Annotated in this window: 431 protein-coding genes and 1 pseudogene (1 of these 432 only partly in view); 248 read left to right on the top strand and 184 right to left on the bottom strand. The window is 71.9% G+C overall.

Features of this window, described 5'->3' with window-relative positions:
* Nucleotides 1-843 carry the 5' portion of a TAXI family TRAP transporter solute-binding subunit gene (locus tag QSK39_RS42330; protein WP_285483429.1) on the bottom strand. 84 nt of this gene lie to the left of the window's left edge, so 843 of the gene's 927 nt are visible here — the first part of the coding sequence; its start codon is at nt 841-843; its stop codon lies off the left edge, out of view.
* Nucleotides 844-926: 83 nt separating this feature from the next.
* Between QSK39_RS42330 and QSK39_RS42325 the strand changes: the two genes are divergently transcribed.
* The 6 genes from QSK39_RS42325 to QSK39_RS42295 all read left to right on the top strand — a co-directional run bounded on the left by QSK39_RS42325 (nt 927) and on the right by QSK39_RS42295 (nt 8,775).
* Nucleotides 927-2,132, top strand: a complete 1,206-nt coding sequence (locus tag QSK39_RS42325; RefSeq protein ID WP_285483428.1) for an NAD(P)/FAD-dependent oxidoreductase — start codon at nt 927-929, stop codon at nt 2,130-2,132.
* A gap of 340 nt (nt 2,133-2,472) precedes the next feature.
* Entirely contained in the window at nt 2,473-3,834 is a 1,362-nt protein-coding gene (locus tag QSK39_RS53345; RefSeq protein WP_502873355.1) for a beta-1,3-glucanase family protein, read from the top strand.
* Between the two features lie 65 nt (nt 3,835-3,899).
* Nucleotides 3,900-4,340 (top strand): hypothetical protein, encoded by a 441-nt coding sequence (locus QSK39_RS42310; protein ID WP_285483427.1) that lies wholly within the window; start codon nt 3,900-3,902, stop codon nt 4,338-4,340.
* Between the two features lie 47 nt (nt 4,341-4,387).
* Nucleotides 4,388-6,610, top strand: coding sequence for an ATP-binding protein (locus tag QSK39_RS42305; RefSeq protein WP_285483426.1), 2,223 nt, complete (start codon nt 4,388-4,390; stop codon nt 6,608-6,610).
* A 213-nt stretch (nt 6,611-6,823) separates the two neighbouring features.
* A complete protein-coding gene (gene miaB / locus QSK39_RS42300; RefSeq protein ID WP_285483425.1) occupies nt 6,824-8,305 on the top strand; it encodes a tRNA (N6-isopentenyl adenosine(37)-C2)-methylthiotransferase MiaB in 1,482 nt (493 codons plus the stop codon).
* On the top strand, nt 8,302-8,775 hold the full coding sequence (locus tag QSK39_RS42295) for an Rv2732c family membrane protein (protein WP_285483424.1): 474 nt from the start codon (nt 8,302-8,304) through the stop codon (nt 8,773-8,775). The genes miaB and QSK39_RS42295 overlap by 4 nt, the downstream gene beginning before the upstream one ends.
* Here QSK39_RS42295 and QSK39_RS42290 read toward each other — a convergent pair.
* Nucleotides 8,772-9,203 carry a hypothetical protein gene (locus QSK39_RS42290; protein ID WP_285483423.1) on the bottom strand — a complete coding sequence of 144 codons (432 nt, stop codon included), beginning with the start codon at nt 9,201-9,203 and terminating at the stop codon, nt 8,772-8,774. The two genes, QSK39_RS42295 and QSK39_RS42290, sit on opposite strands and share 4 nt — an antisense overlap.
* A 595-nt stretch (nt 9,204-9,798) precedes the next feature.
* Complete coding sequence (locus tag QSK39_RS42285) at nt 9,799-11,112, bottom strand: DUF349 domain-containing protein (protein ID WP_285483422.1); 1,314 nt, start codon at nt 11,110-11,112, stop codon at nt 9,799-9,801.
* A 218-nt stretch (nt 11,113-11,330) separates the two neighbouring features.
* Here QSK39_RS42285 and miaA point away from each other — a divergent pair, with 218 nt between their 5' ends.
* Nucleotides 11,331-12,257: a tRNA (adenosine(37)-N6)-dimethylallyltransferase MiaA gene (gene miaA / locus QSK39_RS42280; protein WP_285483421.1), complete on the top strand. Its 927-nt coding sequence runs from the start codon at nt 11,331-11,333 to the stop codon at nt 12,255-12,257.
* Nucleotides 12,258-12,267: 10 nt separating this feature from the next.
* Nucleotides 12,268-13,095 (top strand): diaminopimelate epimerase, encoded by an 828-nt coding sequence (dapF, locus tag QSK39_RS42275; protein WP_285483420.1) that lies wholly within the window; start codon nt 12,268-12,270, stop codon nt 13,093-13,095.
* Nucleotides 13,096-13,111: 16 nt separating this feature from the next.
* Here dapF and valS read toward each other — a convergent pair whose 3' ends face one another.
* Both valS and QSK39_RS42265 read right to left on the bottom strand, forming a co-directional pair.
* Nucleotides 13,112-15,631 carry a valine--tRNA ligase gene (gene valS, locus QSK39_RS42270; protein ID WP_285483419.1) on the bottom strand — a complete coding sequence of 840 codons (2,520 nt, stop codon included), beginning with the start codon at nt 15,629-15,631 and terminating at the stop codon, nt 13,112-13,114.
* 9 nt (nt 15,632-15,640) lie between these two features.
* Complete coding sequence (locus QSK39_RS42265) at nt 15,641-16,897, bottom strand: MFS transporter (protein ID WP_285483418.1); 1,257 nt, start codon at nt 16,895-16,897, stop codon at nt 15,641-15,643.
* A gap of 62 nt (nt 16,898-16,959) precedes the next feature.
* Between QSK39_RS42265 and QSK39_RS42260 the strand changes: the two genes are divergently transcribed.
* Genes QSK39_RS42260 through QSK39_RS42250 form a run of 3 tightly spaced genes read left to right on the top strand, consistent with a single transcriptional unit; the run spans nt 16,960 to nt 20,014 of the window.
* Nucleotides 16,960-17,463 carry an ArsR/SmtB family transcription factor gene (locus tag QSK39_RS42260; protein ID WP_285483417.1) on the top strand — a complete coding sequence of 168 codons (504 nt, stop codon included), beginning with the start codon at nt 16,960-16,962 and terminating at the stop codon, nt 17,461-17,463.
* Between the two features lie 42 nt (nt 17,464-17,505).
* Entirely contained in the window at nt 17,506-18,954 is a 1,449-nt protein-coding gene (hflX, locus tag QSK39_RS42255; RefSeq protein WP_285483416.1) for a GTPase HflX, read from the top strand.
* 52 nt (nt 18,955-19,006) lie between these two features.
* Nucleotides 19,007-20,014 carry an esterase-like activity of phytase family protein gene (locus QSK39_RS42250; RefSeq protein ID WP_285483415.1) on the top strand — a complete coding sequence of 336 codons (1,008 nt, stop codon included), beginning with the start codon at nt 19,007-19,009 and terminating at the stop codon, nt 20,012-20,014.
* A gap of 297 nt (nt 20,015-20,311) precedes the next feature.
* On the opposite strand, the gene lexA is transcribed toward QSK39_RS42250, so the two are convergent.
* Nucleotides 20,312-20,971, bottom strand: coding sequence for a transcriptional repressor LexA (lexA, locus tag QSK39_RS42245; protein ID WP_285483414.1), 660 nt, complete (start codon nt 20,969-20,971; stop codon nt 20,312-20,314).
* A 353-nt stretch (nt 20,972-21,324) separates the two neighbouring features.
* Here lexA and QSK39_RS42240 point away from each other — a divergent pair, with 353 nt between their 5' ends.
* The 3 genes from QSK39_RS42240 (at nt 21,325) to QSK39_RS42230 (ending at nt 25,599) form a co-directional block, all read left to right on the top strand.
* Nucleotides 21,325-21,795 carry a LysM peptidoglycan-binding domain-containing protein gene (locus QSK39_RS42240; RefSeq protein ID WP_285483413.1) on the top strand — a complete coding sequence of 157 codons (471 nt, stop codon included), beginning with the start codon at nt 21,325-21,327 and terminating at the stop codon, nt 21,793-21,795.
* A gap of 464 nt (nt 21,796-22,259) precedes the next feature.
* On the top strand, nt 22,260-22,754 hold the full coding sequence (nrdR, locus tag QSK39_RS42235) for a transcriptional regulator NrdR (protein WP_284741110.1): 495 nt from the start codon (nt 22,260-22,262) through the stop codon (nt 22,752-22,754).
* A 31-nt stretch (nt 22,755-22,785) separates the two neighbouring features.
* Entirely contained in the window at nt 22,786-25,599 is a 2,814-nt protein-coding gene (locus QSK39_RS42230) for a vitamin B12-dependent ribonucleotide reductase (RefSeq protein WP_285483412.1), read from the top strand.
* 34 nt (nt 25,600-25,633) lie between these two features.
* On the opposite strand, the gene QSK39_RS42225 is transcribed toward QSK39_RS42230, so the two are convergent.
* Both QSK39_RS42225 and QSK39_RS42220 read right to left on the bottom strand, forming a co-directional pair.
* A complete protein-coding gene (locus QSK39_RS42225) occupies nt 25,634-26,425 on the bottom strand; it encodes an isocitrate lyase/PEP mutase family protein (protein WP_285483411.1) in 792 nt (263 codons plus the stop codon).
* Between the two features lie 38 nt (nt 26,426-26,463).
* A complete protein-coding gene (locus QSK39_RS42220) occupies nt 26,464-27,978 on the bottom strand; it encodes an FAD-dependent oxidoreductase (RefSeq protein WP_285483410.1) in 1,515 nt (504 codons plus the stop codon).
* Nucleotides 27,979-28,070: 92 nt separating this feature from the next.
* On the opposite strand from QSK39_RS42220, the gene QSK39_RS42215 reads away from it, so the two are divergent.
* Nucleotides 28,071-28,766 carry a TetR/AcrR family transcriptional regulator C-terminal domain-containing protein gene (locus QSK39_RS42215; RefSeq protein WP_285483409.1) on the top strand — a complete coding sequence of 232 codons (696 nt, stop codon included), beginning with the start codon at nt 28,071-28,073 and terminating at the stop codon, nt 28,764-28,766.
* Here QSK39_RS42215 and QSK39_RS42210 read toward each other — a convergent pair.
* The 3 genes from QSK39_RS42210 to QSK39_RS42200 are packed head-to-tail and all read right to left on the bottom strand — an operon-like array spanning nt 28,763 to nt 30,640.
* Entirely contained in the window at nt 28,763-30,169 is a 1,407-nt protein-coding gene (locus QSK39_RS42210; RefSeq protein WP_285483408.1) for an MFS transporter, read from the bottom strand. The genes QSK39_RS42215 and QSK39_RS42210 overlap by 4 nt on opposite strands.
* Before the next feature lies 1 nt (nt 30,170).
* Nucleotides 30,171-30,488 (bottom strand): VOC family protein, encoded by a 318-nt coding sequence (locus QSK39_RS42205; RefSeq protein WP_285483407.1) that lies wholly within the window; start codon nt 30,486-30,488, stop codon nt 30,171-30,173.
* Nucleotides 30,488-30,640: a ribbon-helix-helix domain-containing protein gene (locus QSK39_RS42200; protein WP_285483406.1), complete on the bottom strand. Its 153-nt coding sequence runs from the start codon at nt 30,638-30,640 to the stop codon at nt 30,488-30,490. Before QSK39_RS42200 ends, QSK39_RS42205 begins: the two co-directional genes overlap by 1 nt.
* Before the next feature lie 101 nt (nt 30,641-30,741).
* On the opposite strand from QSK39_RS42200, the gene QSK39_RS42195 reads away from it, so the two are divergent.
* A complete protein-coding gene (locus QSK39_RS42195; protein WP_285483405.1) occupies nt 30,742-31,476 on the top strand; it encodes a ferritin-like domain-containing protein in 735 nt (244 codons plus the stop codon).
* On the opposite strand, the gene QSK39_RS42190 is transcribed toward QSK39_RS42195, so the two are convergent.
* Entirely contained in the window at nt 31,473-32,012 is a 540-nt protein-coding gene (locus tag QSK39_RS42190) for a TetR/AcrR family transcriptional regulator (protein ID WP_285483404.1), read from the bottom strand. The genes QSK39_RS42195 and QSK39_RS42190 overlap by 4 nt on opposite strands.
* A gap of 77 nt (nt 32,013-32,089) precedes the next feature.
* Here QSK39_RS42190 and QSK39_RS42185 point away from each other — a divergent pair, with 77 nt between their 5' ends.
* Nucleotides 32,090-32,701 carry an FMN-dependent NADH-azoreductase gene (locus tag QSK39_RS42185; protein ID WP_285483403.1) on the top strand — a complete coding sequence of 204 codons (612 nt, stop codon included), beginning with the start codon at nt 32,090-32,092 and terminating at the stop codon, nt 32,699-32,701.
* Nucleotides 32,701-33,021, top strand: coding sequence for a DMT family transporter (locus QSK39_RS42180; protein WP_285483402.1), 321 nt, complete (start codon nt 32,701-32,703; stop codon nt 33,019-33,021). Before QSK39_RS42185 ends, QSK39_RS42180 begins: the two co-directional genes overlap by 1 nt.
* Before the next feature lie 83 nt (nt 33,022-33,104).
* Here the strand turns inward: QSK39_RS42180 and QSK39_RS42175 are convergent, their stop codons facing one another.
* Nucleotides 33,105-35,120 (bottom strand): prolyl oligopeptidase family serine peptidase, encoded by a 2,016-nt coding sequence (locus tag QSK39_RS42175; RefSeq protein ID WP_285483401.1) that lies wholly within the window; start codon nt 35,118-35,120, stop codon nt 33,105-33,107.
* Between the two features lie 172 nt (nt 35,121-35,292).
* On the opposite strand from QSK39_RS42175, the gene QSK39_RS42170 reads away from it, so the two are divergent.
* Nucleotides 35,293-36,249 (top strand): neutral zinc metallopeptidase, encoded by a 957-nt coding sequence (locus QSK39_RS42170; RefSeq protein WP_285483636.1) that lies wholly within the window; start codon nt 35,293-35,295, stop codon nt 36,247-36,249.
* Here QSK39_RS42170 and QSK39_RS42165 read toward each other — a convergent pair.
* Nucleotides 36,242-36,814, bottom strand: coding sequence for a TIGR03086 family metal-binding protein (locus tag QSK39_RS42165; RefSeq protein WP_285483400.1), 573 nt, complete (start codon nt 36,812-36,814; stop codon nt 36,242-36,244). The genes QSK39_RS42170 and QSK39_RS42165 overlap by 8 nt on opposite strands.
* A 78-nt stretch (nt 36,815-36,892) precedes the next feature.
* Between QSK39_RS42165 and pdxR the strand changes: the two genes are divergently transcribed.
* The 3 genes from pdxR (at nt 36,893) to QSK39_RS42150 (ending at nt 39,261) form a co-directional block, all read left to right on the top strand.
* Nucleotides 36,893-38,308, top strand: coding sequence for a MocR-like pyridoxine biosynthesis transcription factor PdxR (pdxR, locus tag QSK39_RS42160; RefSeq protein WP_285483399.1), 1,416 nt, complete (start codon nt 36,893-36,895; stop codon nt 38,306-38,308).
* Complete coding sequence (locus QSK39_RS42155) at nt 38,305-38,727, top strand: hypothetical protein (RefSeq protein WP_285483398.1); 423 nt, start codon at nt 38,305-38,307, stop codon at nt 38,725-38,727. The genes pdxR and QSK39_RS42155 overlap by 4 nt, the downstream gene beginning before the upstream one ends.
* 102 nt (nt 38,728-38,829) lie before the next feature.
* Nucleotides 38,830-39,261 (top strand): CBS domain-containing protein, encoded by a 432-nt coding sequence (locus QSK39_RS42150; protein ID WP_285483397.1) that lies wholly within the window; start codon nt 38,830-38,832, stop codon nt 39,259-39,261.
* 46 nt (nt 39,262-39,307) lie between these two features.
* On the opposite strand, the gene QSK39_RS42145 is transcribed toward QSK39_RS42150, so the two are convergent.
* The gene (locus tag QSK39_RS42145) at nt 39,308-40,864 is read right to left on the bottom strand and encodes a DUF4139 domain-containing protein (protein WP_285483396.1); all 1,557 of its coding nucleotides are present in this window, start codon (nt 40,862-40,864) and stop codon (nt 39,308-39,310) included.
* 83 nt (nt 40,865-40,947) lie between these two features.
* Here QSK39_RS42145 and QSK39_RS42140 point away from each other — a divergent pair, with 83 nt between their 5' ends.
* A complete protein-coding gene (locus tag QSK39_RS42140; protein ID WP_285483395.1) occupies nt 40,948-42,756 on the top strand; it encodes a Xaa-Pro dipeptidyl-peptidase in 1,809 nt (602 codons plus the stop codon).
* Nucleotides 42,756-43,394: a YdcF family protein gene (locus QSK39_RS42135; protein ID WP_285483394.1), complete on the top strand. Its 639-nt coding sequence runs from the start codon at nt 42,756-42,758 to the stop codon at nt 43,392-43,394. The genes QSK39_RS42140 and QSK39_RS42135 overlap by 1 nt, the downstream gene beginning before the upstream one ends.
* On the opposite strand, the gene QSK39_RS42130 is transcribed toward QSK39_RS42135, so the two are convergent.
* Complete coding sequence (locus QSK39_RS42130) at nt 43,391-44,032, bottom strand: response regulator (RefSeq protein WP_285483393.1); 642 nt, start codon at nt 44,030-44,032, stop codon at nt 43,391-43,393. The genes QSK39_RS42135 and QSK39_RS42130 overlap by 4 nt on opposite strands.
* Complete coding sequence (locus QSK39_RS42125) at nt 44,029-45,141, bottom strand: sensor histidine kinase (protein ID WP_285483392.1); 1,113 nt, start codon at nt 45,139-45,141, stop codon at nt 44,029-44,031. The genes QSK39_RS42130 and QSK39_RS42125 overlap by 4 nt, the downstream gene beginning before the upstream one ends.
* A gap of 96 nt (nt 45,142-45,237) precedes the next feature.
* Here QSK39_RS42125 and QSK39_RS42120 point away from each other — a divergent pair, with 96 nt between their 5' ends.
* Together QSK39_RS42120 and QSK39_RS42115 are read left to right on the top strand one after the other, a co-directional pair.
* Nucleotides 45,238-46,092 carry a M23 family metallopeptidase gene (locus tag QSK39_RS42120; RefSeq protein WP_285483391.1) on the top strand — a complete coding sequence of 285 codons (855 nt, stop codon included), beginning with the start codon at nt 45,238-45,240 and terminating at the stop codon, nt 46,090-46,092.
* A 158-nt stretch (nt 46,093-46,250) separates the two neighbouring features.
* Nucleotides 46,251-47,375 (top strand): DUF4192 domain-containing protein, encoded by a 1,125-nt coding sequence (locus tag QSK39_RS42115; protein WP_285483390.1) that lies wholly within the window; start codon nt 46,251-46,253, stop codon nt 47,373-47,375.
* Between the two features lie 745 nt (nt 47,376-48,120).
* Here QSK39_RS42115 and galE read toward each other — a convergent pair.
* The 3 genes from galE to QSK39_RS42100 form a co-directional block, all read right to left on the bottom strand.
* A complete protein-coding gene (gene galE, locus QSK39_RS42110) occupies nt 48,121-49,101 on the bottom strand; it encodes a UDP-glucose 4-epimerase GalE (protein WP_285483389.1) in 981 nt (326 codons plus the stop codon).
* A gap of 102 nt (nt 49,102-49,203) precedes the next feature.
* On the bottom strand, nt 49,204-50,388 hold the full coding sequence (gene galK, locus QSK39_RS42105) for a galactokinase (protein ID WP_285483388.1): 1,185 nt from the start codon (nt 50,386-50,388) through the stop codon (nt 49,204-49,206).
* Nucleotides 50,385-51,101: an iron-dependent transcriptional repressor DtxR gene (locus QSK39_RS42100; protein WP_284741136.1), complete on the bottom strand. Its 717-nt coding sequence runs from the start codon at nt 51,099-51,101 to the stop codon at nt 50,385-50,387. Before QSK39_RS42100 ends, galK begins: the two co-directional genes overlap by 4 nt.
* Before the next feature lie 113 nt (nt 51,102-51,214).
* On the opposite strand from QSK39_RS42100, the gene QSK39_RS42095 reads away from it, so the two are divergent.
* The 4 genes from QSK39_RS42095 (at nt 51,215) to QSK39_RS42080 (ending at nt 57,250) form a co-directional block, all read left to right on the top strand.
* Nucleotides 51,215-52,060: a sulfurtransferase gene (locus tag QSK39_RS42095; RefSeq protein ID WP_285483387.1), complete on the top strand. Its 846-nt coding sequence runs from the start codon at nt 51,215-51,217 to the stop codon at nt 52,058-52,060.
* A 205-nt stretch (nt 52,061-52,265) separates the two neighbouring features.
* The gene (locus QSK39_RS42090) at nt 52,266-53,435 is read left to right on the top strand and encodes an acetoin utilization protein AcuC (protein WP_285483386.1); all 1,170 of its coding nucleotides are present in this window, start codon (nt 52,266-52,268) and stop codon (nt 53,433-53,435) included.
* Between the two features lie 2 nt (nt 53,436-53,437).
* Nucleotides 53,438-56,119 (top strand): bifunctional acetate--CoA ligase family protein/GNAT family N-acetyltransferase, encoded by a 2,682-nt coding sequence (locus QSK39_RS42085; RefSeq protein ID WP_285483385.1) that lies wholly within the window; start codon nt 53,438-53,440, stop codon nt 56,117-56,119.
* 6 nt (nt 56,120-56,125) lie between these two features.
* Nucleotides 56,126-57,250 carry a serine hydrolase domain-containing protein gene (locus QSK39_RS42080; RefSeq protein WP_502873365.1) on the top strand — a complete coding sequence of 375 codons (1,125 nt, stop codon included), beginning with the start codon at nt 56,126-56,128 and terminating at the stop codon, nt 57,248-57,250.
* Nucleotides 57,251-57,259: 9 nt separating this feature from the next.
* Here QSK39_RS42080 and QSK39_RS42075 read toward each other — a convergent pair whose 3' ends face one another.
* Entirely contained in the window at nt 57,260-58,279 is a 1,020-nt protein-coding gene (locus QSK39_RS42075) for an acyl-CoA dehydrogenase family protein (RefSeq protein ID WP_285483383.1), read from the bottom strand.
* Between the two features lie 9 nt (nt 58,280-58,288).
* The gene (locus QSK39_RS42070; RefSeq protein ID WP_285483382.1) at nt 58,289-59,449 is read right to left on the bottom strand and encodes an acyl-CoA dehydrogenase family protein; all 1,161 of its coding nucleotides are present in this window, start codon (nt 59,447-59,449) and stop codon (nt 58,289-58,291) included.
* A gap of 70 nt (nt 59,450-59,519) precedes the next feature.
* Between QSK39_RS42070 and QSK39_RS42065 the strand changes: the two genes are divergently transcribed.
* The 13 genes from QSK39_RS42065 (at nt 59,520) to QSK39_RS42005 (ending at nt 71,046) form a co-directional block, all read left to right on the top strand.
* Nucleotides 59,520-59,711 carry a ferredoxin gene (locus tag QSK39_RS42065; RefSeq protein WP_285483381.1) on the top strand — a complete coding sequence of 64 codons (192 nt, stop codon included), beginning with the start codon at nt 59,520-59,522 and terminating at the stop codon, nt 59,709-59,711.
* Nucleotides 59,712-59,793: 82 nt separating this feature from the next.
* The gene (locus QSK39_RS42060; protein WP_285483380.1) at nt 59,794-60,660 is read left to right on the top strand and encodes a 3-oxoacyl-ACP reductase; all 867 of its coding nucleotides are present in this window, start codon (nt 59,794-59,796) and stop codon (nt 60,658-60,660) included.
* Nucleotides 60,657-61,421, top strand: a complete 765-nt coding sequence (locus tag QSK39_RS42055; RefSeq protein WP_285483379.1) for a glucose 1-dehydrogenase — start codon at nt 60,657-60,659, stop codon at nt 61,419-61,421. Before QSK39_RS42060 ends, QSK39_RS42055 begins: the two co-directional genes overlap by 4 nt.
* A gap of 85 nt (nt 61,422-61,506) precedes the next feature.
* A complete protein-coding gene (locus QSK39_RS42050; RefSeq protein ID WP_155542112.1) occupies nt 61,507-62,295 on the top strand; it encodes an MlaE family ABC transporter permease in 789 nt (262 codons plus the stop codon).
* The gene (locus tag QSK39_RS42045; protein ID WP_285483378.1) at nt 62,295-63,143 is read left to right on the top strand and encodes an MlaE family ABC transporter permease; all 849 of its coding nucleotides are present in this window, start codon (nt 62,295-62,297) and stop codon (nt 63,141-63,143) included. Before QSK39_RS42050 ends, QSK39_RS42045 begins: the two co-directional genes overlap by 1 nt.
* Nucleotides 63,140-64,462, top strand: a complete 1,323-nt coding sequence (locus tag QSK39_RS42040; RefSeq protein ID WP_285483377.1) for an MCE family protein — start codon at nt 63,140-63,142, stop codon at nt 64,460-64,462. Before QSK39_RS42045 ends, QSK39_RS42040 begins: the two co-directional genes overlap by 4 nt.
* Nucleotides 64,459-65,496, top strand: a complete 1,038-nt coding sequence (locus QSK39_RS42035) for an MCE family protein (protein ID WP_285483376.1) — start codon at nt 64,459-64,461, stop codon at nt 65,494-65,496. The genes QSK39_RS42040 and QSK39_RS42035 overlap by 4 nt, the downstream gene beginning before the upstream one ends.
* Nucleotides 65,493-66,524 (top strand): MlaD family protein, encoded by a 1,032-nt coding sequence (locus tag QSK39_RS42030; protein WP_285483375.1) that lies wholly within the window; start codon nt 65,493-65,495, stop codon nt 66,522-66,524. The genes QSK39_RS42035 and QSK39_RS42030 overlap by 4 nt, the downstream gene beginning before the upstream one ends.
* Nucleotides 66,521-67,714, top strand: a complete 1,194-nt coding sequence (locus QSK39_RS42025; protein ID WP_285483374.1) for an MCE family protein — start codon at nt 66,521-66,523, stop codon at nt 67,712-67,714. Before QSK39_RS42030 ends, QSK39_RS42025 begins: the two co-directional genes overlap by 4 nt.
* Complete coding sequence (locus tag QSK39_RS42020; RefSeq protein ID WP_285483373.1) at nt 67,711-68,856, top strand: MCE family protein; 1,146 nt, start codon at nt 67,711-67,713, stop codon at nt 68,854-68,856. Before QSK39_RS42025 ends, QSK39_RS42020 begins: the two co-directional genes overlap by 4 nt.
* Nucleotides 68,853-70,088, top strand: coding sequence for an MCE family protein (locus tag QSK39_RS42015; RefSeq protein ID WP_285483372.1), 1,236 nt, complete (start codon nt 68,853-68,855; stop codon nt 70,086-70,088). Before QSK39_RS42020 ends, QSK39_RS42015 begins: the two co-directional genes overlap by 4 nt.
* Nucleotides 70,085-70,567 (top strand): Rv1363c family protein, encoded by a 483-nt coding sequence (locus QSK39_RS42010; protein ID WP_285483371.1) that lies wholly within the window; start codon nt 70,085-70,087, stop codon nt 70,565-70,567. The genes QSK39_RS42015 and QSK39_RS42010 overlap by 4 nt, the downstream gene beginning before the upstream one ends.
* The gene (locus QSK39_RS42005; protein WP_285483370.1) at nt 70,564-71,046 is read left to right on the top strand and encodes a hypothetical protein; all 483 of its coding nucleotides are present in this window, start codon (nt 70,564-70,566) and stop codon (nt 71,044-71,046) included. Before QSK39_RS42010 ends, QSK39_RS42005 begins: the two co-directional genes overlap by 4 nt.
* Here the strand turns inward: QSK39_RS42005 and QSK39_RS42000 are convergent.
* Nucleotides 71,043-71,522 (bottom strand): hypothetical protein, encoded by a 480-nt coding sequence (locus QSK39_RS42000; protein ID WP_285483369.1) that lies wholly within the window; start codon nt 71,520-71,522, stop codon nt 71,043-71,045. The genes QSK39_RS42005 and QSK39_RS42000 overlap by 4 nt on opposite strands.
* A 63-nt stretch (nt 71,523-71,585) precedes the next feature.
* On the opposite strand from QSK39_RS42000, the gene QSK39_RS41995 reads away from it, so the two are divergent.
* From QSK39_RS41995 to QSK39_RS41985, 3 genes are all read left to right on the top strand, one after another.
* A complete protein-coding gene (locus QSK39_RS41995; protein WP_285483368.1) occupies nt 71,586-72,827 on the top strand; it encodes an aspartate aminotransferase type Ic in 1,242 nt (413 codons plus the stop codon).
* 133 nt (nt 72,828-72,960) lie between these two features.
* A complete protein-coding gene (locus QSK39_RS41990) occupies nt 72,961-73,929 on the top strand; it encodes a ferritin-like domain-containing protein (protein WP_285483367.1) in 969 nt (322 codons plus the stop codon).
* A gap of 67 nt (nt 73,930-73,996) precedes the next feature.
* Nucleotides 73,997-75,103 carry an FAD-dependent monooxygenase gene (locus QSK39_RS41985; RefSeq protein WP_285483366.1) on the top strand — a complete coding sequence of 369 codons (1,107 nt, stop codon included), beginning with the start codon at nt 73,997-73,999 and terminating at the stop codon, nt 75,101-75,103.
* On the opposite strand, the gene QSK39_RS41980 is transcribed toward QSK39_RS41985, so the two are convergent.
* A complete protein-coding gene (locus tag QSK39_RS41980) occupies nt 75,100-76,143 on the bottom strand; it encodes a LacI family DNA-binding transcriptional regulator (RefSeq protein WP_285483365.1) in 1,044 nt (347 codons plus the stop codon). The genes QSK39_RS41985 and QSK39_RS41980 overlap by 4 nt on opposite strands.
* A 161-nt stretch (nt 76,144-76,304) precedes the next feature.
* On the opposite strand from QSK39_RS41980, the gene QSK39_RS41975 reads away from it, so the two are divergent.
* The 5 genes from QSK39_RS41975 to kilB are packed head-to-tail and all read left to right on the top strand — an operon-like array spanning nt 76,305 to nt 81,305.
* The gene (locus QSK39_RS41975; protein WP_285483364.1) at nt 76,305-77,591 is read left to right on the top strand and encodes an ABC transporter substrate-binding protein; all 1,287 of its coding nucleotides are present in this window, start codon (nt 76,305-76,307) and stop codon (nt 77,589-77,591) included.
* On the top strand, nt 77,591-78,526 hold the full coding sequence (locus QSK39_RS41970; protein ID WP_285483363.1) for a carbohydrate ABC transporter permease: 936 nt from the start codon (nt 77,591-77,593) through the stop codon (nt 78,524-78,526). Before QSK39_RS41975 ends, QSK39_RS41970 begins: the two co-directional genes overlap by 1 nt.
* Nucleotides 78,527-78,535: 9 nt before the next feature.
* Nucleotides 78,536-79,420 carry a carbohydrate ABC transporter permease gene (locus tag QSK39_RS41965; RefSeq protein WP_285483362.1) on the top strand — a complete coding sequence of 295 codons (885 nt, stop codon included), beginning with the start codon at nt 78,536-78,538 and terminating at the stop codon, nt 79,418-79,420.
* A gap of 15 nt (nt 79,421-79,435) precedes the next feature.
* Nucleotides 79,436-80,800, top strand: coding sequence for a GH1 family beta-glucosidase (locus QSK39_RS41960; RefSeq protein WP_285483361.1), 1,365 nt, complete (start codon nt 79,436-79,438; stop codon nt 80,798-80,800).
* 13 nt (nt 80,801-80,813) lie between these two features.
* On the top strand, nt 80,814-81,305 hold the full coding sequence (gene kilB / locus QSK39_RS41955; protein ID WP_285483360.1) for a plasmid transfer protein KilB: 492 nt from the start codon (nt 80,814-80,816) through the stop codon (nt 81,303-81,305).
* A gap of 52 nt (nt 81,306-81,357) precedes the next feature.
* On the opposite strand, the gene QSK39_RS41950 is transcribed toward kilB, so the two are convergent.
* The gene (locus tag QSK39_RS41950) at nt 81,358-83,154 is read right to left on the bottom strand and encodes an AMP-dependent synthetase/ligase (protein WP_285483359.1); all 1,797 of its coding nucleotides are present in this window, start codon (nt 83,152-83,154) and stop codon (nt 81,358-81,360) included.
* 127 nt (nt 83,155-83,281) lie between these two features.
* Between QSK39_RS41950 and QSK39_RS41945 the strand changes: the two genes are divergently transcribed.
* From QSK39_RS41945 to QSK39_RS41920, 6 genes are read left to right on the top strand one after another with little or no spacing between them, the layout of a single operon-like run.
* The gene (locus QSK39_RS41945) at nt 83,282-83,692 is read left to right on the top strand and encodes a polyketide cyclase / dehydrase and lipid transport (RefSeq protein WP_285483358.1); all 411 of its coding nucleotides are present in this window, start codon (nt 83,282-83,284) and stop codon (nt 83,690-83,692) included.
* A 13-nt stretch (nt 83,693-83,705) separates the two neighbouring features.
* Nucleotides 83,706-84,500, top strand: coding sequence for a metallophosphoesterase family protein (locus tag QSK39_RS41940; RefSeq protein ID WP_285483357.1), 795 nt, complete (start codon nt 83,706-83,708; stop codon nt 84,498-84,500).
* A 27-nt stretch (nt 84,501-84,527) separates the two neighbouring features.
* Nucleotides 84,528-84,962, top strand: coding sequence for an SRPBCC family protein (locus QSK39_RS41935; RefSeq protein WP_285483356.1), 435 nt, complete (start codon nt 84,528-84,530; stop codon nt 84,960-84,962).
* Nucleotides 84,963-84,966: 4 nt separating this feature from the next.
* A complete protein-coding gene (locus QSK39_RS41930; RefSeq protein ID WP_285483355.1) occupies nt 84,967-86,097 on the top strand; it encodes an ArsA family ATPase in 1,131 nt (376 codons plus the stop codon).
* A complete protein-coding gene (locus QSK39_RS41925; protein WP_285483354.1) occupies nt 86,094-86,498 on the top strand; it encodes a hypothetical protein in 405 nt (134 codons plus the stop codon). The genes QSK39_RS41930 and QSK39_RS41925 overlap by 4 nt, the downstream gene beginning before the upstream one ends.
* A gap of 15 nt (nt 86,499-86,513) precedes the next feature.
* Nucleotides 86,514-87,452, top strand: a complete 939-nt coding sequence (locus tag QSK39_RS41920; RefSeq protein ID WP_285483635.1) for an ROK family protein — start codon at nt 86,514-86,516, stop codon at nt 87,450-87,452.
* A 1-nt stretch (nt 87,453) separates the two neighbouring features.
* Here QSK39_RS41920 and QSK39_RS41915 read toward each other — a convergent pair whose 3' ends face one another.
* On the bottom strand, nt 87,454-87,930 hold the full coding sequence (locus tag QSK39_RS41915) for an SMI1/KNR4 family protein (RefSeq protein ID WP_285483353.1): 477 nt from the start codon (nt 87,928-87,930) through the stop codon (nt 87,454-87,456).
* 26 nt (nt 87,931-87,956) lie between these two features.
* On the opposite strand from QSK39_RS41915, the gene QSK39_RS41910 reads away from it, so the two are divergent.
* The gene (locus tag QSK39_RS41910; protein WP_285483352.1) at nt 87,957-88,799 is read left to right on the top strand and encodes an NUDIX hydrolase; all 843 of its coding nucleotides are present in this window, start codon (nt 87,957-87,959) and stop codon (nt 88,797-88,799) included.
* On the opposite strand, the gene QSK39_RS41905 is transcribed toward QSK39_RS41910, so the two are convergent.
* Genes QSK39_RS41905 through QSK39_RS41895 form a run of 3 tightly spaced genes read right to left on the bottom strand, consistent with a single transcriptional unit; the run spans nt 88,796 to nt 91,243 of the window.
* Nucleotides 88,796-89,935 (bottom strand): glutamate--cysteine ligase, encoded by a 1,140-nt coding sequence (locus QSK39_RS41905; RefSeq protein WP_285483351.1) that lies wholly within the window; start codon nt 89,933-89,935, stop codon nt 88,796-88,798. The genes QSK39_RS41910 and QSK39_RS41905 overlap by 4 nt on opposite strands.
* A 10-nt stretch (nt 89,936-89,945) precedes the next feature.
* The gene (locus tag QSK39_RS41900) at nt 89,946-90,479 is read right to left on the bottom strand and encodes a hypothetical protein (RefSeq protein WP_285483350.1); all 534 of its coding nucleotides are present in this window, start codon (nt 90,477-90,479) and stop codon (nt 89,946-89,948) included.
* Nucleotides 90,476-91,243 (bottom strand): alpha/beta hydrolase, encoded by a 768-nt coding sequence (locus QSK39_RS41895; RefSeq protein ID WP_285483349.1) that lies wholly within the window; start codon nt 91,241-91,243, stop codon nt 90,476-90,478. The genes QSK39_RS41900 and QSK39_RS41895 overlap by 4 nt, the downstream gene beginning before the upstream one ends.
* Nucleotides 91,244-91,452: 209 nt before the next feature.
* Here QSK39_RS41895 and QSK39_RS41890 point away from each other — a divergent pair, with 209 nt between their 5' ends.
* Nucleotides 91,453-92,214: a lysophospholipid acyltransferase family protein gene (locus QSK39_RS41890; protein WP_285483348.1), complete on the top strand. Its 762-nt coding sequence runs from the start codon at nt 91,453-91,455 to the stop codon at nt 92,212-92,214.
* A 17-nt stretch (nt 92,215-92,231) separates the two neighbouring features.
* Nucleotides 92,232-92,720, top strand: a complete 489-nt coding sequence (locus tag QSK39_RS41885) for a polyadenylate-specific 3'-exoribonuclease AS (RefSeq protein WP_285483347.1) — start codon at nt 92,232-92,234, stop codon at nt 92,718-92,720.
* A 38-nt stretch (nt 92,721-92,758) separates the two neighbouring features.
* On the opposite strand, the gene QSK39_RS41880 is transcribed toward QSK39_RS41885, so the two are convergent.
* A complete protein-coding gene (locus QSK39_RS41880) occupies nt 92,759-92,908 on the bottom strand; it encodes an Lrp/AsnC family transcriptional regulator (RefSeq protein WP_285483634.1) in 150 nt (49 codons plus the stop codon).
* Between QSK39_RS41880 and QSK39_RS41875 the strand changes: the two genes are divergently transcribed.
* The gene (locus tag QSK39_RS41875) at nt 92,883-93,062 is read left to right on the top strand and encodes a DUF2000 family protein (RefSeq protein ID WP_285483346.1); all 180 of its coding nucleotides are present in this window, start codon (nt 92,883-92,885) and stop codon (nt 93,060-93,062) included. The genes QSK39_RS41880 and QSK39_RS41875 overlap by 26 nt on opposite strands.
* Nucleotides 93,063-93,132: 70 nt before the next feature.
* Here the strand turns inward: QSK39_RS41875 and QSK39_RS41870 are convergent, their stop codons facing one another.
* On the bottom strand, nt 93,133-94,215 hold the full coding sequence (locus tag QSK39_RS41870) for a 3-deoxy-7-phosphoheptulonate synthase (RefSeq protein ID WP_285483345.1): 1,083 nt from the start codon (nt 94,213-94,215) through the stop codon (nt 93,133-93,135).
* A gap of 287 nt (nt 94,216-94,502) precedes the next feature.
* On the opposite strand from QSK39_RS41870, the gene QSK39_RS41865 reads away from it, so the two are divergent.
* Nucleotides 94,503-95,528: a 6-phosphofructokinase gene (locus QSK39_RS41865; protein WP_285483344.1), complete on the top strand. Its 1,026-nt coding sequence runs from the start codon at nt 94,503-94,505 to the stop codon at nt 95,526-95,528.
* Nucleotides 95,529-95,759: 231 nt separating this feature from the next.
* On the opposite strand, the gene QSK39_RS41860 is transcribed toward QSK39_RS41865, so the two are convergent.
* Together QSK39_RS41860 and QSK39_RS41855 are read right to left on the bottom strand one after the other, a co-directional pair.
* Nucleotides 95,760-97,196, bottom strand: coding sequence for an aromatic amino acid ammonia-lyase (locus QSK39_RS41860; protein ID WP_285483343.1), 1,437 nt, complete (start codon nt 97,194-97,196; stop codon nt 95,760-95,762).
* A 34-nt stretch (nt 97,197-97,230) separates the two neighbouring features.
* Entirely contained in the window at nt 97,231-97,704 is a 474-nt protein-coding gene (locus QSK39_RS41855; protein WP_285483342.1) for a group II truncated hemoglobin, read from the bottom strand.
* Between the two features lie 67 nt (nt 97,705-97,771).
* On the opposite strand from QSK39_RS41855, the gene QSK39_RS41850 reads away from it, so the two are divergent.
* Nucleotides 97,772-98,104, top strand: coding sequence for a winged helix-turn-helix transcriptional regulator (locus QSK39_RS41850; RefSeq protein WP_285483341.1), 333 nt, complete (start codon nt 97,772-97,774; stop codon nt 98,102-98,104).
* Nucleotides 98,105-98,108: 4 nt separating this feature from the next.
* On the opposite strand, the gene QSK39_RS41845 is transcribed toward QSK39_RS41850, so the two are convergent.
* A complete protein-coding gene (locus tag QSK39_RS41845) occupies nt 98,109-98,417 on the bottom strand; it encodes an ArsR/SmtB family transcription factor (RefSeq protein ID WP_434056724.1) in 309 nt (102 codons plus the stop codon).
* Between the two features lie 168 nt (nt 98,418-98,585).
* Here QSK39_RS41845 and QSK39_RS41840 point away from each other — a divergent pair, with 168 nt between their 5' ends.
* The 8 genes from QSK39_RS41840 (at nt 98,586) to QSK39_RS41805 (ending at nt 107,976) form a co-directional block, all read left to right on the top strand.
* Nucleotides 98,586-99,806, top strand: a complete 1,221-nt coding sequence (locus tag QSK39_RS41840) for a glycoside hydrolase family 18 protein (protein WP_285483340.1) — start codon at nt 98,586-98,588, stop codon at nt 99,804-99,806.
* 106 nt (nt 99,807-99,912) lie between these two features.
* The gene (locus QSK39_RS41835; RefSeq protein WP_285483339.1) at nt 99,913-100,578 is read left to right on the top strand and encodes a DUF2461 domain-containing protein; all 666 of its coding nucleotides are present in this window, start codon (nt 99,913-99,915) and stop codon (nt 100,576-100,578) included.
* A gap of 91 nt (nt 100,579-100,669) precedes the next feature.
* Nucleotides 100,670-102,094 carry a pyruvate kinase gene (gene pyk / locus QSK39_RS41830; protein WP_285483338.1) on the top strand — a complete coding sequence of 475 codons (1,425 nt, stop codon included), beginning with the start codon at nt 100,670-100,672 and terminating at the stop codon, nt 102,092-102,094.
* A 36-nt stretch (nt 102,095-102,130) separates the two neighbouring features.
* The gene (locus QSK39_RS41825) at nt 102,131-103,027 is read left to right on the top strand and encodes an acyl-CoA thioesterase (RefSeq protein WP_285483337.1); all 897 of its coding nucleotides are present in this window, start codon (nt 102,131-102,133) and stop codon (nt 103,025-103,027) included.
* A 377-nt stretch (nt 103,028-103,404) separates the two neighbouring features.
* Nucleotides 103,405-104,307: a helix-turn-helix domain-containing protein gene (locus QSK39_RS41820; RefSeq protein WP_285483336.1), complete on the top strand. Its 903-nt coding sequence runs from the start codon at nt 103,405-103,407 to the stop codon at nt 104,305-104,307.
* Nucleotides 104,308-104,319: 12 nt separating this feature from the next.
* Nucleotides 104,320-104,523, top strand: coding sequence for a DUF397 domain-containing protein (locus QSK39_RS41815; protein ID WP_284741192.1), 204 nt, complete (start codon nt 104,320-104,322; stop codon nt 104,521-104,523).
* 159 nt (nt 104,524-104,682) lie between these two features.
* Entirely contained in the window at nt 104,683-104,892 is a 210-nt protein-coding gene (locus tag QSK39_RS41810; RefSeq protein WP_285483335.1) for a hypothetical protein, read from the top strand.
* Between the two features lie 60 nt (nt 104,893-104,952).
* Complete coding sequence (locus QSK39_RS41805) at nt 104,953-107,976, top strand: helix-turn-helix transcriptional regulator (protein ID WP_285483334.1); 3,024 nt, start codon at nt 104,953-104,955, stop codon at nt 107,974-107,976.
* Nucleotides 107,977-108,117: 141 nt separating this feature from the next.
* Here QSK39_RS41805 and QSK39_RS41800 read toward each other — a convergent pair whose 3' ends face one another.
* The 3 genes from QSK39_RS41800 to QSK39_RS41790 all read right to left on the bottom strand — a co-directional run bounded on the left by QSK39_RS41800 (nt 108,118) and on the right by QSK39_RS41790 (nt 111,560).
* Nucleotides 108,118-109,728, bottom strand: coding sequence for a succinic semialdehyde dehydrogenase (locus QSK39_RS41800; protein ID WP_285483333.1), 1,611 nt, complete (start codon nt 109,726-109,728; stop codon nt 108,118-108,120).
* Between the two features lie 109 nt (nt 109,729-109,837).
* A complete protein-coding gene (locus tag QSK39_RS41795) occupies nt 109,838-110,860 on the bottom strand; it encodes a polyadenylate binding domain-containing protein (RefSeq protein WP_285483332.1) in 1,023 nt (340 codons plus the stop codon).
* Nucleotides 110,861-110,942: 82 nt separating this feature from the next.
* Nucleotides 110,943-111,560 carry a TetR/AcrR family transcriptional regulator gene (locus tag QSK39_RS41790; RefSeq protein WP_285483331.1) on the bottom strand — a complete coding sequence of 206 codons (618 nt, stop codon included), beginning with the start codon at nt 111,558-111,560 and terminating at the stop codon, nt 110,943-110,945.
* 92 nt (nt 111,561-111,652) lie between these two features.
* Here QSK39_RS41790 and QSK39_RS41785 point away from each other — a divergent pair, with 92 nt between their 5' ends.
* Complete coding sequence (locus tag QSK39_RS41785; RefSeq protein WP_284741198.1) at nt 111,653-112,804, top strand: acyl-CoA dehydrogenase family protein; 1,152 nt, start codon at nt 111,653-111,655, stop codon at nt 112,802-112,804.
* An 11-nt stretch (nt 112,805-112,815) separates the two neighbouring features.
* Complete coding sequence (locus QSK39_RS41780; RefSeq protein ID WP_285483330.1) at nt 112,816-113,952, top strand: CaiB/BaiF CoA transferase family protein; 1,137 nt, start codon at nt 112,816-112,818, stop codon at nt 113,950-113,952.
* Here QSK39_RS41780 and QSK39_RS41775 read toward each other — a convergent pair.
* Nucleotides 113,949-114,479, bottom strand: a complete 531-nt coding sequence (locus QSK39_RS41775; protein ID WP_285483329.1) for a GNAT family N-acetyltransferase — start codon at nt 114,477-114,479, stop codon at nt 113,949-113,951. The genes QSK39_RS41780 and QSK39_RS41775 overlap by 4 nt on opposite strands.
* A 317-nt stretch (nt 114,480-114,796) precedes the next feature.
* On the bottom strand, nt 114,797-115,570 hold the full coding sequence (locus QSK39_RS41770; RefSeq protein ID WP_285483328.1) for a crotonase/enoyl-CoA hydratase family protein: 774 nt from the start codon (nt 115,568-115,570) through the stop codon (nt 114,797-114,799).
* A gap of 135 nt (nt 115,571-115,705) precedes the next feature.
* Between QSK39_RS41770 and QSK39_RS41765 the strand changes: the two genes are divergently transcribed.
* From QSK39_RS41765 to QSK39_RS41745, 5 genes are all read left to right on the top strand, one after another.
* Nucleotides 115,706-115,861, top strand: a complete 156-nt coding sequence (locus QSK39_RS41765; protein WP_285483651.1) for a hypothetical protein — start codon at nt 115,706-115,708, stop codon at nt 115,859-115,861.
* A gap of 360 nt (nt 115,862-116,221) precedes the next feature.
* Entirely contained in the window at nt 116,222-116,704 is a 483-nt protein-coding gene (locus QSK39_RS41760; protein ID WP_285483327.1) for a helix-turn-helix transcriptional regulator, read from the top strand.
* Between the two features lie 123 nt (nt 116,705-116,827).
* Nucleotides 116,828-117,742, top strand: a complete 915-nt coding sequence (locus tag QSK39_RS41755) for a lytic transglycosylase domain-containing protein (protein WP_285483326.1) — start codon at nt 116,828-116,830, stop codon at nt 117,740-117,742.
* Between the two features lie 101 nt (nt 117,743-117,843).
* Nucleotides 117,844-118,239, top strand: a complete 396-nt coding sequence (locus QSK39_RS41750) for a hypothetical protein (protein ID WP_502873353.1) — start codon at nt 117,844-117,846, stop codon at nt 118,237-118,239.
* 10 nt (nt 118,240-118,249) lie between these two features.
* Nucleotides 118,250-118,594, top strand: a complete 345-nt coding sequence (locus QSK39_RS41745; RefSeq protein WP_284741204.1) for a DUF3817 domain-containing protein — start codon at nt 118,250-118,252, stop codon at nt 118,592-118,594.
* Here the strand turns inward: QSK39_RS41745 and QSK39_RS41740 are convergent.
* Complete coding sequence (locus tag QSK39_RS41740) at nt 118,572-119,996, bottom strand: MFS transporter (protein WP_285483325.1); 1,425 nt, start codon at nt 119,994-119,996, stop codon at nt 118,572-118,574. The genes QSK39_RS41745 and QSK39_RS41740 overlap by 23 nt on opposite strands.
* Before the next feature lie 135 nt (nt 119,997-120,131).
* Between QSK39_RS41740 and QSK39_RS41735 the strand changes: the two genes are divergently transcribed.
* Nucleotides 120,132-120,692 carry a TetR/AcrR family transcriptional regulator gene (locus tag QSK39_RS41735; protein ID WP_285483324.1) on the top strand — a complete coding sequence of 187 codons (561 nt, stop codon included), beginning with the start codon at nt 120,132-120,134 and terminating at the stop codon, nt 120,690-120,692.
* Between the two features lie 19 nt (nt 120,693-120,711).
* Here the strand turns inward: QSK39_RS41735 and QSK39_RS41730 are convergent, their stop codons facing one another.
* Together QSK39_RS41730 and QSK39_RS41725 are read right to left on the bottom strand one after the other, a co-directional pair.
* The gene (locus QSK39_RS41730; protein ID WP_285483323.1) at nt 120,712-122,304 is read right to left on the bottom strand and encodes a monocarboxylic acid transporter; all 1,593 of its coding nucleotides are present in this window, start codon (nt 122,302-122,304) and stop codon (nt 120,712-120,714) included.
* The gene (locus QSK39_RS41725; RefSeq protein ID WP_284741208.1) at nt 122,301-122,738 is read right to left on the bottom strand and encodes a DUF485 domain-containing protein; all 438 of its coding nucleotides are present in this window, start codon (nt 122,736-122,738) and stop codon (nt 122,301-122,303) included. Before QSK39_RS41725 ends, QSK39_RS41730 begins: the two co-directional genes overlap by 4 nt.
* Nucleotides 122,739-123,755: 1,017 nt before the next feature.
* Here QSK39_RS41725 and QSK39_RS41720 point away from each other — a divergent pair.
* Genes QSK39_RS41720 through QSK39_RS41705 form a run of 4 tightly spaced genes read left to right on the top strand, consistent with a single transcriptional unit; the run spans nt 123,756 to nt 129,597 of the window.
* Complete coding sequence (locus QSK39_RS41720; RefSeq protein ID WP_285483632.1) at nt 123,756-127,832, top strand: sensor histidine kinase; 4,077 nt, start codon at nt 123,756-123,758, stop codon at nt 127,830-127,832.
* Nucleotides 127,829-128,281, top strand: coding sequence for a roadblock/LC7 domain-containing protein (locus tag QSK39_RS41715; RefSeq protein WP_284741209.1), 453 nt, complete (start codon nt 127,829-127,831; stop codon nt 128,279-128,281). The genes QSK39_RS41720 and QSK39_RS41715 overlap by 4 nt, the downstream gene beginning before the upstream one ends.
* Before the next feature lie 7 nt (nt 128,282-128,288).
* Nucleotides 128,289-129,005, top strand: a complete 717-nt coding sequence (locus QSK39_RS41710) for a DUF742 domain-containing protein (protein WP_284741210.1) — start codon at nt 128,289-128,291, stop codon at nt 129,003-129,005.
* 28 nt (nt 129,006-129,033) lie between these two features.
* Nucleotides 129,034-129,597, top strand: coding sequence for a GTP-binding protein (locus QSK39_RS41705; RefSeq protein WP_284741211.1), 564 nt, complete (start codon nt 129,034-129,036; stop codon nt 129,595-129,597).
* A gap of 139 nt (nt 129,598-129,736) precedes the next feature.
* Here QSK39_RS41705 and QSK39_RS41700 read toward each other — a convergent pair whose 3' ends face one another.
* From QSK39_RS41700 to QSK39_RS41690, 3 genes are read right to left on the bottom strand one after another with little or no spacing between them, the layout of a single operon-like run.
* Nucleotides 129,737-130,387, bottom strand: a complete 651-nt coding sequence (locus tag QSK39_RS41700; RefSeq protein WP_285483322.1) for a DUF899 domain-containing protein — start codon at nt 130,385-130,387, stop codon at nt 129,737-129,739.
* The gene (locus tag QSK39_RS41695; RefSeq protein WP_285483321.1) at nt 130,384-130,815 is read right to left on the bottom strand and encodes an SRPBCC family protein; all 432 of its coding nucleotides are present in this window, start codon (nt 130,813-130,815) and stop codon (nt 130,384-130,386) included. Before QSK39_RS41695 ends, QSK39_RS41700 begins: the two co-directional genes overlap by 4 nt.
* A complete protein-coding gene (locus QSK39_RS41690; RefSeq protein WP_285483320.1) occupies nt 130,808-131,137 on the bottom strand; it encodes an ArsR/SmtB family transcription factor in 330 nt (109 codons plus the stop codon). The genes QSK39_RS41695 and QSK39_RS41690 overlap by 8 nt, the downstream gene beginning before the upstream one ends.
* A 138-nt stretch (nt 131,138-131,275) precedes the next feature.
* On the opposite strand from QSK39_RS41690, the gene icmF reads away from it, so the two are divergent.
* On the top strand, nt 131,276-134,509 hold the full coding sequence (gene icmF / locus QSK39_RS41685; RefSeq protein WP_285483319.1) for a fused isobutyryl-CoA mutase/GTPase IcmF: 3,234 nt from the start codon (nt 131,276-131,278) through the stop codon (nt 134,507-134,509).
* On the opposite strand, the gene QSK39_RS41680 is transcribed toward icmF, so the two are convergent.
* A complete protein-coding gene (locus tag QSK39_RS41680; protein WP_285483318.1) occupies nt 134,506-135,189 on the bottom strand; it encodes a class I SAM-dependent methyltransferase in 684 nt (227 codons plus the stop codon). The genes icmF and QSK39_RS41680 overlap by 4 nt on opposite strands.
* Before the next feature lie 76 nt (nt 135,190-135,265).
* Between QSK39_RS41680 and QSK39_RS41675 the strand changes: the two genes are divergently transcribed.
* Nucleotides 135,266-136,096: an LLM class F420-dependent oxidoreductase gene (locus QSK39_RS41675; RefSeq protein ID WP_285483317.1), complete on the top strand. Its 831-nt coding sequence runs from the start codon at nt 135,266-135,268 to the stop codon at nt 136,094-136,096.
* Here QSK39_RS41675 and QSK39_RS41670 read toward each other — a convergent pair.
* Both QSK39_RS41670 and kstR read right to left on the bottom strand, forming a co-directional pair.
* Nucleotides 136,050-136,742 carry a maleylpyruvate isomerase family mycothiol-dependent enzyme gene (locus QSK39_RS41670; protein ID WP_285483316.1) on the bottom strand — a complete coding sequence of 231 codons (693 nt, stop codon included), beginning with the start codon at nt 136,740-136,742 and terminating at the stop codon, nt 136,050-136,052. The genes QSK39_RS41675 and QSK39_RS41670 overlap by 47 nt on opposite strands.
* Nucleotides 136,739-137,377 carry a cholesterol catabolism transcriptional regulator KstR gene (gene kstR / locus QSK39_RS41665; protein WP_284741219.1) on the bottom strand — a complete coding sequence of 213 codons (639 nt, stop codon included), beginning with the start codon at nt 137,375-137,377 and terminating at the stop codon, nt 136,739-136,741. Before kstR ends, QSK39_RS41670 begins: the two co-directional genes overlap by 4 nt.
* A 141-nt stretch (nt 137,378-137,518) precedes the next feature.
* On the opposite strand from kstR, the gene QSK39_RS41660 reads away from it, so the two are divergent.
* The 3 genes from QSK39_RS41660 to QSK39_RS41650 all read left to right on the top strand — a co-directional run bounded on the left by QSK39_RS41660 (nt 137,519) and on the right by QSK39_RS41650 (nt 143,926).
* Nucleotides 137,519-139,570, top strand: coding sequence for an acyl-CoA dehydrogenase family protein (locus tag QSK39_RS41660; protein ID WP_285483315.1), 2,052 nt, complete (start codon nt 137,519-137,521; stop codon nt 139,568-139,570).
* A gap of 94 nt (nt 139,571-139,664) precedes the next feature.
* Complete coding sequence (locus QSK39_RS41655; protein ID WP_285483314.1) at nt 139,665-142,766, top strand: SNF2-related protein; 3,102 nt, start codon at nt 139,665-139,667, stop codon at nt 142,764-142,766.
* Complete coding sequence (locus QSK39_RS41650) at nt 142,766-143,926, top strand: SWIM zinc finger family protein (RefSeq protein WP_285483313.1); 1,161 nt, start codon at nt 142,766-142,768, stop codon at nt 143,924-143,926. The genes QSK39_RS41655 and QSK39_RS41650 overlap by 1 nt, the downstream gene beginning before the upstream one ends.
* A gap of 326 nt (nt 143,927-144,252) precedes the next feature.
* On the opposite strand, the gene QSK39_RS41645 is transcribed toward QSK39_RS41650, so the two are convergent.
* Entirely contained in the window at nt 144,253-145,488 is a 1,236-nt protein-coding gene (locus QSK39_RS41645; RefSeq protein ID WP_285483312.1) for an alpha/beta hydrolase, read from the bottom strand.
* A gap of 65 nt (nt 145,489-145,553) precedes the next feature.
* Between QSK39_RS41645 and QSK39_RS41640 the strand changes: the two genes are divergently transcribed.
* Nucleotides 145,554-146,939, top strand: coding sequence for a WS/DGAT/MGAT family O-acyltransferase (locus QSK39_RS41640; protein ID WP_285483311.1), 1,386 nt, complete (start codon nt 145,554-145,556; stop codon nt 146,937-146,939).
* On the opposite strand, the gene QSK39_RS41635 is transcribed toward QSK39_RS41640, so the two are convergent.
* Nucleotides 146,923-147,420: a nitroreductase family deazaflavin-dependent oxidoreductase gene (locus QSK39_RS41635; RefSeq protein WP_285483310.1), complete on the bottom strand. Its 498-nt coding sequence runs from the start codon at nt 147,418-147,420 to the stop codon at nt 146,923-146,925. The genes QSK39_RS41640 and QSK39_RS41635 overlap by 17 nt on opposite strands.
* 14 nt (nt 147,421-147,434) lie before the next feature.
* Nucleotides 147,435-148,283, bottom strand: a complete 849-nt coding sequence (locus QSK39_RS41630; RefSeq protein WP_285483309.1) for an alpha/beta fold hydrolase — start codon at nt 148,281-148,283, stop codon at nt 147,435-147,437.
* A gap of 109 nt (nt 148,284-148,392) precedes the next feature.
* Between QSK39_RS41630 and QSK39_RS41625 the strand changes: the two genes are divergently transcribed.
* The 6 genes from QSK39_RS41625 to QSK39_RS41600 all read left to right on the top strand — a co-directional run bounded on the left by QSK39_RS41625 (nt 148,393) and on the right by QSK39_RS41600 (nt 153,696).
* Nucleotides 148,393-149,463, top strand: coding sequence for an acyl-CoA dehydrogenase family protein (locus tag QSK39_RS41625; RefSeq protein WP_285483308.1), 1,071 nt, complete (start codon nt 148,393-148,395; stop codon nt 149,461-149,463).
* Nucleotides 149,448-150,602: an acyl-CoA dehydrogenase family protein gene (locus QSK39_RS41620; protein ID WP_285483307.1), complete on the top strand. Its 1,155-nt coding sequence runs from the start codon at nt 149,448-149,450 to the stop codon at nt 150,600-150,602. The genes QSK39_RS41625 and QSK39_RS41620 overlap by 16 nt, the downstream gene beginning before the upstream one ends.
* A complete protein-coding gene (locus tag QSK39_RS41615) occupies nt 150,599-151,507 on the top strand; it encodes a bifunctional MaoC family dehydratase N-terminal/OB-fold nucleic acid binding domain-containing protein (protein WP_285483306.1) in 909 nt (302 codons plus the stop codon). Before QSK39_RS41620 ends, QSK39_RS41615 begins: the two co-directional genes overlap by 4 nt.
* Entirely contained in the window at nt 151,504-151,890 is a 387-nt protein-coding gene (locus tag QSK39_RS41610; RefSeq protein WP_285483305.1) for a MaoC family dehydratase, read from the top strand. Before QSK39_RS41615 ends, QSK39_RS41610 begins: the two co-directional genes overlap by 4 nt.
* Nucleotides 151,887-153,056, top strand: a complete 1,170-nt coding sequence (locus tag QSK39_RS41605; protein ID WP_285483304.1) for a lipid-transfer protein — start codon at nt 151,887-151,889, stop codon at nt 153,054-153,056. The genes QSK39_RS41610 and QSK39_RS41605 overlap by 4 nt, the downstream gene beginning before the upstream one ends.
* 88 nt (nt 153,057-153,144) lie before the next feature.
* Entirely contained in the window at nt 153,145-153,696 is a 552-nt protein-coding gene (locus tag QSK39_RS41600) for a DUF5134 domain-containing protein (protein WP_285483303.1), read from the top strand.
* A gap of 26 nt (nt 153,697-153,722) precedes the next feature.
* Here QSK39_RS41600 and QSK39_RS41595 read toward each other — a convergent pair whose 3' ends face one another.
* From QSK39_RS41595 to kstD, 6 genes are read right to left on the bottom strand one after another with little or no spacing between them, the layout of a single operon-like run.
* Nucleotides 153,723-154,178 (bottom strand): riboflavin kinase, encoded by a 456-nt coding sequence (locus QSK39_RS41595; RefSeq protein ID WP_285483302.1) that lies wholly within the window; start codon nt 154,176-154,178, stop codon nt 153,723-153,725.
* Between the two features lie 34 nt (nt 154,179-154,212).
* Nucleotides 154,213-155,061 carry an enoyl-CoA hydratase ChsH3 gene (gene chsH3, locus QSK39_RS41590; RefSeq protein WP_285483301.1) on the bottom strand — a complete coding sequence of 283 codons (849 nt, stop codon included), beginning with the start codon at nt 155,059-155,061 and terminating at the stop codon, nt 154,213-154,215.
* Nucleotides 155,062-155,071: 10 nt separating this feature from the next.
* Entirely contained in the window at nt 155,072-156,103 is a 1,032-nt protein-coding gene (locus QSK39_RS41585; protein ID WP_285483300.1) for a ferredoxin--NADP reductase, read from the bottom strand.
* A complete protein-coding gene (locus tag QSK39_RS41580) occupies nt 156,096-156,353 on the bottom strand; it encodes a hypothetical protein (RefSeq protein ID WP_285483299.1) in 258 nt (85 codons plus the stop codon). The genes QSK39_RS41585 and QSK39_RS41580 overlap by 8 nt, the downstream gene beginning before the upstream one ends.
* Nucleotides 156,350-157,486, bottom strand: coding sequence for a 3-ketosteroid-9-alpha-monooxygenase, oxygenase component (locus tag QSK39_RS41575; protein WP_285483298.1), 1,137 nt, complete (start codon nt 157,484-157,486; stop codon nt 156,350-156,352). The genes QSK39_RS41580 and QSK39_RS41575 overlap by 4 nt, the downstream gene beginning before the upstream one ends.
* Nucleotides 157,483-159,147, bottom strand: coding sequence for a 3-oxosteroid 1-dehydrogenase (kstD, locus tag QSK39_RS41570; RefSeq protein WP_285483297.1), 1,665 nt, complete (start codon nt 159,145-159,147; stop codon nt 157,483-157,485). Before kstD ends, QSK39_RS41575 begins: the two co-directional genes overlap by 4 nt.
* 100 nt (nt 159,148-159,247) lie before the next feature.
* On the opposite strand from kstD, the gene QSK39_RS41565 reads away from it, so the two are divergent.
* From QSK39_RS41565 to QSK39_RS41535, 7 genes are all read left to right on the top strand, one after another.
* Complete coding sequence (locus QSK39_RS41565) at nt 159,248-160,849, top strand: FAD-binding protein (protein ID WP_285483296.1); 1,602 nt, start codon at nt 159,248-159,250, stop codon at nt 160,847-160,849.
* A 33-nt stretch (nt 160,850-160,882) separates the two neighbouring features.
* Nucleotides 160,883-162,046, top strand: a complete 1,164-nt coding sequence (gene hsaA, locus QSK39_RS41560; RefSeq protein ID WP_285483295.1) for a 3-hydroxy-9,10-secoandrosta-1,3,5(10)-triene-9,17-dione monooxygenase oxygenase subunit — start codon at nt 160,883-160,885, stop codon at nt 162,044-162,046.
* Entirely contained in the window at nt 162,046-162,891 is an 846-nt protein-coding gene (gene hsaD / locus QSK39_RS41555) for a 4,5:9,10-diseco-3-hydroxy-5,9,17-trioxoandrosta-1(10),2-diene-4-oate hydrolase (protein ID WP_285483294.1), read from the top strand. Before hsaA ends, hsaD begins: the two co-directional genes overlap by 1 nt.
* Nucleotides 162,891-163,802 (top strand): iron-dependent extradiol dioxygenase HsaC, encoded by a 912-nt coding sequence (gene hsaC, locus QSK39_RS41550; protein ID WP_285483293.1) that lies wholly within the window; start codon nt 162,891-162,893, stop codon nt 163,800-163,802. Before hsaD ends, hsaC begins: the two co-directional genes overlap by 1 nt.
* Nucleotides 163,799-164,338, top strand: a complete 540-nt coding sequence (gene hsaB, locus QSK39_RS41545) for a 3-hydroxy-9,10-secoandrosta-1,3,5(10)-triene-9,17-dione monooxygenase reductase subunit (RefSeq protein WP_285483292.1) — start codon at nt 163,799-163,801, stop codon at nt 164,336-164,338. The genes hsaC and hsaB overlap by 4 nt, the downstream gene beginning before the upstream one ends.
* A 61-nt stretch (nt 164,339-164,399) precedes the next feature.
* Nucleotides 164,400-165,455, top strand: a complete 1,056-nt coding sequence (locus QSK39_RS41540; protein WP_285483291.1) for an alpha/beta fold hydrolase — start codon at nt 164,400-164,402, stop codon at nt 165,453-165,455.
* Nucleotides 165,456-165,576: 121 nt separating this feature from the next.
* Nucleotides 165,577-166,176: an Rv1733c family protein gene (locus tag QSK39_RS41535; RefSeq protein WP_285483290.1), complete on the top strand. Its 600-nt coding sequence runs from the start codon at nt 165,577-165,579 to the stop codon at nt 166,174-166,176.
* Here QSK39_RS41535 and QSK39_RS41530 read toward each other — a convergent pair whose 3' ends face one another.
* From QSK39_RS41530 to QSK39_RS41490, 9 genes are all read right to left on the bottom strand, one after another.
* Entirely contained in the window at nt 166,177-166,431 is a 255-nt protein-coding gene (locus QSK39_RS41530) for a Smr/MutS family protein (RefSeq protein ID WP_086675002.1), read from the bottom strand.
* 151 nt (nt 166,432-166,582) lie between these two features.
* Nucleotides 166,583-167,644, bottom strand: coding sequence for an MBL fold metallo-hydrolase (locus QSK39_RS41525; RefSeq protein WP_285483289.1), 1,062 nt, complete (start codon nt 167,642-167,644; stop codon nt 166,583-166,585).
* A 9-nt stretch (nt 167,645-167,653) separates the two neighbouring features.
* Entirely contained in the window at nt 167,654-168,676 is a 1,023-nt protein-coding gene (locus QSK39_RS41520; RefSeq protein ID WP_285483288.1) for a fatty acid desaturase family protein, read from the bottom strand.
* 279 nt (nt 168,677-168,955) lie between these two features.
* Entirely contained in the window at nt 168,956-171,331 is a 2,376-nt protein-coding gene (locus tag QSK39_RS41515) for an ATP-binding cassette domain-containing protein (RefSeq protein ID WP_285483287.1), read from the bottom strand.
* Entirely contained in the window at nt 171,328-171,576 is a 249-nt protein-coding gene (locus tag QSK39_RS41510) for an AraC family transcriptional regulator (protein ID WP_285483286.1), read from the bottom strand. Before QSK39_RS41510 ends, QSK39_RS41515 begins: the two co-directional genes overlap by 4 nt.
* The gene (locus tag QSK39_RS41505; RefSeq protein WP_285483285.1) at nt 171,567-172,754 is read right to left on the bottom strand and encodes an MFS transporter; all 1,188 of its coding nucleotides are present in this window, start codon (nt 172,752-172,754) and stop codon (nt 171,567-171,569) included. Before QSK39_RS41505 ends, QSK39_RS41510 begins: the two co-directional genes overlap by 10 nt.
* Before the next feature lie 50 nt (nt 172,755-172,804).
* Nucleotides 172,805-173,215, bottom strand: a complete 411-nt coding sequence (locus QSK39_RS41500; protein ID WP_284741251.1) for a VOC family protein — start codon at nt 173,213-173,215, stop codon at nt 172,805-172,807.
* 10 nt (nt 173,216-173,225) lie between these two features.
* On the bottom strand, nt 173,226-173,666 hold the full coding sequence (locus QSK39_RS41495; protein ID WP_285483284.1) for a helix-turn-helix transcriptional regulator: 441 nt from the start codon (nt 173,664-173,666) through the stop codon (nt 173,226-173,228).
* A gap of 176 nt (nt 173,667-173,842) precedes the next feature.
* Entirely contained in the window at nt 173,843-174,721 is an 879-nt protein-coding gene (locus QSK39_RS41490) for a LysR family transcriptional regulator (protein ID WP_285483283.1), read from the bottom strand.
* Nucleotides 174,722-174,832: 111 nt separating this feature from the next.
* Here QSK39_RS41490 and QSK39_RS41485 point away from each other — a divergent pair, with 111 nt between their 5' ends.
* Nucleotides 174,833-176,245, top strand: coding sequence for an MFS transporter (locus tag QSK39_RS41485; protein ID WP_285483282.1), 1,413 nt, complete (start codon nt 174,833-174,835; stop codon nt 176,243-176,245).
* 382 nt (nt 176,246-176,627) lie between these two features.
* Here the strand turns inward: QSK39_RS41485 and QSK39_RS41480 are convergent, their stop codons facing one another.
* From QSK39_RS41480 to QSK39_RS41460, 5 genes are read right to left on the bottom strand one after another with little or no spacing between them, the layout of a single operon-like run.
* On the bottom strand, nt 176,628-178,067 hold the full coding sequence (locus QSK39_RS41480) for an NAD(P)/FAD-dependent oxidoreductase (RefSeq protein ID WP_285483281.1): 1,440 nt from the start codon (nt 178,065-178,067) through the stop codon (nt 176,628-176,630).
* The gene (locus QSK39_RS41475) at nt 178,060-178,290 is read right to left on the bottom strand and encodes a ferredoxin (RefSeq protein WP_093953060.1); all 231 of its coding nucleotides are present in this window, start codon (nt 178,288-178,290) and stop codon (nt 178,060-178,062) included. The genes QSK39_RS41480 and QSK39_RS41475 overlap by 8 nt, the downstream gene beginning before the upstream one ends.
* A gap of 1 nt (nt 178,291) precedes the next feature.
* Nucleotides 178,292-178,909: a ferric reductase-like transmembrane domain-containing protein gene (locus tag QSK39_RS41470; protein ID WP_284741255.1), complete on the bottom strand. Its 618-nt coding sequence runs from the start codon at nt 178,907-178,909 to the stop codon at nt 178,292-178,294.
* Nucleotides 178,902-179,699: a DUF4142 domain-containing protein gene (locus tag QSK39_RS41465; protein ID WP_285483280.1), complete on the bottom strand. Its 798-nt coding sequence runs from the start codon at nt 179,697-179,699 to the stop codon at nt 178,902-178,904. The genes QSK39_RS41470 and QSK39_RS41465 overlap by 8 nt, the downstream gene beginning before the upstream one ends.
* Nucleotides 179,683-180,246 (bottom strand): COG4315 family predicted lipoprotein, encoded by a 564-nt coding sequence (locus tag QSK39_RS41460; protein WP_285483279.1) that lies wholly within the window; start codon nt 180,244-180,246, stop codon nt 179,683-179,685. The genes QSK39_RS41465 and QSK39_RS41460 overlap by 17 nt, the downstream gene beginning before the upstream one ends.
* A 261-nt stretch (nt 180,247-180,507) precedes the next feature.
* On the opposite strand from QSK39_RS41460, the gene QSK39_RS41455 reads away from it, so the two are divergent.
* The 4 genes from QSK39_RS41455 (at nt 180,508) to QSK39_RS41440 (ending at nt 184,738) form a co-directional block, all read left to right on the top strand.
* Nucleotides 180,508-181,068, top strand: coding sequence for a sigma-70 family RNA polymerase sigma factor (locus tag QSK39_RS41455; RefSeq protein WP_285483278.1), 561 nt, complete (start codon nt 180,508-180,510; stop codon nt 181,066-181,068).
* Between the two features lie 7 nt (nt 181,069-181,075).
* Nucleotides 181,076-181,873: a zf-HC2 domain-containing protein gene (locus tag QSK39_RS41450; protein ID WP_285483277.1), complete on the top strand. Its 798-nt coding sequence runs from the start codon at nt 181,076-181,078 to the stop codon at nt 181,871-181,873.
* Nucleotides 181,874-182,241: 368 nt separating this feature from the next.
* A complete protein-coding gene (locus QSK39_RS41445; RefSeq protein ID WP_285483276.1) occupies nt 182,242-183,756 on the top strand; it encodes a DUF1996 domain-containing protein in 1,515 nt (504 codons plus the stop codon).
* Between the two features lie 43 nt (nt 183,757-183,799).
* Nucleotides 183,800-184,738: an SCO0930 family lipoprotein gene (locus tag QSK39_RS41440; protein WP_285483275.1), complete on the top strand. Its 939-nt coding sequence runs from the start codon at nt 183,800-183,802 to the stop codon at nt 184,736-184,738.
* 698 nt (nt 184,739-185,436) lie between these two features.
* On the opposite strand, the gene QSK39_RS41435 is transcribed toward QSK39_RS41440, so the two are convergent.
* On the bottom strand, nt 185,437-186,501 hold the full coding sequence (locus tag QSK39_RS41435; protein ID WP_285483274.1) for an Lrp/AsnC family transcriptional regulator: 1,065 nt from the start codon (nt 186,499-186,501) through the stop codon (nt 185,437-185,439).
* 68 nt (nt 186,502-186,569) lie between these two features.
* Here QSK39_RS41435 and QSK39_RS41430 point away from each other — a divergent pair, with 68 nt between their 5' ends.
* Genes QSK39_RS41430 through QSK39_RS41415 form a run of 4 tightly spaced genes read left to right on the top strand, consistent with a single transcriptional unit; the run spans nt 186,570 to nt 190,583 of the window.
* Nucleotides 186,570-187,763 (top strand): M20 metallopeptidase family protein, encoded by a 1,194-nt coding sequence (locus QSK39_RS41430; protein ID WP_285483273.1) that lies wholly within the window; start codon nt 186,570-186,572, stop codon nt 187,761-187,763.
* Nucleotides 187,764-187,768: 5 nt separating this feature from the next.
* On the top strand, nt 187,769-187,966 hold the full coding sequence (locus QSK39_RS41425) for a hypothetical protein (RefSeq protein WP_285483272.1): 198 nt from the start codon (nt 187,769-187,771) through the stop codon (nt 187,964-187,966).
* Nucleotides 187,963-189,384 carry a sodium:solute symporter family protein gene (locus QSK39_RS41420; protein WP_285483271.1) on the top strand — a complete coding sequence of 474 codons (1,422 nt, stop codon included), beginning with the start codon at nt 187,963-187,965 and terminating at the stop codon, nt 189,382-189,384. Before QSK39_RS41425 ends, QSK39_RS41420 begins: the two co-directional genes overlap by 4 nt.
* The gene (locus tag QSK39_RS41415) at nt 189,381-190,583 is read left to right on the top strand and encodes a metal-dependent hydrolase family protein (RefSeq protein WP_285483270.1); all 1,203 of its coding nucleotides are present in this window, start codon (nt 189,381-189,383) and stop codon (nt 190,581-190,583) included. Before QSK39_RS41420 ends, QSK39_RS41415 begins: the two co-directional genes overlap by 4 nt.
* Here the strand turns inward: QSK39_RS41415 and QSK39_RS41410 are convergent.
* The 3 genes from QSK39_RS41410 to QSK39_RS41400 all read right to left on the bottom strand — a co-directional run bounded on the left by QSK39_RS41410 (nt 190,580) and on the right by QSK39_RS41400 (nt 194,181).
* Nucleotides 190,580-192,082, bottom strand: coding sequence for a hypothetical protein (locus QSK39_RS41410; RefSeq protein ID WP_285483269.1), 1,503 nt, complete (start codon nt 192,080-192,082; stop codon nt 190,580-190,582). The two genes, QSK39_RS41415 and QSK39_RS41410, sit on opposite strands and share 4 nt — an antisense overlap.
* Before the next feature lie 95 nt (nt 192,083-192,177).
* Complete coding sequence (locus tag QSK39_RS41405; protein WP_285483268.1) at nt 192,178-192,975, bottom strand: alpha/beta fold hydrolase; 798 nt, start codon at nt 192,973-192,975, stop codon at nt 192,178-192,180.
* 48 nt (nt 192,976-193,023) lie between these two features.
* The gene (locus tag QSK39_RS41400) at nt 193,024-194,181 is read right to left on the bottom strand and encodes a steroid 3-ketoacyl-CoA thiolase (RefSeq protein WP_285483267.1); all 1,158 of its coding nucleotides are present in this window, start codon (nt 194,179-194,181) and stop codon (nt 193,024-193,026) included.
* A gap of 231 nt (nt 194,182-194,412) precedes the next feature.
* Here QSK39_RS41400 and QSK39_RS41395 point away from each other — a divergent pair, with 231 nt between their 5' ends.
* Nucleotides 194,413-195,639, top strand: coding sequence for a cytochrome P450 (locus QSK39_RS41395; protein ID WP_285483266.1), 1,227 nt, complete (start codon nt 194,413-194,415; stop codon nt 195,637-195,639).
* On the opposite strand, the gene QSK39_RS41390 is transcribed toward QSK39_RS41395, so the two are convergent.
* A complete protein-coding gene (locus QSK39_RS41390) occupies nt 195,611-196,192 on the bottom strand; it encodes a dienelactone hydrolase family protein (RefSeq protein WP_285483265.1) in 582 nt (193 codons plus the stop codon). The two genes, QSK39_RS41395 and QSK39_RS41390, sit on opposite strands and share 29 nt — an antisense overlap.
* Nucleotides 196,193-196,214: 22 nt before the next feature.
* Between QSK39_RS41390 and QSK39_RS41385 the strand changes: the two genes are divergently transcribed.
* The gene (locus tag QSK39_RS41385; protein WP_285483264.1) at nt 196,215-197,006 is read left to right on the top strand and encodes a transglutaminase-like domain-containing protein; all 792 of its coding nucleotides are present in this window, start codon (nt 196,215-196,217) and stop codon (nt 197,004-197,006) included.
* A 67-nt stretch (nt 197,007-197,073) separates the two neighbouring features.
* Nucleotides 197,074-198,093 carry a YhjD/YihY/BrkB family envelope integrity protein gene (locus tag QSK39_RS41380; RefSeq protein WP_285483263.1) on the top strand — a complete coding sequence of 340 codons (1,020 nt, stop codon included), beginning with the start codon at nt 197,074-197,076 and terminating at the stop codon, nt 198,091-198,093.
* Here the strand turns inward: QSK39_RS41380 and QSK39_RS41375 are convergent.
* The 6 genes and pseudogenes from QSK39_RS41375 to QSK39_RS53135 all read right to left on the bottom strand — a co-directional run bounded on the left by QSK39_RS41375 (nt 198,068) and on the right by QSK39_RS53135 (nt 202,408).
* Nucleotides 198,068-198,679 (bottom strand): TetR/AcrR family transcriptional regulator, encoded by a 612-nt coding sequence (locus tag QSK39_RS41375; protein ID WP_285483262.1) that lies wholly within the window; start codon nt 198,677-198,679, stop codon nt 198,068-198,070. The two genes, QSK39_RS41380 and QSK39_RS41375, sit on opposite strands and share 26 nt — an antisense overlap.
* Nucleotides 198,680-198,694: 15 nt before the next feature.
* Nucleotides 198,695-199,858, bottom strand: a complete 1,164-nt coding sequence (locus tag QSK39_RS41370; protein WP_285483261.1) for a thiolase family protein — start codon at nt 199,856-199,858, stop codon at nt 198,695-198,697.
* A complete protein-coding gene (locus tag QSK39_RS41365) occupies nt 199,855-200,868 on the bottom strand; it encodes a thiolase family protein (protein ID WP_285483260.1) in 1,014 nt (337 codons plus the stop codon). Before QSK39_RS41365 ends, QSK39_RS41370 begins: the two co-directional genes overlap by 4 nt.
* 7 nt (nt 200,869-200,875) lie before the next feature.
* A complete protein-coding gene (locus QSK39_RS41360) occupies nt 200,876-201,859 on the bottom strand; it encodes a Zn-ribbon domain-containing OB-fold protein (RefSeq protein ID WP_285483259.1) in 984 nt (327 codons plus the stop codon).
* Between the two features lie 70 nt (nt 201,860-201,929).
* Nucleotides 201,930-202,319, bottom strand: a pseudogene (locus QSK39_RS41355) (TetR/AcrR family transcriptional regulator C-terminal domain-containing protein); the annotation flags it as partial.
* Nucleotides 202,283-202,408, bottom strand: coding sequence for a hypothetical protein (locus QSK39_RS53135; protein WP_353051112.1), 126 nt, complete (start codon nt 202,406-202,408; stop codon nt 202,283-202,285). The gene QSK39_RS53135 and the pseudogene QSK39_RS41355, both read right to left, overlap by 37 nt.
* Between QSK39_RS53135 and QSK39_RS41350 the strand changes: the two genes are divergently transcribed.
* The gene (locus tag QSK39_RS41350) at nt 202,374-203,726 is read left to right on the top strand and encodes an FAD-dependent monooxygenase (protein ID WP_353051111.1); all 1,353 of its coding nucleotides are present in this window, start codon (nt 202,374-202,376) and stop codon (nt 203,724-203,726) included. The genes QSK39_RS53135 and QSK39_RS41350 overlap by 35 nt on opposite strands.
* On the opposite strand, the gene QSK39_RS41345 is transcribed toward QSK39_RS41350, so the two are convergent.
* Nucleotides 203,713-204,501 (bottom strand): crotonase/enoyl-CoA hydratase family protein, encoded by a 789-nt coding sequence (locus QSK39_RS41345; protein WP_285483257.1) that lies wholly within the window; start codon nt 204,499-204,501, stop codon nt 203,713-203,715. The genes QSK39_RS41350 and QSK39_RS41345 overlap by 14 nt on opposite strands.
* A gap of 61 nt (nt 204,502-204,562) precedes the next feature.
* Between QSK39_RS41345 and QSK39_RS41340 the strand changes: the two genes are divergently transcribed.
* Both QSK39_RS41340 and QSK39_RS41335 read left to right on the top strand, forming a co-directional pair.
* A complete protein-coding gene (locus QSK39_RS41340; protein ID WP_285483256.1) occupies nt 204,563-206,179 on the top strand; it encodes an acyl-CoA synthetase in 1,617 nt (538 codons plus the stop codon).
* A 13-nt stretch (nt 206,180-206,192) separates the two neighbouring features.
* A complete protein-coding gene (locus tag QSK39_RS41335) occupies nt 206,193-207,293 on the top strand; it encodes an NAD(P)H-dependent flavin oxidoreductase (protein ID WP_285483255.1) in 1,101 nt (366 codons plus the stop codon).
* A gap of 40 nt (nt 207,294-207,333) precedes the next feature.
* Here the strand turns inward: QSK39_RS41335 and QSK39_RS41330 are convergent, their stop codons facing one another.
* Nucleotides 207,334-208,134: a S1 family peptidase gene (locus QSK39_RS41330; RefSeq protein WP_285483254.1), complete on the bottom strand. Its 801-nt coding sequence runs from the start codon at nt 208,132-208,134 to the stop codon at nt 207,334-207,336.
* 292 nt (nt 208,135-208,426) lie between these two features.
* Here QSK39_RS41330 and QSK39_RS41325 point away from each other — a divergent pair, with 292 nt between their 5' ends.
* The 13 genes from QSK39_RS41325 to QSK39_RS41265 all read left to right on the top strand — a co-directional run bounded on the left by QSK39_RS41325 (nt 208,427) and on the right by QSK39_RS41265 (nt 219,196).
* Nucleotides 208,427-209,200 (top strand): GntR family transcriptional regulator, encoded by a 774-nt coding sequence (locus QSK39_RS41325; RefSeq protein WP_086681579.1) that lies wholly within the window; start codon nt 208,427-208,429, stop codon nt 209,198-209,200.
* Between the two features lie 59 nt (nt 209,201-209,259).
* Nucleotides 209,260-209,640 carry a DoxX family protein gene (locus QSK39_RS41320; protein ID WP_284745199.1) on the top strand — a complete coding sequence of 127 codons (381 nt, stop codon included), beginning with the start codon at nt 209,260-209,262 and terminating at the stop codon, nt 209,638-209,640.
* Nucleotides 209,641-209,745: 105 nt separating this feature from the next.
* On the top strand, nt 209,746-210,864 hold the full coding sequence (locus QSK39_RS41315; RefSeq protein ID WP_285483253.1) for a TIGR03364 family FAD-dependent oxidoreductase: 1,119 nt from the start codon (nt 209,746-209,748) through the stop codon (nt 210,862-210,864).
* Nucleotides 210,861-211,529, top strand: coding sequence for a phosphonatase-like hydrolase (locus tag QSK39_RS41310; RefSeq protein ID WP_285483252.1), 669 nt, complete (start codon nt 210,861-210,863; stop codon nt 211,527-211,529). The genes QSK39_RS41315 and QSK39_RS41310 overlap by 4 nt, the downstream gene beginning before the upstream one ends.
* Nucleotides 211,526-212,533, top strand: coding sequence for a 2-aminoethylphosphonate ABC transporter substrate-binding protein (locus QSK39_RS41305; RefSeq protein ID WP_285483251.1), 1,008 nt, complete (start codon nt 211,526-211,528; stop codon nt 212,531-212,533). Before QSK39_RS41310 ends, QSK39_RS41305 begins: the two co-directional genes overlap by 4 nt.
* Nucleotides 212,530-213,579, top strand: coding sequence for an ABC transporter ATP-binding protein (locus QSK39_RS41300; protein WP_285483250.1), 1,050 nt, complete (start codon nt 212,530-212,532; stop codon nt 213,577-213,579). Before QSK39_RS41305 ends, QSK39_RS41300 begins: the two co-directional genes overlap by 4 nt.
* Nucleotides 213,576-214,412, top strand: a complete 837-nt coding sequence (locus QSK39_RS41295) for a 2-aminoethylphosphonate ABC transporter permease subunit (protein ID WP_285483249.1) — start codon at nt 213,576-213,578, stop codon at nt 214,410-214,412. Before QSK39_RS41300 ends, QSK39_RS41295 begins: the two co-directional genes overlap by 4 nt.
* Nucleotides 214,390-215,187: an ABC transporter permease gene (locus tag QSK39_RS41290; RefSeq protein WP_285483248.1), complete on the top strand. Its 798-nt coding sequence runs from the start codon at nt 214,390-214,392 to the stop codon at nt 215,185-215,187. Before QSK39_RS41295 ends, QSK39_RS41290 begins: the two co-directional genes overlap by 23 nt.
* Nucleotides 215,188-215,239: 52 nt before the next feature.
* Nucleotides 215,240-215,737, top strand: coding sequence for a hypothetical protein (locus tag QSK39_RS41285; RefSeq protein WP_285483247.1), 498 nt, complete (start codon nt 215,240-215,242; stop codon nt 215,735-215,737).
* A gap of 159 nt (nt 215,738-215,896) precedes the next feature.
* A complete protein-coding gene (locus QSK39_RS41280; RefSeq protein ID WP_285483246.1) occupies nt 215,897-216,412 on the top strand; it encodes a hypothetical protein in 516 nt (171 codons plus the stop codon).
* 14 nt (nt 216,413-216,426) lie between these two features.
* Nucleotides 216,427-216,864, top strand: a complete 438-nt coding sequence (locus QSK39_RS41275; RefSeq protein ID WP_285483245.1) for an SRPBCC family protein — start codon at nt 216,427-216,429, stop codon at nt 216,862-216,864.
* A gap of 66 nt (nt 216,865-216,930) precedes the next feature.
* Nucleotides 216,931-218,334: an MFS transporter gene (locus tag QSK39_RS41270; protein ID WP_285483244.1), complete on the top strand. Its 1,404-nt coding sequence runs from the start codon at nt 216,931-216,933 to the stop codon at nt 218,332-218,334.
* A 166-nt stretch (nt 218,335-218,500) separates the two neighbouring features.
* Nucleotides 218,501-219,196, top strand: coding sequence for an SCO2207 family protein (locus QSK39_RS41265; protein ID WP_285483243.1), 696 nt, complete (start codon nt 218,501-218,503; stop codon nt 219,194-219,196).
* Nucleotides 219,197-219,253: 57 nt separating this feature from the next.
* Here the strand turns inward: QSK39_RS41265 and QSK39_RS41260 are convergent, their stop codons facing one another.
* The 4 genes from QSK39_RS41260 to QSK39_RS41245 all read right to left on the bottom strand — a co-directional run bounded on the left by QSK39_RS41260 (nt 219,254) and on the right by QSK39_RS41245 (nt 224,892).
* On the bottom strand, nt 219,254-220,915 hold the full coding sequence (locus tag QSK39_RS41260) for a fumarate hydratase (RefSeq protein WP_285483242.1): 1,662 nt from the start codon (nt 220,913-220,915) through the stop codon (nt 219,254-219,256).
* 731 nt (nt 220,916-221,646) lie between these two features.
* Nucleotides 221,647-222,678 carry a sigma-70 family RNA polymerase sigma factor gene (locus QSK39_RS41255; RefSeq protein WP_285483241.1) on the bottom strand — a complete coding sequence of 344 codons (1,032 nt, stop codon included), beginning with the start codon at nt 222,676-222,678 and terminating at the stop codon, nt 221,647-221,649.
* A gap of 289 nt (nt 222,679-222,967) precedes the next feature.
* On the bottom strand, nt 222,968-223,393 hold the full coding sequence (dtd, locus tag QSK39_RS41250) for a D-aminoacyl-tRNA deacylase (protein ID WP_285483240.1): 426 nt from the start codon (nt 223,391-223,393) through the stop codon (nt 222,968-222,970).
* Nucleotides 223,390-224,892 carry a DUF7782 domain-containing protein gene (locus tag QSK39_RS41245; protein WP_285483239.1) on the bottom strand — a complete coding sequence of 501 codons (1,503 nt, stop codon included), beginning with the start codon at nt 224,890-224,892 and terminating at the stop codon, nt 223,390-223,392. Before QSK39_RS41245 ends, dtd begins: the two co-directional genes overlap by 4 nt.
* 28 nt (nt 224,893-224,920) lie before the next feature.
* On the opposite strand from QSK39_RS41245, the gene QSK39_RS41240 reads away from it, so the two are divergent.
* Both QSK39_RS41240 and QSK39_RS41235 read left to right on the top strand, forming a co-directional pair.
* Nucleotides 224,921-226,186, top strand: a complete 1,266-nt coding sequence (locus tag QSK39_RS41240) for an amidohydrolase (RefSeq protein WP_285483630.1) — start codon at nt 224,921-224,923, stop codon at nt 226,184-226,186.
* Between the two features lie 17 nt (nt 226,187-226,203).
* Nucleotides 226,204-226,539, top strand: coding sequence for a DUF3099 domain-containing protein (locus QSK39_RS41235; RefSeq protein WP_502873352.1), 336 nt, complete (start codon nt 226,204-226,206; stop codon nt 226,537-226,539).
* Nucleotides 226,540-226,542: 3 nt separating this feature from the next.
* On the opposite strand, the gene QSK39_RS41230 is transcribed toward QSK39_RS41235, so the two are convergent.
* The 5 genes from QSK39_RS41230 to QSK39_RS41210 all read right to left on the bottom strand — a co-directional run bounded on the left by QSK39_RS41230 (nt 226,543) and on the right by QSK39_RS41210 (nt 230,291).
* Nucleotides 226,543-227,415: a carbohydrate kinase family protein gene (locus QSK39_RS41230; protein WP_285483237.1), complete on the bottom strand. Its 873-nt coding sequence runs from the start codon at nt 227,413-227,415 to the stop codon at nt 226,543-226,545.
* Nucleotides 227,416-227,488: 73 nt separating this feature from the next.
* A complete protein-coding gene (locus QSK39_RS41225) occupies nt 227,489-228,394 on the bottom strand; it encodes a pseudouridine-5'-phosphate glycosidase (RefSeq protein ID WP_285483236.1) in 906 nt (301 codons plus the stop codon).
* 9 nt (nt 228,395-228,403) lie between these two features.
* Entirely contained in the window at nt 228,404-229,015 is a 612-nt protein-coding gene (locus QSK39_RS41220; protein WP_285483235.1) for an HD domain-containing protein, read from the bottom strand.
* Nucleotides 229,012-229,503: a PPOX class F420-dependent oxidoreductase gene (locus tag QSK39_RS41215; protein ID WP_285483234.1), complete on the bottom strand. Its 492-nt coding sequence runs from the start codon at nt 229,501-229,503 to the stop codon at nt 229,012-229,014. The genes QSK39_RS41220 and QSK39_RS41215 overlap by 4 nt, the downstream gene beginning before the upstream one ends.
* Nucleotides 229,503-230,291 carry a sporulation protein gene (locus QSK39_RS41210; protein WP_285483233.1) on the bottom strand — a complete coding sequence of 263 codons (789 nt, stop codon included), beginning with the start codon at nt 230,289-230,291 and terminating at the stop codon, nt 229,503-229,505. Before QSK39_RS41210 ends, QSK39_RS41215 begins: the two co-directional genes overlap by 1 nt.
* A gap of 67 nt (nt 230,292-230,358) precedes the next feature.
* Here QSK39_RS41210 and QSK39_RS41205 point away from each other — a divergent pair, with 67 nt between their 5' ends.
* Nucleotides 230,359-230,601, top strand: coding sequence for a DUF3039 domain-containing protein (locus QSK39_RS41205; protein ID WP_167379801.1), 243 nt, complete (start codon nt 230,359-230,361; stop codon nt 230,599-230,601).
* A 167-nt stretch (nt 230,602-230,768) separates the two neighbouring features.
* Nucleotides 230,769-231,605: a hypothetical protein gene (locus tag QSK39_RS41200; RefSeq protein ID WP_285483232.1), complete on the top strand. Its 837-nt coding sequence runs from the start codon at nt 230,769-230,771 to the stop codon at nt 231,603-231,605.
* Between the two features lie 296 nt (nt 231,606-231,901).
* Here QSK39_RS41200 and QSK39_RS41195 read toward each other — a convergent pair whose 3' ends face one another.
* Nucleotides 231,902-235,045 carry an efflux RND transporter permease subunit gene (locus tag QSK39_RS41195; RefSeq protein WP_285483231.1) on the bottom strand — a complete coding sequence of 1,048 codons (3,144 nt, stop codon included), beginning with the start codon at nt 235,043-235,045 and terminating at the stop codon, nt 231,902-231,904.
* Nucleotides 235,046-235,134: 89 nt separating this feature from the next.
* Nucleotides 235,135-236,298, bottom strand: a complete 1,164-nt coding sequence (locus tag QSK39_RS41190; protein WP_285483230.1) for a YihY/virulence factor BrkB family protein — start codon at nt 236,296-236,298, stop codon at nt 235,135-235,137.
* Nucleotides 236,299-236,510: 212 nt separating this feature from the next.
* Here QSK39_RS41190 and QSK39_RS41185 point away from each other — a divergent pair, with 212 nt between their 5' ends.
* From QSK39_RS41185 to QSK39_RS41165, 5 genes are all read left to right on the top strand, one after another.
* Nucleotides 236,511-238,244: a DEAD/DEAH box helicase gene (locus QSK39_RS41185; protein WP_285483229.1), complete on the top strand. Its 1,734-nt coding sequence runs from the start codon at nt 236,511-236,513 to the stop codon at nt 238,242-238,244.
* A 1,102-nt stretch (nt 238,245-239,346) separates the two neighbouring features.
* Nucleotides 239,347-240,486, top strand: coding sequence for a sugar ABC transporter substrate-binding protein (locus QSK39_RS41180; protein ID WP_285483228.1), 1,140 nt, complete (start codon nt 239,347-239,349; stop codon nt 240,484-240,486).
* A gap of 142 nt (nt 240,487-240,628) precedes the next feature.
* Entirely contained in the window at nt 240,629-241,402 is a 774-nt protein-coding gene (locus tag QSK39_RS41175) for an ATP-binding cassette domain-containing protein (RefSeq protein WP_247063508.1), read from the top strand.
* A 20-nt stretch (nt 241,403-241,422) separates the two neighbouring features.
* Entirely contained in the window at nt 241,423-242,889 is a 1,467-nt protein-coding gene (locus tag QSK39_RS41170; RefSeq protein WP_285483227.1) for a sugar ABC transporter permease, read from the top strand.
* Nucleotides 242,890-242,900: 11 nt separating this feature from the next.
* Nucleotides 242,901-244,082 (top strand): ROK family transcriptional regulator, encoded by a 1,182-nt coding sequence (locus QSK39_RS41165; protein WP_285483226.1) that lies wholly within the window; start codon nt 242,901-242,903, stop codon nt 244,080-244,082.
* A 138-nt stretch (nt 244,083-244,220) separates the two neighbouring features.
* Here the strand turns inward: QSK39_RS41165 and QSK39_RS41160 are convergent, their stop codons facing one another.
* Nucleotides 244,221-244,397, bottom strand: a complete 177-nt coding sequence (locus QSK39_RS41160; protein WP_284745229.1) for a DUF7455 domain-containing protein — start codon at nt 244,395-244,397, stop codon at nt 244,221-244,223.
* 342 nt (nt 244,398-244,739) lie between these two features.
* On the opposite strand from QSK39_RS41160, the gene QSK39_RS41155 reads away from it, so the two are divergent.
* The 4 genes from QSK39_RS41155 (at nt 244,740) to QSK39_RS41140 (ending at nt 248,364) form a co-directional block, all read left to right on the top strand.
* Nucleotides 244,740-245,546, top strand: coding sequence for an EamA family transporter (locus QSK39_RS41155; protein WP_285483629.1), 807 nt, complete (start codon nt 244,740-244,742; stop codon nt 245,544-245,546).
* A 146-nt stretch (nt 245,547-245,692) separates the two neighbouring features.
* The gene (locus QSK39_RS41150) at nt 245,693-246,049 is read left to right on the top strand and encodes a hypothetical protein (protein ID WP_285483225.1); all 357 of its coding nucleotides are present in this window, start codon (nt 245,693-245,695) and stop codon (nt 246,047-246,049) included.
* A gap of 124 nt (nt 246,050-246,173) precedes the next feature.
* Nucleotides 246,174-247,532 carry a type I glutamate--ammonia ligase gene (locus QSK39_RS41145; protein WP_285483224.1) on the top strand — a complete coding sequence of 453 codons (1,359 nt, stop codon included), beginning with the start codon at nt 246,174-246,176 and terminating at the stop codon, nt 247,530-247,532.
* A 49-nt stretch (nt 247,533-247,581) separates the two neighbouring features.
* Entirely contained in the window at nt 247,582-248,364 is a 783-nt protein-coding gene (locus tag QSK39_RS41140) for a DUF6885 family protein (protein WP_285483223.1), read from the top strand.
* On the opposite strand, the gene QSK39_RS41135 is transcribed toward QSK39_RS41140, so the two are convergent.
* Nucleotides 248,342-249,784 carry an amino acid permease gene (locus QSK39_RS41135; protein ID WP_285483628.1) on the bottom strand — a complete coding sequence of 481 codons (1,443 nt, stop codon included), beginning with the start codon at nt 249,782-249,784 and terminating at the stop codon, nt 248,342-248,344. The genes QSK39_RS41140 and QSK39_RS41135 overlap by 23 nt on opposite strands.
* Before the next feature lie 126 nt (nt 249,785-249,910).
* On the opposite strand from QSK39_RS41135, the gene malQ reads away from it, so the two are divergent.
* The 11 genes from malQ (at nt 249,911) to QSK39_RS41080 (ending at nt 269,827) form a co-directional block, all read left to right on the top strand.
* Nucleotides 249,911-251,863, top strand: coding sequence for a 4-alpha-glucanotransferase (gene malQ / locus QSK39_RS41130; RefSeq protein ID WP_285483222.1), 1,953 nt, complete (start codon nt 249,911-249,913; stop codon nt 251,861-251,863).
* 79 nt (nt 251,864-251,942) lie between these two features.
* Nucleotides 251,943-254,063, top strand: a complete 2,121-nt coding sequence (gene glgX / locus QSK39_RS41125) for a glycogen debranching protein GlgX (RefSeq protein WP_285483221.1) — start codon at nt 251,943-251,945, stop codon at nt 254,061-254,063.
* Nucleotides 254,060-256,336 carry a malto-oligosyltrehalose synthase gene (gene treY / locus QSK39_RS41120; protein WP_285483220.1) on the top strand — a complete coding sequence of 759 codons (2,277 nt, stop codon included), beginning with the start codon at nt 254,060-254,062 and terminating at the stop codon, nt 256,334-256,336. Before glgX (QSK39_RS41125) ends, treY begins: the two co-directional genes overlap by 4 nt.
* On the top strand, nt 256,333-258,045 hold the full coding sequence (gene treZ / locus QSK39_RS41115; protein WP_285483219.1) for a malto-oligosyltrehalose trehalohydrolase: 1,713 nt from the start codon (nt 256,333-256,335) through the stop codon (nt 258,043-258,045). Before treY ends, treZ begins: the two co-directional genes overlap by 4 nt.
* 50 nt (nt 258,046-258,095) lie before the next feature.
* The gene (gene glgX / locus QSK39_RS41110) at nt 258,096-260,240 is read left to right on the top strand and encodes a glycogen debranching protein GlgX (protein ID WP_285483218.1); all 2,145 of its coding nucleotides are present in this window, start codon (nt 258,096-258,098) and stop codon (nt 260,238-260,240) included.
* A gap of 349 nt (nt 260,241-260,589) precedes the next feature.
* Nucleotides 260,590-262,572, top strand: a complete 1,983-nt coding sequence (locus QSK39_RS41105) for a maltotransferase domain-containing protein (protein ID WP_285483217.1) — start codon at nt 260,590-260,592, stop codon at nt 262,570-262,572.
* Between the two features lie 40 nt (nt 262,573-262,612).
* Nucleotides 262,613-264,421 carry a maltose alpha-D-glucosyltransferase gene (treS, locus tag QSK39_RS41100; RefSeq protein WP_284745239.1) on the top strand — a complete coding sequence of 603 codons (1,809 nt, stop codon included), beginning with the start codon at nt 262,613-262,615 and terminating at the stop codon, nt 264,419-264,421.
* Between the two features lie 5 nt (nt 264,422-264,426).
* Complete coding sequence (locus tag QSK39_RS41095; RefSeq protein WP_285483216.1) at nt 264,427-265,800, top strand: maltokinase N-terminal cap-like domain-containing protein; 1,374 nt, start codon at nt 264,427-264,429, stop codon at nt 265,798-265,800.
* Between the two features lie 4 nt (nt 265,801-265,804).
* Nucleotides 265,805-268,012, top strand: a complete 2,208-nt coding sequence (gene glgB, locus QSK39_RS41090) for a 1,4-alpha-glucan branching protein GlgB (protein ID WP_285483215.1) — start codon at nt 265,805-265,807, stop codon at nt 268,010-268,012.
* 188 nt (nt 268,013-268,200) lie between these two features.
* Nucleotides 268,201-268,593, top strand: coding sequence for a hypothetical protein (locus QSK39_RS41085; RefSeq protein WP_284745242.1), 393 nt, complete (start codon nt 268,201-268,203; stop codon nt 268,591-268,593).
* A 40-nt stretch (nt 268,594-268,633) separates the two neighbouring features.
* Complete coding sequence (locus QSK39_RS41080) at nt 268,634-269,827, top strand: hypothetical protein (protein ID WP_285483214.1); 1,194 nt, start codon at nt 268,634-268,636, stop codon at nt 269,825-269,827.
* 57 nt (nt 269,828-269,884) lie between these two features.
* Here QSK39_RS41080 and QSK39_RS41075 read toward each other — a convergent pair whose 3' ends face one another.
* Nucleotides 269,885-271,291: an RNA polymerase sigma factor gene (locus QSK39_RS41075; protein ID WP_285483213.1), complete on the bottom strand. Its 1,407-nt coding sequence runs from the start codon at nt 271,289-271,291 to the stop codon at nt 269,885-269,887.
* Between the two features lie 198 nt (nt 271,292-271,489).
* A complete protein-coding gene (ppgK, locus tag QSK39_RS41070; RefSeq protein ID WP_434056786.1) occupies nt 271,490-272,257 on the bottom strand; it encodes a polyphosphate--glucose phosphotransferase in 768 nt (255 codons plus the stop codon).
* 64 nt (nt 272,258-272,321) lie between these two features.
* On the opposite strand from ppgK, the gene QSK39_RS41065 reads away from it, so the two are divergent.
* Nucleotides 272,322-273,140, top strand: coding sequence for an inositol monophosphatase family protein (locus tag QSK39_RS41065; protein WP_285483212.1), 819 nt, complete (start codon nt 272,322-272,324; stop codon nt 273,138-273,140).
* A 137-nt stretch (nt 273,141-273,277) separates the two neighbouring features.
* Here QSK39_RS41065 and cei read toward each other — a convergent pair whose 3' ends face one another.
* Entirely contained in the window at nt 273,278-273,961 is a 684-nt protein-coding gene (gene cei / locus QSK39_RS41060) for an envelope integrity protein Cei (protein ID WP_285483211.1), read from the bottom strand.
* A 514-nt stretch (nt 273,962-274,475) separates the two neighbouring features.
* Here cei and QSK39_RS41055 point away from each other — a divergent pair.
* Nucleotides 274,476-274,784: a DUF4193 domain-containing protein gene (locus QSK39_RS41055; RefSeq protein WP_086676737.1), complete on the top strand. Its 309-nt coding sequence runs from the start codon at nt 274,476-274,478 to the stop codon at nt 274,782-274,784.
* Between the two features lie 139 nt (nt 274,785-274,923).
* Here the strand turns inward: QSK39_RS41055 and QSK39_RS41050 are convergent, their stop codons facing one another.
* Entirely contained in the window at nt 274,924-275,406 is a 483-nt protein-coding gene (locus QSK39_RS41050; RefSeq protein ID WP_285483210.1) for a DUF3093 domain-containing protein, read from the bottom strand.
* A gap of 24 nt (nt 275,407-275,430) precedes the next feature.
* Between QSK39_RS41050 and dut the strand changes: the two genes are divergently transcribed.
* The gene (dut, locus tag QSK39_RS41045) at nt 275,431-275,934 is read left to right on the top strand and encodes a dUTP diphosphatase (RefSeq protein ID WP_285483209.1); all 504 of its coding nucleotides are present in this window, start codon (nt 275,431-275,433) and stop codon (nt 275,932-275,934) included.
* Complete coding sequence (locus QSK39_RS41040; protein ID WP_285483208.1) at nt 275,934-276,596, top strand: DUF3710 domain-containing protein; 663 nt, start codon at nt 275,934-275,936, stop codon at nt 276,594-276,596. The genes dut and QSK39_RS41040 overlap by 1 nt, the downstream gene beginning before the upstream one ends.
* 51 nt (nt 276,597-276,647) lie before the next feature.
* Here the strand turns inward: QSK39_RS41040 and QSK39_RS41035 are convergent, their stop codons facing one another.
* Complete coding sequence (locus tag QSK39_RS41035) at nt 276,648-277,331, bottom strand: alpha/beta fold hydrolase (RefSeq protein ID WP_285483627.1); 684 nt, start codon at nt 277,329-277,331, stop codon at nt 276,648-276,650.
* Nucleotides 277,332-277,466: 135 nt separating this feature from the next.
* Between QSK39_RS41035 and QSK39_RS41030 the strand changes: the two genes are divergently transcribed.
* Complete coding sequence (locus tag QSK39_RS41030) at nt 277,467-277,847, top strand: OB-fold nucleic acid binding domain-containing protein (RefSeq protein WP_072480405.1); 381 nt, start codon at nt 277,467-277,469, stop codon at nt 277,845-277,847.
* 9 nt (nt 277,848-277,856) lie between these two features.
* The gene (locus QSK39_RS41025; protein WP_285483207.1) at nt 277,857-278,582 is read left to right on the top strand and encodes a DUF3159 domain-containing protein; all 726 of its coding nucleotides are present in this window, start codon (nt 277,857-277,859) and stop codon (nt 278,580-278,582) included.
* A 277-nt stretch (nt 278,583-278,859) separates the two neighbouring features.
* On the opposite strand, the gene QSK39_RS41020 is transcribed toward QSK39_RS41025, so the two are convergent.
* Together QSK39_RS41020 and QSK39_RS41015 are read right to left on the bottom strand one after the other, a co-directional pair.
* Nucleotides 278,860-279,516, bottom strand: a complete 657-nt coding sequence (locus QSK39_RS41020; protein WP_086676743.1) for a potassium channel family protein — start codon at nt 279,514-279,516, stop codon at nt 278,860-278,862.
* The gene (locus QSK39_RS41015) at nt 279,513-280,178 is read right to left on the bottom strand and encodes a potassium channel family protein (protein WP_332845782.1); all 666 of its coding nucleotides are present in this window, start codon (nt 280,176-280,178) and stop codon (nt 279,513-279,515) included. The genes QSK39_RS41020 and QSK39_RS41015 overlap by 4 nt, the downstream gene beginning before the upstream one ends.
* Nucleotides 280,179-280,271: 93 nt before the next feature.
* Between QSK39_RS41015 and QSK39_RS41010 the strand changes: the two genes are divergently transcribed.
* From QSK39_RS41010 to QSK39_RS41000, 3 genes are read left to right on the top strand one after another with little or no spacing between them, the layout of a single operon-like run.
* On the top strand, nt 280,272-282,305 hold the full coding sequence (locus QSK39_RS41010) for an APC family permease (RefSeq protein ID WP_285483206.1): 2,034 nt from the start codon (nt 280,272-280,274) through the stop codon (nt 282,303-282,305).
* Entirely contained in the window at nt 282,302-283,489 is a 1,188-nt protein-coding gene (locus QSK39_RS41005) for a class I SAM-dependent RNA methyltransferase (protein WP_285483205.1), read from the top strand. Before QSK39_RS41010 ends, QSK39_RS41005 begins: the two co-directional genes overlap by 4 nt.
* A 33-nt stretch (nt 283,490-283,522) precedes the next feature.
* A complete protein-coding gene (locus QSK39_RS41000) occupies nt 283,523-284,086 on the top strand; it encodes a TIGR03086 family metal-binding protein (protein ID WP_285483204.1) in 564 nt (187 codons plus the stop codon).
* A gap of 209 nt (nt 284,087-284,295) precedes the next feature.
* On the opposite strand, the gene QSK39_RS40995 is transcribed toward QSK39_RS41000, so the two are convergent.
* Both QSK39_RS40995 and QSK39_RS40990 read right to left on the bottom strand, forming a co-directional pair.
* Nucleotides 284,296-284,727 (bottom strand): hypothetical protein, encoded by a 432-nt coding sequence (locus QSK39_RS40995; protein ID WP_285483203.1) that lies wholly within the window; start codon nt 284,725-284,727, stop codon nt 284,296-284,298.
* Between the two features lie 109 nt (nt 284,728-284,836).
* On the bottom strand, nt 284,837-286,306 hold the full coding sequence (locus QSK39_RS40990) for an aldehyde dehydrogenase family protein (RefSeq protein ID WP_285483202.1): 1,470 nt from the start codon (nt 286,304-286,306) through the stop codon (nt 284,837-284,839).
* A gap of 184 nt (nt 286,307-286,490) precedes the next feature.
* Between QSK39_RS40990 and dxs the strand changes: the two genes are divergently transcribed.
* The gene (gene dxs, locus QSK39_RS40985; RefSeq protein ID WP_285483201.1) at nt 286,491-288,401 is read left to right on the top strand and encodes a 1-deoxy-D-xylulose-5-phosphate synthase; all 1,911 of its coding nucleotides are present in this window, start codon (nt 286,491-286,493) and stop codon (nt 288,399-288,401) included.
* A 37-nt stretch (nt 288,402-288,438) separates the two neighbouring features.
* Here the strand turns inward: dxs and QSK39_RS40980 are convergent, their stop codons facing one another.
* From QSK39_RS40980 to QSK39_RS40960, 5 genes are read right to left on the bottom strand one after another with little or no spacing between them, the layout of a single operon-like run.
* A complete protein-coding gene (locus QSK39_RS40980) occupies nt 288,439-289,890 on the bottom strand; it encodes a purine-cytosine permease family protein (protein ID WP_285483200.1) in 1,452 nt (483 codons plus the stop codon).
* Nucleotides 289,887-291,245, bottom strand: a complete 1,359-nt coding sequence (locus QSK39_RS40975) for an aminobutyraldehyde dehydrogenase (RefSeq protein ID WP_285483199.1) — start codon at nt 291,243-291,245, stop codon at nt 289,887-289,889. Before QSK39_RS40975 ends, QSK39_RS40980 begins: the two co-directional genes overlap by 4 nt.
* Nucleotides 291,242-292,894 carry a thiamine pyrophosphate-binding protein gene (locus tag QSK39_RS40970; protein ID WP_285483198.1) on the bottom strand — a complete coding sequence of 551 codons (1,653 nt, stop codon included), beginning with the start codon at nt 292,892-292,894 and terminating at the stop codon, nt 291,242-291,244. Before QSK39_RS40970 ends, QSK39_RS40975 begins: the two co-directional genes overlap by 4 nt.
* Nucleotides 292,891-293,835 carry an agmatinase gene (speB, locus tag QSK39_RS40965; RefSeq protein ID WP_285483626.1) on the bottom strand — a complete coding sequence of 315 codons (945 nt, stop codon included), beginning with the start codon at nt 293,833-293,835 and terminating at the stop codon, nt 292,891-292,893. The genes QSK39_RS40970 and speB overlap by 4 nt, the downstream gene beginning before the upstream one ends.
* Nucleotides 293,836-293,873: 38 nt before the next feature.
* Complete coding sequence (locus tag QSK39_RS40960; protein ID WP_285483197.1) at nt 293,874-295,322, bottom strand: sodium:solute symporter family protein; 1,449 nt, start codon at nt 295,320-295,322, stop codon at nt 293,874-293,876.
* 102 nt (nt 295,323-295,424) lie between these two features.
* Here QSK39_RS40960 and QSK39_RS40955 point away from each other — a divergent pair, with 102 nt between their 5' ends.
* The 3 genes from QSK39_RS40955 (at nt 295,425) to QSK39_RS40945 (ending at nt 298,856) form a co-directional block, all read left to right on the top strand.
* Entirely contained in the window at nt 295,425-296,966 is a 1,542-nt protein-coding gene (locus QSK39_RS40955; RefSeq protein ID WP_285483196.1) for a PucR family transcriptional regulator, read from the top strand.
* Nucleotides 296,967-297,057: 91 nt separating this feature from the next.
* The gene (locus QSK39_RS40950) at nt 297,058-297,735 is read left to right on the top strand and encodes a response regulator transcription factor (protein WP_163046732.1); all 678 of its coding nucleotides are present in this window, start codon (nt 297,058-297,060) and stop codon (nt 297,733-297,735) included.
* Nucleotides 297,732-298,856, top strand: a complete 1,125-nt coding sequence (locus QSK39_RS40945) for a sensor histidine kinase (RefSeq protein WP_285483195.1) — start codon at nt 297,732-297,734, stop codon at nt 298,854-298,856. Before QSK39_RS40950 ends, QSK39_RS40945 begins: the two co-directional genes overlap by 4 nt.
* Nucleotides 298,857-299,000: 144 nt before the next feature.
* Here the strand turns inward: QSK39_RS40945 and QSK39_RS40940 are convergent, their stop codons facing one another.
* Together QSK39_RS40940 and QSK39_RS40935 are read right to left on the bottom strand one after the other, a co-directional pair.
* Nucleotides 299,001-300,071, bottom strand: a complete 1,071-nt coding sequence (locus QSK39_RS40940; protein ID WP_285483194.1) for an alpha/beta hydrolase — start codon at nt 300,069-300,071, stop codon at nt 299,001-299,003.
* A complete protein-coding gene (locus QSK39_RS40935) occupies nt 300,065-301,594 on the bottom strand; it encodes a PHP domain-containing protein (protein WP_285483193.1) in 1,530 nt (509 codons plus the stop codon). Before QSK39_RS40935 ends, QSK39_RS40940 begins: the two co-directional genes overlap by 7 nt.
* Nucleotides 301,595-301,663: 69 nt before the next feature.
* Between QSK39_RS40935 and QSK39_RS40930 the strand changes: the two genes are divergently transcribed.
* Nucleotides 301,664-302,092 (top strand): hypothetical protein, encoded by a 429-nt coding sequence (locus QSK39_RS40930; RefSeq protein WP_285483192.1) that lies wholly within the window; start codon nt 301,664-301,666, stop codon nt 302,090-302,092.
* On the opposite strand, the gene QSK39_RS40925 is transcribed toward QSK39_RS40930, so the two are convergent.
* The 9 genes from QSK39_RS40925 to QSK39_RS40885 all read right to left on the bottom strand — a co-directional run bounded on the left by QSK39_RS40925 (nt 302,089) and on the right by QSK39_RS40885 (nt 315,523).
* A complete protein-coding gene (locus QSK39_RS40925) occupies nt 302,089-304,200 on the bottom strand; it encodes a 3-hydroxyacyl-CoA dehydrogenase NAD-binding domain-containing protein (protein ID WP_285483191.1) in 2,112 nt (703 codons plus the stop codon). The genes QSK39_RS40930 and QSK39_RS40925 overlap by 4 nt on opposite strands.
* On the bottom strand, nt 304,200-305,390 hold the full coding sequence (locus QSK39_RS40920; protein WP_285483625.1) for a thiolase family protein: 1,191 nt from the start codon (nt 305,388-305,390) through the stop codon (nt 304,200-304,202). The genes QSK39_RS40925 and QSK39_RS40920 overlap by 1 nt, the downstream gene beginning before the upstream one ends.
* A 127-nt stretch (nt 305,391-305,517) precedes the next feature.
* On the bottom strand, nt 305,518-306,138 hold the full coding sequence (locus QSK39_RS40915) for a DUF998 domain-containing protein (protein WP_285483190.1): 621 nt from the start codon (nt 306,136-306,138) through the stop codon (nt 305,518-305,520).
* Nucleotides 306,139-306,180: 42 nt separating this feature from the next.
* Entirely contained in the window at nt 306,181-307,320 is a 1,140-nt protein-coding gene (locus QSK39_RS40910) for a hypothetical protein (protein ID WP_285483189.1), read from the bottom strand.
* 146 nt (nt 307,321-307,466) lie between these two features.
* Nucleotides 307,467-309,056, bottom strand: a complete 1,590-nt coding sequence (locus tag QSK39_RS40905; RefSeq protein ID WP_285483188.1) for an allophanate hydrolase — start codon at nt 309,054-309,056, stop codon at nt 307,467-307,469.
* Nucleotides 309,053-312,580 (bottom strand): urea carboxylase, encoded by a 3,528-nt coding sequence (gene uca / locus QSK39_RS40900; protein WP_285483187.1) that lies wholly within the window; start codon nt 312,578-312,580, stop codon nt 309,053-309,055. The genes QSK39_RS40905 and uca overlap by 4 nt, the downstream gene beginning before the upstream one ends.
* Nucleotides 312,577-313,212 (bottom strand): urea amidolyase associated protein UAAP2, encoded by a 636-nt coding sequence (locus QSK39_RS40895; protein ID WP_285483186.1) that lies wholly within the window; start codon nt 313,210-313,212, stop codon nt 312,577-312,579. Before QSK39_RS40895 ends, uca begins: the two co-directional genes overlap by 4 nt.
* On the bottom strand, nt 313,209-314,042 hold the full coding sequence (locus tag QSK39_RS40890) for an urea amidolyase associated protein UAAP1 (RefSeq protein ID WP_285483185.1): 834 nt from the start codon (nt 314,040-314,042) through the stop codon (nt 313,209-313,211). The genes QSK39_RS40895 and QSK39_RS40890 overlap by 4 nt, the downstream gene beginning before the upstream one ends.
* The gene (locus tag QSK39_RS40885; RefSeq protein WP_285483184.1) at nt 314,039-315,523 is read right to left on the bottom strand and encodes an amino acid permease; all 1,485 of its coding nucleotides are present in this window, start codon (nt 315,521-315,523) and stop codon (nt 314,039-314,041) included. Before QSK39_RS40885 ends, QSK39_RS40890 begins: the two co-directional genes overlap by 4 nt.
* 174 nt (nt 315,524-315,697) lie before the next feature.
* On the opposite strand from QSK39_RS40885, the gene QSK39_RS40880 reads away from it, so the two are divergent.
* Nucleotides 315,698-316,363, top strand: coding sequence for a TetR/AcrR family transcriptional regulator (locus QSK39_RS40880; protein ID WP_285483183.1), 666 nt, complete (start codon nt 315,698-315,700; stop codon nt 316,361-316,363).
* On the opposite strand, the gene QSK39_RS40875 is transcribed toward QSK39_RS40880, so the two are convergent.
* From QSK39_RS40875 to QSK39_RS40860, 4 genes are all read right to left on the bottom strand, one after another.
* On the bottom strand, nt 316,353-317,483 hold the full coding sequence (locus QSK39_RS40875; RefSeq protein ID WP_285483182.1) for a toll/interleukin-1 receptor domain-containing protein: 1,131 nt from the start codon (nt 317,481-317,483) through the stop codon (nt 316,353-316,355). The genes QSK39_RS40880 and QSK39_RS40875 overlap by 11 nt on opposite strands.
* Before the next feature lie 130 nt (nt 317,484-317,613).
* A complete protein-coding gene (locus tag QSK39_RS40870) occupies nt 317,614-318,834 on the bottom strand; it encodes an HRDC domain-containing protein (RefSeq protein WP_502873364.1) in 1,221 nt (406 codons plus the stop codon).
* Between the two features lie 100 nt (nt 318,835-318,934).
* Nucleotides 318,935-319,651 carry a response regulator gene (locus QSK39_RS40865; RefSeq protein WP_033261886.1) on the bottom strand — a complete coding sequence of 239 codons (717 nt, stop codon included), beginning with the start codon at nt 319,649-319,651 and terminating at the stop codon, nt 318,935-318,937.
* Nucleotides 319,652-320,406: 755 nt separating this feature from the next.
* Nucleotides 320,407-320,970 carry a DUF3000 domain-containing protein gene (locus tag QSK39_RS40860; RefSeq protein WP_285483180.1) on the bottom strand — a complete coding sequence of 188 codons (564 nt, stop codon included), beginning with the start codon at nt 320,968-320,970 and terminating at the stop codon, nt 320,407-320,409.
* Between the two features lie 88 nt (nt 320,971-321,058).
* Here QSK39_RS40860 and hemE point away from each other — a divergent pair, with 88 nt between their 5' ends.
* Genes hemE through QSK39_RS40840 form a run of 4 tightly spaced genes read left to right on the top strand, consistent with a single transcriptional unit; the run spans nt 321,059 to nt 325,612 of the window.
* Nucleotides 321,059-322,129 (top strand): uroporphyrinogen decarboxylase, encoded by a 1,071-nt coding sequence (gene hemE / locus QSK39_RS40855; protein WP_285483179.1) that lies wholly within the window; start codon nt 321,059-321,061, stop codon nt 322,127-322,129.
* Nucleotides 322,126-323,526: a protoporphyrinogen oxidase gene (gene hemG / locus QSK39_RS40850; RefSeq protein WP_285483178.1), complete on the top strand. Its 1,401-nt coding sequence runs from the start codon at nt 322,126-322,128 to the stop codon at nt 323,524-323,526. Before hemE ends, hemG begins: the two co-directional genes overlap by 4 nt.
* Nucleotides 323,527-323,582: 56 nt before the next feature.
* The gene (gene hemQ, locus QSK39_RS40845; RefSeq protein WP_284745282.1) at nt 323,583-324,275 is read left to right on the top strand and encodes a hydrogen peroxide-dependent heme synthase; all 693 of its coding nucleotides are present in this window, start codon (nt 323,583-323,585) and stop codon (nt 324,273-324,275) included.
* Entirely contained in the window at nt 324,275-325,612 is a 1,338-nt protein-coding gene (locus tag QSK39_RS40840) for a CoA transferase (protein WP_285483177.1), read from the top strand. The genes hemQ and QSK39_RS40840 overlap by 1 nt, the downstream gene beginning before the upstream one ends.
* Here the strand turns inward: QSK39_RS40840 and QSK39_RS40835 are convergent.
* The 8 genes from QSK39_RS40835 to QSK39_RS40800 all read right to left on the bottom strand — a co-directional run bounded on the left by QSK39_RS40835 (nt 325,609) and on the right by QSK39_RS40800 (nt 331,972).
* The gene (locus tag QSK39_RS40835; RefSeq protein WP_285483176.1) at nt 325,609-325,947 is read right to left on the bottom strand and encodes an SCO6045 C-terminal-like domain-containing protein; all 339 of its coding nucleotides are present in this window, start codon (nt 325,945-325,947) and stop codon (nt 325,609-325,611) included. The two genes, QSK39_RS40840 and QSK39_RS40835, sit on opposite strands and share 4 nt — an antisense overlap.
* Nucleotides 325,944-326,744, bottom strand: coding sequence for an MbnB/TglH/ChrH family RiPP precursor modification enzyme (locus QSK39_RS40830; protein ID WP_285483175.1), 801 nt, complete (start codon nt 326,742-326,744; stop codon nt 325,944-325,946). The genes QSK39_RS40835 and QSK39_RS40830 overlap by 4 nt, the downstream gene beginning before the upstream one ends.
* Nucleotides 326,737-327,657, bottom strand: a complete 921-nt coding sequence (locus QSK39_RS40825; RefSeq protein WP_285483174.1) for a TIGR04222 domain-containing membrane protein — start codon at nt 327,655-327,657, stop codon at nt 326,737-326,739. Before QSK39_RS40825 ends, QSK39_RS40830 begins: the two co-directional genes overlap by 8 nt.
* Before the next feature lie 66 nt (nt 327,658-327,723).
* A complete protein-coding gene (locus QSK39_RS40820) occupies nt 327,724-328,644 on the bottom strand; it encodes a TIGR04222 domain-containing membrane protein (RefSeq protein ID WP_285483173.1) in 921 nt (306 codons plus the stop codon).
* A gap of 74 nt (nt 328,645-328,718) precedes the next feature.
* Nucleotides 328,719-329,141 (bottom strand): peptide-methionine (R)-S-oxide reductase MsrB, encoded by a 423-nt coding sequence (gene msrB, locus QSK39_RS40815; protein ID WP_285483172.1) that lies wholly within the window; start codon nt 329,139-329,141, stop codon nt 328,719-328,721.
* Between the two features lie 19 nt (nt 329,142-329,160).
* On the bottom strand, nt 329,161-329,466 hold the full coding sequence (locus tag QSK39_RS40810) for an aminotransferase class IV (RefSeq protein WP_285483171.1): 306 nt from the start codon (nt 329,464-329,466) through the stop codon (nt 329,161-329,163).
* Between the two features lie 63 nt (nt 329,467-329,529).
* Nucleotides 329,530-331,131 carry a serine/threonine-protein kinase gene (locus tag QSK39_RS40805; RefSeq protein ID WP_502873351.1) on the bottom strand — a complete coding sequence of 534 codons (1,602 nt, stop codon included), beginning with the start codon at nt 331,129-331,131 and terminating at the stop codon, nt 329,530-329,532.
* 166 nt (nt 331,132-331,297) lie between these two features.
* Nucleotides 331,298-331,972, bottom strand: a complete 675-nt coding sequence (locus tag QSK39_RS40800) for a TVP38/TMEM64 family protein (RefSeq protein ID WP_285483170.1) — start codon at nt 331,970-331,972, stop codon at nt 331,298-331,300.
* A 103-nt stretch (nt 331,973-332,075) separates the two neighbouring features.
* On the opposite strand from QSK39_RS40800, the gene QSK39_RS40795 reads away from it, so the two are divergent.
* Nucleotides 332,076-333,095, top strand: coding sequence for a DNA polymerase domain-containing protein (locus QSK39_RS40795; RefSeq protein ID WP_285483169.1), 1,020 nt, complete (start codon nt 332,076-332,078; stop codon nt 333,093-333,095).
* Between the two features lie 2 nt (nt 333,096-333,097).
* Here the strand turns inward: QSK39_RS40795 and QSK39_RS40790 are convergent, their stop codons facing one another.
* Nucleotides 333,098-333,544 carry a hypothetical protein gene (locus tag QSK39_RS40790; RefSeq protein ID WP_285483168.1) on the bottom strand — a complete coding sequence of 149 codons (447 nt, stop codon included), beginning with the start codon at nt 333,542-333,544 and terminating at the stop codon, nt 333,098-333,100.
* Nucleotides 333,545-333,815: 271 nt separating this feature from the next.
* Between QSK39_RS40790 and QSK39_RS40785 the strand changes: the two genes are divergently transcribed.
* From QSK39_RS40785 to QSK39_RS40775, 3 genes are all read left to right on the top strand, one after another.
* On the top strand, nt 333,816-334,208 hold the full coding sequence (locus QSK39_RS40785; protein WP_155542325.1) for a DUF6221 family protein: 393 nt from the start codon (nt 333,816-333,818) through the stop codon (nt 334,206-334,208).
* Between the two features lie 48 nt (nt 334,209-334,256).
* Complete coding sequence (locus QSK39_RS40780; RefSeq protein WP_285483167.1) at nt 334,257-335,240, top strand: LLM class flavin-dependent oxidoreductase; 984 nt, start codon at nt 334,257-334,259, stop codon at nt 335,238-335,240.
* Nucleotides 335,241-335,442: 202 nt separating this feature from the next.
* Nucleotides 335,443-335,661 (top strand): S1 RNA-binding domain-containing protein, encoded by a 219-nt coding sequence (locus QSK39_RS40775; protein ID WP_285483166.1) that lies wholly within the window; start codon nt 335,443-335,445, stop codon nt 335,659-335,661.
* A gap of 30 nt (nt 335,662-335,691) precedes the next feature.
* Here the strand turns inward: QSK39_RS40775 and QSK39_RS40770 are convergent, their stop codons facing one another.
* Both QSK39_RS40770 and QSK39_RS40765 read right to left on the bottom strand, forming a co-directional pair.
* On the bottom strand, nt 335,692-336,348 hold the full coding sequence (locus QSK39_RS40770) for a maleylpyruvate isomerase N-terminal domain-containing protein (protein ID WP_285483165.1): 657 nt from the start codon (nt 336,346-336,348) through the stop codon (nt 335,692-335,694).
* Nucleotides 336,349-336,368: 20 nt separating this feature from the next.
* Complete coding sequence (locus tag QSK39_RS40765) at nt 336,369-337,922, bottom strand: PucR family transcriptional regulator (RefSeq protein ID WP_285483164.1); 1,554 nt, start codon at nt 337,920-337,922, stop codon at nt 336,369-336,371.
* A 123-nt stretch (nt 337,923-338,045) separates the two neighbouring features.
* Between QSK39_RS40765 and pruA the strand changes: the two genes are divergently transcribed.
* Both pruA and QSK39_RS40755 read left to right on the top strand, forming a co-directional pair.
* On the top strand, nt 338,046-339,674 hold the full coding sequence (pruA, locus tag QSK39_RS40760; protein WP_285483163.1) for an L-glutamate gamma-semialdehyde dehydrogenase: 1,629 nt from the start codon (nt 338,046-338,048) through the stop codon (nt 339,672-339,674).
* Nucleotides 339,675-339,686: 12 nt separating this feature from the next.
* Nucleotides 339,687-340,616 carry a proline dehydrogenase family protein gene (locus tag QSK39_RS40755; RefSeq protein WP_285483162.1) on the top strand — a complete coding sequence of 310 codons (930 nt, stop codon included), beginning with the start codon at nt 339,687-339,689 and terminating at the stop codon, nt 340,614-340,616.
* Nucleotides 340,617-340,673: 57 nt separating this feature from the next.
* Here the strand turns inward: QSK39_RS40755 and QSK39_RS40750 are convergent, their stop codons facing one another.
* Nucleotides 340,674-341,045 carry a thioredoxin family protein gene (locus tag QSK39_RS40750; protein ID WP_093951826.1) on the bottom strand — a complete coding sequence of 124 codons (372 nt, stop codon included), beginning with the start codon at nt 341,043-341,045 and terminating at the stop codon, nt 340,674-340,676.
* A gap of 83 nt (nt 341,046-341,128) precedes the next feature.
* Here QSK39_RS40750 and QSK39_RS40745 point away from each other — a divergent pair, with 83 nt between their 5' ends.
* Entirely contained in the window at nt 341,129-341,371 is a 243-nt protein-coding gene (locus QSK39_RS40745; RefSeq protein WP_013224533.1) for a DUF2630 family protein, read from the top strand.
* Nucleotides 341,372-341,512: 141 nt separating this feature from the next.
* Here the strand turns inward: QSK39_RS40745 and QSK39_RS40740 are convergent, their stop codons facing one another.
* From QSK39_RS40740 to QSK39_RS40690, 11 genes are all read right to left on the bottom strand, one after another.
* Nucleotides 341,513-343,063, bottom strand: a complete 1,551-nt coding sequence (locus tag QSK39_RS40740; protein WP_285483161.1) for an alpha/beta hydrolase — start codon at nt 343,061-343,063, stop codon at nt 341,513-341,515.
* A 69-nt stretch (nt 343,064-343,132) separates the two neighbouring features.
* Complete coding sequence (locus QSK39_RS40735; protein WP_285483160.1) at nt 343,133-344,212, bottom strand: ATP-dependent DNA ligase; 1,080 nt, start codon at nt 344,210-344,212, stop codon at nt 343,133-343,135.
* A gap of 26 nt (nt 344,213-344,238) precedes the next feature.
* The gene (locus QSK39_RS40730) at nt 344,239-344,838 is read right to left on the bottom strand and encodes an Asp23/Gls24 family envelope stress response protein (RefSeq protein WP_285483159.1); all 600 of its coding nucleotides are present in this window, start codon (nt 344,836-344,838) and stop codon (nt 344,239-344,241) included.
* Nucleotides 344,835-345,371 carry a DUF6286 domain-containing protein gene (locus QSK39_RS40725; protein ID WP_285483158.1) on the bottom strand — a complete coding sequence of 179 codons (537 nt, stop codon included), beginning with the start codon at nt 345,369-345,371 and terminating at the stop codon, nt 344,835-344,837. The genes QSK39_RS40730 and QSK39_RS40725 overlap by 4 nt, the downstream gene beginning before the upstream one ends.
* Nucleotides 345,372-345,373: 2 nt before the next feature.
* The gene (locus QSK39_RS40720; RefSeq protein ID WP_285483157.1) at nt 345,374-345,724 is read right to left on the bottom strand and encodes an Asp23/Gls24 family envelope stress response protein; all 351 of its coding nucleotides are present in this window, start codon (nt 345,722-345,724) and stop codon (nt 345,374-345,376) included.
* Complete coding sequence (locus QSK39_RS40715) at nt 345,721-345,897, bottom strand: hypothetical protein (RefSeq protein WP_285483156.1); 177 nt, start codon at nt 345,895-345,897, stop codon at nt 345,721-345,723. The genes QSK39_RS40720 and QSK39_RS40715 overlap by 4 nt, the downstream gene beginning before the upstream one ends.
* A gap of 43 nt (nt 345,898-345,940) precedes the next feature.
* Entirely contained in the window at nt 345,941-346,222 is a 282-nt protein-coding gene (locus tag QSK39_RS40710; RefSeq protein ID WP_285483155.1) for a hypothetical protein, read from the bottom strand.
* The gene (locus QSK39_RS40705) at nt 346,219-346,656 is read right to left on the bottom strand and encodes an Asp23/Gls24 family envelope stress response protein (RefSeq protein WP_285483154.1); all 438 of its coding nucleotides are present in this window, start codon (nt 346,654-346,656) and stop codon (nt 346,219-346,221) included. Before QSK39_RS40705 ends, QSK39_RS40710 begins: the two co-directional genes overlap by 4 nt.
* Before the next feature lie 90 nt (nt 346,657-346,746).
* Nucleotides 346,747-347,160 carry an Asp23/Gls24 family envelope stress response protein gene (locus QSK39_RS40700; protein ID WP_285483153.1) on the bottom strand — a complete coding sequence of 138 codons (414 nt, stop codon included), beginning with the start codon at nt 347,158-347,160 and terminating at the stop codon, nt 346,747-346,749.
* Nucleotides 347,160-347,720 carry an RNA polymerase sigma factor gene (locus tag QSK39_RS40695; protein WP_285483152.1) on the bottom strand — a complete coding sequence of 187 codons (561 nt, stop codon included), beginning with the start codon at nt 347,718-347,720 and terminating at the stop codon, nt 347,160-347,162. Before QSK39_RS40695 ends, QSK39_RS40700 begins: the two co-directional genes overlap by 1 nt.
* The gene (locus tag QSK39_RS40690; RefSeq protein WP_285483151.1) at nt 347,717-348,454 is read right to left on the bottom strand and encodes a pyrimidine reductase family protein; all 738 of its coding nucleotides are present in this window, start codon (nt 348,452-348,454) and stop codon (nt 347,717-347,719) included. Before QSK39_RS40690 ends, QSK39_RS40695 begins: the two co-directional genes overlap by 4 nt.
* 89 nt (nt 348,455-348,543) lie before the next feature.
* On the opposite strand from QSK39_RS40690, the gene zapE reads away from it, so the two are divergent.
* Nucleotides 348,544-349,563, top strand: coding sequence for a cell division protein ZapE (zapE, locus tag QSK39_RS40685; RefSeq protein WP_285483150.1), 1,020 nt, complete (start codon nt 348,544-348,546; stop codon nt 349,561-349,563).
* Here zapE and QSK39_RS40680 read toward each other — a convergent pair.
* Complete coding sequence (locus tag QSK39_RS40680; protein WP_502873363.1) at nt 349,517-350,068, bottom strand: phosphatase PAP2 family protein; 552 nt, start codon at nt 350,066-350,068, stop codon at nt 349,517-349,519. The two genes, zapE and QSK39_RS40680, sit on opposite strands and share 47 nt — an antisense overlap.
* 80 nt (nt 350,069-350,148) lie before the next feature.
* Here QSK39_RS40680 and QSK39_RS40675 point away from each other — a divergent pair, with 80 nt between their 5' ends.
* A complete protein-coding gene (locus QSK39_RS40675; RefSeq protein WP_285483149.1) occupies nt 350,149-351,021 on the top strand; it encodes an FAD-dependent oxidoreductase in 873 nt (290 codons plus the stop codon).
* Here QSK39_RS40675 and QSK39_RS40670 read toward each other — a convergent pair.
* Both QSK39_RS40670 and rocD read right to left on the bottom strand, forming a co-directional pair.
* Nucleotides 351,018-352,376 (bottom strand): DUF2252 domain-containing protein, encoded by a 1,359-nt coding sequence (locus QSK39_RS40670; protein WP_285483148.1) that lies wholly within the window; start codon nt 352,374-352,376, stop codon nt 351,018-351,020. The genes QSK39_RS40675 and QSK39_RS40670 overlap by 4 nt on opposite strands.
* Before the next feature lie 412 nt (nt 352,377-352,788).
* Nucleotides 352,789-354,021 (bottom strand): ornithine--oxo-acid transaminase, encoded by a 1,233-nt coding sequence (gene rocD, locus QSK39_RS40665; protein WP_285483147.1) that lies wholly within the window; start codon nt 354,019-354,021, stop codon nt 352,789-352,791.
* Between the two features lie 144 nt (nt 354,022-354,165).
* On the opposite strand from rocD, the gene QSK39_RS40660 reads away from it, so the two are divergent.
* From QSK39_RS40660 to QSK39_RS40640, 5 genes are read left to right on the top strand one after another with little or no spacing between them, the layout of a single operon-like run.
* The gene (locus tag QSK39_RS40660; protein WP_285483146.1) at nt 354,166-354,486 is read left to right on the top strand and encodes an ArsR/SmtB family transcription factor; all 321 of its coding nucleotides are present in this window, start codon (nt 354,166-354,168) and stop codon (nt 354,484-354,486) included.
* Entirely contained in the window at nt 354,483-354,950 is a 468-nt protein-coding gene (locus QSK39_RS40655; protein WP_285483145.1) for an SRPBCC family protein, read from the top strand. Before QSK39_RS40660 ends, QSK39_RS40655 begins: the two co-directional genes overlap by 4 nt.
* A gap of 17 nt (nt 354,951-354,967) precedes the next feature.
* Nucleotides 354,968-355,819, top strand: a complete 852-nt coding sequence (locus QSK39_RS40650; RefSeq protein WP_285483144.1) for a polyphosphate kinase 2 family protein — start codon at nt 354,968-354,970, stop codon at nt 355,817-355,819.
* 20 nt (nt 355,820-355,839) lie between these two features.
* Nucleotides 355,840-357,939, top strand: coding sequence for a S9 family peptidase (locus QSK39_RS40645; protein WP_285483143.1), 2,100 nt, complete (start codon nt 355,840-355,842; stop codon nt 357,937-357,939).
* On the top strand, nt 357,936-358,886 hold the full coding sequence (locus tag QSK39_RS40640) for an LLM class F420-dependent oxidoreductase (protein WP_284745320.1): 951 nt from the start codon (nt 357,936-357,938) through the stop codon (nt 358,884-358,886). The genes QSK39_RS40645 and QSK39_RS40640 overlap by 4 nt, the downstream gene beginning before the upstream one ends.
* Nucleotide 358,887: 1 nt before the next feature.
* Here the strand turns inward: QSK39_RS40640 and QSK39_RS40635 are convergent, their stop codons facing one another.
* On the bottom strand, nt 358,888-359,439 hold the full coding sequence (locus QSK39_RS40635; protein ID WP_285483142.1) for a TetR/AcrR family transcriptional regulator: 552 nt from the start codon (nt 359,437-359,439) through the stop codon (nt 358,888-358,890).
* Nucleotides 359,440-359,495: 56 nt separating this feature from the next.
* Between QSK39_RS40635 and QSK39_RS40630 the strand changes: the two genes are divergently transcribed.
* Nucleotides 359,496-360,437, top strand: coding sequence for an SDR family NAD(P)-dependent oxidoreductase (locus tag QSK39_RS40630; protein ID WP_285483141.1), 942 nt, complete (start codon nt 359,496-359,498; stop codon nt 360,435-360,437).
* On the opposite strand, the gene crcB is transcribed toward QSK39_RS40630, so the two are convergent.
* From crcB to QSK39_RS40615, 3 genes are read right to left on the bottom strand one after another with little or no spacing between them, the layout of a single operon-like run.
* Complete coding sequence (crcB, locus tag QSK39_RS40625) at nt 360,430-360,804, bottom strand: fluoride efflux transporter CrcB (protein ID WP_285483140.1); 375 nt, start codon at nt 360,802-360,804, stop codon at nt 360,430-360,432. The two genes, QSK39_RS40630 and crcB, sit on opposite strands and share 8 nt — an antisense overlap.
* Complete coding sequence (locus QSK39_RS40620; RefSeq protein ID WP_285483139.1) at nt 360,801-361,133, bottom strand: DUF190 domain-containing protein; 333 nt, start codon at nt 361,131-361,133, stop codon at nt 360,801-360,803. Before QSK39_RS40620 ends, crcB begins: the two co-directional genes overlap by 4 nt.
* Nucleotides 361,133-361,546, bottom strand: coding sequence for a fluoride efflux transporter FluC (locus QSK39_RS40615; RefSeq protein ID WP_502873362.1), 414 nt, complete (start codon nt 361,544-361,546; stop codon nt 361,133-361,135). The genes QSK39_RS40620 and QSK39_RS40615 overlap by 1 nt, the downstream gene beginning before the upstream one ends.
* Before the next feature lie 121 nt (nt 361,547-361,667).
* Here QSK39_RS40615 and QSK39_RS40610 point away from each other — a divergent pair, with 121 nt between their 5' ends.
* Nucleotides 361,668-362,165 carry a hypothetical protein gene (locus tag QSK39_RS40610; RefSeq protein WP_285483137.1) on the top strand — a complete coding sequence of 166 codons (498 nt, stop codon included), beginning with the start codon at nt 361,668-361,670 and terminating at the stop codon, nt 362,163-362,165.
* A 97-nt stretch (nt 362,166-362,262) separates the two neighbouring features.
* Here the strand turns inward: QSK39_RS40610 and QSK39_RS40605 are convergent, their stop codons facing one another.
* Both QSK39_RS40605 and QSK39_RS40600 read right to left on the bottom strand, forming a co-directional pair.
* Complete coding sequence (locus QSK39_RS40605) at nt 362,263-363,651, bottom strand: FAD-binding oxidoreductase (RefSeq protein WP_285483136.1); 1,389 nt, start codon at nt 363,649-363,651, stop codon at nt 362,263-362,265.
* 81 nt (nt 363,652-363,732) lie between these two features.
* Nucleotides 363,733-366,786, bottom strand: a complete 3,054-nt coding sequence (locus tag QSK39_RS40600; protein ID WP_285483135.1) for an ATP-binding protein — start codon at nt 366,784-366,786, stop codon at nt 363,733-363,735.
* Nucleotides 366,787-366,876: 90 nt separating this feature from the next.
* Between QSK39_RS40600 and sthA the strand changes: the two genes are divergently transcribed.
* From sthA to QSK39_RS40555, 9 genes are all read left to right on the top strand, one after another.
* Entirely contained in the window at nt 366,877-368,289 is a 1,413-nt protein-coding gene (sthA, locus tag QSK39_RS40595) for a Si-specific NAD(P)(+) transhydrogenase (RefSeq protein WP_285483134.1), read from the top strand.
* 4 nt (nt 368,290-368,293) lie between these two features.
* Complete coding sequence (locus QSK39_RS40590; protein WP_285483133.1) at nt 368,294-369,265, top strand: AraC-like ligand-binding domain-containing protein; 972 nt, start codon at nt 368,294-368,296, stop codon at nt 369,263-369,265.
* An 82-nt stretch (nt 369,266-369,347) separates the two neighbouring features.
* On the top strand, nt 369,348-370,232 hold the full coding sequence (locus QSK39_RS40585) for a hypothetical protein (protein WP_285483132.1): 885 nt from the start codon (nt 369,348-369,350) through the stop codon (nt 370,230-370,232).
* Nucleotides 370,233-370,297: 65 nt separating this feature from the next.
* Entirely contained in the window at nt 370,298-372,196 is a 1,899-nt protein-coding gene (locus QSK39_RS40580) for an intein-containing Rv2578c family radical SAM protein (protein ID WP_285483131.1), read from the top strand.
* A gap of 425 nt (nt 372,197-372,621) precedes the next feature.
* Nucleotides 372,622-373,224: an organomercurial lyase gene (merB, locus tag QSK39_RS40575; protein ID WP_285483130.1), complete on the top strand. Its 603-nt coding sequence runs from the start codon at nt 372,622-372,624 to the stop codon at nt 373,222-373,224.
* A 95-nt stretch (nt 373,225-373,319) separates the two neighbouring features.
* On the top strand, nt 373,320-375,095 hold the full coding sequence (gene aspS / locus QSK39_RS40570; protein WP_285483129.1) for an aspartate--tRNA ligase: 1,776 nt from the start codon (nt 373,320-373,322) through the stop codon (nt 375,093-375,095).
* Nucleotides 375,095-376,042 carry a DUF389 domain-containing protein gene (locus tag QSK39_RS40565; protein ID WP_285483128.1) on the top strand — a complete coding sequence of 316 codons (948 nt, stop codon included), beginning with the start codon at nt 375,095-375,097 and terminating at the stop codon, nt 376,040-376,042. Before aspS ends, QSK39_RS40565 begins: the two co-directional genes overlap by 1 nt.
* Nucleotides 376,043-376,121: 79 nt before the next feature.
* A complete protein-coding gene (locus QSK39_RS40560) occupies nt 376,122-377,303 on the top strand; it encodes a phosphotransferase (RefSeq protein ID WP_285483127.1) in 1,182 nt (393 codons plus the stop codon).
* Between the two features lie 260 nt (nt 377,304-377,563).
* Nucleotides 377,564-378,445, top strand: coding sequence for an SGNH/GDSL hydrolase family protein (locus QSK39_RS40555; RefSeq protein ID WP_285483126.1), 882 nt, complete (start codon nt 377,564-377,566; stop codon nt 378,443-378,445).
* On the opposite strand, the gene QSK39_RS40550 is transcribed toward QSK39_RS40555, so the two are convergent.
* The 3 genes from QSK39_RS40550 to QSK39_RS40540 form a co-directional block, all read right to left on the bottom strand.
* Nucleotides 378,417-379,145 carry a metallophosphoesterase family protein gene (locus QSK39_RS40550; protein WP_285483125.1) on the bottom strand — a complete coding sequence of 243 codons (729 nt, stop codon included), beginning with the start codon at nt 379,143-379,145 and terminating at the stop codon, nt 378,417-378,419. The genes QSK39_RS40555 and QSK39_RS40550 overlap by 29 nt on opposite strands.
* A 61-nt stretch (nt 379,146-379,206) precedes the next feature.
* Nucleotides 379,207-380,430: a cytochrome P450 gene (locus tag QSK39_RS40545; protein WP_285483124.1), complete on the bottom strand. Its 1,224-nt coding sequence runs from the start codon at nt 380,428-380,430 to the stop codon at nt 379,207-379,209.
* Between the two features lie 34 nt (nt 380,431-380,464).
* A complete protein-coding gene (locus QSK39_RS40540) occupies nt 380,465-381,160 on the bottom strand; it encodes a TetR/AcrR family transcriptional regulator (RefSeq protein WP_285483123.1) in 696 nt (231 codons plus the stop codon).
* Nucleotides 381,161-381,299: 139 nt separating this feature from the next.
* Here QSK39_RS40540 and QSK39_RS40535 point away from each other — a divergent pair, with 139 nt between their 5' ends.
* The 3 genes from QSK39_RS40535 (at nt 381,300) to QSK39_RS40525 (ending at nt 384,068) form a co-directional block, all read left to right on the top strand.
* Nucleotides 381,300-382,676 (top strand): replication-associated recombination protein A, encoded by a 1,377-nt coding sequence (locus QSK39_RS40535; RefSeq protein WP_285483122.1) that lies wholly within the window; start codon nt 381,300-381,302, stop codon nt 382,674-382,676.
* Nucleotides 382,677-382,807: 131 nt separating this feature from the next.
* Nucleotides 382,808-383,185 (top strand): VOC family protein, encoded by a 378-nt coding sequence (locus QSK39_RS40530; RefSeq protein WP_285483121.1) that lies wholly within the window; start codon nt 382,808-382,810, stop codon nt 383,183-383,185.
* Between the two features lie 37 nt (nt 383,186-383,222).
* Nucleotides 383,223-384,068: an NAD(P)-dependent oxidoreductase gene (locus tag QSK39_RS40525; protein ID WP_285483120.1), complete on the top strand. Its 846-nt coding sequence runs from the start codon at nt 383,223-383,225 to the stop codon at nt 384,066-384,068.
* Nucleotides 384,069-384,124: 56 nt separating this feature from the next.
* On the opposite strand, the gene QSK39_RS40520 is transcribed toward QSK39_RS40525, so the two are convergent.
* Entirely contained in the window at nt 384,125-385,012 is an 888-nt protein-coding gene (locus tag QSK39_RS40520) for a hypothetical protein (protein ID WP_285483119.1), read from the bottom strand.
* A gap of 129 nt (nt 385,013-385,141) precedes the next feature.
* On the opposite strand from QSK39_RS40520, the gene QSK39_RS40515 reads away from it, so the two are divergent.
* The 7 genes from QSK39_RS40515 to QSK39_RS40485 all read left to right on the top strand — a co-directional run bounded on the left by QSK39_RS40515 (nt 385,142) and on the right by QSK39_RS40485 (nt 393,513).
* Nucleotides 385,142-385,528: a DUF948 domain-containing protein gene (locus QSK39_RS40515; protein ID WP_284745343.1), complete on the top strand. Its 387-nt coding sequence runs from the start codon at nt 385,142-385,144 to the stop codon at nt 385,526-385,528.
* Nucleotides 385,525-385,827, top strand: a complete 303-nt coding sequence (locus QSK39_RS40510) for a hypothetical protein (protein ID WP_191316307.1) — start codon at nt 385,525-385,527, stop codon at nt 385,825-385,827. Before QSK39_RS40515 ends, QSK39_RS40510 begins: the two co-directional genes overlap by 4 nt.
* Nucleotides 385,828-385,898: 71 nt before the next feature.
* Nucleotides 385,899-388,559 carry an alanine--tRNA ligase gene (alaS, locus tag QSK39_RS40505; protein ID WP_285483118.1) on the top strand — a complete coding sequence of 887 codons (2,661 nt, stop codon included), beginning with the start codon at nt 385,899-385,901 and terminating at the stop codon, nt 388,557-388,559.
* Between the two features lie 31 nt (nt 388,560-388,590).
* Nucleotides 388,591-389,052 carry a Holliday junction resolvase RuvX gene (gene ruvX, locus QSK39_RS40500; protein ID WP_285483117.1) on the top strand — a complete coding sequence of 154 codons (462 nt, stop codon included), beginning with the start codon at nt 388,591-388,593 and terminating at the stop codon, nt 389,050-389,052.
* Entirely contained in the window at nt 389,049-391,352 is a 2,304-nt protein-coding gene (gene mltG, locus QSK39_RS40495) for an endolytic transglycosylase MltG (protein ID WP_285483116.1), read from the top strand. Before ruvX ends, mltG begins: the two co-directional genes overlap by 4 nt.
* Nucleotides 391,342-392,196: a shikimate dehydrogenase gene (locus QSK39_RS40490; protein WP_285483115.1), complete on the top strand. Its 855-nt coding sequence runs from the start codon at nt 391,342-391,344 to the stop codon at nt 392,194-392,196. The genes mltG and QSK39_RS40490 overlap by 11 nt, the downstream gene beginning before the upstream one ends.
* Before the next feature lie 60 nt (nt 392,197-392,256).
* Nucleotides 392,257-393,513, top strand: a complete 1,257-nt coding sequence (locus QSK39_RS40485) for a GrpB family protein (protein WP_285483114.1) — start codon at nt 392,257-392,259, stop codon at nt 393,511-393,513.
* Here the strand turns inward: QSK39_RS40485 and QSK39_RS40480 are convergent.
* Together QSK39_RS40480 and QSK39_RS40475 are read right to left on the bottom strand one after the other, a co-directional pair.
* The gene (locus tag QSK39_RS40480) at nt 393,500-394,159 is read right to left on the bottom strand and encodes a TetR/AcrR family transcriptional regulator (RefSeq protein WP_285483113.1); all 660 of its coding nucleotides are present in this window, start codon (nt 394,157-394,159) and stop codon (nt 393,500-393,502) included. The genes QSK39_RS40485 and QSK39_RS40480 overlap by 14 nt on opposite strands.
* A 25-nt stretch (nt 394,160-394,184) precedes the next feature.
* Nucleotides 394,185-394,604: a hypothetical protein gene (locus QSK39_RS40475; RefSeq protein WP_284745349.1), complete on the bottom strand. Its 420-nt coding sequence runs from the start codon at nt 394,602-394,604 to the stop codon at nt 394,185-394,187.
* A 96-nt stretch (nt 394,605-394,700) separates the two neighbouring features.
* Between QSK39_RS40475 and QSK39_RS40470 the strand changes: the two genes are divergently transcribed.
* Nucleotides 394,701-395,894, top strand: a complete 1,194-nt coding sequence (locus tag QSK39_RS40470; RefSeq protein WP_285483112.1) for an endonuclease/exonuclease/phosphatase family protein — start codon at nt 394,701-394,703, stop codon at nt 395,892-395,894.
* 4 nt (nt 395,895-395,898) lie between these two features.
* Nucleotides 395,899-396,831 carry a D-2-hydroxyacid dehydrogenase family protein gene (locus QSK39_RS40465; RefSeq protein WP_285483111.1) on the top strand — a complete coding sequence of 311 codons (933 nt, stop codon included), beginning with the start codon at nt 395,899-395,901 and terminating at the stop codon, nt 396,829-396,831.
* Between the two features lie 189 nt (nt 396,832-397,020).
* Here QSK39_RS40465 and QSK39_RS40460 read toward each other — a convergent pair whose 3' ends face one another.
* The 5 genes from QSK39_RS40460 to QSK39_RS40440 all read right to left on the bottom strand — a co-directional run bounded on the left by QSK39_RS40460 (nt 397,021) and on the right by QSK39_RS40440 (nt 401,727).
* Nucleotides 397,021-398,505 carry an alpha/beta hydrolase gene (locus QSK39_RS40460; protein ID WP_285483110.1) on the bottom strand — a complete coding sequence of 495 codons (1,485 nt, stop codon included), beginning with the start codon at nt 398,503-398,505 and terminating at the stop codon, nt 397,021-397,023.
* On the bottom strand, nt 398,502-399,317 hold the full coding sequence (locus QSK39_RS40455) for a serine hydrolase domain-containing protein (RefSeq protein ID WP_285483109.1): 816 nt from the start codon (nt 399,315-399,317) through the stop codon (nt 398,502-398,504). The genes QSK39_RS40460 and QSK39_RS40455 overlap by 4 nt, the downstream gene beginning before the upstream one ends.
* 81 nt (nt 399,318-399,398) lie before the next feature.
* Nucleotides 399,399-399,665, bottom strand: a complete 267-nt coding sequence (locus tag QSK39_RS40450) for an HPr family phosphocarrier protein (RefSeq protein ID WP_013224593.1) — start codon at nt 399,663-399,665, stop codon at nt 399,399-399,401.
* A gap of 38 nt (nt 399,666-399,703) precedes the next feature.
* Entirely contained in the window at nt 399,704-400,942 is a 1,239-nt protein-coding gene (locus QSK39_RS40445; RefSeq protein ID WP_285483108.1) for a PTS transporter subunit EIIC, read from the bottom strand.
* Nucleotides 400,939-401,727, bottom strand: coding sequence for a GntR family transcriptional regulator (locus tag QSK39_RS40440; RefSeq protein WP_284745355.1), 789 nt, complete (start codon nt 401,725-401,727; stop codon nt 400,939-400,941). The genes QSK39_RS40445 and QSK39_RS40440 overlap by 4 nt, the downstream gene beginning before the upstream one ends.
* A 242-nt stretch (nt 401,728-401,969) precedes the next feature.
* Here QSK39_RS40440 and QSK39_RS40435 point away from each other — a divergent pair, with 242 nt between their 5' ends.
* Nucleotides 401,970-402,209 carry a PTS sugar transporter subunit IIB gene (locus QSK39_RS40435; RefSeq protein ID WP_167379806.1) on the top strand — a complete coding sequence of 80 codons (240 nt, stop codon included), beginning with the start codon at nt 401,970-401,972 and terminating at the stop codon, nt 402,207-402,209.
* Nucleotides 402,206-402,661 carry a PTS sugar transporter subunit IIA gene (locus tag QSK39_RS40430; protein WP_284745356.1) on the top strand — a complete coding sequence of 152 codons (456 nt, stop codon included), beginning with the start codon at nt 402,206-402,208 and terminating at the stop codon, nt 402,659-402,661. Before QSK39_RS40435 ends, QSK39_RS40430 begins: the two co-directional genes overlap by 4 nt.
* 69 nt (nt 402,662-402,730) lie before the next feature.
* On the opposite strand, the gene QSK39_RS40425 is transcribed toward QSK39_RS40430, so the two are convergent.
* Nucleotides 402,731-403,168 carry a QcrA and Rieske domain-containing protein gene (locus QSK39_RS40425; protein ID WP_284745357.1) on the bottom strand — a complete coding sequence of 146 codons (438 nt, stop codon included), beginning with the start codon at nt 403,166-403,168 and terminating at the stop codon, nt 402,731-402,733.
* Between the two features lie 105 nt (nt 403,169-403,273).
* On the opposite strand from QSK39_RS40425, the gene QSK39_RS40420 reads away from it, so the two are divergent.
* The 10 genes from QSK39_RS40420 to QSK39_RS40375 all read left to right on the top strand — a co-directional run bounded on the left by QSK39_RS40420 (nt 403,274) and on the right by QSK39_RS40375 (nt 412,112).
* Nucleotides 403,274-403,642 carry a hypothetical protein gene (locus QSK39_RS40420; RefSeq protein WP_257919254.1) on the top strand — a complete coding sequence of 123 codons (369 nt, stop codon included), beginning with the start codon at nt 403,274-403,276 and terminating at the stop codon, nt 403,640-403,642.
* 4 nt (nt 403,643-403,646) lie between these two features.
* Nucleotides 403,647-404,159, top strand: a complete 513-nt coding sequence (locus tag QSK39_RS40415; protein WP_284745359.1) for a sigma-70 family RNA polymerase sigma factor — start codon at nt 403,647-403,649, stop codon at nt 404,157-404,159.
* On the top strand, nt 404,156-404,797 hold the full coding sequence (locus tag QSK39_RS40410) for an anti-sigma factor family protein (RefSeq protein ID WP_285483107.1): 642 nt from the start codon (nt 404,156-404,158) through the stop codon (nt 404,795-404,797). Before QSK39_RS40415 ends, QSK39_RS40410 begins: the two co-directional genes overlap by 4 nt.
* Before the next feature lie 452 nt (nt 404,798-405,249).
* Nucleotides 405,250-405,870, top strand: coding sequence for a prepilin peptidase (locus tag QSK39_RS40405; protein ID WP_285483106.1), 621 nt, complete (start codon nt 405,250-405,252; stop codon nt 405,868-405,870).
* 48 nt (nt 405,871-405,918) lie between these two features.
* Nucleotides 405,919-407,106: a chorismate synthase gene (aroC, locus tag QSK39_RS40400; RefSeq protein ID WP_285483105.1), complete on the top strand. Its 1,188-nt coding sequence runs from the start codon at nt 405,919-405,921 to the stop codon at nt 407,104-407,106.
* The gene (locus tag QSK39_RS40395) at nt 407,103-407,624 is read left to right on the top strand and encodes a shikimate kinase (protein WP_285483104.1); all 522 of its coding nucleotides are present in this window, start codon (nt 407,103-407,105) and stop codon (nt 407,622-407,624) included. The genes aroC and QSK39_RS40395 overlap by 4 nt, the downstream gene beginning before the upstream one ends.
* An 8-nt stretch (nt 407,625-407,632) precedes the next feature.
* Entirely contained in the window at nt 407,633-408,742 is a 1,110-nt protein-coding gene (aroB, locus tag QSK39_RS40390) for a 3-dehydroquinate synthase (protein ID WP_285483103.1), read from the top strand.
* Complete coding sequence (gene aroQ, locus QSK39_RS40385; RefSeq protein ID WP_086671145.1) at nt 408,739-409,170, top strand: type II 3-dehydroquinate dehydratase; 432 nt, start codon at nt 408,739-408,741, stop codon at nt 409,168-409,170. Before aroB ends, aroQ begins: the two co-directional genes overlap by 4 nt.
* Nucleotides 409,167-410,081, top strand: coding sequence for a GNAT family N-acetyltransferase (locus QSK39_RS40380; RefSeq protein ID WP_285483102.1), 915 nt, complete (start codon nt 409,167-409,169; stop codon nt 410,079-410,081). The genes aroQ and QSK39_RS40380 overlap by 4 nt, the downstream gene beginning before the upstream one ends.
* Before the next feature lie 549 nt (nt 410,082-410,630).
* Nucleotides 410,631-412,112 carry a glycoside hydrolase family protein gene (locus QSK39_RS40375; RefSeq protein WP_285483622.1) on the top strand — a complete coding sequence of 494 codons (1,482 nt, stop codon included), beginning with the start codon at nt 410,631-410,633 and terminating at the stop codon, nt 412,110-412,112.
* A 9-nt stretch (nt 412,113-412,121) separates the two neighbouring features.
* On the opposite strand, the gene QSK39_RS40370 is transcribed toward QSK39_RS40375, so the two are convergent.
* Nucleotides 412,122-412,664 (bottom strand): B-4DMT family transporter, encoded by a 543-nt coding sequence (locus tag QSK39_RS40370; protein ID WP_285483101.1) that lies wholly within the window; start codon nt 412,662-412,664, stop codon nt 412,122-412,124.
* Between the two features lie 62 nt (nt 412,665-412,726).
* On the opposite strand from QSK39_RS40370, the gene QSK39_RS40365 reads away from it, so the two are divergent.
* From QSK39_RS40365 to nusB, 3 genes are read left to right on the top strand one after another with little or no spacing between them, the layout of a single operon-like run.
* Nucleotides 412,727-413,815 carry a M24 family metallopeptidase gene (locus QSK39_RS40365; protein WP_285483100.1) on the top strand — a complete coding sequence of 363 codons (1,089 nt, stop codon included), beginning with the start codon at nt 412,727-412,729 and terminating at the stop codon, nt 413,813-413,815.
* A gap of 40 nt (nt 413,816-413,855) precedes the next feature.
* The gene (gene efp / locus QSK39_RS40360) at nt 413,856-414,419 is read left to right on the top strand and encodes an elongation factor P (protein WP_285483099.1); all 564 of its coding nucleotides are present in this window, start codon (nt 413,856-413,858) and stop codon (nt 414,417-414,419) included.
* Nucleotides 414,419-414,874, top strand: a complete 456-nt coding sequence (gene nusB / locus QSK39_RS40355) for a transcription antitermination factor NusB (protein WP_285483098.1) — start codon at nt 414,419-414,421, stop codon at nt 414,872-414,874. Before efp ends, nusB begins: the two co-directional genes overlap by 1 nt.
* A gap of 85 nt (nt 414,875-414,959) precedes the next feature.
* Here the strand turns inward: nusB and bldD are convergent, their stop codons facing one another.
* Nucleotides 414,960-415,448, bottom strand: coding sequence for a transcriptional regulator BldD (gene bldD, locus QSK39_RS40350; RefSeq protein WP_020422358.1), 489 nt, complete (start codon nt 415,446-415,448; stop codon nt 414,960-414,962).
* A gap of 248 nt (nt 415,449-415,696) precedes the next feature.
* Between bldD and pyrR the strand changes: the two genes are divergently transcribed.
* From pyrR to QSK39_RS40285, 13 genes are all read left to right on the top strand, one after another.
* Entirely contained in the window at nt 415,697-416,311 is a 615-nt protein-coding gene (gene pyrR / locus QSK39_RS40345; protein WP_285483097.1) for a bifunctional pyr operon transcriptional regulator/uracil phosphoribosyltransferase PyrR, read from the top strand.
* Nucleotides 416,308-417,240 (top strand): aspartate carbamoyltransferase catalytic subunit, encoded by a 933-nt coding sequence (locus QSK39_RS40340; RefSeq protein ID WP_285483096.1) that lies wholly within the window; start codon nt 416,308-416,310, stop codon nt 417,238-417,240. The genes pyrR and QSK39_RS40340 overlap by 4 nt, the downstream gene beginning before the upstream one ends.
* Nucleotides 417,237-418,523, top strand: a complete 1,287-nt coding sequence (locus QSK39_RS40335) for a dihydroorotase (protein WP_285483095.1) — start codon at nt 417,237-417,239, stop codon at nt 418,521-418,523. The genes QSK39_RS40340 and QSK39_RS40335 overlap by 4 nt, the downstream gene beginning before the upstream one ends.
* A complete protein-coding gene (locus QSK39_RS40330) occupies nt 418,523-419,017 on the top strand; it encodes a PH-like domain-containing protein (protein ID WP_285483094.1) in 495 nt (164 codons plus the stop codon). Before QSK39_RS40335 ends, QSK39_RS40330 begins: the two co-directional genes overlap by 1 nt.
* Nucleotides 419,014-420,135: a glutamine-hydrolyzing carbamoyl-phosphate synthase small subunit gene (gene carA / locus QSK39_RS40325; RefSeq protein WP_285483093.1), complete on the top strand. Its 1,122-nt coding sequence runs from the start codon at nt 419,014-419,016 to the stop codon at nt 420,133-420,135. The genes QSK39_RS40330 and carA overlap by 4 nt, the downstream gene beginning before the upstream one ends.
* Nucleotides 420,135-423,449, top strand: a complete 3,315-nt coding sequence (carB, locus tag QSK39_RS40320) for a carbamoyl-phosphate synthase large subunit (protein WP_285483092.1) — start codon at nt 420,135-420,137, stop codon at nt 423,447-423,449. Before carA ends, carB begins: the two co-directional genes overlap by 1 nt.
* A complete protein-coding gene (pyrF, locus tag QSK39_RS40315) occupies nt 423,446-424,294 on the top strand; it encodes an orotidine-5'-phosphate decarboxylase (protein ID WP_285483091.1) in 849 nt (282 codons plus the stop codon). The genes carB and pyrF overlap by 4 nt, the downstream gene beginning before the upstream one ends.
* A 107-nt stretch (nt 424,295-424,401) precedes the next feature.
* Nucleotides 424,402-424,719, top strand: a complete 318-nt coding sequence (gene mihF, locus QSK39_RS40310; RefSeq protein WP_003096398.1) for an integration host factor, actinobacterial type — start codon at nt 424,402-424,404, stop codon at nt 424,717-424,719.
* Nucleotides 424,716-425,384: a guanylate kinase gene (gene gmk / locus QSK39_RS40305; protein ID WP_285483090.1), complete on the top strand. Its 669-nt coding sequence runs from the start codon at nt 424,716-424,718 to the stop codon at nt 425,382-425,384. Before mihF ends, gmk begins: the two co-directional genes overlap by 4 nt.
* On the top strand, nt 425,381-425,650 hold the full coding sequence (gene rpoZ, locus QSK39_RS40300; protein WP_005152353.1) for a DNA-directed RNA polymerase subunit omega: 270 nt from the start codon (nt 425,381-425,383) through the stop codon (nt 425,648-425,650). The genes gmk and rpoZ overlap by 4 nt, the downstream gene beginning before the upstream one ends.
* Complete coding sequence (gene coaBC, locus QSK39_RS40295) at nt 425,643-426,863, top strand: bifunctional phosphopantothenoylcysteine decarboxylase/phosphopantothenate--cysteine ligase CoaBC (protein ID WP_285483089.1); 1,221 nt, start codon at nt 425,643-425,645, stop codon at nt 426,861-426,863. The genes rpoZ and coaBC overlap by 8 nt, the downstream gene beginning before the upstream one ends.
* Before the next feature lie 93 nt (nt 426,864-426,956).
* Nucleotides 426,957-428,159: a methionine adenosyltransferase gene (gene metK, locus QSK39_RS40290; protein ID WP_285483621.1), complete on the top strand. Its 1,203-nt coding sequence runs from the start codon at nt 426,957-426,959 to the stop codon at nt 428,157-428,159.
* 137 nt (nt 428,160-428,296) lie between these two features.
* Complete coding sequence (locus QSK39_RS40285; protein WP_285483088.1) at nt 428,297-430,393, top strand: primosomal protein N'; 2,097 nt, start codon at nt 428,297-428,299, stop codon at nt 430,391-430,393.
* 38 nt (nt 430,394-430,431) lie between these two features.
* Here the strand turns inward: QSK39_RS40285 and QSK39_RS40280 are convergent, their stop codons facing one another.
* Both QSK39_RS40280 and QSK39_RS40275 read right to left on the bottom strand, forming a co-directional pair.
* A complete protein-coding gene (locus tag QSK39_RS40280; RefSeq protein WP_285483087.1) occupies nt 430,432-431,757 on the bottom strand; it encodes a pyroglutamyl-peptidase I in 1,326 nt (441 codons plus the stop codon).
* Nucleotides 431,758-431,852: 95 nt separating this feature from the next.
* On the bottom strand, nt 431,853-433,313 hold the full coding sequence (locus QSK39_RS40275; protein WP_285483086.1) for a helix-turn-helix domain-containing protein: 1,461 nt from the start codon (nt 433,311-433,313) through the stop codon (nt 431,853-431,855).
* Here QSK39_RS40275 and QSK39_RS40270 point away from each other — a divergent pair.
* Nucleotides 433,306-433,740 (top strand): hypothetical protein, encoded by a 435-nt coding sequence (locus QSK39_RS40270; RefSeq protein ID WP_285483085.1) that lies wholly within the window; start codon nt 433,306-433,308, stop codon nt 433,738-433,740. The genes QSK39_RS40275 and QSK39_RS40270 overlap by 8 nt on opposite strands.
* A 43-nt stretch (nt 433,741-433,783) precedes the next feature.
* Here the strand turns inward: QSK39_RS40270 and QSK39_RS40265 are convergent, their stop codons facing one another.
* Entirely contained in the window at nt 433,784-434,599 is an 816-nt protein-coding gene (locus QSK39_RS40265; protein WP_285483084.1) for a lysozyme, read from the bottom strand.
* 203 nt (nt 434,600-434,802) lie between these two features.
* On the opposite strand from QSK39_RS40265, the gene ggt reads away from it, so the two are divergent.
* Complete coding sequence (ggt, locus tag QSK39_RS40260) at nt 434,803-436,599, top strand: gamma-glutamyltransferase (protein ID WP_285483083.1); 1,797 nt, start codon at nt 434,803-434,805, stop codon at nt 436,597-436,599.
* A gap of 47 nt (nt 436,600-436,646) precedes the next feature.
* Here the strand turns inward: ggt and QSK39_RS40255 are convergent, their stop codons facing one another.
* Nucleotides 436,647-437,591, bottom strand: coding sequence for a GNAT family N-acetyltransferase (locus QSK39_RS40255; RefSeq protein WP_285483082.1), 945 nt, complete (start codon nt 437,589-437,591; stop codon nt 436,647-436,649).
* A 144-nt stretch (nt 437,592-437,735) separates the two neighbouring features.
* Here QSK39_RS40255 and fmt point away from each other — a divergent pair, with 144 nt between their 5' ends.
* From fmt to QSK39_RS40240, 3 genes are read left to right on the top strand one after another with little or no spacing between them, the layout of a single operon-like run.
* Nucleotides 437,736-438,662 carry a methionyl-tRNA formyltransferase gene (gene fmt, locus QSK39_RS40250; RefSeq protein ID WP_285483081.1) on the top strand — a complete coding sequence of 309 codons (927 nt, stop codon included), beginning with the start codon at nt 437,736-437,738 and terminating at the stop codon, nt 438,660-438,662.
* Nucleotides 438,659-440,083, top strand: a complete 1,425-nt coding sequence (locus tag QSK39_RS40245) for an RsmB/NOP family class I SAM-dependent RNA methyltransferase (RefSeq protein WP_285483080.1) — start codon at nt 438,659-438,661, stop codon at nt 440,081-440,083. The genes fmt and QSK39_RS40245 overlap by 4 nt, the downstream gene beginning before the upstream one ends.
* The gene (locus QSK39_RS40240) at nt 440,080-440,577 is read left to right on the top strand and encodes a flavoprotein (RefSeq protein ID WP_285483079.1); all 498 of its coding nucleotides are present in this window, start codon (nt 440,080-440,082) and stop codon (nt 440,575-440,577) included. The genes QSK39_RS40245 and QSK39_RS40240 overlap by 4 nt, the downstream gene beginning before the upstream one ends.
* 131 nt (nt 440,578-440,708) lie before the next feature.
* Here QSK39_RS40240 and QSK39_RS40235 read toward each other — a convergent pair whose 3' ends face one another.
* The 5 genes from QSK39_RS40235 to QSK39_RS40215 all read right to left on the bottom strand — a co-directional run bounded on the left by QSK39_RS40235 (nt 440,709) and on the right by QSK39_RS40215 (nt 446,507).
* Entirely contained in the window at nt 440,709-441,836 is a 1,128-nt protein-coding gene (locus tag QSK39_RS40235) for a serine hydrolase domain-containing protein (protein WP_285483078.1), read from the bottom strand.
* Between the two features lie 36 nt (nt 441,837-441,872).
* The gene (locus QSK39_RS40230) at nt 441,873-442,982 is read right to left on the bottom strand and encodes a serine hydrolase domain-containing protein (protein WP_285483077.1); all 1,110 of its coding nucleotides are present in this window, start codon (nt 442,980-442,982) and stop codon (nt 441,873-441,875) included.
* 103 nt (nt 442,983-443,085) lie between these two features.
* Complete coding sequence (phoA, locus tag QSK39_RS40225; RefSeq protein WP_285483076.1) at nt 443,086-444,486, bottom strand: alkaline phosphatase; 1,401 nt, start codon at nt 444,484-444,486, stop codon at nt 443,086-443,088.
* A 165-nt stretch (nt 444,487-444,651) separates the two neighbouring features.
* The gene (locus QSK39_RS40220; RefSeq protein WP_285483075.1) at nt 444,652-445,311 is read right to left on the bottom strand and encodes a response regulator transcription factor; all 660 of its coding nucleotides are present in this window, start codon (nt 445,309-445,311) and stop codon (nt 444,652-444,654) included.
* Nucleotides 445,308-446,507: a sensor histidine kinase gene (locus tag QSK39_RS40215; RefSeq protein WP_285483074.1), complete on the bottom strand. Its 1,200-nt coding sequence runs from the start codon at nt 446,505-446,507 to the stop codon at nt 445,308-445,310. The genes QSK39_RS40220 and QSK39_RS40215 overlap by 4 nt, the downstream gene beginning before the upstream one ends.
* Nucleotides 446,508-446,644: 137 nt before the next feature.
* Here QSK39_RS40215 and rpe point away from each other — a divergent pair, with 137 nt between their 5' ends.
* The 5 genes from rpe to QSK39_RS40190 all read left to right on the top strand — a co-directional run bounded on the left by rpe (nt 446,645) and on the right by QSK39_RS40190 (nt 450,291).
* A complete protein-coding gene (gene rpe / locus QSK39_RS40210; RefSeq protein WP_285483620.1) occupies nt 446,645-447,316 on the top strand; it encodes a ribulose-phosphate 3-epimerase in 672 nt (223 codons plus the stop codon).
* Between the two features lie 77 nt (nt 447,317-447,393).
* On the top strand, nt 447,394-448,023 hold the full coding sequence (locus tag QSK39_RS40205; RefSeq protein ID WP_285483073.1) for a riboflavin synthase: 630 nt from the start codon (nt 447,394-447,396) through the stop codon (nt 448,021-448,023).
* The gene (locus QSK39_RS40200; protein ID WP_285483072.1) at nt 448,020-449,348 is read left to right on the top strand and encodes a bifunctional 3,4-dihydroxy-2-butanone-4-phosphate synthase/GTP cyclohydrolase II; all 1,329 of its coding nucleotides are present in this window, start codon (nt 448,020-448,022) and stop codon (nt 449,346-449,348) included. The genes QSK39_RS40205 and QSK39_RS40200 overlap by 4 nt, the downstream gene beginning before the upstream one ends.
* Nucleotides 449,345-449,851 carry a 6,7-dimethyl-8-ribityllumazine synthase gene (gene ribH, locus QSK39_RS40195; RefSeq protein WP_285483071.1) on the top strand — a complete coding sequence of 169 codons (507 nt, stop codon included), beginning with the start codon at nt 449,345-449,347 and terminating at the stop codon, nt 449,849-449,851. Before QSK39_RS40200 ends, ribH begins: the two co-directional genes overlap by 4 nt.
* Nucleotides 449,848-450,291 (top strand): PH domain-containing protein, encoded by a 444-nt coding sequence (locus QSK39_RS40190; RefSeq protein WP_285483070.1) that lies wholly within the window; start codon nt 449,848-449,850, stop codon nt 450,289-450,291. The genes ribH and QSK39_RS40190 overlap by 4 nt, the downstream gene beginning before the upstream one ends.
* Here QSK39_RS40190 and QSK39_RS40185 read toward each other — a convergent pair.
* From QSK39_RS40185 to QSK39_RS40175, 3 genes are all read right to left on the bottom strand, one after another.
* Entirely contained in the window at nt 450,288-450,920 is a 633-nt protein-coding gene (locus QSK39_RS40185) for a SecDF P1 head subdomain-containing protein (protein ID WP_285483069.1), read from the bottom strand. The two genes, QSK39_RS40190 and QSK39_RS40185, sit on opposite strands and share 4 nt — an antisense overlap.
* A gap of 54 nt (nt 450,921-450,974) precedes the next feature.
* Nucleotides 450,975-451,751: an exodeoxyribonuclease III gene (locus tag QSK39_RS40180; protein ID WP_285483068.1), complete on the bottom strand. Its 777-nt coding sequence runs from the start codon at nt 451,749-451,751 to the stop codon at nt 450,975-450,977.
* A 69-nt stretch (nt 451,752-451,820) separates the two neighbouring features.
* A complete protein-coding gene (locus QSK39_RS40175; RefSeq protein WP_285483067.1) occupies nt 451,821-452,543 on the bottom strand; it encodes a S1 family peptidase in 723 nt (240 codons plus the stop codon).
* Between the last annotated feature and the right edge of the window lie 164 nt (nt 452,544-452,707).

Here is a 452,707-nt window from a genome sequence, read left to right as displayed (position 1 = left end):
CGACAGCGCTGCCGGATTGGCCATCGCAAGCTGCTGGCGGGCGTCGAACAGCCCCCGGACCAGCGCCTCGGCGACGTCGTCGCTCATCGACTTCGGGACGACGAGGAAGTTCGGCACCAGCAGCGTCGTCACCGGGCCCTGCTGGTTGTAGGTGGTCGCGGGGATGGACGCGGTGCCGTAGACCTGGTTGACCTCCTGCATCTTCGGCATCACGTCGGCGATGTCGAGCAGGCGCAGGGACTGCTTGTCGTTGTACTTGACCAGGCTCGGCGTCGGCAGGCCGCCGGACCAGAAGAACGCGTCGATGTCGCCGTTCAGCAGCGCGTTGATCGAGTCGTCGAGCCCACGGGCGCTGGTGGTCACCGACCCGGTGAGCCCGGTCGCCTCCAGCAGCCGGGTGGCGATGTACTCGACGCCCGAGGACGGCGAGCCGATCGCGATCTTGTGGCCCCGCAGCTGCTCGACCGTCCGGATGTCGGAGTCGGTGCGCACGACGATGTGCAGGTAGTCGTCGTGGATCCGGGCGAGGGTGGCCAGCCGCGGGTCCTGCTTGTACCGGTCGGCGGCGACGTCCGCGGCGACGAACGCGACGTCGGCCTTCCCGGCGAGCACCTTGTCGAGGTTGTCGGGGGAGCCTTGGGTCTGCAGCACGGTGGGGCGCTCGATGTCCAGGCCGCCGGCCCACGCCGTGGCGAGGGTCTGGGCGAGCTTGTCGTAGACCCCGCCCGGGTTGCCCGCGGCGATCCGCAGCTTGAGGTCGCCGAAGCCGGCGCTGCAGGAGGCCAGCACCAGCAGCAGGGCGGCCGCCATCGCGAGCGCTCGCCCCCGCCGCGTCCTGGCCACCGCCCGATCGTGCCAGATCCGGCGGCCCGGTGGTTGGCGGCAGGCGAACCGGGCATTCTCTCCGCAGACGGAGGGAGAGCGGCATGGACGTGGTCGTCGTGGGTGGCGGGCTGGCGGGGCTGAGCGCGGCGCGGCGGCTGTGCGGAGCCGGGGTGTCGGTCACCGTGCTGGAGGCGGGCGACGACGTGGGCGGCCGGGTGCGCACCGACGTCGTCGACGGGTTCCGCCTCGACCGCGGGTTCCAGGTGCTGCTGCCCGCTTATCCGGCGCTGCGGCGGTGGGCTGACGTCGGCGCGTTGCGGCCGCGCCCGTTCACGCGCGGCACGATCGCGCTGACCGGCTCCGGCCGCCGCTGGCTCGCCGGCCCGTGGCACGGCCTGCCGGCGGTGCGCGGCGCCGCGGGGTTCGTCGCGGGCCGCCCCGCCGACGGCGCGCGGATGGCCGTGCTCGCCGCCCGGGACGTGCTGAAGGCCGACCGCGCCGACAGCGGGCGCAGCACCGCCGAGGAGCTGCGCCGCTGGGGGCTGTCGCGGGCCACGGTCGAGGAGGTGCTCCGGCCGTTCCTCGCCGGCGTGTTCCTCGACCGGGACCTGGCGACGTCGGGCCGGCTGTTCCACCTGATCTGGCGCAGCCTCCTGCGTGGCGGCGGCGTGCTGCCGGCCGAGGGGATGCAGGCCCTGCCGCACCAGCTCGCGGCCGGGCTGCCGGTCCGCACGGGCGTCGGGGTCGACGCGGTCACCGAGCACGGCGTGCGCACGCGCGACGGCGAGGACATCCCCGCGCGGGCGGTCGTGGTGGCGACCGACGGGGACACGGCCGCACGGCTGCTGCCCGGGGTCGAGGCGCCGGGCTGGCACGCGGTGACGACCTTCTACTACCGCGCGGGGGAGTCACCCCTGCGGTCGCCGACGCTGCTGGTCGACGGCCTCGACGAGCTGCTGCTGACCACGGCGGTGCTCAGCGAGGTGGCGCCGGGGTACGCCCCGCCCGGGTCGGCGCTGATCACCGCTTCGGTGCCCGGCCGCGCGGAGCCCGGCCTGGAGCCGCGGGTGCGGCAGCGGCTGGCCCGGATCTACGACACCGGCACGCGGGACTGGGAGCTGCTGCGGACGTACGCGATCCCGAAGGCGCTGCCGGTGTTCGGGGCCGGCGCCCCGCTGCGGCGCCCGGTGCGGGTCGGTCCCGGGCGGTACGTGTGCGGAGACCACCGCGACACGCCTTCGGTGCAGGGTGCCCTCGTGTCGGGTCAGCGGGCGGCCGAGGCGGTGCTGGCCGACCTCAGGTCCTGAGTCCACAGTGGACTCAGGGGGCACCGCGCCGACACGCCGGGGAGGCATCTCGCGGCGGGCGTGCATCGGTCGTGCGCAGACCATGGCTGACTCCTGTGAGCCGGCCCCTGGGCGGGTGGCGGCGCCACGCAGAGGATTCGAGGTGGAACCGGTTCCGAGGATCGCTCCGCGACCCGGAACTGTCAAGGGTTGACAGGCCGGGGGCGGTGGTATGAACCTTTTCACCGATCGTCCCCCGCCGGCCCTCGAGGGCATCCGCCCGGCGCTCAGGGGGCGAGCCGGACGACGCCGTCCCCTGACCGGCGGCGGGTCCGTCCCTTTCCCGGCCAGGGAGGAACCCATGCCCTCGAACGCCCTGCCGTGGCGCCACCGCCGCGGACCCGGAACCCGCTTGGCGACGCTCGCCGCGGCGCTGGCGGTCGCCGTGCTCGGCTTCGCCGCACCATCGGCGAACGCGGCGGACAGCCTGATCTCGCAAGGAAAGCCCGCCACGGCGTCCTCGGTGGAGAACGCCGGGACCCCCGCTTCCGCCGCGGTGGACGGCAACACCGGCACCCGCTGGTCGTCGCAGTTCAGCGATCCACAGTGGATCCAGGTCGACCTCGGCGGCGCGGCGACCGTCAGCCGGGTCGTGCTGAACTGGGAGGCGGCCTACGCCACGGCCTACCAGATCCAGTTGTCCGACAACGGTTCCACTTGGTCCACTGTGTACCAGACGACGACCGGGACCGGCGGCACGCAGACGCTGGCCGTGACCGGAGCCGGGCGGTACGTTCGCCTCGCCACCACCGCGCGAGCCACCCCGTACGGCGTCTCGCTCTGGGAGTTCCAGGTGTTCGGCACCGGCGGCGGGACCACGCAGCCCGGCGCCGGCGTCCCGCCCGACTCGTTCTGGGGCGACACCGCGAGCATCCCGGCCGCGCGCAACGTGCTGACGGTGAAGGTGCTCAACCGGACCAACGGCAAGTACCCCGACAGCCAGGTGTACTGGAACTTCGGCGGCCAGACGCACTCGATCGCCGAGCAGCCCTACATCGACATGCCGGCCAACTCCGCCGGGCGGATGTACTTCTACCTCGGCACCCCGAACGGCCAGTACGCCGACTTCATCGAGTTCACCGTCGGCCCGGACGTGTTCAACGGCAACACCACCCGGGTGGACGCGTTCGCGCTGAAGCTGGCCATGCGGCTGCACGCGCACGACGGCTACGACGTCCAGGTGGGTGACGACTACGGGACCTTCCAAGAGGACCGGGCGGCCACCTTCGCCAAGTTCCAGGCCGAGGTGCCGACGGAGTTCAAGGGCCTGGCGACGGTGAACGCGCCGTACCGGATCCCGGCGCCGGGCAGCGCCCCGGACTTCCGCACGGGCGGCCGGTACGCGAACTACTTCACCGCCTACGCGCAGTCGGTGGGTGTCAACGAGCCGACGTCGAACATCACCGGGTGCGCCGGCTCGCTGGCCGGGAACCCGAACATGTGCGCGGCGCTGAACCGCCACACGGCGCAGCTGCCGGCGTCGCAGCAGCAGGACCCGGCGAACTACTACAAGGCCGCTCCGGCGAACTACTACGCGAAGTACTGGCACGACCACGGCATCAACCACCTGGCGTACGGCTTCCCGTACGACGACGTGGCCGGCCAGTCCTCGTTCGTCTCCCACGGAGACCCGCAGTGGCTGCTGGTGGCCGTCGGCTGGTGACCGGTTCTCGGTGTGGCGGCTTTCGGGCCGTCACACCGGGGCCACCGGCGCGATATGGTGCCGCGATGGGGTTGGAAGTCGCGGTGGGGTTCTTGATCGCCTGGGCCGTCGGAAAGGCCCGCCGGGCCGGGAAACAGCTCGACGGCGTCGCGGACGAGGTCGTCGACGCCTCGGCGGTGCGGCTGCGGGACGTGCTGCTGCGCAAGCTGGGCAAGGATTCCGCCGTCGAGCAGCTGCAGCTGGAGGCCGCCCGGCCCGAGGGCGTCGGCGACCGGACGGCGCAGCGGGTGAAGCTGGCGCTGGAGGACGCGGTCGAGCAGGACCGCGGGTTCGCAGCCGAGCTGGAGTCCGCGCTGGCGGAGGCGGAGAAGAGCGGCTCGGCGGCCGGGGGACCGGTCGTCAGCGGCACCGCGACCGCCAGTGGTGGCGGGATCGCGATCGGCGCGGTGGGGCGCGACGCGAACTTCGGGCCGCCGCCGGACCCTCGCCGGCCGGATCGGGCCTAGAGCACCCCGCGCCCGGAGCTGCGCCCGCTCAGCACGTCTCTTCGCAGGTGAACGCCGCGCCCGGAGGTGTCGCCGCCGGCGTCGTCGGCCGCGACCTGATCGTGCACCAGGCTGCCGTGGCCGGTGCCGCCGCGGTCGTGACGGCCCTCGGCAGCGGAGACGTGCGTGAGCTGTTCGTCGGCCGTGACGGCCAGGTCGAGCAGCTGCTTCGGCTGCTCGACGCCGCCGGGCGCGGCCCGGGTGCGGTCGTGGTGTCGGCGATCGCCGGGATGGGCGGGGTCGGCAAGACCGCCCTGGCCCGGCACGTCGCGGCGATCGCGGCCGGGCGAGGCTGGTTCCCGGGCGGCGTGCTGTTCGTCGACCTGCGCGGGTACGACCCCGACGAAGACCAGGTCCGGCCGCGGCAGGTGTTCGGATCCCTCCTGCGGGTGCTCGGCGTTCCGGCCGGCGACCTCCCGGCCACGGCCGACGAGCGGGCGACGGCGTTCCACCAGCTCCTCGACGAGCTCGCCGGCCGAGCGCGGCGGGTCCTCCTGGTGCTCGACAACGTCTCGGCCGGTCAGCAGGTGCAGGACCTGCTGCCGCGGCAGCGCGCCCACCGGGCGCTCGTGACCACCCGGGACACCCTCGGCCTGCCCGGTGCGGACGATCTCGTCCTCGACGTGCTGACCGCCGCCGACGGCGCGCAACTCTTGGGCGAGGTGCTCACGCGGCGCCTGCCGGGAGACCGGCGCGCGTCCGCGGATCCGGACGCGGTGTCGCGGCTGGTCGCCGTGTGCGGAGCTCTTCCGCTGGCGGTCCGCATCACGGCCTCGATCCTGGCCGACGAACCGAGCCTGGGCATCGCCGAGCTGGTCGCCGAACTGACCGCGGCCGACGGCCCCGGACCCCACCGGGTACGCCACGGCGAGACCACGGTCGCCGCCGCGTTCGAGCGTTCGTGGAGCCGGCTCCGGGGCCGGGACCCGGACGCCGCGGCTTTGCTGCCGCTGCTGACGGTCAACGCCGGTCCCGACCTCGCCACGGACACCGTGGCCGCGCTGGCCGATGTGGCCGCCGCGGTCGTCGCGCCGCGACTGCGCACGTTGCGCGCGGCGTCGCTGCTGCAGCAGACACCCGCGGGCCGGTGGCAGCTCCACGATCTGGTTCGCCGCTACGCGTCGGAGCACCTCGAACCCGGCAACGCCGAAGAGGCCACGGTCCGCCTGCTCGAGCACTACGCCTGGACGGTCATGGTGGCGGACGGGCACCTCCGCGCGCTGCCGGGCCAGCCCGTCGTCAACCGGTTCACCGGCCGCCGGGACGCGCTGGACTGGTTCGACGCCGAGCACGCGAACCTCGTGGCCGCCGTTGCGCACGCTCACGAGGCGGGCCGTCCGCGACCGACCTTCGTGATCGGCACCTACTCGAGCGAGTACCTCGCGCTGCGGCGGCACATCACCGACTGGGTCACGGTGGCGACCTGCGCCGTGGACGCGGCCGCGCGTCTCGGTGACCCGGAAAGCTCGGCCGCCGCGTGGAGCAACCTCGGTATCGCCTTGCAGGACGCCCGGCGGTTCACTGAAGCGGTCGACGCCCACCGTCAGTCGTTGCGTCACGTCCGGAAGGTCGGCGACCGCCGGCTCGAAGGCGAAACCTGGAACAACCTGGGTAATGCGCTGGAGCGGGTGCGGCGCTTCGACGAGGCGGTCGACGCCCATCGGCAGGCGGTGCTCCTGCGGCGAGAGGTCGGCGACCGGCGCGGCGAAGGCGCGTCGTCGGTCAACCTCGGGAACGCACTGGCGGGACTGCGACGGTTCGACGAGGCAGCCGCCGCGTACCGGCATGCCCTGAGCCTCCTGCAAGCGGTCGGGGACGGGCACGGTCTCGCCGCCGGGTTGGTCAACTTCGCGAACCTGCAGCAGTCTCTCGAACGGTACGACGAAGCTCTCGACGGCTACCGGCGCGCCGCGGTCCTGCATCGCGAAGCCGACGACCGGCACGGCGAAGGCCAGGCCTGGAACAACATCGGCGCCGCTCTGCAGGCACTGCAAAGGTTCGACGAAGCGATCGACGCCCACCAGCGTGCGGTGGACCTCTTCCGCGAAGCCGGCGACGGTCACAGCGAAGGCGGAGCGTGGCGGAACCTCGGAGTCGCCCTGGAACGGGCGGGCCGGCGCGGGGAGGCCCGGCAGGCCTGGGAAACCGCCGTGGACCTGTACAGCTTGGCGGGTGAAGCCGGGTCCGTCGCGCTGATCTGGGGATGGCTGACGGACTCCGGTGACGACTGACCGGTCTATTGCAGGGTGGCGATCCCGGCCAGGAAGATGTCGACGCCGGCGAGGAACTGGAAGAGGCAATGTTCGAGCGAGCGGCCGCGCGCTTCTTTCGAGGCCAGTCGGCGAGCGGAGGTCCGAAGTTTCCGGCGAACCGTCCGCAGCCAGGAAGAACCAGCAGGCAGGGGGCGGCTTTACCTGCTGAGGCGGGGGCTACCCTGGAAGCCGATGACCGAGACACAGGCACCCAGGGCGTACCAGATCCGCACCTTCGGCTGCCAGATGAACGTGCACGACTCGGAGCGGCTCGCCGGGCAGCTCGAGGAAGCCGGGTACGCCCCTGTCGAAGACGGGGCCAAGCCCGACCTCATCGTGTTCAACACCTGCGCCGTCCGGGAGAACGCGGACAACAAGCTCTACGGCACCCTCGGCCACCTGCGCCCCGACAAGGTCGCCAACCCCGGGATGCAGATCGCCGTCGGCGGGTGTCTCGCGCAGAAGGATCGCGGGGAGATCGTCAAGCGGGCGCCCTGGGTCGACGTCGTCTTCGGGACGCACAACATCGGGTCGCTGCCCACGCTGCTGGAGCGCGCCCGGCACAACGCCGAGGCCGAGGTCGAGATCCTCGAATCGCTCGAGACCTTCCCCTCCACGCTGCCCGCTCGGCGCGAATCGTCCTACGCGAGCTGGGTGTCCGTTTCGGTCGGGTGCAACAACACCTGCACCTTCTGCATCGTGCCCGCCCTGCGCGGCAAGGAACGCGACCGGCGGCCCGGTGAGATCCTCGCCGAGGTCGAGGCGCTCGTCGCCGAAGGCGTGCTCGAAGTCACCCTGCTCGGCCAGAACGTGAACTCCTACGGCGTCGAATTCGGCGACAGGCTGGCGTTCGGGAAGCTGCTGCGCGCGACCGGGGCCATCGACGGCCTCGAGCGCGTGCGCTTCACCTCGCCGCACCCGGCCGCCTTCACGTCCGACGTCATCGAGGCGATGGCCGAGACGCCGAACGTCTGCCACCAGCTGCACATGCCGCTGCAGTCCGGCTCCGACCGGGTGCTGCGGGAGATGAAGCGGTCCTACCGCTCGGCTCGGTTCCTGAAGATCCTCGACGAGGTCCGCGCGGCGATGCCGGACGCGGCCATCACCACCGACATCATCGTCGGCTTCCCCGGCGAGACCGAGGAGGACTTCCAGGCGACCCTGGACGTCGTGGCGCAGGCCCGCTTCTCCAGCGCCTTCACCTTCCAGTACTCGATCCGCCCCGGCACGTCGGCCGCGACGATGCCGGACCAGCTGCCCAAGGCCGTCGTGCAGGAGCGCTACGAGCGCCTGGTCGAGCTGCAGAACGCGATCTCCTGGGAAGAGAACAAGAAGATCGTCGGCCGCCGGGTCGAGCTGCTCGTCGCCGCGGGCGAAGGCCGCAAGGACGCCGAGACGCACCGGATGAGCGGCCGCGCCCGCGACGGCCGCCTGGTGCACTTCACCCCGGGCGACGCGCAGGTCCGCCCTGGTGACGTCGTCGAGACGGTCGTCACCTACGGCGCCCCGCACCACCTGGTCGCCGACGGTGACCTGCTGTCCCACCGGCGGACGCGGGCCGGCGACAACGCGGAGGCGGGGCTCCGGCCGAGGACGAGCGGCGTCACGCTGGGCTTGCCAGGCTTCGGTGCCCCGGCCGCGCAGCCGGAGCCGGTGAGCGGGTGTGCGCTGTGACGGAGTCAAAGGGCAACGGTGAGCTGGCCGAGCTGGCCGCCGAGATCGACGAGGTGGGCGACCGCGCGTCGCGCACCGTCGAGCTGGGTCGGCGCGGGTTCACCATCGCCGTGTTCACGTTCGTGCTGCTGATCTGCCTGGCCCTGCCGTGGGTCGGCGACCACGCGGGCTGGCAGGTGCTGGCCGGCGAGGGCGGCGGCATCCCGCAGCTGTTCGCGGCGACGTCGACCGCCGTCGGCATCCTCGCGTCGGCGCTGGCGCTGGTGACGCGCCGGTGGTGGCTGGCCTGGGTGTGCGCCGCCGGCGGCTGGTTCGCTTCGGTGGACGGGCTGCTGGCCATCTGGTCGCAGCAGTCGTCGCACGCCGGCGGAGCCGCGGGCGGCGGACCCGGGTACGGCCTGATCATCGCCTGGATCGCGATGATCTGCCTCGCGGTGTCGTGGATGCGGACCGCGTTCTCGCGGGACTAGATCACCACGATGCCGATCAGGCTCGACACGACGCCGACGTAGAGCTCGGTTTCCGGGTGGAAGACCCGGAGCGTGACGTTCGCGCGGATCGTGAAGCTGACGCTGAACTTGAACACGCCGTTGGGCTTGCAGGTCCCGGTGGTCAGATTCACCCAGACGCCGGCCTTGAGCTGCTGGACGATGACGGGTTCCCCGCCGGAGAGGCTTTCCTGCCCGCCGAGGTCGGCGAACGAGCCCTTGATCTTCGTCTCTTCGCCGACCTTGACGCGGGTCTTGTCGGCTTTGGCTTCGAGCTTGGCCTTGTGCTTCTTGTGCCCCTGGACGGCGGCGGGGGCCGGGCCACCGGCCGCGAGCGCGACGGTCGGGGCGGCGAGCGCGACGGTGCAGGCGATGACCAGTGCGGACACGAGGTTCGATGTCTTGCTCATGATCGAAGTGGAGCACTGGTGACGCCGGAAAGCGCCGGATGCCACCTGGCCGTGCAGCGCGTCACACCGCTTCGGGTGACGCGTTAACCGTCCGATTACCGCCGAACCCGGGCTCGCAGTTTTGGTTCGGTGTTGGGCAGCGGGCGTCGTCCCCGGTCGGGCATTGATGGCTCGCACGAGGCCCTCGCCCTTCCTGGGGGCGGCCGCGCTTCCAGCGTATCGGCGCCCACCGACGCGACCGGCCGGAAACGCAGCCGGCCTCACACCTCAGCGGTCGGCGATGTGGCACATCGCCGACCGGACAGGGAGGCCACTTGGTGACTGGCGGCGTGGGCGCCGGGCAGCGCCCGATCGGCGCGGGCTGGTCGACCACGACTAGCAACGGGGGCGACTTTTTAGCCGTGTCCCGCCTGGTTCGTTCATACCGACGCGGTCACCGGTCGGGCATCGATGGCTCGCACGAGGCCCTCGCCCTTCCTGGGGGCGGCCGCGCTTCCAGCGTATCGGCGCCCACCGACGTGACCGGCCGGAAACGCAGCCGAGCAGCCGGCTTGTCCACATCACGATGGCCTTGTGGACAAGCCGGCCCCGAACCTCAGCGGTCGGCGACCGCGGCCTCCGCGGCCTGCAGCCACTCGCGCCACTGAGCAGCCTGCTCGTCGGCCTTCTTCGCCCGGCGCTCGTCGCCCGCGGCACGGGCCTTCGCCGCCTGGGACTCGAACTGCTCGACGCGCTCGCGGAACTGGGCGGCCCGGGCCTGGGCCTCCGGGTCCGTGCGGCGCCAGCGGCTGTCCTCGGCCGACTTCACCGCGTCCTGGACCGCCTTCAGCCTGCCGTCCAGCTCGCGGATCCGCTCGCGCGGGACCTTGCCGATCTCGTCCCACTGCTCCTGGATCTTGCGCAGCGCGTTCTTCGCGGCTTCCAGGTTCGCGGCCGCGTCGATCTTCTCGGCCTCGACCAGCAGCTCTTCCTTGCGGGTCGCGTTCTGCGTGAACTCCGCGTCACGCTCGGAGAACACCGCGGACCGGCGGGCGAAGAACTTGTCCTGCGCCGCGCGGAACCGCTGCCACAGCGCCTCGTCGCTGTCCTTGGGGGCGCGGCCGGCGGCCTTCCACTCGGTCATCAGGTCCTTGTAGCGACCCGCGGTCTCGCCCCAGTCCTCGGACTCGCTGATGGCCTCGGCCTCGGCGATGAGCTCTTCCTTGCGCGTCTTGGCCGAGGCGCGCTGCTTGTCCAGCTCGGCGAAGTGGGAGCCCCGCCGCCGGTTGAAGCCCTCGCGGGCCTTGGAGAACCGCTTCCACAGCTCGTCGTCGGTCTTGCGGTCGACGCCCTTGACCGTCTTCCACTCGTCGAGGATCGCGCGCAGCCGGTCGCCCGCCGCCTTCCACTGGGTGGAGTCGGCGGCGATCTTCTCGGCCTCCTCGGCCAGCTCCTGCTTCCGGGCGACGGCGGCTGCCCTGGCGACCTCGCGCTCCTGCTTCGCGCTGGCCAGTGCCTTCTCGGCGTGCCCGATGACGTACTCCAGCCGCGCGGCGAGCGCGGCCAGGTCGCCGACCAGGGCGGCCTCGGCCAGCCCGTCGCGGATCTGGGTGGCGCTCGACAGCGCGTGCTTCGGGTCGCCGGCCCCGGAGGCCAGCCGGGTCTCCAGCAGCTCGACTTCGGTGCGCACGTCGTCGAAGCGGCGGGCGTAGTGCACCAGTCCCTCGTCGGGGCTGCCCGCCTGCCAGACGCCGACCGCGCGTTCACCCTCGGCGGTGAGGACGTAGACGGTGCCCTCGTCGTCGATGCGGCCCCAGGTGGACGGGGTGGGCTCGGCGAGCGGCACGGGCGGGGCGGCGTGCCCGGCGTGCAGCGCGTGCGGCACCGGGTGCGGGGCCGGGGTACCGGTGGAAGTGTTCTCCTGGGCCATCGCAGGCTCCTTATCGCCTGTACGCCCGCTGGTGCGGGCGCCCCGCCGCGGAAGCGGGGCCGGGTAGTGCGGTCGTCACGGGCCGTGCTCGGATGCTACGGCCCCACGCGGCATTCAAGCAGCTCAGCGCGCACCGTGGTACTGGATGGGCCACTCGAAGCTCGTGATCCTACTTCCGGTGGACGCTCCGTGGCGGCCCGCCGGTATCGTCAGCCGCCGTGACCAGCCCCGCCGCGCCGCCCGGAACCCGTCCTGTGGCGGTGGTCGGGCCGACGGCCACCGGCAAGACCGCGCTGGCCGTGGAGCTGGCGCTGGAGCTGGGCGGCGAGGTCGTCAACGCCGACGCGCTGCAGCTCTACCGGGGCATGGACATCGGCACCGCCAAGGCCACCGCTGCCGAGCGCCGCGGCGTCCCGCACCACCTCCTCGACGTCCTGGACGTCACCGAGACGGCGTCCGTCGCGGCCTACCAGCGCGCCGCGCGCGCCGAGATGGAGCGCCTGCTGGCCGCCGGCAAGGTGCCGGTGCTGGCCGGCGGGTCCGGTCTCTACGTCCAGGCCGTGCTCGACGACCTGCGGTTCCCGGGCACCGACCCGGCCGTGCGCGCCCGGCTGGACGCGGAGGCCGTCTCGCTCGGCACGCCCGCGTTGTACACCCGGCTGGGTGAACGCGATCCGGCCGCCGCGGCCGCGATCCTGCCGACCAACACACGTCGGATCGTGCGTGCGCTCGAGGTCATCGAGCTCACCGGCGAACCGTTCTCGGCGAACCTGCCCAAGCCCGGCCCGGCTCGCTACGACACGGTTGTCATCGGCGTCGACCGCGAGCCCGAGGAGCTCGACGAGCGCGTGAACGAGCGCGTCCGGCGGATGTTCGAGGCCGGGCTGGTCGACGAAGTCCGCGCGCTGACCGAGCGCGGCCTGCGGGACGGGAAGACGGCGTCGCGGGCGCTCGGCTACCAGCAGGTGCTCGCCGAGCTGGACGGCGAAGGCGACTTCGAGGCGGCCGCCGCGGCGACGGCGCAGGCCACACGGCGCTTCGTCCGGAAGCAACGGTCCTGGTTCCGGCGTGACAAGCGGATCCACTGGTACGACGGCGCGGAGCCCGGGCTGGCCGCACGCGTCCTGGATACCCTGGGCCGGTAATCTTGCCCCCATGGGCGGAATCGAGTTCCTCAAGGGGCACGGCACGCAGAACGACTTCGTGCTGCTCCCCGACGCGGCGGGCCGCCTCGATCTGACCGAGGCCAGGGTCGCCGCGCTGTGCGACCGCCACCGCGGTCTCGGGGCCGACGGCGTGCTGCGCGTCGTCCGCGCCGCCGCGCTGGACGTCGAGTCCGCGGGCGAGTGGTTCATGGACTACCGCAACGCCGACGGGTCGATCGCCGAGATGTGCGGCAACGGCGTGCGCGTCTTCGCTCGCTACCTCGTCGAATCGGGCCTGGAGACCGAGGGCGAGTTCGTCATCGGCACCCGCGCCGGCGACCGCCCGGTGGTGGTGCACCCGGATCGCTCGGTGACCGTCGGGATGGGTCCGGCGACGATCACCGGCACGTCGGTGACGGTGGTGGCCGGCCGGCCGTTTTCCGGTGTGGCGGTGAACGTCGGCAATCCGCACCTGGTGTCGCTGATCGACGACGACGTGGCGGACCTCGACCTGCGCGACCAGCCCGACTTCGACCACGACGTCTTCCCGCACGGGGTCAACCTCGAGTTCGTCAACCGCCTCGGCGAGGGCGCGCTGCGGATGCGCGTGCACGAGCGCGGGGTGGGGGAGACCCGGGCGTGCGGAACGGGCACGGTGGCCGCGGTGGCCGCGGCCTTCCACCTGGCGGGCACGGACACCGGAGCATCCACAGTGGACATCCCGGGCGGCCGGGTCGAGGTGACGGTCTCCCGCGGCGCGTCGACCCTGTCGGGCCCGGCGGAGATCGTGGCACGCGGCGAGATCGACGAAGCCTGGTGGGCCGCCGCCGGTTCCTGACGGCGACCCACCTGCGTCAGCCGCCGACCTTTGCTTCGAGTGCGAACTCGCCTTCGCCCGTCTTGACGTCCGCGATCACCCCCGCGACGCGGATGTCCGGCTCGATCGCCGTGAACCGCGTCAGCACCTCGGCCGGGCCCGTCACCGTCAGCGTCTCCACCGCCGTGCGCATCGACACCTTCGCGTCCGTCTTCGCCCGGCGCACCGCCGCGATCACCTCGCCCGCCAGCGTCAGCAGCTCCGCGTCGCCGTCGGACGCCGATGCCGTGGGCCAGGACGCCCGGTGCACCGAACCCTCCTGCCACCACGACCAGACCTCCTCGGTCGCGAACGGCAGGAACGGCGCGAGCAGCCGCAGCACCGCCGACAACGCCGTCACCAGTGCCGCCTGGGCCGACGAAGCTCCCGCCGGGCCGCTGTCGCCGTACGCGCGGCCCTTCACCAGCTCGACGTAGTCGTCGCAGAACGTCCAGAAGAACGTCTCCGTCACCTGCAGCGCCCGCGCGTAGTCCAAGGCCTCCAACGCCGCCGTCGCCTGCTCGATGACGACCGCCAGCGACGCCAGCAGCGCCCGGTCGAGCGGCTCGGTGGCCACGGCAGCCGGAGAAGGCACGCCCAGGCCCAGCACGAACCGGCTCGCGTTGAGCAGCTTCGTCGCCAGGCGGCGGCCGACCTTCATCTGGCCTTCGTCCACCGCCGTGTCGACGCCGGGGCGCGCGCTCGCCGCCCAATAGCGGACCGCGTCGGAACCGAAGCGCTCCAGCATGTCCACCGGCGTCGTCACGTTGCCCTTGGACTTCGACATCTTCTTGCGGTCCGGGTCGAGCACCCAGCCCGCGATCGACGCCGCCCGCCACGGCAGCACGCCGTGTTCCAGCTCCGCGCGCACCGCCGTCGAGAACAGCCAGGTGCGGATGATCTCGTGCGCCTGCGGCCGCAGGTCCATCGGGAACACCCGCTCGAACAGGTCGTCGTCGAGGCTCCACCGGCCGACGATCTGCGGGGTGAGCGACGACGTCGCCCACGTGTCCATCACGTCCGCTTCGGCGACGAACCCGCCCGGGACGCCGCGCTGGTCCTCGGTGAAGCCCGGCGGGACGTCGCTGCTCGGGTCGACCGGCAAGTCGTCCGGCAGCAGCCGCGCGTCGTAGTCGGGCTCGCCAGTCGCGTCGAGCCGGTACCACAACGGGATCGGCACGCCGAAGAACCGCTGGCGGCTGACCAGCCAGTCGCCGGCCAGGTTCTCGACCCACGACGAGTAGCGCACCTTCATGTGCTTCGGCACCCAGTTCAGTTCGTCGCCCCGGGCCAGCATGCGGGCCCGGAACGCCTCGTCGTTGCCGCCGTTGCGCAGGTACCACTGCCGGCTCGCGACGATCTCCAAGGGCTTGTCGCCCTTCTCGTAGAACTTCACCGAGTGCGTGATCGGCCGCGGTTCCCCGTGCAGGGCCCCGGTTTCGCGCAGCAGGCGCACCATGATCTCGCGTCCCGTGTGGACGGTCTTGCCCACCAGCGGCGCGTACGCCTCCGCCGGGACGCCGTGCGGCGCGTCGGGCAGGAACCGGCCGTCGCGGCCCAGCACCACCCGCGTCGCCAGGCGCAGCTCACGCCACCACGTGACGTCGGTGGTGTCGCCGAACGTGCACACCATCGCGATGCCGCGGCCCTTCTCCGGGTCCGCCAGGTGGTGCGCCACCACGGGCACCTCGACGCCGAACACCGGCGTCCGCACGGACTTCCCGAAGAGCGGCTTGAAGCGTTCGTCGTCCGGGTGCGCGACCAGCGCGACGCACGCGGGCAGCAGTTCCGGCCGGGTCGTCGCGATGACGACGTCGGAGCCGTCTCCGGCCGTGAACGCGAGGTCGTGGAACGCGCCCGGGCGTTCGCGGTCCTCCAGCTCGGCCTGGGCCACCGCCGTGCGGAAGCTGACGTCCCAGAGCGTCGGCGCTTCGGCCTGGTACGCCTCGCCGCGCTCGAGGTTGCGCAGGAACGCGCGCTGCGAGATCAGCCGCGAGTCGTGCCCGATCGTCTGGTAGGTCATCGTCCAGTCGACCGACAGCCCGAGCTGCCGCCACAGCTGTTCGAACACCTTCTCGTCGGTCTCGGTCAGGGTTTCGCACAGCTCGACGAAGTTCCGGCGCGAGATCGCCACGACGTCCTTGCCCGGCTTCTCCGGCGGCCGGAAGTCCGGGTCGTAGGGCAGCGACGGCTCGCAGCGGACGCCGAAGTGGTTCTGCACCCGGCGTTCGGTCGGCAGGCCGTTGTCGTCCCAGCCCATCGGGTAGAACACCTCGAGCCCGCGCATCCGCTTGAACCGCGCGACGATGTCGGTCTGGGTGAAGGAGAAGACGTGCCCGATGTGCAGCGACCCGCTGACCGTCGGCGGCGGGGTGTCGATCGAGTAGACCTCGTCCCGGGTCTTGGTGCGGTCGAACCGGTAGGCCTCGGTGGACTCCCATACGGGTACCCACTTGGCCTCCAGACCGTCGACACCGACCTTGTCCGGGACTCGCGGGCGCTCGTATGGGGTACTCATGAATCAACTCTAGGCGGCCGGAGAACCGCTTTTCGCCTCGGTCGGCAGATCGCGCATGTGCCGCAGCGGCGAGCAGACCACCCACAGCACCGCGGCCACCTCGCCGGCCACGGCCACCCACAACGCCCCGCGCAGCCCGAGGCCCTCGCCGAGCGCGCCGCCCAGCAGCCCGCCGAGCGGGATCACGCCCCAGACGACGAACCGCACGCTGGCGTTCATCCGGCCGAGCAGCCGGTCCGGGCAGATCGCCTGGCGGTAGGAGACCGCGGCGACGTTGTAGATCGTGATCCCGAACCAGCCGATCGCCCCGCCGATCCCGGCGAGCCCGAGCCGCCAGCCCGACGCGGCGAGCGGGAGCACCAGGTGGCCGGGCAACGTGCACAGCGGCACCAGCCAGATCGACCGCGCCTGGCCGATCCGCCGGGTGATCGCGCCCGAGCAGAGCGCGCCGACGATCCCGCCGGCGCCGCTGACCGCCAGCAGCACGCCGACCGCGGCCGGCGCCAGCCCGACGGTCCGCGTCAGGAACAGCACGTACACGGCGGTGAAGGCGCCGCCGAAGAAGTTCGCCATCCCCGTCGTGCCCACGGTCGCCCGCAGCGGCCCGTCGGAGAAGACGAACCGCAGCCCTTCGGCGATCTGCGGGAGCAGCCGGGTCCGGGGGCCGCGGTCCGGCTCGGGCTCTCTCGCGCGGATGCGCAGCAGGAACAGCGCCGACGTCAGGTAGCCGAAGCCGGTGATCAGCACGGTGCTCGCGGCGGTGACCAGCTGGACCAGCACACCGGCGGCGCTCGGCCCGGCGATCTGCGCGACCGACTGGACGGCCTGCAGCTTGGCGTTGCCCTCCAGCAGGTGCTCCCGGCCGACGAGCGAGGGCAGGTACGACTGGTAGGCGATGTCGAAGAACAGCGTCGCGATGCCCACGAGCAGCACGACGACCAGCAGCTGCGCGAGCGTCAGCACCCCCGCCCACCAGGCGATCGGCACGCTCAGCAGCAGCGCGAAGCGGGTGAAGTCGGCGGTGAGCATGACCCGGCGGCGGCTCAGCCGGTCGACCCAGACTCCGGCGGGCAGCCCGAGCAGCAGGAACGCGAGCGTTTCGGCCGCGGTGAGCAGGCCCATCTCGAACGGCGTCGCGGCCAGCGTCACGGCCGCGAGCAGCGGGACGGCGGTGTTGCCGACGAACGAGCCGAACTGGCTGGCCGTGTCGCCGGCCCACAGCCGCCTGAAGTCGGCGTGGAAGAAGAGTGATGACCCCCTGGACATGGGATCGAGTCTGGCGCGAGTGATTGGAAAGTGTCAATCACTGTTCGCTCTAGGCTGTGCGCGTGTCCGCTGAGAAACGACGTGCCGCGACCGAAGCCGAGGCTGCCGCAATGGCCTCCGGAATACGGCTGCGCATCATCCGGTTGACCTTCTCGGAGGCGCTCACGAACAAGGAGCTCGCCGGGCGGCTCGGGCGGGACCCCGCGACGACCCTGCACCACGTGCGCAAGCTCGTCGAAACCGGGTTTCTGGTCGCACAGCCGCCGCGCCGCGGAGCCCGGGGCGCGAAGGAAATTCCGTATCTTTCGACGGGACTGTCGTGGACACTCGACTCATGCGGTGATCAGGGTGTGAAGCAGGCGGTGCTCGAGGCCTATCTGGCCGAGATCGCCGAAACCGGGTTCGAGGACGTGCAGCAGACGCGCCTCGTCGTCCAGGTGGCCCCTGAGGAGCGCGAGGAGCTGGAAAACCGGCTCGAATCGCTGCTCGAGGAGTTCCGCGCGCGCCCCCGTCGTCCCGGCGCGAAGCGCACCGCGATCTACCTCGCCACCTATCCCAGCACGTAAAAGTTCGGTTCCCGCGGCGAATCGTGGGACCATGGAGGCACGATGACAGAACTGACACACACCGAAGACCACGACGACGACCTGTACGACGGAGACCCGTCGACAGGCGAGATGGAGCTCGAGGACCGGGCGTCGCTGCGCCGGGTCAGGGGACTGTCCACGGAGCTCGAGGACGTCACCGAGGTCGAGTACCGCCAACTGCGGCTGGAACGCGTCGTGCTGGTCGGCGTGTGGACCGAGGGCACGGCCCTGCAGTCCGAGGCGTCGCTGGCCGAGCTGGCGCGCCTGGCCGAGACGGCGGGCTCCGAAGTCCTCGAAGGTCTCATCCAGCGGCGTCCCAAGCCGGACCCGGCCACCTACATCGGGTCGGGCAAGGTGAGGGAGCTGCGCGACATCGTCGTGTCCACCGGCGCCGACACCGTGATCTGCGACGGCGAGCTCTCGCCGGGCCAGCTGCGGCAGCTCGAGGAGAAGGTCAAGGTCAAGGTCATCGACCGGACCGCCCTGATCCTCGACATCTTCGCCCAGCACGCCCGGTCCAAGGAGGGCAAGGCCCAGGTCGAGCTGGCCCAGCTGCAGTACCTGATCCCGCGCCTGCGCGGGTGGGGTGCGTCGCTGTCCCGGCAGGCCGGTGGCCGCGCGGGTGGCGCGAACGGCGGCGTGGGCCTGCGTGGTCCCGGTGAGACCAAGCTCGAGACCGACCGGCGGCGGATCAACAAGCGCGTGGCGAAGCTGCGTCGCGAGATCGCCGCCATGGACACCATCCGCGAGACCAAGCGCGGGCGGCGACTGGCCAACGAGGTGCCCAGCGTGGCGATCGTCGGCTACACCAACGCCGGCAAGTCGAGCCTGCTCAACGCGCTGACCGGGGCCGGGGTACTGGTGGAGGACGCGCTGTTCGCCACCCTCGACCCGACCACGCGGCGCACGCAGACCGCGGACGGGCGCACCTACACGCTGACCGACACCGTCGGGTTCGTGCGGCACCTGCCGCACCAGCTGGTGGACGCGTTCCGCTCGACGCTGGAAGAGGCCGCGGACGCGGACCTGCTGGTGCACGTGGTCGACGGGTCCGACCCGGCGCCGGAGGAGCAGGTCAGCGCCGTGCGCGAGGTGCTCGGCGAGATCACGCGCAAGCGCAAGGAGCCGCTCCCGCCGGAGCTGCTGGTGATCAACAAGATCGACGCGTCCGACGAGGTCAGCCTCGCCCGGCTGCGGCACGCGCTGGCCGGCTCGGTGCCGGTCTCGGCGCGGACCGGGGCGGGCATCGCGGAGCTCGTCGAGGTGCTCGCCGACCGCCTGCCGCGGCCGGAGGTCACGGTGGAGGTCCTCGTGCCCTACACGCGCGGCGAGCTGGTCGCGCGGGCGCACGCGGACGGCGAGGTGCTCGAAGAGGAGCACGTCGAGGACGGCACGCGCCTGCTGGTGCGGGTCCGCCCGGACTTCGCCGCGGCTTTGCGCGAGTACGAGACCAACTCGACCAGGGCCTGAGACGTCTCCGTAGTGTGCGGGCAGCGAGTTCGCACACTACGGAGGTGGCTGGGTGCGCTGGGTGGTCGCTCTTGCGGCGGGGTTCTTCGCGCTTTTGAGCGGGCCGGTCCCGGCTTCCGCGGCTCCGGCCGCTCCGGAGCCGTTGTGCACGATGAAGGACTCGCGGATCGGCGAGCTGTCCGGCCTGGTCTCCGACGGTTCGAAGCTCTACGCGATCAACGACGGCGGGTCGAAGGTCCAGGTGTTCGTCCTGGGCCGGGACTGCAAGGTCCAGAAGGTCTTCACGGACAAGACGGACCCGTTCGACGTCGAGGACCTGGCCCGGACTCCCGACGGAACGCTCTGGCTGTCCGACACCGGCGACAACAAGAAGGGCCGGCTGACGGTCGCGCTGCTGGAAATGAGCCCGGCGGGCAAGGTGACGGTGCACCGGCTCACGTACCCGGACGGGCAGCACGACACCGAAGCGCTGATCATGGACAAGGCGGGGACGCCGTACCTGATCACCAAGGACATCCTCGGCGAAGCTCGCGTGTACCGGCCGTCGGGTCCGCTGGCCAGTCCCGGGCCGACCAACCTGGAGAAGGTCGGCACGGTGAAGATCTCGGAGACCGACACGCCGGGCGGCCCGGTGGGGTCGTTCGGCTCGGTCCTGGTGACGGGCGGCGCGTCTTCGGCGGACGGAACCGTGGTGGCACTGCGGACTTACAACGACGCGTATGTCTACGCGGCCCCGGACGGCGATGTGCTGGCGGCGCTGCAGCGGACGCCGACCCGGATCCCGTTGCCGGGGGAGAAGCAGGGCGAGGCGATCGCGTTCGACCCCGACGGGACGTTGCTGTCGGGCAGTGAAAGAGTCGGCGAGCCGATCCGCGCGATCCGCGGTGCGGCGGCGTCGGCTCCTCCCGTGTCGGCTTCGGACGGCAAGCCCGCTTCGAGCGCGAGCGGCGGATCATCGGACGGCGGGGGAGTACCGGTCCTGCCGGCGGCGGGGATCGCGGTCGCGGTGGTGGGGCTCGGGTGGTTCGGGTTCAGCAGACTGCGCCGCCGTCGCGGCTGAGCGAGTTCGGGTTCCGGCGGGCTGACTTCCGTGCGCGCGGCCGTTTTCATTCCGCGCGTTCACCGCTGTCTGGCGAGAAAGCCGTCCTTCGCGCGGTGCGGGGCGCGGCCGCTCGGGCCGCGCAGTCCTGCGCACCGCGCGAAGGAAACCTCAGCCGGCGCGGCGGCGGACAGGGCCGGGCTTCCCGTCCACCCACCGCACCGCGACCGGGTTGGCTCCCGGATCTCGGCTCCCCACGGCCAAGATCATCCGATCCGGTGAAGCTTCCGAGCCGTGCGAAAGCCCGGAAGGCATTCCTCAGAGGCGCCTGAGCACCGCCACGACCTTGCCGAGCACCGTCGCGTCGTCGCCGGGGATCGGGTCGTACGCCTCGTTGTGCGGCATCAGCCAGATGTGGCCGCCCTTGCGCTTGAACGTCTTGACCGTCGCCTCGCCGTCGATCATCGCCGCGACGATCTCGCCGTTGTCCGCGTCCGGCTGCTGCCGGACCACGACCCAGTCGCCGTCGGTGATGGCCGCGTCGATCATCGAGTCACCGGTGACCTTGAGCAGGAACAGCTCGCCCTCGCCGACGATCTCCCGCGGCAGCGGGAAGACGTCCTCGATGGCCTGCTCGGCCAGCACCGGGCCACCCGCGGCGATCCGGCCGACCAGCGGCACGTACGCCGCCTTCGGCATGACCGGCTGCTGGTCCATCTCGATGCCCATGGGGTTGTCGTCGGTCGCCGAGAGCACGCCGACCGCGCGGGGACGGTTCGCGTCCCGGCGCAGGTAACCCTTGCGCTGCAACGCCCGCAGCTGGTGCGAGACCGACGACGTCGACGTCAGCCCCACCGCCTCGCCGATCTCCCGGACGCTCGGCGGGTAGCCGAACCGGCTCACCCACGAGCGGATCACGTCGAGCACCTGCTGCTGGCGGACGGTGAGGGTCTCGTCGACGTCGTACACCTCCGGCATGGAGTGCACGCTGCCGCCGGGGGACCCACTGGTCCTGCCCGCCTTGTTCTCCTTCGCCACTGCGTCGCCTCCCAGACGTTCGCTGCACGTATCGCGCGCCGGCCGCCGCCCGCCGGGTGCGGGCAGCCTCGCCGGCGGCATCTGCCCGGCAGATGCCCTGGTCACCGACGTTAGCCCCCGGGCACGCCGATTTCAAACATCTGTTCGATCGACACGCCGTGTCCGCTCGATTTTGTCGGTGGTAGGTGGTAGACCTTCGCACGGGCGTTCGATAGAACGCTTGTTCGACCTTGATCCACGGGCCGGCACCGGTCCCGGAAACAGGCGGACACCAGGGTTTCGAGGAGGTTCGGATGTCCATTCTGGCCGAACGCGGGCACGCCCGCCCGGCGACCCCGGTCCCGGCGCCACCCCGGCCCGTCCGCGTCCTGCGCGGGCGCCGCGGCGAGGTCCAGCGCCCGCCGACACGCGCGCGGGTCGTCGCGGGCCGCCGGCCGGCCGGTGCCCCGTGCGCGGCGCCCCGCCGGGTGCCGGTGCGGTGGCCGTGGCTGGCCGGGCTCGCCGTCGCGAGCTGCCTCGTGGTCACCGGGCTGGGACTCTTCGGCGGCGGCGTCGCCGCGAACGCCCCGGTGCCGGCGCGGACCGCGACGGTGTCGGTCGGCCAGGGCGACACCCTTTCTTCGCTGGCCGAGCGGTTCGCGCCGGGCAGCGACGCGAGCGCGGTCGTCGCCCGGATCAAGGAGCTCAACCGCCTGGACGAAGCCGTCCTGGTGCCCGGGCTGCCGCTGACGGTCCCGGTCGCCGACGCCGTTCCCGCGCCGTGACGCCCCGCTGCCGATGACCGCCCACCGAAAATCACCCGCTCCGGTGAAGCTGCCGAGTGCGGGGGAAGCGGTGTTCCGCCGGGTGGGCCCGAGGTGTCCGGAGCGCCGGTTCCGCTGCTCCACCTGGGTGACGTCGCCCCCACTGTCGCGTCGCGGCGGTCCGCCCGCGGGCAGGGCACGCCCCAGTCCTCCCACGCCGGCCGGCCGAACCTCACCCGAGCGAGTTTTGCCCCGGCCCCGTCGCTTGCGCACGCCCCCTTCGAGTTCTACGCTCGCCCGCTATATGTAGTAGTTACACCGCTGTAGTTGGTCCACAGGTTGGGGTAGACTGGGCAGCAGTTGTCCACAGCTGGTCGGCTTTTACCCACCGGATGTCCACAAAACGATCACCAGGTGCAGGGGTGCATGGTGGCCGCGAGGACGTCGACCGGGGCGGCCGGCGATGAGGGGAAGGTGATCGGCGGATGAGGTGCCCGTTCTGCCGGCATGCGGACTCCCGGGTCGTCGACTCCCGAGAGGTGGATGAAGGCCAGGCGATCCGCAGGCGGCGCTCGTGTGCGTCCTGCGGACGGCGGTTCACGACGTCGGAGACGATGGTGCTCGCCGTCGTCAAGCGGTCCGGGGTCACCGAACAGTTCAGCCGGGACAAGGTGGTGAGCGGCGTCCGCCGCGCCTGCCAGGGCAGGCCGGTCGACGACGACGCGCTGCAGCAGCTCGCGCAGCGCGTGGAGGAGTCGATCCGCTCCGCCGGCTTGGCGGAGATCCCGAGTCACGAGGTCGGCCTGGCCATCCTGGGCCCGCTGCGTGAGCTCGACGGGGTCGCCTACCTCCGGTTCGCCAGCGTCTACCGCTCCTTCTCCTCGGTCGAGGACTTCGAGAAGGAGATAGCCGATCTTCGTGAGGCCATGGCGGGTACTGCTGCCCCGGAGGAGAGCGATCAGCGCGAAGACGGCGATTGACCGTCCCGCTGCGGGAGTGAGGGTTCGACCGATGACCGAAACCGTGGGAACCGGGGCCGGCACGGCCGCCGGCAAGAAGAGCAAGGCGACCGGCGGGCTGAGCGTGAAGCGCGTCTTCACCACCGAGGGGAAGCACCCCTACGAGCAGGTGACCTGGGAACAGCGCGACGTCGTGATGACGAACTGGCGCGACGGCTCGGTCAACTTCGAGCAGCGCGGCGTGGAGTTCCCGTCGTCCTGGTCGGTCAACGCCACCAACATCGTCACCAGCAAGTACTTCCGCGGCGCCGTCGGCAGCCCGCAGCGCGAGCGCAGCCTCAAGCAGCTCATCGACCGCGTCGTGAAGACCTACGTCAAGGCTGCGCGCGACCACGGCTACTTCGCCACGCCGCAGGACCTCGAGATCTTCGAGCACGAGCTCACCTGGATGCTGCTGCACCAGGTCTTCAGCTTCAACTCCCCGGTCTGGTTCAACGTCGGCACGTCGTCGAAGCAGCAGGTCAGCGCCTGCTTCATCCTCGCCGTCGACGACACCATGGAGTCGATCCTCAACTGGTACCGCGAGGAGGGCCTCATCTTCAAGGGCGGCTCCGGCGCGGGCCTGAACCTTTCCCGCATCCGCTCCTCGAAGGAGCTGCTGACCTCCGGCGGCACCGCGTCCGGCCCGGTCTCGTTCATGCGCGGCGCCGACGCGTCCGCGGGCACCATCAAGTCCGGCGGCGCCACCCGGCGCGCGGCCAAGATGGTCGTGCTCGACATCGACCACCCGGACATCGAAGAATTCGTCCAGACGAAGGCGCGCGAAGAGGAGAAGATCAAGGTCCTGCGCGACGCCGGGTTCGACATGGACCTCTCCGGCGCGGACATCTCCTCGGTGCAGTACCAGAACGCGAACAACTCGGTCCGCGTGACCGACGAGTTCATGCAGGCGGTCGAGAACGGCGCCGAGTTCGGCCTGCGCGCCCGGCTCACCGGCGAGGTCATCGACCGGACCGACGCGAAGAAGCTGTTCCGCAGCGTCGCCCAGGCGGCGTGGGAGTGCGCCGACCCCGGCATCCAGTACGACGGCACGATCAACGACTGGCACACCTGCCCGGAGTCCGGCCGGATCACCGCGTCGAACCCGTGCAGCGAGTACATGCACCTCGACAACTCGAGCTGCAACCTCGCCTCGCTGAACCTGCTCAAGTTCGTCACGCCCGAGGGCACGTTCGACGCGCCGCTGTTCGCGCGCGCCGTCGAATTCGTCATCACGGCGATGGACGTCTCGATCTGCTTCGCGGACTTCCCGACCGAGCCGATCGCCGACACGACGCGGAAGTTCCGCCAGCTCGGCATCGGCTACGCGAACCTGGGCGCGCTGCTGATGGCGCTGGGCCACGCGTACGACTCCGACGGCGGCCGCGCGCTCGCGGCGGCGATCACGTCGCTGATGACCGGCGTCTCGTACCGGCGCTCGGCCGAGATGGCCCAGGCCGTCGGCGCGTACGAGGGTTACGCGCGCAACGCCGAGTCGCACCAGCGCGTGATGCGCAAGCACGCGGCGGCGAACGAGCTCGTCCGCACCTACCACTCGAACGACGCCGCGGTCCGCGCGCTGGCGACGGAGGAGTGGAAGAAGGGCATCGACATCGGCGCGAAGCACGGCTGGCGCAACGCGCAGGCGTCGGTGCTCGCGCCCACCGGCACCATCGGCTTCATGATGGACTGCGACACCACCGGGATCGAGCCGGACTTCTCGCTGGTGAAGTTCAAGAAGCTCGTCGGCGGCGGCTCGATGCAGATCGTCAACCAGACGGTGCCGCGCGCGCTCGAGGCGCTGGGCTACCAGGCCGAGCAGGTCGAGGCGATCGTCGAGTTCGTGGCGCAGAACGGCCACGTCGTCGACGCGCCGGGGCTGCGTCCCGAGCACTACGAGGTGTTCGACTGCGCGGTCGGCGAGCGCTCGATCGCGCCGATGGGGCACGTCCGGATGATGGCCGCGGTGCAGCCGTTCCTCTCCGGCGCCATCTCGAAGACGGTCAACATGCCGGAGTCGGCGACGGTCGAAGAGGTCGAGGAGATCTACTTCCAGGGCTGGAAGCTCGGTCTCAAGGCGCTGGCCATCTACCGCGACAACTGCAAGGTCGGCCAGCCGCTGTCGACGGCCAAGAAGGAGAAGGCGGCCGCGGAGCCGGAGAAGGTCGTCGAGTACCGGCCGGTGCGCAAGCGCCTGCCGAAGAAGCGCCCGAGCCAGACGGTGTCCTTCACCGTGGGCGGCGCGGAGGGCTACCTGACGGCGGGGTCGTACCCGGACGACGGCCTCGGCGAGATCTTCGTCAAGCTGGGCAAGCAGGGTTCGACGCTGGCCGGCGTGATGGACGCGTTCTCGATGTCGATCTCGGTGGGCCTCCAGCACGGCATCCCGCTCGAGTTCTACGTCTCGAAGTTCTCCAACCTGCGCTTCGAGCCGGCGGGCATGACCGACGACCCGGACATCCGCATCGCGACGAGCGTGATGGACTACCTGTTCCGCCGCCTGGCGCTGGACTACCTGCCGTACGAGAAGCGTTCGCAGCTGGGCATCCTGTCGGCGGACGAGCGGTCGGCGGAGGTGGAGGCCACCTACGGCGGCGGAGGCGTCGACCTCGAGGCGCTGAGCTCCACGGTGGACTCGTCGCCGGAGCCGCACGCGGAGGAGCCGGAGCACCCGCACCGCGAGGCCCAGACGACGACGGAGCTGATGGAGCTGCGCCTCGGCAAGGCGGCGGACGCCCCGCTGTGCATGACGTGCGGAACGAAGATGCGCCCGGCAGGCTCGTGCTACGCCTGCGAAGGCTGCGGCGCGACGTCCGGTTGTAGCTGACGGCCGAGGCTGACCCGGGTGGGTGCCACCCGGGTCAGCCGAACGCCCGCTGCAGCTCCGAAATCGGCGGCAGGTCGCCGACGAAGCCGAAGCGGCCCGCGCGCATCTCGCGGGCTCCGTCCATGAAGGACTTCAACGCCAGCCGGGACAGGGCCGCGCCGATGCTGATGCGGCGGACGCCGATCTCGGCCAGCTGCTCGAGCGTGATCGACGGGTCGGCGAACCCCATCACCACGTTGACCGGCTTGTCCACCGAGGACACCACCGCGCGCATCTCGTCCAGCGTCTTCAACCCCGGCGCGTACAGCACGTCCGCGCCCGCCTCGCCGAAGGCCTGCAGGCGCTTGATCGTGTCGGCGAAGTCGTTCGCGCCCCACAGCTGGTTCTCGGTGCGGGCCGTCAGCACCACCGACCGGGCGCGGGCCGTCTCCACCGCCGCGCGGACGCGGTCGACCGCCAGGCCGAAGTCGTAGATCGGTGCGTCCGGGTCGCTCGACTGGTCCTCGATGGACACCCCGGCCGCGCCGGCGTCGGCCGCCGCGTCGATCGTCTTCGCGGCTTCTGCCGGGTCGTCGGCGAAGCCGTTCTCGAGATCGGCGTTCACCGGCAAGGGTGTCGCCTCGGCGATCTCCCGGACGTTGGCCAGGACCTCCGCCCGGGTCGCGCGGGTCCGGCCCACCACGTTGGCCACGCCGAGGCTCGTCGTGGCCAGGGCGTCGAAGCCGAGACTCGCGAGCAGGCGGGCCGTCCCGGCGTCCCACGGGTTCGGCAGCAGGAAGGGCTCGGGCCGCTCGTGCAGCGCCCGGAACTCGTCGGCGGTCGTCATGCGTCCACCTTCCTCCCGGGACGGCCGGCGGACAACGGTCAGCGAGCCAAGACGCGCACCGCCGCCCCGGCGGCCTCGTCCGGCCGCCCTCGCCACGCGATGAAGTGGTCCGGGCGCACCAGCACCGCGCCGCCGTCCGCGATTCCCGTGTCGCGCAGCCATTCCTCGTCCTCGACGACGTGCACGTCGTAGTCACCCGCCGGTGCCGCACCGGGCCCGGTGAGCAGGGCCAGCCGACGCCCGACGAGATCCAAAGTGGACACCTCGGGTGACACCCACGCGTGGGGGAGCCGTGACCCGGGTGTCCCGTCGAGCACGACGTCCTCGGTGGACGGCAGCCCGGCCCGGGCGCCGAGCACCGCCGCCGAGTCGTAGCGGTAGCCGAGGTGGACGACCGGGGCGTTGACGACGCCGGCGGCCGCGCGGGCCGCCGCGGCGGACGGGCCCTGCTCCCAGTGCAGGCGGGGGTCCTCGAGCCGCCGCAACGCCTGGTCGAGCGCCAGCGCCGCCACCGGACGGCGTTCGGCTTCGTAGGTGTCCAGCAGCGCCGGGCCCGCGACGCCGTCGAGCACCGCGGCCAGCTTCCAGGCCAGGTTGTGCGCGTCGGCCACGCCGGTGTTCGCCCCGAACGCCCCGAGCGGCGGCACCGCGTGCGCCGTGTCGCCGGCGAGGAACACGCGCCCGGCGCGGAACCGGTCGGCCAGCAGCCCGCGCACCCGCCACGGCAGCACGCTCAGCACCTCGACGGCCAGGTCGGGGACACCGACGGCGGCCCGGATCAGCGCGGCACAGCGCGACGGCGGGAACGCGTCCACCGGCTCGTCGCCGAGCTCGGTGTGGAAGATCCAGTCCTTCTCGGCGTCGACGGTCACCAGCATCCCGGGCGACTCGGGCGTCGTGATCGTGCAGTTCGCGAAGTGGTGGCCCTTCGTGTACGGCGTCAGGTCGGCGCGGAAGAGGATGTTGAGCAGGGGCTTCCCGAGCGCACCCGGCCCGGTCGTGCCGATGCCGAGCGCCGCCCGCACCGCACTGCGGCCGCCGTCGGCCGCGACCAGGTACTCGGCGCGTTCCGTGCGCCGCCCGTCCGGGCCGTCGAGGACCGCCGTGACGCCGGTGTCGTCCTGGTCGAACGACACGAGCGTGGTCGAGTACGCGACGGTCGCGCCGCGTTCGCGCGCCGCGGCGAGGAGCACCGAGTCGAGCCGGTCCTGCGGGCAGGTGCCGCGCAGCACGCTCGGGCTGTGCCGGGAAGCGGCGAGGTTCGGGGTGTTCGGCACGGCGGGCGGTGTGTCGGGCAGGTCGGCCGTGGCCAGCGTGGGGGCGTAGATCTTGCCGAGGGTGGCGGTGCGCCGGATGGCGACCGCTTCGACGGCGTCGGCGACCCCCGCCTGACGGAGGAACTCCAGGGTGCGGAAGCTCAGGCCGGTGGCGCGCGGGTGCGTGGACGGGCCGTCGGCGCGTTCGACGACGAGCGCGCGCACGCCGTGGTGGGCGAGGAAGAGCGCGGTGGACAGGCCGACGGTGCCGCCGCCGGCGATCAGCACGCGAGTCATGGTTACCCCCAAGTTATGGCTACGGTGTTCTCGCTACGGATACACCGTAGCCAATCAGGTACGCTGTTCGCAACGAACCCGGGAGGACGACGATGGCGGAGGAGCCCGCGCTGGTCTGGGCGAAGGAGCGGCGCAGTCCGCGGCGCCAGGCCCCGAGCGTCGAGCAGATCGTGCGGACGGCGATCACCATCGCCGACACCGAAGGCCTGCCCGCGCTGTCGATGCGCCGGGTCGCGGCCGACCTCGGCTCGGGCACGGCGTCGCTCTACCGCTACGTCGCGAGCCGCGACGACCTGCTGGACCTGATGATCGACGAGGTCAAGAGCGCCGAAGCCACCGAGCTCACCGGGGACTGGCGCGCGGACCTGGAGGGCGTCGCCCGGCAGGTCCGCGCGACGCTGCTGCGGCACCCCTGGCTGAGCGGCGAGATCCCCGGCCGCCCGGCGCTGGGGGCGAACTCGCTGCGCCGCCACGAAGCCGCCCTCACGGCGGCGGCCCCGCTGACCGGCGACATCACGTTCGTCGCGGGGGCGGTGGACGTGGTGCTGGCGTACGTCTTCGGCACGGTGACGCAGGAGCTGGCCGAGCTGCAGGCCCAGCGCCGGTCGGGGCTGACGAAGGAGCAGTGGCAGGCGAGCGTCGGCCCGTACATCCGCGAAGTCATCGAGAGCGGCGAGTACCCGCAGTTCTCGCGCCGGGTGATCGAGGGCGAGGACCGGAGCGCGGAAGAGGTCTTCGAATTCGGCCTCGGCTGCGTGCTGGACGGCATCGCCGCCCGCGCCCGTTAGACCGCGGGCGCGGTGCGGCGGCCGCGGATCGCGGACAGGACCGCGGCGGCGAGCATGATCACCGTCAAGGTGTAGAAAGCCGTGCTCAGCCCTTCGGTGAACACTGTCGCGAGGGGACCGTCCAGGCCGGCCGAGCCGACGAAGATCGCGAACGCCGTGCCGCGCGGGATCGCCTGGGCCGCCACCAGGATCGCCGTCGTGAACGAGAAGACCATGCCGATGCTCGCGAACGTCCGCAGCACGCCCGAGGCGATGCCCAGCCGCTCGGGCGGGCAGGCCTTCATCACCGCCGAACTGTTGGCGGGGTAGAAGAAGCTGCCGCCGATCATGATCACGACGTTGCCGAGCGCGGGCAGCCACAGGCTGCTCGTCGTGGTCATCCGGGCGAAGAGCACGAGCGCGACGACCGAAAGACCCAGTCCGGCGGTTGCGGGGAGCACCGGGCCGAGGCGGTCGGCGAGGCGTCCCGCATACGGCCCGGCCGCCGCGCCCAGCACGTACCCCGGCAGGAGCAGCAGCGAAGCGTCGATCGGGCTCAGGCCGCGCGGGCCCTGCAGGTACATGATCACCAGGAACAGCACCGCGAAGCTGCCGAGTCCTTGGAGCAGCGACGCCAGCAGTGACGGCGCGACCGCGGGGATCCGGAACAGCGACAGGTCCACCGTCGGGTCCGGGTGCCGCAGCTCGATCACCACGAAGACGCCGAGCAGCACGAGACCGCCGACCAGGTAGAGGAAGTGTGTCCAGCGCAGCGGTTCCGCGGCCAGCGACGTCATCGCCCACGAAACGCCGAACAGGCCCAGGCCGAGCGTGACCATGCCGGCGACGTCCAGCCGGCGGCGCTTCCGCTCGCCGCGGTCGCGCAGGACGCGCCCGGCCAGCACCAGCGCGGCCACGCCGATCGGCAGGTTGATCCAGAAGATCCAGCGCCACGACACCGACGTCACGATGACGCCGCCGAGCAGCACGCCGACCACCGAGCCGACGGAGTAGCCGAGGGCGTTGAACCCGTAGGCGCGGCCGCGTTCGGCCGGCGGGTACAGCTCGGAGATGATCGCGCCGCTGTTGGCCGCGATGAGTGCCGCGCCGAGGCCCTGCAGGAGCCGGAACGCGATGATCGTCGCCGCGTCCCAGGCCAGGGCGCACAGCACGGAGCCGGCGACGAACACCGCGAACCCGGCGCGGTACATCCGCACCCGGCCGAAGAGGTCGCCGAGCCGCCCGAGCTGCGTCGCGAGCACCGTGACGACCAGCAGGTAGCCGACGACCACCCAGGTGACGGCCGACAAGGAGATGCCGAGGTCGGCCTGGATTGCGGGCAGGGCGAGCACGACGATGGTGCCGTCGACGGCCGCGACGAGCACCCCGATCATCACGACGAGCATCCCCAGCGAGCGCTGCACGTCAGCTCCCGGCCTGGAGGATCCACTCCCGCCCGTCGGGATCGCGGACGGTCATCTCGCGGGTCCCGAAGTGGGTGTCCTCGAAGGGGGAGACGACCTCGACGTCGGGCGTCGCGTCGCTCGCGGTCTTCAGGACGAGCTTCATCCCGGTCGGCTCGCTCTCGGGCACCTCGGCGATGAACAGGTACGGCCCGTCGCCGTTGCGCAGGAGCCCCGAGTTGTGGTCGGTGGCGAAGTCGAGCTCGAACCCGAGGGTCTGGAAGAACTTGGCGGACTTACCCCAGTTGTGCGTCTCGAGGTACACGGCTTCGATGGTCATCACTTGTCTCCTTCGGTGGCGAGGTACTGGCGAAGCGCCTCGGTGACGAGCGCCGACAGCGACTGCCCGGTGTCGACGGCGTGGTGCTTGACCTCCCGGATCAGGTCCACGGGGAGGTACACGTTGAACTGCTTGACGTCCTTGTCCGCCATGACAGGATGCTAGCATCCTAACTTGGTAGCGCGTCAACCTTCACCGGATCTCCACCGCGGACGCTCGGGAAATCCACGACCGCGGGGGAGGATCGGGCGCGATGAACTGGTTGCGGGAATTCGAAGAGGAAGCCGAACGCCGACGCCGTCGCGAGGATCCGCCCTGGGTGCGCGGGGCCCGGCTGCACCCTGACGTCGCACGGAGCATCCAGCGGTTCCAGGTCGGCGAAGCCGGGGACGGCGCGAACCTCATCGCGAAGGCCGGTGACGGTGAGTACCTCGCCGCCGTGAAGCTCTTCGTCGCCGAAGAGCAGAACCACGCCCGGATGCTCGCCGAACTCCTCGCGGCCGCCGGAGTGCCCACCATCGCGACGCACTGGTCCGACACCGTGTTCGTCCGGCTGCGGCGGGCGCTCGGGCTGCGGCTGGAGCTGATGGTGCTGCTGATCGCCGAGGTCGTCGCGCTGCGGTACTACCGCGCCCTGCGCGACGGCGCGGGCGACCCGCTCGTCACGCAGGTCGCCGCCCGGATCCTCGCCGACGAGGAGCGGCACGTGCCCTTCCACTGCCACCGGCTGCGGCTCGGGTTCGCGGGTCTCTCCAGGCCGGTGCGCGCCGCGGTGTTCGGGGCCTGGCGAGTGCTGCTGCTCGGCGTCGCGGTCACGGTCGCCGCCGACCACGGTCCGGCGCTGCACCGCCTCGGCGTCGGACGGCTCGTCTTCGTCGCCGACGTCCTCACCGCCTTCGAAGCCGCCCTCGGGCGGATCCGCGGTGAAGAGCCGAAACCGAAGCCGCGGTACATGCCGAAGCGCGCCCGGCCACGCGGGCTCGTCTAAAGGAGGCCGGCCAGCTCCTTCAGCGACGCCGTGATGCGCTCCGGTGTCACGCCCTGCGCGCGCTGGTGCAGGTACAGCTCGGGGGCGAGCGGTGCCAGCAGGACGTCGGCCAGGACGTCGGGGTCGGCGGTGCCGGCCGCCAGGACCCGGACGTGCACGCGCCAGAAGCCGTACGCGCCCGTCGTGAAGCGGGAATGGCCCACTTCCGTGCCCAGCACCAGGTGCGCGTGCCGCTCCAGCAGCTCCACCATCGCCGCGTAGAACGCCGCCAGCCGCTCGGCCGGCGGCGCGCCCGGGCCCAGCGGTGGGTCGCCGCGCAGCAGGGACTCCTGCAGCCGGCGTTCGTGCTCGTCCAGGAGCGCGACGGCGATCGCCGCGCGGTCGGGGTAGCGGCGGTAGAGCGTGCCGCGACCGACGCCGGCCGCTCGGGCGATGTCCTCCATCGTCACGTCGGCCGCGCCGTGGGCGGTGAACAGCTCGTCGGCTGCCGCGAGGATCTTCGCGCGGTTGCGGGCCGCGTCGGCGCGTTCGGCCATGGCGGCAGCCTAGGGAATAAGCGGACGAGGCGTCCAGTTGAAGTCAAGTGGACACCGCGTCCACTTGAGGAGGAACCGTGAGCCACCTGCTGCACCTCGACTCCAGCGCCCGCCGCACGTCGTTCTCGCGCGAGCTGTCCGCGCGCTACGCCGACGCGTGGACCGGCACTCGCACCTACCGTGACCTCGCCGCCGACCCGGTCCCGGTGATCGGCGAAGCGTGGACCGAGATCTGCGACGCGCTCCTGACCGCGGGCATCACCGATCCCGCGCGCTACGCCGACGTCGTCCAGACGCCGGAGCAGCGGAAAGCCTGGGCGATCGTCGAACCGCTGCTGGCCGAGCTGCTCGAAGCCGACGTCGTCCTGATCGGCGCGCCGATGTACAACTTCTCGATCCCGGCCGCGCTCAAGACGTGGATCGACCAGGTGACGTTCCCGCGGATGTCCTTGCGGGGCAAGGCGTTCGTCGTCGCCGGCGCCCGGGGCGGGACGTACGCGCCGGGGACGCCGCGAGCGCCGTTCGACTACCACGAGCGCTACCTGCGCGACTTCTTCGCCGGGCACTACGACGTCGACGATGTCCGGTTCGTGCACGCCGAGCTGACCAACGCCCTGGTCGACCCGCACCTCGCCGCGCGTGACGGAGAGCGGGCGGCATCGCGTGAAGCAGCACTGGCGGCGATCTGATGGGCTGGGTGACGCTCGTGGCCGCCGGGCTCGTCGAGATCGCCTGGTCGCAGAGCATCAAGCCGACGGAGAACTTCACGAAGCCGTGGCCGACGCTGCTGTGCTTCGTGCTCGGCGCCGCGGCCGTCTACCTGCTGTCGCGCGCGATGGACACCGTCCCGGTGGGCACCGCCTACGCGGTGTTCACCGGGATCGGCGCCGTCGGCGCGATCGTGCTCGGCGTCGTCGTGACCAAGGACCCGCTCAGCGTCGGGCGGGTGGCCGCGCTGGCCCTGATCGTCGGCGGCGTCGTGCTCGCGCGCGTTACCAATCCGACCTAAAGTAGGCCGGCCCCTGAGTGGCAGGCAACCGTTGCCACGAAAGCCATCCGGCCGTGACTGTGGTCGGATTGGTAACCAACGGCTCAGTACTTCGTGAGCTGCTCCCATAGGAACTCGAACACCAGCGCCCACTTGAACGCCAGCTGCTCGTTGTCGGCCGCGGCGCCGTGGCCGCCTTCGATGTTCTCGTGGTAGCGGACGTCGTGCCCCTGCTCACGCATGCGCGCCACCATCTTGCGGGCGTGAGCGGGGTGCACGCGGTCGTCGCGCGTGGACGTCACGAACAGCGACGGCGGGTACGAGCGTCCACTGTGGACGTTCTGGTACGGCGAGTACTTCGAGATGTACTCCCATTCCGCGGCTTCGTCAGGGTCGCCGTACTCGGCCATCCACGACGCGCCGGCCAGCAGGAGGTGGTAGCGGCGCATGTCCAGCAGCGGCACCTGGCTGACGATCGCGCCGAACCGCTCCGGGTAGCGCGTCAGCATGACGCCCATCAGCAGGCCGCCGTTGCTGCCGCCCTGGATCCCGAGCCGCTCCGGCGTCGTGATGCCGCGCTCGACCAGGTCCGCGGCCACGGCGGCGAAGTCCTCGTACACGCGGTGCCGCCGCGCTTTGATCGCCTGCGTGTGCCAGCTCGGCCCGTACTCGCCGCCGCCGCGGATGTTCGCGACGACGTACGTGCCGCCGCGCGTGAGCCAGCCGCGGCCGATCATCCCGCTGTAGGACGGCGTCAGGGAGACCTCGAAGCCGCCGTAGCCGGTCAGCAGCGTCGGCCCGCCTTCGGCACCGGACGGCCGGACGACGAAGTACGGGATCTTCGTGCCGTCCTCCGACGTCGCGAAGTACTGCGCGACGTTCATGCCCGAAGCGTCGAAGAAGGCCGGAGCCTGCTTCAGCACCTCGACCTCTTCGCCGACGTGGCCGTAGCTCAGTGTCGACGGTTGGAGAAACCCGCTGGAGTTGATCAGGTACTCGTCGCTGACGTCGGGATCGGTGTCGAAGATGTCCGCGCTGCCGAACTCCGGCCCGCCGGACAGCGGTTCCTCCGCCCAGCCGTCCGGGCCCGGCGTGAGCGTGCGCAGCTCGGTGCGGACGTCGCGCAGCAGGCCGAGCAGCAGGTGGTGGCGCGTCCAGGCCCAGTAGTCGAGCGAAGTGTGCTCGTCGGGCGTGAAGAGCGTGGTGAACGCGCGGCCGCCGGCCATGAAGTCGTCGAACCGGATGCCGATCAGCGACCCCGCCGGGTGGTCCACGCCGCCGACGGTCCACCCCGTGCGCGGGCGCACCAGCAGCCATTCGCGGTGCACGGACGCGCTCGCGTCGTCCGGGACGTCGATCTTGACCAGTGCTTCGGGCGTGCGCAGGTACAGCTCGGAGCGGTAGAAGTCGATCGAGCGGCTGACGAAGTCGCGCTCGAAACCCTCGGTCGGGTCGTGGGACGCACCGATCGAGACGTCGTCGGGCTTGCCCTCGTACACCGTGGTCGCGGCCTCGATCGGCGTGCCGCGGCGCCACTCCTTGCTCAGCCGCGGGTAGCCGGAGCTGGTCAGCGTGCCCGGGCCGAAGTCGGTGCCGACGTAGACGCGGTCTTCGTCGATCCAGCCGATCCGGGTCTTCGCCTCCGGCAGCGTGAAGCCGTCTTCGACGAACTCGTGCGCGTCGAGGTCGAACTCGCGCACGACCGTGGCGTCGGCGCCGCCGCGGGACAGCTCGACCAGGCCGCGCCGGTAGTCCGGCCGCAGCACGGTGGCGCCCTGCCAGACCCAGTTCTCGCCCTCGGCCTCGGCCAGCGCGTCGACGTCGAGCAGCAGCTCCCACTCGGGCTCGGCCCGCCGGTAGGACTCCAGCGTCGTCCGCCGCCACAGGCCGCGCGGGTGGCTCGCGTCCTGCCAGAAGTTGTAGAGGAGCTCGCCGCGGCGGCGCACGTACGGGATCCGGTCGTCGGCGTCGAGCACCTCGCGCAGCTCGTCACGCAGCTCCGCGAACCGGGCGCCGGTGGTCAGCTCCGCCAGCGTCTCGTCGTTGCGGGTGCGCACCCAGCCGAGCGCGTCATCGCCGGTCACGTCTTCCAGCCACAGGTACGGGTCCTCGACACTCATCCCGACAGTTTCGTACGTCGACGGTCCTGGTGGCCACCGGGCGGCGTTTTCGTTTCGTGATCCTTCCCTCTTCGGGCGTCCGTATGCTGGTGCCATTGAGCAGGGGGAGAACGTGACCGACACCGACGGACCGGCTCCGCCGGGGCGCTCCGGACCGCCATCACCGCCGCCGATGGTGGCCCGGACCCCCGAACCCGCCTGGGTGCCCGAGCCGAACCCGTGGGCGCCGAACTGGGCCGCCGCGCCACCCGTGCCGATCGCCCCGCCGCGCAGCCGGCTCTGGGGCGCCGTCGCCGGGGTCATGATCGTCGTGCTGGCGATCTCGTTGATCGCGGCCACCATCCCGCGCCGGGTCGACGGCCACGCGGTCGTCGCGCAGGGCGTCGACACCGGCCGCGCGTACGGCGGCGGCACGGACGGGAAGCCCGCGCAGCCCGTGCCGGAGCTGGCCCGCAACCCGCTGCTCTCCGACGCCATCACGCCCGGGCCCGCCACCTGCTCGCTGCCCGACCTCGGCCGGGCCGCCACGCAGCTCAAGGCCTACTACAACGCGCTCGTCGGCTGCCTGGAGCAGTCCTGGCGCCCGGCACTGCAGAAGGCGAACGAGCCGACGCTGACCGCGACCGTCTCGGTGACCCTGCCCGAGCACAGCGCGTGCGGCGAAGCGCCGACGGAGAACGAAGCCGTCGCCTACTACTGCGGCGGCGACACCACGATCTACGCCCCGACCGACTGGATGCTGTCCGACGCCGGGCTCAACAAGGCCCGGCACATCGCGACGCTCGCCCACGAGTACGGCCACCACGTCCAGCGCGAGAGCGGCATCCTGTCCGCGGCGGCCGACAAGATGACCTCGCCGGACGAAAACAGCACGGCGGACAAGGAGGTCGTCCGCCGGATCGAGCTGCAGGCGAACTGCTTCGGCGCGTTGTTCCTGGCCGCGGTCGCCGGCTCGGGCTCGATCAGCCGGTCGCTGGCGAACGCCGCCGTCGCCGACTACGGCCGCGCCAACGACAGCGACACCCACGGCTCGCGCGAGCACCAGCTGTCCTGGGCCAAGGCCGGCTACGACGTCAAGACCACGAAGGCTTGCGACACGTGGAGTGCCGCGCCCGCCGACGTCAGCTGACGGTCCACGCCGGGTCACGGCCGAGGAGGGCGAGGAACCGGTCGAGTTCGCTCGCGTCCGCTTCGGTCGTGACGCGGTGTGCGAACGAGCCGTTCTTCTCGCGGCCTTCGTCGGGGATGTGCTCGGCCAGCTGCAGCGCGGCGCTCACGGCTTCGGCGTCCGGCTCGTAGGCCAGGCCGAGCGTGCGGGCCAGGTCCCAGCCGTGCGCGACGGTGTCGACGAGGTGCATGTGCGCGGCGATCGTCCCGGGGAACGTGCCGAAGTGGTTGATGGTGAGCTGCCGCTCCAGCACGGCGTCGTCGGCCATGGCGTCGAGGAAGTCGTCGACCGATGCCCGGTACGCGGCGTGCGCGTCGTCGCCGAGGTCGCCGGCGTCCCAGTCCGGCGCCGAGCCTTCGCGGGCCGCGGTCGCGAAGGCGTGGTTCTCGCTGACCTGGTGACGCAGGAGGTCGGCCAGGGTCCAGCCGGCACACGGGGTCGGGCGGGCGAGGTCGGCGGGCGTGGCCGTGGCGACGATCTTGTCGAGGACGAGCAGGCTGCGGCGGTCGAGTTCGCGGAGATCCATGCTTCGCACGCTAGGCGGGCCAGCGGACCACGAACAGTGCCAAATCCGCGCCACTTCAGGTGTGCCAATCTGGGACTCGTGGACGTGCACATCGACCTGACCGGGACGCGCGGGCACCGCGACGCGATCTACCGGCAGCTGCGCGCGGCGATCCTGGACGGCCGGATCCGGCCCGGCGAGGCGCTGCCGCCCACGCGGGAGCTGGCGCAGCGGCTGGCGGTCTCGCGGACGACGGTCAGCGCGGCCTACGACCGGCTCACCGCCGAGGGGTTCCTCGCCGGGCGCGTCGGCGCGGGCACGTTCGTCACGGCTTCGGCCTTGACGCGCCGCCCCGCGCCGTCCGCGGTTTCGGGCGTGCGGCCGCTGCCGGAGTGGGACGCGCTGCCGTCGCCGCCCGCGCCGTTCGCCCCGGCGCCGGAGTTCGACTTCCGGCCCGGCGTCCCGGACCTGACGCGGTTCCCGTTCGACACCTGGCGGCGGCTCGTCACGCAGCGGCTGCGCGCGGGCCAGGCCGACCTGATGACCTACGGCGACCCGCAGGGGCTCGCGTCGTTGCGCGCCGAGATCGCGCGGCACATCGGGGTCTCTCGGGACGTGCGGGCGAGCGCGGACCAGGTCGTCGTCACCGCCGGGGCCCAGCAGACGACGGACCTGGTCGGGCGCGTGCTGCTGCGCGCGGGGGACATCGCCGCCGTCGAGGACCCGGGCTACCCGCCGCCGCGGCTGGTGCTGGCCGCGCGCGGCGTGCGGGTCGCGCCGGTGCCGGTGGACGCGTCCGGGATCGTCGTGAGTGCCATTCCACCGGGGACGCGGCTGGTGTACGTGACGCCGTCGCACCAGTACCCGCTGGGGCTGTCGATGTCGCTGGAGCGGCGGCTCGAGCTGCTGGACTGGGCCGAGCGGACCGACGCCGTCGTCGTCGAGGACGACTACGACACCGAGTTCCGCTACACCGGACGTCCGCTGGAACCGTTGCACAGCTTGGATTCCCGCGGCCGGGTCGTCTACGTCGGCTCGTTCTCGAAGGTGCTTTCGCCCGCGCTGCGACTGGGGTTCCTCATCGCGCCGCCGTCGCTGGTGCCGGCGTTGGTGAAGGCCCGGTACCTGACCGACTGGCACGCGCCGAACGTCGAGCAGGCGGCGCTGGCGGCGTTCATGGCCGAAGGCGGCTTCGCGCGGCACGTCCGGCGGATGCGGAAGGTCTACCGCGCGCGGCACGAGCTGCTGTCGGGGTTGCTCGCGGCTTCGTTCGCGGATTTCCTGACGCCGTTGCCGTCTTCCGCGGGCCTGCACCTGAGTGCCACTTCCTCGTCCGATCTTTCGTCCCTGGTTCGCCGCGCCCGGCAGGACGGTGTCCGGTTGTATTCGCTGGGGGACTTCGCCGTGGGGGAGCGGCGGCACGGGCTGGTGTTCGGTTACGGTGCGGTCGCGGCCGAGCGGATCGGCCCGGGGCTGGCCCGGCTGCGGGCGCTGGCGGACGAGGGAGCGGCATGACCGACGAGGTGCTGGTGGCGATCGACGCGGGTCTGCGGCAGCACATCGGCGGCGACCGCGCGGGCGCGTACGCGACGTTCACGGCGTTGTGGGCGTCGATCGGCCCGGACGGCGACTCGCTGCACCGCGTCGCGCTGGCACACCACATGGCCGACGTCTGCGACGACCCGGCGGAGGAGCTGGAGTGGGACCTGCGCGCCCTGGCGGCGGCGGGCGCGATGACCGACTCGGCGACGGCGCGTGGTTTCTACCCGTCGTTGCACCTCAACCTGGGTGAGGACTACCGCAAACTGGGTGACCTGACGGCGGCTCGCGAGCATCTCCAGCTGGCGCGGGGCCGTCTCGACGCCCTGTGCGACGACGACTACGCGGCGGGCATCCGCCTGGCCCTGGACGGCCTGGCCGAACGGCTCGGCTGAATCGGTACGAATACCACGAACAAGCCCCGTTTGCCGGACTTTCGCGCACGTCCCGCCGCCCTTACCCTGTGGTGATCCAGCTCACCGACGGGAAGGATCGCCATGCGGATTGCGGATCTGCTGCGCAAGAAGGGGTCGGCGGTCGCAACGGTCACCCCGGAGACCACGGTGACCGCGCTGCTGGCCGGCTTGGCCGAGAACAACGTGGGCGCGATGGTGGTGGTGTCCCCGGAAGGATCGATAGCGGGCATCGTGTCCGAGCGCGACGTGGTCCGCCGCTTGAACGACCACGGCCCCGGCCTGCTGGACGGGCCGGTGTCGGAGATCATGACAAAGCTGGTGGCAAGCTGCGGCCCGGAGGACTCCCTGGACCAGCTGTCGGTCCTGATGACGGAGCGCCGCATCCGGCACGTCCCGGTGCTGGTGGACGGCCGGCTGGCCGGGATCATTTCCATCGGGGACGTGGTGAAGAACCGGATGGAACAGCTGGAGCAGAGCCAGGAACAGCTGGAGGCCTACATCTCGCAGGGCTGAACGACGGCGGCGGCGGTCCCGCCGGGGCCGCCGCCGCGCAGCGCAGTCATTCCCGCCAGCCGGACAGTTCCACACCCTTCGCGACATCCACCCGGTAAGACAACGTCACCGTTTCGGTCTCACCCGCCGCCAGCGTCAACTTCCACGTGTACTCACCCAGCGCCGACGTCTCCACCGGCTCCGGCGACGTCTTCACGTCCTTCACCGTGACCGCGTCATCCCGCGAAACCGGCGCCTGGTCCAACACGGTCACCACGGCTTCCCGAGGCCCGTGGTTGGCAACGGAAATCCGATACTCCGCCTCACGCCGCTTCTGCCCCGACAAAGTCGCCTTCGAAGCCGTCCGCCGCACCAGCTCCCGCTCGATCCGGATCCGGTCGTCCACCCCCAACGCCAACTCGAGCTCCTCACCAGGCGCCCACGGCTCGAGCACTGTCGTCCCCACGAACTCGGCGTCGTGGAACACCGAAGCCCGCCCCGGCCGCAACGCAAAAGAAGACGTGTTCACGACCGTCGCCCGAAGATAAGCCTCCTCGGCCAACACCGGCGCCGTCACGTAACCCAAAACGGCCGTGAGCGAAAGCTGAGCCAACGTCGTCCGGTGCCCCTGAGCGCCGGAAGGTACCGCCACCGGACGCGAAGGCCGGTAGGTCACCGCCGTCGTCCCCTGCTCGACCGAAGCAAGTTTCGGCGCCATCGGCGCAGGCGCGGAAGCAGCGAACCGCATCCGCGCACCCTCCGGAATGCCGCCACCGGAACCGCCGTAAGCCGCCGCCGGAGCTGCCGGGACCGGGTGGACGCGGTCCAGGTACCACGGCGACAACTCCGGGACCACCACCGAAACCGCCGGCCGCGCCGTCGACAACGCCAGCTCGCACTCCGGCCAGTCCTCGCCCGTGTGCTGGCTGACCAGCCCGTACGACGTCACGCCGACCTCGGTCCCGCGCACCCGGACGTCGTAGCCCGGCTCCCAGCTCGCGCCCTGGACCACATAGGACAGTTCCAGCTCCGCCGACCCCGACGGATCCGCGATCTCCAGCTCCACGACCACCGTCGTACTGTCCTGATAGGACTGTCCGCGGTGGGACTCGATCCGCCGGTCGAGCGCGGCGAGGTCCTCGCGCAGCCGGGTGATCCGCTCGGTCAACACCCGCCGGGCCTTCAACGCCGACGCCAGCCGTGAGCTCAGCGCGTCGGTCACCTCCGCGACGCGCGACGGCTCGGCGGTCCCGGCCGCCAGCGCCTTCGCGAAGCTGCCGCCGCTGCGCTTCGCGAGCGAAGTCAGCAGATCCACCTTCATCGTTTCGGCCGCTTCGTCGTCGACGACGCCGTCGAGCGTCGCCTGGTCGGTCCGCCGTTGTTCGACGAGCGTGTGCAGGACGGCATCGGCCGGCGAAGCGTGCTGCTCGGTGCGCACGTCGACGCCGGTGATCAGGGCGGGACCGGTGCCGGTGACGCGCACGGACGCCGGATCGAGGGCCGGGGAGAGCCCGGCGAAGGTCAGGCGGGGCCCGCCGTCGAGCGGGGCCTTGCCCCGGCGGGTGATCCGGGCCTGCTGCGGGTAGACGGTCACGGCGGCGATCGGCGCTTCCACGGTCGGCATGCCCCCGACGTTAGTCTCTTGACACTCCCGAGGCCGGAGCGGAAGTCTCGACACTCGTCCGCTTCGCCCGGCTTGGGGGTTTGATGAAAGCCGCACGAACCGCAGTCCTGCTCCTCGCACTGGCCACCCTGCCGCTCACGGCGGTCACCGCCGAAGCCGCCGACCCGCCCGGCCCGGTCTTCACCGGCGGCCAGGCACAACCGGTCTTCAACCCGGCCGACGTCATCCGCGAAGACGTCTGGGTCACGGCGCCCGTCGACAGCGACCACGACGGCGCCGACGACCTCGTGCACGCCCAGGTCGTCCGCCCGCGCGCGACGACCCAGGGGCTCAAGGTCCCCGTCGTCTACCAGGCCAGCCCGTACTACGCCGGCGGCAACGACATCGCGAACCACGACGTCGACGTCGAGCTCTACGCCCCCGGATACGCCCGCGGCCCGGAAGGCCCGCGCGTCGCCGCGCACGGTGTCGGCCCGGCCGCGCCGATCACCTGGCGCTACCAGGACTACTTCACCGCGCGCGGGTTCGCCGTCGTGTACGGCGAGTCGCTCGGCTCCGGCCTCTCCACCGGCTGCCCGACCACCGGTGACGTCAACGAGACGATCGGCGCGCGCTCGGTCGTCGACTGGCTCAACGGCCGGACATCAGCCCGTGACGCCGCCGGCGCCGCGGCAAAGGCCGACTGGAGCACCGGCAAGACCGGCATGATGGGCGTCTCCTACAACGGGACGCTGCCCAACGCCGTCGCGAGCACCGGCGTCGAAGGCCTCGAGACGATCGTGCCGATCGCCGCCATCTCCAGCTGGTACCAGTACTACCGCAACGACGGCGCCGTCGTCGCGGCCGGCGGTTTCCAGGGCGAGGACGCCGACGTGCTCGCCGAGTACGTCTACACCCGCGAGGACCGGCAGGTCTGCCGCCCGGTGATCGACGGGCTGGCCCGCGACCAGGACCGCGTGACCGGCGACTACACACCGTTCTGGGACGTCCGCAACTACCGCAACGACGTCGCGAAGGTGCACGCGTCGGTGCTCGCGGTGCACGGCCTCAACGACTGGAACGTCAAGACCGACCAGGTCGCGGAGTGGTACGAAGCGCTCAAGGCGCACGGTGTCGAGCACAAGATCTGGCTGCACCAGTCCGGCCACGCGGACCCGTACTCGCTGCGGCGCGACGTCTGGCTGACGACCTTGAACAAGTGGATGTCGCACTACCTCTACGGGATCGACAACGGCATCCAGAACGAGCCGAAGGCGACGATCCAGCGTGAAGACCTCTCGTGGGTCGACGAGGCCGACTGGCCGGCGCCCACGACGGCCGACGTGCGCGTCTACCCGTGGCCTGGCGGCAAGGCGAAGGGCACCATCGACACCCGCAACCCGGTGCCGGGCACGGCGGCCGTTGAGACCCTCGCCGACGATTCGTCGAAGACGATCGAGCAGCTCGCCGGCCTGGCCTCGTCCGGCAACCGGCTGCTGTACGCGACTCCGGCGGCGAAGCAGTCCGTACGGCTCTCGGGCACCGTGCGCGCCGATCTGGCGCTGGCGTTCGACCGGCCCGCGGCGAACGTCTCCGCGATCCTGCTCGACCGCGCTCCCGACGGCACGTCCCACGTCATCAGCCGCGGCTGGACCGACCCGCAGAACCGCACGTCACCGGCCGTCACCGAGCCGATCACGCCCGGCCAGACCTACCGAATCGGCGTCGAGCTGATGCCGAAGGACTACGTGCTCGCGGCGGGGCACCGGCTGGAGTTCCTGCTGGCGTCCAGCGACCACGACTACACGCTGCGGCCGAAGCCGGGCGCGGGACTGGCGCTCGACCTGACCAAGACGTCGGTGACGCTCCCGGTCACGGGCGGCAAGCCGGCCCTGCGAGCCGCGTTCGGCTGATGCTGCCGGAGCGTCTCCACGCCGACGTCCGCACGTTGTGGGACTACCACGACCTGCGGCACGAGCCACGGCGTTCCGACGCCGGGATCGGGCTGGGCAGCCGCGATCCCGGCGTCGCCGTCCACACGGCGGAGCTGTTCCACGCCGGGCAGTTCCCGCTGGTCGTGTTCACCGGAGCCAACGCGCCGACGACGGTGGAGCGCTTCCCGCGCGGCGAAGCGGTCCACTACCGCGAGATCGCGCTGGAGCTCGGCGTGCCCGACGAGGTGATCCTGGTCGAACCCGAGGCGCGCAACACGGGGGAGAACGTCGAGTTCACCAGGCGGCTGCTCGCCGGGCGGGAGATCCGGTCGGTGACGCTGGTGACGCGGCCGTACCAGCAGCGAAGGGCCTACGCCACGGCGAAGCGGCTCTGGCCCGGCGTCGACATCGTGTGCGCGTCGAAGGCGGTGACGTTCGAGGAGCACCTGACCGGCGAAGAAGACGCCGACCGGGTGATCAGCATGCTGGTCGGCGAGACGCAGCGGATCACCGCCTACGCGGCGCGGGGCTTCGCAATCCCGCAGCACGTACCGGACGGCGTCGAGCGAGCGTTCGGCCGGCTCGCAGCGGCCGGGTTCACGCAACGCATGCTCTAGTCCGCGATGCCCGTCCGGTAGGCGAAGGCGACCGCCTGCGCGCGGTCCCGCAGCCGGGCTTTGGTGAACAGGTGGTTCACGTGGGTCTTCACGGTCGCCTCGCTCACCACGAGCGTGCGCGCGATCTCCGTGTTCGACAGGCCCGCCGCGATCAGCCGCAGCACCTCGATCTCGCGCGCGGTCAGGCCTTCGATCTCCTTGACGCGCTGGGGTGTGCTGCGGGTGGCGGCCTCGACGAGCCGCCGCTGCAGCTCGCCGTCCACTGTGGACTGGCCGGCGGCCGCCGAGCGCAGCGCCCGGGCGATCGCCTCGGCGTCGGCGTCCTTCGTGAGGAACCCGCGGGCGCCGGCGCGCAACGCGGCCAGCAGCGACTCGTCGTCGGCGTACGTGGTCAGCACGACGACCTCGGTGCCCGGGTGCTCGGCGCGGATCCGCTCGGTGGTCTCGACGCCGTCGCAGCGCGGCATCCGCAGGTCCACGAGCACGACATCGGGGTGGTGCTCGGCGACGAGGTCGAGAGCGGCCAGGCCGTCGGCGGCGGCGCCGACCACCTCGACGCCGGGCAGCAGCCCGAGCAGCGTGACCAGGCCTTCCCGGACCACCGCCTGGTCGTCGGCCAGCACGACGCGCAAGCTCACGCCGGCACCGTCAGGTGAATCCGCCATCCGTCCTCCCCCGGCCCGCTCTCGAAGCGCCCGTCGAGCAGCGCGACCCGTTCGCTCATCCCGCGCAAACCGTAGCCTGCCGCCGGCGCGTCCAGTGGGCGCCTGCCCTGCCGGTCGGCGATGGTCAGCGCGACGCTCCCGGAGCCGTAGTCCAAGGTGACGTCGACCTCGGCCTGCGCGGCGTGCTTGCGCGTGTTGGCCAGGGCTTCCTGCACCGCGCGGACCAGCGCGGTGCCGACCGCCGGGGCGAGTTCACGCGGCTCGCCCTCGATCGTCAGGTCCGCCCGGGCCCCGCTGTCCAGCCGGTAGGCGGCGAGGAGGTCCGCGATCGTGCGTTCGACCGGGACGGCGTCCTCGCGCAGCGCGGCGACGGCCTTGCGGGCTTCGGCGAGGCCGTCCGACGCCAGTTTCTGCGCCCGTTCGATCTGCGCGACGGCGTCCGGGCTCGCCCCGTCGCGCACCAGCATGAGCCGCGCGCCCTGCAGGTTGAGGGACAGCCCGGCCAGCGAGTGCGCCAAGACGTCGTGCAGCTCGCGGGCGATGCGGGTCCGTTCGGCCAGTGCCGCCGCGCGGGCGTGCTCCTCGGTCGCCGTCTGCGCGCGGGCCAGCGCCAGCTCGGTCTGCTCGAGCCGGGCCAGCCGGGCTCGCCGGTTCAGCCCGAGCAGCACGATCACGGCGACGATCGTGTACGTCGGCAGGGCGCCGTCCCAGGCGTGGTGGTAGCTCGCCCAGAACGTGATCGCGGCCAGGTCGATGCCGATCGCGAGCAGGATCGGCAGCTTCGGCTGCCAGAGCACGACGAAGAAGGTGGTGCTGAACATCGTCACCGACGCCCAGCTGTTCGGCACGATCGCCCACAGGGTGCCCGCGGTCGCGATCACGGTGATGCTGACGACAGGCAGGAAGCGGCTGCCGCCGGCCTTGAAGATCCACAGCAGCGGGAGGGACAGGGCCAGGGTGATCCCGATCAGGATCCACGAGAGCGTGTTCGCCCGGGGCATCGCGGCGAACATCGGCACCGCGACGAGCCCCCAGCGCACCCAGTCCTGGGCCTGGGGGAGCCCGGGTCGTGTGGCGATCATCTTCAGAGTCCTCCGCTGGGTGCTTGTACGGAAAATGTACCGACGAGGGCTTCGCTGTGCGGTGTCGAGATGTCCGCTTCGTCAGGAGGTTTCCCCATGTCCAGGTTGCGACGGCTCGCCGTGTTCGCCGCCGCCGCGGCGCTGCCCGCGCTCGGCCTCACCCTCGCCGGCTCGGCGACCGCGTCGGCCGCGCCGAACTTCCAGGTGCCGTTCAAGTGCGGGGTCACCGTGACCGCGGCGACGTTCAGCGGGCACAGCCCGGAGTACTCGGTCGACTTCCAGAAGTCGGGCATCACGGGCATGCCGGTGCTGGCCGCGGCGTCCGGCACGGTGACGCGGGTCGCCGACGAAGGCAGCACGAGCTACGGCAAGTGGATCGAGGTGGACCACGGTAGCGGCTGGCGCACCCGGTACGCGCACCTGTCGGCCCAGGAGGTCTCGGTCGGGCAGTCGGTAGCCGGCGGCAAGGAGCTCGGCAAGGCGGGCGCGACCGGCGGTGTCACCGGCCCGCACCTGCACTTCGAAGAGCGGCTGAACGGCGTGGTGCAGAAGGCGAAGCTGAACGGCGTCGCAGTGCCGTACTACGGGCACACGGACTTCACGAGCAAGAACAACTGCGGCGGCAACCCCTACTCCGCCGAAGAGGTCTGCGGCTCCGGCTTCTCCGTCGTCGACCAGCAGGCGCTGGCGGGTTCGTCCGGCACGACGTACCTGCTGTACAACGCCTCCACCAAGGCGAACTGCGTGACGACGCTGAAGGCGACGTCGCTGGGCACGGCGAGCCCGGTCTCGGCGTTCCTCGAGGTCCAGGGTGCGGCGCGGGTGACCGACTCCGGCAGCTTCACCTACTACGCCGGACCGGTGAAGAAGACCGCCGACGCGACCTGCGTGAAGTGGGGCGGCTCGGTCGGCAGCAACACCTACGAAAGCGGCTTCGAGCACTGCGGCTGAGCCGGGCCGGTCGGTGGGGCCGGGCAGCATAGCCCGCCCCACCGACAAGAACCCGCCGTCCGGCCGGCTCCCGGCCGGATCCGTCCATATCGGCCCCGCCCATCCACAGATTTGCCGCCACCGCCCCATCCGGCCCCGGCTTGCCCCACCGTGGAGGCATGACCACTGCCACCCCGACCGGCCGTCGGCCGGTCGACCTCCGAAGCCCCGCGCAGCTGCTGGCCGCGCTCCCTTACCTGATCGGGTTCCGGCCCGCGAACTCCGTCCTCCTGCTCGGCCACCGGGCCCCCGTGGGCGACCGGCTCGGCCTGGTCCTGCGCGGCGATCTCCCGCGCCGCGAAGACCGGGCCCACCAGGCCCGGGCGCTCGCCCCGAGGTTCGCCTTGGCCCCGCACACGGGCGTGACGCTGGTGGTGGTCGGCGGCCGGCGAAGACCCGGCAGCCCGCCGCCGCACGCGGGCTTCGTCAAGCTGCTGGGTGACGAGCTGGGCGAGCTCGGCCTCCCGGTGCTGCACGCGATGTGGGTGCAGGACATCGACGAAGGGGCACCGTGGGGGTGTTACGCGGACCCGGACTGCGGCGGGGAGCTGCCGGACCCCCGCGCGACGGTGGCGGCGGCGGTCGCGACGGGCGGCGGCTCGGTGGCGTTCGACAGCCGTGACGAGCTGGAATCGCTGCTCGCCCCACGATCACCGGAGGCACTCGCCCGCCGGGCCGAGTCACTGGCCCGGCTGTCGTCTCTGCCCTGGCCGGACGCGACGTGCGTCGCCGAGGCGGCATCGGCGATCCGAGCGGCGTTCGAGCGCCGGTTGCGCGGCTCAGAGCCGCCGACGGACGAGGAAGCGGTCGCGCTCGCGAGCGCGCTGACCCTCCCGGAGATCCGGGACGCGTGCCTGGGAATGGCGGTCCCACCCCACACCCCGGCCGCACGTGAGGCGGAGCGCTTGTGGCTGACGTTGGTCCAGGAGCTCCCAGCCCCGGAACGCGCGGAGGCGGCAACGCTGTTGGGATACACGGCATTCATGCGCGGCGACGGCACGTTCGCGGGCATGGCCCTGGAGAACGCACTGGCGGCAAAGCCGGACCACGTACTGGCCGGGTTGCTGAAGACGGTGCTGGACCACGGCATGCCACCGGGGCAGCTGCTGGGCTTGGCCCTGACAGCGGACCCGACGGGCTTGTCAGGCTTCGGCCTGGCCCCGGAGGATTTCGGAGAGCCCGACGCGTGGCTCCCGGTGAGCGTCGCGTGTGGACGCTCAGAGTTCGCGGTGGAGCCGGGCTGATCGGGGCGCGTGCGCCTGGCGGCTTTCGCGCTTCGCGTGCCAGGCAATGGACTGCCGCTGCCTGGCACGGCCGGCAATCTCAGCCCTGCCGAGCCTGGGTGATGGTGCCCGCCCGACACATCGCAGGCGAGTGCCTCCTGCGTTCCGGAGCACCGCTACGCGGCGGCAGCCCGAGCTCCGCCGAGCCTGCGGGACGGCGCCCACCTGCTCGGCACATCGCGGCGGGCGCCTCCCGCGCTCCGGAGCACCACTTGGCGGCGGCAACCCGAGTTCCGCCGATCCTGCGCGATGGCGCCCACCTGCTCGGTACATCCAGCGGGAGCGTCCCGCGCTCCGGAGCACCACTTCGCGGCGGCGGCCCGAGCATCGCGCATGGTCCCGGTCAGCTCGGTCCGCTTTCCGCCCGGCTCTCCCTGCGCCCGCTCGCAGGATCAGCCGGGATTCGCCGGCGGGCTGCTTGTCGCGGCGGCACCCAGAACGTCGGGCCTGGGTGAGGTTTCCCAGCGCCACAAACGATCCCGGCCGGCTTGGGTGGCGTGGCTCCGGCCTGACTCGTCCTGCGTTTGCTTGCGAGCGAGCGCGGGATCGGCTGGCCTGTGCCTCAGCCCTGTCGAGCCTGGGTGAGTTCCCAGGCGTCGCGCGCGGTCCGACCTGGGTGAGTCGCGGCTTCCGGCCCCGCTTTCCTGCGCTCGCTCGCGGGCGAGCGAGCGCAGGAACGGCCGAGCAGTCCGAACGCCCGGCAGCCTCAGCCCCGCCGAGCCTGGGTGAACTCCCAAGCGTCCCGCACGATCCCGGTCAGCTCGGTCCGCTCCGGCTTCCAGCCCAGCTCTTCCCGGGCCCGGTCACTGGCCGCCACGAGCACCGATGGGTCGCCCGCCCGCCGTGGCGCCACCTCGGCCGGGATCGCGTGGCCGGTGACCTCGCGGCATGCCTCGATCACCTCGAGAACGGAGAACCCCGTGCCACTGCCCAGGTTGTAGATGCGGTGCGTACCCGCCGTCGCGTGCTTCAGCGCCAGCAGGTGCGCGTCGGCGAGGTCCACGACGTGGATGTAGTCGCGGATCGCCGTGTGGTCCGGCGTCGGGTAGTCGTCGCCGAAGATCTTGATCTGTTCGCGGTCGCCCGTGGCGACCTGGAGGACGAGGGGAATCAGATGGGTTTCCGTGGTGTGGCGCTCCCCGAACGCGCCGTACGCACCCGCGACGTTGAAGTACCGCAGGCTCACCGCCGCCAGCCCGTGCGCGACGGCGAAGCTGGTGATCGCGTGGTCGATGGCGAGCTTCGTCGCGCCGTAGGTGTTGGTCGGCCGGGCTGGCGCGGACTCCGGGATCGGCGACTGCTCCGGCTCGCCGTAGGTCGCCGCCGTCGAGGAGAACACCAGGCGCGGCGTGCCGTGCTCGCGCATGGCCTCGAGCAGCCGCAGCGACGTGACGACGTTGCCTTCCCAGTACTTCGCCGGCTCCGTCATCGACTCGCCGACCAGCGACTTCGCCGCGAAGTGCAGCACGCCGTCGAAGCCCTCGCGCAGCAGGCTGCCCGCCACCTCCGCCGCGTCACCCTCGATGAACCGCGCGTCTGGGTGGACGGCGTCGGCGTGGCCGGTGGACAGGTCGTCGACGACGGTGACCTGGTGCCCGGCCTCGATCAGCCGGGCGGCGCAGACACTGCCGACGTACCCGGCTCCGCCCGTCACGACCAGTTTCAGGGCGTTGCTCTGCTCCGACACGTCCAGGCCTTCCTGCCGAGGGTGGTGACTGTGCGCCACAGTCTTCCCTCCGGGCGACGCGCGGGTCCGCGCGGGGGTTGCCCCGGACGGACCCGCGCGGCCTCAGCGCTCGTCGCGCCCGGCGCCGCGGGAGGGCACCGCGGTGAACATCCGCGGCCGTCGGTAGCCGGCCTTCTCGTACGCGGCTTCGACGGCCGCCTTGACCGCGTCCAGGTCGGCGTCGCGGACCAGCGCGATCGCCGACCCGCCGAAGCCGCCGCCGGTCATCCGCGAGCCGAGGGCGCCTGCCGCCCGCGCCGAGTCGACCGCGAGGTCCAGCTCGGCCGTGGAGATCCGGTAGTCGTCGCGCATGCTGACGTGCGAGGCGTCCAGGTACGGGCCGATGTCGGCCAGCCGGCCGGCGCGCAGCAGCTCGACCACTTCGAGGACCCGCTGGTTCTCGGTGACGACGTGCCGCACCAGCGGCACCAGGTCGTCGGGCAGCCGATCCAGGGCCGCGGAGAGCCCCTCGACGGTGATGTCGCGCAGCGCCTTGACGCCGAGCAGCTCGGCGGCCCGCTCGGTGCCGCGGCGGCGCTCGCCGTACCCGCCCTCCGCGTGCGAGTGCTTCGTGCGGGTGTCCATGATCAGCACCTGCAGCCCGGCTTCGGCCAGGCCGAACGGCACCTGCTCCTGCTCGCCCGACCGGACGTCGAGGAACAGCACGTGCGATTCGGTGCAGCAGAGGGACGCCGTCTGGTCGAGCAGGCCGGTGGGCGCGCCGACGAAGTCGTTCTCCGATCGCTGGACCCACCGGGCGACCTCGGGCCGCGTCGGAACGCGGTCGCCGGAGGAGCCCAGCTCCAGCCCGGCCAGGCCCAGCAACGCCAGCGACACCGCGCACTCGAGCGCGTGGGAGGAGGACAGCCCCGCTCCCGACGGCACGTCCCCGGCGATGACCAGGTCGGCGCCGGCCGAAAAGCCCTGGTCGCGCAGCACCCAGGCGACCCCCGCCGGGTACGCGGCCCACCCGTCGACGGTGCCCGGCGCCAGGTCGGCGATCTTGAGGTCGCCGGAGCGCTGGAGCTGGCCGTCGTCGCCCAGGGTGGCCACGGACAGGACGCCGTCCTCGCGGGGTGACGCCGCCGCGGCCAGCCGGTGCGGCAGGGCGAACGGCAGCACGAAACCGTCGTTGTAGTCGGTGTGCTCGCCGATCAGGTTGACGCGCCCCGGCGCGGACCACACACCGGCGGGCTCGCCGCCGTGCACCGTGCGGAACGCCGCCGCGGCCTCCGAAGCCGGGCTCACCTGGCCAGCGCCAGGACGGCGTGCAGCGCGGAGCTGGCGACCTGGGCGGTGGTGTCCCCGCCGGTGACCTCGACGGTGCCGCCGTTGGCCCGGCCGATGGTGACCGTGCCGCCCGGCACGATGCCGACGGACTTGAGCTCGGTCATCAGCGACTCGTCCAGCTGGACGTGCTCGGCGATGCGCCGGATCTCGACGCGGCCGCCGCCGGTGCGGGCGAACTCGTCGAGCCGGACGAGGTCGGCCTCGGCCGGCGGGGCCGGGTCGCCGTCGCCCAGCTTGTCCAGACCGGGGATCGGGTTGCCGTAGGGCGAGGTGGTCGGGTGGTCGAGCAGCTTCACCAGCTTGCGCTCGACGGCCTCGCTCATCACGTGCTCCCACCGGCACGCCTCGTTGTGGACGTGCTCCCACTCGAGCCCGATGACGTCGACGAGGAGGCGCTCGGCCAGGCGGTGCTTGCGCATGACGGCGATGGCCAGTTCGCGGCCGTGGTCGGTCAGCTGGAGGTGCCGGTCGTCGGCCACGACGACCAGCCCGTCGCGCTCCATCCGGGCGACGGTCTGACTCACCGTCGGGCCGCTCTGCTGCAGGCGCTCGGCGATGCGGGCGCGCAGCGGGACGACACCTTCTTCTTCGAGTTCGTAGATCGTACGCAAGTACATCTCGGTGGTGTCGATGAGATCGTTCACGCTGTCCCCTTCGTCCGCGTTGCTCATCGTAGTCGTTGACCCCGACAGCGGCGGGGGGCCTTGCGCATAACAACTCGCCGGTGACGGATATGTCCGCACCCCGGCGCGGCCGGGCGGGCGGCCGCAGGAAGATGGGAGGCATGCGTCCGCTGATCAGCACCACCGACCTCGCCGCCGCGCTGGCCGGCCCGGCGGGGGACCGGCCCGTCGTCCTCGACGTCCGCTGGCGGCTCGCCGGCCCACCCGGCGCCGACTCCTACCGCGAGGGACACGTGCCCGGCGCGGTGTTCACCGACCTCGACCGCGTGCTCGCGGGCGAGCCGGGAGAGGGCGGCCGGCACCCGCTGCCCGACCCGGCGGACCTGCAGCGCGACCTGCGCGCGGCGGGAGTCCGGGCGAGCGCGCCGGTGGTGGCCTACGACGACGCCGACGGTTCGGTGGCGGCGCGGGCGTGGTGGCTGCTGCGCTGGGCCGGCCACGACGAGGTGGCGGTGCTCGACGGCGGTTACGCTGCGTGGACCAGCGGCGGCCACCCGGTGAGCACGGAACCGGCGCGGCCGGAGCCCGGGGACATCACGGTCCGTCCGGGCGGCATGCCGGTGCTCGACGCGGACGAAGCGGCGGCGCTGGCCCGCGACGGCCTCCTGCTCGACGCCCGCGCCACGCCGCGCTACACGGGCGAGACCGAGCCGGTCGACCCCCGGGCCGGCCACATCCCGGGCGCGGTGAACGCCCCGTTCTCGGCCCACACGGCCGACGACGGCCACTGGCGCGCGCCCGAGGAGCTGGCGGCCCGGTTCGCGGACCTGGGCCTGCGCCCGGGCGAGCCGGTCGCGGCGTACTGCGGCTCGGGGGTCACGGCGAGCTCGGTGGTGCTGGCCCTGGAACTGGCGGGCCACCCGGGCGCGGGCCTGTATGCGGGCTCGTGGTCCCACTGGTCCCGAGACCCGGAGCGCCCAGCGGCGACGGGCACCCTCCCCGGCTGAGCGGAGCCTTCACGAGATCGGCGCGGCCAGGCGCTGCCCGCGGACCTGGCGTGGTCGCTCGGCGCGGCCGGGCCGAACGACCACTACCTGCAGCGCGGCGTGATTCCCCACGGCCCGATGCCTGGCAGAGCGCTGCCTGCGACTCAGTGCCGGGGCCGGTTCTCTCAGGCCACGGATTCCTCCGATCGGCACTACAGTCGACCGCATGGCGCCGGCTGTTGTTTGGGACTCCGCTCTGCTCGGCTATGACCTGGGCGGGGACCACCCGTTCAACCCCGTCCGGCTGGAGCTCACCGTCCGGCTGGCCACCGAGCTCGGTGTGCTCGACGACGTCCCCCTCCTCGTTCCCACCAGCGCCGGGGACGAAGAACTGCTCCGCGTGCACGCCCCCGAATACATCGCCGCCGTGCGGGAGGCGCCGCTTGTCGGGTGGGATGTCGGGCATGGGCTCGGGACCTCCGACAACCCCGTCTTCTCCGACATGCACGATGCCTCCGCGCTCGTCGTCGGGTCGACGCTGCTCGCCGCCCGGAAGATCGCCGAAGGCGAGGCCACCCGGGCCGTCAACATCGCCGGGGGACTGCACCACGCCATGCGCGACCAGGCTTCCGGCTTCTGCGTCTACAACGACTGCGCCGTGGCCATCAGCTGGCTGCTCGACCACGGCTTCGAGCGCATCGCCTACATCGACACCGACGTCCACCACGGCGACGGTGTCCAGGCCGCCTTCTACGACGACCCGCGCGTCCTCACCATCTCGATGCACCAGCACCCCTTCACGCTCTGGCCGGGCACCGGCTACTCCGCCGAGACCGGCCGCGGGAAGGCCGACGGCACCTCCGTCAACGTCCCCCTGCCGCCGCGGACCCGGGATCCCGGGTGGCTGCGCGCCTTCAACGCCGTCGTCCCCTCCCTGCTCGCCGACTTCGAGCCGCAGCTGCTGTTCACCCAGTGCGGCGTCGACTCGCACGAGGAAGACCCGCTGGCCGACCTCTCGCTGTCCGTCGACGGGCACCGCACCATCTACGCCACCCTCCGCGACCTCGCCGAGACGTACGCCGGCGGCAAGTGGATCGCCGTCGGCGGGGGCGGGTACCAGCTGATCCGGGTCGTCCCGCGGTCGTGGACGCACCTGATCGCCACCGTTCTCGACCGGGACGTCGCCCCGGCCACGCCGCTGCCGCCCGGCTGGGTCTCGACCGTCACGAAGGCCGCGCCGCACGCCGAGCTGCCGCTCGCGATGACCGACGACCGCGAGACCCAGTTCAAGCCGTGGGGCGACGGCGAGGACGACCCGGTCGACGTCGCCGTCCGGGACACCCGCCGGGCCGTCTTCCCGCTGCACGGTCTCGACCCGGACGACCCCAGGGACTGACGATGGCCGGCCGGGACCCCTTCGACTACCCCCGTGACTGGGAGGCCGACGTCGTGCTGTCCGACGGCGGCACCGTCCACCTGCGCCCGGTCGTCCCCACCGATGCCGACGGCCTCGTCGCCTTCCACGGCAAGCTGTCCGAGCGCACCCGCTACTTCCGCTACTTCGGTGCCTACCCGCGGATCCCCGAGAAGGACCTGAAGCGCTTCTCGACCGTCGACCACCACGACCGCGTCGCGTTCGCCGCCTTCCTGGGCGACGACATCGTCGCGGTCGGCCGGTACGAACGGCTCGACCACGGGCCGTCGGCCGAAGTCGCCTTCGTCGTCAGCGACGCCCACCAGGGCCGCGGTCTCGGCTCGATCCTCCTGGAACACCTCGCCGCGGCCGCCTCCGAATGCGGGCTGCGCCGGTTCGTCGCCGAGGTGCTCGCCGAGAACGCCGCCATGGTGCGGGTCTTCCGCGACGCCGGGTACCAGGTCAGCCGCGAGATCGAGGAAGGCGTGCTGCACCTGGAGTTCGACATCGACCCGACCGAGGAGTCCCTCGCCGTCGCGCGCTCCCGGGAACAGGCCGCCGAGGCGCGCAGCGTGCACAACCTGCTGCACCCGACGTCGGTCGCGGTGATCGGGGCGTCCGCGGAGCCGGGCAAGGTCGGGCACGTCGCCTTCGCGAACCTCCTGGCCGCCGCGTTCACCGGCACCGTCTACCCGGTCAACCCGGAGCACCACTCGGTCCGCGGCGTCCGCGCGTACGCGTCGGTGCTCGACATCCCGGACCAGGTCGACCTGGCCGTCGTCGCGGTGCCCGCCGAGGCCGTCGAGTCCGTTTTGGACGCTTGCCTCGCGAAGGGCGTCAAGACGCTGCTGATCCTCTCCAGCGGCTTCGCCGAGGCCGGGCCGCACGGCCTGCACGCCGAGCTGCGGCTGGTCGGGGAGGCGCGGGCGCACGGCATGCGCGTCGTCGGCCCGAACGCGCTCGGCGTGCTGAACACCGCGCCCGCCATCCGGCTCAACGCCACCCTCGCGCCGCGCCTGCCCGTGCGCGGGCGCACCGGGTTCTTCTGCCAGTCCGGCGCCTTGGGCACCGCGATCCTCGCCGACGCCGAGTCGCGCGGCCTCGGGCTCTCGACGTTCGTCTCGGCGGGCAACCGCGCCGACGTCTCGGGCAACGACCTGCTCCAGTACTGGGAAACCGACCCGGACACCGACCTGGTCCTGCTGTACCTCGAGTCCTTCGGCAACCCGCGCAAGTTCGCGCGGCTGGCCAGGAGGCTCGCGCGGACGAAGCCGATCGTCGCGGTGAAGTCGGGGCGGCACGCGGTCCGCCCGCAGCTCGCGGCGACGTCGACGGAGATCGACGAAGCCAGCGTCCAAGCCCTGTTCGAGCAGGCCGGCGTCGTGCGCGTCGAGTCGCTGGCGCAGCTGTTCGACACCGCGCTCGTGTTCGCCCACCAGCCGCTGCCCGCCGGGCCGCGGGTCGCGATCGTCGGCAACTCCAGCGCGATCGGGCTGCTGGCCGCCGACACCGCGCGGATGCAGGGGCTGCGGCTGGCGTTCGACCCGGTGGACGTCGGCCCGCAGGCCGGGCCGGACGACTTCGCCAAGGCGGTCGGCGAAGCGCTCACGTCGCCGGAGACCGACGCGCTGGTCGTCGTGTTCGCGCCGCCGGTGGCCATCCCCGGCACGGCTTACGCGCGCGCCTTGCGCGAAACCGTCGTCGAACTGGGGCAGCGCAAGCCGATCGTCTCGACGTTCCTGGCCGCCGAAGGCGTCCCGGACGAACTCGCCGTCCTGACCGGGGACGGGACGCCGACGCGCGGCTCGATCCCGTCCTACCCGAGCCCCGAACGCGCGGTGACCGCCCTCGCCCGGGTCATCCGGTACGCCGCGTGGCGGCAGCGCCCGCAGGGCACGCTCGTGACGCCGTCCGGGATCCACACCGAACAGGCGCAGGGCATCGTGCGCGAGTTCCTCGACGCCGAGAACGGCAAGACGACGCTGCTCTCCGACACCGACGTCGTGCGGTTGCTGGGCTGCTACGGCATCGACGTCGTCCCGTTCCGTGTCGCGTCCACAGTGGACGATGCCGTCGCGGCGGCGGCCGAGCTCGGCTACCCGGTGACGCTCAAGGCCGTCGACGAGCGGCTGCGCGGCCGCCCCGACCTGGCCGGGGTGCGGCTCGACCTGGCCTCCGAGGAGGCCGTGCGCACCGCCTACGAAACGCTGCGCGAGATCTCCGGCGACGACGACGTGTACGTCCAGCGGATGGCCCCGAAGGGCCTGTCGTGCGTGATCGGGCTGCAGGACGACCCGTCGTTCGGCACGCTCGTGTCGTTCGGGCTGTCCGGGCTGGTCAGCACGCTGCTGGGCGACCGCGCCTACCGGGCGGTGCCGCTCACCGACGTCGACGCGGCCACGCTGCTGCGCGAGCCGCGGACGGCGCCGCTGCTCACCGGCTACCGCGGCGACGAGCCCGCCGATCTCGCCGCCCTGCAGGACATGGTGCTGCGCGTCGCCGCGCTGGCCGAGGACAATCCGGAGGTGCGGTCGCTGGTGCTCGACCCGATCCTGGCGTCGCCGGACGGCGCCTTCGTCGCCAACGCCCGCCTCGTGCTGGGGCCGCCGCCGTCGCGGCCCGACACCGGCCCGCGGCGCCTGCGCGCCATCAACCCCCTGGACTGAACCGTGCTGACCGAACTGCTGAAGCGGCACGCCGCGGACGTGCCCGGCGCGGTGGCCCTCGTCGCGCACGGCGACCAGGTCGAGGCGGCGGCCGTGGGCTCGGCCGACACCGGTGGCACCGTGCCGATGGCGCGGGACTCGCTGTTCCGCGTCGCGTCGCTGACCAAGCCGATCACCGCCGCGGCGGTCATGCTGCTCGTCGACGACGGCGAGCTCGCGCTGGACGACCCGATCGCGCGGTGGCTGCCGGAGCTGGCGTCGCCGGTGGTCGTGCGGACGCCGGCCGGGCCGGTCGACGACGTCGTGCCCGCCGTCCGCCCGATCACGGTGGCCGACCTGCTGACGTTCCGGTGCGGTTACGGCCTCGCCGCGGACATGACGCTGCCCGCGGTCGACCTGCTGCTGCAGGTGCTGGGCCACCCGGCGGCGGCGCCGCGGGCGCTGGCGCCGGACGAGTGGACGGCCGCGCTGGCGCAGGTGCCGCTGCTGCACCAGCCGGGGGAGGCGTGGCTCTACGACACGGGTTCGGACATCCAGGGCGTGCTGGTCGCGCGGGTGTCGGGCCGGCCGCTGCCGGAGTTCCTGGCAGAGCGGCTGTTCGAGCCGCTGGGCATGGCCGACACCGGGTTCTTCGTGCCGACGGCGGCGCTGGGCCGGTTCACCAGCGCGTACCGGCGGGGAGAGGCGGGGCTGCGGCTGATCGACTCGCCGGAGGGCCGGTGGAGCGCGGCGCCGCCGTTCCCGTCCGGCTCGGCGGGCCTGGTTTCGACAGCCGACGACCTGCTCGCGTTCGGCCGGTTCCTGCTGGCCGAGGGGAGGGCAGGCGACCACCGGCTGCTGACGCCGGAGTCGGTGCGCCGGATGACCACCGACCACCTGACCCCGGCCCAGCGCGAGGCCGGGCGGGTGTTCCTGCACGGCCAGGGCTGGGGGTACGGCGGCGCGGTCGACGTCGAGGCGAAGCAGCCGTGGCAGGTCCCGGGCCGCTACGGCTGGGTCGGCGGCGCGGGCACGGCCTGGCACCTGCTCCCGGCGACGGGCACGGTGACGGTGCTGCTCACGCAGGTCGAGCTGACGAGCCCGGAGCCGACCCGGCTGATGCGCGAGTTCTGGACCTACGCCGCCGAGTGACGGCTGGCGTTACGGGCGTGCCAGTTCGTCGCCCAGGGCGAGGAGCTGCGAGGTCGACGCGCCCAGCAGGAACTCCAGGCGCTTCGCCGCCGTGAAGTAGCGGTGGACCTCGTGGTCCACGTCGATGCCGACGCCGCCGTGGATGTGGACCGTCGTGTGGGCGACCCGGTGGCCCGCCTCCGACGCCCAGAACTTGGCCGTCGCCACCGCTTCCGCCGACGGGAGGTCCGACGCCAGCCGCCACGCCGCCTGCAGCGACGTCAGCCGGACCGCCTCCACGTCCACGTACGCGTCCGCCAGCCGCTGGCGGACCGCCTGGAACCCGCCGAGCACGTGGTCGAACTGCTTGCGCTCGGCCGCGTACGCCGCCGTCAGCTCCAGGGCCCGCTCGACCACGCCGAGCTGCTGCGCGCACACCCCGGCCGTCCCGCGCAGGCGCAGCCACTCGCCGATGTCGCCCAGCGACACCCCCGGCACCTCGGACAGCTCCAGCAGGCCGGCGTCCGCGTGGTCGGTGGTCTGCTGCGGCCGCACCGTCACGCCGGGCGCCGCGGCGTCGACCAGGTAGACCTCGCCGGAAGCCGCCACGAGGAAGCCGTTCGCGAACGCGCCGAAGTGCACCGCGGACTGCGCGCCCGACAGCACCCCGCCCGACGCCGTGAAACCGGTCAGTGCGACGGCTAGAACGCGTTCTCCTCGCAGCACCGGCAGCACCCAGCGGTCCACCAGCTCCGGCGTGCCGAACTCGGCCAGCGCGGCCGCCGCCATCGTGATCGACGGCAGGTAGGGGACCGCCGCCGCCGCGCGGCCGATCTCGGTCAGCACCGCGCACTGCTCCAGCAGGCCGAACCCGCCGCCGCCCAGCGACGACGGCAGCGCCGCGTCGAGCACGCCCGCCTGGCCCAGTGCTGTCCACAGTGGAGCGTCGAAGCCGCCGGTGCCGTGCGGGTCGTGGGTGACCTTGTCGGCGAGGATCCGCCGGGTCAGCGCCGCCAGGTCGGCCGACGCCTCCGAAGGGGTGAAGTCCATGAGACGCTCCTAGCGCGTGACGGGCAGGCCGAGGGCGGTCGCGGCGATCATGTCCCGCTGGATCTCGTTGGTGCCGCCGCCGAAGGTGAGGATCAGCGCCGAGCGGTGCAGCCGCTCGATGCGCCCGGCCAGCAGTGCGCCCGGCGAGCCGTCGCGGACGACGGCGGCCGCGCCGAGCACCTCCATCAGCAGCCGGTAGGCCTCGATCGCGAACTCCGTGCCGTACACCTTCGTCGCCGACGCGTCCGCCGGGCCGAGCTCGCTCGCCGCGGCCCCCCAGGCGATCCGCCAGTTCCGCAGCTTCAGGTACTCCGCGCCGGCGTGCACCCGCGCGAGGTGCAGCCGCACCCATTCCTGCTCGATGGCGCCGGTCTCCTTCGCCCACGCCAAGACGTCGGCGAGGGCCTTGCGGACCGGCGCCGACGACGTCAGCGCGACGCGTTCGTGGTTGAGCTGGTTGGTGATCAGCGGCCAGCCCGCGTTCTCCTCGGCGACGCGCGCCGACACGGGCACGCGCACGGCGTCGTAGTACGTCGCGCTCGTCCCGGCGCCGGCGACCGTGCGGACCTTCGTCCAGGAGAACCCCTCCGAGGACGTCGGCACGATCAGCATCGACAGGCCGCGGTGCTTCTTCGCGTCGGGGTCGGTCCGGACGGCGAGCCACACGTAGTCGGCGTACTCGATCAGGCTGGTCCACATCTTCTGCCCGGTGACGACGTACTCGTCGCCGTCGCGCACCGCGCGCGTCCGCAGCGACGCCAGGTCGGTGCCGGCCTCCGGCTCGGAGTAGCCGATCGAGAAGTGCAGCTCGCCCGCGGCGATCTTCGGCAGGTAGAACGCCTTCTGCTCGTCGGTGCCGTAGCGCATGATGGTCGGCCCGACGGTGTTCACCGTCAGGAACGGAACCGGCACCCCGGCGATCGCCGCCTCGTCGGTGAAGATGAGCTGGTCGAGCATCGGCCGGCCCTGCCCGCCGTACTCCTTCGGCCAGCCGAGCGCGAGCCAGCCGTCCTTGCCCAGCTGCCGGACGATCTCCTTGTACGCCACGCCGTCGCCGTACTCGTCGCCCGCGCGGAGGCTTTCCCGCCGCTCGGGCGTCATCAGCTCGGCGAAGTACTCACGAAGCTCCGCGGCCAGCGCGCGCTGCTCCGGTGTGTAGTCGATCCGCACCCGTCACCTCGATCCGGCGTTATAGTAGAACCTGTTCTAGTTGTAACACGACTCACGCGGCGGAGGAAGCATGGAGATCGGCGTCGATCGTTCGCTCTGCGAGGCGAACGCGGTGTGCGTGGGGTTCGCGCCGGACGTCTTCGACCTGGATGACGACGAAGAACTCGTCATCCAGCCGGGACCGGTGCCGGACGATCAGATAGAACATGTTGCAGACGCCGTGAAGGGTTGCCCTAAGAACGCCCTGTTCATCACCAGTTAGCGGTGTTCACTCAAGGGCTTGCCCTCGACAAGAACAGATTCTAATGTAGGCCCGATCACCGGACTCGACGAGGAGGCCTCGCGTGACCCTGACCGGCAGGACAGCCATCGTCACCGGCGCCGCCGCGGGCCTGGGGCGGGCCGAAGCGCTCGCCCTGGCCGGGCAGGGCGCCACCGTCGTCGTCAACGACATCGGTGAGCCGAAGGACGTCGTCGAAGAAATCGAAGCGGCCGGTGGCAAGGCCGTCGCGGTCGCCGGCGACGTCGGGGAGCGGGCCACGGCGGACGCCCTCCTGGCCGCCGCGCTCGACCTCGGCGGGCTCGACATCGTCGTGAACAACGCGGGCGTGCTGCGCGACAAGATGCTCTTCTCGATGTCCGACGACGACTGGGACACCGTGCTGCGCGTCCACCTGCGCGGCCACTTCCTGTTGTCCCGCAACGCCACCAAGTACTGGCGCGACAAGTCCAAAGAAGACGGACAGCCGGTGTACGGGCGGCTGGTCAACACCGCGTCCGAAGCCTTCCTCATCGGCTCGCCCGGCCAGCCCAACTACGCCGCGGCGAAGGCCGGCATCACCGCGCTCACCATGTCGGCCGCCCGCGGCCTGGCCAAGTACGGCGTCCGCGCCAACGCGATCTGCCCTCGCGCGCGGACGGCGATGACCGAGGGCGTGTTCGGGGCTCCTCCCGAAAACACCTCAGCGGGGGCCGACCCTCTTTCGGTCGAGCACGTCGCCCCCTTCGTCGCCTACCTCGCCTCGCCCGCGGCCGAGCACGTCAACGGCCAGGTGTTCATCGTCCACGGCGGCACGGTCGCCCTGGTCGAGGCCCCGCGGATCGAGCAGCGCTGGTCCCTCGACGAGCTCGAGACGTCGGTCAGCGCGTTCTTCGCCGAGCGCGACCCCGGCCGGATGTTCGCCGCCACCGAGATCCTGGGAGAGTCATGAGGCTGGACGGGAAGATCGCCCTGATCACCGGCGCCGCGCGCGGCCAGGGCGCGGCGGCCGCACGCGCGTTCGTCGCCGAGGGCGCGAAGGTCCTGATCGCCGACATCCTCGACGGCGAGGGCAAGCAGCTCGCCGCCGAACTCGGGGAGCAGGCGGTCTACCAGCACCTCGACGTCGGCGACGAGGACGGCTGGGTCGCCGCCCTCGAGCGCGTGACCACCGAGTTCGGCGCGCCGAACGTGCTGGTCAACAACGCGGGGATCCTCCATTTCTCCGAACTGGGCAAGACGAAGCTGGCCGATTACGAGCGCGTTATCCGGGTGAACCAGATCGGGGCGTTTCTCGGGATGCGCTCGGTCGTTGAACCGATGACCGCCGCCGGCGGTGGCTCCATCGTCAACGTGTCCTCTGTGGAGGGTCTGGCCGGGATGCCGTACCTCGTCGCCTACACCGCGAGCAAGTTCGCCATCCGCGGGATGACCAAGGTCGCCGCGATGGAACTCGGGAAGAAGCACATCCGGGTCAACTCCGTCCACCCCGGCGCGATCGACACGCAGATGGTCGAGACCGCCGCCGGCGGGCAGAAAGTCGACATGTCGTACGTCGGGAAGAAGGTCGCGCTCGGTCGCGTCGGACAGCCCGAAGACGTCGCGAAACTGGTGCTGTTCCTCGCCAGCGACGAAAGCGCGTACTGCACGGGAGCGGAGTTCGTGGCGGACGGCGGTGCCACGGCCTCGCACGCCCTCAACCTGAGTTTCTGACGAGATCAGTTAACACCGCTAACGAAAATCGGGCACCGGGTATGGAGAACACTCGGAGGTCAGCGACGACCTACTGGGAGGTGTGGTGAGCGAGAGCACGGGCACGCTCCCGGGAACCGCGGCCCTGACCCAGGTCGGGCGCCTCGCGACGCTTTCCTGGGAAGTCCTGCGCGCGATCTTCAAGCGCCCCTTCCAGACCCGCGAGTGGATCCAGCAGTGCTGGTTCTTCGCCAGCGTCACGATCCTGCCGACCGCGCTCGTCGCCATCCCGTTCGGCGCGGTCATCGCGTTGCAGCTCGGTTCGCTGACCGCGCAGATCGGCGCGCAGTCGTTCACCGGCGCGGCCAGCGCGCTGGCCATCGTGCAGCAGGCCAGCCCGCTGATCACGGCGTTGCTCGTCGCGGGCGCCGGCGGCAGCGCGGTCTGCGCGGACATCGGCGCGCGCAAGATCCGGGAAGAGATCGACGCCATGGAGGTTCTCGGCGTCAACCCGATCCAGCGCCTCATCGTGCCGCGCGTGCTCGCCGCGATGGTCGTTTCGGTGCTGCTCAACGGCTTGGTCAGCGTCGTCGGCGTGCTCGGCGGCTACTTCTTCAACGTCGTCCTCCAAGGCGGCACGCCCGGCGCGTACCTGGCCAGCTTCAACGCATTGGCGCAGGTGCCGGACCTGTGGGTCAGCGAGATCAAGGCGCTGCTGTACGGCTTCGTCGCCGGGGTTGTCGCGGCGTTCCGCGGGCTGAATCCGCCGCCCGGGCCGAAGGGCGTCGGCGACGCGGTCAACCAGGCCGTCGTCATCACGTTCCTGCTGCTGTTCCTGATCAACGTCGTGCTGACCGCGATCTACCTGCGGATCGTCCCGCCGAAGGCCATGTGATGACGGCGGAGCCCGTGGACCACGACCGGACGCTCGAGTACATCGCGCGCCCGGGCCAGAGCCTGGAAGGCCTGGGCAAGCAGCTCGCCTTCGCCGCGAAGGCGCTCGCCTGGTCGCCGCGCACGATCCGCCGCTACAGCCGGGAAACGCTGCGGCTGCTGACCGAGGTCTGCTTCGGCACCGGCGGCCTCGCCGTCATCGGCGGCACGCTCGGCGTGATGATCGGGATGACGCTCTTCACCGGTCTCATCGTCGGTCTCCAGGGCTACTCCGCGCTGAACCAGCTCGGCACGGCCGCCCTCACCGGGTTCATCTCCGCCTACTTCAACACCCGTGAGGTCGCGCCGCTTTCGGCCGGGCTCGCGCTGAGCGCGACCGTCGGCTGCGGCTTCACCGCGCAGCTCGGCGCGATGCGGATCTCCGAGGAGATCGACGCGCTGGAAGTCATGGGCGTGCCGAGCATGCCCTACCTGGTGACGACGCGGGTGCTCGCCGGCGTCGCCGCGGTGATCCCGCTGTACGCGGTCGGCCTGCTCTCGAGCTACCTCGCGTCCCGGCAGATCACCATCTGGCTCTACGGCCAGTCCGCCGGCACCTACGACCACTACTTCACGCTCTTCTTGCCTCCCGGAGACGTCCTCTGGTCGTTCGGGAAGGTGATCGTGTTCAGCGTGCTCGTGATCCTTTCCCATTGCTACTACGGCTTCAACGCCAGCGGCGGCCCGGCCGGGGTCGGCGTGGCGGTCGGCCGCGCGGTGCGGACGTCGATCGTGCTGATCTCGGTGCTGGACTTCTTCTTGTCCCTCGCGATCTGGGGCGCGAACACCACGGTGAGGATTTCGGGATGAGGCGCGAGCTCTGGCAGCGGCTCCGGTACCAGGTGCTGGGGCTGGCCTTCCTGCTCGTGGCCGCGCTGTTCATCGCCACCACGCTCGCCGTCTACAACAAGGCCTTCACGCCGGTGACGCTCGTGAAGGTCGAAACCGACCACGTCGGCAGCCAGCTGCGCACCGGCGGCGACGTCAAGGTCCGCGGCATGCTCGTCGGCGAAGTCCGGTCGGTGCTGGCGAAGGGTGACCACGCCGAGCTGGAGCTGGCGCTCGACCCGGACAAGACGCACGTGATCCCGAAAAACGTCTCGGCGCGGCTGCTGCCGAAGACGCTCTTCGGCGAACGGTACGTCTCCCTCCAGCTTCCCGAGACGTCGCAGGGCCCGATCAAGGCCGGTGACGTCATCCCGCAGGACCGCAGCAGCACCGCGATCGAGCTGCAGAAGGTGCTCGACGACGTGATGCCGCTGCTGCAGGCCGTCCAGCCGGAGAAGCTGTCCAGCACGCTGACGGCGGTGTCCACCGCGCTCGAGGGCCGCGGCAAGCAGCTCGGCCAGACCCTCGTGCAGCTGAGCGACTACCTCGGCAAGCTCAACCCGTCGCTGCCGGACGTCAAGGCCGACATCACCGGCCTGGCGAACGTCGCGAACACCTACGACAAGGCGGCGCCGGACCTGCTGCAGGCGCTGTCCGACCTGACGACGACGAGCCGCACGATCGTCGACCAGCGCGCGCAGCTGACCGACCTCTACGCCACCGTCACCGCGGCTTCGGTGGACCTGACGAGCTTCCTCCAGGTCAACAAGGACAACCTGATCCGGCTCACCACGGCGGTCCAGCCGACGCTGGACGTCCTCGCCAAGTACGCGCCCGAGTACCCGTGCCTGCTCGACCAGCTCGCCGGCGAGGTCGCGCCGGCCGAGCTCGCGTTCGGCAAGGGCACCGCGCACCCCGAGGTCAGCCGGGTCACCATCGAGTTCGCCGCCAGCCGCGGCAAGTACCTGCCCGGCGTCGACGAGCCGAAGTACGAGGACAAGCGCGGGCCGCGCTGCTACCCGCAGGTCCCGAAGCCGGGCGTCTGGCCGCAGTACCCGCCCGACGGCGCGATCAAGGACGGCTCCAGCAAGCCCGCCCCGCCGAAGAACCCGCCCGAGACGCTGCCCGCGGGCGGCGGGGCCGTCGGCGGCGACGGCTCGATCGTCGGCTCGTCCTACGAGCGCGACCTGATCGACCTGCTCGCCTCGCCCGCGCTCGGGACGTCGCCCGCTGACGTGCCCGGCTGGGCCGGTCTGCTCGTGGGGCCGCTCTACCGCGGGGCGGAGGTGGAGCTGAAGTGAGGAGCTTCCTGCCGTCCTTGATCAAGCTAGGCGTGTTCGCCGTCGTCACCGTGCTGCTCACCGGCGTCCTCGCGGCCACCATCGCGAACACGAACTTCGGCGAGACGTCCGGCTACCTGGCGAAGTTCACCGACGCGTCCGGCCTCAAGGAAGGCGACGACGTCCGCATCGCCGGGGTCAAGGTCGGCCAGGTCGACACCATCGAGGTCGTCGAAGGCGAGCAGAACCTCGCCCAGGTGCGGTTCGACGTCGAGCACACCTACCGGCTGCCGGAGACGGTGACCGCGACGATCAAGTACCGCAACCTCGTCGGCCAGCGCTACCTCGCGCTCGGCACCGACGTCCCGGGCGACCGGGCGCTCGCGGAGGGCGGCACGATCCCGCCCGAGCGCACCAAGCCCGCGCTGAACCTCACCGTGCTGTTCAACGGCTTCAAGCCGCTGTTCAAGGCGTTGAGCCCGAAGGACGTCAACCAGCTCTCGGCCGAGATCATCAGCGTCTTCCAGGGCGAGGGCGGCACGATCACCAGCCTGCTGCAGCACACCGCGTCGCTCACCACCGCGATCGCGAGCAAGGACCAGGTGATCGGGCAGGTCATCGCGAACCTCAACACCGTGCTCGGCACGGTCAACGCCCACGGCCCGCAGCTCGGCGACCTCATCGAGCAGACCCAGAAGCTGGTCAGCGGGCTGGCCGAGCAGCGCAAGCCGATCGGCGACGCGGTCAGCGCGCTCGGCGACCTCGCGGTGTCCACGACCGGCCTGCTCGCCGACGCGCGCCCGGCGCTGAAGGACGACGTCGCGCAGCTCGGTGTGCTGTCGCAGAACCTCGGCGACTCCGGCGTACTGCTCAACCACCTGCTCGAAGTGCTGCCGGGCAACCTGCAGAAGTTCACCCGGACCCTGAGCTACGGCAGCTGGTTCAACTACTACCTGTGCGGGATCACCGGCACCATCGGCATTTCCTCGCTCGACATCACCCTGCCGATCATCCCCATTCCCGGCACGCAACGCGCGGAGAGGTGTGGTCCGTGAAACGGCTGAAGGATCGCAACCAGGCCGCCGTCGGCGCGGTCGCCCTCGTGCTGATCGTGCTCGTCACGGCCACCACGTACTTCTCCGACCAGCTCCCGTTCTTCGGCAACGGCACGACGTACTCGGCGTACTTCGGCGAGTCCGCGGGGCTGGCGCCGGACAACGAGGTCGAGGTCGCCGGCGTCAAGGTCGGCACGGTGTCGTCGGTGAAGCTCGCGGGCAAGCAGGTGCTGGTGCGCTTCCGCGTCAAGGACGTCCGCGTCGGCGACGCGACCACCGCGTCCATCGAGATCAAGACGCTGCTGGGGGAGAAGTACCTCGCGCTCGACCCCAAGGGCGGCGGCGCGCAGGAACCGGACGCGACGATCCCGCAGGCCCGCACGCGGACGCCGTTCCAGCTGCAGGACGCCTTCGAGCAGCTGTCGACGACGGTCGGCGACATCGACACGAAACAGCTCGCGGACAGCTTCAACGCGTTGTCCGACAGCCTCAAGGACAGCCCGCAGTACCTGAAGGACACGCTGACCGGGCTGTCGTCCTTGGCGAAGACCGTGTCCTCCCGCGACAACGACCTCCACACGCTGCTGGCGAACACGAGCCAGGTGTCGAAGACGCTGTCCGACCGCAACGCCCAGCTGCAACGCGTGATCAGTGACGGCAACCTGCTGCTCACCGAGCTGCAGAACCGCAAGACCGCGATCCACGCGCTGCTCACCGGCACCCAGCAGCTCTCCCAGCAGCTGTCCGGGCTCGTCGCGGACAACCGCGCGCAGCTCAAGCCGACGCTGGACAAGCTGAGCAAGGTGACCGACATCCTGCAGCGCAACCAGGGCAACCTCGACCAGAGCCTCAAGCTGATGGCGCCGTTCGCCCGCGTCGGCGCGAACGCGACCGGCAACGGCCGCTGGTTCGAGGGCTACCTGTGCGGGCTGCTGCCGCCGACGATCACCGCCGGTGGCCTGCACATCAACCCCGAAGGCTGCACCCCGCCGATCGCGGCGCCGAACCAGGGGGTGGGCGGCCGATGACCATCCGGACCTACCGCGGGCGCAGCCTGGTGACGTGGCTGGCCTTCGCCTGCGTTCTCGCGCTGGTCGTCACCGCCGGGCTGTGGCTGGTGTTCCGCGCCTCCACCGGCACGACGCTGTCGGCGTACTTCGGCAAGACCGTCGGGCTCTACGCGGGCTCGTCGGTGCGGGTGCTCGGCGTGCCGGTCGGGCAGGTCACCGACGTCACGCCGCAGGGCGACGCGGTGCGTGTCGACATGCAGGTCGACGACGTGCAGCTGCCGGCCGACGTCGGCGCGGTCGTCGTCGCGCCGAGCCTGGTCAGCGACCGGTACGTCCAGCTGACCCCGGCCTACGACAGCGGCCCGACCCTGGCCACCGGCACGGTGCTGGCGAAGGACCGCACGGCGACGCCGGTGGAGCTGGACGACCTGTACTCCAGCCTGGACAAGCTGTCGACGGCCCTCGGCCCGAACGGCGCCAACAAGGACGGCGCGCTGTCCGGTGTCCTGGACACCGCCGCCGACGCGTTGAAGGGCAACGGCGCTTCGCTGAACTCGACGGTCGGGCAGCTGGCCGACCTCGCGAAGACCCTCGACGGGTCGAAGGACGACCTGTTCTCGACCGTGCAGAACCTGAACTCCTTCACCGGCGCGCTGGCGCAGAGCGACCAGCAGCTCAACGAGTTCTACGGCCGCGTCGCCGACGTCAGCCAGTTCCTCGCCGCGGACTCGTCCGACGTCGGGGCCGCGTTGCAGTCACTCGGCGGGGCGCTCGGCGACGTCCAGCAGTTCGTCAACGACAACAAGGGCGCCCTGGAGTCCAATGTGGACAAGCTGGCGTCGCTGTCGAAGGTCCTGGTCGACCAGCGCGCCTCGCTCGCGGAGGTCCTCGACATCGCGCCGACCGGCGCGACCAACTTCATCAACTCCTACGACGCCGCGTCGGGCACGATCGCCGTTCGCGACAACCTGAACGAGCTCACCAACCCGCCGATCCTCACCGTGTGCCGGCTGATCAGCGCGGGCACGCCCAAGGAAATCCCGGACACGCTGGGGAACATCTGCAAGCAGCTCGCGCCCGTGCTCGACGGCGTGCTGAAGCTGCCGACGATCCCGCAGGTGCTCAACTCCCTGCAGAACGGCACCCTCCCGCCGTTGCCGCTCCCGCTCGTCGACGTGATGGAGCAGCTTTCGGGGGGTGCGAAGTGAAGCGGCTCGCGGGAGTGCTCGCCGGGGTGCTGGTGCTGGCGGCCTGCAGCGACGGCGGGTTCAACGGCCTCTACGGCACGCCGCTGCCGGGCGGCGCCGACGTCGGCGACCACCCGTACCACGTCACCGCGCTGTTCACCGACGTCCTGGACCTGGTGCCGCAGTCCAGCGTCAAGGTCAACGACGTCGCGGTCGGGCGGGTCGACAAGATCACCCTGACGCCGGACACGCGGTCCGCGCTGGTCTCGATGACCGTCAACGGCGACATCGCGCTGCCCGCGAACGCGCACGCCGAGCTGAAGCAGTCTTCGCTGCTGGGCGAGAAGTTCGTCGAGCTGAGCGTGCCCACCGCCGAGCCCGCCGCCGGTCACCTGGGTGACGGCGCGCAGATCCCGCTCGGGCGCACCAACCGCAACCCCGAGGTCGAGGAGGTGCTCGGCGCGCTTTCGCTGCTGCTCAACGGCGGCGGCGTCGAGCAGATCCAGAAGATCAGCCACGAGCTGAACGACGCGCTGTCGGGCAACGAGCCGGAGATCCGCGCGCTGCTGTCGCGAGTGGACGAACTGGCGACCCAGCTCGACGGGCACCGGACCGAGATCCTGCGCGCGATCGACGGGCTCGGGAAGCTGTCGAAGACGTTGACCGGCCAGACGCAGAACCTGTCGAACGCGCTCGACAACCTCGCGCCGGGCCTGAAGATCGTCACCGACCAGCGTGACCAGCTCGTCGGCATGCTGAACGCGTTGAACACGCTCTCCGGCGTCGCGACCGACACCGTGACGAAGAGCCGCGACCAGCTCGTCGCGAACCTCAAGGCGCTGCAGCCGACGCTGACCAAGCTCGGCGAGGCCGGGTCCGATCTGCCGAACGCGCTGCAGATCCTGCTCACGTACCCGTTCCCGGACTACGCGGGCAACGTGATCAAGGGCGACTACGCGAACGTCGAGGCGAACGTGAACCTCGACCTGGACACGCTGATCCAGAACTTCACGAACTCGTCGCAGCCGCCGATCGCGCTGCCGTCCGGGACAGGGTCGGCGGTCGCCCCGCCGCTCCCGTTGCCGGACCTGGGACTGACCGGGCAGACCGGCGGCACCGGGCTGCTGCCCGGCCTCCTCGGCCTGATCGGGGGCGGCAAGTGACCACGCGCAAGATCCGGATCCAGCTGGTGGCGTTCGTCGTCATCGCGGTGGTGTCGGTCGTCTACGCCGGCGGCCGGTACGCCGGGCTGGACCGGCTCTTCGGCAACCGCGGCTACGTCGTCACCGCGCAGCTGACCGACTCCGGCGGCATCTTCGTCAACTCCGAGGTCGCCTACCGCGGGGTCACGGTCGGGCGGGTGACCGGGATGACGCTGACCGAGCACGGCGTCGACGTCGCGCTGGACATCGACTCGGGCGCCCCGGACATCCCGGCCGACGCGCACGCGCAGGTGGCGAACCGGTCGGCGGTGGGGGAGCAGTTCGTCGACCTGCTGCCGCAGCACAACGGTGGTCCGTTCCTGGAAGACGGGTCGGTGATCACGGCCGACAAGACGTCGCTGCCGCCGTCGCCGGACACCGTGCTGACCCACCTCGACGACCTGGTCGCGAGCGTGCACCCGGAGTCGCTGCGGACGGTCGTCGACGAGACGTACAACGCGTTCGCCGGCGCGGGCCCGGAACTGCAGCAGCTCTTGGACAGCACCAGGTCGCTGACGTCCGTCGCCACGCAGTACCTCCCGGAAACGCAAGGCCTGCTGGCGAATTCGCGGGTCGTGCTGGACACGCAGGAACGCCAGGCCGCGAACATCACCGACTTCGCTTCGGGGTTGAAGACGATCGCGGGGCAGCTCAAGACGTCCGATCCGGACCTGCGGCGGGTGATCGCGCAGGCGCCGCAGCTGAGCCGGCAGATCAGCGACGTGCTCGCGGCGTCCGGGACCGATCTGGGCGTGCTGTTCGCGAACCTGCTGACCACCGCGCAGATCACGACGTCGCGCAAGGACGCGATCGAGGAGCTGCTGGTGGCGTACCCGATCATCTCGGCGTTCTCGCCGTCGACGTCCCCGGACGGCACCGGGCACCTGGGTGTGGTGCTGAACTTCTTCGACCCGGCTTCGTGCACGAAGGGCTACGAAGGGACGAAGCAGCGTCCGGCGAACGACGAGTCCGAGGCGCCGGTGAACATGAACGCGTACTGCGCCGAGCCGCCGGGCAGCCCGACGGGGGTGCGCGGATCGCAGAACGCGCCGTACGCGGGCAAGCCGCCGGCGATCCCGGCCGCGCCGTCGCAGACCGCGTCGGCGTCGGCGCAGGCCCAGCTGCCGGGGATGCTGAGCCTGCTGACCGGGCCGTCTTCGGGTGGGCTCGGCCGGTTGCTGGGCGCGCCGTGAAGGTGCTGGTGGTCGCGGCGGCGCTGTCCGTGCTGGCGGCGCTGGGCGCGGGTTATGCGTGGTGGCAGGCCGCTTCGGACGACTCGGCGGCCCGCGGCCGGGAGCGCGACGCGGTGCTGGCGGCCGCGGGCCCGGAACTGGTCACGCTGAACACGATCGACTACCGCTCGGCGGGCGCGGCCGTGGACCGCTGGATCGGGGCGACGACGGGCCAGTACGGCAAGGACCTCGCGGGCGACCGCCAGGTCCAGATCGACCGGGCCACGACGGCTTGCACGGTGTCGTCCGCCTCGCTGGTCCAGGCAGCGGTGACGGAGATCGACGTCTCTCGCGGGACGGCGCGTCTGCTGGCGGTGCTGGACGTCCGGGTCTCGACCGGCGGCGCGGCGGTGACTCCGCGGCTGAACCGGCTGACGGTGGACGTTTCACGCGCTCAGGAGGGCTGGAAGATCGCGGGAGTCCAGGCGGCGGGCTCATGACACGGGTGCTGGTTTTGGTCGTGGCGGTGGCCCTGGGCTGTGCGGTGTGGTTCGGCATCGAGACGGCTTCACTGTCCCCGGGCGACAACCAGGCGTTGGTGGACACTGCGGCGACTGCTGCGGTTTCTTCCGAAGTCAGCGACGCGGTGAAGTCGGTGTTTTCGTACGACTACGCGAACTTACCCCGCACCGAGCGGGCGGCAGCGGAGGTGTTGACGGGCGCGGCGGTCGCCCAGTACCGCGACCAGTTCACCTCGGCACGAACCCGGGCAACGGCGGAGAAGCTGGTCCGGACGACGACGGTGCGGGCGGTGGGGGTGCGGACGTTGGTGGGTGACGACGCGTCGTTGCTGTTGTTCTTGGACCAGCAGACGGTGACCCAGGGCGGGGGAGCGCCGTCGTCCTCGGTGGCCCAGCTGGCGGTGACGGCGAAGCGCATCGACGGGCGTTGGAAGCTGGCGACGCTGACGGCTCTCTAGCCGTCCCAGACCGCTGCGCCCTGCCTCAGCACCTCGACACCCGACTCCGACGCGACCGGCCACATCTCCACCACGTACCGGTAGTGCTCCCCGTACTCGTGATCATTCCAATCGACCGGCGGCGGCCCGGCCGGCACGTACGACACCCGCGCCCGGTACCGCCCCGGCAGCACCGAAAAGAACTTTTCCTGCGACGGATAGTCCGCAGGTCCGGAAATCACGACTTTCCCGCTCGGAACCGGAAGATCCGCTTCCACGACATGCTCGGCGTCGGCAGCCAAGGGAGGAGGCGATGGAAGCAGCGTGATCGACGACTCCACCAGGTCCGAGCGCGCCGTCGCGATCGCGAAGCCGCCCGGCTCCGCGCCGATCCGGTGGGACTCCACCGCCAGCGCCGTCCAGCCGCTGCCGTCCAGCCGGGAACCGGAGTCGCGCAACGAGAACTGACGCTGGTCGGCGTGGACTACCAAGTGCATTCCAACCACCCTAGCCAGGCCCCGCCCCGAAATGGTATCGACGCCGGGTTTAGCGTTGACGCCATGACCACTGCTTCCGTCGACGTCGACACGGCCCGCCGCGACTACGCGGCCCTGGTCGACCGCGGCCTCTCCCTCGACATCACCCGCGGCAAGCCCTCCCCGGAGCAGCTCGACCTCGCGAACGGCCTGCTGACCCTCCCCGGCGACGGCACCTTCAAGGCCGAGGACGGCACCGACGTCCGCAACTACGGCGGCCTCAAGGGCCTGCCGGAGCTGCGCCGCATCTTCGCCGGCGCCCTGCAGGTCCCGGCCGGGCAGCTGCTCGCCGCGGGCAACTCCAGCCTCGAGCTGATGCACGACGCCGTCGTCCAGGCGCTGCTGTCGAAGCTCCCCGGCGCCGAGCGGCGCTGGGCCGACGAGCCGGCCCTGAAGTTCCTCGCTCCCGTCCCGGGCTACGACCGCCACTTCGCGCTCACCGAGCGCTTCGGCATCGAGCTGGTCCCGGTGCCGATGACCGAAGACGGCCCCGACATGGACGTCGTCGAGCGGCTGGTCGCCGAGGACAGCGCCGTCAAGGGCATCTGGTGCGTGCCGAAGTACAGCAACCCGACCGGTGTCACGTTCAGTGACGACGTCGTCCGGCGGCTCGCCACCATGACCACCGCGGCGCCCGACTTCCGGATCTTCTGGGACAACGCCTACGCCGTGCACCACCTGACCGACGACGAGCCGGCACTGGCCGACGTCCTCGCGCTGGCCACCGAGGCCGGGAACGCCGACCGCGTCTTCGTCTTCGGCTCGACCTCGAAGATCACCTACGCCGGTGCCGGCGTCGGCTTCTTCGGCGCGTCCGAGGCCAACCTCGCCTGGTGGGTCGGCAACATCGGCAAGCGCACCATCGGCCCGGACAAGGTCAACCAGCTGCGCCACGCCCACTTCCTCAAGGACGAGGACGGCGTCCGCGCGCACATGCGCAAGCACGCCGAGATCATCGGCCCGAAGTTCGAAGCCGTCGACCGCATCCTCACCGAGGAGCTGAGCGACCTGGCGTCCTGGACCAAGCCGACCGGCGGGTACTTCGTGTCGCTGACCGTCCCCCAGGGCACCGCGAAGGAGGTCGTGCGGCTGGCGAAGGAGGCCGGCGTCGCGCTGACCCCCGCCGGGGCGACCCACCCGCACGGCGACGACCCGGCCGACGCGGTCATCCGCATCGCGCCGACGTTCCCGGTGCTCGCCGACGTCGAGGAGGCCGTCCGCGCGCTCGCCGTGTGCGTCCGGCTCGCCGCGGCCGAGCAGGCCTGACCTGCGCAACGCTCTGACCTGCGAAAACAGAATAAGCAAGAACTTTTTCCCGATTTGACCGAGCCGGGGGCCGTCCGGGTACGTATGACCGGTGGGTGAGGTGGACGAACTCGTCACGAGAGGACGTCCCCCGGTGTTCGGAAAACGCTACACACAGCAGCTCGTCGAGCGCAGCGCGGAGAACGCGACCGACCGCCGCCGCTTCCTCAAGGCTGCGGGAGCGGCGGGGCTCGGCGTCGCGGGTGCCGGCGCGCTCGGTACCGCGCTCTCGCTGGGCCTCGGCTCGGCGGGTGCGACTTCGCAGTACCCGGAACAGAACGCGCAGGACGCCGCCGCCAGCGACGCCGCGGTGCTGAACTTCGCGCTCAACCTGGAGTACCTCGAGGCGAACCTCTACTCGTTCGCCGTCTACGGCTACGGGCTGAACGAGAAGTACGTCAACGGAGTCGGCAACCTCGGCAAGGTCTCCGGCGGGCACGCCGTGAAGTTCAAGAGCGAGCACACCAAGCAGATCGTCCAGGAGATCGCCGGCGACGAGGTCGCCCACGTCACCTTCCTGCGCAAGGCGCTCGACAAAGCCGCCGTCGCGCAGCCGGAGATCGACTTCCAGAACAGCTTCACCGCCGCCATGCAGGCCGCGGGCGTGATCAAGGAAGGCCAGACCTTCGACCCGTTCGCGAGCGAGAACAACTTCCTGCTCGCCGCGTTCCTGTTCGAAGACGTCGGCGTGTCCGCCTACAAGGGCGCGGCGCCGCTGGTGAACAACAAGACGTTCCTCGACGCGGCGGCGGGCATCCTCGCGGTCGAGGCCTACCACGCGGGCATCGTGCGCGGGCAGCTGTTCGAACGCGGCCTCGGCGACATCACGAACAAGATCTCCGATGCCCGCGACAGCCTCGACGGCAAGGCCGACGACGACGAAGGCGTGCTCAAGGACGGCAAGGCGAACCTCGTCCCGGCGGACGCCAACGGCATCGCGTTCGGGCGGTCGGCCGACCGGGTGCTCAACATCGCCTACCTCAACCCGGACAAGGTCTCCTCGGGCGGTTTCTACCCCCGCGGCCTCAACGGCGACATCGCCACCAGTGGCGCCAAGGAGTGAGCGCCGCGTGCCGCCGTCACGGTAACGTCGGGGACGGCGGCACGCGGAGTCCACGAGGGGGAGCACGGTGCGAGTTCTGGTCGCGGGTGGCGGCATTTCCGGCACGGTCACGGCGATGGCGCTGAAGCGGGCCGGACACGATCCGGTGGTCTTCGAGGCCTACCCGGCCGGCGGGGACGACATCGGCGCGTTCCTCACGATCATGCACAACGGCATGGACGCCCTGCGCGCGATCGGCGCCGACCGGCCGGTGATCGACAGTTCGTTCGCCGCGCACGGCGTCGAGCTGGTCCTCCCGACCGGGGAAATCGCCGGACGCCGTGAGTTCGGCACCGAAGGCCTCGACGGGCCGCGCACGATGACCCGAGCGGCGCTCTACCGCGTCCTGCAGGACGAAGCCGCGCGCCGGGGCGTCCCGATCGAACGCGGCAAGCGCTTGGTCGACGCGAAGCCGGACGGTAGCGGTGTCGCCGTCGAATTCGCCGATGGCACCGCCGAAACGGGTGACGTGGTGGTGGGCGCGGACGGGTTGCACTCGGTGGTCCGGGAGCTGATCGACCCGGACGCCGACGCACCGCGCTACACCGGCCAGACGATCGTCTGGGGGTACACGCGTGCGCCGGGGCTGCCGTCGGCGGCCGGGATCTACCGCATGGTCCGCGGGAGCAAAGCGGCCTTCGGGTTCACGACCGCCCCGGACGGAGCGACGTTCTGGTTCGCCCGCATCCCCGACGCCGAGCGCTCCCGCGAGGCGATCGCGGCCGTGACCCCCGAGGGGTGGCGCGAGTTCGCGCACGCGGCGTTCGCCGGGGAACCGTTGCCCTGCACGGACATCATCGCCGCCACCGGCGACGAGGTGTTCGGCGGCCACTCCTACGACGTCCCGCGGACGCGGATCTGGTCGACGCCGGAAATGGTGCTCGTCGGCGACGCCGCGCACGCCGCGGCCCCGGCCGACGCGCAGGGTGCGTCGATGGCGATCGAAGACAGCGTCGTTCTCGCGCAGTGCCTGCGCGACCTGCCGGACCCGGCATCGGCGTTCGCGGCGTACGAAGGACTTCGGCGCGAGCGCGTCGAGAAGCTGGTCGCGTCTAGTTCGGGCCAGGACGTCGGCGAAAAGCCGGGCTGGGTCTACGAGCACCACATCGACTGGGACGCGAAGATCACCGCTTAGCGCTGGGTGCCGCACGAGTCGCGGACCACCAGTTTCGTCGGCAGGCGCACGGGATCAGGCGCCGTCCCGGTTTCGATCATCGCCAGCAGCGCGCCCGCCGCCGCGGTGCCGAAGCCCGGCTTGTCCTGGGCCACCGTCGTCAGCGCCGGGTCGACCAGGGAGGCCACCTCGATGTCGTCGAACCCCACCACGGCCAGGTCGGCCGGCACCCGCAACCCGGCCGCGCGGGCCGCCAGCAGGGCGCCGACCGCCATCTCGTCGCTGGCCGCGAACACCGCCGTCGGCGGGTCCTTGCGGGCCAGCAGCCGCCGCATGCCGACGAACCCGCTCTCGCGGTAGAAGTCCCCGGCGACCACGAAATCCTCGCGCGGTGGCAGCCCGGCCTCGGCCAGCCCGCGCCGGTAGCCCTCGGTGCGGGCCGCGGCGGGCGCGTTGCCGCGGGGGCCGGTGATCGTCGCGATCCGGTCGTGGCCGAGCGCGGCCAGGTGCCGCACGGCTTCCGCCGCGCCCGCCGCGTTGTCCGAGGTCACGTAGGTCGCCCGCGGACCCGACAACGCCACGTCCAGCGCGACGCACGGCAGCCCGGACTGGGCGAACGCGGTGAACGCCTCGGCGTCGGTGCCGCTGTCGATCAGCACCAGCCCGGCCAGGTGGTGGCGCCGAGTCATGCTCACGTACGCGATCGGGTCGGCCAGCGACACGCCGGGGTTGCGGTCGCGGGCGTCGTCGCTCGTCGCGAGCATCAGCAGGTGGTAGCCGTGCGAGCTGAGCGCGGACTTGAGGCCCAGCAACAGGTCCTGCAGGAACGGGTGGCGCCAGCCGGGCCGCCGGTGGTCGGTGTCCCAGACCAGCCCGACCATCGCCGACCGCTGCCGCGACAGGGCCCGCGCCGACTCGTTCGGCGAGAAGTCGAGCTCTCTCGCGACGCGTTCGACGTTCTCGCGCGTCGTCGCGCTGACCGTGGCGGGGCGGTTGAAAACGCGCGACACGGTCGCGACCGAAACCCCGCAGAGCTGGGCGATCTCGCGCGCGGTGACCATGGGGAACCTCCTGAGCTGTAACCGGTTACATTCCTAGCACATGATCTCTGGCTGGGAAAACCCGCAAGTGCGTTACCTTTTCGTAACTTGACGAAACACCACTGGGAGCGCTCTCATAGGTCCCGCGTTTTCCGACCGGCCCGCAGAACAACGGAGATCTCATGCGCCCGAAAACGACAACCCGCCGTTTCCGCCTGATCGCGGGCGCGGTGTGCGCCGGCCTCGCGGCGGTCACCGCGCTGAGCGCCTGCGGGAGCAGCGACGCCGGCGGTGGCGGCAAGGTCAAGCTCAGCCTCGGCCTCTTCGGCAACTTCGGCTACACCGACCTGATCAAGGAGTACCAGGCGGCGCACCCGGACATCGAGATCACCGAGCGGACCGCGGCCTACTCCGACCACCACAAGAACCTCGCCGCGCACCTGGCCACCGGCGGCGGCGCCGCGGACATCGAGGCGATCGACACCGGGTACGTCGCCCAGTTCAAGGCGACCCCGGACAAGTTCGTCGACCTCAACACCGTCGGCGGCGACAAGCTCAAGGACCGCTGGCTGGGCTGGAAGTGGTCGGCGTCGCTGGCCAAGGGCGGCCAGCAGATCGGCTACGGCACCGACGTCGGCGGCCTGGCCATCTGCTACCGCCGTGACCTGCTCCAGAACGCCGGCCTGCCCGCCGACCGCGACGCCGTCTCCGCGCTCTGGCCCACCTGGCAGGCGTTCTTCGACGCGGGCAAGCGCTTCCAGGCCAAGGCGCCCAACGGCGTCAAGTGGATGGACGGCGGCCCGACCGTGCTCAACGCCATCTTCGGCCAGGCGCCGGTCGGCTACTACGACCAGAGCGACCAGCTCGTCGTCGCGAGCAACCCGGCGCTGCGCACCGGCTGGGACCAGGTCGTCGACGCCGTCAAGGCGAACCTTTCCGCAGGCCTGCTCTACAGCACGCCCACCTGGAACACCGGCTTCACCCAGGGCCAGTTCGCCACCGTCACCTGCCCCGCCTGGATGATGACCAAGATCAAGGACCAGGCGCCGGACACCTCGGGCAAGTGGGACGTCGCGAGCGTGCCCGGCGGGGGCGGCAACTGGGGCGGCTCGTACCTGACCGTGCCCAAGCAGGGCAAGCACACCAAGGAAGCCGCCGAGCTCGCCGCCTGGCTGACCGCGCCCGAGCAGCAGGCGAAGGTCTTCACCAGCGAAGGCCTGCTGCCCTCGACGCCGTCGCTCTACACCGACCCGAAGATCACCGCCTACACCAACCCGTTCTTCAACAACGCGCCGGTCGGCAAGCTCTTCACCGACGCCGCCAAGAAGCTGAACCCGCAGTACCAGGGCCCGAAGGCGGGCGACGTCCAGACGGAGTTCGGCAACGCGATGCAGCGCGTCGAGCAGGGCAAGCAGGACGGCGCGGCGGCGTGGCAGCAGCTGGTCGGTGACGTGGCGAAGATCAAGTAATGGCGGTGCCGGCAAAAACGCTGTCCTTCGCCGATCGGCGGCACAAGTGGGACGTCAAGCTGTCGCCGTTCGGCTTCATCAGCCCGTACTTCCTGATCTTCGGCGTCTTCGGGCTGTTCCCGCTGCTCTACACGGCTTTCGTGTCGCTGCAGAAGCGCAACCTGCTCGACGCCGAGGGCGCGACGTTCATCGGGTTCGGCAACTACGAGCAGCTGCTGTTCCACGACCCGTACTTCTGGAACGCGATGGGGAACACGGTCAGCCTGTGGCTGCTGACCACGATCCCGCAGATCCTGTTCGCGCTCGGCATCGCGCACCTGCTCAACCGCAGGCTGCGCGGCCGGACGCTGTTCCGGATGGGGATGATCCTGCCGAACATCACCTCGGTGGCGGCGGTGACGATCATCTTCGCGCAGCTCTTCGGCCGGGACTTCGGGCTGGTGAACTGGGCGCTGAGCTGGTTCGGCGGCGGGCACGTCGACTGGCAGGCCGGCACGGCCAGCTCGCACACCGCCATCGCGGCGATGGTGGTGTGGCGCTGGACCGGCTACCACGCGCTGATCTTCCTGGCGTCGATGCAGGCGATCCCCTCGACCATGTACGAGGCGGCCACCCTCGACGGCGCGAAGGGGTGGCAGCAGTTCTGGCGGATCACCGTGCCGTTGCTGCGGCCGCAGATCATCTTCTCGACGGTGATCGCGACGACCGGGAACATGCGGCTGCTCGCCGAGCCGCTGCTGTTCAACCCCGGCACGGCCGCCGCCACCGGTGGCTCGGACCGGCAGTTCCAGACCGCCGCGCTCTACCTCTACGAGCAGGGTTTCACCAAGTACGACTTCGGCTACAGCTCGGCGATCGCGCTGGTCCTGGCCGTCGTCACGATGCTCGTCGCGGGCCTGTCGTACCTGGTGACCCGGCGCATCCAAACGGACTGAGGAGCGGACATGACCACCGTGCTGACCCCGGCCGCACCCGCGCCGCCGGCGGCCCCCGGGCGGGCCCGGCGCCTCGTGCGCCGGGTCGCGAGCCCGTGGACCTACGCCGCGCTGATCGCGATCCTGGCCGGCTCGGCGTTCCCCGTGTACTGGTCGTTCGTCGTGTCGTCGCAGACGACGGAAGCGGTCGGCAGCGTGCCGCCGGTGCTCGTGCCCGGCGGGCACCTGTTCGAGAACATCGCCCGCGTCTTCGACGAGTCGGACTTCGCGCTGGCGCTGGGGAACTCGATGATCGTCGCGGGCACGATCACGGTGTCCGTGGTGCTGTTCTCGACGCTGGCCGGGTTCGCCTTCGCCAAGCTGAAGTTCCGCGGCCGGACCGTGCTGCTGCTCGTCGTGGTCGCCACCCAGGCGATCCCGACCGAGCTGGGCGTCGTGCCGCTCTACATGATGATGGCCGACTTCGGCTGGGCCGGGCAGCTGCAGGCCGTGATCGTGCCGGGCCTGGTCACCGCGTTCGGCGTGTTCTTCATGCGCCAGTACTTCGAGCGGGCGCTGCCGCTGGAGCTCCTGGAGGCCGGGCGGATGGACGGCTGCAACTCGCTGCGGCTGTTCTGGCACGTCGCGCTGCCGGCCGCCCGCCCGGCCGCGGCGGTGCTCGGGCTGTTCACGTTCATGCAGGCGTGGAACGACTTCTTCTGGCCACTGGTCGTGCTGGTGCCGGAGAACCCCACCGTCCAAACCGCACTGTCCACCCTGGCCAGTGGCTACACCACCGACTACACCCTCGTGCTCACCGCCGCCACCATCGGCACCGTCCCCGTCCTGCTCGTGTTCCTGCTGTTCGGCCGCCAGATCGTCGGCGGCATCATGCAGGGCGCGCTCAAGGGCTGACCCCGGGAGTTGACCGTGACCACCAGTTTCCCGCCCGGCTTCCGCTGGGGCGTCGCCACCTCGGCGTTCCAGATCGAAGGAGCGACCACCGCGGACGGCCGTGGACCGTCCATTTGGGACACCTTCGCGGCGGTCCCCGGCGCGGTGGCCGGGGGTGACACCGGCGAGCCGGCGGCGGACCACTACCACCGCTGGCCCCGCGACGTCGCCCTGCTCGCCGCGCTCGGCGTCGACTCCTACCGGTTCTCGGTGTCCTGGCCGCGGATCCAGCCGTCCGGCCGCGGCGCCGTCTCCGCGAAGGGCATCGGCTTCTACCGGCAGCTGATCGAAGCGGTGCGGGAGCAGGGGATCGAACCGTTCCTGACGCTGTACCACTGGGACCTGCCGCAGGCCCTGGAGGACGACGGCGGCTGGCGGTCCCGCGACACGGCGGCGCGCTTCGCCGAGTACGCGGCGCTGGTGCACGAGGAGCTCGGCGACGTCGTCGACCACTGGACGACGCTGAACGAGCCGTACCCGTGCGCGGTCGCGGGCTACGGCGAAGGACGCCACGCGCCGGGTGCGCGGGAAGGGCACGGGGCCCTCGCCGCGGCCCACCACCTGCTGCTCGGGCACGGGCTGGCCGTGCGGGCGATGCGTGCGCAGGCCCCGCCGCAGCACCAGTTCGGGATCGTGCTCAACCAGTCGCCGGCGGTGCCGGTGACGGACTCGGCCGCGGACGCCGCGGCGGCGGCCCGCCAGGACACGCTGCTGCGGCGCCAGTTCACCGACCCGCTGTTCGGCGGCCGGTACGCGCCGGGCCTGGCGGCGATGTTCGACGGCGTCTCGGACTTCTCGTTCCGCCACGACGGCGACCTGGAGACGATCGGCGCGCCGCTGGACTACCTGGGCGTGAACTACTACTACCGGATCCACGTCGCGGACGCGCCCCACCGCGAGCCGGACCCGGCGCTGCGCACGGTGGCCGACATCGGCGTGGACACCTCGCGGCTGCCGGCCGTCCCGCGCACGGGCATGGGCTGGCCGGTGGAGCCGGAGGGGCTCACGGAGGCCCTGGTGAGCCTGCACAACCGCTACCCGGCGCTGCCACCGCTGTACCTCACGGAGAACGGCTGCGTGTACGCGGACCGAAGCGATTTCGCCGACTACGAGCGCATCTCGTTCCTGAGCGAGCACATCGAGGCAGCACGCACCGCCGCGGCGGCGGGGGTGGACCTGCGGGGGTACTTCTGCTGGTCACTGCTGGACAACTTCGAGTGGGCCCACGGGTACAAGCACCGGTTCGGCCTGGTGCACGTGGACTACGCGACGCAGGAGCGCACTCCACGGGCGAGCTTCCGCTGGTACCGCGACCACATCGCCACCCAGCGGTCCGGCTGACAGACTCCTCCCCATGGACGGCGTGCTGACCGGTGTGATCGCGATATCCGGAACCTTGGCGGGCTCGAGCCTCACCTATCTGTTCGGGCTGCTGGCCACCCGGCGAACGGAGCGCGTGGCTCGTGAGGAGCGGCTTCGCCAGGAACGGATCAGCGCGTACGTGGCCTTCGCGGGAGCGATGACCGAACTCCGGCAGTCCGTGATCGCGAAGTGGTTCCTCAAGCAACGAGACGACGAGGAGAAGAAGCGGGCGGCGTACACGGAGTCGGACAAGCGCGGTGCCGCGGCCGATCACGCGCGGCTCAGGATGCAGATGCTCACCGACGACGCCGAGCTCCTCCGTCTCGCCGACGTCACTTTCGAGCCGATCAAAGAGCTCCACGATTCCCCGGACGTCGCCACCCTGCGCAAGCACGAAGAACACAGTCAAGCGGTCCTGTCGGCGTTCATCCAAGCCGCGGGGCAGCAGGTCCGGGCACTCCCGGGCCGGCCCGTAACGCCGTGAGGGGCACCTCCAGGGCTTCGACGTCCCTGGAGGTGCCCCTCACGGCATTCGGCTACTTCTTGTACAGGCCTTCGATGTCGTTCGCGTAGTTCTTCGACACCACGTTGCGCTTCAGCTTCAAGCTCGGCGTGATCTCGCCGCCGGCCTCGGTGAAGTCGTTGGCCAGCACCGTGAACTTCTTGATCGCCTCGGCCTTCGACACCTGCCGGTTCGCCTCGTCGACCGCCGCCTGGATCTCGGCCAGCAGGTCGGCGTCCGTGGCGAGCTCGGCCACCGAAGCGCCGGCCGGCTTGCCGTGCTGGGACTTCCAGGCCGGGAAGTACTCCTCGTCCACCGTCACCAGCGCCGCGATGAACGGGCGCTGGTCGCCGACCACCATCGCCTGGCTCACCAGCGGGGCCGCCTTGATCGTGTCCTCGAGGCCGGACGGGGCGACGTTCTTGCCGCCCGCCGTGACGATGATCTCCTTCTTGCGGCCGGTGATCTTGAGGAACCCGTCCGCGTCCAGCTCGCCCAGGTCGCCGGTGTGGAACCAGCCGTCGGTCAGGGACTCGGCCGTCGCCTGGGGGTTGTTGTAGTACGCCCCGAACACGACGTCGCCCTTGAGCATGACCTCGCCGTCGTCGGCGATGCGGACCGACGTGCCGTTGACCGGCTTGCCGACCGTGCCGACGCGGAACGCCGTCTGCGTGTTGACGTTGGCCGCCGCGGACGTCTCGGTCAGGCCGTAGCCCTCGAACACCGGGACGCCGATGCCGCGGAAGAAGTGCGCCAGCCGCGCGCCGAGCGGGGCACCGCCGGACACCGCCGCCACGCACCGGCCGCCGAGGGCCGCGCGCAGCTTGCCGTAGACCAGCTTGTCGAACACCAGGTGCTTGAGCTTCAGGGCAACCCCGGCGCCGCCCTTGTCCTGCGCCTGGCTGTACTCGACCGCGACCGCCTCGGCGGCGTCGAAGATCTTGCCCTTGCCGTCGCCGTGGGCCTTCTGCTTCGCCGAGTTGTAGACCTTCTCGAACACGCGCGGCACCGCGACCACGAACGTCGGCCGGAACGTGCCCAGGTCGGCGACCAGGTTCTTGACGTCCGGGGTGTGCCCGAGGGTGACGCGGGCGGTCAGCGCGGTGACGGCGATCGCGCGGGCCAGCACGTGCGCCAGCGGCAGGAAGCACAGCAGCGAGTTGCCCTGCTCCATGAGCTGCGGGAACGCCTCGATGTCGGCGCGGATCTCGGCCAGCAGGTTGCGGTGGGTCAGCTCGACGCCCTTGGGGCGGCCGGTGGTGCCCGAGGTGTAGACGATCGTGGCGAGCTCGCCCGCGCTCACCTCGCGGCGGCGTTCGTGCAGCTCGTCGTCCGACAGCGGGGCGCCGATGGCGGCCAGCTCTTCGACGGCGGGGGAGTCGCCCTCGATCTGCCAGGTGTGGTCCAGCTCGGTGAGCCGGTCCCGGATCTCGCCGACCGCCGCGGCGTGGGCGTTCGTCTCGACGAACACGCCCTTCGCGGCCGAGTCGGAGAGGATCCAGTACACCTGTTCGGGGGAGGAGGTGTCGTAGATCGGCACCGTCACCGCGCCCGCCGCCCAGATCGCGAAGTCGATCAGCGTCCACTCGTAGCGGGTCTTGGACATGATGGCGACGCGGTCGCCGCGGCCGATCCCGGCCTGGGCCAGGCCCTTGGCCACCGCCAGCACCTGGCCGGCGAACTCCTTGGCCGTGACGTCCAGCCAGGTCCCGTCGACCTGGCGGCGGAAGCTCACCACGTCGGAGAACCGCTCGGCGTTCGCCCAGACGACATCGGACATGTTCTCGTCGTCGGCCACCGGCTTGCCGGCGGGAGCGCTGTATTCGCGCACGTGGACCTCCGTGTTCAACGCGTGCGGCGGGCGACACCGCTGTTACCCGCCAGTCAACTTAGCGTGGTGAGCACCTTAAGACCATGCTGATCGCCGTCGCACGGCGAGGGCGTGACATTCTTCGCACGTGAACGCGCCACCCTCACTCGACATCGTCGACGAGACGTTCCTCGCCGTTCCGCCGGCCACCGTGGCCGCGGTCTTCGCCGCACCGGCGTCCTGGCGGCGCTACTGGCCCGACCTGGTCCTCGAGGTCTACACCGACCGGGGGGACAAGGGCCTGCGCTGGACCGTGCGGGGCGCGCTCGTCGGTACGATGGAGGTCTGGCTCGAGCCGGTGCTCGACGGCACCCTGCTGCACTACTTCCTGCGGGCGACCCCCGCCGACGCGGCCGGGACGCCCCGGGAACTGGCACCACGCGGCCTGCGCCGGGAGTTCGACCGGCGGGCCCGCGCGGCGAAGGAGATCGCGCTCGGGCTCAAGGAGATCCTGGAGGACGGGCGCGAGCCCGGCGTTCCTCCGCGCGGCGAGGGCTGAAGGGGGACCAGGGGTGCGGGTACACGTCGTCTCGGACGTGCACGGCAACGCGGACGCGCTGAAGCGGGCGGGGGACGGGGCCGACGCGCTGGTCGTGCTCGGCGACCTGCTGGACTTCGTCGACTACCGGGAGCACGACAAGGGCATCATGGGCGCCCTGTTCGGCGCCGAGAAGGTGGGCGAGTTCGCCCGCCTCCGCCGTGAAGGCACCCGTGACGAAACCGTTGCCTACTCGCGGACGCTCTGGGCGAGCCTCGACGACCCCGTCGGCGCCGTCGACGAGGCCATCCGCACCCAGTACGCGGCGCTCTTCGCGGCGATGACCGCGCCCACCTACGCCACCCCCGGCAACGTCGACACCCCGGCGCTGTGGCCGGAGTTCGCCGGCGAGGGCATCCGGGTCCTGGACGGCGAGGTGGCTGAGATCGGCGGCCTGCGGTTCGGGTTCGTCGGCGGCGCGCTGCTGCCCGACGGCGTCGTCCCGCGCCGCCGCAAGGGCGCCGCCTGGCGCCCCTACCTGCGGGATCGCGAGGACTACGACCGCAGTGTGGCGGCGCTCACCGAGGTCGACGTCCTCTGCACGCACGGCCCGCCCGCGCTGCCGGAGCTGACCTACGACGTCGTGGCGCGCCGCAGCGAGATCGGCTCGACGGCGCTGCTCGAGCTGATCCGCACCCAGCGGCCGCGCTGGTCGGTGTTCGGGCACGTCCACCAGCCCCTGGCGCCCCGTGCCCGGGTCGGCCTGACCGAGTGCCGTAACGTCGGTCACTTCAAGGAGACCGGGCAGCCGTACGTGCTGCGCTGGTGACCGACCGCGGCGGCTACGCTTCGTCCCATGGCCGAGCAGTCCACACAGTCCATCGAGGTCGACGCCGAGCCCAGCCGGGTGATGGCCGTGATCGCCGACTTCCCCGCGTACCCGGAATGGGCCAAGGCCGTCCGGCAGACCGAGGTCCTCGACACCGACGCTGACGGGCGCGCGAAGCAGGTCAAGCTCACCCTCGACGCGGGCCCGATCAAGGACGTCTACACCCTCGAGTACGACTGGGACGGCGACGGCCTCGGCGTCAGCTGGCACCTGGTCAAGGGCCAGATGCAGAAGGCGCAGAACGGCCGCTACGCGCTGGAGGACCTCGGGGGCCGGACGCGCGTGACCTACACCCTGTCGGTCGAGCTGGCGCTGCCGATGATCGGCCTGCTGCGCCGCAAGGCCGAGAAGATGGTCATGGACACCGCGCTGAAGGAGCTCAAGAAGCGGGCCGAGGGGTAGCCGCGTGCGGATCCTGCTGTTCACCGGCAAGGGGGGTGTCGGGAAGACCACGCTGGCCGCGGCCACCGGCGCCGCCCTGGCCGCCCGCGGCAGGAAGACCCTCGTCGTGTCCACCGACCCGGCGCACTCGCTCGGCGACGCCTTCGGCCACACCCTCGGCGCCGAGCCGTCCGAAGTGGACGCCCTCCTGTCCGCCGTGCAGATCGACTCGCGCACCCTGGTCGACACCTCCTGGCACCGGCTGCGGGCCGAGCTGCAGACCGCCCTGTCCGGCGCGGGACTCGACACCCTGGACGCCGAAGAGCTGACCGTGCTGCCCGGCGTCGACGAGCTGCTCGCCCTCACCGAGGTCCGCCGGCTGGCCGAAGACGGGCCGTGGGAGACCATCGTCGTCGACTGCGGGCCCACGGCCGAGACGCTGCGGCTGCTCGCCCTGCCCGAAGCCTTCTCCGGCTACCTGACCCGCTTGTGGGTGCCGAAGCAGGTCACCGAGTCCGTGCGCCGGCTCGGCACGCACCTCGACGGCCTGCGCGCGCTGCTGACCGAGCCGTCGGTGACCACGGTCCGGCTGGTGCTGACGCCGGAGCGGGTGGTCGTCGCCGAAGCGCGGCGCACGCTCAGTTCCCTGGCCCTGCGCGGGATCGCCGTCGACGGCCTGGTCACCAACCGGCTGATGCCCGCGCCCGGGTTCTGGCGCGGCGGCGCCGGGTCGTGGCTGCGCACCCGCCGGACGCAGCAGGACACCGTGCTGGCCGAACTCTCCGCCGCCGGGTTCACAGCGGTCTCGCGCGTCGAGCACCGGGCCGTCGAGCCGGTCGGGCTGCCCGCGCTGCTGGAGATCGCCGCCGAGCTCTACCGCGACGGCGACCCCCTCGACGGCAACGGCACCCCGGTCACCCCGCTGCTGCGGGTCCGCCCGGCGCCGGACGGGTACACGCTGCGCATCGCGATCCCGCTCACCCGGGACGCCGAGGTCGACCTCGCCCGCGTCGACGACGACCTGGCGATCACCGTGGACGGCTTCCGCAGGCTCATCGCCCTGCCGGAGTCGCTGCGGCCGTGCCGGATCACCGGCGCGGAATCCGACGCCGACGGCCTGGTCGTGAGCCTGGCCGGGAACCGGGGACGCGGGTGAGCGAAGAGGACGAGGCGGCCGGGCCGAAGCTCGCGGAGGAGATCCGCCTGCTCGTGGAGATGGTCGTGGAGAAGGCGGCGCCGTGGCTCGAAGGGGTCGTCGTCGCCGGGCACGGGGACCCTGACCAGGCGAAACCGGACGCCTCGGCGTGCGGCTGGTGCCCGCTGTGTGCGATCGTCGCCGTTGTGCGAGGTGAGCGCCCGGAATTCGCGGCCCGCTTGCTGGAACAGCTGGCGCAGCTCGTGGCGTTGCTCCGGGCGGTGCTCGCGGACCGCTGGGAGCCGGACGAGGGCGTGCACATGCCCGGGTTCCGGCCCGCGCCGCGGCCACCGGCGGACGCTTCGGTGTCGGTGCGGGTGCAGCACATCGCCGTCCGCCGGCGCGACGAGTGGGAGAGCTGAGTGCGGACGATAGGGGTGGACGTCGGCGGGACGAGCGTCCGGGCCGGCGTGGTGGACGAGCGCGGTTCCCTGCTCGACACGGCACGTGTCGCGACGCCGAGCGAGGAGGGCGCCCTCGAGGACGCCATCGCGGGTGTCGTCGAGGGCCTGCGCAACCGGCACGAGGTGGCGGGCGTCGGGCTGGCCGTGGCCGGGTTCGTGGCGCGCGACCGCCGGTCGGTGATGTTCGCGCCGCACCTCGCGTGGCGCGGCGCGCCGGTCGCGGACCGGATCGAGAAGCGCGTCGGCCTGCCGGTGCTGCTGGAGCACGACGTCAACGCGGCGATGGTGGGCGAGCACCGCTTCGGCGCGGCCCGCGGCGCCCACGTGGCGGCGCTGGTGGCGCTGGGCACGGGCATCGGCGCGGGCCTGCTGCTGGACGGCAAGCTGTTCCGCGGCGCGTACGGCGTCGCGCCCGAGCTGGGCCACCTGACGGTGGTCCGCGGCGGGCGGGCGTGCCCGTGCGGCAAGTACGGCTGCTGGGAGCGCTACTGCAGCGGAACGGCGCTGGCGGCGACGGCGGTGGAGCTGCTGGCGCGGCACCCGGGGCGCTCGACGGTGCTGGCCCAGCAGGTGGCGGGCGACCCGGGCTCGGTGACGGGCAGGCGGGTGGCCGGCGCGGCCCGCGACGGCGACCCGATCGCCCAGCTGGCGATGGCGGAGCTGGCCAAGTGGCTCGGCGAGGGCCTGGCCCTGGTGGCGGACGTGTTCGACCCGGAGATCATCGTGATCGGCGGGGGAGTGTCGGAGTCGGCACCGCTGTTCCTGGACGAGGCCCGCGAGCACTACGCGGGCGCGATCACGGGAGCCCGGCACCGCCCGCTGGCCCGCATCCGCACGGCCCACCTGGGCGACGACACGGCGATCGTCGGCGCGGCGGCACTGGCGTTGGAAGCGGCGAAGACCCCGGTCTGACTCACTCCTCGGGGAAGCTCCCCGACGGCACCAACCCTTCGAGGAACTCCCGGAACGTCGGCGCCAAGGCCAGTTCCGACTCCAGCTCGACGTCGAACCACGTGACCGACGGCTCCGCCGAGCGGCGGTAGTCCAGCGCGACCCACGTGTGGCCGTCGCCGGACAGCACCACGACCCGCTTCGGCAGGTCCCACTCGTCGCTCAAGTACGGCGAGTCCAGGATCGACAGCCGGCCGCCGACGCCGAGCAGCTGGTCGAACGGGACGTGCGTGTCGCTGTACGACGTCGGTTTGCTCGTCGGGAAGGCGTCGAACGAGGCGGCCACCGTGCCGCCGTTGCGCAGGCCCAGCAGCTCGCCCAGCTCGATCGGCAGCCGGACGCCCAGCTCGCGTCCGGCGTGGGCGAACTCGCGGGCGGACAGCGGCTCGCCGGGGCCGCGGTCCCAGAACGTGGGCTTGAGCTGATCGAACCGGGTCACGCCGGCAATTGTGACAGGCTGGCTGGGTGAGTCACGCGTCCGCGAGCGTCTTCGTCAAATGTTCCTGCGGGCACCTGCACTGGGGCCGCTACGGCGCCGCCGGCCTGCTGCTCGTCGACCCCGCGCGCGGCGTCCTCCTGCAGCGCCGGGCCTGGTGGGTGCACCACGGCCGCACCTGGGCGTTGCCCGGCGGAGCCATCGAAGCCGGGGAGACCGCCGTGACCGCGGCCGCGCGCGAAGCGTTCGAAGAGGCCTCCGTCCCCGCCGAGTCCTTCCGCGCGGTGTCGGCGTCCGTGGTGGACCATGGGGACTGGAGCTACACGACCGTCCTCGCGCTGGCCGCCGGCGCGGAAGCGAAGGTCGCCAACACCGAAAGTGCGGAGGTGCGCTGGGTGGACCCCGACGACGTGCCCACCTATCGGCTGCACCGCGACTTCGCCGCCGCCTGGCCGGACCTGCGCGACCGCGTCGGGCAGGAGCTGGTGCTCGTCGTCGACGCCGCCAACGTCGTCGGCTCGCGGCCGGACGGCTGGTGGCGCGACCGCCACGGCGCCGCCGAGCGCCTGCGCGACCAGCTCGCGAAACTCGCCGAAGCCGGCGTGCCGGACCCCGGCGACCCGGCCGTGACCTGGTGGCCGCGGATCGTCCTGGTCGTCGAAGGCAAGGCCAAGCACGTCACCGGCGTCCCGGGCGTGGAGGTCGTCGCGGCCGACACCGACGGCGACTCGAAGATCGTCGAGGTCGTCGCGCAGCAGCAGGCGCGGGTCCTGGTGGCGACCGCCGACCGCGAACTGCGCGGCCGGGTGACCGCGCTCGGCGCGTCGATCCTCGGCCCGGGCACGCTCCGCTCCCAGCTCGACGAGCTCTAGCCGCGCGGGATGCCGTCGCGCATCTCGGCGACCAGCGACGCCATCACGGCCTTGAGGCTGCCCTTGTGCGCCTGGGCGACCGCGCGCTGGCGCCGGTAGCTCGGCCCGTAGCGCAGGATCGTCTCGACGTCGCGCAGCTCGGCAACGCAGTCCAGGCGCCGCGCCACCGGCTCGAGCCGGTCCAGCAGGTCGGCGATGTCGTCGGTGACCAGCCGCTCGCGCCCGGCCGCGTCCAGGATGACGATCGCGTCCGTGCCGTAGCGGGCCGCCCGCCACTTGTTCTCCTGGACGTGCCACGGCGGCAGGGTGGGGAGGATCTCGCCGTCGTCGAGGCGCTCGCTGAAGTCGTCGACCAGGCACTGCGTCAGCGCCGAGATCGCGCCGACCTCTTCCAGCGTCGGCAGCCCGTCGCAGACGCGCATCTCGATCGTGCCCAGGTGCGGTGCCGGCCGGATGTCCCAGCGGATCTCCGAGAAGTGGTCGATCACGCCGGTGGTGAACATGTCCTCGGTGTAGCTCTCCAGCTCGGCCCACTTCCGGAACTGGAACGGCAGCCCGGCCGTCGGCAGCTGCTGGAACATCAGCGCCCGGTTCGACGCGTACCCGGTGTCCTCGGCGCCCCAGTACGGCGACGACGCCGAGAGCGCCTGCAGGTGCGGCGCGTAGTTCAGCAGCGCGTCGAGGATCGGCAGGACCTTGTCGCGGTGGTCGACCCCGACGTGGACGTGCACGCCGTAGATCAGCATCTGCCGGCCCCACCACTGCGTGCGGTCGATCAGCTTGGCGTAGCGCTCCTTGTCGGTGACCTTCTGCTGGTACCAGTTCGAGAAGGGGTGCGTGCCGGCCGAGAACATCTCGACGCCGAGCGGGTCGGCGACGCCGTGCAGGACGTCGAGGGACTCCGCGAGGTCCGCCTTGACCCCGGCGATCGTGTCGCAGACGCCGGTGATGACCTCGATGGTGTTGAGCAGCAGCTCCTGCTTGATCTTCGGGTGCTCGGCCTGCCCGTCGGGCCGGACGGCCTCGAGGATCCGCTCGGCGACCGACGACAGCTCGCCGCTGCGCCGGTCGACCAGGCCGAGCTCCCATTCCGCGCCGACGGTCGACCGCCGCGAAGGGCTGAACTCGATGTTCATCGGCGTGGCGTCAGACCTGGGCGCCGTTGCTGGGGTCGGCGCCGGGCGGCGGGCCCTGCCGGACGCGCAGCAGCAGCAACGCGATCGACGTCGCGAGCGCGAGGATGCCCAGCGGCGTCGCCACCGTCGGCCCGACCCCGATCGCACCGGGCAGGATCAGCAGGAACAGCCCGGCCAGGAACAGCAGCAGGATGAGGAACGCGCCCATCTTCGGCCGCGGCAGCGGCGGCGGCTCGGGTGGGACGTAGTGCTCGTCGTCGCCGGCCGGGTCGTCGGAGAACATCGTCGTGTCCCACGACGTGCCCCCGGAGCGCCAGCCGGGTTCCGGCGGGGTGTCCGCGGCCGGCGGTTCGGCGGGCCGGTCCGGCGTCCGGCGCGACTCGCTCTCGACGCCGAAGCCGTCCGCGGCGCCGGCCTTGTCGGTCTTGTCGGCGGTGTCCGCGGTGTCCTCTTCGGGGAGCCCGAATCCGTCGGCCCGCAGGTCGGCGACGATCTCGGCGAACGTCGCGTCGACGTCCTCCGGCCCGTCCTTCCCCCGGCTCATGCGGTCTCCTCAGGCTGTGCGGCGTGCGCCTTCGCGAACTCGACGCTACGCGTGAAGATGACCTCGGCGTCGTTGTCCTGCGTCGCGACGTGGTAGCTGTTCTCCAGCACGACCTCGGTGACGTCGGTGCTCGAGACCCCCGCCAGCACCAGCCGCGAGTTCTCCGGCTCGACGACGTGGTCGACCGACGAGTGCAGCAGCAGCACCGGCTGCGTGACCTTGGGCAGGTCCGCGCGCACGAGCGCCCACAGCTTCGCCAGGCTCGCCGCGGCCTTCACCGGCGTGCGCGGGTAGGCCAGCTCGGTCTCGCCCGGCTTCTTGATGTCGTTCGCGATCGCCGGCACCGACGGCACGATCTTGCCCAGCACCGGCAGCAGCTTGGTGTCCCACTTCAGCCGCGTCACCGACGGGTTGACCAGGACGATCCCGGCGATCCGGTCGCCGAACTCCTCGGCCAGGCGCAGGGTGAGCGTGCCGCCCATCGAGAGACCGCCGACGAACACGGTCTGGCAGGTCGACAGCAGCGCGAGCAGCGCCTCGCGGACGGCGCCGTACCAGTCTTCCCACGTCGTGCGGTTGAGGTCCGGCCAGCGGGTGCCGTGCCCCGGCAGCAGCGGGCAGCGCACCGTGAACCCGGCCCCGGCCAGGTGGTCACCCCAGGCCCGCATGCTCGCCGGGGTACCGGTGAACCCGTGGCAGAGCAGGAACCCGGTCTCGGCCGAACCGGTGTGGCCGAACGGTTCCGCGCCGGCGAGCACGCCCATGCGATCGCCTTCCGTGTGAGCGGTGGATTCGTCCATGCTCTCACGGCTCGCGGACCTTGTGGGGCTCCGCCCGGACCCGGAATTCCCTGTGAGATCGATCGCTGCCGGGTGGTAACCGGGTGGTCTCCGTTGTGCGGCGGCCACCGGGCTTCGTAGGCTGGCCGTCGCGGGTGACAGGGGTTGAGCTGCGATGGAGGACTGAGGCACCGGTGCTGTACTGGCTCATGAAGTGGGTATTCATCGGACCGCTGCTCAAGACGCTGTGGCCGACCAAGGTCGTCGGCGCGGAGAACATCCCCGAGAGCGGCGGGGCGATCCTGGCCGGCAACCACCTGGCGGTCGCGGACTCGTTCTTCATGCCGCTGCGCGTCAAGCGCAAGGTGACCTTCCCGGCCAAGTCCGAGTACTTCACCGAGCCCGGCTTCAAGGGCCTGCTCAAGAAGTGGTTCTTCACCGGTGTCGGCCAGTTCCCGATCGACCGCTCCGGCGGCAACGCCGCCCAGGCCGCGCTCGACACGGCGACCCGCCTGGTCAAGGCCGGCCACCTGCTCGGCATCTACCCCGAGGGCACCCGCTCCCCGGACGGCCGGCTGTACAAGGGCAAGACCGGCGTCGCCCGGATCGCCCTGGAGTCCGGCGGCGTCGTCGTCCCGGTGGCGATGATCGGCACGGACAAGGTCAACCCGATCGGCTCCAAGATGTGGTGGCCGCGCCGCCTCGAGGTCCGCTTCGGCAAGCCGCTGGACTTTTCGCGGTACGAAGGACTTGCCGGTGACCGGTTCATCGAGCGGTCGATCACCGACGAGATCATGTACGCGCTGATGGAGCTGTCCGGCCAGGAGTACGTCGACATCTACGCGGCGAAGGCGAAGGAACTGCTCGCCGCCGAAGCCGCCGGGGTGAAGCCCAAGGTGCCTTCTCAGCCCTCGGCGCACGACGCGGCCCGGGTGCCGGATTCGAAGGTCGGCTGACCCACTAGGGTTCACCGGTGCGTTTCTTCTACGACACCGAATTCATCGAAGACGGCGTGACCATCGACCTGGTGTCCATCGGTGTCGTCGACGAGCGGGGCCGCGAGTTCTACGCGGTGTCGACCGAGTTCGACCCCTCGAAGGCCGGCCAGTGGGTCCGGGACAACGTCCTGGACAAGCTGCCGTCCCCGGCCGACCGGGCGTGGCGCAGCCGCGAGAAGATCCGCGCCGACCTGCTGGAGTTCTTCGGCAAGCCGCCGGGCGGGATCGAGCTGTGGGCGTGGTTCGCCGCGTACGACCACGTCGCGCTCGCCCAGCTGTGGGGCCCGATGCCGGCGTTGCCGAGGCAGCTGCCCCGCTTCACGCGCGACCTGCGCCAGCGCTGGGAGGACGCGGGCAAGCCGAAGCTCCCGTCGGCCCCCACCGACCAGCACGACGCCCTCGCGGACGCGAAGCACAACCTGGCCCGGTGGGACGTCATCGAGAACTACTTCCCGCGCCGCTGATCACTCGCCGTCGGGAACCACCGGCGTCAGTGGGCTGACTACGGTGCGGCGGAAGTGGGTGAAGATCGTCGACGATCTCCTTGCGCTGGGTCAGCCGGTCGAGGACGAACCCGCTCGAGGCACGTCGACTGCGCGATGTGCAGCTTGCGGGCGAGTTCCTTGGTGGTCTGCTTAGCGTCCTCCTGCAGCAGGGCGCTCGCCCAGAGCTGCCGGACCTACGCGGAGTACACGGCCAAGCCGGCGGCGATGGCCATCGCGGACCTCGAGAGCGTCGGCGTCGCCCTGCACGGCCCGCCCAAGCGCGTCGACTGGCTGGTCGGGTCGTTGCCGCTGATGCGCTGACCTCGCCACCGAAAACTGTCGGGGTCCCCCGGTAACGTGAAAACCGGGGGACCCCCAGGCCGGGGACCTCTCAGCGGCGCGCCCGCACCGCCGAAGCCAGCTCGTCCAGCAGCGGGGCCGTGTCGTCCCACGCCAGGCACGCGTCGGTGATCGATTGCCCGTACGTCAGCTTCTCCGGGTGCCCCAGGTCGAGGTCCTGGCGACCGCCCGCCAGGAAGCTCTCCATCATCAGCCCCGAGATCCCGCGCTCACCGGACGAAATCCGCGAAGCCAGCTCGCGGACCACCTCGCCCTGCCGGACGTGGTCCTTGCCGCTGTTGCCGTGGCTCGCGTCGATGATCACGCGCTCCGGCAGGCCCGACTTCGCCAGCCGGGCCAGGGTGTCGGTCACCGTGGCCGCGTCGTAGTTCGGGCCGCCGTTGTGGCCGCGCAGGATCACGTGGCAGTCCGGGTTGCCCGACGTCGTCAGCAGCGCCGCCAGGCCGTCGGTGTTGATGCCCGGGAACACGTGGCTCGCCGCGGCCGCGCGGGTCGCGTCGACCGCCACCTGGACGTCGCCCTCGGTCGAGTTCTTGATGCCCACCGGCATCGACAGCGCGCTGCACAGCTGGCGGTGCACCTGGCTCGCCGCGGTCCGCGCGCCGATCGACCCCCACGTCACGATGTCGGCGATGAACTGCGGCGTGATCGGGTCGAGGAACTCGCACCCGACCGGCAGGCCGAGCCCGGAGACGTCGAGCAGCAGCTTCCGCGCCATCCGCAGGCCCTTGTTGACGGCGAACGTGCCGTCGAGGTCCGGGTCGTTGATCAGGCCCTTCCAACCCAGCGTGGTGCGCGGCTTCTCGAAGTACACGCGCATCACGATGTGCAGTTCGCCGCGCAGTTCCTCGGCCTTCGCGGCCAGCCGGCGGCCGTAGTCGAGGGCGGCTTCCGGGTCGTGCACCGAGCACGGGCCGACGACCACGAGCAGCCGGTCGTCCCGGCCTTCGAGGATGTCGACCGTTTCGGCGCGGCCCTGCCGCACCACCTTGGCGACGGCGGCGTCGACGGGATGGTCTTCGCGCAGCATCGCGGGCGAAATGAGCGGACTGATCGACGTGGTGCGCGCGGCGTCGAGGTCACCGATGGTGGCCGGTCCGGCGGAGAGCGTCATCGCGGGGGTGTTCCTTCCTGGTGGACACCGACCCGCGCGGGGGACCCTCGCCGAGCCGGTTTCGAAATCCGGCTCGGGGGTGGAGGTCAGCGCAGGTTCACGCCGCCGTGCCCACCCGGGGCCGGCTTCGTAAACCAGTAATAGCGCTGCATGCAGTCAAGTTAGCACACACCGGAGCCGGACCGATTCGGCAGGTGGTACGGGCTGCACCGATCAAGACGTGAGCCGCTACTCTGGCGGGCGACGAAATGTGACTGTCATCTCCAGAGAACAGACGGAGGCTTCTCATGCGTGTCGGTGTGCTGACCGGCGGCGGCGACTGCCCGGGACTCAACGCGGTGATCCGCGCCGTGGTGCGCAAGGGCATCGAGGTGCACGGCTGGGACTTCGTGGGCTTCCGCAACGGCTGGAACGGCCCGCTGACCGGGGACAGCCGCCCGCTCGGCCTCAACGACGTCGAGGACATCCTCACCCGCGGCGGCACCATCCTGCGGTCCTCGCGCACCAACCCGTACAAGGTCGAGGGCGGCGTCGAGAAGATCAAGCAGGTCCTGGCCGACCAGGGCGTCGACGCGCTGGTCGCGATCGGCGGCGAGGACACCCTCGGCGTCGCGAAGCGCCTGACCGACGACGGCGTCGGCGTCGTGGGCGTGCCCAAGACGATCGACAACGACCTGGGCGCCACCGACTACACCTTCGGCTTCGACACCGCGGTCTCCATCGCGACCGAAGCGATCGACCGGCTGCACACCACCGCCGAGTCGCACCACCGGGCGCTGGTCGTCGAGGTCATGGGCCGCCACGCCGGCTGGATCGCGCTGCACTCCGGCCTGGCCGGCGGCGCGAGCGTCATCCTGGTGCCGGAGCGGCACTTCAACGTCGACCAGGTCGTCTCCTGGGTCGAGCGCCGCTTCGAGAAGGAGTTCGCGCCGATCATCGTCGTCGCCGAGGGCGCGCTGCCCGAGGGCGGCGAGGAGAAGCTGCTCACCGGCGAGAAGGACGCCTTCGGGCACGTCCGCCTCGGCGGCATCGGCACCTGGCTGGCCGACGAGATCGCCCACCGCACCGGCAAGGAGTCCCGCGCGGTTGTCCTGGGCCACGTCCAGCGCGGCGGCACCCCGACGGCCTACGACCGCGTCCTGGCGACGCGCTTCGGCCTGCACGCGGTGGACGCGGTGGCCGACGGCGACTTCGGCGTGATGGTGGCGCTGAAGGGCACGGACATCGTCCGCGTGAAGCTGGCCGAGGCGACGGCCGAGCTGAAGACGGTCCCGGTCGAGCGCTACCAGGAAGCCGAAGTCTTCTTCGGCTGAGTTTCCGCCGAAGGGCCGCTCCGGGGTTCCCGGGGCGGCCCTTCGCGCGTTCAGGGCCGCTGCCGCACCGCGCCGACGAACAGGAAACTCGTCCTGGTTGCCGATCCCGTGCTCGGTGGTGCCGGTCCAGGCGATGCCCAGGACGGCCCGGCCCGGCACCGTCGCCACGGCTTCGGAGAGCGCGGCCCGCACTTCCGGGCGCAGGTACGGTGCGGGCGGTTCGAGTTCACGCTAGATGCGGGCGAGGGTGTCCAGGACGCCGACCGCGGCGGCGATGTCTTCGGTGAGCGGGCGGTCGTCGGTGCTCGCGTCGAGCGCTTCGGACGCCGCGTCGAACGCGTCGCGCACCGGGAGATCCACCAGGTCCGCGTCGCGCATCCGCAGCGCCCGGACCGCCGCCACCAGTTCGCAGCCGAGCACCTGCTGGTAGGCCGAACACGCCGCCGTCGCCGCGCGGGCCGCCTGCGTCGAGAAGCTCGCGTGGTCTTCGAGGCCGCGGGAGACGACCGCCGTGCCGAGCGTTGCCGGCAGGGCCGCCTGCCGCAGCTCGGTGAGCGCGTCGTGCGCGACGTACTCGAGGATCATCACGCCGGAGCTGCCCGCGGGGCCCGCCGCGAGGAACGGCCGCAGCCCGGTGAACTCCGGCTCGACCAGGTCGCCGAGCCGCGCCACCGACAACTCTGCCACCTGGTGCACGGTCGCCCGCGCCTGGTCCAGTGCCGTCGACACGTACGCCGTGTGGAAGTGCGCGTGGTGGTACGCGTCGCCGTGGACCGTCGAGATCATCGGGTTTTCGGTGCTGGCGTTGATTTCCACGGCGAGGACGTCGCGCAGGTAGTGGATCGCGTCCAGCGCCGGGCCCTGCACCTGCGGGAACGCCCGCAGCCCGAACGGGTCCTGGATCCGCCGCCCCGGCTTCGGCGTCTGGTGCATGCCGAGCAGGCGCCGCATCTCCGCCGCGCACGCGACCTGCCCCGCGTGCGGCCGCGCTTCGTGCACCGGGGTCGCGTACGCCTCGGGGTTGCCGTCGAGCGCGACGTACGTCAGCGCCGCGACGGCGTGGCTCGCCCGGGTCAGCGCGTCGAGCCGCATCGCGGCGAGGGTCGCTTCGGCGAGCGTCGCGGCGTTGCTGCTCATGAACGCCAGCGCGTCGCCCGCGTGCACCGGCACCGGCGGCACGTGCCCCTCGACCCACGCGCGTTCCCCGGTGAGCGCGAGCGCCGTCTCGGCCAGCGGCGCGAGGTCGCCGGTGCCGATCGCGCCGAGCCGGTGCACCAGCGGCAACGCGCCGGCGCGGACCGCTTCGGCCAGCGCGCCGATCAGCTCGGGACTGATCCCCGACCGGCCGGCCAGCAGCTGGTTCAGGCGGATCAGCATCATGGCGCGGACCTGGCCGGGCGGCATCGGGTCGCCGCTGCCGCCCGCGTGACTGCGCAGCAGGCGCAGGCCGTGCTCCTGCGAGCTTTCGACCGTGTCGTCCTTGTTGGCGCCGACGCCGGTCGTCCGGCCGTAGACCCGCCGCCGGGTGCTCAGCTCCTCGGCGAGTTTCCACGCGTTCTCGGCGCCACGCAGCGCGGCGATCGAGACGTCGATGCCCAGCGGGCCCTCGGTGCGCGCCGCCGTCACGACGTCCGCGCACCGGAGGGTCCGGCCGTCCACCCTGATCACGGGCAGCCTCCTTTCGGCTGCCCTCACTATGCGGCTAGGGCGCGGGCGGCTGCCAGGGCGGCATCGGCCAGTCCCAGTGCGGCACCGGTTCGTGCAGGTTCGGCTCGGCGCCGGGGGCCGAGAAGATCACGGCGAGCCGGCTGCCCCACTCGAGGTAGCCGGCGAAGGCGGCGCGGAACTCGGGATCGGCGGGCAGGCCGGCCTCGTCGGCGGCGTCGAGCAGCAGGTTCACCCACCGGCGGCGCTGCTCCTCGGTGATGCCGCGGCCGAGGTGGCGGCCGACCATGTGGGCGTGGCCGCCGTGGTTCCCGGAGTAGTCGGCCGGGCCGCCGAAGACCTCGCCGAGCCAGACCGCGACGTGCTTCGGGTGCTCCGGGTCCATGCCGCGGAACACCGGTTCGAGCAGCGGGTCTTCCAGGACGTGGCCGTAGAAGATCGTCAGCAGCTTCACGAGGGCGTCGTGGCCGCCGGCCCACTCGTAGGGGGTCGGGGTTTCTGGCAGTCTCACCCGGTCAGGCAACCAGTGGTGCGCCGGCCGGGCAACCACGTACTTTCCGGTGCGTAGGGGGAATGGGATGAAGCGGTACCACTGCGCGGTGGAGCTGGCGGTCGACCTCATCGGCGGCAAGTGGAAGCCGGTGATCCTGGCGCACCTGAAGGAGGGCGCCCACCGCTACGGCGAACTGCGGCGGCGGATGCCGGGGGTGAGCGAGAAGATGCTGACCCAGCAGCTGCGCGAGCTGGCCGCGGACGGCATCGTCCGCCGCCTGGAGTTCGACGGCCGGGTGCCGCACGTGGAGTACCACCTGACGGAGGTGGGGGAGGAGCTCCGCCCGGCGTTGACGGCCCTGTACGAGTGGGGCGAGCGCCGCGCGGCGGCCGCGGGCATCGAGTTCGAGCGGTCCTGACGGCTCAGCGCGGGTCGGTCTCGTCCAGGCGGCGCTCCAGCGCGTCGAGCCGGCCCGACCAGAACGCGCGGTACGGCGCCAGCCAAGCGTCCACTTCGGCCAGGGGCTCCGGCCGCAGCGCGTAGCACCTTCGCTGGGCCGCCACCCGGACCGTCACGAGCCCGGCCTCCCGCAGCACCCGCAGGTGCTTCGACACCGCGGGCTGGCTGAGGGAAAGCTCGTCGACCAGCTCGCCGACCGACCGCTCGCCGTCGCGCAGCAGGTCCAGGATCGTGCGGCGGCGGGGCTCGGCCAGCACCTCGAACGTCTGCATCACCCCTGGAATGTGCTCCGGGCGGCATATTCCTGTCAAGGCACGCACGACCGGCCCAGTGGGCTTCTTGGACTAGACCATTGACCTAATGGTCTAGTCCACTTACGGTGGTGTGGTCCCCACCACTCCGGCACCGGCGCCGTGAGTAATTCTCCGGAGGGAGAAGACATGTCCCGTTTCCGCAGGAAGAGCTTCTCGGCACTGCTGACCGTGGCCGCCGCCGCGGGCCTGGTGGCGGGCGCCGCCGCGGCCCCGGCCGCCACCGCCGCGCCCGCGTCCGCCGAAGCCTCCGTCGGCAAGGTCGTCGGCTACTTCACCGACTGGGGTGTCTACGACCGCAACTACCACGTCAAGAACATCGAGACGTCGGGCTCGGCGAGCAAGCTGACCCACATCAACTACGCGTTCGGCAACGTGACGAACGGCGGCTGCGCGATCGGCGACGCCTACGCCGACTACCAGAAGACCTACGACGCCGCGGGCAGCGTCGACGGGGTCGCCGACACCTGGGACCAGCCGCTGGCCGGCAGCTTCAACCAGCTCAAGAAGCTCAAGGCCGCGCACCCCGGCCTCAAGGTGATCTGGTCGTTCGGCGGCTGGACCTGGTCGGGCGGGTTCACGCAGGCCGCGCAGAACCCCGCCGCCTTCGCCGACTCCTGCTACAACCTGGTCAACGACCCGCGGTGGGCCGGCGTCTTCGACGGCATCGACATCGACTGGGAGTACCCCAACTCCTGCGGTCTGTCCTGCGACACCAGCGGCGCCGACGCGTACAAGAACCTGATGTCCGCGCTGCGCGCCAAGTTCGGCTCGCAGCTGGTCACGTCGGCGATCACGGCCGACGGCACCGACGGCGGCAAGATCGACGCGGCCGACTACGCGGGCGCCGCCCAGTACGTCGACTGGTACAACGTGATGACCTACGACTACTTCGGCGCCTGGGCCGCGCAGGGCCCGACGGCCCCGCACTCACCGCTGACCACCTTCGACGGCATCCCGACGCCGGGCTTCTACTCCGACGCGGCGATCCAGAAGCTCAAGGGCAAGGGTGTTCCGGCGGGCAAGCTGCTGCTGGGCATCGGCTTCTACGGCCGCGGCTGGACCGGCGTCACGCAGGACGCCCCGGGTGGCACCGCGACCGGCCCGGCGGCCGGCATCGAGCCGGGCATCCAGGACTACAAGGTGCTGAAGACGTCCTGCCCGTCGACCGGCACGGTCGCGGGCACGGCCTACGCCAAGTGCGGCAGCGACTGGTGGAGCTACGACACCCCGTCGACGATCGGCGGCAAGATCGGCTACGCCGAGGACCAGGGCCTCGGCGGCGCGATGGTGTGGGACCTCTCGGGCGACACCACCGACGGCGAGCTGATCACGGCCGTCGCGAAGTAGCAGGACTCCCGGTGCGGCCGGTCGTGCGCGGAACGCCGGCCGCACCGGGTTCGACCCGGGGGCACCGGCGCGGAAACCGTCGGTGCCCCCGTTTATCGTCCAGTGCGTGAAGTTCAGCGGATTCGGCGAGTACGCCGTCGACTTCTACGACGGCCTCGTGGAAGACAACTCGAAGCCCTACTGGGACGACCACGTCGAGACCTACAAGACCGACGTCCGCGCCCCGATGGAGGCGCTGCTCGCGGAGCTGGCGCCGGAGTTCTCCGACGGCTTCGGCGAGCCCAAGGTGTTCCGCCCCTACCGCGACGTCCGGTTCGCCAAGGACAAGACGCCGTACAAGACCCACTGCGGCGCGGTGGTCGAGCAGGGCCGCGGCGGCGGCGCGTACTACGTCGAGGTCGGGCCGGAGGGCCTGCGCGCCGGCGGCGGCTGCTTCCACCTGGCCGCCGACCAGATCGCCCGCTTCCGCAAGGCCGTCGACACCGAGCTGCACGGCGAAGCGCTCGAGAAGATCCTCAAGAAGCTCGAGAAGGCCGGCTGGGAGATCCGGGGCGACCGGCTGAAGTCGAAGCCGCGGGGCTTCGACGCCGACCACCCCCGCCTCGACCTGCTGCGTTACCGCTCGGTGTACGCGGTCCGCGTCTGGGAACCGGACGACGTCCTGCACGAACGAGGGGCGCTCGATCGGGTGAAGAAGGCCTGGCTGCAGCTGCGCGAGTTCAACGAGTGGGCGCGCGACCGCGTCGGGCCCAGTGAACTGCCCCGGCGCTGACCAGCCGGACCGGACAGTTTCTGAACAGTTTTCTTGAACTTTTCGGGATCGGTACAGACGAACGCCCGGCAAGGGACTACGCTGTGCGAACGTGAGCCGACGCGCGAAGATCGTTTGCACCATGGGCCCCGCTACCGCTACGCCGGAGAAGATGCGGGCCCTCGTCGACGCTGGCATGGACGTGGCCAGGATGAACTTCAGCCACGGCAGCCACGGCGACCACAAGGAGGTGTACGACCTCATCCGGAACGCCGCCGCCGAGAGTGGCCGGGCGGTCGGCGTCCTCGCCGACCTGCAGGGTCCGAAGATCCGGCTCGGCACGTTCGCCGGTGGCCCGGTCGAGTGGCACAACGGCGACATCGTCCGGATCACCGTCGAGGACGTCGCCGGCACCCACGACCGGGTCTCGACCACCTACAAGGGCCTCGCCCGGGACGCCAAGCCCGGTGACCGCCTGCTGGTCGACGACGGCAAGGTCGGCCTGGTGGTCAAGGGCGTCGAGGGCCAGGACGTGGTCTGCGAGGTGACCGAGGGCGGTCCCGTCAGCAACAACAAGGGCGTCTCGCTGCCCGGCATGGACGTTTCGGTGCCGGCGCTGTCCGAGAAGGACATCGAGGACCTCGAGTTCGCCCTCGAGCTGGGAGTGGACTTCGTCGCCCTGTCCTTCGTCCGCTCGCCGGCCGACATCGACCTGGTCCACCAGGTGATGGACCGCGTCGGCAAGGGACGCCTGCCGGTCGTCGCCAAGATCGAGAAGCCCGAAGCCGTCTACAACCTCGAAGCCATCGTGCTGGCCTTCGACGCCGTGATGGTCGCCCGCGGCGACCTGGGCGTCGAGCTGCCGCTGGAGCAGGTCCCGCTGGTGCAGAAGCGCGCCATCCAGATCTGCCGCGAGAACGCGAAGCCGGTCATCGTCGCGACGCAGATGCTCGAATCGATGATCAACAACTCCCGGCCGACCCGCGCCGAGGCCTCCGACGTCGCGAACGCGGTGCTCGACGGCACCGACGCGGTGATGCTGTCCGGCGAGACCAGCGTCGGGCGGTACCCGATCGAGACCGTGCAGACCATGGCCCGGATCGTCGAGGCGGTCGAGACCGACTCGCCGATCGTGCCGCCGCTGACGCACGTCCCGCGCACCAAGCGCGGCGTGATCTCCTACGCCGCCCGCGACATCGGCGAGCGGCTCAACGCGAAGGCGCTGGTCGCCTTCACGCAGTCCGGCGACACCGTGCGCCGCCTGGCCCGGCTGCACACGCGGCTGCCGCTGCTGGCGTTCACGCCGGAGGACTGCGTGCGCAGCCAGCTGTCGATGACCTGGGGCACCAACACCCACATCGTGCCGCGGGTGGAGTCGACCGACCAGATGATCCAGCAGGTCGACCACGCGATGCTGGAGATGGGCAAGTACCAGAAGGGCGACCTGGTCGTCATCGTGGCCGGTTCGCCCCCGGGCACCGTGGGCTCGACGAACCTGATCCACGTGCACCGCCTCGGTGAAGACGACCACGCATAAGGGACGTCCCACCCCCGCAGCACATAGGGTCTGGCCATGACTGAAATGGCCAGGACGGCCGCCACCGAGCTGGAGATCCCGGGTGGCGGCCAGCCGGTGCTGGACCGCCTGATCGCGCTGCTGGACCTCGAGAAGATCGAGGAGAACATCTTCCGCGGCGTCTCGCCCGCCCACTCGCCGGTGCGGGTGTTCGGCGGGCAGGTCGCCGGCCAGGCGCTGGTCGCGGCCGGGCGCACGGTCCCCGACGAACGCCGGGTCCACTCGCTGCACGCGTACTTCATCCGCGGCGGCGACCCGAGCGTCCCGATCATCTACGAGGTCGACCGGATCCGCGACGGCCGCTCGTTCACCACCCGCCGGGTCATCGCGATCCAGCACGGCAAGGCGATCTTCTCGCTCTCGGCGTCGTTCCAGAAGGACGAACCGGGCATCGAGCACGCCGAAGAGATGCCCGAGGGCGTGCCGGCCCCCGAGACGCTGCCGACGCTGATGGAACGTGCCGAGGGCTACGCGATCGGCGCCCACAGCCGGCCGCGGCCGATCGACGTGCGCTACGTCAACGAGCCGCCGTGGGTCACCCGCGAGACGGGGGAGCGGCCCGCGCGCAACCAGGTGTGGATGCGCGCCGACGGGAAGCTGCCCGACCAGCAGCTGCTGCACGTCTGCGTGCTGACCTACGCCTCGGACATGACCCTGCTCGACTCGGTGCTGGCGCGCCACGGCGTCTACTGGGACACCGACAAGGTGCTCGGCGCGAGCCTGGACCACGCGCTCTGGTTCCACCGGCCCTTCCGCGCCGACGAGTGGTTCCTCTACGACAGCGCGTCACCGACCGCCTCCGGCGCGCGCGGTCTCGCCACCGGCCGGTTCTTCGGCGCGGACGGCACGCTCATCGCGACGGTCGTCCAAGAAGGACTCCTGCGCGTTCTGTGACCTCGACAGAAATCACCCTTACGGGCGAGGAATAGCGGAATAATCGTTCTGCCAATAAGGCGCCGGAACGGTGGAAGAGGGCCGGGGCCGATCGGGGGACGGCCCCGGACCTCTTCTCCCGATGATCACGCGGCGCGCCGCGGGGTCATCGTCTACGCTGATCACAGGCCCTGGGTGGGGCTGGGGGAACACGCCCGCCGCGCCCTTGCCACGTCCTGTCTCAGTGCAGGATGCGAGCATACAGAAGCATTCTGCAAATTGCAGATACGACGCGGGTTCGGCTCCGGTAATCGGTGCCGTGCGATTACCCGCCTGTTCATGTTGGATACTGGCAGCGAGCGGACGGCTACGGCGCCGTCGACATCCGGAGGTGCGCGATGGCAAGGGGACAGAGCCCCACGGTTCGCCGCCGGCGGCTCGCGGGAGAGCTGCGCAGGCTGCGCGAAGCCGCGGACCTCACCATCGACGAGGTGGGCGAGAAGCTCGAGTGCTCCGCGTCGAAGGTCAGCCGCATCGAGACCGGCCACGTCGGGGTCACCCCGCGTGACGCGCGGGACATGCTGGCCCTCTACGGCATCACCGGCGACGAGCAGGAGGCGCTCGTCCAGCTGGCCAGGGAGGCCCGCAAACGCGGCTGGTGGCACGCCTACAACGAGGTCTTCACCGGCACGTTCGTCGGGCTCGAAGCCGACGCCAGTTCGCTGCGCGCGTTCCAGGCGCTGCTGGTGCCCGGCCTGCTGCAGACCGAGCGCTACGCCCGCGCCGTGATCCGGGCGCTGCGGCCGGACGCCGAAGACGACGAGACCCGCCGCCGCGTCGCCGCCCGGATGGCGCGCCAGGAGCTGCTGTCCGACACCCCGCCGCCGGAGTACTGGGCGGTGATGGACGAAGCCGTGCTGCGCCGCGTCGTCGACGGCCCCGAGGTGATGGCCGAGCAGCTCTACCGCATGGTCACGCTCTCCGAGAAGCCGAACGTGACCATCCAGGTCGTGCCGTTCGGCGCCGGCGCGCACCCGGGCATGGAGGGCCCCTTCCTGATCATGGGCTTCCCCGAGCAGGCCGACCCGGACGTCGTCTACGTCGACGACAGCACGTCCAGCGGTCTCTACCTGGAGGAACCCACAGACGTCCGGCGCTACGGGCTGATGTTCGACCATCTGCGCGCAGCCGCACTGAAGCCGGACGACTCGGTGGAGCTGATCGCCGAGGCGGCCGGGCGGTTCGCCGAACAGGCGGCCGCACCGGCTCCGGTGCACCAACTGGAACCGAGGACACAGTAAGGAGTGGGGACCATGGAAGCTGAACTCTCCGGAGCGCGGTGGCGCAAGAGCAGCCACAGCGGCGGCGGGAACGACTGCGTCGAGGTCGCGTTCGTCGCCGGGGGCGCCGCGCTGCGCGACTCGAAGGACCCCGAAGGTGGTGCGTTCCGCCTGCCCGCATCGGGCTGGCGGGGGCTGCTGGCCGCGGTGCGGCCCGGCGGCCCGGCCCACGACTGAGGCGCTTTCGAAGACCCCTTACCCCCGCCGAGCTGGGCTCGGCCGGGAGTAAGGGGTCTTTTCGCGGTCAGGGCTGCGTGATCACCCGATGCCTGAGGTGCCCCCTCAGGACGAACCTGAGTGCTACCAACCGGAGAACTCGGGGACAAGGGGAACACGATGCACAGCGATCTGATGCTCGACGCGGTCCGGGCCGAAGCGGCTTACCGGGCCGAGGAACTGCGGAAGGCCGGGCGTAGCGCCTGGGCCGCCCGCGCGCGCCGCGCCGTCCGCCACCTGCGGGCCGTGCGGACCGACGTCGACGTGCCGGCGCAGGAGCGCCGGGAAGCCACGCGGGAGACCGCGGGCGTCGGCGAGACCGCCCGGTAGGGCGTGGTGAAGGTGTCCAAGGCGATAAGCGGTCGGAAACTGTCGGTGGGGTAGGCAAGAATGCACCTTGTGCCCCGACTCGGCTCCGGAATCCCGCTCGTCGCCCGTACCCACGAGATGCGGCGGCTCCGCGCCGCCTTCGCCCGTGCAGAACGGGGCGAAGCCGGCGCGGTGCTGCTCTCGGGGGACGCCGGGGTCGGCAAGACCCGGCTGCTGACCGCGCTCGGCGAGCACGTCGAGGCGTGCGGTGGGCTCCTGCTCACCGGCCGCTGCATCGACGTCCGCGAAGGCGGTCTTCCTTATCTTCCGTTCGCCGAAGCGCTCGCCCCGCTGGGCAGCTCGGCGGACCAGGCGGTGGCCGCCGCGGTGCGGCTCCGGCCCGCGCTCGGGCGGCTGCTGCCGCAGGGCCAGGGCGTCGAGGAGCCCCGCGCGGCCGAACACCCGCCGATGACCTCGAACGACCGGGAGACGATGGTGCGTCCCCGGCCCGAGCAGGATCTCGGTCAGCTGCAGTTGTTCGACGCGGTACTGGGGGTGCTGACCGAGGTCTCGGAGTCGCGCCCGGTGGTGATCCTCCTGGAGGATCTCCACTGGGCCGACGCCTCGACCCGCAACCTGCTGTCCTTCCTGCTCAGCAGGCTGCGGGCGCAGCGGCTGCTGGTCGTGGGCAGCTACCGCGAGGAGGACGTCCACCGGCGCCACCCGCTGCGGGGCCTGCTGTCGGAGCTGGTCCGGCTCGCCACCGTCGAGCGCGTCGACCTGCACCCCTTCGGGGCCGCCGACGCCCGGAAGTTCGTCGAGGCGCTGGCCGACGAGCCGATGCCGGCGGACGTCGTGTCCGACATCGTCGCCCGGTCCGAGGGCAACCCGTTCTTCGCCGAGGAGCTGCTCGCCACCCAGACCGAGTGCAACGACCTGCCCGCCGGGCTGGCCGAGGTGCTGCTGTCGCGGCTCGAGCGCCTGTCGCCGGACACCCGCCGGGTGGCCCGGGTGATCTCGGTGGCGAACGAGCCGGTGATGCACGCCGCGCTCGCCGAGGTCTCCGGGCTGGGGGAGCTGGAGCTCGACGAGGCACTGCGCGAAGCCGTCCAGCACCACGTCCTGGTGGTGCTTTCGGACGGCTCCTACACGTTCCGGCACGCGTTGCTGCAGGAAGCGGTGTACGGCGACCTGCTGCCGGGGGAGCGGTCGCGCACGCACGCGGCGTACGCGGCCCGGATCCAGGCGCGGCCGCAGGGCCGCGGCCACGACGCGAAGCTGGCCTACCACTCGATGCAGAGCAGCGACCTCGTCACCGCGCTGCCGGCGCTGCTGCGCGCGATGGACGAAGCCGAGAAGCTCGGTGCGCCCGGGTCGGCCCTGCAGCACGTCGAGCAGGCACTGTCCATCTGGGACGCCGTCGCGGCGGCCGACCGGCCCGAGGGGTTCGACGAGCTGCGGCTGCTGCACGAAGCGTCCTACTTCGCGGGCACGTCCGGCGAGCCGGAGCGCGCCGCGGCCTTCGCCCGGTCGGCCACCCAAGCCCTGAAACCGGACACGGCGGCCGACCGCGCGGCGAAGACGTGGCGGCGGCTGGCGGAAGCGCTGCTCGCGCTGGAAGGCACCCTCGACGAGGCGACCGTGGCCATCGACCGGGCCTGGGAGCTGGTGAAGGACGCCGAACCGAGCGGGACGCGTGCCTGGGTGCTGGCCAGCCGGGCCGGGTTCCTGCGGATCCTCGACCAGCCCGAAGCGGCGCTGGAGAGCGCGCGTGCCGCGGTCGCCGACGCACAGGCGGTCGGGGCGGCGGGCGCGGAGGCCGCGGCGCTGGTCACCCTGGGCACGCTCGCCGACTCGGCGGGCGAGCCGGCCGAGGCGCGCGAGTGGCTGCGCAAGGCCCAGCGGACGGCGCGCGGCGCCGGCGCGCCGAACACCGAGATCCGCGCGACCTACTTCCTCGCGCTGAGCTACGACGACTACGCCGAGTTCGCCGAGGCGCTGGAGCACACCGCGACCGGCGTCGCCCGGGCCGAAGAGGCCGGGCTGAGCTGGAGCTCGTTCGGGATCGAACTGCGCGCGCGGCAGCTGACCCTGCGCTACCTGATGGGCGACTGGCCGGACGAGAGCGCCGGCCGTGCGGGGCGCGGCGTGTCCAGCGCGGTCGCCGCGCGGATCCAGGCCATCTGGTCGCTCTTCGTCGTCTCGCGCGGGCGGTTCGACGAAGCCGCGAAGCTCATCGCCGGGCTGCGGCAGCACTGGGCGGCGGACATGGCGATCCCGCTGGCCGCGGGGGACGCCGGCATCGAGCTGGCTTACTGGCGCGGCGAGCACGCCGAAGCGGTGCGCCGCGCCGAAGACCTGGTCGGCTGGCTGGAGCGGATCGAACCCGGCCTGCTGGCCGGGATCCGCGTCGCCGCGCTGGGTGTGTCCGCCGCCGCCGCGCTGGCCGCCGAAGCCCGGGTGCACGGCGACCAGGCCGCGGCCGGCGCCGCGGTGGCGGCGGGCGAGCGGCTGCTGGCGCACGGCCGGATGTGCTCGGTCGTCGGGCAGCCGCGCTCGGGGACGCTCGGGCCGGAGGGCCGGGCGTGGCTGGCCCGGCTGGAGGCGGCGGCGTCCTGCCTGACCGGCCGGGGTGATGCGGAGAAGTGGGCGGCCGCGGCGGCGGCGTTCGGCTACGGCGCCGTGTACGAGCAGGCGGTCTGCCGCTGGCACGAGGCCGAAGCCCTGCTGGCGGCGGACGGCGACGCACACGCCGCCCTCGAAGCGGCCCACGCGGTGGCACTGCGCCTGGGCGCGGTCCCCCTGCGCGACGCCGTCCGCGACCTGGCGCACCGCGCCCGGGTCGAGCTGGACGGAGTGGAGCCGGCGGCCCCGGTCCGCACGATCACCGACCCCCTGACCGACCGCGAACGCGACGTCCTCGAGCGCGTCGCGCTGGGCCGCACGAACCGCCAGGTCGGCGAAGAGCTCTACATCAGCGAAAAGACGGTCAGCGTCCACCTGTCCCGGGTGATGGCAAAACTCGGCGCAAGCCGCCGCGCGGAAGCAGTCGCGATCGCCTACGACCGCGGCCTCCTCACCGCTCCCACCGCCGAACACGCGTGATCAGAGAGACGACTCTCGTGATTGAAGAGTCGACACGCGTGATTGAAGGGTCGACACGGCGGAACCGGCGGGCGCTGCCGTGTCGACCCTCAAATCACGGGTGATGACCCTTCAATCACGCGTGCTGACCTTCTGATCACATCAGCGGGGGAGGCGGCGGAGGGCCTTGAGGCCCAGCGTCATGCCCTTCGACCAGAGGGAACCCGGCACCCGCCGAGGCGGGCGGAGGGCCAGGCCGCGCTGCAGCGCGATCGACTGGGACTCCGTGTACTTCAGCAGGCCTTCGGCGCCGTTGCGGCGGCCGACGCCGGAGTCCTTCATGCCGCCCATCGGGACGCCGACGCTGCCGAACGTCGCCGCGTAGCCCTCGTTGACGTTGACCGTCCCGGCCTTGAGCCGCGCCGCGACCTCCCAGCCCGCGCGGCCGTTGCGCGACCAGACGCTGGCGTTGAGCCCGAACGCCGTGTCGTTGGCCCGGTCGATGGCCTCCGTGACGTCGGTGTAGCCGTAGATCGAGACGACCGGCCCGAACGTCTCCTCCGCGAACGGCACCATGTCCGGCGTGACGTTCGTGAGCACCGTCGGCTCGTAGAACAGCGGCCCGAGGTCGGGACGCGGGCGGCCGCCGGTGAGCACAGAAGCGCCCTTCGCGCGGGCGTCCTCGACGTGCGCGGACACCGTCTCGAGCTGGTCTTCCGACGTCAGGGACCCCATCTGGGCGTGGTAGTCGAGCGCGCCGCCGAGCTTCACCGCGGCGGTCCGCGCGACGAACGCCCGCGTGAACTCCTCGCGGATCGACTCGTGGACGTAGATCCGCTCGACCGACACGCACAGCTGACCCGCCGAGGAGAAGCACGCGGTCACCGCGCCCGTCGCGGCCTTCGCGACGTCGGCGTCGGGCAGCACGATCATCGGGTTCTTGCCGCCGAGCTCCAGCGAGTACGACGTCAGCCGCTTCGCCACCTGCCCGGCCAGCTCCTTGCCGGTCGGCGTGGACCCGGTGAAGCACAGGTAGTCCGACTCCTCGACCAGCGCGGTGCCGATCTTCGAACCGCGGCCGAGCACGATCTGCCAGGTCCCGGCCGGCAGCCCGGCCTCCTCGGCGAGCTCCTGCAGCCACAGCGCCGAAAGCGCGGTCTGGTTGTCCGGCTTCTGCACCACGGCGTTGCCGGCCGCGAGCGCGGGGAGGACGTCCATCGCGGTGAGGGCCAGGGGGTAGTTCCACGGCGAGATGACCCCGACGACGCCCTTCGGGTGCCGGATCTCGCCGGCGCGGGTCAGGCCGGGGATGACGCCGGCGACGCGGCGCGGGGCGAGGATCTTCGCGGCGTGCTTGCCGTAGTAGGCCGCGACCAGCGCGGTCGCGCTGACCTCGTCGAACGCGTCGAGCCGCGCCTTGCCCGCCTCGACCTGGACCAGGTCGAGCACCTCGTCCTGGCGGGCGAGCACGAGGTCGTGCAGCCGGGTCAGGACGCGGGCCCGCTCGGCGGGGGAGCGTTCCGCCCAGGCTCGCTGGGCCGTCCGCGCGCCGGCGAACACCGCGCGGACGTCGGCGTCGGTGGCCTGGGGCAGCGTCGCGATCGGCTGCCCGGTGAAGGGGGCGTGCATCCGGATCGGCGCCGAGTCCGCGCCACCGGCCACGCGGGCGACGAGCTGGGCCGCCCGCGCCGAGCCGGGCGCCCCGGCGACGCCGCCGACGGTCGGCGGCAAAGGGGTGTCTTCGACTGCGTTCGCGGGGGTCGTGCTGGTCATGACGTCTCCGTTCCGCGGCGTCCGGAGTCCGCGCGACGCCGCGCAGGGGTTACCGACGAGTACACCATACCGTCGGTACGTCAGTTGTCCAGTTCGACGTGAATAAGTTTCACGTATTGGGTGGGTTCAGCGGCGGGAGCTGGTAGTTCGGTTCGGTCGGCGACGGCGGTTCCTGACCGGGGTGCTGCTGGGCCTGCGTCGCGCCGCCGTAGGGGTCGTCGAGCCGCGGGGACAGCCCGCCCGACGGCACCTCGCCGGACTGCGCCGGGAACGGCTGCGAGGCGGGCCCGTTCTGTGCCGGGAACGGCTGGGAAACCGGCCCGCTCTGCGCCGGGAAGGGCTGCGAAACCGGCCCGCCCTGCGCGGGGAACGGCTGGGACGACGGCGCACCCGGGTACTGCTGCTGCGGCCCGCCGGGGTAGGGCTGGGCGCCCGGGTAGCCCCCGTACTGCTGCGGCGGCACCGGGTACGGCCTCGACTGCTGCTGGTACGGCCCGCCGTAACCCGGTGGCGAGCCCACCGGCCCGGTGGTCGCGGGCGCCCGCCGTCCGGCGAGCGTCGCGAGGACCAGCGTCACCACGCCCAGCGCGCCGCCGCCGAGCAGGATCCAGAACCCGATGCCGGTCGAATAGGCCGACGTGAGCGACCCGTCGTCGGACTCGTAGCTCAAGGTCGCCGAGACGTCCATGCCGAGCATCCATACGGCCGCGGCCACGCCCGCGCCGCCGGCCACCAGTGCCGTCCGGGCACCCGAGCGCACCCCGGTGCCCGCCGAACGCCGGGCGCCCGCGAACGCCAGGCCGGCCCCGGCCAGCAGCACCAGCGCACCGGCGGAGAGCGGGATCCCGTAGCGCGCGACGTGGGTGTTCTCGTAGAACTTCTTGGCGTCCTCGCTGGGTTCGACGCCGAACGAGCGCGTCCAGGCGCTGATCGTCTGGCTGCTCTCGGCCTTGCCGCCGACGATCTGCTCGAACTTCGTCTGCGGGAGGAACGACCCGGCCAGCACGAGCACGGCGGCGACGGCGCCGACGATGCCGGCGATCAGCCGGAACCGTCCGGCGACGTCGGCGGGCGGCCGTGGCGGCTGTCCCGGGGGAGGGCCGTACGGGTTCTGGTACGGGCTGGCGGTCATCGGAGCTCCCCTCTTCCGGGGGGATTGGACCACGAATCCGCCTGCACGATAAGGGGTATTCCAGCCCTGGTGATCCAGCTCGTCAGCTTGGCGTAGTCGTGGCGTCCTGGTAGAGCAGCACGGCGATCCGCTTCCACTCCTCGAGCAGCTGCCGCCGCCGGTTCGGGTCGCCGCCGAGCTCGGCGTCCAGCGCCAGCCCGCGAGTCAGGTTCACGGTGAGCCAGAACAGCATTTCCGCGCGTTCGGGCGGCAGCTCGCCGGCGACCTGGGTGACGTGCTCGAGCGTCGCGCGGCCGAGCGCGCGGTCGACCGGGCGGATGGCCGCGCGCAGCTCGGGGTCGGTCCGGGCGGCGACCCACAGTTCGGTGACGGCGGTCGAGAGCGTGCCGGAATAGCCGGTCCAGAGCAGGTCGATCGCCGCGGCGACGCCGGTGCCGCCGCCGGGCAGCTCGTCCAGCGACGCCGCGAGCTGGTGACGCAGCTTCGTCGTCAGGTGCTCGACGGCGGCGGCCATCAGCTCGGCCTTCGCGGTGAAGTGGTGCTGCACCGCGCCCTTCGAGACGCCGGCGCGGGCGCAGATCTCCTGCACCGACGTGCGCGCGTAGCCGACGTCCACCAGGCAGTCGATGGTGGCGTCGAGCAGCGCCGTGCGGGTCTGTTCGCGCCGCTGCGCCTGGGTCCGGTGCGCCGTCGAGGTCACTTCGGCCTCCTGCTTTACCTACAGGCCGGTACGGATGTACATTCCAAAGAGAACTTACATGCTGACCGTCATGTTTTCCAGCAGGAGGTCCCGTGCCGCTGAAACTCCCGAAGAGCTCCTGGAGCACGACCGAGCTCGACGACCTCCGCGAGCTGTCGCGGTCGTTCCTGCAGAAGGAGGCCGTCCCGCACCAGGAACGCTGGGCGGCGGAGAAGAAGGTCGACCGCGAGCTGTGGACCAAGGCCGGCGACGTCGGCCTGCTCTGCCTCTCCATCCCCGAGGAGTACGGCGGGGGCGGCGGCACCTTCGCCCACGAGGCCGTGCTCTACGAAGAGCAGGCCCGCTCCGGGGACAGCGCGTGGGGCGTGACCGTCCACAACGGAATCGTCGCGCACTACCTGAGCGCGTACGCCTCCGAAGAGAAGAAGCGCGAATGGCTGCCGAAGATGGCCAGCGGCGAGCTGGTCGGCGCCATCGCGATGACCGAGCCCGGCACCGGCTCCGACCTGCAGGGCATCAAGACCCGCGCGGTGCGCGACGGCGACCACTACGTCATCAACGGCGCCAAGACCTTCATCACCAACGGCTTGCACGCCGGCCTGGTGGTCGTCGCGTGCAAGACCGACCCGGACGCGGGCGCGCAGGGCGTCTCGCTGATCGTGGTCGAGACCGACACGCCGGGCTTCCGCCGCGGCCGCGTGCTCGACAAGGTCGGGCTCAAGGGCCAGGACACCGCCGAGCTGTTCTTCGACGACGTCCGCGTACCCGCCGCCAACCTGCTCGGCGACGCCGAGGGGCAGGGCTTCATCCAGCTGATGCTGCAGCTGCCGCAGGAACGGCTGATCATCGCCGTCACCGCGGTGGCCGGGCTGGAGGCCGCGGTCGACCTCACTTTGGAGTACACGAAGGAGCGCACGGCGTTCGGCCGGCCGATCTTTTCCTTCCAGAACACCAAGTTCAAGCTCGCCGAGGCGGCGACCGAGGCCGCCGTCGCGCGGGCGTTCCTCGACCAGTGCATCGAACGCCACCTCAAGGGCGAGCTCGACGTGCAAGGCGCGGCGATGGCGAAGCTCTGGACGACCGAGCGGGTCAACAAGGTGATCGACGACTGCGTGCAGCTCTTCGGCGGCTACGGCTACATGACCGAGTACCCGATCGCACGGGCCTGGGCCGACGTCCGGATCTCGCGGATCTTTGGTGGCACCAGCGAAATCATGAAGGAAATCATCTCCCGCTCGCTCTGAAAGGACCCGACATGAAGGCAGGTCCGCTCAGCGGCCTGAAGGTGGTGGAGCTCGCGGGCCTGGCGCCCGGGCCCTTCGCCACGATGATCCTCGCCGACCTCGGCGCCGAGGTCGTCCGCGTCGACCGCGCGACGCCGGGGGAGGACGTGCTCGGCATCCCGACGGACCCGCTCGCCCGCGGCCGCCGGTCGGTCGGCATCAACACCAAGACGCCCGAAGGCGTCGAGCTGGTGCTGAAGCTGTGCGACACCGCCGACGTCCTCATCGAGCCCTTCCGCCCCGGGGTCGCCGAGCGGATCGGGCTCGGCCCGGACGTCGTGCACGCCCGCAACCCGCGGCTGGTCTACGGCCGGATGACCGGCTGGGGCCAGGACGGCCCGCTCGCCACCGCGGCCGGCCACGACATCAACTACATCGGCATCGCCGGCGCGCTCGAGCCGATCGGGCGCGCGGGGGAGCGGCCGGTGCCGCCGCTCAACCTGGTCGGCGACTTCGGCGGCGGCGGGCTGCTGCTGGCGATGGGCATCCTCGCGGCGCTCTACGAACGGAACGCGTCCGGGAAGGGCCAGGTCGTCGACGCGTCGATGGTCGACGGCGCCGCGCTGCTCACCACGAGCCTGCACGGCATGGCCGCGGCCGGGCTCTGGGGCGGCGGCCGCGGGGACAACATGCTCGACGGCGGCGCGCCCTTCTACGACACCTACGAAACGGCCGACGGCAAGTACGTCGCCGTCGGCGCGATCGAGATGCGGTTCTGGGGCGACCTGGTCAAGGTCCTCGAGCTGGACCCGGAGTCGCTGCCGCTGCACGTGGACAAGTCGCAGTGGCCTCGCCTTCGCGAGATCCTCGCGGCGGCGATCGGCAAGTACACGCGCGACGACCTCGTCGCGCGTGCCGAAGGCACCGACGCGTGCCTGACGCCGGTGCTCGCGCCGGGCGAAGCCGCGTCGCACCCGCACAACGCGGCGCGCGGCACGTTCGTCGAGATCGGCGGCATGGTGCAGCCCGCACCGGCGCCGCGGTTCGGCCGCACCCCGCCGGAGATGCCGGAAGCCCCGCACACCAAGGGATCCGACACCGAAGCCGTGCTCGCCGAACTCGGCGTCACCGACCTCGGCGCCCTGCGTTCGGCGGGCGCGATCGTCTAGTTCTTCGCGAGGTCGGAGCGCACGACCGAGTAGACGACGCTGTCGCGCCACTCGCCGTCACGGAAGCAGAAGCCGCGAAGGACTCCTTCGCGCGTGAAGCCGGCTTTCTCGAGCGAGCGCTGTTCGGCGCGGTTGCCGACCTCGGTCGTCGCTTCGACCCGGTTGAGCTGGGTGTGGGCGAAGAGGTACTCGGCGAGCAGGCGCTGGGCTTCGGTGCCGTAGCCGTGGCCGCGTGCTTCCGGCGCCAGGACGAGGCCCACGTTCCAGCAGTAGGACGTCGGCCCGGTGCGGCTGCGGTGCCAGGAGACGAGCCCGAGGATGCGGCCGCCCAGCGTCGGCACGAGCATGCCGGTTTCGGCGGTGAGCATGCCGGTTTCCTGCCAGCGGCGGCGCAGGTAGCCGGGATCGTGCCAGCCGAACCACTGGTGCTCCCCGGCGGCGACGGGATCGTTGGTCAGCCGTTCCAGGAGGTCGAGATCGCCTTCGGCCACGGGCCGGAGCACGACTCCGGGAACATCGTCGTCCATCGGGCGACCCTATCGGCCGCCCGACCGGAACCGCCCCGGTTCTCCGGGATCCACCCGGTCGAGGCACGGCTCGTGACAGAGCGGGCATCACCCGTGATCAGGCAGGCATCACACGTGATCGAAGGGGCATCACTCGTGACTGGAGGGTCGACACGGCCGGGCCGCGCGGCTGCGCCGTGTCGACCTCTCGATCACGCGAGTCGACCCTCCAAGCACGCGAGTCGACCCTCTGATCACGCGAGTCGACCCTTCAAACACACGTGATGCCTCTCTGATCACACGTGATGCCCCTCCAGGCACGCGTGATGCCTCGCTGATCACGCGAAACTGCCGTGCCGGCCTTCGCCGCCGGCGAACCGGGCCGCGCCGTCGACCGCCTCCGCCGCCAGCACGCCGGTGCCCATCGCCGCGCGGAACTCCGTCGCGAGCGCGTCCTCTTCGGACTTCCCCCACTGCTCGAGCGCCGAGAGCCGGTCGCCCCGCAGGCACGCCTGCGGGAACGCCGCGAGCTGCCGCGCCAGCTCCTGCGCCGCGGAAACCGCCTCGCCGGCCGGCACGAGCCGGTTCGCCAGGCCGATCTCCAGCGCCTCGGCCGCTTCGACCGGCCGTCCGGTCAGGATCAGGTCCATCGCCCGCGACTGGCCGATCAGCCGCGGCAGCCGGACCGTGCCGCCGTCGATCAGCGGCACTCCCCAGCGGCGGCAGAAGACCCCGAACACCGCCGTGGCGTCCGCGACCCGCAGGTCGCACCACAGCGCCAGCTCCAGCCCGCCCGCGACGGCGGGCCCGTGCACCGCCGCGATCACCGGCTTGCCGAGCCGCAGCCGGGTCGGGCCCATCGGGCCGTCCCCGTCCGGGTGGGTGCGGTTCACCCGGTCGGTGCCGATCGCCTTGAGGTCCGCGCCCGCGCAGAACGCGCCACCCGATCCGGTGAGGACCGCGACGGCGGCGCCGGGGTCCGCGTCGAACTCGCGGAATGCCCCGGCGAGCTCGGCCGCCGTCGGTCCGTCGACGGCGTTGCGGGCGGCCGGGCGGTCGATGGTGATCGTCGTCACTTCGCCGTCCCGCTCGACCAGCACGTTCCGGGTCATCGCCGCTCCTCGGGTCCGGTCGGGGTGATCGGAGGTTGATCGGGGTGTCTTCGGGGCACGCGTTCCCTACAGTATTGGCGTGGCCACTCCCAGGACGGGGACGGCGAGCCGGGGAGGAAGCACATGTCGAGCGGCATGAAGAAAGTTCTCATCGTCGGTGTGGTCGCGCTCGTGCTCTTCTTCCTGATCACCCAGCCCACCCAGTCCGCCGACTTCGTGCACCGCGTCCTCGGCTGGCTCAAGGACGGCGCCGAAGCGATCGTGACGTTCTTCCGCTCGCTCTTCTCCTGACCACCGGAAACGCTCTGACCGGCACCGCAACGGGCGGTGCCGGCTGTCACCCTGTGTGTTAGCGGACGGTAAATCACTGAGTGTCACGAATCTCGGATTTCGGACCGAACGCTCGACCATCCGGGTGGATTGCGGTCGAAAACGCGCAGGTCGGCGAATTCATGCCTGCCGGGGTCTGGCGAAGGAGACCACCCCGGCCCTACGGTGCTCACATTGCGTGATCGGGTGGTTCGCCATCCCCCCGGAGAACCCCGGTACGCAGGCAGTTTCCACTCAGCAAGGTGCAGGTTGGTGCGTGCGGCACCACCGCGTGGGACAGGTGTCAGGGCCTGTCCGTCGGGGACCTACAAGGAGGCAGGGATGACCGGAGATCCCGGAGTGGACGCGCTGATCCGGCAATGGGCCGCGGAGCGCGAGCAGACCCCCGAAGAGCAGGAGGTCGACCGCATCGCATCCGCGTGGCTGGCCGACGCCCCTGCGCAGGCTCCGGGCATCCCAGGGCAGCGGGCCCGGTCCGGGCAGCAGCGGTTCGTCCCGGTCGAGTCGGCCGACCCCGGCTACCTCGACGCGATGCGGCGCCGGCTGCCGGAAGTGCCGGAAGAGCTCCTCACCGCCGCCGCGGGCTGGTGGCAGATGGTCGGCGGCGTCGCCGAGGCCGAGGAGTGGTGGGACGCCGGACTCAGCCCGCTCGACCAGCGGGCCCTCGACTACCGGGCGGCCGGGCTCGCGCCGTCCGACCTGAGCCGCCGGCTCGGGCCGATGACCGTCCTGCAGCACCTCCGCCGCGGCAGTGCCCCGGCCTGGTGCGTCGCGCGCCTCGCGCGGCAGCAGAAGTCCGCCTGACGAGACGCTTTCCACACGGCCGGGTGAACCGGCGTGGTGAGACGATCGGGACGACCCGCGTAACGCTAACCTGCGCGGGCTCGTTGACACTTCGTCGACACCACGCTGGAGGACCGGAGTTTCGTGCGCACCAGGACCGGAAAGAACGAGGACGACCCCCTCGACGCGAGCGTCGAGGAAGCCGCCCCCGCCGCACCGGCACCGGCGCCGCGCTCCGCGAGCGTCGCGGTGCTCACCCGGCTGATCGTGGTCCTCGCCGTGCTGGCCGTGGCCGGCGGCGGGATCTGGCTCGTCACCCGCGCGTCGACGCCGGAGGCGAGCCCGCTCACCACCGAAATCCCCGCCCTGCAGGTCAAGGCGGCCGACGTCCGCCCGGGGTCGGTCGCACCGGCCGGCGGTGCCGTCGCGGGCGGGGCCGAGCAGCAGACTTCTCCCCAGCAGGCCCGCAGCACGGGCCCGGCAACGCTGTCCCAGTGGGCGAGCCAGGTCGCCGGGGCTACCGGCGTCCCGGCGCGGGCACTGCAGGCCTACGGCAACGCCGAGCTGGCGATGCGTGCCGACCAGCCGAAGTGCAAGATCTCGTGGGCGACGTTGGCCGGCATCGGCCGCATCGAGTCCAACCACGGCCAGTACGCGGGCGCGGTGCTGGGCGCGGACGGCCGCCCGTCCAAGCCGATCATCGGCGTCCCGCTCGACGGTTCGGCGGGCGTCCAGGCGATCGGCGACACCGACGGCGGCCGCTACGACGGCGACGCGGGGGTCGACCGGGCGGTCGGGCCGATGCAGTTCATCCCGAGCACGTGGCGCAAGTGGGCATCCGACGGCAACGGCGACGGCCTCGGCGACCCCCAGCAGATCGACGACGCGGCGTTGGCGGCGGCGCGTTATCTGTGCGCGGGTGGGCGGGACATGGCCAGCCCGAGCGGGTGGTGGGCCGGGATCCTGTCGTACAACAACTCGACGGAGTACGCGCAGAAGGTGTTCGGCTTGGCGGACGGGTACGCCAAGGGCGCCCAGTCGGTGCGCAAGCAAGGCTGAGCCCACCGGCGGGTAAAGGGCCACCGACCTGGGCTGAGAGCCCCGCCACCCGGATCACAGTCGGCCGCCGGTCCTCAGCTGCTCAGTGCTAGCGTCGATCCGTGCCAGCTTCCCCTCCGCCGGCCGCTTCCCCCTGGGGGCGCCGGATCGCGATCGTCGCGACGTGCCTGGTGAGCCTGCTCGTCTGCTGCGGGCTCGCCTGGTGGCAGTGGGACCGCTTCACCTCGGCGAACGGCACCTTCCAGAACCTCGGCTACGTCCTGCAGTGGCCGCTCTTCGGGCTCTTCCCGGCCTTCATGTTCTGGCGCATCCGCCAGCTGAAGCACAAGGCCGAAGCCCGGGGCGAAGAGCCCGAGCAGCGCGAACAGCCCGAGGTGCCCGCCCCTCGCCCCCGCCCCGACGCCGTGCAAGCGGTTCAGGACGAGGACGAGGAGCTGGCCGCGTACAACCGTTACCTGCGCGAGCTGAACGCCCGCGACCAGCAGGCCGCAGAGTGAGGACCTCCTGATGACCACCAGCACCGAAGGTGCCGCCCAGACCGCGGTGCCGCTCACCGGCCCCCTGGTCCGGTTCCGCACCGCCGCCTACGTCACCGGCGTCGGCCTGCTCGGCCTCTGCTTCGTGATGGTGCTGCGGTACGGCTTCGACAACCCCACGCCGTCGGCGGTCTACTCGCCGATCCACGGCGTGCTGTACATGATCTACCTGGTGCTGACCATCGACCTGGCGATCAAGGCCCGCTGGTCGATCAAGGGCACCGTGCTCGTGCTGCTGGCCGGGTGCGTCCCGTTCGTCTCGTTCCTCGTCGAGCGCCGGGTGACGCACAAGGTCAAGGCCGGGCAGAAGCTGTAACCCGCCGGAACGTCAGCGCCACCAGGAACGTGCACGCCGCGAACCCGGCGGCGGTGGCGAACGCGGCGGTCATGCCGTCGACCGTGAGCTGGGCTCCGGTCGTGCCCGCCGAGCGGGTCACCGCACCGAACACCGTGACCAGCACGGCCAGCCCCAGCGTGCTGCCGACCTGCTGCATCGTCTGCAGCACGCCGCCCGCCGCGCCCGCGTCCTCGTTCGGCACGGTCGCCATCACGATCACGTTGAGCGGCGCGAACGCCAGCCCGCCACCGAGGCCCATGAGCAGCAGCGGCCCGAACAACGCCGGGAAGTACGTGCTCTCCGTCGTGAGCTGAGCGAGCCAGACGACGCCCGAGACCATGAGCAGCGACCCGGTGATGGCCAGCGGCTTCGGGCCGTAGCGGGGGAGCAGCCGCGGCACGAGCCGGCTCATCGTGAAGATCAGCACCGCCATCGGCAGGAACGCGAACCCGGTGGCCAGCGCGGCGAAGTGCCGGATGTCCTGCATGAACTGGGTGAGGAAGAAGAACATCGACATCATGGCCATCGGGCCGAGGAAGAAGCTGACGTAGGCCGCGCTGCGGTTGCGGTCGGCGAACAGCCGGAGCGGGACCAGCGGCATCGCGGTGCGGGCCTCGATCGCGACGAACGCGGCCAGCAGCGCCAGCCCGCCGGCGAGCGAGCCGACCGTCACGGGGTTGCCCCAGCCGTCGGACGCCGCGTGGGTGAAGGCGAACACGAGCGAGCCGACGCCCAGGGTGCCGGTGATCGCGCCGGGCAGGTCGAGGTGCGCGGGGCGCCGCTCGGGTTCCGGCACGAACCGCGGCGCGAGCAGCACGATCGCCAGGCCGAACGGGACGTTGATGAACAGCGCCGCGCGCCACGAGATCCACTCGGTGAGCAGGCCGCCGACGATCAGGCCGATCGCGAACCCGCCGCTGGACATGGCGGAGAACAGCGCCAGCGCCCGGACGCGGGCCTTGGCCTCGGAGAACGTGGTCGTGACCAGGGCCAGGGTGCTCGGCCCGGCCATGGCGGCACCGACGCCCTGCAGGACGCGGGCGGCGATGAGCAGCGTGGCCGAGCCGGCGAGGCCGCCGGCCAGCGACGCGAGGGTGAACAGGGCGGTACCCGCGACGAACATCCGGCGCCGGCCGAACAGGTCGCCGGCGCGGCCGCCGAGCAGCAGGAGGCCGCCGAAGACCAGGCTGTAGGCCGTCATCACCCAGGACAGGCCGGTGGCCGAAAACCCCAGGTCGGCCTGGATGCGCGGGAGCGCGACGTTCATCACGGTCGCGTCGAGGATGAGCATGAGCTGGCAGGTCAGGATGATCGCGAGGACCAGTCCGCTGCGGCGGGCCGGGGCAGGCTCGACCGCACGATGGATCGTTTGCTGGGACAAGAGATACTCCCCCGAGGAGTAAGAGAAGAAGCGGAGATGTTCTCCACTTGGGTGCGATCCGATAATATGGAGACTGTCTCCGGATGCGCAAGTGGATTCGGAGAATCTCTCCGGTTACGTGGTGAGGAGGCCGGGATGCCGGACACGGGGCGTCCGATGCGCGCGGACGCGCGGCGCAACTACGAACGCATCGTCGCGACGGCGAACGAGCTCTTCACCGCGCACGGCGCCGACGTGCCGCTGGACGACATCGCGAAGAAGGCCGGGGTGGGCGCGGGCACGCTCTACCGGCACTTCCCGACCCGCGAGAAGCTGTTCGAAGCGGTCTACCGCGACGAAATCGCCGTGCTCGCCGACCGCGCGTTCGAGCTGCACGACGAGCTGCCGCCGTGGGAAGCCCTCGAAGGGTGGCTGCGCGCGCAGGTCACCTGGGTCGTCGAGCGGCACAAGCTCGCGACGATCCTCAAGGAGTCCATCGACTCCGGCTCGGAGACCTTCCAGTACTGCCAGAAACGGCTGCGCGAGGCGACGGGAGTGCTCGTCGAAGCGGCGCAGGAGGCCGGGCTGGTCCGGCCGGACGTGGTCGGCGCGGACGTCCTGCGCCTGGGCCACGGCGCCGGCATGGCCGTGCGCAACTGCAGCCCGGAAGACGGGAAACGCGTGCTGGACGTGATCCTGGACGGCCTGCGTGCGTGACGCAGGCCGCCCGGGGTGATCAGCTGCCGATCCCAGTGAGGGACCGGACCTCCATCTCGGCCTGCTTGTCGGCGTCCGCCTTGGGCTTGCCGAAGAGGGTGCCGACGAACCCGCAGAGGAACGAGAACGGGATCGACACCAGGCCCGGGTTCTTCAGCGGGAACCAGGCGAAGTCGATGCTCTTGAAGATCGCGTCCGGGGCGCCCGAGACGACCGGCGAGAAGAGCACCAGCACGAGGCTCGCGGCCAGGCCGCCGTAGATGCCCCACAGCGTGCCGGTCGTGTTGAACCGCTTCCAGAACAGCGAGTACAGCAGCGTCGACAGGTTCGCCGACGCCGCCACCGCGAACGCCAGCGCGACGAGGAACGCGATGTTCTGCCCGTTCGCCAGCACGCCGCCGACGATGGCCAGCGCCCCGACCGCGATCGCGGTCAGCCGCGCCACCCGGACCTCGTCCGCCGGCTCCGCCTTGCCCCGCTTGAAGATGTTCGCGTAGACGTCGTGGGCGAAGGACGCCGACGCGGTGATGGTCAGCCCGGCCACGACCGCGAGGATCGTCGCGAACGCCACCGCGGCGATGATGCCCAGCAGCAGCGTCCCGCCGACGTGCAGGGCCAGCAGCGGCGCCGCCGAGTTCTCCCCGCCGGGGGCGGCCTTGATCTCGTCCGCGCCGACGAGCGCGGCCGCGCCGAAGCCGATGACCAGCGTGCACAGGTAGAACAGGAACATGCACGCCGTCGCCCAGACCACGCTTCGCCGCGCCTCGCGGGAGTTCGGCACCGTGTAGAAGCGCATCAGCACGTGCGGCAACGCCGCCGCGCCGAGCACCAGGGCCAGGGCCAGCGAGACGAAGTCGAGCTTGGTGGTGCTGTTCTTGCCGTACGAGCCGCCCGGCTCGAGGAGCTTGTCGCCGAGCGGGCTGTTCTCGGCGGCCGCGGAGAGCAGGTTCGAGAACGAGAACCCGAACTTGCCGAACAGGAACACCGTGAGCAGCGCGCCGCACAGCAGCAGGATGGTCGCCTTGATGATCTGCACCCACGTGGTGCCCTTCATCCCGCCGACCAGCACGTACAGCACCATGACCAGGCCGACGACGCCGATCACCAGCGCCTGGCCGAGCTTGGAGTGGACGTTCAGCAGCAGCGCCACCAGGCCGCCGGCGCCGGCCATCTGCGCCAGCATGTAGAAGAATGAGATCACCAGCGTCGACGTCGCCGCCGCCGCGCGGACCGGGCGCTGCTTCATCCGGAAGCTCAGCACGTCGCCCATCGTGAAGCGGCCGGTGTTGCGCAGCAGCTCGGCGATCAGCAGCAGGTCGACCAGCCAGGCGACGAGGAAGCCGATCGAGTAGAGGAAGCCGTCGTAGCCGTGCATCGCGATGGCGCCGGCGATGCCGAGGAACGACGCCGCCGACAGGAAGTCGCCGGAGAGCGCGATGCCGTTCTGGCGGCCGGTGAACGCGCTGCCCGCGGCGTAGTAGTCGGACGTCGAGGAGTTCCGGCTGCTGGCCCGGTAGACGACGTAGAGCGTGATCGCCACGAACAGGGCGAACACGACGGTGTTGACCAGCGGGTTGCTGGCGGGCGTGCCTTCGGCGGCGAGCGCGGTCATCGGCGGGTCCCTTCGGTCAGGCCCGCGCGGGCCCGCAGCTCGGCCACGCGCGGGTCGACGTGGCGGCGCGCGTAGCGCAGGTAGAGCCAGGTGACCAGCGCGGTGCTGGCGAACTGGCCGATGCCGAGCAGGATGCCGACGTTGACCTGGCCGAACACCTTGGTGCTCATGAAGTCGTGCGCGTAGGCGGCCAGCAGCACGTAGGTCATGTACCAGGCGAAGAAGGCGAGGCTCATCGGGAAGACGAAGGCCCGGAACCGCCGCCGCAGCGAGACGAACTCGCGGCTGGCCTGGATCGCGGGGTAGTCGGGACCCGAGCGGGGAACGGGCCGTCGGTGCTGTGCGCCGGACGGGCGGTCCCCGGTGAACAGGGCCGGCATCTGGCCGGTCTCTTCGAGGGGGTTGCCCGCCGCGGGACGCGCGACGTCGTACATGGGTGCCTCCGGCAGAGTGCCTCCGTGGCGGCGGGGCTCCGGGCGCCTGCGAGCAGGAGTGCCGGGCCGCCCTTGCGGACTGCGAGGCGCACATCGTAACTAGGCCGTCCGGCGGACAGTGACAGCGGCCGGTCGGCCCTGTGCGGCCGGAAGGTGTGGTATTCGATTTCCTGTCGAAAGCGTCGAATCAGCTGCCGCTACAAGATCACGGGCAGATCACCCGTAATGATGAAAAGAATTGTGACGCGACGTTGTCGCATCCGGACCAGGCTGCGGCGAACGGGGTAATCCCGACGGAGGGCAGTTGCCGCTGGTCACCCGGTGTAGTGAAAGTGGCTGCCGTAGCGCCGGAGAGTGTCGCCCGGATGCGGGCGTGGCGGCGAAGATCCACTGGTCAGCAGGCGGTCGCCAACGGAATCACCAGGTCGGGGCCCGGTAGGGTGCAACGCCACAACATCGGGCACATCTTGAGACTTGACCCACTCGATGGGGGTACTGAGTGTAGATCGTCCGAGCTAGTATGCTGCCCCGCATGGGCTAATCGGGTGACGTCCGGATGCCTGGGTGAGACGCATCCGGTAACCGGAATTCCCTCTTCGGGGGGCCGCGGGGTCGAATGTCGGGGGTGGTTCTCGGGCCGGAAAGCACTTTTCGCAGGTCAGCACCCGAGTGGGGAACAAAATTGACCGTCCGGGCGCCGGGGGTACGATTCTTTGGCCCAGCTGACCGCAGCGATCGATTGGCACCGATAAAGTTGATCTCGACGACCGTGCAGATCGCAACTTGCGCCGTGCACGTGCACAGTCCCTTGCACGGGACGGCGGGATGGTGCCTGCCCGGCGACGGGCGCGCGGTCGGCCGGGCGGCCGGGGGCGAGCGAGGGCACCGGGGACGCGGCAGGGCGCGGGCGGCACGACCGTCCGGCGGCACGCCGCGAGCCGGGACGCCGCGCCGCCGACGCGGATCCATGACGCCGGACAGGGAGTCACTCACGTGACCGTTGCAGGAGAAGGTCAGGTGCCCGTGGGGGAGCTGCTCGGCCGAGCACCCCGGCGGTCCAAGGGAAAGGACGCGTGGCGCGCCCTCGTGCGCTGGCGCGACTGGAGCCTGCCCGTCAAGCTTTCGGCCGTCACCGTCGTGCCCATCGTGCTCGCGCTGGTCCTCGGCATCACGACGATCGCCGGCCAGGTCGGCCGCTCGGACGAGTACCAGCGGCTCGACCGGCTCGTCACGCTCGGCGGCCAGACCCGCGCGCTCACCGGCGCGCTGCAGCAGGAGCGCACGGTCACCGCGGCGATGCTGACCGAAGGCACCGTCGGCGGCACGCCGGAGCTGGCCGCGGCCCGCAAGGCCGCCGACGCCGCCGTCGGGCCGTTCACCGCCGCGCAGGCCCGCGCGTCCGCGGTCGAGCCCGGCGTGGCCGGGGCCGCCGGCGCGGCCACCGCGCAGGTCAACAACCTCGGCTTCCTCCGCCGCCAGGTCGACGGCGGCCAGCTCGACCCCGCCCAGGCCGTCACCGCCTACTCCGGGATCACCGGTTCGCTGATCGGCCTCGACACCGCGGCCACCGCGGGCGCCGGCGACGGCACCCTCGGCGGCACGCCCGCCGGGCTGCACGAGCTGCTCGTCGCGGGCGAGCAGGTGTCGGTCAGCCAGGCGCTGGTCTCCTACGGCATCGCCCGCTCCGCGCTGTCGCCGAGCGAGCTGGCCACGCTGCGCGCCGCCGAGCTGCGGCTGGCCGACCGGCTCGTCGACTTCCGCTCCGCGGCGGGCGACACGTTGCAGCGCGACTTCGCGGCGATCGCCGAAGGCACGCAGGCGCAGAGCCGGGCCCGGATGGTCGAGTCCGTGCTGAACGCGCAGCCCAACGCGGTCGACGACGCCTTCCGCGCCCTGTCGGCGACCGACTGGGCCACCGCGGCCGCGGCGATGCGGACGCAGATCAGCCAGGTCGCCGACCGGCTCGGCGCGTCGGCTTCGGCCACCTCGAGCCAGCTGGTCGACGACGCCAGCAGCGGGGCCGGCCTGCTCGCGGTGCTGCTGTTCGCCGCGATGGTGCTCGCCGTCGCGGTCGTCTTCCTGATCACCCGGCAGCTGCTGCGTTCGCTGAAGGCACTGCGGCGCAGCGCCCTCGACGTCGCCGAGACCGCGTTGCCCGAGGCGGTCCGCAACATCCAGGAGGGCCGGGTGCAGGGCACGGCCGTCGTGCCGGTGCCGGTGCAGACCGAGGACGAGGTCGGCGAGGTGGCGCGGGCCTTCGACAAGGTGCACCACCAGGCGCTGCGGCTGGCGACCGAGCAGGCCGCGATGCGCACCGGCTTCGGCAGCGTCTTCGTCAACCTGTCGCGGCGCAGCCAGAGCCTGGTCCAGCGGCAGCTGCAGCTGATCGAGCAGCTGGAGCGGGACGAGGAGGACGCCGACCAGCTCGCCACGCTGTTCCAGCTCGACCACCTCGCCACCCGGATGCGGCGCAACAACGAGAACCTGATGGTGCTCTCGGGCGCCGAGCCCGGCCGCCGGTCCGGCAAGCCGGTCGGCACCACCGACATGCTCCGCGCGGCGGTGTCGGAGATCGAGCAGTACCAGCGGGTCCAGGTCCAGCCGCCGCCCCCGGCCCGGATCGTCGGCTACGCCGCGAGCGACCTGATGCGCCTGGTCGCCGAGCTGCTGGACAACGCGACGGCGTTCTCCGCGCCGGAGACCAGCGTGACCGTGGCGTCGCGGCTGGGCGAGGACGGTTCGCTCAACATCGACATCCTCGACAAGGGCATCGGCATGAACGAGGCCGAGGTCGCCGAGGCGAACACCCGGCTGACCGAGGCCGGGTCGGTCGACCTGGCCACCTCGCGCCGGATGGGCCTGTTCGTCGTCGGCCGGCTGGCCAGCAGGCACCGGATCGGGGTGTCGCTGCACGGCGGCAAGGACATCGTCGGCGTCCGCGCCACGGTCGTCGTCCCGGCGGAGCTGGTGACGGCGGTGACCGACGGCCCGCTGACCGGCCCGATCGGCGGGCCGCGGCAGCCCCTGGCGAGTCCGCCGGCGGGCAACCAGCTGCCGCGGCGCCAGGTCAACGGCAACTCCCGGCCGCGGCCGATGGTGCCGGAGCAGCCGGCGATGGGGGAGGAGCGCTGGCCGTCGGCGAGCGACCTCGCCGGGCTGACGAACGGCCACCGGCCCAACGGTGTCCGCCCGCCGTCGGACCTGGAGATCTCCGGGACGGACCTGTTCGCGCCGCTGCCGAAGGACGACCAGGCCCCGCCGCCGCGTCCGACGCTGCCCGCGGTGCTGCCGGTGCCGGACCCGCCGCGGTCCGGTGACCTGCCGGCGGGCAAGGACCTGTTCTCCGCCAACGAAACCACGCTGAGCGACTGGTGGCAGCAGGCGACCGCGAAGCCGGCCCCGGCGCCCCCCACACCGGCCCCGGACCGCTCCGAGACGACGCCGATCTTCGACGAGATGCTGTCGGCGTGGTTCCGCGAGGACAAGCCGGCCACGGCCACCGCCCCTGTCGCGGAGAAGCCGGAGCCGGTCGCCGAGGAAGAGACGGCTCCGGAGAAGCCGGCGGCGCCGGGGGAGGCGCGCAGCTGGGACTTCGCGAGCGACGAGGACTTCCGCACGGTCCAGGCGGTCACGAAGGCGGAGCCGACGGCATTCACCGACGCGGGCCTGCCCCGCCGCCGCCGCGGCGAGCAGCTCATGCCGGGCAGCGCGACCTCGACACCGGCGATCCCCGCGGCCCCGGCCCCGGCCCCCTTGCCGGTCCGTGACCCGGCGGACGTACGCGGGCGGTTGAGCAGCTTCCAGCAGGGCGTGACCCGTGGCCGCCAGCAGACCCGCCGGGCCGCGAGCGGTCAGGACGGGCAGGCCCCGGCTGCCTCGCCGGACGTGCAGCAGACCCCGGCGACCTCGCCTGACGCGCAGAACCCGGCGGATGCTTCGCCGGAGGCCGCTCAGCAGCCGGGATCGGCGTTCCAGCCGGGTGCCCAGCGCCGACCGTCGCCCGGTCCCCAGGCGAACGGCCTGCCGAATCGCGGCCAGCGAGGTCCCGCGCCCGCGCAGCACTCCGGCGCGGTCCCGCCGAACGGCCTGCCGCAGCCGGGCCGTCAGGCCCCACAGCGACCGGCCGCTTTCCAGCCGGACGGGACGGTGCAATCGGGCCCGGCGCCTGTAGCGCAACCCGGGCAACCGGCTGCCTTCCAGCCGGATGGCTCGGCGCAGGCGCCTGCAGTGCAGCCTGGGCTACCAGTCGCCTTCCAGTCGGACGGGTCGGCGCAGCCGGGCCAGGCGCCTGCTCGGCCTGGTGCCTTCCAGCCCGGGCAACCGGACGGGTCGGCTCAATCGGGCCAGGCACCCGCAGCGCAGCCCGGGCTACCAGTCGCCTTCCAGCCGGACGGTTCGGCGCAACCGGGCCAGCCACCTGCAGCGCAGCCTGGGCAACCGGTCTCCTTCCAGCCGGATGGTTCGGCGCAACCGGGCCAGCCACCCGCAGCGCAGCCCGGGCAACCGGCCGCCTTCCAGCCGGATGGATCGGCCCAACCAGGCCAGCCACCCACAGCGCAGCCTGGGCAACCGGCCGCCTTCCAGCCGAACGGGTCGGCGCTGCCGAGCCAGGCGCCTGCTGCTCAGCCCGGACAGCAGAGCGACCCCCAGCCGGAGTCCGGCGAGCCCGCCGCTCGCCAGGAACCCGGGCCGCTGCCGAACCGGCAGCCGCGCCCGGGCACCGGTGGTCGTCCCGCTGAGCCGCCCTCCGTGCTGCCCTCCCGGCGTGGTGCCGCGGTGGAAGCACCGGCTCCGCGCCAAGAAGAGGTCACCGCCGAATGGAACTTCGGGACCGATGAGGGCTGGCGGGCCGTGCAAGCGGTGTCCCAGTCGGCGCCCGCCACCTTCACTTCGGCAGGATTGCCCCGGCGCCGTCGGGGGGAGCAGCTGCTCCCGGGCAGCGCCGGACCGCCCAGCGGGGCCACGGCCCCCCGACCACAACGGGACGCACACGACGTGCGCGGCCGCCTGCGAAGCTTCCAGCAGGGCATCGAGCGCGGACGCCACCGCACCGCGCGGGCCGAGACCAACCACGAGACACTGGAGGGTGAATGACCTCGCCGAGTAGCGCACAGCCGTCGCAGAATCAGTTCGGCTGGCTGATCAACGACTTCGCGGAGCGGGTGCCCGGCGTGGCCCACGCCGTGGTCGTCTCGGCGGACGGGCTGCTGCTGAGCGCGTCGAACCGGCTGCCGCTCGACCGGGCCGACCAGCTCGCGGCGGTCGCCTCGGGCCTGGTCAGCCTCACCCAGGGCGCCGCCCGGTGCTTCGAGGCCGGGGCGGTCAACGAGACCGTCGTCGAGATGGAGCTGGGGATCATGGTGCTGATGTCGATCAGCGACGGATCCTGCCTGGCCGTGCTCGCCGCCCCGAACTGCGACATCGGGCAGGTCGCCTACGAGATGACGATGCTCGTCGACCGGGTCGGCCAGATCCTGACCCCGGAGCTGCGCGCCCAGCTCCAGGGATCGGGCGGGTCGCTGATCGGCGAACCGGTGGGATGATGGCGCGATGAGCACGGGGTCCGGATTCGGCGGCGAACCACCCGAGGGGCAGCGGCCCCCCGGGAGAGGGGACGACGGCACGTTCGCCGACGTCCTCAACGGGTTCACCCTGGATTCCGGCCGTGCCCGCCGGAAGCGCAAGAAGAGCAAGGAGTCCCCGCCACCCCCGGCCGCCGGTGCGCACGCGGCCGCGGAACCGCCGGCGCCCGCGCCGTCGGCCGACCAAGGAGATCGAATGACCTCTTTAGTCTCGCCCCCCGGCAGTACCGACGGGGACAGCCCCAGACCAGGCGGTTTGTTCGACCCGGGCCCGCCCAGCGGCGAGTTCGTCATGCCCGCGGTGTTCGAACAGCCGCTCGCGCCCGAGGATCAGACGGCGATCGTCCGGCCCTACGCTTTGACCGGCGGCCGCACTCGGGCAAACTACGCCCTGGAGCTGGAGACACTGGTCTCCGCGAAGGACTACGCTGCCACGGGTGGCTTCCCCGAGGTGGCCGCGGAGCAGATCGAGTGCATCTCGATCATGGAAGAGTGCCGGACCCCCCGTTCGGTCGCCGAGCTGGTGTCGGCCTTGCGGGTGCCTTTGGGCGTGGCCCGGGTGCTGATCAGCGACGCGGCGGACGCGGGGCTGGTCACGGTGCACAAGACGATAACGGGCAATGACGGCGCCGAGGCACATCTGGTGTTGATGGAAAGGGTTTTGAGTGGACTCCGTCGGCTTTAAGGCACCGCGGGACACCGCGCCCCCGACCATGACATCCGCCAAGATCGTGGTGGCTGGCGGTTTCGGTGCGGGGAAGACGACCTTCGTCGGGTCGGTGTCGGAGATCGTGCCGCTCACCACCGAGGCGATGATGACCGACGCGAGCGTCGGGGTCGACAACCTCGACCACACGCCGGGCAAGTCCACGACCACGGTCGCGATGGACTTCGGCCGGGTGTCGCTGGACGCGGACCTCATCCTGTACCTGTTCGGCACGCCCGGGCAGCAGCGGTTCTGGTTCATGTGGGACGACCTGGTCCGCGGCGCGATCGGCGCGGTCGTGCTGGCGGACACCCGCCGGCTGGCCGACTCGTTCGCCCCGATCGACTTCTTCGAAGACCGGGGCCTGCCGTACATCGTCGGCGTCAACACGTTCGACGGCGTGCTGGAGCACGACATCAACGACGTGCGCGAGGCCCTGTCGATCGACCCGAACATCCCGATCGTCCGCTGCGACGCCCGGGACCGCGAGTCGACGAAGCAGACGCTGATCACGCTGGTCGAGTACGCCATGCGCCAGTGGATCGCCCTGCGGGCGGCCAAGAACCGCTGACGGCCCCCGGGAGCGGGTGGTGCCGCCCAGGCACCAGCCGCGCCTCAGAGCGCCCGGAGCCAGGCTCGCCGGGCACGCACCGAGCCGATCGATCGCGCGCGGGGAAGCGCGGGATCGCCGGCCGGTACGCCAGGGAGCCTCAGTACTCGTCGTGGCGGCGCCACCACGAGCTCGGCGCGTCGTCGCCGTGGCTGTCCTCTTCCCACGCCTCCTGACGCCCGAGCGGCGTGACGTCGAGGTAGCGGTGGGACGCCAGGAACATCTCGCCGCCGCGGCCGCTGGTGAAGTACGTCCGGAAGACGTCGTCGCCGTCGCGCAGGAACACGCTCACGCCGAACCCCATGCCGACGCCGCAGTCCTCGGTGAACCCGGTGCCGTGCGCGGACACCCACGGCACGTCCCAGCCCATCCGGGCCTTGTACCGCTCGATCTCCGCCAGGGTCGCCGGCGCGACGACCTTGAGCGTGACGTCGCGGGCGTGCAGGTGGGCCAGGTGCGGCATGTTGTCGACGAGCAGGGAACAGCCGGGGCAGCCCGCCTCGTCGCCCGGGTGCAGCATGAAGTGGTAGACGATCAGCTGGCGGCGGCCCTCGAACAGGTCGAGCAGGCTGACCGGCCCGTCCGCGCTTTCGAACGGGTACTTCGCGTCGAACCGGACCATCGGCAGCCGGCGGCGCTCGGCGGCGAGGCGGTCGGCCGCCTTCATGTGCTCCTTCTCCTTCGCCAGCAGCGCGTCGCGCGCGGCCTGCCATTCCTCCGGCGAGACGATCTGGGGCGTGGTGGCGGTCATCGGTCGTCCTTTCCTCGGATGTAGCCGGTCAGGTCGTCGAAACCGGAGGTCCAGCCGTCGTGGTGGCCGTCGCGCTCGGCGGCGGACGGGAAGCCGGTCTGGCTGAAGGTCATCTCGGTCTTGCCGTCGAGGCCGGCGAAGCCGATCGTCACGAGCGTCTCCAGCCCCTGGGCTTCCCACGCGAAGGTGAACACCAGCCGCTCGGGGGCGCTGACCTCGCGGTAGACGCCGTGCATCCAGTGGTCCTCGCCTTCCGGAGAGCGGATGCAGGCTCGCCAGCGGCCGCCGGGCCGCGGGTCGACGGTGACGGCGGAGCAGGTGAAGCCGTGCGGACCGAACCAGCTCGCCAGGTGGTCCGGCTGCGTCCAGGCGGCGAACACGAGCTCGCGCGGGGCGTCGAAGACGCGCGTGATCTCCAGGTCAGGCATCGCCGGTCAGGCTCCTCAGGTGCTCCTCGAGGCGGTCGAACCCGCCGTCCCAGAACTGCCGGTACGTCGCGACCCAGTCGGCGACGTCTTCCAAGGGTTTCGCCTCCAGCCGGCAGGGGCGCCACTGCCGCGTGCGGCCACGCGTGATCAGCCCGGCCTGTTCCAGCACCTTCAGGTGCCGTGAGATCGCGGGCAGGCTCATCGTGAACGGCTCGGCGAGCTCGTTCACCGTCGCTTCGCCCGCCGACAGCCGGGCGAGGATGGCACGCCGGGTCGGGTCGGCGAGCGCCGAGAACGTCCGGCTCAACTGGTCAGTCGTCATTTCAGCACCTTGTTAATTAACGAATATGTTAACCATAGCGCCGAGCTGGTCGCTGTCAAGTTCTCCTGGGGTGCCCCTGAGATCCGCGTCACCGGTCTTCGGGTTTCCAATAGTAGGAAGTCAAAGTATTTTGGAGGGATGAGCCGTGAGCTGTACCGCCCCGTGCACCCCGTCCGGTTCGTGACGGCGTCGAGCCTCTTCGACGGTCACGACGCGTCGATCAACATCATGCGGCGGATCCTGCAGTCGCAGGGCGCGGAGGTCGTGCACCTCGGCCACAACCGGTCGGTCGACGAGGTCGCCACCGCGGCCATCGCCGAGGACGTCCAGGGTGTCGCCATCTCGGCTTACCAGGGCGGGCACGTCGAGTACTTCTCCTACCTGGTCGAGCTGCTGCGCGAGCGCGGCGCCGGCCACATCAAGGTCTTCGGCGGCGGGGGCGGGGTGATCGTGCGCGAAGAGATCGACCTGCTGCACTCGCGCGGCGTCGCCCGCATCTTCTCGCCCGAGGACGGCTACGAGATGGGCCTGCCGGGCATGATCAACTCGATGATCGAGGCCTGCGACGTCGACCTCGCGGCCGAGGCCCCGGCGCTGGACAAGGTGCTCTCCGGCGACGTCGCCTCGCTCTCGCGCGTCATCACCCAGCTGCAGGCGGAGAAGCTGCCTGACGAGCTGCTGAGCGGCCTCACCGACGCCGCGGGCAAGCGGGAGGTGCCGGTGCTCGGCATCACCGGCACCGGCGGCTCGGGCAAGTCGTCGCTCACCGACGAGCTGATCCGGCGCTTCCGCCTCGACCAGGAGGACAAGCTGCGGATCGCGGTCCTCGCCGTCGACCCGTCGCGGCGCAAGGGCGGCGGCGCGCTGCTCGGCGACCGCATCCGGATGAACTGCCTGGACGGCTCGCCGGTGTACTTCCGCTCGCTCGCGACGCGCACGACGTCCGGCGAGATCCCGGCCGGCCTGAGTGAGGCGATCCTGGCGTGCAAGGCCGCCGGGTACGACCTGGTGATCGTCGAGACGCCGGGCATCGGCCAGGGCGACGCGGGCATCGTCGACTTCGTGGACGACTCGCTGTACGTGATGACGCCGGAGTTCGGCGCCGCGTCGCAGCTGGAAAAGATCGACATGCTCGACTTCGCCGACGTCGTCGCGATCAACAAGTTCGAGCGCCGCGGCGCCGAGGACGCCCGCCGGGACGTCGCGCGGCAGTTGGTGCGCAACCGCGAGGCCTTCGAGTCCGGCCCCGAGGACATGCCGGTGTACGGCACGAGCGCGGCGAAGTTCAACGACGACGGCGTCACCGCGCTGTACCAGCACCTGCGCGGCCTGCTCGCCGAGCGCGGGCTGACCGTCTCGGCCGGCACGCTGCCCCAGGTCGAAGGCAAGGTTTCGACGGACGCGTCGACGATCATCCCGGGCAACCGGGCCCGCTACCTCGCGGAGATCTCCGACACCGTGCGCGGGTACCACGCGAAGACCGAGCAGCAGGTCGTCGCGGTCCGCAAGCGCGAGGCCCTGGCACTGGCCAAGGGTGAACTGTCCAAGGTGGACGCGTCGACCGACGCGCTGGACGGGCTGCTCGCCACCGCGGAGTCCGATGTGGACGGCGAGTCGACAAAGCTCCTCGAGCGCTTCCAGGCGCTGTCGGAGGAGTACCGCCAGGACGAGCTGGTCGTCAAGATCCGCGACAAGGAGCTGCGCACGCAGTTGTGGCGCGACACGCTGTCCGGCAACCGGATCCCGCGCGTCGCCCTGCCGCGCTACGCCGAGTCCGGCGAGCTGCTGTCGTTCCTGCGCCGCGAGAACCTGCCCGGTTACTTCCCGTACACCGCGGGCGTCTTCCCGTTCAAGCGCGACGGCGAGGACCCGGCCCGGATGTTCGCCGGCGAGGGTGACGCGTTCCGCACCAACCGCCGTTTCAAGATGCTGTCGGCCGACTCGGAGGCGAAGCGCCTTTCGACCGCCTTCGACTCGGTGACGCTTTACGGTCACGACCCGCACACCCGCCCCGACATCTACGGCAAGGTCGGCACGTCGGGCGTGTCCATCGCCTCGCTCGAGGACATGAAGGTCCTCTACGACGGCTTCGACCTGACCGCGCCGAACACGTCGGTGTCGATGACGATCAACGGCCCGGCGCCGACGATCCTGGCCTTCTTCCTCAACACCGCGATCGACCAGAAGGTCACGGAGTTCACGGCGGAGCACGGCCGTGAGCCGTCCGAAGCCGAGGCCGCCGAGCTGCGCGAGTGGGCGCTGAAGAACGTGCGCGGGACCGTCCAGGCCGACATCCTCAAGGAGGACCAGGGCCAGAACACCTGCATCTTCTCCACCGAGTTCAGCCTCCGGATGATGGCCGACATCCAGGAGTGGTTCATCGAGCACGGCGTCCGCAACTTCTACTCGGTGTCCATCTCCGGCTACCACATCGCCGAGGCCGGGGCGAACCCGATCTCGCAGCTGGCCTTCACGCTGTCGAACGGCTTCACCTACGTCGAGTCGTACCTCGCGCGTGGCATGGACATCGACGACTTCGCGCCGAACCTGTCGTTCTTCTTCTCCAACGGCATGGACGCGGAGTACTCGGTGCTCGGCCGGGTGGCGCGGCGGATCTGGGCGGTCGCGATGCGCGAGCGCTACGGCGCGAACGAGCGGTCGCAGAAGCTCAAGTACCACGTGCAGACGTCCGGGCGGTCGCTGCACGCGCAGGAGATGAGCTTCAACGACATCCGCACCACGCTGCAGGCGCTCTGCGCGCTCTACGACAATGCGAACTCCTTGCACACCAACGCGTTCGACGAGGCGGTCACCACGCCGTCGGAGGCGTCGGTGCGCCGCGCGATGGCCATCCAGATGATCATCAACAAGGAGTGGGGCCTGTCGAAGAACGAGAACCCGCTGCAGGGTTCGTTCGTCATCGACGAGCTGACCGACCTCGTCGAGGAGGCCGTGCTGACCGAGTTCGACCGGATCTCCGAGCGCGGCGGCGTGCTCGGCGCGATGGAGACGGGCTACCAGCGCGGCAAGATCCAGGACGAGTCGATCCTGTACGAGCGCAAGAAGCACGACGGCTCGCTGCCGATCATCGGCGTCAACACGTTCCGCAACCCGCGCGCGGGCGAGGACGACGTCGAGGTCGAGCTCGCCCGCGCGACGGAGGACGAGAAGAAGTCCCAGCTGGACCGGCTCGCGGACTTCCAGCACCGCCACCACGAAGAGGCCCAGCAGGCGCTGAAGACGCTGCGCGAAGCGGCCACCCGCGGCGGCAACCTGTTCGGAGTGCTGATGGATGCCGCGCGGGTGTGCTCGCTGGGCCAGATCACGGAGGCGTTCTTCGAGGTCGGCGGGCAGTACCGCCGCAACGTCTAGCGGCGGACGGCCTTGAGCTGCCAGACGGGGACGAGCACGCGGCCGTCCTCGTCGGTGTCCATCGCGGACAGGCCCGCCGCATCCGTGTCCAGCACGACCCGGACGCTCTGCCGCAGCTCGTCCGGGGTCATCGACGTCGTGTAGACGGTCGGTTCGAGCTGCTCGATCGTCCAGTCCTTGCCGACCGTCTCGCGCAGGTTGGCTTCGCTGATCAGGTACGGCGCCGGGAAGGTGTCCGGGACCGCCGGGGAGAACGCGAACAGGTGCAGCCGCGCACCCGGCCGCGTCGCGCGCGTCAGGGCGGCGAGGTACTGGCGCCGTTCGTCCTCGGACAGGCAGTGGTAGAGCGCGCTGTCGAGGACCGTGTCGAAGCGGCCTTCGTAGCCTTCGAGCTTGGTCGCGTCGGCGACGGCGAAGGTGACGTCCGGGGTGCGGGCGCGGGCCAGCTCGATCGCCGAGGGCGCGCCGTCCAGGCCGGTGACGTGCAGGCCGCGCGAGGCCAGGAACGCCGAGTTGTCGCCGAGACCGCAGCCGATGTCGAGCACCTCGCCGGTGAACTCGCCGCCGTCGGCCAGCGCGACGACCGCCGGCTGCGGCGCGCCGATGTCCCACGGCATCTTCCGGCCCATCGGGGTGGCGCCCTGGTAGAGCTCTTCGAAGTCGATGTCCTGTACGTCCATGACTACCCCCTTATTCAACGGATGATGAGATGACTCCATCCTGCACCGCCTGTCAACCTGGTGGTAGTCGTTGAGTATGAAATTCGGGATCTCGACGTTCGTGACCGACGAAGGCATCCGGCCGGACGTGCTGGGTGCGGCGCTCGAGGAGCGCGGCTTCGACTCGCTGTTCCTGGCCGAGCACTCGCACATCCCCGTCAACCGGGAAAGCCCGTACCCGGGCGGGGGCGACCTGCCGGAGAAGTACAAGCGCACGCTCGACCCGTTCGTGGCGCTCACCGCGGCGGCGACCGCGACGTCGGAGCTGCTGCTCGGCACCGGCATCGCGCTGCTGATCCAGCGCGACCTGATCCACACCGCGAAGGAGGTCGCCTCCCTCGACCTGGTCTCCGACGGGCGCGCGCTGTTCGGCGTCGGCGTCGGGTGGAACCGCGAGGAGATGCGCAACCACGGCACCGACCCGAAGACCCGCGGCGCGCTGATCGACGAGCAGCTGGCCGCGCTCAAGGAGATCTGGACGAAGGACGAGGCCGAGTTCCACGGCAAGCACGTCGACTTCGACCCGATCTACGTCTGGCCGAAGCCGGTGCGCAAGCCGCACCCGCCGATCTACATCGGCGGCGAGAGCGAGGCGGCGCTGAACCGCCTCGTTCGCTACGGGGACGGCTGGCTGCTGCGTGGCCACACGCACTTCGACGAGGCCAGGCGCGTCCGCGGCTGGCTCGCCGACCAGGGACGCCCGGACATCGAGTTCGCCGTCTTCGGCGGTGACCCGAAGGCCAAGGTGATCGACGGCTTCCGCGAGGCGGGCGTCGAGCGCTACACGTTCCTGCTGGAGACGCTGCCGGAGGCCGAGACGCTCAAGGCGCTGGACGAGCTGGCCGAGGTGGTCGCCGCGCACCGCTGACGGGCCACGGTCCCAGCTCCGGGAGGTCGCCGGCCAGGCCGGTGCCGGCGGCCCGCCCGGACAGCCACGCGGCGAGGTCGCGCACGGACCCGGTGACTTCGGCGGCGCCGGCGCCCCAGCGGCGGTCCCCGGCGCGGGCCGTCACGCCGTCCGGCAGGCGACCGGCGAGGAAGTCCACGGCGTGGCCGCAGAAGTCGTCGGGCCAGTCGGCGAGGCCGATGCCGACGTCGAGGTCGACGGCGTGGATCCAGACCTCGCGCCAGCGCGCGAAGACCGTGCTGGAGAGCTTGCCGTCGCGGTAGTCGACGTGCTGGTCCCAGTCCGTGACGCGCGCCCACGCGTCTTCCAGGCGGACGGAGTGGCGCAGCAGGTCCCGCCGGTGTTCCTCGGCGGGGCGGCCCGCGGTCGCCTCGATGATGCCGTCCCGGTCGTGCGTCCGGGGGTCGTAGAGCGGCACGAGCACGCCGCGCAGGGCGTTCTCGACCAGGTCGGCGAGCGCGCGCCCGGCGTCGGTGACGTGGGCCAGCACGTGCCCGCGCGTCCAGTCGGGCAACGGCGACGGCTCGCGCACCTGCTCGTCGGTCAGCGGTTCGAGCGCACGGTGCAGCCGGCTGTGCGCCTCGGCGACCGCGGCCGCCGGGATCACTTGTCCAGCAGCAGGTGCACCGACAGCTCGAGGCGGTTGGCGACGTCGGCCGCCGACGCGCGGCGGGTCACCCAGGCCACCAGGTTCGCCATCCAGACGTCCGCGACCACGTGGAAGATGTCGCGGTCGGCCTCGGCCGGGTCGTCGATCCCCATCGCCTGGGCGAACATGTTCTCCATCAGCCGCCCGACCTGCTCGACCTCGGCGGCGGCGGAGGTGTCGGCGAACATGAACGCGCGGACCATCGCCTCGGTCAGGTGCGGGTCGCGCTGCATCAGGCGGGTGTTGCGGCCGAGCACGAACATCAGCCGCTCGGCGGGCGTGTCGCCGGGGATGGCCTGGCGTTCCAGCTTCTCCTGGGCGCGTTCGAACTCGCGGGCGAGACCGGAGACGAGCAGGTGGATCTTGGACGGGAAGTACCGGTACAGCGTGCCAAGGGCGACGTCGGCCTTCTCGGCGACGGCCCGCATCTGCACGGCGTCGTAGCCGCCTTTGGAGGCCAGCGCGAGGGTGGCGTCGATGATCCGGCGGCGGCGGTCGCGCTGGGCGGCCGAGCCGAGTTCGTCGGCGCCGATCGCGCTCAGGCCGTTCCCGCGTGCCTTCGCCGGCGCCTTGGCCTTGCCGGGCATCGGCATTCCCCCGTCCTTCGGAACTTGTTCCAGTTCACGACGTAGAGTACCTGTCCTGGCGAAACGTTCAACAATTGACCCACTGGCCGAAAAACTGTAACACGTTCTACACTCGCGAGTAGTGTTCCGTACCCGCGAGGAGGGCCCATGCCGGTCGCGCTCACCGAGGAACAGGCCGCGCTGGCCGAGGCGATCCACGCCTGGTCCGCCGCGCACCCCCCACGAGAGGCGGTGCGAGCGGCGGAAACCGGTCCGGCCGCCGGGGTTCCCGCGGGCTTCGCCGACCTGGGCTTGTTCGGCGTCGCGTTGCCCGCGGCCGTCGGCGGCGCCGACGGCGGTGTCGCCGATCTGGCCGCCGGGCTGGCCGCGGCGGCCGAAGAACTCGTTCCCGGTCCGGTGCTCGGCACGGCTTTGGCGGGCCTGCTGCTCGCGGAGATCCCATCGGCGAAGGAGCTGCTCGCGGCCGTCGCGGAAGGGGAGGCCACGGTCGCGGTGCTGCTGGACCCGCTCGTCGACGGCGTCTCCGGGCCGGTGCCGGGAGCCACGCCCGAGTCCTGGCTGGTGGTGCCGGTCGACGGCGGCCACGTGCTGCTCGCGCCGGGGACACCCGGGCTGACCGTGGAGCCGCTGGAGCCGTTCGACTTCTCGCGCCCGCTCGCGCGCGTCCGGTTCTCCGGCGCCGGGGCCGAGGTCCTGACCCTGCCGCCGGTCGAGCCGTCGGCGGCGACGCTGGCCGCGGCCGAGGCGGCGGGGGTGGCGCGTCGCTGCCTGACCATCGCCGTCGACTACGCCAAGGTCCGGGAGCAGTTCGGCAAGCCCATCGGCGGATTCCAGGCGATCAAGCACCTGTGCGCGGAGATGCTGTGCCGCGCCGAAGCGGCCGAAGCGCTGGCGTGGGACGCGGCTTCCGGGCAGCACCCGCTGTCGGTGGCGAGCGCGGCCGTCGTCGCCCTCGACGCCGCCGTCGCCAACGCGAAGGACTGCATCCAGGTGCTCGGCGGCATCGGGTTCACCTGGGAGCACGACGCGCACCTCTACCTGCGGCGGGCCGTGGCGTTGCGGCAGTGGCTCGGCGGTTCGGGGCCGTGGCGACGTGAAGCGGCTTCGCTGGCTCTCGCCGGGACCGAGCGGACGCTGGGCGTCGACGTCGGAGAGGATCCCGCGCTGGGCGAGGAGGTGGCGCGGATCGCCGCGTTGCCGGCTTCTTCGCAGCGGGTCGCGCTGGCCGACGCCGGGTTGCTGACCCCGCACTGGCCCGCGCCCTACGGTCGCGGCGCCGACGCGGCTTCGCAGCTGCGGATCGACGGCGCTCTGGCGGCGGCCGGCGTGCGCCGTCCGGACCTGGTGATCGGGGCGTGGGCGGTGCCGACGATCCTCGAGCACGGCAGCGACGAGCAGCGCGCGCGGTTCGCCCGGCCCACCTTGCGGGGTGAGCTGACGTGGTGCCAGCTGTTCAGCGAACCGGGCGCGGGGTCCGACCTGGCGGCGCTGCGGACGGCCGCGCGGCGCGTCGACGGCGGCTGGCGGCTGACCGGGCAGAAGGTGTGGACGTCGCTGGCGCGAGAAGCCGACTGGGGGATCTGCCTGGCGCGCACGGATCCGGACGTGCCCAAGCACAAGGGGATCACGTACTTCCTGGTGGACATGCGTGCCGAGGGCATCACGACGCGGCCGCTGCGGGAGATCACCGGCGAGGCGGTGTTCAACGAGGTGTTCCTGGACGACGTGTTCGTCCCGGACGCCGACGTCGTCGGCACGCCCGGCGGTGGCTGGCGGCTGGCGCGCACGACGCTGGCCAACGAGCGGGTGGCGCTGGGGAGCGGGTCCGCGGTGGGGGAGAGCGTGCAGTCGTTGGTGTCCACAGTGGACGCTTCGTCACTCGATGAGGTGGCTTTGGACCGGCTCGGCTCGCTGGTGGCCTTCGGCGTGGCGGGGTCCGTGCTGGACCTGCGGGCGGCGCTCCGGCGGCTGGAAGGTCAGGACCCGGGTGCGGAGTCGAGTGTGCGGAAGCTGCTCGGGGTGCAGCACCGGCAGGACGTCGCGGAGTTCGCGTTGGAGCTGGCCGGTGCGGGGGCGCTGGTCGCGGGGAGTCCGGCGCAGCACGAGTTCCTGCTGACGCGCTGCCTGTCCATCGCGGGCGGCACCACGCAGGTGCTGCGGTCCCTGACCGCGGAACGGCTGCTCGGTCTGCCACGCTAGTTTTCCTGGCTCGGTTGCTCGACGAGACGGTGCGAAAGGACCGTTCGCGCCGCCCGGGCCGAAACTGTCGGTGGCGTGTTCTAGCGTTGCCGTCGTGGAGTTCAGCGCAGACACCCAGGCCACCTACCTTCCCGCGGATCCCCCGCGGGACGGCGTGCTGGCCTTGTGGGGCGACGACGTGGCCGGCGGGACCACGATCGAGCTCGTGCTGCCCAGGGGCGCGAAGTTCGCGCGCACGAAGGTCGAGGCGGAGCTCGTCCCGCTGGAGCGCGCGCTGCCCCGCCTGCTCGCGGTGGGGGAGGAGGCGAGCCCGGCGGTCGCGGCGTGGTCGGCTGCCGTCAACGCCGGGGTGAACCTCGTCGCGCGGGGGCGGTTGCGGCCGGCGGTGTCCCCGGCCGGGGCGGCGGCCTGGCGGATCGGGCCGTTGGACGCGGCCGACGAAGAGCTGCTGCGCGGCCTGGCCGGTGCGTTGCCACCGGAGGCGTACGCGCTGCCGTTGACCGGGCTGAAACGCATCCGCCTGCACTCACCGGACTCGCTGGTCCGCGCGCTCTGGGACGCGACGGCCGACCTGCTCGCGCGCAGCCCGGCGGCGCCGGTCGGGGCGGGCGACCCGGCGTTCGCGGCGCGCGAACCGGCGCTGCTCGGCCCGGACGGCGCGGCCTGGCTGGCCGAGCTGGAGGCCCGCGAACCCCGCGGCGTCCAGGTGCTGCTGCGCGTCGAGGGACTGGACGACGACACGTTCGCCGGGGTGCTGGCGGTGCGCAGCATGGCGGAGGCGAGCCTGGTGGTCGAGGCGTCGACGCTGTGGGACGCGCCGGACGCGGTCCTGAGCCGCCTGGGCGACCAGGTGGAGACGCAGCTGCTGCTCGGCCTGCGCCGTGGCGCCCGGGCGTGGGCGCCGCTCGGCCGGGTGCTGGAGCAGCCGGCGCCGGCCTCGCTGGCGCTGTCCGACGACGAGATCGTCGACCTGCTGACCGACGGCAGCCGCGACCTCGGCGGCGCCGGCATCGAGGTGCTGTGGTCGAAGGGGCTGTTCGCGGGCGAGGTGAAGGCGAAGGCGAGCGCGACCCAGGCGCCGGCGAGCGTCACGGAGGCGGAGTTCGCGCTGAAGAGCCTCCTGGAGTTCCGCTGGCAGCTGAGCCTGGGAGGGGAGCAGCTGACCGAGGCGGAGGTCGCGGCGCTGGCGGAGGCGAAGCGCCCACTGGTCCGGCTGCGCGGGCAATGGGTGCGGGTGGATCCGCAGCTACTGGCGCGCGTCCGCGGCCGAACCCGCAGGCTCGACGCGGGCGAGGCCCTGGCGGCGGCGCTGACGGGCGAGCTGGAACTGGACGGCGAGCGAGTCGAGTTCGCGGCACCCCCGGCGCTCGGAGACCTGGCTTCCCGCATCCGCGACCGATCCGGTGAGGCGGTGGCCCCGCCGCCGGGGTTGCAGGCAACGCTGCGGCCGTACCAGCAGGCGGGGTTGGCCTGGCTGGCAACGATGACGGGGTTGGGATTGGGCGCATGCCTTGCCGACGACATGGGACTGGGCAAGACAATCCAGCTGATCGCCCTCCACCTGCACCGCCGAGCCCTGGCCGGCGCGCGCGGGTCCGGGAGCGAGCCGATCGCGGACCAGATGGCCGCGCTCCCGGTAGGGGCGGCGCTCGAGGCCGCTGCCCGGTCTGGCCCGGCTGAGGCTGCGGAGGTTGCCGAGCCCGGTCCGGTCGACCGACTTAGTCCGGCCGAGGGTGCTGCCGAGTTCCGTGACGGTGACCGGTCTGGTCCGGCGGAGCTTGCGGAGCCCCGGCCCGGTGGCCTGCCTGGTCCGGCGGAGCCCCAGCCCGATGGCCAGTCTCGTCCGGCCGAAGCTGCGGAGCTTGCCGAACCCGGTCCGGCCGAGTCTCGTGCCGGTGGCCAGCCCGGTCCGGCGGAGCTTGCGGAGCCCCAGCTCGCCGCAACCGGCGGCCCCACCCTGGTGCTCTGCCCCACCTCCCTCCTCGGCAACTGGGAACGCGAGTTCGCCCGCTTCGCCCCGGACATCCCCGTCCGCCGGTTCCACGGCGGCAGCCGTCACCTCGACGACCTCGCTCCCGACGAGGTCGTCCTGGCCACCTACGGCGTCCTCCGCCGCGACCGCGAAACACTGTCCGAAGTGGACTGGGGCCTCGTCGCCGCCGACGAGGCGCAGCACGTCAAGAACCCCCTCTCCGCCACCGCCAAGGAGCTCCGCAAGATCCGCGCCCGGGCCAAGGTCGCCCTCACCGGTACCCCGGTCGAAAACCGGCTCACCGAACTCTGGTCCATTGTGGACTGGACCACGCCCGGGCTGCTCGGCCCGCTCGACCGCTTCCGCCGCACCGTGGCGCGCCCGATCGAGCGCGACCGCGACAAGGCCGTCACCGAACGGCTGGCCGCCACCGTCCGGCCGTTCCTGCTGCGGCGGCGCAAGTCCGACCCCGACATCGCCCCGGAACTGCCGCCCAAGACCGAAACCGACCGGTTCGTCCCGCTCACCGCCGAGCAAACCACGCTCTACGAGGCCGTCGTGCGGGAAAACCTGGACGAAATCCGCGAGAAGCAGGGCATCGAACGGCGCGGGCAGGTCCTGCGGCTGCTCACCGAGCTCAAGCAGATCTGCAACCACCCGGCCCAGTTCCTCAAAGAACCCCACGGCGCGCTCACCGGCCGGTCCGGCAAGCTCGCCGCGTTCGAAGAGCTCATCGACGTCATCCTCGACGAAGGCGAGAGCGTCCTCGTCTTCAGCCAGTACGTCCAGCTCTGCCGGCTGCTCGAGCGCCGCCTCAAGGACCGCGGCCTGCCCACCGAACTGCTCTCCGGCGAAAGCTCGCCCGCGAAACGGCAGGACATGGTCGACCGCTTCCAGGCCGGCGAAATCCCCGTGTTCCTGCTGTCGCTCAAGGCGGGCGGCGTCGGGCTCAACCTGACCCGCGCCACCCACGTGATCCACTACGACCGCTGGTGGAACCCGGCCGTCGAGGACCAGGCCACCGACCGCGCGTACCGCATCGGCCAGGACCGGCCGGTCCAGGTCCACCGGCTGATCGCCGAGGGCACCCTCGAAGAGCGGATCGCGCAGGTGCTCGAAAAGAAGCGGGGGCTGGCCGAGTCGATCGTCGGCGCGGGCGAGGACTGGATCACCGAACTGTCCGACGACGAGCTCGCGGACCTGGTCCGGCTCGGGAGCGGGTGATGCCGCCGAGGCGCACCTTCGGCCGGACGTGGTGGGGCCGCGCCTGGGTCGACGCGCTCGAGCAGCGCGCGAAGCTCGACCCGAACCGGTTGCCGCGCGGGCGGACGTACGCGCGCAAGGGCACGGTCAGCGAGCTGCACGTCGGCGCCGGGGAGGTGCAAGCGCGGGTGCGGGGCAGCCGGCCGCAGCCCTACAAGGTCACCATCACCATGCGCACCTTCACCGACGGCGAGTGGGACACGCTGCTCGGCGTGGTCGGCACGCGGCTCGGGCACGCGGCCGCGCTGCTCGACGGCGAACTGCCGGGCGCACTCACCGAGCAGGCGCGCGAGGCGGGCGTCGACCTGCTGCCCGGCCCGGGCGACCTGCGGCCGCGGTGCTCGTGCCCGGACTCGGCGAACCCGTGCAAGCACGTCGCGGCGGTGTACTACCTGGTCGCCGACGAGGTGGACCGCGACCCGTTCACGCTGTTCCTGCTGCGCGGACGCCCGCGGACGGACGTCCTGGCCGAGCTGCGCTCCCGCCGGGCCCCGGCACGCGGCGAGAAACCGAAGCTGCCGAAGCGCGTGGACGAAGGACTGACGCCGCGCGCGGCCTACGCCCGTCAGCTGGGCGCGATCCCGGCCCTGCCGCCGCCACCGCGGATGGCCGGACCACCGGCGACCCTGGACCTCGACCCGCCCCCGAGCACCGGCTGGACGGCGGACGCACTGTCCGGCTTGGCAGCGGACGCCGCCTCGCTCGCGCGCGACCTGCTGACGGCCGGCGCGACGGCGGCGGAGCTGACGTTCGAAGAAGACCTCGCACGCCGGGCCGCGAGCCGGTCCGGCTCGGAGTTCATGGCGTTGGCCACCGCGGCCGGGGTGCCCCTGCGGGACTTGGTCCACTGGGCCGAGGCCTGGCGCGAAGCCGGCCGCGACGGCTTGGCGATCGTCCGCGAGACGTGGCAGCCGGGGCCAGGCCCCCTGGCGGAGGCGCTGGCAGTCGTGGCCGACGCGGGGTTGCCGGGAACACCCAAGGCGTGGCGCAACCGCCTGACCCAGGGAGACTTGCAGCTGCGCTACGGCCGCGACGCCCGCTGGTACCGGTTCATCCGCGTGGGCCCGGAGTGGCGCATGGACGGCCCACCCTCGGCAAGCCCGGTGGACCTGGCCTACTGACCTCGGCGACCCGGCGACCCGGCGGCCCGGCGGCCCGGCGGCCCGGCGGCCCGGCAGCCCCGGTGGGGCTTGGCGGCTGCGGCTGGTCCGGCGGCGTGGTTTTGACCCCGGCCCGGCGGTGCGGCGGCCCGGCGGCCCCGGCAGTTCGGCGGCCTGGCGGCCCGGTGGCCCGCAGCCTGGCGGTTCGGCGCCCGGCGGCGCGGCGGTCGCCCGGTACCCCGGCAGCTCGGGGCCTTGGGCTGCCCGCCGCGGCAGGTCCGTCCCGCTGGCCCCCGACCGCGGCCGGCCGCGGCGGCCGGCCCGCCCGTCTGCCGAGCGGCCGCCGGCTAGTGGTTCTCAGCCTTCCAAGCGTTGTACGTGTAGTCCAAGAACCGCGCCACGCCCCGCACCACATGCGCACTCCGTACCGACGTGAACACGTCGAACGCGTGCTGGGCCCCAGCCAGCTCCGCATAAGCCACCGGCTGCTGAGACTTTTCCCGCAACCGCCGCACGAACTCCCGGGCCTCACCCACCGGCACCAGCGAATCATCCCGCCCGTGGATCACGAAAAACGGTGGTGCCTCCGAGGAAATCCGGTCCAGGGGAGATGCCGCGATGTAGTCGTCGAGATGCTGTACCGGATCACGATCAGCCGCGAACACCCGCCGCGCGATCAAACTCTCCAGCCGATACTGACTCTCCCGCGATCCCGACGTCGCCGCGAAGTCGTACACCCCGTAGTGCGGTACGCATGCCTGGATGCTCGTGTCGACGTCCTCGAACTCCGGCTGCAGCGCCGGGTCGTTCTGGGACAACGCCAGCAGCGCCGACAGGTGGCCGCCTGCCGAACCGCCCGTCACCGCCACGAAGTCCGGGTCGCCGCCGTACGAGGCGATCGAAGAACGGATCCACGCCAGTGCCTGCTTCGCCGCCACGATGTGCGCCGGCCAGCGGTGTGCCGGGGACAGCGGGTAGTTGATCGCCACGCACACCCAGCCGCGGCGGGCGAGGTAGCGCATCAGGGGCCTGCCCTGCTCCTCCTTGTTGCCGATCACCCACGCGCCCCCGTGGACCTGCAGCAGCACCGGCGCCCCGGTGACCGGCGACGACGGGCGGTACACGTCCAGCAGGAACCGCTTGCCGCCCGGGGCGTACGCGATGTTGCGGTCGACCCGCACGTCCGGCGCGCCCATCCGGAACGGCAGCGCCAGCTCGCCCCACGGCAGCCCCAGGTCCGAACGGCCCAGCCCCTCCGCGTAGTCCTCGCCCAACGCGGCCGTCAGCGCCCCCTCGATCTCCTCGCGGGCTCCGTGACCCGTCCGGATCAGCGCGGCCAGCCCGGCGGCGGACGCGGCGGCCATCGCGAGCCCGGCCTGCGTCGAGCGGTCGCGGACGCCGTGCCGGGCTACGTGCACCGCAGCGTCCGCCGCCGTCAACGCCAGGAACTGGGGTGCGAGCTCTCCGGTCAGCCAGCCGGCGAAGAACGCCGGGATGGTCGTGGACCGGGCTCGCAACGGGCGGAGCGCGTTCGCGGTGAGGCCGAGCTGGACCGCGCGACGGATCAGGAAATTCGGCTGCACCAGCGCGATGATACCGGCGAGTAGTGTAGCGCGCCGCTCACGGGAAGTGGCTTACGCTGATCGGCATGCAGAGACTGAGCGGCCTCGACGCGAGCTTCCTGTACCTCGAGACGCCGGCCCAGGTCCTGCACGTCTGCGGGCTGATGACCCTCGACGGCTCGACCGTCCCCGGCGGCTACAGCTTCGCGAAGCTCGAAGAGAAGCTCGAAGAACGCGTCCGGATGATTCCGGCTTTCCGCCGCAAACTGCACAATCCACTCTGGAACATCGGGCATCCCGTGTGGGTCGAGGACGAGGACTTCGACCTCGACCGCCACGTGCACCGGATCGGCGTGCCGGCCCCCGGCGACCGCGCCGAGCTGGCCGAACTCTGCGCGCACATCGCCGGGCAGCAGCTCGACCGCTCGTACCCGCTCTGGCAGCTGTACGTCATCGAAGGCCTCGCCGACGGCCAGATCGCCGTGCTGCTGAAGATGCACCACGCGAGCGTCGACGGCGTGAGCGGCGCCAGCCTGATCACCTACCTGGCCGGGCTCGAGCCGGACGCGCCGGCGCCGGAGATCGAGGAACCCCGCAACCCGGCGATGCCCTCGCCGCTGAACCTGCTCCGCACCGGCGTCGAAAGCTTCGCGAAACGCCCCGCCGAGATCGTGCGGCTGCTGCCGGACCTGCTGGGCCTGGTGCCGCGGTGGCTCGGGAAAGCGTTGCAGGGCAAGGGGATGCCGATCCCGTTCACCGCGCCGCGGACGTCGCTGAACGGCACGATCACCGGCCACCGCAGCGTCGCGTTCGCCCAGCTCGACCTCGGCGAGGTCAAGGACGTGAAGAACACCTTCGGGGTCACGGTCAACGACGTCGTGCTCGCGCTCGTCGCGGGGGCGCTGCGGGACTTCCTCGAAGCGCGCGGCGAGCTGCCGGAAGACCCCCTGGTGGCGACCGTCCCGGTCTCGGTGCACGACCGGACCGAGCGCGACCACGGCAGCAACAAGGTTTCCGCGTTCTTCGCCTCCCTGCCGACGCACCTGGCCGACCCGGCCGCGCGGGTGTTCTTCCTCGCCGAGGCCAACCGGCTCTCGAAGGACCACCACTACGACATCGACGCCGACATGCTGCAGGACTGGGCGCAGTTCTCGGCCGCGACGGCGTTCGGGCTCGCCGTGCGCGCGTACTCCGCGCTGCGGCTGGCCGAGAAGCACCCGGTGGTGCACAACCTGGTCGTCTCCAACGTGCCCGGGCCGCCGATGCCGCTGTACCTGCTCGGCGCGCGGATCACCGGCCTCTACCCGCTCGGCCCGGTCTTCCACGGCGCCGGCCTGAACGTCACCGTGCTGTCCAACGCCGGCAAGCTGCACGTCGGCCTGCTCGGCGCGCGCGAGCTGGTCAAGGACCTGTGGCCGCTCGCCGACGCGCTCCCGGAGGCCCTCGCGGAGCTGCTCAAGGCCGCGGGCTGAGCACCACGACCGGGATCTCCCGCTCGGTCCACGCCTGGTACTTCGCGAAGTCGGCGTACAGCTCCACCAGCTTCGGCCAGAGATCGGCGCGCTCGTCCGGCGAGGCGTCCCGCGCGGTGACGGGCACATCGCGCCGGCCCTTGAGGTGGACGCGGGTCTCGGGGTGCGCCAGCAGGTTGCGGTACCACTGCGGGTGCTTCGGCAGCCCGCCCTGGGAGCCGACGATGACGACGTCCTCGCCGGAGCGCAGGTAGAGCAGCGGCGTCGTGAACAGCCGGCCGGACTTGCGCCCGCGGTGCTCCAGCAGCAGCGTCGGCACCGGCTTGCGGAAGCCGGCCCCGATCCGCCACGTGCCGCCGACGCGGCCGCCGGTCAGCTTGAAGACCGCCACCTGGGCTTTCGCCCCGTACTTCATGACCTTCGCCGTCACCGGCGAGTCCAGGCCGCCGGGCTTTTCGTCGGGCAGGCTGAAGCGTCCCATCGTGAGTTCCTTCCTCAAAGGGAGTGGACCGCGGCGAGCAGGGCGGGCACCCAGCGGTCGGCGGCGAGCACGCAGGCGGCATGCCCGGCCGCGACTTCGTAGGTCGCCGCGCCGGGGATGCGGCGGGCCAGCGACCGCTGGTGGTCGGGGGCGATGAACCGGTCGCGGGTGGTCACGACGACCGCCGCGGGCAGCCGCAGCGTGGACAGCCAGCGCGTCGAGTCGAATCGGCCGATCTCGTCGACGGCGACCGCGACCTCCCACGGCGTGGTCGACCGGAACTCCCGCAGGCCCCACCGATAGTCCTGTACGCGCTCCCGCGGAATGGCGGGCACGGCCGGCGGCTGCACGCGCTCGCGCAGCCGCTGCAGCGTGCGGCCGAACACGTCGAGCGCGACGCTCTGGCGCAGCCCGCGGCGGAAGTTGCTCGCGGTCGAACAGAGCACCAATCCGGTAACACGTTCTGGTTCGGCGCGGGCGACGAGCTGGGCGACCATCCCGCCCATCGAGTACCCGGCGAGCGCGAACCGCCCGATGCCCAGCGCGTCCGCCACGGCGGTGACGTCTCCGGCGCAGTCGGCGAGCCGGAACTCCGGCGAGCGGATGCCCCGGCCGTGCCACCGCTGGTCGAACACGACGACGCGGTGGTCGCGGGCCAGCCGGTCGAGCGCCGGATACCAGGTCAGCAAGCCCGTGCAGGCCACCGAGTGCAGCAGGACGAGCGCGGGCGCGTCCCGCGGGCCGACGTCGGTGACCACGGTCCGGCCGCGCCCGGGCAGGTCGAGGGGGACCGGGTCGGGCACGCCCGCGGTCGGCGGCACGGTGATCCGCCGGCGCCGGCGCGCGCCGCCCGGTTCGGTCACCGCCACTGATGGTCCTCCGCTGAAGCTCGTCCCAGAGGGGTTGCCGTACCGGCGCTTTCCGGTTAAGACTAGAACAGGTTTCAGTATTGCGCCGATCCGGAGGACAGGCGTGGATTTCACCCTTGACGATACGCAGACGGAGATCGCCGCCCTCGCCGCGAAGGTGCTCGGCGCGGTCGACGACCCGTGGCGCGCACTCGCGTCGTCGGGCCTGCTCGCCCTCGCGCTGCCGCCCGAACTCGAAGGTGACGGCCTGGGCATCGCGGAGATCGCGCAGGTCCTCACCGAGGTCGGCCGCGCCGCCGAGCCGGTGCCCGCCTACGCCGCACTGGCGCTGGGGGTCCTGCCGATCGAGACGCTGGGCACGCCCCAGCAGCGCGCGGAGCTCCTGCCGCCGGTCGCGGCGGGGGAGGCGCTGCTCACCGCGGCCCTGCACGAGCCGTCTGCCCCGCTCGCCGCCGAGCCCGCGACGACCGCGCGGGCCGCCGGCGGCCGCTGGGTCCTCACCGGCGTGAAGACCGCCGTGCCGTACGCGAGCGAAGCCACCAGGATCCTCACGCCGGTGTCCACTCCGCACGGCACCGCCGTCTACCTGGTCGACCCGCACGCCGACGGCGTCACGCTCGTCCGGACGCCGACCTCGGCCGGCGCGCCGGAGTACACCGTGCGCCTCGACGACGTCGCCGTCGAGGAGACGGACCTCCTGTTCGACCGCGGCGCCGTCGAGGCACTGCACCGTCTCGCGGTCGCGGGCGCGCTGGCGGTCGGCGACGGCCTCTTGGCCGGCGCTCTCGCCCTCACCGTGAAGCACGTCGGCGAACGCACCCAGTTCGGCCGGCCCCTCGCGGCGTTCCAGGCGGTGGCCGGCCAGATCGCCGACGTCTACGTCGCCGCCCGGACCGTGCACCTGGCCGTGACGTCGGCGGTGTGGCGGCTCGCGGCCGGCCTGGACGCGGACGCCGAACTGGACATCGCGGCGTACTGGTTCGCCGAAGAGGCACCCAAGGCGCTCGCGACCTGCCACCACCTGCACGGCGGGGTCGGCGTCGACGAAACCTATCCGCTGCACCGGTATTCATCGGCGGTGAAGGACCTCGGCCGGGCGCTCGGCGGCGCCGCGCACCGGCTCGGCAGGCTCGGCGAACGAGTGGCGGGGGTGCGCGGATGCACGTCGAACTGACCGCGGCGCAGAAAGCGCTGCGCACCGAACTGCGCGAGTACTTCGCCGGGCTGATCAGCCCCGAGGAACGCCAGGCCATGCTGCGCGAGCGGCACGGGCCGGTGTTCCGCGAGATCGTCGCGCGGATGGGCCGCGACGGCCGGCTCGGCGTCGGCTGGCCGGTCGAGTACGGCGGGCAGGGCTTCGGCGAGATCGAACAGCACCTGTTCGTCGACGAGGCCGTGCGTGCCGACGTCCAGCTGCCGTCGGTGACGCTCCAGACGGTCGGGCCGACGCTGCAGCAGTACGGCACGGACGAGCAGAAGTCCTTCTTCCTGCCCAAGATCCTGGCCGGCGAGATCCACTTCGCGATCGGCTACACCGAGCCGGAGGCCGGCACCGACCTCGCGGCGCTGCGCACGACGGCGGTGCGCGACGGCGACGAGTACGTCGTCAACGGCCAGAAGATCTTCACCACCGGCGGCCACGACGCCGACTACATCTGGCTCGCCGTGCGGACCGCGCCGGACGCGCCGCGGCACAAGGGCATCTCGATCCTCATCATGGACACGAGCGACCCCGGCTACTCCTGGACGCCGATCATCACGTGCGATGGCGCCCACCACGTCAACGCGACGTACTATTCGGACGTCCGCGTGCCGGTGAACCGCTTGGTGGGCAAGGAGAACGAGGGCTGGCGGCTGATCACGACGCAGCTCAACCACGAGCGCGTCATGCTCGGCCCGGCCGGGCGGATCGGCGGCCTGTACGACCGCGTCCGCGCCTGGGCCGCCGCCCGCGGCCTGCTCGACCTCGCCGACGTCCGGGCCGTGCTGGCCGAGGCCATGGCGGTGACGCGGGTGAACGAGCTGCTGAACTGGCAGGTCGCGGTGTCCTCGGCGAGCGCGCCGGTGACCGTCGCCGACGCGTCGGCGACCAAGGTGTTCAGCTCCGAGGTCATCCAGCGCATCGGCCGGAACCTCGAAGAGCTGGTCGGGCGCCACGGCGACCTGGCCGACCCGGACACCGCCGAGCTGGCGGAATGGCTGGACGTCGCCGCGAAGCGCAACATCGTGCTGACGTTCGGCGGCGGGGTCAGTGAAATCCAACGGGAGCTGATCGCCTCGATCGGCCTGGGCCTGCCGAGGGTGCCGCGATGACCATCGAAGAGACCGCCGCCGAGATCGCCGCCCGCGGCGAGTGCGCGCCGCGCCTCGCGCGCGACCCGGTGAACCAGGCCATGGTGAACAACTGGGTCGAGGCGATCGGGGACGGCAACCCCGTCTACACCGACCCGGAGTTCGCCGCGCACAGCGTCCACAAGGGACTCGTCGCGCCGCCCGCGATGGCCCAGGTGTGGACGATGGGCGGCTTGAACGCGCTGCGCGGCTCCGACGACCCGCTCGGCCTGATGATGGAGCTGCTGGACGAAGCCGGGTTCACGTCCGTCGTCGCGACGAACTCGGAGCAGACCTACCACCGCTACCTGCGGCCCGGCGAACAGGTCGAGGTGCGGACGGCGCTGGAAAGCGTCGTCGGCCCGAAGAAGACCGCGCTGGGGGAGGGCTGGTTCGTCACGACGCGCGCGCGGTGGTACGTCGAGGACGAAGCCGTCGCGGAGATGATGTTCCGCGTCCTCAAGTTCCGGCCGCCCGCCCCGAAACCGCCGCCCGCGCCGGTGCTGCGGCCGGTGATCAGCCGTGACACCGAGTTCTTCTGGGACGGCTTGAAGGAAGGCGAGCTGCGGATCCAGCGCTGGGGCGAGACGCTGCGGCACCCGCCCGGGCCGATGCCGCCCGACGGCTCGCTGGACACGAAGCCGGATTACGTCGTCGCCAGCGGCCGCGGGACGGTGTTCTCGTACGTCGTGCACCACCACCCGCCGGTGCCCGGCAAGGATCTCCCGTTCGTGGTGGCCCTGGTGGAGCTGGAAGAAGGGGTCCGCGTGATGGCCGAGCTGCTCGACGCCCTGCCCGAAGAGGTCCACATCGGACTTCCGGTGGTGGCGGCGTTCGTCCGCGTGGACGACGACCTGACGCTGCCGGCCTGGAAGGTGGCGCGATGACCGTCGCCGAAGGGACCGAGCTGCCGCCGTTGACGATCGAGGCGACGCCGACGTTCGTCGTCAGCACGGCCCTGGCCACCCGCGACTTCCAGGACGTGCACCACGACCGCGACTCGGCGGTGGCGCGCGGGTCGAAGGACATCTTCCTCAACATCCTCACCGACACCGGCCTGGTGCAGCGGTTCGTGTCGGCGTGGGCCGGGCCGGAGGCGCTGATCCGGTCGATCAAGATCCGGCTCGGCGTGCCGTGCTACGCCTACGACACGCTGACGTTCACCGGCCGGGTGGTCTCGCGTGAAGGCAACGACGTCGTCGTGTCGGTGTCCGGAGTGGACTCGCTCGGCGAGCACGTCGCCGGGACCGTGGAGGTGACGCTGCCGTGACGCTCTCGGGCAAGGCCGCCATCGCCGGGATCGGCGCGACGGAGTTCTCGAAGGACTCCGGGCGCAGCGAACTGCGGCTGGCGGCCGAATGCATCTCCCACGCCCTGGCGGACGCGGGACTTTCGGCGTCCGATGTGGATGGTCTGGTGTCGTTCACCATGGACGGCAACGCGGAGATCGCGGTGGCGCGGGAACTGGGGATTCCCGAACTGAAGTTCTTCAGCCGCATCCACTACGGCGGCGGCGCCGCGGCGGCGACCGTGCAGCAGGCGGCGATGGCGGTGGCGACCGGCGTCGCGGACGTCGTCGTCGCCTACCGGGCGTTCAACGAACGCTCGGGCATGCGGTTCGGCCAGGTGTCCTCGGCCGCGGCCGGGCAGGTCAACTCGTCCGGCGTCGACAACGCGTTCCACTACCCGATGGGCATCGCGACGCCGGCGGCGACGGTGGCCATGGTCGCGCAGCGCTACCTCCACGACTACGGCGCGACGAGCGAAGACTTCGGCCGGGTCGCGGTGGTCGACCGCAAGCACGCGGCGACCAACCCGAACGCGTGGTTCCACGAGCGGCCGATCACCCTGGCGGAGCACCAGTCGTCGCGCTGGGTGGCCGAGCCCCTGCACCTGCTCGACTGCTGCCAGGAGAGCGACGGCGGGGTGGCGCTGGTCGTCACCAGTGTCGAACGGGCTCGCGATCTGGGGCAGGCACCGGCGGTGATCGCGGCGGCGGCGCAGGGGAGCGGGCCGGACCAGTACGTGATGACCAGCTACTACCGCGACGACCTGGCCGCGCTGCCGGAGATGGGCGTCGTGGGGCGGCAGCTGTGGGACCAGTCCGGGCTCGGACCGTCCGATGTGGACGTCGCCGTGCTGTACGACCACTTCACGCCGTACGTGCTGATGCAGCTGGAAGAGCTGGGTTTCTGCGGCCGCGGCGAAGCGAAGGACTTCATCGCCGACGGCGCGCTGGAGCTCGACGGCGCGTTGCCGTTGAACCCGCACGGCGGCCAGCTCGGCGAGGCGTACATCCACGGCATGAACGGCATCGCGGAGGGCGTCCGGCAGATCCGCGGCACGGCGGTCAACCAGGTCGCCGGCGCGTCGCGGGTGCTGGTGACGGCGGGGACGGGCGTGCCGACGAGCGGCCTCGTCCTGACGGGTGACTGAGGCGTCACCTCATTGACGGCTGGTGCCCGGCCGTCGTGGGTGTCACGGTGGAGACACCACCCACGACGGAGAGTGAGGCCGACTCGCGATGGTCGTCGACTGGGCGCTCACCGCGGTGTTCGCGGTGCTGGCGCTGCCGTGCGTGCTGCGCCTGGTCCGTCTCGACTACGTCCGGCTGGGCCACGGCGTCCGGCACGGCGACCTGGCGGAGCTGCTGCTGGTGGTCGCGATGGTGGCGATGCTGTCCCCGGTCGGCGGCCCGATCCCGGCGGCGGGCTGGCAGGCGGTCCTGGTGCTGACGGCGGGCTGGTTCGCGGTGGCGTGGTGGAGGGGCCGGCCGGGGTGCGCGCACCACGCGCTCTCGGCGGCGGCGATGCTCTACATGGTGACGGCGATGCCCCACGCGGGCATGGCGCACGGCCCGTGGCTGACGATGGCGACGATGGACGCCCGGCTGGCGTTGCCGCTGGTCGCGGTGGCGGCGGCGGGCTATTTCGTGGTGGACGCGGCGCGGACGGGGGTGCTGGTGGTGCGCGGGTCGGCGGTGGCCGCGGCCGGCCCAGGGCAGGCTTCGCGCGCGGTGTGCCGGGCCGTGATGGGGGCGGGGATGGGGTACCTGCTGCTGGCCTCGGCTTTGTGAGGCTCACGACCGGCTGCGCAGACCACTCAGCCCTCGATGCGGCGGACCTCGCCCAATGGGGGCTCGCCGGGGTCCGGCAGCGCGGCGGCCGGGTGGGCGGCCGTCCACTGGGCTGCCGCCGCGATGTCGTTCTTCAACGCCGTGATCAGGTCCTCCGCCGACGCGTACGCCTGCTGGTCGCGCAGGTGCGAGCCCAGCCACACCACCAGCGTCTCGCCGTACAGGTCGCCCGTGAAGTCCAGCAGGTGGGCTTCCAGCAGCCGGTAGCCGTCCGCTCCGTAGTACGTCGGGCGGCGGCCGACCGAGATCGCCGCCGGGATGCGGGAGCCGTCCTCACGGCCCACCCAGCCCGCCCACACCCCGTCGCCCACGGAGCCGGACTGGTCGCCCAGCGCGATGTTCGCCGTGGGAAAGCCCAGCTCACGGCCTCGCTGGTCGCCCGGCTCGACCGTGCCCCGCACCACGAAATATTCCGAAGTCACCCCTCCACGGTAGCGGGCGACGGCCGGGACGTTCTCACGAAGTGGGCACCAGCACCGTGTCCGCCAGCACCGGCGCGTCGTCCCGCTCGACGGCCGTCGTCGTGACCAGCAGGCGGCCGTCGTCTCGCCACACCCGGATCCGCAGCATCTCGCCCGGGAACACCACACCGGCGAACTTCGTTGCGAACGACGCCACTCGCGCCGGGTCGCCGTCCAGGAACTCGTTCACCAGGACGCGCGCCACGATCCCGTACGTGCACAGCCCGTGCAGGATCGGCCGGTCGAAACCCGCCGCGAGCGCGAACGCCGGGTCCGCGTGCAGCGGGTTCCGGTCCCCGCACAGCCGGTACAGCAGCGCCTGCTGCGGCAGCGTCGGCGTCTCGAAGACGAAGTCCGGCTCACGAGAAGGCCACTCGACGCGGTCCGACGGACCCCGCGAGCCGCCGAAACCCCCTTCGCCCCTGGCGAAGATGCTCGACCGGGCCGTCCACAGTGGATCGCCGGACGACGAGGTCACCGCGACCTCCTGGACCACGACCGCCGCCTTGCCCTTGTCGAAGACGTCCGCGATCCGCGACCGGGCCACCGCCTTCCCCGACGTCGGGATCGGCCGGTGCAGGGTGATCTCCTGCTTGCCGTGCAGCACCTTCGCCAGGTCGATCTCGACCCCGGGGAACGACACCGCCGGCGGGTCGAACACGCGCAGGTTCGCCGCGACCGTCGCGAACGTCGGCAGCACCACCAGGTCCTGCTCGTAGGTGTACCGCAGCTCGTCCGGGCCCGCGCCGAGTGCCAGGTGGTAGAGCAGCACGTCCGACGACGTCCAGGCGAAGTTCACCTCGCCGATCTCGGCGCCGATGGCGACCGCGGGATCGATGGGCACGCGGGGACTCCTATTCGTAGCTGATCGAGACGTCGTCGGTGACCGGCAGCGACTGGCAGGCCAGCACGATGCCGTCCGCCATGTCCTCGGCGTCGAGGACCTCGTTGTGCAGCATCTTCACCTCACCCGACACGACCCGGCACGCGCACGCACTGCATTGTCCCTCGCGGCACGAGTACGGCGCGTCCATCCCCGCGTCCAGCAGGTGGTCCAGGAGCTTCCGCTGCCGCGGCCAGGCCATCGAGCGCGTGTCGCCGTCGAGCGTCACCGTCAGCGACGCCGGCGCCTCGTCCGAAACCGGCTCCTCCTCGGCGGGGGCGTCTTCGAACGGGTTCCCGGTCAGCGACGTGAACTTCTCGACGTGCACCCGGTCCCGCGGCACCCCGAGCTGCCCGAGCGCCTCGCGCGCGGCCGCCATGAAGGGCGCCGGACCACACAGAAAAGCCTCGTGAGACGTGTACGCCGTGGCCAGCCCCCGCAGCTGCGAGACGTCCGGGAGGCCCTGCACGCTCTCCAGCCAGTGGATGACGACGAGCCGGTCTCCGTAGCGTTTCGCCAGCGACGCCAGTTCGCCCGCGAAGATCACCGAGTTCTCATCGCGGTTCGCGTAGACGAGCACGACGCGCCCGGAACCCTGCTCCAGTGCCGTCTTCAGGATCGCCATCACCGGCGTGATGCCGCTGCCGCCGGCGAACAGCAGGAAGTCCTCGTCCACCGACGTCGGGCAGAACACACCCGCGGGCGCGAGCACGTCCACCGTCATTCCCGGGCGAAGCGAAGAGCAGACCCAGCTCGACCCGTACCCGCCGTCGGTCCGCTTGACCGTCACCTGCACGCGGTTCTCGTGCGGCGCGCTCGACAGCGAGTAGCACCGGGCCACCGAGCCGGTCCGGTCGCTGGGGATCCGCAGGGTCAGGAACTGCCCGGCCGAATAGCGGAACGCGTCAGCGTGTTCGGAGGGGATTTCGAAGACCACCGACCGCGCGTCCGGCGTTTCGACGACGACGTCGGCGACCGTCAGCGTGTAGACCCGCTCACCCATCGGCCACCGCCAGCGTGCCGTCGCGCACCGCGTCGCCGATGCTGTCCGCCAGCTTCGGGCACGTGTCGAGGAGCGCCGACGGACCGTCCGCGTCGGCGAACACCGGGCAGCTGTCGGCGGGGCGCGAAGTCCACTGGATGCTCGTGTGCTGGATGCTGTTCTTCTTCACCAGCACGCACGTCCCGCAGCTGCGGCACTCGTGCGGCCGCAGCCCGCCCGACAGGAACTCGGCGGTCTCGGCGGTCGTCACACTTCCGCCTCGGTCTTCTGGCGGGCCAGGTTCTCCGCCACCTCGGCCGCCCACGCCTCGTTGGCCTTCGAAGTGTCCACTTCGAACTCGAACCGCCGGGTCATGTCCTCGGTGACGTCGGCGGCGTCGACGTAGAACTGCTGGTACCAGCGGCGAAGCTGGTAGACCGGACCGTCCTCTTCGCACAGCAGCGGGTTGTCGATCTGGGTCTTGTGCTTCCAGATCTCGACGTCCTGCAGGAATCCCGCGCCGATGCCCTTGGCCAGCTTGGCCGCGATCTTGTCGGCGTGCTCGTCGGTCAGCCCGTGCTGCTTCTTGACCTTCATCCCGTACTGCAGCACGAACGACGTCGGCGTCACGGGGTAGTGGCAGTTGATGAGCACGCTCTCGATCTCGTAGCCCTGGAACGAGTTCACCAGCTTGTTGATCATGTAGGACGGCCCGAAGTACGACGCCTCCGACCGCAGCAGGTTGTCCTCGCCGCCGTAGTTCGACGCCATGCCCATGTCCGGGCGGCCCTTCGTGTTGAGGTACTGCGTGGCGATGTGACCCTCGAACACGTTCTTGAAGTACGTCGGGTAGGCGTAGTGGATGTAGAAGAAGTGCGCCATGTCGACGACGTTGTCGATGATCTCACGGCAGTTGGAGCCGTCGATGAAGATCGAGTCCCACGTCCAGTTGCTCCACTCGGAGCTGTCGGCGGCCTCGATGTGCGGGATGGCCAGCTCTTCCGGCGGCGGGTTGCCTTCCGGGTCGTGCCAGACCATGAGCTGGCCGTTCTGCTCGGACGCCGTCCACGACCGCGTCCGCGCGCGCAGCGGAACCCGCTTGGCGTAGGGGATCGAGACGCACTTGCCCTTGCCGTTCCAGCGCCAGTCGTGGAACGGGCACGCGACCTCGTCGCCCTTGACGCTGCCCTGGGTGAGGTCGCCGCCCATGTGCCGGCAGTAGCCGTCGAGGACGTTCAGGTCGCCCTTCGAGTCGGCGAACACCACCAGCTTCGTGCCGAACGCCGTGACTGCGTGCGGCTTCCCGTCGCGGAAGTCCTTCGCCAGGCCGAGGCAGTGCCAGCCGCGCGCGAAGCGGGTCGGCGGCTCACCGGCGTAGATGGTGCGTACGGATTCCTGCGTCATCGCTCGCCTCCCGTGGTCCCTTGATCTTCGTGCGCCAGCCGCGTCGCCGCAAGGTAGCCGAACACCATGGCGGGACCGATGGTCGCGCCCGGCCCGGCGTACGTGCGGCCCATCACGGCCGCGCTGACGTTGCCCGCGGCGTAGAGGCCCGGCACGACGGAGCCGTCTTCGCGCAGGACCTGCGCGTGCTCGTCGGTGCGCAGGCCGCCCTTGGTCCCCAGGTCGCCCGGGACGATCTTCACCGCGTAGTACGGCGCCTTGTCCAGGGGACCGAGGCTGGGGTTGGGCTTGTTGCGCGGGTCGCCGTAGTAGTGGTCGTACTTGCTGACCCCGCGCTGGAAGTCCTCGTCGACGCCGTTGCGCGCGAAGCCGTTGAAGCGTTCGACGGTCGCGGCGAGACCTTCCGGCGGGACGTCCATTTTCGCGGCCAGGCCTTCCAGCGAGCCCGACTTCACCGCGATCCCGGCCTTGAACCAGCGCCCGGGCAGCGGCTGCCGCGGTCCGACGCCGGTGAACATGTACCGGTCCTTGTAGCGCTGGTCGAACACCAGCCAGGTCGGGATGTGCGCGCCCGGCCCGTCCCCGGGGCCGTACATCGCGTGCACGGCCTCGACGTAGGGCGCCGACTCGTTGACGAACCGCTCGCCGCGGGCGTCGACCATGATGCAGCGCGGCCGCGACCGCTCGGCGAGCGCGAACCACGGCCCGCCGGTGAGCGGCAGGGACGGGCCCCACCAGGCGTCGTCCATCAGGTCGAGCGCGGCACCCAGCTTGAGGCCGGCGGTGATGCCGTCGCCGGTGTTGGCGGCCGCGCCGACGGTCCAGTCGATGCCGATCGGGGCGCGCTGGTACTTCTCGCGCATCTCGAGGTTCTGCTCGAACCCGCCGCTGGCGAGGATCACGCCCCGCCGGGCCTCGATGACTCCCTGCGCGGTGACGACGCCGGTGACGCGGTCGTCCTCGATGTGCAGGTCGACCAGTGGGGTGTTCAGCCGGACTTCGACGCCCGCCCTGGTCAGGCCCACCCGCAGGCCGGCCGCAAGCGCTTGCCCCATGCTCAGCAGCCGCTGCCCGCGGACCTTGCCGACGAGCCACTGGACGCCGAGCGACAGCATCCGGACGGCACCGCGCGGGTGCCGGGCCAGCAGGCTCAGCCAGCGGTAGTCGGCCTGGGTGATGGGCACGCCGAGCGGGGGAGCGCTGTACGGCGGCTCGAGGTGGGCCAGCTCGTCGCCGAGCAGCTTGCCGTCGAAGGCCATCGGCTCGACCGAGCGTCCGCCGGAGCGCCCGCCGGGCGCTTCGGGGTGGTAGTCGCTGTAGTTCCGGACCCAGCGGAACTTGAGCGGGGTGTGGTCGCACACGAACTTCAGCACCTCGGGGCCGTGCGCGAGAAACGTGTCGCGCCGGACGGCCGGGACGACGTCGCCGACGATCGAGGCCAGGTACTCGCGGGCCCGCTCGGGTGGTTCGTCGATCCCGGCGGCACGCAGCGCGTGGTTGCCCGGCAGCCAGACCCCGCCGCCGGAGCGGGCGGTCGAGCCGCCGAAACAGGGGGCCTTTTCCAGGAGGACCACGCTCAGGCCGTTGTGGGCCGCGGCCAGCGCGGCGGTCATCCCGGCAGCGCCGCTGCCGACCACGACGACGTCGAACTGCTCCGTCATGCCACCTCACCTATAACGTGTTCCACAAGACGAGTATCCAGTTGAGGGTCGCTTTCGGCCACCATAGACGAGAACGTGTTCCAGTTCTAGGGTGGTGACCATGGACGAACTCGTCGCGGACGTGGTGATCGTGGGCTTCGGGGCGGCCGGCGCCTGCGCCGCCCTGGAAGCGGCCGACGCCGGTGCGGACGTCATTCTCGTCGAGCGGTTCGCCGGCGGGGGCGCCAGTGCGGTCAGCGGAGGCGTGGTCTACGCGGGCGGCGGCACCGCCCAGCAACTCGACGCGGGCGTCGACGACTCGGTCGACGCGATGTACGCCTACCTGCGGCTCGAAGCCGGGGACGTGGTCTCGGAGCAGACGCTCAAGCGTTTCTGCGAAGGCAGCCGCGAGATGATCACCTGGCTGGAGGGCAACGGCGTGCCGTTCGAAGGCAGCCTGTGTCCCTACAAGACGTCGTACCCGAGCGACGCGCACTACCTGTACTACTCCGGTAGCGAAGCCGCGGGCGGTTTCCGGGACGCGGCGAAGCCCGCCCCGCGCGGCCACCGCGTCAAGGGGCCCGGGACCTCGGGGAAGATGCTGATGACGCGCCTCAAAGAGGCCGTCGCGAAGCGCGGGGTGCGGGTGCTGACCCAGACGAACGCCCGCGGCCTGATCCGGGACGACGACGGCCGCGTCACCGGGCTCGTCGCCGACACGCTGCAGGACGCATCGCCAGGTGTGCGCGCTCGCCATCGCCGGCTCGCGCAGTACGCGGCCAAGCCGGGCATCTACGTGCCGTCCTTGCGGAAGTCGCTGCACCGCCGCGTCGAACGGATCGAACGCGCGCACGGCCGTGAGCTGCGGATCACCGCCCGGCGCGGCGTCGTGCTGGCCGCGGGCGGGTTCATCGCCAACCGTGAGCTGGTGCGCGAGCACGCGCCGGCCTACCGCGGCGGGCTCCCGCTCGGCACGTCCGCCGACGACGGCTCGGGCCTCCGGCTCGGCGTCGACGCCGGGGCCGCGACGGGCGAACTGGGCCGGATCTCGGCGTGGCGGTTCATCACGCCGCCCAGTGCGTTCCTCGGCGGGATCATCGTCGACGCCGCCGGGCGCCGGGTCATCGACGAGTCCCGGTACGGCGCCGCGGTCGGCGAAAAGCTCATCGAAGACCACGAGAGCAAGGGCTGGCTGCTCGTCGACGCACCGATCGTCGCCGATGCCCGGCGGGACACCAAGGCGCAAAGCCAGTGGTTCCAGGGACTTCAGCTGCGCTACCTGCTGCGCCGCGGCCGCGTCACCGGCGCGACAGTCGAGGAAGCGGCGCGCAAGGCCGGTGTCGACCCCCAGGGGCTGCGCACGAGCGTCGAGGCCTACCACGGCGCCGAGGACCCGATGGGCAAGCCCGCCGAGTTCGCGCGGCGGCTGGAGCACCCGCCGTTCTCGCTCATCGACATCTCGGTGCGGCCCAACCTCGGCTACCCCACGCCGATGCTGACCCTCGGTGGCCTGGTCGTGGACGAGGACACCGGCGCCGTGCGGAGCGAAGCGGGAGAGCCGATCGCGGGCCTGTACGCCGCCGGGCGCACCGCGGTGGGAATCTGTTCCAGATCGTACGTGAGCGGTCTGTCCCTGGCCGACTGCGTGTTTTCCGGCCGGAGAGCAGGGATCAACAGCGCGCTGGCGCAGGGCGTTCTCGACAAAAACGAGAACGTGTTCTAGTCTTGCCGGAGTGAACGCGAGAGAGGACTGCGCATGAGTGAGCCGGTGATCGCCGGGGTCCGGGACCTCCTGCCGGTCCTGCGGGAACGGGCCCAGGACACCGAGGACGCGCGAAACGTCCCCGAGGAGTCCGTCAAGGCCCTGCAGGAGACCGGGTTCTTCAAGCTGCTGCAACCGAAGCCGTACGGCGGTTTCGAAGCCGACCCGGTGAGCTTCTACACCGCGGTCAAGCTGATCGCGAGCGCGTGCGGGTCCACCGGCTGGGTCGCCTCCATCCTCGGCGTCCACCCGTGGCACGTGGCGCTGTTCGACGCGCAGGCCCAGCAAGAGGTGTGGGGTGAAGACGAGGACGTGCGGATCTCCTCGTCGTACGCCCCGATGGGCAAGGCGGAGGTCGTCGAAGGCGGCTACCGGCTCTCGGGCCGGTGGAGCTTCTCCTCCGGCTCCGGTCACTGCACGTGGGTGCTGCTCGGGGGACCCGCGTTCAAGGACGGCAAGCCGGTCGACTTCTGCACCTACCTGCTGCCCATCGCGGACTACACCATCGTGGACGTCTGGGACACCGTGGGCCTGCGCGGGACCGGGTCGAACGACATCGTCGTCGAGGACGTGTTCATCCCGCAGCACCGCGCGCTGAGCTTCATCGCGACGTCGAAGTGCAAGGTGCCGGGCCAGGCCGTCAACCCCGGCCCGCTGTACCGGCTGCCCTACGGTTCGGTGCACCCCAGCACCATCACCGCGCCGATCATCGGCATGGCGCAGGGTGCCTACGACGCGCACGTCGAGCACCAGCGCAAGCGCGTGCGGGCCGCGTACGCCGGCGAGCAGTCCAAAGAGGACCCGTTCGCCAAGGTGCGGATCGCCGAGGCGGCCAGCGAAATCGACGCCGCGTGGCTGCAGCTCACGCGCAACATCGACGAGCTGTACGAGCTGGCCAAGCGCGAGGAGCGGCTGCCTTCGGACCTGCGCCTGCGGGTCCGGCGTGACCAGGTGCGCGGCACGGAACGCGCGATCTCCGCGATCGACCGGCTCTTCGAGAACTCCGGCGGCCGCGCGATCCAGCGCGGCACGCCGATCCAGCGCTTCTGGCGCGACGCGCACGCCGGCCGGGTCCACGCGGCCAACGACGCCGAGCGCGCGTACGTCATGTTCGGCACCGGCGCCTTCGGGCTCCCCGTCGAGAACGCGATGTACTGATGGCCGCTCCGGAAGGCAAGTACGTCCAGGCCGGCTCGCTGAAACTGCACTACCACGAGGCCGGCGCCGAGCACGCCGAGACCGTGATCCTGCTGCACGGCGGCGGGCCCGGCGCGTCGGCGTGGAGCAACTTCGGGCGCAACCTGCCGGAGTTCGCCAAGCACTACCGGACGATCGCCGTCGACCAGCCCGGCTTCGGGCGGTCGGACAAGCCGACCGAGCACCCGCAGTACTTCCGCCACAGCGCCGACGCCGTCGTCGGCCTGATGGACGCGCTGGGCGTCGAGCGCGCCCACTTCGTCGGCAACTCCCTGGGTGGTGGGGCCGCGGTCCGGCTCGCGCTGAACCACGGCAAACGCGCCGGGCGGCTGGTGCTGATGGGACCGGGCGGGCTGAGTGTCAACCTCTTCGCGCCCGACCCCACCGAAGGCGTCAAGAACCTTGGTAAGTTCGCGGCGAAGCCGAGCCGCGAACGCATGGAGGCCTTCCTGCGCATCATGGTCCACGACCAGTCGCTGATCACCGACGAGCTGATCGACGACCGCTTCGCCGCGGCGAACACACCCGAGTCGCTCGCCGCGATGCGCGCGATGGGGATGTCGTTCGCCCAGCCCGACACCTACGAAGAAGGCATGCTCTGGCGCGAGGCCCACCGCCTCCGCCAGCGCGTGCTGCTGATTTGGGGCCGCGAAGATCGCGTCAACCCCCTGGACGGCGCGCTCGTGCCTTTGAAGACGATTCCGCGCGCGCAGCTGCACGTGTTCGGCGGCTGCGGGCACTGGGCCCAGCTGGAGAAGTTCGACGAATTCAACCGGCTGGCCCTCGACTTCCTCGGGAGTTCCTGATGGGCATCCGGTCACTGGGCTACCTCCGCATCGAAGCCACCGACATGGCCGCGTGGCGCGAATACGGGCTCAAGGTGCTCGGCATGGTCGAAGGCAAGGGCGTCGACCCGGAGTCGCTGTACCTGCGGATGGACGACTTCCCGGCACGCCTGGTCATCTCGCCCGGCACCGCCGACCGGCTGGCGACCACCGGCTGGGAGGTCGCGAACGCCGGCGAGCTGGCCGAACTGCGGTCGCGGCTGGACAGCGCGTCGGTGCCCTACAAGGAGGGCACGCCCGAAGAGCTGGCCGACCGGCGCGTGGTCGAGCTGATCAGCTTCGACGACCCGTCCGGCAACACCCAGGAGGTGTTCCACGGCGTCGCGTTGCAGCACCGGCGCGTCGTGAGCCCGTACGGCCACACGTTCGTCACCGGGGAGCAGGGCCTCGGCCACGTCGTGTTGTCCACAAAGGACGACGAGGCGTCGCTGCGGTTCTATCGCGACGTCCTGGGTTTCCGGCTGCGCGACTCCATGCGCCTGCCACCGCAGATGGTCGGCAGGCCCGCCGACGGCGAACCCGCGTGGCTGCGCTTCTTCGGCTGCAACCCGCGCCACCACAGCCTCGCGTTCCTGCCGATGCCCACGCCGAGCGGGATCGTGCACCTGATGGTCGAGGTGGAGAACACCGACGACGTCGGCCTGTGCCTCGACCGCGCGATCCGGCGCAAGGTGCCGATGTCGGCCACGCTCGGCCGGCACGTCAACGACCTGATGCTGTCGTTCTACATGAAGACCCCCGGCGGCTTCGACGTCGAGTTCGGCTGCGAAGGCCGCCAGGTCGACGACGAAAACTGGATCGCCCGCGAGAGCACGGCGGTTTCCCTGTGGGGGCACGACTTCTCGGTCGGCGCGCGGCCGCCCGGCGCATGACCGCCGTGGTGGTCGACCAGGCCGGGTTCCGCAGCGTGCTCGGGCACTTCTGCACGGGCGTCACGGTGGTCACCGGCCGGGACGGCGACACCCTCGCCGGGTTCGCGTGCCAGTCGTTCGCCGCGCTGTCGCTCGACCCGCCGCTGGTGCTGTTCTGCCCGGCCCGCACCTCGCGGACCTGGCCGGTGCTCGCCGCGGCGGGCCGGTTCGCGGTCAACGTCCTGGCCGAGGACCAGCAGGAGGTCAGCGCGGTGTTCGGCGCCCGCGGCGAGGACAAGTTCGCCCGGGTGGGCTGGACGCCGGCGCCGTCCGGGGCCCCGCTGCTCGACGGCGCGCTGACGTGGATCGACTGTGCGCTGGAGGCGGTGCACGAGGCGGGTGACCACTACGTCGTGATCGGCCGGGTGACGGCGCTGGGTGCGCCGTCGGACGCGCGGCCGCTGCTGTTCCACCGGGGGCGGTACGCCGTGACCGAGCCGGCCCAGGACGCGTTGGCGGCGCTGATGCCCTGGCCGCGTCCCGACGACTGGCTCTGACGCGTAACGGCCGCCGGGCCGCGGGCGACTTCCCGGGGAGTCGTCGCCGAGGAGGACCGCCGTGCAGCTGGCCGGGTTCGCGGCCGCCGAGGTCGAGTTCGACCGGGCGGGCGAGCTCGTCGGCGACCGGGGCGCGGCCGTGCGGGCGCTCGCGGCCGATCCGGCGGTCACCGACCTCGTTTTCCTGTGCCACGGCTGGAACGACGGCCCTTTGGTCGCACGCCTGCTCTATTCGGCGCTGGCGGGATCGATGCGCGCGGTTTCCGGGGGCCTGCCGGGACGGCGGATCGCGTTCGCGTGCGTGCTGTGGCCGTCGCGCAAGCTCGCCGAGGACGGCTTGACCGAGCGGCTGGACCTGCTGCGGGACCTGGTGCCCGGGCAACGGCTGATCATCGATGCCGCCGCCGACCTCGTTCCGGCGCTGACCGCCCGCGCGACCGCGCGCACGGCGTTCGCCGCCGCGCTGCTTTCGGCCGCCTCCCGCGGCGCGGACGACGGCGAAGACGCGTCGACGCAGCTGTTCACCCTCCCCGGCGGCACGGTCATGGACCGCCTCGGCGCCGCGCACCTGCTCGACTTCCTCGCCTGTTACGAGATGAAGGCTCGCGCGAGCGAAGTCGGTGTCCGCGGGCTCGCGCCGCTGCTGGCGAGCGTGGCCGGGCCGAAGATCCACCTCGTCGGCCACAGCTTCGGCGGCCGGCTCGTCACGGCGGCCGCGAACGTGGGCCCGGCCGGGTCGGTGGCCACGCTGACCCTGTTGCAGGCGGTGCTTTCGCGCGACGCCCTCGCCGGCGTGTTCCGCCGGGTCCTGGACGAGCGCGTCGTGACCGGGCCGATCCTCGTCACGCACTCCGCGCACGACCTCGAGGTGGGTGTCGCGTTCGCGATCGCGGCCCGGCTCGTCGACTCCGCGTCCGGCTTCGGGGCGATCGGCCACGACGGCGCGCAGCGGATTCCCGAAGCCGTCACGGCCGAGCTGTTACCGGTGAGCGGGACGTACCGCTTCCGGCCGGGCGTGCCGCACAACTTGCCGGCCGACCGGTTCGTGCACGGCCACACCGACGTCTGCGGCCCGCAGATCGCTCACGCGCTGTGGTCGGCGATCGCGGCCAGTTAGCGCGTCCGGGTGGTTGTGCACGGGTTCACAGGTGGGCCGCATCCCATTCACGAGAAAAAGTCGAGCCCTTGCGCGCACACTGTTATCGAGATGACGTCTTTCTGGGAGGAGTGAGTCGCGCATGCGTGGGCCCAGCGGACGGATCGCCCGGTTCCGGCGCCGGTTGCACCCCGGCCGCAACCCGCTGACCAGGTTCGGCGACCGCGTCGAGGCCGCGCTGCTGGTGCTGGTCTTCGCCGGCGCGCTGCTGGCGCTGCCGTTCGCGGCGGCGTTCGGGTCGGACACGTACGCGTCGCAGACCGCCCGCGCCGAGCAGGAGCGCGTGACCCGCCACCCGGCGACGGCGGTGTCCCTGGTCGCGGCGCCGAGCCAGACGTACAGCACCGACGGAGCGGGAGCCCCGGCCGACCAGACCACGGTCCAGGCGGCGTGGTTCGACGCGCGAGGGGCCCGCCACACGGGCGACGTCCTGGCGGACGCGGGCAGCCCGGCGGGCACGCACGTATCGGTGTGGCTGGACCAGCGCGGCGACCTGACGAACGAGCCGCTGTCGCCGTCGACCTCCGCGGCGGACGGGGTGTTCGCGGCGATCCTGCTGTGGGTCGCGATCACGGGATCCCTGGCGGGGCTGTACGGAATCACCCGGTTCGCGGTGAGCCGCCTCCACGCGTCGGCGTGGGACCGCGCGTGGGCCGAAGCCCGCCACGACACCCGGTTCTGATCACTTCCAGCGGAAGTGCACGAAGACCCGGCCGAAGTTGTCCTTGTCCTTTTCGACCCGGTGGTAGAGCGCCTTGACGTCCTTGCGCTCGAGGAACCGCAGGACGTGCTTCTTCAGCTGACCCGACCCCTTGCCGGGGATGATCTCGACGAGCGGCGCCTTCTTGGCGACGGCCTCGTCGATGATCGCCTTGAGCGCCCGGTCGATTTCGCCGCCGCGGTTGTAGATGTCATGGAGGTCCAGCTTCAGCTTCACCCGCGCTCCCGACTTCGCCGTGCTCGAGGGGCCGACTCACGTGCTTGACGGGTCGACTCGCGTGATCTGCGGGCCGACACGGCGGATCTGAGCCGTGTCGTCGCCCTGATCACGCGTGTCGACTCCTCGATCACGCGTGTCGGCTCGTCCGTCACAGCGCCTGCCACCAGCCGTCGACCGGGGGAGGGGCGGTGATGTCGATGCGCGCGCCCGGGCGGGGGATCGCCAATGCCAGGTCCGCCGCCTTCGCTTCGCGCCACACCCGGTCCGCCGGCTCGCCCCACGGGTGCATCGCCAGCTGGAACGTCGCCCAGTGGACCGGGATCAGCAGCTTCGCCCGGACGTCGATGCCCGCCGCGACGCCTTCCTCCGGGGTCATGTGGATGTCCGGCCACTGCGGGGCGTACGCGCCGATCTGGATCAACGCCACGTCGAACGGGCCGTGTGCCTCGCCGATTGCCGCGAACCCGTCGAAATATCCCGTGTCGCCGCTGTAGAACACCCGGTGCGACGGCCCCAGCAGGGCCCACGACGTCCACAGCGTGTCGTCGTTCGTGATGCCGCGGCCCGAGAAGTGCTGGGCCGGGGTCGCCACGAACCGGACGCCCGCCACCGTGGCCTCTTCGTGCCAGTCCAGCTCGATGATCCGCGCCGCCGGGACGCGCCAGCGCTCCAGGTGCGCGCCCACGCCGAGCGGGACCAGGAAAGGCGCCGACGTCGACGCCACCAGGTCGCGGATCGTCGCCAGGTCCAGGTGGTCGTAGTGGTCGTGCGAGATCACCACCGCGTCGACCCGGCCGACCCCGGACAGCGTCACCGGCGGCTCGTGCAGGCGCCGCGGGCCCGCGAACGCCGCCGGTGACACCCGGTCGCTCCACACCGGGTCCAGCAGCACGCGGGCGCCGTCCAGCTCGACCAGCGCCGACGCGTGGCCGTACCACGTCACGTGCAAGCCCTCGGCCGACTCCACCGGCTCCGAGGCCACCAGCGGGACCGCGCCGGCCGGCTTGCGCAGCTCGCGGTGCTCGCCGAAGAACATCTCGCGGAAGATCGTCCGCATCGACGCCGCCGTCATCGGGTGCCGGGGCGCCGCGTTGCGGAACACCTTGCCGTCGAACTGCGGCGAGGTGCGGACCCGCTCGGCCCGCGAGCCGGTGGCCTTCGCGCCGAACGCCGCCGGCAGGTCCCGAAGGGCCGCGATCGTCTTCCTCATACCCCGAGTCTACGAACGGTTCCTGAGAGGCGCCCCAGCTTCATGCAGGTGGGTGAGGGCCTGCCGGTACGACTCGATCAGGCTCGTCTCGAGGTACGGGATGTCCAGCTCGGCGCAGTAGCCCTGGACGATCGGCTGCGCCAGTCGCAGGTGCCGCGACGGCATGCTCGGGAACAGGTGGTGCTCGATCTGGTAGTTGAGGCCGCCGAGGGCCACGTCGGTCACGACGCCGCCGCGGACGTTGCGGGAGGTCAGCACCTGCTTGCGGAGGAAGTCGAGCTCGGGCTGCCCGGTCAGCGTCGGCATGCCCTTGTGGTTGGGCGCGAAGATCGATCCCATGTAGATGCCCCAGAGTGCTTGGTGGACCGCCAGGAACAGCAGCGCCATGCCGGGGGAGAGCACGGTGAACAGCGCGACGAGGTAGACGACGACGTGCGTGGCCAGCAGCGCGGCTTCCACGCCCCGGCGGCGCAGGCCCGGCTTGCACACCGCGCGGATCCCGGACACGTGCAGGTTGAGACCTTCGAGCGTCAGCAGCGGGAAGAACAGGAAGGCCTGGTACCGCCCGATGAACCGCGCGACCCCGCTCGCGGACCGGGCCTGGTCCTTCGACCACACCAGGATGTCCGGGTCGACGTCGGGGTCGAGCTCCTCGTGGTTCGGGTTGGCGTGGTGGCGGGTGTGCTTGTCCATCCACCAGCCGTAGCTCATCCCGATGCCGAGGTTGCCGACCAGCAGCCCGGCGATCTCGGTCGGCCGGCGGCGCCGGAAGACCTGCTTGTGCGCGAGGTCGTGCGACAGCAACGCGATCTGCGCGAACATGACGGCCTGGAACGCGGCGACGGCCAGCTGCCACCACGAGTTCCCGAGCAGGGCGAAGGCGACCCAGCCGGCGGCGAACAGCCCGCCCACGATGGCGAACCGGGCGGTGTAGTAGCCGGGGCGGCGCACCATCAGGCCGGCGGCGGAGATGCGTTGGCTCAGCCGGGCGAAGTCGCTGCCGGTGCTGACGGGGTTCTCGGTGGTGGTCACCGGTCCCAGTCTTCCGGGTAGGGGTCGCCCCGGGAACCCGGAGCGCCCCCGGCACATTCCGGGGGCCTGCCCCACCGCCGAATCTGGTATAGACGATCAGCCGACGTACTCCGGCTCGACGAAAATGACGTGCGGCCCGGACTGCCTCCGCGGCCGCCGGAACACCCGCTGGGCTGGTGCCCGATGACGAGTCTTGGGCGGTCGAGGAGTAGGCGTTCGAGCCACCCCAGTGTGGCCTTCGGTGCGTCAGCCGCGCCGAAGGCCACACTGCGGCGCCGGTCAGCCGACGTACTCCGCGAGGTGCTCGCCGGTCAGTGTCTTCCGGGATTTGACCAGGTCGGCGGGGGTGCCTTCGAACACCACGCGGCCGCCGTCGTGCCCGGCGCCCGGGCCGAGGTCGATGATCCAGTCCGCGTGGGCCATCACCGCCTGGTGGTGCTCGATGACGATCACCGACTTGCCCGACTCGACCAGCCGGTCCAGCAGGCCCAGCAGCTGCTCGACGTCGGCCAGGTGCAGGCCCGCCGTCGGCTCGTCGAGGACGTAGACGCCGCCCTTCTCCGCCATGTGCGTCGCCAGCTTGATCCGCTGCCGCTCGCCGCCGGACAGGGTCGTGAGCGGCTGGCCGAGCGTCAGGTAGCCGAGGCCGACGTCGGACAGGTGCGTCAGGATCTTGTGCGCCGCCGGCAGCTGGGCCTCGCCGTCGGCGAAGAACCCGAGCGCCTCGGCCACCGACATCCCGAGGACCTCGCTGATGTCACGGCCGCCGAAGGTGTACTCGAGCACCTCGGCGTTGAACCGCTTGCCCTCGCAGACCTCGCACGGCGTCGCGGTGCCGGCCATGATCCCCAGGTCGGTGTAGATGACGCCCGCGCCGTTGCAGTTCGGGCACGCTCCCTCGGAGTTCGCGCTGAACAGCGCCGGCTTGACGCCGTTGGCCTTGGCGAACGCCTTGCGGATCGGCTCCAGCAACCCGGTGTAGGTCGCCGGGTTGCTCCGGCGGGAGCCGCGGATCCCGGTCTGGTCGACCGTCACCACCCCTTCGCCGCCGGACACCGAGCCGTGGATCAGCGAGCTCTTGCCCGAACCCGCCACCCCGGTCACGACGGTCAGCACGCCGAGCGGGACGTCGACGTCGACGTCCTGGAGGTTGTGCGTCGAAGCGCCCCGCACCTCCAGGAAGCCCGACGGCGACCGCACCGACGACTTCAGCGACGCGCGGTCGTCCAGGTGCCGCCCGGTCAGCGTCTTGCTCTTGCGCAGACCGTCCACAGTGCCCTCGAACACGACCTCGCCGCCCTCGGAGCCGGCGTGCGGCCCGAGGTCGACGACGTGGTCGGCGATCGCGATCGCCTCCGGCTTGTGCTCGACGACCAGCACCGTGTTGCCCTTGTCCCGCAGCTGCAGCAACAGGTCGTTCATGCGCTGGATGTCGTGCGGGTGCAACCCGATCGTCGGCTCGTCGAAGACGTAGGTGACGTCGGTGAGCGACGACCCGAGGTGGCGGATCATCTTGGTGCGCTGGGCTTCCCCGCCCGAGAGCGTGCCCGACGGCCGGTCGAGCGAGAGGTAGCCGAGCCCGATTTCGACGAAGGAGTCGAGCGTGTGCTTCAGCGCGTCCAGCAGCGGCGCGACCGTCGGCTCGGCCAGCTTCCCCACCCAGCCGGCCAGGTCGCTGATCTGCATCGCGCACGCGTCGGCGATGCTGATGCCGCCGATCTTGGACGATCGCGCCTCCGGCGAAAGCCGCGTGCCGTCGCAGTCCGGGCAGGTCGTGAAGGTGGCCGCCCGCTCCACGAACGCGCGGATGTGCGGCTGCAGCGAGTCGACGTCCTTGGACAGCATCGACTTCCGGATCGCCGGGACCAGCCCCGAGTAGGTCAGGTTGATGCCTTCGACCTTGATCTTCGTCGGTTCCTTGTACACCAGGTCGTTGAACTGCTTCTTGGTGTACTTCTTGATCGGCTTGTCCGGGTCGAAGAAGCCGGAGCCGCGGAAGATGCGGCCGTACCAGCCCTCCATGCTGTAGCCCGGGATCGTGATCGCGCCTTCGTTGAGCGACTTGTTCTCGTCGAAGAGGGCGGTCAGGTCGATGTCGTTGACCTTGCCGCGGCCCTCGCAGCGCGGGCACATGCCGCCGGTGATGCTGAAGCTGCGGCGTTCCTTGATCTGCCGCCCGGCCTTCTCGATGGTGACCGCGCCGGCGCCGCTGATCGAGGCGACGTTGAACGAAAACGCCTGGGGCGAGCCGATGTGCGGCTGCCCGAGCCGGCTGAAGAGGATCCGCAGCATCGCGTTGGCGTCGGTGGCGGTGCCGACCGTGGAGTGCGCGTTGGCGCCCATCCGCTCCTGGTCGACGATGATCGCGGTGGTGATCCCGTCGAGGACGTCGACGTCGGGCCGGGCCAGCGTCGGCATGAACCCCTGCACGAAGGTGCTGTAGGTCTCGTTGATCAGCCGCTGCGACTCTGCGGCGATCGTGCTGAACACCAGCGAGCTCTTGCCGGAGCCGGAGACGCCGGTGAACACCGTCAGGCGCCGCTTCGGCAGCTCGACGTGTACGTCCTTGAGGTTGTTCACGCGTGCGCCGTGGACGCGGATCAGTTCGTGGCTGTCGGCGACGTGCGGCGCGGACTTCCTCGTGGGCTTGGTCATCGGGTCTCCAGCACTCGGTCGAAGGTCAGTGTGCGGGCGGCCTGGGCGGCCCGCCGGTAGGCGTGCGGGGTGGTGCCGTAGGCGTCTTGGAAGCGGCGGAGGAAGTCTGCGGCCGTCATCCCGGCGTCGCGGGCGAGCGCCTCGAGGTCGAGGGTCTCTTCGCGGCCGATGCGGTCGCGGATCCGGCGCAGCAGCACCAGCTCACGCAGGTGTTCGCGCGCCGCGATCTGGAGGCTCAGGCACATCGGACTTCCCCTTTCGGTGTGCGGTCGAGCACGGCACGGGCCGCGATCGGGAGGAGCAGGAGGGTCAGCACCCCGGACAGCACGAGCCCGCCGGTGGTGCCGGTCAGCTCGATCAGCGGCCCGCCGAGGGCCAGGCCCAGCGGGGCGGCCACCGTGGCGCCGGTCGTCCAGAGCGTCACGACCTGTTGTTGTTCGCCGGGTTCGAGCCCCGACTGCAGGAAGCTGTACGCGACCGGCGTGAACGGCGCGTACACCAGGCCGCCGAGGCCGAAGACGACCAGCGCGGCCGGGAGGTCGCCGACCACCGCGAGCCCGATCGGGCACAGCGCCCACAGTCCGATGATCGCGACCAGCAGCGGCCGCTGCGGGAGGTTCCGCAGCCGGCTGACGAGCGCGGCGCCGACGAACGCCCCGGCCCCGAGCGCACCCCAGAGCAGGCCCAGGCCGGACGCGCCCGCGTGCAGCGTCCCGCCCACGTACAGCGGGAGCGCCACTTCGATGGGCATGTAGAGGAAGTTGAAGAAGAACTCGACGACGAGCAGCCGGGCGGCCACCGGGCGGCGGCGCAGGATCCGCCAGCCCGAGGTCTTCGGCTCGCGCAGCGCGTCCCGGCCCCCGGCCGAGCGCGGCACGAACAGCAGCGTTGCCACGAGCAGGATCAGCGCCCCGCCCGCGTCGAAGAAGAGCGCGTAGCCGGCACCCGCGGTCGCGACGATCAGCCCGCCCAGCACCGGCCCGGCGATGTAGAGCGCGAACGTCGTGTTCAGCCCGAGCAGGCCGTTGACCGAGAACCGCCCGGTCTCGCCCGCGGCCGACGTCGCCAGGAGCCGGCGGCTGCTCGACCCGGCGAGCCGGAACGTCGCGCCGAAGAGCAGGCCGGCGATCAGCACCGGCAGCGTGAGCGTGCCGGTGACGGCCAGAACGCCGAGGGCGGCGAAGGTCAGCGAGCGCAGCACGCAGTCGGCGACGAGCAGGGCCCGCGGCGGCACCCGCACCCGGCCCAGCCCGATGGCCAGCGCGAGGACGGTGGACAGCACGAACGGCGCGGCCTCCACCAGCCCGATCGCGATCGCCTTCGGCACGCCGCCGTGCAGGGACAGCGTCTGCACGGGCATCGCGACGATGATCATGCCCGTGCCGACGTTGGCCAGGAGGTCACCCAGCAGGAGGCCGGCCACGCGCCGGTCGCGCAGGACGTCGCGGTAACCGGCGGGGGCCGCGACCTCGGTCAGCGCAGCTCCTGGATGCGCAGGAGGTTGCCGGCGGGGTCGCGGAAGGAGCAGTCGCGGACGCCGTAGGGCTGGTCGACCGGCTCCTGGACGACCTCGGCGTTGCCCGCTTCGAGCTTCGCGAAGAGGGCGTCGAGGTCCTTGGTGGCCAGGTTGACCGAGGCGTAGGTGCCCTTGGCCATCATCTCGGCGATCATGCGGCGCTCGTCGTCGGTCAGGCCCGGCGTCGCGGACGCCGGCGACAGCACGATCGCGGTGTCGGGCTGGTTGGGCGGGCCGACGGTGATCCAGTTCAGGTCGCCGTACTTGACGTTCTGGCGGACCTCGAAGCCGAGCAGGTCGCGGTAGAAGGCGAGGGATGCCTCCGCGTCGGTGTGGGGGAGGAAGCTCGCGTGAATGGTGACGTCCATGGCGGTCACATTATGTGTGCGCCTGCGGTCGCGCTTCTCGATTCCTGATCGGTCTGGTGACCTGCTTGGCCACGCACGGCGGCATCCCGACGGTGGCCTCGGCCTGCTCCTCGCGGTAGACGCTCGGCGGCACGCCCACCAGCTCGGCGAACCGCGTGCTGAAGGTGCCCAGCGAGGAGAAGCCGACGGTGAAGCAGACCTCGGTCACGCTCAGCTCGCCCTTGCGCAGCAGGGCCATCGCCCGCTCGATCCGCCGCGTCATGAGGTACGAGTAGGGTGACTCTCCGTAGGCCTTCCGGAACTGCCGGCTGAGGTGCCCGGCGGACATGTTGACGCCCCGCGCGAGCGCCTCGACGTCGAGTGGCTGGGCGTATTCCCGGTCGATCCGGTCCCGGACCCGGCGCAGCAGCGCGAGGTCGCGCAGGTACTGGTCGGCGGCGGTGCTGGTCACGCTTGAATCGTGCCATACCGGACGGCCTCCGGCGGCGGCCTTCGTGTCGTCCCTCCAGACACGCGTGTCGTCCGTCCAAGCACGCGTGTCGGCCGTTCCCGCACGGGCGCTCCGTGATCGGAGGGGCATCTCGCGTGATTGAAGGGTCATCTCGCGTGATTGGAGGGTCGACACGGTCAGTGGAGGGCGGTGGTGATCGTGTCGCGGAGCCAGCGCTGGGCCGGGTCCGCGTCCAGGCGGGCGTGCCAGGACAGGCGGACCTCCACCTCCGGCAGCTCGGCCGGGACCGGGAACCACCGCAGGCCCAGCGCCGGGCCGTGCTGTTCGGCCAGGCGCTGGGGGAGCAGTCCCACGTAGTCGCTGGACGACACCACCAGCGCGGCCACCGCGGACGTCGGCACCACCGCCGCCACCCGACGCTGCAGGCCGGCCGCGGCGAGGACCTCGTCCAGTGGCCCGCGCGCCCGGCCGCGCCGGGACGCCGACACGTGCGGGTAGCGGCACAGCTGCGCCAGCGTCGGACGGCGGTGCTTGCCCAGCGGGCTGTCCACGCGCACCGCCGCGACCAGGCGTTCGCGGTAGAGCACCGCACTGTGGATGTCCGGCGCCGCGTGCTCGCCCACGCCGATGTCCAGGTCGATCGAGCCGTCGCGAAGCGCTTCGGCGCTCTCGGTGCCCTCCGCGACGAAGCGCAGCGTGACGCCGGGGGCGGCCGCGGCCGTCGCTTCGGCGGCCGCCGTGGCCAGGGTCGCCGCCACGCCGTCGTTGATGCGGATCGTGAACGTGCGCTCGAGGTCGGCGATCGCCACCTCGGTGCTGATCAGCGCCGACGCCTCCTCCAGCAGCGACCGCACCCGCGGGGCGGTGCGCAGCGCGAACGGCGTCGGCGCCATCCCGCGGCCCGCGCGGACCAGGATCGGGTCGTTCATCGCCCGCCGCAGCCGGCCGAGCGCGCGGCTCGTCGCCGGGATGGACAGGTTCAGGCGCTCGGCCGCGGCCGTGACGCTCCCTTCCCGCAACAGCGCGTCGAACACACGCAGCAGGTTCAAGTCCATCATTGCATCCTACGCAAGAAGACCTTGCCGAAGTTGCGTGGCACGACACCCGCCGACGTCCTTAGCGTCGGTCCCATGAACTCCCCGCGACTCCGAGGTCTCCTCCCGCTCATGTGTACCTGTGTGGTGCTCGTCGTCGGCATGGTCGCGGCGGTCAACCTCGCCGTCCCGATGCTCGCGGCGAGCGCCCTGCACCCGTCCGCGTCCGCGCTGGTCTGGATCGTCGACACCTACGTCATCGTGTTCGCCTGCCTGGTGATCCCGGGCGGCGCGGCGGGCGACCGGTTCGGCCGCAAGGGCGTCCTGCTGGCGGGCCTCGGGCTGTTCGCCGCCGGTGCGCTGCTGACGGCGGTGGCCCCGGACGTCGTCCTCCTGCTCGCCGGCCGGGCGCTCACCGGCGTCGGCGCCGCCGCGGTGCTGCCCAACTCGCTCGCCGTCCTGCTGCACGCCGTGCCGCCGGAGAAAAAAGCCGCGACCATCGCCACCTGGGCGTCGATGACCGGCATCGGCGGCGTCCTCGGCAACGTCGGTGGCGGGCTGGTCCTCACCACCGGCTCGTGGCGCTGGCTGTTCGCCGCCGTCGTGCCGCTCGCCCTCGTGACCGCCGCCCTGGTCGCACGCTCGGCCCCGGTGTCGTCGCGCCACGACCGCCGGCTCGACCCGCTGGGCACGGTGCTGCTCGTCGGCGCGTCGGTCGCCCTGCTCGTCGGGATCGTCCAGGGCCCGGAAGCGGGCTGGGGGAGCGCGGTGGTCGTGACCGGGTTCGCCGGCGCCGCCGTGCTGTTCGCCGCGTGGACGTTCGTCGAACTCCGGGCCGAGCACCCGCTGCTGGACCCGCGGCTGTTCCGGATCGCGGGGCTGCGCAGCGCCTGCCTCGGGATGACGACGATCTTCTTCGGCATGTTCGCGCTGTTCTACGTCAACGCGTCGTTCCTGCAGTACGCCAAGGGGTTCGGCGTGCTGGGCACCGGGCTGGGGATCATCCCGCTGACCGTCCCGATCATCCTCGGCGGCCGCCACGCCGGCCCGCTGGCCCGCCGGATCGGCCTCGACACGACCGTGGCACTGGCCTTCGCGTTCGTCGGCGGTGGCCTCCTCGGACTGTCCACGAGCGACGCCGAGACGCCGTACGCGGGCTACGCGGCCTGGCTGGTGGTGACCGGGATCGGCGTGACACTGGCGCTGCCGACGCTGTCGGGTGTCATCGCCGGTTCGCTGCCGCCGGACCGGGCGGGTGTCGGCACCGGGTTGCAGGCCACCACCCGGGAGTTCGGCAGCGCGCTCGGCGTCGCCGTCATCGGCACGGTCATGACCGCGAAGTTCGCCGCCGCGCTGCCCCCGGACGTCCGCGGCGCGCACACGGTGGCCGAAGCGCTGGCCAGGACCGGAAACACGCACGACGTCGTCACGGCGTTCGTCGCGGGCGTGGACGCCGGGCTGCGGGTGGCCGGGATCGCGGTGCTCGTCCTCGGCGTGCTCGTCCTGGCCGAGTCGCGGGTGGCGCAGGGGGCCCGGACGAGGTGAAGGCCGTCTCGAGGGCTCCCGTTTCCCTCGAGGCGGCCTTCACGGTGCAACCCCGACCCGACTTCGACCGTGACGGCCTTTCCGGCGGCATACCCTTCCGCCGGAAAGGCCGTCACGGACGTGCACGCCGCGACGGCAGTGACTCCGCCGTGACGCTCGACCCCGGGCCCCCGCCCGGTGCGCCGGAAGAAGGCCACCCCGGGGGCGTCGGGTTCCCTCGGGGTGGCCCTCTCCTGGCCCGCCGGGCGCTCGTTCCGTGACAGAGGCGAGGCGGGCAGGGGGACGTTGGGGGCCGGTCACCACACCGCCCAGCCGCGGAGGGGATGTGGTGACCGGCCAAGGGACGATGGCCGCCGCGCGCAGCCACGTCCCGGCTTTCCTTCTACCTCCCCATCGGAATGGCCATCGTCGGCGGCGCCGCGCCACCGGGCTGGGCGGCGAACGCCGTGGTCGGCGGGGCCGCCAGCGCGGGGAACGCCGTCGTGGGGATGTCGTTGGCGAACTCGCTCTCGAACTCGCGCTCGAAGGCCTGGTGGTCGAAGCCGCTGTCGAGCTCCGGCGGCACCTCGGCCGCCAGCGCCGCGATCGACGGTTCGACGGTCGGGACCTCCGCCACCTCGGGGGCGGGAGCGGGCTCCGGCTCCGGCACGTAGTCCGGCGCGGGCAGCCGGCGGTCGAGCTCGGCCATCCAGTCGAGCATCGCCCGCGGCTTGTCCCACGCGGAGATGCCGACGAGCCTGCCGTCGCGGATGAAGCCGGTGATGCCGTCGGCCAAGGTCACGGTGTCCTCGGCGAGGCCGGGCATCCCGCACATCTGCAGCCGCGTGTCGTACAGCGTCGACCAGGCCCGGGGGAGCGGGGTGAACGGCTTCGCGCTGGACTGGCCCATCAGCAGGTTGTCCGCCGCGTGCCGGGCCGACTCGACGGCGTTGATCCAGTGCTCCACCCGCCGCGGGGTCTCGTCGAAGCGCAGGTTCGGCCAGCGCGCGATGTCCCCGGCGATGACGACGTCGGAGGCGCCCTCGGCGAACAGCTTCGAGTCGCAGAGCACGCCGTCGCTGATGTCGAGGCCGGAGCCGCGCATCCAGTCGACCGACGGGACGCTGCCGATGGCGAGCACGACGACGCTGGCGACCAGCAGCTGGTTGTTCGTCAGGTGCAGCCCGACGGTGTCCTTCGTGCTGATCCAGTGCCGCACTTCGCTCTTCATCGCGAGCTTCGCGCGGTGCTCGTGGTGCGCCTCGACGATGCCGCTCGAGACGCGGTCGCCGAAGCGGTGCAGCGGCGCCTTCGCGTGGCCGACCAGGGTGACGTCCCGGCCGATATGCCGCATGCTCGCGGCGAACTCGTTGCCGATCAGGCCGGCGCCGATCACGACGGCCGGCTTCTTGCTGGCGTTGAGGCAGCGCCGCACCGCCATCGAGTCCTCGACCGTGCGCAGGATCCGCACGCGCGGGTCGTGCCGCGGCGACCCGGGCAGGTGCCGCGGGTAGACGCCGGTCGCGGCGATCAGGCCGTCGTACCAGAGGGACTCACCGCCGGGCAGGTGCACGACCCGCTCGGTGGTGTCCAGGTGCGTGACCCGCGCGCCGAGGCGCCAGTGCACGTCGAGGTCGGGCAGGTAGTGCGAAAGGCCCACGTCGCTGGGCCGTTCGGTCCCCATCACCAAGGCCTTGGAGACCATCGGCCGGTGGTAGGGGCGCCGGGCCTCGTCGCCGATCAGGACGATCTCGCCGTCGAAGTTCTGTTCCCGCAGGCGTTCGGCGGCACGGAGCCCGGCGACGCCCGCACCGACGATGATGATCCGGTCGCCGTCAGCCATCGAGGTCCCCTCTCATGACGACCGCCTGCATCGGGCAGCAGCGGGCCGCCATCTTCGCCTGTTCCATGGTGGTCTCGTCCAGCAGCCGCGTGTGGAAGCGCAGGCGGCCGTCCTGGCCGAGGTCGAACACGTCCGGCGCCTCCATGGCGCAGATGCCGTAGAGCTCGCACCGGTCGTTGTCGACGCTGATCCGGGGCCCGCTACCGGGCAAACGGAGAGGCATGTCAGGCCACCTGCTCTTCCACGAGTCCGATGCGTTCGAGGGTCCGCGCGGGCATGAACCGCAGCAGCGACACCGTGGCGGCCGGGATGAGCAGCGTGATGCCGCCCAGCCAGACGACCGCGAGGTGGCCGTTGGCGATCGAGCCGAACCACGCGTGCAGCGCGGTCAGCGCGACCGCCGGGTACGCGCAGCGGTGCAGCCACAGCCAGCGGCGGTAGGACGTGAACCGCTGCAGGCCCGCGGTGAGCGCGATGGCGAGCATGACCTCGAAGCCGACGATGCCGATGCTGTGCCGGGTCTCCTGGCCCGACAGGAAGGGGAGGAACAGGTACTGCAGGCTGTAGGGCTGGACCGTCAGGTAGAAGAAGCCCAGCGCGTGGATGCCACCGAAGATCAGCGTGCCGGTGGCCAGCACCATGTGGGAGCTGCGCAGCGCCTTGCGGCCGGTGACCGAGCGCACCCAGCCGGTGGCGGTGAGCACGCCCCAGGTGAGCGTCAGCATCATCGCCGCGTAGGACGCCCGGGCGGCGAACGCCGCGAGGCCGCGGGCCGCCGGGTCGGTCTTCGGCTGGAACTGCTGCGTGAGGAAGATCGTCGCGTCGTGCCAGGTCTCAACCATGGCTACCCCCGGTTCTGACGGTGGCCGGCCGGCGCGTGGCCTTGGCGCGGCCGCGGTTGCCCTTGATCTGGCGCAGCACGTAGAAGAGGCCGCCACCGACCAGGAGGAACAGCGCCGCCACCACGGCGATCTGGGACGTGTCGAGGCCGAGTGGCTGCCCGACGGGCGCGGCCGTGGTGGAGACGGCGGGCGCGGGGAGTGCGGTGTAGTCGACCATGCCGGTGCTCTCGAGCATCGTCATGTGCCGCATGACGGCCTGGTTGCCGACGGTCGCGAACGCCCGCACGTCGTCGTTGCGGGTACCGGCGCGCAGCTGCGCGAGGATGGCGAACACCTGGCCGTGCGCCGCGCGCAGGCGGTTGGCGAAGACGCTGTCGAACGACGGCCCGGGGGGCGCGTTCATCTCTTCGAGGAGCCAGCCGCGCTGCTCGTCCGAGGGCTGGTCGGGCACCGGCGAGTTGAGCTTCTGCGACAGCGCGCGGGTCGCGACGTCGAGGCGGCCGTGGTCCATCATGATCGCGAACCCGACGGCCTGGACCTTCGGGCTGCCCTTCTGCATGGCCATCATGCCCGAGGGCATTTCCCACAGGCCGGCCTGGCGGACCTTGGTCAGCAGCACCGCGTCTTCGGGCGAGACCGCGTTCGTCTGGGCGATCGACGCCGGGGACACCGACGCGAGCAGCGTCAGCACCGCGACCAGCACGAACAGGATCCGGACCAGCGGGCGGGAACGTTCGAGCGGGGTCGGAGGGATGAGCTCCGGCCCGGCGAACTCAGAGGCCGAAAGCATTTTCCCTCCACTGGTCCTGGGTCAGCGTGATCTTCTTGCCGTCCGGTGCGATCGGGTACCAGGCCTGGTCGGCGCCCTGGCCGGACGTGTCGGCCGGTTCGCTGTCGCCGGTGTAGTGGTACAGCGGCCAGCCGGCGAGGGTGGCCTGCTGCGTGCCGTCGTCACGGGTGATCTGCCCGATCAGCGACTGGTCGACGTCGATCGGCGCGGGGCCGCCCGTCTTGACCGGGATCCACTTCGCCGCGCACGCGTCGTTGCAGTTCGACCGGGACGGGTTGGTCGAGTCGCGGTCGTAGCGGTAGATCGTGTAACCGGTTCCGTCGACGAGCATGAGGCCGAGGTCGAAGGTCTTCGCGCCCCTGAGCTGGCTCTTCATCGGGTCGTTGGGGTTCGCGGTGATGGGTTGCGGCATCGCGAGGGTCATCGGGGCCTGCATACCGGGCATCTGCTGCATCCCGGCGTAACCACCGGACGAGGTGGTGGCCGCGCCGGCGGTGCAGGCGGTGAGCAGGGCGAGTGCGGTGAGGCACACGGCGGCGGGGACCACCGTTCGGGGAATGCGTATCACTGCTCCTCCGTGGGCATGACTACGCGCAGTAGCCTGGGGTGAGGCGAAAATGCGCGCGAAAGATCCACAGTGGACAATCAGTCCGGTGTGGATGCGGAGCGTTGCGGGGGACAACGCGTTGTCGGGGGTCTTCGGTAGGGGATACGGACACGGTCGGGAAACGGTTCAAAAAAGTTTTGCCCCCCGCGTTGCGGCATTTGGTACTAGACGTACGCCGTCCGGCCCACCAGGATGTCCCGCGTGGGACGGCACACTCGAGCGCTGAGATCCGTCGAAGATCAGGAAGTCGCTGTTGAGCCCAGCGACGCCCATGACGATCTGGCGAAGGCGCTTTACCAGGAGTTCGGCGGGTCCCTCATGGCGTTCGCGCTGCGGCTGACCGGCCACGACCGGCAGTGGGCCGAAGACGTCGTGCAGGAGACCCTGATCAAGGCGTGGCGGAACGCGGACAAGCTCGACCGCCAGCCGGAGATGCTGCGCGCGTGGCTGTTCACCGTCGCCCGGCGCACCGTCATCGACGGCTGGCGCAGCCGCAGCGTCCGTCCCCAGGAGCTCGAAGAGATCGAATCCGACGCGATCGCGGTGTCCGACGAGTCGGACCGCACGCTCGCCGCCATGATCGTTTACGAGGCGCTGCAGGGGCTTTCGCCCGAGCAGCGGGAGGCGATCCAGCAGACCTACCTGCGCGATCGCACCGTGAACGAGGTGGCGGCGACCCTCGGCGTGCCCCCGGGCACCATCAAGTCCCGCATCCACCACGCCGTTCGCGCGCTGCGCCGGGCCTTGCGTGAGCGGGGGTGAACTGAGGGTGGCCGGGTCCGCGCACACCGACGTCGCCGCGTACGTGCTCGGCGTCCTCAGCGAGGCCGAGAGCACCCAGTTCGAAGCCCACCTCATGAACTGCCCGCACTGCCAGCTCGACCTGATCGAGCTCTACCAGCTGCCGGACGTCCTCGACCTCGTGAAGCGCAGCTGGCCGGAGCCGCCGATGCCGGCGCCGAGCCCGCGCACCCTCGCCCCCGGGCCCCGCGTGCTGCGCGGCCTGATGGAAGAGGCCTCGGTGAAGCGCCGCCGCCGCAAGCGGCTCGGGATCATCGCCGGCGCCGCGGCCGCCGCGCTCGTCGTGGCCGGCCCGCTGGTGACCCTCGCGGTCCGGCCGGCCGACGCCGTCCCGCCCGCGTCGCTCTCGGCGCCGAGCACCAAGCAGGCACCGCCGGCGACGAGCGTCCTGGCGACGAGTGTCCCGCCACCGTCCGCCGGCGCGCCGGCCCAGCCCGGCGGCGGGCAGACCTTCGGCCGGGGCAGTGGCAGCGGCGGTTCCGCGGTGAGCGCGGTGGTGACCGTGTCCCCGGTGGAGTGGGGCAGCCGTGTCGACCTCGAGCTGCGCGGCATCGTCGGACCGTTGAAGTGCCAGCTGTTCGCCATCTCGACGACGGGCGACGCCCGGGTCGTGTCCGGCTGGTCGGTGCCGCCCAAGGGGTTCGGCATCCCCGGCTCACCGGAGCCGTTGCGGCTGCAGGGTTCCATCTCGCTGGCGATGGACCAGATCGCCCGCTTCGAGGTCCGCGGCGACGACGGCACGGTGCTCGTCGTCGTGCAGCGCTGACCCTTTTCTTCCCCGTACCCCGGCGTTCGCCGGGTGATTTCGGGTGCCGTCAGCGTGAACCACGGACGCCGACGAGCCGTGGTTCAAGACATGACCATCTCTTCGTTTTTCCGCTCGAACGGCTATGACCTGGGTAAATGGCGTCCGGTTGCGTTCGGCTTGATAACGAACAGATAACGGGCTGGTCGCTTTTGAACCTCAGCGCGCTCACGTCCGTATCCCCCAATGCATCCCCCGATGCATCCCGACAGCCGGAACCAGAGCTCCCCGCGGGTTCCGTGCGATCTCGACCTCAACCAACGGTAGTTCTTGCCCGGGCCGCCGCGCTATTCGGCGTGCCCGGAATAACGAACGAGGTGAACTAGTCTATGGCCCGGAATTCTCGGTCCCCCGTGACGGGCAAGCATCGCGTCGCCCGCCGTACCAAGATCGCCATGGGCGCGATCGGCCTGGCGATCGCCGTCGGCGGACTCGCCGTCGCGGTCACCGCGGGCCGCACGGGCGAAGCGAGCGCGGACCCCGCCGACCCGTCGTTCTTCATCGACATCAACAAGGTTCCCGCGGGCAACAACGTCAACGCGGCCTTGCAGAAGAAGGGTGCGCAAGGATCCTTCACCGTCGACTGTGGAACGAACGCGGACGGCGCGCACCACAACCCGGACAACTTCATCGCGCAGCCCGGGATCAAGAACGGCGCGCAGCACCTGCACGACTACGTCGGCAACGTGACCACCGACGCCGACTCGAGCCTCAAGAGCCTGCTCGCCGGCGACACCACCTGCAAGAACGGTGACCAGTCGGCCTACTTCTGGCCCGTGATCCGCATCGACCGCGAAGACAACGCGGCCAACCAGAGCGAGAACCAGAAGGCCCAGCAGGACCAGCAGGGCAAGACCGGCGACGTCCAGCAGGACCAGAGCGCCAAGGACGCCCAGGCCGCGGACGCCGCCGGCCAGGGGCAGGACCAGGCGGCGCAGGACCAGAACGCCCAGGACCAGGGTGCGCAGGACCAGAACGCGCAGGACCAGCAGGACCCGAACGCCCAGGACCAGAACGGGCAGGACCAGAACGGGCAGCAGAAGCGCCGGAACACCGGTGGCGGCGCGACCCGCAACGGTGACCAGAGCGCCCAGCAGCAGGGCGACCAGGGCCAGCAGGACCAGCAGCAGGCCCAGGACCGCCGTCGTGGCGGGCAGAACGGTGGTCAGAACAACGGCGGCAAGAACAACGGCGGCCAGAACGGTGGCCAGAACAACGGCGGCCAGAACGGCAACCAGAGCAGCTCGGCCGCCGCACCGCCGGCCGAAGAGCTCGGCGGGCCCGAAGGCGCGAACGAAGAGGTCGGCGACAACGACGGCGAGATCCTCGAGCCGGAGTCCGCGACGCTGAAGTTCATCGGTGGTGGCGCGAAGAACGTCGTCGCGATGCCGCTCGGGCTGAAGATCCTCTACGGTGACGCCAAGCAGAGCACCAACGGCCCGGCCAACGCCCGGCCCAGCTGGACCTGCACCGGGTTCGAGGACCGGCTGACCGACCTCTACCCGATCTGCCCCGCGGGCAGCAAGGTCGAGCGCATCCACGCCTTCCCGAACTGCTGGGACGGCAAGAACACCGACAGCGCGAACCACCGCACGCACATCGTGTTCGCGAACCAGCAGGGCAAGTGCCCGCAGGGCTTCAAGAACGTGCCCCAGCTGCAGGTGACACTGGTCTACGACGTCCCGCAGGACGTCCAGCAGAAGGGCCAGTACAAAGTGGACGCATTCGCCCAGGAGAAGCACAACCCGCGGTCCGACCACGACGACTTCGCGAACGTGATGAACCGGAAGATCATGGGTCGCCTGGTCAACTGCATCAACTCCGGCAAGGCCTGCGCGGAATAACCCTTCCGCACCAGTCACTCCACGCCAGGAGGGAGAACTTCCGATGAACCGTGCTCGTCCGGGTGCCGCTGCGTTGTCCGCCGTCGCCGGTGTCGCGCTGGTCGCGGCCTGCGGGACCAACCCGTACGCCACGACCGGCCGGCAGGTGTCGCTCGGCGCGCAGCAGCTCTCGGCGAGCACGGTTCAGGCGAGTCCCGGGGCCGGCCAGGCCCAGCTGGTGACGTCCACTGTGGAGGGTCTCGGCGCGGTGCTCACCGACGCCGAGGGCCACACGCTCTACCGCTACGCCAAGGACACCGCCAAGCCGCCGAAGGCCGCTTGCGTGGACGCCTGTGCGGAAACGTGGCCGCCACTGGTCTCCGACTCCCCGGCACTGGCCGCCGGGGTCGACGCGCAGCTCGTCGGCCTGGTCACCCGGCCCGACGGCCGCAAGCAGGTGACCGTCGGCGGCTGGCCGGTCTACCGCTACGCCAAGGACACCGGCTCCGGGATCGCGCTGGGCCAGAACGTCAGCGCGGACTGGGCGGCGATCACGCCGGAGGGGCAGAAGGCAGCGGCCGCCCCGAGCGCGTCCGCCGAGCCGACCACCCTCGGCACCACCGACATCGGCGGCCTCGGCCCGGTCCTGACCGACCAGGCCGGCCGCACGCTCTACCTGTTCACCCGGGACGGCAGGGGTTCCGGCAAGTCCACTTGCGACGGTGTGTGCGCGCGGACGTGGCCACCGCTGCTCGTCACCGGGCGGAGCACCGTCGCCGAAGACATCGACACCGGCCTCGTCGGGCAGATCACCCGCGCCGACGGGAGCAAGCAGGTGACGGTGGGCGGCTGGCCCGTCTACACCTACGCGAAGGACGGCGCGCCCGGCGAGGCGACCGGTCACGGCGTGGGCGACACCTGGTACGCGATGGAACCCAACGGCTGCCGGGTCGACCCCGAGCGCCGGCCCGCTGTCGCGACCGTCTCCACCGGCGGGTACTGACCCGCCCCACGAACCCCGGCCCGGCGGACGCTTCCCTCCACCTCACCCCCCCCAGTCCGCCGGGCCGGTAGCACCACCCGAAGTACCGCGGGACCCCCGTCCCGCGCCCCGAGCCCCGGCCCGGGTGGACGCTTCCCTCCACCTCACCCCCCCCAAGTCCCCCGGGCCGGGATTCCTCACCCCACACCGATCCGGCGCAAGCCGGGTCAGCGAAGGAGGAAACAGGCGGGCGCCTTCCCGCCCCGCGAGTTCCGGCCGGTGGACGTTCTTCCCTCCACCTCACCCCCCGAGTCCACCGCGCCGGAACTCCTCCACCGTGTCGACCCCCCAATCACGCGAGATGCCCCTCCAATCACGCGAGATGCCTTCCCAGTCACGCGAGTTCCGGCTCCAGCCACGCGAGATCCCGGCCAGAGCCAGACGAACCGACCGTCCAGGTGCGCGAGCCGACTCTCCAGGTACGCGAGCCGACCGTCCAGGCACACGAGTTCCGCCCCCGATCACGCGACATCCGGCTCCGATCACGCGAGCAGCGGCTCAGGTCACGCGAGATCCGCCCGGACTTCCCGGCCCATCGGCCGCCCCCGGATCATCCGGCCGGACTTCCCGGCTCCGAAGCCCCAGCCCGAGGACCCAGCTCCAGGACCTCGCCCCCGAAGACCCCGGTCCGGTGGATGCTTCCCTCCACCTCACCCCCCTCATCCCCCGGACCGGCCCTCGCTGCGGTCCCCGTGCTCCGGCACGGGGACCGCGGCCCAGAAGTCCAGCGGCACGCGACCGATTCCGCGCCCGGCCGCGTCGAGCAGGCGGCCCATCAGCTTGATGCTCCGCAGCGTCACCGCCCGGCCGGTGATCTCCAGCCACGGCAGCTTCGCGGCCAGCACCGCTTCCAGCGCCACCGTGTCGTGCTGCGAAGGCAGCCACACCACCAGCATCAGGTTCGCCGCCCCGGTCAGGCCCGCGCACATGCGCACCTCCGGCAGCATCGCCAGCGACCGCGCGGTCGTCTCCAGCTTGTCCGGCGGCACCCGCAGCCAGAGCGTCACCGTCACCGGCGCGGGCGACATCGACCGCGCGATCTCGCACCGGACGCGGATCGCGCCCCGGCCGAGCAGAGCGTCGAGCCGGCGTCGGACGGTCGTCGCGCCGACGCCGAGTTCGCTCGCCAGTGCCGCCGCCGACGCTCGGGCGTCCACCCCGAGGGCGAGGATCAACGCGCGGTCCGCGTCGTCGAACCGCAGGGGCGCGCGGTTCTTCGCCGGCTTCGGCGAGAGGGCTTCGCGCTGCCCCGGCGAAATCGCCCGGACCCGCCACCGGCTGCCCTCGGTGAACATCCGCGGTGACAGGACCGTCCGCACGCGCCGCACCCCCGGCACCGTCGCCACCCGGTCCAGCACGTGCGCGCCCAGCTCCCGCAGAGTCGGTGCGACGACGTGGGCGAGCAGGTCGCACGGCCCGGCCACGTACTCGACGGTCACCACGTGGACGTCCGAAGCCAGCGCGGCGGCGACCCGCACCGCGGCCCCGGGCGCACAGTCGATCTCGACGAAGGCCAGCGCCAGCTGCGCGGTCAGCTCCCCGCCGATGTACGCCGTGAGCCACGCGTCGCCGCGCTCGACCAGCGCGTCCCAGTGCCGGGCGGCGGTCACCGCGCCCAGGCCCAGCGCACGACCGAGCGTCGACCACGACGCCCGCGGTGCCGCCTGCAGCGCGTCGACCAGTTTGAGGTCCTGCTCGGTCAACATGGCGGATTCTTCGCTCATCGGCTCTCGCAGCGGTGGTTTCGGTGTTTTTCCCGGCCCATTGTGCTCGACACTTGCATGATCTCCGGATGACCCTGCGCTCGGACGCCGCCGCCCTGCTCGACGACCTGGTCGCCCTCCGCCGCGACCTGCACCGCATCCCCGAGATCGGCCTGCACCTGCCGCGCACCCAGGAGCGGGTCCTCGCGGCCCTCGACGGCCTGCCCCTCGAAGTGAGCCTCGGCAAGAACCTCTCGTCGATCACCGGAGTCCTCCGCGGCGGCAAGCCCGGCGGCACGGTTCTCCTGCGCGGCGACATGGACGCCCTCCCGGTCACCGAAGCCAGCGGCGAGGAGTTCAGCTCGACCCTCGACGGCGCCATGCACGCCTGCGGCCACGACCTGCACACCGCGGGCCTGGTCGGCGCGGCCCGCCTGCTCGCCGCCCGGCGCGAGGAGCTCCCCGGTGACGTCGTCTTCATGTTCCAGCCCGGCGAAGAGGGCTGGGACGGCGCCGGCCGCATGATCGAGGAAGGCGTCCTGACGGCGTCGGGCAAGCACGTCGACGCCGCCTACGGCCTGCACGTTTCGGCCGCCAGCTACGCGAAGGGCCAGTTCGTCGCCCGGCCCGGCACGCTGATGGCGGCCTCCGGCGCCCTCGAAGTCCGCGTGCGCGGCGCCGGCGGCCACGGCTCGTCGCCGCACGACGCCCGCGACCCGATCCCGGCGGCCTGCGAGATGGTGACCGCCCTGCAGACGATGGTGACGCGCACCTTCGACGTCTTCGACCCGGTCGTGGTCACCGTCGGCTCGTTCCACGCGGGCACCCGGCGCAACATCATCCCGGACGACGCGGTGTTCGAAGCGACGCTGCGGTCGTTCTCGCCCGAGGTCGCGGCGCGGGTGGGGGAGCGCGCGGTGCAGGTCTGCCAGGGCATCGCGCAGGCGCACGGCCTGGACATCGATGTCGCCTACGAGCCGGAGTACCCGGCGACGGTCAACGACGCCGCCGCGTACGACTTCGTCGCCGCCACGATCCGTGACGTCTTCGGGGAGGAACGGTTCACCGAGATGGCCGACCCGATCACCGGCTCGGAGGACTTCTCCCGCGTGCTCGAGCGCGTTCCCGGCGCGTACCTGTTCCTCGGCGCCTGCCCGACGGACCCGGACACCGCCGCGGACAACCATTCGCCGCGGGCCCGTTTCGACGACAGCGTGCTCGGCGACGGCGCCGCGCTGCTGGCCGAGCTCGCCGTCCGCCGCCTCGGGCTCCTGGCCGGGTGAGGCCCGTGCGCAGCTACCACTGGCCCCCGCTGCTCCCGGTCGTCGCGCTGGTCCTGATGCCGTTCCTGCCGTTCGTCAACACCACCGGGCTGTGGCTCGGGCTGCCGCGGATGATCGTCTGGGGCGCGTTCTGGTGCCTCATGTTCACTCCGGCGCTGCTGCTGTCCGAACGCCTGATGCGCGGACGGGAGGAGGAGCCGTGATCCTCACCTTCACCCTCGCCGGCATCGTCCTGATCGGCGTCCTCGGCTTCGTCGGCCGCCGCAAGCCCGTCGCCGACCTCGCCGAATGGACGGTCGGCGGCCGCCGCTTCGGCGCGCTGACGATGTGGTTCCTGCAGGCGGGCGAGGTGTTCACCACCTTCACCTTCCTCGGCATGGCCGGCCTCGCGTTCTCCGGCGGCGTCGCGGCGATGTACGCGCTGCCGTACGTGCCGATCGCCTACGTCGTGCTGTTCTTCCTCGCGAAACGCCTCTGGACGCTGGGCAAGGAGCGCGGCTACCTCACCCAGGGCGACTTCCTCGAGGACCGGTTCTCCAGCCGGACGCTCGGCACGCTGTCCGCGGTGCTCGGCGTCGTCTTCGTGCTGCCCTACCTGCAGCTGCAGATCACCGGGCTCGGCCTGATCGTCCGGCTGGTCACCGGCGACAACGCGTCCGGCACGCTCAGCATGGTGACCGGCAGCGTGCTGATCGTCGCGTTCGTGCTGTGGGCCGGGCTGCGCGGCGTCGCGGCGACGTCCTACTTCAAGGACGGCATCATGCTGGTCGCGCTGGTGGTGCTCATCATCGCCGTGCCGACGCACTTCGCGGGCGGGATCCCGGCCGTGTTCCACAAGATCGAGCAGCTGCACCCGGAGAAGCTGATCGTCCACAGTGGAGCGAACGACCACGTCTGGTTCGTGACGAGCATGCTGGTCAGCGCGATCGGCGTCGGGCTGATGACGCTGCCGCACTCGTGGCCGGCCCTGATGTCCGCGCGCGACCCGAAGGTGCTGCGGCGCAACTACACCTGGATGCCGGTGTACGAGCTGTGCTTGCTGCTGCCGATGGTGATCGGGTTCGCGGCGATCGTCGTGGTGCCGAAGGGGAGTGACCCGAACGGCGTATTGCTGACGCTGTCGAAGGATGCTTTGCCCGGCTGGGTGACGGGGATCGTCGTGGTCGCCGCGACGGCCACCGCGATGGTCCCGGCGGCCGGGATCCTGATCGGCATCTCGTCGCTGGTGGCGCGCAACATAGTCCGCGTCCGCAGTGGCCGCAAGCAGTTCTGGATCAACCACGGCACGGTTGTGCTCGCGAGTACCCTTGCCCTCGTGCTCGGCATCTTCCGGCCGGACCTGCTGGCCAACCTCCTCCTGCTCACCTATTCGGGGTCGGTCCAGCTGGCCCCGGCCAACCTGCTGGGCTTCCTGCGGCGGGTCCCCGTCGGCAAGGGCCCGGTGTTCGCCGGGCTGATCGCCGGCGAGCTCGTGGTCAGCTGGCTGACCTTTGTGGACACCCACCTGGTCGGCACGGTCAACGTGGGCCTGGTCGGGCTGGCGGTCAACATCGTCGTCCTCGGCCTGGCTGTCGTGGTGGAACGGTTCGTGGTTTCGGCTTCTGCCAAGGAGGCGGCGTGACGCGCACGGTGTTCACGGGTGGTTCGGTGTTCGACGGCACCGGCGCGGAGCCGGCGGCGGCGGACGTCGTCGTCGAGCACGGCCGGATCGTCGACGTCGGCACGGACCTCGACGGCGACGAGGGCGTCGACTGCTCCGGCGCGGTGCTGCTGCCCGGGCTCTTCGACTGCCACGTGCACGTCACGGTGTCGGAGATCGGGCTCCTTTCGCGGGTGCAAAAGCCGTTCTCCTACCAGTTCTACGAAGCGGCGCGGAACCTCTGGGCGACGCTCGGGCTGGGCATCACGACGGTGCGCGACGCGTCGGGCGCGGACCTCGGCATCAAGCAGGCGGTCGACGACGGGCTGATCCCGGGGCCGCGGCTGCAGATCTCGATCGGGCTGATCAGCCAGACCGGCGGGCACGGCGACAGCTGGAACCCGTCGGGCATCTGCGTGCCGCTGCTGGTGCCGCACCCCGGCCGCCCGGACGCGACGGCCGACGGCCCCGACGAGATGCGCCGCGTCGCCCGGACGCTGCTGCGCGCGGGCGCGGACGTGCTGAAGGTGTGCACGACCGGCGGCGTGCTCTCCCCGCGCGACGACCCGCGGCACTCGCAGTTCACGCCGGAGGAGCTGGAGATCCTGGTCGCGGAGGCGTCCGCGCAGGGCCGCCCGGTGATGGCGCACGCCCAGGGCTCGGCGGGCATCAAGAACGCCGTCCGCGCGGGCGTCCGGTCCATCGAGCACGGCATCTACCTCGACGACGAGGCGATCGAGCTGATGCTCGGCCACGGGACGTGGCTGGTCCCGACGCTGATCGCGCCGGTCAACGTGGTCCGCGCGGCGGACGCGGGAGTCGACCTGCCGTCGGCGGTGGTGGCGAAGGCGCGTGAGGTGGTGGAGGTGCACCGGGACTCGGTCCGCCGCGCGTATGCGGCGGGGGTGCGGATCGCGATGGGGACCGACAGCGGGGTCGGGCCGCACGGCACGAACCTCGAGGAGCTGGCCCTGATGGCGGCGTGCGGGATGACCCAGGCGGACGTCCTGGAGGCGACGACGTCCTCGGCGGCGCGGCTGATGGGCCTCGACGGCGAGCTGGGGCGGATCGAGCCGGGGCTGCGGGCGGATCTCGTGGTGGTGGCGGGGGACCCGTACGACTTCCCGGCGCTGGCGTCGAACATCCGCGAGGTCTGGAAGGACGGCGTCCGGGTCGTCTAGCCGGTCAGCCGGGCGAGGTCGACGACGGCCTTGTCGAACTGGAAGACGTCGGCGGGGACGCCTTTGGTGCCTTCCTTCAGCAGCGCCACGTAACAGCCGTAGTCGATGGCGAAGCCGTCGTACAGGCGCCCGGGGTGGCGGGGGTCGACCACGCCCCGGCGGAGGACGTGGAGCAGGCGCGCGTCGCACAACGCGTCGATCGTGTCCGGGCGGTCGGCCGCGGGCAGGAGGAAGGTGCGGGATCGGCGCCGGCCGACCACCTCGTCCACCAGGCGGGCCAGCAGCCGCTCGGCGTCCGGGTACCTGCTGACCGCGATCTTCTTGTCCCGCAGGTACCAGTCCCGGGCGGCCCGTCGCACGTGGGCCCGGCCGATCCGGTCGGCGTGCGCGTGCTGCGCGGCGAGCGCGGCGATGTTGATCGCGTCCCGGGGGACGCCCTCGGCGGCCCGGACGAGTTCGGCGAACGCGCCCTCCTGGAAGGCATTCTTCGCGAACTCGGCGGGATCGGGGACCGCCGTGTGCACCATCGTCGCCAGGATCGGCCGGACGTGGTTGTGGAACAGCTGGAGGAAGAACGCCTGCGCACGCTCCCGCGACCGGTCGAAGACGAGGGCGTCGTCGAGGCTCACCGTGGAGGCGGCGTCCGAGCCCACTTCGATCCCGAGGTAGTCGCCGGCGACGGGGACGAGGAACCGGGCGCGGTGCTCGATGGCGGCGATCTTCACCGTGCTGCCGCGGATCGGCAGGACGCTGCGCCGCAACAGGTCCGCGAGGAACGGCTGCAGGTCGAGCGGGATGCTGCTCCATTCGTCGAGCAGGAGCCAGAGCCGCCCCGGCCGGATCCCGTCCACGACGGCCTGGATCGCCCGGCTCAGCGGGCCGAACAGGACGCGGTGCTGTTCGACACCGGTGCGCCGGCGCCGGTCGGACGCGGTCGTGGACGTGCCGTGGCCCAGGGAGCCGCGGACGCCGCCGCGGCGGCCGAGTGACGCTTCGAACCCGCTCTGGTGCTCGTCGGCCTCCTGGCGGGTCTGTTCCTGCTCCGTCTCGCCGACGACCTCGACTTCGGTCGCGGCGGCGACCAGCGCGTCGAGGCCGCGCAGGAAGCCGTCCTGGTCGGGCACCTGCCCCTCGACGGCCAGGGTGAGGAGCTGGTCGTGGATCGCCTCGAGGGCGTCCACCAGCAGTTGCGTACCGCGCTGGGCGGGGCTCAGTGCTTCGTTGGCGTACAGGCCGCCGGTCGACCCGATGGTGCGCAGGTCGAGGTAGAGCGCGACGTCCCCGGTCTGCTCGACGAGGTCGTGGAGGTGCAGCAGCCCGTGGGTCTTGCCGGTGCCGCGGCGGCCGAAGAGGATCTGGTGGTCCGCCGAGTTGATCATGGCGGAGAAGGACCCGGCGGCGACGTAGGTGTCGGCCAGTGTCGAGCGGTCGGCGCTTTCGGCCCGGCGCGGGATCCGCATCAGCGCCTGGTTGAGGTGCAGCTGAATGGCCTGCGCCATGCGACTCCCCGCTCCCGGGTGGCTCACGCGGTCCGTGCGCGGTACAGCGTAAGAGAAGTACCCGGACGCGGACACCGCCGACGGGTGCCTCCTGCTCAGGCTTCCGGGTTCAGCAGATCCTTCAACGCCACCGCGAACTTCGCCGGGTTCCGCTGGGGTGCCAGGTGGGCGCCCGGCATCTCCGTGAACGGCAATCCCAGCTCCAGCGCCAGGATCTTCGCCGGCTGGTAGTGGTAGCGCCCGCGGCTGCCTTCGCCTGCCACCGGGATGATCTCCGTGCTCGCCTTGCGCAGGGCGCGCAGGTCCGGGAGGTAGTCGAAGAACTCCGTCAGCTCGCGGTCGAACAGCCGGATCCAGTCGGCCTCGTGCGGGAGGCGCAGGTTCGGCAGATCGGGCAGCGCCGCGCCCGCGATCGCGTCGGCGAAGCGCGTCACGGCGGTGAGCAGCTCGCCCGAACGGGCCAGCCGGACCTGCTCCGCGGCCGCTTCTAGCCAGCCGGCCGCGTCCGGCATCAGGTGCACCGCCGGGGGTTCGTGCGCGACCAGCGTCGCCACCCGGTCGCCGTGGCGGGCCACCAGGTCGAGGCCGATCAGCGCGCCCGCGCTCGTCCCGAACACCAGCGCCGGGGCGTCGGTCGCGTGGTCCAGCACCGCCCGCGCGTCGTCGGCCTGGCGCGCCACCGGGACCGGGCCCGTGGTGGTGTCCGTGCTGCCGAAGTGGCCGCGCCGGTCGTAGGTGATGACGGTGTAGTCCGCGTACAGCTGCTTCGCCAGCGCGCGGTAGGAATCACCCGACCCGGTGCCGCCCGCGATCAGCAGCAGTGCCGGGCCCTCGCCGCCGCGGCGGACGAGGAGCTCGCCGTCCTCCACCGGGCAACGGCTCTCCGAGATCATGCCCTGAAGTCAAGCACAGCCACGGAAAGAGCCGATCCCCGGCGCGTGCTAAAGGCGCTCGATGATCGTCGCCGTGGAGAGGGCGCCGCCGGCGCACATCGTCACCAGCGCCGTTGCCGCGTCGCGGCGTTCCAGCTCGTGCAACGCCGTTGTCAGCAGCCGGGCTCCGGTGCTCCCCACCGGGTGACCCAGCGCGATCGCGCCGCCGTTGACGTTGACCCGGGCCGGGTCCGGTGCCATGACCTGCTGCCACGACAACGCCACCGAAGCAAAGGCCTCGTTGACCTCGAACAGATCCGGGTCGCCGATCGTCATGCCCGCCTTCGCGAGCACTCGCTCGGTCGCGCGGATCGGGCCGTCCAGGTGGTAGTACGGCTCCGCGCCGACCAGTGCCTGCGCCACGATCCGGGCCCGCGGCCGCAGCCCCAGCTCCGCGGCCCGCGCGGAGTCCATCAGGAGCAAGGCCGCCGCGCCGTCGGAAATCTGCGACGACGTCCCGGCCGTGTGGATGCCGTCGTCCACCACCGGCTTCAGCCGCGCCAGACCTTCGACCGTCGTCTCGCGGAGGCCCTGGTCGCGGCCGACCAGGCGGGTTTCGCCCGTCAGGCCACCGTCGGCGTCGAGGACCGGGGCCTTCACGGGCACCACTTCGCGGTCGAAGTGCCCGGCTTCCCATGCGGCCGCCGCCTTCTGCTGGGACGCCGCGCCGAACGCGTCCACGTCGTCGCGCGTCAAGCCGCGCCGGACGGCGATGCGTTCCGCCGCGCCGTACTGGTTGGGCAGGTCGATCGACCACGACGCCGGCCGCGGCGAACCGGAGCCCCGGTTCGTGCCCAGCGGAACCCGGCTCATCGCCTCGACCCCGCACGCGACGCCCACCTCGATGGCGTCCGCCGCGATCAGGCCCGCGACCAGGTGGGTCGCCTGCTGCGCCGAGCCGCACTGGGCGTCGATCGTCGTCGCGCCGGCCGTCTCCGGGAGGCCCGCGTGCAGCCACGCCGTGCGCGTCACGTTGTTGGACTGCTCGCCGGCTTGCGTGACGCAGCCGCCGATCAGCTGCTCGACCAGGGCCGGGTCGATCCCGGCGCGGTCGAGCAGGGCCTGCTGCGCGGCACCCAGCAGCTCGGCCGCGTGCAGGCCGGCCAGCAAGCCGCCCCGCTTGCCGATCGGGGTCCGCACGGCTTCGACGATGACCGGCACGCCCATGTCGTCCCTTTCGTCCGGCAACGCTGTCCAGTGAGCCAAAACTAGAACGAGTTATTGTTTTATGCAAGCGACCCCAGGGGTAGCGTGATCTTGATCTTTGTCCGGTGAGCGCTCGCTCACCTGGCCTCATCGGTCAAGTTAACGGGTTTCACTGAACGGTCTTCCGGAAGTTAACACCGTATGCTCTAATCCCAGTTAGAACGTGTTTCAAGGCGAACCGTGGGAGGCAACGTGGCCGCTCCGCTCATCCCCGCAGGGTTCGACTTCACGGACCCGGACCTCTACGCCGAACGGCTGCCCTTGGCGGAGTTCGCCGAGCTCCGGCGGACGGCCCCCGTGTGGTGGAACCCCCAGAAGACCAACACCGCAGGCTTCGGCGACGACGGCTACTGGGTCGTCTCGCGCCACGAAGACGTGAAGGAGGTCTCGCGCGACAGCACGCTCTACTCGTCCAGCGAGAAGACCGCGATCATCCGCTTCGACGAGAGCATGACCGAGGACCGCCTCAACGCGAACCGCCTGGTCCTGCTCAACATGGACGCCCCGCAGCACACGAAGCTGCGGAGGATCGTGTCGAAGGGCTTCACGCCGCGCTCCATCTCGAAGCTCGAGGACACGCTGCGCGAACGCGCCGAAAAGATCGTCCACGAGGCGCGCAAGAAGGGGACCGGCGACTTCGTCACCGACGTCGCGTGCGAGCTGCCGCTGCAGGCGATCGCCGAGCTGATCGGCATCCCGCAGGAGGACCGGCTCAAGATCTTCGACTGGTCGAACCAGATGGTCGCCTACGACGACCCGGAGTACGAGGTCGAGCCGCTCGAGGCGTCCGCGCAGCTCATCGGCTACGCGTGGAACATGGCCGAGGACCGGCGCAAGTGCCCGATGGACGACATCGTCACGAAGCTGATCCAGGCCGACGTCGACGGGGAAGCGCTCGGCTCCGACGAGTTCGGGTTCTTCGTCATCCTGCTCGCCGTGGCCGGCAACGAGACGACGCGCAACGCCATCACGCACGGCATGAAGGCATTCCTCGACCACCCGGACCAGTGGGAGCTCTACAAGGAGCAGCGGCCGAAGACGGCGCCGGACGAGATCGTCCGCTGGGCCACCCCGGTGGTCGCGTTCCAGCGCACGGCCACCCGCGACACCGAGCTCGGCGGCGCGCACATCCGCAAGGGTGACCGCGTCGGCATGTTCTACAGCTCGGCCAACTTCGACCACGAGGTCTTCGCCGACCCGGAGAAGTTCGACGTCCTCCGCGAAGACAACCCGCACGTCGGCTTCGGCGGCACGGGTTCGCACTACTGCATCGGCGCCAACCTGGCCCGGCTGGAGATCGACCTGATCTTCAACGCGATCGCGGACGTGATGCCGGGAATCGCCGAAGCCGAGCCCCCAGTGCGGTTGCGGTCCAGCTGGCTCAACGGGATCAAGCACTACCCGGTTCGCTACGCCTGAGGAACTCGAGGACCCGCCGCCGGGTGAGGTCGGCGGCGGGTTCGTCGTGGTCGGGGCCGTCCGCGTCGGTGTAGAAGTGGCCGATGCCGGGGTAGCGGAACACCTCGGCGTCGGCGCCCGACCGGGTTGCGGCCTCGCTCCACGCCGTGACCTGGGCCGGGGGTGCGATCGGGTCGGGGTCGGCGACGTGCAGCTGGGCCGGCAGGCCCGCGCGGACCGGCGCCGGCAGTGCTCCCACGGCGTGCAGCAGCAGGACGCCGGCGGTGTGCGGGCGGCCGGGCAGCACCTCCTGGACGACTCCCGCCCCCATCGACACGCCCGCGAGGACGGTCTCCGCGGGCAGGTCCCGCACGGCTTCCCGGGCCCGCCCGACGATGGCCGTCCAGCCGACGGCGTCCTTCAGTGCGAACCCTTCCTCGATCGTGGAAGCCGTCCGCCCGGCGTAGAGGTCCGGGGTGGCGACGCGGTGCCCGGCCTCCCGCAGCCGGCCGGCCAGGCCGAGTTCGACGGGCCGCAGCCCCAGCACGGAGTGGAAGAGCACGATGTCGGTCACCGGACCATGACATCATGAGGCGATGGCCCCGCGAGCGACCGTCGACGTCGAGTTCTCCGTCCGCGTCACCGAGCCCGGGGCCGCCGCGATCTCGGTCGCCGCGGCGCACGCCGACACCGAGGAGCTCGCCGTCTCCTGGCACGGCGAAAGCGAGCTCGTCGAGTTCGAGCACGGCACCCGCGCCGAGGTCTTCGAGTTCCCCGCCGGGGAGCACCGGGTCACCTACCACGCCGAACGCGTGCTGGCCGAGCCCGAGCCCGAACCCGTCACGCGCGCCGACGCCGCCGTCTTCACCCGGCCGAGCCGGTACTGCCCGTCCGACCGGATCGCCGGGCTCGTGCCGCCGGAGCTGTTCTCCCTCGAGAGCACCGAGAAGAAGGTCGACACGATCGTCCGCACCGTCCACGAGAGACTGTCCTATGTGGTCGGTTCGGGACGGCCGACCGACGACGCGATCGACACGCTCCTCGCCGGCGAAGGCGTCTGCCGCGACTTCGCGCACGTCTGCATCACCTTCTGCCGGTTCCTCGACATCCCCGCGCGCTACGTCGGCGTCTACGCGCCGGGGCTGTCCCCGATGGATTTCCACGCCGTCTTCGAAGCCGGGATCGACGGCCACTGGTACGTCTTCGACGCCACCCGCCTCGCGCCGCGCCGGACGATGCTCCGGATCTCCACCGGCCGCGACGCCGCGGACACGTCGTTCCTGGCCACCCTCGGCTGCGAGCTCGACTTCCTCGGCAGCACGGTGTTCGCGACGACGGACGCCCCGCTCCCGGTGGACGACGGCGCGGAGCTCGTCGTGCTCGGGTGACGCCGATCGGATGGTCCGACCGCGTGTTGCCTGCGCAAAGAGGCCGTCCGCTGGGTAGACAGTGTCCGTGAAGAGTTCCCCCAAGGCCCCGAGCCCCTGGGCCCGGGCCCGTGCCCGGTACCGGTGGCTGGACCACATCGCCCGCGCGACCAACCGCTACATCGAGTGCGGCGGCTACCACTACGTCGCCTCGATCACCTACTTCAGCCTGCTGTCACTGGTGCCGCTGCTGATGGTCGCGTCGTCGGTCGCCGGGTTCGTGCTGGCCAGCCAGCCGCACCTGCTCGACACGATGGTGCACGCGATCGTGTCCACGCTGCCCGGCGGGCTCGGCGACAAGGCCACCGAGCTGCTCACCGGGTTCGTCGAGCAGCGCACCAGCGTCGGGCTGTTCGGCCTGGCCATCGGCCTCTACTCGGGCTGGAACTGGATGAACGCGCTGCGGGACTCGCTGACGGCGCTCTGGGGGCAGAACCGGTCCGACCAGCCGCTGCTGCGGCTCATCGCCGTCGACCTGCTCGCGCTGCTGGGCCTGACCGCGGCGCTGCTCGTGTCGTTCACCCTGACCATCTCCGGCACCGCGCTCGGCGGCTACCTGCTCCGGCTGGCCGGGCTGGACGACACGAGCTGGGGGCACCAGCTCGTCTCGGCGTCCTCGGTGCCGCTGTCGCTCGCCGCCGACTGGCTGGTGTTCCTGTGGGTGCTCACGCGGCTGCCGCGGCAGAAGGTGGGCGTGCGCAGCGCGGTGCGCGGGGCGATCGCCCTGGCCCTCGGGTTCGAGCTGCTCAAGCTGGCCGGTGGGTTCTACCTCCGGTTGATCGGCGACTCGCCGACCGGCATCGCGTTCGGGTCGGTCATCGGCCTGATCTTCTTCATCTCGCTGGTCGCGCGGATGCTCGTCTACGTCACGGCGTGGACGGCGACCGGCTCCGACGCGCCGCCGAAGCCGATCCAGCCGCCGGCGCCGGTCGTGCTCGAGCCGGTGATCGTGGTGGACCCGCCGGTCGCGGTGCCGGCCACGGTCGGCGTCGCGGCCGGGGTCGTCGGGACGCTGCTGGCGCTCAGGTGGCGACGTTCGCGAGACTGAACAGCCGGTCCAGCTGGTGGTCGATCAGCGCGATCGCCGCTTCCGGCGTGCGCTGGCCGAGGATGATGCTGGTCTGCAGGCCGTCGACGCTCGACAGGAGCAGTTCGGCCTCCGGCATCAGGTCGAGGTCCGGCGCCACCTCGCCGCGGTCGCGGCCCCACGCGAGCAGGTCCGCGGTCAGCCGTTCCAGCTCCGGCGGCGCGGCGCTGAACGCCGACGCCAGCCCCGGGTCCGAAAGGGACCGCACGAAGTAGGCGAGGTGCACGAGGTAGCGCGTGCGGCGCTCGTCGCCGACCGGCAGCATCCCGACGAGCATGGCGCGCAGCACCTCACGCGGGGTCGCGTCCTCCTCCGGGCCGATGCCCGCGCGGATGCTCTCCCCGGCGTCGGCGTTGAGGATCTCGAGCGCGCCGAGCAGCAGGTCGTCGCGCGTGCCGAAGTAGTACTGGACGAGCCGCAGCGAGACGCCGGCCTCGGCCGCGACCTTGCGCAACGACACGTCTTCTAGCCCACGCGCGCTCGCGATCCGCCAGACGGCCTCGGCGATCTGGCGGCGGCGTTGCTCGTGGTCCGCGAGTCTCGGCATGGTGGGTCGAGCGTATCAACGCGGCTTGTCGGCGCCGACGACCCACATCGAGAAGTACTGCGACCCGCCGCCGTAGGCGTGCCCGAGCGCGATGCGGGCGCCGTCGACCTGGTAGTCCCCGGCCCGGCCCATGACCTGCTTCGCGGCTTCGGAGAAGCGAAGCATGCCGGACGCGCCGATCGGGTTGGACGAGAGCACCCCGCCCGACGGGTTCACCGGCAGCTGCCCGCCGATCGCCGTCTCGCCGGCCTCGGTCACCTTCCAGCCTTCGCCTTCGGGCGCGAAGCCCAGGTTCTCCAGCCACATCGGCTCGAACCAGGAGAACGGCACGTAGATCTCGGCGACGTCCACTTCGGACATCGGGTCCTTGATGCCGGCCTCGGCCCACAGCGCGGCCGCGGCATCGCGGCCGGCTTGGGGGTTGACCTGGTCCCGGCCGGCGAAGGTGGTCGGCTCGGTGCGCATCGCCGTCGCGTGGATCCAGGCGGCACCGCCCTCGACGGCGTCCCCGGCGGCTTCGTCGCCGAGCACCATCGCGCACGCGCCGTCGGACGACGGGCACGTCTCGTCGTAGCGGATCGGGTCCCACAGCATCTGCGACTTCTGCACCGACTCGACGGTGATGTCGGCCTGCTGCAGGTGCGCGTACGGGTTCAGGGCGCCGTTGCGCCGGTCCTTCGCCGCGACGATGGCCCCGACGTGCTCGGGCGCGCCGGAGCGGCGGATGTAGGAGCGCACGTGCGGGGCGAAGTAGCCGCCCGCGCCGGCGCCGACCGGCATCTGGAACGGCGGCAGGATCGACAGGCCCCACATCGCGTTCGACTCGGACTGCTTCTCGTAGGCCACGGTCAGCACCCGGCGGTGCACGCCGGACTGGATGAGCGAGGCCGCGACCAGCGCCGTCGAGCCGCCGACCGAACCGGCGGTGTGCACGCGCAGCAAGGGCTTCCCGTTCGCGCCCAGGGAGTCGGCGAGGAAGAGCTCGGGCATCATGACGCCCTCGAACAGGTCCGGCGCCTTGCCGAGCACGACGGCGTCGATGTCGGCCCACTCCACCCGGGCGTCGGCCATCGCGCGGTCGATCGCTTCGCGCAGCAGGCCCGGCATCGAGACGTCCAGGCGCTTGGCGCGGTGGTGCGTCTGGCCGGTGCCGAGCACGGCGGTGAGCTGCTTGGTCATCGGGCCTCCAGCACGGTCACCAGGTTCTGTTGCAGGACCGGGCCGCTCGTCGCGTGCGCCACGGCCTTGCGGGATTCGCCGCTGTGGATCCGGGCCGCCGCCTCGCCGATGCGGGCGAGGCCGGCGGAGAACATCGGGTTGGCGGCCAGCGCCCCGCCGGACGGGTTGATCCGGACGTCGTCGTCGAGCTTCAGGGCCGTCCGCAGGATGAGCTCCTGGTGCGTGAACGGCGCGTGCAGCTCGGCGAGGTCGACGCCGTCGAGGTCCAGGGCCCGGGCCGCGATCTCGGTCGACGGGCTCCGGGTGAGATCGCGGGCGCCGAGCACGGGGGAGTCGACGCGGTGCTCGATGCCCTGGATCACCGCCGGGTGGTCGACGACGTCGCGGGCGCGTTCCACAGTGGACAGGATGACCACGGCCGCGCCGTCGGTGATCGGCGCGATGTCGTGCCGGCGCAACGGATCGGCGAAGTACGGGGTGTCGAGCAGTGCGCTGACGTCCTGGTCGGTGCCGCGCGCGGCGACCTCGGCGAGGTCCTTTTCGGACCAGAGCCCGGCTTCGAGCCCCAGCCGCGCCTGGATCCCGGCGATCGAGACCGAGTCCGGCCACAGCGGCGTGACGACGTACGGGTCGAGCTGCAGGGCCAGCACCCGGCGCAGCTGCCCGGCGCTGGACTTGCCGAAGCCGTAGACGAGCGCGGTCTCGACCTCACCCATCTTGATCTTCAGCCAGGCCTCGTACAGCGCCCAGGCGGCGTCCATTTCGACGTGGGACTCGTGGATCGGCGGGAACGCGCCGATCGCGTCGACGGCGGCGATGAACGAGAAGGCGCGCCCGGCGAGGTAGTCCGACGAGCCGGAGCACCAGAAGCCGATGTCCTGTTTGGATAGACCGGTCTTCTCGAAGACCTCGGCGAAGATCGGGACGAGCATCTCCACGCCGTTGGTGGTGCCCGGGGTCTCGCGGACGTTGGGGGCCTTCGCGAAGCCCGCGATCGCGACGTCTGGCATCAGGACCTCACAGGTGGTGGGCGAAGGTTTCGTAGGCCGCGTCCGGCTCGCCGGTCGGCTCGAAGTGGCTGATGTTCTCCAGCGACGTCCACCACTCGTCGCGGGGTTTCCAGGCCGCGCGCACGCGCATGCCCATCTTGACGTCCTGGGCGTCGCAGCCGAGGACGAGGTGGAGGAAGGCGATGTCGGCGCCGTCGAGCAGGATGTACGCGGCGACGTACGGCGGCTTGAGGCGCTGGCCGAGGAACGGGACGTTGACGATGCAGAACGTCGTCACGATGCCGGTGTCGGGCAGTTCTACCTCGTCGGTCGTGGGGACGCCGTCGGTCGGGCAGGCACCGCGCGGCGGGATGTAGACCTTCTCGCAGGCGGGGCAGCGCTGGCCGATCAGCTTGCCCTCGGCGAGCCCGCGCAGGTAGCGGCTTTCCTCGGGGGAGGCGGAGTGCTGGTACTTCAGGTGCACCGGCGTGATGACCACGCTGACCGGAGCGCCTTCCGCGCGCTCGGCGACCGGGGGAGCGGGCTCGGTCGGCGTGGTGTCCTCGGCGTCGGCCGGCAGGAAGTAGGCGATGTCGCGGATGTGCCCGACGGTGTCCTCGGCCCACTTCACCCGAACCCGCTGTCCACTGTGGATCTTCCCGGGCTCGCCGGCGTCGACCGCGTGCAGCAGGGCGGTGTCGGCGCCGTCGAGCTTGACCAGGGCCCAGGCGAAGGGGCGGTTGAGCGGCTGCCCGTCGAGCGGCTCGGCGCACCAGGACCAGGAGACGACGGTGCCCTCGTCGGCCACTGGGACGAACTCGCTGAGCTGATCGGCGGTCACGGGGTCGTACTCGACGGGCGGAACGTGCACGCGGCCGTCACTGCCCCGGATGCCTTCGATGCGGCGTTCGCGCAGCGCGTTCACGAACCGGCCCAGGACGGGCCCGGTGGAGCGCGTGTAGTCGAAGCCGACGTTGAGGGGTGCCGCCAGTGGTGTCTCGGTCACAGTCATGAGTGAAACACGTTCTCGTTCTGGCGGCAAGATCCAGGCTCCGACGCATGGAACGCGTTCTAGATTCGGGTCAGGTGCCGGCGGCTCGCTGCCGGATGAGCGCCTCGACGCCGTCCAGGATCCGGTCCAGGCCGAACGTGTAGTCGAACTGCCGGTCCTCCTCGGCGGTGTCCTCGGGGTAGTCGAACGCGCCGGCGTCGATCGCCGTGCGCAGCGCGGGGAACCGCCGCGCGTCGGCGAGGCCGCCGAGCAGGGTGCGGTAGGCGGCGATCGACTCGCCCGACGCGGCCGGCCCGAGGTCGGTGGTCAGCCGGGCGGTGGCCAGGAGGTAGTTGGCGACCAGCAGGACCACACCGGTCTTGTCGCGTTCGGTGAGCCCGGTCCCGCGCAGGGCGCGGTCGGTCCAGGCCGGCTGGTTGGGGGTCACCGGCGGCCCGGTGATGGGCAGGTGCACGACCCACGTGTGCGCGCAAGCACGTCGTTCCTGCTCTTGACGTGCCGGTAGAGCGACATCGTGGTGAACCCCGGCCGCTCGGCGATCCGGGCCATCGAGACCGCGCCGACGCCCTCGGTGTCGGCCAGGTCCACGGCCGCGGTCACGATGGCGGGCACGCTCAGGCCCGGCTTGGGTGCCTGCTCCTCGCCGCGTCCCCAGAGCAGTTCCGGCCCGGCCGGCAGCTTGTCGTTCGTCGTCCTCGCCTTCGTGGCTTGCGATCGCCCTGCACAAGGCGGGAATCCGGCCGTCGCCTTCGAGGCGTACGACCGGACCGCGGACAACGCGGGCGTCTACCTGACGCTCGCGGTGAACGCCCTGGACGCCCTGCGCGCGATCGACGTCGACGTCCGCGGGCTCGGCTTCGACACGCCGCGGATCACGATCAGCAGCGGGTCCGGCCGGAAGCTCGGCGAGCTGCCCTACGGCGCGGCCCTGGCGGACGGCGCGGTGAGCCGCACGGTCAAGCGGGCCGACCTCTACCGCGCCCTCCGCGAGCAGGCCGTCCGGTGCGGTGTGCCCTTCGAGTACGGCAAGCGGCTCGTGGCCGCGGAAAGCGCCGATGGCGGCGTGCGGGCCCGGTTCGCCGACGGCACGAGCGCCGAAGGCGGCCTGCTGATCGGTGCGGACGGCCTGCGGTCGCGCACCCGCGAGATCATCGACCCCGGCGTGCCGGGCGCGCGGTACACCGGGCTGCTCAACACCGGTGGGTACGCGCGCGGCGTCCCGGCCGGCGAGCCGGGCAGGATGCACGCGATCTTCGGCCGGCGCTGCTTCTTCGCCCACACCGCGCACCCGGACGGCGAAGTCTGGTGGGTGGCGAACCCGGCGAGCGCCACCGAGCCTTCACCGGCGGAGCCGGCGGCGATCGGCCCGCAGGAGTGGCGGTCCCGGCTGATCGACCTGTTCCGCCGCGACCACGGGCCCGCCGTGGACATCATCGCGGCGACTGGGGAGATCTTCTCGGGGTGGAACACCTACGACGTCCCGAGGGTGCCGCGGTGGCACCGCGAGCGGATGATCGTCATCGGGGACGCCGCGCACGCCACCGCCCCGTCGATCGGGCAGGGCGCGGCGATGGCCATCGAGGACGCCGTCGTGCCGGCCCGGTGCCCGCGCGACAGCCCGAGCGTCGAAACCGCCTTCACCGCCTACGAACGGCTGCGGCGCGAGCGGGTGGAACGCGTTGTCGCGCAAGGCAACCGGACCGGCGGCTGGAAGGCGCTCGGCCCTGGCCCGGGTGCCGCGCGACGTCGTCATGAGCCTGGCCGTGAAACGCATGGCCCGCACCGGGGGCGACCCGAGCCGGTGGATCTACGAGCACCACCTCGACTGGGACGAGCCGGTCCGGGTCTGAACGTCAGCGGCCCTTGAACTCCGGCTTCCGCTTCTCCGAGAACGCCTTCGGCCCTTCCTTCGCGTCCTCCGAAGCGAAGACCTCGATCCCGTACTGCGAGTCGAGCTTGAAGGCCTCCTCCTCGTGGAGGCCCTCGGTGTCCCGGATCGTCCGGAGGATCGCCCGCACCGCGACCGGCCCGTTGGCGTTCACCAGCGAAGCCAGCTCCAGCGCCTTCGCGAGCGCCTGGCCTTCCGGCACCACGTGCCCGATCAAGCCGATGGCCAGCGCTTCGTCGGCGGTCAGGTGGCGGCCCGTCAGCAGGATGTCCGCCGCCACCGTGTACGGGATCTGGCGCGGCAGCCGCACCGCCGATCCGCCCATCGGGAACAACCCCCACCGCGCCTCGGACACGCCGAAGCGCGCGGAAGCGCCCGCGACCCGGATGTCGGTCCCCTGGAGGATCTCCGTCCCGCCCGCGATCGCCGGTCCCTCGACCGCCGCGATCAGCGGCTTGGTCAGGCGGCGCCCCTTGAGGAGGCCCGGGATGTGCGCCGGGTCGAACTTGCCCGCGTCGAACGCCTTCGACGGCGAGTTCCGGGACATCGACTTCAGGTCCGCGCCCGCGCAGAACGCGCCGCCCGCGCCGGTCAGGATGCAGCTGCGGATGCCGTCGTCGGAGTCGACCCGGTCCCAGGCCTCGACCATGATCGACATCATCTCGCCGGTGATCGCGTTGCGCGCCTCGGGCCGGTTCATCGTCACGACGAGGGTCTGGCCCTCCTGTGAGACCAGCGCGTGCGGTTCACCCACGGAAACCTCCTGAAGGAGCAGTGCCATTGCCCAGAACGATAACATGTTCTACTTTGAGGGCGTGGCACTCAACATCGCGGATCTTCTGGAGCACGCCGTCGACGCCGTGCCGGAGCGCGTCGCGGTCGTGTGCGGCGACCGGCAGGTCACCTTCGCCGGACTGGAGGCGCGGGCCAACCGGCTCGCCCACCACCTCGCCGCACACGGCGTGGGACGCGGATCCCACATCGGGGTCTACTCCCGCAACTCGATCGAGGCCTTGGAGGCGATGATCGCGGCGTACAAGCTGCGCGCGATCGCCGTCAACGTCAACTACCGCTACGTGCACGGCGAGCTCGTGTACCTCTTCAACGACGCCGACCTCGTCGCGCTCGTGCACGAGAGAAGCTACGCCGACAAGGTCGTGGCGGCGCTGCCGGAATCGCCGAAACTGAAACACGTTGTCGTGATCGACGACGGCAGTGACGGCGACTTCTCGAGCTACGGCGGTGTCGACTACGAAGCCGCTCTGGAGGCCCAGAGCCCGGAGCGCGACTTCGGCGAGCGCAGCAACGACGACCTCTACATCCTCTACACCGGCGGCACGACGGGCTACCCGAAGGGCGTGCTCTGGCGCCACGAGGACATCTGGCGCGCGCTCGGCGGCGGGATCAACTTCGTCACCGGCGAGTACATCCCGGACGAGTGGACGCTCGCCGAGCAGGGCAAGGCCGGCAGCCTGACGCGGCTGCCCGCCGCTCCGCTGATCCACGGCGCCGCGCAGTGGGCCGCGTTCGGCGCCCTGTTCACCGGCAGCCCGGTGGTGTTCGTGCCCCGCTTCGACGCCCACGAGATCTGGAAGGCCGTGCAGGAGCACAAGGTCCAGGTCCTCACGATCGTCGGCGACGCGATGGCGCGGCCGCTGATCGAGGCGTTCCGCGAGGGCGACTACGACGGTTCGTCGCTCGTCGCGGTGTCGAGCCACGCCGCGCTGTTCTCGCAGTCGGTGAAGCAGGAGTTCGTCGAGCTCGTGCCGAACGCCGTGATCACCGACGCGATCGGCTCGTCGGAAAGCGGCTTCACCGGGATCGGCATGGTGGCCAAGGGCTCCGACCACAGCGCGGGCCCGCGGGTCAGCTTCGGCAAGGACGCCATCCTCCTGGACGACGACGGCAGCCTCGTCGAGCCGAAGGCCGGCGCGGTCGGGCTGATCGGCCGCCGCGGGCACGTCCCGCTCGGCTACTACGGCGATCCCGAGAAGAGCAAGACGATCTTCGTCGACCTCGACGGCGTCCGGTACGTCGTCCCGGGCGACTACGCCCGCTACGAAGAGGACGGCACGGTCACCCTGCTCGGCCGCGGCTCCCAGTGCGTCAACACCGGTGGCGAGAAGGTCTACCCGGAGGAGGTCGAGGGCGCGCTCAAGTCGCACCCGGACGTCTTCGACGCGCTCGTCATCGGCATCCCGGACGAGCGGACCGGCCAGCGCGTCGCCGCCGTCGTCCAGCTGCGCGAAGGCGCCGAAGCCGATCTCGCCGGGATCGAGCGGCACGTCCGCGGTGAGATCGCCGGTTACAAGGTGCCGCGCACCGTCTGGCTGGCCGACGAGATCGGCCGCTCGCCCAGCGGCAAGCCGGACTACCCGTGGGCCCAGCGCTACGCGGCCGACCACGAACCGGCCGCGGCCCAGCCCGTCTAGGAGGACACCACCAGTGCGGACATCCCTGTGCGACCGGCTCGGCATCGACCTGCCGATCATCGGGTTCACGCCCTCGGAGCACGTCGCCGCGGCGCTCAGCCGCGCCGGCGGGCTCGGCGTGCTCGGCTGCGTCCGGTTCAACGACGCCGCCGAGCTCGACCGGGTGCTCACCTGGATGGACGAGAACACCGGCGGCAAGCCCTACGGCGTCGACATCGTGATGCCGGCGAAGATCCCCGCCGAGGGCACCCAGGTCGACCTGTCGAAGCACATCCCGGAGGGCCACCGCGCGTTCGTCGACAAGGTGCTGCGCGACCTTTCGGTCCCGCCGCTGCCGGACGACACCGACGAACGCGCGGGCGTGCTCGGCTGGCTCCACTCGGTGGCCCGGTCGCACGTGGAGGTCGCGCTCAACCACCCGATCAAGCTGATCGCCAACGCCCTCGGCTCGCCGCCGGCGGACGTCATCGGCCAGTGCCACGACCGGGGCGTCCCGGTCGCGGCGCTCGCCGGGAAGGCCGAGCACGCGGTCCGGCACGTCGCGAACGGCGTCGACTTCGTGGTCGCGCAGGGCTACGAGGCCGGCGGGCACACCGGCGAGATCGCGTCCATGGTGCTGGTGCCGGAGATCGTCGACGCCGTCGACGTCCCGGTGCTCGCCGCGGGCGGGATCGGGTCCGGGCGGCAGGTGGCCGCGGCGCTCGCGCTCGGCGCGTCCGGCGTCTGGATGGGGTCGATGTGGCTCGCCACCGAGGAGTACCTGCAGACCATGGGCGAGTCCGTGGCGATGCAGCAGGCGCTGGTCGGCGCGACGTCGTCGGACACGGTCCGGACGCGGATCTACACCGGCAAGCCCGCGCGGCTGCTCAAGACCCGCTGGACCGAGGCGTGGGCCGCGGCGGACGCGCCCGAGCCGCTGCCGATGCCGCTGCAGAACCTGCTGGTTTCCCACGCCCACAACCGGATCCACGCGGCGAACGACCCGAGCGTGGTGTCGATGCCGGTCGGGCAGATCGTCGGGCGGATGAACGCGGTCCGCCCGGTCGCCGAGGTCGTCGCGGATCTGGTGGCCGGCTACGAAGACGCACTGTCGCGTTTGGACAAGACGCGCTGAAGGGGGCCCGCCGCGGCGGGCCCCCTCTTCGCGGGAGCGGTTACAGGGAAGCGGCGGCCGCGGCGATCTTCGACGCGAACGTGCTCACCTCGGTGTAGACGCCGGGGGCGTGCGGCCGGGCGCAGCCGTCACCCCAGGAGACGATGCCGACCTGGATCCAGGCGCTGTTGTTGTCCCGGCGGAACATCGGGCCGCCGGAGTCGCCCTGGCAGGTGTCGACCCCGCCCGCGCTCAGGTTGCCGGCGCAGATCTCGGCGCTCGGGATCAGGTCGGGGTAGCTGCCGCCCTGGGCCTGGCAGGTGCTGTCGGAGACGAACGGGACGGTCGCCTTCAGCAGGTAGCGCTGCTGGGCGCCGCCCTCGGTCGCCGCGCCCCAGCCGGCCACGGTGAACGTGCCGGTGTTGTAGGTCGTCGTCGTCGCGATCGGCAGCGTCGAGAGGCCGGTGACCGGGCTCGCGAGCTTGATCAGCGCCCAGTCGCCGCCGGTCGAGGTGCCGTAGGTGGGGGACTGGTAGACGTAGGTGGACTTGATCTTCTTGGCGCTCGTGCTCTGCAGGTCGACGACGCCGACGGTCGCCGTGATCGACGTGTTCGAGCCCGTCCGGCTGACGCAGTGCGCGGCGGTCAGCACGATCTGGTTGGTGTAGAGCGCACCGCCGCAGCCCATCGACAGCCGGACCATGAACGGGAACTCGCCCTGGGCGGCCCGGGTCCCGCCGACGACGTCGGTGGACGGCGGCTGGGCCGCGATCGCCGGGGTGGCGAACGACGCGGCCGCGGCGACCGCGGCCACCGCGGTGGTGACGTTTCTGAGCAGGGTGAACCAGCGCTTGGGAGCCAAGGGGATCAGTCCTTCCAGTGTCCACAGTGGAAGCCGAGCTCGAGAGTGGCCCCATGACTACACCAGGTGCTCACATACCGGGACAACCAACTTTCTTCGGATGTTTCGGGCGGTTGGGTGATTTCTCACCGGCGGATCCGGCGGACGCTGTGGCCTGGAGTTCACCGGGCCTTTCCCGGCCGTAAAGACGCGCCGGCGAGAGCCGGGGGCAACCGGGTGATCGTCGGTGTGACAGCCGTGTTACGCGCCACAGCGAACCACCGCGCACCGGGAAGCGAATAGGGTCGATTCCGTGCCCGCCCCCTCACGTCATTCCCGCCTGTCCGCCGACGGTCCCGTGCTCGACGGGATCCCCGAGCACGGCCGCGTCCCGCGCTACTACGCGGTCAAGGTCGAGCTGCTGGCGGTGATCGCGGAACTCGGCGAAGGATCGGTGCTGCCCACCGAACGGGAACTGTGCGAGCGGTTCGAGGTGTCGAGGGCGACCGTGCGGCAGGCGGTCGGCGAGCTGGTGCTCGAGGGCAGGCTCAGCCGGCGGCAGGGGAGCGGCACGTTCGTCGCCGGCCCGAAGCTCGTCCAGCCGCTGGCCCTGGTGAGCTACACCGAAGGGCTGCGGCGGCAGGGCATCCGGCCGGGTCGCACCGTGATCACGCTGGAGCGGCGCCTGGCCGGCAGCGCGCTGGCCGCCGACCTGCAGGTCACCTCGGACGCCGAAGTGATCCACATCGAGCGGGTGCTGCTGGCCGACGAGGAGCGCGTCGGCCTGGAGTCGACATATCTCCTGGCCGAGCGGTTCCCGACGCTCCTGGAGGTGTTCAACCCCGAGCAGTCGCTGTACGCGTGCCTGAGCGAGCAGCTCGGCGTGGTGTTCGACGGCGCCGAGGAGCGCGTCGAGACGGTGCTGGCGACCCCGCGCGAAGCCCTGCTCATCGGCACCAACCCGGCCCTGCCGATGCTGCTCATGCACCGCATCTCGTGGGGTCCGGACGGCGCGCCGTTCGAGCGGGTGCGGTCGCTGTACCGCGGTGACCGGCTCAGCTTCATGACCCGCCTCGGCCGCGCCTGAGGCGTCACGTTCTCCGGAGCGTCCTCGTTCCTCCCGCACGAACCGAAAGGGAGGACGTCATGAACACCGCTTTGTGGGTCGGCCAGGTGCTGCTGGCCGCGATCTTCGCCCTGTCGGGCGCGCTGAAGTCGACGATGTCGCGGCAGCGGATGCTCGAAACCGGCCAGACGGGGGCGGCGGCGTACCCGCTGCCGGTGGTGCGGTTCACCGCGATCTGTGAGCTCTTCGCCGTGGTGGGGCTGATCCTGCCGGTGCTGCTGGGCATCGCCCCGGTGCTGACGGGCTGGGCGGCGGTGGGCCTGGCCGTGGTGATGGTGGGCGCGATGGCGATGCACGGCCGGCTGGCGGTCGTGCAGCACAAGCCGGCGGAGTGGCGGAACGTCGGGATCAACGGGGTGATCTTCGCGGTGTGCCTGTTCGTCGCCGTCGGCCGGCTGTGAAGATAACGAGCCGGTAACTCATCCGGTCCAATATTGGGCGGCCCTTCACCCCGCGTTCGCCGAGGGGCCAGCGGCTGTTGACGCGCTCCGGAGAGCGTGGGCGGCGTGCGAATCCTCATCGTGGGCGGTGGCGTGCTCGGCACGCTGCACGCCTGGCAGGCCGTCGAGCGCGGCCACGACGTCGTCCAGCTCGAACGCGAACCCGAGGCGCGCGGGGCGTCCGTGCGCAACTTCGGGCTCGTCTGGGTCGGTGGCCGCGCCTCCGGGAGCGAACTGGCCACCGCCCGGCGGGCGCGGACGCTCTGGGAAGGGGTCGGCGAGCGCGTCCCGGGCCTGGGCTTCCGCGCCAACGGCTCGCTGACCGTCGTCCGGACCGAGGCCGAACTCGCCGTCGCGCGCGAAGTCAGCGAAGGCGCCGAAGCGTCCGAACGCGGTTACCAGCTCCTCGACGCCACCGAGACCCGTGCGCTGAACCCCGCGCTGAAGGGCGATTTCCTCGGCGCCCTCCAGTGCGAGCGTGACGCCGCCGTCGAGCCGCGCACCGCCCAGCCCGCCCTGCGTGCCGAACTGGCCGGGACCGGCCGCTACACCTGGCGGCCCGGCCGCGAGGTCCGGCACCTCACCGGCACCGGCGTCGTCGACGACCGCGGCGAGCGGCACGACGGCGACGTCGTCGTCTTCTGCACCGGCGCCCGGACCGGCGGCCTCGTCCGCGAACTCGCCGGCGACCCGCCGGTGCGGCGCGTCCGGCTGCAGATGGCCCAGACCGAGCCCCTGGGCGAAGAGCTCACCACGAGCGTCGCCGACGGCGACAGCTTCCGCTACTACCCCGCCTACCGCGGCGCCTCCCTCGACTCGCTGAACACCGCGCAGCCGCAACGGGAAGTCGCCCGGGCGCACCGCATGCAGCTGCTGCTGGTCCAGCGGCTCGACGGCTCGCTCACCATCGGCGACACCCACGAGTACGACGAGCCCTTCGCCTTCGACGTCACCGAAGACCCTTACGAGCACCTCGCCGACGTCGCCGCGGGGTTGCTCGGCCGCCCGCTGCCGCGCATCCGCCGCCGCTGGGCCGGCGTCTACGCGCAGACCGCCGACACCGGCCGGATCGTGCACCGCGCCCGCGTCGCGGACAACGCGTGGCTCGTCACCGGGCCGGGCGGGCGCGGCATGACCTGCGCACCCGCCATCGCCGAAGACACCGCCGGGGAGCTGGGCCTGTGACCACCGAACTCGTCGTCCTCGACATGGCCGGCACGACCGTCGCCGACGACGGCCTGGTCGTGCGGGCCTTCACCGCCGCCATCGAAACCGCCGGCGTGCCCGAGGACCGGTACCCGGAGATGCTCCGGTACGTCACCGACACCATGGGCCAGTCGAAGATCACCGTCTTCCGCGCCCTCCTCGGCGGCGAAACCCGGGCGCGGCAAGCCAATTCCGCGTTCGAAGCCGCCTACGGGAAGCTCGTCGAGGCGGGGGAGTGCACGCCGATCCCCGGCGCCGAGGACGTCGTCCGCGGCCTGCGCGAGAACGGCGTCAAGGTCGCCTTCACCACCGGCTTCGCACCCGCCACCCAGCAGGCCATCCTCGACGCGCTCGGCTGGCGCGACCTCGCCGACCTCGCGCTCGCGCCCGGCGACGGCGTCCGCGGCCGGCCGTTCCCCGACCTCGTGCTCACCGCCGCGCTGCGGCTCGAAGTCACCGACGTGCGGCGGATCGCCGTCGTCGGCGACACTCCTTCGGACGTCCTGTGCGGGCTTCGCGCCGGCGCGTCCGTCGTCGCGGGCGTCCTCACCGGTGCCGGGCGCCGCGAAGACCTCCTCGAAGCCACCCACCTCCTCGGCTCCGTCTCCGAACTCCCCGCCGTGCTCGAAGGAGAACCCCGTTGAAGAAGACCCTGGCCACCGCGTTCGCCGTGGCGCTGCTCGCCCTGCTGTCCGCCTGCGGTGGCACCGGTGCCGCGTCGGCCGGCGGCAAGACCGTCACCGTGTACACAGTGGACGGACTGGAAGACTGGTACACCGCCCGGTTCGCCGAGTTCGAGCGGCAGACGGGCATCACCGTCCAGGCCGTGACGGCCGGCTCCGGCGAGGTCGCCTCCCGCGTCGAGAAGGAGAAGGCCAACACCCAGGCCGACGTCCTCGTGACGCTGCCGCCGTTCATCCAGCGCGTCGCCGGCCTGCTGCAGCCCTACACCCCGGCGGGCGGTGACCAGGTGCCCGACAAGGACGCGCAGGGCCGCTACTTCGCGATGATGAACAACTACCTCAGCTTCATCCGCAACCCGGGCGCCACCCCGAAGACCTGGGACGACCTGCTCGACCCGAAGCTCAAGGGCAAGGTCCAGTACTCGACGCCCGGCGAGGCCGGCGACGGCACCGCGGTCCTCCTGCAGCTGCAGCACGTGCTCGGCGAGCAGGGCGCGCTCGGCTACCTCGGCAAGCTGGAGGCCAACAACGCCGGGCCGTCGTCGTCGACCGGCAAGCTGCAGCCCAAGGTGGCCAAGGGCGAGCTGCTGGTGGCCAACGGCGACGTCCAGATGAACCTCGCCGAGATCGCCAAGAGCGGTGGGTTCGACGTCTTCTTCCCGGCCGACGCGCACGGCGAGCGCTCGACGTTCGCGTTGCCCTACTACGCCGGGCTCGTGACGAACGCGCCGCACGCCGGCGACGCGAAGAAGCTGCTCGACTTCCTGTTCTCGCCCGAGGTCCAGGGCAAGGCCGCCGACGCGTTCGGCATCCCGGGCCGCGCCGACGTCCCGGCCACCGGGCCGAACGCGGCGAAGATCAAGGCGGCGCTCGACGGCGTCGAGATCTGGCGGCCGGACTGGACCGCCGTGCTCGGCAAGCTCGACGCCGACCTGGCCGCGTACAAGAAGGCCGTCGGCCGATGACCCCGGCCGTCGAGTTCCGCGGTGTCTCCGTCCACTTCGGACGGACGAGGGCGCTGGACTCCCTGGACCTCTCGGTGGCCCGGGGCGAAACCCTCGCCCTGCTCGGGCCGTCCGGCTCCGGCAAGTCGACGGCGCTCAAGGCCCTCGCCGGGTTCGTCCGGCCGGACGCGGGGCGGGTGTTCCTCGACGGCGAGGACGTCACGGACCTGCCGCCGCACCGGCGTGGCCTCGGTGTCGTCGTGCAGAGCTACGCGCTGTTCCCGCACATGCGCGTCGACGCCAACGTCGCCTTCGGGCTCAAGGCCCGCCGGGTGCCGCGGGCCGAGGTGGCTGCCCGCGTCGCCGAAGTCCTCGACCTGGTCGGCATGGGTGCCTACGCCCGGCGGTTCCCCCGCGAGCTGTCCGGCGGGCAGCAGCAGCGGGTCGCCCTCGCCCGGGCGCTCGCCATCCGGCCCGGCGTGCTGCTGCTCGACGAGCCACTGTCCGCTTTGGACGCCGCGCTGCGCGAGGACATGATCGCCGAGCTGCTGCGGCTGCGCGCCGAACTGCCGGACACGACGCTCGTCTACGTCACCCACGACCAGGGCGAGGCACTGGCGCTGGCCGACCGCATCGCCGTCATGCGCGACGCGCGGCTGGTCGAGGCGGGCTCGTGCGAGCAGCTCTACCGGCGTCCCGCGACGGAGTTCACCGCGAGCTTCCTCGGCGCGGCCAACCTCATCCCGGTCGACCTCGTCAGCCACGGGACGCCGGCGACGGTCCGGCTCGGCGAGCGCGTGCTGACCGCCGAGCCGACCGGCGCCCTCGGCCCGGGCCCGGTCGCCCTCGGCGTCCGCCCGCACCGCGTCGGTGTCGGCGCACCCGGCGCGGACACCCTCCCGGCGCTGGTCCGGGCCGTGCGGTGGCGCGGTACCGGCTACCGCCTCGACCTCGAGCTGGCCGGCGGCGCGACGATCCGGGCCGAGGTGTCCGAGACCTTCGCCGTCGGGGCGGCGGTGGGCGTGTCGATCCCGGACGGCTGCCCGCTGGTCGAGGTCGGCACATGACCGGCGTCGCGCTCGAAGCCGTGGTGACGCGACCGCGGTCCACCCGCGGACTGTGGCTGCTGCCGCCGCTGGTGGTCGTGGCCGTGTTCTTCGGGTATCCGCTGGTCCTGGTGGCCGGGCAGTCCCTGACCACGGACACCGGGTTCGGCCTGGGCGTCTGGGCCGAGGTGCTCGGCTCGGCCGAGTTCCAGGACGCGGCGTGGCAGACCGTGCTGCTCGCGCTGGGCGCGACGACCGGGTGCGTGCTGCTCGGCACGTTCCTGGCGCTGGTGATCGCGTTCGTCCCGTTCCCGGGCGCGCGGACGCTGTCACGGCTGGTCGACACGGTGCTCGCGTTCCCGTCGTTCCTCATCGCACTGGCCTTCACGTTCCTCTACGGCAGCGCGGGCGTCTTCGGCGCGGGCGGGTTCCTGTACTCGCCGTGGGGCGTGCTGCTGGCCGAGGTCACCTTCTACACGCCGTTCGTGATGCGCCCGGCGCTCGCGGCGTTCGGCCAGGTCCCGGGGGTGCACCTGGACGTCGCGGCGTCGCTGGGCGCGCGTCCCGGGCGGGTGCTGGCGCGGGTCGTGCTGCCCGCGGCGCTGCCGTCGCTGGCCTCGGGCGCGTGCCTGACGCTGCTGCTCGCGCTGAACGAGTTCGGCATCGTGCTGTTCCTCGGCGCGAAGGGTGTCACGACGTTGCCGATGCTGGTGTACGGCAAGGGGATCGTCACGTTCGACTTCCCGGCGGCGAGCGTCGTCGCGCTGGTCGACGTCGCGATTTCGCTGCTGTTGTACGGGAGTTACCGGGTGCTGGCGAGGAGGGGTCGCGGTGCTGCTGTGGACGCGGCGTAGCAAGGTGCTGCTGTGGCTGGTGTTCGGCGTGGTGTTCGCCGTCGTCGTCGCGGCGCCGCTGGTGATGATCGTGCTCGCGTCGGTCGCCGGGCACTGGACCGGCGTGCTGCCCGGCGGGCCGACGTTCGGCCACTACGCCGACGCGCTGTCGGGGGAGACGTTCGCGAGCCTGTCGGTCAGCGTCCAGACCGGCGTGGTCGCGGGTGCGGCGGCGGTGCTGCTCGGCACCTGGGCGGCGCTGGCGGCCGAGACCGCGCCGCGGCGGGTGCGCCACGCCGCCGACACGCTGTTCCACCTGCCGATCGCGGTGCCGTCGGTGGTGCTGGGACTGGCCCTGCTGGTGGCGTTCAGCAGGCCACCGCTGGCGTTCAACGGGACGCGCTGGATCGTGCTGCTCGGGCACCTGCTGATCCTGCTGCCGTTCGCCTACAGCACGGTGACGGCGGCGCTCGCCCGCGTCGACCCGCAGCTCGCGCAGGCGGCGGCTTCGCTCGGGGCGTCCCCCGCGCGGGTGATGTTGCGGGTCCGCGTCCCGGTGCTGCTCCCGGCGATGACGGCGTCGGCGAGCCTCGCGCTGGCGATGTCGATGGGCGAGCTCGGCGCGACGATGATGCTGTACCCGCCGGACTGGCGCACGCTGCCGGCGAGCATCTTCGCGCTGACCGACCGCGGCCAGGTGTTCCTCGCGTCGGCGGCGACGGTCGTGCTGCTCGGGGTCACCCTCGCGGGTGTGCTGCTGCTGGGCCTGGTGCGCGGCCGGGCAGCTCATCGCTAGCGCGATGCAACCTGGCGGGGGTCCGCTCCGTCTGGCAGGTATGCGCACGACGGTGAAACTGCTGGGAACGGGCTTGGTGCTGCTCGCGGCGACGGCCTGCGGGGCCGCGACGAGCGGCGCGGGGGCGCCGGCCGCGAGCAGCACGGGGCCGGAGACGCCGACCACGTCGGCTTCGCCGCCGGTGTCCGGATCGCCCACGGTCGCGCCGCCGCCGTCGCAGACGGTCGGCCGCCCGACGCAGGGCATCGCCCTGGGCGACGACGCCATCGCCGAGACGCAGATCGACGCCCGCACGCTGCCCGAGGGCTACCCGCGCACCCTGGTCCGGAGCGTGGACGGCAAGACGCTGACCCTGCAGGCCGAGGAGGGCGGCTGCCGCCGCGTCTCCGCCCACGTCGGTGAGCAGACGGCGCAGCAGGTGGCCGTGCTGATCGCCGTCACCGCGGCGAAGAAGGGCCAGATGTGCCCGGACTACATCAGGGAGATCACGATCCCCCTGGCGCTGGCGGAGCCGCTCGGGACGCGCACGGTCGTCCTCCGCCAGGGCTGACCCGCCTCGAGGACGCTGGGAGGGCCGTTCCGGGATGCCCGGAGCCGCCCTCCCAGACCACGTCCGGGCACCTTCCCGGGAAAGTGCCGCTCGGGAAGCTCTCCCAGTCGAATCGATCTTCCGTGCAACCCCTCGCGGCCCCCGTTCCGTCTTCGGGACATGAGGTACTCAGCAAAGGTGGTCGGGACAGGCGCGATGCTGCTGATGGCGACAGCCTGCGCCGGCCAGAACGTGCCCATCAGCCAGCCCGCCGCCGGGGGAACCTCCGCGGCACCGACCGGCAGCGTTTCGACGTCGCCGTCGCCGAGTGAGTCGGTGCTGCCGGGGACGCCGTCGGCCAACCCGCCGGGCAAACCCCGGCTGACCGTGCCCGAGGGCAGTACCCCGGTGCCGCCGAACAAGGTCGACGCCGCGGCTTTGCCCGCCAACTACCCGCACGAGGTCTGGACGGCCAACGGCGGCACCATCCTCAACATCCGCGCCCAGGAAGGTGGCTGCGGTCACGCCCTCGGCGAGGCGACCGAGCAGGCCGGCGACCGCGTCGTCGTCAACCTGAGCGAGACCAAGGCCCAGACCGGCCAGATGTGCACCATGGACATCCGGTACCCGGTCATCTCGGTCGCCCTGGCGGCGCCGCTGGACCAGCGCACCGTCGTGTTGAAGACGACCAAATGATCTAGGGTCGGGTGATGGGAAGCCGCCAGGTCTCACGCACCGCGATCGTCGCCACGACCCCGGAGAAGATCTTCGGGCTCCTCGCCGATCCGGCCCAGCACCCGCTCATCGACGGATCCGGCACGGTCCGGGCCGCCCAGTCGGGCGGTCCGGACCGCCTCACGCTCGGCGCCAAGTTCGGCATGGACATGAAGATGGGCGCGTCGTACAAGATCCTCAACACCGTGGTCGAGTTCGAAGAGGGCAGGCTGATCGCCTGGCGCCACTTCAACGGGCACCGCTGGCGCTGGCGCCTCGAGCCCCTCGGCGACGGCCGCACCGAGGTCACCGAGACGTTCGACTGGTCGACGGCGAAGTTCCCGCTGGCCATCAGCCTCAGCCCGTTCCCGCGCAAGAACGCCGACGGTATCGAGAAGACCCTGGCGCGGCTCGGGGAGCTGTTCCCGGCCTGACGAGGGCTCCACCCCAATTAGTTGTACAGTGCTTAATATTGTCCGTGCAACTAATGTGGGAGTGCAGTGCCGCAGCCGGTGCGACGGCGGGTGGTCCTGGCCACCTGCTGCCTGAGCCTGTTCATCGTCGGGCTCGACAACACGATCGTGAACCTCGCGCTGCCGTCGATCCGCCGTGAGTTCGGCGCGTCGGTCTCGAGTCTGCAGTGGACGATCGACGCGTACACGATCGTGCTGGCCGGCCTGCTGATGCTGTCCGGCTCGACCGCGGACCGGATCGGCAGGCGCCGGACGTTCCAGACCGGGCTCGCGGTGTTCAGTCTCGGCTCGCTGCTGTGCGGGCTGGCGCCGAACATCGGGCTGCTGGTCGCTTTCCGGGCGCTGCAGGCGATTGGCGGGTCGATGCTCAACCCGGTCGCGCTGTCCATCGTCGCCAACGTCTTCACCGACCCCCGCGACCGCGCCCGCGCGATCGGCGTCTGGGCCGGGGTGAACGGGCTGAGCCTGGCGGTGGGGCCGGTGCTCGGCGGCGTGCTCGTCGCCTGGGCGGGCTGGCGCTCGATCTTCTGGATCAACGTCCCGGTCGGCGTGGCCGCGATCGTGCTGACGGCGCTGTTCGTCCCGGAGTCCCGCGCTCCGCGGCCGCGCCGCCTCGATCCGGTGGGGCAGCTGCTGGTGATCGTCCTGCTGGTCTCGCTGACGTACGGGATCATCGAGGGCCGCGGTTCGGGCACGCCGGTGATGGTGGGCTGCTTCCTGGTCGCCGCGGCGGCGCTGGCGGTGCTGCTGCCGTACGAGCGCCGGCGCCGGGATCCGTTGCTGGAGCTCAGGTTCTTCCGCAGTGTGCCGTTCTCCGGTGCGACGCTCACCGCGGTCGCCGGCTTCGCGGCCCTGTCGGGGTTCCTGTTCCTCAGCACCCTCTACCTCCAGGAGACCCGCGGCTTTTCGGTGCTGCACGCGGGGTTGCTGACCCTGCCGATGGCGGTGCTGACCGCGGTGGGCGCGCCGCTGTCGGGCCGGATGACCGGGGCGCGCGGGCCGCGGCTGCCCCTGCTGGTGGCCGGCGCCGGGATCGCCGCGGCCGGCGTCGTGCTGGCCGGGATCGGCCCGGACACGCCGATTTCGCTGGTGGTGACCGGTTTCGTGTGCTTCGGCATCGGTTACGGCCTGCTCAACGCGCCGATCACGAACGCGGCGGTGTCCGGGATGCCGCGCGAGCAGGCCGGCCTGGCGGCGGCGGTGGCGTCGACGAGCCGCCAGGTCGGGACGTCGCTGGGGGTGGCGGTGGTCGGCGCGGTCGTGGCGGGGAGCGCCGGGACGCCGGCGGGCACGGGCCGGGTGGTGTGGCTGATCGTCGCGGGCTGCGGAGCGGTGGTGTTCGCACTGGGCCTGGTGACGACGGGCCGCTGGGCCACGGCGACCGCGGCGCGGGTGAGTGGTCCGGACCATGATGACGCCCCGGTGAGCTGACCTCGGCGGAACTGCCCTGCTGAGTGCCACCTGCGTGGCCAGTGGTCCGGACCAGTAGGACCACTCCGCCGTCGAAGCCGTCGAAAAACTTGTCCGGATTCCGGTGAACCGCCGCTGTTACCGAGCCGTATCCATGAGTGAGGTGGTGATCAGAAAGGAGGGGCCCATGCCCCGGTTGAGCAGTGGTCGGCACCGCAAGCAGGCAACGGTCGGTCTGGCCGCGTTGCTGGGGGTCGCCGGCGTCACCGCGACCGCCATCGCGCTGAGCAGTCCCGCGGGCAACGCGGCCGAAGCGCCGAAGGAGAACTGCGGAGGGCTCGACACCGCCCTGCAGAACAACCTGAACTTCATCGCGGGCCAGCAGGCGAACCCGGACGCGCAGTCGGCCGCGCGGATCGCCAACCGGCAGGCGGTCGTCGACCTGATCCAGCAGCGGCGGCAGGTCGCCGGCTGCACGGCGAACGTCGCCGCGAACAACGGCCAGGCCGCGCAGGCGCCGGCCCAGCAGGCTCCGGCCCAGCAGGCGCCGGCCGCGCAGGCCCCGGCGCAGCAGGCGCCCGCGCAGCAGAACCAGAACCAGGCCGGGGCGAACACCGGCAACCAGGGCGCGACGGGCGACGTCGTGTGCGCCGGCTCCACCGTGACGCTCTCGGGCGAGGGCGGCGCGCCGGCCGCGTCGAGCAACCAGTTCCCGGCGGGGACGAAGCTGAAGGTGACCAACCTGGACAACTCGAAGTCCACGACGGTCGAGGTGACCTCGGTGTCGGGCAGCTGCACGCTGCTCAACAACGCGGCCTTCGAACAGGTTCGGGAACCCGGAAAGTTCCTCATCCGGCGCGCACGCATCGAGCGCGTCGGCTGAGGGAGCAGGGAAGAAAGGGGGCACCGGCGGCGGGCCGGTGTCCCCTTCCCTTGCGTCCTAACGGAAGCTGATCTGCAGCACCGGGTCGCCGGTGCTGGCGAAGAAGTCGTTGCCCTTGTCGTCGATGACGATGAACGCCGGGAAGTCCTCGACCTCGATCTTCCAGACGGCTTCCATGCCGAGCTCGGCGTACTCGAGGACGTCGACCTTCTTGATGCAGTCCTGCGCGAGCCGCGCGGCCGGGCCGCCGATCGAGCCGAGGTAGAAGCCGCCGTGCGCCTGGCAGGCGTTCGTGACCTGCTTCGAGCGGTTTCCCTTGGCCAGCATGACGAGTGAGCCGCCGGCGGCCTGGAACTGCTCGACGTAGGAGTCCATCCGCCCGGCCGTGGTCGGCCCGAACGAGCCGGACGCGTAGCCCTCCGGCGTCTTGGCCGGGCCCGCGTAGTAGACCGGGTGGTTCTTCAGGTACTCCGGCATTTCTTCACCGGCGTCGAGGCGCTCGGCGATCTTCGCGTGCGCGATGTCGCGGGCGACGACGAGCGGCCCGGTGAGCGAAAGCCGCGTCTTGACCGGCAGCTGCGAGAGCTGGGCGCGGATCTCGGCCATCGGCCGGTTGAGGTCGACGCTCACGACGTCGTCGGAGAGGTCCTCCTCGGTGACGTCGGGGAGGAAGCGGGCCGGGTCGCGCTCGAGCTGCTCGATGAAGACGCCGTCCGCGGTGATCTTCGCCTTGGCCTGGCGGTCGGCGGAGCAGCTGACGGCGACGCCGACCGGGCAGCTCGCGCCGTGGCGGGGGAGCCGGATGACGCGGACGTCGTGGCAGAAGTACTTGCCGCCGAACTGCGCGCCGATGCCGAACTGCCGGGTCATCTCGAGGACCTGCTGCTCGAGGTCCCGGTCGCGGAAGGCGTGGCCCAGCTCGGAACCCTCGGCCGGCAGGTTGTCGAGGTACCGCGCCGAAGCGAGTTTTGCGACCTTCAAGTTGAACTCGGCGGACATGCCGCCGACGACGATCGCGAGGTGGTACGGCGGGCACGCGGCGGTGCCGAGGCTGCGCAGCTTCTCGTCGAGGAAGCGCGCGAGCCGCTTCGGGTTCAGGACGGCTTTCGTTTCCTGGTACAGGAACGTCTTGTTGGCGCTGCCGCCGCCCTTGGCCATGAAGAGGAACTCGTAGGCCGGGTCGTCCTGGCCGTCCTTGTGGTAGAGCTCGATCTGCGCGGGCAGGTTGGTCCCGGTGTTGCGCTCGTCCCAGAAGTTCACCGGCGCCATCTGCGAGTAGCGCAGGTTCAGCTGCTGGTAGGCGTCGAAGATGCCCTGCGAGAGCGCGCGCTCGTCGTCCCCGCCGGTGAGGACGCCCTCGCCGCGCTTGCCGATGACGATGGCGGTCCCGGTGTCCTGGCACATGGGGAGGACGCCACCGGCGGAGATGGCGGCGTTGCGCAGCAGGTCCATCGCGACGAAACGGTCGTTGCCGCTGGCTTCGGGGTCGTCCACGATCGCGCGCAGCTGCTGCAGGTGTGACGTGCGCAACAGGTGCTGGATGTCGGTGATGGCGGTCCGCGCGAGGGTGGTCAGCGCGGCGGGATCGACCTTGAGGAACTTCCGCCCGGCGGCTTCGACGGTCTCGACGCCCTCGTCGGTGACCAGCCGGTACTCGGTGGTGGTGTCCTTGCCGAGGGGGAGGACTTCGGTGTGCTGAAACGTGGTGGTGGACGGCACTGCCAGGCTCCTTTGCCAGCTCCGGGATCGGTCCACCCTACGCACGCTGTTCGGGTGCGGGGCAGATGCACCCGATCACTGTGGGCCACCCCACGCACCTGGGGGGTCGGCTCACGTACTCGGAGGGTCGGCTCACGTACCTGGGGGGTCGGCTCACGAACCGACTGTCTGGGTACGTGAGCCGACTGTCTGGGTACGTGAGCCGACCCTTCGGGCGCGGGCTCCGTGTCCCCCACCAACCCCGAAGCCCGATTGTGACTACGGCCGGCAGTACCGCGTCAAGGCGGGAAAGATGCCTTGACCCGGCACCGCCGGCCGTGTTCTGGCTTCGGATCGGGGTTGCCGGGGGGGGTCTGGCTGGCTGGTGTGCGTGTGCGGGAGGGGTGCGGGTTGTGCTGTCGGCTTGCTTGCCTTCGCGGGAGCTGGTCGGGAGGCCGGGTCCACCCCGACGGACCCGACCTCCCGGGGAGAGCGCCCGGATGCGTGCACATCCGGTCGCTTGGTCTGCGCCGGTGCCGGTGGAAGCCGCTAGACGAATGTGGCGTGACGCACGTCATAAGTCAACGCGGCCGAACGGGTGTCGGCGACAGGTTGCTACCCCGGTCCCGTGACCGTGAAACCCCTTCTTCGTGGAGAATTTTCCAAGGCTGCCCCGCGAACCACGGAAGTGCTGGTCGTGGGCATGCGAAAGGGGCGGGTGCACCTGCACCCGCCCCTTCGGCAGAGAACTGTCAGCTGGCGTACGCGCGGAGCCGGTCCGCGCGCTCGCCCTGGCGGAGCTTCGACATGACCTCGCGCTCGATCTGGCGGACGCGCTCGCGGGAGAGCCCGAAGTGCTTGCCGATCTGGTCGAGCGTGCGGGGCTGGCCGTCGTCGAGGCCGTAGCGGAGGCGGATGACCTGCTGCTCGCGGTCGTCCAGCGTCGACAGGACCCGGCGCAGGTCGTCCTGCAGCAGGCTCGAGATCACGGCGCTCTCGGCGTCCGTTGCCTCGGAGTCCTCGATGAAGTCGCCCAGCGGGGCGTCCTCCTCGGTGCCGACCGGCATGTCCAGGCTTACCGGGTCACGCGAGTGGTCGAGCAGGTCCGAGATCTTGTGCGCCGGGATGCCCGACTCGGCCGCCAGCTCCTCGTGCGTCGCGTCGCGCCCGAGCTGCTGGTGCAGGTCGCGCTTGATGCGGGCCAGCTTGTTGACCTGTTCCACCAGGTGGACCGGGAGCCGGATGGTGCGCCCCTGGTCGGCCATCCCCCTGGTGATGGCCTGGCGGATCCACCAGGTCGCGTAGGTCGAGAACTTGAACCCCTTGGAGTAGTCGAACTTCTCCACCGCGCGGATCAGGCCCAGGTTCCCCTCCTGGATCAGGTCGAGCAGCGGCATCCCCCGGCCGGTGTAGCGCTTGGCCAGCGAGACCACCAAGCGGAGGTTGGCCTCCAGCAGGTGGTTCTTGGCCACGTGCCCGTCACGGACCAGGGCGGACAGCTCCTTGCGGCGCTTCGGGGTGAGGTTCTCCCCGGTGTCCAGCATGTGCTGGGCGAAGACGCCGGCTTCGATGCGCTTGGCGAGCTCGACCTCGTCGGCCGCGGACAGCAGCGCCGTCTTGCCGATGCCGTTGAGGTAGACACGCACGAGGTCGGCGGCGGGGCTCTGGGCGTCGAGGTCGGCATCGGTGAGCGCCCCCACGCCCAGCGGCTGCTCCTCGGACACCTGAGCCGGGATGCGCTCGCGAATCCCGCGCGACTCGCGTTCGAGAGTCTGGACTGACATTCTGCCTCCCCGGTCACGGGCTGAACGTGTTGCTGCGGTCGTCCCACCGGGTGCGTACCCGCGGACCGGGGCCTGTGGAACCCGGTACGCCGGTCCGGCCGGCTTGGCTGGACATCTGGCACAACGCTCCGGGTTTCCAAAACGTTCCCGGCTCGCCTGAAAAGGAGACGGCTGCCGGCGCGCTCCGGTTGCTCCACCATTGCTGAGCTTTTGCTGAGAACGGTCCGTGACCGGAGAACCTGAGAATCCGATGTGAATCGGGTCAGGGCTTGAACCCTTCCGAGGTGGTCTAGACCTCTACGAGAACCGTGAACGGACCGTCGTTGACGCTCGAGACCGCCATCATCGCCCCGAAACGGCCCGTCGCGACGGTCGCGCCGCGGCCGCGCAGCTCGGCCACGACGGCGTCCACCAACGGCTCGGCGACCTCCGGCCGGGCGGCCTGCGTCCACGACGGCCGGCGCCCTTTCTTCGTCTCGCCGTAGAGCGTGAACTGGCTCACCACGAGCAGCGGCGCATTCGCCGTGGCGCATGATTCCTCGTCGCGCAACACGCGCAGCTCGTGCAATTTGCGCGCCATCGCGGCGGCCTTCGCCGCGTCGTCGCCGACGTGGATTCCCAGCAGCACAAGCAAACCCGGCTCGGCGATCGCCCCGACGACCTCGCCGCCGACCGTCACGTCCGCCCGTGTGACCCGGGCCGCGACCGCCCTCACCGGCCCGCCGGGACGAGCATCCCGTGCCGGACGAGCTCCCGGACGACGGGCAGCGCGGCGGCCGCCAGCTCCGCCGCGTCCATGCCCTGCGCGGCCGCCAGCAGCTCGATCAGGTCCTCCAGCGGCAACGCGCCGCGGCAGCCCGCGAGCAGCCGCGCGGCCAGGTCGTCGACCTCGTGCTGCCAGCCCGGCCCGTCGGTGCGGTGCAGCCGCCGGACGGTCGTCGCCCAGCCTTCGTCGCCGGGTTCCTCGACGCTTTCCAGCAAAACCGTGTCCGGGACCACAAAACGGACATCGAGTAACGAATCTCCCGATTCTCGCAGCCATTCCACGCGGTCGAGCCAGCCGGAAGCTTCCGGGCCCAGCGGGTCGTCGTAGGCCTGCCGCAGGTCCTCGCACACCACGGTCGGTGTCCGCCCGGCCGCGCGGCGCAGCGTCACGAAGCCGAAGCCGATGCCCCGGACGTCGTTCGCGGCGAACCAGTCGAGCCACGCCGCCGCCTTCGCGCGGCCTTCGGGCGAGCGCGGGTCGAGGCCCGCGTCCCGCAGCCAGGTGCCGACGTAGAGCGCCGGGTCGGCGACGTCGCGCTGGACGAACCAGGCGTCGGTCTCGGCGGGCAGCCAGCGGCTCACCCGGTCGGCCCAGTCTTCGCGGCCGGTGTGCAGCCACGAGGCGAGCAGCTGGCCGACGCCGCCTTCGTTGAGGAAGCCCGGCAGCTGGCGGATGACCAGGGCGCTCGCGTCGTCGCCGGCCAGCCCGGAGTCGCGGTAGGTGTAGTCCACCCGGGCCGGGCCGACCACGAACGGCGGGTTGCAGACGACCTGGTCGAACTTCCGCCGCGCGACCGGCGCGAACCACTCGCCGCGCACGAGCTCGACGTCCAGCTCGTTCAGCCGGAACGTCGCCGCGGCCAGGGCCAGGGCCCGCGCGGAGACGTCGGTGGCGGTGACGCGCTGGGCGTGCCGGGTCGCGTGCAGCGCCTGGACGCCGTTGCCGGTGCCCAGGTCGAGCAGGGTGCCGACGGGACGCCGGCTGGTCGCGCGGATCAGCGACAGCGACGCGTGGCCGACGCCGAGCACGTGGTCCTCGGGCACGGTGGTGCCGAGCACGTCGGCGTCGAGGTCGGAGACGACCCACCAGGAGCCTTCTTCGTCACCGTGGGGGCGGATGTCGAGTGCGGCGCGGTAGCCGTCCTGGACCGCGCTCAGCACGCCCGAGGCGACGGCGTCTTCCGGCGTCAGCGGGGCGAAAGCGGCCTTGACCGCGGTCTCCGGCTCGACGCCGCCCAGCAGGAACAGCCGGATCAGCGTGCCCAGGTCGCCCGCGTCCCGGCTCGCGCGCTCGGCCGGCACCGGCTCGCCGCGGCCCAGCGCCGCGTGCGCGGCCCCGCCGAGGGCGGCCACCACGCCGTCGGCGTCGTAGGAGGTGCGCCGGAAGGCCTCGCGCAGCCGCGCGCAGACGTCGTCGGACAGGTCGGGCAGTACGCTTCGCGTGCTCACGGTGGGTAATGCTGCCACGATGGCCCCTGTGACCCTCGAAGACGTCCTCACCCCGCTCGACGCGGCGCTGCCCGAGCTCGAAGCGCTGTACATCGACCTCCACCGCCATCCCGAGCTGTCCTTCGCCGAGACCCGCACGGCGGCCGAGCTGGCCCGGCGGCTGGAGCACGACGGCTACGAGGTGCACACCGGCATCGCCGGTACCGGCGTGCTGGGCGTCCTGCGCAACGGCGAGGGCCCGACGGTGCTGCTGCGCGCCGACATCGATGCGCTGCCGGTCGAGGAGAAGACCGGGCTGTCGTACGCGAGCACCGCGCGCGGCACCGACGAGCACGGCAAGGACGTCCCGGTCATGCACGCGTGCGGCCACGACATGCACGCCACCTGGCTCTCCGGCGCCGCGGCGCTGCTCGCGAAGGGCCGCGACACCTGGTCCGGCACGCTGCAGGTGGTCTTCCAGCCGGGGGAGGAGGGCGCGGGCGGCGCGGTCCGGATGGTCCGCGACGGCCTCTTCGACCGCGCCGGCGCGCCGGACGTCGTGTTCGGCCAGCACCTGGTGCCCGGCCCGGCCGGCTGGGTGCTCACCCGGCCCGGCGTGATCATGGCCGCGACCGACACGCTGCGCATCACCCTGCACGGCCGCGGCGGCCACGGGTCGCGCCCGGAGACGACCGTCGACCCGGCCGTGCTGGCCGCGTCCGTGGTGCTCAAGCTGCAGACGATCGTCTCGCGCGAGATCGCCGCCACCGACTCGGCGGTGGTCACCGTCGGTTCGCTGCACGTCGGCACCGCGAGCAACGTCATCGCCGACGACGCCGTGCTCGAGGTGAACGTCCGGTCGTTCGACCAGGCCGTCCGCGAGCGCGTGCTGGCCGCGGTGGAACGGATCGTCAACGGCGAGGCCGCGACGGCCGGCGCGCCGAAGGCGCCCGAGATCGTCCGGTCCGGCTCCTACCCGATCACCGAGAACGACGAAGCCGCCAACGACGCGCTCACCGAGGTCTTCCGCGGCCACTTCGGCGCCGACGTCGTGCTGCCGGCGCCGCTGGTCACCGGCAGCGAGGACTTCAGCGAGTTCGGCCGCGCCGCCGGCGTCCCGTCGGTGTTCTGGCTGGTCGGCGGCTTCGACCCGCAGACGGTCATCACGGCGATGACCGAGGGCCGGTTCGAGCGCGACATCCCGTCCAACCACTCGCCGCGCTTCGCCCCGGTGCTGCACCCGACGCTGCGCACCGGTATCGAGACGCTCGTCGCCGCGGCGCTCAGCCGGTTGTCCCACCCAGCTGACGCATGAGCGCCGCAGGTGGGACGATGGGCCGTGGAGGTGGTGCAGTGACCATGCCCGCCAACGACTCGGACCCGGTGCTGATCACCGGGGCGGCCCCGTCGTACGAAGAGCAGTTCAAGGCGCGCAAGCGCAAGTACGTGATCATGATGGCGTGCCGCGTCCCGTGCCTGATCCTCGCCGGGCTGACCTACCACACGTGGTGGCTGGCGCTCGGGTTCCTCGCGATCTCGGTGCCGCTGCCGTGGATCGCGGTCCTGATCGCGAACGACCGCCCGCCCCGCAAGTCCGAGCACGTCTCGACCTACCAGCACGAGGCGAAGGCGATCGAAAGCACCAGCCACCGGGTCATCGACGGCTGAGGGTCACCCCGGCTGCGGGCCCACCTTCCCGACGGCCAGCGCACCCAGGCGCGTCCCGTGGCGCAGGACGTCCACAGTGGACTCTTTCGCCAGCCAGCCGGTGAGCACGCCCGCGTCGAAGGCGTCTCCCGCGCCGGTCGAGTCGAGGCACTCGGCCTTGACCGCGGGCACGCTCGTGACGCCGCGGTCGTCGACCCAGCTGGCGCCGTCGAGGCCGGCGGTCACCACCACCGCACCGACCGTGCCGAGCAGCTCCTTCGCCGACGCCGGGTCCGCCGAACCCGTCAGCGCCACCAGCTCTTCGGTGTTCGGCATCAGCAGGTCGACGCCGCGGACGTCGTCGAGGAACGCGGCCGGATCGGTGATGTGCGCGGCGGCCTGCGGGTCGACCGACGTCGTGAGACCCCGTTCGCGAGCCGCGGCCAGTGCCGCCAGGCCCGCGGCCCGCGACGGCGGGTCCAGCAGCACGTACCCGGACAGGTGCAGGTGGCTCGCCCCGGCCAGCGACTCGGGAGTGACGTCCTCCGGGGCGAAGCGCTGGTTCGCGCCGCGGTCGGCGAGCATGCTCCGCTGCCCGGAACCGTCGACCATCACCACGACGCAGCACGTCGGCGCCTCGGGGTCGACCGCGAACGCGCACCGCACGCCCGCCGCCTCCAGCTCGGCCCGGATCAGCCGGCCGCCCGGGTCGTCGCCGATCCGCGCGAGCAACGTCGTCTCCGCGCCGAGGTGCCGCAGCCACAGCGCCGTGTTGGCGCCCGAGCCACCGCCGGTGAAGCGGATCTTCGCGCGGGCGTCACCGCCGTGCGGCAACGGCTTGTCGTGCCGGGCGATCACGTCCAGGGCCGCGTCGCCGACCACCACGATCCCGTTCATGCGCACACCTCGCTGACGCTCGGTGCGGCCTGACCGGCCGGCGCAGTGTTCATTGATTCACTCGCAAGCTCGCTCATCGCAGCGCCACCGCCACCTCGGTCGCGAGCTTCGCGTTGTTGAGCACCAGGGCTTCGTTCGCGTCGATGCTCACGCCCGCGCTCGCGGTGTGGAAATGCTCCAGCAGCACCGGCGTCACGTCCGCGCCGTGCACGCCCCGCTCGGCCACCAGCGCGAGGCCTTCGGCGAGCAGCCGGTCGTGCAGTTCTTTGTCCATTTCGGACGCTTCGGGGATCGGGTTCGCCAGCAGGACGCCGGAATCCGCGTACGCGCGGTGCGCGGCGACCACGGCGGCGGCCTGCCTCGGGTCGTCGACCCGCCAGCCGACCGCGTGGCCGGACGAGCGGAGGTAGAACGCCGGGAAGTCGTCGGTGCGGTACCCCAGCACCGGGACCGAGTTCGTCTCCAGCACCTCGAGCGTCGCCGGGATGTCGAGGACCGACTTCACGCCGGAGCAGACGACCACCGTCGGCACCTTCGCCAGCACGCCGAGGTCCGCGGAGACGTCCCACGACTGCGCCGCGCCGACGTGCACGCCGCCGAGCCCGCCGGTGGCGAACATCCCGATGCCGGCCGCGGCGGCCAGCGCCGACGTGCTGGCCACGGTCGTCGCGCCCGAGCGGCCGAGGCCGACGGCCGGGCCGAGGTCGCGCAGCGACAGCTTGTCCAGGCCGGCGTCCGGCGCGCAGACGCGCTCGAGCTCGGCGGGGGAGAGGCCGATGACGACGCGGCCGTTGAGCACCGCGATGGTGGCCGGGACGGCGCCGCCGTCGCGCACCACGCGCTCGAGGCGGCGGGCGACGTCGAGGTTGCGGCCCGGCGGCAGGCCGTGGGACAGGATGGTGCTCTCCAGCGCGACGACGGGGTGCCCGTCACGCAGCGCCGAGGCGATCTCTTCGTGCAGGTGGAGTGGGGTGGTCACGAGGAACCATCATCGGTGATCGGGTTGCTCCCGGCGCCAGTGGGTCAGCTCGGCGGTGAGGTTCTTTGCCGCGGCGGTCGCCCAGCGTGCCCGCGCGGCTTCGCTGCGGTAGAGCGTCCTGCTCAGCATGCCTTCGAGGACGGCGATGCGGCCGGCGCGCCAGACGTCGTCGGGGTACTTCGCGTACTCGTCGCGCACGGCCTTGGCATAGGCGGCGTACGTCGCTTCCGGCGCGCCGAGGATGGCGAGATCGGCGTCGAGGAGGGCGGTGGCGAGGAGGTCGTCGGCCGGGGCGTCGTGCTTGATCGTGGCGAGGATGAGGCCTTCGACCCGGTCGATGTGCGCTTCGGCGGCCCCGTCCAGGGCTTCGCGGGCCCACGCCGCGCTGGCGCGTTCGTCTTCGCCGGGCTTCGCGTCGTACACGACGTCGTGCGTCCACGCGGCCGCGGCGACGATCGCGCGCTCGACGTCGCCGAGGCCCTCGGCCAGCCAGGCGGAGTCGCGCGCGACCGCGGCCGCGTGGTCGAGCGTGTGGTAGCGGCGGTGCGGTTCGCCGTAGCGGGCTTCGAGGCCGGCCCGGGGTACGCCACCCAGCGCGGTGACGGCTTCGGCCCACTTCACGGGAACGTCCAGCGCGTCGGCGTGCCCGCGAAGTCCTTCTCCCGCAACCCGAACGCCTTCTCCGGCCGCAGCCGCATCGAGGCGTTGGCGGCGGGGTCGAGGAAATCTTCTCCGTACGCCGTCGAGTACTTCTCGTTCATCGCGGCGAGGAACCCGCGCAGCGCGTCCGGATCGGTGACGATCTCGGCCGTCCCTTCGACGACGACGGGTTCGTACGGGTCGTCCGTCGCGATCGACACGGCCGAACCCGTGGCGATGTTCCGCGCCTTCGCCGACCGCCGGGACGAGGAGAACCACAACACCTCGCCGGTCCACACGGCCCAGACCGGCATCAGGTGCGGGCGCCCCGCCGGCGTGACGGTCGCCAGCCAGAAGTCGTGCGACTCCCGCAGCCGCGACTGCGCCCACGACCAGGGCAGCAGCCCCGAACGATCGGCCGCGATCCCGTAGCCGGGCATGTGCGGGCGCTCCGCGCGGGGCGTGGTCATCAGTCGAAGATGCCGCGCGGCCGGGCGACCTGGTCGAGCCAGTCGTCGAGCTGCTTCTCCCAGTTCACGTCCGGCTTCATCGTGAACATCCCGAGGAAGTCCTGCCCGCGGCCGCCGAAGCCGCCGGTCTTACTGACCCGGACGTTCTTGGTGACCTCCAGGACGACGTCCGTGCGGCTCGAAGACGCCAGGAACGTCACCGCGAGCTGGGAGAACACGCTCGCGAAGCGCGGCGAAGGCGTGAAGCGGATCTCTTGGAAGAAGGGCAGCTGCTGCTGGGCGCCGTTGATCCGGCCCTGCTCGAGGATCGCCTCGCGGAAGGTGAAGCCGATCCGGCTCAGCGCGTCGAGGACCCGCTTCTGCGCGGGGAGCGGCTCGATCGCGACGGCGTCGGCGTCGAAGGGGTCGGACACGGCCGCGGCCAGGTCCAGCTCGGCCCGCACGCCGACCGCCATCCCGGTCAGCGGCTTGGCGTAGACGCTCGTGACCGGCGTCTCCCACGGCAGCGGCACCTCGAACGGCAGGCGCACCTGCTGCCCGGCCCGGATCGTCTCGGCACCGACCAGGTGCTGGGAGCCGAACGGGAGGTCTTCGGTCTTGTCCGTGCCGGGGACCTGGACGCGGGCCAGCAGCGTCACGGCGAGGCCCTTGATCTCCTGGTCGACCTCGCCGCCGGCCAGCAGCACCTCGCCGTGCAGGGGACGGCCGGGGGAGGCGGTCCGGTCGAGCAGGCGGGCGTCGATCTTCGCCCCGCCCGAGCCGAACGTCGCGAGCACCTTCTGGAACATGCCGCAGATCCTGCCAGGTCGAGGGGCTTTCGTACGAGCTTCGGCGGGACTCGGGCACAATGGGCGAGTGAGCACCGAGACGCTGACGAAGCCGGAAACCACGCCCGAGGGCACGGACACCACCGACGACGACACCCCGAAGATGTTCCACTACGTGAAGAAGAACAAGATCGCCGAAAGCGCGGTCATGGGCAATCACGTGGTGGCGCTCTGCGGTGAGGTCTTCCCGGTGACGAAGTCGCCGAAGCCCGGGTCGCCGGTCTGCCCGGCCTGCAAGGAGATCTTCGACGGGCTGCGCCCGGGGGAGTGACCCCGGCCCCGGACCCCGGCTGACGGTCGTCGGCCGGGGTTCCGCGCTGTCCGGAAAGGGACAGATCCCCGGGACAAACGTGAAAACCCTTCATAAGACGGGTGCGCGCGGGGTGGGTGACCTGGTAGATCCAGCGGACCAGGTTCCCTCACCCACCGGAGTCGCACATGCGCAGAACCGGGATCGTCGTCACCGTGGCCGCCCTGCTGACCGTGTTCGCCCCTGCGCTGGCGCAGGCCGTCACGGGCTGGTCGGAGGTCGGCCGGGACCAAGCCCGCGCCCTCGACGAGAGCCAGGGGCTCGCCACGATCGTCCGCCCGTCGGGCACCACCATCCGCTACACCGGGATCAGCACCATCCCGGCGGACCTCAACTCGCAGGGCTGGAACCACGTCGGCGACCCGGGCTCGGCCCAGGGCTGGTACGTCGAGCCCTACCAGCGTGACGACCGGGGCGCGAAGCTCTTCCGCGTCCAGGCCCCGGACGGCTCGTGGGCGAACTACAAGCACAACCTCGAGTCGTGGGAGGCGAACAACAACTCGTTCGCCGCGGTGTCGCCGGACGCCCGCTGGCTGGTGGCGGGGGAATGGGGCACGATGGACCGCCTCCTGGTCCACCCGATGCCCGGCGTGGCGGCCACCGACCCGGTGCAGAACCTGCCCATGGCCGGCACGATCCGCCTCGACCACCAGGTCCGCGACGTCCAGGGCTGCGACTTCCAGACGCCAACCCGCCTGCTCTGCGCCTCCGACGACCCGGACGGCAGCCTCTTCGGCACGACGAAGCCGCTGCTGCAGGTCGACCTGGCGGGCCCGCTGTCCGGTTCGGACGTCGCGGGGCACGTGACGTCGCTGGGGCAGCTGCCGCTGCGAAGCGGCTGCAGCGGCACCTTCGAGGTCGAGGGCATCGACTTCGACGAGCGGGACAACACCCTGCGCGTGATCGTGATGTCGCCGAGCATCTGCATCCTCTTCGACAGCATGACCTACCGCTTCAAGCAGTAGCCGGGTGATCGAAGGGCCGACTCGCGTGATTGCGGAGCCGACACGCGTGATCAGGCGGACGACACGCCGAAGCTGGTTGAGCCTCGGCGTGTCGTCCCTTCAATCACGCGTGTCGCCCCTCGGATCACGTGTGTCGGCGTTCCGATCACGGCCGCGCGTGTACCCGGATGGCGAACTCGCGTACCCAGGCGGCGAACTCGCGTGCCTGAACGGACGACACGCCGGACCCGAGCCGGGTCCGGCGTGTCGTCCATCGGTGTACGCGTGTCGTCCGCGCAGGTGCGCGTGTCGTCCGGTCAGGCGGTGGGGGCGGGGTCCAGGGACTCCGACTCCGGGGCCTTCGCCGAGGTCCGGCGAGCCTCGCGGCGAGCGTGGCGACGCTCCTTGCGGGTCTCGACCATCGTGTACAGCGTCGGGACCAGCACCAGCGTCAGCAGCGTCGAGCTGACCAGGCCGCCGATCACCACGATCGCCAGTGGCTGGCCGATGAACCCACCCTGGCCGGTGATGCCCAGGGCCATCGGGACCAGCGCGAAGATCGTCGCCGCGGCCGTCATCAGGATCGGCCGCAGCCGGCGCCGGCCGCCCTCGGTGACCGCGTCCGCGACGCTCATCCCTTCCGCCCGGTACTGGTTGATCAGGTCGATCAGCACGATCGCGTTCGTCACCACGATCCCGACCAGCATCAGCATGCCGATCAGCGCCGGCAGCCCGAGCGCCGTGCCGGTCGCCAGCAGCAGCCCGATCGCGCCGGTCGCCGCGAACGGGATCGACACCAGCAGGATCAGCGGCTGGATCAGGCTGCGGAACGTCGCCACCATGATCAGGAACACGATCGCGATCGCGGCCAGCAGCGCCAGGAACAGGTTCGAGAACGCCTCCTGCTGGTCCTGGCTCACACCGCCGAGCGAGTACGACGCGCCGCCGGTGAACGTCAGCCCGTCCAGCTTGGACTGGATGTCCGCGGTCGTCTTGCTCAGGTTGTCCCCGGTGTTCTTGGCCGTGACCGTGGTCGAAAGGTCGCCGCCGGTGCGGTGCACCGACGCCGGGCCGTCCACAGTGGACACCTTCGCGACCTCGTCGAGCCGGACGACACCGGTGGGACCCGGGATCGGCAGGCCCTTCACCTGGTCGACCGTGACCGGTGCGGTGCCGGCCCGCAGCACGACGTCGGTGCGCTGCCCGTCGACCGGCAGCTGCGTCACCGTGCGGCCGGCGATCGCCTGGTTGGCGACCTGGCCGATGGTGCTCGCCGACAGCCCGCGCGCGGCGGCCGCGGCGTCGTCCACCTCGACCTGCACCCGCGGCGAGCCGACCGCCAGGTCGCTGCTCACCTCGGTCAGCCCGGCCACCCCGCCCAGCGCCCGCACGACCTGGTCGGACGCGGGCTTCAACGCGGCCTCCGACGGCGCGGTCACCGTCACCGAGACCTGGTCGGAGTTGAACCCGGACGCGTCCGCGCCGATCTTGATCTCGCCGAGCTCCGGCCGGGACGTCAGCTTCGACCGCAGCCGGTCGGACAGCGCGTCGAGGTCGGTGTCCTTCGCGACGGTGACGGAGATGCTCGTCGACGTCCCGCCGCCGCCGAAGCCGCCGAACGCACCTCCGCCGCCGACGCTGACCTGGTAGGTCTGCACCGCGGGCTCGGCGGCCAGCGCCTGCTCGACCGCCGTCGCGGCCTTCTCCTTCGCCTCGACGCTGGTGCCCGCGGGCAGCTTCTGCGTCATGTTCAGGGTGGTGCCGCCGGACTGGTCGAGGAAGTTCGTGTTCAGGCGCGTCGCGAGCCCGACGGTGCCGGCGAAGATCAGCAGCGCCAGCAGCACGACGGTCAGCCGCCGCTTGGTCGCGAACCGGATCACCGGCAGGTACGCCCGCTGCAGGAAGCTGCGACGCTCCTTCTCGACGGCCGCTTCGCGCGCCCGCTCGGCCTCGATGGCGTCCGCCGGGATCTCCGGCTGCTTCAGGAACCAGTACGCCAGCACCGGAACCACGGTCAGCGACACGAGCAGCGAAGCCAGCAGCGCCACCGTGACGGTGATCGCGAACGGCGAGAACAGCTCGCCGACGAACCCGCCGACGAACGCGATCGGCAGGAACACCGCGACGGTCGTCAGCGTGGACGACGTCACCGCGCCGGCCACCTCGCGGACGCCGTCGAGCACCGCCCGCTGCTTCTCCTCGCCGTACCCCAGGTGCCGCTTGATGTTCTCCAGCACCACGATGGAGTCGTCGACCACCCGGCCGATCGCGATCGTCAGCGCGCCGAGGGTGAGCAGGTTGAGCGACAGGTCGCCGGTCCACAGCGCGATCAGCGCGACCACGACCGACAGCGGGATCGACACCGCGGTGACCAGCGTCGAGCGCACCGACAGCAGGAACAGCAGGATGACGACGACCGCGAACGCCAGGCCCAGCAGGCCTTCGGTGGTCAGGCCGCTGATCGCGTCCTTGACCGGCGTGCCCTGGTCGAACACGACGCTCATCTCGGCGCCGGTCTTCTTCGCCAGGTCCGGCAGCTTGGCGCGGACGGCGTCGGAGATCGCGACGGCATTGCCGTTGTCCACCATGGTGATCGAGAGGCCGAGGCTCGGCTTGCCGTTGGTCCGCGTGATCGACGTCGGCGGCGCGAAGCCGGTCTGGACGTCGGCGACGTCACCCAGCTTCACCGGCCCGCGCGCCGGAGCGCCCGTGCGGGAAGCGCTCGGCGTCAGGTAGAGGTTGCGGAGGGTGTCCACAGTGGTCTGTCCACCGCCGACCTGGACCGACAGCGTCTTGTCGCCTTCGGTCAGCGTCCCGGCCGGGACAGCCGCGCCCGCGGTCTGCAGCGTGGTCGCGATCGAGGCCGGGTCGACCCCGGCGGCGGCCAGCTTCGCGTAGTCCAGCGTGATCGTGACGCGCGGCTGCTGCACGCCCGTGACGGTCACCGTGCGGACGCCGTCGATCTTCCGCAGCTCCGGCGCGACCTGGTCGGTCAGCGCGGGCGCGAGCTGCTGCGGGTCACCGGCCGTGCCCGCGGCGACCAGCACCACCGGCAGGTCGTCGGTGCTGCCGGCGGACACCGACGGGTCGGAGTTCTGCGGCAGCCGGGGCCGGACCTGGTTCACCGCCTGCTGGATCTGCGAGACCGCCGCGTCGAGGTCGGTGCCGAACGCGAACTTCGTGACGACGCGCGAAACCCCGTCCGACGACGTCGAGTTGACCTCTTCGAGGCCCTTGAGCCCCTGCAGCGCGCCTTCGAGGGGCTCGGTGACCTGCCGATCGACCGCGTCGGGCGACGCGCCCGCGTACGCGGTGACGATCTGGGCCTGCGGGAACTGCAGCGACGGGAACAGCTGCTGTTTGATCTGCGGCAGCGCGAAAGCACCGAAACCGACGACCACGAGCGCGAGCAGGCCGATCAGGCTTCGGTTGCGCAGGCTCAATCTGGCCAGCACGGACATGACTCTGGGAACCCCCTCGGGAACGACGCGGCGACCGACGCCGGCGTCAGTGACCCGAGGAGCTTCCCATGTCCGACCTGAGGGGCGACTCAGTCTGGGGGTGGATTCCGGGTCGTCCCTGGGGAGGAGACGCGACCCTGAGCAGCGCTGGGTGCCGGGTCGGGCGCGCTCGGTGACGGCTCGTCCTCTTCGGACGGTTCCGGGGCCTCCTCCGGCGCGTCACCGTTGGGGGAGACGTCTTCGGCGCGCGGGCGCCGCAGCGGCGTGGTCGTGCGCTCCCACAGCTTGCGGCCCTCTTCGGTGCGCAGCCGCTCGGAAGCGCGCTCCATCTCCAGCCGGCGCCACTTGCGCCGCTGGCGCCGGGTCGCCTTCGCCGGCCACAGCTCCTGGATCGCGCTGTTGAAGTACGCGCCGCCGACCACGGCCAGCCCGATGAAGAACATCAGCAGCAGGAACGCGATCGGCGCGGCCAGCGCGCCGTAGGTGTAGCCGGTCTTGGTGATCCAGTTCAGGTAGATGCGCAGGCCGACCGAGGAGAGCAGGAACACGACCATCGCGAGCCCCGCGCCGGGCAGCCCGCGGTGCCACGGCAGCTTCCGCGGCAGGGCGAGCTTGTACAGCGTGGTCAGCGCGAGGGTGATCATCACCCCGAGGGTCGGGAAGTACAGCGCGCTCACCCACGACGTGACCGTCGGGCGCCAGTCGGACGGGAAGAACTCCGGCAGCAGGTCGGGGCCGATCGCCAGCAGCGGCAGCCCGACCACCAGGATGACCAGGCCGCACAGGTACAGCAGCAGCGCGAAGATCCGCTGCCAGACGTCGTTGCGGACGCCGTACTGGTCGTGGGCGACGGTGATCGCGTCCACGAACGACGACATCGCCGACGAACCCGCCCACAGCGAGATCAGGAAGCCGACCGAGACGATCTCGCCCTTGCCGACGGTGAGGATGCTGTTCACGGTCGGTTCGATGATGTCCTGGACGGCGTTGGTGCTGAACACCGTCTTGCAGAACCCGATGATCCGGTCGTGCACCTGCGCGACGACGTCCTGGCCGAACCACTCGCCGACGAAGCCCAGGCTGCCGAGCAGTCCGAGGAGCAGCGGGGGCAGCGACAGCGTCTGCCAGAAGGCCGCTTCGGCGGCCTCGGAGAAGATGTTGCCCTCCCAGGCCTTGCCGAGCGTGCGCGTGAGGAGGCGCCACGGCCCCTTGCGGGCCACCTTCGTCGCTCCCGACGGCTGCACCTCACCCATGACGTGTCCAGCATGGTCCATCCGTGCTGATTTGGCTCGTCACCCTGCCTGCACCCGGGCGTGTCGGGGGACATCACCCGTGCCGGTGCCCGGAACTGTCGGACCCGGCCGGTAGACTCGCTCCAGTGCCCTCACCGCAGTCGCCGACGCCGAAGTCGGTACCACAGTGAGGGTTTTCGCACGTCAAAGCACTTGAGCGAGGGGGGACCGGCATGACGGAGACGCAGCTCGGGGCGCCTCCCGCGGAGAAGGACTCGACCGCGCGCCCGCTGCGGGCGTGGCAGCGGCGGGCACTCACCAAGTACCTCACGCGCAAGCCGAAGGACTTCCTCGCGGTGGCGACGCCCGGCGCCGGCAAGACCGTGTTCGGCCTGCGGATCGCGGCCGAGCTGCTGAGCGACCGCACGATCGAGGCGGTCACCATCGTCACGCCGACCGAGCACCTCAAGCACCAGTGGGCGGCGTCGGCGGCCGCGGCCGGCATCCAGATCGACTCGAACTTCCGCAACACCACCGGCGTCACCTCGTCGGACTACAACGGCGTCGCGCTGACGTACGCGCAGGTCGCGGCGCACCCGACGCTGCACCGGGTGCGTACGGAGAACCGCAAGACGCTGGTCATCCTCGACGAGATCCACCACGGCGGTGACGCGAAGTCCTGGGGCGACGCGATCCGCGAGGCCTTCACCCCGGCCGTCCGGCGGCTGTCGCTGACCGGGACGCCGTTCCGGTCCGACGACTCGGCCATCCCGTTCGTCACCTACGAGCCGGACGCGGGCGGCTTCCAGCGCAGCAAGGCCGACCACTCGTACGGCTACGCGGACGCGCTGGCCGACGGCGTGGTCCGGCCGGTCGTCTTCCTCGCGTACTCGGGCGAGGCCTCCTGGCGCACGAGCGCGGGGGAGGAGTTCACCGCGCGGCTCGGCGAGCCGCTGACCGCGGAGCAGAACGCCCGGGCGTGGCGCACGGCGCTCGACCCGGCCGGCGAGTGGATCCCGGCGGTCCTGCACGCCGCGGACACCCGGCTGTCGCAGGTGCGCCAGAGCGTGCCGGACGCGGGCGGCCTGGTGATCGCCACCGACCAGGAGTCGGCGCGGGCGTACGCGAAGATCCTGGAGCGCATCTCGGGGGAGATGCCGACGCTGGTGCTGTCGGACGACCCGAAGGCGTCGGGCCGGATCAAGGAGTTTTCCGAGACGAACGAGCGCTGGATAGTGGCCGTCCGGATGGTCTCGGAAGGCGTCGACGTCCCGCGGCTCGCGGTGGGTGTGTACGCGACGAGCGCGTCGACCCCGCTGTTCTTCGCCCAGGCGATCGGCCGGTACGTGCGCGCCCGGAAGAAGGGCGAGACGGCGAGCGTGTTCCTGCCGTCGGTGCCGGTGCTGCTGGAGCTGGCCAGCGAGCTGGAAGCGCAGCGCGACCACGTGCTGGGGAAGCCGCACCGCGAGAACGAAGGCTGGGAGGACGAGCTCCTCGCCCAGGCCAACCGCACCGAGGACGAGCCGGGCGAAGAGGAGAAGGCGTTCACATCGCTGGGCGCCTCGGCCGAGCTCGACCAGGTCATCTACGACGGCAACTCGTTCGGCACGGCGGTGTTCTCGGGATCGGACGAGGAGCAGGAGTACCTCGGCCTGCCGGGGCTGCTGGAGCCCGACCAGGTCCGCGCGCTGCTGCGGAAGCGGCAGGAAGAGCAGATCGCGGACGAGAAGCGCCGCAAGCCCGCAAAGGAGGAGCCGGCCCCACAGGCTCGCCCCCAGTCGGTGAGCGAGCGCCTCGGCGCGCTGCGCAAGGAGCTGAACGCGCTGGTGGGGATGTACCACCACCGAACGAAGAAGCCGCACGGCGCGATCCACAACGAGCTTCGGCGGGTTTGCGGAGGGCCGGTGACCGCGATGGCGACCGTGGAGCAGCTCGAGGAACGGATCGTGACGCTGCGGACCTGGTGAGGCGGGTTTCCTGCCGCCGGGGGCCGGGGCCGGGGCCGGGGGCGAGGGGCGTGGCCGGGCGGTCCGGTCGGGGTTGCTCGATCGCGGTGGCGTGGACGGCGCAGCCAAGCCGGCCGGGTTGCTGCTGCGACCGAGGCGGCCGCGGGCAGACCCCACTGGCTCCGGTTGAGCCGGCTTTGCCGGCCGCGCCGATCAAGTCCGGTCGAGCCGACTGAGTCCAGCCGAGCCGGCCAAACCCCGCTTAGCCTGGTCGAGCTGGCTGAGCCGGCCAAGTCCGGCTGAGCCGGCCAAGTCCGGCTGAGCCGGCCAAGTCCGGCCGAGCCGGCCAAGCCTGGTTGAGCCGATTGAGTCTGGCCGCGCCGATCAAGCCCGGCCGAGCCAGCCAAGCCCTGGTCGAGCCAGCCAAGCCCTGGTCGAGCCGGCCGAGTCTGGTCGAGCTGGACAAGCCCGCCCGAGCCGACCAAGCAACCCCGCCCGCTCCGGCCAAGCCCGCCTGACCGGGCCGCTCCCGGTCCACAATCGGCCCCGCCGCCGACCCCACCCGCTCCGGCCCGTCCCACCCACCGGTGTCGCCCGGGAGGCTGAACCCGCCGGTCACCGTCCGTTCCACCGGCGCCGTGCCGAACCTTCCACAACTCCGTGACGTTGCGTGCCCGATCGGTCGTCTCCCGGCTGCCCCGGCGTCCCCCGGCGGGTGGTGCTTCGGGCACGTTCGGGTGCGAAGTTCGCAAGTCGGCGACCAATCCCGGGCGTTTGCCGTGGGTTCACCACCACTTCGCGGCGGATCGCACTCGGTGTACACCGGCGGAGTATCTTCACCCTCGCAAGAAACCTGGATGTAACACACGGTGAGTGCTGGCGATCACATCGTCAGCGGATCTACTCTTTCCGGGCGACGCTCAGCCTGTGTTGCCGAACCGTGTCCAATTGGTGTCATTTAATCGATCCAGCTATCTTCCCCGCAGCCGCTCAGCGGCATATGTTGTCGCCCACAACATATGCGCGACGGTGCGCCGGGACCCTCCGGATCACCGCCTCGCAGGGCCCGAGACGACGTCGACGGCCCACTCGTCACCAATGCTTGGATCCGGAAGGAACGAGGATGCGCAGCAGAACCCTTACCCTCCTCGCCGCGACGGTGAGCACCGGCCTGGTGCTGACCGCTTGCGGTGCCAACAGTTCAGACAGCGGGGGCACGGGGAGCAGCTCCGCTTCCTCCTCCGCGCCGGCCGCCGCCGGTGGTGCCAGCGGCAAGGTCGGCGTCATCCTCCCGGAGACCGCCACCTCGGCGCGCTGGGAAGCGTTCGACAAGCCGATGCTGACGGCCGCGCTGACGGCCCAGGGCTTCGAGGTCGACGTCCAGAACGCCCAGGGTGACAACCAGAAGTTCTCGACGCTGGCGGACGGCTTCATCAGCTCCGGCGTCAAGGTCCTGGTCATCGCCCCGGGTGACCCGGCCGTCGGTGCCGCGGTCGAGGCCAAGGCGAAGACCGCGGGCATCCCGGTCATCGACTACGACCGCCCGAGCCTCGGCGGGTCCGCCGACTACTACGTCTCGTTCGACAACGAGAAGGTCGGCCAGCTGCAGGGCCAGGCCATGGCCGACGCGCTGAAGAGCAAGCCGGGCGCGGGTGTCGTCCAGATCGAGGGCGCCCCGACCGACAACAACGCGACGCTGTTCACCCAGGGCCAGGACTCCGTCCTCGAGCCGCTGTTCTCGGCGGGCACGCTCAAGCGGATCCAGAAGCAGCCGATCAACGACTGGGACAACCAGCTCGGCGGCACGACGTTCGAGCAGATCTTCACCGCCAACGGCGGCAAGGTCGACGGCGTCGTCGCGGCGAACGACGGCCTGGCCGGCGCGGTCATCACCATCCTCAAGAAGAACGGCCTCAACGGCAAGGTCCCGGTCACCGGCCAGGACGCCACCGCCGACGGCCTGATGGCGGTCATGCGCGGCGAGCAGTACATGACGGTCTTCAAGCCGATCAAGGAAGAGGCCGAAGCCACCGCCAAGCTGGCCGCCGCCCTCGCCAAGGGTGACACCGCCGGTGCCGACGCCATCGCGACCGGCAAGCTGCACGACCCGAAGGGCAACCGCGACATCAAGTCGGTGCTGCTCACGCCGACGACGATCCTCGAGAAGGACGTCAAGACGGTCGTCACCCAGGGCTACGTGAAGGCCGCCGAGATCTGTGGTGGCGACCTCGCCGCCAAGTGCAGCTCGCTCGGCATCTCCTGAGCCGCACGCAGCACCCCTGAACAGCCGGGCCGGGACGCGCACCCCGACGGCGCGCCCCGGCCCGGTCCCCACTCCCCGCCCGCGGGGATCGCCTGGCCCTAGCGGCGGCAAAGGGCATCGGAAATTCGGAGAACTGCCATCCATGAGTGAGCCCATCCTCGAGATCAAGGGCCTGAACAAGAGCTTCGGCCCCGTCCACGTCCTCCACGACGTGGACTTCGACGTGCGTGCGGGCGAAGTGACCGCACTGGTCGGCGACAACGGCGCCGGCAAGTCGACCCTCGTCAAGTGCATCGCCGGTATCCACCCGTACGACTCGGGGGCCGTGCGGTTCAACGGGCAGGACGCCCACATCCGCGGTCCCAAGGACGCGGCCGACCTCGGCATCGAGGTCGTCTACCAGGACCTCGCCCTGGCCGACAACCTCGACATCGTGCAGAACATGTTCCTCGGCCGCGAGCGCGGAAACTCGTGGAAGCTGGACGAAGCCAGCATGGAGAAGGCCGCTCGCGAGACGCTGGCTTCCCTGTCGGTGCGGACCGTGAAGTCGGTCCGGACGCCGGTCTCCTCGCTGTCCGGTGGTCAGCGCCAGACCGTGGCGATCGCGAAGTCGGTGCTGTGGAACAGCAAGGTCGTCGTGCTGGACGAGCCGACCGCCGCCCTCGGTGTCGCGCAGACCCGGCAGGTGCTCGACCTGGTCCGCCGGCTGGCCGAGCAGGGCCTCGGGGTCGTGCTGATCAGCCACAACATGGCCGACGTGTTCGAGGTCGCCGACCGCATCTCGGTGCTGTACCTCGGCCGGCTCGTCGCCGAGGTGCACACGAAGGACGTTTCCCACGGCCAGATCGTGGAGCTGATCACCGCCGGGCGCTCCGGTGACCTCGGCCTGGCCCGGCCCGAAGCCGTGGTCCTGTGAGCGGGAAGAAAGAACCGGAAATGACTGAAACCCCTGCCAAGCACGAGGTCGACACCCCGGCCGCGGAAGCGCTCGCGCAGACCCAGAACCCCACCGCGGCGATCACCGACTTCGGCATCGACACGACATCGATGTCAACCGGCGAAGCCGTCCGCGACTACTTCGCCCGCCTGCGAGCCGGTGAACTCGGCTCGCTGCCGTCGCTGTTCGGCCTGCTCGTGCTGGTCATCCTGTTCAGCGCGCTGTCGGACAACTTCTTCACACTGGCCAACATCGCCAACGTCTTCCCGCAGGGCGCGGGCGTGATCATCATCGCGATGGGCATCGTCTTCGTGCTGCTGCTCGGCGAGATCGACCTCGCCGCCGGTGTGGCCTCCGGCACCGCCGCGTCGGTGATGGCCCTGCACTATGTCCATGCCGGCAATTTGCTGGGCTCCATGGGATCCGGCGTGTTCATCACGTTCATCGCCGTCCTCGCCGCGGCCATGCTGCTGTCGGCCTACCAGCGGATCTGGGCCGGTGCCGCGCTGTCGCTGGTCGGGCTGCTGCTCGTGGCGATCGGCGTTCCCGCCAACGCATGGCTGGAGATCCTGCTGGCGATCTGCGTGGGCACCGCGATCGGCTGCATCACCGGCTTCCTGGTGTCGAAGATCGGCATGCCGTCCTTCGTCGTGACACTGGCGCTGTTCATCGTGTGGCAGGGCGTCCTGCTGCAGTTCATCGGTGAGGGCGGCACGATCGGCATCACCAACTCCGACGTCCTGTACAAGATCGCCAACGGCAACCTGAACGTCCTCGGCAGCTGGATCTTCTTCCTCGTCGCCGCCGGCGGGTTCGCCGTGATCACGCTGCTCAGCCACTTCCGGCGGCTCCAGCGCGGCCTGGTCGTGCAGCCGACGGCGCTCGTCGTCGTCAAGGTCGCCGCGCTGGTGGTGCTGTCGGCGCTGGGCACCTGGCTGCTGACGGTCAACCGCTCGCCGAACAAGGCGGTCGTCACGATCGAGGGCGTCCCGTACGTCATCCCGATCATGCTGGTGCTGCTGGTGGCCGGGACCTACGTGCTCAACCGGACCAAGTACGGCCGGTACGTGTACGCGGTCGGCGGCAACAAGGAAGCCGCCCGCCGTGCCGGTATCGACGTGCCGAAGATCCGCGCGAGCGTGTTCGTCATCGGCTCGGCGGTCGCGGCCATCGGCGGCATCGTCGCCGCGTCGAAGGTCGGCTCGGTCAGCCCGCAGTCCGGTGGCCTCAACACGCTGCTGTACTCGGTCGGCGCGGCCGTCATCGGTGGTACGTCGCTGTTCGGCGGCAAGGGCCGCGTGGCCGACGCCGTCGTCGGTGGCCTCGTGATCGCCGTGGTCATCAACGGCCTGGGCCTGCTCAAGCAGCCGGCCGCGGTGGTCAACATCGTCACCGGTCTGGTCCTGTTGCTCGCCGCCACGGTCGACGCGCTGTCGCGGCGCCGCGCGGCTGCGTCGACGCGCTGAACCAGCATGGGATGATCAAGCCCGTGTCCAGCTCACCCGTCGCACGACCGGACGAGGTGCGTCGGCACAACCGCACGACCCTGCTCCGCCTGCTGCACGTCGGCGGGCCGAGCACCCGGGCGACCCTGGCTTCCGAGCTGGGGCTCAACCGGAGCACGATCAAGACCCTCGTCGACGGGCTGGCGGAAGCCGGTGTCGTCGAGGAGAAGGTGCCGAGGCCGGGACGAGGGGCGGGCCGCCCCTCGCTCCTGGTCCTGCCCCAGCCGCACGCGGCGGTCGTGCTCGCGGTCGACCTGCAGGTCGAGCACGTCGCGATCGCGCTGGTCGGGCTGGGCGGCCAGATCCTGGGCCGCAACAGCTGGAACCTGCGCGGCCGGATGGGGCAGCCCGACGAGGTCATCACCCACGTCATCGAGTCGACGACCGTCCTGGCCGGCGACCTCGACGTGACGCCGGTGGCGGCCGGGGTGTCGGTGCCCGGCGTCGTCCGGCGGGCGGACGGGCACGTGCACGAAGCCCCGAACCTGCGCTGGACCGACGTCGCGCTCGGCGAGCGGCTCGGCGCCGTGCTCCAGATCCCGATCCTGGTCGGCAACGACGCCGAGTTCGGCGCGGTCGCCGAGCACCTGCGCGGCGCGGCCCGCGGGGCGTCCGACGTGGTGTACATCTCGGCGGACGTCGGGGTCGGCGGCGGTGTCATCGCCGAAGGGTCGGCACTGCGCGGCGGCTCCGGCTACGTCGGCGAGATCGGGCACATGGTGATCCGCCCGGACGGGCGCGACTGCTACTGCGGCAGCAGCGGCTGCTGGGAGACCGAGGTCGGCGAGGCGGCGCTGTGCCGGGCGCTCGGCCTGCCGGAGGACACCCCGCGCGGGGCGATCCTGTTCGAGCTGCGCGAGCTGGGCCGGAACCCGGAGGCGGCGCTGTCGCGGCTGGCGGAGTTCGCCGAGTGGCTGACGCTGGGGCTGATCAACGTCGTCAACCTGCTCGGGCCGCAGCTGGTGATCCTCGGCGACCTGCTGACGGTGCTGCCGGAGGCGGTGCTGCGGCACGTCGGCGCGGAGGTCCGCCGGCGCAGCCTGGTGAGCCGCGCGGTCGGCGGCACCCGGATCATCAGCTCGGCGCTGGGGGCCGACGTGAAGCTGCTGGGCGCCGCGGAAGTGGCGTTCGAAGTCGTGCTGGATTCTGTCTGATTTCCTGTCCGGTTTCGTGTCCGGAATAGGTATCTTCCGTGGCCTCGCCGTGATATCCGCCACGCACTTTGCAAGTTGCAGAAAAACGAAGGCGGCCGGTGCCTGTGCGCACCGGCCGCCTTCGGCGTTTCGGGGTCGTTACCGCTGGATGTCGGCGGACAGTTCCTTGAGCTTGGCCTCGTGCTCGCGGGCGTGGTGCCCGCAGAAGAGCAGTTCGCCACCCTTGAGGATGGCTCGTACCTGAGCTGCTGCTCCGCACCGGTCACAGCGGTCGGCGGCGGTCAGTTCGGGGCGGGTGAGCGTCGGCGTTGTCATGGGGGTCTCCCTCCGTCCCGGCACCGGTTGCCCGGTGCCATCGATCCAGCTACGCCCACTTCGGGACTGATGCCGGTGGCGGCGATCGCCTTCGGCTCCGCGGTGTTCGTGCTTCCACTCTTCCAGACGTTTCGCGGCTCGCAAGTGTTCCCGCGCCGGTGGGACCTGAGTCACGCCGATTTACCCCGGATGCCGTAACCGCATCCCGCAATGCAGGAGACGATTACCCGGAGAGTTACGTTTTCCGTGGTCAGGCACCATGGGGTCGTGAGCACGCTGACTTCGCCGAGGAGGCTTTCCGCGGTACCCGCCCCGCTGTTGTTCGTTCTCAGCGGAATTTCCATGTACGCCGGAGCGGCCATCGCGGTCGGCCTATTCGGCCACGCGACCCCGGCCGGAGTGGCGTGGCTGCGCTGCCTCGGCGCGGCGGTGGTCCTTCTGGCCTGGCGCCGCCCCGGGCGGGCGGCGTGGCGAGGCCGCCGGCTGGCGCTGGCGATCGCCTTCGGGATCGTGACGGCGGGCATGAACGTGCTCTTCTACGAGGCGATCGCCCGCTTGCCGCTGGGGACGGTGGTGGCGATGGAGTTCATCGGCCCGGTCCTGGTGGCGGCGTTCGGCTCCCGGTCGCTGCGGGACGTGCTGGCGGTGGTCCTGGTGGCGGGCGGGGTGGTGGCGATCGCGGACGTCCGGCTGTCGGGATCGGTGCTCGGGGTGGTGTTCGCCCTGGGCGCGGCGGCGGCCTGGGCGGGCTACATCCTCCTGGGCAAGAGGGTGGCATCGGCCGAGGGCTCGGGGATCGACAGCCTGGCCATCGGCTTCGCGGCGGCGACGGTGGTGCTGTCCCCGCTCGCGTTCGGAACGGGCGAGGTGTGGTCTTCGCCACGGATGCTGCTGCTGGGGGTCGGGGTGGGGGTGCTGTCGACGGTGGTGCCGTACGCGCTGGACCAGGTGGTGCTGAGGCGGCTGGGGCAGGCGAGGTTCGCGGTGTTGCTGGCGTTGCTGCCCGTGACGGCGGGGGTGATGGGGTTCGTGTTGTTGGCGCAGGTGCCTTCGTGGCCGGAGGCGCTGGGGACGGTGGCCGTGGTGGCGGGGGTGGCGCTGCGGAGCCGGGACGAGGTCGTGCGGCCGGTGCCGGAGCCGCCTGGGTGATGTTCGGTGGGGTCGTTGGCGGGTTGTGGTTCGGTGCTGAGCTTTGGTTCGCTGGCGCACTTGGCGCACTTGGCGCACTTGGCGCACTTGGCGCTCTTGCCGGGGCTGCCGGGGCTGCCGGGGCTGCCGGGGCTGCAGTCTCCCGGGTGATGTTCGGTGAGGCGGTCGCCGGCGGGTGTTGTGGTTCGCTGCCGCACCTGCCGCACCTGCCGCACCTGCCGCACCTGCCGCACCTGCCGCACCTGCCGCACCTGCCGCACCTGCCGCACCTGCCGCACCTGCCGCACCTGCCAGGCCTGCTGCATCTGCCGGGTCTGTCGGGCGTGCTGGCCTGCCGGGCTGCCGCGCCGATGGCGCCTGCTGCACTTGCTGCACTTGCCAGAGCCTGCCGGGCCTGCCTGCCGGGTGTGCCGCCCCCTTCCGGGCGTGCCGGGGCTGCCGGGCGTGGCGAGGCTACCGAGCCTCCGCACCGATGGCGCCGGTTGTCCACAGGTCTGCCGTGATGTGGACAACCCAGCCCACCGGCCACTTTCCCCGGCGATTCCGTCGGAGCCGCCCGATACGCTGGAGCGGGGCTCGTCCCCCGGGATGGGTGGGGTCTGTTCGGGGCCGGAGGAGGCGGGTGCCATGACCAAAGCGGCGTCTGCCGCGGCGAAGGACTTCGCCGCGGCCGGGGTGGGCGGTGTCCACCTCGCCTGGGCGGACAACAACGGCATCCCGCGCTCGCGCATCGTTCCCATCGCGGGCCTCGCCGACGCCGCCTCCCGGGGTGTCGGGGCCACCTCGCTCTTCGCCGTCTTCGACAGCCACGACGCCATCACCTACGGGCACGCCGGCCTCGCCACGCCCTCCGGGGACGTCCGGCTCGTGCCCGTCGTCGAGCGGTTGCGGCGGCTTGCCGGGCAGCCCGCGCTGGCCTGGGCGCCCGTCCGGCAGCTCACCCGGAGCGGCGATCCGTGGCCCTACTGCCAGCGGGCCGTCCTCGAAGCGCAGGTTGCCGAGGCCGCGAGGCGTGGCCTCGAGTTCCGGGCCGGCTACGAGCTCGAGTTCGCCGTCGCGCCCGCGGGCAGCGCCGATGTCGTCAGCGCGCCCGGGCATCCCGGGCCCGCCTACAGCCCGCACGCCCTCGTCGGGCTCGACGGCTTCGTCGCCGCCCTCCTGCACGACTTCGCCGCCAACGGCCTCCGGATCGGCCAGCTGCACGCCGAGTACGGCGTGGCGCAGGTCGAACTCTCGCTGGCCGCCACCGATCCGGTCGCCGCCGCCGACGATCAGCTGCTGGCCCGGCAGACCATCCACGCCGCCGCCCACGCGCACGGCCTCGTCGTCAGCTTCGCCCCGCTGGTCGGGCTCGGCTCCGCCGGCAACGGCTGGCACCTGCACACCTCCGTCCGCCGCAAGGGCCGCAACCTCCTCGACGACAACGGCACCGGAGTGCCCGACGGCGACGGCGCCGCCTACCTCGCCGGCCTGCTGCGCGACCTGCCGGCGCTGACCGCGATCACCGCACCGAGCGTCCCGTCCACCCTGCGGCTGCGCCCCGGCTTCTTCGCGGGCGCGTACGCGTTCTGGGGCGTCGAGAACCGGGAGGCGCCGCTTCGGTACGTCCCGGGCTCGCCGTTGCTGGGCGCCGACCACGCGAACGTCGAGCTCAAGACGTCGGACGCATCCGCCAACCCCTACCTCGCCCTGGCCGTGGTGCTCGCCGCCGGGATGGCCGGCATCGAAGACGCGGCCGCACTGCCCGAGCCGATCGCCGAAGACCCGGGCGGCTGGACCGAAGGCGAGCGGGAAACGCGCGGCGTGCGCCGGCTGCCCGCGGACACCGCCGGACAGGACGCCGCCCTGACGGCCTCGCCCCGCGTCGCCGGCGTGCTCGGCGACGACCTGCTCGGGGCCTTCCGCGCGGTCCGGGCGTCCGATGCCGCGTGGGCGGCCGACCGCACGGCCGACGAAATCGTCGCCGCCCACCTGTGGCGTTATTGACGTCTGGGAGAATGGCGCAGACGAAACCGGGAAACCGCTGAGGGGACCGATGTCTTCGGGGATCGACGGCGGGCAGCTCGACCTGTCCGGGGTGCGGTGGCTGCCGGGCGGGGCCCGGCTGGCCGCCCTCGCCCAGGCGGAGCTACCCCAGAAAGACGGCCTGGCCGCCGCGTTCTGCGGGCTCGCGGCGCTGCGCGCGGCCGGGCTCGACGTGCCCGACCAGGACACCGTCGCGATGGCCGCGGGGACCGTCCGCGGGCCGGTCGTGCGCCCGCCGGGCGAGGCGGGCCGCCCGGAGTTCCGGTTGCCCGTGCCGGTCGTCGACGACCCGGCCGCCGCGGGGACGCGGGTTTCCGGGCTGGCGACGGCCGTCGGCGCGCTGTCGGGCCGCGCCCTCGCGGCCGTGCCGGTGACGGGGGAGTGGACCACCGAGACGCTCTTCGACCTGCTGCTCGGACTCTGGGACGTGCCGCGCGTCGCGGTGATCGCCCGGATCGACGGCGCCGAGCTCGGTGCCCACGACACCCCGGAACGCGCGCTGCTCGACTACCTCGACACCGGCGTCCCGCCACTGTGGACGTCCCGCTGGCGTCCGCCGGGCGGCCACTTCGTGCTCGTCGCGGGCGTCCGCATCGGCGCCGAAGGCACCCTGCTGTCCGTTGTGGACACTTATTCGTCGTTGGGGGACAACGGGATCCACGACCAGCCCGTCGAGTGGGTGGCCGCGGCGCTGGCCGGGCTGGGCGTGCTGGTGGTCGTCGATGCGGACCAGGTCGCCGTGGCGCGCGAGGCGGCCCGCGTCGCCGGCCTCACTCCGTCGTTTTGGGACTGACCTCGGCGTTCTCGGGCGCGAACCGCGAATGGCGGCGGCCGTAGGCGAAGTAGATGACCAGGCCGATCACCAGCCACACGGCGAACCGGATCCAGGTGAGCACGTTGAGGTTGAGCATCAGGTACAGGCACGCCAGCGCCGCCAGGATCGGGACCACCGGCGAGAACGGCACCCGGAACGGCCGGTCCAGGTCGGGACGGCGGCGGCGCAGCACGGGCACCGCCACGGCCACGATGATCATCGCCGACAGCGCGCCGATGCTCACCATGTCGGCCAGCTCGGAGATCGGGATGAACGCGGCCAGCACGGCGATCAGGACAGCGCCGCCGATCGTCATCCGGTGCGGGGTGCCCCAGCGCGGGTGCGCGGCGCCGAGTGCCTTCGGCAGCAGGCCGTCGCGGCCCATGGCGAAGCCGATCCGCCCGATCGTGACCAGCTCGACCATCATCACCGACGTCAGCCCGGTCACCGCGCCGAGCGAGATGAGCGCGCCGACCCAGTGCTGGCCGACCTTGTCGAACGCGTCGGCCAGCGGCGCGCCGGTGTCGATGTCGGTGAACGGGATCATCCCGGTCAGCACGATCGAGACCCCGATGTAGAGCAGCGCGCACACGCCGAGCGCGCCGAGGATGCCGACGCGGAGGTCCTTCTTCGGGTTCAGCGTCTCCTCGCCGAGGTTCGCGAGCGCTTCGAAACCGGTGTAGGCGAAGAAGACGATCGCGGCGGCGGTGACCATCCCGGCGATGCCGTAGACCGACTGCTCCAGGCCGAGCGCGGCCTGGACGATCGGCTGCTCCAGCACCGTCGTGCCGTTCGCGGGGGCCTGGGCCGGCGGGATGAACGGCGTCAGGTTCGCGCCCTTGACGAAGAACAAGCCGACCGCCAGCACGAGCACGCAGACGGCGACCTTCACGCAGACGAGCAGGTTGGTCAGCCAGGCGGACTCCTTGATGCCCAGCACGGCCACGACGGTCAGCACCGCGATGATCAGCACCGCGCCGACGTTCACCTTCGCGTCCTCGCCGAACCACTCCGGCGACAGCCCGAGCAGGTTGGCCAGGTAGCCGGACCAGCCGCGCGACACCACGGCGGCGCCGAGCGCGAACTCCAGCAGCAGGTCCCAGCCGATGATCCAGGCGAACACCTCGCCGAGGGTCGCGAAGGCGTACGTGTAGGCACTTCCGGCCGTCGGGACGCTCGAGGCGAGCTCGGCGTAGCAGAGCGCCGCGAGCCCCGCGACGACCGCGCCGAGCACGAACGACAGCGTCACCGCGGGCCCGGCGTGCGTCTTCGCCTCGACACCCGCGAGGGTGAAGATGCCGGTGCCGATGATGATCCCGACGCCGAACCCGACCAGGTCCCGCCCGCGCAGCCGCCGCTTGAGCTCCCCGGAGTCCTGGCGCTTCAGGACGTCGTCCACGTTCAAGGTTCTCCGCACACCCATGAGAAGAAGTTAGAAGGTCACGGAAGTTTCCGCAGAACGGCTCCGGGGTGATGTCGGGCCGTGCGGATGGCGGGAACGGCCCCGCACCGGAATGCTGGGCCCGTGCCCGACGAGATCCCCGCCCGCAGCGCCCTGCACCAGCTCGCCGACCGCTACGGCGTCGCCACCCGGTACGAGAACGCCGACCAGGTCTGGGTCGAGGTCGAAGACGACGTCGTCGTCGCCGTTCTGGGGCAGTTCGGGGTCGACGCCACCAGCGACGACGCCATCGCCCGGGCCCTCGGCGCCCGCGAGACCACGGCGAAGCTGCCGCCGACCATCGTCGTCAAACAAGGCGACACGCGGGCGCTCGGCGTCGACGCCGAGGTCGTCCTCGAAGACGGGAGCCGGCGGCCCGTCACCGGTGAACTGCCGGCCGACCTGCCGCTCGGCTGGCACCGGGTCGTCACCGCCGACCAGGACGTCGTGCTCGCCGTCGTGCCCGCGGTGCTGCCCGCCGTCCCGCCCGCATGGGGCTGGATGCTGCAGCTCTACTCCCTGCACTCGGCCGGTTCCTGGGGCATCGGCGACTACGCCGACCTCGCGACCTTCGCCGCCCGCTCGGCCTCGGAACTGGACGCCGGCGTGCTGCTGGTCAACCCGGTGCAGGCCTTCAGCCCCGCCCACCCCGTCGAACGGTCGCCCTATTCGCCCGCGAGCCGGCGGTTCGCCAACCCCCTCTACCTGCGCGTCACGGCCACCGAGACCTATGCGCAGGCCGATGCCGCGACGCAGGAGACCGTGCAGTCCCTGGCTCCGGACCGCGACGGCGAACTGATCGACTACGACGCCGTCTGGACGGCGAAGCGCGCCGCGCTCGAGCTGCTGTGGCCGCACCGGGTCGAAGACCTGCCGGAAGACGCCGACCTCGACGGCTTCGCTCTCTTCTGCGCCCTCGCCGAACAGCACGGCGCCGACTGGCGGGAGTGGCCCGCGCCGCTCCGGGACCCCGCCGGGCCCGAGGTCGGAAAGGCTCGTGAAGAGCTCGAAGAGCGCGTCGGCTTCCACACCTGGCTGCAGCACCTCTGCCGCGAGCAGCTGGAAACCGCCCGCAAAGCCGCCCGAGACGCCGGGATGACCGTCGGGATCGTGCACGACCTGCCCGTCGGCGTGCACCCCGGCGGGGCCGACACCTGGGCGGTGCGGGACGTCTTCGCCGCCGACGTCCGCGTCGGCGCGCCGCCGGACGCCTTCAACCAGCAGGGACAGGACTGGAACCTGCCGCCGTGGCGGCCGGACAAGCTCGCCGAGGCCGGGTACGCGCCGTTCCGGGACGTCATCCGCGGGGTCCTGCGCTACGCCGACGGCATCCGCGTCGACCACATCGCCGGGCTCTGGCGGCTGTGGTGGATCCCGCCGGGCGAGCCCGCGCACCGCGGCACCTACGTCCACTACGACGCCGAGGCCATGGTCGGCGTGCTCGCCCTGGAGGCGCACCGGGCCGGCGCGGTCGTCGTGGGGGAGGACCTCGGCACCGTCGAGGACACCGTCACCGAGACCATGCACGAGCGCGGCATGCTCAGCTCGGCCGTCCTGTGGTTCGAACGCGACTGGGACGCGCCGGGCAAGCCGTTCACCCGCCCGGACGAGTGGGATCCGGAGGCCATGGCCAGCATCTCCACGCACGACCTGCCGACCGTCACCGGCTGGCTGCGGGGCGAGCACGTCCGGGTCCGCGCCGAGCTGGGGCTGCTGGACCGGGGCGTCGAGGCCGAAGAAGAAGCCGCCGCCGCGGAACGGCAAGCCCTGCGGGAACTCCTTACCCGGGAAGGGATCCCGGCCGACGACATGGTCGTCGCCTTGCACACCCTGCTCGCGAGGGCCGCGTCACGGCTGGTGCTGACCTCGCCGGCCGACGTCGCGGGCCAGGTACGGCAGCCGAATCTGCCCGGGACGGTCGACCAGTACCCTAACTGGCGGATCCCCCTTCCCGTCAGTGTCGACGGCTTCTTCACCGCGAAGGGGGTGCGCGCCGCGATCGCGCCGCTGGCGGCGGCGCGTCCCTTGCCCCGGTAACGGGTACCCCACGGCACGCGATTCCCGTCCGTCAGCACGGACACCCCGGCACAACCTGCGAAAGCTCGAGGAGAACCCAGTGCGGCCCTGGCCCGGAATGCCCTACCCGCTCGGCGCCACCTACGACGGAGTGGGGACGAACTTCGCCCTCTTCTCCGAGGTGGCCGAGCGGGTGGAGCTGTGCCTCTTCGACGACGACGGCACCGAAACGCGGTACGCCCTGGAGGAGGTGGACGGGTTCGTCCACCACGGCTACCTGCTCAACGTCCAGCCCGGCCAGCGCTACGGGTTCCGGGTGCACGGCCCGTACGACCCGGCCCGCGGCCTGCGCTGCAACCCGAACAAGCTGCTCATCGACCCGTACGCGAAGGCCGTCTCGCACGGCGTGAAGTGGGACGAGTCGCTGTTCGGCTACCAGTTCGCCAGCCCGGAGGAGCGCAACGACGACGACTCCGCCGGCCGCGTGCCGTACTCGCTGGTGGCGAACCCGTTCTTCGACTGGGGCAACGACCGCCAGCCGAAGCGGCCGTACAACGAGACGGTCATCTACGAGGCCCACGTCAAGGGCATGACGGTGAACCACCCGTTCGTGCCCGAGGCGCTGCGGGGCACCTACGCCGGCCTGGCGCACCCCGCCGTCGTCGAGCACCTGCAGAAACTCGGCGTGACGGCGGTGGAGCTGCTGCCGGTGCACCAGTTCGTCTCCGACCACGGCCTGGAGGAGAAGGGGCTCACGAACTACTGGGGCTACAACACGATCGGCTTCTTCGCCCCGCACGACTCCTACGCCGCGATGCCCGGTGAGGGCGGCCAGGTCCAGGAGTTCAAGGGCATGGTCAAGGCCCTCCACGAGGCCGGCATCGAAGTGATCCTGGACGTGGTTTACAACCACACCGCGGAGGGCAACCACCTCGGGCCGACCCTGTCGATGCGCGGCATCGACAACGAGGCCTACTACCGCGTGGTGGAGGGGGAGCCGGAGTACTACATGGACTACACCGGCACCGGGAACTCGCTCAACGTCCGCAACCCGCACACCCTGCAGCTGATCATGGACTCGCTGCGGTACTGGGTGACGGAGATGCACGTCGACGGCTTCCGCTTCGACCTCGCCTCCGCGCTGGCGCGCGAGTTCTACGACGTCGACCGGTTGTCCACGTTCTTCGACCTCGTGCAGCAGGACCCGATCGTGAGCCAGGTGAAGCTGATCGCCGAGCCGTGGGACGTCGGTCCCGGTGGCTACCAGGTCGGCAACTTCCCGCCGCTGTGGACGGAGTGGAACGGGCAGTACCGCGACACCGTCCGCGACTTCTGGCGCGGCGAGCCCTCGACGCTCGGCGAGTTCGCGTCGCGGATCACCGGCTCCTCGGACCTCTACCAGGACGACGGCCGCCGCCCGTTCGCGTCGATCAACTTCGTCACCGCCCACGACGGCTTCACGCTGCGGGACCTGGTGTCCTACAACGAAAAGCACAACGAGGCCAACGGTGAAGACGGCCGCGACGGCGCCGACGACAACCGGTCGTGGAACTGCGGGGTCGAGGGCGAGACCGACGACCCGCAGGTGCTGGACCTGCGCATCCGGCAGCAGCGCAACATGCTCGCCACGGTGATGCTGTCGCAGGGCGTGCCGATGATCCTGCACGGCGACGAGTTCGGCCGCACCCAGCAGGGCAACAACAACGTCTACTGCCAGGACTCCGAACTGTCCTGGATGGACTGGGCGCTGGCCACCGAGCACGCCGACCTGGTCCGGTTCACCGGCGGGCTGAGCGCGTTCCGCAAGCAGCACCCGGTGTTCCGCCGCCGCCGCTTCTTCCAGGGCGGGCCGGTCGGCAAGGGCGAGAAGCTCGGCGACATCGCCTGGTTCACCCCGGCCGGCGAGGAGATGACCGAGCAGAACTGGGACGACGGCTTCGGCAAGGCGGTCGTCGTCTTCCTCAACGGCCAGGCGATCCCGGACCTCGACCCGCGCGGGATGCACGTCGAAGACGACTCGTTCCTGCTCGCGTTCAACGCGCACTACGAGGACATCGACGCCAAGCTGCCGGGCAACGGCTACGGCCAGGCCTGGACCGTCGTCATCGACACGGCGGCGGGCGAGGTCGAGCCGCACGACGCGAAACCCATCGAAGGCGGCGGCCAGTTCACCCTGCCCGCCCGGTCCCTGATCGTGCTGCAGCGGACGGAGCCCGCATGACGGTGCCGGAGTCGACCTACCGGGTGCAGCTGCGCCCGGAGTTCCCCTTCAGCGACGCGGCCGAAATCGCCGGCTACCTGCGTGACCTGGGCATCGGTGCGCTCTACGCGTCGCCGGTGCTCGACGCGGCACCCGGCTCGACCCACGGCTACGACGTCGTCGACCCGACGCGCGCGCGGCCCGAGCTGGGCGGCGAAACCGCCCGGGTGGCGCTGAGCGAGAAGCTGAAGGAGCTGGGGCTCGGCCTGGTCGTCGACATCGTGCCGAACCACATGTCGGTCGAGGTGCCGAAGGTCAACCGGTGGTGGTGGGACGTGCTCACCCACGGCCGGGACTCGGAGTTCGCGGCCTTCTTCGACGTCGACTGGGACCGCGGCCCGCTCCTGCTGCCGGTGCTCGGCGATGACGACGCCGTGAGCGAGCTGACCGTCGACGACGGCGAGCTGGCCTACTACGACCACCGCTTCCCGCTCGCGCCCGGCACGGAAAGCGGGACGCCGCAGGAGGTCCACGAGCGCCAGCACTACCGCCTGGTCGGCTGGCGCCGCGGCAACGCGGAGCTGACCTACCGCCGGTTCTTCGACATCACGAACCTCGCCGCGGTCCGCGTCGAGGACCCGAAGGTGTTCGCCGAGACGCACGGGGAGGTCCTGCGCTGGGTCGCCGAGGGCGACGTCACCGGCCTGCGCGTCGACCACCCGGACGGCCTCGCCGACCCGGGCGGCTACTTCCGGCGGCTGCGGGAGAACGCGCCGGACGCGTGGATCGTCGCGGAGAAGATCCTGCACCCGGGCGAGCCGCTGCCGCAGAGCTGGCCGGTCGACGGCACCACCGGCTACGACGCCCTGCGCGAGATCGCCGGCGTCTTCGTCGACCCGGCCGCCGAGCCCGCGTACACCGAGCTGGCCACGGAGCTGGGCGTGAAGACCGGCTACCACCGCGTCGAGGCCGAGGCCCGGCGCCTGGTCACCGACCACATCCTGGTCGCCGAGGTCCGGCGCATCGCGGCGCTGCTGCCCGACGTCGACCCGGAGCAGGCGCGGCAGGCGGTCGCCGAGACGATGGTCGCCTTCCCCGTCTACCGCTCCTACCTCCCCGAAGGCGCGGCGAACTGGACGGCGGCGATCGACGGCGCCCGGCAGGCCCGGCCCGACCTCGCCGACGCGCTGGCCGCCCTCGACGCCCACGTGCGCGAGAACCCGGAAAGCGAGCTGGCCACCCGGATCCAGCAGACGTCCGGCATGGTCGTGGCCAAGGGCACCGAGGACACGACGTTCTACCGCTACACGCGCTTCGCCGCGCTCAACGAGGTCGGCGGCAACCCGGACCGGTTCGGCCTCGGCGTCGAGGAGTTCCACCGCCTGGCCGCCGAGCGCGAGGCCGGCTACCCGGCGGCGATGACGACGCTGACCACGCACGACACCAAGCGCTCGGAGGACACCCGCGCGCGGATGGCCGTGCTCGCGGAGGTGCCCGGCGAGTTCGCCGAGGCCGTCCGGAGGTGGACGGCGCGGCGCGGGATCGACGAGCCGTCGCTGAACCTCCTCGCGTGGCAGACGCTGGTCTCGACCTGGCCGATCGAGCCCGCCCGGCTGCGGGACTACCTCGACAAGGCGGCCAAGGAAGCCAAGCTCCGGACCAGCTGGACCAGCCACGACGAGGCGTTCGAGGCCGACGTCGCCGCCTGGCCCGAGGACGTCATGGGCGACGCGGAGCTGGCGTCGGACGTCGAGGCGTTCGTCGCGCGCATCGAGCAGCCCGGGTACGTCAACTCCCTCGGGCAGAAGCTGGTGCAGCTGACCGCACCCGGCGTCCCGGACGTCTACCAGGGCACCGAGCTGTGGGACTTCTCGCTGGTCGACCCGGACAACCGCCGCCCGGTCGACTACGCGGTCCGGCGCGAAACCCTGGCGCGGGTCGCCGACGGCGAGCTGCCGGAGATCGACGCGTCGGGCGCGGCGAAGCTGCTCGTCGTGCACAAGGCGCTGCGGCTGCGCCGCGAACACCCGGCGCTGTTCCGCGGCTACCGGCCGCTGCGGGCCGAGGGTGCGGCCGCCGGGCACGTCCTGGCGTACACGCGCAGCGCGGACCTGGCCGTGGCGGTGACCCGGCTGCCGATCGGCCTCGACGCCGCCGGCGGCTGGCGCGGCACCGTGCTCCCGCTGCCGGCCGGCGTCTGGACCGACGTCCTGACCGGCCGCGAGGTCACCGGCGACGTGGCCACCCTGTTCGAGCGGTACCCCGTGGCGGTGCTGGTGCGAGGAGACGCATGAGGTTCAGCGTGTGGGCCCCCGCGGCCCGCCGGGTCCGGGTGAGCGTCGACGCCGGCGTGCACGAGATGACCGCCGGCGACGGCGGCTGGTGGCACGCCGACGCCGACGGCGTCAACTACGCCTTCCTCCTCGACGACTCCGCCGACCGCCTGCCGGACCCGCGGTCGCGGTGGCAGCCGCACGGCGTCCACCAGGAGTCGCGGGTCTACGACCACGCCGAGTTCGAGTGGACCGACGACGCGTGGCACGGCCGGCAGCTGCCCGGCGGGGTCGTCTACGAGCTGCACGTCGGCACGTTCACCGAGGGCGGCACCTTCGACGCGGCCATCGACCGGCTCGACCACCTCGTCGAGCTCGGCATCACCCACGTCGAGCTGCTGCCGGTCAACTCGTTCGACGGCACCGCGGGCTGGGGCTACGACGGCGTCCTCTGGGGCGCGGTCCACGAGCCCTACGGCGGCCCGGACGGCTTCAAGCGGTTCGTCGACGCGGCCCACGCGCGCGGGCTGGCCGTCGTGCTCGACGTCGTCTACAACCACCTCGGGCCCTCGGGCGCGTACCTCGACCGGTTCGGGCCGTACTTCGCCGGGCAGAACGACTGGGGTCCGGGCCTGAACCTCGACGGCGCCGGCTCGGACGAGGTCCGCCGGTACGTCGTGGACAACGCGCTGAGCTGGTTCCGCGACTTCCACGTCGACGCGCTGCGCCTGGACGCCGTGCACGCGCTGCTCGACCGGCGGGCCGTCCACCTGCTCGAACAGCTCGCCGTCGAGACCGGGGCGCTGTCGGCGGCGCTGAACCGGCCGCTGACGCTGATCGCCGAGTCCGACCTGAACGACCCGAAGCTGGTCACGCCCCGCGAGCGCGGCGGTCACGGCCTGCACGCCCAGTGGTCGGACGACTTCCACCACGCCCTGCACGTCACGCTCACCGGCGAGACGTCCGGCTACTACACCGACTTCGCCGCGCCGGACGCGCTGGCCAGGGTCCTGCGCGAGGTGTTCTTCCACGCCGGCACCTGGTCGTCGTTCCGCGAGCGGACCCACGGCCGCCCGGTCGACACCCGGACCGTGCCGGGCCACCGCTTCCTCGGCTACCTGCAGAACCACGACCAGATCGGCAACCGCGCGACCGGCGACCGGCTGTCGGCGACGGTCTCGCAAGACCGGCTGGGCTGCGGCGCGGCCATCCTGTTCTGCTCGCCGTTCACGCCGATGGTGTTCATGGGGGAGGAGTGGGCGGCGAGCACGCCGTGGCAGTTCTTCGCCTCCTTCCCGGACCCGGAGCTGGCCGAGGCGGTCCGCACGGGCCGCCGTCGCGAGTTCGCCCGGCACGGCTGGGGCGAGTCCGACGTGCCCGACCCGATGGACCCGGCCACCGTCGAGCACTCCCGGCTCGACTGGGCCGAAGCGGACACGCCCGGCCACCGCGAGATGCTCGAGCTGTACCGGACGCTCATCCGGCTGCGCCGCGAACACCCCGAGCTGGCCGGCCCGTGGGTCGCCGACCTGCGGGTGGACACCGCGCCGGACGGCTCGTGGCTCGTGCTGCACCGCGGCGGGCTCCGGCTGGCCGTCAACTTCGGTCCCGGCCCGGTCACGCTCCCGCTCGGGGCCACGGCGACCCTGCTGACCTGGGCCGGAGCCACCGTGGACGGCGGGGCGGCCGAGCTGCCGCCGGACGGTTTCGTTCTGGTCGAAACCCGATAACCGGCGCGCACATCGCGCGCGAAGCGACCCGGATCTGGGACGATTCAGGAATGGCCACGCGACCCTCGACCCAGCACGTCCTCGCCGGACGCCCGTTCCCGCTCGGCGCCCACCCCGAGGCGGGCGGGGTCCGGTTCGCGATCACCTCCGCCGTCGCGGACGCGGTCGACCTGTGCCTGGTCGACGCCGACGGGTCGGAGCGCCGGATCGCGCTCACCGAGCGCACGTTCGGCGTCTGGCACGGCCTGGTGCCCGGGGTGACGCCGGGGCAGCGGTACGGCTACCGGGTCCACGGCCCGTACGACCCGGCGCGCGGCCTCCGGTGCAACCCGCACAAGCTGCTGCTCGACCCGTACGCCCGGCAGATCACCGGCGGGCTCACCGACCTGGGCGCGGCGCAGGGCTTCACCGGTGACCCCGAGCGCGGCCCGATGTCCACAGTGGACTCCCTGGGCAGCGTGCCGCTGTCGGTGGTGTCCTCGCCGGGCGGGCCGGACACCGGGGTCAAGCCGGAGGTCCCGTTCGAGGAGGCGGTGGTCTACGAGCTGCACGTCAAGGGGTTCACCCAGCAGCACCCGTTCATCCCGGAGGCGCTGCGCGGCACCTACCTCGGCCTGGCCCACCCGGTGGCCATCGAGTACCTGACCCGGCTCGGCGTCACGTCGGTGGAGCTACTGCCGGTGCACTCGTTCCTCGACGAGCCGTCGCTGGTCCGGGCCGGGCGGCACAACTACTGGGGGTACTCGCCGCTCGGCTTCTTCGCGCCGCACGCCGGCTACGCCAGCGAGCCCGGCCACGAGATCGAGGAGTTCCGCCTGATGGTGGCCGCCCTGCACGCGGCCGGCATCGAGGTGATCGTCGACGTCGTGTTCAACCACACCTGCGAGGGCGGGCCCGACGGGCCGACGCTGAGCTTCCGCGGGCTGAACGCGCCGGTGTACTACCTGCACACCGAGCGCGGCCACATGGCCGACATCACCGGCTGCGGCAACACCCTGGAGGCCGGCTCGCCGACCGTCGTCCGGCTGGTCACCGACTCGCTGCGGTACTGGACGCAGGAGCTGGGCGTCGACGGCTTCCGGTTCGACCTGGCCAGCACGCTCGGCCGGGCCCGCGGCGGCGTGTTCGACCCGGCGTCGACGCTGCTCACCGCGATCACGACCGACCCGGTGCTCTCGCGCTGCAAGCTGATCGCGGAGCCGTGGGACGCGACCGGCGAGGGCTACCGCGTCGGCGGCTTCGGCGCCCAGTGGGCGGAGTGGAACGGCCGCTACCGCGACACGATCCGGGACTTCTGGCGCGGCGCGACCGGCGTGCGCGACCTCGCGTACCGGTTGTCCGGTTCGTCGGACCTCTACGACCACAACCTGCGCCGGCCGTGGCAGTCGATCAACTTCGTCACCGCCCACGATGGCTTCACGCTGCGGGACCTGGTTTCCTACAACGAAAAGCACAACGAGGCCAACGGCGAGGACAACCGCGACGGCGGCAACGACAACCGCTCGTGGAACCACGGCGTCGAGGGCCCCACGGACGACCCGGAGATCCGCGAGCTGCGCGTGCGGCAGGTGCGGAACATGTTCGCCACGCTGCTGCTGTCCACCGGCACCCCGATGATCACCGCGGGCGACGAGTTCTGGCGGACCCAGGGCGGCAACAACAACGCGTACTGCCTCGACGACGAGACGTCCTGGCTGGACTGGACGCCGGCGGACCCCGAGGCCGAGGCCATGCTGACCTTCGCCCGCCGGGTCGTGCGGCTGCGGGCGAACAGCCCGGCGCTGCGGCAGCCGGAGTTCTTCGAAGGCCGGACGACGCCGACCGGCAAGCCGGACCTGGTCTGGTTCCGCCCCGACGGCGAGGAGTTCGGCGAGACCGACTGGTTCGAGGACCGGCACACGCTCGGCATGTGGGTCGACGGCTCGAACAGCCAGGCCCGCAACCGCGACGGCGAGCTGGTGCCCGACCACTCGTGGCTGATGTGGCTGCACGCGGGGGACGAGCCGGCCGAGGTGGTCCTGCCGGGCCGCGAGTACGGCGAGACGTTCAAGCCGACGCTCGACACGAGCACCTCCGACGGCAGCCCGGCCAACCCGGGCCCGCTGGAGGCCAAGAGCCGGCTGACACTCCAGTCCCGTTCCCTGCTCCTGCTCCGCGCCCCGCGCCTGGCTGCGGAGCACCCCGAAGGCCCCTGACGAACCGTGATCGAAGGGTCGACACGCGTGATTGGAGGGTCGACACGGCAGCCGGATCGTGTCGACCCTCCAATCACGCGAGTTGACTCCCCGATCACGCGTGTCGACCCTTCCGTCACGGGAGCCGTGTCGTCCATTCGGGTACGGGTGTTCAACGGCGGGGTCCGGCGGCGGGCCGCGGCGCGCGGTTAACCTGCCGGACATCTGCCGGAAATTCCTTGCGGGGGAAGCGTTTCAGTCGCACCCGGGTGGGTACTGAACAAGGGAGACCTGCCTCGATCGTGCGTGATCGAGTCGGGCAGACTGACGACGCCTGCGCACAAACCGACACTCCCGAGGGGCGTTGCCCATGACCGGCCGGCTCGGCATCGACGACGTCTCCCCCAGCGTGAGCTGTGGCCGCTATCCGGCCAAAGCCGTTGTGGGGGAACACATCCCGGTCACCGCGACCGTCTGGCGCGAGGGCCACGACGCCGTCGCGGCCACCGTCGCGTGGCGCGGCCCGGGCGACCGGCTGACCCGCCAGACGCGGATGGTGCCGCGCGGACCCGACCACCCCGACGAGTTCGCCGCGGTGGTCGTCCCGGACACCACCGGCACGTGGACCTACCGGATCGACGCGTGGGGCGACCCCTGGGCGACGTGGGAGCACAACGTAGAGGTGAAGGTCGCCGCCGGGCAGGGTCCCGAGGACCTCGCCAACGACCTCGAGAACGGCGCCCGGCTGCTGGAGCGCGTCTCCCGCCGCCCGGACCGCCGCGCGGAAAAGGCGCTGTTGACCGGCGCGCTGACCGCGTTGCGCAACGGAGAGCTGAGCCTCGCCGAGCGGGTCGGGCCCGCGCTCTCGCCCGAGGTCCGCCAGCTCATGCACGAGTTCCCGGTGCGGGAACTGATCACCAAGGGCAAGCCGCACAAGCTGTGGGTCGACCGCCGCCGGGCCGCGTACGGCTCCTGGTACGAGCTGTTCCCCCGCTCCACCGGCGGGCTCGACGCCGAGGGCAAGGCGGTCCACGGCACCTTCACCACCGCCTCGGCCGCGCTCGACCGGGTCGCGAAGATGGGCTTCGACGTCGTCTACCTGCCGCCGATCCACCCGATCGGCCGCGTGAACCGCAAGGGCCCCAACAACACCCTCGACGCCAAGCCCGACGACGTCGGCTCGCCGTGGGCCATCGGCGCCGACGAGGGCGGGCACGACGCCATCCACCCGGACCTCGGCACCTTTGACGACTTCGACGCCTTCGTCGCCCGCTCGGAGGAGCTGGGCATGGAGGTGGCGCTGGACTTCGCGCTGCAGGCCGCGCCGGACCACCCGTGGGTGCTCAAGAACCAGGAGTTCTTCACCACCCGCCCGGACGGCTCGATCGCCTACGCCGAGAACCCGCCGAAGAAGTACCAGGACATCTACCCGATCAACTTCGACAACGACCCCAAGGGCGTCTACGAGGAGATGCTGCGGGTCATCCTGGTCTGGGTCGAGCACGGGGTGAAGATCTTCCGGGTCGACAACCCGCACACCAAGCCGCCGGACTTCTGGGCCTGGCTGATCCAGTCGGTGAAGGACGCCCACCCGGACGTCCTGTTCCTGGCCGAGGCGTTCACCCGCCCGGCGCGGCTGTGGGGCCTGGCCCGGCTCGGCTTCACCCAGAGCTACACGTACTTCACGTGGCGGACCGGCAAGCAGGAACTGATCGACTTCGCCATCGACCTGCGCGAGCACTGGAACGAGGGCCGGCCGAACCTGTTCGTCAACACCCCGGACATCCTCCACGAGTCGCTGCAGCGCGGCGGGCCCGGCATGTTCGCGCTGCGGGCCGCGCTGGCCGCGACGATCTCGCCGACGTGGGGTGTCTACTCGGGGTACGAGCTGTTCGAGCACGTCCCGGTCCGCGAGGGCAGCGAGGAGTACCTCGACTCCGAGAAGTACCAGCTGCGCCCGCGCGACTTCGAGCGCGCGCTCGCCGAGGGCCGGTCGCTGGAGCCGTGGATCGCGAAGCTGAACGCCGTCCGGCGCGCGCACCCGGCGCTGCAGCAGATGCGCACCCTGCACTTCCACCACGTCGACAACGACGCGCTGCTGGCGTACTCCAAACAGGACCCGGCCACCGGCGACACCGTGGTCACGGTCGTCACGCTCGATCCGTACGCGCCGCAGGAAGGCACGCTGTGGCTCGACACGGCGGCCCTCGGGTTCGAGGCGCACGAGCGGCTGATCGCCCACGACGAGGTCACCGGCGACACCTGGGACTGGGGCCCGGCGAACTTCGTGCGGCTCGAGCCCTGGCGGGCCGTGGCGCACGTGGTGTCGCTCCGGCGGCGGCTGGCCGGTTAGCAGGGGAAGGAAGAACGAATCGAGGACTGAGGTGGAACACATGGCGGAGGAAGCCCGCCCCGACGCGGCGCTCGGGCTGGAAGGCGTGCCGCACACCGGTGAGGCGATGACCGCCGACGGCATGCTCGTCGAGCCCCAGGCCGGCGACTTCCGCTCGGCCCAGCAGGCGCCGAGCAACCCGGAGTGGTTCAAGGGCGCGGTGTTCTACGAGGTGCTGGTGCGCGCCTTCGCCGACTCGAACGGCGACGGCACCGGCGACCTGCGTGGCCTGGCCGGTCGGCTCGATTACCTGGCCTGGCTCGGCATCGACTGCCTCTGGCTGCCGCCGTTCTACGCGTCGCCGCTGCGCGACGGCGGGTACGACATCAGCGACTTCCGGGCCGTGCTGCCGGAGTTCGGCAGCGTCGAGGACTTCGTGTTCCTGCTGAACGAGGCGCACCGGCGCGGCATCCGGGTGATCACCGACCTGGTGCTCAACCACACCTCGGACGCGCACCCGTGGTTCCAGCAGTCCCGCCAGGACCCCGACGGCCCGTACGGCGACTACTACGTGTGGAGCGACGACGACTCCCGCTACGCCGACGCGCGGATCATCTTCGTCGACACCGAGACGTCGAACTGGACGTACGACCCGGTCCGCGGCCAGTTCTACTGGCACCGGTTCTTCTCCCACCAGCCCGACCTGAACTTCGAGAACGTCGACGTCCAGGACGCGATGATCGACACCCTGCGGTTCTGGCTGGACCTGGGGATCGACGGGTTCCGCCTCGACGCCGTGCCGTACCTGTTCGAGCAGGAGGGCACCAACTGCGAGAACCTGCCGCGCACGCACGAGTTCCTCAAGCGCTGCCGCAAGGTCGTCGACGACGAGTACCCCGGGCGGATCCTGCTCGCCGAGGCGAACCAGTGGCCCTCGGACGTCGTCGAGTACTTCGGCGACCCGGCGGTGGGCGGCGACGAGTGCCACATGGCGTTCCACTTCCCGCTGATGCCGCGGATCTTCATGGCCGTGCGCCGCGAGTCGCGGTTCCCGATCTCGGAGATCATGACCCAGACCCCGGAGATCCCCAGCGGCAGCCAGTGGGGCATCTTCCTGCGCAACCACGACGAGCTGACCCTCGAGATGGTCACCGACGACGAGCGCGACTACATGTACGCGGAGTACGCCAAGGACCCGCGGATGAAGGCCAACATCGGCATCCGCCGGCGCCTGGCCCCGCTGCTGGACAACGACCGGAACCAGCAGGAGCTCTTCACCGCGATGCTGCTGTCCCTGCCGGGCTCGCCCGTTCTGTACTACGGTGACGAGATCGGCATGGGAGACAACATCTGGCTCGGCGACCGCGACGCGGTCCGCACCCCCATGCAGTGGACCCCGGACCGCAACGCCGGGTTCTCCTCCTGCGACCCCGGCCGGATCTACCTGCCGGTGATCATGGACCCGGTGTACGGCTACCAGGGCCTGAACGTCGAGGCGCAGTCGAACAACGCGTCCTCGCTGCTGAACTGGACCCGGCGGATGATCGAGGTGCGCAAGGAGCACCACGCGTTCGCCGAGGGCGAGTTCGTCGACCTCGGCGGGTCGAACCCGAGCGTGCTGGCGTACAAGCGCCAGTGGCGGCGCCCGGACGGCGGCGAGGACGTCGTGCTCTGCGTGAACAATCTGTCCCGGTTCCCGCAGCCGGTGGAGCTGGACCTGTCCGCGCACCGCGGGTGCACGCCGGTGGAGCTCACCGGTGGCGTGCGGTTCCCCAGCATCGGGGACCTGTCGTACCTGCTGACGCTGCCGGGGCACGGCTTCTACTGGTTCCAGCTGACGAGCCCGGGAGACGAAGGCGAAACGAGGTGAGTCCCTTGTCCGACCCGCGCGAGCTGGTCGACGACCTGACCGACGACCTGAAGCGCTGGCTGCCGGAGCAGCGCTGGTTCGCCGGCAAGGACCGGCCGGTGACCGGTGTCCGGCCGCTCGGCGTGACCGAGCTGGTCGTCGGCGACCCCCAGCTGCTGCACGTGGTCGTCGAGGTCGTCCAGGACGACCGGCGCGAGCCGTACCAGCTGCTCGTCGGCCGGCGGACGCACCCACCGGAGATCTCGTCCACCAGCTGGATCGGTGCCGTCGGCGACCTCAACGCCTACGAGGCGTCGGGTGACCTCGACGTCACCGGCGTGCTGCTGGACCTGATGGCGCGGGAGGACACCGTGGGTTCGCTCGTCTTCGAGCACGAGCCCGGCGTCGAGCTGGACACCGGCCTGCGGGCGCGGCCGATCACCTCGGAGCAGAGCAACACGTCCCTGGTCTACGGCGGGCAGTACATCCTCAAGCTGTTCCGGAAGCTGACGCCGGGCAAGAACAAGGACCTGCTGCTGCACCGGGCCCTGCAGGGCGTCGGCAGCAAGCACATCGCGCAGGTGCTCGGCTCGATCACCGGCGACCTCGACGGCGAGCCGACCACGGTCGGCATGCTCCAGCAGTTCGTCGCGGACGCGGTCGACGGCTGGGCGATGGCCACCACCAGCGTCCGCGACCTGATGGCCGCGCCGGAGCTGCACGCCGAGGAGGTCGGCGGCGACTTCGCCGGCGAGGCCGAGCGGCTCGGGCGGGCGGTGGCCGAGGTGCACGCGGACCTGGCCGAGGCCCTCGGCACCGAGCCGGTCGACGCCGACGAGCTGGAGCGCTCGATGAAGGCGATGCTCGACCGGCTCGACACGGTGGCCGGGCAGGTGCCGGAGCTGGCCGCGCACGCCCCGGGGCTGCGGACGGCGTTCGAGACGCTGCGCACGCTGCCCGCCGACTCCGTGACCATGCAGTACATCCACGGTGACCTGCACCTCGGCCAGGTGCTGCGGACGGTCACCGGCTGGCTGCTGATCGACTTCGAGGGCGAGCCGGCGGCTCCGGTGGAGGAGCGCCACGCGCTGCGCTCGCCGTTGCGCGACGTGGCGGGCATGCTGAGGTCGTTCGACTACGCGGCCCAGCAGATGCTGGTCGGGCAGCCGGACGAACCGGCGCTGGCCCAGCGGGCCATGGAGTGGTCGCAGCGCAACCGGGCGGCGTTCTGCGAGGGCTACGCCGCGGTCGCGGCGGACCCGCGCGACCAGGGCGAGCTGCTGCGCGCCTTCGAACTGGACAAGGCGGTCTACGAAGTGAGCTACGAACACGCGAACCGGCCCGACTGGCTGGGCGTGCCGCTCGCCTCGATCGCCCGGATCACCGATGGAGAGGGATGACGCCGTGAACGCGGTTCCGGAAGGCCTCCCGGCCGCGGCCCCGGCGGCCGCGGACATCGACCGGCTGCTCGCCGGCTCGCACCACGACCCGCACTCGGTGCTGGGCGTGCACGCGGTCGGCAAGGGCTTCGCGGCCCGGGCGCTGCTGCCCGGCGCCAAGGCCGTCGCCCTGGTCACCGGCGAGGACCGGTACCCGATGGAGCCGGTCATCGACGCCCTGTTCGCCGTCGCGGTGCCTGAGCACCCCGGCGACTACCGGCTGGAGATCGACTACGACGGGCACTCCGTCACCGCCGACGACCCGTACCGCTGGCTGCCCACGGTCGGCGAGCTGGACCTGCACCTGATCGGCGAGGGCCGGCACGAGAGGCTCTGGGAGGTGCTCGGCGCGCACGTCCGGTCGTACGAGACGCCGGGCGGCGACGTCGCCGGGACTTCGTTCGCGGTCTGGGCCCCGAACGCCCGCGGCATCCGCGTGATCGGCGACTTCAACGGCTGGGACGGGCGCGGGCACGCGATGCGCTCGCTCGGCTCGTCGGGCGTCTGGGAGCTGTTCGTGCCGGGGGTCGGCGCCGGCTCCTGCTACAAGTTCCGGATCCTCGGCGCCGACGGGAACTGGCACGAGAAGGCCGACCCGATGGCGTTCGGCACGGAGCAGCCGCCCGCGACGGCGTCGGTCGTGACGACGTCCGGGCACGTGTGGGACGACGACGGGTGGGTCGCCCAGCGCGAGGCGACCGAGTGGGCCGCGGCGCCGATGAGCGTCTACGAGGTCCACCTCGGCTCGTGGCGGCCGGGGCTCGGCTACCGGGAGCTGGCCGACCAGCTCGGCGACTACCTGGTCGAAACCGGGTTCACGCACGTCGAGCTGCTGCCGGTGTCGGAGCACCCGTTCGGCGGCTCGTGGGGCTACCAGGTGACGTCGTACTACGCGCCGACGTCCCGCTTCGGCTCGCCCGACGACTTCCGCTACTTCGTCGACCGCCTGCACCAGCGGGGGATCGGCGTGCTCGTGGACTGGGTGCCCGCCCACTTCCCGAAGGACAGCTGGGCGCTGGCGAAGTTCGACGGCACCGCGCTGTACGAGCACGCGGACCCGCGCCGCGGCGAGCAGCCCGACTGGGGCACGCTCGTGTTCGACTTCGGCCGCAACGAGGTCCGCAACTTCCTCGTCGCCAACGCGCTGTACTGGATCGAGGAGTTCCACCTCGACGGCCTGCGCGTCGACGCCGTCGCCTCGATGCTCTACCTCGACTACTCCCGCAAGGACGGGGAGTGGCTGCCGAACCAGTACGGCGGCCGCGAAAACCTGGACGCGGTGAAGTTCCTGCAGGAGCTGAACGCGACCGTCTACAAGCGACACCCGGGTGTCGTGATGGTGGCCGAGGAGTCCACGGCGTGGCCGGGCGTCACGCGCCCGACGCACCTGGGCGGGCTCGGGTTCGGCTTCAAGTGGAACATGGGCTGGATGCACGACACGCTCCGGTACCTGTCGCACGAGCCGATCCACCGCGCGTACCACCACAACGAGATGACGTTCTCGCTCGTGTACGCGTGGAGCGAGAACTTCGTGCTGCCCCTTTCGCACGACGAAGTGGTGCACGGCAAGGGATCCCTGTGGGGCCGCATGCCGGGCGACGCCTGGAACAAGGCGGCCGGGCTGCGGTCGCTGCTGGCGTTCATGTGGGCGCACCCGGGCAAGCAGCTGCTGTTCATGGGCGGCGAGTTCGGGCAGCCCGCGGAGTGGTCGGAGCAGCGGTCGCTGGACTGGCACCTGCTGGACGAGCCGCTGCACCGCGGCGTCCAGGACCTCCTGCGGTCGCTGAACTCGGTGTACCGGTCGTCGCCGGCGTTGTTCAGCCAGGACACGTCACCGGACGGCTTCCGCTGGATCGACGCGAACGACTCGGGCGGCAACGTGCTGAGCTTCCTGCGCATCGGCACCGACGGTTCCCGGCTGGCGTGCGTGGCGAACTTCGCGGGCGTGCCGCACCACGACTACCGGGTCGGCCTGCCGTCGGCGGGCCGCTGGCGCGAGGTGGTCAACACGGACGCGGAGGCCTACGGCGGCTCGGGCGTCGGCAACCTCGGCGCGGTGGAGGCGACGGAGGAGCCGTGGCACGGCCAGCCGGCCTCGGCCGTCCTCCAGCTCCCCCCGGCCGGCGTCCTCTGGCTCACCGAAGAGACCCCCGCGGACCCCGACCTGACGTGACCAAAGGGTCGACACGCGTGATCCTGAGGTCGACACGCGTGATCGAAGGGTCGACACGGCAACCAGGCTCGTGTCGACCCTCCAATCACGCGAGTTGACCCCCCAATCACGCGTGTCGACCCTTCAGTTACGCGGGGTGGGGCGAAAAAGACTGCGCCGGGTGCGCGTTGCGGGCTTACCATCGGTGCATGGCCGGCGCCGGCGGCGTCCTCGCGAACCTGATCCTGTTCGCCGTGGTCTGCATTGCTCCCACGGTGCTGTTCTGGTGCGCGCTGCGCGCCCCGAAGCTGCTTCGGCGGCTTCTCGAGAAGCGCGCGAAGCCGCAACCGGCAGGGCCGCCGATCGAGCGGGTCGCCGCCGATCTGCGGCGGGTGCACCGCCTGCTGGCCGGCTACCCGTCCGGCACCCCGGCCGCGCGGCGGTTCGGCACGCGCCAGGCGTACGACGAGCTCCTCACCCAGGCCTGCCGCCAGGTCGGCGTCCCGCACCGGCTCGCCGAGCTGCCCGAGGGCATGGACCGCGAGATCGAACGGCTGCGCGTCGAGGAGTCGCTGCGGGAGCGCGGCCTGGCCGTGCCTTGACTTGTACGGGCCGTGTACGCGCGCCGGGCACGCTGCCGGCATGCGATACCTGCTCGGCCTCGTGGCGCTGCTGCTGCTCGGCCTCCCGGCGACGGCCCACGCCGCCGCGAACTTCCCCCGGCTCGACGCGGCGACCGTCGACGGCTACCGGCTCACCGCCGGCGACACCTTCGCCACCTACGGCAGCCGGGTCGCAGCGCTGGACGCGAAACTCGCGCCGCGCGGCCTGCCGGAGATCCTCGGCTCCGCCAACCGCAAGGCCCGGCCGCTCTGCCACCCCACGTACCTCGCCACCGCGCTGAAGCCCGCCGGGTTCTGCTGGGAAGACGCGAACGACGACAAGACCAACGACTGGATCCCGCAGGGCCTCACCGGCTCCGGCGACGCCGACCCGGTGACCGGGACCGCCGGCGGCAAGCGCGTCGTGGCGACGTCGTGGCACACGCCGGGCGACACCATGGTCCGGCTGTCCTTTGTGGACGCCAGTGGCCTCGGCTACCGGCACGTCCTGCTGGTGGAACCGACGTCGGACTCGAACTTCGCGGTCGTCGCCGGGCACGGGCACGGCATGACGTGGTCGGGCGACCTGCTCTTCGTGGCGACCACCGGCGGCCTGGTCCGCGTCTTCGACACGACGCACTTCTGGAAGGTCGACGACAGCTCCGCGACCGTCGGGCTCGGCACCGACGGCAAGTACCACGCCGCCTACTACGACTACGCGCTGCCGCAGGTCGGCGCCTACTGGTACCCGGGCGGCGGCGCGTGCACCACGGCGACCGGCACGCGGCCGTGCCTGTCGACGCTTTCCTTCGACCACACCGATTCCACGTTCGTCACGGCCGAGCACGTCCCGGCGGCGGCGGGCGGCCGGATCCTGCGCTGGCCGTTCGACCCGGCTGCCGGCCGGCTGAAGACGTCGGCGGACGGGCTGGTGCACGCCGTCGAAGGCTTCTCCTCGCCGGTGTGGGGGATGCAGGGCGCGGTGGCGCGTGGCGGCTACTTCGTGCTCACCGGCGTCTGCCCGGAGTACGCCGGGGTGGCCGGCGACCACCCGTCCTGCCTGCACGGCGGGATCGGCGGCGTCTCGACGTCGAGGCTGGCCGGCCAGGCACCGGTGAACAGCCAGAACCTGTCCTACTGGCCGGCGACAGGGGAGCTGTGGCTGCTCAACGAGCAGCTGCGCGAGCGCGTCGCGGTGCACGTCCCGTGGACGGCGCTCACCGGCCGGGCCTGAACGCGGAAGAACCCCGCCACGATCGTGACGGGGTTCTTCCGTGGTACCGAAGGAAACTCAGTCCAGGTAGTCGCGCAGGACCTGGGACCGCGACGGGTGACGCAGCTTCGACATCGTCTTCGACTCGATCTGCCGGATGCGCTCCCGGGTCACCCCGTACACCTGGCCGATCTCGTCGAGCGTGCGCGGCTGGCCGTCGGTGAGGCCGAAGCGCAGCCGGACCACGCCCGCCTCGCGCTCGGACAGCGTCTGCAGCACCGACTGGAGCTGGTCCTGCAGCAGCGTGAACGACACCGCGTCCACCGCGACGACCGCTTCGGAGTCTTCGATGAAGTCACCGAGCTGCGAGTCGCCCTCGTCGCCGATGGTCTGGTCGAGCGAGATCGGCTCACGCGCGTACTGCTGGATCTCCAGGACCTTCTCCGGGGAGATGTCCATTTCCTTGGCCAGCTCTTCCGGGGTCGGCTCGCGGCCGAGGTCCTGGAGCAGTTCACGCTGTATGCGGCCGAGCTTGTTGATGACCTCGACCATGTGCACCGGGATGCGGATGGTGCGGGCCTGGTCGGCCATCGCGCGGGTGATCGCCTGGCGGATCCACCACGTGGCGTACGTCGAGAACTTGTAGCCCTTGGTGTAGTCGAACTTCTCCACCGCGCGGATCAGGCCGAGGTTGCCTTCCTGGATCAGGTCCAGGAACGCCATGCCGCGGCCGGTGTAGCGCTTGGCCAGCGACACCACGAGCCGGAGGTTCGCCTCCAGCAGGTGGTTCTTGGCGCGCTCGCCGTCACGCACGATCCACTTGAGATCGCGGCGCATCTGGGTGACGAGCTTCTCGCCCTCCTCCTCGGCGGTGCGCACGCGCTCGGCGGCGTAGAGCCCGGCCTCGATCCGCTTGGCCAGCTCCACCTCCTCCTCCGCGTTCAGCAGCGCGACCTTGCCGATCTGCTTGAGGTAGGCACGCACGGAGTCGGCCGACGCGGTGAGCTCGGCGTCCTTGCGCGCCTGACGCAGCGCCTCGGACTCCTCCTCGTCCCAGACGAAGTCCGGGTTGTCGGAGCTCTTGGCGGCCGCCGCCTTGTCGGCCGCGGCACCACGACGGCGCTGCGCCGGGGTCTCCTCGTCCGACTCCTCGTCGTCATCGTCGTCGTCGGCCGAGTCGGTGTCCGGCTCGTCGTTCACCGTTTCGTCGACGACGTCGACCTCGACCTCTTCCAGGTCCGAGAGGTCGGGCGTGTCGAGTTCGGCTTCGTCGATCTCGCCGGGACCGTCCGGGTCGCCGTCTTCGGTCTTCGCGCCCTTGGTCGCGGGCTTCTTCGCCGGAGCCTTCTTGGCCGGAGCCTTCTTCGCGGTGGTGGTCTTGCGGGCCGCAGGCTTCGCCGTCCCGGTGGCTGCCTCTTCGGCCGGCTCGCCGGCTGCGGTCGCGGTCTTCGTCCCGCCTCGGGTTGCGGTTCTTGCGGCTGCCACTTACGCCCTTTCGCAGCGGTCGATCATGACGAGCAACGGCACGGGTGCCACTGCTGCCTCACATTCGGGGAACACGCCTCGGCCTGCGGTTTTCGCCTCCGCAGCCGTGGGCCGTGTTCCATTGTAACGACGGTACGCGCATGCGTCGCGAAGCGATCACCCTCCGGCCCGTTCCGGCCCCGGAGAACGGCTCCGGATCTAGTGCTGGATGCCCTCGCTCGCGGCCGCCGCAGCACCCACGATCCCGGCGTTGTTCTGCAGCGTCGCCACCAGCACCGGAGTGCGGATGTCGAGCAGCGGCACCCATTTCTCGGCCTTCTTGCTGACCCCGCCGCCGACGATGAACAGATCCGGCCAGATCAGGTTTTCGAGCACGGTCAGATAACGGTGCACGCGCTTGGACCATTCGGGGTACGACAGGCCCTCGTTGTCCTTCACCGACGCGGCCGCGCGCTTCTCCGCGTCGTGGCCGTCGATCTCCAGGTGACCGAACTCGGTGTTCGGGACGAGCTTGCCGTCCTGGAACACCGCGCTGCCGATACCGGTGCCGAAGGTGAGCAGGGCGGTGACGCCCTTGCGCGCGACCGGGTCGCCGAAGCGGATCTCGGCCATGCCCGCCGCGTCGGCGTCGTTGAGCATCGCGACCTGGTCGACACCGACGCCGAGCCGCTTGGCGAACAGCGCGTCGGCGTCGGTGCCGATCCACTGCTTGTCGATGTTGGCCGCGGTGTGCGCGACGCCCTTCTTGACGACCGCCGGGAGCGTCACGCCGACCGGGCCGTCCCAGCCCGCCTGCGCCACGATCTCGGCGACGACGTCGGCGACCGCCGACGGCGTCGACGGCTTCGGCGTCTCGATCCGGATCCGGTCGCCGATGAGCTGCCCCTTGTCCAGGTCGACCAAGGCACCCTTGATCCCGCTGCCGCCGATGTCGATGCCGAAACCTCGGCGGGTCGCCTCCACCACGGACGTGGTCCCTTCTCGCACGATTCAGAAGCCTGCCTCGGAGACTTTAACCGGATGTGGTGACATGTCGGACGTGGGAGTTGACGAGTCGTTGCTGAAAAGCGTCGCGGTGCAGGTCGCGACGGACGCCGCCGAACTGGTCCGCGAAGCCTGGGAGGGCATGGCACGGGGCCGCTCGGTGGCCGTGGACACGAAGTCCGCGGACACCGACGTGGTGACCGCGGTGGACCACGAGTCGGAGCGGCTGGTGCGGGCCCGGCTGGCCGCGCTGCGGCCGGGGGAACCGGTGCTCGGCGAGGAGGGCGGCGGGGCCGCCGGCGACGGCGTGACCTGGGTCGTCGACCCGATCGACGGCACGGTCAACTTCCTCTACGGGCTGCCGTGGTTCGCGGTGTCGGTGGCGGCGCAGGTCGGCGGCGAGTCGGTGGCCGGCGCGGTGGTGGAGCCGGCGAGCGGCCGCGTCTGGTCGGCCGCGCGCGGGCAGGGCGCGTTCCTGGACGACCGGCGGCTGGCGGTGTCGGCACCCGCGCGGCTGGAGCTGACGCTCGTCGGGACCGGGTTCGCGTACTCGGCGCAGCGGCGGACGCGGCAGTCGCGCTTCGCGGCGGAGCTGCTGGGCCGGGTCCGGGACATCCGGCGCAACGGGGCGGCGTCGCTGGACCTGTGCGCGGTGGCGGCGGGCTGGCTCGACGCGTACGTGGAGCACGGGCTGCACCGCTGGGACTGGGCCGCCGGGGCGCTGATCGCGGCCGAGGCGGGCGCGGCGGTGCACCTGCCGGGATCGGCCCCGGAGCTGGGCGCGGACGCGACGTACGCGGCGGCGCCGTCCATCGCCGGCCCGCTGCGGAAGGTGCTGGCGGACTGCGGCGCGGCGGCGGTCTGAGGGCGGATCGCCGCAGGTCCCGAACGCGCGCCCGGGTCCCGCGGGCGGCCGGAATTGTCGGTGCCCTCCGGTAGCGTGGAGATCGGGGGCGCCCCCACGCGCGGGGGTTGCGGTGCGGGCGGGCTGGGTGCCCTTGCTCAGCAGCCGACGTCGCGGGCCGAAGCCAGCAGGGTCTGGTCGATGACCGGGGCCTTCGCACCGGCGGACTGCTCGTTCGAGCCGCCGCCCTGGTGGGCCTTGGACCAGTCGGCGAGCTGCGTGAGGATCTGGCGGGCCTCCGCGCGGGGCCGGAGGTCGCCGAAGAGCGTGCCCGTGACCAGGTCGACGCTCGCGTCCTTGCGGTTGTCCTGGACCAGCTCGGCGCACGGCACCACGAGGCTGAGCGTCCGGGCCGCGGTGATGCCGTTCTCGCCGAAGCGGATCTGGCCGCGGCACTTGGCCTCGCGGCCCTCGTAGGCGGGGTCGTTGGCCGGTTCGCCGGTGCCGGTGAAGCCGAGCTCCTTCAGCGCGGTGGTGGCGATGCCGCCCTGGCCGCGGGTGCTGGAGGCGTTGAGCACCTTCACGGCGACCTTGTCCGGCGGCACCGGCGCGCGGTCGTCGAGGGCGTTGTGGGGGAGGGTGCTGAACGTGACACCCGGCGGCGGGCTCGCGGCCGGGTCGCACTTGACCGCGGCGTCGACGTCGCCCTTGCCGACGGCCGCGTTGATCCAGACGATGATCGCGCCGAGCGCGAGCACACCGATGACGATCAGCGCCGGCAGCGGCTTGTGCTTGCGATACGGCCGCGCCCCACGGTCCCCGATGCCGTTCCCCGACGCCACCTGCCCGTCCCTTCCCGAACATCCGAACCGACCGGTGCGAACCCGGCACCGTCGTGGCCGATCAGCCTAGGCGCCGCGGCCCGCGCCCGGCGTCCCGGGTCACCCTGCCGGATTCCTCCCGCGCCGGTGGTCCGCGGACCCCGCCCGCGACCGATCCCCGTGCGGCGATCGCACCACGGCGGGGACGGGCGGGGCAAGCGGACACGGGCCGCCGGTGAAGTTCTCCACCCGCGGGCAACCCGAATGGACGACAACGCGTCTTACCTGCGGGTTCCCCCTGTCGGGTGACGATTCCCGGGCAATGTCTGACTCGTTGCAGAACCGTCGCGGGCGTGAGCTACCCTTCCCGGGCTCCGGCCGCAGGAAGAGGCGCAAAAGAAGAGACCTCGGTCACTTCGGCCGTCGGGCACAAACGAGGGCCCTGGAACGTTGACCAGCGGCACGGCGGACTCACGGGCGCATCCGGGAGTCCGGGAAAACGACTACACAAGCTGATCGCAGGGGTGAGGGACACATGGCTACCGACTACGACGCTCCGCGCCGCAGCGAAGCCGACGAGCTGGCCGAAGACTCGTTGGAGGAGCTCAAGGCCCGGCGGAACGAGAACCAGTCCGGCGTCGTCGACGTCGACGAGGACGCGACCGCCGAGAACTTCGAGCTGCCGGGTGCCGACCTCTCCGGGCTTTCCGGGGAGGACATGACCGTGAAGGTGGTGCCGAAGCAGGCGGACGAGTTCACCTGCTCCGTCTGCTTCCTGGTGCACCACCGCAGCCGGCTGGCCGAGGAGAGCGGCGGACGCCTGATCTGCCGCGACTGCGCCTGACCGCGCGGGATCTCGGACCAGGGTTCAGGGGACGAACAGACGCGACGGAGAGCCTCGAGGGATCTCTTGGGGAGGCTCGAAGCGCGCTGGGGACAAGGGGGCCGGCCGGCAGGCCGGCCCCCTTCCCATGTCTTGGGGGTCAGGCGCCCTTGACCAGCTCGGCGACGCGCTCGGGGTGCCGGGTGCTGAACAGCCAGTACGGCGTCGGGTCGGCCGGATCGGTGAGGGTGACGCGCACGACCGGGCCGACCCAGCCGCGGTGCAGCACGTAGGCGGCCGGGTCGCCGTCGCGGCCCAGCGCCTTGCGCTTGGCGTCCTTGTCGAAGACCTCGACCTGCCCGACGTAGCGCAGCGGCAGGTGCGCGTCGCCCACCCACAGCTCCGGCTCGTCACCGCCGGTGACGCGGACCTTGGACCGGCCCAGCGACAGCATCAGCCCCACGACGACCGGCAGCGCGATCACGTACGGCAGCCACGCCCGGACACCCGGGTAGCCCATGTCGACCTCGGCCGCGAGCAGGACGGCGCCCAGCACCGGCAGCGGCCAGCCCCACCACGGCACGTACAGCCGCTCGGAGTGCCGGACCGCGGCACTCGCGGCCGTCTTCGCAGATTCACCCACGGGTAGAGAGTAATCTCGCCGCCCGTGTCCAGCGTTCAGGTACTCCTCTCCCGGCTCGACCCGGATGTCCCGCTCCCCGCCTACGCCCGGCCGGGCGACGCGGGGGCCGACCTCGTCACGACCTCGGATATCGTGCTGGAACCCGGGGAACGCGGCGTCGTCGGCACCGGCGTCGCGATCGCCCTCCCACCCGGGTACGCGGGGTTCGTCCACCCGCGGTCGGGCCTGGCCGCCCGGGTCGGCCTCTCGGTGGTGAACACGCCGGGCACGATCGACGCGGGCTACCGCGGGGAGATCAAGGTCTGCCTGATCAACCACGACCCGGTGCACCCGGTGAAGCTCGCGCGCGGCGACCGCATCGCCCAGCTGGTCGTGCAGCGGGTCGAGCACGCCGAGTTCGTCGAGGTCGCCGAGCTCGACGCCACCGAACGGGGCGCCGGAGGCTACGGCTCCACGGGCGGACACGCCACACTGGGAGCAGACGTGCCCGGCGCGAGCGCCGGCGCGGGGGAAGGAACGGAGAAGTAGTGGGGATTTTCGGACGCAAGCGGCGGACCGAGGGCGGGTCCGGCGGAAGGCACGGCGCGCCCGAGGCCGACGACACGATCGAGGACGAGGCGTACGACGAGGACGACGAGCTGTCGGACGTCTCCGACGGCCCGTTCGACGTCGCGGACTTCGAGGACGACGGCGTCCCGCGGATCGACCTCGGCTCGGTGAAGGTGCCGGTGCCCGACGGGTCCCAGGTCCAGGTCGAGATGGACCCGGAGACCGGGGGCGTGCGCGCCGTGCACGTCGTCACCGAGCAGGGCCAGATCACGGTCAGCGCCTACGCCGCGCCGCGCACGGGCGGGCTCTGGCGGGAGGTCAGCACCGAGCTGGCCGAGCAGCTGCGGGCCGACGGCGCCAAGGTCAACATCGGCCGCGGCGTGTGGGGCCTGGAGATCTCGGCCATCGTCGGCGACGTCTCGCTGCGCTTCGTCGGCATCGACCGGCCGCGCTGGATGCTGCGCGGCGTCATCGCCGGGCCGCAGTCGGAGGCCGCGGCGGCGGTGGAGGTGCTGCGGGGGATCGTGCGCCGCACGATCGTCGACCGCGGCGACGCGCCGATGCCGGTCCGCACCCCGCTGACCATCACGCTGCCCGAGGCCGTCGCCGAGCACATCGCGGCCCAGCAGCAACAGGGCTGACCCGCTCCACGAGGGGCACCTTCACGGCTCTCGAGGCCGTGAAGGTGCCCCTCATGGCGTTCGGAGGGCCCGGAGGAAGGCGAGGACGGTCGCCCGGCCGAGGGACTCGCGATCCGCGCCCAGCGCCGTGAGCGTCGTCTCGCCGAGCGCCGCGCGGGGGAGTGCGCCGGCCCACGCCGACGCGACTTTCGTCGGGTGGATCGGGTCGTCGGTGCACGTGCCGATCCCGGCCGGGACGGTCAGCGCGGCGAGTTCGCCGAGCGTCGGGGACGGGCGGCCGGCGGCGACGCGCAGGCCCGCCGCCAGCCCGGCGCCGTGGCGGCGCCACGCCCGGTCGAGCTCCGCCCGCAGCCAGTCCGGGCTGCCCGCCGTCTGGGCCAGCGCGACGTCGACCCCGGATTCGGCCACCAGATCCGCGGACAGCGTCGCGGCCAGCGATGCGGGTGCTGAGCCGGGAGCGCCGTTCCAGGCCGGGAGCGCGGCCAGCAGGCCCCCGCAACGGCCCGGATTGGCCACCGCCCACTCCGCGGCGAGGTGGGCGCCGAACGAAATGCCGCCTACGAGCAGTTCGCCGTGTTCGTCCGCCAGCGCGTCCAGTGTCGCCAGGTAACCCTCGGCCAGGGCCGCACCGGGCGGCGGCGGTGGCGCGATGAGCGGGACACCGAGGGCGCGCAGCGGGCCGGCGAAGACCGCCCGGACGAACACCTCGTCCGAGCCGGTGCCGGGCAGCAGCACCGCGGCGGGAACTCTGATTGCGGACGTCACGTTGCGATCTTTGCGCAAAGGCGTTTCCCTGGCGGGGACCGCAGTACGCTGGAATCGCACGGGCCGCAAGCAGTTTGTCGGGGGCCCCGGAGCACAGGAGCACCTATGTCCGCCAAAGACGGCGGCTACTTCAGCCGGTTGGTACGCAAGCTGACCAGCGACGTCGACGAGCTCGACGCCGACGAGATGTCGATGAGGTCCGGCGCCGAGGGCGCGCAGCGGGCCTGTGACTGCCGTTCCGGCGAAGAGGTCACCGTGATGGGGAGACTCCGCAGCGTGGAGCTCTGCCCGACGAACGAGGCCGCCACGCTGGAGGCCGAGCTGTTCGACGGGACACAGGGCGTGACGCTAATCTGGCTCGGCCGCCGCCGGATCCCGGGCATCGAGCCAGGCCGGACGATCAAGGTGCGCGGCCGGATGGCCGAGCGTGACGGCCAGAAGGTGCTTTACAACCCCTATTACGAGCTCCAGAGCCCAGTGAGTTGATCACCCATCGTGACTGAACCCGCCCCGAGCGAGAAGAAGACCGACGCGGACGAAGAACCACAGCCGACCCTGCTCGAGCAGATGGGCGGCGTGTCCGGCCTGATCTACTCGTCGGTGCCGGTGATCGTCTTCGTCCTGGCGAACGCGTTCTTCGGCCTGACCGCCGCCATCTGGACGTCGGTGGGCAGTGCGGTGGCGATCACCGTGCTGCGGGTGGTCCGCAAGGAGCCCCTGCAGCCGGCGATCTCCGGGTTCTTCGGCGTCGCGATCGCGGCGTTCATCGCCTATCGCACCGGGTCCGCGAAGGGGTTCTTCCTCTTCGGGATCTACGCGAGCCTGGTTTATTGCGGCATCTTCGTGCTGTCGGTGGTGGTGCGCTGGCCGATCGCGGGCGTCGTGTGGAACGTGCTGAACGGCACCGGGCAGGCGTGGCGCAAGGACAAGCCGTCCCGCTACGCGTACGACATCGCGACGCTGGCGTTGGCGCTCGTGTTCGCCGCCCGGTTCGTCGTCCAGCGGTGGCTCTACCAGGAGGACTACACCGGCTGGCTGGCCTTCGCGAAGATCGCGATGGGGTACCCGCTGTACGCGCTGGGCCTGCTGGTGGTGGTCTGGGCGGTGCGCCGCTCGGACAAGCGGCTGAAGGCACTCGAGGAGACGACGCCGAAGCCGGAGACCGACGCCGAGGTCGAAGCCCGGCTGCGCGAGAAGTACGCCCAGGCTCCCGAGGCCTGAGTCATTGCGGCTCGGATGTCTTGAACGAGTCATTCAGGGCACCCGGCGTCCGGGGCCGGGCAGGTCGCGTTTCCCACGGCTGCCGCGGAGGCCGGGCCGTCGCGGGCTTCTTTCATGACATCTCGGCGCGGCCCCTCGAACCGGTTCCACGAAGAAGGCCCCCGGCGCGCACGCCGAGGTCGAAGCCCGGTTGCGCGAGAAGTACGCCCAGGCTCCCGAAGCCTGAGACTCACGAGAAAGGCCCCCGGCACGCTCGCCGGGGGCCTTCTTCGTGTCCTCAGTAACCCAGCGCCGTCCGGATCTCCGGCTCGACGTCCGCCGTCGCGACGAACAGGAGCTCGTCGCCCGGCTCCAGGGGGTCCTCCGGCTGCGGGACGATCACGCGGTCGCCCCGGAGGATCGTCACCAGGGCCGCGTCGCGCGGGAGCGTCAGGTCGCTCACCGGCTTGCCCGCCAGCGGGGTCTCCGCCGGCAGCGTCAGCTCGACGAGGTTCGCATTGCTCTGGCGGAACGTCATCAGCCGCACCAGGTCGCCGACGCTGACCGCCTCCTCGACCATCGCCGCGAGCATCCTCGGCGTAGACACCGCCACGTCCACGCCCCAGGCGTCGGTGAACAGCCACTCGTTGGCCGGGTTGTTCACCCGCGCCACGACGCGCCGCACCGCGAACTCCGTCTTGGCCAGCAGCGACACGACGAGGTTCGCCTTGTCGTCGCCGGTCGCGGCGATCACGACGTCGCACTGCTCGATCCCGGACTCCTCCAGGATCGACACCTCGCAGGCGTCGCCGAGCACCCAGTCGGCCTGTTCGACGGTCTGCGGCTCGAACTGGTCGGCCTCCCGCTCGATGAGCATCACCTGGTGCCTGCCGTCGATCAGCTCGTTGGCGATGGAGCGCCCCACCGCGCCCGCCCCGGCGATCGCGACCCTCATGCCTCGTCCTCCGGTTCGCGGTTGGCCACACTGGTCACGTCGCTGACGGTGCCGGAGCGCGCGGCCACCCACACGTCGTCGCCGTCCTGCACCACGGTCTTGTTGTCCGGCAGCACCGGCGTGCCGAAGCGCATGATGAACGCCACCCGCGCGCCGGAAGCCTCCTGCAGTGATCGGACGGAGTGCCCGACCCAGCCCTCGTGCAGCGGCAGCTGCAGCAGCGCGACGTTGCCCGACGGGTCCCGCCACGCCGACGCGACGCCGTCCGGCAGGAGCGTGCGCAGGAACCGGTCGGTCGTCCACGGCACGGTCGCCACCGTCGGGATGCCCAGCCGCTCGTAGACGGCCGCGCGCTTGTGGTCGTAGATCCGCGCGACGACGTGCTCGATGCCGAAGTTCTCGCGGGCGACCCGCGCGGAGATGATGTTCGAGTTGTCGCCGCTGGACACCGCGGCGAACGCGCCGGCCCGCTCGATGCCCGCTTCGATCAGCACCTTGCGGTCGAACCCGACCCCGACGACCTGCTGGCCGTGGAAGTCGCTGCCGAGCCGGCGGAACGCCTGCTGGCTCTTGTCGATGACGGCCACCTCGTGGCCGAGCCGCTCCAGCGCAGCGGCCAGGGACGCGCCTACCCGGCCGCATCCCATGATCACCACGTGCACGCCCTGCCTCCTCTTCGGCGGTTACCCGTCCGTTCCTACCCCCGACATACCAGCGCCGAACCTACCGTGCGCCCCGACAGCTACGCTTCCGTGGTGTCGAAGTTCCCGACCGTGCTGAAACGCCTGGTCCTCGGACGTCCGTTCCGCAGTGACAGGCTCGCTCACACGCTCCTCCCGAAGCGCATCGCGCTGCCCATCTTCGCGTCCGACGCGCTCTCGAGCGTGGCGTACGCGCCGGAAGAGATCTTCCTGACGCTGAGCGTCGCGGGTCTCTCCGCCTACGCGCTGGCGCCGTGGATCGGCATCATGGTCGCCCTGGTCATGCTGGTCGTCGTCGCGTCCTACCGGCAGAACGTGCACGCGTACCCGAGCGGCGGTGGCGACTACGAGGTCGCCAACACGAACCTGGGCGGGAAGTTCGGCCTGACCGTGGCGAGCGCGCTGCTCGTCGACTACGTGCTGACGGTCGCGGTGTCCACTTCGTCCGGTGTGGCCAACATCGGGTCGGCGGTCCCGTGGGTGGCGCAACACAAAGTGCTCGCTTCGATCGTCATCGTGGTCGTGCTGACGTCGTTGAACCTGCGCGGCATCCGGGAGTCGGGGAAGGCCTTCGCGATCCCGACATACGGGTTCATCCTGGGCATCCTGGTCATGGTCGTGTGGGGCCTGGTGCAGGCGGCCACCGGCACCGAAATGAAGGCCGAGAGCGCCGGGTTCACCTTGAACGCCGAGGGGACCTTCGCGGGGGTGGCGTACGCGTTCCTGGTGCTGCGGGCGTTCTCCTCCGGCGCGGCGGCGCTGACCGGGGTCGAGGCGATCAGCAACGGCGTCCCGGCGTTCCAGAAACCCAAGTCGAAGAACGCGGCGACGACGCTGCTGATGATGGGCCTGCTCGCGGTGACCATGCTGGTCGGCATCATCACGCTGGCCACGATCACCGACGTCAAGTTCGCCGAGGACCCGGCGGAGCAGCTCGCCGGCGCGCCGGCCGGCTACGAGCAGAAGACGATCGTCGCGCAGATCGCGCACGCGGTGTTCGCCGACTTCCCGCCGGCTTTCTACTACATCTCCTTCTCCACCGGCATCATCCTGCTGCTGGCCGCGAACACGGCGTTCAACGGCTTCCCGGTGCTGGGCTCGATCCTGGCGCAGGACCGCTACCTGCCGCGGCAGCTGCACACCCGCGGCGACCGGCTGGCGTTCTCCAACGGGATCCTGTTCCTGTCGGCGTTCGCGCTGGTGCTGATCATCGCGTTCGACGCCGAGGTCACCCGGCTCATCCAGCTCTACATCGTGGGCGTGTTCGTGTCGTTCACGGTGAGCCAGGCCGGCATGATCCGGCACTGGAACCGGTTGCTGGCCAAGGAAACCGACCCCGGCGTGCGGCGGCGGATGCGGCGCTCGCAGACGGTGAACGCGGTCGGCCTCACCTGCACCGGCGTCGTGCTGGTGATCGTGCTCATCACCAAGTTCCTGCTCGGCGCGTGGATCGCGATCGCGGCGATGATCGCCATCTTCGTGCTGATGACCGCGATCCGGCGGCACTACGACCGCGTCGCCGACGAGCTGAAGGACCTGGGTGACACCCCGACCGTGCTGCCGTCGCGCAACCACGCGATCGTGCTGGTGTCCAAACTGCACCGCCCGACGCTGCGCGCGCTGGCCTACGCCAAGGCGATGCGCCCGGACGTCCTCGAAGCCGTGACGGTCAATGTGGACGATGCGGACACGCGGCGGTTGACCGCTGAGTGGGACGCCCACAACTTCAAGGTGCCGCTGAAAGTCGTCGAATCGCCCTACCGCGAGATCACGAAGCCGGTCCTCGACTACGTGAAGCGCGTGCGCGGTGACAACCCGCGCAACGTGGTCACCGTGTTCATCCCGGAGTACGTGGTCGGGCACTGGTGGGAACAGGTGCTGCACAACCAGAGCGCGCTGCGGCTCAAGGGCCGCCTGCTGTTCCAGTCCGGCGTGATCGTGGCGAGCGTGCCGTGGCAGCTGGAGTCCTCGGCCAAGGCGGCCGCGCGCGTCCGCAACGAGCGGCCCGCGGCCGGCGACGTCCGCCGCGGTTTCTCGCCCAACGGCAAGCCGGTGGCTGCGCCGAAACCCAAGGAGCCCGCCGAATGACGAGCTGGCTGGGCCGGGTCCTCGAGGTCGAGGTCGGCGCGGTGGCGCACGGCGGCCACTGCGTCGCGCGCGCCGACGGCCGCGTGGTGTTCGTCCGGCACGCGCTGCCGGGCGAGCAGGTCCGCGTCGAGGTCACCGAGGACAACGGCGGTTCGTTCTGCCGCGGCGACGCGATCGAGGTGCTGTCGGCTTCGGAGTTCCGGGTCGAGCCGCCGTGCCCGCTGGCCGTGCCGGGCGGCTGCGGCGGCTGCGACTGGCAGCACGCTTCGACCGCGTACCAACGTTCGTTGAAGGCTTCGGTGGTGGCGGAGCAGCTCCAGCGGCTGGCCGGCATCGAGCGCGAGGTCGTCGTGGAGGCCCTCGAAGGCGGTCCGCTGGACTGGCGCAGCCGCGTCCGGCTGGTCGCCGACCGCGAGGGCCGCGCGGGCCTGCGCGCCCACCACAGCCACCGGGTGGTGGCGCTCGAAGACTGCCCGATCGCGGTCCCGGGCGAGCTCGACGACGTCCTGGCACGGCGCTGGCGGCCGGGCAGCGAGATCGAGGTCACCGGCGACGGCGACGGCGGTGTCCACGTGCGCGAGCTGTCGACGGTCCGAGGCAAGGTCCGCGCCCGGCAGCTGGCCGGCGGCGTGGCCGTGCAGCACGCGGCCGGCCGCGACTGGCACCTCGACGCGCACGGCTTCTGGCAGGTCCACCCGGCGGCGGCGTCGACGCTGGCCGCCGTCGTGGCCGAGTGGGCGGAGGCGCCCGCGGGCGGGTCGGCCTGGGACCTCTACGCCGGGGTCGGGCTGTTCGCGTCGGTGCTGGCCTCACAGGTCGGCGCGGCGGGCCGGGTGCTGGCGATCGAGTCCGGCCGGCGCGCGGTCGCCGACGGCGAGAAGAACCTGGCCGACCTGCCGCAGGTGTCCTGGCAGGCCGGGCGCGTCGAGCACGTGCTGGAGTCGGCCCCGAAGCCGGTGGACGTCGTGGTGCTGGACCCGCCGCGCAAGGGCGCGGGCAAGGCGGTGGTGGAGTCGATCGTGGCGGGTTCACCCGATCGGATCGTCTACGTGGCGTGCGACCCGGCGGCCCTGGCCCGTGACCTGGCGACTTTCGCTTCGCACGGCTACGGCTTGACGGATCTGAGGGCGTTCGACGCGTTCCCGATGACCCACCACGTGGAGTGCGTGGCGCTGCTGTCCTGAGTTTTTGTCGGTGGTGGCCGTCACACTGCCGGCATGACTCCTCTCGAGGACTTCGACCGCGCGGCTTTCTCGGTGACGGGCCTGGTCTCGTCGATCGGCGGCGATCAGTGGACGCTGCCGACGGCGTGCGCGGACTGGGACGTCCGCGCGGTGGTCAACCACCTGGCGCACGGCAACGCGAAGGTGGCGTTCTGGGCGGGTTCGGGACCACCGGCTCCGGACGGCGACTACCTGGGTGCGTCGCCGGTCCCGGCGTTCGTGTCATCGGTCGCGGCGGCGCGGGCAGTGCTGGCTTCGCCGGGGTTGTTCTCTCGTACGGTGACGACCGCGCTGGGCGAGATGCCGGGCGTGTTCCTCGTCCACATGCGCGTGAACGAGTACTTGGCCCACGGCTGGGACCTCGCGGACGCGACGGGTGCCTCGACCGACCTGCTGCCGGATTTGGCGGAGGGGGCGCTGGAGCAGTGGCGTTCCCGGTTCGGCTCGGCGCCCCGGCCACCGGGTGGCCCGTTCGGGCCGGAGGTGGAGCCAGGCCCGGAAGCAACGGCGGCGGACCGGCTGGCGGCGTTCCTGGGCCGCAAGGCGGTGAGCGGCTGAGGAGAGTCCTGCGAGCGGCGGGGGTTGCCGGCCGGCGCTGTGGGGCGCGCGGCGGAAGCCCGGCTGCGGGGTTGGCTGCCCTGGCGCGGGTTGTCCGGCCGCCACCGCGGCATCTCCGGCCGGCCGCTCGTGTGCCGCCGTGGGCCTGGCTGCTACCGGTGCGCGGTGTCGGGCTGCGCGGCGCCTTGCGTGCGGGCTGCCGGTGGTCGTCAGGCTGCTCGGCGGACCGCGAATGCCGCCGCCAGCCCCGCCGCCGTCATGGCCACTCCCGATGCCAGCAGCACCCACGACCCAGCCCCCGGGACCACCCGCGCCGCCGGTTGGATCGTGGTCACGCCCGGGAGCGTCACCACCAGGTGGCGCAGGACCACTCCCGTCACCACCAGCCCCGGGAGGGAAGCCATCGCCAGCGGCTCGTCCTGGTGGCGGGCGAACGTCAGGTACGCCAGCGTGCCCGCGATCAGCACCGCCGCCGCGCAGACCAGGCCCAGGTCCAGCTCCGGATCCGGGGTCCCCGGCGGCAGCATCCCGGCGTAGTCCGCGGTGCGCAGGGTCAGGCCCGCGATCACGCCCAGCCCCGCGATCCCCACCGCCACGGCGCGCGGGCCGCGGAGCCGCTTCCCCGGTCGCTGCTGGTCCACTCCGGCCTCCCTGCGTCGCGGCTGGACGCAGCATAAGACGCCGGAAACGGCTTTCCGAGCACCTTTCCGGCGCTGGGCCGTTCGGTGGATCCCGATCGGGGGACTCCGCTCAGCCGGCGAACCAGCGCTGCGGGGCCGGCCGCAGGTTCTGGTAGATGTGCTTGACCTCGGTGTACTCGCCGAGCCCGGTCGGGCCCAGTTCGCGGCCGAAGCCGGACTGCTTGTAGCCGCCCCACTCGGCCTGCGGCAGGTACGGGTGGAAGTCGTTGATCCAGATCGTGCCGTGGCGCAGCCGCCCGGCCACGCGCTGCGCCCGCGAAGCGTCGTTCGTGAACACCGCCCCGGCCAGGCCGTAGTGGGTGTCGTTCGCGATGCGCACCGCGTCGTCCTCGTCGGTGAACGTCTCGACCGTCAGCACCGGCCCGAACGACTCGTCGACGACCGCTGACGACCCCTGTTTCACCTGGTCCAGGATGGTCGGGAGGTAGTAGAAGCCGTCGGCGAGAGCGGGGTCCGAAGGCCGGCTGCCGCCCGTCCGCAGCACCGCGCCCTCGGCCAGCGCCGCTGCCACGTACCGCTCGATCTTGTCGCGGTGGGCCGCCGAAATCAGCGGCCCGGTCTCGGCGCGCTCGTCGAACGGCCCGCCCAGGCGGATCCGCTCGGCCCGGCGCACCAGCTCGGCGACGAACTCGTCGTGCCACTCCCGCTGCACGATCAGCCGCGCGCCCGCCGAGCACACCTGGCCCGAGTGCAGGAACACCGCCGTCAGCGCGTAGTCGACCGCGGTCTCGAAGTCGGCGTCGGCGAAGACCACGTTCGGGTTCTTCCCGCCCAGCTCCAGGGCCACTTTCTTGACCGTCCCGGCGGCCGCCGCGGCGATCACCTTCCCCGTGGCCAGCCCGCCGGTGAACGACACGAGGTCGACGTCCGGGTGCTCGGCCAGCGGCGCGCCGACCTCGGCGCCGGCCCCGAGCACCAGGTTCGCGACGCCGGACGGCAGGCCCGCCTCGGTGAGCAGCTTCAGGAACAGGATCGACGTGTGCGGCGTCAGCTCGCTGGGCTTGAGCACGAACGTGTTGCCCGCGGCCAGCGCCGGCGCGATCTTCCACACGGTCTGCAGCAGCGGGTAGTTCCACGGCGTGATCAGCCCGCAGACGCCGACCGGTTCGTGCACGATCCGGCTGAACGCGTCCGGGTTGCCGGTGTCGACGACGCGGCCCGCGTCCTGCGCCGCGAGCTTGCCGAAGTAGCGCAGGCAGGCCGCGATGTCGGCCATGTCGTAGCGGCTCTCGACCAGGCGCTTGCCGGTGTCGAGCGACTCGGCGCGGGCGAACGCCTCCGCGTCGCGGTCCAGCAGGTCCGCGGTGCGCAGCAGCAGGTCACCGCGCAGGTGCGCGGGCGTGCCCGGCCACGGGCCGGTGTCGAACGCCCGGCGCGCCGCCGCGATGGCGGCCTCGGTGTCCTTGGCGGTGCCCTCGGCGACCGTCGCGACCAGGGAACCGTCGGCCGGGCAGCGGATCTCCCGCCGGCCGCCGCCGATCGCGTCCACCCAGTCGCCGCCGATGAAGAAGTCCGCCATGAACTCCATTCTCGTGGCCACGCCGCGTGACCGCCACAGCACGGCGGGGAGACGAGGTTCACCTCAGGAGATGACGCGTGATCGCGCTCCGCCTGTGACGCCGGACGCGGCGGGCGTAAGGGCGGTGGCCGTCCTCCGTAGACTGGCCGGAACGAGGCGTGGTGACCAAGTGAGGTGGAGACGAGTGACGTTGCTGGAGTCCGTGAGCGGACCGGCGGACCTGAAGCGCATGAGTGTCGAGGACCTCGGCGAACTGTCCGCCGAGATCCGGGACTTCCTCGTCGACAAGGTCCGCCGCGCCGGCGGGCACCTGGGGCCGAACCTCGGCGTCGTCGAGCTGACCCTCGCGCTGCACCGCGTGTTCGACTCGCCGCGCGACGCGATCGTCTGGGACGTCGGGCACCAGGCCTACGTGCACAAGATCGTCACCGGCCGCGCGGACGGCTTCGACCGGCTGCGCCAGACCGGCGGCGTCACCGGTTACCCGTCGCGCGCGGAGAGTGACCACGACTGGGTCGAGAGCAGCCACGCGTCGTCCGCACTGTCCTATGTGGACGGTCTGGCGAAGGCGTTCGCCCTGGACGGTGGCGAGCGGCACGCGGTCGCCGTCGTCGGGGACGGCGCGCTCACCGGCGGCATGTGCTGGGAGGCGCTCAACAACCTCGCCGCGCACCGCGAGCGCCCGGTCGTCATCGTCATCAACGACAACGGCCGCTCCTACTCGCCGACCATCGGCGGCCTGGCCGACCACCTCGCCGCGCTGCGCCTGCAGCCGGGCTACGAGCGGCTGCTCGACGGCGGCCGCGAGCTCCTCCGGCACACCCCGGTCGTCGGCAAGCCGATCTACGCCGCGCTGCACGCCGCGAAGGCCGGGCTGAAGGACGCGCTGAGCCCGCAGGCGATGTTCTCCGACCTCGGCCTGAAGTACCTCGGCCCGGTCGACGGTCACGACCAGGTGGCGCTGGAGAAGGCCCTGCACAGCGCGAAGGCGTTCGGCGGCGCGGTGATCGTGCACGTGGTGACCGAGAAGGGCCACGGCTACGCGCCCGCGGTCAACAACGAGCACGACCAGATGCACCAGACCGACCCGATCGACCCGGAGACCGGCCTGCCGCCGGTGAAGGGCCCGAGCTGGACCGGCGTGTTCGGCGACGAGCTGGCGAAGATCGGTGCCGAGCGCGAGGACGTCGTCGCGATCACCGCGGCGATGCTGCGCTCGACCGGCCTCGACAAGTTCGCCGAGGCGTTCCCGGACCGCTGGTACGACGTCGGCATCGCCGAGCAGCACGCGGTCACCTCCGCCGCCGGGCTGGCGATGGGCGGGCTGCACCCGGTGGTCGCGATCTACTCGACGTTCCTCAACCGCGCGTTCGACCAGGTGCTGATGGACGTCGCACTGCACCGCCAGCCGGTGACGCTGGTGCTGGACCGCGCCGGCATCACCGGCCCGGACGGGCCGAGCCACCACGGCATGTGGGACCTGTCGCTGCTGGGCATGGTGCCGGGCATGCGCGTGGCGGCCCCGCGCGACCCGGCGACGCTGCGCGAAGAGCTGCGCGAGGCCGTGGCGGTGTCCGACGGCCCGACGGCGCTGCGCTTCTCGAAGGGCAAGGTCGGCACGGACGTCACGGCGGTCGAGCGGCTGGGCACGGTCGACGTGCTGCGCCGCCCGGTCGAAGGCGCCGACGTGCTGCTGGTGACGGTGGGCCCGTTCGCGACCCTGGGCCTGGCGGCGGCCGACCGGCTCGCCGACCAGGGCATCGGCGTGACGGTGGTCGACCCGCGCTGGGTCCTGCCGGTCCCGGCCGAGCTGGTGGCGCTGGCGTCCCAGCACAAGCTGGTGGTGACGGTCGAGGACAGCGGCCGCCACGGCGGCTTCGGCTCGGCGCTGGCGGCGATGTTCCGTGACGCCGAGTGTGACGTCCCGCTGCGGGATCTGGCGGTGCCGCAGACGTTCCACGACCTGGGGAGCCGCGACGAGGTTTTGGGCCGCATCGGCCTGACGGCCCAGGACGTGGCTCGGCGGGTGACGGAGTGGGCTTCCCGGCTGGGTTCGGTCTCGGAGCCCGAGAAGAAGGACGCGAACCGCAGCTGAGCCGCAAGCGCCCCGAGGCCACCTCGGGGCGCTTGGGTCAGGCCTCCGCGGGCACCGTGAGGACGGCCGCGGGCGGCGGCACGGAGCCGAACACCTCCGGTGGCTCCGGGAACAGCTTCACCAGCACCGGGTACGTCACCGCCGCCGTTGCCAAAGTCACCAGCAGGCTGATGTCCACCCCGCCCGCCACGTCCCGCAGCGGCCCCGCGATCATCGGGGTGTTCGCGCACAGCAACCCCAATGTCGTCGCCGGGATCCAGGCCGCCATCGCGCGCCAGTTCACCCCGCGGGCGAACCAGTACCGGCCACCGCGCCGGCCCTCGTTGAACACCTGCAGGTCCGCCACGTCGTAGAACCCGCGCCGCTGGAGGAAGCCGATCATCATGATCACCATCCACGGGGACGTGCACAGCACGATCAGCGTCGCGAACGCGTTGATGCTCGACACCATGTCCAGCACGAAGTTGCCGACGAAGATGAACGCCACGCTCAGCGTCCCGATCAGCAGCGTCGCCTGGACGCGGGACAGGCGCGGGAAGATCGAGCTGAAGTCCAGGCCCGTCCCGTACAACGACGTCGTGCCCGTCGACAGGCCGCCGATCAGGGCCACCACGATCAGCGGGATCGCGTACCAGAGCGGGGAAACCGCTGTCAGGCCCGTGATGTAGTCGGCCGGGTCGGCCACCAAGGTCGCCGTCGCGATGCCGAAGCCGAACGGGAGCAACGTCGCCACCTGGGCCAGGAACGGCGCCGCCAGGAGAGAGCGCTTGCTGAACGACGAAGGGATGTAGCGGGCCCAGTCGCCGAGGAACGCGCCGAACGAGATCGGGTTGGCCAGGGCCGTCAACGCCGCCAGGGTGAACGTCGGCCAGAACGTGCCCAGCGCGTACGTCCCGGTGCCCGCGTACCCCGGGTCGAACGAGCCGCCGTACGCCACCACGCCCAGCAGCATGATCGCCGTGCCGAGCACCACCGCGATCCGGTTGACCAGCAGCATGAACCGGTAGCCGTAGATGCAGACGACGAGCGTCGCGATCGCGATCAGGCCGTACGCGACCCCGCGCAGGGCCGCGCCGCCGTCGAAGCCGAAGAGCCGCTGCGCCGCGCCGGCCACCGCGTCGCCGCTGACCCAGACCGAGATCGCGAAGAACGTGATCGCCGTCAGCAGCGACAGGAACGACCCGACGCACCGCCCGACGACGCCGAAGTGCGCGCCGGACGACACCGCGTTGTTGGTCCGCGTGCGCGGCCCGAACAACGCCATCGGCGCCAGGACCAGGCCGCCGACGACGACGCCGAGCGCCGTCGCGAGCGCCGCGTCGCGGAAGCTCAGGCCGTACGCGATCGGCAGCGTGCCGAGGATGATCGTGGCGAACGTGTTCGCGCCGCCGAACGCCATCCGGAACAGGTCACGCGGGCGCGATGTCTGCTCCTCCGGCGGGATCGGCGCGATGCCGTTGTGCTCGACCTCCGTCACGCGCGGGCTCATGCGAACCTCGTCATGACGTGCTTGACGCGGGTGTACTCGGCGAAGGCGTACGCGGAGAGGTCCTTGCCGTGCCCGGAGTGGCCGAACCCGCCGTGCGGCATCTCGGCGACCAGCGGCCCGTGCGTGTTGACCCACACGCAGCCGAAGTCCAGCTCGGCCGACACCCGCGCGGCGACGCCGAGGTCGTTCGTCCAGACCGACGACGCCAGCCCGTACGGGACGCCGTTGGCCAGCGCCACACCCGAAGCTTCGTCCGAAAAGGACTGGACGGTGACGACCGGCCCGAAGATCTCCTCCTGGACGAGCTCGTCGTCCTGGCGCAGCCCGGAAACCACGGTGGGGGAGAAGTAGAACCCCGTCGAGCCGAACCGCGTCCCGCCGGTCTCGACGCGGGCGTGCGACGGCAACCGCGAGATGAGGCCTTCGACGCGCGAGAACTGCGCTGCGCTGTTCAGCGGCCCGAAGTCGACGCCGGGGGTCTGCGTCGCCGCGACCTTCGTCAGCTCGCGGACGAAGTCGTCGTGGATCGACGCGTGCACCAGCACCCGGCTGCCCGCGGTGCAGTCCTGGCCCGCGTTGTAGAACGCGGCGCCCACGATGCCCTCCGCCGTCGCGGCGAGGTCGACGTCCGGGAACACCAGCAGCGGCGCGTTGCCGCCCAGCTCCAGGTGCGTGCGCTTGAGGTCGGCGGCCGCCACGGTGGCGACGTCGATGCCCGCGCGCGTCGACCCGGTGATCGAGACGAGCTCCGTGATCGGGTGGCGCACCAGCGCGCGGCCGGTGTCGCGGTCGCCGGTCAGCACGGTGAACGCGCCTGCGGGCAGGAACTCGGCCGCCACCTCGGCCAGCAGCACGGCGGTCGACGGTGTCGTCTCGGCCGGCTTGAGCACCACGGTGTTGCCCGCGGCCAGCGCCGGCGCGATCTTCCAGACCGCCATCATCAGCGGGTAGTTCCACGGCGCGATCTGCGCGCAGACGCCGACCGGCTCGCGGCGGATCACCGACGTGTGCCCCGGCGCGTACTCCCCGGCGGCCGTGCCCTCCAGCTGCCGCGCGGCACCGGCGAAGAACCGCAGCGCGCTCACGCACTCCGGGATCTCCTCGTCCAGCACGACCGACCGGATCTTGCCGGTCTCGCGCACCTCGAGGTCGGCGAACTCCGCGGCTCGCGCTTCGAGGGCGTCGGCGATCTTCAGCAGGGCCAGCTGCCGCCGCGCCGGAGTGCTGCGGCGCCACACCGCAAACGCTTGCGCGGCGGATTCGAGCGCGTTGTCCACATCGGACTGCGAGGCGACGGCGCTGGTGCCGAACACCTCGCCGGTCGCGGGGTCGGTCAGGTCGAGGGTACGGGTCATGCCTGCTCCAGGTGGGTCGGCGCGAACAGCTTCAGCAGGGCGGGGAGGACGACCACGGACGGTCCCGGCGTGCGCAGCGCTTCGGCGAGGTCCGCACCGACGGTGTCCAAAGAGGACAGCGTCGCGGGAACCCCGAAGGACGCAGCCAAGGCCACGAAGTCGGGCCGGGCCAGCTCGGTGGCCGTGGTGTGGCCGAAGGCGTCGGTCAGGTACTCGCGCAGGACGCCGTAGCCGCCGTCGTCGACGACCAGCCACGTGACGTCGAGGCCGTGCTGCACCGCGGTCGCCAGCTCCGCGACGCCGTACATCGCTCCGCCGTCGCCGGACACGGCGAGCGCCGGGGCACCGGCGGCCGCGCCGCCGAGCGCGCCCGGCAGGCCGTAGCCCAGCCCGCCCGCGCCCTGCGCGGTGTGGATCGGCGCACCCTCGGGGTTCCACGCCGACCAGGCCCAGTACGCGGCGATCGTCATGTCCCAGAACGTCTGCGTGCCGTCGGGCAGCGCCGCGCGGATGTCGTCGATCAGCTTGCGCTCGACGGCCAGGTCCTGACCGGCCAACCGCGACTCGACGCGCGACAGCAACCCCGAAACGGCGGCTTCGGCCCGGCCGTCGGACGCCCGCATCGGCACCCACTCCAGCAGTGCCTGCAGCGTGAGCCGGACGTCGGCGTGGATGCCCAGGCCGGGGTAGTTCGACTCCAGCTTGCCGAGGTCGGCCTCGACCTGGATCACCCGCCCGCGCGGGGCGAACTCGCGGTAGTTGCTGGACAGCTCGCCGAGCCCGGAGCCGAGCACGAGCAGGACGTCCGCGGAACCGAGGAACTCCGTGGTGTGCCAGTCCTCCATCCAGGACCGCCCGGACAGCTCGTGGTCCCAGCCGAAGACGCCCTTGCCGCCGAAGGTCGAGATCACCGGCGCCCGCAAGGCTTCCGCCAGCGCCGTCAGCTCGGCGTGCGCGCCGGACCGCAGGGCGCCACCGCCCGCCAGGATCACCGGGTTCGAAGCCGCGGCCAGGAGGTCGGCGGCCGCGGTGACCAGCTCCGGCAGGGGTTCCAGGAGCGGCGGAGTGGCCGCCACCGACGTGATCGGCGGAAGCCCGGCCGGGCCGAGCAGCACGTCCTGCGGGATCTCGACCCACACCGGGCCGTACGGCGCGGTCGCGGCCGACGTCCAGGCCTCGCGCAGCGCCGACGGGATCTGGCTCGCGCGGCGCACGACGTGCACCGACTTCACGACGTCCCGGAAGCTCGCCTGCTGGTCGGGCAGCTCGTGCAGGTAGCCGTGCCGGCCGCCGCCGAGCCCCGCGACCGGGATCTGGCTGGAAATCCCGAGCACCGGCACCGACGCGGCCCGGGACTCCTGCAGGGAAGCCAACGTCAGCAGCGCGCCCGGCCCGGTCGAGACGACCAGGGGCGTCACCGGCACCGGGCCGCCGGGGTCGGCCGCGAGCCGGGCGCGGGCGTGCCCGTCGGCGGCGAAGGCGAGGTTGTTCTCGACGCGCCCGCTGATCACGCGCAGGTCGCCGGCGCGCCGCAGCGCCTCGAACAGGCCCAGCGCGTGCTGGCCCGGCAGGCCGAACACCGTGTCGGCGCCCAGCGCGCGCAGGGTCTCCACGACGACGTCGCCGCCGATGCGGTCGGTGTCGGTCATGCGCTCTTTCCCAACGACAGCAGGCTCACCAGGTCGTAGGCGACGTGGGACGCCGCGATGGCGGTGATCTCGGCGTGGTCGTAAGCGGGGGCCAGCTCGACGACGTCGGCCCCGACCAGGTTGAGATCGCGCAGCCCGCGCAGGATTTCGAGGAGCTCGCGGCTGGTCATCCCGCCGGCTTCGGGGGTCCCGGTGCCGGGTGCGTGGGCCGGGTCGAGCACGTCGATGTCGACCGAGACGTAGAGCGGCCGGTCGCCGATGCGCTGCCGCAGCGCGTCGACGGTCTCGTCGATGCCGCGGCGCAGGACGTCGCCGGAGGTGACGATGCCGAAGCCGAGCCGCCGGTCTTCTTCGAGGTCCCGCTTGCCGTACAGCGGCCCGCGCGTGCCGACGTGCGACAGCGCGCTCGTGTCGAGGATGCCTTCCTCGGACGCCCGCCGGAACGGGGTGCCGTGGGTGTACGGCTCGCCGAAGTAGGTGTCCCAGGTGTCGAGGTGCGCGTCGAAGTGCAGCAGGGCAACGGGTCCGTGCTGCTTCGCCGCGGCCCGCAGCAGCGGCAGCGCGATGGTGTGGTCGCCGCCGACGGTCACCAGCCGGGTCCCGTTCGCTTGCAGCGCTTCGGCTTCCTGCTGCAGCGTTTCGATCGCTTCACCGATGTTGAACGGGTTGACCGCGATGTCCCCGGCGTCGACGACCTGCTTCTCGGCGAACGGCGAGACGTCCAGCTCCGGGTGGTACGGCCGCAGCAGCCGGCTCGCCTCGCGCACCGCCGCCGGGCCGAACCGCGCACCGGGCCGGTAGGACACGCCGGAGTCGAAGGGCACTCCGACGACGGCGATGTCGGCGTGGGTGACCTGGTCGATCCGCGGGAGCCGCGCGAAGGTCGCGAAGCCGGCGAACCGGGGGACCCGGGACGAGTCGAGCGGGCCGACCGGGGGCATGTCGTTCACTGCTGGGCGCTCCTGTTCTCGGGGTGGGTTCAGGCTTCGACCGGGGCGGGGGTGGCCGCCTCCGGCTCTTCGGTCCCGGCGCCGTTCAGGCGGCGGGTCCAGACGGCGAGGATCGAGTCGGCCGTGCGGGGCGTGGCGAAGCTGACCGCCAGGTAGACGACCAGGCTCGCGCCGAGGCCCCAGTAGATCGGGGTGTTGGCGTCGACGCCGTCGATGATCATGAAGGCGATCACGGACACCGTGCCGGCGATCATCGACGCGTACGCGCCCTGCCGCGTGCCGCGCTTCCAGAACAGCGCGCCGACGATCGCCACGAGCAGGCCGCCGACCAGGATGTCGTAGGCGATGGTGAGGGCGTTGACGACGTCGTCGACGACCATCGCGATGCCGATCGCGAGCAGCCCCAGCACCAGCGTCGCGATCCGGTTGCGGCTGACCTCGCCGCCCTTCTTCAGGCCGATCTTGGTGAGCAGGTCCGACGTCGTGGTGGTGGAGCAGGCGATGAGCGCGCCGCTCGCGGTCGACATCATCGCCGAGAGCGCGGCGGCCAGCACCAGGCCGCGGACGCCGGTCGGCAGCAGGCGTTCGACGATCGTGGCGAAGGCGTCCTGCGCGCTGGCGAGGTCCGGGTACAGCGTGTGCGCCGCGGTGCCGATCAGGGCGCCGGCCAGGCCGTAGACCAGGCAGTAGACGCCGGAGGTGATGCCGCCGGACGTCGCGATCGCCGGGGTGCGGGCGGTGAACACGCGCTGCCAGATGTCCTGGCCGATCAGCAGGCCGAAGGTGTAGATGACGAAGTACGTGATGATCGTGTCGGTGCCGAGCGAGGTGAAGCTGAAGAAGCTCGCGTCGAGCTTTTCGCTCATGCCGGAGAAACCGCCGGCGGAGCTGATCGCGACCGGCAGCAGGATCGCCAGGATGCCGATGGTCTTGATGACGAACTGGGCGATGTCGGTGAGCGTGATCGACCACATGCCGCCGAGCACCGAGTAGAGCACGACGATCGAGCCGCCGATCGCGATGCCTGCCCAGTTCGGCAGGTCGAAGAGCACCTTGAAGATGGTCGCGAAGGCCAGCGTCGAGGTGACCGTGAGCATCAGGGTGTAGCCCCACATGACGACCCCGGACACGGCGCTGGTGCGGCCGCCGTAGCGCAGGTCGAGCATCTCGCCGACGGTGTAGACCTTCAGCCGCACCAGCCGCCGCGCGAACAGCGCGTGCAGCACGAGGATGCCGACGCCGATGCTGACGACCAGCCACATGCCGGAGATGCCGTAGGTGTAGCCGAGCTTCACGCCGCCGACGGTGGACGCGCCGCCGAGCACGACGGCCGACATCGTGCCGGAGTACATGAACCAGCCCAGCCGCCGCCCGGCGACGAGGTAGTCGGACTTCGTCTTCGCGAGCCGCAGGCCGTACCAGCCGACTCCGAGCATCCCCGCGATGTACAACGCGATCACGGCGTAGTCCCCGGTCACGGCGTCCTCCTTACCTCGGTGGTGTTCGGGTCACCGTAGGGTCGGCCGCCACCCCGGCGGCATGGGATGATTCGTCCACAAGTCGACAAGGTCGGGGATGGTATGACCCAGAACGTCGATCCGTTGTCCACGGAAGTGAATGTCCCGTTACGGGCAGTTGTCGGCAACCGGGAGCTGGCGCTGCACGCCGTCCGCGAGACGCTGCGTCCGGGCGCGCTGGACCTCCCCGTGCGCTGGGCCCACGTGAGCGAGCTGCAGGACCCCGTGCCCTACCTGGTGGGCGGCGAGCTGATCCTCACCGCGGGCGTGAACCTGCCGGAGCGGATCGACCGGTACGTGCGCGGGCTGCGCGACGCCGGCGTGACGGCGCTGGGGTTCGGCCTCACCCCGAACGTCCACGAGACGCTGCCGGAACCGCTGCGCCGGGCCTGTGCACGCCATGGGCTGCCATTGCTGGTCGTGCCGACGCGGACGCCGTTCCTCGCGGTCAACCGAGCGGTCTCGGTCGCGCTGACCGAGGCGAGCCAGCGGGAGCAGCGGCGGATCACGGCGGCGCGGGAGGCGCTGACCCGGGCCGCGGGCGGCGGGCTGGGCGAGCTGACGTCGTCGCTCGCGGCGCGGCTGCGGGCGTGGGTCGCGCTGGTCGGCGCCGGGGACGTCCTGGCCTCGGCGCACGACGCGCCCTCGCCGCTGCCGCCCCAGGTGGCGGACCTGATGGCGACCGTGCGGGCGGGCAGCGGGATCCGCAGCGCGACCACGGAGGTCGGCGACGAGTTCGTGGTGGTCCAGCCGGTGTACCCGCAGGCGACGGCGTCGCACCTGGTGGTCGTCGGGCGCTCCCGGCGCTTCGACGGCGCCGACCGGGCGATCCTCGCAGTGGGCGCGGCGTTGCTGGGGCTGGTGGGGCGAGCGGGTTCGGACGCGGCGGAGCTGGGCGCGGCGGCGACCGGTCTGCTCCTCGACCGGGTTTCGGCCGGCGAGGTGGCGCGCGAGCTGCTCGGCTCGGACCGTTGCCGCCTGGTCGTGGGGGCGCCGTACCGGCGCGGCCCGGACGAGGTGGCGCAGCGGCCGGACTGGCTGCGGGCCCGGCTCGACACCCCGTTGGTCCAGGTGCTGCCGGGACCGCGGTTCGTGGCGATCGTCGGTCCCGCGGTGCCGGAGCTGGAGGACCTGCGCGCGCACGGCTGGCTCGCGGCGGCGGGGTCACCGGTGCCGGTCGCGCGGCCGGCCGCGGCGGTGGCGGAGGCGGAGCTGCTGCTTTCGCGGGCGCAGGTGCTCGGCCGGCCGGTCGTCGCCGGGAGCGGGCCGCCCGACTTCGACGCGCTGCTCGACCCGGGCGCCTCCCGCGGATACGCGACGAAGCTGCTGGCGCCGCTGGTTTCCCTGGACCGCGGGGACCGGTCGCTGGTGCTGACGCTGCGCACGTGGCTGGCCCACCACGGCGGCTGGGAACCGACGGCCGCGGAGCTGGGCGTGCACCGCAACAGCGTCCGGCACCGGATCGCCCAGGTGGAGAAGGCCCTGGAGGTGGATTTGGCGGACCCGGAGGTCCGGATGCGGCTGTGGTTCGCGCTGCGCTGGGCCACACCCGACGCACACGGTGAGGCTTATTCAGCCGTCGGCCGCCGCATGACTTCGCGGTGACCAGCGGCTTCCGGGCGGGTCGCGGCGGCCTGACCAGAATAAGCCTCAGTCCTTAAAGGGCACTCTCAGGAAAATATGGAATTGTGGTCTTGTGCGAGTTTTGGTAGTCGAGGACGAAGAACCCCTGGCCGATGCGATCGCCCGTGGCCTGCGCCGCGAAGGCATGGCGGTGGACGTCGCGCTCACGGGTGACGACGGGCACGAGAAGGCCGCCGTCACGCGGTACGACGTCGTGTTGCTGGACCGGGACCTGCCCGGGATGTCCGGGGACGAGCTGTGCCGGGAGATCGTCGCCTCCGGGGAGCTCACCCGGGTGCTGATGCTGACCGCGAGCAGCTCGGTGTCCGATCGCGTCGAGGGGCTTTCGCTCGGCGCCGACGACTACCTCGCCAAACCCTTCGCCTTCCCCGAGCTGGTCGCCCGCGTGCGGGCCCTGGGCCGGCGGGCCACCCCGGCCGCGCCGCCGTTGCTGACCGCGGGTGACGTCGAGCTGGACCCGGCCAAGCGCACCGTGCGCCGGGCGAGCGGGCCGGTCGAGCTGACGCGCAAGGAGTTCGGCGTCCTCGAGGTGCTGCTCTCGGCCGCCGGTTCGGTCGTCAGCAGTGAAGAGCTGCTCGAACGCGTGTGGGACGAGAACGCCGACCCGTTCACCACGACCGTCCGGGTCACCGTCATGACGCTGCGCAAGAAGCTCGGCGAGCCCGGGATCATCGAGACCGTCGTCGGCTCCGGGTACCGGGTGCCGGAGCCCGGCGCGCCACGCGCGTGAACCTGCCGGGCACCCGCAGCCTCCGCGCCCGGATCACCCTGCTGGCGACCGTGCTGGTCGCCGCCGTCAGCCTGCTGCTGCTCTGGCTGGCCTGGACGCTGGTCCGGGACTCGCTCGACGCGGTCCCGCAGATGCCGCCGGGCAGCACGGTCGTCGTCGACGGCGCCCAGGTCGATGCCTCCACGCTCGCCGACCACCTGCGCGTGCACGCCCGCAACCGGATGCTGCTGTTCGGGTCGATCGCGTTCCTGCTGGTGGTCGCGGCCGCGGCGATCCTCGCCTGGACGTTCACCTCGCGCGTGCTGCTGCCGCTGCGCGAGATCACCGGGGCGGCGCGGCGGCTGTCGATCGAGTCGCTGGGGGAGCGGATCGGCGAGGTGCGCTCGCGCGACGAGCTGGCCGAGCTCGCCGGCACGTTCGACGACATGCTCGACCGGCTCCAGTCCGCGTTCGACGCGCAGCGCCACTTCGTCGCGAACGCGAGCCACGAGCTGCGGACGCCGCTGGCGGTGATCCGCACGGAGCTCGACGTCACCCTCGCCGACGACGATGCCGACGAAGCCGAGCTGCGCCGGATGGGCGGGGTGGTCCGCGACGCGACCGAGCGCGCCGGGCAGCTGGTGAACTCGCTGCTGCTGCTGGCCCGCACCGACGGCGCCGGGCTCGGCGTCCGCGAGCCGGTCGACCTGGCGGCGGTCGTCGACCGCGCCTGGCGCGCGGCGCGCACCGAGGCCGGGCAACGCGGGATCCGGGCGACGTTCGCGGTGGTGCCGGCGCCGGCGTTCGGCGATCCGGCGCTGCTGGAGCGGATCGCGGGCAACCTGCTGGAGAACGCGGTCCGCCACAACGTCGAGGGCGGCTGGCTGGAGGTCGTGACGCAGCCGGGCCCGCAGTGGTCGGTGCTGCGGGTGCGCTCGTCCGGCGGCCTGGTGGACCCGGCGACGGTGGCGGAGCTGTTCGAGCCGTTCCGCCGCGCGGGGGTGGCCCGGACGGCTCGTTCGGGCGCGGGCCTGGGGCTCTCGATCGTCCGGGCGGCGGTGGCGGCGCACGGCGGAAGCGTGGCAGCGGAACCGATCGTGGGCGGCGGCCTGGGCGTGACGGTTCACCTCCCCGTGCGCTGACAGCGTGATCGAGCAGCCGGCACGCGTGATCGGGGAGTCAACTCGCGTGATTGCGGGGTCGACACGCCGGATCGAGCGAGTCTCGCCGTGTCGTCCCTCCGATCACGCGTGTCGACCCTTCAATCACGCGTGTCGTCCCTCTGATCACGGGCGGGGGTCGAGGGCGAGGCCGGCGCGGAGGACTCCGGCCGTGTGGATCATCGCCGCCCGGGCGTCCGGGTCGATGCCGACGCGGTTGGCGAAGCCGTGGAGCTGGCCTTCGTGCCGTCGGTGGACCAGCGGGACTCCCGCCGAAGCCAGGCGGGCCGCGTACGCCTCGCCTTCGTCGCGGAGCAGGTCGAAGCCGCACGTGGCCACGTACGTCGGCGGGAGGCCGTCGAGGGCGTCGTCGTACAGCACCGACGCCCGCGGGTCCCGGTACAGCTCCGGATCACGCACGTACTGCGAGCGGTACCACGCCCATTCGTCGCGGTCGAGGCGGAAACCCGAGCCGAACTGCCGGTGTGACGGCGATTCCCCGAGCGCGTCCGTCGCCGGGGTCAGCAGCAGGCTGAACGCCGGCCGGGGCAGCTCGCCGCGGGCCGCCGCGTGGGCCACCACCGCCGCCAGGTTGCCGCCGCTGCTGTCGCCGCCCACCGCGAGCCGCGCCGGGTCGATGCCGAACTCCGCCGCGTGGGACGACACGTACGCGAACGCCGCGACCGCATCCGACGCCGCCGCCGGGAACGGGTGCTCCGGCGCGAGCCGGTAGCCGATCGACACCACCTGCACCCCGGCCTCCTCGGCCAGCAGCCGGCACGCGCCCTCGTGCGTGTCCAGGCTGCCGAGCACGAACCCGCCGCCGTGGAAGTACACGATCGCCGGCCCGGGCGCCGGGAGCCCGGCGGGTTCGTACCGCCGCAGCGGCAGCGGTCCGGCGGGCCCGGGCCACGACGAGTCGCGCGTCCGCACGCCCGGGCAGATCCCGGCGCCGGCGAGCGCGCCAGCCAGGTTCAGCTCGGCCCGGGCCCGGGAGAGGCTGCCGTTCCGGTGCGGCGCGTCGAACGGCGCCAGGCGCGACACGCGCATCAGCACCCGGGCCGAGAGCACCGGCTGCCGCCCGTCCACCACCACCGGGTGGCCGGCCAGCACGCGCAGCACCGGCGGAGGCAGCCGCAGCAGCCACCGCAACCCGACCATGACCGCCCGTACGAGCAGCACTCTTCCGTTCAGCACACGTCCACGAAAATGGGGTTCGCGTACAACCACAAGGCCTCGAACGGGTTCGCTTGCCCGATTACGTCCGGTGTGGGCTCGGAGTCCCCGTTCGTCCCGCGCACCCGCGCGTAGAACGGCGAGCGCACGTTCCGGAAGGTGTGCCGGAAGACCACCTGCCGCCCGGGCGTCCACTGCGGCTCGAACGACTCGACGACGCGGGTGCCCGGCGCGGTCATCGCGTCGGGGTCGGCCACCGGGCCGGTGACCGGCCCCGCGACGACGTCCAGGCGCGCCAGCCGCGGGATCGTGCCGCCGCCGTTCGGCCGCGACGCGAGCCGCGCGGAGACCACGAGCGTGACGTCCGAACCGCGCCGCACCCGAAGGCGTCCGCCCAGCGTCGCCGACGAGCCGCCGCCGTACGCGCCGACCTGAAGATCCTGCGCCAGCCCGCCGTGCGTCAGCCAGATCCGCCCGGCCCGCAAACCTTCCAGGACGCCGTCGAGGCTTCGCCGCGTGACGCCGACGTACGTGCGGCTGAACTCCGCGGGGTAGAAGTCCGCGTACGGCGCGAGCAGCTGCGGGGAGCCGGTGTCGATCGGGTCCGGGAACTTGCCGTGCGTGTCGTACCAGTCGCCGGGCACGTCCGGGCGGACCAGCGTGTCGCCGCGGTTGTAGTGCGAGTCGGAGTTCGTGGTGATCCACCACGGCTTGCCCTCGGCGAGCAGCGAGTCCCACAACCCGCCGACCTTCGCCGTCGCCCAGTCCCAGCCGCCGAACGTCCGGTACGCCTCGGCCGGGAAGCCCGGCCACGAGTTCGGCCCGGGGCCGTTCGCGTAGCCGCCGCGCGCACCGCCGTTGCCGAGCGGCTTCGGGAAGCCGTCCGCCTGCGCGCCGGGCGCGCCCTCCATACCGATCACGATGCCCGGCGCGGCGTCGCGGTAGGCACGCAGCTCGTGCGGGGCGACGCGGCCGTTGCGCAGCGGGTGGTTGACCAGCACGACCGGGGCGTGGATCCGCCGCGCGCGTTCCTCCTCGGCCAGCCAGCGCAACGCCCGCAGCGCGAGGGCCTCGTTCGCCGGGCTCGACGCTTCGGAGTTCGTCAGCCGCCAGTCGAAGGCCCGCTCGAACTCGCGCAGCTTCGCGGCCTGGCGGTCACCGGCCTGGAAGAACACCGTCGCGTGCTCGGCGCCCGGGACGTTCCACTCCATGCCGTGCCACAGCAGCAGGTCCGGGTACTTCCGCCGGGCGGCGCGGAAATCCGCCTCCGTCGGCTCGACCGACACCTGCTCGTGCTCGGCGTGACCGTGGTCGGTGAAGACGATCCAGTCCGCGCCGTGCGCCCGCCCGCCGCGGGCGATCTGCTCGATCCGGTACATCGCGTCGTACGAGTACTGGCTGTGCGTGTGGTGGTCGCCCACCAGCCACTGGTAGCGGCCGCACAGCCGGTCCAGGTCGGCGTTTTCGGAGGCGGGGAGGGGCACGCCCGCGGCAGCGGCCGCGAGACCGGCGCCCTTGAGGAACCGGCGTCTGTCGGTGGTCACGGCCGGACGCTAAGCCGCCGGGGTGAACGGGCGGTGTCCCGGCGGCCAACGTGTGCTGTGATCTTCGGCGTGACGGAAAAGCCGCTGGTCCGCGTGGTGGTCCCGGTCTTCGCGCTGGCGCTGGCCGCCGGGGTGGGGCTGGCGTTCGGCGTCGCGGCCCTGAAGCGCCCGCCGGACCTGCCGGTGGACACGAACCCGGCACCGCTGGCCGGGCACACGCTGTGCGCCGCGGTCGTCGTGGTCTTCCCCTCCGACGCGGAGATGCAGGCAGCCGTGCCGTCCTTCCACGACAACCCCACGGCGCGGCGGGTGTTCGTCGACCCGCCGTCGATCTCGCTGCTCGCCGTCCCGGGCACCGACCTGAAGGCCTGGGCGCAGGAGCTGCACGCCCGGTTCCGGACCGCCGAGCGGGTGACGGTCATCGACTCCGACGCGACGGCGGCGCAGCTGAAACTCACCGCGCCGCCGCCGAAGTGCCCTCGGGAGGGCGAGTACTAGGACGCCGGGACCGAGGCGATGCCCGGGGCTAGGAACGGCTTGCCGTTCACCCGCTCGGAGACGCCGGAGCGGTCCAGGTACGGCGTGATGCCGCCGTTCCATAACGGCCAGCCGGCGCCGAGGATCAGGCACAGGTCGATGTCCTGCGCCTCGGCGACGACGCCCTCGTCGAGCATGATCCGGATCTCCTCGGCGATCGCCGCCAGCGCGCGCTCACGCACCTGCTCCGACGTCGACGGCTGGTCGCCCTGCGTCCACAATTCGACGACTTCCGGGTCCGGCGACTGGTTCCCCTGGGAATCCCAGACCCAGACGCCCTTCTTGCCCGCCTTGACGAACTTCGCGAGGTTGTCGGACACGGTGAACCGGTCCGGGAACGCCTCGTGCAGCGTCTCGCCGACGTGCAGCGCGATGGCCGGGCCGACGAGCTGCATCAGCGTCAGCGGCGACATCGGCAGGCCCAGCGGCTCGAGCGCGCCGTCGGCGACCTCGAACGGCGTGCCCTCGTCGACCGCCACCAGCACCTCGCCGAGGAAGCGCAGCAGGAGCCGGTTGACGACGAACGCCGAAGCGTCCTTCACCAGCACACTGGACTTCTTCAGCTGCTTGCCGACCGAGAACGCCGTCGCGAGGGAGGCGTCGTCGGTCTGCTCGCCGCGGACGATCTCCAGCAGCGGCAGCACGGCCACCGGGTTGAAGAAGTGGAAGCCGACGACCCGCTCGGGGTGCTGCAGCTTCGACGCCATCGCGGTGATCGACAGCGACGAGGTGTTCGTCGCGAGGATCGCCTCGGGGGAGACGTGCTGCTCCAGCTCGGCGAACACCTGCTGCTTGACGCCCAGCTCCTCGAACACGGCCTCGATGACGAAGTCGGCGTCGGAGAACGCGGCCTTGTCGAGCGAGCCGGAGACCAGCGCCTTGAGCCGGTTGGCGCCGTCCGGGGAAACGCGCTTCTTGGCCAGGAGCTTGTCGATCTCGGCGCGGACGTACCCGACACCCTTGTCGACACGCTCCTGGTCGACGTCGGTCAGCACGACCGGCACCTTCAGGCGGCGCACGAACAGCAGCGCGAGCTGGCTGGCCATCAGCCCGGCGCCGACGATGCCGACCTTGTTCACCTTGCGGGCCAAGGACTTGTCCGGCGCGCCGGCCGGGCGCTTGGCGCGCTTGTTGACCAGGTTGAACGAGTACAGCCCGGCGCGCAGGACGTCGGACATGAGCAGCTCGGCGAGGCCGTCGGTCTCGGCGGCGTACCCGCGGTCGAGGTCGTTCTCGCGGGCCAGCTCCAGCAGCTCGACGGCCTTGGTGGCCCCCGGCGACGCACCGTGCGTGCGTCCGTCCACAAGGGACTTGGCGCGTGCGATGGCCGCGTCCCAGCCGGACCCGCGGTCGATCTCGGGGCGGGCCGGGGTGATCTCACCGTTGACGACCTTGGCCAGCCACAGCAGCGACTGCTCGAGGTAGTCCGCCGAGCCGAATACCGCGTCGACGATGCCGAGCTCCGCCGCCTGCTTGACGTTGAGCATCTTGTTCTGCGCCAAGGCGTTCTCGATGATCACCGTGACGGCCGCGTCCGCGCCGATGAGGTTCGGCAGCAGCTGCGTGCCGCCCCAGCCCGGGAACAGGCCGAGGAAGACCTCGGGGAACGCGATCGCGGCGGTGTTCTCCGAGAGCGTCCGGTAGTGGCAGGACAGCGCCAGCTCGAGCCCGCCGCCCATGACCGCGCCGTTGATGAACCCGAACGTCGGGATCTTCGTCTCGGTGAGGCGGCGGAACACGTCGTGCCCGGTCTGGGCGATCTCGCGCGCCAGCTTCGGGTCGCTCACGGACTCGACGCCCGAGAGGTCCGCGCCGACGGCGAAGATGAACGGCTTGCCGGTGACGGCGATCGCGGCCGGCTCGGCCTCGAATGCCTTGTCGATGGCCGCGTTCAGGCTGACCAGACCTTGGGGGCCGAAGGTGTTCGGCCGGGTGTGGTCGTGGCCGTTGTCGAGGGTGATCAGGGCGACGGGCTTCTCGAGCCCGGGCACCTTGACCAGCCGCGTGACGGCGTTCGTGACGACCTCGTCCGGGAACGCGGCCTTCGCTTCTTCAGCGGTGAAAGTCATTACTTCGCCCCCTCGAACGCCGGGTTCTCCCAGATCACGGTGCCGCCCATGCCGATGCCGATGCACATCGTGGTGATGCCGTACTGCACGTCGGGCCGCTCGGCGAACTGACGCGCGAGCTGTGTCATCAGCCGGACGCCGGAGGAAGCCAGCGGGTGGCCGCAGGCGATCGCGCCGCCCCACTGGTTCACGCGCGGGTCGTCGTCGGCGATGCCGAAGTGGTCGAGGAAGGCCAGCACCTGCACGGCGAAGGCTTCGTTGATCTCGAACAGGCCGATGTCGTCGATCGACAGGCCGGTGCGCTTGAACAGCTTCTCGGTGGCCGGCACCGGGCCGATGCCCATGACCTCCGGCTCGACACCCGCGAAGGAGTAGCCGACCAGCCGCATCGCGACGGGCAGGCCCAGCTCGCGGGCGGTGTCCTCGTCGGCCAGGATCGACGCGGTCGCGCCGTCGTTGAGGCCGGCCGCGTTGCCCGCGGTGATCCGGCCGTGCGGGCGGAACGGCGTCTTCAGCCCGGCGAGCGTCTCCAGCGTGGTGCCGGGCCGCGGCGGCTCGTCCTCGGTGGCCAGGCCCCAGCCCAGCTCCTTCGAGCGGGTGGCGACCGGGACCAGCTCGGGGCCGATCTTGCCGGTCTTGACGGCTTCGGCGTACTTCTCCTGGCTGCGCGCGGCGAAGGTGTCGGTGCGCAGCTTGGTGATGTCCGGGAAGCGGTCGTGCAGGTTCTCGGCGGTCTGGCCCATGACGAGCGCGGTCGGGTCGACGAGCTTGTCGGCGATGATCCGCGGGTTCGGGTCGACGCCTTCGCCCATCGGGTGCCGTCCCATGTGCTCGACGCCGCCGGCGATGGCGATGTCGTAGGCGCCGAAGCCGATGCCGGACGCGGTGGTCGTGACGGCGGTCATCGCGCCGGCGCACATGCGGTCGATGGCGAAGCCGGGGACCGACTTCGGCAGGCCGGCGAGCAGCGCGGCGGTGCGGCCGATGGTCAGGCCCTGGTCGCCGATCTGGGTGGTGGCGGCGATGGCCACCTCGTCGACGCGCTCGGGCGGCAGTTCCGGGTGCCGCCGCAGCAGCTCACGGATGGCGTTGACGACGAGGTCGTCGGCGCGGGTCCCGGCGTAGATGCCCTTGTCGCCGGCCTTGCCGAAGGGGGTCCGTACCCCCTCGACGAAGGCGACGGTGCGCACGCCCCGCGCGTTCGGCGCGAGCGGCGTTGCTGGTGCGGCCACGAATGCTCCATCAGTAGACGTTTGTTAGCCGCACGATAGCCCTTGTTACCCGCCGGTAACCAGTGCTGTGGCCCGGTCGAGTGGGCTACGGCACACTCTTGGGCGTCAGCGTCTGGCCCTTGACGAGCCACGCGACGCCGAACGCCCACACTGCGGCGCTCTCGAGCCACAGCGCGGGGTGCCAGTCCGGGACCAGCCGGAGCCGGCTCGTCACCGCGATCAGCACGAGCGCGGCCAGAATCACGACTCCGCACCCGCGGTAGACGACGCCGGTCCCCGGGGGCTGCTCGCCGTCGTGGGGGAACAGGCGCAGGCAGAAGTAGGCCAGCATCAGGAAGAACGCCGCCGCGAACACGAGGTGCAGCACGCCGGACGTGCGCTGCCACGACGTCGCGTCGTGGTCCGGGGTGGTCGGGAACAGGGCCAGGCCGATCGCGCCGAGGCCGGCCACCGTGCTCGCCACGTTGTCGATGAAGTCGTGGCCGTAGTAGGCGAGCAGGAACACGCCCGCGGCGCACATCGCGCCGACGAAGACGTTGCCGAGGTCGGTGTAGTAGTAGCCGCTGAGCGACCCGATGAGGTCGCCGCCTTGGGCGAGCTGCTTGCCGAGGATCAGGACTACCGGCAGCGCCAGGCCGATGAGCCCGATCGCGCGCCGCAGGTACAGGTACGAATGGACGAGCGGGGCACGGGTCGCCGTGGTCATGGCCGCCTCCCGGGAGCGTTCCTCACCAAGGTCATCGGCGGGTTACTGCCCCGGTTCGAGACCCGTCACCCAGATCCTCAGCTGATCGTTACGCAACTCGGCGAAGGCGCCCGAACTGTGGGCGATGGGGTGGAAGCCCGCCACCAGCCCGATCCGGGCACCCTCGGCCGGGTCCCAGACCTCCAAGCCCGCTTCGGCCCGTACGTACAACAGCCCGTCGTGGGCCCACATGGGCCCGGCCGGCCCGGCGAACATCCCCGTCCGGCGGCCGGTCGTGGCGTCGTACAGCTCGACGCCGTCGAGCATCCGGTCGTCGCTCACGCCCATGCCCTGGACAGCGACGGTCGTGTCGCCGAGCCACGCGATCGGCCGGTCCCACACCCAGTCGCGCGAGGTGAGGCTCCGCCCGTGCTCGGCCGCGTGCGGGTCGCCGTCGAGCCACGCCGCGACGTCGACGACCACCGGCGCGCCCACCGGCATCCAGACCCAGCCGTCCACGACCAGCGCTCGCTCGGACGGGCTCACGTGCAGCGCGCCCTGGAAGTAGTCGAGGTAGTGCTCGTGGTCCGTCGCCGCGGTTTCGCGGTCGGTCAGCAGCTCCCCGCCGGGCAGGGTGAAGACGTCCAAGCGGTTCCAGTCGGTGCCCGCGACGACCTTCGCCGTCTCGCCTTCGCCGAGGAAGGCGAGCGGGAACCGGGTGAACTCGTTGTCGTTCCAGTCCCGGTCGAGGTCGAGGACCGTCAACCACTCGAGCAGGTCGACGACGGTGGCGAACTGGCCGTAGTCCGAGACGACGGCCGCGTACCGGCCGTCGCGCGAGGTGTGCAGGGAGCGGCGCGGCCGGTCGGGGATGTCCCGGATGTCCTTGTAGGTCTCCTCCGGCAGCTCGACCGGCCCGACGAGCCACTGGTCGTCGCCGTCGATCCGGACGAACCCCTCTTCGGTGAGCGCGAGCCAGCCGTCCGGCATCGGGGCGAGGCAGCCGTCGTTCAGTGGTCGCGCCGGGCAGGGGCGGGTCACCCAGCTTCCCGCGAGTTCCTGGTCCCGCAGCAGGATCCCGGGCTCGCCGCACCAGCCCGCGGGAAAGCTTTGCCGGTCGGCCCGCTCGGCGCAGCTCTCGCAGACTTCGACCAGTGCGGCCGGTGTGCAGAGCGCGCAGACCAGGTCGTAGTGCGTGCCCACGCCGGTCAGGTGACGCGTGGACGGGGGAGGTTCTTCGACAGCCAAGTGCGGGCAGAGACGCAAGGTGCCGGTGCGGCCCGGATGGCCGCAAGGCAGGGTGTTCACGACCTCAGTGTGCGTGGGGGCCGCACCGGCTCGCATCCGATTTATCCCAGGTGCGCCAGCCAGCCGCCCTTCGCCGAGATGTCCTCGGCACCTTCGGTCGCCGCCGGTTCGCAGAGGAAGCCGGAGACCTCGCGGCCGTCGGCCAGCTCCACCTTGCCGATGGCCAGCGGTGACGGGATCCGCGAGACGAACTCGCCGAAGCCTCGCACCGGCAGGTCCCACACCTCCGCCGCGATGGCGACGCCGCCGGATGCGACCCGCACCAGCCCGGGCTTGGGTGGCACGGTGTCCAGCGCGTACAGCCGGTAGGCCGCCGCCGTGTCCACTTCGGACACGAACCGGCCGCCCCTCGACGTCAGTTCGTGGTTCAGCGGCTGCCCCCGCAAGTGGGCGCCGACCACCACGATCGGGACCCGCTCGCCGCGCAACCCCGCCAGTGTCGCCAGTTTCAGGTCGTCGTGTGGGGCGCCGACCAGCATCACGCCGAACGGGCGCCCGGCCACCGTTCCCGCCGGGACCGCCAGCGCCGACAGGCCGAACAGGTTGGTCGAGTTGGTGAACCGGCCCAGGCGCGCGTTGATCGCGACCGGGTCCGCGGCCACCTCGGCGATCGTCGGGTGCTCGGTCGTCGTCGGCGTCAGGAGCGCGTCCACGCCCGCCAAGACTGCCAGGGCCTCGGTGCGCAGTCCGGCCAGGGTTCGCTGGTCGGCGAACAGGCGATGCGCCGGGATGTCGCGGGCGCCGGTGATGATGCCGTGCACCACCGGGTCCACCTCGTCCGGGTGCGCCTCCAGGAACTCGCCGACCGCGGTGTACCGCTCGGCGACGAACGCGCCGCCGTACAGCAGCTGGGCCGCCTCCAGGAAAGGCGACGTGTCCACAGTGGTCACTTCGGCGCCGGCCGCCGCGTACTCCTCCACGACTGCCTCGAACGCCTCCGCCCAGCCCGCCTCCAGCGGGCCCAGCCGGTCGGGCACGCCGATGCGGAACCGTCCCGTGTGGACCTGCGCGGGCTCGGCCAGGCAGGTCAGCGCGAACGCCGCCTCCTCGACCGTCCGCGCGAACAGCGACACGCAGTCGATGCTCGCGCACGCCGGGACGACGCCCTCGGTCGGCAGCAGGCCGGGTGTCGGCTTGAGCCCGACGATCCCGTTGAACGCCGCCGGCACCCGCCCGGAGCCCGCGGTGTCGGTGCCCAGCGCCAGGTCCACGATGCCCAGCGCGACCGCCACCGCCGACCCCGAGCTGGACCCGCCCGACACGTACGCCGGGTCGACGGCGTTGCGCACCGCGCCGTACGGGCTGCGCGTGCCGACCAGCCCGGTCGCGAACTGGTCGAGGTTGGTCGTGCCGAGCACCAGCGCCCCGGCCGCCCGCAGCCGCGCGACCACCGGCGCGTCGGCCTCGGGCTTGTACGCGTACGCCGGGCAGCCCGCGGTCGTCGGCAGCCCCGCGACGTCGATGTTGCCCTTGACCGCGACCAGCTTGCCGTACAGCGGCAACCCTCGTTCCGCCAGCGCGGCGGCCTCGGCCAGCACGTCGGCTTCCGGCCGCAGGTCGATCCAGATCTCGGGCCGGTCGACCTGCTCGATCCGCCGGTACGCGGCCCGCACCCGCTCCAGGATGCTCATCCCAGCACCACCAACGGAGTTCCGGGAGCGACCTGGTCACCGGGGGACACGAGCACTTCGACCACCTCACCGCCGGCCGGCGCGGGGATCCGCGCCTCCGTCTTCATCGCTTCCAGCGTCACCAGCGACTGCGCGTCCTCGACGCGCTCGCCCGCCGCGACGTCCACCCGCCACACCGTCGCCGCGAACGGCGCCTCGACGACGTGGCCACCCGGCGGCGCTTCGACCCGCTTCGGCGGCCGCGTCACCGGTTCCGGCTTCGGGTCGAACTCGCCCGCCGCCGCCCACGCCCGCCGTTCCGCCTCGAACGCCGCCGCCTGCGTCGCCCGGAACCCGGCGATGCCGTCCGCGTTGTCGGCCAGGAACCGCTGGTACTCGGCCAGCTTGAAGGTGCCGTCGGTGGTGTCGAGCGCCAGCTGCCCGGACGCGCTCTGCGCCCGCAGGTCGAGGAGCTTGTCCGCGGACACCGGGTACCAGGAGATCCGGTCGAAGAACCGCAGGCACCACGGCTGCTCCCCGCCGTGCCAGCTGTTCCACACCTGCACGGTCCGGCCGACGAACTGGTAGCCGCCCGGCCCCTCCATGCCGTAGATGCAGAGGTAGGCGCCGCCGATGCCGACGGAGTTCTCCGCGGTCCACGTCCGCGCCGGGTTGTACTTCGTCGTCACCAGCCGGTGGCGCGGGTCCAGCGGCGTCGCCACCGGCGCGCCCAGGTAGACGTCGCCGAGGCCGAGCACCAGGTACTCCGCGTCGAACACCGTGCGGTAGACGTCGTCCACACTGGACAGTCCGTTCACCCGCCGGATGAACTCGATGTTCCACGGGCACCACGGCGCGTCGTCGCGCACCCCGGTCATGTACCGCTCGATCGCCTCGCGCGTGGCCGGGTCGTCCCACGACAGCGGCAGCCGGACGCTGCGGCTCGGCACCTCGAGGGCGTGCGTCGGCGGCAGGTCGCGTTCCAGCTCCCGCACCAGCCCGAGCGCTTTGCCGACCGGCAGCGCGTCGGGGTCGACGTGCACCTGCAGCGACCGGATGCCCGGGGTCAGGTCGACGATCCCCGGCACGCCCTCGGCCGCGAGCCGTTCCCCGAGCGCGTGCACCCGCATCCGCAGGGCCAGGTCGAGCTTCATCTCGCCGTACTCGACGAGCAGGTTGTCGTCCCCGCTGCGGCGGTAGGTGACCGACGGTTCATCGTCCGAAGAGGACAGTCGCCCGAGGACACCGCCGTCGTGCCGGGCGGTCCTGGTCGGCGCCACGGCGGTGGCCGGCCGCTGCCGTAGCACCGCCGCGTGGTCGGCGTCGATCGGCACGAACCGCACGGTGTCGCCCGGGCGCAGCTGCCCGAGCTTCCACCGTTCGCCGGTGGCGACCGTCGCCGGGCACACGAACCCGCCCAGGCTGGGCCCGTCCGGGCCGAGCAGGATCGGCAGGTCACCGGTGTAGTCGACGGCGCCGATCGCGTACGGCGTGTCGTGGATGTTCGACGGGTGCAGGCCCGCCTCGCCGCCGTCCGCCCGGGTCCACTGCGGCCGCGGCCCGACGAGGCGGACGCCGGTGCGGGCGGAGTTGAAGTGCACCTGCCAGTCGGTGGCGTAGAACGTGTCGACGTCCCCGGGGGTGAAGAACTCCGGTGCCGCGTGGGGTCCTTCGAGCGTTCCGATCGTCCAGTGCGACCCGAAGCCCGGACGATCGGTCACCGGGCCGACGACCGAGTCCGCGGGGGCGGGCCCGGTGCGCAGGACGTCGCCCGCGGCCAGCGCGCGGCCGCCGTGCCCGCCGAACCGGCCCAGGGTGAACGTCGCCGCGCTGCCGAGGAACGCCGGGACGTCGATCCCGCCGCGGACGAGCACGTAGCTGCGCAACCCGGCCGTGCACGCGCGCACGTCGAGCGTCGAGCCGGCGGGTACGTCGACCGGTGTCCACAAGGGAACCTCGGTGCCCCCGACGAGGACGGTCGTGGGCGCACCGGTGACGCACACCTGCGTGGCGTGGGAGAACCGCAGCGTCACGCCGTCCACAGTGCACTCCAAGCCGGGTGCGCCTTCGGGGTTGCCGAGGGCGAGGTTGCCCAGCCGCAGCGAGCGGTCGTCCATCGGCCCGCTCGGCGGCACCCCGACGTGCCAGAAGCCGGTGCGGCCCGGCCAGTCCTGCACGGTCGTCATCGTCCCGCCGCGCACGACGTCGACGCGGGGCTCGCCGTCCTCGACGCCGTCCAAAGTGGACGTGTCGTGGACGGCCGCGCCGAACGCCGCGTCGGCGGCCGCCGCGCGCAGCTGCCCGAGGTTGGTGCGCACGCCGTCGACCCGGGTCACGGCGAGCGCTTCCCGCAGGTGGCCCAGTGCGTCGGCGCGGTCGGTGCCGGTGCAGATCACCTTGGCCAGCAACGGGTCGTAGTGCGTGGTGACGGTCGTGCCCGGTTCGACCCAGGTGTCCACGCGCGCGTCCGGGGGCAGCGTCACGTGCGTGACGAGCCCCGCGCTCGGCCGGTGCCCGGCAGCGGGGTCTTCGGCGTAGACCCGCGCTTCCACGGCGTGCCCGCGCGCGACCGGCACCGCGCGGAACATCGCGCGGTCGCCCTGCGCGAGCCGCAGCATCCAGGCGACCAGGTCGACGCCGTAGACGGCCTCGGTGACCGGGTGCTCGACCTGCAGCCGCGTGTTGACCTCGAGGAACGCGGCTTCTTCGCGTTCGGGGTCGTAGACGTACTCGACCGTGCCCGCCGAGCGGTACCGCACCGACGAGCAGAGCGCGACGGCGGACTCGACCAGCTGCTTGCGGACCGCGTCCGGCAGGTCCGGCGCCGGGCACTCCTCGACGACCTTCTGGTTGCGACGCTGCAGGGAGCAGTCGCGGGTGCCCAGGGCCAGGACCTCGCCGAGGCCGTCGCCGAACACCTGGACCTCGACGTGGCGGGCGCGGCGCACCAGCCGCTCCAGGAAGACGCCGGAGTTCGCGAAGCTCTTGGCCGCGATGCTCCGCACGGTCTCCCAGGCGTCGCGCAGCTCTTCGGGCGTCGCGCACGCACGCATGCCGATCCCGCCGCCGCCCCCGGTCGCCTTGAGCATCACCGGGTAACCGACTTCCGCGGCGCGGGCCACCGCCTCGTCCACATCGGACAGCAGGCCGGTGCCGGCGAGCAGCGGCACGCCCGCGGCGATCGCCGCCTCGCGCGCGGTGTGCTTGCTGCCGAACACTTCCAGGTGTTCGGGTGACGGCCCGGCGAACGCGAGCCCGGCGTCCTCGCACGCCCGCGCGAACGCCGTGTCCTCGGACAGGAACCCGTAGCCGGGGTGGACCGCGTCGCAGCTGGTTTCGAGCGCGGCCTCGACGATCGCGCCGGCTCGCAGGTAGCTTTCGGCGGCGGGTGCCGGGCCGAGCCGCACGGCCCGGTCGGCGAGCCGCACGTGCGGGGCGAGGCGGTCGGCGTCGGAGTACACGGCGACGGTCTCGAGGCCCAGCTCCCGGGCGGTGCACAGGATCCGGACCGCGATCTCGCCGCGGTTGGCGACGAGCAGCCTCACTCGCCGCCTCCGGGGGCCGTGACGACCATGCGGACGGGCGTCGGGTCGAACCCGTTGCAGGGGTTGTTGATCTGCGGGCAGTTCGACACGAGCACGAGGACGTCGGTCTCGGCGCGCAGCCGGACTTCCAGCCCCGGTGCGGAGATCCCGTCGACGATGCCGAGGGTGCCGTCCTCTTCGACCGGCACGTTCATGTACCAGTTGACGTTGCTGACCAGGTCGCGCTTGCCGAGGCCCCACTTCGCGCCCTCGCTGAGGAAGTTCTCGACGCAGGCGTGCTGGAAGCGGGTGTGCTGGCCGTAGCGGAGGCTGTTGGACTCCTTGCTGCACGCGCCGCCGAGCGTGTCGTGGCGCCCGCACGTGTCGGCGACGACCGTCAGCAGCGGCGCGCCCTCCTGGGTGCGCAGGACGCTGCCCGTGGTGAGGAAGATGTTGCGCTGCGCGGCGATCGTCGCCGCCGCGCTGTAGCGCTTCGCCGTGTCGTTCGCGTCGTAGCAGAGGAAGTCGACGGCCTGGTTGCCGCCGAGGTCGATGATCGCCAGCTCGCTGCCGCGCTTCAGCACGGTCGAGAACGGGGCGCGCGCGGCGACGTCGAACGTCAGCTCCAGCTGGGACTGGTACGCCGTGCTCATGCGATCCCCCGGGCGGTCAGGTAGTCGGCGGTGTTCTCGAAGGCCCGCTGCGCCTCCGGCGAATGCGTCCACTCCGGACTGTCGGGAGTGGACGGCCGGTCGCGCCAAGCGAGCACTTCGAGGTTCGTCACGGTGTAGTCCGGGCGCGGGTCGACCGGGTGCGCCACGTTGGCGATCAGCACGATCGCCGGGATTTCGATCCGGAGCTCGACGGCCCGGCCCGCGCCGGCGGACCCGGTGAAGTCCAGGCCGCCGTCCGGCCGGACGCGCACGCCCTGGAAGAACGACAGGCTCGGCGGCAGGTCCCGCGGCCCGAGGCCGTTCTTGGCCGCCGCCAAGGTGAACAGCGCCAGCCCGGCGGGGGAGGGGCCCTGCGGGGCGCCGTCGCCGTAGCGCTCGGTGTTGTCGTCCACAGTGGACGTCCCGCACAGGGCGTCGTGCCGCCCGCTCGAGTCCGCGACGATCGTCGCGAGCACCCGCGCCTGGTCCGACAGCAGCGCCACCTTCGCGCCGAGGTAGGCGTTCCACTGCACCTTCACCGTGTCCGCGACGTTCAGCCGTTCCCACGGCCCCTCGGCGTTGAACAGCAGCAGGTGCGCGCAGGCGTCGCCGTCGACGTCGGTCAGCCGCAGCCGCGTGCCCCGGGCGAGCACCTTGTGCGTGTAGCCGCCCCCGGCCACCGTCTCGGCCCAGGTCAGCGCCTCGGGTGCGACTTCGGGCGGCGGCGCCGGCCACGTGCTCGCCGGGATCGACGGCATCGTTTCGACCACGGTGCCGGCCTGGGCGCGGGCGTGGTCGCGGGCGCCGTACGGGGTGGCGGTCGTGCTCATGGACGTCCTCTCTCAAGCGCGGGTTCGAGGGCGGGAGCGGGACGCGGGCGCGGCCGGCAGAGCCAGCCGATCACCACTGCGCCGCCGACGAACTCTATCGGGAACAAGAGCATCCACGGGACGCCCGAACCGGTCACGTCGTAGATCTCCGGGCGCGGCCAGGCGATGTTCACGATCATGGCGATGCCGTAGAAAACGGCCGCCCCGTTCACCGGGACACCCCAGCGGCCGAGGGAGAACCGCCCGGGCTCGGCGGGGAAGCGCCCCCGCAGCCGGTGCACCAGCAAGGGGCCGGTGACCAGCAGATACGCCAGGTAGACGACCACCACCGACGTCCCGGTGATCGTGCTGAACAGCGTCGGGTTGCCGAAGTTGAGCAGCAGCAGCCCGATCGCGAACCCGCCGGACACCAGCGCGGGCGCGACCGGCGTGCCCGTGCGCGAACTCACCGACGAAAGTCGGGTCGACGCGGGGAGCGCGCCGTCGCGGGCCATCGCGTAGATCAGCCGGACGGTGCCGGTCTGGATCGTCAGCGTGCAGACGACCACGGCGATCGCGACGTCGGCGAGGAAGACCCGGCCGAGGGTGTCGCCGAAGACGGCGGTGATCACGTACGGCAGGCCGCGGCCGGCGAGCTGCCCGTCGGTGAGGCTCGGTGCGGCCATCAGCGCGGTGACCACCACGGCCAGCCCGCCGATCCCGGACACGAGGACCGCTCGCAGCACCGCGCGGGGAGCCGCCCTTCGCGCGTTCTTCGTCTCCTCCGCGACCGACGCAGCGGTGTCGAAGCCGTAGAGGACGTAGGCGGCCATGAGCGCGGAGGCGAGCACGCCGCCGATCCCGGCGCTCGTGCCGGGAGCGTCGTGCAGCACCACCTGCGGCCCGCGGACCGCGAACAGGCCGAGGCCGAGCACCAGCACGACGACACCGAGCAGCTCGGCCGCGACGCCGACGTCGTTGATCCGCGCGATCAGCCGCACGCCGCCGGCGTTGACGGCGGTGGTGAAGACGAGCAGCGCGGTGCCGAGCAGGACGGCGTTGGCCGCGCCCGACGGCGACGTCACCGCGGGGTCGCCGCCGACGAGCTGGAAGCCGCTCCACACCGACGGCAGCACGACCTGCAGCGCGATGGCCGCGGCGGCGAGCGCGACGACGCAGCCGAGCAGCATCATCCAGCCGGCGAGCCAGCCGAGGAAGCCCTTGGCGAGCTGTTTCGCCCACTGGTACACGGATCCGGCGAGCGGGAAGCGCGCGGCGAGCTCGGCGAAGGTCAGGGCCACGAGCAGCTGGCCGGCGAGCACGACCGGCCACGTCCAGAAGAAGAGCGGGCCGCCGAAGGTGTAGCCGAAGCCGAAGAGCTGGAAGACCGTCGTGAGGATCGAGACGAACGAAAAGCCGGCGGCGAAGGCGGAAAACCTGCCCAGCGACCGGCGGAGTTCCTGGCGGTAGCCGAAGGCAGCGAGGTCGTCGGGTGGTGTCATGCGGGCTCCTTGTTTCGATCGCTTGACAGAAATTAGGTCCCGGGCACGGCTCGTCGATCTCCGGCGCGTTAGAAGCTCGTTAACGGCTACGCCGACGGCGCGTCAACGGCGACATGCGGGTGTAACCGCACCTCGGTGCGGGTGCTCGTGGCGCGGACCTGGCAAGATCACGGCGTGGTCAAAGGGGCGGGGGTCGGCAGGCCCAGGGCGAGCGGCGCGGCGGCGAACCGCCCGGACGCGCGCCAGGCCGTGCTCGACGCGGCGGGCGAGCTGTTCACCGGAGCCGGCTACGCGGCGACGACGACCCGGGCGATCGCCGAGCGCGCGGGGCTGCGCCAGGCGTCGCTCTATTACCACTTCCCGGCCAAGGAAGACATCCTCGCGGCCCTGCTGGCCGAGACGGTCCGCCCGTCCCTGGACTTGGCGGCCCGGCTCGTCGCGGGCCCGTCCCCGGCGGCGGTCCGGCTGTGGGCGCTGGCGTACGCGGACATCCGCCTCCTCGGCAGCGCCCGCCACAACCTGGGCGCGCTGTACCTCCTGCCGGAGGTGGCGTCCCCGAACCTGGCCCGCTTCCGCGCCGAGCGCGCGGACCTGAAGGCGGCGTACGGCCGGCTGGTGGCGGCGTCCGGCGTGGCACCGGAAGCGGTGGGAATCCGGACCGGCCTGGTGTTCGGGCTGGTGGAGAGCATCGCGGTGATCCGCCGGGACGACCCGGAGCTGGACGTCGAAGCCCACGTGCGCGAGGGAGCGGATGGCGTGGTCCGCCTGGCGGGGCTGCCGGAGCCGACGGACGGCCTGCGCGCCGAGGCCCACACGTTGCTGGCGACGCTCACCGACTAGCGGCGGTCTCCGCCTTCATGAGGTCCTTGAGGTCGCGAAGGGTGCGGATGCCCAGCTGGATCGACTGCGCGCCGACGCGCAGCGGCCGGATCGCCGCGCGCAGGGGAGCATTGATCACTTCGAGCGGGCGAATCTGGCCGAGGAAGACGGTGATCGTCGCTTCCACATTTTCCAGTTCGCCAAGCAACTCTACGAATTCCTCGTACTCTTTACTTGCTTGGGCCACCATTTCGGGGCTTCCGTACGATTTCATGAGCGCCATGTAGGAGCGCATGATGTTGTCGGTCTCGGCAATCGTGTTCTCGAAATCGGTACCCATCTGCTGGATGTTCACTGACAGCGGTTTGATCGTGTCGGCTGTCCGGGCTACTCGTTCTTTGATGAATTCTTTGGACTGACCCTCCATGTCGGCCGTCGCCTTCAGCATTTCTTCGGTCACATCGTTCAGTGAGATGGTGACGGTGCCGAGCTGCTGCTCGAGCAGAGCGCCGATCTCGGTGAGTTGCTCGACGTATTCCTGGAGGCCGGGGGCTTCCTCGTCCGGTGTGCGGGTGTCGACGGACGCCGCTTCGGGCGTCTGTAGTGTCTCAAGCTTGCTCTCGGCCGATTCGATGGCCTTGATCAGCTTGCCGGCCACTACGGCCATGGTCCTCCGCCATTCGGCGGTCCCCGCTCCGGCGAGTACTGCATCTTCGATGTCGATGTACTGCAGTCTCTCGATGATGCGGATGTTCGCGTCGTCACTGTGCTCGGTGATGAGGTCTCGTCCCAGGATGATCAACGGCAGGATCAGCTGGGTCAGGCCGAGTTCGTTGGCCTTGGCGTAGAACGCGGTGAGCTCTTCACGGCAGGAGCCGCTCTCGTAGAAGTAGTTCATCGAAATGACTGGGATGAACACCATCGCGGCGTTGATGCCGTCCTGGATCCTGGTCCGCCAGTCCTCGCCCCAGCCGATGCTTTCGCGGTCCACGAAGACCTTGATCTTGCGACCGTATGCCGAAGCGCAGAACTTCTCGAGAGACGATTTCAGCGGAGTGACGAAATTCAGAAATCCGTCGTCCTCGTGCGTGAAGCTCAGGAAGCACTGGACGGCGGGCTGATCGGACATGAAGTCGGTCATCGAGCACACTTTCGCCGGAGTAGCGGAACTCCGGCGAGAAGAGGTCGGCGTGCGATCGATTCTCGGAGTCACACGGCAATGGCCTGAAAGTGTCCTGGATCTGTCCGCTCGGAAGCCCTGGCGACCCGAGTCAGGAAGCCGTGGTCTGCAAGGCCTTGCTCAGCGCCGTGGCCGTCAACCCGACCTGCCACGGCCGCGCGCCGCCCGCGCGGAGGACTGCGGCCACCGACTCCTCGTCCGTCTCCGCCGGGGGACGCCAGCACGTGCGGCGGACCAGGTCCGGCAGCAGCAGGTTCTCCACCGGCAGCCGCCGGTCCTCCGCGATCGCCGACAGGGCCGTGCGCGCCGCCGACAGGCGGGCTGCCGCGTCCGGGTCCTTGTCCGCCCAGCGGTTGACCGGGGGCGGGCCGTCCGTCGGCTGCGATGGCGACGGCAGCTCGGAAGCGGGAAGCGCGCGAGCCGCCTGCAGGTGGCGGAGCCAGCTCGCCGTGTACTTGCGCTGGACGCGGCCGCTGAACACCGGCAGCGCCTGGAGCTCCTCGACCGTCTTCGGGTCGGCCGTCACCGCGTTGATGATCGCGCTGTCCGGCAGGATGCGGCTCGGCGCGCGGTCGCGTTTGCGGGCCAGCTCGTCGCGGGCCTGCCACAGCTCGCGGACCGCCGCCAGGCCGCGGGGGTTGCGGATCTTGTGCACGCCGGACGTCCGGCGCCACGGCTCGGCTCGCGGTCCCGGCGGCGGGGCCGTGCGCACGAACTCGAACTCCTGCTGCGCCCACTCCAGCTTGCCCTGGGCGCCCAGCTCCGCCTCCAGCTTTTCGCGCAGCTGGATGAGCAGCTCGACGTCGAGGGCCGCGTAGTTGAGCCAGTCGACCGGCAACGGCCGCTTCGACCAGTCGGCGGCGCTGTGCCCCTTCTCGAGGGTGTAGCCCAGCAGCAGCTCGACCAGGGTGCCCAGCGCGACCCGCTCGTAGCCCGCCAGCCGGCCGGCCAGCTCGGTGTCGAACAGCGCCGCCGGGTGCAGGTCCAGCTCGGCTAGGCAGGGGAGGTCCTGGGAGGCGGCGTGCAGCACCCATTCCAGGGAGTTGAGGACGTTCTTCAGCGGGGTGAGGTCGTCCAGCTCGGTCGGGTCGATCAGGACCGTGCCGGAACCCTCGCGCCGCAGCTGGACGAGGTAGGCCTTGGGCCAGTACCGGTAGCCGGACGCGCGTTCGGTGTCGACGGCGACGGCGCCGGTGCCCGCGGCGAGCCGCTCGCAGGCTTCGAGCAGCGCGGCTCGGTCGGTGACCACCGGGGGTGTGCCCTCGACGGGCTCGCGTAGCAGCACAGGGCCGCCCGTGGACTCGATCTCCATCCCGGTGTCCTCGGCCTCTGTGCTTTCCATGACTAGCGACCCTACGGGACGGGCGTACCGCGCCTGGTGCGCCCGCCCCGTGGGGAGGTTCGTCTATCCGTCAGCGGATGACGCCGGCCCGCATGGCCAGCGCAACCATCTGAGCCCGGTCGCCCGTGCCGAGCTTGCGCCCGATCCGGGACAGGTGGGACTTGACGGTGAGGGCGGAGAGGGAAAGTTCCTCGCCGATCTCCTTGTTGGACTGTCCGTCGGCGACCAGCTGAAGCACCTCCACCTCACGAGCGGAGAGCTCGCGCGGGGTGTTGTCGGTGCCCGCGACGCGGGTCCCGGTGGCGAGCACCGGAGCCACGCTCGGGTCGGCGTAGACGCCGCCTTCGAGCACGCGCCGCACGCCATCGGTCACGACGACCGGTGACGCGGACTTCAGCAGGTACGCCTGGGCCCCGGCCTGGAAGGCCGAGCGGACCGCGTACGGGTCGTCCGAGGATGCGAGTACGACCACGCGCGGCCAGCCGTGGCTACGGAGTTCCGTAACCAGTTCGATGCCGCTGCCGTCCGGCAGTCCAAGATCGAGGATCGCCAGGTCACAAGGCCCAGTGGCCTGTGCTCGCGCCCTCGCCTCGGCCACCGTGGCGGCTTCGTGGACGGTCCCCGCACCCATCTGTGCGAGTCTTGCTGCGATTGCCTCCCTCAACAGCGGGTGGTCGTCGACCACCAATACCGAAAAAAGCTCTTCCCGCGGGTGCGGAACCATGCTCGCCGGCAATGCACCGGCTGGCGTGGATCGGACGGCCTGAGAAATGCCGACGGTAGCCACGTCACTACCTCCCTGGAGTCGGTCGTGCCCCCCGACCGGCACCGGGACCTTCGGCCGTTCAGCCGCGCCAGCTTTAGACCGAAAGTGGTGTCGTCGAAGGCACTGTAGCCGCCCTGAGGCCGTTGCGGGGGGATCGAATGGGTATCTATCTCAAACGAACAGTCACTCAGTGGGTTCGGAGTAACACGATCGGGCTAGTACACGGCCGGTTGCTAACGGATAGCCCAGCGAACACGATGCAAAGAAGTTACCGGCGCCCAAATGGCCGTGCAGATGGAGTGTGCAGCTGCCGGTGCGCGTAGTGACAGGGGTCCGGATGGGGGTCCAGGCGGGCCGGAATGTGCCTCCGGCCGGGGCATGATCAACTTCGTGAATCGGCTTCACCGGGCCCTCGCGGCGGCCGGAATGGTGACTGTCCGTGGCCTTCATCGGTGATCCTCGGCCTACTGGGCCCTAGTTGATCTTGTTGCGGTGCGTGACCGCGCCGGCTCCACGAACGGGGGCGCCGGCGAAGACGTGAAACGGCCTCGGGAACGCGCTGGTGGTCTGCTGGTGTCAGCCGTCGTCCGGGCCGTTCCGCCCGCCGGTGGCGCGCTGAGGGGGCCGACCGGGGGTTCCCGTTGGTTTGGACGGCGTTCTGCGGATGTGAAATTTGCTCACATCCGTACAAGGGGGCGGCGCGGGGACGGCCGGGGGAGCGCGGCCGTTGCCGATTCGTTGCAGATGATCGCCCGGACGGCCGCGGAGGGGGGCCGTCAGGAGCTTTGGCGCTGCCCGAACATCGTCACGCCGACCGGCGGCAGACCCACCACGCTGGCCATCACCTGGCAGAACGCCTGCCCGTGCGGCAGCAGCCCGGCGTCCGTCGGCGTCCACGACGCCCGCAGCTCGAGGTCGTCCGTCCGCGCCGGGCCGGAAATGTCGCCGAAGCGGGCCGACGACGTCTCCGTCACCGTGCCGCCCAGTGCCGTCCAGCTCGCGCCCGACACCTCGAGCGCGTCCGTCAGCCACGACCAGCCGACCGCCGGCAGGAACGGGTCCGTCGCCAGTTCCCGGTCCAGCTCCGCGCGCACGTACATGACCAGCCGGAGCACGCCGTCCCAGCCTTCCTGGCCCTCGGGGTCGTGCAGCAGGACCAGCCGGCCCGAGGCCAGCACGTCCGCGGGCCCGGCGACCTCGCAGCTGACCGCGTACGACCACGGCGCGAGCCGCTGCGGCGCCCGCATCGGCTCCAGCAGCACCTCCCGGCGGGGCCGGACGGACTGCAGCGCCACAACTGCTTCGCGGAAAAGCTCGGGCACTGGCGTCATGGCGGTCACGCTTCGACTTTAGGGCGGGCACGCCCCGTTGCGGGCGCAGGCGCGCCGATGGAACCACCGTCCCCAGCTCGTGGCACGATTGACGGCGATGTCTCAGACCACGCCCCTGCCGCAGCGAGCCGCTCCGTCCGGCCGCCGCGAGCTGCCCGAAGCCCCGTTCCTGGCCGCCGCGCGCGGCGAACGCCCGGCCCGCACCCCCGTCTGGTTCATGCGCCAGGCCGGTCGCTCGCTGCCCGAGTACCGCGCGCTGCGCGAGGGCGTGCCGATGCTCGACGCCTGTTTCGACCCCGAGATGCTCGCCGAGATCACGCTGCAGCCGGTCCGCCGGCACGACGTCGACGCGGCCATCCTCTTCAGCGACATCGTCGTGCCGCTCAAGGCCGCCGGGGTCGACATCGACATCGTCCCCGGCACCGGCCCGGTGGTCGAAGCGCCGGTGCGCGACCTCGCGGCCGTGCAGGCGCTGCCGGTGCTGGAGCCGGATCAGGTCGCGAAGGTGGCCGACGGCGTCAAGCTGCTGGTCGAGCGGCTCGGCGGGACGCCGCTGATCGGCTTCGCCGGCGCGCCGTTCACCCTGGCCAGCTACCTCATCGAGGGCGGCCCGAGCCGCAACCACGAGCACACCAAGGCGCTGATGCACTCGGAGCCGGCGCTGTGGCACGAGCTGGCCGGCCGCCTGGCCGACACCGCGCTGACGTTCCTGCGCGCGCAGCTCGACGCCGGCGTCGACGCCGTCCAGCTGTTCGACTCCTGGGCGGGCGCGCTGTCCGAGCGGGACTACCGCGAGTTCGTGCTGCCGCACTCGGTGAAGGTCCTCGACGGCGTCGCCGAGTACGGCGTGCCGCGGATCCACTTCGGCGTCGGCACCGGCGAGCTGCTCGGCGCCATGCGCGACGCGGGTGCGGACGTCGTCGGCGTCGACTGGCGGATCCCCCTGGACGAGGCCGTTCGCCGCCTGGGCGGGCACGCCGTCGTGCAGGGCAACCTCGACCCGGCGCTGCTGCACGCGTCCTGGCCGGTCCTCGAAGCCGAGGTCCGCCGGATCGTCGAGGAGGGCAAGGCGGCCGACGGCCACATCTTCAACCTGGGCCACGGCGTGCTGCCGGGCGTCGACCCCGACGTGCTGACCCGCGTGGTCGGGCTGGTGCACGGGCTGTGAAGCGCGTCGCGGTCGTCGGCGGCGGCGTCTCCGGGCTGACCGCGGCGTACCGGCTGCGGCGGCTGCTCGGCGAAACCGCCGAGATCGTCGTGTTCGAGAAGACGAAGACGCCGGGCGGGAAGCTGCGCACGGCCGAGCTGGCCGGCGTCCCGTACGACGTCGGCGCGGAGGCGTTCCTCGTCCGCCGGCCCGAGCTGCTGGGGCTGGCCCGCGAGCTGGGGCTCGACGTCGTCCACCCGACGAAGGCGCGCGCGAAGATCCACGCCGGCGGCACGGTGACCGGCCTGCCGCCGGGCACCGTCATGGGCGTTCCGGCGTCGGCGGAGTCGGTGGCCGGGGTGCTGTCGGAGGCGGGGCGCAAGGCCGTCGAGGCCGAGTCGTCGCTGCCCGAGTTGCGGCTGCCGGGCGGTGACGTGGCGCTCGGGCCGCTGCTGCGCGAGCGGTTCGGCGACGAGCTGGTCGACCGGCTCGTCGACCCGCTGCTGGGCGGCGTCTACGCGGGCGGGGCCGACGGTCTGGGCCTGCGCGCGACCATGCCCGGCCTGGCCGCGGCGGTGGCCGCGGGCGCCGGTTCGCTGACCGCGGCGGCCAAGGCGCAGCTGCCGGCGAACCCGTCGTCGGCGCCGGTGTTCGGCACCGTGCCCGGCGGCCTGGGCACGCTGGTCGACCGGCTCACCGAGTTGTCCGGCGCCGAGCTGCGGACCGGGCTGCCGGTCTGCGAGATCGAGCGGAACGGCACCGGCTGGCGGCTGCGGATCGGCGCGAACCCCACCGCGCACGCGCCCGCGGACAACACGGTCGAGGCGGACGCGGTCGTCCTCGCGGTGCCCGCGCCCTCGGCCCGGCGGCTGCTCGCCGACCTGGTCCCCGCCGCTTCGGCGGCGTTCGGCGAGGTCGAGCTGGCGTCGATGGCCGTGGTGGCGCTGGCGCTGCCGCCCGGCACGCGCCTGCCCGACGCGTCGGGGATCCTGATCGGCGCCGGCGAGGCCGATTCCTCGGGCAAGCCGTACGCGGCGAAGGCGTTCACGTTCTCTTCGCGCAAGTGGGCGCACCTCGGCAGCGGCCCGGTGCTGGTCCGCGGCTCGGTCGGGCGCTTCGGCGAGCTGGGCGCGCTGCAGGCGGACGACGTCGAGCTGGTCCGCGTGGTCCGCGACGACCTGGCCCGGCTGACGGGCGTGCGCGCGGCGCCGGTCGAGACGCTGGTGACGCGCTGGGGCGGCGGCCTGCCGCAGTACGGCACCGGGCACCTCGAGCGGATCGAGCGGATCGAGAAGGCGATCGCGGGGGTGCCGGGGCTCGCGGTGGCGGGGGCGACCCTGCACGGCGTCGGACTGCCGGCGTGCGTGGCGACGGCCGAGGCGGCGGCGCACCGGATCGCCGCGCACCTCTCTTCGTGAGTGCTCTCACCTGACCCGTGGCAGCGCCCGCGTCGCCGCGGTGACAGGATGGATGCATGGCGCGGGTCAACTACAACGAGCTCAACGACACCATCCGCTACACCACCTGGTCGGTCTTCCGGATCGAGCCCGGGCGGCTGGGCGAAGACCGCGGGGCGGCCGGTCGCGAGACGACCGAGTACCTCGACGGCCTGGAGGCCAAGGGTGTCGTCGTCCGGGGGGTCTACGACCTTTCGGGCCTGCGTGCCGACGCCGACTACATGGTCTGGTGGCACGCCGAGGAGATCGAGCAGATCCAGGCGGCCTACTCCGGCTTCCGCCGCACACCGCTCGGCCGCGCGTCGACGCCGGTCTGGAGCCAGACCGCGCTGCACCGGCCCGCGGAGTTCAACAAGAGCCACATCCCGGCGTTCCTGGCCGGCGAAGAGGCCCGCAAGTTCATCTGCGTCTACCCGTTCGTCCGCTCCTACGAGTGGTACCTGCTGCCGGACGCCGACCGCCGCAAGATGCTCGCCGACCACGGCAAGGAAGCCCGCGACTACCCGGACGTGCGCGCCAACACCGTCGCGTCGTTCGCGCTGGGCGACTACGAGTGGATCCTGGCCTTCGAGGCCGACGAGCTGCACCGGATCGTCGACCTGATGCGCCACCTGCGCGGCACCGAGGCGCGGCTGCACGTGCGCGAGGAGATCCCGTTCTACACCGGTACCCGCGTGCCGCCGGCCGAGCTCGTCGCGGCTCTGCCGTAGTGGCCGAGGTTCTGGACGGCGTCTGGCACGCCCTCACGGGGGAGAAGCCGGGACCGGTCGAGCTGACCGGCGCCGAAGACGTGCTGCCCGGCCCGTACCGGGTGGCGGCGGCCGCGCAGGCGTCCGTCGCGGCGGCGACCCTGGCGGCCGGCGAAATGCTGAAGCTGCGCGAAATCGAGCCCGGCGTCGTCACGGCGGACACTCGGCACGCGGCGGCGGCTTTCGCGAGCGAAGGGCTCTCGCGCGTCGAGGGCGCTTCGCCGGAGTCGGTGTGGGCGCCGTTGTCGGGCAACTACCGCACGGCCGACGGCTGGGTGCGGCTGCACTGCAACTACCCGCGCCACGAAGCGGCGGTGTGCTGGGGGCTCGGTGTTCCCGGCACTCGCGAGGCCGTCGAAAAGGCGGTCGCCGGACGCGGCGCGCGCGAGGTCGAGCACGCGGTGGTGTCGGCCGGGGGAGCGGCGGCGCAGCTGCGTTCGCCCGAGGACTGGGCCGCGCACCCGCAGGGGTCGGCGGTGGCTTCGCTGCCCCTGGTGGACTTGGCGCCGATCGGCGAAGCACCGAAGCGGACGTTGTTCTATTCGGACCGTCCGCTGGGCGGCATCCGGATCCTGGAGCTGACCCACGTCCTGGCCGGCCCGGTGGCCGGGCGGGTGCTGGCCGCGCACGGCGCCGACGTCCTGCACGTCGGCGCGGCGCACCTGCCGCGCGTCGAGACCTTGGTGCGGGACACGGGTCAGGGCAAGCGCTCGACGTTCGTCGCGCTGGACACCGAGGGCGGCCGCGCGCGGCTGAAGAAGCTGATCAGCCGGGCGGACGTGCTGGTGCAGTCGTTCCGCCCGGGGGCGCTGGCCCGCATCGGGTTCGGGCCCGCGGAGCTGGCCGAACTGCGGCCGGGCCTGGTGATCGCCGACTTGAGCGCGTACGGCTGGGAGGGTCCCTGGGCCCGGCGGCGCGGGTTCGACAGCCTGGTGCAGATGTCGAACGGCATCGCCTGGGGGGAAACGCCTTCGCCGTTGCCGCTCCAGGCACTGGACCACGGAACGGGCTGGCTCGCGGCGGCGGCGGTGATGACGGCGCTGCGCAGGCAGGTGACGGACGGCGGAACGTGGCGGGTCCGGCTGTCCCTGGCGGGCACGGGCCACTGGCTGGATTCCTTGGGGCGCAAGGACCCTGCGGCGGCTGCGGTCGACTTCAGCGACCTGCTGGAGGAGACGGACAGCGGCTACGGCCGGCTGACCCGGGTTCGGATGGCCGGTGGACTGCCGGGGGCGGAGCCGCACTGGGACTTCGGGACGCGGCTCCCGGGAGTCGACAAACCGACCTGGACCCCTTAGCGGCGCCGGAGCCGGGCTCGCAGCCCGCGCTTCGGCTTCGGCAGGTGCCCATTCGCGATCAGCCACTCCACGAACGCGTCCGCGTACGCCCCCGACCGCTCCGTGTCCCGCTTCGGGCGCGAAGCGGTGAACTCCGCGAACAGCGGCCCGAACCGCTCTCCGAGCGCCTCCGCCACCTCGGGCCGCTGGTACGCCAGCACCCGCCCGTGCTTGCGCCGCAACACGTTCGCCTCCACGCGCAACCGCGACGTGTCGAAGCCCGACGGCGCCGGGCCGTCGGACAGCAGTGCCTGCAACAGTTCCGCCTGCTGCCGGGCCAAGTCCGCGCGGCTCACGCCGTCACCGCCGCCCGCAGGGCCGCCAGCTCCGCCGCCAGCTCGTCGTCGGTCGGGTAGTCGTCGTCGCGCTCCAGCAGGACGCCCGGGGGGTCCGTCCGGCGGCGCAGCTCGGTCAGCAGCGACAGGACCTCCGGCAGCACCGGGTGCGCGTGGGTGTCGTGGTAGACGCCGTCGCGCTCGATGCCGCCCGCCATGTGCACGTACGCCAGCCGCTCCCACGGGATGCCGTCCAGGAACGCCTCCGGGTCGGTACCGATGTTGCGGGCGTTGGCGTACAGGTTCGCGACGTCGATGATCAGCCGGCAGTCCGTGCGCTCGGTCAGCTCGGTGAGGAACTGTTCTTCGGTGAGCTCGGCGGACGGCCACTCCAGCACCGCCGCGATGTTCTCCAGCGCGAACGGGACGTCCACAATGGACTGTGCGAGCCGGACGTTGGCCACCAGCACGTCCAGCGCCTCGCGCGTGCGCGGCAGCGGCATCAGGTGACCCGAGTCGAGCCCGCCCGCGCGCACGAAGCACACGTGGTCGCTGACCAGCGGCGCGTCCAGCGCCCGCGCGATCTCCGCGAGGTGCTGGACGCGCCCGGTGTCGAGGGGCTCGGCCCCGCCCAGCGACAAGGACACGGCGTGCGGCAGCACCGGCAGGCCTCGCTTGCGCAGCGCCACGAGCGTCTCCGGGAGGTGGTCGGCGTGCAGGTTCTCGGCGACCACCTCCACCCAGTCGACGCCGGGCAGGCGCGCGATGGACAGGTCCAGCTCGTGCCGCCAGCCGATCCCGATGCCGAGCTCACCCACCGCAACCCCCTCCGCCGCACGAAGAACCACCGCCACAGGACGATCCGCTGCTGCACGAAGAACCACTGCTGCACGACGAACTCGAGCACGAGGACCCGCCCGACGAACCGCCGCCGCCGAAGGAGCCCGCGGGCGGCATCAGCGCCGCGCTCAGCTCCTCGTCCGGGTACATCGCCCAGCCGCCGAGGGCGACCGCGGCCGCGGCGCCGCCGAGCAGCATGCCGCCCGCCAGCATCCCGGCCGGCACCGGGCCGCTCGCCGCGGACCGCGCCTGGCCGAGCAGGCGGTGTCCGGCGGCCGACGGCTGCCGGGGCCCGGTCTTCGACCGCCGGACCGCCGCCACGATCGTCAGCACCGCCGCGATGAGCACCAGGAACACCAGGACGCCGACCGGGCGGCCCAGCGAGATGCCGTTGACCAGCCGCACGACGCCGAGCACCAGCACGGCCAGCTGCAGGACGAGCCCGAACGTCCGCGACTGCCGCTTGGCGGCCGCCGAGGCCAGCAGGCCCCGCTGTTCGAGGCCGTCCTCCAGGGCCCGCATCGCCGCCGACCGGCGCCCGTAGTCCCGCAGCGTCGCGGTCGTCTTCAGCTGCGCCGCGTCGAAGACCGCCTGCTCGAGCGGCTCGACCGGCCGCGTCCCGGCCTGGCTGAGCTGCTTGTAGCTGTTGACGCGCAGCTGTCCGCGTTCCACCAGCGCCGCGATCGCCGCGTCGGTGGCCCGGTCGGGACCACCCGCGAGGAACGCGAGCTGGTACACGGTCGGCGGCGGGCCGGGCCGCTCGTGGTCCGCCCGCATCGCGCGGCTCGCGACGACGCCGGCCACGATGACCCGGATCAGCAGCACCGCGCCGAGCAGTGCGATGTAGAGGACCACGAAATCCGGTCCGGAGATGCCCCACGGGTCGTCCATCGCCCGTCTCCCCTCAGTGAGTTGCGGTTACCGTAGCTGTGAGACGCAGGCAGTCGCGTCGGCGTTTCAACCGCCGCAGCCTCCGCCGCCACCCCCTCCGCAGCCGCCCCCGCCACCGCCACCGCCGCCGCAGGAGCTGCCGCCGCCACCGCTGCTGCACGAGCTGCCGCCGTAGTAGCCGGCGAACCCGCCGCCACCGGCCGCCGCCCACCGGCTGCGGCGGTGGGCGGAGCGGGTGGCCGAGACCACCGTGGACCGGCTGACGGCCAGCCGGACGTCCTTGTCGGGGTGGCTGTCGAACCCGCCGGCCGCGACGGCACCCGCGGGGCCGGAGGTCAGCACGCCGGCGCGCTCGGCTTCACGGGCGGCAGCGCGTCCGGCGGTGGTGGCCTTGACCTCGGGCGCGTTCGCGGCGCGGGTCGTGACGAAGATGGCCGCCACCAGGCCCAGCAGCAGCAGGCCCAGCAGGAAGCCGACGGGGTGCCCGGTCGAGCTGCCGGCGATCAGCCGGACCACGCCGAACACGACCAGCACCCAGTACGCGACGGCGGTGAACACCCAGGTCAGCCGCACTTTCCGGGCGTCGACGAGCAGGCCGCGCGCGATCAGCCCGTGCTCCAGGCCGACCAGCGCCGGGTGGTGCCGCACCTCGCGGCGCACCGACTCGACGACGGTGCCGGTCTTGCCGATCCGCGCCAGCGCGGCGCGGCCCAGGTCGTCCGGAGCGCTGCCCCGGACGCGGTGCACGCGGCCGGTGCCGTCCATCCGGATGGTCTGCCGTTCCAGCAGCCGGGCGACGACGAACTCGCCGGCCCGCGTGCGCCCGCCGGTCAGCAGGGCCAGCTCTTCGGCCCGCTCGGGCGCGCCGCCCGCGCGGCCGCGCAGCAGCAGCCGGGTCCGCACCGCGGCGTAGCCCGCGGGCAGAAGCAGCAGGCCCAGGTAGAGGCCCGCGAACAGCGGGCCGGGAATGCCCCAGGTGTCGGTCATGACGCCGCCCTCCCTCGTCCGTGTGCGGAGACTACGTTCGAGGAAGGGCGGCGGGTTGCCGGCTTAAGGAGGATTTAGGACTGGGGTACCAGTTTGAGCGAAATGGAGTTGATGCAGTAGCGCTGGTCGGTCGGGGTCGCGTAGCCCTCGCCCTCGAACACGTGCCCGAGGTGGCTGTGGCAGGAGCCGCAGAGCACCTCGATGCGCTTCATGCCCATGGCGCGGTCTTCGCGCAGCAGCACGGCGTCGGAGTCGGCGGGGTCGTAGAACGACGGCCAGCCGCAGTGGCTCTCGAACTTCGTGTCGCTGCGGAAGAGCTCGGCACCGCACGCGCGGCACTCGTAGACGCCGGTGGTCTTGGTGTCGGTGTACTCACCGGTGAACGGCCGTTCGGTGCCGGCCTCGCGGAGCACCGCGTACTCCTCGGGGTCCAGCTCCGCCCGCCATTCCTGCTCGGACTTCACGACGCGTGGGGTGGCGCCGACAACGGGTTTCATACCTTTCACCCGCTCCACGTTACGCCGCGAGCCACGCCAAGGCGTGCACCACGATGTCCCATGCGGCGACTATCACGCCGAGCACGATGAGGACCACGATCAGGGCCGACACCCAGTACCGGAGCCCGCCGAGGCGGTTGCTGGAATCGGCGAAGTCGGACACGCCGTCCAGCGCCGCTTCGATGGTGTAGTTGGGACCGGATCGCTCGATCCGGTCGAGGTGCTCGGCGAACGCGCGCGCCTCCGGGTCGTACGGGTCCAGGCCGACCAGATCCTCGTGGAAGCGAGGATTCTGGCCCGGCAGCGAAGCTCCGTTGTCGGCCATGCTTCCACGGTAGGCCATCCGCGCCCGTCAGCCCACCAGCGGCGCGTTAAGTCTCGGAGACCGTCACGTCTGGGGGAGCCGGCTCTCGCCGGTGATCTTCAGGTCGCCGCCGCCGGAGTCGACCACGCGGACGATCACCTGCTGGTTCGAGCCGTCCTTGAACTTCAGGGTGATCTGGATGTCGACCGACCCGTCGGGCTCGTTGGCGCGCTTGTAGGCGTTCGCGCCGCCGTAGCCGTTCATCGGGTGCTGGGCCCAGTAGGTCGCGAACTGGCTCTGGTCGCCGTACAGCGCCTGCGCGTCCGGGGTCAGCAGCGCCCAGGCGGCAGCGGGGTTGCCGACGTTTTGGTAGAAGTCGATGACCTTCTGCCCCGCGGGCTGCCACTCGACCTTGCCGTTCGAGGAGACCGGCTGCTGGGAAGTACTGCTCGGCGCGGTGCTCGGCGGGGTGCTGCTGACGGTCACGGGCACCTTGGGCGTCGTCGGGCCCGCTTGGTTGCTGCCGGTGCCGCCGCCACCGGAGTTGACGACCAGGAAGACGATCACCGCGACCACGACGACCGCGGCGCCCGCGCCGGCGAAGATCGCGTACTTGCGCTTGTTGTCCGGCTTCGGGGCGTTCGACGAGTACTGGGGCGCCCTGGCCGTCGGCGCGGCCGCGGGCATCGGCCTGGGCGGGGTGTTCGGCGGTGCGGCCGGGGACCGCATCGGCATGAACGCCGCCGTCGGGCGCGGCGGGTTCGACGGCGCCTTCTTGCCCGCGGGCACCGGCGTGCCGACCGGCGGCGACGACGGCGCGGGCTGGTCGGTGCGCTGCCACGGCGGGCGGTCGCCGCTCTCGGCGGGTGCGGCCGGCTTGCGGCCCGCGTTGCCCGAGAGCAGCGGCGGCGACGCCGACATGCCGCCCGGCTCGGTGCGGGCCAGCGCGGCCAGCCGCTCGCGGGCCTCGGCCATGCTGGGCCGCTCGCCCGGCTCGCTGCGCAGCAGGCTCATCAGCAGCGCGGTGGCCGCGCCCGCCTGCACCGGCGGGTTGATCTGGCCGTTCGCCGCCGCGTAGAGCAGCGCGAGCTGGTTGGTCGTGTTGCCGTACGGCGTGGTGCCCTCGATCGCCTGGTAGAGGGTCGCGCCGAGGGCGAAGACGTCGGAACTGGGCACCGGGTCGGCGCCGCGGGCCAGCTCGGGCGCCAGGTAGGCGGGGGTGCCGCCGATCAGGCCGGTGGCCGTGAGCGTCATGTCGCCGGCCGCGCGCGAGATGCCGAAGTCGGTGATCTTCGCGGTGCCGGTCTCGTCGATGAGGATGTTGCCCGGCTTGACGTCGCGGTGGACGATCCCGGCGCGGTGCGCGGCCACCAGCGCGGACGCCACCTGCTCGCCGATGCGGGCGATCCGGCCGAGCGGGAGCGTGCCCTCTTCGGAGAGGATCGTGGAGAGGCTGGGCCCGTTCAGGTACTCCATCACCAGGCACGGGTCGCCGTTGTGCTCGGCGATGTCGAACACCACGATCGCGTTCGGGTGCTGGAACCGGGCCGCGTTCTTCGCCTCGCGCATGGCGCGCTGGCGCATGTTGTCGCGCTCGGTCTCGGAGACGCCCGGCTGGGGGAGGATCTGCTTGATCGCGACGTCGCGCTCGAGGCGCACGTCGGTCGCGCGCCACACGACTCCCATGGCACCGCTACCAATGTGCTCGACGAGGCGATAGTGCCCGGCGATCAGCTGACCGGTGTCGATGGCGACTGCTCCTGACGAAATTCCCGGTGATGGTGGCCCTGCTCAGCGCGTTTCCGGTTCGCGCACCCGATCGAGTGTAGCGGTCGGCCCGGTGCTGTTCGCGTCAGCCAGCCGGTCCGGCGGGCTCCGGTTCGGGTACCGGCGCCGCCGGGGCCCGTTTCCGGAACACCTTGACCAGCCCGATCGCCCCGGCCAGCGCGAACGCGCCGTAGCAGGCGAGCAGCGCGGGCGGCGTGTCGCCGGTCAGGGCGTCGCCGAGGACGACCACGGCGACGGTGCCGGGCACGCTCCCGAGCAGCGTACCGGCCAGGTACGGGACCGGCCGCACGGACGACACGCCGCAGAGGTAGCTGAACGGCGCGAACGGCACCACCGGGATGAGCCGCAGCGAGGTGATCGCGAGGACGCCGCCGTCGGAGAGCCGGTCGTTGACCGTCCGGACGGCCGCCCGGTGCAGGTGCCGGGTGACCAGGTCACGGCCGAGCAGCCGGGCCAGGCCGAAGGACAGGCCGGCCGCGACGGTGGTGGCGGCCAGGCCGATGGTGATCCCGGCCGTGGTCCCGACCAGCAGGCCGGCGGCCAGGTTGAAGACGGTGCGGGGGATCGGCGCGACGGTGAGCAGCGAGTACGCGACGAACAGCACGAGCGGGGTGGCGGGCCCGGTGGCGGCGGCCCAGGCCCGGAGCTCGGCGGGCCCGGGGATCGGCAGCAGCACCGCGGCGGCCACGAAGAGGGCGACCACGGCGAGCGCGACGATCAGCTTGGTGCGGCCGGACACGTGTTCGAGCCTACCGGCGGTCCGCCACGGGCCTCCGTCACGTCCGCCGGCCGCCGGGCAGTTCGCGAGCGCCGGGCGGGGCGATCACCGCTAGCGTGGCCGCATGCCCAAGCACGGTGACCCGGTCGAGTACGAGGTGGGCGGGCGCACCGTCCGCGTCTCGAGCCCGGACAAGGTGTACTTCCCCCAGCGCGGCATCACCAAGCGGCAGGTCGTCGAGCACTACATCGCCGTCGGCGGGCCGCTGCTGCGCGCGATCGGCGAGCGGCCGACCACGCTGAAGCGCTACGTCGACGGCGTCGAGGGCGAGTGGTTCTACGCCAAGCGCGTGCCCAAGGGGGCGCCGGACTGGCTCGAAACCGCCGAGATCACCTTCCCGTCGGGCCGCAAGGCCGCCGAGGTGTGCCCGACCGAGCCTGCCGTCTTCGCGTGGGCGGCCAACCTGGGCACGTTCGACTTCCACCCGTGGCCGGTCCGCCGCGCCGACGTGGACCACCCGGACGAGCTGCGCATCGACGTCGACCCGCCGGACCGGGCCGGGTTCGCCGACGCGGTCGAGGTCGCGCAGGTGGTCCGCGAGGTGCTGGCCGACGCGGGGCTGACGGGCTACCCGAAGACCTCCGGCGGCCGCGGGGTGCACGTGCTGGTCCGGATCCGGCCGGAGTGGGACTTCGTCGAGGTCCGCCACGCGGTGATCGCGCTGGGCCGCGAGGTCGAGCGCCGGATCCCGGAGAAGGCGACGATCGCGTGGTGGAAGGAGGAGCGCGGCGGCCGCGTGTTCCTCGACTACAACCAGGCGGCGCGCGACCGCACGGTGGCGTCGAGCTGGTCGGTCCGCGGCACCCCGCGCGCCACGGTGTCGACGCCCCTGACCTGGGACCTCCTCCAGGAGGTCGACGCGGACGACTTCGACGTGCTGACGATCCCGGCGTTCCTGGAGTCCCACGGCGACCTGCACGAGGCGATGGACGCGGAGGCGTTCGGCCTGGAGAAGGCCCTGGAGTGGTACGAGCGCGACCTGCGCGACCACGGGCTGGGGGACATGCCGTACCCACCGGACTACCCGAAGATGCCGGGGGAGCCGAAGCGGGTCCAGCCCAGCAAGGCGCGGCCGGAGGAGTGACGTCACGGCTCGCGGCAGCTGACCGCCGTCACGCTCGCCTTGGGCACGACCTTGGTGTTCTTGGTGCTCACGACGGTGCGGTCGACGCGGTAGGAGGAGCCGCCTTGCGAGTAGGCGGTCTCGATCAGCTCCCCGGAGCTGTCTCCCGAGATGCTGTAGGTGATGTCGCACTCCCAGAGCAGGGTGCTCGCGCCGAGGAAGGCCAGCTTCGGTTCGACGACGACGTTGCAGCCCGCCGAGCCGAAGCACTGCTTGGAGACGACCGCGAGGTCGACGGAGTAGTCCTTCGCAGTGGGCTCGGGAAGCGCGGGCTCGGTGGTGGTCGGCGCGGCGTAGGCCGGGATCGAAGGGCTGGTGGTGGCGGGCACGGCGGCGTCGCGAGGCCGGACCCCGCCGTCGGTGGGCTCGAAGACGCTCTGCCCACGGCGTCCGGTGTTACTCAGCGGCACCGGGATCCCCTCGATCGATACCGTATGTAATCAAAGCCACAACCGTGCCGCCTGCCACTTCCGTGGTCGAAAACTCGTCAAAGGCTGAATCGAAACCCGGCCCCGGAAAACGCGGAGTGATCACCTCACTCCCCGCTGTCGCCTTTCGGGTCACAAATGGCGTACGGCCGCCTCGGTGGTCTCGACCACCGGCTCGAACGGCGTAACGTGCGGTCCCGGATCGACGACTCCCCGGAGACATGTCCTGGGGCGAGTTCGAGGGAGGCCCTCAGTGGACGACCTGATCGCTTTCCTCGCCGCGCGCGTGGGCGCGCGGCAGGCGATGATCATGCAGGCCGTCAACAAGGCCAAGGCCGGTGACGCCATGAACCGCGGCGAGACGAAGGTCGCCGTGGAGCAGAAGATCCGCGGGCTGACCGACCTGGATCTCGACGCGGTCAACCAGATGATCAACGAGATCGAGGCGACCCGGCGGATCCTGCTCGCGCACCGCACCACGGTGTCGGAGAAGGTGCCCGGTTTTCCGCTCTACGGCAGCGAATACTGGTGTGAGACCTGCCACGTGCCCGCCGACGAGGCCGGCTCCAACTGGTGTCTCACGCTGCGCCTGCTGGCCCTGCCCTACACCGACCACCCGGACTACAGCGAGCGCTGGCGCCCCTGACGGGAATCCCGTTCCGCGCCGGGCGTTGCACCCGGGGTGAGGATCTCCGTGCTCGACCGCTCGCCGGTGCGGCGTGACGGCGGGACCGCGCGGGCGCTGAGGGACACCGTCGCGTTCGCCGCCGACGTGGAACGGCTGGGCTACCACCGGTTCTGGGTCTCCGAGCACCACGGCGTGCCCGGGGTCGCCGGGTCCGCGCCGACCGTGCTGGCCGCCGCCGTCGCGGCCGCGACGAGCCGGATCCGGGTCGGCACCGGGGGTGTCATGCTGCCGAACCACCGGCCGCTGGTCGTCGCCGAGCAGTTCGGGGTTCTCGAAGCGCTGTACCCGGGCCGGATCGACATGGGTCTCGGCCGGTCGGTCGGCTTCACCGTCGGTGTCCGCGAGGCGCTGGGGCACGGCAAGGAAGCCGCCGACGACTTCGGCGCGCAGGTCCGGGAGCTGCTCGGGTTCTTCACCGGCGAACACGGGCACCCGGGCGTCCACGCCTACCCGGCCGAGGGGCTGCGCGTGCCGCCGTTCCTGCTGGCCACCGGGTCCGGCGCCGACCTCGCCGCCGAACTCGGGCTGCCGCTGGTGATCGCGCCCGTCCGCGGCGAACGCGCCCTGGCCGAAGCCGTGACGCGCTACCGCGACGGCTTCCGGCCGTCCGGGTGGGCACGGGAGCCCTACGTCGTCGTGTCCTCCGCGATCGCCGTCGCGGACTCGGCGGCCGACGCGCGCCGGCTGCTCGTCTCGGAGGCCTGGGCGACGGTGTATTCGCGCTCCCACGGCGTCTTCCCGCCGCTGTCGCCGCCCGCGGAGGTCCTGGCCCTGCCGATGACCGACCGCGAGCGCAGGCGGCTCGAGGACACGCTGGACGGCCAGATTTCGGGCACGCCGGCCGAAGTGGAGGACCGGCTGATGGCGCTCGTCGAGGCCGCGGGCGCCGACGAAGTCCTCGCCACGACGGCCGCCTACGACCAATCCGCGCGGCTCGATTCTTTCGCCGCGCTCGCCGAACTCGCGGAGCTTCGCGCGCCCATTTCGTGAGTGGATCTCGAATTGTGCCGGTACCACGTCGAGATATTTCCGATGGCTTTTCCGCTATGGTTTTCCCGTGACTGCCGGGTCGGCCTCGAGCCGTGAGCAGACGGGGTACCCGGCTGAGCCGTGACCTCCGGGCGGGCCCGTGGCCCGCCGCCTCCCGCACGTTGTCCGTCATCGGACCGTGCGCGGGAAGGAGGTGAATCGCATGTCCCAGTGGCAGGAGTTCGTCGCGGCCCACGCCGAGGGCGGGGTGCTCGACGGCGTCGTGGCCCGGGTGGTCCCGTTCGGCGCGTTCGTCGAGGTCGCGCCCGGTGTCCACGGCCTGTGGGTGACCGAAGCGGCGCCGGGGCCGGGTAGCCGGGTGACGGTCCGCATCGAGTCCATCGACGGGGAACGCCGCCGATTCAGCCTGGTGCAGGCGTGACGTGAGCCGGGTGAGGCAGGGCGCCCTGCCTCACCCGAGCACGAACGGTAGCCGCGCGGCCAGCTCGCCCAAGGCCGCGCGCTCGGCGTGCGTCGGGGCTCGGCGGCCCGTCGCCACCAGCAGCACATCCGCGTCCGGGAACGACGCCGGGAACGCCGTCCCGGCGATCTTCTCCAGCATCGAGCGCGTCGCCGCCAGACCCTCCGCGGGCGGCGGAGCGGCCGAAGGCACGTGCGTCACCAGGTCCAGGTGGTGCAGCGTCCACTCCAGCACGTACGCCGACAGGTAGTCACCCGCCGTCAGGACCATCTCCTGCGTCGACACCCGCATGCCCGGGTCCGCCAGGTCGGCCGCGCGGCCCGCCGCCGCGCCCACGTCGTCGAGGTGGAACTTCAGCAGCGCCGGGTCCTCGTAGGCCGTGGCCAGGCGGATGATCAGGGCGTCCAGCGGGTCGTCGCCCGAAGGCGGCTCGGACGCCACTACCCAGTACGTCACCGCGTCGTGCGTCACCGCCGAGGACGCCGGGGTCACCAGCGTGATCAGGACGTCCTGCGCGTCGATCACCAGGTGGCACACCAGGTCCCGGACCAGCCACCCCCGGCAGCCGGACGGCTTCGCGAAGTCCTCGTCGGGAAGGGCGGCGACCGCGGCGCGCAACGCCGCCCACGTGCGCGAGAAGAGGTCCACGCCGGCGAAGCTAGCAGGGTCTACAGCCTCAGCTGCAGCTGAGTGAGAATCCGCTGGGCCGGGTCGGCGAAGTCCACTCCGGACACTTCGGCGGCGCGCCGGACGCGGTAGCGGACCGTGTTGGGGTGGATGTTCAGGACCCGGGCCGCCGCGCGGACGTCGCCGAACGCGTCGAGCCACGCCAGCACCGCCGGGACCAGGATCCCGCCGTGCTCGGTGTCGTGCTCCACCAGTGACGTCAGCCGCGGGTCGCGGATGCGGGGCTGCCCGCCCAGGAACGCCAGCACCTCCGACAGCAGCACCTCGGCGCGGACGTCGGCCAGCGAGGCGACGTCGGCCGGCCAGTGCCCGCGGACCATCGCCGCCAGGACGCGGTCGGCGTCGCCCCGGGACGCGGCCGCGTCCGACAACCGGGGCACCACACCGCCGAGCGCCGCCCGCACCGGGACGTCCAGGTGCCGCCGCGCGGTGCCGACGATCTCCTTGGCCAGTGCCAGCACCGCCGCGTCCGAGTGCTCGGGCAGGTCCGGCAGCAGCGCGTAGACGCGGCCGCCGATCACGCTCACCAGCGCGCTGCGCCGGTAGGCCGCCGTGTGCACGGCGATCAGGTGCACCAGCTCGGCGCGCCGCAGCTGCCGGTTGTCCGATCGCTCCAAGGAAAACGCGAGCACCTGCGCCGGCCGGGCCGGGTCCGCGCCGATGTCGTCCGCGACGGACTCCGCGTCCAGCCGCCCTTCCAGCAGGCTCGCCAGGAGGTCTTCCCGCAGCCGCAGCTCCGGGCTGGGCAGCGTGCGCGCGCGGATCAGCTGCGGCGCCAGGGTGCGGCTCGCGCCGAGCAGGGCCGTCTCGGCGCTCTCGGTCAGCGGCTGGGCGCCTTCCTGGACCCAGATCGTGCCGAGCGGCTGCTTGCCCGCGTGGATGCCCGCCGCGATGCGCCGGCGGATGCCCAGCTCGGGCCGCTCGTCGATCCGCACGATCCCTTCGCCGGCGCGAAGCCGCTGGTAGACGCCCCATTCGCGCAGCATCGCGAGGTAGCGTTCCGGGCCTTCGCGGCCGAGGATCGACAGCCGCCGCAGCTCGTCGACCTCGTCGCCCGCCCGCGAGTAAGCGAGCACGCGGTTCGCCGTGTCCTCGATGCTGACCAGGCCGCCGGTGAGTGTCGCGATCGTCTGGGCCAGGGCGAACAGGTCGCCGAGCACCTCGCCGCTGGCCGCTTCGCCGCCCGCGCGCGCCGCCTCGACGACCCCGCGGGCCAGCGACTCCACCTGTTCCCAGCGCGCCTCGGCGCCGACGGTGAGCAGCGCGATGCCCGCGTCGGCGGCGACGTCCGCGCCCGTCGCGCCCTTGACCGCCACCGCGGCCGCCCCACCGCGCCCGGCCGCGCGGATCGCGGGCGCCGCCGCCCGGCCGCGGGCGCCGATCACCAGCACCAGGTCGCCCGGCCCGGCTTCCAAGGGGTCTTCGGGGTCGAGGATCACGACGTCGCCGACCGGGACGCCGAGGCCGTGCGGGGCCACGACGACCTCGACGAGCGGCTCGCCGAGCGTCGCCAGCACGTGCCGCAGCGACGTCATGCCGGGGTTATCCGGTCGGCCAAGATCATACGAGCGATTTTAGCCGTTCGGACAAGCCGCCGGACCGTGTCCGGAGTTACCGTTCGGGGCATCCAGACGTAGCAGGTAAGCAGAGGAGCCGCCGTGGACGCCGTGACCCAGACCCCCGCCCCGAAGAACGAGCCGGTGCTGACGTATGCGCCGGGCAGCGCTGAGCGCGCGGAACTCGAGGGTGCGCTCAAGCGGCTGGGCCAGGCGGAACCCGTCGACCTCACGGTCACCGTCGGGGGCGAGCAGCGTCCCGGCGGCGGCGAGAAGATCGAGGTCGTCCAGCCGCACAACCACCGGCACGTGCTGGGCACCATCCACAGCGCCACCCAGCAGGACGCGACCGACGCCATCGCCGCGGCCGCGAAGGTCGCGCCGGAGTGGCGCGGGCTGTCCTACGACGACCGCGCCGCCATCCTGCTGCGCGCCGCCGACCTGCTGACCGGCCCGTGGCGTGCCACGCTCAACGCCGCCACCATGCTCGGCCAGTCCAAGACCGCGACCCAGGCCGAGATCGACGCCGCCTGCGAGCTCGCCGACTTCTGGCGCTTCAACGTCGAGTTCGGCCGCCGCGTCCTCACCGAGCAGCCGATCAGCTCGCCGGGCGTGTGGAACCGCCTGGAGCACCGCCCGCTCGAAGGCTTCGTCTACGCGATCACGCCGTTCAACTTCACCGCGATCGCCGGCAACCTGCCGACCGCGCCCGCGCTGATGGGCAACACCGTGCTGTGGAAGCCGTCGCCGACGCAGTCGTTCGCCGCGCACCTCACCATGCGGCTGCTCGAAGAGGCGGGCATGCCGCCGGGCGTCATCAACCTGCTGCCGGGCGACGGCAAGGCCGTCTCCGAGGTCGCCCTGACCCACCGCGACCTGGCCGGCATCCACTTCACCGGCTCGACCGCGACGTTCCAGCACCTGTGGGGCACGGTCGGCGCGAACATCGCCGGCTACGGCTCCTACCCGCGGCTGGTCGGCGAGACCGGCGGCAAGGACTTCGTGCTCGCGCACCCGTCGGCCGACGTCGACGTCCTGCGCACCGCGCTCGTCCGCGGCGCCTTCGAGTACCAGGGCCAGAAGTGCTCCGCCGCTTCGCGCGCGTACGTCCCGCGCAGCGTCTGGAACCAGGTCAAGGACGGTCTCGTCGCGGAGACCGAGGCGCTGTCCTACGGCGACGTCACCGACCTGTCGCACTTCGGCGGCGCGGTGATCGACCGGCGCGCGTTCACCAAGCACGCGGAGCTGTTCGACCGCGTCAAGAGCGACGCTTCGGTGGAGGTCCTCACCGGGGGCACCGCCGACGACGAGGACGGCTTCTTCGTCCAGCCGACGATCCTCGTCTCGGACAACCCGAAGCACGAGATCTTCTCGACCGAGTACTTCGGCCCGATCCTGTCGGTGCACGTCTACGAAGACGGCGACTTCGACGCCGTGCTCAAGCTCGTCGACGAGACGGCCGCGTACGCGCTGACCGGCGCGATCATCGCCAACGACCGCACGGCCGTGGCGAAGGCGTCCGAGGCGCTGCGGTTCGCCGCGGGCAACTTCTACGTCAACGACAAGCCGACCGGCGCGGTCGTCGGCCAGCAGCCGTTCGGTGGTGCGCGGGCCTCGGGCACCAACGACAAGGCCGGCTCGATCTTCAACCTGCAGCGCTGGACCAGCCCGCGCTCGATCAAGGAGACGTTCGTCCCGCCGACCAGCGTCCGTTACCCGCACCAGGGCTGAGGAGGTTCCGTCATGTTGCGCGCTCCGTTGCTCGCCGCCGCCCGCTCGAAGGGCATCCGGCGGCTCGTCGAAGCGGTGCCCGCCACGCGATCCGTGGTGCGCCGGTTCGTGGCCGGGTCCGAGACCGCCGACGCCGTCCGCGTCGCCAGGGAACTGGCGGCGGACGGCCGGCGGATCACCCTCGACCACCTGGGCGAGGACACCACCGACGCCGCGCAGGCCGCGTCGACCGTCGCGGCTTACGAGGCCGTGCTGACCGCGCTGGCGGCGGAAGGGCTCGCCGACGGCGCGGACGTCTCGGTGAAGCTGTCGGCGGTGGGGCAGTTCCTGCCGTCGAACGGCGAGGACGTCGCCTTGGAGAACGCGCGGAAGATCTGCGCGGCGGCCGACGCGGTCGGGGCGACCGTGACGCTCGACATGGAGGACCACACCACCACGGACTCGACGCTCGGCATCCTGCGCGAGCTGCGCGGCGAGTACCCGTGGGTCGGCGCGGTGCTGCAGGCCTACCTGCGGCGCACCGAGCAGGACTGCCGGGAGCTGTCCGGGCCGGGCTCGCGCGTGCGGCTGTGCAAGGGCGCCTACGCCGAGCCGGAGTCGGTGGCGTTCGCGGAGAAGTCCGAAGTGGACAAGTCCTACGTCCGCTGCCTGCGCGTCCTGATGGCGGGTTCCGGGTATCCGATGGTGGCGTCGCACGACCCGCGGATGATCGAGATCGCCGCCGCGCTGGCCGACGAGCACGGCCGGAAGGACGACGACCACGAGTTCCAGATGCTCTACGGCATCCGGCCGGAGGAGCAGGCCCGGATCGCGGCGTCGGGCTCGCGCATGCGCGTCTACGTGCCCTACGGCGACGAGTGGTACGGCTACTTCATGCGCCGGCTGGCCGAGCGGCCGGCGAACCTGGCGTTCTTCCTGCGTGGGCTCGCGACGCGGTCCTGAGACACGGCGAAGGCCGCCCCGGGTGTTCCGCGGGCGGCCTTCGCCGTGTGGTGGTGGTCAGGCCTGTTCGGCCTCGGCTTCGGCAGCCTTGCGCTTGACCTCGTCCATGTCGACCTCGCGAGCCTGCTTGATGAGCTCTTCGAGGGCGGGCTCGGGCAGCGCGCCCGGCTGGGCGTAGATCAGCGTCTTGTCGCGGATGATGGCCAGCGTCGGGATGGAGCGGACGTCGAAGGCGGCGGCGAGCTGCTGCTGCGCTTCGGTGTCGACGCTCGCGAACACGAGGTCGTCGTGCTTCTCGGAGGCCTTTTCGTAGACCGGCGCGAACTGACGACACGGGCCGCACCAGCTCGCCCAGAAGTCGATCAGGACGAACTCGTTGTCGTTTACCGTCTGGTCGAAGTTCTCGGCAGTCAGCTCAACGGTGCTCATGCCCTGGTCAACGAACCGGGTGCGGCGGGAATTCCCGGGGCCGGGGTAGCGTCTGCACCGAGCAACCGTACGAGGAGGAACTCATGGCCGACGGCGAAATCCTGGGCCGGATCGACGAGCTGATCGCGGAGGAGCACGAGCTCCGGTCGCGCTCGGTCGGCGTCGGGCTGAGCGGCGGCGACAAGGATCGCCTCACCGCGGTCGAGCAGCAGCTCGACCAGTGCTGGGACCTGCTCCGGCAGCGGCGCGCGAAAACCGAGTTCCACGAGAACCCGGACGAAGCCGCGGCCCGCCCGGTCTCCGAAGTCGAGTCCTACCGCCAGTAACGACGTGATGGAAGGGGCGACACGCGTGATTCAGAGGTCGACACGCGTGATGGGAGGGTCGACACGGCACTGACACCGTGTCGACCCTCCCATCACGAGAGATGACCCTTCAATCACGCGTGCTGACCCTTCCAGCACGGGTCAGGCGGGGCAGAGGGTGCCGTCGGCGGGGATCTTGCCGTCGACCAAGAACGCGCGGGTCGCGTCGGTGACGCACGGGGACGTGCCGACCGCGCCGTGGCCCGCGCCCTGCCACGTGATCGTCACCGCGGACGGCATCTGGTCCGCCGCGCGGGTGCTGCCGAGCTGGGGCGTCACCGGGTCGGCCGCGGTGGCCGCGACCAGGATCGGCGGGGCACCCGGCCCGCCCGCCGGGGGCAGCGGCTCGGTCCGCACCGGCCACGGCCCGCACCAGGCCAGCTGCTGGGCGACGACCGCGCCGAACTGCGGGTACTTCGCCCGCATCCCGGCCACGACCTGGTCGAGCTGGTCCGCCGAGAGCCGCGTCTGGCTGTCGTTGCAGCGGGTCGCGATGGTGGCGTCGAGCCGGGACGGCTGCGCGCGCGAATCGTGCAGCGCCGGTGTGGCGAACGCCGTCAGCGGCGCGATGTTCCCCGACCGCGCCGCCGCGATCGCGTCGGCCAGCTCCGGCCACCGCGACCGCTGCGCCAGCCCCGAGTAGACGGCGAACATCGCGACCCCCGGCCCGAACGCGACGCCGTCCTCGGTCAGCGGCGCGATGTTCTGCCGCAGCTGCCCGGTGAGCGTGGCGAGGGCGGCCTTCGGGTCGCCGAGGGTGCACTTGCGCGCGGCGCAGTCCGTGGCGAAGGCGTCCAACGTGGACTGGGCGCCGGCGGCTACCGCGTCCAGCACCGCGGCGGTGTCCGCGCCCGGGTCGGGGACGCCGTCGAGCACCATCCGGCCGACCTGCCCGGGGAAGCGCACCGCGTACTCGGCGAGGACCTTCGAGCCGTCACCGCGGCCGAGCGCGGACAGCCGTTCCATGCCCAGCTGCTTGCGCAGTTCGTCGAGGTCGCCGGCGGTGCGCCAGCTGTCCAGCGCGGTCTGGGAGTCGTCCAGCTCGATCGCGCACTGCTGCCCGGCCTTGCGCGCGGCGTCCAGCACGTCCTGCAGGTCGCCCTGGGCCGGGTCGGCGTCGATCAGGTCGTGCCGGATCTCGGGGGGCACGCACTGGACGGCGCCGGAGAGCCCGGTGCCGCGCCGGTCGAGGCCGATCAGCGAGAACTTCTCCAGGAACGCCGGCGGCAGCGTCGCGGCCAGCCGCGCGGCGTAGACCGTGCCGGGTTCGCCGTCGACGTCGTTGACCACGACCAGCGGCACCGGCCCGGACCCGACCTTCAGCGCCAGCAGCCGCACCACCGAGCGCCGGGCCTCGCCGGGCGCGTCGAGCGGCGCGGTGACCCGGGCGCACGTGAAGTGCAGCGTGTCCGGGACGGCCGGGGTGCCGATCCGCTGCCGGGTGTCGTCGTCGCAGTCGGCCCACCGCAGCGTCGGCGACTGCGGTTCGCCCAGCGGCGGCAGCGGCACGGCGGGCGTGCCGCTGGGCGCGGCGGCCGTCGTCTTGCCGTCGTTCTCGACCAGGGCGGGCCGGACCGACGGGCCCGCGGCGCAGCCCGCGGCGGAGGCCAGGGCGAGCAGCGCGACCAGGAGACGGGAACGGCGGCGGCGCACGGGCGAGGTCCTCACGTCGATCACAGGCATTGCACCGCCGAGCTTTGCACGACAGGTGTGGGACGCGGGTTAGCGGGTCCGCACGACCTGGCCGCGGAACACGGCGTCGAGGTCGTAGCGGGCCGGTTCCTCCAGCTGCGTGTAGTCGCACGACGCGGGTTCGCGGTCGGGGCGCCACCGCTTGAACCGCGCGTTGTGCCGAAACCGCGACGGCATCCCGCCTTCGGTGTTCTCGTAGGCGACCTCGACGACGCGCTCGGGCCGCAGCGGCACCCATTCGTGCTCGGTGGCGCGCCAGCGGGTGATGCCGCCGGGGATGCGCTGGCCTTCGCCCTGCGCGCGGCCGCCCCAGGGGTGGTCCTCGCCGTCGGTGACCAGCGGCGCCAGCTCCTCGGCCAGCTCACGACGGCGGTCCTTCGGGAACGACCCGACGGTGCCGACGTGGTGCAGCACCCCCTTTTCGTCGTGCAGGCCCAGCAGGAACGACCCGACGAGTTCGCCGGGGCCGCCGTCGACGTGCCAGCGCAGCCCGGCCAGGACGCAGTCCGCGGTGCGCAGGTGCTTGTACTTGTGCAGGACGCGCTTGCCCGGCGTGTACGGCTCGTCCAGGGGCTTGCCGATGACGCCGTCGAGGCCCGCGCCCTCGAACAGCTCGAACCAGTGCCGCGCGGTGGCCGCGTCGGTGGTCGCCGGGGTGAGCGGGAACCGGTCGCCGGCCAGCTCGACCAGCCGCTCGCGCCGGGCCGACGTCGGCTCGTCCAGGAGCGACTCGTCGTCGAGCGCGAGCACGTCGAAGGCGACGAACTCGGCGGGCTGCTCGGCCGCCAGCAGCGTGATCCGGCTTTCCGCGGGGTGGATCCGCTCGGTGAGCGCGTCGAAGTTCAGCCGCCCGCCGCGCGCGACGACGAGCTCGCCGTCCAGCACGACCCGCGGCGGCAGGATCTCCAGCAGCCGCGAGACCGCTTCCGGGAAGTACCGATTCAACGGCTTTTCCGCGCGGGACTGCAGGTACAGCTCGTCGCCGTCCTTGAAGACGATGCAGCGGAAGCCGTCCCACTTCGGCTCGAACAGCAGGCCCCCGGAGTCCGGGATGGCCTTCGCGGGCTTGGCGAGCATCGGCTTCAGCGGCGGCTGCAGCGGTAGGGGCATGCGGGCATTCTGCGGAAAGTCACCGCTCAGCGCACGCGTTTCGCCGCGCTCGTGTCGAGTTCGAGCCGGACGGCGGTGGGCAGGACGTCGAGGCCGAGCGACTCGCGCGCCCTGGTCAGGACCCGCGCGTCCAGGTCTTCCCAGACACCCTTGAGGTCGGTGCCCTCGTGCAGCCACAGGGTGACGCGCAGCGCCGGGGACGTCCGCGAGCCGACCGCGCGGACCCGGGCCCGGCTGACGCCGTCGAGCTGTTCCGCGTCGGCCTGGACCGCGCCGGAGATCGCGGCGGCGGTGACGACGAGCTCCGCGCCCTCGGTGCGGTCGAGGTCCACGTCGGGCCGCGGTTCCGGGCGCAGCGAACGCAGCGTCCCCCGCAGGCCGAGCACGAGCAGCAGGACGCCGAGCACGATCGCGACGATCCGGGCGGGCGTGGCGTGGCCGCCGAGCCAGTCGAGGGCCATCGGGTCGAGCAGCGGGCGGCGGCCGCGGAACTCGCCGAGCACGCCGAAGCCGACCACCAGGGCGAGTGCCCCGCCGGCCAGGGCCAGCAGCCCGACGAGGAACGCGAGCGTGCGTTCGCCCGCGTACGAGCGGGAAAGCGCCTTCGCGGCGGCTGACTTCCTCATCGGCGGTCCTTGGGGGAGTCGACGACGACCGAGACCTTCGGCCGCCGCACGAGCGGGACGTCGTCGAGCAGCGCGGACACCGTCGCCAGCAGGCGCGGCCGCAGCTCGCCCTCGGTTTCGAGGGTGCTCTTCGCCCGGACGCGGACGCGGCGGGCGCTCGCGGTGACCGTCGCGCCGGCGACGTTGTCCTGCGCGCGCACGGCGAGCCCGACCAGCCGGGCCAGCGAGCGCGGCGACGTCGAGACGCTCACGTCGTCGGCCGGGTCGGTGAGCCGGATCGCGCGGCTCCCGGCGGCGAGCGCGCACAGCAGCAGGACCAGGCCGGCGGCGGCGATCACGCCGGCACCGACGCGCACCGCGTAGGCGTCCCAGCCCAGCGACGCCAGTTCGGCCTGCCAGCGCGGCCACGGGACCAGCAGCGGGCCCGCGCCGGGGCGCCACCAGTGCCAGCCGACTTCGAGCGCGAGCAGCGCGCCGGCGGCCGCGAAGGCCAGGGCGAGCAGGGTGGACAGGAGGCGGACGAGCGGGCGCACGGCTACCGCACCCTCGGCGGCACGTCCGGCAGGAGCGCGGACACCGTCACGGCCAGGGTCCGCACGTGGTAGCCGGTGAGCAGCTCGACCTCGCCGGTGACCTTCTCCCGCACGACGTCGACGACCGTCCGCACCGGCGCCGGGTACTGCAGCGCGAGGTCGAGTGCGAGGTCGACGTCGTTGTCGAGACCGCCGACCTTGGCCTTGGCGCCCTTCTTGCCGTCCCGGGTGGTGCCCGGGACCTGGTCGGCGGCGTGCTGGGCGATCTTGCGCACCACGGCGTGCCCGATGGTGAGGGTGCCGCGCTCGGCCGGTTCGGCGAGCTCGCGCGGCACGTCCAGGACGCGGCTCACTTGTCGCGGCCCTTGCCGAAGAGCTCGCCGAGGTCGAGTTTGCCGTCGAGGACCCGGCCGGCGACCAGGCCGATGATGCCGACGGCCAGGGTCACCAGGAACGCGGTGAACCCCTGGGTCGCGGCCAGGCCGAGGATCAGCCCGGCCAGGAGCCCGGTCTGCGTTGCGTTCACATGTCCTCCTAGGACGGTCCTTGGACGGTACGGGAGGTGCGCCTCAGCGCACCCGGGGCGGACGGCGGCGACGGCGGCGACGGCGGAACCGCGCCACGATGGCCGCGATCCCGCGGCGGTTCACGACGAAGCTGACCGGGGCGTCGTAGCGGGAGTCCACTTCGGACTCCCGGGCGGGCTCGGCGGCGGTGGGTTCGGCCGCCCGGAACCGGGCCAGCCCGGCCGCGAACACGGCCGGGTCACCGCCGACGTCCGGGTGGTGGGCGCGCACGAACGCCCGGAAGGCCGCTTTGCCCTCCGGGTCGTCCGGGTCGCGTCCGGTCATTCCACCCGCGTCGATTCGGGTTCTTCCTCGCCCGGCAGGTGGATGTCGTTGACGGAGATGTTCACCTCGATCACCTCGAGGCCGGTGATCTGCTCGACCGCGGTGATCACGTTGCGCCGCACCGCACGGGCGACGTCGGCGATGCGCGCGCCGTACTCCACGACGACGTCGAGGTCGATCGCCGTCTGCTTCTCGCCGACCTCCACCGCGACGCCGGCGGTCGTGACGGTGCCGGAGCCGGGGATGCGTTCGCGCAGGGCGCCGAGCGCGCGCGACACCCCGCCGCCGCCCAGGGCGTGGACCCCGGCGACCTCGCGGGTGGCCAGGCCGGCCACCTTCTGCACGACGACCGACGAGATCGTGGTGCGGCCGGCGGCGCCCTCCTCGTTGAGCGGGGTCACCGTGCCGGGGCTTTCGGTCCGTTCCGGGTGCATGCGTTCGGGCTCCTCTCGCGGCGGTCTCTCGCCCGTACGATGCCCGCGAAGACGCAATCCTCACGCAAGATCCCCCGATCGGGGGAACGGCTAGCCGGGGTGGACGTCCACGACGTGCACGTTCACCGTCGTAGCGGTGCCGAGCTGGCGGGACAGCTCGGCGGTGATCTCCTGCCGCAGCGCTTCGGCGGCCGCGTCGGCGGCGACGCCGAACCGGACCGACACCAGCACCTGCACGGCGTCGTCCTCGACCGCGACGGCCGAAACCCGCACCCCGCCGGGTGCCCGCTCGGTGGCGATCGCCGAGGCCAGCCGCGCGACGACGGTTTCGGTGACGCGCAGGCTGCCCGCCTCGCCGGGCACCTCCACCGCGGTCCGGCGGCCGCGCGCGACGGCCCGCAGGACGCGTTCGACCAGCCCGGGCGGGGTCGGCACGTGCCGCCGGGCGGCGGCGCGCACGGCTTCCCAGCGGGGGTCCCGCTCGGGATCCTGAAGCTCGGCCATCACCGCTCCCTCAATTCGGCGAGCAGCGCCACCCTGGCCCGGTGCAGCCGCGAGCGCAAGGCGCCGACGTTCACGTCGAGCACCTCGGCGACCTCTTCGTAGCTCAGGCCCTCCAGCTCGCGCAGCACCAGCGGCACGCGCTGGGACACCTCCAGCCTGCCGATCGCGCGCAGCACCGCGTCGACCTCTTCGGCCCGCACGACGCGGCCTTCGGGGCCCGGGACGGCCCCGGCGAGCAGCGCACTGTCCAGAGTGGACTGACCGTCGGGTTCCGGTGCGTCGAGCGAGATCGTGGGCCGGCGCCGCCGCAGCAGCGCGAGCGCGCTGTTGGTGACCACGCGGTAGAGCCAGGTCGACACCGCGGACTCGTGGCGGAAGGACGCGAGGGAGCGCCAGGCGGCGAGCCACGAGTCCTGCACGACGTCCTCGGCCTCGGCGGCGCTGCCGGTGATCCGCAGCGCGACGCGGTACATCCGCGGGGTGTGCTGCCGCACGAGCGCGCCGAACGCGGCGTCGTCGCCCGCCGCGGCCCGGGCGAGGAGGTCGGCGTCGTCGTTCACCCGGCGTCCCGGCGGTAGCGCAGGAACGTGAAGCCGTCCTCGACCAGGATCGATGCCAGTGCGAGCCGGCGCGGCACGACCACCGGTCCCGCGGCGATCCGGGCCGCCGGCCCGGCCACGAGCAGGGGCGCGACGGTCAGGCAGAGCTGGTCGACGAGGTCGTCCGCGACGAGCCTGCCGAACAACCGCGGCCCGCCCTCGCACGCGACCCGGCGCAGCCCGCGCGCGGCGAGCAGCTCGAGCGCCCGCCGGACGTCGACGTCGTCGGTGCCCGCGCGCAGGACCTCCGCCCCGGCGGCTTCGAGGGCGCCGGTCGGCGCGGACTCGGTGGTGACCACGATCGGGGGTACGACGGTCTCGGTGAACAACCGCGACGCCGGGTCCAGATCCGCGGTGCGCGTCACGACGGCGATCGGCGGGACACCGGCGAAGCCCAGCCGGCGACGGCGGTCCAGGCGCTTCGGGCCCGCGACGACCCCGCGGTAGTCCTCGGCGCGGGCGGTGCCGGCACCGACCAGGATCACGTCGGCGAGGTCGCGCCCGAGCAGGAAAACGCGCCGGTCGGCGGCGTGCGAGAGCCCCGCCGACGTCGTGTCGACCTCGACCGCGCCGTCGGCCGAGGAGACGAAGTTGACCTGCACCCAGGGGCGGTCCACCGCCGCCGGGTACGCGTAGATCTCCTCGAGGTCCACCCCGGTCAGTTCGCCCGTCGAAGAGGGCCACACGCTCCGCACGCGACAATCCCAGCACGGGCGTGAAGTGCGTCTCTACCGGGGGACAGGCCCGCTCACCGGCGTCCGGCGCGCGGATAGGCTCTGCGACCATGCCCGCGCACCTGGTGGACCGCCGACCCGAGCTCGGCGCCGACGAGCTGATCGGTGCGCTGGTGCCCCCGCCGCGCTTCGGCGCCGTCCGGTTCGACACGTACCTCCCGAACTCGGACGAGCCCAGCCAGGCCGCCGCGGTCGAGGCCTGCTCGGCGTTCGCCGCCAAGATCGGCGCGCGCAAGGAGAAGAAGCGGTTCAAGCTCTTCGGCGGGTCTTCGGAGCCGGCCGGGCCGATGGGCCTCTACCTCGACGGCGGCTTCGGCGTCGGCAAGACCCACCTGCTCGCCTCGACCTGGCACGCGGCGCCCTCGCCCAAGGCGTACGGCACGTTCGTCGAGCTGACCCACCTGGTCGGCGCGCTGGGCTTCCTCGAGGCGGTCCGGCGGCTCTCGGAGCACCGGATCCTGGCCATCGACGAGTTCGAGCTGGACGACCCGGGCGACACCACGCTGGTCACGCGGCTGCTGCAGGAGCTCATGAACGCGGGCGTGTACATCGCCGCGACGTCGAACACGCTGCCGGAGAAGCTCGGCGAGGGCCGGTTCGCCGCCGAGGACTTCCTGCGCGAGATCCAGACGCTGTCGGCCCGGTTCGGCGTGGTGCGCGTCGACGGCCCGGACTACCGCCACCGCGGCCTGCCGGACGCGCCGCCGCCGGTCACTCCCGACGAGCTGGAGTCCTCGGTCGCCGCGCACGAAGGGTCCACTGTGGACGACTTCGACGCGTTGTGCGAGCACCTGGCTTCCCTGCACCCGTCCCGGTACGGACGGCTGCTCGACGGCGTCACCCGCGTCCACCTGCGCGGCGTCCACCCGGCGCCGGACCAGAACGTGGCGCTGCGGCTGGTCGCGTTCGCCGACCGGCTCTACGACCGGGCCATCCCGGTGGTCGTCTCGGGTGAGCCGCTGCCGTCGCTGTTCACCGAGGAGATGGTGAACGGCGGCTACCGCAAGAAGTACCTGCGCGCGGTCAGCCGGCTGACCGCGCTGGCTCGGGACGCCGCTCCGGCCACGTGAGCAGCACGACGGCGACCGCGAACAGCGTCCCGCCGACCACGTCGGTGAGGTAGTGGTAGCCCATCCCGACGAGCCCGACGGTCGCGGCGAGCAGTGCCAGGGCGCTCAGCACGACGACGTACGCCTTGCGCGTGACGAGCACGAGCACGGTCAGTACCGCGACCAGGCTCACCGTGTGGCCGCTCGGGTAGACCAGGGTGTCGTTCTTCCACCGGTCGTAGAGCGGCTTCAGCAGCCAGCTCGTCAGCAGGATCGCCAGCAGTGGCGCGCCGAGCGCGAACGCGGCGTCGACCCGCCGCCCGGCGCGCAGGCACAGGACGACGGAAAGCACGCCGAGGGCGATCACCACGGACGGCTCGGTCGGCAGGACCAGCGCCCGCAGCACGCCGGGACTCAGGTCCGCGATCCAGCCGGCGACCGTCGCGTCGACGGCCCCGGGCGTGCTCCCGCCGGCGAACGGCAGCCCCAGCAGCACCGCGACCAGGCCGCAGGCGGCGGCCGGCACCCACATCGTCCTCACCCGCGAGAGGGTAGCTGTGACTCCGTGATGCACCCGTCTGCCACGATGCCGGGGAGGAGGATCGGATGCGCATCACGGTGGCGGGGGCCGGGATCATCGGCTTGAGCTGCGCGTACCGGCTGGCCGGTGCGGGACACGACGTCACGGTCGTCGCGGCGGCCCCGCCGGGGGAGACGACGTCGGCGATCGCGGGCGGGGTGCTGTACCCGCCGGTGCGCCGCCCGGACAAGCGGATCGTGCGCTGGACCGCCGAGACCCTGGCGGTGCTGCACGCGCAGGAGGCACCCGGGGTGCGCTTCCGCCGCGGCCGCGTCCTGCTGGCCCCGGGCGAACCCGAGCCGCAGTGGCTCCCGGCGATGATCGACCCGGTGCGCGAAGGCGGTCACCTGGTGTTCACGACGGCGCTGGTCGACCTGCCGGTGTACCTGGACTGGCTGCTCGCCCAGGTGGTCGCGCTGGGCGTGCGCGTGGAGCACCGGGAGTTGCGGTCGTTGGCGGACCTCGGCCCGGTGGTCAACGCGGCGGGCCTCGGCGCGGGCCCCTTGGCCGGCGACGGTTCGATGGTCCCGGTCGGCGGCCAGGTCGTGCACCTGAGCGACCCGGGCCTGACGGAGTTCGTGGTCGACGAGACGGGCCCGGGCGTCACGTACGTGATCCCGCACGGCAGCCACGTGGTGTGCGGCGGCACGGAGGAGCCGGGCCGAGGGGATCTCGAGCCCGACCCGGGCGTGACAGTGGACATCGTGCGCCGCTGCCGCGAGCTGGTCCCGGCGTTGGCGGGGGCGGAGATCCTGCGGTCCGCGGTGGGCCTGCGCCCGTTCCGGCCGGTGGTGCGGCTGGAGCGGGCGGGGGAGGTCGTCCACTGCTACGGCCACGGCGGTTCGGGGATCACCCTCGCCTGGGGCTGCGCGGCCGACGTCGCGGCTTTGCTGGCTTAGGTGGCCGAGAAGGCGGCGTGGTCGGCCTCGGTCCGGTCGGCGTACCGGACCGCGTACGCGCCCATCGCTTCGTCCAACTCGGAGTCGTCGGCGAAGTAGCCCGCCAGGAGCTTCGGGTGCAGTGAGCGGGTGTGGGCGCGGGCGAGCAGGGCGCCGGCCAGGCGGCCGTAGTCGTCGAGGTGGTCCTTCTCCAGCTCTGCCGGGTCGATGTCGCCCTTGAGGTTGCGGAACTGGCGGACGATGTACGGGACGCCGTCGATCGTGGTCCAGCCGAGCAGGACGTCGGTCTCGGCCTGGACGAGCCGGGCGCCGTCGACGATCCGGCGGCCTTCGTGGTCGGCTTCCGGCAGGTCGAGGTACGGCGCGAGCGCGGGCTTCTGGGCCTGTTTCACCTGCAGCACCAGGTCTTCGTCGTCGTTGCCGTGCAGCAGGGCGACGTAGCTGCGCAAGCCCACGCTGCCCGTGCCGACCACGCGGAAGGCGACGTCGGCGATCCGGTACCGCGCGATCAGCGTCCGCCGCGACTCGCGCAGGGTGTCCACATAGGACACCAGGCCGGCGGCGACGGCCTCGGCGGTCCGCTCGTCGACGTGTGTCAGCACCGGCGGGTCCTCGACGAACCGGTGGCGCGCCAGGCCGGTCTCGTGGTCGTCGACGTGCTCGGTCCACTTCGCGGCGACCTTCGCGCTGTCGTTCTTGCGGGCCTTCTCGGCGGCGTCGGCGAAGTCGTCGATCAGCTCGTCCGCGCGGGCCTTGGACAGCACCGAGGAGTCCGGCAGGGCGTTCCAGCTGCGCAGGAACGGCAGGTCGGCGAGCGCGCGGATGGTGCGCCGGTAGGACTTCACGGCGTCTTCGGCGGCTTCGCGGCAGCCGGACTCGCCGATGCCGCCCTCGCGGCCGGCGAGCACGAGACTGGCCGCGAGCCGCTTGAGGTCCCACTCCCACGGGCCCGGGACGGTCTCGTCGAAGTCGTTGATGTCCATCACGATCTTGCCTTCGGGCGTGCCGTAGAGCCCGAAGTTGGCGGCGTGGGCGTCGCCGCAGAGCTGCGCGGTGAGACTGGAGTCCGGCGTGCCGGCGAGATCGGCGCCCATCAGCCCGGCGGCGCCGCGGAAGAAGGTGAAGGGGGAGGCGAGCATGCGTTCCCGGCGCAGCTCGACGAGTTCCGGGAGACGTCCTCGGTTGCTGGCTTCGAAGTACTGGAGCGGCGTCGGCCGGTCTTCGGCAGCGGCCTCGTGGTCGTGCGCGGCGGCGGGAGTCTTGTCCCGGAGCCGCTTCCCCTGGTCGTACAGCTCGGCCGGCGTCACGCTGTCGGCGCCGACCAGCGGCCGTTCCACCCATTCCCCTGATCCCATACCGGGCACAACGTCCGAACGGGACGATCTGCTCCCGGGGCCGGGGGAGATCACTCGGGTGGGCCGACCTCGGCGGCGAGGGTGGGCACGCTCGTCACCCGGGCGCGAGGTTGGCGTGGAATCCACGCTTCGGACCGTTGGCGGCGGTCGCGGTGCGCCGCCGGCGGGCTGGGCAAGCCGCGTGCCGGCTGGGCTGGGATCGCCGGTGGTGCGCTGCCGGGGTGGGCCAGGCAAGCCGCGTATCGGCCGCGCTCTGATCGCTGCCGGACCGCCATGTGGAGCCGGCAGGCCGCGTCTCGGACCGCTGCCGGACCGCTGGGTGGAGCCGGCAAGCCGCGCTCGGCGCGTACCAGACCGTGGTGTGCTCCGGATGCCGCCGGGGCGGGAGGCTCACCCGGCGGCATCCGGTGGTTCAGGGGCGGATGACCTCGGCGATCGCGTCGATGCCGCGGTCCAGCTCCTCGCGGGTGATCACCAGCGGCGGTGCCACCCGCAGCGTGCGCTCGTGCGTCTCCTTGCACAGCACGCCGCGCGCCGCCAGTGCCTCCGATGCCTCGCGGCCCGACGGCCCGCCCGGGGCGATGTCGATGCCCGCCCACAGTCCGCGGCCGCGGACCTCGGACAGCCCCGACCCGATCAGCGCGCTCAGCCGCGTCTGCAGGTGGGCGCCCAGCTCCGTGGACCGCTGCTGGAACTCGCCCGTCTTGAGCAGGCGCACCACCGCGCGGCCGACCGCGCACGCGAGGGGGTTGCCGCCGAAGGTCGAGCCGTGCTCGCCCGGCTTCAGCACACCGAGCACGTCGCGGCGGCCGACCACCGCCGACACCGGCAGGATGCCGCCGCCGAGGGCCTTGCCCAGCGTGTACACGTCCGCGCGGACGCCTTCGTGGTCCAGCGCCAGCACCGTGCCCGTGCGGGCCAGCCCGGACTGGATCTCGTCGGCGATCAGCAGCACGCCGTGCTCGTCGCACGCCGAACGCACCTCGGCGAAGTAGCCCTCCGGCGGCACGATGACCCCGGCCTCGCCCTGCACCGGCTCCAGCAGCACCGCGGCCGTGCGCGGGGTGATCGCGTCGCGCAGCGCGGCCGCGTCGCCGTACTTCACCGTGACGAAGCCCGGCGTGAACGGGCCGAAGTCCGCACGCGCGGTCTCGTCGGTCGAGAACGACACGATCGTGGTCGTCCGGCCGTGGAAGTTGGAGCCGGCGACGATGATTTCGGCGGTGCCGTCCGGCACGCCCTTGACGCGGTGCGCCCACTTGCGGGCGATCTTGACGGCGGACTCGACGGCCTCGGCACCCGAGTTCATCGGCAGCACCAGCTCGGTGCCGGTCAGCTCGGCCAGCTCGCGGCAGAACAGGCCCAGCTGGTCGTGGTGGAACGCCCGCGACGTCAGCGTGACGCGGCCGAGCTGCTCGACCGCGGCGGCGACCAGGTCCGGGTGGCGGTGGCCGAAGTTCAGCGCCGAGTACCCGGAAAGGAAGTCGAGGTAGGACCGGCCTTCGACGTCGGTGACCGAAGCGCCGGCGGCTTCGGCGATCACGACGGGCAGCGGGTGGTAGTTGTGCGTGCTCCATTGCTCGTCGAGCTCGATGAAGCTCGCGGCGGTGGGGGCGGCGGTCTCCCGGCCGGCGAACGTCGTCATACGTTCAGGTTAGAGGCAGAACACGCAGAGTTCAGCCGGGAATCATTGCTTTCACCCGTTGTTCGTTGCGCAATACCCGACGGCGACCCCCGAAACGGTGCGTGGCCGTTGACGGACTCATCGGTAAGTCGTAGCTTACGGTTCGTGGCGACTTACGGAAGCGACCAGCTGGCCGCGCTGGCCGACCCGTCGCGGCGCGCGATCGTCGAAGCGCTCCGGACCGGGCCCCGCGCGGTCGGCGAGCTGGCCGCGGACCTGCCGATCAGCCGCCCGGCCGTCTCCCAGCACCTCAAGGTGCTCAAGGAGGCCGGCCTGGTCGCGGACCGGGCCGAGGGCACGAAGCGGCTGTACCGCCTCGAGCCCGACGGCATCGCCGCGGTGCGCGCCTACCTCGACCGGATGTGGTCGGACGCGCTGAAGTCCTTCGCCGCCCTGGCGGAAGCAACGGAAGAGGAGCAGTCATGACGCTCGAACCGATCCGCAAGACGATCACCGTCGCCTGCTCGCGCGAGCACGCGTTCAAGACCTACACCGAGGCCTTCGACAGCTGGTGGCCGCGCGAGCACCACCTCGGCGAGGCCGACCTGGCCGAAGCCGTCATCGAGCCGAAGCCGGGTGGCCGCTGGTACGAGCGGACCGTCGACGGCGCCGAGTGCCAGTGGGGCGAGGTGCTCGTCTGGGAGCCACCCGGCCGGGTGGTCCTGTCGTGGCGGATCGACGGTGACTGGAAGGTGGACCCCGACCCCGCTCACGCCAGCGAGATCGAGGTCAGATTCGTCGAGGAGGGGCCGCGCAGCACGCGCGTCGAGCTGGAACACCGGAACTTCGAGCGGCACGGCGAAACCGCGCAGAAGGTCCGCGACGGCGTCTCGAGCGACGGCGGACACGGCACACTGCTGAAACTCTTCGCCGAGAAAGCCGCCGCGTGAGCAGGTAGTTTCGCGGGATGGCCAAGAAGGACACAGGAAGCCGGGTCCGGGACGCGCTGCGCGTCGGCGCGGAGCTGCCGGACCCGGGCTCGACCCCGGTGGGGCCCGGCAAGAAGCCGAAGGCCGTCGCCAAGCTCGACGACGCCGCCTCGCGGCTGTCCGCGCTGCAGGAAGCCCTCTACGCCGAGGGCGTCGGCGGCGGCCGGCGCAGTGTCCTGCTGGTGCTGCAGGGCATGGACACCTCCGGCAAGGGCGGCACGGTCTCGCACGTGCTCGGCCTGGTCAACCCGATGGGCGTCCGCTACGCCGGGTTCAAGGCGCCCACCGCGGCCGAGCGCCGGCACCCGTACCTCTGGCGGATCCGCAAGCAGCTGCCGGTGGCCGGCCAGATCGGCGTGTTCGACCGCTCGCACTACGAGGACATCCTGGTCCCGCGCGTGACCGGGCTGCTGACCGCGGCCGAGCGCCGCCGCCGCTACACCGAGATCAACGCGTTCGAGAAGGAGCTGGCCGACGCGGGCACGACCGTCGTCAAGGTGTTCCTGCACATCTCGCCGGAAGAGCAGCTCAAGCGGCTGAAGGCCCGGCTGGAGACACCCGAGAAGCACTGGAAGTACAACCCGGGCGACCTCGAGGCCCGCTCGCACTGGCCGGCCTACCAGGAGGCGTACGCCGACATCTTCAAGAAGACGTCGACCGAGCACGCGCCCTGGCACGTCGTGCCCGCCGACCACAAGTGGTACCGGAACTGGGCCGTCGCCGAGCTGCTCATCGAAACCCTCGCGGAGCTGAAGCCGGAGTTCCCCGAACCGGGCTTCGACGTCGCCGAGGAGCTGGCCAAGCTGAAGGGTGTTGGCGTCCCGTCGTGATCGTCTGAAAGAGTGCGGGCGTGACCGATGTCGACGACCTCCCGTTCCTCCGCAAGCAGGCCCGGACCCAGCGCTTCACCCTCGGCGCGCCCAAGGAGTTCCGGGTCGCCCCGGACGCCTCGCGCGTGCTGTTCCTGCGCGCGGAGTCGGGCACCGACCCCCGGCACAGCCTCTGGTCGGCCGACCTGGCCACCGGCGCCGAGACGAAGCTCGTCGACGCCGTCGACCTGCTGCCCGGCGAAGAAGAGCTGCCGGCCGAGGAGCGGGCGCGCCGCGAACGCGCTCGCGAGACCGGCGGCGGCGTCGTCCACTACAGCGTCGACGCCGGCTTCACCGTCGCCGCGTTCTCGCTCTCGGGCAAGCTCTACACGCTGGACCTCGCTTCGGGTGAGGTGACGCTGCGCGTCGACGGCTCGGTGATCGACCCGCGCCCGAACCCGGCCGGCACGCACGTCGCGTACGTGCAGAACCGGCGGCTGCACGTGCTGGAGCTGGCCACCGGCGACGACCGCGTGCTCGTCGAGGAGGAGGGCGAGGACATCGCCTGGGGCCTCGCCGAGTTCATCGCGGCCGAGGAAATGGACCGCACCCGCGGCTACTGGTGGTCCCCGGACGGCCGCAGCCTCTTGGCCGAGCGCTCCGACCGCGGCCCGGTGCCGCGCTGGACCATCGCCGACCCGGCCAACCCGCAGAACCCCGCCAACGTCGTCGCGTACCCGGCCGCGGGCACCACGAACGCGCTCGTGTCCCTGGCCGTGCTCGGGCTGGACGGCTCCCGCGTGGACGTCGCCCCGGGCGAGTGGGAGTACCTGGCGTCGGTGCACTGGTCGGCCGGCGGCGCGCCGCTGCTGGCCGTCGAGCCGCGCGACCAGAAGCGGATGGACGTCCTCACCCTCGACGTCACCGACGGCTCGACGTCGGTGCTCCACACGGCGTCGGACCAGCACTGGATCGACATCGTCGGCGGCGTCCCGGCCTGGACGCCCGACGGGCGGCTCGTCGTCGAGGGCATGGTCGACGGCGACCACCGGCTCTTCGTCGGCGGCGAGGCCGTCACCCCGGCCGGGCTGCAGCTGCGGGCCGTGCTCGACGTCGGCGACGAGATCCTCTTCAGCGCGTCCGAAGCCGACTCCACGCAGATCCACGTGTTCCGCACCGAAGGCTCGTCGGTCCGCCGGCTGTCCACTGTGGACGGCGTGCACGTCGGCGCCGGGTCCGCCGCGGTCACCGTCCTTTCGTCGTGGAGCCTGGACCACAGCGGGCCGCGCGTCTCGGTGCTGCGGGACGGCGCTGCGGTGGCGTCGATCGAATCGTCCACTGTGGACCCGGACATCGTGCCCAACCTGACCTGGCTGACGCTGGGGGAGCGCGGCCTGCGCGCGGCGCTGCTCCTGCCGCGCGGCTACGAGCCGAGCGAAGGCAAGCTGCCGGTGCTGCTCGACCCGTACGGCGGCCCGCACGCCCAGCGCGTGCTGCAGAGCCGCAACGCGTTCCTGACGTCGCAGTGGCTCGCCGACCAGGGCTTCGCGGTGCTCGTCGCGGACGGCCGCGGCACGCCGGGCCGCGGCGCGGTGTGGGAGCGCGAGATCCACGGCCGCCTCGCCGACGTCACCCTGCAGGACCAGGTCGACGCGGTCCAGGCGGCCGCGGCGCAGTTCCCCGAGCTGGACGTCGAGCGCGTCGCGATCCGCGGCTGGTCTTACGGCGGGTACCTGTCCGCGCTGGCGGTGCTGCGGCGCCCGGACGTCTTCCACGCGGCGGTCGCGGGTGCGCCGGTCACCGACTGGTCGCTGTACGACACGCACTACACCGAGCGGTACCTGGGCAAGCCCCAGGACGAGCCGGAGAGCTACGCGCACAACTCGCTGATCGAGAGCGCGGCGGAGCTGAGCCGGGCGCTGCTGATCGTGCACGGGCTGGCCGACGACAACGTGTTCGTCGCGCACTCGCTGCGGCTGTCGTCGGCGCTGCTGGCGAAGGGGCGGTCGCACGTCTTCCTGCCGCTGGCGGGCGCCACCCACATGACGCCGCAGGCCGAAGAGGTCGCGGAGAACCTGATGCGCACGCAGGTCGACTGGCTGCTGCGCGAGCTTTCCGCCGTGGACAAGGAGAATTCATGAGCCGCTGGGGCCTCACGATCCCGCTGACGGGGGTGCCGCTGACGGCGCACCGCGAGCTGGTCGAGCAGCTGCCGGACCTGGGCTACACCGACGCGTGGACCGCCGAGACCGCGGGCACGGACGCGTTCACGCCGTTGGTCCTGGCCTCGCAGTGGGCGCCGCAGCTGCGGCTGGGCACGGCGATCGTCCCGGTGTACACGCGCGGGCCCGGCCTGCTGGCGATGCAGGCGGCGACCGTGGCCGAGCTGGCGCCCGGCCGGTTCGTCCTCGGCATCGGCGCGTCGTCCCCGGTGATCGTCTCGAACTGGAACGCGGCTCCCTTCGAGGAGCCGTTCGCGCGCTCGCGGGACACGCTGCGGTTCCTGCGTTCCGCGCTGGCGGGGGAGAAGGTCAGCGAGAAGTACGACACGTTCGCCGTCTCGAAGTTCCGGCTGGAGCGCCCGGCCGACCCGGCGCCGTCGATCATGCTGGCGGCCCTGCGCCCGGGCATGCTTCGCCTGGCCGCGAAGGAGGCCGACGGCGCGATCACGAACTGGCTGGCGGCGTCGGACGTGCCCCAGGTGCGGTCGGTGATCGGGCCGGACGTCGAGCTGGCGGCCCGGATCTTCGTCTGCCCGACCGAGGACGCGGAAGCGGCCCGGGGCCTGGGCCGGATGCTGATCTCGAGCTACCTGACGGTCCCGGTGTACGCGGCGTTCCACGACTGGCTCGGCCGCGGGGAAGCCCTCGCCCCGATGCACGAGGCGTGGGCGGCCGGCGACCGGCAGAAGGCGAACCAGGTGATCCCGGACGCGGTCGTCGACGAGCTGGTGATCCACGGCAGCGTCGAGTCGTGCCGCGAGCAGGTCCAGTCCTATGTGGACAACGGGCTGACGACGCCGATCATCGCGCTGCTGCCGACCGGCGGGGATCCGTTCGAGCAGGTGCGCGGCCTGGCGCCGCGCTGAGTCAGCCGACGAGCAAGGTGACCGCGACGGCGAAGCGCTCGAGGTACGCCTCGCGCGTTTCGACCTGGTGCTTCACCCCGATCGAGGCGCTGATCAGTGTCTGGGCGACTTGCGTGGCTTTCTCCCGGTCCGCCGTCTCGGCCACCGCGTCGGTGACCAGCTGCTCGAAGCGCGCCGTCGCGGTCTTCGTGAGCTCGCCCAGCAGGTCCGGGTGCTGCTCGATGACGCCGGTGACGTCCCGGCTCAGCGGTCCGAGGTAGCGGCCGGTCCAGCGGTCGAACGCGCCGAGGAGCCGCTCGGGCAGGGGACGGCCGGCGTCGGCGAGAATGCGCCCGGCGGCGGCCAGGTCCTCGTCGAGCGCCCGGCCGACCGCGGCCCGGAACAGGGCTTCCTTGGACTCGAACAGGAAGTACAGCCCGGGTCGCGAGATCCGGGCCGCGCGGGCGACCTCCTCCATGGAGGCCTTCCGGTAGCCGTGGCGGGCGAAGGTGAGCAACGCCGACTCGAGCACCGCGTCACGGCGGCCGGCCTCGGCGTTCTGCGCTTCTGGCATGCGGCCAGGCTAGCAGGCTGGCTTTACAACTTCTGCTTAGTTTGTATAGTCGGGTCATGGCCTTGATCAGCACGCCGTTCACCGCCGCCACCACCGCGGCCGAGGTCGTGGCCGGTCACGACCTGTCCGGCGTCCGCGTGGTCGTGACCGGCGCGTCCTCGGGCCTCGGCGCCGAAACGGCCCGGGCGCTGGCCTCCGCCGGCGCCGAGGTGACGCTCGCCGTCCGCGACCGCACCGCCGGGGAGGCGGTCGCCGCCACCATCGCGGGCGCGGCGATCCGGCCGCTCGACCTCGCCGACCGGGCGTCCGTGCGCCGGTTCACCGACGACTGGACCGGCCCGCTCCACCTGCTCGTCGCCAACGCCGGGCTCGTGACCGGCGGCCTGGCGCGCACGCCGGAGGGGTGGGAGCTGCAGTTCGCGACGAACCACCTGGGGCACTTCGCGCTCGCCCGCGGCCTGCGCGACGCTCTCGCGGACGGGGCCGCGGACCGCGGTGAGGCGCGGATCGTCGCGGTCAGCTCGACCGCGCACATGCGTGCCGGCGTCGACTTCGACGACCCGCACTTCGAACGCCGGGATTACGACCCCCAGATCGCGTACGCCCGGTCGAAGACCGCGAACTCCCTGTTCGCGGTGGGCGCCACCCACCGGTGGGCGGCCGAGGGCATCTTCGCGAACGCGGCGAACCCGGGCGGCGTCGCGACGGGGCTACAGCGCCATTTCACGCAGGCGCAGAAGCAGTCCCTCGCCGCGGCCGAAGCGGCGGGGATCTTCACCTACAAGACCGTGGCGCAGGGGGCGGCGACCAGCGTCGTGGCGGCCGTCGCGCCGCAGTTCGCCCGCACCGGCGGGCACTACCTCGACGACGGCCAGGAGGCCTACCCCGTCCCGGATGACGCCGACCTCGCCGACCACCCGCACGGCGTCAAGGCATGGGCGCTGGACGCGGCCCTCGCGGACCGGCTCTGGACGCTGTCGGCCGAGCTGACTAGCTGAAGACGGCGGTGGCCAGGACCAAGCCCAGCGCACCCGAAGCCAGGCCCGCGACCACCGTCACGACCACGTTGAGCACCGCGTACAGGCGCGTCTTCTCCAGGACCAGCCGGACGGTCTCGTAGCCGAACGTCGAGAACGTCGTCAGGCCGCCGCAGAAGCCCACGGCCACCAGCGCCCGGATCGACGACGGCTCGGCGCCGTGCAGGAGCCAGCCGCTCAGGAAGCCGAGGATGAACGAGCCGACGACGTTGACCGTCAGCGTCCCGAAGGGGAACGGCGAGTCCCGCCAGGCCTGCACGCGCCGGTCGGTCAGGTAGCGCAGGATCGAGCCCGCCGCCCCGCCGAGGGCCACCAGCACCAGCGTCACTCCGTCCGCCCCACGTAGCGGACGACCTCGACCTGGTCGAGCGTCACCAGGCCTTCGCCGATCAGCTCGTCCAGCTGGGGCAGGAACGCCCGCAGCTTCACTTCGGCGTCGATGATCACGATGACCATCGGCAGGTCTTCCGACAGCGACAGGATCCTCGTGGTGTGGATCAGCGAGGACGCGCCGTAGCCTTCGACGCCGCGGAGGACCGAAGCGCCCGCCAGCCCGGCATCGCGCGCCCGGCGGACGATCTCGTGGTAGAGCGGCTTGTGGTGCCAGTGGTCGTCTTCGCCGATGTAGATCGTGAGGCGGGTGGCCGGTCCTTCCATCAGCGTCCCTTCCGGATCGCGCGGGTCGCGGTCAGGCCGGCGGTCACCGCGGCCAGGCAGAGCGCGACCGACCCCAGCAGGTAGGCGAGCGAACCCAGTATCCGCCCGGTGGTCGCCGCGTCGAGGGTGTCGGTGACGAAGGTGGAGAAGGTCGTGAAGCCACCGAGGATCCCGACACCGAGGAACGGCCGGAGCAGGTGATGGGGGCGCGCGGTGGTGGTCAGGATCGCCATCAGGACACCGATGAGCAGGCAGCCGAGAACGTTGGTGACCATCGTCGCGACGGCGAACTCCCCGCGGCCGTGCGGAATCGCCACCGACAGGCCGTACCGGGCGAGGCTGCCCAGCGCACCGCCGATGCCGATCGCGAGCAGGACGTCCCACCGGGTCGCCGGGGTCGCGGGCACAGTGATCACCTCCGCGCCCGAACCTACCCCGGCGCGCACGGGCCTCGACGCAAGCAGTCCCGGTGACGGTGATTCGCGCACTGCGGCGGCCGTAACGACGGCCTTCGCGCGGGCGACTCCAGCGGACGTGTCGAAAGAGGGTTTCTACACCAGGCTCGGAGCCGTCGCGGCCGTCATCGCGCTGGTCCCGGCCTACTTGGCCGTCGCGGGGGATCAGCACTGGCCGCCGTTTCCGCCCGTCCCGGGGGCGGCTCAGCCGGCGCCGCCCGGCACCTCGCGCACCGAGCCCGCCCGGTCCGCCCCGGCGCCGGACGACGCCGAGGAAGACTTAGCCGGCTTCGTCGTCGGCTACTACCGCTCGATGCCGGACACCAGCGCGGGCTGGCCGCTGATCGGCCCGAACCTCCGCGGCCGCGGCCGCGCGAGCTACGACCGGTTCTGGGGCCGCTACCGCAGTGCGGAGGTGCTGGACCAACCGTCGGTCCGCGACAGCCAGGTGACGGTGCGCATCGCGCTCCACCCCCGCGACGGCACCGCGACGCTGGTCGAACGGCACGTGCTCACGGTCATCCACTACGACGGCGGCCTGCGCATCGACGCCGACGAATACCTCGGCCTCGGTTGACCGACCCCGGCCGAAGGCCGTGAAGGCCGCCGCGAGGAACACACCTCGCAGCGGCCTTCACAGAACCGGGCCCTCCGCCCGGCCACCGCGCCGCGCGTCAAGCCGGGCGGATGTTCTGGTTGATGTGGAACACGTTCTCCGGGTCGTACCGCCGCTTCACCGAGGCGAGCCGCTCGTAGTTCGCGCCGTACGATGCGCGAACCCGGTCCTGGCCCTCCTCCATCATGAAGTTGACGTACGCCCCGCCCGCCGAAGTCGGGTGCAGTTCCTCCCAATAGTCCCGCGTCCACTGGGAAATCTCCGCCGCGTTGGCCGGTGACGGGTCCACCCCCACGATCACGCCCGACCACCCGCCCGACCGGTGCGGGAACGCCGTCGCGTCCGGGGCGACCCGGCTCGCCGCTCCGTCGATCGGGTACAGGTGCATCGACGAATGCATCGACGGCAACCCCTCGCCGTGCTTGAGGTGGATGTCGATCGCCGCGTCGGAGATCTCGTGGAACACGTCCGCGCGCCAGTACCACTGCAGTCCCGCCGGGTACAGCGCGTCGAACGCCCCCTGCAGCGCCGTGTACGGCATCTCCTGCAGGCCGACCAGCACCGGTGAGCCGAACGAGCGCACCGGTGCCAGCACCTCGTCCGCCTTGTCGTGCGGTCCCGTGTAGCACCAGACGATGCCGCACGCCTTGCGTCCCCACAGCTCCTCCGGGAACGGCGGCGCGGGCGGGATCGTGAGCAGCCCGAACCAGCCGTTCAGCTCCTCCGGCAGCGACGGCAGCAGCTCGCGGTACCAGCGCAGCACGTCCGGGGTGTCGCCCAGGTCGTAGAGCACCGGCCCGCCGAGCACGACGCCGTGCTCGCCGATGTCGTGGCAGCGGAAGGTGAACGACGTGACCACGCCGAAGTTGCCCCCGCCCCCGCGCAGGGCCCAGAACAGATCCGGGTGCGACGACTCCGAAGCGTGCACGAACGACCCGTCCGCGAGGACGACGTCCGCGCCCAGCAGGTTGTCGATCGTCAGGCCGAACCGCCGGGCCAGGTAGCCGATGCCGCCGCCGAGCGTCAGGCCCGCGACCCCGGTGGACCCGACGATCCCCGACGGCGTCGCCATCCCGAACGCGACCGTCGCGTGGTCGACGTCGCCCCAGGTGCACCCGGCGTCGGCGCGCACGGTGTGGTTCACCGGGTCGACGGTCGTGCTGCGCAGGCCGGACAGGTCGATGACCAGCGCGCCGTCGGCGACGCCGAGGCCGCCCGCGTTGTGGCCGCCGCCGCGCACGGCGATGTCCAGGCCCTGTGCCCGGCCGTACCGGACGCAGGTGACGACGTCGGCGGCGTCGCGGCAGTAGGCGATCGCCGCGGGCCGCTTGTCGATCATGGCGTTGTACACGGCGCGGGCCTCGTCGTAGCCCGGGTCGGCCGGCGTGATCAGGTCGCCGCGCAGCGCGGTGGCCAGTTCCTCGTGCGGCAGAGCGGTGGTGGTCATGGTGCCCCTCTCGGATTTCCCGTACCCGAAGAGAACGTAGGCACGCGGCGTTCGCGCAGCGTTCGGTCCGTTCGCCGCAGGTCAGGACGCCGATCGAACGCTGCGACTTCCGGGGCTTCGCCCCGAGCCGGGGGCTCCGCCACCCGGGCCCCCGAAAGCGCCGAGGTCCGCTTCGGCCCGGCGCAGCAGGGCGACGCTGCCCTGGACGCGGGCCAGCTCCGCGGCCGCCCGCAGGCGGGGGACCGGGTCGGCGTCGTGGGCCGCCCGCAGCCGCAGCACATCCGGCAGCCACCAGCGGTCGTCGCGGGCCTCCCCGGCGGCGAGCGCGGCGTCGAGCGTCGCGCGGGCCGCTTCCGGCCCCGCCAGCTCGGCCACCAGCGACAGCCAGTACGGCATCCGCGCGAACGACCCTTCGGCCTTCAGGTGCGCGACGCCGTCCTGAGCGGCGGCCAGCCCGGCCGCGCCGCCGCGAGACCAGCCGCCCAGCACCAGCGCCCACTCCCGGTAGTACGCGAAGCCGTACCGGTCGCACAGCTCGTGCAGCTCGGTGACGGCCGCCCAGAGCGCCCGCCGGTCGCGGCGCATCTGGTGGGTGATCCCGGCGTACGCCAGCGCGATGGCGAGGCTGTAGGGCTGCTCGATCTCCCGGGCGAGCGTGATCGCGGCGGCGCTGCTCGCGACGGCCGCTTCGTCGTGGCCGAGGAGCCAGTGCGCGTGCGCCGCCCAGGCCGGGCCGTGCACGTCCGGCCGGGTGCCGATCGGCCACGACGACGCACCGCGCGTGCGGTCCGCGCCCAGCTCGAAGTGCCGCAGCGCCTCGGCCGGGTCGTGCCCGAGGCTCAGCGACGAGCCCGCGACGATGAAGTGCGCCGAGCCGTCCTGCTCGGCGCTCGTCCCGGGGGCGAGCAGCGCGAGGGCGCGCTCGGCCGCTTCGTGCGCCTCCGCGGTCCGGCCCTGGACGAACCGGGACGACCACAGTTCGAGCAGCGCCGTCAGCGCAGCCTCCTTGCTGCCGGAAGACTCCGCGAGTGCGAGCGAGCGCTCCAGGACGTGCTGCAGCTCGGGGGAGGAGTAGCCGTGGTGGGCGTTGAGCGGCCCGGCGAGCGCTTCGAGGAGCTCGAGCTCCGCGCGGTCGCGGTTGGCGCTCGCCGGACGTGCGCGGACGAGGGCCAGCGCCGCCTTCAGCAGCCGGATCGCCTCGGCGTGGGCGAACGTCCCGGCGGCGACGGCCGCGGCCCGCCGGTAGTGGGCGACGGCGCGGTCGGGGCGCCCGCCGCGGGCGTACTGCTCGGCCAGCTCCGCCGCCACGGCGTCGGTGTCGTCGGCGTGCAGCAGCTCCATGCCCTGGGCCAGCCGCCGGTGCAGCAGCCACCGCCGCGGCGGGCTGACCTGCTGGTAGGCGGCCTCGCGCAACAGGTCGTGGGCGAAGTCGTAGCCGCCGGCGAACTCGCGCACGATCCGGCGCCGCCACAGTTCGTCGACGGCGTCGACGACGGTGTCCGCGTCGAGGTCGCTCGCCTCGGTGAGCAGCTCCAGCGTGAAGTCCCGGCCGGCCGCGGCGGCGAGCCCGGCGACCTCGCGGGCCGCCGGGCCGGGTTGCTCGAGCCGCGCCCGCAGCACCCCGGTCAAGCGGCCGGACGGCGGGGAGTCGTTGGTGCGCAAGGCTTCCACGACGTACAGCGGGAACCCGCCGGTGGCCGCGTGCAGCACCGCGCGGTCCGACGCGGACAGCGGCCGCCCCGCCACCGCTTCGCCGAGGTGCGCGGTGCCGTCGGCGTCGAACGGGCGCAGCGGCAGCTCGGTCAGCTTGCCGTCGTCGCGCAGCTGGGCGGTCCAGGCCGCGACTCTCGCGTCGAGGTCGCCGTCGCGCAGCGTCCCGGCGACCAGCAGCGGCGCGGCCGGCAGCAGGCCGAGGCAGAAGGCGAGGAACGCGCGTGTCTCTTCGTCGCACCACTGCACGTTGTCCAGCACCAGCAGGACGGGCCGCCCGCCGGCGGTGAGCGCGCGGGCGAGCCCTTCGAAGAACCGCAGGCGCTGCCACGCGTCGACGGTCGGGTGCCCGGCCGCCGTCGGGCGCGCGGCCGGCAGCAGCCGGTCGACCTCGGTCCGCCACACCGGGTCCAGCGAGGTCGCCGCCCGCTGTACGGCCGGGGTGCGCAGCCACTCGGCCACCGGCGCCAGCGCGACCCGGCCCGCCGTGCCGAAACACCGGCCGACGGCGACGACCGCGCCTTCCGCGCGGGCCAGCGCGGCCAGCTCGGCGACCAGCCGGGTCTTGCCGACCCCGGCGTCCCCGCGCACGAGGACGACCCCGGCGCGGCCCGAAGCGGCCGCTCGCCACCGCTCGCCGAGCCGCGCCACTTCGGCGGCCCGGCCGACGAGCCCGGGCGCCGCGGCCCGCCGGGGTTCGGGGTCCGGCCGGGCGAGCAGCCGGCGCAGTGCCGCGCGGGTCGGCTCGGCCGGGACGACGCCGAGCTCGCGTTCGAGGACCGACGCGCACCGGTGGTAGGTGCTCACCGCACCCGCCCGGTCGCCGGCGTCGGCCTGCAGCCCCATCAGCGTCCGGTAGCCGGTCTCTTCCAGCGGGCGCAGCCGGATCCGGCGGCGGGCCGCCTCGAGCGCGACGGCCGGGTCGCCCGAGGGCGTCCGGCAGAGCAGGTCGCACAGCTCGACGCACTGGCGGTCGAGCTCGGCGCGGGCCGCCAGGACCCAGTCGTCGGCCAGGCCGGGCAACAGCTCGCCGCGGTAGGCCGCGAAGGCGGCCTGGCCGTGGGCGGCCACTTCGCCCGGATCCGCGGCGGCCAGCGCGGCCCGGCGGGCGAGGTCGAACTCCCGCACGTCCACCCGGCTCGACGGGGTGTCCCGCCAGCACAGGTCGCGCCCGGTGACGGCCAGCGAGGGCGGGTCGCCGAGCACCCGGCGCAGCTGGTGCAGTTCGCGGCGGAGGTTGGTCAAGGCCTGCGCGTCGGTGGAGTCCGGCCAGAACAGCCCGGCGATCAGCCGCCGCGGCTGCGCCAGCCCGGCGTGCACGACGAGGTGGGCCACGAGCGCGACCGAGCGCGGCGACCGCGTCAGCACGGCGCCGGTCTCGTCGTCGGCGATCACCTGCTCGCCCAGCAGCGACACCCGCAGCACCCGGCCACGCTAGCCCCGGGACCGGTTCGCGCGCGGATCTTCACCGGCGGGGGGTTGCGCCGGGGCGCCCGGGTGCGCAGGCTCGACGTCGTGAGCGAGCACGAGTACGACCTCATCGTCATCGGTTCGGGCCCCGGCGGTCAGAAGGCCGCCATCGCCGCGGCGAAACTGGGCAAGCGGGTGGCGGTCGTGGACCGGCACGACATGGTCGGCGGGGTGTGCGTCAACACCGGCACGATCCCGTCGAAGACCCTGCGCGAAGCGGTGCTCTACCTGACCGGCATGAACCAGCGCGAGCTGTACGGCGCGAGCTACCGCGTCAAGCAGGACATCACGATCGCCGACCTGCTGGCCCGCACCCAGCACGTCGTCGGGCGCGAGGTCCAGGTGGTGCGCGCGCAGCTGATGCGCAACCACGTCGACCTGATCGCCGGCACCGGCTCCTTCGCCGACCCGCACACCGTCGTCGTCGAGGGGCGCCACGCCGGCGACCGGCGGACGCTGAGCGCGGACTTCATCGTGATCGCCACCGGGACCCGGCCCGCGCGGCCGGGGCACGTCGACTTCGACGCCGCGCGCGTGCTGGACTCCGACGAGATCCTGCGGCTCGAGCAGATCCCGTCGTCGCTCGTCGTGGTGGGCGCCGGGGTGATCGGGATCGAGTACGCGTCGATGTTCGCGGCGCTCGGCTCGCGGGTCACCGTGGTGGAGCAGCGCGACCAGATGCTCGACTTCTGCGACCCGGAGATCGTGGAGTCGCTGAAGTTCCAGCTGCGCGACCTCGGCGTCACGTTCCGCTTCGGCGAGAAGGTCGCCGACGTCGCGGTGTCCGACGACGCGACGATCACGACCTTGGTGAGCGGCAAGCGCATCCCGGCCGACGGCGTCATGTATTCGGCGGGCCGCCAGGGGATGACGGGCGAGCTGGCCCTGGACGCGGCGGGCCTGCAGGCGGACGAGCGCGGCCGGCTGGTGGTCGACGAGCACTACCGCACCGAGGTCCCGCACGTGTACGCGGTCGGCGACGTGATCGGCTTCCCGGCACTGGCGGCGACGTCGATGGACCAGGGCAGGCTGGCGGCGTACCACGCGTTCGGCGAGCCGGCGAACGGCCTGGGCGCGCTGCAGCCGATCGGCATCTACACGATCCCGGAGATCTCCTACGTCGGTTCGACGGAGGCCCAGCTGACGTCGTCGTCGGTGCCGTACGAGGTCGGCATCGCGCGCTACCGCGAGCTGGCGCGCGGCCAGATCACCGGCGACAGCTACGGGATGCTGAAGCTGCTGGTGTCGACCACGGACCGGAAACTGCTGGGCGTCCACGTGTTCGGCACGGGCGCGACGGACCTGGTCCACATCGGACAGGCGGTGATGGGCTGCGGCGGCACGGTCGACTACCTCGTCGACGCGGTGTTCAACTACCCGACGCTCTCGGAGGCGTACAAGGTGGCGGCGCTGGACGCGCACAACAAGATCCGCGCCTTGGACCGCTTCTCGTCCTGAGGCCGTGGACGTCGTCAGCACCGCCGAGGTCCCGCCGGGAGAGCAGTTCGCGTTCTGGAGCGAACTGCACGGCAAGCTCTGGGTGCCCTACGACGTCCGGTGCGACCGGCGGCCGGACAGCGGGTTCCGGGCCGAGGTGGGCATCAGCGAGTTCGGCCCGGTCCAGGCGACGTTGATGACGACGATGCCGCACGCGGTCCACCGCACGCCCCGGCTCATCCGCCGGGCCGATCCCGACGTGTTCTGGCTGGGCTGCATGGTGCGCGGCGGGGTCGCGATGACGAAGGGCGCGCAGCACTCGGCGGTGAGCCGGGGCGATCTGGTGCTGTACGACCCCTCCCAGCCGTACGTGGGCGAGTTCGCGCCGGACGTGCCCGTCCAGGAGCTGCTGCTCCTGCGGTTTGCCCGCTCGTTGCTGCCGTTGCCTGCCCAGGACCTGCGCCGGCTGACCACGCTGCGGATCCCGGGCGACCGCGGGGTGGGTGCGCTGTCGGGGCAGTTCCTGCTGCAGCTCGCGCGGCGCATGCCCGAGCTGGCTCCGGCCGACACGGCCCGGGTGGCGACCCTGACCCTCGACGTGCTGGCGGCGGCGCTGGCCACCGCGCTGGACCGCGAAAGCGTGCTCCCGCCCGACACCCGGCGGCGCGCGCTGCTGGCCGGCATCCACGCCTTCATCGACCGGAACCTGGGCGACCCGGGCCTGACGCCGGCCACGATCGCCGCGGCCCGGCACATCTCCGTGCGCTACCTGCACAAGCTGTTCCACCAGGAGGGGAAGACGGTCGCCGGCTGGGTCCGCGAGCAACGGCTGGAGCGGTGCCGGCGCGACCTCGCCGATCCGCGGCTGGCCGCCCGGCCCGTCCACGCGATCGCCCACCGGTGGGGCTTCCGGAACGCGGCGCACTTCAGCCAGGCGTTCCGCCGCGCGTACGGCGTCTCCGCCGGCCGGTACCGCACGGGAGTGCGCGCGGACTGAAGAGGTGTGCGTTCTCGCGCAACGACGCCGGGCGGCGAAAGGCACACGCTGTTCCCGAAGCCTGTGAACGGGAGGGAACAGCATGGGGAAGAGACGGATACTCGCCATCGCGACGGGCACGGTCCTGGCGGCCACCGGCATCAGCGCACCGGCCGCCGACGCGGCGTCCACCAACTGCTTCAAAGCGATCGGCTGGCCGGTCACCGGAAACTGGGACGGCATCGGCGGCGACGGCATCGGGGTCGTGGAGGCCCACGGGGACGGCCTGTGGTGGTACCTGCGGGACGCGCCGAACAGCGGCAAGATCGACTACCAGTTCCGCTTCGGACGCGCCGGTGATCAACCGGTCGTCGGGAACTGGGACGGCATGGGCGGCGACGGCCCGGGGACCGTCCGCCCGGTCAAGGTCAGCGATGTGTTCGACGACTGGCACTGGGAGCTGCGCGATGTCCCCGACGGTGGCAATCCGAAGTACGTTTTCGACTACGGGCGCGCTTACGCGTACGGCCTTCGGACCTACCTGCCCGTCACCGGGAACTGGGACGGGGTCGGTGGCGACGGACCGGGCGTCGCGGGAGGTGACGCGAACGGCTCCAAGGCGTGGCACCTGCGCGACAGCGCCACCGGCGGGGACCCCGACTACAACCTCGTCTACGGGCAGGCCGGTCTGGGCAACGACAAGCCGATGGCGGGTGACTGGGACGGCGACGGCCGGGACGGTCCCGGCGTCGTCCGCACGACGAACGACCGCCTCTCGTGGCTCGAGCGCAACGAGCTGAGCTCCGGAACCGCCGACATCGGGTTCGACTACGGCGTCGCAAGCGACTGCAACGTCGTCGGCGACTGGGACGGGATCGGCGGTGACGGGCCCGGTGTCGTCCGGGGTGCCTCCGGCGGGCGCCTGGAGTGGCACCTGCGCAACGGCGCCGGTGCGGGTGAGCAGCCATCGGTGTTCCTCTACCCCTGACCGGCCGGATCCGCCCGCGGCGAACGCGTTTGACACTCGTCTAGAACATATGTTCGACTGACGCGGTGCGATGGGATCGGCAGCGAGCGGGGGAAGGTGAGCCGGCACTGCCCGGGCTGGAGGGCCTGGTGCGGTCCGTGCGGTCGCCGGAGTTCGACGGCGTCACCTTTCACGAGGTGCACGCCCGCTCGGTGCTGAACAAGGTGCCCGCCGGGTCCGGTGTGCCGTTCGGCTGGACCGTCAACCCGTATCGCGGCTGCTCCCACGCCTGCACGTACTGCCTCGAAGGCGGCACCCGGATCCTGCTCGCCGACGGCCGGACGAAGGCGCTGTCCGAACTGAAGGTCGGCGAGGAGATCTACGGCACCCGCGGCCACGGCGCGTCCCGGCGGCTGGTGCCGACCCGGGTCGAAGCCCACTGGACGACCCTGCGCGACGCCTACCGCGTGACCCTCGAGGACGGCACGCGGCTCGTCGCCGGCGGCGACCACCGGTTCCTCACGAGCAAGGGCTGGAAGCACGTCACCGGCACCAAGTTCGGCGCGGCGCAGCGCCCGCACCTCGAGCCGGGCACCGAGCTGATCGGCGTCGGCCGGTTCGAGCCCACGCCGGACGAGACGCTCGGGTACCGGGCCGGCTACCTGTGCGGGATGCTGCGCTCCGGCGGGTTCGCCGCGGAACCGGACGCCGCCACGCGGGCCCTCGAGTACCTGCCCGACTTCGGTGCGTCCGTCGGGTTCCTGCAGGTCCCGGCCGATCCGGACGCGCACTGGCAGCGCGGCTTCCTCGCCGGCCTGTTCGACATCGCGGGCGACTACGGCCGCGGCGTCCTCGTCGTCGCGCACGACGAGCCCGAGATCACCGAAGCCTTCGCCGGCGCGCTCACCCGCTTCGGCTTCGCGCACCAAACCGACGAAGTGCCGAAGTTCCCCGCCCGGCAGGAGGTCCGGCTGCTGGGCGGGACGGCCGAGGTGCTGCGGTTCCTGCACGTGAGCAACCCCGCGGTGGCGTGGAAGCGGTCACTGGACGGCGCGGTGATCGGCGCGAGCCGCCGCCTCGTCGAGGCGATCGAGCCGCTGGGCCTGCAGGTGCCGCTGTTCGACATCACCACCGGCACCGGCGACTTCATCGCCGACGGCATGGTGTCCCACAACTGCTTCGCCCGGAACACCCACACCTACCTCGACTTCGACGCCGGCCACGACTTCGACACGCAGGTGGTGGTGAAGGTCAACGCCCCGGAGGTGCTGACGGCCCAGCTGAAACGGCCGTCTTGGCGGCGCGAGCACGTGGCGATGGGCACGAACACGGACCCGTACCAGCGCGCGGAGGGCCGCTACCGGCTGATGCCGGGGATCATCACGGCGCTGGCCCGCTCCGGAACGCCGTTGTCGGTGCTGACGAAGGGCACCGTGCTGGCGCGCGACCTGCCGCTGCTGCAGGAGGTCTCCGCCGACGTGCCGGTCAGCCTGGCGGTGTCGATCGCGCTGCTCGACCGCGAGCTGCAGCACCGCCTCGAACCGGGCACGCCGAGCCCGCAGGCGCGGCTGGAGCTGGTCCGCAAGGCCCGCGACGCGGGGTTGCCGTGCTCGGTGCTGGTGGCGCCGGTGCTGCCGTGGCTGACGGACTCGGCCGAGGCCCTCGACGCCCTGTTCGCCCGGCTGGCCGAGGTCGGAGCGACGAGCGCAACGGTGATCCCGCTGCACCTCCGCCCGGGCGCGCGCGAGTGGTTCGGGCGGTGGCTGGCGGGGACGTACCCGGCGCTGGTGCCGCGGTACCGCGAGCTGTACGCGCGGGGGAGTTACGTGCGGAAGGCGTACCGCGAGCGGCTGGGCGAGCGGGTGGCCCCGTTGCTGCGGCGGCACGGGCTGGCGCCGAAGACGGGGTATGAGGCGCGGAGCCCGGAGCCGCTGCCCGAGCCACCGCCGGAAGCGCCGGTCGTGGAGCAGCTGCGGCTCCTCTGACGCGGATTCCGGAGCCACGGGCGAGGGCGAGCGGCTGCCGAGGCTGAAGGCGCGGAGGTGGTCTTCCCGCCTTCGCCGGTGGCCGCGAGGGGCACGGCCTCGACGCGCCCGTCGCGGATCGCGGCGCCGGCAGTCCGGCGGGCGCGGATTTCGGTGCGAGGCCGTGGGAGCGTGAACACCGGCCCGCGTCGGTCCTTTGTGGACAACCGGCGCCCGCGGTCCGTGATCATCCGCCGAACCTCCGTGTGGGTGAAGCCGTCACCCGGACCGCCGCCGGCGCCGGTGGAACTCCGCCGTTCGCCGTAGTGGGGACACGATTGCGCCACCGAGTCGCGGCATTGCGGAAAAATGTCCGATCGTGTCGTTGTCGCCCCGCCTCGCCGACGCCTAACGTCGAAGGGATCGATGCGGAAGGGAGAGCGGTGATGACGACCTCGCAGACCGACCGGGTCGCGGCCGCCCGGCTCGCGTGGGCCGCCCTGAAGCTGACCCGGGCCGGCCGGCACCCCGTCGGGGTCGAGCGGCTGGCCGCGATCGTCGGCGTCGCGCCGGCCGAAGTGCGCCGGCTCGTCGAGCTGATCGGCTTCACCCTGCACCGCGACCTCGTCAGCACCGGCCCCGCGCCGCGCGGCGCCCACCACCGGCTCCAGCCGGCCGAAGGCACCCTCGGCGCCGGCCCGGACGGCACCGTCGACATGTTCCTGCTGGCCATCGCCACCGGCGAGCGCGTGCACGCCGCCGCGACCTGCCCGGTCACCGGCACCCGCATCCAGATCGAGCTCACCGCGCACGGGATCGTGCAGGCCGACCCGCGCACGGCCGTGGTCGCCGCCGTCGACCTCGGGTTCGGGCTCGAGCGCGCCGACGCCATGGCGTGCGCCGGCCAGCCCTTCTTCGCCTCCGCCTCGGCCGCCGCCGGCTGGGTGGTCACCCACCCCGGCGGGCGGATCTACCAGGTCGCCGCCTACCTGGCCCAGGCCCACCGGCTGGTCGCCGCGCTGGAGGCCCGCCCGAAGTACGTGCTCTGACCACTGCGCAAGCCAAGCCTGCCGACGTCGTACGCTGGGCTGTTCGTTAGCCTTTCCAGGCAGCGAGAACCCCATGTCGAAGGAGAGCAGTCGCAGTGCTCCGCACTCACAACGCCGGCACCCTGCGTGCCGAGCAGGCCGGACAGACCGTCACCCTCACCGGATGGGTGGCCCGGCGGCGAGATCACGGCGGCGTCATCTTCATCGACCTGAGGGACGCCAGCGGCGTCGCCCAGGTCGTCTTCCGCGAGGGCGAGATGGCCGAGCGCGCCCACGCGCTGCGCTCGGAGTTCTGCGTCAAGATCGTCGGCGAGGTCGCGAAGCGCCCCGAGGGCAACGCGAACGCCGAGATCCCCACCGGGGAGATCGAGGTCCTCGCGACCGAGCTCGAGGTGCTGTCCGAGGCCGCGCCGCTGCCGTTCCCGATCGACGACCGGGTCGACGTCGGCGAGGAGATCCGCCTCAAGCACCGCTACCTCGACCTGCGCCGCAGCGGCCCGGCCGCGGCCATGCGGCTGCGCAGCGAGGTCAGCCGCGCCGCGCGCGAGGTGCTGCACAACCAGGACTTCGTCGAGATCGAGACGCCGACGATGACCCGCTCCACCCCGGAAGGCGCCCGCGACTTCCTGGTCCCGGCCCGGCTCAAGCCCGGCTCCTGGTACGCCCTGCCGCAGTCGCCGCAGCTGTTCAAGCAGCTGCTCATGGTCGGCGGCATGGAGCGGTACTACCAGATCGCGCGCTGCTACCGGGACGAAGACTTCCGCGCCGACCGCCAGCCGGAGTTCACCCAGCTCGACATCGAGATGAGCTTCGTCGAGCAGGACGACGTCATCGCCATCGGCGAGCAGATCGTCTCCGCGCTGTGGAAGCTGATCGGGCACGAGATCCCGCGGCCGATCCCGCGCATCACCTACCACGAGGCGATGGCCAAGTACGGCTCGGACAAGCCGGACCTGCGCTTCGACCTCGAGATCACCGACATGACGGAGTTCTTCGCCGACACTCCGTTCCGTGTGTTCCAGGCGCCCTACGTCGGCTCGGTCGTGATGGCCGGCGGCGCCGACCAGCCGCGCCGCCAGCTCGACGCGTGGCAGGAGTGGGCCAAGCAGCGCGGCGCGCGCGGCCTCGCGTACATCCTCGTCAACGAGGACGGCACGCTCGGCGGCCCGGTCGCGAAGAACCTGTCCGAGACCGAGCGCGAGAACGTCGCCGCCGCGGCGGGCGCCAAGCCGGGCGACTGCATCTTCTTCTCCGCGGGCAAGGCCTCGAGCACGCAGCCGCTGCTCGGCGCCGCGCGCGACGAGATCGGCAAGCGCCTCGGCCTGATCGACGAGGACGCCTGGTCGTTCGTGTGGGTCGTCGACGCGCCGCTGTTCGCGCCGGTCGAGGACATCGGCGACGACGTCGCCGTCGGCTCCGGCAAGTGGACCGCGGTGCACCACGCGTTCACCTCGCCGACCCCGGAGTGGATCGACAAGTTCGAGCAGGACCCGGGCAACGCGCTGGCCTACGCCTACGACATCGTCTGCAACGGCAACGAGATCGGCGGCGGGTCGATCCGTATCCACCGCGGCGACGTCCAGAAGCGCGTCTTCGCGCTGATGGGCCTCGGCGAAGAGGAAGCGCAGGAGAAGTTCGGCTTCCTGCTCGACGCCTTCGCGTTCGGCCCGCCGCCGCACGGCGGCATCGCGTTCGGCTGGGACCGCATCGTCATGCTGCTGGCCAAGGCCGACTCGCTGCGGGACGTCATCGCGTTCCCGAAGACCGGTGGCGGCTACGACCCGCTGACCGCGGCACCGGCGCCGATCACGGCGCAGCAGCGCAAGGAAGCCGGCATCGACGCGAAGCCCGCCGCGCCCCCGCAGCACTAGTGCTGCACCTCAGGGCCGTGTGCCCGCCGGACAAGAGCGCCCAGGCGCTCGACATCCTGCGGGCCCACGCCGGGGTGGCGCACCTGATCGTGCACCGCGGCGCGGCCGTTTCGCCCGAGGGTGACCTGGTCGAGGCCGACATCGCGCGCGAGGCGGCGGACGAGATCGTCGAGGCGCTGTGCGTGCTCGAGCTCGACCACGCCGGCGGCATCACGCTCGAAGCGATCGACACCGCGTTGTCCGACGCCGCCGACGAGGCGGAGGAAGCGGCGCCGGGCGAGGCCGCGGACGCCGTGGTGTGGCAGGAGCTGCTGTCGCGCACCGGCGAGGAGTCGCGGCTCAACGTGACGTTCCTGGCGTTCCTCACGATCGCCTGCCTGCTGGCGGCGGTCGGCGTGCTGACGGACTCCGCGGTGACGATCGTCGGCGCGATGGTCGTCGGCCCGGAGTTCGGGCCCCTGGCCGCGCTCGCGGTCGGCCTGGTGCTGCGGCGGTGGGACCTCGTCCGGCTCGCGGGCGCGGCGCTGGGGATCGGCTTCCCGCTGGCCATGGTCGTCACGCTGGGCGGCGCGCTGCTGGTCCGCGTCACCGACGTCTTCGGCGCGCAGGCGTTCGAGCTGAAACAGCACAGCGAGGTCGACTTCGTGTTCTCGGTCGGCGTACCGTCGCTGGTTGTGGCGATGCTGGCCGGAGCGGCCGGGATGCTCGCCATGACGTCGGCGAAGTCGGCCGCCCTGGTCGGGGTGTTCATCTCCGTGACCACGGTGCCGGCAGCGGGGTACGCGGTCGTGGCTGCCGTGGCGGGGGAGTGGAACCGATGCGTCCAATCGGTGGGTCAGCTGCTCGTGAACCTCCTCGGAATCGTTGCAGCAGCGGCCATTGTGTTGATCGTGCGCCGGAATGGGCAACGTTCACCGGTGGGGATGCGTCCGCTTTCACGGGGATGACCTCGCCCGGGCCGGGATGCACCTTCTTGTCCGGATGTCAGTAGTCATGGTTGCTCAGTCACGAGTAGGGTCGGTGACAATGACAGTCGACACCTCCTCCACCGGCGATGCTGGGGTCGGGGCAGGAGCCGAGCACCTCGCCATCGCCGCGGCGGTCGCGGCGGGCGAGTCCGTTCTCTCGCGCCGGTTCGGCAGTGCGATCACGCTGGTCGCGCCCGAGGACCTCGCCGGGAGCGGGCCGGCGACGGTGGTCCGGGCGAGAGTGGTGTCGTCGTCGTTCGCGCTGCCGCGCACGCTGGTCATCAAGCACTACCCGGACGAGCCGGCCTCGGGGGCCGACCCGTTCGCCCAGGAGGCGGTCAGCTACCAGCTGTTCACGGCGCTGGCGCCGGACGAGCGGATGTGCCCGGAGCTGCTGGCCCACGACGGCCGCGACCGCGTGCTGGTGCTGGAGGACCTCGGCCGCACGCCGACGCTGGAGGACAAGCTCTACGCCCGCGACTCCCGCGCGGCCGAGCGCGCGCTGCTGTCGTGGGCGCGTTCGCTGGGCCGGCTGCACGCGAGCACGGCGGGGCGTGAGGCCGACTTCAACGCGCTGCTGCGGCGCCTCGGCGGCCCGGCGAAGACCGACCCCGCCGGCGACGAGCTGTACGACCACGTGCCGTCGGTGATCCAGGAGCGGCTGGGCATCCCGGCACCGGAAGACTTCCTCGCGCAGGTGGCGGCGGCGCGGGAGCAGTCGCGGTCGGCGGGTTTCCGCGCGTTCAGCCCGGTGGAGCTGAGCCCGGACAACAACCTGGTGACGGGCGAGAGCGTCCGGTTCCTCGACTTCGAGTACGGCCGCGTCCGCTCGGCCCTGGTCGACGCGGCGCACCTGAGGCTGCCGTTCGCGAGCTGGCCGGACGCGCTGGCCCTGCCGGCGGGCATGAGCGAGGCGATGGTCGCGGCCTGGCGCGCGGAGGTGGTCGGGGTCTGGCCGGCACTGGCCGACGACGAGGTCCTGGCCGAGCAGCTGACGCTCAGCGAGCTGCTGCGCGTGTGGCTGATCACGGGCGAGGAGCTGGGGTCCCTGGACCTGTCCCGGCACGCAGCCCCGGTGAGCCGCGAGGCGGCGCTGGTGACGTGGTGGCGCGACCTGGCCAAGCACGCGGGGTACGTCCGGATGACGGCGGTTTCGGAGTTCGCGGCCCGCGTGGCGGCGGCCTTGGCGGCCCGGCTGGGCCCGCACGCCGACCTGGCGTTCTACCCGGCTTTCCGCTGAGCTTCGGCCGGTTGTCCACGGGCCGGCCGTGCGTGGCCGACATTGCCGAGTCCTGACGGCAGGGCGGCCCGGGTGGGGCGGCTTTGGCGGCCCGGCTGGGCCCGCACGCCGATCTGGCGTTCTACCCGGCTTTCCGCTGAGCCCGCTTGCTCCGGCGCGGACTCCGACATTTCGCCCACCTGTGAGGTGAGCGTCAAGAATTAGGCGCCCGGTCGCGGGCGTGTTACCTCGTCCTCACCGCAAGTGAGCTTCCGTGGCCGATGGTCGTGGGCGTGACCGTGATGAGTGTCGAAGTCACCCCCGAACCCTCCCGCCCGAGCCGCCCCGTGCTCGCGGCCGTGCCGTCGGCGAAGCCGCCGGTGAACCCGGCCCGGCCGCTCAAGCGCGCCCGGCGGCTCGTCGTGCTCGGTGACTCCACCGCCGTCGGGCTCGGTGATCCCCTGCCTCGGCGTGGGGGCTGGCGGGGCGTCGGCCCGCTCGTCGCCGCCGCGCTCGGGGTCGACGACAGCGGCTACCTGAACCCCGCCTTCGCCGGTGCCCGGATGCGGTGCGTGCTCACCGAACAGGTGCCCGCCGCCGTCGCGCACCGGCCTGATGTCGCGCTGCTCGTGGCCGGCATGAACGACACCCTGCGCCCGGACTTCGACGCCGCCCGGATCGCCGCCGACCTCACCGAGGTCATCCATCGGCTGCGCCAGGTGAACACCACCGTCGTCCCGGTCCGGTTCCACGACCACAGCAAGGTCTTCCGCCTCCCGGCGTCGCTCAAGCGCGCCCTCAGCGCCCGCGTCGCCGAGCTGAACGCCGCCATCGACGAGGTCGTCGCCCGCGAGGGCGTGCCCTGCCTCGACCTCGACCGCCTCCCCGGCGCCTACGACCTGGCCGTCTGGAGCGTCGACCGGCTGCACCCCTCCGAACTCGGCCACCGCCTGCTCGCGGACGGCTTCACCGGCCTCCTCGCCGAAGCCGGCTTCGCCGTTCCCGAGCCGGTGAGCCTCACCTGCGGCGGCGGGGTCGAGCCCAGCGCCGCCGGGCACGTGGGGTGGCTGGTGCTCAAGGGAATCCCGTGGCTCTGGCGCCGCGGCCGCGAATTCCTGCCCTACGCCGCGGTCATCATGTGGAACTCGTTCCGCGCCCGCTGAACACCCGCACCGCTTCCGCGTCCGAAGCCGGGTTGCGGACGAAGTAGTCCGCCCACTCCTCGATGCCGGGATAACCCGACCGCGAAACCAGGAACCGGCACGCCGCCTCCACGTCATACTGCGTGCGCCGCAGCTGGACGCCGTCGCCGAGCAGGGCCCAGTGCGCCCCCCTTGCGCCGTAAGGCATTCCGACGCTGCCCGGGTTGACGACCAGCCGCCGGTCCGTGAGCCGGACGAACGGCATGTGCGTGTGCCCCAGCACGACGGTCTCCTCGGCCACCCCGGAAAAGACCTCGGCCCAGCGCTCCAGCGGACTGTCGACGAGCACGATCTCCGTGTCGTCGCGCGGGGTTGCGTGGCAGAACAGCACGCCGTCGAGCGACACCGTCAGCGGCAGCGCGTCGAGCACCGGCAGGTCCGCGGGACGCAGCTGCTCCGCCGCCCACGGGAAGATCGGGTCCGGGACGAACTCCCCGGTCCCGCGCGCCGACGCCGCCAGTTCCCGGTCCGCGTTGCCGCGCACCCAGATCGCCCGGGAACCCAGCGCCAGCAACCGGTCGAGGGTTTCCACCGGCATCGGGCCGGCGAGCATGTCGCCGAGCAGCACGATCCGGTCCGCCGCCTCGACGTCCGGCTCGGCGAGCACCGCCTCCAACGCCGGGAGGACGCCGTGGATGTCCGACAGCACCGCCACGTTCATCGGTCCACCCTCGGGCACGGCGGCGCCCCGGGCGAGGGATTTCGCCCAGGGCGCAACCGGGTCACGCCGTGGTGAGCGGCAGCTCCCGCACCCCCGTCATGTTCGGGTTCACCTGGAACTTCGGCGGCTCACCGGGAATCGTGCGCAGCGCCGGGTAGCGGTCGAAGAGGATGTCCAGCGCCACCCGGCCTTCGAGCCGGGCGAGCGGCGCCCCGATGCAGAAGTGGATCCCGCGGCCGAACGCGAGGTGCGGGTTGGGGTCGCGCAGCGGGTTGAACGTGTCGGGCTCCGCGAACACCCGGTCGTCCCGGTTGGCCGCCGCCACCCAGACCATCAGCATCTGGTCCGCGGGCACGGTCACCCCGCCCAGCTCCACCTCGCGCGTGGTCGCGCGGGCCACCGCCGCGAACGGCGACAGGTACCGCAGCGACTCCTCGATCGCCGGCGGCACCAGCGACCGGTCGGCGCGCACGCGCTCGTCCCACTCGCGGTGGGTGTCGAGGCACAGCACCGCGTTGCCGAGCAGCATCGTGGTGGTGATGTGCCCGGCCAGCAGCAGGACGTTGGCGAAGTTGACGACCTCGTTGCGGGTGAGCTTCTCCCCGTCGAGCTCGGCTTCGACGAGCTTCGTCAGCAGGTCCTCCCGGGGCTGCTTCCGCCGTTCGTCGACGTGCACGCCGAGGTAGTCGACGAGCGCCTTCTGCCCCTCCAGGGACTTCTTGACCGCCTCCTGCCGTCCCTCGGTCTGGTCCTTCAGCGAGAACTGCTCCGAGGAGCTGAACAGCTTGTCCACCCAGCCCTTGAACAGGTGCCGGTCGCTCGCGGGGACCCCCAGCAGCTCCGCGATGACGATCACCGGCAACGGGTAGGCCAGGTCTTCGACCAGCTCGAGCCGGCCGGACGACCCCGCCGCGTCGAGCATCTCGTTCGTCACCGCGGCGATGCGCGGCTCCAGGTCCGCGACGACCTTCGGCGTGAACGCCCGGCTGACGAGCTTGCGCATCTTGTTGTGCAGCGGCGGGTCCAGCTGCAGCAGGTTGCCCGCCTGCATCTCCTCGAAGTCGATGTCGGGGTCGACGTCGGTCATCATCTCCTTCGGCACCAGCCGGGTGGTGTCCGAGGAGAACGTCGCCGGGTCGCGCAGGACCTCTTCGGCTTCCGGGTGCCCGTAGACGTTCCAGAACCCGAGGTCGGCCGCGTGGTGCACGCGCTCTTCGGGCTGCTTCCCCCGCAGCCAGAACTGGGATTCGTGGAGGCCCCAGGTGTCCGCTTGTGTGGTGGTCATGTCCGCCCCTTCTTTCCCCTGTGTGGCCCCGGGATCAGCCGGGTGCCTTGGTGGGATCGTGTGCGTAGATCCCTTGCCGGTAGCCCGAGACGAGCTCCTCGAGCGCCGAACCCAGCTCCGCCGCCACGGCCGCGACCGCGCGGGGATCGGGCTCCCCGGCCGGCTCGAACGCGGTGCGGATCAGGTACGCGAGGACCTCCGCCTTCTCCTCCAGCGGAATGCCCTCGAACTCGTCGGAAAGCGTGTCGCCCAGGTAGAAACCCAGGGTCGACGTGTTCAGCGCGTAGGTCAGGTTCGGCACGTCCGAGCGGACCAGCCCGTGCCGGAGCATCGCCTCTTCGAACTGCCTGCGCAGTTCGTCCTGCTGCTTGCGCAGGGCGAGGTCGCCGAGCGAGCCGAACATGTCGGCGTTGCCGCGCAGCATCGCCATCACCAGCGGCCGCCGGTGGGTGACGAGGAACGACGCCGAGATCATCCGGTGCGGGAGGATCATCGCCGGGTCGGCCCGGATCCGCCCCAGGATCTCGTCGGTCAGGTCGGCCGACTCGCGCATCATCAGCGCTTGGAACAGCAGTTCCTTGTTGCGCCAGTGCAGGTAGACGGTGCCCTTGCCGATGCCGACCGCGCGTGCGATGTCGTCGACCGCCACCTTCCGGTAGCCCATGCGCAGCAGCAGCTCGCCCGCCGCGTCCAGGATGCGGTCGGCGCGCTCGCGGTTGGGATGGCTCATGCGTCTCCACCTGCTGATCGTTGAAGATTTGACCTGTTGACCGGAATCGCACTTTCGGTCAACCAGTCATCGCGACGATAGCGCCGATGCGCCGACCACGGCAAGGGTTCTGTCGGTGCCGTCGGTTAACGTCATCCGTGTGGCACAGGACGAGCTCTTCACCGTGAACGCCGATGTCGCGCCTCCACCGGAGCGCACGACGTCGAACGCGTCCGAGACGCAGGCCGACCCGGCGAGCTCCCCGCTGGCCGTGCGGATGCGGCCGCGGTCGCTCGACGAGGTCGTCGGCCAGCAGCACCTGCTGCGCGAAGGGGCCCCGCTGCGGCGGCTGGTCGAGGGCGCTGCACCGGCGTCCGTGCTGCTCTACGGCCCGCCCGGCACGGGCAAGACGACGCTGGCCAACCTGGTCTCGATCGCCACCGGGCGCCGGTTCGTCGCGATGTCGGCGCTCTCGGCGGGCGTCAAGGAGGTGCGCGGCGTCATCGAGGAGGCCCGGCGGCGCCGGCAGTACAACACCGAGAACACCGTCCTGTTCATCGACGAGGTGCACCGCTTCTCCAAGACCCAGCAGGACGCCCTGCTCGGCGCGGTCGAGGACCGCACGGTCCTGCTGGTCGCGGCCACCACCGAGAACCCGTCGTTCTCCGTCGTCTCGCCGTTGCTGTCGCGCTCGCTGGTGCTGCAGCTGCGCCCGTTGACCGACGACGACATCACGCGGCTGCTGGAGCGCGCGCTGACCGACGAGCGCGGTCTCGGCGGCGAACTGACGCTGACCGACGACGCGCGTGCCCACCTCGTCCGGCTCGCGGGCGGCGACGCCCGGCGCGCGCTCACGGCACTGGAGGCGGCGGCGGACGCGGCGTCGGCCACCGAAGCGAAGACGATCGACCTGCCGACCGTAGAGTCCACTGTGGACAAAGCGGCGGTGCGCTACGACCGCGACGGCGACCAGCACTACGACGTCATCAGCGCGTTCATCAAGTCGATCCGCGGGTCCGATGTGGACGCCGCGCTGCACTACTTGGCCCGGATGATCGAGGCGGGGGAGGACCCGCGGTTCCTCGCGCGGCGGCTGGTCGTGCACGCCAGCGAGGACATCGGGCTCGCCGACCCGACGGCCTTGCAGGCGGCGGTGGCGGCCTCGCACGCCGTCCAGTTCATCGGCATGCCCGAGGGCAGGCTGGCGCTCGCGCAGGCGACGATCCACCTGGCCACGGCGCCGAAGTCGAACGCGGTCGTCACCGGCATCGACGCCGCGCTGGCCGACGTCCGCGCCGGGCTCGCCGGCACCGTCCCGCCGCACCTGCGCGACGGGCACTACGCGGGTGCGAAGAAGCTCGGCAACGCCCAGGGCTACCGCTACCCGCACAACGTCCCGGAAGGCGTGCTGGCCCAGCAGTACCCGCCGGACGAGCTGGTCGGCCGGGACTACTACGAGCCGACCCAGCGCGGCGCCGAGCGCACGCTCGCCGAGCGCGTCCCGAAGCTGCGCCGGACGATCCGCGGGGATCAGTGACTCCGGCGGACGAATCTCCGGGAACCTGATCATCGGCGTGGCCCGCGTCAGCCAAGATCATCGGGTTTCGTAAGCTTCGCGCCTTGAGGCGGCCACGAAATCGGGCCGCCGTGACCGCAGGAGGCGCTCCCGTGCCCGCGACGCTGCAGTGCATCGTCCTGGATTGTCCGGAACCGGTCGTGCTCGCGAACTTCTACCAGGAGCTGCTCGGGGGCGAAGTGGACCGGCCCGACCCGCGGTGGCGGGTCGACCAGGACTTCTCGACCCTGCACGTCGCCGGGTTGGTCCTGGGGTTCCAGCGCTCGGCGGACTACCGGCCGCCGCAGTGGCCGGACCCGGCCCACCCGCAGCAGTTCCACCTCGACTTCGAGGTCGACGACATGCGCGTGACCCACCACCAGGTCCTCATCCACGGCGGCCGGCTGCTCAGCCCGGATCCCGACGGGCGCGGCTGGCGCGTCTACGCCGACCCGGCCGGCCACCCGTTCTGCCTCCTCGGCGACTACTGACCGAGCGGGGCGTCCGGCCGTTCGGCACGATGGGGCCATGAGCGTCGCGTTTCTCGGAACCGGAATCATGGGCGCGCCGATGGCGGCCAACCTCGCGAAGGCGGGCCTCGACGTCCGGGTCTGGAACCGGACCCGGGCCAAGGCCGAGCCGCTCGCCGACGTCGCCACGGTCGCCGATTCGGCGGCCGCCGCGGCCGAGGGCGCGGACATCCTGGTGACGATGCTCGCGGACGGTCCCGCGGTCGCTTCGGCGTTCGAAGCCGCTTCGCCCGCCTCGGGCACGTTGTGGCTGCAGATGAGCACGGTGGGCCTCGACTGGACCGATCGGCTGGCCGAGGCGGCCGAGAAGGCGGGCGTGGTGTTCGTCGACGCGCCCGTGCTGGGCACGCGAACCCCGGCGGAGCAGGCACAGCTGCAGGTGCTGGCGTCCGGGCCCGAGGAGGCCCGCCCCGCGGCCACGCCGGTGTTCGACGCCGTGGCCGTGAAGACGCGGTGGCTCGGCCCGGCCGGGCAGGGGAGCCGGCTGAAGCTCGTGGTGAACGCGTGGGTGCTGGCGCTGACCAACGGAACGGCGGAGAGCCTCGGCCTGGCCCGCGGGCTGGGCCTGGACCCGGAGCTGTTCCTGGAGACGATCAAGGGCGGCGGCCTCGACGTCGGCTACGCCCACGTGAAGGGCGCCGCGATGCTGGCGGGCGAGTACCCACCGGCGTTCCCGGCCGGCTTGGCGGCGAAGGACGCGAGGCTGGTGGTCGAAGCAGCGGGCGAGGACGTCGACGTGGCGGGGGCCCGCGCGGTACTGGCCCACCTGGAGACGGCGGTGGCGGCAGGCCACGGCGAAGAGGACATGGCGGCGCTCTACCGCGCGGTGGTGAAGGAAGCCTGACGCCCGGTGGGCGCTCGTCGGTCGGCGAGGAGCGTGGCGGGCCGGTTGCCGCTCGGTCAGGCCGGGAGGAGCGTCGCCAAGCGGTCCACGCCCAGCCCGCTCGTCATCAACCGCTCCTTCGCGTTCCCGAGCAGCCGTCGCGTCCACGGTGTGAAGCCGCCGTCGCCGACGTCGGTGAGCTCGCCGCCGAAAGACGCATACACCTTGAAGCACAGCCCCTCGTAGTACCCGCCGCGTCCGCCTTCGCGCTCCGGGAACGGGTGGGTCGGCACACCCGCCTCGTCGAGCAGGCCTTCGAACCGCGGATCGAGCACCGTCACCCCGAGCGAGACCGCGGTGGCGCCCAGCGCGCGGCAGCTCGCGACCATGAGCCGGGCGTGCTCGGCCGCCGCCGCCCGTTCGAACTCCCGAGCGCCGGTGTCGCGGCCCGCCGTCACCGCGCCGAACAACGAGAAGTGCGCGAACAGCCCGGCGCGGTCGACGCGCTGGGCCCGGACCACCCGCTGGACCGTCGCCAGCCGCACCGGAGAAGACCCGGAGCGCCGGACCGCCGCTTCCAGGGCCAGGCCCGTCGTCGGGTCGGCCGCGACCTCCGTGCCGCGGCCGGTCGGCACCACCCGGTGCTGGGCCAGCCCGGTCACCGCCGAATGCGTGCCCAGCGGAACCACCGGCGCGAGCGCCACCAGGTCGAAGGAGGCGGCCGCCGCCAGGATCGCGTCCTCGACCCGCCGCAGGGAAGCGAACGGCAGCGGGCTCGCCGCGACGAACCGGTCGTCGCGGTGCCGGCGCAGCACGTCGGCCGGAGCGAGCCGGGCCGCCCGCCGCCGCGCGACCTCCAGCTGGACCGTCGTCAGGTCGGCGCCCGGCAACGCGGCCAGCACGTCGGCCGCGGCTCCGCCCGGCCCGGCGAGCACCCGCCGGCCGGGCCCGTCGTCGTGTCCCATCGCCCAGGTTTACCGCGTCGCCGCGGCGCGGAGCGAAGTGTTTTCCGGCCCGCGCGGGGTGACACGGTCGGGCACCCGGCCAGGCGGTAACCTCACCAGCACCCAAGACCGCTTATCCGAGGAGGGCCCGTGTCGGCAGGGCAGATCGCCGCGTTGATCGCCGCAGGAGCATTCGTGGTGCTGGTCGTCCTGCTGGCGATCCCGCTGATCAAGCTCGGCAAGACGCTGGACGCGGCCACCGAAGCGATCGAGCGCACCAACAGCAACACCGACCCGCTGCTGATCGGCGCGAACCAGACGATCACCCACGTCAACACCCAGCTCGAGCGGGTGGACGGGATCACGTCGAACGCTCAGGCCGTCACCGGGAACGTCTCCGCGCTGACGTCGGTGTTCACCGCGACCCTGGGCGGCCCGCTGGTCAAGACCGCGGCGCTGTCCTACGGCCTGTCCAAGGCGATCCGCGCGCGCAAGAAGAAGAGCGCCGCGAAGGCCGCGAAGAAGGCCGGCAAGTGAAGCGGCTGTTCTGGCTCGGCGTCGGCGTGGTCACCGGGGTCGTGCTGTCGCGCAAGGCCGCCGAAACGGCTCGTCAGGCCACTCCCGCGGGGTTAGCATCGAACCTGGGCGACGCCGTGCGCGAGCTGGCGGGCGCCGTGGGTTCCTTCGGCGCCGAGGTGCGCGCCGGGATGAACGAACGCGAGCAGGAGTTGCACGACATGGTCGAGGAGCGGACGGGCGTCACGGCGCCGCGCGCCGAGGGCAGGCACGCCGCCGCCCGGCGCCCCGTCCGGCGAGCTCGCCGGGCGGAAGGCTGACTCCGGCCGCGTCCGGACCCTTCCGCCGTCGCCGTCTTCCCGCACTCCGGCTCCAGCACAAGGACTGACCCGTGGACACACACGAAATCACCGATCGTTTCCTGCGCCATTTCGAGGGCAAGGGCCACACGCGCGTGCCGAGCGCGCCGCTGATCCTCGACGACCCCAACCTGCTGTTCGTCAACGCCGGCATGGTGCAGTTCAAGCCGTACTTCCTCGGTGAGGCGCCGCCGCCGTACCCGCGCGCGACCTCCGTGCAGAAGTGCGTGCGCACGCCGGACATCGACGAGGTCGGCAAGACCACCCGGCACAACACGTTCTTCCAGATGGCCGGCAACTTCTCCTTCGGCGACTACTTCAAGGAAGGCGCCATCGAGTACGCCTGGGAGCTGATCACCAAGCCCCAGAGCGAAGGCGGCTACGGCCTCGACCCGAACCGCATCTGGGCGACCGTCTACAACGACGACTCCGAGGCCGCGGGGCTGTGGCGCAAGCTCACCGGCCTGCCCACCGAGCGGATCCAGGAGCGCGACGGCAAGGACAACTACTGGGACATGGGCGTGCCCGGTCCCGGCGGCCCGTGCTCGGAGATCTACTACGACCGCGGCCCGGCGTACGGCCGCGAGGGCGGCCCGGTCGCGGACGAGGACCGCTACATCGAGATCTGGAACCTCGTCTTCATGCAGGACGTCCGCGGCGACCTGAGCCCCAAGCTCGGGCACAAGCCGATCGGCGAGCTGCCGAAGAAGAACATCGACACCGGCATGGGCGTCGAGCGCGTCGCGACGATCCTGCAGGGCGTCGAGAACGTCTACGAGACCGACCTCGTGCGCCCGGTCATCGGCCGCGCGGAGGAGTTCTCCGGGCGCCGCTACGGCGGCAACCACGCCGACGACGTCCGCTTCCGGGTCATCGCCGACCACGCCCGCACCGGCGTCCTGCTGATCGGCGACGGCGTCACCCCGGGCAACGACGGCCGCGGCTACGTGCTGCGCCGGCTCCTGCGCCGCATCGTCCGCTCCACGCGCCTGCTCGGCGTGCAGGAGCCGGTGCTGCAGGAGTTCGCGAAGGTCGTGCGCGACACCATGGGCCCGACCTACCCCGAGCTGGTCGACGGCTTCGACCGGATCAGCGAGGTCGTCCGGATCGAGGAGGAGGCCTTCCTCTCGACCCTGACCAGCGGTTCGCGCATCTTCGACCTCGCCGCCGAGGAGACCAAGCGCGGCGGCGGCGACGTGCTGGCCGGCGACAAGGCCTTCCAGCTGCACGACACGTACGGCTTCCCGATCGACCTGACCCTGGAGATGGCGTCCGAGCAGGGCCTGAGCGTCGACGAAGAGGGCTTCCGCACGCTCATGAACGAGCAGCGGACCCGCGCGAAGGCGGACGCGGCGGCGCGCAAGACCGGCCACGGCGACCTCTCGGAGTACCGGAAGGTCCTGGAGCAGCACGGCGAGACCGAGTTCCTCGGCTACACCGACCTGCAAGCCGAGGCGAAGGTCGTCGCGCTGCTCGAAGACGGTCAGCCGGTCCGCAGCGTCTCCGCGGGCAAGAAGGCGGAGCTGGTCCTCGACCGCACGCCGTTCTACGCCGAGAGCGGTGGCCAGGTCGCCGACACCGGCGTCCTGCTGGGCGACGGCGTCGAGCTGAAGGTCCTCGACGTCCAGAAGATCGTCCCGGGCCTGTTCGTGCACCGCGTCGAGGTGGTCGACGGCGAGGTCGGGCTAGACACGAAGGTCACCGGTTCGGTCGACGCGCACCGGCGGCTGTCCATCGAGCGCTCGCACTCCGCGACGCACCTGGTGCACGCGGCCGTCCGCGGTGCGTACGGCAAGCGCGCGGCGCAGGCGGGTTCGCTGAACTCGCCCGGCCGCATGCGGTTCGACTTCACCACCCCGGGCTCGGTGTCGGCGGACGTGCTGACCGAGGTCGAGCAGGAGGTCAACGACTACCTGCAGACCAACGTCGAGGTGCAGAGCTTCACCACGACCAAGGACAAGGCGCTCGAGCTGGGCGCGGTCGCGCTGTTCGGCGAGAAGTACGGCAACGACGTCCGCGTGGTCGACATGGGCGAGTACTCCCGCGAGCTCTGCGGTGGCACGCACGTCGACCGGATCGGCCAGCTCGGCCTGGTCAAGCTGGTCTCTGACGCCTCCATCGGCTCGGGCGTGCACCGCGTCGAGGCGCTCGTCGGCAGCGACGCGCTGAAGTACGTCCGCAAGGAGCAGCTGCTGGTCTCGCAGCTGGCGAACACCTTCAAGGTGCCGTCGGAGGAGCTGCCGGGCCGCATCGAGGACGTCCTGACCCGGCTGAAGAACGCCGAGAAGGAGATCACGCAGCTCAAGACCCAGCAGGTGCTGGGCTCGGCGGGCTCGCTGCTCGACAAGGCGCAGGAGATCGGCGGCGTCACCGTGGTGGCCGAGGTCGTCCCGGACGTCGACGGCAACGGCCTGCGCGCGCTCGCCTCCGACATCCGCGGCCGGCTCGGCACGCGGCCCGGCGTGGTGGCGCTGTTCTCACCGGCCGGCGAGAAGCTGAGCTTCGTCGTCGCGACGACCAAGGCGGCCCAGGACAAGGGCATCGCCGCGGGCAAGCTCGTGCCGTCGTTCGCCGAAAAGATCGGCGGCCGCGGCGGCGGCAAGCCCGACATGGCCCAGGGCGGTGGCACGAACCCGGCCGGGGCGAACGACGCGGTCACGGCCCTGCGTTCGGCGATTGCCGGCATTGGTTAACCGCGGAAACCGCGGCCCGGATCGGCCCGGCGTGGGCGATCCGGGCCGGGGGCGGCGGCTCGGCGTCGATGTCGGATCCGTCCGGGTCGGGGTGGCGCTGAGCGATCCGGCCCCCGTGCTCGCGTCGCCATTGGTTACCCTCTCCCGCGATGCGACCGACGACAGTGATCTGGACCAGCTGGCCGCCCTCGTCACCGAACACGAGGTGGTCGAGGTGATCGTGGGACTGCCGCGTACGCTCGCCAACCGGCAGGGTCCGGCGGCCGAGCTGGCGATCGCGTATTCTGAACGCCTGGCCGGGCGCGTCGCGCCCGTGCCGGTCCGGCTGGGCGACGAGCGGCTGACCACGGTCACCGCATCCCGCATCCTCTCCCAGCGCGGGGTCAAAGGCCGCAAGCAGCGTGCGGTGGTCGACCAGGCCGCCGCCGTCGAGATCCTGCAGGCCTGGATCGACGCCGCAGCTGCGCACCGCGCCCGGGAGGGAGACCGATGAACGACCAGCCACCTGAGCCCCCACGGGGGCGCAGGCGACTCCGCGAGCCGGGACCGGCCACCCCGCCGCCGTCTCGGCCCGCACCACGTCGTGCGGACCCGCACGACCCCCACGCGAGTGGGTACCAGGAGCTTCCGCAGCCGTCGCGGCGCAGTGGCTCCTACGAGAGCGGCTCCCACGAGCTGCCCCAGCCGTCCCGCCGGGCGCGGCCCGAGGCGGGCTACGACCCGCGCCGCGACGCACCGCCGTCCGGCCGCCGTCGCCGCCTCGAGCCGCCGGGCACGCTGCCCCCGGCCGACGACGAGTTCGACCCGCGGGAGGCCGAGCGCTCGGCTCCCGTCCGGGCCCGCCACGGTCTCGACGACGGCGCCGAAGCCCAGGCCCCGCGCCGCCGCCGCGCGGCCCCGGACCCCGGCGAGCCCGCCGAACCCCGGCGCCGGCGGCCGGCCCCGGCCGCGGAGGAAGCGCCTTCCCGGCGCCGCCGTCCCGCGCCGGTCCCGGACGAGCCGGCCGACGCACGCCGTCGCCGGCCGACCCCCGAAGAGCTGGCCGAAGCCGAGGCCGCGCGTCGCCACCAGGCGATGCTCGACCTGGAAGAGGCCGCCGAAGCGCAGGCCGCCCGGCTCCGCGGCGCGCCCGACGAGGGCCAGGCCCCGCGCCGCCCCCGGGGCGCCTCGGACGAGGTGGCCGACCTCGCCCGCTTCCGGGCCGAGGCCGCCGAACCGCCGCCCGGCCGGCGCCGGGCCGCGCCCGACCCGGCCGAAGCCGATCCACGGCGGCGCCGTGCGGCACCCGATCCCGAAGAGGTCGATGCGCGCCGGCGTCGTGCGGCGCTCGATCCCGACGCCGCGGCCGACTCCCGGGCACCGGAGTCCCCGCGGGGGCCCGTCCAGCCGGGTGACCGCTCTGTCGGCGTGCCCGAACCCGGCGTGGCGCCGCCCCGGCGCCGTCGGCCGCCGCCCCCGCCCGTGCGCGAGGAGCCGGTGACCGACATCATCCCGGCGCAGGCCCCGGCGCCCCCGGCCGAGCCGTCGCACGAGGAGCCCGAGGAGTTCTTCGCCGAGGACGACGAGTACGCGGAGTACGACGACTACGACGAGTACGCCGACGACTACGAGGAATACGACGAAGCCGAGTACGAAGCCGACGAGTACGAAGACGAGCCGAAGAAGCCGCGCAAGAAGAAGGGCAAGCGCGCCCTGGGCTGGGTCGCCGCGCTCGTCGTGATCGTGCTGCTCGCGGGCGGCGCCTACTACGGCTTCAACAAGATCTTCGGCTACGAAGACTTCGAGGGGGCCGGCGACGGGGACGTGCTGTTCCAGGTCGACGACGGCGACTCGACGTCGGCGATCGGCACGAAGCTCGCGACGGCGGGTGTCGTCGCCAGCGGCAAGGCGTTCGTCAAGGCCGGCGAGGACAACCCGAAGCTCTCGCGGATCCAGCACGGCTTCTACGTGATGAAGGCGCACATGTCCGGGGCCAGCGCGGTCGACCGGATCCTCGCGCCGGCGTCGCGGGTCGGCCAGCTGGAGATCCGGCCGTACACGCAGTTCGACGACATCACCCAGCCCGACGGCAAGGTGACGCCCGGTGTGTACAGCCTGATGGCGAAGGCGTCGTGCGCGCAGATCGACGGCAAGAGCACCTGCGTCTCGGCCGACGACCTGCGCAAGGCCGTCGACGCGGCGGACCTCAAGACGCTCGGCGTGCCGGACTGGGCGATCGAGCCCGCGAACAAGGCCGACCGCAAGGACCGCAGGCTCGAGGGCCTGATCGCGCCGGGCCTCTACGACGTCCGCCCCGGCGCGAGCGCGCAGGAGATCATCGGCCAGCTGGTGCGCAGTTCGACCGAGGCGATCCAGAACGCCGGCCTGAGCCCGCAGTCGACCGGCCCGGAGATGACGCCGTACCAGACGCTGATCATCGCGTCGATCATCGAACGCGAGGCGGTGAAGGCCGACTTCGGCAAGCTCTCGCGGGTCATCTACAACCGGCTGGCGATCAACATGCGGCTGCAGATGGACTCGACGGTCAACTACATCCTGGACCGCCCGACGCTGCTGACCAACGAAGCCGACCGCGTGAAGTCCGGGGCGTACAACACGTACAAGATCAACGGGCTGCCGCCGACGCCGATCTCGGTGCCGAGCCCCGACGCCATCCAGGCGGCGGTGCACCCGGTGGCGGGGGACTGGGTCTACTTCGTCAAGTGCGAGAAGAACGGCCTGTCCTGCTTCGCGGTCACCAACGACGAGCACAACAAGAACCGGGACCTGGCCAGGGACCGTGGTGTCATCTGAGCCGCGCAAGGCCGCGGTCCTGGGCAAGCCGGTGGCACATTCGCTGTCCCCGGTGCTGCACGGCGCCGCGTTCGCCGCGCTCGGCCTGACCGGCTGGACGTACGAGCGGATCGAGACGGGTGCCGAGGAGCTCCCCGGCCTGATCGCCGGCCTCGGCCCGGAGTGGGCCGGGCTGTCGGTCACCATGCCGGGCAAGCGTGCGGCGCTGGACCACGCCGACGAGGTGACGCCGCGCGCGGCCGCGGTCGGCGCGGCCAACACCCTGGTCCGCACCGCGAAGGGCTGGCTGGCGGACTGCACCGACGTCGACGGCGTCACCGGGGCGCTGCGGGTGGCGGGCGGCTACGAGCCGTCGCCCGGGGACACCGGTGTCGTGCTCGGCGCGGGCGGCACCGCGGCCGCGGCGGTCGTCGCGCTCGCGGCGCTGGGCGTGCGGCAGGTGCGCCTGGTCGTGCGGGATCCCGCACGGGCCGGCGAAACCCTCGACGCGGCGAAGCGGGCCGCACTCGACGTCGACGTGCTTCGCTGGTCGGAGACGGACTTCGCGGCCCTGGGGTCCGCCTCGGTGCTGGTGAACACCGTGCCGCCGGACGCCGTGGACCCGCACGTGGCCGAGCTGGCGGCGGTCGCGCACGTCCTCGACGTTATCTACCACCCGTGGCCGACGCCGCTGGCCGAAGCCGTCGCGGCCCGCGGCGGCCGGCTCGCGACCGGGCTGGACATGCTGCTGCACCAGGCGTTCGGGCAGGCCGAGCACTTCACCGGCCGGCCGGCCCCGCGCGCCGCGATGCGCGACGCCCTGCGCGAAGCCACCGGGAACCTGCTGCCGCTGCCGATCGGCTGAATAATCGCTTGCCCGCGTTGATAATCTGATCGACTGCCTTGAAGAAGGGGGTCTACCGGAATGACCAGCCAAGATGCGTTGAGCGAAGCCGAGATCGAGTCGAACTGGGTCGGCGGTGACGCGCCGCAGCTCAACTCCACGGTCACCCTCGTCGACTACGACCCGGAGTGGCCGAAGCTCTTCGAACGCGAGGCCGAGCGGATCCGCGGCGTGCTGGGGGAGCAGGTGCTCGTCCTCGAGCACGTCGGGTCGACGTCGGTGCCGGGGCTGTGCGCCAAGCCCTGCGTCGACATCCTGCTCGAGGTGCCGGACTCCGACGCCGAGGGCGCGTACCTCCCGGCGCTGGAGGCCGCGGGCTACCGGCTCGTGATCCGCGAGCCGGACTGGGAGAAGCACCGCTGCTTCAAGGGCCCGGACACGAACATCAACCTGCACGTCTATTCGCCGGGCAACGGCCAGACACCGCGCTACCGGCTCTTCCGCGACCGGCTGCGGTCGCACCTGGAGGAGCTCGAACTCTACGCGGCGAAGAAGCGCGAGCTGGGTGCGCGGGAGTGGAAGTACATCCAGCAGTACGCCGAAGCCAAGACGGCGGTGGTCGAGGAGATCCTCGGCCGCGCGCGGGCCGAGCAGTACGACGGCTACAGCCAGGCCTACGCCGAGCACGCGGCGAAGAGCGTCACCAACGCGTGCTACGACCGGCCGGCGATCGTCGACCTGGCGGGTGACGTGTCCGGACGGCGCGTGCTGGACGTCGGCTGCGCGGCGGGGCACCTGAGCGCGCTGCTGGCCGAGCGGGGCGCGGACGTCCTCGGCGTCGACGCCAGCGCGGGGATGGTTTCCGTCGCCCGGCGCGAGTTCGGCGAGGTGGCGCGGTTCGACGTCGTGGACATCAGCGGTCCGCTGCCGCTGCCGGACGCCTCGATCGACGTCATCACGGCGTCGCTGGTGCTGCACTACCTGCCGGATTGGACTGCCACCCTGGCCGAGTTCCGGCGCGTCCTGCGGCCGGGCGGGGTGCTGGTGTTCTCGGTGCACCACCCGGGCGAGGACTGGCGCTGGTTCGACAAGGACGACTACTTCCAGCTCGAACTGCTCGAAGACGACTTCGGCCTCGACGGGAAACCGCACCCGGTCCGGTTCTACCGGCGCCCGCTGAGCTGGACGTTCCAGGCGGTCCGCGACGCCGGGTTCGCGGTCGACCGCCTGGTCGAGCCGATGCCGGTGCCGGCGGCGGCCGAGACCGACCCGAAGTGGGCGGCGAACCTGCGGACGAAGCCGCGGTTCCTCTACTTCCGGGCCGTCAGTCCTTCTTAGCCAGATCCCGGATGAGGTCGACGATCTCCCGGCTGACCGGGCGGAACACCCGCAGCCGGGAGAGCGCGGCCAGCCGGGCGATCAGCGGGACGCTGCGCTCGACCAGCATCCGGCTGCGCTTCTGCCCGGCCGAGCGGTCGTGGACCCAGAACAGCACCACGCCCATCTGGTAGAGCCAGAGCAGCTCGGGCAGCTGGGCGCGCAGCTCCGGGTCGAGCTTGACGTCGGAGCCGTCGACGACCTCGCGCATGAGGCCGATCGAGGCTTCGCGGGCGGCCGAGGAGTCGTCGCTGAACGGGCTCAGCGGCGACTCCGGGTCGGCCGCGTTGACGAAGAACTGCGTGCCGAAGCGCTGGTAGGGCTCGGCGATGTCCAGCCAGCACAGGAGCACGGTCTTCAGGCGGGCGGCGAAGGCGGTCTCGCCGCCGATCCGGGCGCGGGCCTTGTCGAGGTGCTGTCTCGCGATCTCGTCGTAGAAACCCTGGATGAGCTGTTCTTTCGACGAGAAGTAGTAGTAGGCGTTCCCGACGGAGACACCCGCTCCGGCGGCGATCGCGCGCATCGTCGTGCGGTCGTAGCCGTTCTCGGTGAACAGCCGCATCGCGGTCGTGACGATCAGGGACCGCGTTTCCTCGCTCTTGGCCACGTGCGGCACGTTAGCGCCGGGCACGTCAGGGCGCGGGGAAGGGCGGCGCCTGCGGCACGCCGGCGTAGGGCAGCGGGGCCGGTCGCGGTGCCTGCTTCGGGGCCAGGTGGTGGCGGCGGATGGCGTTGAAGACCAGCACGTTGACCAGGTGCATCCCGCCGAGGATCAGCGCGACGGTGCCGACCTTCACCGAGAGCAGCTCGAAGACCTCCCGCGCGGTGGGCACCTCGGCGTGGCTGGTCAGGAAGAGCGTCACGAAGCCGAGGCTGACCAGGTAGAAGCCGACGACCAGCAGCTGGTTGACGGCGTTGGCGAGCCCGGGGCTGTCGGCGAAGACCTCGGTGAGGAAGGTGCGGCCGTGCCGGCTCAGCGTCCGGGCGACGAGCACCGTCAACGGGATGCTGATCAGCAGGTAGAGGGCGTAGGCGACGACTATGCGATCCATGGTTCCTCCTTGTTTTGAACGTGTTCAAGAAGGACGGTAGCGCGCTTTTTGAACACGTTCAAGAGGGTAGGGTCACACCGACCGGGAGGTACCACCGTGAAACGCATCGCCGCCGGGCTGACGGCCGCCGCGCTCGTCGCCCTCTTCGTGCCCGCGACCGCTTCCGCGAGCTTCGGGACCAACGTCCGCTTCGCGACCTTCAACGCATCGCTGAACCGGGCGGCCGCCGGGCAGCTGGTGACGGACCTCTCGACGCCGGGCAACGCCCAGGCCCAGGAGGTCGCCGAGGTCGTCCAGCGCAACCGCGCCGACGTCCAGCTGATCAACGAGTTCGACTACGTGCCGGGCAACAAGGCCGCGGACCTGTTCCGGAAGAACTACCTGGCGGTCGGCCAGCACGGCGCGAAGCCGATCGACTACCCGTACGCCTACACCGCGCCGGTCAACACGGGCGTGCCGACGGGCTTCGACCTCGACCGCGACGGCACGGTCGGCCTCGGCAACGACGCGCAGGGCTTCGGCACGTTCGAGGGCCAGTACGGGCTGCTGGTGCTGTCGAAGTTCCCGATCGACCTCGCGCACGTCCGGACGTTCCAGAAGTTCTTGTGGAAGGACATGCCGGGCGCGCTGCTCCCGGACGACCCGGCCACGCCGGCGCCGCACGACTGGTACAGCCCGGCCGAGCTGAACGTGCTGCGGCTGTCGTCGAAGTCGCACTGGGATCTGCCGCTGAAGATCGGCCGCTCGACCGTCCACTTCCTGGTTTCGCACCCGACGCCGCCGAGCTTCGACGGCCCGGAGGACCGCAACGGCACCCGCAACCACGACGAGATCCGCTTCTGGGCCGACTACGTGACGCCGGGCAAGGCCGGCTACATCTACGACGACCGCGGCCACCGAGGCGGCCTGAGCGCCTCGGAGCGGTTCGTCGTGGCGGGCGACAACAATTCGGACCCGCTGGACGGCGACAGCGTGCCGGGTGCGATCGAGCAGCTGCTGAACGCGCGCCGGGTGATCCAGACGCACCCGGGCAGCCGCGGCGCGGTGCTGGCGTCCCAGGCCCAGGGCGGTGCGAACGTGGGCCAGAAGAGCGACCCGTTCTTCGACACGGGCGACTTCAACGACGTCGCGCCGGGCAACCTCCGGACGGACTACGTGCTGCCGTCGAAGGGCCTGCTGCCGTGGCACGCGGAGGTGTTCTGGCCGGTGCCGTCGGACGAGCTGGCCCGGCTGAACGACGCCTCCGACCACCACCTGGTCCGCGTGGACGTCCTGGTGCCACTACGGTGAGATCATGCGGATCGCGATTCTCGACGACTACCAGGACGTCGCCCTGACCTTCGGTGACTGGGACTCGCTCAAAGCCGACATCACGGTCTTCACCGAGCCCCTCACCGACGTCGTGGCGCAGCTCCAGGGCTTCGAAGCGATCGTCGCGATGCGCGAGCGGACCCGGTTCCCCGCCGAGGTGCTCGACCGGCTGCCGGACCTGAAACTGCTGGTCAGCACCGGTCCTCGCAACGCGGCCATCGACGTCCCGGCCGCGCGCCGCAACGGCGTCGTCGTGTCCCGGACCGGGTACCTCGGCGAGCCCACCGCCGAGCACACCTGGGCGCTGATCCTCGCCGCGGCGCGGAACCTGCCGCAGGAGTTCCGGAACATGCGCGAAGGCGGCTGGCAGACGACCGTCGGGACCATGCTGCACGGCAAGATGTTCGGCCTGCTCGGCCTCGGCCGGCTCGGGGCCGGCGCGGCGAAGATCGGGCAGGTCTTCGGCATGGAAACCATTGCCTGGAGCCAGAACCTGACGCAGGAGAAGGCCGATCCGCACGGCGTCACGGCGGTGTCCAAAGAGGAGCTGTTCGCCCGCTCGGACGTGCTGTCGATCCACCTGGTGCTCAGCGGGCGCACCCGTGGCCTGGTCGGCGCGGCCGAGCTCGCCGCGATGAAGCCGTCCGCGTTGCTGGTGAACACCTCGCGCGGCCCGATCGTCGACGAGGCCGCGCTGGTGGACGCCTTGCGGCGCAAGGAGATCCGGGCGGCGGCGCTGGACGTCTACGACGTCGAGCCGTTCCCGGCCGACCATCCACTGAGGACGCTGGACAATGCTGTGCTGACGCCGCACCTCGGGTTCGTCGCCCGGGAGACCTACGAGATCTTCTACGGCGACGCCGTCGAGGACATCGCCGCCTACCAGGCGGGGGAGCCGATCCGGCTCATGGAGTAGCTGGCGTGCGGCCCGCCGGGGCCCGAGGTCCCCGCACCGGCCCGGCGGCGGGCCCGCACGAGAACCATGACACCACCCGCGCTTCGTGCCGGGCAGGGTCCAAAGACCCTGCTCAGGGCGTCCGTTCGGCTGAACGACCCGCCCGTGCGGGTCGTGAGTGAGAAACAGTGCCAGAACCCGGTTTCCCGCTCACGAGAACGGGACCGCGTCCGGTGCGCAGGTCGTGCCCTCGGCCGGCGCGCTCAGGTCGGTCAGGTACTTGACGACGGCTGTCGCGGCGCAGGCGCTCGGCGCGTCCAGTGAAGTGTGGCCGTACCCGTCGACGACCAGCACCCGCCCGTCGCCCAGCTCGGCCGCCGTCGCCTGCGCGTTGTGCAGCGGTGTTGCCGGGTCGAACCGGTTGTTCAGCACGAGGATCGGGTTCTTCCGCGCCCGGTTCCACGGGCCCGTGTACCGGTCCTCGTCGTGCGCGGGCCAGCCGACGCACTGGGCCATCGAGAACACCGAGCCCAGCCCGAAGTAGGGCTGACGCGCGCTTTCCCGGGCCGCCAGCGCCGCGTAGTCCGCCGGCGACGACGGGTTGTCGCTGTCGACGCATTGGACCGCCAGAAACCCGGGGGAGTGCGTCGGCACGTACGGGTCGAGTACCGGCGAAGCGGCGCCGGAATCCGACGGCATCGCGGAAAGGGTCTGGGCGAGCCGCTTCCACCGGCCGGACTGGTACAGCGCGCTGTCGACCGTCTTCATCAGCGAGCCCACGCCCGTGGTGCGCGACGCCCGCGCGAAGACCCCGGCGAACTTCGCCTTCGGGTCACCGCCGGAGAAGGCGCACTTCGGCCCGGCCGCGGCGCACACCGCGAAGAACTGGTCCAGCTCCTGCTGCTGCGCCCCGGCGACGTCGGCGCGGACGTCGACCGGCTGCTTCTCCTGCCCCGGCTTCCCGGTGGCGTTCGCGACCAGGTCGAGCGTGCCGTCGAGGGTCATCGCGCGGACCTTGTCCGGGAACAGGTTCGCGTACGTGCCGCCCAGGTAGGTGCCGTAGGAGTAGCCGTAGAAGTTCAGCGCGGCGTCGCCGACGGCCTGGCGCAGCAGCTCCAGGTCGCGCGCCACGTTCGCCGTCGACAGGTGGCTCAGCAGCGCGCCCGACCCGGCCGCGCACGCCTTCCCGGGCGCCGCGCTCGCCGCGAAGAACGCGTCCGGCTGCCGCAGCGGTGAGCCCGGCCCGGGCGCGTGGTCGGCGCCGGGACAGCTGATCGGCGCGGACCCGCCGATCCCGCGCGGGTCGAAGCTCACCAGGTCGAAGCGGGCCTTCAGCTCGGCGGGGTAGCGGTCGGCGAACCGCGTCAGCTCGCCGACGCCGTCCGTGCCCGGGCCGCCGAAGTTGAAGAACAGCGAGCCGAGCCGACGGCCCGGGTCGCCCGCCGGCAGCCGGATCACCGAGAGCGTGATCGCGGTGCCCTTCGGCTCGCGGTAGCTCAGCGGCACGGACGCGGCCGCGCACTGGTACTTCCCGTGGCACGGCGCCCAGCGCAGCGCGGGCACGGCGGCGCCGTTGGTGCCCAGCGCGGGCGGGGCTTCGGGGGCGGCCGCCGAGGACGCCGGGGGAGTGGGGGCGGCCTGGGGCGCGCTGCAGGCGGCGAGCAGGAGCAGCAGCGCGGCGAGGAGCGGCTTCACGCGCTCAATTCCGCCAGGACGGCGTCGGTGTAGCGCGGCCAGACCTCGGCGGCCCACGGGCCGAACGCGCGGTCGGTCAGCGCGACGCAGGCCGCGCCCGCGTCCGGGTCGACCCAGAGGAACGTGCCGGACTGGCCGAAGTGCCCGAACGTGCGCGGCGAGCTGTGCGCGCCGGTCCAGTGCGGGCTCTTGTGGTCGCGGATCTCGAAGCCCAGGCCCCAGTCGTTGGGCTTCTGGTGCCCGAACCCGGGCAGCACCCCGGACAGGCCGGGGAAGACGACGTTCGTCGCCTCGGCGACGGTGGCGGGGTCGAGCAGCTTGGGTGCCTGCAGCTCGGCGGCGAACGCGACCAGGTCGTCCACAGTGGACACCGCGCCGGACGCGGGCGAGCCGTCGAGCGTCGTGCTCGTCATGCCCAGCGGGGTGAACAGCGCTTCGGCCTGGTACTGCGCGAACGGGATGCCGGAGTGCTCGGCCAGGACGTCGGCCAGCTGTTCGAACCCGGCGTTGGAGTAGAGCCGCCGCGTGCCGGGCTCGGCCATGGCCTTGTGCGCGTCGAAGGCGAGGCCCGAGGTGTGGGCCAGCAGGTGCCGCACGGTCGAGCCCTCGGGGCCGGCCGGGGTGTCGAGCTCGACGACGCCCTCTTCGATCGCGATGAGCGCGGCGTAGGCGGTCAGCGGCTTGCTGACCGAGGCCAGCCGGAACTTCCGCGCGGGGTCGCCGTGGCGGCCCACGACGCTCCCGTCCGCGGACACCACGGCCGTCGCGGCGTTGTCCACCGGCCACTCGTCGATCAGGCGCACGCTGTCCATGCGTCCACCCTACGAAACGCCGCGAAGGCCTCCGCACCGGTGTCGGGGACCGGTGCGAAGGCCTTCGCGGGGTGTTCTGCCTCAGGCGTCGAGATCGGTGGCGACCAGCTGGGCGACCGCTTCCACGGCCTCCTCGGCGCCCTCTCCCTCGGCGCTGATGACGACCTCGTCGCCGTACCCGGCGGCGAGCGTCATCAGGTTGAGCACGCTGCCGGCGGCCACCGGGCTCCCGCCGGCCTTCGCGATCTGCACCGCGACGGGTTGCGCCGCGGCCGCCTTCGCCACCAGCGCGGCCGGCCTGGCGTGCAGGCCCACCTTGCTCGCCACGGCGACGCGTTTCTCCGGCATGTTCGTCCTCTCCCTAGGGGTTTACGTCGGTTGTGATGTTACTTCGCGGCGGTGGCCTCGAGGTCCGACTGGATCGAGTCGTCCTCGCGGCCCGGCGTGCGCAGGTTCCACTTGGTGATGGCGAACCGGAACACGACGTAGTAGATCACCGCGTAGACCAGGCCGATCGGCACCAGCAGCCACGGCTTCTGCGCGGCCGGGGCACCCAGGTTCAGCAGGAAGTCGATGCCGCCCGCGGAGAAGTTGAAGCTCTGGTGGATGCCCAGCGCGTTGCAGATCGCCAGCGAGGTGCCGGTCATGATCGCGTGGAAGAGGTACAGCGGCCACGCGACGAACATGAACGAGAACTCGATCGGCTCGGTGACACCGGTGATGAACGAGGTCAGCGCCGCGGAGATCATCACACCGCCGACGATCTTCTTCTGCGCCGGACGCGCGGTCTGCCAGATGGCCAGGGCCGCGGCGGGCAGCGCGAACATGAAGATCGGGAAGAAGCCCGTGGTGAACGCACCCGCGGACGTCTTGCCGGCGATGAAGTTGTTGATGTCACCACCGTCGAAGATGAACCACACCGGCACGTTCAGCAGCTGGTGCAGACCGACCGGGATGAGCAGGCGGTTCAGCGCGCCGTAGATGCCGCCACCGACGATCGGGGACGAGGTGACCGCGTCGCCGACGTGCTCGATGCCCGTGTTGACGTACTTGAACAGCAGGCCGAAGATCACGCCGAGGACCAGCAGCACCAGGGCCGTGATGATCGGGACGAACCGGCGGCCGCCGAAGAACGCCAGGTAGGCGGGCAGCTTGATGCGGTGGTAGCGCTGCCACAGCAGGGCGGCGACGATACCGACGACGACACCGGCGAGCACCGAGTAGGGCCAGTTGATCGGCGCCAGCTCGGTGGATCCGGCCTTGTACTTCGGTACCTCGCTCAGGGGGGCGAAGACCTGGATGACGGCGGTGAAGACGAAGAAGCCGACGACCGCGGCGACACCGGTCGAACCATCGCCCTTCTTGGCGAAGCCGACCGCGATACCGACCGCGAACAGCAGCGGCAGCCAGTTGAACAGCGTGCCACCCGCGGCCGCGAGGACCGAGGCGACCTTGTTCCAGCCCAGCCCGTCCTTGCCGAGCATGTCGTCCTGCCCGAACCGCAGCAGGATGCCCGCCGCAGGGAGCGTGGCGATGGGAAGCATGAGGCTACGGCCGAAGCGCTGAAGACCGGCGAGGCCTCCGCCGCTCTTCTTCGTCGCCCCCTCCGCGGTGGTGGAGCTCATCTGGATCCTCCATAGTGGGGTGGTTGACCGGGCTCCGGGGTGTTCCGGTCCAACTGCATGGTCACCTGGTAATGATCTCCCCGGTACCAGGACGTGATGTCTTCGATGGGGTCCCCGTTCGCGCTGGAGACCCGCCGGAACACGAGCAGGGGACTGCCGGCGCGCATGCCGAGCAGCCGGGCCGTCTCGCGGTCCGCTCCTTCGGCCCAGACCGTCTGCCACGCCTGGTCGGGACGCACGTCGTACGTCTCGGCCAGCTGCGCGTAGATGGACTGGGTCAGGTCGAGCTCGAGCAGGCCGGGAGCCCGGCCCGCGTGGTACCAGCCGCGTTCGACGGCCAGGGGCACGCCGTCGGCGTGGCGCAACCGCACGAGGTGGTGTGCGGGGGCGCCCTCGGCCAGGCCGAGGGCGTGCGCCGAAGCGGTCGGCGGGACTTCGGTGGCCGCCGAGACCACCTCGGTCGTCGGGGTCAGCCCGCGCCGGCGCATGTCGTCGGTGAACGACATCAGGTAGAGCTGCAGCTCCATCCGCCGGGCCGCGGTGAACGTGCCCTTGCCGCGGACCCGGGCGAGCAGACCTTCCTCGACCAGCTTGCCGATCGCCGATCTGACCGTGAGCCGCGACACGCCGTAGCGCTGGGCGAGCTCACGTTCCGACGGGATCGGCGCACCCGGCGGGAGTTCCCGTTCCACCGTGCGGCGGAGGATCTCCCGCAGCTGGGCGTGCTTGGGCGTGGGCCCGTTGACGACCCGGTCGGGTGGCGGGACGTGCGCTGCCGCGCTCATCGGCGTCACCCTCCTCGTTCTCGCGTCACCGGGGACCGGTGCTCGCGTCCGGCCCGGAACATTGGTACGTTCCGGTCTAGACCAATGATCTGATGGGGCAGGATGCTCCGCCGTGCGGACGGGTGTCAACCACCGTTATCCGTTCGTGGCCCGCGGCGGGGTGCATGCCGACGAACGGCGTAGTACAGGTGGACACGCGGTTCGCGTCAGGTTGGGAACAAACAGTGATCAAGGAGACCGCGATGGCGGATGACAGGCCCGAAAAGATCCTCGCCGCACTCGGCGGCACGGAGAACCTCACCGAGATCGAGGGCTGCATCACGCGGCTGCGCTGCGAGGTCGAGGACATGAGCCTCGTCGACGAGGCGGCGCTGAAGAAGGCCGGCGCGATGGGCGTGGTCAAGATGGGGTCCTCGGCCCTGCAGGTGATCGTCGGGCCGGAGGCGGACACGATCGCCAGCGACATCGAGGACCTGCTGTGAGCCTGGAGATCCTCAGCCCGGTCGCCGGGCGTGTGGTGCCGATCACCGAGGTCCCGGACCCGGTGTTCGCCCAGGCCATGGTGGGTCCGGGCATCGCGGTGCAGCCGGCGGGCGGGCGGTCGGACGCGGTCGCGCCGGTCGACGGCACCGTCGCGACGCTGCACCCGCACGCCTACGTCGTCGCGACCGAGGACGGCAAGGCCGTGCTGGTGCACCTGGGGATCGACACGGTCAAGGAGAAGGGCGAAGGCTTCACGCTGCACGTCGTCAAGGGCGAGCAGGTGCGGGCCGGCCAGCCGATCGTCAGCTGGGACCCGGAGGCGGTGACCGCGGCGGGCTACTCGGCGATCGTCCCGGTCGTCGCGCTGGACGCCTCGGCGGACGTGCTGTCCGGTTTGGACGCCGAGCGCGAGGTCGCCGCCGGTGACCGGCTGTTCGGCTGGGACGCCTGAGTCGGCTTTGTCACACGAAGGGCCCTTGTGGACAGACGTCCCCAAGGGCCCTTCATGCCGACCGGCCCGTCAGCCGGTGACGACCTTCCCGTTCTCGACCTTGACCGCCACCGACGGCAGCGGCTTGTTCGCCGGGCCCTGCTTGACCTCCCCGGTGAGCGCGTTGAAGACCGAGCCGTGGCACGGGCAGACGAGGTCGGCGCCCTTCGGGGCGACCGTGCAGCCCTGGTGCGTGCAGATCGCGCTGAACGCGGCGCAGGCCGACTCGGACGTCCGGGCCACGATGACGTCGGAGCCGTCCGGGGCCTTGGCGGCCTTCGCCTCCCCGACCGGGACGTCGGCGAGCGCGACCAGCGGCGTCCCGGCGGCGATCGGCGCCTGCGCGGTGCCCGGCTTGGCGTCGTCCGAGGAACCGCACGCGGAGAGCGCGACGGCACCGACGGCGGCACCGGCGACGGCGGCACCCGTGGTGAGGACGGTGCGGCGGGAGTGGGTTTCGGCAGTCATGCCCCACTAAACGAGATCGACACCGCATCGGTTCAATTCGCGGTGAACCGGATCGGCCCCTGTTCCGTGTATGTACCCGAGTGGGTGTGGAGTGGAGGATCGATCATGGTGAGTTGGGTTCTGCGCATCGTCGTGGCGGCCGCGCTGCTGGGCTCGGCGGGCGTGCACTACTTCCTGTGGACCGAGGACTACCCGGGCATCGTCGGGCCGTTGTTCCTGCTCGACGCGATCGGCGGCCTGGTCCTCGCGATCGCGGTGCTGGCCTGGCGGCACTGGCTGCCCGCGCTGGGCGCGGTCGGGTTCGGGGTGCTGACGCTCGGCGCGTACGTGCTCGCCGCGACCGTCGGGTTCGCCGGGAACCACGACCAGTTCAACAGCCAGCCGGAGTACTGGGGCGTGATCACCGAGGCGGTCTGCATCGTCGGTGGCCTGGCGCTGATGTTCGTGAAGGACCGGCGTCGAGTAGCGGCCTGAGTTCGTGGGGGAAGTCGCCGAAGACGCGCTGATGCGCGCGCTGCACGAGGAACACGCGGGCGCGCTGTGGTCGTACGCGCTGCACCTGACCTCCGGCGACCGGATCCGGGCCGAGGACGTCGTCCAGGAGACGCTGCTGCGCGCCTGGCGGTCGACGGCGGTGCTGGACCAGTCGCAGGGCTCGGCGCGGGCGTGGCTGTTCACGGTGGCGCGGCGCATCGCGATCGACGGCTGGCGCTCGGCGTCGGCCCGCTCGGAGGTGATGACCGACCGGCCACCCGAGCGGGCGGTCGGCGACGGGACCGACCGCGCGGTGCAGGGCTGGCTGGTCGCGGAGGCGCTCGCCGAGCTGTCGGAGCGGCACCGCGAGGTGCTCGTGCTGTGTTACTTCCAGGGCTATTCCGTAGCGGACGCGGCGACGCGGCTGGGCGTGGCCGAAGGGACGGTCAAGTCGCGCACGCACTACGCGCTGCGCGCGCTGCGCCTGGTGCTCGAGGAGAGGGGGGTGACCCAGTGAGCGAGGACCCGTTCGCGACGTTCGACGCGGCGTACGTGCTCGGGGCGCTTTCCCCCGAGGACCGCCAGCGCTTCGAGCAGCACCTGCGCACGTGCGACCGGTGCGCGGCCTCGGTGCGGGACATGGCGGGGCTGCCGGGCTTGCTGGCCCGGGTCGACGCCGCCCCCGTGGTGCCGGACGTGGGCCCGCCCCCGCCGGACCTGCTGCCGACGGTGCTCAGGCGTGTCCGGCGCGGCCGCCGGATCCGGCTGGCGGTGACGTCGGTGTCGGCCGCGGTGGCGGTCTCGGCGTGCGTGGCGCTGGCGGTGGTGGCGGCGTGGCCTCCCGCGGCACCACCGCCGTCGATCGCGATGACGGCACTGGGCCAGTTCCCGGTCCGCGCGGACGCCCGCCTGGACGCGTTCGAGTGGGGCACGCAGGTGGACATGTCGTGCAGCTACACGGGCGAGCGCAGCAGCGGCGAGTACATCCTGGTGGCGATCTCGCGTTCCGGGACGGAGACCCAGCTGGCGACGTGGAAGGCGGTCCCGGACAACACGGCCCGCATCGTGATCGGCACGGCGTTGAAGCGGACGGACCTGGCGGCGCTGGAGGTGCGCGGGGGCAGCGGCCGAGCTCTGCTGCGGCTGACTTTGTGACGGGGGTGGCGGCTCGTCCGGGACGCAGGGGGTCCCGGACGAGCCCCTTCCCGCGCCCTCACCTCGACGCCCCAGGTACGCGAGTCGTCCCTCCAGGTACGCGAGCCGACCCTCCAGGTACGCGAGCCGACCCTCCAGGTACGCGAGCCGACCGCCCAGGTACGTGAGCCGACCCTCCAGGTACGCGAGTCGACCGCCCAGGTACGCGAGCCGACCTTCCGGGTACGCGTGTCGACCCGGCAATCACGCGTGTCGACCCTCTGATCACACGTGTCGACCGCGTAATCACGCGAGCCGGGCCGTGAACCGGCGGCCGCGGCTTCGCCGGTGCGTGCGTCCCCACGCCCCGCGCGTCGCCCACAGGAGTGAAACCGGGCCCGGAACGTAGCGAACGGACCGTTCGCGACGCCCGGCATTTGCCCAGCTCACCCCGCCCGCAGCACCCTGGACCCATGCCCCCGACGATCTTCGTCCTTGCCACCGCGGCGGCCGCCGGAGCCGCCACCGCGCCACCCGCGGCGTGGGCACTCGACCGCGTCAAAGCTCCGATCCCGGTCCGGCGCGCCGCCGTGCTGGCTGCCGTCGGTGTTCTCCTCGTCACCGCGTGCTGGCTGGCCGGCAGCCGGCCCGCCTGGTGGCTGCCCGTCCCGCTCGCACTCACCGTCGTCGCGGCCCCGCTCGCCCTCGCCGACCTGCGCCACCTCCGGCTGCCGGACGTCCTCACCCTGCCCGCCTACCCGCTCTTCGGCGCCGCGATCGGGGCCGCCGCGCTCGGTGGTGGCGGGCCGTCGGTCGCCGTGCGCGCGGCCGCCGGTGCCCTCCTCTTCGGCGCCGCGCACGCGGCGGTCCGGAGTGCCGCACCCCACAGCCTCGGTGCCGGTGACGTGAAGCTGGCCGGCAGCCTCGGCGCGGTACTCGGCGCGGCCGGCTGGCCCGCCCTCGCCGTCGCGGCCGTGCTGGCGGCGCTGCTGAGCCTGGCCGTCGCGCTCGTGCAGAGAGCCCGGCGCGTGCCCCACGGTCCCGCCCTGCTCGCCGCCACCTGGCTGTGCGCCCTCTTCCCCGGTGCGGCATGACCGGAACACTCTTCGGGCCCGCCCGGCCCCCGTGACAGGATTGAGCCCATGTTGCGCTGGATCACCGCAGGTGAATCGCACGGACCCGCGCTGGCCGCCGTGCTCGAAGGCATGCCCGCCGGCGTCGGCGTCACCACCGCCGACGTCACCGAGCAGCTCGCCCGGCGTCGCCTCGGCTTCGGGCGCAGCCCGCGGATGGGCTTCGAGACCGACCACATCGACTTCCTCGGCGGCGTGCGCCACGGCCTCACCCAGGGCGGCCCGGTCGCGATCCAGATCGAGAACGCCGAGTGGCCCAAGTGGGAGCAGGTCATGGCGGCCGACCCGGTCGACCCGCAGATCCTCGAAGGCCTCGCGCGCAACGAACCGCTCACCCGGCCCCGCCCGGGCCACGCCGACCTGCCCGGCATGCAGAAGTACGGCTTCGACGAGGCCCGCCCCGTCCTCGAACGCGCCAGCGCGCGGGAGACGGCGTCGCGGACCGCGCTCGGCACCGTCGCGCGGAACTTCCTCAAGCAGCTGCTCGGCGTCGAGATCCTCAGCCACGTCGTCTCGATCGGCGGGGCCGACGCGCCCGAAGGCCCACTGCCCGTCGCCGCCGACCTGGCCGCCATCGACGAGAGCCCGGTGCGCGCCTTCAGCCAGGAAGGCACCGACGCGATGGTCGCCGAGGTCGACGCCGTGCGGAAGGCGGGCGACACCGTCGGTGGCGTCATCGAGGTCCTCGCCTACGGCCTCCCGCCGGGCCTCGGCTCCCACGTCCACTGGGACCGCCGGCTCGACGCCCGCCTCGCCGGCGCGCTGATGGGCGTCCAGGCCATGAAGGGCGTCGAGGTCGGCGACGGCTTCACCACCGCCCGCCGCTGGGGCAGCCAGGCGCACGACGAGATCGACCGCGGCACCGGCCCGGTCGGCGTCACCCGCCGGTCCAACCGCGCGGGCGGCCTCGAAGGCGGCATCACCAACGGCGAGCCGCTTCGCGTGCGCGTCGCCATGAAGCCGATCTCGACCGTCCCCAAAGCACTGTCCACAGTGGACGTCAAGACCGGCGAGCCCGCCGTCGCGATCCACCAGCGGTCCGACGTCTGCGCCGTGCCGCGCGCCGGGGTCGTGCTCGAATCGGTCGTGGCACTCGTCCTCGCCGACGCCGCGCTCGAGAAGTTCGGCGGCGACTCCCTGGTGGAAAGCAAGCGCAACGCCGAGGCGTACCTGAAAGCCCTCGAGGAGCGCTGGTGAGCCCTCGTGCGGTGATCGTCGGCCCGCCCGGTTCGGGCAAGAGCACGGTCGGCCCGCTGCTGGCGGCCGCGCTCGGCGTCGAATTCCGGGACAGCGACGCCGACATCGTCGCGCGCACCGGGCGCACCATCGCGGACATCTTCGCGGAAGACGGCGAACCCGCTTTCCGCGCGCTGGAAGAAGAAGCGGTCGCCACCGGGCTGGCCGAGCACAGCGGCGTCCTGTCCCTCGGCGGCGGAGCCCCGCTCACCCCGGGCACCCGGGCCCGGCTGGCCGAGCACACCGTGGTGTTCCTCAACGTCGGCCTCGCCGCCGGGGTGCAGCGCACCGGCCTGTCGTCGGCGCGGCCGCTGCTGGCCGGGGTGAACCCCCGCGCCACGTTCAAGAAACTGCTCGACGAGCGGGTGCCCGTCTACCGCGAGGTCGCCACGGTCGAGGTCGTCACCGACGACCGGACGCCCACCGAGATCGTCGCGGACCTCGCCGCGCGGCTCGTCCCCGCCGAAGCCAAGGAGTGAGTCACCCCGTGTCCGATCCGGTGCGCATCCCCGTCGCCACCGCCCGTCCCTACGACGTCGTGGTCGGCCGCGGCCTGCTCGGCGACCTCACCGCGCAGCTGGCCGACGCCTCGAAGATCGCGCTGATCCACCCGCCCACGCTGACCACCACGGCCGAGGCGATCCGCGAGGAGCTGATCGCCGCCGGGCTCGACGCGCACCGCGTCGAAATCCCCGACGCCGAGGACGGCAAGGCGCTCACCGTCGCGAGCTTCTGCTGGGAGGTGCTCGGCCGGATCGGGCTGGACCGCCGCGGGGTCGTCGTCGGTCTCGGCGGCGGCGCGGTCACCGACCTCGCCGGGTTCGTCGCGGGTACGTGGATGCGCGGAGTCCGGCTGGTCAACGTCCCGACGACGCTGCTCGGCATGGTCGACGCCGCGGTCGGCGGCAAGACCGGCATCAACACCGAGGCGGGCAAGAACCTGGTCGGCGTGTTCCACGAGCCGAGCGCGGTGTTCGTCGACCTCGCGACGCTGGAGACGCTGCCGCCGAACGAGCTCGTCGCCGGGATGGCCGAGGTCGTGAAGACGGGCTTCATCGCCGACCCGCGGATCCTCGAGCTGATCGAGGCCGACCCGGCCGGCGCGCTCGACGCGAGCGGCGACGTGCTGGCCGAGCTGGTCCGCCGCTCGATCCAGGTGAAGGCCGACGTCGTGGCCGCCGACCTGCGCGAGTCCGACCTGCGGGAGATCCTCAACTACGGCCACACCCTCGGTCACGCCATCGAGCGCCGCGAACGGTACCGGTGGCGCCACGGCGCCGCGGTGAGCGTCGGGCTGGTGTTCGCCGCCGAGCTGGCGCGGCTGGCCGGGCGCCTCGACGACGCGACCGCCGAGCGTCACGCCGCCGTGCTGAAGCTGCTCGGCCTGCCGACGACGTACGACGCCGACGCGCTGCCGCAGCTGCTGGAAACCATGAAGGGCGACAAGAAAACCCGGTCCGGTGTCCTGCGGTTCGTCGTCCTCGACGGCCTCGCGAAGCCGGGCCGGCTTGAGGGCCCGGACCCGTCGCTGCTGGCGGCCGCCTACTCGGCGATCGCGGCCGACACTCCGAAGAGTGGCGGGAGCGTGCTGCTGTGAAGGCGTTCGTGTTCAACGGCCCGAACCTCGGGCGGCTGGGCAAGCGCGAGCCGTCGGTCTACGGCTCGACCACCCACGACGACCTCGCGGCGCTGTGCGTGAAGACGGGCGAGGAGCTGGGGATCGAGGTCGAGGTCCGGCAGACCGACCACGAGGGCGAGCTGGTCGGCTGGCTGCACGAAGCCGCCGACGGCGGCAACCCGGTAGTGCTCAACGCGGGCGCGTGGACGCACTACTCGATCGCGGTGCGCGACGCCGCGGCGCAGCTGTCCGCGCCGCTGATCGAGCTGCACATCTCGAACGTGCACAAGCGGGAGGCGTTCCGGCACCACAGCGTGCTGTCGGACATCGCGACCGCGGTGATCGCCGGTCTCGGCGTCGACGGCTATCCGCTCGCCCTGCGGTGGCTCGCCGCGCACCCGGGATGACGCTGCCGACGCTGACCACGGCGCGGCTGAAGCTGCGTCAGCTGGTCGAGGCGGACCGCGAAGCCGTCGTGAAGGTGTTCTCCGACCCGGAGATGAGCCGGTTCTTCGCCGCGGACTTCTCCGACCCGGCGGCGGCGAGCGCGATGGTCGACCGCCGGCTGTCCTACCGCGGCCCGGCGGGCCAGGGCCACTGGGTGATCGAGCGCGACGGCGAGGTGATCGGCGTCGCGCACCTGCGGCCGTCATCGGAACTGCCCGGCGGCGTGGCGGAGCTGGGTTATTACGTCGCGAGCGCGCACGCGGGGCAGAGGCTGGCGAGCGAGGCCGCGCGGGCGGTGCTGGACCACGGCCTCGACGCGCTCGGGCTGCCGGCGGTGTGGGCGCTGGTGCACGAGAACAACGCGGCGAGCCGGAAGGTGGCGGCCCGGCTGGGTTTCCTGGACGTCGGCAGCGGCATCCACTACGGCGACCTGCACCGCGTGCTGGTCGCGTTGGCGCCGGTGGCCGGACGGCCGCACCACATCGAGCTGTGGGTGCCGGACCTGGCGGAGGCCGAGCGGAGCTGGGGCTGGCTGCTGGGCGAGCTGGGGTGGCGCGAGTTCCAGCGCTGGCCCGCGGGCATCAGCTGGCGCCGCGGCGGGACGTACGTGGTGGTGGAGGCATCACCGGCGATGAGCGCCCCGGAGCACGAGCGCACCCGGCCGGGCTTGAACCACCTGGCACTGCACGTGGGGACGCGGGCGCAGGTCGACGACCTGGCCGAGCGCGCCACCGACCACGGCTGGCGAGCGTTGTTCGCCGACCGGTATCCGTACGCGGGCGGGGAAGCGCATTACGCGGCCTACCTGGAGAACGAGGCCGGCTTCGAGGTCGAGCTGGTGGCCCTCGAAGGCCCGCCGGCCGGGAACTGACCCAAGCCTCGCGACCGACAGCCTGTCGGTCGGGGACTGTCCCGTGGTTCGCGCTCGCGGTTCGCGGGTCGGGAGCTGACTTGAGCTTCGCGCTCGACGTTCCGCAGGCTGGCCTGACTCGAGTTTCTCGCGCGCAGGCCCACCGACGGGGGCTGACTTGAGTTTCGCGCTCGATGGCCCGCTGCTCGAGACTGGCCCGGGCTTCGCGACCGAGGCCAGCCCCGCGGGGCTGGCCTCGGCAAGTCGGGGCTGCCGCGCGCCGACGCCGCGGCCCAACTGGGATGCGGCGTGGCTGGACCCGCCGCGCCGGGGTGGCCCTCGGCAAAGTCGGGGGCGTGGCGTCCCGGCGGCTGTCGACCCGGCCGCCGTCGAGCGTCGTGCCACCCGGTCTGACCGGCCCACACTCCGAAACCCCTTGCCGGACCGCGATCTTCACCCACGATCAGACGACCGTCGACCAGGTGTGCCGCCACTCGGACGAGGTGGGTCTCGCTACACTCCGATGTCGTGCGCCCGTTTCGTCGTGGGGGTCGGCGACCCGCTCGTGTTCTGCTCGCCAGTGCTCTGGCCGGGCTGCTCGTCGCGGGGTGCACCGAGGGTTACGCCCAGCCTCAGGCCGCGGGGGACAATCCCGCCATCGCCGGTGGGAAGTCCAGCTCCCCGCCGCGGCCGGTCGATGTCAAGCTCGCTTCGGGTGACCCCCGGGAGAGTGGTGGCGTGATCGCCGCCGGTGGGGCGGATGCCGTCTACAACTACGGGCCCTCCGTCATGCTCGATCGCGGGCAGACCCGGATGTGGTGGTGCAGCCAGTACGGCGGTGCCGGGCCCGCCGGTGACGACATCCTCTACGCCCAGGCCCAGTCGATCGACGGTCCGTTCGCCGGGCCCGGTGGCGGCATCCCGGCCGCCGTCTTCTCCGGCGCCCCCGGGAACTTCGACGGCATGCACACCTGCGACCCGTCGGTGCTGCGCGTCGGCTCGACCTACTACCTCTACTACACCGGGGCGGCGGGCGACCACGCGCTCGGCAACGCAGTCGGGCTCGCCACCAGCCCGGACGGCGTGCACTGGACCCGCGCGGCGGGCGGGAAGCCGATCCTCGGGCCGTCGCACGACGTGCACCGCGCCAACGTCTACGGCGCCGGGCAGCCCTCGGTCGTCTACCTCGACGGCTGGTTCTACCTGATGTTCACCGACACCACCGGCCGCGCCGCGGCGTGGAACGGCGCCGGGCAGTTCGTGCTCCGGTCGCGCGATCCCGCGTTCGGGTCCGGGGTGCAGGCCCTCGACGTCGGCGGGTTCGTGCCGGTGACCTCGACCTCCGCGCCGCGCGGCCGGTCGGTGGTCGAGGGGTTCAGCGCCGACCTGATGTGGGTCGGGGCGCTCGACGCGTTCGTCATCGCGCACGAGACCGACACCGGGACGACGCTCACGTTCTGGACCGCGGACTTCACCGAGAACCCGTTCCAGCCGGTGGTCGTCCCCGGCCCGTGGAAGGAGGGGCCGGGGCTGGTGCGCCGCGCGGACGGGCACGCGCCGCTGTCGTCGGCCGCCCCGTGCGACCGGGTGCCGCTCGACGTCGTGCGCGCGACCACGATCGGCGGGGCCGCCGCGCCGACCGCCCTGCGGCACTTCGGGCTCGACCTGCTCGGCAGCCAGGCCTGCGCGAGCCCGGGCCGGGTGGCCGCGACGTTCGACGGCGTGACGATGCCGTCGCCGGACCGGACGATGGACCTCGTCCGCGCGGGGCACCGGGTGCGGGTCGACCGCCGCGGGGTCGCCGTCGCCCTGGCCGGCGAGCTGCTGGAGAAGGAACCGCCGGAGGTGGCCGCGCTGCCGGTGACGACCCGGCTGCGCTCGGGCGCGGACGCGGTCCAGGCCCCGGGCCGCGGGCTCGCGCTGGTCCTCGACGACCGCCGCCTGTGGGGCGTGCCGGACGCCGGGATCGTGGGGAACAACGGCTCGGCGGCACACCCGGTGACGGACGCCCAGTGGGACCACTTCCCGCAAGGCACCTCGCTGGTCGGCTGACGCCGGAAGCTAGGCCCGGGGTTCCCTGCTGTGCGACCGGATCCGCGGCGACGGTCGCGGCCGGACTTCCTCTTCCGCCCGGACCCGGCGGCGCGGTCGCGGCGAAGGCGCCCGCTCCTCGTCGGCTTCCGAATCCTCTGAATCCTCCGAGTCCGACGGCTTGGACCGCCCGATCCGCCCGCCCACGAACAACCCGAGCCCGGCCGGAACCAGCACCAGCAGCGCCGAGAACGCCGCCCCGCCCGTCAACGCCCCGCCCAGCTCCGACACGCCCGTCTGGTCGACGAACACCGCCCGCCCGATCACGTACAGGAGCCCCGACACGACCCCCGCCACCAGCGCGGCGATGAACCACGCGCGGCCTCGGTCGGGGACGTCGCGCCACGCGTCCAGCGCGCTCCACAGGGCTGCCGCGCCGACCAGAACGGCCAGGGCCACCGAGGTCACCAGGGTCTGGTCCGTCGGGTGGTACACGGCGTACTTCGCCAGCAGCGTCAGCGCGACGCCGTGGAGCACCGCCATCCCGAGTCCGCGGATCACCCAAGCGCTCATCCTGCGCAGTGTAGGCCAGGTTACCGGCGAGTCGCTTGGCGTGCGCCGACTAGGCTGGAGCGGTGCCTGAAACCCATGGACGACGCCGGGCGGCGCTGCGCGGGCTGCTGACCGAAGCCGGCCTCGACGCGCTGCTGGTCACCGATCTGCTCAACATCCGCTACCTCACCGGGTTCACCGGGTCGAACGCCGCCGTGCTGCTGCACGCCGGGGGCGACGCGAAGACGCTCTTCTGCACCGACGGCCGCTACACGACCCAGTCGGCCGCCGAGGTGCCCGACCTGGACAAGGTCGTCGACCGGGCCAGCGCCGCCGCCCTCGTCGCGAAAGCCGCGAAGGACACCGGAACCTACGGGCGGGTCGGCTTCGAGAGCCAGCACGTCAGCGTCGAAGAGTACGAGTCCCTCAAGAAGGACGTGGCCCTCGAACGGACCCCGGGGCTCGTCGAGAAGCTGCGCCTGGTGAAGGACGAAGCCGAGATCGAGGCGCTGCGCCAGGCGTGCGCCGCCGCCGACCGGGCGCTGGACGACCTCGTCGCCGCCGGTGGCCTGCGGCCCGGCCGGACCGAGCTGGAAATCGCCCGTGACCTGGAGAACCGGATGCTGGAGCACGGCTCGGCCGAGCCCAGCTTCGCCTCCATCATCGCCGCCGGCGCGCACTCGGCCATCCCGCACCACCAGCCGACGCACGCCCAGCTGAAGCGTGGCGACTTCGTCAAGATGGACTTCGGCGCGACCGTCGACGGCTACCACTCCGACATGACCCGCACCTTCGTCCTCGGCGAACCCGCGGACTGGCAGCGGGAGGTGTACGACCTCGTGCACGCCGCCCAGGCGGCCGGGGTCGCCGCCGTCGCGCCCGGCACCGAGGTGTCCGATGTGGACGCCGCGGCGCGGAAGGTGATCGCGGACGCGGGCCACGGCGAGCACTTCGCGCACGGTCTCGGCCACGGCGTCGGCCTGCAGATCCACGAGGCGCCCAGCTTCGCCGCGACGGGCGTCGGTACACTGTCCGCCGGTATGGCGGTCACCGTCGAGCCCGGCGTGTACCTCGCGGGGCGCGGTGGCGTGCGCATCGAGGACACGCTCGTCGTGCGGGCTGGGGAGCCCGAACTCCTCACCCTGAGCACCAAGAACCTCGTGGTCGTCTGACAACGGCCCCGAACCCGAAGACACAGGAGACTGCAAGCTCGTGGCCACGACCAACGACCTGAAGAACGGGCTCGTCCTCAACCTCGAGGGCCAGCTGTGGACCGTCACCGCGTTCCAGCACGTCAAGCCGGGCAAGGGCGGCGCCTTCGTGCGCACGACCCTCAAGCACGTGCTCACCGGCAAGGTGGTCGACAAGACGTTCAACGCGGGCACGAAGGTCGAGACGGCCACGGTGGACCGCCGGAACATGACCTACCTGTACAAGGACGGCCAGGACTTCGTGTTCATGGACGGCGACACCTACGACCAGATCACGGTGCTGGCCGCGGTCGTCGGCGACAACGCCAACTACATGCTCGAGAACACCGAGGTCCAGGTCGCGGTGCACGAGAACGAGGCGCTCTACGTCGAGCTCCCGACCTCGGTCGAGATCGTCATCCAGCACACCGACCCGGGCCTGCAGGGCGACCGCTCCACCGGCGGCACCAAGCCGGCGACGCTGGAGACCGGCGCGGAGATCCAGGTCCCGCTGTTCCTGTCCACCGGCGAGAAGATCAAGGTCGACACCCGCGACGGCCGTTACCTGGGCCGCGTCTCCAACTGATGCCGACGTCGAAGCCCCACCCCAACCGCGGCGGCGCGATCAGCCGGCGGCAGGCGCGCCGTCGCGCGGTGGAAATGCTGTACGAGGCCGCGCAGCGCGACACCGACGCGGTGACGCTGCTGGCCGACCGGGTCGGCGCGACCGAGGTCGACCCCGTCGGGGACTACACGATCACCCTGGTCGAGGGCGTGACCGGCCGGAAGACGCAGATCGACGAGCTGCTGGCCGAGCACGCGCAGGGCTGGACCCTGGAGCGGATGCCGAAGGTCGACCTCGCGGTGCTGCGGGTCGGGGTCTACGAGCTGCTCTGGGCCGAGGACGTGCCGGACCCCGTCGCGATCGACGAGGCCGTCGGCCTGGCGAAGGAACTGTCCACGGACGATTCGCCGCGGTTCGTCAACGGCGTGCTGGGCCGGATCGGCACGATCGCCGACCGCCTGCGCGCGGTTCTGTAGCTGTCGCGAGCCCCCCGACGAGGTCAGTGAGCGTCTCCGGTGCCCCCACCGGGGGACGCTCACTGCGTCGGCGCAACAACCCTGATCAGTCCTCCTTGGCGGGCCGGGCTTCCGGCGGGAGCACGCCCCAGTCGATGAGCTGCTCGGTGAGCTCGCCCGGGGTCATGTCGTAGATGATCGCCAGCGACCGCAGGTCCTCGGTGCGGATCGAGAGCACCTTGCCGTTGTAGTCGCCGCGCTGGCTCTGGATCGTCGCCGCGTAGCGGGCCAGCGGGCCCACCTTTTCGGCCGGCAGCTGCTGCAGGCGCTCGAGGTTGATCACGATCTTGGTGGCGGGCTCGGCGCCGGAGGGTACCCGGCCCTCGGGCAGCAGCTCGACCACCGGCACACCGTAGAAGTCGGCCAGCTCGGCCAGCTTCTGCACGGTGACGGCACGGTCGCCACGCTCGTACGAGCCGACGACGACGGCCTTCCAGCGCCCACCGGACTTCTGCTCGACCCCGTGCAGGGACAGGCCCTGCTGCTGGCGGATCCCGCGGAGCTTGGCCCCGAGCGCCTTGGCGTAATCGCCCATCTGGTCGTTCTCCGTTCTCCACCCCCTCCCGGTCGGGGTGACCGGTCCAGGGGACTCGTCGAGTCGAATACTCAGAGTAATGGTTACGCATTGTTGTCACCAGGTCAAGCAGGAGCTTGCCGCGAATCACGCCACACCACCCGTAAGACTGAGCAAAGTGCCTGCTACTGTCGGTGCGAAAGCCCCGACCAGCAGGGGAACAGACGTCCTTTAAGGACCCGTCCGGTGAGGCGGGGAAGGAGTCCGAAGTGTCGTCACGTCCGCGTGGCGCGGCTGGTTCGGCCGGGGAGCGCGAGCTCCTGACGGCCGGCGATGTCGCGCGCACGATCGCCCGAATGGCCCATCAGGTCATCGAAAAGACCGCGAACGGTGCGGAGAGCACTACCCCGCCCGTGTTGCTCGGGATCCCCAGCCGCGGCACTCCGCTCGCGGCCCGCCTCGCCGGCAAGATCGGCGAGTTCTCCGGAGTCCGCCCGCCGACCGGCGCCCTCGACGTCACCCTCTACCGGGACGACCTCCGCCGCCGCCCGCCGCGCGCACTCGAACAGACGCAGCTCCCGCCGGACGGCATCGACGACCGGGTGGTGATCCTGGTCGACGACGTCCTCTTCTCCGGCCGCACGATCCGGGCCGCGCTCGATGCCCTGCGTGATCATGGCCGCCCCCGCGCGGTCCAGCTGGCCGTCCTCGTCGACCGAGGTCACCGTGAGCTGCCGATCCGCGCCGACTACGTGGGCAAGAACGTGCCGACCGCCCGCACCGAGGGCGTGTCCGTCCTGCTGGCCGAGATCGACGGCCGGGACGCGGTGCTGCTGCGTCCCTCGAAAACCGGCCCCCTCGACGCACCCGGAGAAGAGTCTTGAAGCACCTGCTCGCCACCGACGGCCTGGACCCCGCGGTCGCCACGGCGGTGCTCGACACCGCCGACGAGCTGAAGCACACGCTGCTCGGCCGCGAGGTGAAGAAGCTGCCGACGCTGCGCGGCCGCACGGTGATCACCCTGTTCTACGAGAACTCGACGCGCACGCGGGTGTCGTTCGAGATCGCCGGGAAGTGGATGAGCGCCGACGTGATCAACGTCTCCGCGTCCAGCTCCTCGGTGAACAAAGGGGAGTCCCTGCGCGACACCGCCTTGACGCTGGCCGCCGCAGGCGCCGACTGCGTGATCGTCCGGCACCCCGCCAGCGGCGCCGCCCAGCGCCTCGCCGGCTGGCTCGCCGAGCCCGGCACGTCGGTGGTCAACGCCGGCGACGGCACCCACGAGCACCCGACGCAGGCGCTGCTCGACGCGGCGACCCTCCGCGAGCGCCTGGGTTCGCTGAAGGACCGCCGGATCGCGATCGTCGGGGACGTCCTGCACAGCCGGGTCGCCCGCTCGAACATCCACCTGCTCGCCGCGCTCGGTGCCGAAGTGGTGCTAGTCGCGCCGCCGACACTGCTGCCCTACGGCGTCGAAAGCCTGCCGGTGACCGTTTCGCACGACCTGGACGCCGAGCTGCCCGCGGTCGACGCTGTGATGATGCTGCGCGTCCAAGCGGAACGCATGCACGGCGGGTTTTTCCCGAGCGCCCGCGAGTACTCGATCGCCTACGGCCTCTCGGAACGGCGGCAGAAGCTGCTGCCGGACCACGCGGTCGTCCTGCACCCCGGCCCGATGTTGCGCGGGATGGAGATCGCGAGCGCGGTCGCCGACTCCCCGGCCTCGGCCATCACCGAACAGGTCCGCAACGGCGTGCACGTCCGCATGGCGGTCCTCTACCACCTCCTGGCCAGCGAAGGAGCCGCCGCGTGAGCACCGTGATCAAGGGCGCCCGCCCCTACGGCGAGGGTGATCCCGTAGACGTCCTCGTCGAGGACGGCGTGATCACCGCGATCGGCGCCGTGGACGTCCCGAAGGACGCCGAAATCGTCGAAGCGGGCGGCCAGGTGCTGCTGCCCGGCTTCGTCGACCTGCACACCCACCTGCGCGAACCCGGCCGCGAAGACACCGAGACGATCGACAGCGGCTCGGCCGCGGCGGCGCTCGGCGGCTACACCGCGGTGTTCGCCATGGCCAACACCGACCCGGTCGCGGACAACGCCGTGATCGTCGAGCACGTGTGGCGGCGCGGGCAGGAGGTCGGCCTGGTCGACGTGCACCCGGTCGGCGCGGTCACCGTCGGGCTCAAGGGCGAGAAGCTCGCCGAGCTGGGCACCATGGCGAACTCCCAGGCGCGGGTCAAGGTCTTCTCCGACGACGGCCTCTGCGTCGCCGACCCGCTGCTGATGCGCCGCGCGCTGGAGTACTCGACCGCGCTCGACGTCGTCATCGCGCAGCACGCCGAGGAGCCGCGGCTGACCGTCGGCGCCCAGGCGCACGAGGGCGAGCGCGCGGCCCGGCTCGGCTACACGGGCTGGCCGGCCGCCGCGGAAGAGTCCATCGTGGCCCGCGACTGTCTCCTGGCGCTGCACGCGAACGCGCGGCTGCACGTCTGCCACGTGTCCACTTCGGGCACCGCCGACGTGCTGCGCTGGGCGAAGGACCGCGGCACCCAGGTGTCCGCCGAGGTCACCCCGCACCACTTGCTGCTCACCGACGAGCGCCTGGCCACCTACGACCCGGTCAACAAGGTGAACCCGCCGCTGCGCACGGAATCCGACGCCGAAAAGCTGCGCGCGGCGCTCGCCGAGGGCGTCATCGACTGCGTCGCCACCGACCACGCGCCGCACGCGGTGCAGGACAAGGACACCGAGTGGGCCGCCGCCCGGCCGGGCATGCTCGGGCTGCAGACGGCACTGTCCATCGTGGCCGAGACCATGGTCCGCACCGGGCTGCTCGACTGGCGCGGCGTCGCGCGCGTCATGAGCGAACGGCCGGCCGAGATCGGCAACCTCGCCGACCAGGGCCGGCCGATCGCGGTCGGCGAGCCGGCGAACCTGACGCTCGTCGACCCGGACGCCGAGTGGACGGTCCGGGGCGCGGAGCTGGCCAGCATCGCCGCCAACACCCCGTACGAGGGAATGCGGCTCCCCGGTGTGGTGACCGCGACGCTGCTGCGCGGGCGGCTCACCGCGCGGGACGGGAAGGTCTGCTGATGGAGCGCTTCTGGCTGGTGCTGGCGATCGTCGCCTTCTTCCTGCTCTGCCTCTGGGGCATGTACGTCGGCTGGCGGCGCAAGGCGCGCTCGCAGAGCGTGCAGGTGCCCCCGTTCCCCGCCATCCCGGCGGAGCCGGGCGACGTCCTGCTGGAGTCCACCGGCGTCTACGTCGCCACGACGTTCGCGGGGGAGTGGCAGAACCGGGTCGTCACCCGCGGCGCGGGCCTGCGCACCGGCGCGGTCCTGCGGCTGCACGACGGCGGTGTCGCGGTCGAACGCGGGGGAGCGCCCGACTTCTGGATCCCGCGCGACGCCGTCACCGGCGTCCGGCGCGACACGAAGATCGCCGGGAAGGTGATGGGCACCGACGCGCTGCTGGTGCTCACCTGGCGAGCCGGGGAAACCGAGCTCGACACCGGCTTCCGCGGCGACGAACTCGACGACTATCCACAGTGGATCGAACAGCTCAAGATCAAGGGAGGTGCCCAGTGAACGCGCGCGCTCAGGCCGCACTGGTACTCGAAGACGGCCGGGTGTTCCGCGGCGCGGCCTACGGCGCGCGGGGGCGAACCCTCGGCGAGGCGGTGTTCTGCACCGGCATGACCGGCTACCAGGAGACGCTGACCGACCCGTCCTACCACGGGCAGATCGTGGTGCAGACCGCGCCGCAGATCGGCAACACCGGCTGGAACGACGAGGACGACGAGTCCTCGAAGATCTGGGTCAACGGCTACGTCGTGCGCGACCCCGCGCGCACGCCGTCCAACTGGCGCTCGAAGCGCTCGCTGGACGACGAGCTGGTGAACCAGGGGATCGTCGGCATCGCCGAGGTCGACACCCGCTCGCTGACCCGCCACCTGCGCGAGCTCGGCGCGATGCGCGCCGGGGTGTTCTCCGGCGACGCGCTGGGCACCGTCGACGAGATGGTCGCCGAGGTGCTGGCGAGCCCGAAGATGGAGGGCGCCGACCTGGCCGGCCAGGTCAGCACGCCGAAGCCGTACGTCGTCTCGCCCGAGGGGGAGACGCGCTTCCGTGTCGTCGCGCTGGACCTGGGCATCAAGTCCAACACCCCGCGCCAGATGATCCAGCGCGGCATCGAGGTGCACGTCCTGCCCTCGACGTCGACCTTGGACGAGCTGCTGGCGATCGAGCCGGACGGCGTGTTCCTGTCCAACGGCCCCGGCGACCCGGCCACCACGGTGCACGCCACCGAGCTGACCAAGCAGGTCCTCGGGCGCGAGATCCCGCTGTTCGGCATCTGCTTCGGCAACCAGGTCCTCGGCCGCGCGCTCGGCCTCGGGACGTACAAGATGCGCTACGGCCACCGCGGCATCAACATCCCGGTGATCGACGTCGCCACCAAGCAGGTGGCGATCACCGCGCAGAACCACGGCTTCGCCCTCGAAGGCGAGCCAGGGCAGCGCTTCGAGTCGCCCTTCGGCGCGGCTCAGGTCAGCCACTACTGCGCCAACGACGGCGCGGTCGAGGGCCTGCGGGCCTTCGACGTCCCGGCGTTCTCGGTGCAGTACCACCCCGAAGCCGCGGCCGGCCCGCACGACGCGGCCCCCCTGTTCGACGATTTCGTTTCGCTCATGGAGAAGAAGGCCTGATGCCGAAGAGGACGGACATCCAGCACGTGCTGGTGATCGGCTCCGGGCCGATCGTGATCGGGCAGGCCGCGGAGTTCGACTACTCCGGTACCCAGGCCTGCCGGGTGCTGCGCAGCGAAGGCCTGCGCGTGTCACTGGTGAACTCGAACCCGGCCACCATCATGACCGACCCCGAGTTCGCCGACGCGACCTACATCGAGCCGGTGACGCCGGACTTCGTCGAGAAGGTCATCGCGGCCGAACGCCCCGACGCGATCCTCGCCACCCTCGGCGGGCAGACGGCGCTCAACTGCGCGGTCGCCCTGCACGAGCGCGGGGTGCTCGACAAGTACGGCGTCGAGCTGATCGGCGCCGACATCGACGCCATCCAGCGCGGCGAGGACCGGCAGAAGTTCAAGAACATCGTCGCCGAGGTCGGCGCCGAGACCCCGCGAAGCCGCGTCTGCCACACCATGGACGAAGTCCGTGACACGGTGCAGGAGCTGGGCCTGCCGGTCGTCATCCGGCCGTCGTTCACCATGGGCGGGCTCGGCTCCGGCATGGCGCACACGCCCGAGGACCTCGAGCGGCTCGCGTCCACCGGGCTCACCGAGTCCCCGGTCACCGAGGTGCTCATCGAGGAGAGCGTGCTCGGCTGGAAGGAGTACGAGCTCGAGCTGATGCGCGACAAGAGCGACAACGTCGTGGTCGTCTGCTCGATCGAAAACGTCGACGCGATGGGCGTGCACACCGGCGACTCCGTCACCGTCGCGCCGACCATGACCCTCACCGACCGCGAGTACCAGGTGATGCGCGACGTCGGCATCGCCGTGCTGCGCGCGGTCGGCGTCGACACCGGCGGCTGCAACATCCAGTTCGCGATCAACCCGGCCGACGGCCGGATGGTCGTCATCGAGATGAACCCGCGCGTCTCGCGAAGCAGTGCCCTGGCGTCGAAGGCGACCGGCTTCCCGATCGCCAAGATCGCCGCGAAGCTCGCCATCGGCTACACCCTCGACGAGATCACCAACGACATCACGAAGGCGACGCCCGCGGCGTTCGAGCCCACCCTGGACTACGTCGTCGTGAAGATGCCGCGGTTCGCCTTCGAGAAGTTCCCGGGTGCCGACCCGACGCTGACCACGACGATGAAGAGCGTCGGCGAGGCGATGTCGTTCGGCCGCAGCTTCCCCGAGGCGCTCGGCAAGGTGATGCGCTCGATCGAGACGAAGGCGACCGGGTTCTGGACGCTGCCCGACCCCGAGGGTGTCACGCTGGAGTCCACTTTGGACTCGCTGCGCGTGCCGCACGAGGGCCGGCTCTACGAAGTGGAACGCGCGCTGCGCCTGGGCGGCACCGTCGAGCAGGTGCACGAAGCTTCGGGCATCGACCCGTGGTTCATCGACCAGATCGCCCTCATCGGCGAGGTCGGCGCCGAAGTCCGCGACGCGCCGGTGCTCGACGGCGACCTGCTGCGGCGCGCCAAGCGCACGGGGCTGTCGGACCGCCAGATCGCCGCGCTGCGCCCGGAGCTGGCCGGCGAGGACGGCGTCCGCGCGCTGCGGCACCGCCTCGGCGTGCGGCCGGTGTTCAAGACCGTGGACACCTGCGCGGCCGAGTTCGCCGCGAACACGCCGTACCACTACTCGGCCTACGAGTCCGACCCCGAAGCGCAGTCCGAAGTGGCCGCGCAGACGGAAAAGCCGAAGGTGCTCATCCTCGGCTCGGGCCCGAACCGGATCGGCCAGGGCATCGAGTTCGACTACTCCTGCGTGCACGCGGCGATCGCGTTGCGGGAGGCCGGGTTCGAGGCCGTCATGGTCAACTGCAACCCGGAAACCGTGTCCACCGACTACGACACGTCCGACCGGCTGTACTTCGAGCCGCTGTCCTTCGAGGACGTCCTCGAGGTCGTGCACGCCGAGCAGGCGTCCGGCACGGTCGCCGGCGTCATCGTCCAGCTCGGCGGCCAGACCCCGCTGGGCCTGGCCAAGCGGCTCGCCGACGCCGGCGTCCCGGTGGTCGGGACGCCGCCGGAGGCCATCCACCTGGCCGAGGACCGCGGCGCGTTCGGCGAGGTGCTCACCGAGGCCGGGCTGCCCGCGCCGCGCTACGGCACGGCGACGTCGTTCGAGGGCGCCAAGCGGATCGCCGACGAGATCGGGTACCCGGTGCTGGTCCGGCCGTCGTACGTGCTCGGCGGGCGCGGCATGGAGATCGTCTACGACGAGGAGACCCTCGCCGGCTACATCAGCCGCGCCACCGAGATCAACCCCGAGCACCCGGTGCTCGTGGACCGCTTCCTCGACGACGCCATCGAAATCGACGTCGACGCGCTCTACGACGGCGAAGAGCTCTACCTCGGCGGTGTGATGGAGCACATCGAGGAGGCCGGGATCCACTCCGGCGACTCCTCCTGCGCGCTGCCGCCGATCACGCTCGGGCACACCGACCTGCAGGCCGTCCGCCGCTCCACCGAGGCCATCGCGCGGGGCGTGGGCGTGCGCGGGCTGCTGAACGTCCAGTACGCGCTCAAGGACGACGTCCTGTACGTCCTGGAGGCCAACCCGCGCGCGTCGCGGACGGTGCCGTTCGTCTCCAAGGCCACCGCGGTTCCGCTGGCCAAGGCCGCCGCGCTGATCATGACCGGCTCGACGATCAAGGACCTGCGCGAGAGTGGCGTCCTCCCGGCCGACGGCGACGGCGGGCAGCTGCCGGCGGACTCGCCGGTCGCGGTGAAGGAAGCGGTGCTGCCCTTCCACCGCTTCCGCACCCCCGAAGGCCACGGCGTCGACTCGCTGCTGGGCCCGGAGATGAAGTCCACCGGCGAAGTGATGGGCGTCGACGTCGACTTCGGCAAGGCGTTCGCCAAGTCGCAGAGCGCGGCCTACGGCTCGCTGCCGACGTCCGGGCGCGTCTTCGTCTCGGTCGCCAACCGCGACAAGCGCTCGCTGGTGTTCCCGGTGAAGCGCCTGGCGGACCTCGGGTTCGAGATCCTCGCCACGTCCGGCACCGCGGAAGTGCTGCGGCGCAACGGGGTCGCGTGCACCGTGGTGCGCAAGCACTACGAGGGGTCGACCGACGCCGAGCCGAACATCGTGGACGTCATCCTCAGCGGCGACGTCGACATGGTGATCAACACCCCGTACGGGAACAGCGGTCCGCGCGTCGACGGCTACGAAATCCGCACCGCCGCGGTGTCCCGGGACATCCCTTGCGTCACCACGGTGCAGGGTGCGGCGGCGGCCGTGCACGGCATCGAGGCGCTCATCCGGGGCGACATCGGGGTCAAGTCCCTGCAGGAGCTGCAGGCGGCGCTGAAGGCGAAGTCGTGAGCGCGCGCGAGCGGTTCGGGGCGCGGCTGGCGAAGGCCGTCGCGGACCGGGGCCCGTTGTGCGCCGGGATCGACCCGCACCCGGGCCTGATCGAGGCCTGGGGGCTCCCGGTGGACGCTTCCGGCCTGGAGCGGTTCGCGCTGTCGGCCACCGAGGTCCTGGCGGCGCGCACGGCGATCGTGAAGCCGCAGTCGGCGTTCTTCGAAAGTTTCGGCGCGGCCGGTGTCCGGGTGCTGGAACGGGTCGTCTCGACCGCGCGCGAAGCCGGCGCACTGGTGCTGCTGGACGTCAAGCGCGGCGACATCGGCTCCACGATGGCGGCGTACACGGCCGCGTACGTGGCCGACGGCGCGGCGATCGCGGCCGACGCGATCACCGTTTCGCCGTACCTCGGGTTCGGCTCTTTGGCCCAATGCGCCGAAACGGCGGTCGCCGCGGGGAACGGCATCTTCGTGCTTGCGCGGACTTCCAACCCCGAAGCGGCCGCGGTGCAGAACGCGAAGCTGCCCGACGGGCGCACCGTGGCGCAGGCGATCGTCGACGAAGCGGCGGCGTTCAACGACGGAGCCGGACCGCTCGGCGATGTGGGTGTGGTCGTCGGCGCCACGGTTCCGCCGGGGGAACTGGATCTTTCCCGGCTGAACGGACCGGTGCTGGCGCCCGGTTTCGGGGCTCAAGGAGCCACTGCGGCCGATTTGCGGGCACTTTTCGGTGTTTCCCTGCCCGGCGTGCTGCCCGCGTCGTCCCGCGACATCCTGAAGCACGGTCCGGAGCAAGCGGCTTTGCGCCAAGCGGTCGAACGGGTCGCCGAAGTGCTGGCCGACCCGCAGGAAAACGACCAATAGCAGGGCCCGGAACCGGGTCCCACCAGGCACCCCCGCATTGTGGCCGGTGCTCACGGGTGGGTACCGTCGCGTCACCCACCCAGATTTGAGAACTACCGGAGGAAAACGTGGCACTTCCCCAGCTGACAGAGGAACAGCGCGCTGCGGCGCTGGAGAAGGCCGCCGCCGCTCGCCGCATCCGTGCTGAGCTGAAGGAGCGGCTGAAGCGGGGCGGTACCACTCTGGTCGACGTGCTGAAGCAGGCCGAGGAGAACGAAGTCCTCGGCAAGATGAAGGTTTCGGCTCTGCTCGAGGCCCTCCCGGGCGTCGGCAAGGTCCGCGCGCAGCAGACCATGGAACGACTGGAGATCGCCCCCAGCCGTCGCCTTCGCGGCCTCGGCGACCGGCAGCGCAAGGCGCTGCTGGCCGAGTTCAGCGGCGAGTGAACGGCGCCGGTCGTGACTACCCGGTGAACCCGGGCGCCGACCGCGGCAGTGAGCCGGTGGCGGGGGACATCCCCCGGCACCGGCTCACCGTCGTATCGGGGCCTTCGGGGGTCGGGAAGTCGAGCGTGGTGGGCGAGCTGCGGAAGCTGGAGCCCGACATCTACTTCAGCGTCTCGGTCACCACGCGCAAGCCCCGCCCCGGCGAGATCGAGGGCGCGCACTACCACTTCGTCGACCGCGCCGAGTTCGACGCGATGGTCGCCGACGGCCGGCTCCTGGAGTGGGCCGAGTTCACCGGCAACTGCTACGGCACCCCGCGCGAGCCGGTCGAGAAGGCCCTCGCCGAAGGGCGCCCGGCGATCCTGGAGATCGAGCTGCAGGGCGCCCGCCAGGTCCGCGCGGCCATGCCGGAGGCCCGGCTGGTGATGCTGATGCCGCCGTCCTGGGAGGAACTGGTCGGCAGGCTCACCGGGCGCGGCACCGAGAACGAGGCCGCCGTGCAGGCCCGGCTGGCGGAAGCGGAGCGTGAACTGGCCGCCGCCGGCGAGTTCGACCACCGCGTCGTCAACGCCGACGTGCGGGAGGCCGCTGAGCACTTGCTAAACTTGATTACCGGCGAGCAGTTTGCCGCCGGTAGTCCCACAGATTCGGAGCACCAAGAGTGACGACTCAGGCGACGCTGCACGAAGAGCTCGAGGGCATCACCAACCCGCCGATCGACGACCTGCTCGAGAAGGTCAGCTCGAAGTACGCGCTGGTGATCTACTCGGCCAAGCGTGCCCGCCAGATCAACGACTACTACGCCCAGCTGGGCGAGGGGCTGCTCGAGTACGTCGGCCCGCTCGTCGAGCCGGGCCCGCGCGAGAAGCCGCTCTCGATCGCGCTGCGCGAGATCCACGGTGGCCTGCTCGAGCACACCGAGGGTGAGTAAACCCAAGGTCGTCCTGGGCGTGGGCGGCGGCATCGCCGCTTACAAGGCCTGTGAGGTCCTGCGGGGGCTGACCGAGTCCGGTCACGACGTCCGCGTGGTACCCACCGAAGCCGCGCTGAACTTCGTCGGCGCGGCCACCTTCGAGGCTCTCTCGGGGCACCCGGTGCACACCGGCGTGTTCACCGAGGTGCCCGAGGTGCAGCACGTCCGCGTCGGCAAGGAAGCCGACCTCGTCCTGGTCGTCCCGGCCACCGCGAACCTCCTCGCGAAGGCCGCCCACGGCATCGCGGACGACCTGCTGACGAACACCCTGCTCACCGCCCGGTGCCCGGTCGCCTTCTTCCCGGCGATGCACACGGAGATGTGGGAGCACCCCGCGACCCGCGACAACGTGGCCCTGCTGCGTTCGCGCGGCGCGAACGTCATGGAGCCCGACTCCGGCCGGCTGACCGGCGCCGACACCGGCAAGGGCCGCCTGGCGAACCCCGCCGAGATCGTCGACCTCGCCCGGCTGCTGCTGGCCCGCCCGGACGCCCTCCCGCGTGACCTCGAAGGCGTCCGCGTCGTCGTGTCGGCGGGCGGCACCCGCGAGCCGCTCGACCCGGTCCGCTACCTGGGCAACCGCTCGTCCGGCAAGCAGGGCTACGCGCTGGCCCGCGTCGCCGCCCAGCGCGGCGCCGAGGTCACCCTGGTCACCGCCCACACCGTCGCCCTGCCGGACCCGGCGGGCGCGCGCGTGGAGCACGTCTCGACGGCCGAGGAGCTGCGGCAGGCGGTGCACGCCGCGGCCGAGACCGCGGACGTCGTCGTGATGGCCGCCGCCGTCGCCGACTTCCGGCCGGCGAACCGGGCCGAGCACAAGATCAAGAAGTCCGACGACCAGCCGGACCCCGTCATCACGCTCGACCGCAACGCCGACATCCTGGCCGAGCTGGTCCGCGACCGGCGGCCGGGTCAGGTCGTCGTGGGATTCGCCGCGGAGACCGGCGACGAGCACGGCGACGTCCTCGACCACGCCCGGGTGAAGCTCAAGCGCAAGGGCGCCGACCTGCTGGTCGTCAACGCGGTCGGCGACGGCAAGGCGTTCGGCACGGAGGACAATTCGGGCTGGCTGCTGGGCTCGGACGGCACGGAAATCCCCATACCTCTCGGCGCGAAAGCCGAGCTGGCGTCCACTCTGTGGGACGCTGTTGTGAGCTTCGTGAAGCGTTGACCGTGCTCCGAGCGATAGTCAGTACGCTGACACAGGTAAGGGGTGCCTAAGTTACGGGGCATCCGACGACAAGGTGAGGAAGTGACGGCCACGGTGACCGCGTCTAGCAGCAGATTGTTCACCTCGGAGTCGGTGACCGAAGGGCACCCCGACAAGATTTGCGACGCCATCAGCGACTCGATCCTCGACGGTCTGCTGTCGAAGGACCCGCGCAGCCGCGTCGCGGTCGAAACCCTGATCACCACCGGTCAGGTGCACGTCGCCGGCGAGGTGACCACGGAGGCGTACGCCGACATCCCGACGATCGTCCGCGACGTCATCCTGCGGATCGGGTACGACTCCTCCGCCAAGGGCTTCGACGGCAACTCGTGCGGCGTCAACGTCGCGATCGGCTCGCAGTCGCCCGACATCGCCCAGGGCGTCGACACCGCGTACGAGTCGCGGGTCGAGTCGGACGAAGACGAGATCAACCGTCAGGGCGCGGGCGACCAGGGCCTGATGTTCGGCTACGCCTGCTCGGACACCCCCGAGCTGATGCCGCTGCCGATCGCGCTGGCGCACCGGCTCTCGAAGCGGCTGACCGCGGTCCGCAAGGACGGCGTGCTGCCGTACCTGCGCCCGGACGGCAAGACCCAGGTGACCATCGAGTACGCCGGTGACCAGCCGGTGCGCCTCGACACGGTCGTCGTGTCCTCGCAGCACGCCGACGGCATCGACCTCGAGCGGATGCTCAGCGTCGACGTCAAGGAGCACGTGGTCGGCCCGGAGATCGACGCGCTGGGCATCGACACCTCCAGCGCGCGGCTGCTGGTCAACCCGACCGGCCGCTTCGTCATCGGCGGCCCGATGGGCGACGCCGGCCTGACCGGCCGCAAGATCATCGTCGACACCTACGGCGGCATGGCCCGCCACGGTGGCGGCGCGTTCTCCGGCAAGGACCCGTCCAAGGTCGACCGGTCCGCCGCGTACGCGATGCGCTGGGTGGCCAAGAACGTCGTCGCCGCGGGCCTGGCCCAGCGGACCGAGGTGCAGGTCGCGTACGCGATCGGCAAGGCGGCCCCGGTCGGCCTGTTCGTGGAGACGTTCGGGACCGAGACGGTCGACCCGTCGAAGATCCAGCAGGCCATCACCGAGGTCTTCGACCTCCGGCCCGCGGCGATCATCCGCGACCTCGACCTGCTGCGCCCGATCTACGCGCCGACGGCGGCGTACGGCCACTTCGGCCGGCCCGAGCTGGACCTCCCCTGGGAGAGCACGTCCCGCGCCGAGGCCCTGAAGGCCGCGGCCGGCGCCTGACGCACGCGAACACCGGAGGGCCGTCCCCGCGCCGGGGGCGGCCCTCCGGCGCGTCCGGTCCCTGATCCGGTGAACGGCTCCTCGCGGTGGCCTTCCTGGCGTCCGGGCTGTCGGAGGGGTCTGGTAGAGATCGTGGCGTGAGTAGCTCCGAGCCCGCCGCTCTCTGGGATCTCCCGGAGAAGCCGCCTTCGCCGAAGGCGGCGCCCTCGCGTGCCCGGAAGCCGGCGAAGCCGGGGGCGAAGGCCAAGGGGGCCCAGTCGCCCGCGCCCGAGCGGCCGGTCGCGCGGATCGTCGTCGACATCCCGCTGGCGCACCTGGACCGCACCTTCGACTACCTCGTGCCGGAGAAGCTGCACGAGACGGCCGTGCCGGGGTGCCGCGTCCGCGTCCGGTTCGCCGGGCAGCTCGTCGACGGCTACCTCATCGAACGCGGCGAGACCAGTGACTACGGCAGCAAGCTGGCGTTCCTCGACCGCGTGACGTCGGCCGAGCCGGTGCTGCCGCCGTCGTTGCACGCGCTGTGCCGGGCCGTCGCCGACCGCTACGGCGGCACGCTGTCGGACGTCCTGCGCCTGGCGATCCCGCCCCGCCACGCGAAGGTCGAAGGCGAGCCGCCCCTGCCGCCCGCGGCGGTCCCTTCCCCGCCGGACACGACGGCGTGGGCGCGCTACCAGCGTGGCCCGGCGTTCCTGGAGGCGCTGGGGGAGGGGAAGCCCGCGAACGCCGTCTGGCAGGCCCTGCCGGGCGAGGACTGGCCACGCCGGCTGGCCGAGGCCGCCGGTGCCGTGGCGGCCGCGGGGCGGGGCGCGGTGCTGGTGGTGCCGGACCACCGCGACCTGAACCGGGTGCACGAGGCGTGCGCCGAGCTGGTGGGCGAGGACGCCGTGGTGGCGCTGATCGCCGGCCTCGGGCCGGCCGAGCGGTACCGGCGCTGGCTGGCGGTGCTGCGCGGCGGGGTGCGGGTGGTGGTCGGCACGCGCGCGGCGATGTTCGCGCCGGTCCACGACCCCGGGCTGTTCGTCGTCTGGGACGACGGCGACGACCTGCACCTCGACCAGCACGCGCCGTACCCGCACGTCCGGGACGTGCTGATGGACCGCGCGCACGCGGCGAAGGCGTCGCTGCTGGTCGGCGGGTTCGCCCGGACGGCCGAGGCCCAGCTGCTGGTCGAGTCGGGCTGGGCGGCGCCGGTCCTGGCCGACCGCACGGTGCTGCGGTCCGCGGCTCCGCGCGTCACGCCGGTCGGCGAGGACTTCGACGTCGCCCGCGACGAGGCCGCCCGCGTCGCCCGGCTGCCGGCGGTGGCGTTCGAAGCCGCGCGGCAGGCGTTCGCGGCGGGGCACCCGACGCTGGTGCAGGTGCCCCGGCGCGGGTACGTACCGGGCCTGGCCTGCGGAAACTGCCGGACGCCTGCCCACTGCCGCCGGTGCGCGGGCCCGCTGGCGTTGCCGGGTGGGTCGGTGGATGGGCAGCCGAAGCCTCCGGCGTGCCGCTGGTGCGGCGTCCCGGAGACGGCGTTCCGCTGCACGGCGTGCGGCTCGGTCCGCCTGCGCGCGGTGATCGTCGGCGCGAAGCGGACGGCGGAGGAGCTGGGCCGCGCGTTCCCGGGCATCCCGGTCCGCACGTCGGGGGCGGCGGAGGTCCTGGCCTCGGTCCCGGGCAAGCCGGCGCTGGTGGTGTGCACGCCGGGAGCGGAGCCGGTGGCCGAGGGCGGCTACGGCGCGGCCCTGCTGCTGGACGGCTGGGCGTTGCTGGGCCGCCAGGACCTGAGGGCGGGCGAGGAGACCCTGCGCCGCTGGATGGCGGCGGCGGCACTGGTGCGCCCTTCGACATCGGGCGGGCGGGTCATCGTCGGGGCGGAGGCGGGCATGGCGGTGGTCCAGGCCCTGGTCCGCTGGGACCCGGCGTGGCACGCGGGGCAGGAGCTGGCGGAGAGGCGCGAGCTGGGCTTCCCACCGGCGATGCGGATGGCGAGTGTGGAGGGAAGCCCGGACGCGGTGGCGGGGTTCCTCGCGGACTTGCCGTTGCCTCCGTCGGGTGAGGTGCTGGGGCCGGTGCCGTTGGGCGAGATCGACGAAGAGGGAAACGCTGCCCGCGAGCGGGCTTTGGTCCGGGTGTCCCGAGCGGAGGGCAAGGCGTTGTCGTCGGCCATCCACGCGGCGGCGGCCCGGCGGGATGCGAAGAAGGCGACGGAACCGATCCGCATTCAGCTGGACCCGCTGGACCTCATTTAGCCGCGTACGCCCCGGAATCCGGGGCGTACGCGGCTGGATCAGCGGCCCAATACCGTGCCCGGCAAGGAATCCATCGCCGCCCGCGGGGATTCCTTCTGCGGCAAGGAGATCGTCGGCGCGGGACCGCCGGCTGCGGCGGAAGCCAGCGCGGTCACCTCGGACGCGATCGCCTGGCGACGGGCCTCGAAAGCCGGGTCCGTCAAGCCCGTTGGCTGGCCCAGCACCGGCGTGTGCAGGTGACCACCCGCTACCGACGTCAAGCCCAACCCAAGCCGGACGCGGTTCGCGCGGAACATCGACTCGTTCGACAGATAATCCCCGCCGCCGCCCGAAGCCGCGAACTCGCCCGGTGCCGGGGCATCCGAGCGGCACACCGGCGTTCCCACGCCTGGCTGGGACGGCCACACGCAGAACGACTGGTTGAAGTTGACCGGATAAGCGCCGGTCACCCCGAGCATCCGCGCGTATGGCAGCGTCGTCTCGATGAACTGGACGTCCGGCTGTGGCCAGCCCGCGGCCGGCGGGACCCCGCCCGTCACCGACGCGTTGTTGTTGTCCGGGAAGCCACCTCGCCAAGCGCCGGCCCAGCGTTCGACGTCGAAGCGGCCCGGGCGGCCCTGGCTGATCGTCAGCACCACGTCCGGCCGCCGCGCGCGATCGCGCAACGCCGTGCCGTACGCCGCCTCCACGATGCCCTCGTCGAAGTACCCCCACACGACCGGGAAGCTCACCGCCTGCACCACGGCCGGGCCGGCCGGCGTGTCGAGGATGCGCCCGTCCAGCTGCAGTGCCGACGCGCCCGCCGGGTTCGAGATGGTGATCCCCGCGCCGTCGAGCTGGAACGGGTCGAAGCCGCTCACCATGACCCGCCGCGTCTTCCCGAGCGGGAACCGGACGTCGTCGAGGCCGCGCGAGCCGCGGTCGAACGCCGTCAGCAGCGACGCCCGCTGCGAAGCCGGCGCCCACTGGCGGATCGCGCTGCTGAGCTGCAGCCGCGCCCAGTACAGCGGCCGGTCGTCGAACCGGTCGAGCGTCCCGAGATCCGGCCGGCGCCCCTGCGCGCGATCGACGGCCGTCCGCCACAACCGCTCGCCGGCTTGGGTGACGACCCGCTCGGCCCGGCGCGGAGTGCGCGCGGCGCAGAGATCGTGCTTGACGTCGGCGACGAGCGGATCGAACCCGGCCAGCCGCACGAGTTCAGGCCCGACGGCGGGACCACCGGCCGGAAGCGAAGCGGTGAGACGCTGTTCCTCGACGGTCAGCGGCACGGCCGGATCGAAGCAGCCGGCCGCGGCAGAGGCGGGAGCGGGGAGCGCGAAGAGCGGAACGGCGGCGAGCAGGGGGAGCAGGGCGGTGAGGCGCACGGGTTTCCCTCCACGGCGTGGGTGACGCGGCCGAGTCTCCCGTTGATCTAGCTACCCGCGTAACCCGCGGAAGTCGGGATCAGCCGGTCCGGTCGTCAGAGGGCCGCGCCCGCGGACGCCTCGGCCGGAAGCCGCAGCCACCAGTTCGCACGGGCCCGGACGACGGGGGCGTGGGCCCGCAGGAGCCGCAGCCCGTCGCGGTCGCCCTTCATCCCCACCGCGTAAAGCGCGGCTCGTTGGGTGCTCCCGCCGGTCGGTTGCGCGGTGAGCACGTGGTGCCAGAGCCGCAGGTCCGTCCGCCCGGGGAGGTGGGCCAGCGCTACGGCCGCCGCGTCCCGCGCCGCGCCCTGCCACATCAGGTTCTCGACCACCGGGCGGTGCCGGGCGTCGCCGAGACTGCCCAGCAGGTCCACGAGCACGTTGTGCATCGCCGAGCCGGTCCTCGTGCGCCCGCTGCTCAGCATCGACGCGACGGTGTCGGCGAGGACCCCGCGAAACGGCGAGGCGTGCAGGACGTTGACCGTGAGGATGCGCAGATCGCTGTCGGTGCTCGCCAGCGCCTGCCGGAGAATCCGTCCGCCGAGCAGGTCCGGTTCGTGGCGCCGGGTCTGAACTTTGAGCAAGGCGCCGTGCACCTCGTCGAAGACCGCTTCTCCCGCTTTCCCCAACGGCGCTGTTCGGGCGCCGGGACGGTGCCGGAACAAGGCCGCAAGGACGTCCGAGGCCGCGTCCCGGACCGGCGGTGACGTCGACGCGCCGGCGTGCAGCTCGCGAGAGATGGCTTCGAGCCGGCGAACCAGGTCGGGTGCACCAGGCGGTCGGGCCGCCCACGCGAAGAGCGCGCCGAGCTGCTCGGCCTCGTTGCGCGGTTTGGACAGCAGCCGAAAGAGCCGGCGTGAGGCCGTCGGATTCGCCGCGAGCAGGGCGATCGGGTCGATGATCAGCTGGCAGGCCGGCTCGGTGACGAATTCTTCGGTCGCCGCGACGAGCGCGGCGCCGCCTACCGGGTGCCGGTGCACTCGTTGCAGCGCGGAAAGCCGGAGCAGATATCGCCAGCCCACGGAAAGACACATCTCGGTGAGCAGGCGGTGGACAAGGAAGTCCCAGGTCGGCCGGGGGAGCTTGCGCCGCGGCTGGGTCAGGGAAACCGTCAGGTCCGCCCATTCCGCCGCGGAGACGGGATCCCGGTCGAGGCATTTGTCAAGCAGTTCATCGCAGGGGCGGGCCGTCCGGCGTCCGGTCGGCCGCTCCCGGCCGAGCGCGGTCACCACGGCTACCAGCTCGCCCGGCTGCAGGTCGAAGAGCCGCTCGTACTGGCGCAGGGCCGCCGTCGGGACTGTGGCCCGGGAGTTCTCCCAGCGGGAAACCGTGGCGTTGTCGACGGGTGGAGTCCGCACCGCGGCCGCCAATTGCCGGATGGTCAGGATGTCTTCTTCGCCGTAGAGACGCCACATCTTGAGCAGCCAGGCCGCAAGCTGACCTCGTTCGACCCGCGGCCACGGACCGGCCCCGCCGTCGCCGAGGGAGGTCTGTCGTCCACGCCGAGTCGTGGCCATCGTCCGAGTTTGCCCGGCCGGTTCGGCGGGGAACGCCGCCGAACGGGTGCACCGGTTTCGCAGCAAATGGCTGCAGGACGGTGTGCGCCCCTTACCGTCGGTTTCCCGTCCATCCGAAAGGAATTCGATCATGGCGCGTGATGCGGTGGTAAGCGGCCGTTTCTACTACTGCTCGTTCACGAAAAACGATTTCACATCGCTGAATGACCGGCAGCTGGTTCTCGTCCTGGTCTCGCAGTTCCGCAAGAGTCTGAAGGAGTCCTTGGTTGCGTACGCGATCAATAAGGCAGGCAGTTACGAGCCGGATCTTGAGCGCGTCTACACCGTCCCCTCGGACAAGCTGGACGACTTCGAGTGGCCGATCGACAAAGAGACGCTCGCCAACGCGAGGAAAAATCTGGTGAAGAAGATCAACGAAGCGAAGTGAACGGAGCGGGAGCACGTCAGCGGCGTGCTCCCGGCCCGCAACGTCAGCCCGTCGCCAGGACCTTCAAGCGTGAAATGTCCGCGCTGAACTGGTCCTGATCAATAGGCGAAGAGCTGTACTGCCAAAACGTATAAAAACCCCAGTTGTACGGCAACGTCCCCGCCGACGACGCATACCGCGCCACCCACAGCGGGTTCGTCGAACTGAAGTCCCCAGTATTGCCCGTGCACTGGCTCCACCAGCTCGTTGCCGTGTAGATCACCGGCCAGCGGGTGGTCTTCGCGTGGTACTCGTCGCTGAATGCCTTGATCCACGCCACCATCTGGGCCGGCGTCTTGCCGTAACACGCGTTGTTCGGGCCCCACTCGATGTCGAGTGTGCCCGGGAGGGTCTTGCCGTCCTTCGACCAGCCGCCGCCGTGGGCGACGAAATAATCCGCCTGGGCTGCGCCGCCGGCCCCGTCCGGGCGGCCGTAGTGGTACGCCCCGCGGATCATGCCGACGTTGTACGACCCCGTGTACTGCTGGCTGAAGTACGCGTTCTGGTAGCTGGTGCCCTCGGTCGCCTTGACGTAGGCGAACTTCTTGCCCGCGCTCCAGTACGACGCCCAGTTGACGTTGCCCTGGTACGAGCTGACGTCGATGCCCGGGACGCTCGCGTCCACCGACGCCGGCGCCAGCCCCGCCGGGGGCACGCCGTCGTGGGCGCGGATCGCCGCGCCCATCTCGTGGTTGTTCGACGCGTCCTGGTCCGGCAGGCCCGGCGAAGCCGAGGCGCCGGCGGCGGTCACGACCAGCAGGGAGGTCGAGACAGCCACAGCGGCGCCGAGCAGGCGGCGCCACCTCCGTGGTGCGGTCATCTTCAGTTGTCCTTTCGGTTGCCCTCGCTGTGCGCGGCTGTGCAGGGCCGCGCCGGACGATTCTGTGGCGTTGACCTCGGCAGTGTCACTCCGCCATGTGAGGCAATTTCGAAGTCTGGGGAAACTTGTAAAATCTTGACGAGCGGGGTGCGCCGCCCGTTGGCGTCTTGAAGGTGCCCGACCCGAGGAGCAGACTCGCCCGCATGCCCGCGCACCGGAGCCGCACCCTCGTCATCGCCGCCACGGCCGCACTCCTCACGACCGTCGCCGCCGGACCCGCCACCGCCGCCACGCCCACGCCGAAGTCCCCGGTCGCCGTCGGCTTCGGGGGCGCCGTGGCCAGCATCGACGCCGACGCCACCGCGATCGGCACCAAGGTCCTGCGCGACGGCGGCAACGCCGTCGACGCGGCCGTCGCGGTCGCCGCTGCGCTCGGCGTCACCGACCCGTTCTCCGCCGGCGTCGGCGGGGGCGGGTTCTTCGTCTACTACGACGCGAAGACCCACCGCGTCCACACTCTGGACGGCCGCGAGACCGCGCCGAAGTCCGCCGACGCGAACCTGTTCGTCGAGAACGGCCAGCCGCTGCCGTTCAACGACGCCGTCACCAGCGGGCTCAGCGTCGGCGTCCCCGGCACGCCCGCGACGTGGTCCGAGGCCCTCCGCAAGTGGGGCACGCGCTCACTGGCGAAGTCCCTGAAGCCCGCCGAAGAGCTGGCGCGCAAGGGGTTCGTCGTCGACCCGACGTTCCAGACGCAGATCGCCAACAACGCCGCGCGGTTCTCCGCCTTCCCCTCGACGCGGTCGCTGTACCTGCCGAACGGCGCGCCGCCGTCGCCCGGGACCGTCTTCCGGAACCCCGACCTCGCGGACACGTACGCGCAGCTCGAACGGCGCGGCGTCGACGCGCTGTACCAGGGCCAGATCGGCGCCGACATCGCCAAGACCGTGCAGCAGCCGCCGAAGGACCCGGCCTCGACGCTGAACGTGCGTCCCGGCAAGCTCACCACCGCCGACCTCGCCGCCTACCGCGCCATCGAGCGCACCCCGACGCACGCGACCTACGAAGGCCTCGACGTCTACGGCATGCCGGCGCCGTCCTCGGGCGGGCTAACCGTCGGCGAGGCGCTCAACATCCTCGAGAACTTCGACCTCAAGCACGCGAGCAAGGCCGACTACCTGCAGTACTTCCTGGAGTCGACGCGGTTCGCCTTCGCCGACCGCAACCGCTGGATCGGCGACCCGGCCGTGATCGACGTCCCGGCCAAGGAGCTGCTGAGCCAGCGCTTCGCCGACTCACGGGCGTGCCTGATCTCGAAGGACAAGGCAGCGACCAGCCCGGTCGCCCCGGCCGACCCGAAGCACCCGACGCCGTGCGCGGCGGGCACCACGGCCGCGCCGACGCCGTACGAGGGTGAGAACACCACCCACCTGACGGTCGCCGACAAGTGGGGCAACGTCGTCGCCTACACGCTGACCATCGAGCAGGAGGGCGGCAGCGGGATCGTCGTGCCGGGCCGCGGGTTCCTGCTCAACAACGAGCTGACCGACTTCTCCTTCACGCCGGTGACGCCGGGCGTGCCCGACCCGAACCTGCCCGGCCCGGGCAAGCGGCCGCGCTCGTCCATGGCGCCGACGATCGTGCTCGACCACAGCCGCCCGTTCTTCGCGACGGGCTCCCCGGGCGGCGCGTCGATCATCACCACGGTCCTGCAGGTGATCCTCGGCCGCCTCGACCGCGGGCTGTCGCTGGAGAACGCCATCGCGGCGCCGCGGGCGTCGCAGCGGAACTCGGCGCAGGCCCAGGTCGAGCAGGCGTTCCTGGACCAGCCGGAGACGGCGGCGCTGACGGCCCGCGGCCAGGGCTTCTCGACGGCGCCGGCCGAGATCGGCGCGGCGACCGGCGTGGAGCGCCTGCGGGACGGCCGCTGGCTGGCGGCCGCGGAACCGGTCCGGCGTGGTCAGGGCGCGGCCCAGGTGGTGTGGCCCACGCACTGGTAGCGCGTGCGGCGGCGAGCGTGCGGCGGCGACCGCCGCTCGTCGCCGGCTCAGGCTTCGAGAGCCCAGCGGATGTACGGCGCCTTCGGGACGAACCCCGCCCGTTCGAACACCCCGGAGGCGCCCGACGGGCTCGCCGAGTCCACCACCAGGCTCGCCTGGTCGTAGCCCTGTTCCTTCGCGGCGCCCAGCGCGTGCGCCAGCAGGGTCGTCGCGACGCCGCGCTTCCGGTGGCCGGGGAGCGTCCCGACGACCATGAAGTGCGCGTCGCGGATCCCGGTGGCCTCGGTGTCGGCGTCCCAGGACAGCGTCACCAGCAGGCCCGCCGGCGTCCCGTTCGCGTCCCGGAGCAGGAAGCTGAGGCCGGGCCGGAACGTCTGGTTGACGATCTTGTTCCGCCACAGGTCCGGCGGCATCGGCACCGCGCCCCAGCAGTCCGCGAACGCCTCGTTCCGGACGCGCCGGAACTCCTCGTCGGCCGCCGCCGACCACGGCTCGATCCACGCTTCCACCGGCGCGACGTCCCCGAGAGCGTGCTCCATCCGCCGGAAGTACCGGACCGGCGCGAAGCCCTGCGAGCGCATCAGCTCGGCCAGGCCGGCGATGTGCTCGGGCCGGTGGACGTCGACCGCGAGCCGCAGTCCCGGGTGGTGCCGTGCGTGCAGGACCTTCGCCGCGGCCACCCCCGCCTCGACGAGCGTGGTGCCGATACCCCGGCGACGGTGACCGGGGTGCACGCCACCGTCCAGGAAGACGCGGTGGACCTCGTCCGCGGACGGCTTGTAGCGGATCTTCATGTACCCGATCATCGTGTCGCCGTCGAAGGCCGCGAGGCTGCCGCGCTCGAGGTCGGCGTAGGGGTCGACCAGCTCTTGGAGGGTGTCCTCGGCGGTGTAGTGCTCGCCGATCCCGTCCACGGATTCCATGGCGTTGAGGAGATCGGCGGACGCCTGGGCGTCGTCGCGGGTGAGCGGGCGCCACGTCGGTCCGTGCATACCGGCGACGCTAACCGGGGCCCGCACACGCTGTCGCCTGGTTTCCCGGCGGGCGCGAGCGCGCCGTGATCATCGGGGCCTTCTAGACTCGTCCCCGATGTTCCAGCCACGTGAATCCTCCCCACTCCGGCCGGGGGCAGGCCGATGAAGCTCGTCTTCGCCGGCACCCCCGAGCCGGCCGTCCCCGCGCTGCGCGCACTGCTCGACTCCGGCCGCCACGAGGTCGTCGCCGTCGTCACCCGGCCCGACGCCCAGGCCGGCCGCGGCCGCCGGGTCGTCCGGTCCCCGGTCGGCGCCCTCGCCGACGAGCACGGCATCGAGGTCCTGACGCCCGCGCGCGCCGGCGACCCGGCCTTCCTCGCCCGCCTGTCGGAGCTGGCGCCGGACGCCTGCCCGGTCGTCGCCTACGGTGCGCTGCTGCCGCAGGCCGCCCTCGACATCCCGCGCCTCGGCTGGGTGAACCTGCACTTCTCGCTGCTGCCCGCGTGGCGGGGCGCGGCACCGGTGCAGGCCGCGATCCGCGCCGGCGACGAGATCACCGGCGCGTCGACCTTCCGGATCGTCAAGGAGCTGGACGCGGGCCCGGTCTTCGGCGTCGTCACCGAGGCGATCGGCGGGACCGACACCGCGGGCGGCCTGCTCGGGCGGCTGGCGGAGTCCGGCGCCAAGCTGCTGCTGTCCACCATGGACGGTCTGGCCGACGGCAGCCTGGTCGCGCGCGAGCAGCCCGCCGAGGGCCTGAGCTACGCGCCGAAGGTGACGGTCGAGGACGCGCGGGTGTCCTTCGCCGACCCGGCCGCGGCGGTCGACCGGCAGATCCGGTCGGTCACGCCGGACCCGGGCGCGTGGGCGGAGTTCCGCGGCGAGCGGTTCAAGCTCGGCCCGGTGACGGTGCTCGACGAGCCCGGCCCGCCGCCGGGGGAGATCGTGGTCGAACGCAAGCGGGTGCTGGTCGGGACGGCGACGAAGCCGTTGCGGCTCGGCGAGGTCCAGGCACCCGGCAAGAAACGGATGGCGGCCACCGACTGGGCCCGCGGAACCAGGATCGACCAGGGAGAACGCCTCCGGTGAACGACAGCAGGGAACGACGTCCGTCACGGCCGCAGCGCGGCCGTCCGGCACCGCGCAAGGAAGGCCCGCGCCGCCCGCCGGAGGTGGACCCGGCCCGGCAGGCCGCGTTCGACGTCCTGCGCGCGGTCCGGGAGAAGGACGCCTACGCCAACCTCGTCCTGCCGGACCTGCTGCGCGAGCGGCGGATCGGCGGCCGGGACGCGGCGCTGGCGACCGAGCTGGCCTACGGCACGTCGCGGGCCCAGGGCCTGCTCGACGCCGTCATCGAGGCCTGCGCCGAGCGGCCGCTCGCCAAGACCGACCCCACGGTGCTGGACGCGCTGCGCCTCGGCGTCTACCAGCTGCTGCGCACGCGCATCCCGGAGCACGCCGCCGTGACGTCCACTGTGGACCTCGTGCGGGCCGAAGCCGGTTCGTGGGCCACGGGTTTCGCGAACGCCATCATGCGCAAGGTGTCAGAAAAGGACGAAGCGGCCTGGCTGGACGAGGTCGCGCCGGACGAGGCCGCCGATCCGATCGGGGCCTTCGCGCTGCGCACCGCGCACCCGCGCTGGATCGCCCGCTCGTTCGCCGAAGCGCTGGGGGACAAGGGCGCGGGCCTCAAGGCCGCGCTCGAAGCCGACGACGCGCGGCCCGAGGTGCACCTGGTCGCCCGGCCCGGCGAGATCAGCGCCGACGAGCTGGCCGCGATCACCGGCGGCGACCCCGCGCCGTACTCGCCCTACGGCGTGCGCCTGCCCGCCGGCGCCGGTGACCCGGCCGACGCCGAGCCGGTCCGCGAGCGGCTCGCCGCGGTGCAGGACGAGGGCAGCCAGCTGTGCGCGATCGCCGCGACGAAGGTGCCCGTCGAGGGCACCGACGAGCGCTGGCTCGACCTGTGCGCCGGTCCCGGCGGCAAGGCGGCGCTGCTCGGCGCGCTGGCCGCGTTGAGCGGGGCGACGGTCGACGCCGTCGAGAAGGCGCCGCACCGCGCGAAGCTCGTCGAGAAGGCCACCAGCGGGTTGCCGGTGAAGGTGCACGTCGCCGACGGCCGCGAGAGTGGCCTGGAGCCGGGGTACGACCGCATCCTGGTCGACGCGCCGTGCAGCGGGCTCGGCGCCCTGCGGCGGCGGCCGGAGGCGCGCTGGCGGCGGCAGCCGTCGGACGTCGCGGACCTGACGAAGCTGCAGGGCGAGCTGATCACGGCGGCGTACGCGCTGCTGCGGCCGGGCGGCGCGCTCACCTACGTCGTCTGCTCGCCGCACCTGGCGGAGACCGAAGGCGTGCTGACCGAGACGGCCCGGCGGCTCAAGGCCGAGGTGGTCGACTCGCGGGAGTTCTTCCCCGGCGTGCCGGAGCTCGGCGACGGGCCGTACGTGCAGCTGTGGCCGCACCGCCACGGCACGGACGCGATGTTCTGCGCCGTGCTGCGCAAACCGTGACGGATCTCGGGCTGATCGCCGGCTCGTGCGGCGGGCTGGACACCCGGTTCGCCGCCGAGCTGGTCCGGCCCGCCGCCGAGCGCGGCTGGCGCACGGCGATCACCCTGACGCCGACGGCTCACCGGTGGCTGGAGTCGACCGGCGCGCTCGCCGACGTCGCCGCGGCGACGGAGTTGCCGGTGCGCAGCGTCTCGCGGCTGCCGGGGGAGCCGCGGCCGCACCCGGACCCGGCGGTGTTCCTGTTCGCGCCGGCATCGGCCAACTCGGTCGCGAAGCTGGCGCTGGGCATCGCGGACAACCAGGCGCTGACGGTGCTGGGTGACGTCCTGGGTGCGCCGGGGATCACGATCGTGGTGGCGTACCAGATCCAGGACACGCGGGTGCACCACCCGGCGTGGCAGCGCCACCTCGACACCCTCGCGGGCGCCGGGGTGACACTGCACCGGCTCGACCTCGGCCGGCCGTGGACCGAGGCCCTGGACCTGCTGCCCTGAGCTTGCTCGCGGGGGCGCCCCCCGTTTTCCACGCTACCCGTGGGCACCGACAGTTCCGGGCCGCGCGCGGCCCACGCTGCCCGGCGCACCGCTCGCGAACGGCGAACTCCTGCCGCGAGCGGCACGATCGCCTACCTCCGCGCCAGCGCCACCTCGAACGCCGTTTCGGTGGCCTCCCGCACCGCGTCGGGCAGCGGGTCCTCGTTCGCCGACACCGTGGCGCTGCGGCCGCCGTCGAGGGCGCCGGCCAGCGTGGCGAACCCGAAGATGTCGCCGCCGTGGCCCCAATAGCGCGTGCCGTCCGGCAGGGTCCGGTGGAACAAGCCGAGGCCGTAGTCCGTGCCCGTTTCGCCCGGCACCGGGACCGTGTGCTGCATCTGCGCGAGCTGCGCGGGCCGCAGCAGGCGGCCGCCGAGCAGCGCGGTGTAGAACGTGTCGAGGTCCCGGCCGGTCGACACCAGCGCGCCCGCGGCACCGGCGATCGACGGGTCGAACTCGGTGAAGTCGAGCAGCTTCTCCTCGCCCGGCACGTATCCGCGCGCGTGCGGTGCGGGCAGCAGCTCTTCGCCACGGCCGGGCAGCGAGGTGCCGCGCAGGCCGAGCGGCCGGGTGATCCGCTGGGTGATCTCGGCAGCGACGCTGTGCCGCGTGACCTTCTCGACGAGCATCCCGGCGACGATGTAGTTGGTGTTCGAGTACGACCAGGAGCTGCCGGGGGCGAACAACGGCGGGTGGTTCATCGCCAGGGCGACGAGCTCACCCGGTTCGGCCCCGCGGTGGCGCAGCGCCTCGAGGTCACCCGTCGCCAGCACGTCGTCGGTGTAGCTGTAGAGCCCGCTGGTGTGCTGCAGCAGGTTCCGCACGGTGATCTTCCGGCCGTCGTTGCCGTTCCCGGTGATCAGCCCGGGCAGGTAGCGCTCGATCGGCGCGTCGAGGTCGACCTTCCCTTCGGCGGCGAGTTGGAGCACCACGGTCGCGACGAACGTCTTCGTGATGCTCCCCGCGCGGAACTTCGCGTCGCGCGGGTACGGCGTCCCGGTGGTCACGTCGCCGGTGCCGCTGCGCGTCGCGGTGACGCGCCCGTGGTCGGTGACGACGGCTTCGGCGCCGGGCGCGCCGCCCTGGGCGGTGACCCGGTCGAGCGCCCGCTGCAGCGGGTTCGTGGTGACGGCGAGCGCCGGTGCCGCGGTGGTCGCCGCGAGGAGCGCGACGAGCGTGCCGCACGCGACGATCTGCTTGCCGCGCAATGACTTCCGCATGAAAACAACCCCCTGGGGTCTCGGTGTTCCGTGGATCTACCGGCCGGAGCAGAGCGCCGCGTCGGTCGCGGCCAGCATGTGCTCGTTCGCCGCGGCCGGCGTGGGATTTTCGTTCAGCACCACCGTCACGCGGCGGCCACCCGGGCCGACGCCGGCGAGGTTGGTGAAGCCGAGGACGCCGCCTTCGTGGCCCCAGAACTCCCCGCACGACAACGGGATGCTGCCCAGGCCCAGGCCGTAGCGCGCGCCCGGGATGCCGAGGTTCGCCGGGACCGTGCGCCGCATCTCGGCGAGCTGGGCCGGGCGCAGGAGCCGCCCGCCGAGCAGGGCACCGTAGAACCGGTCGAGGTCGGCCGGGGTGGACACGAGCCCGCCCGCCGCCCACGCCATCGTCGTTTCGTAGTCGCTGAAATCGGCCAGGCCGCCGCCGGTCGGCACGTAGCCGACGGCGTGCGGCGCAGGCAGTTCCTCGTCGCCGCGGCGGGGGAGATAGGTATCGCGCAGGCCCAGCGGCCGGGTGATCCGGCGGGCGATCTCGTCGGTCAGCGCGTGCCCGGTGACGCGTTCGGCGAGCATCCCGGCGACGATGTAGTTGGTGTTGGAGTACGACCAGCTCGTGCCGGGCGGGAACAGCGCGGGGTGCTTCAGCGCCATCGCCACCAGCTCGGCCGGGGCCGCGCCGCGGTGGCGCAGCGTCTCCGGGTCGTTCAGGGGCAGGTCGTCGGTGTAGTTGTAGAGCCCGCTGGTGTGCTGCAGCAGCTGCCGCACGGTGATCCGCCGGTCCGGGAGCAGGCCCGGCAGGTACCGCTCGACCGGCGCGTCCAGCTGCACCCGGCCTTCGGCGGCGAGCTGCAGCACGACGGTCGCGACGAACGACTTCGTGACGCTGCCCGCCCGGAAGGAACCGTTGCGCGGGAACGGTCTCCCGGTGGTGAAGTCCCCGGCGCCGCTGCGCGTGACCCGCGTCCGGGAGCCGTCCTGCACGACGGCTTCGGCGCCCGGGACGCCGTCCTGGGCGGTCAGGGTGTCGAGCGCGCCCTGGACCGGGTCGGCCGCGGCGAGGGCGGGCGCCGCGGTGGTCGCCGCGAGGAGCGCGACGAGCGTGCCGACGGCGGCGACCCGCTTGCCGCGCAATGACTTCCGCATGAAAGAACCCCCTGGTGTCTCGGTGTTCCCAACCTAGGGAGCCGAGCCACCAGGGGGCATTGGGGCAGGCCGCCCGAACGATCCGGGGGCCTGCCCTACCGCGTCAGCGCAGGCGCAGGGCGCGCTTCAGGGTGCCGAACAGGTCGGTCTGGTTGGTCAGGCCGACGATGTTGGCCGCCTGCGGGCCCATGGCCGCGATGCGGACCTGGGTACCGGTGTGCGACTGCGAGCCGCCGGTCTCCGCGGTGCCGTACGCGAGGGTCATGTTCGCACCCTCGTTGGTGATCAGCGTCGCGGTCAGGCCCGGGGTGGCGGTCGGCTCGACGATCTGGCTGCTGTGGCCGTGGTCGGCGGTCACCAGCACCAGCGTGTCCGGGTGGCTGCGGGCGAACGCCGTGCCCGCCGCGATCGCCGCGTCGAAGTCGATCGTCTCGCCGATCTGGCCGCACGGGTCGGCCGCGTGGTCCTGCTTGTCGATGCTCGCGCCCTCGACCTGCAGGAAGAAGCCCTTGTCGGAGTGGCGGTCGTCGAGCAGCTCCAGCGCCTTGCGGGTCTGGTCGGCCAGCTTCGGCTGGGTCTTCGGCAGCGCGGGGTTCGGGGTGCAGCGCGTCGGCGCGGTGCCGCCGTGGACCGCGGCCGGGCCCGTCCAGTTCACCGGCATGTTGTTCTTGGCGAACAGGCCGAGGACCGGCTTGCCCTTCTTGGCCGTCGCCAGATCCGCCGCGGTGTTCACGACGTTGTAGCCGGCCGCCTTGGCCTGGTCCAGCACGGTCTTGCCCTTGAACTTGCCGGCGGTGACCGTCTGGTCGAAGTACGTCGCGCCGCCGCCCAGCAGGACGTCGGGGCGAGTCTGGACGAGCTGCTCGGAGATCGAGCCCGCGCCGCCCTTCTCCTTGGCGTTGACCGCGCACTTGGCGGTCGTCTCGACCGGGCCCTTGCAGTCGCGGCTGACGACGTGCGCGCCGAGCACGGCCGGGGTGGCGTCCTGGACCTCGGCGGTGGTGACGTCGCCGGTGCGCAGGCCGCTCCGCTTGGCCAGCTCGAGGATCGTCGGCACGGGGTTGCCGTACGCGTCGACGGAGATGGCGCCGTTGTAGGTCTTGACGCCGGTGGCCCAGCCGGTGCCGGACGCGGCCGAGTCGGTCACGTAGTTCGGCTTGCCGGGGTTGTTCTGCTCGACCGCGTAGGTGGTGTAGTCGCCGGTCAGCGGCAGCTCGTCCATCGCGAGCCGGCCGGCCGCGCCGCGCTCGTAGTTGCGCGCGGACGTGATCTCCGACTGGCCCATGCCGTCACCGAGGAACAGGATGACGTTGCGGGCACTGCCGCCCTGGATCGCGGAGCGGACGTCGTTGGTGCGGTCACCGGTGCCGGCCGAACGCGCGTTGCCGCTGTCGGCACTGCCGGAACCGCTGGCGGCGATGGCGACCGGGGCGGCGGCGATCAGCGCGGCGCCGAGGGCGCCCGCGACCAGCCACCGGCGGCGGCCGGTGAGCAGCGAAGCCATGTTTCTCCTCTTCGGGGACTTCGGGAGGTATCGGAAGCAAAGGTCCGGATTCCGGACACGGGCTATTAGTCCCCTTGCATGTGTGCCGAGGAGGGACGGCGGGTGAGCGGCAGGTGACTGCTGGCCGAACTCATGGCTTCACGGAGGTGACCGGGAGCACGTCGGTTATTGACCGGCGAGGTGCCCCGGCGCGACGATGCCCGATTCGTACGCCATGACCACGGCCTGGGCGCGGTTGCCCGCGCCGACCTTGCCGAAGATGTTGCCCACGTGGGTCTTCACGGTCTCGAGGCTGATCACGAGCGCAGCTGCGATGTCCTGGTTGGACAGTCCGGTCGCGACCAGCCGCAGCACCTCGGCCTCCCGCCGGGTGAGCGTCTTCGCCGCCCGCGTGTACTTCCCGCCCGGCAGCCGGGCGCTCACCAGCCGCCGGATCGCCTCGGGGAACAGCAGCGACTCGCCGGTGGCGACGGTCCGGACGGCGTGCGCGATCTCCTCCTTGCGCGCCCGCTTGAGCAGGAACCCGCTCGCCCCGGCCAGCAGCGCCTCGTGCACGTAGTCGTCGTTGTCGAACGTCGTGACGACGAGGACCTTGGGCGGCTCGGCCAGTTCGGCGAGCAGTTGCCGGGTGGCCTCGATGCCGTCCGTGCCGGGCATCCGGACGTCCATCAGCACGACGTCCGGCCGGGTGCGGCGCACCGCGGGCAGCACCTCCGCGCCGTCGGCCGCCTCGCCGACCACCGTGATGCCCTGCTGCTCCAGCAGCGCCCGCAGGCCGGTGCGGACCAGCGGCTCGTCGTCGGCCAGGAGCACGGTGGGGCTCACGCGCCCGCCCGCAGCGGGATGGTCGCGCGCAGCCGCCACCGCCCGTCGTCCGGACCCGCGTCGAGCTCGCCACGCAGGGCTTCGACGCGCTCGGCGAGCCCGGCCAGCCCGTGCCGCCCGGGTCGCGGGTCCCCGCCGGGCAGGGCGTTGACGACGGCGATCGCCAGGCGCTCGGCCCCGGCCTCGACGCGGACGTCGACCGCGCCCGGGCCGGCGTGGCGCAGTGCGTTGGTCAGGCCCTCCTGGACGATCCGGTAGCCCTCGCGCGACACCGCGGCGGGCAGCGCGGCGACCGGCCCGGTGACGGTCAGCCGGACGTCGAGCCCGGCCTCGCGGGCACGCACGGCGAGGACGTCGACCTCGGTGAGCGTGCGCGTCGGCTCTTTGGCCGCGGGTTCTTCGCGCAGCAGGCCGAGGACGTGGTCGAGGTCCTCGAGAGCGGTTCGAGACGCTTCTTCGATCGTGCCGAGTGCGCGCCGCACCTGGGCGGGGTCGGCCTCGACCAGGTCGGCGGCGGCCGCGGCCTGGATGGTCGACGTCGTGAGCGTGTGCCCGATCGAGTCGTGCAGCTCGCGGGCCAGCCGGTTGCGCTGGGCGAGCACGGCGGCCCGGCGTTCGGCCCGCGCCACGCGTTCGGCCGTCGACGGGCCCAGCAGCGCCTGCGCGCCGGCCCGGAGGCCGAGCGTGGCGGCCGCGGTCAGCGCCAGGGCCGCAAACGCCACCACCAGCCCGAACGGGACCGTCCAGCCCCCGAGCGGGACATCGTCCCAGAAGAGGCTGATCCGGTCCTGCCCGCCGGCCAGCCACACCGCGGGCACCAGCACCCCGAGCCCGAGGAAGGCCAGCACGGTGAACAGGACACCGCTCGCCGCCGTGTTCAGCGCGAGCCACAGCCCGGAGCGCAGCCGCGACGCGGCGTCCGGCCGTCCCTCGGGTGCGGGGACGCCGGTGCCGAGCAGCGTGTTCGCCAGGCCGATGCCGAGCCGCCGCACCGGTCCCAGCAGACCCAGCAGCCCCATGAGCACGGCCAGGGCGAGCAACGCGATGAGCGCGCGAACCCGCGAATCGACGTCGACGGACACCGCCGCGGCGAGGGCGAACGGGGTCACCGGCAGTGCGAGGGCGGCCCCTGCGGCCGCGTGCAGCAGGCTGCGGTAGCTGCCGATCCGGGCCAGGGAGAGGAGGAATCCGGGCATGCGGCGAGCGTAGGACGGCCGGGGCCGGGGTGACCTCCCTCTCCGGAGCCAGATCCTGGGCGTACGCCAGATCCGTCACAACCGGTTAGCAGCCGTTAGCGCGGTCCTCCTACACTCGGGACGTGGCAGACCGACCCCTGATCGCCCCCAGCATCCTGTCCGCGGACTTCGCCCGGCTCGGCGAGGAGATCGCCGCCGTGGCCGGCACCGGCGACACCCGCGCCGACTGGGTGCACGTAGACGTCATGGACGCGCACTTCGTGCCCAACCTGACCCTGGGCCTGCCCGTGGTCAAGGCGCTGCTCAAGAGCACCGACGTGCCGATCGACTGCCACCTGATGATCGACGACCCGGACCGCTGGGCCATCGGGTACGCCGAGGCCGGCGCCTACAACGTCACCGTGCACGCCGAAGCCGCGAAGGACCCGATCGCGCTGGCCAAGAACCTGCGTGCCGCCGGCGCCAAGGCCGGTCTCTCGATCAAGCCGGGCACCGCGCTCGAGCCGTGGCTCGACGCGCTCAAGCACTACGACACGCTGCTGGTCATGTCGGTCGAGCCGGGCTTCGGCGGGCAGTCGTTCATCGCCGGCGTCCTGGAGAAGGTGCGCACGGCGCGGCGGCTGGTCGACACCGGCCACCTGAAGCTGGTCGTCGAGATCGACGGCGGGATCAACGCCGAGACCATCGAGCAGGCCGCCGAAGCGGGTGTCGACTGCTTCGTCGCCGGGTCCGCCGTCTACGGCGCCGGCGATCCGGGCAAAGCGGTCGCCGCGTTGCGCGAGCAGGCGGCGCGCGGCCGGGCCGGCTGACACCGCGGCGGCACCGGAGAAGCCACCGGGCCGCGGCGGGTGTTGGATGGAAGGACCGGCTCACAAGGAGGCAGAGCGTGTTCACCGGCATTGTCGAGGAGATCGGCGAGGTCACCTCGGTCGAGCAGCTGACCAACGCGGCCCGGCTGCGGGTCCGCGGCCCGCTGGTCACCAGCGACGCCGGGCACGGCGACTCCATCGCGGTCAGCGGAGTGTGCCTCACCGTCGTGGAAGTGGCGGGCGGTGAGTTCACCGTCGACGTCGTGCACGAGACGCTGCAGCGCTCCAGCCTGGCCAAGGTCGCGGTCGGCGACCGGGTCAACCTGGAACGCGCGACGCCGGCGGGCGGGCGGCTCGGCGGGCACATCATGCAGGGCCACGTCGACGGGACCGGCGTGTTCCTTTCGCGCGACGAGGACGGCGTGACGACGTTCGCGCTGCCCGCGCACCTGGCCCGGTACGTGGTCGAGAAGGGGTCGATCGCGGTCGACGGGATCTCCCTGACCGTCGCCGCCGTGACCGGCGACCGGTTCAAGGTGGCGCTGATCCCGACCACCCTCGAGGTGACCACCCTCGGCGGCCGGGAGGCCGGCGACCTGGTGAACCTCGAGGTCGACGTGGTCGCGAAGTACGTGGAGAAGCTGGCCGAGGCACACATCCGCGACCAGGTGCACAATCGGGACGGCGGCACGGAGGAGCGGTCATGAGTGAAGCGAGTGCGGCAGAGCCCGAGGCGGGCTGGACCCCGTGCGGCACCGGGGCGGTGTTCGACGCCGACGCCATCGAGCGGGCGATCGCGGACGTCGCGGCGGGCCGTCCGGTCGTCGTGGTCGACGACGAAGACCGCGAGAACGAGGGCGACCTCATCTTCGCGGCGGAGAAGGCGACGCCGGAGCTGCTGGCGTTCATGGTCCGCTACACCTCGGGCTACGTCTGCGTGGCGCTGACCGAAGCCGAGGCCGACCGGCTGGACCTGCCGCCGATGTATCACACGAACCAGGACGCGCGGGGGACCGCGTACAGCGTCACGGTCGACGCCGCCGAGGGCATCAGCACCGGCATCTCCGCCGCCGACCGCGCGCACACGATCCGGCTGCTGGCCGACCCGGCGTCCACCGCGAAGGACTTCCGCCGTCCCGGGCACGTCGTGCCGCTGCGGGCCAAGGGCGGCGGCGTGCTGCGGCGTCCCGGGCACACCGAGGCGTCGGTCGACCTGGCCCGGATGGCCGGGCTCGCGCCGGCGGGGGTGCTCTGCGAGATCGTGTCGCAGAAGGACGAAGGCGACATGGCGCGCCGCGACGAGCTCGAGGTGTTCGCGGCCGACCACGACCTGGCGATCATCACCATCGCCGACCTCATCGCGTACCGCCGTCGCACCGAGAAGCAGGTCGAGCGCGTCGCGGAGGCCCGCATCCCGCTGGCCGCGGGCACGTTCCGCGCGGTCGGCTACGACTCGCTCCTGGACGGCATCGAGCACGTCGCGTTCGTCTACGGCGAGATCGGCGACGGCCAGGACATCCTGGTGCGCGTCCACTCCGAGTGCCTGACCGGCGACGTCTTCGGCTCGCTGCGCTGCGACTGCGGCCCCCAGCTGGAGGCGGCCCTCGAAGCGGTGGCCGCCGAGGGCCGCGGCGTCGTGCTCTACATCCGCGGCCACGAAGGCCGCGGCATCGGCCTGCTGCACAAGCTGCAGGCCTACCAGCTCCAGGACGACGGCGCGGACACCGTGGACGCGAACCTCGCGCTGGGTGTGCCGGCCGACGCCCGCGACTACGGCACCGGCGCGCAGATCCTGTGCGACCTCGGCGTCCGCACGATGCGGCTGCTGTCGAACAACCCGGCCAAGCGGATCGGTCTCGAGGGCTACGGCCTGCGCGTCACCGGGCGGGTGCCGCTGCCGATCTCGCCGAACCCGGAGAACCTGCGCTACCTGCGGACCAAGCGCGACCGGATGGGCCACGACCTGGCCCAGCTGGAGCACTACGACCAGGTCGGCGCGGGGAACGAGCACCCCGACGGAGGACCACTGTGAGCGGCGAAGGCCGTCCCGACGTTTCGCTGGACCTGACCGGCTGCAAGAGCTTGAAGCTCGGCATCGTGGCGACGCGGTGGAACGCGGACATCACCGACGTCCTGCTGGAGCGCGCCCTGGCCGCGGCTCGCGAGGCGGAGCTCGAGGAGGACCCGACGGTCGTCCACGTCGCGGGCGCGATCGAGCTGCCGGTGGTGGTGCAGGCGCTGGCCCGCAACCACGACGCGGTGGTGGCGCTGGGCGTGGTCATCCGCGGCGGCACCCCGCACTTCGAGTACGTGTGCGACGCGGTGACGGCGGGCCTGACCCGGGTGGCGCTCGACGAGAGCACCCCGGTCGGCAACGGCGTCCTGACGTGCGACACGCACGAGCAGGCGGTCGATCGGTCGGGCCGCCCGGGGTCCAAGGAGGACAAGGGCTACGAGGCGACGGTGGCGGCCCTGGACTCCGCGCACGTGCTGCGGAGCCTGCGCCAGCCGTGGACCGAGCGGGGTTTCGTGTGAGCGTGAAGACTCTCCTGGTGATCCGCCCCCGCCGCGCGCTGATCATGTGCAGCGTGCTGGCGGTGGCGTTGCTGGCGGTGTTCGTGGTGGTGGCGGTCCTGCTGCGCAACGGCAACACCGGAGTCCACTTCCAGCGTTCCGACCAGGCGGCGATGATCGGCATCGGCATTTTGCTGGCATGCGGCGTGATGCTGTTCGCGATCGCCCGGGTGCGCGCGGACGCCGAGGGCATCGAGGTCCGCAACGTGCTGATGACCCGGCGGTTCGCTTGGGGCGAAGTGCTTTCGGTGAGCTTCCCGGACGGCGCTTCGTGGGCGCGGCTGGAGCTGCCGGAGGACGAGTACCACGCGGTGATGGCGGTCCAGGCGGTGGACCGGGACCGGGCGGTGGAAGCGGTGCGAGCGCTGCGGAAGCTGCACCGCGAGGCCACCGGCGCCTAGCGGCCGATGATCTGGTCGGCCAGCTCCCGGGCCTGTTGCTCGGTGAACTTGCCGGTGATCTGGGTGTTGCCGTCGAGGATCGCGACCTGGATGTTCGGCGCCGACAAGACCTGACTGCCCAGGACGAACGCGGCCTGCTGGTTGACGTTCTTGCTCGTGAAATCGGCCCAGGTCTTCGTGCCCTCCGAGGTGAACCTGAGGTTCACGACCCACTGCCCGCGCTGCTGGTCGTAGCCGGACGTCGCGTCGGTAACCTCGCTGCCCGGGAGGAACTCCGGTTCGAGCAAGTAGGCCGTGTTGTCGGTCCGCCCGCACGCGACCAACGGCAACGTGCGGTCGTCGTGCCCGGCCAGCGGGTCCGCTCTGCCGGGCGTGCAGTCGATCGCCCGCACGGCCGCCGTCTGCTCGGCGGGGTCGAGGCTCTGCCGAGCGGTCTGCGAAGGAGGCGGGCCGGTTCCCGTGCCGCCGATCCGCGAAGCGTCGGCCACGACCTTGCGGAACTCCAGCGAATTCGGTCCGTCGGCACGCGAGGCGGCCGACGGTGTCACCGGCGCGGGCAGGGCCTGCCCGCCAACGGCCGTCGCACACCCGGCTGACAACGTCAGCAGGGCCACCGCCGAAAGGGTCATCGCGAAGCGCATGAGCCCCAAGTCGGCGAGCCCGGCCCCGCTGTTACGCGGCTGTCAGAGGTCCAGGTCCACCACGATCGGGGCGTGGTCCGACGGCCCCTTCCCCTTCCGCGCGTTCCGGTCCACATAGGAATCCGTCACCGCACCGGAAAACGCGGCGTTCCCATACACCAGATCGATCCGCATCCCCTTGTTGTTCGGGAAGTTCCCCGCCCGGTAATCCCAGTACGTGAACGGATGGTCGTACTTCAACGGCCGCGGGAACACGTCCGACAACCCGAGATCCCGCAACCGCGCCAAGGCGTCCCGCTCCGGCTTCGTCACGTGCGTCGACTCCGCGAACACCGCGATGTCCCACACGTCCGCATCCGTCGGCGCCACATTGAAGTCGCCCAGCACCGCGAACGGGGCACCCGAAAGTTCCGCGGAAACCAGCGACCGCAAAGCCTCCAGCCACTCCAGCTTGTACGCGTAGTGCGGGTTGTCCGGCTCGCGCCCGTTCGGCACGTACACCGACCACACCCGCACGCCCCCACACGTCGCGCCGATGGCCCGCGCCTCCGACGCCCCGTCGAACCGGGGCTCACCAGGCAAGCCGCGCACCACGTCGGACAGGCCCACCCGGGACACGATCCCGACGCCGTTCCACTGCCCGAGCCCGTACGCCGCCACCTCGTAGCCCAGCGCCTCGATCTCGGCCGCCGGGAACTTCTCCGTCGTGCTCTTCAGCTCCTGCAGGCACAGCACGTCCGGCGCCGTTTTCTCCAGGAAGTCCAGCACGCGCGGCAGGCGGGGGACGATGGAGTTCACGTTCCAGGTGACGATCCGCATGCCCGCGAGCATCCCACACCCCACCGACAACTTCGGGGCGACGCCGGAGCGCCGCCCCGAAGACGGAACTCACACGCCCGCGGTCGTCCGGATCCAGGACCGGCTCGAAGCCACGCTCGCGTAGTTGTTCGTGCCGCGCGTGTTCGTCCCGCTCTGGTTCTGGACCGTCGACGCGACGCCGACCTGCACACCACCCGACACCTGGGGCCCGCCCGAGTCGCCCTTCCACGCCGACCCGTTGATCCCGACGGTCTGGATCGCGCGGCCGCCGTACGCGTCCGTCGAGCGGCCGGTCACCTGGACGTTCGCCGTCTTCAGCGCGGACGCCGGCGGGCCGGTCGGGGTGGTGCGGCCCCAGCCGTAGAGCTGGTTGGTGCTGCCCGTCGACGGGTCCGCGCTGCCCAGGGAAATCGGCCCCGCGCTGGTCGCCGAGGCCAGGTGCAGCAGCGCGATGTCGCCGTTGGGGGACTCGTACTTGCCGTCGACCGCGATCTGCGTTCCGGAGAACAGCGTGTTGCTGCCGACCTTGACGTGCATGCCCGAACCGTCCTGGTCGAGGCAGTGCACCGCGGTCATGACCCAGCGCGCGGCGATCACCGTGCCCGAGCAGTTGAAGCCCTGGAAGTCACGCCCGGGCGTGTTGACGTACACCTGGGCGCCCCACGAAACGGCAGGGGCGGTGGTGCCGCCGACGATGTTCGGCTGGACGCCGGCGGAAGCGACGGCGCCACCCGCGAGGGTCAGCGCGACGGCGGCCGTGCACGCGGCGCCGAGGGTGCGGAGAGTGCTCACGGTGGTGATCCTTTCGGACGGGGGCCGGATCGGCCGGTCGGAAAGTAACCACCGCGTCACCCGGGGCGACACCTACCGAAGTCGGAAGCGGGCGAAGACCCGACTTCCGGCGGATCGGACACCGGGGGGCCACCGAGAACTGTCGGTGCCGCCCCATAGTCTGG

This window comes from Amycolatopsis sp. NBRC 101858 (assembly GCF_030269325.1).
GTDB classification, from domain to species: Bacteria; Actinomycetota; Actinomycetes; order Mycobacteriales; family Pseudonocardiaceae; genus Amycolatopsis; species Amycolatopsis ponsaeliensis.
Note: the sequence above shows the minus strand (reverse complement) of the source record. Positions and strands in the feature narration are given on the sequence as shown.

What these genes read in the sequence shown, in the direction of transcription:
- QSK39_RS42325 (WP_285483428.1), top strand. Translation starts at nt 927, where the DNA reads ATGGACGTGGTCGTCGTGGGTGGCGGGCTGGCGGGGCTGAGCGCGGCG.
- QSK39_RS53345 (WP_502873355.1), top strand. Translation starts at nt 2,473, where the DNA reads ATGCCCTCGAACGCCCTGCCGTGGCGCCACCGCCGCGGACCCGGAACC.
- QSK39_RS42310 (WP_285483427.1), top strand. Translation starts at nt 3,900, where the DNA reads ATGGGGTTGGAAGTCGCGGTGGGGTTCTTGATCGCCTGGGCCGTCGGA.
- miaB (WP_285483425.1), top strand. Translation starts at nt 6,824, where the DNA reads ATGACCGAGACACAGGCACCCAGGGCGTACCAGATCCGCACCTTCGGC.
- QSK39_RS42290 (WP_285483423.1), bottom strand. Translation starts at nt 9,203, where the DNA reads ATGAGCAAGACATCGAACCTCGTGTCCGCACTGGTCATCGCCTGCACC.
- QSK39_RS42285 (WP_285483422.1), bottom strand. Translation starts at nt 11,112, where the DNA reads ATGGCCCAGGAGAACACTTCCACCGGTACCCCGGCCCCGCACCCGGTG.
- dapF (WP_285483420.1), top strand. Translation starts at nt 12,268, where the DNA reads ATGGGCGGAATCGAGTTCCTCAAGGGGCACGGCACGCAGAACGACTTC.
- valS (WP_285483419.1), bottom strand. Translation starts at nt 15,631, where the DNA reads ATGAGTACCCCATACGAGCGCCCGCGAGTCCCGGACAAGGTCGGTGTC.
- QSK39_RS42265 (WP_285483418.1), bottom strand. Translation starts at nt 16,897, where the DNA reads ATGTCCAGGGGGTCATCACTCTTCTTCCACGCCGACTTCAGGCGGCTG.
- hflX (WP_285483416.1), top strand. Translation starts at nt 17,506, where the DNA reads ATGACAGAACTGACACACACCGAAGACCACGACGACGACCTGTACGAC.
- lexA (WP_285483414.1), bottom strand. Translation starts at nt 20,971, where the DNA reads ATGCCGGAGGTGTACGACGTCGACGAGACCCTCACCGTCCGCCAGCAG.
- QSK39_RS42240 (WP_285483413.1), top strand. Translation starts at nt 21,325, where the DNA reads ATGTCCATTCTGGCCGAACGCGGGCACGCCCGCCCGGCGACCCCGGTC.
- nrdR (WP_284741110.1), top strand. Translation starts at nt 22,260, where the DNA reads ATGAGGTGCCCGTTCTGCCGGCATGCGGACTCCCGGGTCGTCGACTCC.
- QSK39_RS42230 (WP_285483412.1), top strand. Translation starts at nt 22,786, where the DNA reads ATGACCGAAACCGTGGGAACCGGGGCCGGCACGGCCGCCGGCAAGAAG.
- QSK39_RS42225 (WP_285483411.1), bottom strand. Translation starts at nt 26,425, where the DNA reads ATGACGACCGCCGACGAGTTCCGGGCGCTGCACGAGCGGCCCGAGCCC.
- QSK39_RS42220 (WP_285483410.1), bottom strand. Translation starts at nt 27,978, where the DNA reads ATGACTCGCGTGCTGATCGCCGGCGGCGGCACCGTCGGCCTGTCCACC.
- QSK39_RS42215 (WP_285483409.1), top strand. Translation starts at nt 28,071, where the DNA reads ATGGCGGAGGAGCCCGCGCTGGTCTGGGCGAAGGAGCGGCGCAGTCCG.
- QSK39_RS42205 (WP_285483407.1), bottom strand. Translation starts at nt 30,488, where the DNA reads ATGACCATCGAAGCCGTGTACCTCGAGACGCACAACTGGGGTAAGTCC.
- QSK39_RS42200 (WP_285483406.1), bottom strand. Translation starts at nt 30,640, where the DNA reads ATGGCGGACAAGGACGTCAAGCAGTTCAACGTGTACCTCCCCGTGGAC.
- QSK39_RS42195 (WP_285483405.1), top strand. Translation starts at nt 30,742, where the DNA reads ATGAACTGGTTGCGGGAATTCGAAGAGGAAGCCGAACGCCGACGCCGT.
- QSK39_RS42190 (WP_285483404.1), bottom strand. Translation starts at nt 32,012, where the DNA reads ATGGCCGAACGCGCCGACGCGGCCCGCAACCGCGCGAAGATCCTCGCG.
- QSK39_RS42180 (WP_285483402.1), top strand. Translation starts at nt 32,701, where the DNA reads ATGGGCTGGGTGACGCTCGTGGCCGCCGGGCTCGTCGAGATCGCCTGG.
- QSK39_RS42175 (WP_285483401.1), bottom strand. Translation starts at nt 35,120, where the DNA reads ATGAGTGTCGAGGACCCGTACCTGTGGCTGGAAGACGTGACCGGCGAT.
- QSK39_RS42170 (WP_285483636.1), top strand. Translation starts at nt 35,293, where the DNA reads ATGGTGGCCCGGACCCCCGAACCCGCCTGGGTGCCCGAGCCGAACCCG.
- QSK39_RS42165 (WP_285483400.1), bottom strand. Translation starts at nt 36,814, where the DNA reads ATGGATCTCCGCGAACTCGACCGCCGCAGCCTGCTCGTCCTCGACAAG.
- QSK39_RS42155 (WP_285483398.1), top strand. Translation starts at nt 38,305, where the DNA reads ATGACCGACGAGGTGCTGGTGGCGATCGACGCGGGTCTGCGGCAGCAC.
- QSK39_RS42150 (WP_285483397.1), top strand. Translation starts at nt 38,830, where the DNA reads ATGCGGATTGCGGATCTGCTGCGCAAGAAGGGGTCGGCGGTCGCAACG.
- QSK39_RS42145 (WP_285483396.1), bottom strand. Translation starts at nt 40,864, where the DNA reads ATGCCGACCGTGGAAGCGCCGATCGCCGCCGTGACCGTCTACCCGCAG.
- QSK39_RS42140 (WP_285483395.1), top strand. Translation starts at nt 40,948, where the DNA reads ATGAAAGCCGCACGAACCGCAGTCCTGCTCCTCGCACTGGCCACCCTG.
- QSK39_RS42135 (WP_285483394.1), top strand. Translation starts at nt 42,756, where the DNA reads ATGCTGCCGGAGCGTCTCCACGCCGACGTCCGCACGTTGTGGGACTAC.
- QSK39_RS42125 (WP_285483392.1), bottom strand. Translation starts at nt 45,141, where the DNA reads ATGATCGCCACACGACCCGGGCTCCCCCAGGCCCAGGACTGGGTGCGC.
- QSK39_RS42120 (WP_285483391.1), top strand. Translation starts at nt 45,238, where the DNA reads ATGTCCAGGTTGCGACGGCTCGCCGTGTTCGCCGCCGCCGCGGCGCTG.
- QSK39_RS42115 (WP_285483390.1), top strand. Translation starts at nt 46,251, where the DNA reads ATGACCACTGCCACCCCGACCGGCCGTCGGCCGGTCGACCTCCGAAGC.
- QSK39_RS42100 (WP_284741136.1), bottom strand. Translation starts at nt 51,101, where the DNA reads ATGAGCAACGCGGACGAAGGGGACAGCGTGAACGATCTCATCGACACC.
- QSK39_RS42095 (WP_285483387.1), top strand. Translation starts at nt 51,215, where the DNA reads ATGCGTCCGCTGATCAGCACCACCGACCTCGCCGCCGCGCTGGCCGGC.
- QSK39_RS42090 (WP_285483386.1), top strand. Translation starts at nt 52,266, where the DNA reads ATGGCGCCGGCTGTTGTTTGGGACTCCGCTCTGCTCGGCTATGACCTG.
- QSK39_RS42085 (WP_285483385.1), top strand. Translation starts at nt 53,438, where the DNA reads ATGGCCGGCCGGGACCCCTTCGACTACCCCCGTGACTGGGAGGCCGAC.
- QSK39_RS42075 (WP_285483383.1), bottom strand. Translation starts at nt 58,279, where the DNA reads ATGGACTTCACCCCTTCGGAGGCGTCGGCCGACCTGGCGGCGCTGACC.
- QSK39_RS42065 (WP_285483381.1), top strand. Translation starts at nt 59,520, where the DNA reads ATGGAGATCGGCGTCGATCGTTCGCTCTGCGAGGCGAACGCGGTGTGC.
- QSK39_RS42055 (WP_285483379.1), top strand. Translation starts at nt 60,657, where the DNA reads ATGAGGCTGGACGGGAAGATCGCCCTGATCACCGGCGCCGCGCGCGGC.
- QSK39_RS42045 (WP_285483378.1), top strand. Translation starts at nt 62,295, where the DNA reads ATGACGGCGGAGCCCGTGGACCACGACCGGACGCTCGAGTACATCGCG.
- QSK39_RS42040 (WP_285483377.1), top strand. Translation starts at nt 63,140, where the DNA reads ATGAGGCGCGAGCTCTGGCAGCGGCTCCGGTACCAGGTGCTGGGGCTG.
- QSK39_RS42025 (WP_285483374.1), top strand. Translation starts at nt 66,521, where the DNA reads ATGACCATCCGGACCTACCGCGGGCGCAGCCTGGTGACGTGGCTGGCC.
- QSK39_RS42005 (WP_285483370.1), top strand. Translation starts at nt 70,564, where the DNA reads ATGACACGGGTGCTGGTTTTGGTCGTGGCGGTGGCCCTGGGCTGTGCG.
- QSK39_RS42000 (WP_285483369.1), bottom strand. Translation starts at nt 71,522, where the DNA reads ATGCACTTGGTAGTCCACGCCGACCAGCGTCAGTTCTCGTTGCGCGAC.
- QSK39_RS41995 (WP_285483368.1), top strand. Translation starts at nt 71,586, where the DNA reads ATGACCACTGCTTCCGTCGACGTCGACACGGCCCGCCGCGACTACGCG.
- QSK39_RS41980 (WP_285483365.1), bottom strand. Translation starts at nt 76,143, where the DNA reads ATGGTCACCGCGCGCGAGATCGCCCAGCTCTGCGGGGTTTCGGTCGCG.
- QSK39_RS41975 (WP_285483364.1), top strand. Translation starts at nt 76,305, where the DNA reads ATGCGCCCGAAAACGACAACCCGCCGTTTCCGCCTGATCGCGGGCGCG.
- QSK39_RS41970 (WP_285483363.1), top strand. Translation starts at nt 77,591, where the DNA reads ATGGCGGTGCCGGCAAAAACGCTGTCCTTCGCCGATCGGCGGCACAAG.
- QSK39_RS41965 (WP_285483362.1), top strand. Translation starts at nt 78,536, where the DNA reads ATGACCACCGTGCTGACCCCGGCCGCACCCGCGCCGCCGGCGGCCCCC.
- kilB (WP_285483360.1), top strand. Translation starts at nt 80,814, where the DNA reads ATGGACGGCGTGCTGACCGGTGTGATCGCGATATCCGGAACCTTGGCG.
- QSK39_RS41935 (WP_285483356.1), top strand. Translation starts at nt 84,528, where the DNA reads ATGGCCGAGCAGTCCACACAGTCCATCGAGGTCGACGCCGAGCCCAGC.
- QSK39_RS41905 (WP_285483351.1), bottom strand. Translation starts at nt 89,935, where the DNA reads ATGAACATCGAGTTCAGCCCTTCGCGGCGGTCGACCGTCGGCGCGGAA.
- QSK39_RS41900 (WP_285483350.1), bottom strand. Translation starts at nt 90,479, where the DNA reads ATGAGCCGGGGGAAGGACGGGCCGGAGGACGTCGACGCGACGTTCGCC.
- QSK39_RS41895 (WP_285483349.1), bottom strand. Translation starts at nt 91,243, where the DNA reads ATGGGCGTGCTCGCCGGCGCGGAACCGTTCGGCCACACCGGTTCGGCC.
- QSK39_RS41870 (WP_285483345.1), bottom strand. Translation starts at nt 94,215, where the DNA reads ATGACGCTCTCCGCCGGACCGGCCACCATCGGTGACCTCGACGCCGCG.
- QSK39_RS41865 (WP_285483344.1), top strand. Translation starts at nt 94,503, where the DNA reads ATGCGTGTCGGTGTGCTGACCGGCGGCGGCGACTGCCCGGGACTCAAC.
- QSK39_RS41850 (WP_285483341.1), top strand. Translation starts at nt 97,772, where the DNA reads ATGAAGCGGTACCACTGCGCGGTGGAGCTGGCGGTCGACCTCATCGGC.
- QSK39_RS41845 (WP_434056724.1), bottom strand. Translation starts at nt 98,417, where the DNA reads ATGCAGACGTTCGAGGTGCTGGCCGAGCCCCGCCGCCGCACGATCCTG.
- QSK39_RS41840 (WP_285483340.1), top strand. Translation starts at nt 98,586, where the DNA reads ATGTCCCGTTTCCGCAGGAAGAGCTTCTCGGCACTGCTGACCGTGGCC.
- QSK39_RS41825 (WP_285483337.1), top strand. Translation starts at nt 102,131, where the DNA reads ATGACTGAAATGGCCAGGACGGCCGCCACCGAGCTGGAGATCCCGGGT.
- QSK39_RS41820 (WP_285483336.1), top strand. Translation starts at nt 103,405, where the DNA reads ATGGCAAGGGGACAGAGCCCCACGGTTCGCCGCCGGCGGCTCGCGGGA.
- QSK39_RS41815 (WP_284741192.1), top strand. Translation starts at nt 104,320, where the DNA reads ATGGAAGCTGAACTCTCCGGAGCGCGGTGGCGCAAGAGCAGCCACAGC.
- QSK39_RS41810 (WP_285483335.1), top strand. Translation starts at nt 104,683, where the DNA reads ATGCACAGCGATCTGATGCTCGACGCGGTCCGGGCCGAAGCGGCTTAC.
- QSK39_RS41805 (WP_285483334.1), top strand. Translation starts at nt 104,953, where the DNA reads ATGCACCTTGTGCCCCGACTCGGCTCCGGAATCCCGCTCGTCGCCCGT.
- QSK39_RS41800 (WP_285483333.1), bottom strand. Translation starts at nt 109,728, where the DNA reads ATGACCAGCACGACCCCCGCGAACGCAGTCGAAGACACCCCTTTGCCG.
- QSK39_RS41795 (WP_285483332.1), bottom strand. Translation starts at nt 110,860, where the DNA reads ATGACCGCCAGCCCGTACCAGAACCCGTACGGCCCTCCCCCGGGACAG.
- QSK39_RS41780 (WP_285483330.1), top strand. Translation starts at nt 112,816, where the DNA reads ATGAAGGCAGGTCCGCTCAGCGGCCTGAAGGTGGTGGAGCTCGCGGGC.
- QSK39_RS41775 (WP_285483329.1), bottom strand. Translation starts at nt 114,479, where the DNA reads ATGGACGACGATGTTCCCGGAGTCGTGCTCCGGCCCGTGGCCGAAGGC.
- QSK39_RS41770 (WP_285483328.1), bottom strand. Translation starts at nt 115,570, where the DNA reads ATGACCCGGAACGTGCTGGTCGAGCGGGACGGCGAAGTGACGACGATC.
- QSK39_RS41765 (WP_285483651.1), top strand. Translation starts at nt 115,706, where the DNA reads ATGAAGAAAGTTCTCATCGTCGGTGTGGTCGCGCTCGTGCTCTTCTTC.
- QSK39_RS41760 (WP_285483327.1), top strand. Translation starts at nt 116,222, where the DNA reads ATGACCGGAGATCCCGGAGTGGACGCGCTGATCCGGCAATGGGCCGCG.
- QSK39_RS41745 (WP_284741204.1), top strand. Translation starts at nt 118,250, where the DNA reads ATGACCACCAGCACCGAAGGTGCCGCCCAGACCGCGGTGCCGCTCACC.
- QSK39_RS41735 (WP_285483324.1), top strand. Translation starts at nt 120,132, where the DNA reads ATGCCGGACACGGGGCGTCCGATGCGCGCGGACGCGCGGCGCAACTAC.
- QSK39_RS41730 (WP_285483323.1), bottom strand. Translation starts at nt 122,304, where the DNA reads ATGACCGCGCTCGCCGCCGAAGGCACGCCCGCCAGCAACCCGCTGGTC.
- QSK39_RS41725 (WP_284741208.1), bottom strand. Translation starts at nt 122,738, where the DNA reads ATGTACGACGTCGCGCGTCCCGCGGCGGGCAACCCCCTCGAAGAGACC.
- QSK39_RS41715 (WP_284741209.1), top strand. Translation starts at nt 127,829, where the DNA reads ATGACCTCGCCGAGTAGCGCACAGCCGTCGCAGAATCAGTTCGGCTGG.
- QSK39_RS41710 (WP_284741210.1), top strand. Translation starts at nt 128,289, where the DNA reads ATGAGCACGGGGTCCGGATTCGGCGGCGAACCACCCGAGGGGCAGCGG.
- QSK39_RS41705 (WP_284741211.1), top strand. Translation starts at nt 129,034, where the DNA reads ATGACATCCGCCAAGATCGTGGTGGCTGGCGGTTTCGGTGCGGGGAAG.
- QSK39_RS41700 (WP_285483322.1), bottom strand. Translation starts at nt 130,387, where the DNA reads ATGACCGCCACCACGCCCCAGATCGTCTCGCCGGAGGAATGGCAGGCC.
- QSK39_RS41695 (WP_285483321.1), bottom strand. Translation starts at nt 130,815, where the DNA reads ATGCCTGACCTGGAGATCACGCGCGTCTTCGACGCCCCGCGCGAGCTC.
- QSK39_RS41690 (WP_285483320.1), bottom strand. Translation starts at nt 131,137, where the DNA reads ATGACGACTGACCAGTTGAGCCGGACGTTCTCGGCGCTCGCCGACCCG.
- icmF (WP_285483319.1), top strand. Translation starts at nt 131,276, where the DNA reads ATGAGCCGTGAGCTGTACCGCCCCGTGCACCCCGTCCGGTTCGTGACG.
- QSK39_RS41680 (WP_285483318.1), bottom strand. Translation starts at nt 135,189, where the DNA reads ATGGACGTACAGGACATCGACTTCGAAGAGCTCTACCAGGGCGCCACC.
- QSK39_RS41675 (WP_285483317.1), top strand. Translation starts at nt 135,266, where the DNA reads ATGAAATTCGGGATCTCGACGTTCGTGACCGACGAAGGCATCCGGCCG.
- kstR (WP_284741219.1), bottom strand. Translation starts at nt 137,377, where the DNA reads ATGCCGATGCCCGGCAAGGCCAAGGCGCCGGCGAAGGCACGCGGGAAC.
- QSK39_RS41660 (WP_285483315.1), top strand. Translation starts at nt 137,519, where the DNA reads ATGCCGGTCGCGCTCACCGAGGAACAGGCCGCGCTGGCCGAGGCGATC.
- QSK39_RS41650 (WP_285483313.1), top strand. Translation starts at nt 142,766, where the DNA reads ATGCCGCCGAGGCGCACCTTCGGCCGGACGTGGTGGGGCCGCGCCTGG.
- QSK39_RS41640 (WP_285483311.1), top strand. Translation starts at nt 145,554, where the DNA reads ATGCAGAGACTGAGCGGCCTCGACGCGAGCTTCCTGTACCTCGAGACG.
- QSK39_RS41635 (WP_285483310.1), bottom strand. Translation starts at nt 147,420, where the DNA reads ATGGGACGCTTCAGCCTGCCCGACGAAAAGCCCGGCGGCCTGGACTCG.
- QSK39_RS41620 (WP_285483307.1), top strand. Translation starts at nt 149,448, where the DNA reads ATGCACGTCGAACTGACCGCGGCGCAGAAAGCGCTGCGCACCGAACTG.
- QSK39_RS41615 (WP_285483306.1), top strand. Translation starts at nt 150,599, where the DNA reads ATGACCATCGAAGAGACCGCCGCCGAGATCGCCGCCCGCGGCGAGTGC.
- QSK39_RS41610 (WP_285483305.1), top strand. Translation starts at nt 151,504, where the DNA reads ATGACCGTCGCCGAAGGGACCGAGCTGCCGCCGTTGACGATCGAGGCG.
- QSK39_RS41600 (WP_285483303.1), top strand. Translation starts at nt 153,145, where the DNA reads ATGGTCGTCGACTGGGCGCTCACCGCGGTGTTCGCGGTGCTGGCGCTG.
- QSK39_RS41585 (WP_285483300.1), bottom strand. Translation starts at nt 156,103, where the DNA reads ATGGGTGAGCGGGTCTACACGCTGACGGTCGCCGACGTCGTCGTCGAA.
- QSK39_RS41575 (WP_285483298.1), bottom strand. Translation starts at nt 157,486, where the DNA reads ATGACGCAGGAATCCGTACGCACCATCTACGCCGGTGAGCCGCCGACC.
- kstD (WP_285483297.1), bottom strand. Translation starts at nt 159,147, where the DNA reads ATGACGGAGCAGTTCGACGTCGTCGTGGTCGGCAGCGGCGCTGCCGGG.
- QSK39_RS41565 (WP_285483296.1), top strand. Translation starts at nt 159,248, where the DNA reads ATGGACGAACTCGTCGCGGACGTGGTGATCGTGGGCTTCGGGGCGGCC.
- hsaA (WP_285483295.1), top strand. Translation starts at nt 160,883, where the DNA reads ATGAGTGAGCCGGTGATCGCCGGGGTCCGGGACCTCCTGCCGGTCCTG.
- hsaD (WP_285483294.1), top strand. Translation starts at nt 162,046, where the DNA reads ATGGCCGCTCCGGAAGGCAAGTACGTCCAGGCCGGCTCGCTGAAACTG.
- hsaC (WP_285483293.1), top strand. Translation starts at nt 162,891, where the DNA reads ATGGGCATCCGGTCACTGGGCTACCTCCGCATCGAAGCCACCGACATG.
- hsaB (WP_285483292.1), top strand. Translation starts at nt 163,799, where the DNA reads ATGACCGCCGTGGTGGTCGACCAGGCCGGGTTCCGCAGCGTGCTCGGG.
- QSK39_RS41535 (WP_285483290.1), top strand. Translation starts at nt 165,577, where the DNA reads ATGCGTGGGCCCAGCGGACGGATCGCCCGGTTCCGGCGCCGGTTGCAC.
- QSK39_RS41525 (WP_285483289.1), bottom strand. Translation starts at nt 167,644, where the DNA reads ATGAGGAAGACGATCGCGGCCCTTCGGGACCTGCCGGCGGCGTTCGGC.
- QSK39_RS41515 (WP_285483287.1), bottom strand. Translation starts at nt 171,331, where the DNA reads ATGACCAAGCCCACGAGGAAGTCCGCGCCGCACGTCGCCGACAGCCAC.
- QSK39_RS41510 (WP_285483286.1), bottom strand. Translation starts at nt 171,576, where the DNA reads ATGTGCCTGAGCCTCCAGATCGCGGCGCGCGAACACCTGCGTGAGCTG.
- QSK39_RS41500 (WP_284741251.1), bottom strand. Translation starts at nt 173,215, where the DNA reads ATGGACGTCACCATTCACGCGAGCTTCCTCCCCCACACCGACGCGGAG.
- QSK39_RS41490 (WP_285483283.1), bottom strand. Translation starts at nt 174,721, where the DNA reads ATGGACTTGAACCTGCTGCGTGTGTTCGACGCGCTGTTGCGGGAAGGG.
- QSK39_RS41485 (WP_285483282.1), top strand. Translation starts at nt 174,833, where the DNA reads ATGTGTACCTGTGTGGTGCTCGTCGTCGGCATGGTCGCGGCGGTCAAC.
- QSK39_RS41480 (WP_285483281.1), bottom strand. Translation starts at nt 178,067, where the DNA reads ATGGCTGACGGCGACCGGATCATCATCGTCGGTGCGGGCGTCGCCGGG.
- QSK39_RS41475 (WP_093953060.1), bottom strand. Translation starts at nt 178,290, where the DNA reads ATGCCTCTCCGTTTGCCCGGTAGCGGGCCCCGGATCAGCGTCGACAAC.
- QSK39_RS41470 (WP_284741255.1), bottom strand. Translation starts at nt 178,909, where the DNA reads ATGGTTGAGACCTGGCACGACGCGACGATCTTCCTCACGCAGCAGTTC.
- QSK39_RS41465 (WP_285483280.1), bottom strand. Translation starts at nt 179,699, where the DNA reads ATGCTTTCGGCCTCTGAGTTCGCCGGGCCGGAGCTCATCCCTCCGACC.
- QSK39_RS41445 (WP_285483276.1), top strand. Translation starts at nt 182,242, where the DNA reads ATGGCCCGGAATTCTCGGTCCCCCGTGACGGGCAAGCATCGCGTCGCC.
- QSK39_RS41440 (WP_285483275.1), top strand. Translation starts at nt 183,800, where the DNA reads ATGAACCGTGCTCGTCCGGGTGCCGCTGCGTTGTCCGCCGTCGCCGGT.
- QSK39_RS41435 (WP_285483274.1), bottom strand. Translation starts at nt 186,501, where the DNA reads ATGAGCGAAGAATCCGCCATGTTGACCGAGCAGGACCTCAAACTGGTC.
- QSK39_RS41430 (WP_285483273.1), top strand. Translation starts at nt 186,570, where the DNA reads ATGACCCTGCGCTCGGACGCCGCCGCCCTGCTCGACGACCTGGTCGCC.
- QSK39_RS41410 (WP_285483269.1), bottom strand. Translation starts at nt 192,082, where the DNA reads ATGGCGCAGGCCATTCAGCTGCACCTCAACCAGGCGCTGATGCGGATC.
- QSK39_RS41405 (WP_285483268.1), bottom strand. Translation starts at nt 192,975, where the DNA reads ATGATCTCGGAGAGCCGTTGCCCGGTGGAGGACGGCGAGCTCCTCGTC.
- QSK39_RS41400 (WP_285483267.1), bottom strand. Translation starts at nt 194,181, where the DNA reads ATGGGCGTGCCGGTCATCGTCGAAGCCGTGCGGACCCCGATCGGCAAG.
- QSK39_RS41385 (WP_285483264.1), top strand. Translation starts at nt 196,215, where the DNA reads ATGGCCCCGCGAGCGACCGTCGACGTCGAGTTCTCCGTCCGCGTCACC.
- QSK39_RS41375 (WP_285483262.1), bottom strand. Translation starts at nt 198,679, where the DNA reads ATGCCGAGACTCGCGGACCACGAGCAACGCCGCCGCCAGATCGCCGAG.
- QSK39_RS41370 (WP_285483261.1), bottom strand. Translation starts at nt 199,858, where the DNA reads ATGACCAAGCAGCTCACCGCCGTGCTCGGCACCGGCCAGACGCACCAC.
- QSK39_RS41365 (WP_285483260.1), bottom strand. Translation starts at nt 200,868, where the DNA reads ATGCCAGACGTCGCGATCGCGGGCTTCGCGAAGGCCCCCAACGTCCGC.
- QSK39_RS41360 (WP_285483259.1), bottom strand. Translation starts at nt 201,859, where the DNA reads ATGACTGTGACCGAGACACCACTGGCGGCACCCCTCAACGTCGGCTTC.
- QSK39_RS53135 (WP_353051112.1), bottom strand. Translation starts at nt 202,408, where the DNA reads ATGGCCCGGATCGCCGAGCGGCCGGGGTTCACCACGATGTCGCTCTAC.
- QSK39_RS41320 (WP_284745199.1), top strand. Translation starts at nt 209,260, where the DNA reads ATGAACACCGCTTTGTGGGTCGGCCAGGTGCTGCTGGCCGCGATCTTC.
- QSK39_RS41300 (WP_285483250.1), top strand. Translation starts at nt 212,530, where the DNA reads ATGACCCCGGCCGTCGAGTTCCGCGGTGTCTCCGTCCACTTCGGACGG.
- QSK39_RS41295 (WP_285483249.1), top strand. Translation starts at nt 213,576, where the DNA reads ATGACCGGCGTCGCGCTCGAAGCCGTGGTGACGCGACCGCGGTCCACC.
- QSK39_RS41280 (WP_285483246.1), top strand. Translation starts at nt 215,897, where the DNA reads ATGAGGTACTCAGCAAAGGTGGTCGGGACAGGCGCGATGCTGCTGATG.
- QSK39_RS41275 (WP_285483245.1), top strand. Translation starts at nt 216,427, where the DNA reads ATGGGAAGCCGCCAGGTCTCACGCACCGCGATCGTCGCCACGACCCCG.
- QSK39_RS41265 (WP_285483243.1), top strand. Translation starts at nt 218,501, where the DNA reads ATGCCCCGGTTGAGCAGTGGTCGGCACCGCAAGCAGGCAACGGTCGGT.
- QSK39_RS41255 (WP_285483241.1), bottom strand. Translation starts at nt 222,678, where the DNA reads ATGTCAGTCCAGACTCTCGAACGCGAGTCGCGCGGGATTCGCGAGCGC.
- QSK39_RS41235 (WP_502873352.1), top strand. Translation starts at nt 226,204, where the DNA reads ATGGGCCGTGGAGGTGGTGCAGTGACCATGCCCGCCAACGACTCGGAC.
- QSK39_RS41230 (WP_285483237.1), bottom strand. Translation starts at nt 227,415, where the DNA reads ATGAACGGGATCGTGGTGGTCGGCGACGCGGCCCTGGACGTGATCGCC.
- QSK39_RS41215 (WP_285483234.1), bottom strand. Translation starts at nt 229,503, where the DNA reads ATGACCACGCCCCGCGCGGAGCGCCCGCACATGCCCGGCTACGGGATC.
- QSK39_RS41210 (WP_285483233.1), bottom strand. Translation starts at nt 230,291, where the DNA reads ATGTTCCAGAAGGTGCTCGCGACGTTCGGCTCGGGCGGGGCGAAGATC.
- QSK39_RS41200 (WP_285483232.1), top strand. Translation starts at nt 230,769, where the DNA reads ATGCGCAGAACCGGGATCGTCGTCACCGTGGCCGCCCTGCTGACCGTG.
- QSK39_RS41195 (WP_285483231.1), bottom strand. Translation starts at nt 235,045, where the DNA reads ATGTCCGTGCTGGCCAGATTGAGCCTGCGCAACCGAAGCCTGATCGGC.
- QSK39_RS41190 (WP_285483230.1), bottom strand. Translation starts at nt 236,298, where the DNA reads ATGGGTGAGGTGCAGCCGTCGGGAGCGACGAAGGTGGCCCGCAAGGGG.
- QSK39_RS41185 (WP_285483229.1), top strand. Translation starts at nt 236,511, where the DNA reads ATGACGGAGACGCAGCTCGGGGCGCCTCCCGCGGAGAAGGACTCGACC.
- QSK39_RS41180 (WP_285483228.1), top strand. Translation starts at nt 239,347, where the DNA reads ATGCGCAGCAGAACCCTTACCCTCCTCGCCGCGACGGTGAGCACCGGC.
- QSK39_RS41175 (WP_247063508.1), top strand. Translation starts at nt 240,629, where the DNA reads ATGAGTGAGCCCATCCTCGAGATCAAGGGCCTGAACAAGAGCTTCGGC.
- QSK39_RS41170 (WP_285483227.1), top strand. Translation starts at nt 241,423, where the DNA reads ATGACTGAAACCCCTGCCAAGCACGAGGTCGACACCCCGGCCGCGGAA.
- QSK39_RS41165 (WP_285483226.1), top strand. Translation starts at nt 242,901, where the DNA reads ATGATCAAGCCCGTGTCCAGCTCACCCGTCGCACGACCGGACGAGGTG.
- QSK39_RS41160 (WP_284745229.1), bottom strand. Translation starts at nt 244,397, where the DNA reads ATGACAACGCCGACGCTCACCCGCCCCGAACTGACCGCCGCCGACCGC.
- QSK39_RS41155 (WP_285483629.1), top strand. Translation starts at nt 244,740, where the DNA reads ATGTACGCCGGAGCGGCCATCGCGGTCGGCCTATTCGGCCACGCGACC.
- QSK39_RS41145 (WP_285483224.1), top strand. Translation starts at nt 246,174, where the DNA reads ATGACCAAAGCGGCGTCTGCCGCGGCGAAGGACTTCGCCGCGGCCGGG.
- QSK39_RS41140 (WP_285483223.1), top strand. Translation starts at nt 247,582, where the DNA reads ATGTCTTCGGGGATCGACGGCGGGCAGCTCGACCTGTCCGGGGTGCGG.
- treY (WP_285483220.1), top strand. Translation starts at nt 254,060, where the DNA reads ATGACGGTGCCGGAGTCGACCTACCGGGTGCAGCTGCGCCCGGAGTTC.
- treZ (WP_285483219.1), top strand. Translation starts at nt 256,333, where the DNA reads ATGAGGTTCAGCGTGTGGGCCCCCGCGGCCCGCCGGGTCCGGGTGAGC.
- glgX (WP_285483218.1), top strand. Translation starts at nt 258,096, where the DNA reads ATGGCCACGCGACCCTCGACCCAGCACGTCCTCGCCGGACGCCCGTTC.
- QSK39_RS41105 (WP_285483217.1), top strand. Translation starts at nt 260,590, where the DNA reads ATGACCGGCCGGCTCGGCATCGACGACGTCTCCCCCAGCGTGAGCTGT.
- treS (WP_284745239.1), top strand. Translation starts at nt 262,613, where the DNA reads ATGGCGGAGGAAGCCCGCCCCGACGCGGCGCTCGGGCTGGAAGGCGTG.
- QSK39_RS41085 (WP_284745242.1), top strand. Translation starts at nt 268,201, where the DNA reads ATGGCCGGCGCCGGCGGCGTCCTCGCGAACCTGATCCTGTTCGCCGTG.
- QSK39_RS41080 (WP_285483214.1), top strand. Translation starts at nt 268,634, where the DNA reads ATGCGATACCTGCTCGGCCTCGTGGCGCTGCTGCTGCTCGGCCTCCCG.
- QSK39_RS41065 (WP_285483212.1), top strand. Translation starts at nt 272,322, where the DNA reads ATGTCGGACGTGGGAGTTGACGAGTCGTTGCTGAAAAGCGTCGCGGTG.
- QSK39_RS41055 (WP_086676737.1), top strand. Translation starts at nt 274,476, where the DNA reads ATGGCTACCGACTACGACGCTCCGCGCCGCAGCGAAGCCGACGAGCTG.
- QSK39_RS41030 (WP_072480405.1), top strand. Translation starts at nt 277,467, where the DNA reads ATGTCCGCCAAAGACGGCGGCTACTTCAGCCGGTTGGTACGCAAGCTG.
- QSK39_RS41020 (WP_086676743.1), bottom strand. Translation starts at nt 279,516, where the DNA reads ATGAGGGTCGCGATCGCCGGGGCGGGCGCGGTGGGGCGCTCCATCGCC.
- QSK39_RS41005 (WP_285483205.1), top strand. Translation starts at nt 282,302, where the DNA reads ATGACGAGCTGGCTGGGCCGGGTCCTCGAGGTCGAGGTCGGCGCGGTG.
- QSK39_RS41000 (WP_285483204.1), top strand. Translation starts at nt 283,523, where the DNA reads ATGACTCCTCTCGAGGACTTCGACCGCGCGGCTTTCTCGGTGACGGGC.
- QSK39_RS40990 (WP_285483202.1), bottom strand. Translation starts at nt 286,306, where the DNA reads ATGGCGGACTTCTTCATCGGCGGCGACTGGGTGGACGCGATCGGCGGC.
- QSK39_RS40980 (WP_285483200.1), bottom strand. Translation starts at nt 289,890, where the DNA reads ATGAGCCCGCGCGTGACGGAGGTCGAGCACAACGGCATCGCGCCGATC.
- QSK39_RS40975 (WP_285483199.1), bottom strand. Translation starts at nt 291,245, where the DNA reads ATGACCCGTACCCTCGACCTGACCGACCCCGCGACCGGCGAGGTGTTC.
- QSK39_RS40970 (WP_285483198.1), bottom strand. Translation starts at nt 292,894, where the DNA reads ATGACCGACACCGACCGCATCGGCGGCGACGTCGTCGTGGAGACCCTG.
- speB (WP_285483626.1), bottom strand. Translation starts at nt 293,835, where the DNA reads ATGCCCCCGGTCGGCCCGCTCGACTCGTCCCGGGTCCCCCGGTTCGCC.
- QSK39_RS40955 (WP_285483196.1), top strand. Translation starts at nt 295,425, where the DNA reads ATGACCCAGAACGTCGATCCGTTGTCCACGGAAGTGAATGTCCCGTTA.
- QSK39_RS40925 (WP_285483191.1), bottom strand. Translation starts at nt 304,200, where the DNA reads ATGACTTTCACCGCTGAAGAAGCGAAGGCCGCGTTCCCGGACGAGGTC.
- QSK39_RS40915 (WP_285483190.1), bottom strand. Translation starts at nt 306,138, where the DNA reads ATGACCACGGCGACCCGTGCCCCGCTCGTCCATTCGTACCTGTACCTG.
- QSK39_RS40905 (WP_285483188.1), bottom strand. Translation starts at nt 309,056, where the DNA reads ATGAGCATCCTGGAGCGGGTGCGGGCCGCGTACCGGCGGATCGAGCAG.
- QSK39_RS40895 (WP_285483186.1), bottom strand. Translation starts at nt 313,212, where the DNA reads ATGAGCACGGCGTACCAGTCCCAGCTGGAGCTGACGTTCGACGTCGCC.
- QSK39_RS40890 (WP_285483185.1), bottom strand. Translation starts at nt 314,042, where the DNA reads ATGAGCACGACCGCCACCCCGTACGGCGCCCGCGACCACGCCCGCGCC.
- QSK39_RS40885 (WP_285483184.1), bottom strand. Translation starts at nt 315,523, where the DNA reads ATGACACCACCCGACGACCTCGCTGCCTTCGGCTACCGCCAGGAACTC.
- QSK39_RS40875 (WP_285483182.1), bottom strand. Translation starts at nt 317,483, where the DNA reads ATGACCGACTTCATGTCCGATCAGCCCGCCGTCCAGTGCTTCCTGAGC.
- QSK39_RS40870 (WP_502873364.1), bottom strand. Translation starts at nt 318,834, where the DNA reads ATGGAGATCGAGTCCACGGGCGGCCCTGTGCTGCTACGCGAGCCCGTC.
- hemE (WP_285483179.1), top strand. Translation starts at nt 321,059, where the DNA reads ATGTCTCAGACCACGCCCCTGCCGCAGCGAGCCGCTCCGTCCGGCCGC.
- hemQ (WP_284745282.1), top strand. Translation starts at nt 323,583, where the DNA reads ATGGCGCGGGTCAACTACAACGAGCTCAACGACACCATCCGCTACACC.
- QSK39_RS40825 (WP_285483174.1), bottom strand. Translation starts at nt 327,657, where the DNA reads ATGGACGACCCGTGGGGCATCTCCGGACCGGATTTCGTGGTCCTCTAC.
- QSK39_RS40820 (WP_285483173.1), bottom strand. Translation starts at nt 328,644, where the DNA reads ATGACCGACACCTGGGGCATTCCCGGCCCGCTGTTCGCGGGCCTCTAC.
- msrB (WP_285483172.1), bottom strand. Translation starts at nt 329,141, where the DNA reads ATGAAACCCGTTGTCGGCGCCACCCCACGCGTCGTGAAGTCCGAGCAG.
- QSK39_RS40810 (WP_285483171.1), bottom strand. Translation starts at nt 329,466, where the DNA reads ATGGCCGACAACGGAGCTTCGCTGCCGGGCCAGAATCCTCGCTTCCAC.
- QSK39_RS40805 (WP_502873351.1), bottom strand. Translation starts at nt 331,131, where the DNA reads ATGGGAGTCGTGTGGCGCGCGACCGACGTGCGCCTCGAGCGCGACGTC.
- QSK39_RS40795 (WP_285483169.1), top strand. Translation starts at nt 332,076, where the DNA reads ATGCCCAAGCACGGTGACCCGGTCGAGTACGAGGTGGGCGGGCGCACC.
- QSK39_RS40775 (WP_285483166.1), top strand. Translation starts at nt 335,443, where the DNA reads ATGTCCCAGTGGCAGGAGTTCGTCGCGGCCCACGCCGAGGGCGGGGTG.
- QSK39_RS40765 (WP_285483164.1), bottom strand. Translation starts at nt 337,922, where the DNA reads ATGACGTCGCTGCGGCACGTGCTGGCGACGCTCGGCGAGCCGCTCGTC.
- QSK39_RS40755 (WP_285483162.1), top strand. Translation starts at nt 339,687, where the DNA reads ATGTTGCGCGCTCCGTTGCTCGCCGCCGCCCGCTCGAAGGGCATCCGG.
- QSK39_RS40750 (WP_093951826.1), bottom strand. Translation starts at nt 341,045, where the DNA reads ATGAGCACCGTTGAGCTGACTGCCGAGAACTTCGACCAGACGGTAAAC.
- QSK39_RS40745 (WP_013224533.1), top strand. Translation starts at nt 341,129, where the DNA reads ATGGCCGACGGCGAAATCCTGGGCCGGATCGACGAGCTGATCGCGGAG.
- QSK39_RS40735 (WP_285483160.1), bottom strand. Translation starts at nt 344,212, where the DNA reads ATGCCCCTACCGCTGCAGCCGCCGCTGAAGCCGATGCTCGCCAAGCCC.
- QSK39_RS40730 (WP_285483159.1), bottom strand. Translation starts at nt 344,838, where the DNA reads ATGAGGAAGTCAGCCGCCGCGAAGGCGCTTTCCCGCTCGTACGCGGGC.
- QSK39_RS40710 (WP_285483155.1), bottom strand. Translation starts at nt 346,222, where the DNA reads ATGACCGGACGCGACCCGGACGACCCGGAGGGCAAAGCGGCCTTCCGG.
- QSK39_RS40705 (WP_285483154.1), bottom strand. Translation starts at nt 346,656, where the DNA reads ATGCACCCGGAACGGACCGAAAGCCCCGGCACGGTGACCCCGCTCAAC.
- QSK39_RS40700 (WP_285483153.1), bottom strand. Translation starts at nt 347,160, where the DNA reads ATGGCCGAGCTTCAGGATCCCGAGCGGGACCCCCGCTGGGAAGCCGTG.
- zapE (WP_285483150.1), top strand. Translation starts at nt 348,544, where the DNA reads ATGCCCGCGCACCTGGTGGACCGCCGACCCGAGCTCGGCGCCGACGAG.
- QSK39_RS40675 (WP_285483149.1), top strand. Translation starts at nt 350,149, where the DNA reads ATGCGCATCACGGTGGCGGGGGCCGGGATCATCGGCTTGAGCTGCGCG.
- QSK39_RS40670 (WP_285483148.1), bottom strand. Translation starts at nt 352,376, where the DNA reads ATGGGATCAGGGGAATGGGTGGAACGGCCGCTGGTCGGCGCCGACAGC.
- rocD (WP_285483147.1), bottom strand. Translation starts at nt 354,021, where the DNA reads ATGACGACGTTCGCCGGCCGGGAGACCGCCGCCCCCACCGCCGCGAGC.
- QSK39_RS40655 (WP_285483145.1), top strand. Translation starts at nt 354,483, where the DNA reads ATGACGCTCGAACCGATCCGCAAGACGATCACCGTCGCCTGCTCGCGC.
- QSK39_RS40650 (WP_285483144.1), top strand. Translation starts at nt 354,968, where the DNA reads ATGGCCAAGAAGGACACAGGAAGCCGGGTCCGGGACGCGCTGCGCGTC.
- QSK39_RS40640 (WP_284745320.1), top strand. Translation starts at nt 357,936, where the DNA reads ATGAGCCGCTGGGGCCTCACGATCCCGCTGACGGGGGTGCCGCTGACG.
- QSK39_RS40635 (WP_285483142.1), bottom strand. Translation starts at nt 359,439, where the DNA reads ATGCCAGAAGCGCAGAACGCCGAGGCCGGCCGCCGTGACGCGGTGCTC.
- QSK39_RS40630 (WP_285483141.1), top strand. Translation starts at nt 359,496, where the DNA reads ATGGCCTTGATCAGCACGCCGTTCACCGCCGCCACCACCGCGGCCGAG.
- QSK39_RS40620 (WP_285483139.1), bottom strand. Translation starts at nt 361,133, where the DNA reads ATGGAAGGACCGGCCACCCGCCTCACGATCTACATCGGCGAAGACGAC.
- QSK39_RS40605 (WP_285483136.1), bottom strand. Translation starts at nt 363,651, where the DNA reads ATGACCACCACCGCTCTGCCGCACGAGGAACTGGCCACCGCGCTGCGC.
- QSK39_RS40585 (WP_285483132.1), top strand. Translation starts at nt 369,348, where the DNA reads ATGGGGAAGAGACGGATACTCGCCATCGCGACGGGCACGGTCCTGGCG.
- merB (WP_285483130.1), top strand. Translation starts at nt 372,622, where the DNA reads ATGACGACCTCGCAGACCGACCGGGTCGCGGCCGCCCGGCTCGCGTGG.
- QSK39_RS40560 (WP_285483127.1), top strand. Translation starts at nt 376,122, where the DNA reads ATGACAGTCGACACCTCCTCCACCGGCGATGCTGGGGTCGGGGCAGGA.
- QSK39_RS40555 (WP_285483126.1), top strand. Translation starts at nt 377,564, where the DNA reads ATGGTCGTGGGCGTGACCGTGATGAGTGTCGAAGTCACCCCCGAACCC.
- QSK39_RS40550 (WP_285483125.1), bottom strand. Translation starts at nt 379,145, where the DNA reads ATGAACGTGGCGGTGCTGTCGGACATCCACGGCGTCCTCCCGGCGTTG.
- QSK39_RS40545 (WP_285483124.1), bottom strand. Translation starts at nt 380,430, where the DNA reads ATGACCACCACACAAGCGGACACCTGGGGCCTCCACGAATCCCAGTTC.
- QSK39_RS40540 (WP_285483123.1), bottom strand. Translation starts at nt 381,160, where the DNA reads ATGAGCCATCCCAACCGCGAGCGCGCCGACCGCATCCTGGACGCGGCG.
- QSK39_RS40525 (WP_285483120.1), top strand. Translation starts at nt 383,223, where the DNA reads ATGAGCGTCGCGTTTCTCGGAACCGGAATCATGGGCGCGCCGATGGCG.
- QSK39_RS40520 (WP_285483119.1), bottom strand. Translation starts at nt 385,012, where the DNA reads ATGGGACACGACGACGGGCCCGGCCGGCGGGTGCTCGCCGGGCCGGGC.
- mltG (WP_285483116.1), top strand. Translation starts at nt 389,049, where the DNA reads ATGAACGACCAGCCACCTGAGCCCCCACGGGGGCGCAGGCGACTCCGC.
- QSK39_RS40485 (WP_285483114.1), top strand. Translation starts at nt 392,257, where the DNA reads ATGACCAGCCAAGATGCGTTGAGCGAAGCCGAGATCGAGTCGAACTGG.
- QSK39_RS40475 (WP_284745349.1), bottom strand. Translation starts at nt 394,604, where the DNA reads ATGGATCGCATAGTCGTCGCCTACGCCCTCTACCTGCTGATCAGCATC.
- QSK39_RS40465 (WP_285483111.1), top strand. Translation starts at nt 395,899, where the DNA reads ATGCGGATCGCGATTCTCGACGACTACCAGGACGTCGCCCTGACCTTC.
- QSK39_RS40455 (WP_285483109.1), bottom strand. Translation starts at nt 399,317, where the DNA reads ATGGACAGCGTGCGCCTGATCGACGAGTGGCCGGTGGACAACGCCGCG.
- QSK39_RS40450 (WP_013224593.1), bottom strand. Translation starts at nt 399,665, where the DNA reads ATGCCGGAGAAACGCGTCGCCGTGGCGAGCAAGGTGGGCCTGCACGCC.
- QSK39_RS40445 (WP_285483108.1), bottom strand. Translation starts at nt 400,942, where the DNA reads ATGAGCTCCACCACCGCGGAGGGGGCGACGAAGAAGAGCGGCGGAGGC.
- QSK39_RS40440 (WP_284745355.1), bottom strand. Translation starts at nt 401,727, where the DNA reads ATGAGCGCGGCAGCGCACGTCCCGCCACCCGACCGGGTCGTCAACGGG.
- QSK39_RS40435 (WP_167379806.1), top strand. Translation starts at nt 401,970, where the DNA reads ATGGCGGATGACAGGCCCGAAAAGATCCTCGCCGCACTCGGCGGCACG.
- QSK39_RS40425 (WP_284745357.1), bottom strand. Translation starts at nt 403,168, where the DNA reads ATGACTGCCGAAACCCACTCCCGCCGCACCGTCCTCACCACGGGTGCC.
- QSK39_RS40420 (WP_257919254.1), top strand. Translation starts at nt 403,274, where the DNA reads ATGGTGAGTTGGGTTCTGCGCATCGTCGTGGCGGCCGCGCTGCTGGGC.
- QSK39_RS40405 (WP_285483106.1), top strand. Translation starts at nt 405,250, where the DNA reads ATGCCCCCGACGATCTTCGTCCTTGCCACCGCGGCGGCCGCCGGAGCC.
- aroC (WP_285483105.1), top strand. Translation starts at nt 405,919, where the DNA reads ATGTTGCGCTGGATCACCGCAGGTGAATCGCACGGACCCGCGCTGGCC.
- QSK39_RS40380 (WP_285483102.1), top strand. Translation starts at nt 409,167, where the DNA reads ATGACGCTGCCGACGCTGACCACGGCGCGGCTGAAGCTGCGTCAGCTG.
- QSK39_RS40370 (WP_285483101.1), bottom strand. Translation starts at nt 412,664, where the DNA reads ATGAGCGCTTGGGTGATCCGCGGACTCGGGATGGCGGTGCTCCACGGC.
- nusB (WP_285483098.1), top strand. Translation starts at nt 414,419, where the DNA reads ATGCCGACGTCGAAGCCCCACCCCAACCGCGGCGGCGCGATCAGCCGG.
- bldD (WP_020422358.1), bottom strand. Translation starts at nt 415,448, where the DNA reads ATGGGCGATTACGCCAAGGCGCTCGGGGCCAAGCTCCGCGGGATCCGC.
- QSK39_RS40330 (WP_285483094.1), top strand. Translation starts at nt 418,523, where the DNA reads ATGGAGCGCTTCTGGCTGGTGCTGGCGATCGTCGCCTTCTTCCTGCTC.
- carB (WP_285483092.1), top strand. Translation starts at nt 420,135, where the DNA reads ATGCCGAAGAGGACGGACATCCAGCACGTGCTGGTGATCGGCTCCGGG.
- QSK39_RS40275 (WP_285483086.1), bottom strand. Translation starts at nt 433,313, where the DNA reads ATGGCCACGACTCGGCGTGGACGACAGACCTCCCTCGGCGACGGCGGG.
- QSK39_RS40265 (WP_285483084.1), bottom strand. Translation starts at nt 434,599, where the DNA reads ATGACCGCACCACGGAGGTGGCGCCGCCTGCTCGGCGCCGCTGTGGCT.
- ggt (WP_285483083.1), top strand. Translation starts at nt 434,803, where the DNA reads ATGCCCGCGCACCGGAGCCGCACCCTCGTCATCGCCGCCACGGCCGCA.
- QSK39_RS40255 (WP_285483082.1), bottom strand. Translation starts at nt 437,591, where the DNA reads ATGCACGGACCGACGTGGCGCCCGCTCACCCGCGACGACGCCCAGGCG.
- fmt (WP_285483081.1), top strand. Translation starts at nt 437,736, where the DNA reads ATGAAGCTCGTCTTCGCCGGCACCCCCGAGCCGGCCGTCCCCGCGCTG.
- QSK39_RS40235 (WP_285483078.1), bottom strand. Translation starts at nt 441,836, where the DNA reads ATGCGGAAGTCATTGCGCGGCAAGCAGATCGTCGCGTGCGGCACGCTC.
- QSK39_RS40230 (WP_285483077.1), bottom strand. Translation starts at nt 442,982, where the DNA reads ATGCGGAAGTCATTGCGCGGCAAGCGGGTCGCCGCCGTCGGCACGCTC.
- phoA (WP_285483076.1), bottom strand. Translation starts at nt 444,486, where the DNA reads ATGGCTTCGCTGCTCACCGGCCGCCGCCGGTGGCTGGTCGCGGGCGCC.
- QSK39_RS40215 (WP_285483074.1), bottom strand. Translation starts at nt 446,507, where the DNA reads ATGCCCGGATTCCTCCTCTCCCTGGCCCGGATCGGCAGCTACCGCAGC.
- QSK39_RS40200 (WP_285483072.1), top strand. Translation starts at nt 448,020, where the DNA reads ATGAGTGAAGCGAGTGCGGCAGAGCCCGAGGCGGGCTGGACCCCGTGC.
- QSK39_RS40185 (WP_285483069.1), bottom strand. Translation starts at nt 450,920, where the DNA reads ATGACCCTTTCGGCGGTGGCCCTGCTGACGTTGTCAGCCGGGTGTGCG.
- QSK39_RS40180 (WP_285483068.1), bottom strand. Translation starts at nt 451,751, where the DNA reads ATGCGGATCGTCACCTGGAACGTGAACTCCATCGTCCCCCGCCTGCCG.